This is a genomic window from Dyadobacter psychrophilus, from assembly GCF_900167945.1.
Classification (GTDB): Bacteria; Bacteroidota; Bacteroidia; order Cytophagales; family Spirosomataceae; genus Dyadobacter; species Dyadobacter psychrophilus.
This window is the reverse complement of the sequence record NZ_FUZA01000001.1, coordinates 173,015-634,387: the sequence shown is the minus strand read 5'-3', so window position 1 is coordinate 634,387 and position 461,373 is coordinate 173,015. Positions and strand designations below refer to the sequence as shown.

Sequence of the window (461,373 nt, the reverse complement as noted above, 5' to 3'; positions counted from 1 at the left end):
GATCCTCAGATTTATACAGACGTAGCCGAACGCTTGAAGGTCCAGCGCAGGGAGGCAATCTGGTGGCGGGATGCGTGGGTGTTGTATTTACAAACTTTTGCCAGGCAACCCATTCCCGCAGGTTTTGAACCGCCTAAGCGGACTCTGGAAGAGGTCAAGAAGTCTGTAAATGTATATCTGATCAGATAATCGCTGTTTTCCGGCCAATCCCCGCCCATTCCGAGCCGATCATGCCGGCAATGCGGATCGTATAAAGGTGCAGCATCATTTTAATTAGCTACCTTCTTTTCCATCCTTACTACCAGATTATCGATCGGTTTCACCGTGTTGAGATAAGCATAGATCGCATTGAGATCCCCTTCTTTCATGCCTGCGTACATAGTCCAGGGCATTGGCGTGTTAATAGCATCCGCCGCCATTTTAGGAGAAACGTAATTGCTGTCAACGAACGCCTTAAAGCGGGCTAAAAAAGCTTCTTTTGTCCAGTTACCTATTCCGGTTTGCTTATGCATGGTAATGTTTGGTGAGCGCATAATGCCGTTTGGGCCGGCAAATTCCATTCCTCCTCCAAATTCAGTTCCGGGAATTACACTTCCTTTCTCCGTTTTGCTATGACAATCCACGCAACCGGTCGCAGTGATCAGATACTTCCCGTAAGCCACCTGATCCGCTTCTGAGGGCCGCTTGGTTAAAGACGCCTGTTTGGGCATTGTGTTGATCAGGATGTTAACGGGAAAGTCCGGTTCCGACTCAGGAATGTCCTTTTTAACTGCCGGCAGCTGACGAATGTAGGCGATAACCGAGTAAATATCCTCCTGGTCAAGCTGGCCAAAACGGTGGTAGGCCATCACCGGAAATAATGCTTTTCCTTCTTTGTTAACACCGGTTGTGACGGCACGAAAAATTTCTCCGTCCGTCCATCCGGCTAGTGTATAGGGTGTGATGTTGGGCGCATAAAATTTACCTGGAAAACCCATGTCCTGTGTAAAGGCTTCACCGCCCGCTCCAAACCCCCCGGAAGGCGGTCCGGCATAACGTGACCAGTCGCGGGTGCTGTGGCAGTCCATACAAACCGTCACGTGATTAGCCAGATACTCTCCGCGCGCCACCCGGGCCGCAGTACGTTCTATTTTGATTTCCGGTGCAGCGCCGGTATCGGGAAGCGCTGTTTTTACATAAATAATGCCCGCGAGAACAATGACAACCAGGCCAGCAAGTATTTTACCAATGATTTTAATTGCTTTCACTTGAATGTTAAGTATGAAATAAGGGGAAACAATTTAATAAGTCAGCTTGCTGATTGTACCGTCCTGATAGCTCAGCAAATAGTAGATTGGGCCGCTTCCCCGGATAATGTCCGTAGGTCGTGAAAGGCTGTCGAGCAGTATCTTTCCGTCTTCATTGAGGACTTTACCAGACTTGGCAGCAAAGCCCATTGCTCCAAAAACACCATGCTGAATGACGATAGGCTTTTGGTTGCCTGAAAGTGTAATACCGGTCAGCGTCGTAAAATTAGACTTGTACACGGCTACTTCGCCTGAGGTTTTCACCTCAAAGATTTTAGCAGCACCTGGTGTAAACGGGAAGCCGGTTAATGTACTAATGAGGAATTTGCTTCCATCATACACGATGCCGGTTGGTACAGCCTCCACACCTATTGCAACATTTGGTAATTTAGCAAACAAGCTTAATGAGCCAGTTACCTTATCCCTTTTGATAACGGCATTGCTTCCGGCATCAATGATGTACATGTGATCGTCCGGACCAAATGTAAAATCGTAAGTGTTTGAATTAACGGGGTCAGTCAGGCCCAGACTTTCTACGTAGCTTCCAATATCTGCTGAATCGATATCAGCAAGCTCTACGGGGCTATCGCCGGATTTGAAAGACGAGACGTCCGCTGAGTAAAGTATTCCGTTGGAGCCGTGCAAAAAATACAATTTCCCTGCGCGATAACCCAAATGGGCTATTCCCTCAATGGAACCTTCCCGCATCAGGGACTGAAGACCGGTTACCAATGTTGTCTTTACGCCGGATGGTGTAATCATGGAGACACTGCCATCATTGCCCTTACCTGATCCTGCTTCGGTCACCCATAGGTTTCCCATGTCGTCTGCTGCCAGTCCGATCGGATATTTTAGTCCGCTTACAAATATTTCCGAAGACAACGTTTCCGGCTCAGGTTCGAAAATATCGTGATCTGTGCAAGCCAGGACGAAAAGGAAAATCAGTAATGTTGAAAGTGAGTAAATTGACTTGGAATTTGCCATGTTGATTTGGGAAAAAAAACGTTGAGTAAAATCTTACTGCAAAAGACGATAGGAGCGCACCATTGCGCAATAGCAAATTGTTGCTATATCGGGCGATTTAAACCTGTAAATCGCCATTTTGGCGGGTAATCAGAAAAAAATCTGTATTTCTCTTAATCCAAAGTCCTACTTTAAGAGTATACAGTTACATACGTCCCTAAACACTTCTTTCTCTTCATGCTGCGCAGGCTTTTACAGTTCCAGTTGAATTTGTCTTGTATGAAAATCCACTCGTACGGCCTGCTACCATTCATATTCCTGTTTTTCACAAACATCTGCCTTGGGCAGGCGCCGCAAACACGTGTAAATATTCAGTTGCTTGGTCCTGAGCAAGGTTTGCCCAGCCGGAATACACGTTCTTTGGCCCAGGATGGCCGCGGGTTCATGTGGGTGGCCACTGGTCAGGAGCTTTGGCGATATGATGGTTATAGTTTTCAAAATTTTACTGCCATGCTAACCCGTTCCATTGGCGGCGGAACCCTTATCAACCAAATCAAGACCGGGCCGAATGGCGATATCTGGGTAGCGCATAATATCGGCGTCAGCATCGTCAATCCCCTTGATCTGACCTGCAAGACCATTAATCCTTCCACTCCTTTCAAAAGTGTTGATTCGAAACAGCATCTGGATATTTTTTTTGACAGCGATCAAAATGGCTGGGTTTCGATACCCCGTGGTAAGCTTATTAAGATCAATCAGGCTTTTGCCCCTGTGGCACTGTATACGCCACCAACCAACGCAGGACAATCTGTTGCTATCGGGAGTCAGGTCACTAAATTATTCATAGACGGGAAAAACAGGCGGTATGCGTTTAGCGACAGTACTTTTTTGGACGAAGTTGATGAAAAAGGAAACCTGGTTATCCGGACTAAGCTTTTGCCAAAAGATATGGATTCCCGGCATTTCAGCGTCTTCAATGTTGTGCAGTCCGGTGCTGATACATTGCTGATCTATTACAATCAAAAAATAGGTAAGAAATTCCGGATGAGGCAATACGCTATCGGGACAGGACTTTTTGGCCCGCTTAGCGATATGGACACCCCGATAGCGCCCGATGTAATTTATGCACACAAGGAAAGTTACAAATGGTACAAATCTTCTAAGGGGATTGGTTTATTAAATCAAAAAACCGGTCAGTTTACCAATCTGACCACTCGTCTTTTGCAAAAATCGGGTGCCGATATTTTCTTCTTTGGCGCCTGTTTAAGCACAGACGGCAGTTTTTGGGTTGCAGGTGTCGACGGTCTTATTAAAGTTACGCTCACAGAAGAAATTTTCAGAAGATACATGAGCGTCCCATTGGAAAAAACGGGCGATATCGGCAGCAGCGTCAGAGGCATCACCGAGGATAATTCCGGAATGATTTGGGCATGTTCTTATGGGTATAACCGGGATGGTCTGCAATATCTTCTTCATCAGATTGATCCCGCGAGACATCTGAGCAGGCACATGCAGCTGCACAGCCAGACCAAAATTTCAGATGAAATGGTGATCCCGTATAAGGTTCTTTTTACCAAAGACGAGGTTTATGCGGTTACGGATGGCACACAGTTCCTGAAGATTGATCCGGAGTCCGAAGCTTATCAGGCGGTCGAGTTTCCGTTTGTAAGCGGGCGCGGATTTACTTCTTTCTACAAGCTCAATGACTCTACCTTCTGGACAGGAACGTGGGGTGGAATGGGCATAATCGGTACGCGGGACCTCAGGCCCGTTCTTTTAAATGATAAACCCGGCCGCTATATCAAGAATGAACGCGTCAACAACTTCATGCCGTGGAAGGAAAATCGTATTTTGGTCAGCACAACGAATGGCTTATATGTGCTGAACAAGGATGCCAGCATTCATGAACATTACGGCCAGTCCGCAGGAGACAAAATCAAACTTCCGGCTTTACAAATCTTCCACACAACATGGTATAAAAATGCATTATGGGCGGCAACCGGGCAAGGGTTGATCCGCATCGACGTGGATAACAAAAAAACGCAGCTGTTTACCGTACACGACGGCCTGCCCGACAACAACATATATGCCGCCCTGCCGGACGAACGGGGAAATCTTTGGCTGAGTACCAACAAGGGTTTATCGCGTTTTAATACACAGACCAGCAAATTCCATAACTACGGCATTTCAGACGGCTTACCTCACCTGGAATTTAATCACGGGTCTTATCTTAAGTCGAAGGATGGAACACTTTATTTCGGTGGGCTGAATGGCGTTGCAGCATTCAATCCGGAGCAGCTTGATTTAACTTCAAATAAGGAAAGCGCATTGCAGCTTATTTCCTATTCTAAATTTGACGCCAACCGAAACAAGGCCGACACCATCATTACCCATCAGCCGGGTCAGCAGATCACTTTCAGTCCTGGTGACCGTCTTTTTGCTTTTTCATTTATGAGTCCGGATTACCAAAACACCTTATTGAACCGGTTTCGTTATAAGCTGGAAGGATGGGGGGACGATCGCTGGCAAATGTTTGAAAACGGGAATAAACTACTCTTCAACAGCCTGCCACCCGGTAATTACATGCTTAAAGTGCAGGTTTCTGTGGGAGGTGCCGACTGGAGTAGCCAGGAATGGCGGTCTCCCATTCGAGTGCTTACGCCCTGGTATAGATCAGTTTGGTTTTACATAACCAGTTTGCTGGCCGTTGGCTTCTTTATTTATCTCTTTTATCAAAACCGGCTCCGGCAGCTTATGGATATTCAAAAAATCCGAAACGGGATCAGCGCAGATATGCACGATGAGATCGGGAGCACGCTGAGCAGCATTACTTTTTACAGCCAGGCATTGCTGATGCAGATGGAGAAAACCGAACATCAGCAGGTGGTTCGGAAAATAAAGGAAAACGCGCAACAGGTGCAGGAAGGGCTCAGTGATATCGTATGGAGCGTGAAAGCAGGCAGCGACCAGATCGAGGACGTGTTTGCACGAATGTTCCAGTTTGGCAGCACATTGGCAGATTCCAAAGGATTTGTTTTCCGTTTCGAAACGGATACCCAGATCCAAAACCTGAAACTGGATATGCAGACACGAAAGAACCTGTATTTAATTTTCAAAGAAGCAATGAACAATGCAGCCAAATATTCCAGTGCCGACGCTGTGGAAGTAAATACGACGCGGGAGGGAGGCCATACAAAGCTGAGTATCAAAGACAATGGCCGCGGTTTTGACCCCGATTTTATTCGAAAAGGCAATGGTTTAGTTAATATGTATCAGCGCGCATCACAGATGAACGGCAAGCTCACGATCCACTCTGCCCTTGATGAGGGGACTACTATTACATTGGTATTCTAGCCAAATAAAGATGACTAGTATTTGCTATATTGTTGAAGATATTCGGTTGTTAATTTTGCAGCAAATTATTTCAAGATCATATTAAATGCTGTTAAGGCACCTTATGGCATCAAGGATCATTATTTTCGACGATAATCAGGAAAGATTGAGCAGTGTGTCCATGCTGCTCAATCTCTCTGATGGCTTCGTGTGCTCGGGGACTTTTCCCAATGCTAATAACCTATTGGCCAACATTACCGAATCGAAGCCCGACCTTGTGCTCATGGATATCGACATGCCCGGAACAAACGGCATAGATGCAACTATCCTGATAAGAAGGCATTTTGGTGCATTACCTGTGCTGATCCAAACCAACTTCGAAGAAGACGAGCGGATTTTCGGTAGTCTCCAAGCTGGCGCCAACGGATATTTGTTAAAAAAAACGAGCCCTGAGAGATTTATTGAGAGTTTGAGAGAGGCACTTGAAGGGGGGGCGCCTATGACTGGCAGCATTGCTACCAAAGTCCTGCGTTACTTTTCTTCTGAGGCGACAACCAAAAAAGATTACCACCTGACCGAGCGCGAGAAACACATCTTAGGCTTTTTGGTCAAAGGTTACAGCTACAAATTAATCGCCGCAGAATGTGATATTGCTTATAATACGGTCAATAACCACATCCGCAATATTTATGACAAACTTTACGTAAACAGCGCCACCGAGGCGGTAAGTCTGGCGATCAGGGAAAGGCTGGTCTGACCTGTTAGGGTTTGTTGCTTAATGGAAAAACGCCCTTTAAAGCAATGCAAAAATCAGTCGATTCATAAGTTGGCGCTGCGGACTGCGGCTGAACCCTTCTTTCCAGACCCAGCGGACGCGATGACTGATTAGCAATTGAAAGCATTTCTGCATGCAATTCAATCTGCACGGGCCTGCGGCCCACAAGGTTAGGCAGCGCGAAAGTCGACCGCCCGTCGCCGCCGAAAGATGTGCCAAGCAGTTCAAATAAAGCCGGATGTTCCGCAATGCACATTTCCCGGCCGTCACACCTGGCCCAGCCTTCGGGTACGGCAGGGGCGGGAATAAATTTTATTTCTGCCAGAAAAGGTTCTCCCATGACTGTAAGTTTCGGGTAAGAAAGGGATGAATGTTAAGCTCAGTTTTTTGGAGCGTATATCCCATATAGTGAAATGATATAGTTGACATACAGATAGGGCTCGCCTTCCTGAAAAGGCCGGTCCCCGCCGCCGGGCCCCTCGTCCTGATGCACTGGCATCTCACCTCTGAGATCCGGAAGGCCAAATGTTACCCGTCCGTCGCCGCCGTAAGTGGTTCCCAGCACGTGAAAAAGGAAATGGTTTTCTGCGATAGGAAGCAGCGTCCCATCGCAGAAATGCCAGCCCTCAGGAGCGAATTTTCCGGCGAACATTTTGATTTCGCCGACATAAGGGTATTCCATGGCAACAAATCGTTATTCTTTCGCTAGTCTCTTACTACTTTCCTGGTTTCGGAAATACTTCCGTTGTCAAACTTCAAAATGTTTACACCAGTAGACAGCTTGTCTATCGCAATAATGTTCAACCCAGCTTGTAGAATCTTAACCTTATGCGATAACACTCTTCCTGCCACATTATAGTGGGTTATATGCCAGGTGCCTTTTTTTAGTGCATTAATTTCAATATAGACTTTACCATTACTTGGGTTAGGGTAAAAATTGCCGACTACGGATTTTTCTGAATCGCCTCCTATTGCAATCATTTTAGAATAGCTGTATTTCGTATCCAGATCGATCATTTTCAGCCGGTAATATGCTTTTCCACGAGGTGTATTGGGATCAAGGAAAGTGTAAATCCGCTGTTCATCAGATGCCAGTTCACCTATTTTCTCAAATGTTTTTGCATTCAAGCTTCTCTGGATCTCGAAATGACTGAAATTAACTTCAGAACTTGTTTTCCAGTTGAGCTCATTGCTTTTCTCTACGACTTTCCCTGTGAAAGAAATCAATGTAACCGGTAAAGGTTGTGCATTGGATTTGGCTATAAAGCCGCTGAATCCGGACACAGGGAATGTTACTTCCCAAATGGAATTGATTGAATTCCAGACAAAAGTATAATCTCCTGTATTCCAGGAATTCTCTTCGCTCGGGATAGATGCCGGCTGCCCGGGATAGTTAAGGCCTGTCGGGCTGGTTCCTGAAAATTTAATGATCTGGAAGTTGGGGATACCTGAGACATCATTCGGGCCGGTTGGCAAAAGACCACTACTGATCGTTGCATTATAAGCATTAAAATCAGCTTGTGAGAAGTACAATGTTACCGTGCCGGTTGCTGTGTTTGCGTTGGTGGCGGGTGTAATTTCATAATGCCTCGGCACATAATTAAATGGCGGGATTGTTTCAAGCCAGCTTTTGATCGTAGCATCCGTAAAGCCTTCTGTAGGCACTACTTTGGCTACATATTCACAACCATTGGATACCAGAGGCTTTGTGGCTACATTTTGTGTATTTGTTGTTGCCGAAGTAGGGAGAGAGACGTTACCATCACAAATTGGAACGACAATATTCACAAAGTAATCTTCCGTTTCACCACTGCTATAACCTCCGCAGGCAGATTCACCAACTCCTCCGTTACCGGATATGACTCTCATGCGCGTTAAACCTGGCAAAGCAGTTTCCGGAATTGAAATGGAACCCGTTAGCGTATAGTCCGGTGAAAAATTATTCGATGAGAAGAACACTCTTTCCCCAGGCGCATCAAAACTTCCATTATGGTTGTAATCGATCCAGACAGATGTTGAACTGAGACCAAAAGAATTACAAGCAGCCGTGCGAACAGAGATCGGAATAGCATTCGCAATTGTAAGGTTAGGCGCAGCTACCAGCCTCGTGTAATCTGAATATCTATTATGTATAGAGCCCGGACCTCCGGTTTGACCACAATCAGAAGAATTATTTATTTCAGCAATCGATACATTGAATATGTCAGAACCTGAATTATTATCTGATGCAGAAGTACAAGGGCAATAAAGAAATGTCCCATGGACAGCAACCGGTGTCGATATGGTTGTGTTTTGGCCGGTTGGACAGGTTACCTCGCAATAAAAATTGTCAGGACCTGTGATTGTCGCAGTATACGTTTCATTCGTAGCACCTGCAATCGGACCAGCATTATTATACCATTGATATGTGTTATTGGAGGTAAGTATAGTAGGACTGAGCGAAAAAGTAAAACTCACTTCCGGGCAAACCGGGTTTTGCGTAGCTATTGCATTGAGTTGTAACGGGCTGTCGCTGCAAGCAGGAGGGGGCGCAATGTTGATCAGATAATCTTCGGTTTCCCCCTGACCGTAATTTTCACAGGCGGAATTAAGCGGATTCAGGCCAATACTGGTAATGACCCGCATACGGGTGATTCCTGTTGATGCGGTTTTAGGAATGATAAATGAGCCGGTAGTGGTCAAATTCTGAAAACCTCTTACCTGATGTATAAATTCACCGGGACTTTCAAAGGTGCCATTGCGGTTATAGTCTATCCAGATAGCAATGTAGAAATAAGAGGCAGTCCCGCCTGCGGATACTGAAAACGGGATCGTTGCCAATTGATTAAATACGGGCGCGTCCACCACAGTAGTAAAGTCGGAATAAGCACCCAATGCTGATCCAGGTCCGCCTGTTTGAGAAAAGCTGGTTGAATGGTTTAATGTTCCAGCGGTTACATTGGTAACATCTAATGTTGGCCCGCTAAGAGCGGTAGAAGTGCAATAGCATGTCAGGACAGAAACGGGAATTGATCTTGTCGTCTTTGAGCCATTGGAACAGGTCACCTCGCAATAAAAATTGTCCGCGCTTGTAATGGTTGCCGTATATGTTTCCTCTGTTGCACCTGCAATCAATCCGCCGTCATTATACCATTGATACGTGTTGCCGACAGTAATAATCGCAGGAGTGAGAGAGAAGGTATACCTCGCCTCCGGGCAAACGGGAAGTTGTGTAGCGATTGTTTTGGTTTGGATCGGGTCACCGCTGCATGCCGGAACTTCGCCGATGTTGACTACATAATCTTCGGTTTCTCCCTCACCATAATTATCACAAGCAGAGCCTACCGGATTTTGACCGGCATTGGTAACGACTCTCATTCCTGTGACGCCCGTTGCAGCGCTTAAAGGAATTGTGAAAGAACCGCTAACTGTATGGTTACCAGAATTTGGCTGGGATGTTTGATATACTCTTTCAGCTGGATTTTCGAAAATGCCATTCTGATTGTAATCAATCCAGATGGAAGTTGAGGCATTTCCGCTGTTTCCCGAAACTTGTATTGAAAATGGTATCGTGGCCTGCTGATTAAAGACCGGAGCCGCCACCAGGGTTGTGTAATTGGAATATCTATTTAAAATGGACCCGGGCCCTCCGGTTTGAGAAAGGTCAGAAGTATTGTTTAGTGTCCCTGCTGTTACATTGAAAATGTCCGCACCTGTGGTATTTGTAGCAGCAGAAGCGCAATAGCATGCATAAAACGGTGTCAAACTAATCGCAATCGGAGCTGATTGCCCCGTTTGGCCACTTTGGCTGCATGTGACTTGACAATAAAAATTGTCTGCCGTTGTAATGGTTGCTGTGTAGGTAGGGTTGGTAGCGCCTGCAATGGGGCCGGCATTATTGAACCATTGGTAAGTAAACCCGACAGCATCACCACTGTTCAGTGCGGAAGATGAAGAGAACGAGAGATCAATGGTTCCATTGAGGCAAGTAGTTGTTTGACTCGCTAAGGTATTTCCCGGTGCAGGTGCACCATTACAAAAGGGTGGTGATACAATGGTCACCGTATAATCTTCTGTTTCACCACCATTGTAACTTCCGCAAGGATCTGCAAATCCAGTTGCTGCGGTGATAACCCGCATGCGTGTTGGGCCTAACAAGGCACCTCCCGGAATGGTGATTGTACCCGTTACAGTATGATTTGGTTCGAAGACTGACCCCGAGCGATACGCAAGTTCACCTTCACCGAAACTTCCGTCATGGTTGAAGTCGATCCAAATTGAAGTTGTTACGGATTGGAAACCAGTGCAATAGGCAACGCCGATCGAAAAAGGAACAGTTTTAAACTGCATAAGATCCGGGGCAGCAAGATCGACGTAATTCGAATAACTACCCGGCACAGATCCAGCGCCAGCTGTTTGATTACATGTTGAGGAATTGTTTATTGTGCCTATCTGCACGTTCACGATATCCTGGCCACCGCTCCCCCCGGAGGCGCAATAGGTTTGTGCATGAGCAAACCGACTGCCAGCAACGCACAAAAGGATTAAAAGGAATGTTGAGTAGAAGTTTATGATTTTCATCCGGACGTAGTTAAGGTCTTTTATACAAAAAACCGTAAACTACGCACACTGCACAATAGCAAATAATTGCTATCCTTGCGTCCCTAAGTTGCTATATGTAAGAGCCGTAGGGCATTTAGACTCGGGGACCTATCAATTTAAACTCCGGTATTCATTAGGAGTGACACCGGTCTTTTGTTTAAATAACCTTGTAAAATGCTGTTGATATTTAAAACCAAGCTGGTAAGCAATTTCTCCCAGCGATGTATTGGGATCAAAAATTTTAACCTTGGCCTCCTCGATCACTCTCGACTGAATAAAATCCAAAGCCGTGTTACCAGTCTCCTTTTTAATGAGGTCGCCAAAATAGTTTGGGGATAAATTTAGCCTTTCAGCGCAGTAAGCCACGTTGGGAAGGCCTAATGTTTGCGTTTTTCCTGACTTGAAATATTCATTCAGCATCTCCTCAAACCGTACCAAGATGTCCTTATTCGCATTAATGCGTGTGATGAACTGCCTGTCATAAAATCGCATGCAGTAATTGAGAAACAATTCGATATTGGAAACAATCAGTGTTTTGCTGTGTTTGTCAATGTTCTGGTCTATTTCAGTTTTTATTTTTTCAAAAGAATCTACAATTGTCTCCCTTTCCTTTTTGGATAAATGCAAGGCTTCACTGACCTCATAGGAAAAGAATGTATAATCTTTAATGATTTTTCCCAAATGCGTGCCTGCGATCAGATCGGGGTGGAAAATGAGTGCGTATCCTGATGGCTTGGTTGCAACTCCCTTGCTGTCAATGCCATATACTTGTCCTGGTGCCACGAAAACCAATGTGCCGTCCTCATAATCGTATGGCTGGCAACCATAGGTCATATCACCGCATTTGATATTTTTCAGGAAAACAGCATAAACGCCCATATAGCGTCTGAAATGCTGCACGGTTGGTATTTCATTGAAATTGATCACACTTACCAGCGGGTGCAGCGTGTCGGCACCGATCCAATTGTTGTACTGCTTTACCGTGTCTATCCTTTCGACTTTTTCCATATACCAGCGAATTAGGTTTCAAATATAGTAATGCTGCAATGGGTATATTCTTATGAATGGCCAAATCCGTAAAAGTGGTAAATAATACAGTAATCTATATAAAAACGGAAGCTGCTCTGAATCGACCTTTGCTTTTATTAAAATGTAAACATCGATATGACGGATATGAATGTGCTTAGCCAAAAAATGAAAAACGTTATGATAGTCCTTTTAGGATTCTTGTTTCTGACAGCAAATATGGCCTGTAAAACAGATGATCCGACAATCCCTGACACGAATATGGAGAACGACAATGAAATGATGAGTGACACAACCAGCAACCAGCTGAAAATCAACATTGGTTCTAAAACATTCATGGCTACGCTTGTTGATAATCCAACGGTGACTGCATTCAAGGCAAAGCTGCCGCTGACGGTTTCTATGAGCGAATTAAACGGAAATGAAAAGCTTTATAATTTTCCTTCAAACCTGCCAATAAATCCATCAAACCCAAGAACCATTAATACTGGGGATTTAATGATCTACAGTTCAAATGTGCTGGTATTGTTTTATAAAAGCTTTTCAACATCGTACTCGTACACCAGGCTGGGGCGAATTGCAAATCCTGCTGGACTTGAAGCGGCATTAGCAGCATCGGCTGCCGGTTCCGGTGATGTGACGGTAACGTTTGAACTGGAGTAAAAAAACAAACTATGAATGATCAATTGGCAGAAGCAGATATTTTTGATCGGATGAAGGCGGGTGGGCCGATCCGGAAAGATGATCCCGAATACGGAAAGTTTAGCGAAGTTGTTTCCCGGACGATTCGGCTTTGTGTTGAAATGAATGCCCAGGCAACTAATCTGGATGATGTGCGAAACAAGCTGGGGGAGATAATCGGGATTGAAATAGACGAAACCACAATCATATTTCCTCCATTTTATACCAATTTCGGCCGCTCAATATCTCTTGGTAAAAACGTATTTATCAATCATGCCTGCTCATTTCTGGACATTGGCGGGATTACCATTGAAGATGATGTACAAATTGGTCCGAGGGTCAACCTTACTTCTGAAAATCATCCGCTAGACCCCGAAGACAGGAAAACACTGCTGCTTGGCTCGATTCTTATCAAAAGAAATGTGTGGATCGGAGCAGGGGCGACGATATTCCCGGGTGTTACCATTGGAGAGAATGCGGTGGTTGCAGCGGGTGCCGTTGTGAACCGCGATGTGCCGCCCAATACTGTCGTTGCGGGCATTCCTGCAAAAGTTGTAAAGCGTTTTTAGATAACTAAGCACTATCACATTTCTTAAATAAGATCACCATGGACAAATATAAATCGGACATTAAACCTGAAAAGGAAGATCATCATGAGTCCCGGCGGGACTTTTTGAAAACGTCTTCAATCCTTACAGCCATCGCCGTTGCGCCCGCCACAGTCGCCAAAGCCGCAGAGTATAATTTGGGAGAAAAAATTAGCGCTGCATTTGAAACTACGCCTGTCAACCTGACTGTCAATGGAGTAAAAAAGCAATTGGCGGTCGAACCGCGTTCCACGCTTTTGGACGTGCTGCGTGAGCAGCTAGACTTGACGGGAACCAAAAAAGGTTGTGATTACGGGCAATGCGGAGCATGTACGGTGCATGTGAACGGCCAGCGCGTGTTATCCTGCCTGAGCTTGGCGGTAATGCAGGAAGGCAAACAGGTTACCACCATTGAAGGGCTCGCGAAAGGAGATGAGCTTCACCCGATGCAAAAGGCTTTCATCAAACATGACGGTTTCCAATGCGGTTACTGCACCCCCGGGCAAATCATGTCCGGGATTGCCTGCATTAATGAAGGACATGCGGATAGTAAAGAGGATATCAAAGAATTTATGAGTGGTAACATTTGCCGCTGCGGGGCATATCCCAACATTGTAAAAGCGATTCAGGAAGTTAAAAACGGGGGGCAAAGATCATGATACAATTTCAATATGAACGCGCATCAACAGCGAAAGCCGCGGTAAGTGCGCTGGCCAATAATGCCAAGATCATTGCCGGAGGCACGAACCTGGTCGACCTCATGAAACGGAATGTAATGGCTCCTGCAAAACTGATTGACATTAATTCCCTTCCGCTCCGAAGTATCGAGCAGCAAAACGGCAAGATGATCATCGGTGCACTCGCGCTCAACAGCCAGGTTGCCGATGACAAGCTGGTCCTGGAAAAACATCCGTTGCTTTCAAAGGCTTTGAATGCGGGCGCTTCTGCACAAATCAGGAATATGGCGACGGTCGGAGGCAATATGATGCAGCGCACCCGGTGCTCGTATTTTTATGACACTGCACTTCCCTGCAACAAACGGGAGCCAGGCAGCGGTTGCGGTGCTTTGGAGGGAGTCAACCGGATGCATGCGATTTTCGGCACAAGCGACAAATGCATTGCTGTGCACCCGAGCGACATGTGTGTGGCATTGGTTGCATTGGATGCCATTGTTGTGGTATCAGGGCCGAAAGGAGAAAGGCGCATCCCGTTTGATGATTTCCACCGCTTGCCGGGCAGCCAGCCCGAGAAGGATAATACTTTGCAAAAAGACGAGCTGATTATTTCAGTTGAAATTCCGGATAACACATTCAGCAAAAACTGCCACTATTTCAAGGTTCGAGACCGGACATCCTACGCTTTTGCGCTGGTTTCGGTGGCGGCGGCATTGGATTTGGATGGTAAAAACATCAAGGAAGCCAGGCTTGCCATGGGTGGGGTAGCGCACAAGCCCTGGCGATTGAAAGAGGCTGAAAAGGCATTGGCTGGAAAACCGGCCACGGAAGAAACTTTCAGACAGGCGGCTGAAATCGCCATGCAAGGTGCGAAGGCGTTCAAACACAATGCCTTTAAGTTAAAACTAGGTCCGAATGTGATTGTAGAAGCATTAAAAAATGCTGCGGGCCTTGTGTAGACAAATCATAAATCCTTGAAAGAGAAAGATCATGAATGAAGCATTTTTTGATAAAAAAGAATACAAGCCGCTTGATAGGGTCGATGGCCGCCTGAAAGTAACAGGCGCAGCCAAATACTCGGCAGAATACGCGCTTCCCAATATGGCCTATGGCGTGCTTGTCGGAAGCCGGATTGCGAAAGGGACGATTAAGAGTATTGATTCCAAAGCAGCAGAACGGGCGCCGGGTGTTCTGGCGGTTATTTCACATTTGAATGTGATCAAAATTCCGGGATATGCAGCCAGAGGCGTGCATCCTTCGGAGCCGCCAACCGGTGGGCAGCCATTACGTGTTTTTTACGACAATAAAGTCTATTCAAATGATCAGCCTATTGCTATTGTAGTCGCAACCAGTCTTGAAAAAGCGCAATACGGAGCATCGTTAGTAAAAGTCCAGTACGATCAGCAGGAACATCAAACAGATTTCGAAGCAAATGCAAAGAATGCTGTAATCGCCGCAGCAGCAAAAAAGAACCCCAAATCTCCCACAGCGGACTATGACCGGGGCCAGACTGACGCTTTTGAAACGGCTCCGTTTAGGATAGAAGCAGAATATGTACTGCCTACCGAAATGCATAATCCAATGGAATTGCAGGCCATAACCGCGCATTGGGAGGCGGATGACCGGCTGACAATCTACGACAAGGTGCAGGGGACAAAAACGACTCAGAAAACTTTTGCCAAAGAATGGGATGTTCCCGAGCAGAATGTGAAAGTGATCGCAACATTTGTAGGCGGTGCTTTTGGAAACGGGCTGCATAGTTGGCCGCATGAATCGGCTGCCATCATTGCAGCCAAACAGGTGAAAAGACCGGTGAAAGTGGTATTGACCCGCGAGCAGATGTTTACCATGGTGGGTTACCGCCCGCGAACCTGGCAAAAAATACAAATGGGAGCGGCCAAAGATGGAAAACTGGTTGCCATCAATCATCATTCTATTGGCCAGACTTCGACTTACGAAGAATTTACGGAAACAACTTTGATGCAAACGCGGATGATGTACGCTTCGCCTAATGTCAGCACGCGTTACCGGCTTCTGCCACTGAATGTAGCAACGCCGATCTGGATGCGCGGGCCGGGCGAAGCGACCGGGGCTTTTGCATTGGAATCGGCCATGGACGAAATGGCACACGCTATCGGAATGGATCCGATAGAATTCAGGCTTGCCAATTATACCGAAACCGATCCGGATAAAAACATGCCCTGGTCTACCAAATACATGCGGGAATGTTATGAGGAAGGCAAAAAAAGGATCGGGTGGGAGAACAGAAAACTGAAACCGGGTTCGGTAAGGGATGGAGAATGGCTTGTTGGCTATGGCATGGGAACCGGAACATTCGGAGCAAACCGCGGCCCGGCAACTGTGAAGGCAGAATTGGATCTGGAAGGAAATCTGGTGATGCATTGCGCCATTACGGATATCGGCCCTGGGACTGCGACTGCCATGGTACAGGTTGCGTCCAATACAACAGGGATTGCCCCGGAGAAAATAACTTTTCACCTCGGAAGTTCTGAGTTCCCGAACGCGGGATTGCAAGGCGGATCTTCAACGGTTAATAGCGTGGGCCCTGCCGTGCAGGCAGCCTGTAATGCATTAAAAGAACAATTGATTACGATGGCAGCTGCAAAAAGTGGCCCGGATTTCGGCGCTGCCAAACCGGACGACATCATGTTTGAGAAAGGGGAAATACAGCTTAGTGGAAAATCATCTGCGAAGTTGAAACTCAGTGATTTGTTTAAACAAAATAACATTCAAAAAATAGAGGCCACACAGGAATCAAAGCCCAGCGAAAATGGCAAGAAATATTCGATGAACGCCTTTTCCATGCATTTTGCGATGGTTCATGTGCATCCGTTTACCGGGCAAGTGCGGGTCAAAAAAATTGTTTGCTGTGCAGATGCAGGAACCATTGTCAGCCCTAAAACGGCTGAAAGCCAGATGATCGGCGGGGCGACGGGCGGCATCGGTATGGCATTGACCGAAGATGCGGTGATGGATCACCGCTTTGGTCGTTATGTGACCAAGGATTTTGGTGATTATCACGTGCCTGTACACGCGGACGTGCCCGATATCGATGTCTATTTTGTAAATAAACCGGATCTGCTGGCCGATCCGGTGGGGAGTAAAGGGCTTGGTGAAATCGCCATCATTGGTGTGGCTCCCGCGATTGCAAACGCAGTGTTTAATGCGACTGGCAAACGGGTGCGCCATTTGCCAATCACACCAGACAAGCTCCTCGGGTTATAGGATTATTCCATTGAAGGCTTCAAAACGGTATATTTCAAATCATCGACATTAATCCCTGAAACGGATTTGATAGAAAGCTTGGACATGGGGCTTTCCGGAAAGAAAATATCCGTCATCACCGTTAGCCCATTGTCAGCGAAGAGCTCGACGGAGGCAACATCTGCAATCAATGTCAGCGGAATGTTGCTTTCTGTTGCAAACCTGGGCGCAATGTGTTTTTCGCCAAAACCTTTTTCAAAATCGATTTTACCAGACTTCGAACGATCAATGTAATATTGATTTTTGGCCTTGTCATAACCAACTATGAGTTCGTTGCCTGCTTCATTGGCCAACACTATGGAAAAATCGGCTGTGTTTTTGGTGGTAAAATCCAGGCGGAAAAGTCCGGTTTTATTCTTTGCCTTATCCGTCAGATCCAGTTGAGCTTTCACCTTAACATTTTTGAGTGAAAAACCTGTGGTGTTCAACATATCCAGTTCTTTCACAGGAACCGACGTCAGGTAAGTTTCTTTTCCAACTGTTTTCAAAGCCAACTCGCGAGCGATTGTATTGGCACTTCTCCAAGGATCTGTCGGAACCTGATTGGCGTATTGCCAGTTGCTCATCCAGCCCATCAGAATGTTGCGGTCGCCCGTATTGGAGAATGTTACCGCTGCGTAATTATCTGTTCCAAAATCCAGCCATTTGGTTTCTTTGGAGTTGGAAGTGAATGTTTTTCCGTCAAAATCACCCAGAAAATACTGGCCTGCCGAGCCCTTGTTTGGACCACCTGGATTAATGTTCACGATCAGCACCCAAATGTCTTTTCCTTCATGTTTGATCGGGAAAAGATCAGGACATTCCCAAACGCCTCCGTGGCCGCCTTCATTCGCACCAAATTCACTTTCACGCGTCCAGGATTTCAGATCAGGAGAAGAATAAAAGGTAATGCGATCCTTGGTTGCCAAAGTCAGCACCCATTTTTTCTGAGGCTCAAACCATCTCACTTTCGGATCACGAAAATCGGTTATGCCCGGATTCTGGATCACCGGATTCTCTTTGTATTTCGTCCACGTTTTACCGTCATCCAGACTGTATGCGATGCTCTGCGTTTCATGTTTGCCGGTTTTCTGTTTTTCCTGAACCGGGTCATGATGTGTGAAAATGGCAACCAATGCGTCTTTGCCGAATCCAGCTGTATTGTTTTTGTCCACAACCGCGCTTCCCGAAAAGATATAACCCAAGCTATCCGGATACAATGCGATCGGCTGCTCTTTCCACGCGATCATATCCTTGCTGGTAGCATGTCCCCAGTGCATTGGCCCCCAGATCTTGTCGTCGGGATAGTATTGATAAAACAAATGATAAGTCCCATTGTGATACACCATGCCATTCGGATCATTCATCCAGTTGGCTTTGGGCGTAAAGTGAAATTGCGGACGGTATTTTTCCTTAAACGCCTGCGCAATCGCGGTTGAGCTGATCAAGGCGCAAATAAGGACGAATGCAATGCTGATTTTTTTCATAAATAAATAAGGTGGTTTTGTTAAGGCCTTCAGCAAGTAAACTCGCTAACGGCCAAAAGCTAATCGCTAACAGCTAAACTTAAAATCCCGGATTCTGCTTGTATAAGCCTTTTGTGAAACTAATCTCACGTTGTGGAATGGGAAGATACTCGTCCCGGCCTGCCGTGAATTTGGCGGTTGCCAGAAATGGTCTTCTCGTTTTTTCCTTTTCAATATACGCATTCAGCGTCTTTTCAGCGATTCCCCAGCGAACCAGGTCGAAAAAGCGCGGACTTTCTGTCGCGAATTCCAGGCGGCGTTCCCATTGCAATGCTTTGCGCGCATAATCCTGCGTCCAGCTTGTTGCCGAATATTCTTTGACATTGTATTTGGAAGCAAATGTTCCGTCTGTCTTTTTCAACCTGCCGGTGCTGTTTGCTGCGCGTTTCCGGATCTGATTGATCAGCGGAAGTGCCATTGCCTGCTGGCCCAGTTCAATGTAAGCTTCTGCCTGCATGAGTAAAACGTCGTCGTAACGCAGCACGTCAATGTTTTTGGACGAGCCTATAAACGGGCCTTCTTTGTGGTAGGAAGCGCTGGTGGCTAGTTGCTGTTCTTTCATGGTATGGAAAAAACCATAAACTCCCGGGTCACGTATCCAGCTGTTGCTGAATGGTTTGGTTGCATCGTATTTGTATGGATGCCCATCAATTCCGATGGTGTGATCTACGCGTGGATCGACGGTTTCGGTTTTGAAATCAACATTTTTATCATTGTAAGTATCAAAAAGCGGCAAGCCGTCGGCTCCTGTTTTGTATGCATTGGCAAGGCTCTGGCTCGGCTGGTGAAAACCACAGCAGCCGTATTGCGGCGCGCCGTGCGGATAATTCAAGCCGGTTACATAACTCAGTCGGCCAACCGCCGTTCCGTCATTGATCGAATATTGAATAGCAAAAATCGATTCCGGGCCGTTCTCGGTTTCGGCGATAAAATTCTCGGCAAAATCCGGCTGCAAACTATATTGTCCCGAAGCGATCACCTGTTGCGTAAGCGTCACCACCTGCTGCAACCGTGTTTTATTAATGCTCGTAACTTTATGCGTATCATCCTGTTCATAAGCCTGATACAAGCGTAATTTGGCAAGATAGGCAGCCGCCGCGATTTTGCTGGCCCTTCCGATCTGCGTTTGTTTGGCAGGCAAGTTGTCAACCGCGAACTGGAAATCTTCTCCTATTTTATCCCATAGCTGATCATTGGTAAATTCGACATTGGATGTTTTCAGGATTTCCTCGCTGGTCAGGTTTTCGGTGATGTAGGGAATGTTTTTGAAAAGCATTTTCAGCATAAAATGCGAATGCGCACGTAAAAAGCGCATTTCCGCGATCCGCGTTTGCTTCAAGGGAAACTCCGCATCGCTCAGCGCATTCATACTCGAAAGCGCGGCATTAGCGCGGCTGATTGCCTTGTAAAAATTCTCCCACGTAAATGGATGCATGGAACCCAGATCGGGGCGGGTCAGATTATAATGCTCGTAAAAATCGATTTCCGCAACATCGGAAACGCCACCACCGCCTTTATAGGCATCGTCGGAACGCACGCTGCCGTACACCCACATGCTCGTCATCGGCCCGATCATTTCATCATTTCCAATCGCTGCATAAGCCGCAGTGGCCAGCGCTTCTGCATTGGAAGCGGATTTTACAGCATCCGAAGACAAAAGGCCTTTCGGTTCGTAATCCAGGTAATCTTTGCAGGATGTGGCGGTAAGTAAGCCGCCTGCCAGTAAAAGGCTGTATATGATTTTGGTTCTCATTGGAGTTCTGTCAAAAAGTTAGAATGAAACATTTAAGCCAACTGTAATCGTCCTCGGAATCGGGATGGCGTTCACATCCACACGCTCGGGGTCAGGGCCGGCAAACTGCTTTGATTTGATCAGGAACAGGTTTTCAGCCATAACATACACACGCAGCCTTTGCAGTTTGATTTTTTCAATCGCTTTGGAATCAATCGCATAACCCAGCTGTACATTCCTCAATTTGAAATAAGAAGTATTCACATTGAAATAATCAGAAGCGCGGGTTTCATTGTTGGCGTCGGAAAGTGACAAGGCAGGAATTTTTGAGCCAGTATTTTGTGGTGTCCACGCATCGAATACGCCCGGGCCGGAGTTTTCACGACCTCTTATAAAGTTGTTATAGAATGTGTACGCATCAAAACCCGCGCGACCGGCAACGCCTGAGCCGAATATGGACAGGTCGAAGTTTTTATAAAATGCCTCCACTTTCAGGTTGTATTCGAATGCGGGCAAGGTCGTTCCAAAAAATACACGGTCCAGATCATCAATCCGGCCATCGCCGTTGGTGTCCACATACCGGATGCGGCCCGGACCGGCGCCAACCTGCGTCGGAGCAGCATCCACTTCCTGCTGACTTTGGAACAGTCCGTCTGTTTTGTAACCAAATAAATCAAACTGCGAATGTCCTAAAATCGTCTGCGTAACATTGCCCGGATAGGCCGCTCTAACTTCTTCCGGCAGCACGGTGATTTTATCCCGGAAACGGCTCACGCCTGCCATAATGTTGTAAGTGAAATCGCCTTTTGGTTTGGCATAATAGCCGACAGAAAACTCGAAACCGTTATTGGATTTCTGCGCACCGTTCACGACTTTCAGCTGGCCTTCACCCACGGCGGATGCAATTGGCGGAGTAATTAATATGTCGCTGGTTTTGCGGGTAAAATAATCCAGCGATCCCTGAATGCTTCCGTTGAAAAACCCGAAATCGACCCCGAAATTGGCCTCGTCCGTTGTTTCCCATTTCAGATTCGGGTTAGCGCCTTGTATCGAAACAATGCCGGAAGGAAGGTTGCCAGTATTGGCGCCATTCAAATCGTAAGCCGTTCCAATGTTATAAAACTGATCAAAGAAACTGTTATGCCCGTCGGGGAACTGAGAACGTCGGGAACCGTAACGCGTGTCGTACAGACCAAATCTTGCCAGATCACCAATTTCCTGATTTCCCACGCGGCCCACGCCGGCACGAAGTTTCAGGTTACTCACGGATTTCAGGTTTTGCATAAAGGCCTCGCGATCAATGCGCCAGCCTACGGACGCAGCCGGAAAAATTCCGTAAGCATTCTCTTTTCCAAACCGGGATGAACCGTCGCGGCGGATCGTTACAGCCGCCAGATAGCGGTCAGAAAACCCGTAATCAACTCTTGCAAACTGGGAAAGCAGTCTGCTTCCCGATCCTGTTCCGGTAATGTTGGCATTTCCGGTTCCTGCGTTCAGTACAAAATAATCCTCCGACTGCTGCGCAAATCCTTCTTTACGCGCCGTCTCAAAATCCAGGTCATTTTTGATGGCTTCAATTCCGCCAAGCAATTTGAAATGATGCTCACCCAGATCAAAATTATACCGGATCGTGTTCGACCAGGTTGCGCTCAGATAGCGGTTCTGATCAATGGTCAGACTGTTATTGGTCCGTCCGAATGAGCCTTCTTCAAATGATTGCTCGATGTTTTTGAAATAATACCGCGCATTATCCATGCCCAGACTTGTTCGCAGGAAAAGGTTCTTAACCGGCTCAATTTCAGCAAATACGTTTCCAAACAAGGTCACACGGTTTGTATTATCCCATTTATTGATCTCCTGCATGTGCAGCGGATTGTTCCGGTCCGAATACCCTGAGCCAATTGCACCACCCCAGGTGCCATCTTTGGCATAAACGGGTATCGTAGGCGCAAGCGTAACGGCAAGGCCCGTGGTTGCGGCACCGCCAATGTCCGTGGAAGCAAGGGTCTCGTTGGAAGAAGCGATTTGCACATTGGCCCCGATTTTGAGTTTGCCATTGAACGCGCTGGTCAGGGCATTGATGCGGCCGCTTAGTTTGTCATAATCGGTATATCTGAGCATTCCCGTGTTTTTGAAATAACCCAGGTTGATTTGCAGCGAAGAAGTTTTGTTTCCGCCCGAAATCGTCAGTTCATTGTTGGTTACAATTCCGGTTTTGTACAACTCTTTTTGCCAATCGGTGTTGCCTGCGGGCATATTCGCATTGCCACCAACCAGCGGCTGAACTGTTACGCCATTTAGTACCGGGTTTTTGAAGTCTTTGTTCCAATCAAACTGGTAAAGTGCGCCGTAACCATCTTCGGGATTTACGCCGTCATTCACCGATGCTTGCCAAAGTGCACGTCCGCGGTCCACGGAATTGAGCATTTTAAATCTTGCGTATTTTTCCGATTGCGCTGAAATGCTGGTGTTGAAATCAATGCTGATCTTTCCATCTGCATTCGCTCCGTTTTTGGTCGTGACAATAATCACCCCGTTTGAAGCCCTTGAACCGTAAATAGAAGAAGCAGAGGCATCTTTCAAGACCTGTACGGACTCAATGGAATTCGGGTTCAGGCCCTGAAAAACTTCCGGCCTTTTGGTAGGAACGCCGTCGATGATGTACAGCGGATCGGTGTTGCCGAGCGTGTTGGCTCCGCGTATCAGGATGCGTGAATTTGCTCCGTTGGGCGAACCTGTTTTTTCAATGTAAAGCCCCGGAACGCGCCCTTGCAGCGCCTGCATCGGGTTTCCTGAACTGATGTTTTTAAGCGGAGCCATGTCCACAATGGCAATTGCGCCGGTAAGATCTTCCTTTTTGGAACTCGTATAACCGACCACGACCACTTCGTCCAGACTTTTCTGATCATATTCCAACGTAGCATCCACAACGGATTGATTGCCCACCGGCAGTTCCTTTGCAACCATACCGACATAGGAAAAAACCAATGTCGCAGATGCGGTTACCGAAATTGTGTATTTTCCTGCTGCATCCGTAACGGCCCCGTTGGTGGTTCCTTTTTCCAGGATACTCACGCCCGGAAGGATTTCTCCGTCCGCTGCTTTCACGGTTCCGGAGATCGAAACCCTGTTTTGCGCCCATGCCAGCTGCATACTGCATAGGATGGCAAATGCCATCATTAGTAATCTTTTGTTCATGGAATTATTGGTTAACGGTAAGAAAATGATCAAGTTCTGATTCAGAAATCCGGGGTGTAGCGCCGGAATAGGAGGCAACCAATGCGCCAACGGCACAGGCTTTTTTGAGAGCTGGGGAAATGGACGAGCCGCAGACATATTCTTTTAGAAACATCGCCAGAAAGGAATCTCCGCTGCCAATGGTGTCCTGCACGTCCACTTCATATCCGCCCTGCGAATGAAATCCATCATCGGAAAGAACGATTGCGCCATCGGCACCGAGCGTTACACAAACCAGTTTCAGGTTGAAGCGTTCGTATAGGAACTTCATTTGCGTTTCCACTTCCGGCTGTATGCCAAACCACGTGCAAACGGTGTTCAGCTCGTGCTCATTAACTTTAACAATGTCGGCCTGTTGCAGCAGATATTCGGTGGTGGCTCGGTCCAGATGCGGAGGGCGAATGTTGACGTCGAACACTTTCAGTTTTGCATCTTTCAGCAATTCAAAGAGTGTGTCTCGTGATTGCTGGCTGCGAACGGAAAGTGTGCCGTAGATAAACACATCTGAGTCCTTTACCAGCTCTTTGTTTTCGGGTGTTGTCATGATGTAATCCCAGGCAACCGGCTGCACGATTTTGTAGGTTACTTCGGTTTTGTCCGTCAGGTTAACTTTTACAATGCCGGTAAGATGTGTTATGCCGGTTTGGATAAATTCTGTATTAAAATCCTGGTTGTCAAGGTAGTCCATGAGTTCAGCCCCCAGGTCGTCGTCGCCGACGCGGCTGATAAATGCCGGATTCATGCCGAAGTTTTTCAGGTGAATGGCCACATTCATAGGCGCTCCGCCGGGTTGCTTGCCAGAAGGCAGCATGTCCCAAAGCATTTCTCCGAAAACGGTTATTTTTGGTGTCATATAAGTGGAGATATTAATGTAGAATCATTGTTTTGTCAGTCCTTTCCAGCGAGGTTCCTTTGGTTTCCGGCATGATGCGCCACACGAAAATGAGTTGCAAAATCATCATGATCGCGAAGAAGGAAAATGTGATTCCGCCGCCCAGATATTCGGAAATGATCGGGAAAGAAAAGGCGATAACAGCCGCCATAAACCAGTGGGTAAAGCTTCCCAGCGCCTGACCGTTTGCCCGCACTTCGTTGGGAAAGATTTCAGAGATAAAAACCCAGATAACTGCACCTTGTGAGAATGCGAAAAAAGCAATGTAGACGAACAGGAAAACCGGAACGCCCGTAAAATCCTGAATAAAAAATGCCCTGGCAACCAATCCAAGCGTGATTATAACGCCCACGGAGCCAATCGCCATCAATGTGCGCCTGCCAAAACGATCGATAAAGTTGATGGCTAAAAGTGTAAAAGCAAAGTTGACAAAACCGATTCCCGCCGAAGAAAGAAACGCAGCTTTTGCTCCCAAACCCGTCATTTCGAAAATGCGCGGACTGTAATAAATGATGGCATTAATGCCTGACACCTGATTGAAAACCGCGAACAGAATGGCGAGCATGACGGGTGTTTTGTATTTGGCAGAAAACAGCCGGGCAGAAGGTTTGTCCTTCGTTTCTTCGCTCGCGTTCATGATCGCAAACAATGTTTCTTCGCTGGTTTGGGGATCGATAATATTCAGGATTTCTTTTGCCTGCTGCACGTCGCCTTTTTTCATGATCAGCCAGCGCGGACTTTCAGGAACGTAAAGGATTGCCAGTAAGAAAATCAACGAAGGCAAAGCCTGCACGCCAAGCATCCAGCGCCACGCATTGTCGCCCATATCCTGCATGAAGTAATTGGAGAAGTAGGCAATGAGAATTCCGAAAACGACATTGAACTGGAACAGCCCAACCATTTTCCCGCGCGACTTGGCAGGAGAGATTTCGGAAATGTACATGGGCGCAGCAACGGAAGAAGCGCCGACACCGAGTCCGCCAAGGAATCGGAAGAATATGAAAACATACCAATCTGTTGCGAGCGCCGAACCTAGCGAAGAAACCAGATATAAGATGGCGATCCAGAATAAGGTTGTTTTTCTTCCGAGTCTGTCCGCCGGAATGCCTCCTAACATAGCGCCGAGCACGGTTCCGATGAGTGCGATGGAAACGGTAAACCCGTGTTCGACGGCGGACAGATCCCATAAATGCTGAATGGCTTTTTCCGCCCCCGAGATTACGGCCGTATCAAATCCGAAAAGGAATCCGCCGAGCGCAACGACGATCGACCAAACTAATACCTTGCTGTTTTTCATTGGTAGTTCTGATTTTTTGTCAAAACTACCGCCACTTGCTACCCGGAATAACTAAATAATATCTCAATAAAGTTAAACTTTGATACAGTGGTATTTTAGAAGGTTATAATGATGATAATCAGTGAATTAACTTGCGATTTAAAATTTGATACATCCGTAACCTTTCAATTTTGATACACCTTGTTTCAAAATTGTATCATTTCTTATGAATTGATGGAAAGCAGAATTGGATGATTGGTTGAAAATCTAGAATAAAAATCCGGCTGCTTATGATTTCTTATATTCCATCGGCGTTTGGTTATATTTCCCCTTAAAGGCCGTGGAGAAGTAGGTAGGGGAGGAAAATCCGACCTTATAGGCAATGTCGGCAATGGTCAGATCGTCGCGGCGCAACAGGAATTTGGCTTTGTTGAGCCTTACCTGCTGAATGTACTCATTCACGCTCATGCCCAGCAACGCCTTCACTTTCCTGTAAAGTTGCACCCGCGACATGCCGAGGTCTCTGCCAATGTCTTCCACGCTGAGCTCGGAGTTATCGTAACGCTCCTCAATATATGCAGTGAACTGCGTGATAAATTTCTTATCCAGTTTGTTGGGATTCGTTCCCGACGAGGTTTCAATGGGCAGCTCACTCGTATAATGTTCGCGAAGCACCGACCGGTTTTTCAGCAAAGTTTTAATGCTTTCCTGCACATATTGCAGGTTAAATGGTTTGGTAATGTAAGCATCCACCCCCGTTTGAATGCCTTCGATCTGCTGTTCGATGGTAGTTCTGGCAGTAAGCAAAATCACTGGAATGTGCGAAGTCTTGAAATCTGATTTGAGTATCGAACTAACGCCTAATCCGTCCTTTTTGGGCAATGTCACGTCACACACGATCAGATCTGGAATGTGCTCGAATGCCAATCTCAAACCTTCTTCGCCGTCATTGGCCACCAATATTTGGTAATTGGCATTCAGTTTTTGTTCCAAAAGCCGCACGAGATCATTGTTGTCTTCAATGAGCAGCACGGATTGTTCGTGGATCGAAACTGCATTAGTAGGAACACTGCTTATAGCCGCGTCATCCTCCTGAGGTTCAAAGTTCCTGACCATAGAAAGGTCCTCAATCTGCTCAGCTTGCAGTTCTTCTGGCTGAAAATGCTTGTTGCCTAGCGGCAATTCAATGGTAAATGCTGTTTCCTTATTAGGCTGGCTACGGACAGAAATGGTTCCTTTGTGCAACGAGATCAGCTCCTTGGAAAGCGCCAATCCGAGTCCGGTTCCCAATGCTTTATAACCGCTTTCGGCTTGATAAAAAACCTCGAAAACGTGCGCAACTTCCGATTCCGTCATGCCTATTCCATTGTCTTCCACCGTAATCTGAGCTTGACTATTGGATATTGATTTGATATACAAATAAACCCTTCCTTTATCCGGCGTAAACTTAAATGCATTGGAAAGTAGATTAAAAATCACCTTATCGAGCATCGTGGCATCAAACCAGACCATCACTTCGGGATCGGAAGCGATCAGTTGAAAATCAATCTTCCGTTTGGAAGCAATGCGTTCAAACGCCACCATAATGTCTTTCACAAATGCTACAAGATTATGCTCGGCAGCGCGCACCTGCATGCGGTGACTCCCCAATTTGCGGAAATCCATTAGTTGGCTCACCAGCCGGAGCAACCTTAATGTGTTTTTCCGGATCAGTGAAAGTTCCTGTTTAATCAGTGGATCGCGAATTTTTTCACTGGCCAAAACATCCTCAATAGGTGCCAATATCAGCGTAAGCGGCGTACGGAATTCGTGTGAAATGTTGGTAAAGAATTTGAGTTTGGCCTCATTTTCAATTTCAGCGCTTTGGGCTAGCTGTTCGATCTGGTTTTTTTGATCTGATATTTCGTGATTCTGCACTTCCAGCCGCTTGTTGATTTTTCGGTTTTCGCGTAGAGAATAAAAGGAAATGGCTCCAAAAATGAGCGCCAGGGCAAGTGTGATGGAAACGGTGTAAATGACAATGCTCTGGTTTTCGGAGATCGCGCGCTGCTCCTCAATTTTTTCCTGACGACGCTCAATGTCCTGTTGCTGCGCCACCAATTTTTCGCTCTGCAATTTCATGATCCTGACGTTGGTAGAATCTATCATGGTGATTTGCAGCCGGTTTTCTCTTTTGAATGGTTGTTTTCGCAGGATTGAAATGGCGGTTCGAATAGCTTCTTCTCCTCCGGTAGGATATAAAATGGTAGCATTCAAAACGTCTTTGTCAACCAGGTCAATGCCGCCATTTGGCCCTGTAAGCCCATCTACACCAATTAAACGGATCTTTTTTTCAAGACCTAAATTTTTACAAACCTTGAAAGCGGTCAGCGCACGGCGATCATTCTGACAGAAAATAACATCAATGTCCGTATGCGCTTTCAGCAGTTTGGTGAGGGGAGCTTCAAAGGAATATTTGTCCCAATCACCATCCAGTTTGGCAACCAGTTCGATGCCGGGAAACCGATTAATGATCTCCATAAAACCCTTGTGGCGATCAATGTCCGCGGACGAGCCCGGTTTTTCACTGATCTCGATCACCTTTCCGGTTCCTTTCAAAAGCGTATTGGTATAGGCCCCGGCTATCTGCCCAACTTCCACATTATTTGCACCGACGTAGGCTGTATATTGATCAGAGTTGGTGCGGCGATCCAGAATAATAACAGGAATTCCATTCTGATATGCCTTCTCTACAACAGGTGTAATGGGCTCGGCCTCATTAGGAGATACAATCAGCAGATCAATTTTTTGTTGAAGCAGTTCTTCAATTTGCGTGATTTGTTTCTGACTTTGTCCGCCCGCATCTTTCATAACAAAGTTGATCTCCGGATTGAAAGACAGCTCGCGATACATACTCTCCTGCATGGTTCTTCGCCAGTTATCACTGCCCGTGCACTGTGAAAAGCCAATTGTATACTGCTTCGATTCTTTCCTGGAACACGCAGATGCAATAAAACAAACCAGAATAATGAGGTTAAAGTATTTCAATGTTTTCTTGTATTTAAATCAGCGTTTAGCTTATTATAAATGTATTACAAATATGGGTCTTCGTAACAGTTTAATCAAAACGGTGTCGCACCAGCAATGTTCTAAATACTTTGGAAAACGCTTTTTTAAAATCCTCTGAACGCAGAAAAGCCCCTCAGCTTTCGCTAAGGAGCTTTTGTTACCAGAGCCGTACAAATTTCGAATTAAATGCTGGCTGATTTACAGAAAACAGCTTCTTTAACTATGTCAAGATGAAATCAAGCCTACAACTAGTAAGAGATCTTGAAGCTCGCATTCAGCCTGACCGTTATTTCAATGCATAGGTGTGGTAGCCACCATCAGCGACAACCTCTGTTCCGGAGATATAGCTTGCGGCATCTGAGGCCAGGAACAATACTGTTTTTGCAATTTCCTCGGGATGGCCGAGCCTTTGCAATGCGGTGGTGGTAGCCAGGAAAGCTTGTGCTTCCGGAGGTAAGACGCTGTCCAAACCCGGTGTCGCAATTGGCCCCGGACTTATGAGGTTTACGCGGATTTTCCGGGCTGCCAGCTCATTAGCAGCGATTTGAGCAATTTTATTCAATGCTCCCTTGGTTGCAGAATATATGCTCGTTCCCAGGGTTGCAGCAGTCGCAGCCGATGAAGAAGTGAATATGACGGATGCTCCGTCTGCCAAATGCGGAAGTAATTTTTGAAGCGTAAAAAAATGCCCTTTTACATTGGTTGTAAACTGTGCGTCAAAATTTGCCTCTGTAACTTTTTCTATCGGCTCAAAAACTCCGATCGCTGCATTCAGGAAGAGCACATCCAATTTACTTCCGCTTTCCGCAAATGCTTGTTCCAGCACCGATATGTCTGTGAGTTTTGAGGTATCCGATATAACAGTAGTCAGTTTGGGGCTGTTTATGTCGGTGCTTGCCTTTTGTAGATTGTCCGCGCTTCTCCCTGTAATCCACACGTTTGCACCTGCGTTGATGAATGCTTTTGCTGTTGCCAGCCCTATTCCTGATGTTCCGCCTGTGATAATGACGTTTTTGCCTGTGAAGTCCATAATTAAATTTTGTCTATTTTTGCAGTCTGTTTTATAAACTGCAAATTTATTGAAAAGCAGTTTGAAAAACAAACTGCTTTTAACTGTAATATTATGAAAACAATGGAGAGAAGATCGACATGTCCCATTAATTTTTCGGTGGAAATTTTCGGGGATAAATGGATGCTGTTGATCTTACGGGACTTGATGTTTAATGGCAAAAATTCTTTTCTGGAGTTTCGGGCATCAGCCGAAAAAATATCTTCTGCTGTACTGACTGAGAAGTTGAACATGCTGGTGGACGAAGGAATTGTTTCGAAGGTGGTATCACCCAAAAACGCATCGAAATTCCTGTATCTGATCACAGACAAAGGCATCGAGCTGGTGCCGGTCATGGTAGAGGTTCTTGACTGGGGATCAAAGTACAACCCAAACGGCGGCCCCAAACCATTGCTTACCCAGGTCAGGCAGAATAAAAAGAAAGCGATTACGGAGTTACAGGAAAAATTAAGGAGCGAGCGGCAATCTTATGGGTTGGATTAAAAAGCGAGTAGCCAAGGGTCTATGATTACGGTCCACCAATTTTCCGGGTAAAAACCGATGATTTGGTCTTCGCCACTCTTATCGGTTTATGGCTACAAAATATCAAGATCGCGGGCCACATTGTAGGTTGGCACCAACGGCCGGAAGCCCGTTTTTTTGCGTAGTTTGGAAATATCCTGGATGCCTTGGAAAGGGTCGTTAAGGGGGCCTTCTATTCCATTAAAGGTATCGTCCGCTTTTCCGACAGAATCAGCCAGTTCATACAAAGTGATTGGTGCATCGTCAGCTACGTTAAAGATCTCTCCATCCAACCCTTCTATGGTGAGCAGCAGAATCAGCGCCTGCGCAACATCCAGGTGATGTACCATGTGCATCCGCGAACCTGAATGCATGTTCAGCTTTTTAATATATGGGATAATTTCGGCGATGTGCGGGTCCTTATCTCCGTAAACAAAGCCAAGCCGCAAGATACGGACATCAAATCTCTGGTTTTGCTGCATCTCGATTAGTTCTCTTTCTGCGGCGATCTTGCTGGACGAGTAGGCGCGGGGATCGTTGATATCGACCTGTTCGTCTTCTTTTGCCGGGCGGTGGTAGCCCGAACCGTAGACATTAGAGGTGCTGGTAAAAATAAATCGCTTGACTCCGGCTTCGTGTGCAGCCTGCGCTAATGCGATACTTCCCTCGCGGTTGGTTTTGATGATACCTTCGTTATCTGTAAAGGTGCGGAAGAGGGCGGCAAGGTGGATCACGGCATCCATGCCAGCTACCGCCGCTGGCAAGGTCGCTGGTTCAAATAGGTCACCGGTTATGGGTGTCGCGCCGAGTTCTATCAGACCGCCGGCCTTTGCCACGTCCCTGACCAATATCGATACGTTATAGCCTTTGGCTATTAGGCGTGGAACCAAACGGCTGCCTACTTTTCCTGTCGCTCCTGTTACTAAAATTTTCATTGTCGAATGATTTAATAATGATACGGCAAAATTAGGCCGCAGCTGTGCGGACAGCCAATCAATATCAAACCAATAATTATGATTTTCAAACCTTGCGGAAGGTGTTGGGTGTGCTGCCTGTCAAGCGTTTGAAATAGTTATTAAAATAGGCAGGATACTCAAACCCAAGCGCGTAAGCGATCTCGGCCACAGTCCAGTCACTATGTTGCAACAGTGCTTTTGCTTCGGCAATAATCCGTGCAGATACATGTGCCGATGTGGTTTTGCCCGTCGTTTCCCTGACCGAGCGGTTCAGGTAATTGACATGTACACTTAAATGTCTGGCATAATCTTGCGGGCTGCGTAAGCGGAGCGGTTCGTCGCTGCGTTCTATGGGGAACTGCTTTTCGAGCAGGTCAATGAAAAGCTGTGCAAGACGGCTTTCGCCATTTTTGAAGTTAGAAACATACTGCGCGGGTTGTATTCGAAGGGCCTCGTGGATGATCAGCGCGATGTAGTTTTTGACCAGATCGCCCTTGTAAAGATAGTCGCCGTCGTAAACCGCCAGCATTTTCTCAAAAAGGCCAGTCATAAATACGGCTTGTTCTGCATTAAGGGTTACAACTGGATTTTCGCCGACCCTGAAAAGCGGGGAGCCCTGTAAGTCCCGCCATTTGAGGAAGGTTTCGGTAAAGATACAGGCGTAACCACTGGTACGGTTGATGCGACGAACGAGCGCGTGCGGCACTTGCGGGTTGACGAAAAAGAGTGCGGTCCCTTTGATGTCCAATAGCTGGCCACCATAATTTATGGTCATGTCGCCGTTGACCAAACCCATTTTGTAAAAGTCGCGCCGCCCAGCTTTGACCGGGACTTCTGTTGATTCCGGAAGGGCGTGAACTTTAAAACCTTTGAGTCGAAGGTCCACTTCATTCAGTCCGGGGATTCCGGTCTTTTCTTCGTTTAGCATAGGGCAAAGTTAATAAAATCAATCCTTTGCTATTCTTAAATTGATTTGCCTTTGAGCGAATGTTTTCAGGTAAACGAAGCCCTAAACTCCATCGGAGATTGATTGGTTTTATTTTTAAATAGCTTGCTGAAACTTTGCGAATGTTCAAATCCGAGCTCATAGGCAATTTCGGACATGCTTAACTGCGTCGTGGTCAGCCGCTCTTTTGCTTTCTCGATTAATTTTTCATGAATATATTGCTGGGCATTCTGCCCGATCGACGAACGGAGCATGTCGCTTAGGTAACCGGGAGAAAGGTTCAGTTTTTCGGAAAGAAATTGAACGGTGTCGGATAAGTGAAGTGCTTCATTAGCTGAATATGCGAAATAGCCATATTGCCTGATCTTACTAATCCCTTCCATACTTTAGCCTCCCGTTGTTGTCGGTGATGAAGTTGATCTTATAAAAGCTAAGAACGTCGTAGATAGGCGCCATGCTTGTATTAAACGGGTTGCGCTCGTTGAAATGGGCAAGGCTGATCAACGGATGTTGGGGTTTGGTACGTCCAGGTTCTTGCGTGAGCTATATCTCTTTCCGGAAGAACTGGGCGCATAACTTTTGACCATTACTTATTCCGGCAAAATAACTGCCGACGTCGTTAAAAGTCATCTATTAAATTTATACAAAGCCTGCACCCGGGCACCCCACAAAAGACCTTTGTTGGAAAATTCTGTTTTACGTAATTGAGGACTAATGTAAGGACTTACCCTAAATAAGAACTTGTTCGAGCGACGCTCCAGACCCAGGTTTATTGTAATATCGTTAATAGGCTTTATTGACAATTTCGCATTATATTCTCCTTTATCAAAGGATTGGCTGTCTCTCTTATAATCGAAATGAATGTCTTTTTGGGCGTTAATGGAAAGATCGGTTCCTATTCCGAAACGCAGGGCCCAATTCGGACGTATTTCGTAATGATAGGCAATTGTTAAGGGAATTTGAACGAGCCGGTAATTTTGTTCAATATTTAACAGATCGACATTTTGAGTTACAAAAGGCGCATACAGAGCCCGGAAATCCTGGCCGGTTTTTTGACCAAATTGCTCGGCAGTGTCGTAACTGTCTCCGGTGATCTCTGTCCAGCCAACACCGGTTTGGAAACTCCATTTTGGAGTGATCCGCAGCTCCCCAAGGAGTGAGCCTGCCACCTGTCTGTTACCTGCGCCGAGGCTTCCACCCACATAATAATCCATCTTTTTAAGAACCGACTTTATTGATTCTGAGTAATATTTCGGTTTGTCTTTGCTAGCAGCAGATAACTTCTCCGGCGCCTTTAAGACCGGTAATTTTAAAGATGTAAATGAAAGATGAATATTGCCAATGCGGCTATTTATTATTGTCTTACCAGCTTTGGGGAAATCGTCTTTATTTGTATACGCTGCCTTGTTAGCCGGATTATTGTCGTTGCCCGTTATTTCGGAAGATCCTTTTTTACCCAGGGTATTATCTGCTCTGCTGGTATTCAATTCTGCGCCAGAAGCATTATTCTGAGCAATGGATCTCGCGACAGTACCAAGCGTTTCATTCGGTATTATGCCAGATGAATCTGCTGGACTGATATTCGGATTCTTTACTGATTCGTTCGTAAGAAGATTATTAATTGGCTGCTGACTTTCATTGTGGGGACTCTGCCTGGTATAAAGCGATTCCTGACTATTTTGAGCTGCAATGGTTTTTTCAATATATCGGTCAATGTATACCGTGTCAACACGTAGACTTGATTTTTGAGTAGAATTTAGTTCAATAAAAGTGATTCTGCTTTTTAGAGAATCCAGGGAGGATAAGAGTTTTTTATTGGTAATATTTTGAACGTAATTGAAGCGTAAAGAGCCGATCAATAACGAAGCGGCCAACCCATAAAACAGGATTTTGGTCCATGGAAAATGGGGCTTGGTATTGCCATTCGAAGAGACATAATTATATATCCGATCGACTTCTTCATCGCTTGGATCCAGGCTCAATAACTTTTTCCGGAATTCGTCGTCAAATTGCTCAGTTTTCATTAAATCCCTTATTAGGCCAGTTATAAAGTTGATACAAATGCGGAAAGTTTAGTTTTATCATGGTCTGCAGCTTTCGTCTGGCATCCCTCAGGTTGGATTTTGATGTTCCTTCCTGGATACCAAGCATGTTAGCTATTTCCTTATGTGAATATCCATCAATTACAAACAGTGTGAAAACCATTCTATAAGTCGGTGGGAGGCGTTGAACCATTATCAATATTTCTTTCGCAGATATTTCGCTTAAAATGTCGTCACTCCAGTCCGCAACTTCCAGATCATCCAGACTAAGCTGTCCCTGCCATTTAAGATTCTTCCGGTAATAGTCAATGGCCGTATTAATAGCAATTGTTCGAAACCAGGCTTTGAAAGGTTGAGCCTTGTCATAGCCATGTAAATTATTAAACACTTTTAAAAAGCAGTCATTGACAATCTCCTCCGCTTCCTCAAAGGTAGCGGCATATCGAAGTGAAATGCTTTTGGCATATCCTGCAAATTGCCGGATCAGACATCGTTGGGCCTGAGCATTACCATCCATACAAGCATCCAATATGCTTGACAGATCCTTTTCATCAAAGAGAGCTTTCCTTCTAAATAGCAATGGTAATCAGATTAGACATCATCTTCTCCTTACGGAAGGTAATATGAAAAGGTGGGGTGCGATTCTATATATTTTTTTAGGGAGGAAAGATTTTTTGCATTCACCCCACTATTCTTCCTGACAACTCGTAATGGCCTTTGAAAACAGTGTATTCCTGTTTAGTCTCTACGTTGCGTATAGTTAATTCCGTTGGTTACAGTGTGCCTACCTATTCGCATCATAAAGGTTCCGTCGCATAACCCTTCATGGAAGATTTTGAAGAACACATAAATAACTTTTTTAAAATATTATGAGAAAAACGAGTCAATTAAAACCCTTTGGGTCAAGGAAAAGGTACGCCTTATTCGTGCTAATAATGTTGTGTCCAATGTTCCTTTTTGCACAAACAAAATATACAATTAGTGGAGTAGTTAAGGATGTTGGTAACGGCGAAACGCTCTTGGGCGCAACTGTCCTTCTAAAAGGTACTTCCATTGGAAGCACGACCAATGAATATGGTTTTTATTCTATCACAGCACCTGAAGGTAATTATACCTTAAACATTTCCTATTTAGGATTTACAACTTTTGAAAGAGCAATAGACCTGCGTTCTAATCAAAAGTTCAACATTGAGCTCAAAGGCGATGACGCTCAATTAAATGAAGTAGTCATCACAGCAGAAGAAGCAAAGCAAGTAGACATTGGGACACCACAAATGAGTGTGGCAAGACTCTCAACTAAGGATATCAAACAGATACCTGTAGTTTTGGGCGAGGTAGATTTGATCAAATCCATTCAATTGCTGCCAGGTGTTACCAACGCCGGCGAAGGCGCATCGGGCTTCAATGTACGCGGTGGTGCGGAAGACCAAAACCTGATTCTTTTGGATGAAGCGATTATTTACAACGCCTCACATTTGTTTGGTTTCTTCTCAGTATTTAATGCTGACGCCATTAAGGACGTTAAACTTTATAAGGGGGGCATTCCTGCACGTTTTGGAGGGCGGGCTTCTTCGGTACTGGATATCCGTCAAAAAGACGGAAATAGTAAGAAGTTCGAACTCACTGGCGGTATCGGTGCTATTTCCAGTCGTTTGGCAGCGGAAGGGCCTATGTTTAAGGACAAAGGTTCGTTTTTGATAGCCGGTAGAGCCTCTTATGTAAATATATTTTTAGCCTTGGCCAACGAAAGTAGCAGAGCCGGATTTTACGATTTGAACCTGAAAACAAATTATGAAATTGATGAGAAGAATAAGCTATATCTATCTGGTTATCTAGGGAATGATAACTTTAACCTGGCAGGATTGTTCACTAATTCATACGGAAACCTCTCAGGAAACTTACGATGGAATCATATTTTTAGTAACAAGTTATTCTCCAATGTATCCTTAATATACAGTCGATATAATTATAATCTGGAAATTCCTATTGAAGGAATTGATTGGAAGTCGGATATAAGCAATTATAACATGCGCTATGACTTTGGATATTATGCAAGCGATAAATTGAAATTCGACTTTGGAGTAAATGGTATTTATTACAACTTTAATCCAGGAAAACTCAATCCATTAAATGCAGATTCAGGTGTTAATCCGGAGAAATTAGACGACAAGTTTGCTTTTGAAGCCGGCGTTTATGCAAGTTTAGAACATAAAATTTCTGGAAAACTCACCGCTGAATATGGCTTGCGTCTCAGTTACTTTAATCGACTTGGAAAGCAAACCTTAAACAATTACGCCAATAATTTACCAGTCATTTACAACGAAGAATTAGGCATTTATGAGCGTGCCGAACCCACTTCGACTACTAATTATGACAAGGGAAAAAGCATAGCTACATTCAATAATTTAGAACCTAGGTTTTCACTTTCATATCAGCTTAACGAGAACTCTTCTTTTAAAGCAAGTTACAACCGAATTGCTCAATACCTGCATTTAATTTCCAACACCACATCAGCCACGCCATTAGATGTTTGGGCACCTAGCGGAAAGTTCATTGAGCCACAGATTGCAGACCAATATGCTGTTGGCTATTTCAGAAATTTAAAGGAAAATATGTTTTCGATCGAGGCCGAAGCGTATTACAAAACGATCGACAACAGAATAGATTATATTAATGGCGCAGAGCTTATAGCACAAAACACCATTGAAACCGAAATTTTAACAGGTGAAGCCCGAGCTTATGGATTAGAGTTTCTATTGCGGAAAAACCATGGCGATTTTACAGGATGGGTCGCGTATACGATGTCAAAATCGCAGCAACGCACTCCCGGAGGAGCAGCTGGCGGAGCAGGTATTAACAATGGGAAATGGTATAACTCTAACTGGGACAGAACCCACGACTTTGAGCTTACCGGAAGTTACAAACTCAACGAAAAATGGCGATTTGGGGCTAATATGGTGTTCCAGACAGGACGACCTGTTACCTATCCTAACGGACAGTTTGTATACAATGGATTATCCGTGGCGACTTATTCCGAAAGGAATGCAGACCGATTGCCGGCCTATCACAGACTAGACCTTTCTGCAACCTTAACACCTCGAAAAAATAAAGATAGAAAATGGCAAGGCGAATGGGTATTTGGCATATACAACGCTTATAACCGAAGTAATGCAGCCTCTATTTCTTTTGGTCAAAATCACCAGACAGGTGTATCCGAAGCCACTCGCACTTCCATATTTGGTATTGTCCCATCAGTAACATACAATTTTAATTTCTAAAACAATGAAAAACATAAATATAAACGGCAAATTGGGGGCGCTCCTTCTATTAATAGGATTTTTAAATTCTTGTACTGATGTCATAGATGTTAAAGTCCCGAACGGCGGCGCACGATTGGTGGTTGATGCGTCTATTAAGTGGCAAAAAGGTACTACTGGAAAAACACAAACCATTAATCTAAGAAAATCAACTGCTTATTTTGATAAGAATCCGAATGTCCCTGTTACGGGTGCTTCGGTAACAGTAACCAAAGAGAACGACGGGTCTGTATTTGTGTTTGCCGACAAGAATGATGGTAGTTACACTGCAACCGATTTTGTTCCGGAGTTAAACGCATCATATACTTTAAAAATCCTTTACAACGGCAACTCGTACACAGCAACCGAAACCTTAATTGCAGCTCCTGTCGTTAATCGGGTTGAGCAGGCCATCGAAGGTTCTGATGGTGATATAGAAATTGTGCTTCAGGTATTTTTCGACGACCCGGGTGCTGTTAAAAATTATTATTTAGGCGAATTTACTCCGTCTAATTTACCACTGCCGTCTCTTGCAGTTATTAGCGATAAATTTTCAGATGGAAACGAAAATTATATTGAGAACGATAATGAAAACAATGTTGCTGGAGTAACTGTAGGAATTAATGTGTATGGTATTTCACAACGATATTATGACTATCTAAACATATTGATTCAACAATCTGGAAGTGATGAAGGCGGGCCTTTTCCAACTATTCCCGTTCCGTTAAAAGGAAACTGTACTAATGTCAATGATCCTAACGAAGAAGTATTGGGATATTTTAGGCTAGGTGAATTTGATACGACAACCCATACGATTGATTAGCAAGCACCGAACTGCATTTATTTTCTGGTCATTTTCCGCAGCGCAGCCATTTTGGCTACAACAATGTCCACATCCGCTACAAGCGCCAGCCACGCGACGCAGAAATTTGTCTCCGGAAAATAACAAATAAGACAAATGACAAATACGATTTTTATTACCGGTTCTTCAACGGGTATCGGAAGGGCTACGGCCAAATTGTTTGCTGCAAAAGGCTGGAAGGTGATCGCGACCATGCGGAAGCCTGAAAATGAAACGGAACTCCATGCGCTCGATAATGTAACCGTGCTGCCCCTCGATGTGACCAACCCGGCGCAAATCCGCGAAATCACACAGCAGGCTCTGGCTTTGGGTGATATTGATGTGGTATTTAACAATGCGGGTTATGGTTTGTTCGGAGCATTGGAAGCGATGACCGATGAGCAGCTGGTACAGCAAATGGAAACCAATTTTTTCGGTGTCGTGCGGGTGACGCAGGCTTTTATTTCCTATTTCCGTGAACGAAAAGCGGGACTCTTTATCACGACCGGCTCATCGGCAGGACTGATGGCTTTCCCGGTAAGCTCGATGTACGATGCCAGTAAATTTGCGCTGGAAGGATGGGCTGAAAGCTTGTCTTATGAGCTGAATGAGTTTGGGATCGGGATTAAAACCATTGAGCCCGGATTGGTGGCGACGGAAATTGGTGCGAAGTCGGTGTTTGCCTCGCACCCGGCTTATGAAGCATTGATAAACAAATTCATGGCGATGCTTGCACCTGACCAGGCCGCGACGACTTCCGAACAAATCGCGGAAGTGGTGTACGGCGCAGCTACCGATGGTACCAACACATTAAGATACGTCTGTGGCGACGATGCCAAAGAATGGTATGCTAAGCGCCTGGCTCAGGGCGACGAGGTTTTTCGGGAGGGGATCAAACAATTGTTAGCCGCTGTTTAAAATCAAACGGTCTGCCGGCGCGGCTGGAACGATTTGCGCCGGCAGCCCATTATGTGACTATGAAAAGGGAACATCTCAAACCGCGCGTGTACCACTCCATAGGAGAAATGCAGCGTGAATTCGGCCTGCCGCAACCTTTGCACCCGCTGATCAGTTTGCTCGACTTCAATAAGGTGCGGATCACGGCCGAAATGCTGGCAGAAACTTTTGCCATGGATTTTTATAACATCACTTACAACGAGTCGGCGGGCTGCCGGATGCGATATGGGCAAACAACCTACGACTTTCAGGAAGGCGGGATGTTTTTTACCTCGCCGGGCCAGCCCCTGACGGGCATTCAAGTGGCCGAAGAAACCCTGGGATTTACGTTGCTCGTCCACCCTGACTTTCTACGAAACTATCCACTGGACGCTAAAATCAAGCATTATGGCTTTTTCTCTTACTCGGTGACCGAGTCGCTGCATTTATCGGACAAAGAAAAGTTGATCATCGAGGGCATTGCCGGCAACATCGGCGACGAGCTCGAAACGGCGATCGACGACCTGAGCCAGGACGTGTTGATTTCGCAGTTGGAGTTGATGCTGAATTACAGTCAGCGGTTCTACAAACGCCAGTTTATTACCCGCAAACCGATCAACAATGCATTGCTGGAAAAGCTGGACCAATTGCTGAATAATTATTTCAACGACGAAACCGCCCTGCTGAAAGGGCTGCCGAGCGTTCAGTATCTTTCGGACGAACTACACGTTTCCCCCCGCTACCTGGGCGACATGCTCCGCGCACTGACCGGCCAGAATACGCAGCAGCACATTCACAATAAGCTCATCGAAAAAGCAAAGGAAGTGCTGACATTCAGTGATCTGACGGTAGGGGAAATCGCCTATCAGCTCGGTTTTGAGCATCCGCAGTCTTTTAGTAAGTTATTTAAATCAAAGACCAACTTTTCGCCCCTGGAATTCAGAGCGAGCTTTAACTAACCAAGGCGGCCCTTGACCTGAAAGTTTTCCCGCACTACCTGTCTAACTGATATCCAGATTTGTATGTCGTGTAGTCTTCGCCTTATTATTTAGCGCGATGTATAAAATCCGGTTCCCTTTCCATTACCAACGTCGAACGCGAATTTTCTGAAATGCGATGGAAATGGGGCTTGGTAAGCTCTAAAAGCAAAAAGCCCATCAACTTTCGTTGAAGGGCTTTCGTACCCAGAGCCGGAGTCGAACCGGCACGAGTGTAACCTCATTGGTGTTTGAGACCAACGCGTCTACCAATTCCGCCATCTGGGCATTGATCTCTCTTGTTGGGAGTGCAAAAGTATGTAGAAAAATATATTAAGCAAGCGTAATATTGAAAAAATCGCCGGAAAAAATTGCTGCCGCAGATTCCGCAATCGTAACTTCCTTATTCATAACGTAATGCTTCGATGGGGTCAAGGCGGGAGGCTTTGATGGCCGGATAAATTCCTGAAAGAACGCCTACGACCACACAAACCAGAATCCCCATCGCCATCCAAATCCAGGGAACGACAAACGAGCTGTCGGAACTGATAAGACCGGAAATGACATTGCCGATGATAATGCCCAAAATAAGACCGGCGATTCCTCCCAATATGCAAACCACGATGGCTTCGATCAGAAATTGGAAGCGGATCACACCTGGCGTCGCGCCCAGCGATTTGCGGATGCCGATCTCACGCGTCCGCTCGGTAACGGAAACGAGCATAATGTTCATCAGCGCGATGGAAGCGCCCAATAAGGTGATAATGCCAATGCCAAATCCACCGATGCGCAAATAACCCGTGACATTTTCGAAGTCTTTTGCAATGGCATCTGCACGGTCAATGGTGAAGGAATCTTCTTTGCCCAAAACGTCGTTCCGGATGCGGCGCATAATCCCGCGTGCTTCCTCGACAATGAAATCGCCGTCTGAAATGTTAGGGGCCGAGGCGGTAATGTTGTACGTCAATGCTCGGTTTGCGGCAAGTCCCCGGCCATTTTCAAGCGGAATGAGAATGATGCGGTCTGCGTCATTTTGCCCGCCAAGCGACCCTTTCTTTTGCAATACACCAACTACCTTATAACGGCTGCCCATGAAAGTAATGTCCTTATTCAGCGGGTCGACGCGTTCAAAGATCTTTTTAGCAATTTCCTGGCCTATCACTGCAACATTCAGCGCATTTTCCATATCATTCTTGTCGAGGTTACGACCCAGATCGATTTTGTAGCCGTTAATGCCTAAATATTGTTCGTCCGAACCGACGACGCTGCTGTTTGGATTGGTTTTTTTGGAAAGATAATTAACCTGAACCGCGCCTCCGATATCGGCTGAAAGTGAGGCGGTTGCAGTATATGATGTTTTGAATTTATCGGCAAAGGCGAGTGCCTGGCGATAAGTTACGGGCGGATATTGCTTGCTTCGGCGCCCTCCATTTCGGAATTCATCGTCTTCTTTGTTTTTGACCGTAAATGTGTTGGCGCCCAGATCTGCGAAACTGCTGTTTACAGAGTTTTGAATGCCCTCAATCGCGGTCAGGATGCCGACTAAGGAGGTAATTCCAATGGCAATGATGAGCGCAGTTAGCACAGTCCTGAGCAGATTACTTTGGATGGAGCGGAGACCTTCGTCAATATTTTCCCGGATGTTCATGGTTTTAGAGCTTGTGCACCATAATGTGGATTCTGTCGTTTTCTTTTTATATTTAAAAATCAATCCGATTGTAAAGCTGCGCATGAAACATGAAAGAATCAAACCAGTGATACGCTTGTTTATCCCGCTTATCACTTTTTTAACCTTATCATTTAACAGCATGTCCAACAGGCTGCTTATCCCGATGGATGAGGGGCAAAAGAACCATTTAAAGGCTTATGGAATATCCTACTGGATTCTGAAAAACTTTGAAATGGAGATGGACTGGCTGCTGAATTATCGCGGAGGCAGCTTCATGATCGCATATAATCAACAATTTGCCTCTGAAATGACCGTACGCGGCGTAAGTTTCGAAGTGATATCGGAAGGACAGGCCGGACAAATCCTGAGCCAGATTAGCGCGCCGGATGTTAATATGGACGCGGTGAAGTTACAAAAAGCGCCAAAAATAGCGGTTTACTCTCCAAAATCGAAGCTTCCCTGGGATGACGCCGTAACCCTCGTGCTTACTTATGCGGAGATTCCTTATGATGTGATTTATGATGATGAAGTGCTGAACAACAAGCTGCCGGAATATGACTGGCTGCATTTGCACCACGAAGATTTTACGGGCCAGTTTGGTAAATTTTATCAATACAAAGATTTTCCATGGTATCGCGAGCAAAAGCGTGAAGCCGAAGAAACAGCGAATAAATACCAGTTTGGCAATGTTCCGCAGATGAAACTGGCGGTTGCGAAGCGAATTGCAGAGTTTGTAACGGGCGGCGGTTATATGTTCGCTATGTGCAATGCAACAGATACATTCGACATTACGCTGGCGGCAGACGGACTGGACATCGTGGAGGCTATGTATGACGGCACGCCGGTGGACCCGACTGCGAATGGCAAGCTCAATTATGATAACACGTTTGCTTTCAAGGACTTCAAAACCATTTCTTATCCCTACGAAGTGGAATTTTCTGACATCGATAACCAGCCCGAAGAGCGCGGTCTGACGGAGCCTAATGACTTCTTTTCTCTATTTCAGTTTTCGGCCAAATGGGATCCTGTTCCCAGTATGCTTACACAGAACCATCAGACTATTATCAAAGGGTTTTTAGGTCAGACAACTGCTTTCAAAAACCGCCTTATCAAGCCTGAGGTAATCATATTAGCGGAAAACAAAACGGCAAAAGAGGCTCGTTACATTCATAGCACGCATGGGAAGGGCTTTTTTACCTTTTATGGCGGTCATGATCCGGAAGATTACCAGCATAGGGTAGGCGAAGAACCTACCGACCTGAACCTGCACCCAAATTCAGCGGGTTACAGGCTGATTCTTAACAATATTCTGTTTCCGGCAGCGAAAAAGAAGAAACTTAAAACCTAGGTTTCTAAAACTCTTTTTCCTGTTTCAAATCACACAAACCGTGCGCTATCGCACGGTTTTTTGTTTTTATATTTTTGGTAAGGTATTGATTTTAAGTAGGTTACTTATTGGCATAATAATGGATTATTATAAGCAGATTAGCCATGAAACCACATTCAACCTCCAAACAAAAAAACAATGGATCGGGAAGTTGCGCCGGACTACATTAGAACTACTAGGAACCGACGATGGCTGTTCATCGCGCTGGGGATTACCGTAACAGCAACATTGCTTTACTTTTTCCGTAAATCGCTTGGCAGCACATTGGAAAGCGCTCGTATCCGCACGGCGACGGTTGAAAACGGGAATGTTGAAAACACATTAACTGCGTCAGGAGAAGTGATCCCGGCTTACGAGCAGATTTTCACGAGCCCGATCCGTGCCAGCATCAAGCGTATTTTGCTCACGCCCGGAACGCAGGTGAAACCGGGACAAGCCATTGTTGAGCTAGACAAATCGCTTACCGAAATTGAATCAGAACGCTATGAAGATCAGCTGAAATTGAAGCAAAACAGCATTGAACAGCTGCGGATGAAATTGAACAAGGATCTCTACGATGCAGAGATCAACGACAGGATCAAATTGCTGAACATTAACAAGTTGCGGGCTGATTTTGAGGATGCCAAAAGACTTCAAAAAGTAGGAGGAGGCACCGCCGAAGACATTACCAGAGCAGAGAACGCTTTGAAAATCGCTGAACTGGAAAAACAGCAGCTGGAAAACGATTTAAAATACAATCGCGAATCTATGGGTGCAAGTCTGAAAGAGACTGAACTCGGTGCGCAGATAGAAAGCAAAAACTTGAAGGAATTGCAGCACAAGCTGAGAATGGCCGATATCGTTGCAGACCGGAAAGGAGTTTTGACGTGGGTCAACGAAAATATCGGCTCGTCCGTGAACGAAGGCGAGATGCTTGCAAAAGTGGCGGATCTGGGCAGTTTCCGGGTGGAAGGAAGTTGCTCGGACATTTATGCAGACCAGGTGAAAGCGGGGCTTAATGTGATTATCAAACTAAATGAGGTGACATTAAGGGGCGTGATTACGCAGGTGAAACCGGCGGTAAAAGATGGCGTGATCGGGTTTGTGATTCAGCTGGATAATGCTAAAAGTGAGTCGCTTAGGCCTAATATGAAGGTCGAAGTTTACGTGGTGACGAGCAGCAGTTCCAATACTTTGCGTGTAGCGAATGGCCCGGCATTTACGGGAAAGAAAAAGCAGTTTGTATATGTTTTAAAGGATAACAAAGCGCTGCGCCGCGAAGTGGAAACCGGTCTTTCCAATTTTGATTTTATTGAAATCAAGAGCGGTTTGGAAGTAGGAGAGAAGGTGATCCTGACGGACTTGAATGTTTATGAGCATTTAGAAGAAATTTCAATTCAATAAATGCTATGAAAAACTTCTTCTTTCTATTCCTTCTTGCGTTTTTTATCACTATTCCTGTCTTTGCCCAACTTCGGAGTTTGTCTTTGCAGGATGTGGTTTCAATGGCGAAGGATCAGTCGATAGCATCAAAACAGGCCGTCACGGCCCGGAAAACGAATTACTGGCAGTTCCGCTCATTTCAGGCGGATTATAAGCCACAACTTAGCTTAAAGGGAACAATTCCGGGTTTCACCAGATCTTACATTCAGGTTACGCAACCTGACGGAACGATCTCTTTTGAGCAAGTTTCAAATAACAACTCTTTATTGAATCTGTCTCTCAGTCAGAGTATTGCGCTTACCGGAGGCACTGTTTATGTGCAACAGCAGACGCAGCGATTTGATGATTTTGCCAGAAACAATACGCGCTATAATGGTATTCCTTTTGAAATCGGCATTAGCCAGCCGCTTTTCCGGTTGAACACATTGAAATGGGACCGGAAAATCCAGCCATTAAAATACCAGGAAGGAAATCAGCAGTTTATCCAGTCTTTGGAACAGGTTGCCCTGGACGCGACAGGTTATTATTTCGAACTGCTTGTAGCACAGGTTAATTTACAGATTGCGGAAAAAAACCGGAGTAATAATGATACACTTTACAAGATCGCGCAGCACAAATTGGAATTGGGTAAAATTTCTCAAAATGACCTGTTACAGCTTCAAATGGGACTTTTGACTGCTCAAAAAGACCTTGCATCTGCACAGCAAGCCGCTGCTGTTGCATCTCTGAAACTAAAAATGTACATGGGCTCGCGGGACGAAAGAGAGCTGGAACTTGAAATTCCATTGGAGGCTGCGGAATTTGCCATTAATACACAACTTGCATTGGATGAGGCTTTTGCAAATCGATCGGCGGCTGTTGGTTTCCGGCGAAAGCTACTCGAAGCTGAGCGTGAAGTGCAGTTTGCAAAGAAAGAAAATGGCCTTAACGCTTCGCTGAATGCAACATTTGGGTTATCCAACCAGGGCGCCCGGCCATCGGACGTGTATATGAACCCGCAGGATCGTGAATTTGTGGAGCTGCAATTTACCTTGCCGATCATGACTTGGGGACGTAACAAAGCACGGACAGAAGTGGCCAAGGCGAACCAGGAGTTTGCGCAACAGTCCGTAGAGCAGGACAAGCTGACATTTGAGCAGGAGATTTTTACGCAGGTCACCCTTTTGCAAATGTTACAAAAGCAGGTAAAACTCACCAAATTGGCCGATAATATCGCCGCAGACCGCTATCAGATCGCCAAAGAGAGATTTATCCTTAGTGACCTCAGCGTAACGGACCTGGGCATAGCGACCCAGGAAAAAGACATTGCCCGTCGCGACTATATTATAGCATTAAGGGATTACTGGCAATCCTATTATAGCCTGAGAATTTTGACATTATACGATTTTGAACAAAATAAAAAAATTACATACTAAGCCATGATTAAACTCGAAAACGTTGAAAAAGTCTACCGCACCAGCGCAATTGAAACATTAGCGCTCAACAACATTAATATTAATGTCAGAAAAGGTGAATTCGTCTCCATTATGGGACCTTCCGGATGCGGGAAAAGCACATTGCTTAACATTATGGGCCTGTTGGACACGCCCAGCAAAGGACACATTGAGATCGATGGAAGCAAAGTTGAAAAGTACACCGACAAATCGTTAGCACATTTGCGAAACCAAAAGCTGGGTTTCATTTTTCAAAGCTTTCACCTGATCAATGATCTTTCTGTGATAGACAATGTTGAAATTCCGCTGCTGTATCGCACGAGTTCCTCCAAAGACCGACGCGAACTGGCACAGGAAGCGTTGGAAAAAGTGGGATTGAGCAACCGGATGAAGCATTTTCCGAAACAGCTTTCGGGAGGACAAAAGCAGCGTGTAGCCATCGCACGGGCAATTGTAGGCAAACCGGAAATCATCCTCGCGGATGAGCCAACCGGAAATCTGGATAGTGCAATGGGCAACGAAATTCTGAGCATTCTGCAACAGCTGAACGAAGGAGGCGCCACCATCGTCATGGTAACCCACGACGACGCCATGGCCAAACGCACGCACAGGCTTATCAGGCTGTTTGACGGAACGCAGGTATTTTAATTTTGAATCACGCTCAGTATTATGCTTCTAAACTATATCAAAATCGCCTGGAAAGTTTTGCTGCGGCATCCTTTCTATACATTTATTACGCTCTTCGGCATTAGTCTCACGCTTACGGTGCTGATGGTGCTTACTTCGTTTCTGGACCATTTGTTTGGAACACATTACCCTGAGGTTAACCGCGATCGCTCGCTTTATGTAGCCACGGTTATCCAGACCGATTCTGCAAAGACTTCCATGTCGTCCGGGCCCGCGACTTTTGATTTTTTGACCAAACACGTCAAGTCACTCAAATCGGCGGATAAGGTGGCTATCATGTCAAATTTCAGTTTTTCCAACACTTATATTAATGGGAAGAGGATTAAGCTGAACACGAAATACACGGATTCTGAGTTTTGGGATGTAATGGGTTTTGAGTTTTTGGAGGGAAAACCTTACAATGACAATAATATTAAAAATTCCGATCATGTGGCCGTTATTACTGATGCGCTGCGTGACCAGTATTTTGAAACTGGCGGCAAATCTGTTTTAGGAAAAGACATTGAAATTGAAAATATACATTACCGGGTTATTGGTGTGGTAAAAGGAAGTCCTCCAACGCGTATTTACAGTTATTCTGACATTTATTTTCCCTATACCGCGCCTAAAAGCAATTATGAAAACAAAGGACTGAGAGGCCGCTACATTGCGATCGCCACCGCCAAAGAAACCGCTGATATGCCCGCTATACAATCAGAATTTGACAGCAATATTTCCAGGATACCTTATTCAGAAATACATACTGAAAAGAATCTGACTGTTTTAGAAGTTAAAGCGGATAAGTATTTTGATCACTTCGTCAATACTTTTGCCAGAAGCAGCACGCAACGATTTTTGTTTTACACGGTGGTTAGCTTTGTAATACTCATGTTTATGGGGTTGCCCGCCATTAATCTCGTGAATGTCAATGTCAGCCGGATCTTGGAACGCGCTTCTGAGATTGGCGTCAGAAAAGCATTTGGTGCGCCTTCGTCTGCGCTGCTTTGGCAATTCATCATTGAAAACATTTTCATCACCTTCATTGGAGGCGCATTTGCACTGGCACTGTCCAGCCTGATCATTTACCTGATCAATTCCAGCGGCTGGATCGCGTACGCAGACCTCACGATCAACATTCCCGTCTTTGTAATAAGCCTTTCAGTATGCCTGTTTTTCGGGCTCCTTTCCGGCGTCCTACCCGCTTTCCGAATGTCGAGGTTAAAGATCGTAGACGCTTTGAAGGTGTAATTCTCCATTCAGTCATATAGCGCTGCTGCGCCCGCTCATTCAAAATTAAACATCATGCTTCAACACCTTTTCAAACTCATCTGGAATAAAAAGGGGACGCATTCCCTGCTTATTATCGAAATTCTCGCGTCTTTTCTGGTGCTTTTCGGAGTGCTGTCATTAATTGTTTTCAATGTTAGGAATTTTCTGCAACCTATTGGTTTTGAATATGAACAGGTCTGGAACCTGGATCTGGCCAGCAACCAGGATACAGTGGATGTGTCCCGGAAATTAACGAATGTAATGCAGCGGATCAGGTCTTATAAAGAAGTCGAAACGGCCTCAAGAATGAGCAGCAACGCGCCATTTTCGGCAAACCAGGTGAGCAGCTCGATCACTTATAATAAAGTATCCGTCGGAGCAGATTTTTACGCAACAGATCAGGATTTTAACAAGGTGCTCGACCTGCCATTGTTGAAAGGGCGTTGGTATAGGGAGGGTGACAGGGTTGCAAAATTCATTCCCATCGTCATTAATAAAAAGACGGAAGAAAAGCTGTTTTTAAATGAGACCTCATTGAATAAGATCATTAAAGTTGACGATAAGCGCTCTTATAAGGTTGTGGGCGTTGTGGAGAGTTTTAAAGCCAAAGGAGAGTTCATGTCGGACAGTCCGGCGCTGTTTGAAATGATTGCCAAGGATGATAGCTGGAATTCCAATGTCCTCATTAAGACAAAACGTGGCACCGATGCGAATTTTGAGGCACAACTGGTTAAAGACATGGCAGTGATGCTTCCCGGTTGGGGAATTGAAGTTAGTTATTTGAAGGAATCACGTCACAACCGGCATAATCTGACACTTGTTCCGGTAATTATATTTCTCATTGTAAGCGCGTTTTTGCTAACCAATGTTGCGCTGGGCTTATTCGGAATCCTCAATCTCAATATTTCGCGCAGAAAAAATGAGATCGGACTTCGTCGGGCAATGGGGGCAACGGAGGGCAAGGTTATCATTCAGTTTCTAGGAGAAATATGGGTGATAGCGACCTTTAGTCTGATTATCGGGTTGCTTTTTGCCATTCAGTTTCCGCTGATGAATGTGTTTGATCTGGATAGTGAAATTTACATCACTTCAATTTTCGCATCCATTGCCGTAATTTACATGATCGTTACGCTCTGCGCGTGGCTCCCGAGCAAACAAGCGTCCAGGATTCATCCGGCGTTGGCGTTGCACGAGGAGTAGGTGAAACAAGTTTAGGTCGCCGATGCGATGAGCGGATGTTTGTGTAATGAATGATTGATTGAACGCCTCCTGAAATGCTACTGATAGTTGACGACGATTTAGCGATTCGTACTTCTTTGATCCTGCTGTTAAAAAAAGAGGGATTTGAGGTGAGAGGTGTGGGTTCGCCTGATGAAACTTTTGATATTTTAAAATCGGTAACGCCGGAGCTGATCCTGCTGGATCTGAATTTCTCTATCGAAACTTCGGGAAAGGAGGGAATGCAGCTTTTGCAGCAGATCAAGAAGCGTTATCCGGCCATTCCGGTGATCCTGATCACGGGCTGGGGGACTATCGACCTGGCAGTGAGGGGAATGAAAGAGGGTGCCATTGATTTTATTACGAAGCCCTGGCAAAACGATCATGTGCTGCAATCGGTCAGGACAATTCTAAATCTGTCACAGACATTGCCGCTTTCCGGCAGCAGGAAAAAGCTTGAACAGCAGTATCATTTCCAAAACATTGTAGGACAGGATCCTAAACTGCTGGAAATCCTGGAAACCGTCGGCAGGGTTGCTTCCACCGATGCGGCGGTGCTCATTACGGGTGAAAGCGGCACGGGGAAAGAGCTCATTGCTGAGGCGATTCATATGAATAGCAAAAGAAAATCCAGGCCGTTTGTAAAGGTAAATCTTGGTGGGATTTCTTCAACATTGTTTGAAAGCGAGCTCTTTGGGCACGTTCGCGGTGCTTTTACAGATGCCAAAACGGATAGGGTAGGCCGCTTCGAAATGGCGCATAAGGGTTCTATTTTTTTGGATGAAATAGGGGAGTTAGACTTATCGAGCCAGGTGAAATTGCTGCGTGTGCTGCAGGAGCGGACTTTTGAGCCATTAGGAAGTAGTAAGAGCCGTACGGTTGATGTGCGTGTGATTTGCGCCACAAACCGGAATTTGGAAGAAATGGTCGCCCAGGGAACATTCAGAGAAGATCTTTATTACCGTATCAACCTCATAACAGTTAAACTGCCGGCGCTTCGGGAACGGCCGGACGACATTCCATTGCTTTCCGAATTTTTTGTTAACAATCTAAAAATCATCTACCAACGCCCCAATTTACGGCTTAGCCCGGCCGCAATGAAATGGCTGAAAACATTGCAGTTGCAGGGAAATATCCGTCAGTTAAAAAACCTGGTCGAGCGCACGGTATTACTTTCCAGCTCGGAAACGCTTGATATTGCAGATCTGCAACGAAATCTGAGCGGAGGTGCGCAGCCATCTGCCCAAAAAAATCTTCCGGAAGTAGGCGCGATCACTTTGGAGGAAATGGAATACCAAATGATCGCAAAAGCCATGCAGTTTCATCAGAATAAGGTCAGTAAAGTGGCCCGATCGCTAGGGATTACCCGGTTTGCACTTTACCGCCGGCTTGAAAAATATGGTATTTCCTACGAATCGGAGGACGCATGAGATTATCAACAAAGGCCAAATACATCCTTTATATTTTGGCATTGCACATTGTTCTGGTCTTCTTGGTTTACAAAATTCTGTATCAGGATAAAGTGCTTTTCATTGGGTTCTGAGGTGTTTTTGCTGCTTTCTGCGATCGTTTCCATTCAGATTTACCGAAATTTTATGCAACCTATCCAATTTGTGAAATCCGGGATCGAGGCCATTAAGGACAAAGATTTTTCCATAAAATTCGTCCCGACCGGCAAGGGTGAGGTCGACACATTAATTGAAGTTTACAATCTAATGATAGACCAGCTTCGCGAGGAGCGCACACGCTTGCACGAGCAGCATTTTTTTCTTGAAAAACTCATTGCGGCGTCACCGATTTCCATTATTATCCTTGATTTTGATGAGAGAATCAGTTCCTTTAATGTGAAAGCAGAGGAATATTTCAAAGATGAAGCAGCGGGTTTAAAAGGGCTTTTGTTAGAGGAAACAAACAATGCATTGCTGATCGAACTCGCAGGTATTCAGGATGGTGAGTCGAAAATTGTGAAGACCAATGGCGTGGTTACTTTCAAAGTGCAGCGGTCGCATTTTATGGATCAGGGTTTTCGGCGTTCATTCCTGATGATCGAAGAGCTTACGAATGAACTGCTTGAATCAGAAAAAAATGCTTATGGAAAGGTGATCCGCATGATGGCGCACGAGGTCAACAATACATTAGGCGCCACGGACTCTATTTTGCAGACAACAACAACTATTCTTTCGGACGATTCCTATCAGGATCTCAGGGAAGCTCTGGTAATTGCCTCGGAACGCAATCAGCGGCTGACAAAATTCATGCGAAATTTTGCAGATGTGGTTCGGCTGCCAGCGCCGGTGCCCCTTCGCACGGATCTGAACAAATTTATAAGGGATATTGCCGTTTTCATGGAGCCAGCCGCCGCCAGCCATGGGGTTTCCATCCAGACATTCCTACCAGAGGAAGTGGTGTTCAAAAACCTGGATATCGGTCAAATGGAACATGTGCTTGTCAATGTTGTTAAAAATGCCATCGAAGCATGCAAACAGGGCAACGAGATCAGGATCGAAATTTCACAAAGCGATCTTACAATCAGGAATAACGGCAATCCCATCGAAGCCGAAGTTGGAGCCCAACTATTCAACCCATTTTTCAGTACCAAACACGACGGGCAAGGCATCGGCCTGACATTAACCCGCGAAATCCTGATCAACCACGGCTTCACATTTTCCTTGCAAACCAACGCAGACGGCTGGACAGTTTTTCGGATTGAAATGTAGGGGATTGGTAGGCTTTTTACCGAAGAATAATTGATATCTGACTTCTGATAAACGAAACTGAATTTGTAATTGCAAATGTGTTTCTTGATCACAAACAGCAAGCGCACGCGGATCATGAGAAGTAAGATAACAGGCGGAGAAACTGAATTTTTATTTGCAACTAAACTTCTCCAAAAGTATGATGTCAAATATTTTAAATGTAAGGAAACAGGTTTTATCCAAACTGAGAATCCCTTCTGGCTTTCGGAAGCTTACGAATCGGCTATAACAAAGCTTGACGTAGGCCTTGTGAATAGGAATGTTAACCTTGCAACTCAAACAGAGAAGATTCTTATCAAATTTTTCAATTACAAACAGAATTTCCTAGATTATGCTGGTGGATATGGGCTGTTCACGCGCATTATGCGAGACAAAGGCTTCAAGTTTTACAATACAGACAAGTTTTGCCAAAACCTGTTTGCGGAATATTTTGATTTGAAGCAGTTTTCCACGGGAACTTATTTCGAGCTGGTAACCGCATTTGAGGTGTTTGAGCACCTGGCCAATCCACTCGAAGAAATAGGTGAGATTCTTCAATTGTCCGATAACGTGCTCTTCACGACTGAGCTTCTTCCTGATGATCTGGAATCCTTCAAAAATTGGTACTATTTATCTGCTGAGACAGGGCAGCACATATCTTTTTACAGCCTGGAATCTTTAAAATATCTAGCCCTGTATTTCGGTAGAAATCTTTATACTAATAGGAGGACAACACATCTGTTAACTAAAAGAAAGCTGGATTCTGATCCATTCTATGTGCCGGTTGTAAGGGAGCCGTTTCTGCTTCGTAAAGCCAGAAAGTATGTGAGAAGAAATGATGAAAAAGGGCAAATTTACATGGAAAGCCTGATTGGCCACGATTGGAATTTAATAAAAGATAAGTTAAATAGCTAACACACAATCAAACCTTGCGAACCCGGATTGCGAACGCGTTTGCTGGATTGCCGACCATCATTTGCCGGATATCTGCGTCTGTGAAACCTTTCGTTTTCAGCAAGGGCAGCAGCTTGTCTGAGATTGTGGTGTAGCCTCGGAAATCGCCACCGTTTGGTTCGCCGGGGCGATACCAGCCTGCATCATGAGAAACGAGTATTTGTTTGATGAAACCTTGTTGTTTCAGAAATGAAATTAGTTCGGCGCTTTTTTCAACATTGTCTTCATTAACACCGTCCAGGCTGATCCAGCAACCACTTTTCCCGATACTTTGAAAATCATCATTGCTTCCGCTGGCATGTACCCAAACGAATGCAGTAGCACTAACGCCAGATTTTAGCAAAATGTCAAGTTCCTCTTGGGCCGGAGTTGCGGGTCCGGTGTGTGAACAAATTGTAAGGCCTGTTTTTAAATGGGTAAGTGCCGCTGCTTTAATGAGTTTTTGATGGATTTCAGAAAGTGGTCCGCTATTGACACCTGTTTTAATGAAGCCCGGCTTAATTCTTGTTCCCTCAATGCCATTTTCAAATTCAGCAATCCAGCGGTTGGCTAGCTGTTCTGCGGTTTCTTTGAATGCGAATGCAGGTAAATATTTGTTATCCGAGGCACCATAGTAGCCTGTATTCGTCAAGATATTTAACCCGGATTTTTCTGATAACTTTTGAAGCAACAAAACGTCCCTGCCAATGTACGCCGGTGTACATTCCACGAAACTCTGAATGCCACGCTTTTTGATCTCCGATAAATGGGGAAGCGCCTTTGCTATAACTTCATCATGTTTCCACCTATCCGCCGAAATCTTGTCCCCCCCGATAAAATCAACAAGAACATGCTCATGAATAAGCGTCACGCCCAGATTGGAGACATTAATTTTCCCATTAACACTATTGGTAAATGGCTCTTCAAAAGAAAACTCGGTCAAAAACGGCAGGCCAGCACAAGCAGTAATAAAATGCCTTCTTGATAAAGTTTGTTTTGATGGTTTATTGTTTGCTTCCATCACATTTTAAAATGATTATTGATTCACCTCACAAGAACCACAAACTTACTTCATCAGCAACGCAACTCTACTCAATCAGGATAAACGGTGTGGGGCTGAATGAAATGATAAAGATAATCAATGCGCAGATGCCGAGGATGATGCGGGGGGCGTCGAGTGGCTCGTTTTCATCTGTTTCAGGATGGCGGATGCCCAGGAAGCGTCCCAAAATAAATATAAATGGCAAAAATCCTGTGGAACCCTGCCAATCCGGGCGGATATAAGAAACGGCGAATTGGCCTACTACAACGATTAAACTTAACATTAAGCCCGTCATCGGACTGTCACTGGCCCTTTTGAAACAGATATAGAGGAAATAAATGTAGATCGCCAGATAGAAAAAGCGCTCGTAGAAAACAGCATTATTTCCTGTTGCAAACGACTCAGCGGTGAAAAGCCCTAAACCTGCATAAAACGCGAAAAATCCGAACAGGATTGGCGCTACAATATCAAACCTTTTCTTGCCTATTAAGCCATAAAGAATGTGTCCGCCATCCAGTTGGCCAATTGGAATAAGATTGAGCGATGTGAAGAAAAGCGCCAGATATCCTGCGAAAATGTATGGATAGTGGATCATTTCGTAAGCGTGCGGCAATCTGGCCGGATCTGCAATGTAAGTTTTGAATAACCAAAAAAGAATGTTGTCTCCCAAGGCGATGTTACCTGACGCATTTTCATACGCAAATTGCGGGTAACTCAAACCAAAACGAGCATATTCGGGATGTATGGAAAAGATATATTCGGGCGGAGGCAAATGGGTAAAGCCATACCAAAGCACAACCAAGGCAGCAATAAAGCCTGCCAGCGGGCCCGCAATGCCGATATCAAAGAATTTCAAACGCGAACGGACCACGGATTTAATGCGAATAAACGCGCCCATTGTGCCTATGCTGTTTGAAATACCAAACCAAAGAGGAATGTAGTAAGGAAGCGTGACCTTTACCTGATGCATCCTGGCGACAAAATAATGCCCGAATTCATGAATGGTCAAAATCGCCAGGAAAGGAATTGAGAATTGAAAACCGTGCTGAAACTCAGGCCATCCTAATAATTTGACTGTTTCATCGGTGACCGGTTTCTCGGCACCCTTGCCCATCAGCAGATAGGCGAAATCGTATACAAAAGAAAAAATGTTGCCATACATCCATTCCGCCCCAGCCATGGTGGTGGTAATGATCGTCAATACAAAAAGAACGGCCTGGATGATGTAGGTGCGTGTGCTAGACTGCATAGTCTTTGAGATATTCCAAAATGGTTACAGGTTTCTGGACGTGGATAGTGTCAATGCCCAATTTTGACGCAGCTTCAATGTTGGCCAGATTATCGTCCAGAAACAATGTTTCCTCTGCTTTGAGGCCTGCCTGCTCCAACACTTTTTGATAAATCCGTGGATCAGGCTTCATTAAGCCCATTTCATAAGAAAGGAAAACGGTTTCGAAAAGATCTTCCAGTTTTTCGATTCCCGTTGACGCTTCAAGGATTTTATTGACTTGCGTAATGTGGATCGAACTGGTGTTACTGAGGAGAAAAAGACGATAATTTTTGGCAAGATTTTGAAGCAGCTCCACGCGCTCGGGAGGAAGATCCAGCAGCAGGCTGTTCCAGGCTGTATCAATAGCTTCGTCGGAAAGGTCAGAGAAGTCGAGGATTTTTCTGACGTAATTGCGAAACCCGGCTTCATCCAGCTCACCGGTTTCAAATTGCCGGAAAAGCGCATTTTTACTAAATAGTTCAAGAATTTCTGCTTGTTCCCTGCCGCTTAATTCCGCAAATGACTTCGACGCAACTGGCACATCAATATTCAGAATTACGTCGCCAAGGTCAAAAATGATATTCTTTATTTTGCTATTCTTCATCGTTCCGGTTATTCAACAACTACACCCATTGCACAGAACTTCTCAATGCGCTGGTCAATCCTGTCCTGATGCTCGATCGCCGCCAGCTCATTGATGTTTTCCAGAATCACCCTTTTTAGCTCCTCAGCCATCCAGTTATGATCCAAATGAGCCCCGCCGAGCGGTTCCGAAATAATGCCGTCGATCAGGTTATTCTTTTTCATATCCTTAGCGGTAATTTTCATCGCTTCGGCTGCCTGCTCTTTGAAATCCCAGCTTCTCCAAAGGATCGCCGAACAGTTTTCAGGAGAAATCACAGAATACCAGGTGTTTTCCAGCATTAAAACGCGGTCGCCGATCGCAATTCCCAGCGCACCGCCCGAAGCTCCTTCGCCGATCACAATACATATTACCGGCACTTTCAACATGAACATTTCTTTCAGGTTGCGTGCAATAGCCTCACCCTGACCGCGTTCTTCTGCTTCCATTCCAGGAAATGCACCCGGCGTATCGATGAGGGTAACAATGGGTTTATTGAATTTTTCAGCCAGCTTCATCAGGCGCAATGCCTTGCGATAACCTTCCGGATTAGGCATACCAAAATTCCGGTGCTGCCTTTGCTTCGTGTTGCGGCCTTTTTGTTGTCCTATAAGCATGAAAGACTGTCCACCTACATTGGCAAGTCCGCCAATAATAGCCGGATCATCCCGAACCTGGCGGTCACCGTGCAATTCGATAAACTCATCGCAGATCAGCTCAATATAGTCAAGCGTATATGGACGGTCCGGATGGCGCGAGAGCTGCACACGCTGCCAGCGCGTAAGATTCTCAAATATTTCCTTTCGAAGATCTGTTATATTGTTTTCCAATAAGGAAATGGCGCCAGAAAAATCCACATTATTATTTTGCGCCAGTGTTTTCATTTCTTCGAGCTTGCGTTCGAGCTCGGCCATAGGTTTTTCGAAATCCAGGTATGTTCTCATATTCAGGTTCTTATTTGGTTGGCAATGGGGCAGCTTAAAGTTCGTAAGTGCGTCCCCTTAATGGTATTTCTACCGATTTATAGCCGTTTTCTTGAATTTTACTTTGAAAATCAGCCATGCTTTGCTGCTCTCCATGCACCAGAAAAATGCCTTTGAGCTTTTCCGGATCTTGTATTTTAATGAATTTCAAAAGATCGTTCTGATCTCCGTGGCCGCTAAATACGTCAATTTTTTCAATATTAGCCAAGACCGGCAACTGCTTTCCGCGAATTGAAATCGTGTCCTGCCCATTCAGAAGCCGCCATCCCAGCGTGCCCTCGGAAGCATAGCCAATCATCAGGATCGTAGCATAAGGATTACCAATGTTGGCCTCCACATGCTGTTCCACGCGGCCGCCCTGGACCATGCCTGACGATGAAATGATAATGCAGGGCTCGTTGTAATTGGAAACGGCCTTGCTGGCATCTGAACTTTCGAGATAAATAAGGTTGTCGAAATCAAAAAGCATATCATTGTCATCCTGAAAAGTCCGCGCTTCCTTGTTGAGCATTCTCACGTGACGCTGGTACACTTTCGTGCTGCTATGCGCCAGCGGACTGTCGGAAAAGACTTTTAAATATGGAAAAGAATGATCCATGTAGATCTTGTTCAATGTATAAAGGAGCGCCTGCGTGCGTCCCACACTGAATGAAGGGATTATTAATCTGCCCGGAATGTCAATGCAAGTTCTTTTGATGACGTCAGCCAACGCTTCCACTGGAGAGCCCTGGTCTTCATGCAGGCGGTTTCCGTAAGTTGATTCACAGATCAGATAGTCAACCTGAGGAATTTCCTGCGGATCAATCAGCAATGGATAGTTGCTCCGGCCAATGTCTCCCGAGAAGCAAATGCGCTTTTTCTGTCCGTCTTCATAAACTTCCAGGACAATATGAGCGGCTCCCAGCAAATGTCCGGCCGCGTAAAAAACAATCGTAACATTATCCGCTATGCGGTAGCGCTGGCCAAAAGCAACCGGCACAAAGTTGTCCAACGCCTCATTTACGTTCTTTTCAACGAAATAATCCATCGGAACTTCCCGCTTTTTCTTGCTTCTCTTCTTAGCAGAACCATTCATGCGCGCATTCAGGCGCTTCTGGTGCAAATTGGCAGCGTCTTTTAAAAGGAGTGAAGTGAGCGCTAATGTGGGTTCAGTACAAACAACCCTTCCCTCAAATCCATATTTATACAAATTTGGAATGTTGCCCGAGTGGTCAATGTGAGCGTGTGTTAAAAGGACTGTATTGATTAAACTCGCATCAAATGGGAATACACTTTTTTGCTCCTCATATCTGGTTTTTCTACCTATCTCGTCTAAGTCAAAGTCAGAGCCGCAGTCAATTAAAATTCGGTAATCATCTGTCTCTAAAAGAAACATGCTACCTGTCACCTGCTGCGCAGCTCCCCAAAATGTCAATTTCATACGTTGGAAATGGGGTGTATCTTACAAAAGTACCAAAAACCGGCTGAGATTTGGAGATTACTTACTAGTTTAGATTTGGTATCTTCTCTTTCTGTGTGAAAGTCACCCTGCTAAACTAATATGAAATCCGGCCTGTTTTTGTTTTTTCTTTTTTTCTGTTTTAATGTTAATGCCCAAAATATAGACAGTATCGCGCTCAATAACCTCCGCGATGCCGTGCTGGAACTCGAAAACAGCGAATTGATGCGAAGCGGTTCCCTGTCTGTCAGTGTAAAAAAAGTAAAAGAAGCTTCGAATGTCTTTGCATTGAACACAGAACGCTCCTTGCCATCTGCGTCCACATTGAAATTGGTCTCGACAGCAACCGCGTTGGCTGTGTTTGGTGGTGATTTCAAATTCCAAACATTCCTGGAACACGACGGCGTGATCAGAAACGATACATTAATCGGCAATTTGTACATTCACGGAACCGGCGATCCGTCCCTGGGAAGCGAGCGCTTCAAGGGTTATCCAACAGGAATTGAAATGCTTAGCCGATGGACTGCAGCCGTCAAAAAAACTGGAATCCGCTACATCAAAGGAAAGGTCATCGCCGACGCTTCTTTCTTTGATACCGAAACTATCGCCAGCACCTGGATTTGGGGTGATATAGGAAATTATTACGGCGCCGGTGTCTCAGGATTAAATTTCAATGAAAATCTATACAAAATAAAATTTAACCCAGGTGCCGACTTTGGTGATCCGACAACCTTTCTGGGCATCGAACCAGCGATTCCATATCTTACATTTGTAAACCAGGTTACTACGGGTGAAAGAGGCTCCGGCGACCAGACTATTGTTTATAGCAGCCCGTTGGGAAATGCAGTTGTGCTTACTGGCACCATTCCGACGGGTTCGCCCGTTTTTTCTGTCAAAGGTTCAATCCCAAATCCGGCAGAATATGCAGCTTATGCTTTGAAAACCAGTCTCATCAGTGCAGCAATAGGGGTGGGGGAAACCAGCATGCCACAACCCGGAATGCCTGTTGCGACAGCCAATCCGAAAACAATCCTGGACAAATACGATTCGCCGCCACTGCGCGATTTATGTCAGCAGACAAATTTCTGGAGCATCAACCTTTATGCAGATGCGTTTTTCAAACAAGCAGGAAAGCGACTTGCAGGTAAATCAGCATTTGACGACGCTTCCAAAGCGATAACTGCTTATTGGTCAGGCAAGAATGCAGATTTGAGGGGATTTTATATCAAAGATGGCAGTGGCCTTTCACCATCCGGCTCCATCACGACCAATAGCCTCACGGACATTTTGAATGTTGCGAATAAGGATGCCAGTTTCAATGATTTTTACAAAAGCATTGCCGTGCTCGGACTAAACGGCACGGTGCGAAACTTGGGAAAAGGCACCAAAGCAGCTGGTAATATGCATGTTAAGAGCGGGTCCATCGAAGGAACCCGCGCTTATGCAGGCTATGTTACGTCGAAATCGGGCTCGTTACTCAGCTTTTCAATCATTGCCCACAAATACATGCCGGGCAGCAACCGTGTCATCACCGATTCGCTCGTAAGGATCATGACACTTATGGCTGATTTATAATTCTTACTGGACTTTCTCGATCACCAGGTTATGGTTAGTATAAATGCAAAGATCAGCAGCAACAGTTAACCCCTCACGCACCATTTCTTCCGCAGTAAGGTGTCCTGCATGTTTTTTCAAAGCCTGCGCTGCTGACAGTGCATAATTTCCGCCCGATCCAATGGCCGCAATGCCGTTTTCAGGTTCAAGCACATCGCCCGTTCCTGAAATCACGAGGATTTCTTCCTTATTGGCGGTGATCATCATGGCCTCTAATTTTCGCAGGTAACGGTCTGTCCGCCAATCTTTTGCGAGTTCAATAGCAGCGCGCTTCATATTGCCGCCGTAAGCATTCAGTTTCTCTTCAAATTTTTCAAGAAGCGTAAAGGCATCTGCTGTTGATCCTGCAAACCCCACAAGGATTTTTCCGCCCATCAGCGTCCGGATCTTTTTCACATTGCTTTTTGCAACTGTATTACCCATTGTAGCCTGGCCATCTGCGCCCAGGGAAACCGTTCCGTTATGAAGCACCCCCAGGACGGTGGTCGAATGTATTTTTTCCATAAATTGATTTTATACTAATTCTTTTAAACCCTAACAAAACAAAAGTGCCAGGTCGAGAAACCTGACACTTTGTACATTTATTAAATCATTGCAATTGAAATCTACTACTTTTTGATAATGTCAAGGATCAAATCCTGCTTTGCAGACATTTTCTGTTGTTCAGTCAACATTGACTCTTGCATTCTAGACAAAAAATCCTGCTTGGCCGACATTGCTTCCTGCGTGACAAACATTGTTTCCTGTTTTTCGGAGAGTAAACTTTGAATCGCTTTTATAGAGTCCTGGTTTGCGAGCACGTCTTTAAATTGCGAGTCCATTCCATCTAGCTTGATTTCAATGTTATCAATCCTTCCAGACATTTTAAGCTGATTTTTAAGCAAAAATGTAACATTGTCATTTTGCTTATCAAGAACCCGACTAATTTTTAACGTCAATTCACTAAGCTTATCCTGTTTCACTAGCAATTCGGAAATCACAGGTTCTAATTGATCTAACCTTTTGTCTGCGTTCATAGTGTGTTTGTGTTTTGATATGATTAATTGTTTTCTGTTAAACCAACATGCTCATCGGCTCTTCAAGCAACTTCTTAACTGCTAGCAGGAATTGAGCGCCTAGTGCTCCGTCTACTACGCGGTGATCTGCGGAAAGCGTTACTTTCATGATGTTTTGCGGGTAAACCGTTCCATCTTCTTTGAAAGCTGCCACTTTCTTTATCGCACCGATGGCCAGAATACAGGAATCTGGCGGGTTAATGATCGCGGTGAATTCATCTACGCCAAACATGCCCAGGTTTGAGATCGAGAACGTGTTTCCTTCCCAGTCCTTTGGCTGCAATTTTTTGTCTTTCGCTTTTCCGGCAAGATCCTTCACTTCGCCTGAAATCGTAGACAATGTTTTCTTGTCAGCATCGCGGATTACCGGAACCAGCAAACCTTCGTCCACTGCCACGGCAACACCAATATTCACGTAATTATATCTTCTGATTTTGTCTCCTAACCAGGCAGAGTTAACCGCAGGATGTTGTTTCAAAGCAACTGCACAAGCCTTGATGACCATGTCGTTGAATGAAATCTTCGCTGGGCTCACCTCGTTAAGCTGCGGTCGCAATGCCATTGCCTTGTCCATGTTAATTTCCATGGTCACATAGAAGTGCGGCGCTGTAAATAAGCTGTCGCTCAACCTGCGCGCAATGGTTTTACGCATTTGTGAGATCGGCGAGTCTGTAAAGTCGCCAGTCGCAGGAGCGGCGGGCTGTTCGGCTTTCGCAGGAGCTGGCGCAGATGCCGCCTGAGCAGGCGCTTCTGTTTTTGCAGCAGCCGCTGCCGCAGCTGGCTTGAATTCATCCACATCACGTTTTACGATGCGGCCATTGTCGCCACTGCCGCCAACCTGGCTCAGATCAATTCCTTTTTCGTCTGCAAGACGTTTTGCCAATGGTGAAGCCTTGATCCTGTCACCCGAGTCGGCAACAGAAACCGTTTTGTCAGCCCCATTTGAGCTAGAATCAGCAGCAGGAGCCGCTTTTCCTTCGTCACTAGCTTCAATGTTCTCAACTTCCGCACCACCTTCGCCATTTTCACGGGCAAGCAATGCTTCCACATTCGCGCCCTCTTCACCGATCACAGCAATAATGCCGTCAACAGGAACAGATTCGCCATCTTTAATACCGATATATAGAAGCGTTCCGTCCTCGTATGCTTCCAGCTCCATGGTAGCCTTGTCAGTCTCAACTTCGGCCAGGATGTCACCTGATTTTACTTTGTCTCCAACTTTTTTCTGCCATCCTACCAATGTTCCTTCCTCCATCGTGTCGCTCATCTTCGGCATTCTGACAACGACTGCATTGATTTTTTCAGCCGAAGCAGCAGGAGCAGGTTTTTTTGCAGGTTCTGGTGTAGCTGTTTCAACAGCCGGAGCGGCTGCCGCAGGAGCAGATTTTGACTCTTCCTTAGCGGGTTCTTCAACGCTTGCTCCATTAGAAGCGCCATTAGCCGAACCACCTTCTAGCAATGATTTATAGTCTTCGCCTTCGGCACCAACAACAGCCATAATGCCGTCTATCGGAACCGCATCGCCCTTATTAACGCCAATGTAAAGAAGAGTGCCGTCATAATAGGATTCAAGATCCATCGTCGCTTTGTCGGTTTCAACCTCAGCAATGATCTCACCTGATTTTATTTTATCGCCAACTTTTTTGTGCCATTCTGCGATAACACCTTCTTCCATGGTGTCGCTCATCTTGGGCATACGAATTACTTCTGCCATATCGCTTGTTAAGGTATTTTAGTTTCTTGGTCAAAAAATTAGAATTCAGTCAAAATTACAATAAAACGCGAATAGGTGTGACCTTTCACTTCATAAAATTGACCAAAACAACGCTTGGCTGAACTTTTGTGATTTAATCAATTGATTTTCAACACGGCCATAAACGCCTCTTGCGGGATTTCCACATTACCAACCTGGCGCATGCGTTTTTTACCCTTTTTCTGCTTTTCAAGCAGCTTTCTTTTACGGGAAATATCACCGCCATAACACTTCGCCAAAACGTCTTTCCGCATCGCTTTCACGGTTTCACGAGCAATGATCTTCTGGCCAATAGCCGCCTGGATCGCAATTTCGAACATTTGACGAGGGATCAGTTCTCTTAACTTTTCGCAGAGTTTTTTACCCCATTCATAAGACTTCGTTCGGTGAACTATGGCTGAAAGCGCATCAACCGGCTCGCCATTCAACATGACGTCCAGTTTCACCATATCGGATTCCTGATAGCCGGATAGTTCGTAATCCAGCGATGCATAACCTCTTGAAATGGTCTTCAACTTATCAAAAAAGTCAAAAACAACCTCTGCAAGCGGAATCAAAAATTGTAGCTCAACGCGCTCGGAAGTAAGGTAAACCTGGTTTTTCAGAATTCCCCGCTTATCCATACAAAGGTTCAGGATAGGACCAATATAATCCGACTTCGTAATGATCTGTGCATTGATATATGGTTCCTCAATCGAATTAATGTGATTAGGATCAGGCATTTCCGATGGAGCGCTGATATTTAGTAACTGGTTCTTCGTATTCAAGACGCGGAACTGCACCGAAGGGACCGTAGTGATGACAGTCATATCAAATTCCCGTTCCAGACGTTCCTGAACGATTTCCATATGCAGCATCCCAAGGAAACCGCAACGGAACCCGAAGCCCAATGCCGCAGATGTTTCCGGTTCCCACACAAGCGCTGCATCATTCAGTTGGAGCTTTTCCATTGCCTCGCGGAGTTCTTCGAACTCGCTCGTGTCAACCGGATAAATACCAGCGAAAACCATTGGCTTAACTTCTGAAAAGCCCACAATTCCTTCACTTGCAGGCCTGTCAATGTGCGTAAATGTGTCGCCTACTTTAACTTCCTTAGCGACTTTAATCCCCGAGATCAAATAACCAACGTCGCCGCATTCCACCACTTGCTTTGGAATCTGTTGTAATCCAAGTGTCCCGATCTCATCGGCAATGTATTCCTTGCCCGTCGCCATAAATTTAACGCGGTCACCTTTTCTGATCGTCCCGTTTTTAACCCGGAAAATAACTTCGATTCCGCGATATGAATTGAAAACGGAGTCAAAAATAAGTGCTTGCAATGGTGCAGCCGGATCGCCAACCGGCGCTGGAATTCTTTCAACAATCGCATTCAGGATGGCCTCAATGCCGATTCCTTCTTTTCCGCTTGCCGGAATAATGTCCTCCCGCTCGCAGCCGAGCAGGTCCACCATTTCGTCTTTGATTTCCTCCGGCATTGCGCCTGGTAAATCTATTTTATTTAAAACAGGAATAATAACAAGGTCATGATTGATCGCCAGATACAGGTTGGAGATCGTTTGGGCTTCTGTTCCCTGAGAAGCGTCTACGAGCAGCAATGCACCTTCGCAAGCCGCAATAGAACGGGAAACTTCGTATGAAAAATCAACGTGGCCCGGGGTGTCAATCAGGTTAAAAGTATATTCTTCTCCTTTGTAGGGATAAGTCATTTGGATCGCATGGCTCTTGATCGTGATGCCTCGTTCACGTTCCAAATCCATGTTATCGAGTAACTGCGCCTGCATGTCGCGCTTGCTTACAGTATTTGTGAATTCCAGCAAACGATCTGCCAGTGTGCTTTTCCCGTGGTCAATATGGGCAATAATGCAAAAATTACGAATTTTCTTCATGAAAGTAGTTACTGTTCCAACGCCCTGCACGTAAAAGTCTGATGCAAAGCATCTGCAAAATTACGAGGGTAATTAATATTTCAACAGCTTTTCTCATTGAACTTCAAACTTAAAGCAAATACTTCCGCAGAAACCGTTGCAGGTTGTCTTTTCAATTGATGTAAATATCCAGGTCAGCTCGGCGCAATCACTTAAAGTAAATTATTTAATCATTTGATTAAATAATTTGTATAACTAAATTCTTTCTCCTAGTTTTGAGGCACTAATTCATTCAATTACAAATGGCGAAAGTTGTGAAGGCAGAAATTGACCTGTCGACGGAGGAGAAAATTAAGGAAGCTGCCAGCAAAGTTTTTACCAAAAAAGGATATGGTAACGCGCGGACAAGGGACATTGCGGAAGAAGCTGGGATCAATCTGGCGTTGCTGAATTACTATTTCAGGAGTAAGGAAAAGTTGTTTGACATTGTTATGGCGGAGCGGATCCAGAAGCTCTTTGGGATTTTAACCCCTATATTGAATGATACGGCAACAACATTGGAAGAGAAATTTGAAAAAATAACGGAAAACTATATCAACATGCTGATCGAACATCCGGACCTTCCGATCTTCGTTTTGAGCGAGTTAAGGAATGATCCCGAGCGTTTCGCAGATAGGTTGCAGGCGAAAACGCATTTGACGCAATCGGTTTTTGTGAAGCAGTTACAGGAAAAAGGGACCGAAATCCACCCGTTTCATTTCCTGATGAATTTGCTCGGAATGATCATCTTTCCTTTCGTGGGGAAACCCGTTCTGCAAACCGTTACCGGCGGAGAAGAAAATTACCTGGCGTTGATGGAACAGCGTAAAAAGCTGATCCCGGAGTGGCTCAAAATGATGCTGGCGAAAGCGTAAATTTTTTTGGTTTATAATTAATCAAATGATTAAATAAAACGAATAAATAAAATGATTAACCCATTTCGAATCTGTTTGTTTATACTGCTTAGTCGGCTAACCATTGTCGCTGCCTTTGCGCAAGATAAAGTCTTGACGATCAACGATTCCTACATGCTCGCACGGAAGAATTATCCGCTGATCAAGCAATATGAACTGATCCGCAAAACAGAAAATTTCTCGGTAGAAAATGCTGCGAAGGGTTATTTGCCGCAAATTTCTGTCTTGGGGCAGGCAACTTATCAATCCGCGGTAACGGAATTTAAGCTTCCCATCGCGATTCCGGGCGCAGAGTTTCCCAGCATCAGTAAGGATCAATATAAGGTTTACGCAGAGGTTAGTCAGACCATTTATGATGGGGGAGCGGTGCGCACGCAGATTGAGTCGCATAAGCAGAACGCGATCATGGAAACCCTAAAAGTGGAAGTGGAAATTTATAAGTTGAATGAGCGCGTAAACCAGATCTTTTTCGGAATACTAATGCTGGACGAACAATTGAAACAAAATGCGCTTTTAAAAAAGGACATTGAGCTGGGAGTTAAGAAGATACAAGCCTTCATTGACAACGGAACAGCATTCAAAAGCAATGGAAACACGCTCAAAGCCGAATTGCTGAAAACCGAACAGCGCGCCACGGAACTTGCGTCTAACCGCAAAGCGTATCTCGATATGCTGGGCTTGCTAATAGGCCAGGATTTAGCTGGATCGACAGTTTTAGCGAAGCCTGAAACGGTTTCACTGGAGGGTGATATGAGCCGACCCGAATTGCGACTTTTCGATTATCAGCGTCAAAATCTTGACATTCAAGACAAATTATTAAAAGTGAAAAATCGTCCCAAGCTGAATTTCTTTTTTCAGGGCGGTTATGGACGGCCTGCGCTCAACATTCTCAACAACGGATTCGACCCCTATTACATTACCGGGATCCGCCTGAATTGGTCGCTGTCAGGGTTATATACGGCAAAAAATGACCGTGCGCTCATCGCAAATAACCGGGAGTCCATTCAAGTGCAGCAGGCGGTCTTTGTATACAACACAAATCTGAGCCTGAAACAGCAAAATGCGGATTTGATCAAACTGGAAAAATTATTGGAATCTGATAATGAGATCATTGCATTGCGCGAAAGTGTGAAGACGACCGCGGCTGCGCAGTTGGAAAACGGCGTGATCAACACGAATGATTATTTGAGGGAGGTCAACGCGGAGGATCAGGCGAGGTTGAGCCGCATTTTGCATGAAATACAACTGTTGATGTCAACTTACAATGTGCGTACAACACTAGGACAAAATATTGATCAATAAACATTTACAAAAATTATTAGCAGTAAATATTCAGAAATAATGAAGACAACCGGATTTATTTTAATGATAGCCATGGCCGTTGTCGGCTGCAAGGGCAAAGAGAACGTATATGATGCTTCGGGCACGTTTGAAGCCATCGAAACAATTGTTTCGGCAGAAGCAACCGGCCGGATTATCGAATTCAAGCTGGAAGAAGGACAATTGCTGAAAGCGGGTGAAAAAGTGGGTTATATCGACAGTCTGCCCCTGTATTTGAAGAAGAAACAACTCGAAGCGCAGATAAAGGCAACAGGCAGTAAGTTACCCGACATTGTGGCGCAAACCAATGTGTACAAACAGCAACTGGCTGTTTCCCAGACGAGACTGGATAATTTGCTCCATGAACAAAAACGCATTCAGAACCTGCTCAAAGCCGATGCGGCCACGCCAAAACAATTGGATGACATTAACGCGCAGATCAGTGAGTTGCAAAAACAACTGGAAGTCATCAATCGCCAGGATGCTGCGCAAGCGTCTGTGCTGAGGACGCAAACTTCGGGGTTAAGGGCGGACGTGGTTCCGTTATATGTTCAGATTGAGCAGGTTAATGATCAGCTGGCAAAATCCAAAATCATGAATGAGGTTGGCGGCACCGTGCTTTCGAAATATGCGGAGGAAAATGAAATGGCCGTTGCAGGCAAGCCACTTTATAAAATTGCAGACCTGACTACGATCATTTTGCGTGCTTATGTGACTGGCGATCAGTTGACAAGCGTAAAGCTTAACCAAACGGTGAAAGTGCTGGTGGACGAGAAGGAAGGAAAATACAAAGAACTGCCCGGCACCATTGAGTGGATCAGTGACAAGGCGGAATTTACGCCCAAAACGATTCAGACGAAAGACGAGCGCGCCAATCTGGTTTATGCGGTTAAGATCAGGTTGAAGAATGACGGATTTTTGAAAATAGGCATGTATGGTGAAGTAATCCTTTGATATGGAAGCGGTTGTTGTCGAAAATATCACGAAGACTTATGGCAAGGGTAAAGTCCTGGCTGTGGATAATGTTTCCTTTTCCGTAAACAAAGGCGAGCTTTTCGGATTGATTGGCCCGGATGGAGCAGGTAAGACGAGTATTTTCAGAATGCTGACGACATTGTTACTGCCTGACGAAGGCTCCGCAACTGTGGACGGGTTCAATGTTGTCACGGATTTCAAACAGATCAGGAGTTCCGTGGGCTATATGCCAGGAAAATTTTCGCTTTACCAGGATCTTACCATCGAAGAAAACCTGAATTTTTTTGCAACGGTTTTTGGCACAACGGTGACTGAAAATTATCATTTGATCCAGGACATTTATGTTCAGATAGAGCCATTTAAAAAGCGTCGCGCGGGAAAACTCTCGGGAGGAATGAAGCAAAAACTCGCGCTATGCTGTGCATTGATCCATAAACCGACCACATTGTTTCTGGACGAGCCGACCACCGGTGTTGACCCTGTTTCGCGGAAAGAATTTTGGGAAATGCTGCGAAGATTGAAAAAACAAGGCATAACCATCATTGTGTCAACCCCTTACATGGACGAAGCCGCCCTTTGCGACCGGATCGCATTAATTCAAAACGGAAAGATTTTATCTATTGACACGCCCGATAATGTCACAAGATCCTATCCTGCAAATCTTTACGCCATTAAGGCGAATGAAATGTACCGCTTGCTGAAAAGTCTGGAAACTTTCCCGGACAGGCTAAACAGCTATGCTTTTGGAGAATATGCCCATGCGACTTTCAGGTCTGAGAAATTAGATACAGCGCATTTGGAGCATTTCCTGACGGATAAGGGGCTTTCGGGAATTGAGATCAAGCGCATTCCTGCAACCATTGAGGATTCATTTATTAAACTATTAAACTAAAATCCAGCGCTGCTGACGGTTATGGAGGAAAAAGTCATTGTATGTGACAAGCTGACGAAGCGTTTTGGCTATTTTATTGCTACGAATGAGATTTCTTTTGAAGTGAACAAAGGTGAAATTTTCGGCTTCCTGGGCGCAAACGGCGCGGGCAAAACCACTGCTATGCGCATGCTCTGCGGTTTATCAGCCCCGACATCCGGCTCAGCAACCATTGCAGGCTATGATGTTTATAGCGAAACCGAAAAGATCAAACGGAACATCGGCTATATGAGTCAGAAATTTTCACTTTACGAAAACCTGACAGTGCTGGAAAACGTCGAGTTTTTTGGTGGTATTTACGGGCTGACGGATCAGGAAATTAAAGAAAAGACAGAAGAGCTGGCCAGCAAGCTGGGGTTAAAAAGTGAGATGAAAAAACTCGTTGGTTCGCTTCCTTTGGGCTGGAAACAAAAATTATCATTTTCAGTTGCTGTACTGCACGAACCGAAAATCGTTTTCCTGGACGAGCCGACGGGAGGCGTTGATCCGGTAACGAGACGTCAGTTCTGGGATTTGATTTATGAGGCCGCGGATCGCAGAATTACGGTTTTCGTGACAACTCATTATATGGACGAAGCCGAATATTGCAATCGTATATCCATCATGGTGGACGGCAGAATAGAGGTTTTGGACACGCCGGCAAATCTGAAAAAGCAATTTCAAGCCAACTCGATGGACGAAGTGTTTTATCAATTAGCGAGAAGCGCAAAAAGAGCAGATTCATGAAACAATTTATCGCATTTGTCAGAAAAGAATTTTTCCACGTTTTGCGCGACAGGAGAACATTGCTTATCCTTTTCGGGATGCCAATCGCCCAGATCCTGATCTTTGGTTTTGCATTAACCAATGAGGTGAAGGACTCCGAAATCCTTGTTGTGGATTATGCAAAAGACGATGCTTCACAACAGATCATTACTGAGATTGCGGCGAGCCGTTATTTTAACATTCGAAATGCCGCTTTGACGCATAAGGAGATGTTATCAACTTTTCAAAAAGGCAAAATCAAAGCCGTTATTGTCTTTCCGGCGAGCTTTAATCGTTATCTTTTACATAATAATCAGGCTCAGATACAGGTCATTACGGATGCTACGGACATTAATACAGCCAATATGATCACCAATTATCTGACCGCGATCATTAAAGATTACCAGGCCAAAATCAATGAAAATCTTTTGGTTCCTTATCAGATTATTCCTGAAACACGCATGCTTTACAATCCGCAACTCAAAGGCGCGCATGGTTTTGTGCCCGGCGTAATGGCGCTTGTATTAATGCTGGTTTCGGTGATGATGACTGCTATCTCCATTGTCAGGGAAAAGGAGATGGGAACGATGGAAATCCTCCTTGTATCGCCATTTAAGCCGGTTTTAGTAATTTTTGCAAAAGCATTTCCCTATCTGATCCTTTCACTGATTAATGTTACTGCGATCCTTTTTCTGAGTGTTTTTGCGCTTGACCTTCCGGTGAAAGGAAGCTTACTTTTGCTGTTTTTAGAAAGCACTTTGTTCATTATCACCTGTTTAGCGCTGGGGATTTTTATATCCATCAAAACCGATTCGCAGCAAATCGCCATGTTGATTTCCCTGATGGGCATGCTACTGCCAACCATGATGTTCAGCGGTTTCCTATTTCCCATTGAAAACATGCCGGTGCCGTTGCAGGTCATTTCCAACATTATTCCTTCGAAATGGTTTTACATTATTGTCAAATCCATCATGATCAAGGGGTTGGGCATTGGTTCGCTTTGGAAAGAAACGTTAATCCTGGCTGGAATGACGTTGTTTTTACTCACAGTAAGTTTAAAAAGCTTTAAAATCCGCTTGCAATGAGGACACTTCGATTTTTATTACGCAAAGAGTTCCGGCAGATTTTTCGGGATAAGGCCATCCTCACGCTCATATTTGTAATGCCTGTTATTCAGTTCATTGTCATGCCGCTGGCAGCGGATTACGAAGTCCGGAATGTCAACTTGGCGGTGGTTGACAATGATAAATCCACTTATTCCCAAAAGCTGGTTTCAAAAGTGATTGCTTCGGGTTACTTCAAATTGCAAGGATACAACAGCTCATTTAAGGAGGCATTTCAGTTAATTGAGTCCGATAAGGCCGATTTGATCCTGGAAATCCCACAGGGCTTCGAGCGGAATCTGATCCGGGAGGATAAGCAAAAGCTGTTCGTGGCGGTGAATGCAATTAACGGTACAAAGGCCAATCTGGGCGGAGCCTATCTGAGCAGCATTATTGGCAATTTTAATGCAGACATTCGCATGCAACTGGTTCAGCAGCCCAGATTCAGCCAGTTTCCGGTGATTGATGTGGTCGCTTCCAATTGGTTTAACCCGGCGCTGAACTACAAAGTTTTCATCGTACCGGGTATTCTGGCCATCCTGGTGACCATGATCGGAGGATTTCTCACAGCCCTGAACATTGTCAAGGAAAAAGAGGTCGGCACGATTGAACAAATCAATGTTACACCCATTAAGAAGCACATTTTTATCCTTGGAAAACTAATTCCATTCTGGATTTTAGCGATGATCGTTTTTACAATCGGACTGATTTTAGCACGCGTGATTTATGGGATCATTCCCATCGGCAACCTGCTTGTACTGTACGTTTTTATTGCCATTTACCTGCTTACCGTGCTTGGTTTCGGGCTTTTGGTTTCTACTTTTTGTGACACACAACAGCAGGCGATGTTCATCATGTTCTTTTTTATGATGCTTTTTATCCTGCTGGGCGGCCTATTTACATCTATCGACAGCATGCCTTACTGGGCCAAACTGATCACCCGCATCAATCCGGTCCGGTATATGATCGAAGTGATGCGGATGGTGATCTTGAAAGGCAGTGGATTTCAGGATGTGTTGCCGCAAATGGGCGTAGTTTCGCTGATGGCCGTTATTTTAAATGGCTGGGCGATTTTGAATTATAAGAAAACAAACTGATCAATCCAACGAAACCATTGCTTTGATCACTCCGTTGGCCGGGTCCAGCCAGCCTTCAAATTCATCCTTTACCTTACCAAAAACCACGCGGTGGGTAATGTAAGTAGTAGGATCAATGTGCCCGTTTTTCATGCTGCTGATCACATGCTCAAAATCCGCGCGGGTTGCATTGCGGCTGCTCATTAATGTGGCTTCGCGCTTGTGAAATTCCGGGTGACTGAAACTGATTTCTCCTTTTTGCAGGCCCACGAGCACATATCTGCCGCCGTGCGCAAGGTAACCGAAAGCAGTGTTAATGGCTCTCAAATTACCGGTCGCATCTACAATTACGGTTGGCATATCACCGTTCGTAATTTCATTTAGTTTTTCCAAAACATTGTCGGTCAATGCGTTGACCGTGTGTGCGACGCCCAGCTTTTCGCGACAAAACGCCAATCGGCCATCATTAATGTCCAGCGCGATCACATTTGCTCCGGCAATGCGTGCAAATTCCATAGTTCCGAGTCCAATAGGCCCGGCACCAACGACTAAAACCGTTTCATTTTGTTCCACATTCGCCCGCCTGATGCCGTGTGCGCCAATCGAAAGCATTTCCACAAGTGCCAGTTCATCAAAACTCAAACCGTTTCCGTGCACAAGCGAGTAGGAGGGAACCGACAGATATTCAGACATTCCGCCATCAATATGCACGCCGGAAACGCGAATACTGGTGCAGCAATTGGGTTTATTGTTCCGGCAGGCAATGCATTTTCCGCAATTGAAATAAGGAATAAATGTTACTGCTTCACCAACGGAAAATCCCGGTGCGCCGTCGGTTTCCACAATTTCCCCTGCCAGTTCATGACCTAGAATGCGCGGATAATTAAAGAAAGGTTGCGTTCCCTCGAATGCATGCAGGTCCGTTCCGCAAATGCCGATCCGTTTGATTTTCAGAATGGTATTTCCCGGGGTTAATGCAGGTTTTTCGGCTTGCTGATAAGCAAATTCACCGGGTGTTGTACAAACCAAAACTTCCATAATTGAATGGAATTAACTTAGATTTTTTGTTGAAAATATTAAGAATTGGCTAGCGCACGATCCAGATGCACATATCCGCCGTCCACATAAATCAGCTGTCCCGTGGTGTGGCTCGAACGCTGAGATAACAGAAAAACGGTCATATTGGCAATTTCTTCGGCTGTTGTCATCCGGTTTTCCAATGGAATATGCGCGGTGATGGATGCCAGTTTTTCCTGTGGATTGGGCAATGTTTCAATCCATTTTTCATAAAGGGGCGTCCAGCATTCCGCCACGATCACCGAATTTACACGGATGCCATATTTCAAAAGCTCGACGGCCCATTCACGCGTCAGCGCATTGCGGCCGCCATTGGATGCGGCATAAGCAGATGTGCCACCCTGGCCCGTATCCGCCGTTTTTGAACTAATATTGACGATAGAACCTTTGGAAGCTTTGAGCGCAGGCAGTGCATAATGTGCCATCAGATAATAATGCACGACATTCTTATGCAATGAAGCCATAAAAGCCTCATAATTGCCATTTTCCAACCCAACGCCATCATTAACACCCGCATTGTTGACAAGCCCGTCAATGCGGCCGAACTTTTCTAAGACAGCCGCCACTGCCTGCTCGCAGGCTTCGGGCCCGGTAAGTTCTGCCACCACCTGGAAGGAGGAGATTCCTTTGGCTGAAAGCGCGTCAACCACTTTTTGGTTGTCTTCGGCATTGCGGCCTACGATCACGGGAATTGCCCCTTCATTCGCAAGCACATGCACAATGCCTTCACCAATTCCTTTTGCGCCACCGGTCACGATAACGACTTTATCTTTCAATTGTAAATCCATGATTGAATAATATTAGCTAAAAATGCGGACGACTTTTAATGCGAAGCACCCAGCGTCACATGCTTAATTGAATTGTTTTTGATTGCAAAATAAAGAACCACGAGAAAACAAACCGCCGGAACAATGTAAGCCGTTTGAATGGACGAAATATCTGAAACCTGACCCATAATAACCGGAAAAATTGCTCCACCGACGATAGACATAATAACTAGTGAAGAGCCGATTTTGGTTTTTTCACCCAAACCACGGATGCTGAGCGCAAAAATCGTGGGAAACATGATGGACATGAAAAACTGCACGCCTACCAATGCGTAAACTGCAATCATGCCTTCGGTAAGAACCGCGAGGATCAGTAATGCGACATTAATAATGCTGTAAAGTGCCAACAGACGCGGTGGAGCTACAAAACGCATGAGATAAGTGCCTATAAACCGGCCGATCATAAAGCTCAGAAAAGCGCCTGACAACACATATGCGGCTGTCTTTTCATCAATTCCAGCGACTTTATCGGAGAAACGAATGAAAAAGCTGCTGATGCAAACTTGCGCACCGACATAAAAAAACTGCGCTATAACACCCAAAATCAGGTTCTTTTCTGTCCAAATCGAGCCGCTAACTTTCCCTGTTGTGTCTTCTTCTTCCTTAATTTCAGGCAATGTAGTCCGCCAGATCATCACGGCGACAAACAAAACGACTATTCCGATAACCAAAAAAGGCATTTGCACGGACGACGCTTCGGCATTGAGATAGCTGTTAAGCTGTTCGGCGGACATTGATTGTTGCTCTTGTTCAGAAAGCGTTTTCCCCGAAAGAATAAATGTCCCGCCCATAAGCGGCGCTAAAAAAGCGGCGAGACCATTGAATGACTGGGCGAAATTCAACCGTTGCGTGGCTGAATCGCTGTCGCCCAAAACAGTAATGTAGGGATTTGCGGCTGTTTCTAGCAATGTTAAGCCGCTGGCAATGACGAATAATGCGAACAAGAAAAAGCCAAAATGCCTTAATTCAGCTGCCGGATAGAACAGGAACGTGCCAAACGCAAAAAGAAGCAAGCCTAATGTGATCCCGGCTTTATAACCGAACCTTTTCATGAATAGCCCGGCGGGCAATGCGATCAGAAAGTAAGCGATGTAAGATGCGGAGTCGATAAGGGCTGATTGAAAGTCACTTAGCTGACAGGCTTTCTTTAAATGCGGGATAAGGATTGGGTTTAGATTGAGGGCGAAACCCCAGAGAAAAAACAAAGAAGTGATCAGAATGATAGCCAGCCGCGTTTTACGATCGGTCATAGAGGTCCGTAGTTAAGAATTTGGTAACAAGATATAGTAACGCTGTTTTCCCGCGTATCTACTTTGTCATAACAGAATTTCTCTGCCAAGTTATAACCCTAAGGAACATTCAGCAAATTTAAAACGGCTTGTCTTTTTCTGCGCGAAATGGCGATTCTTGTTCCGTCGGAAAGCACCAGATAATCAAAGCTATTGGAAATGCGCATAACGTGTTCAGAGTTAACCAGGTGGGATTTGTGCACACGGATAAATTTTAAATGTGCCAGAACCTCTTCATAGTGTTTGAGCGTCTTGGTAGCCACAAAAGGTTTTTTCCGGTCGGTAAGGTGAATGACGGAATAATTCCGGTCGGATTCAATGCGAAGGACTTCACAAAGTGGAAAAAAGAAAGCGCCTTTTGAGGACGTTACCGCCAACCGGAATCCTTTTGGGTCTTTTGTTTCCGCATTTTGGATAAAATTTTCATAAACTTTTCGCTTCTTAGGTGAAGCGGAGCGCTTGATAAGATAGCGTTGCATAGCCCCGATAAGCTCTTTTGGGTCGATGGGTTTTAGCAAATAATCCAACGCGCTGAAACGAAGCGCCTGGATGGCGTACCGGTTGTGTGCGGTGGTAAATATGACGTCGAACTGCGGATTTTTCAGTTTAATCAGGAGTTCAAAACCATTTTGATAGGGCATTTCAATGTCCACAAATGCAATATCCGGCTCAAAGTCATGCAAAATATTGCGGGCGTCCGCGGCGGACCGTGCAATGCGGACCTCGGAAATTTCCGGGACAAAATCGATAATCAGGCGGTGCAGAAAATTCCGCGCGGTCATTTCGTCATCAACAATTAAAACTTTGATCATAACAGGGAGCGGGCACTTTTAATGCGAAGCCCTTTGCATTTCTCTCGCATTCCAAAATATTGGTATTTGAGAGATTTGCGCCTGTCGGATGTGCCACCGGCCGCTATGGATGATTCTGAGGCTAATGTTTAGCCGCGTGTTCCAAAGGTTTTTTCTGAAAACTATAAATTAAGTAGAAGAGAGCAGGCAGGATAAAGACGCTTCCGATCAGCAATGCGAGAGCGAGTGCTTCCATCGTTTTCTCCTGTCCGCTGTGTTCAAGCAGCGATAGGTAACCACCGCCTTTCAGAATCACAATGTTTGGAAAATGCTTGTAAGTTGTTGTGAGTAAGATCATTGTCACTTGAAAACCGGCAAGTGGCCGCAGTAACGCAAGCTTACCCTGGTAAAGCAGCGACCACATCCAGACGAGCGAAAGCGTCGCAGAAATAATCGCAATCCTTCCCACCCAGTTACCAAAAACCCAGTCGATCAATGGAATGTGTTCAATGTAAGCAGCAATAAATACGAGCGTGCCGCATATTACCGCCGCAATGTTGAAAAACTGCGCTTTATGCGCAAAACGGAGCCTGTCCTGGTCATTGTTCGTCTCACCGATCAGGTACACCGACGCCAGAAACCCGCAAATAGCCACCGTAAATAAACCGACCGAAACCGAAAACCAATGCAGCCAGCTGAAAATGTAAGCCGAAAGAAATGTGTCGGCCTGCGGATCAATGTGGCCGGAAACGGCGCTACCCGCAATGATGCCCAGAAACAATGGCGTTAGGAAGCTGGAAATGGCAAAAATGGTGTTGTACAAATGCTGCATATCATCCACCACAGCGTCGTAATGCCGGAAAGTAAAGGCTGTTCCGCGCGCAATAATACCCAAAAGCATGATCGTAAGCGGGATATGCAGGTGAATGGACATGGTTGAATAAATAACCGGAAATCCCACAAACAGGATCACGATGGCAATGATCAGCCACATGTGATTGGCTTCCCAAATGGGCCCGATCGCACCGTATAATGTTTTGCGCGTGACCGCTTTATTTTTGCGCGACGTGAAAAGTTCGATGATCCCCGCACCGAAATCAGCTCCTCCCAGCAGAAGATAGAGGAGGATGGACGCCCATAGGAAGGTTATGACTACGTATAACATATTATTCGGGTTTGTCGTACAGCGTTCCTACCATCTTGATCTGACGGTAGAGCATGAATATAACGATGATGGCGAGTGACACGTAAACGGCGCTGAAAAGATAAAATGAGTAAGCAATGCCTGGCATAGGCGTCACCGCGTCGGCGGTCCGCATTACATTATGAATGATCCAGGGTTGCCGGCCAACTTCTGTTACTGTCCACCCTGCTTCCACGGCAATGAAACCCAATGGCGTTGCTGCCACAAATAATTTCAAAAGCCAGGGACTTGTGAGCCAGTTTTTCTTCTTCCAAAGCGCCAGAAAATAAAGGATCGCCACCAGCATCATCGCCATGCCCATGCCAACCATAATTTGAAACGCATAATGTGTGATCGCCACGGGCGGTTGGTTTTCGTCCGGAATTTTGTCCAGACCGGTCACTTCCGATTCAAAATCGCCATGCGCCAGAAAGCTAAGGAAACCAGGCAGTTTTATCGCATAGTCAACCTTCTTGTTCTTTTCGTCGGGAATGCCGCCCACAATTAACGGCGCAGATTTTTCTGTGTGGAAATGCGCTTCCATTGCGGCAAGCTTGGCCGGCTGACGGAGGGCAACGTCTTTGGCTGAAATGTCGCCGCTTAATGGTTGCAAAATCGCCGCAACACATCCGAAAATCGCCGCTATGGTGAATGATTTGGTATGAAAAAGCACATTTTGGCCCCTCAGGATCATCAATGCATGAACACCCGCCACCGCAAAGCCGGTCGCTACAAAGGCGGCGATGGTCATATGGAGCGCTTGTGAAAACCACGCGTCGTTGAACATAGCCTCAATCGGATCAATATTGATATACTGGCCGTTCACAAAATCGAAACCGGCAGGGCTGTTCATCCAGGCGTTGGCGGCCACAACCAGGATCCCCGAAGCCAGCCCGCTCACGCCGACGATAACGCCCGTAAACCAGTGGAACCATTTGTTGAACCGGTCCCAGCCGTAAAGGAAGAATCCCAGCGCGATCGCTTCAATAAAAAATGCCGTTCCTTCCAGCGAGAACGGCATTCCAAAGATAGGCCCTGCATGTTTCATAAATTCCGGCCATAAGAGCCCGAGTTCAAAGGAAAGGACCGTTCCGGATACGGCACCCGTCGCAAAAAAGATAGCGACGCCTTTGCTCCATGCTTTCGTGACGTTTTTGTAAACAATGTTATCGGTCCTGAGCCAGTAATAATGTGCTACGGCCATAAAAAACGGCATAACCATGCCAATGCAGGAAAATATAATGTGAAAGCCCAGCGAAAGGGCCATCTGAGATCGGGCAGCTATAAAATCATCCATTGTGGAATTATTTTACTAAAAAATAGGAAGCATTCAAAGCCCCTGGCAGCCTGAAAGCCAGCCGTCCAAAGCTAACGAAGTCTTATATGAAGAACCAGTTTTTCAGTAAAAAGGATCGGGGGATGGAAAGGAAAGCTTAAAATCGTTTCCATCATTACCATCCAGTCAAGAGGTGATATCTACAAGAAATTCCCTGCCAAATAGAATACAAGGTTAACGCTTTTCCGCCAAACGCTTCTTCACCACATCCGCAGGATATTTTAGCGCAAGTTGCCTGATTTCGTAAGTGAATTCTTTAAATGTTTCTTCCCAGACTTCGGCTTCGCCGGGTTCGTAGTCGTAGAAACCGTGGGAGTTGGAAACGCCGCGGCCGCCTTCGCGGACCACTTTGTCGATGAGTTCAGGGACTTCGGTGCTGTTGTTCAATGTCGGAAGCAGGTTTTTCATAACCGTGTGGTAGGCAGGAACGCCCGTGAGGTCCATCCAGCGGAATACGCCCACGAGCGTCATAAAATAACCAGCATTGTTTCGACAGGAGCGGTCAACGTCCTCAATAGTTGCGTAACCGTTTTCAACCAGGCTGATGGCTTCGCGATACATGGCGTACATAAGCCGGTTGGTGATAAATCCAGCAATGTCTTTCCTTACAAGGATCGGTTCTTTTCCCCATTTGTGGGAAAGCTCATACAAATATTCGCCGTTCTTAATGTCCGTGTCGTCCCCACAGATTATCTCAAGAAACCGCGTGGTATGCGCAGGCTCTGTCCAATGTAACCCCAGAAATCGCTCAGGATGAAGCGTTAATTTTTGTAACTGACTTATCGGAATAGCGGAAGTGTTGCTGGACAGCAGTGCATCAGGCGCGATAACGGCCTCTACTTTTTTATAGACAGACTCTTTAATATCAATGTTCTCAATCGTGCATTCATTGACGATTTTGCAAGCTTTCAGCTCATTGTAATCCTCCGTAATCACCAGATTTTGGAAATAAAAATCCGGATCGTTGGTAATGAGCCCTTTTTCCCTTGCATTTTCGAGATGTTCGCGAATCCGTTTTTCCGCATGAAGCAAATCGGCACTGATAGGAGCGACCGCAACCACCGGATGTCCAGCAATCAGCAGGCAGGTAACAATGCTACAGCCCATTAATCCCAAACCAACTATGCCGACCGGTATTTCATTTGGATTCATGCGGAGAAGAAATTTTTATGTGAAAGATAAATTTAAAAGGGCGATGCGAGCGCTTCCTACTACAAAAAAGAGCCCCGGAACGTAATCCCGGGGCTCTCAACCTATTATTTACTCAATCTAAAAACTGGATCTATCTCGACCATCTATCTACTTCACTTTCCACTTCTTCGCGGGTCTTACCTAGTTTCTTTTGAAGTTTTCCAAGAAGCTCGTCTTCTTTTCCATCTTCATATAACAGGTCATCGTCAGTCAAATCCGCATATTGTTGCTTGAACTTGCCTTTCAGCTCATTCCAGTTTCCTTTTACTTGTTGTGTGAAAGCACTCATGATTTCGTCAATTTAAATTAAAAAATATGCTTGGTTAAAAGCATGCGACTGATGAAACATGGGCAACAATCATTCCAATGGCATTCCATTAGGTTCTGGACGGTTGTGAGTAAGAATTTTCCCGAAGGTGTCCAAATATTTACTTGCAAAACCTTAATTAGCCTGTGCAATGAGCTTATCCAACCGCACTATGCCCTGCACCATGGAACGTACAGAATGGTAATTTACCTTCCAGGAATGGCTCATATGCTTCCAGATCGGCTCGCCCTGGCGTGTGAGCAGAGGTAACCATTCGCCCACTTCATGATGGATCATGTGATCAAAGACAAAGCGGTGGGTTGCATTATAGGCTTTCAGATATTTTTCATCTCCATAAACGCGGTAAGCATCCAACATACCAATGATCACTTCCGCCTGCTGCCAGAATTCCTTTTCGCGGTCGTAAACTTCACCCGCATGCGAGCCTTCCACATACACGCCGCCAAATTCCCAGTCGATGCCGTGCTCCACTGCGTGATCATAGGAAGCCAAAAGTTGTTCCTGATATGCGTCATAGGGTACGCCTGCAATGTCAAGCGCGTGCATGAGAAGCCATGCAAATTCCACATTATGGCCGTAACTCGTGTTGTCTTCGGCAGAGCTTTTCATGCCGTCTTCCGAAAACCGGTCCCAGCCCCAGATAATGTCAAACTTGATCTGCGGCGCCACCGTCCAGTCTGCCCAGAATTGCGGAATGCCCGTTTTGTATTGGGGATGCATGATTTTATGCAAAAGCAGCTCAATAATTTCCATCAGCTTGCGCTTATGCACCTGCTTCTGGCTCGCTTCATATAATGTGGTGAATGCTTCCATCAAATGCATATGCGCATCCAAAGTTTTGCGGTCACCTCCCGCCGGGCCATTGCCTTTCAGCTCCCAGTTGCGGTGGAACATTTCAAAATAACCGCCATAATATGTGTCTGCGCCGTGTATTTGTAATAAATCAAAAACCTTTTCAGCATATTCCAAACCGCGTGGATCACCTGTTGCCAATGTGTATTCGGCCAGACTGTAAATCGCGAAACTGTGTCCGTAAACAATCTTTTCATCAATCTTAACATTGCCCTTGCGGTCCATTAACCAGTAAAAGCCGCCGTTTTCCTCATCCCACATTTTGTTTATGAGGAAATCGACACCATGGCTTGCAACTGCGGCATAACGGCCGTCGCCATAGCCCGCCCTGTGCGCGGAGGAGAATGTAAAAACGGTCCGTGTTTGCGCAATGAGTGATTTTTCATCTTCGCCGGAATCATTTCCTGCATTGTCGAAATGGGTGATGAAGCCGCCATTTTCTTTGTCTACACATCTGCTTTCCCAAAAAGGGAGCAGCTCGGTTGTTAAATGGTTATGGATCTCGCTGCGGTAATTTTTTAATTGGTCAATGCTCATTTGGTAATCCTATTTATGTCCCGGACAGGGCTGTTTTGTTTAAAGTTTTTTCTATTTAAGACAAGCTAATACTATAACTACTTAAAGGAAAAAATGGACTACTTACCCGATATTTGCAAATGCTGAGACATAAATCGTAATTCGCAAAGAATTCTTTAACCTGAAATAACATGAGCAATCCTGAAATTGTAGAGATCCTGGAATTAACCGCCAAATTGATGGAACTGCACGGCGCAGACCCTTTCAAGATCAAGGGATATTCTATTGCGGCTTTTTACCTGGATAAATATAAGGAAGGAGAGCTCCAACATATGACGGAGCAGGAGCTTACAAAATTGCAGGGAATCGGTAAAAGCACTGCGGGTAAGATCGTTCAGATTGCAAAAACGGGAACATTTCCAGAGCTCGAAGAACTGCTTCGTAACACGCCGTTGGGTGTGATGGAAATGTTCAATATCAAGGGTATAGGACCTAAAAAAATCGCGGTGCTGTGGCAGGAACTCGGCATTGATAACCTGCACGAACTCGAACTGGCTTGTCTGAATGGCACCGTTGCCAAACTTAAAGGTTTCGGCGGAAGCATTCAGCAAAAGATCATTGATTCGCTGGCATTTCTGAAAGATCAGGCTGGTAAACTGCGGATGGACAAGGCGGAAGTGATTGCTGAAATGATCATCAGAGAGCTGAAAAAAAGCTTTGAACAGGTTGAAGTCGCTGGCGATATCCGACGCAGGGCGGAGATTGTGGATACGATCAAAATCCTCGTCGGAACGGATTCCCCGGCTTTGCTGCAAACATTCATTGGTGACATTGAAATCCTTGTTCAGGATGAAAAACGGTCGTCGCCTTTTGTGTGGCGCGGTAATGTGCAGGATGTGGCGGTTGACATTGAAATAGTTGCTGCGAAACCTGAACGCGTTGTAAATGAATTGTTTATTGAGACTTCCGATGCTTTGCACCTGGGTTATCCCACACCATCAGGCAGCACGATCTGGCGCCAGGCTTATTATGAAGAGGCAGAGAATGAGGAAGTTATTTATCAAAAGGCAGGCTTGCCATACATTGTCCCGGAAATGCGGGAGGGAGCGAATGAATTCACCTGGGCCGAAACACATTCAACGGATCAGCTCATTACATGGGACGACCTGAAAGGGATTTTGCATAATCACAGTACATATTCGGACGGTCAGCACACATTGGAACAAATGGCGCTTTACTGCCGGGAACTGGGCTTTGAGTATCTCGGAATCGCCGATCACTCGCAGACTGCCACATATGCGCAAGGGTTAAAAATTGAAGACGTCATTCGTCAGCATGAGGAAATTGCAAAACTGAATGCACGGTTCGCGACGGAAAATCCCGAAAAGCCATTCAAGATTTTAAAAGGGATTGAATCCGACATTTTGGGAGACGGCTCACTGGATTACCCGACTGAAATTCTCGCTTCATTCGATTACATTGTTGCATCGGTGCATAGTAACCTTACAATGTCGCTAGAAAAAGCCACTACGCGCTTGCTTAGAGCCATTGAAAACCCGTATACAACGATTTTGGGCCACCCAACCGGCCGCTTACTGCTCTCCCGCGAAGGCTATCCGATAGATCACAAAGCCATTATCGATGCCTGTGCCGAACACCAGGTGGTCGTAGAAATCAACGCCTCACCCTGGCGCCTCGACCTCGACTGGCGCTGGATTTCCTACTGCATGGAAAAAGGCGTCCTACTCAGCATCAACCCCGACGCCCACTCCAAAGAAGGCTATTTTGACATGCATTACGGCGTTGCCGTTGCCAGGAAAGGCGGTCTGACGAAGGACATGACGTTTAATGCGTTTGATTTGAGCAGGATGGAGGCGTATTTACAGCATAAAATTAGCAAAGTATAATAAATCATTCGCATAATATTATTATTACCTATAAATAATACTTTTTTAGTTGTGAATGAGTAAAATAGTATTGCTATTTTTGTGTTTTAAACCTCTTATAGTAATACTATTTTAGCGCCGAATGTTTTTACCTCGAAAAATTTACCCAGAACTACTAGAACATTTATCCCGAAGACAGATAACTGTGTTGACGGGAATGCGAAGGACAGGAAAAACGTCGCTGCTAAAACAGCTTCTTGCCGAATCAGATATTTCTCAGAAGCTTTATTACGACCTCGAACGGATTGATAACAGAGCGTTTTTCGCTCAGCCTAATTATGAGGGAATCATCGCTGCTTTGAAATTGCAGGGAGTAGATTTTAGCAAAAAAGTTTTGATAGCGATTGATGAGATTCAGTTGCTGCGAAATTTGCCGAGCGTAATTAAATATCTTTATGACCATTATGATATAAAATTCATCGTAACAGGTTCCAGTGCCTATTACATGAAAAATCAGTTTTCGGAATCGCTGGCGGGTCGTAAGAAAATCTTTGAGCTTTTTCCGCTGGACTTTGGTGAGTTACTGGCATTCAAAGATGTGAATGCAATACCGTTAAATTTCGATCAAGCTGCTACATATGTACCCTCGGAATATGAGCGCCTCAGAGTTCTTTATGATGAATACATTAATTTTGGTGGCTTTCCGGAAGTCGTTCTTGCAAAATCTGAGGATGAAAAAAAGGATCTTGTAAAGGACATACTTAGCTCTTATATCAATTACGATTTGAGCGTTTTAGCAGACATTAGAAGTCCAATCGATATTTTTACCCTGATTAAATTACTGTCAATCCGGGTAGGGACGAAGCTCGATATTTCAAAGCTGGCCAGTATGACGAGCCTATCCCGCAATCTTGTCGAAAATTATTTAGATCTTCTTGAAAAGAGTTACCTCATCAGAACGATTCCGGTTCTCTCCAGAAGCCCCGATCGCGAGATTGTCAAAGCAAAGAAAGTTTATTTTCTGGATAACGGCATTGCGTCATTATCCGGCGAACTGGGAAGCGGGTCTAAATTCGAAAATGCGGTGTTTAATCAATTGCTTCATAAAGGTGAAGTGGCTTATTATCAGCTCAAAACGGGTCGGGAAATCGACTTTATAGTCGATAAAGAATATTCATTCGAAGTGAAAGAAACAGCAACAGAAGCTGATTTGAAAAATGTTCAATCCCTTGCCAAAAATCTGGAAATCACTAAATCATTTGTGATAGGAAGACATCCTGTTAAAAAATTCGAAGGGTTCATTTGGGGAGGTTTTATTCGCTAAAACCTCCCCAATTTATTGAGACGTAATCAACTCTTCCCAAACACCAAAGCCAGAATTCTGGGAATCCTTGTCCGATCGTCTTCATCGAAAAACTCATGGATTTCTACAATTTTAAGGCCGTGTTTTGATGCGGCTTCAGTGAAATCTGAGACATTGTGAATGTAGCAAGGCACTACGGTTTGACCTTCTTCGGTTTCGAAGCGGGCTTTGGAGCCGGAATATTGTTTGAATGGGTGAAGTTCGCCCAGATAGACTTTTCCATTGTCAGAGAGCTTTTGGCTCACTTCGCTGAAAACGAAGTCGAGATTTTCGATGTGTTCTAAGACGAGGCTGAATGTGATCAGGTCGAATTTGTCATTTGTGAAATTCCAGTCCTTCGTAATGTCGGCCTGGATGAATGTGGCATCGGAGCCGGACAATTTTTCCTTGGCTTTTGCGAGCATTTCCGCTGAAAGATCTGCACCGACGAGTTTTTTTGTTTTGGTGATCAGCCATTGCGAATTCTTTCCCGTGCCGCAGCCGATTTCCAGGATATTTTCAAAAGTCTGATCAACGAAGATCCGGCGAAGTGCGACCGCTTCCAGATCACGTGTTTTGTTCACATTTGTGTCATATTGCTCCGACCATTTGTCGTAAGCTTTTTGCGTATTATCAATGCTCATGGCTTTTTATAAAATCCTTAATTCGGTATTTGTTTCAAAAATTTCCTGTGGCAAATATGCAGTAATCCCTGTTTTCAACGCATCGATCAGTCTCGATTTCATTTGCTCGCGATTCACAAGCAGGCAAACTTCTCGCGCCGGTTCCGGGAACTGGAAGTTTCGAATGTGCTTTTTCCGCTCATCTGAAAGCTCCATAACGGCCATTTCAGGCAGTATCGTGATGCCGCCATTCTTCTCAACCATCCGGATCAATGTTTCAATGCTGCCCGACCGGTAACTGAAACTGCTGCCAAACTGACTGTTCCTGCTTAGTTCACACAAACGCTGGATCTGTGTGCGAAAGCAATGTCCTTCTTCCAAAAGCCACAGCTCATTAGGCTCAATATCCGCCGGTAAGATGTATTTTTTGGCATACAAATCGGTGTTTTCAGAAACATAGGCGTAAAAGCGCTCTCTATATAACGGAATTTCCTGCAAACTGCTTTCTTCGGACAGCGACGCAATGATCCCAACATCCAGATTGCCCTGTTTCAATTCGGTAATAATGCGCTCCGTAATCATCTCGGAAACATGAAGCTTGATATCCGGGTAATTAGTAATAAAGGGATTAACAAAATGTGGCAGCAAATACGGCGCAATGGTGGGGATTATCCCGATCCGCAATTCGCCCGACAAATCACCATTGAAATGCTTCGCGATCTCATTCATCCTGGATGCTTCGCGCAGAATTGTTTTGGCCTGATCGATAATTTCGCGGCCTATGCCGGTGGGGACAATGGGTTGCTTAGTCCTGTCGAAAATTTTGACTGACAATTCTTCTTCCAGCTTCCGGATCATCATGGAAAGGGTAGGCTGAGTCACGTTGCAATGTTCCGCTGCCTGCACAAAATGCCGGTAATTATCCACGGCTACAATGTATTCCAGCTGTTGGATATTCATAAGGTACGAGGAGTGTTGATAGATTGTATTGATGCAAAGATATAAATTATTAGTTTCGCTTATAATGCATAGTTGGTCGAAGCATGCAGAAGTGATTACTGCCGATTGTTTTTTTGTATTAAATTGTTATTAATTTTCCTTTTGCGATGAGAAGCGGCATGATATTTGGTTCTTAATTGTACATTAGATCATTACAAACAGCTATCGCTCACATTAATCCGAAAAAAATGAAAAATTTGAGAGCATTTATTTTGCTAGCCTTCATGGCCTTTGCGGCTCCCGCATTTGCACAAACTGCAACACCGGCTAAACCTGCTACAAACAAAACAACCGTAGCCACAAAGCAGACTGGAAAAGACAAAACAAGCATTAAAGTAAAAGCGGATGGAACGCCCGATAAGCGATATTCAGAGAACAAAAAACTCAAAGCCGACGGAACTCCGGATAAACGTTACAGTGAAAACAAGAACTTGAAAAAAGACGGCACGCCGGACAAACGTTTCAAAACAAGCAAAGCCGACTCGCTGAAAGCTGCTAAAAAGCAATAGATCAAAATAATACCGGAAATATTTCCCGGAAAAATTAGGGTAAGCGCCCGACTGGTTGTCATTCCAATGAACAGCCTGAGTCGGGCGCTTATTTTTTACCAGTAATCTACCATTGCAATGAACGTAGCCATCGCGGATCACGTGACATTTTTAAGCAGGGATCGGGAAGCGGAGTTTGAAAGGGTTTTTAAAGCGCATTTTAAAGGTCTCCATGCCTACGCCTGCACTATTTTGAGGGACGATATTATGGCCGAGGAAATGGTGCAGAATGTTTTTTGCCGACTGTGGGAAAAGACAGATCACATCGAGATAAAGGAATCCGTCAGCGGTTATCTGTACCGCTCGGTTTACCACGAGAGCCTTAATTATATCAAACATTTAAAAGTCAGGGACGCCTACCAAACGTACGCAATCAACCAAATGGAACACAGTAATAACACAGCTCATCACCTGGAACTTAAAGAGCTTGAACAGCGCCTGGATAAGGCCCTGAAAGAATTACCCGAAAAGTGCAGAACGATTTTCCAGATGAGCCGCTTTGAAGAATTGAAATACCAGGAAATCGCCGATCGCCTCCAATTGCCATTAAAAACAGTAGAAAATCAAATGGGCAAGGCGCTGCGTCTTTTGCGCCTGAAACTGGTTGATTTCCTGCCCGCATCTATCCTCCTATTTTTCCTCAGCTAATCCGTGTCAGTCATGCATAAAGAACTGAATTATAACATAGACGACCTGCTTGTCAAGGCTTTACTGGACGAGGCGAGTGTCGCAGAACAGATCGAGATCAACCAATGGTTGTCCGATAGTGATGATAACCAACGTTATTTCGAGCATTTCGAAATGATCTGGAACCAGAGCAAACAACTGGCAGCGCAAAATCTGGTTGATGAAGACGCAGCCTGGGAGCGATTCCGGAAGCGTACGCAGAAGGGCAGGGAAGAAACACCGGTAATCCCTCTTTATGAACCGAAAAGATCCTTTTCTTTCGTCAGAGTTGCCGCACTCATCGCTGCAACATTGTGCGCGGGCTGGCTTGCGTATATGTTTTTAGGTCAAAATGCAGAAAGCCAAATGCTGACCGTTCGCTCGGGAGCCCAAACGGTGGTTGATACATTACCAGATGGGTCAATTGTAACTTTGAATAAAAAATCGAGCATTTCCTATCCGGCCGAGTTCAGCGGAGGAAAAAGGGAAGTTGCATTGACCGGTGAAGCATTCTTTGAGGTTACCAAAGATAAAGCCAAACCCTTCATTATCTCAGTGAATGATATGACTGTGAAGGTTTTGGGGACGAGTTTCAATGTTAAGGACAATGCGAAGAAGACGGAAGTCATCGTCGAAACGGGTTTGGTGGAAGTGGCCAAAAACAATGAGTTTGTCCGCATTAGCCCAAAACAAAAAGCAACGGTCATCAAATCCAGTCCTGCGCTGGTAAAAGATGAAACGGCAGATGATTTTTACAAATATTACAGGACCAACAAGCTGGTCTGCAACGACACGCCTTTGTGGAGGCTGGTTGAAATCCTGAACGAAACGTACGACGCCAACATCATAATAGGAAACGAACGCCTGAACAATTTGCCTATCAATACAACATTTGATAAAAAATCGCTGGATAGTACATTAAGCCTCATCAGTGAAACATTAACAATAAAAGTTGAGCGCAGCGGAGAGCAGATCATTTTGAAATAGGACTTATCTTTCGGAATGAATCGGACTTTTACGCTACTCACCACGATCAAATTTGTTGTAGTAATGCTAATTATGCCCTGCGCAGCTTACGCGCAGGGCATTCTGAATAAGACAGTTACCGTTTCTGCACAGAAAGAACCGGTTTCAGCAGTTTTAAAATCAATCAGCGATCAGGGGAAATTCTATTTTTCCTATAATAGCAACATTATCTCCGGCGACAGTCTGGTCACTATCAATGTTGCGCAGCAATCGGTTAAGCAGGTTTTGGACCAGTTGTTCAGCAGCAAATATCAATACAGGGAAAAAGGCGATTACCTGATTATCCTTCCCGCTGCAAGAGAAAAAGTATTTTATATCAGCGGACACATTTTCGACCAGGAAGCCAATGTCCCCGTCGACTACGCCAGTATTTATTCCAGGCAATTACTGGTTTCCACACTGACCGACGATGCGGGACATTTCCGGCTTCGCATTAAGGATAGAAGTTTACCGTTAAGCCTCACAATCAGCAAGGTTGGATATGGAGACACGACAATTGTAATAAGTCAGGAAGACGCGGATATGCGCGTTAATATTTCGCAAAAAGCCGTTGACCTGGATCCGTTGATCGTTCGCTATTCGGAAGGTGAATCCACCTGGCTCGGGCGTTTTTTCCTTTCTGCAAAGTTGCGTGCGCAAAGCCGTAACATTGGCCGTTTTTTCGTGGCATTGCCCTATCAGGCATCTTTAACGCCAGGATTGGGAACGCACGGCAGGATGAGTTCACAGGTTGTCAATAAGTTTTCGCTCAATTTACTAGGCGGCTATACGGCAGGTGTTAATGGTGCCGAAATTGCGGGAGGCTTCAACATTTCAAAGCAGGACGTGCGTTATGCGCAGATTGCCGGGATGTTCAATGTGGTTTCGGGCGACGTGAAAGGTGTGCAAGTGGCGGGTTTCCTGAATCATATTCTCGACTCGCTCGGCGGCGTTCAGGTGTCAGGTTTTGGGGGGATTGTAAGGCAAAATATTCAGGGCGTGCAAGTCAGCGGTTTTGCGGGCAGGGCGGGGGCAGCGCTGCATGGAGTTCAGGTTTCCGGCGCATGGAGTTCTGTACGCGGAGATGTTGACGGCGTTCAGGTTTCGGGTGCCTATAATCATGCTTCCGGGGATTATAGCGGCGTGCAGATCGCGGGCGGGCTTAATATTGCCAAAAAAGACATTTCTGGCGGGCAGATTACCGGCGGCGTTAATATAGGTGGAGGCAAAGTCCGAGGTTTCCAGTTGGGTGTATTAAATGCTGCCCGAAAGCTGCAAGGAACCCAGCTTGGCATTATCAATTTTGCCGACAGTTCGTCCGGGCTAAGCCTGGGGCTGATCAATATCATCAGGAGAAGCACTTCCAATATTTCTGTATATGCCACGGAAATTGCACCCGTCAATGTTGCCTGGAAGATGGGGACACATAAATTTTACAGCATTCTTATGGCAGGAAGCACGACGGGCGGGCAAAATAAGGTCGTTACATTTGGTGCAGGCATAGGAAGGGAGTTTTTCCCCTTCAAAAAATTCGGCTTCTTTACAGAGATATTTAACCAGAACATTTTTTCCAAAAGCTGGGAAAATATACCATTCGTTTACCGATTTCAGGCGGCGGTTACCTACAAGCTGAACAAGCGCCTGATGCTATTTGCGGGTCCATCATTCTCCGTCTACGACAGCGATGGCGTCCAGACCGAGAAAGGCTACAAATCATTTCCCCCAAAAGGCTATCCCGACTTTCAAATGGGCAACAAAGACATGGCCTCATGGATCGGCTGGCAAGGCGGATTGAGCTGGCGCTATGGGAGAGGGCTTTAATGATTTCTACTTTTTTCTCCCAATTTTTTAGGGTAAAGCCAAATCACGTTGTCGGTACTTTGCACACAGCAATTGGACCGGATTGAAGGCCTGCAATTTCGAGCTCCTGCGGACTGTGTGTGTTTAAATGATTTCTTTTTAAATACATTCCCATGAAAAATTTGAGATTTTGCACAGCTAAGGCAGTTTTTGTTAGCATATTCCTATTCGGCCTGTCCCTTGTTTCTTTTGGTCAAAACGATAGCACATCGGCCGTGCACTTCGGATTCATTTATCCCCTCAGCACCAATGGTAAACAGGCGGCTTCCTATACAAACCGTTTTTCTCTGCACGCCATTGCAGGACTTTCCAAATCTGAAACCGGTGTCGCTATCGCCGGTGCAGCCAATATGATCAAACAAGACGCTTCTGGATTACAAATGGCTGGCGCGGTTAACCTTATTTCCCATGATGCAAAAGGAATTCAGCTTGCCGGAGCAGCCAATATTATTGGAAACAATGCCAATGGGATTCAGATGGCTGGTTTTTCAAACATTATAAAAAATGAAGCAAAGGGAGGACAGATCGCCGGATTCATGAACTTGGCTGGCAGTTCGCAATCGGTGCAGATGGCTGGTTTCGCCAACATTACACGCAATGATGCGAAAGGATTGCAGTTAAGCGGCTTTTTAAATAAAGGCAAAAATGTAAACGCTCAGGTTGCGGGTTTTGCCAACATTGCCGGAAACGTAAAAGGCATTCAACTTGCCGGCCTAATCAACATTGCCGACACCAGTGACTATCCCATCGCTATCTTTAATTTTATCAAAAGTGGTGAAAAGTCCATCGCAATTACCCTGGACGAAACCATGACAACCATTGCTTCATTTCGTTCGGGAGGCCGCGTTTTGTATGGAATTGCGGGTATAGGATACAATTTTAAAGGCGATAAGCGCGATTTGTACGCGATGGAAGGCGGGTTAGGCGCACATATCAAATTGGCAAATGATTTCAGGCTCAATCTGGAAGCTGTAAGTCAAACATTGTCTAATTTCAAAAAAGGCAATTATTCCAAAAGTTCACTTCGCATTATTCCCGCATACAAGATCGGAAACAAGCTCGAAATCTTCGCAGGCCCTACCGTCAACTACGTAAGCTACGATCGCGATAAGGACTACGATTTTGTTAAAAAATTCATTTGGAAAAATAATAGCTCCGAGAATTTCCAGGGTGTTCATTTCGGATTCAACACGGGAATCCAGCTCATATTGTGATGCGCGCTGCTCAATCTATGCCATGGAGGGAGAGGCGGTGGCTCACTGCTTCTCTCTCCCGGATTGGCACAACCAGCTTTTCTGTTATGATCTGGCGATTGGTTTCCCATTTCATTTATATGATTTTCGCCCATATATGGCCTTATCGTAAAAAGGTTATCCTGAAAAATCTGACGGTCTGCTTTCCAGCGCTTTCTGAAAACGAGAAAGCGGAATTGACGAATAAATATTACCGGCACCTCGCCAATTTGATCGTAGAGCCCTTTATGGTTCGTAACATTGCTGAAAAGGATCTTGCTAAATTTGTCAGCTACGGTAATCCATCCGTTATTCATCGGTTACTCTCGGAAAAGAAGGACATTGTGTTAATGGTGTCACATTATGGAAATTGGGAATATCTTTTTTCAATGCCCCTGCTAACCGATAGCAATGTTTTGGCAGCATACTCGCCGGTTTCGAACGCAATGTTGAACGAAAAGTTGAAGAAGCTGAGAAGTCGTTTCGGTATTAAACTAGTCCCAAAAGCAAACTGGTATCGATCTGCTGTAAACTGGCGGGATAAGAAGCCTGCGATTTTTGTCAGTATTGCCGATCAAAGGCCGCCCGCCGCCGGGAAAAACATTATCAAATTCTTCAACTGCGATACGTATATTCAGTCAGGTGCGGCGCGCATTGCGATCCGGAGAAACAGCGCCGTAGTGTATCTGGATGTACAAAAACGAGGTGCGAACAGATACAATTTCAGATTTACTTTACTGGCTGAGGAGGCGGAGAAACTGGGTGAAACGGAAATAATGAAATTGTATTATACAGAGTTGGAAAAGAATATTAAGCGCCAGCCGGAGTTGTGGCTCTGGTCTCATAACCGATGGAAATTTGGTTTTTCTCCAACTTAACCGCCTAAAACGGCTATAAATGTTGTATAATTCAGCAAATGGTGTGAGTTCGTCCCCAATTCCCGCTTTTTAAGATAAAATTGTAATCTTTTCATAGTCAGTTGTTTGAAGGCAAATGTTTTGGCAGGAGCAGGTTTTTTACTGTTAGCGGTCAAACCAATTATTTACTAAAACAAAGCATTATGAGAAAATTAGCATTTTTGGGTGTGTTTTTTATCGCCGCGATGGTAGGATGTAGTGATGACGATGAAACAACAGATCCGACTCCCGTATTGCCCGAACTGAAAGTTAGCACGACACTTTCCGGAGCAAACGAAGTCCCAGCTAATCCATCAACCGCGACCGGTTCAGTAGATGGTACGTTAGATCAGGAAAGCAGGGTTTTAAGCTTGAACATTATGTACAGCGACTCCGCTTCGTCAGACTCAACTTCGACAGACTCGACTTTTACACCAACAGCATGGCACATTCACAAGGCCCCGGCTGACTCGGCAGGAGCAGTGGTGATCGATTTGGGAACAACTTTTACCTCACCCTTTGCATTTAAAGACACATTAACCGAAGCACAGGTTGCAGACCTGAAAGCTGGGTTGTATTATGTAAACATTCATTCGGCGAAATATCCGCAGGGCGAGATCCGTGGCCAATTGAAAACCGAAGAGTAATCAAGATTCTAGTATAGTCCTTAAATCAAAACAGCGACGCCAATTTTGGCATCGCTGTTTTTGTGTTTAGATATTATTCAAAAGCTTTTCCTGACATTGAAAAACGCCCGGAGATTTTTGATCTCTTAAAAAAGCCCTTTTGCCTTATCTAATGCAGCCTCGAGTCCGCTCGCATCCGAACCGCCGGCCGTTGCAAAGAATGGCTGACCGCCGCCGCCGCCACGGATCTCCTTTGCAAGATCCTTTACAATTTTACCAGCATTCAAACCCGTTTCCTGAACAATGTTCTCCGCAATAAACACGGAAAGTTGCGGCTTACCACCAATTTCTGTCCCAAAAACAGCAATCAGGTTTTCTATCTGATCGCGCAGTTCGTAAGACAATTGTTTCAGCGAATCGGCATTTGGCACATCCACTTTTTCAACGATCAAATTAAAAGTGCTGTGCTTTTTCATGTTGTCGATCAATGTCGATTTCAACGTCTGGATCTTTTCGTTTTCCAGCGAAACAATTCTTTTCTGCAAGCCATTACGCTCGTCCAGCAAGCTTTCCACGGCCTTAACAAGATCCGTAGGGTTTTTCAGTAAGTCTTTTATTTTATTCAAAACTTCCTCCTGCTGGCGCATAATTTCAAGTGCTTTCGCACCCGTTACTGCTTCCACCCGACGCACACCTGCGGAAACAGATCCTTCGGAAATAAACTTGAAAACACCGATCTGGCCAGTGGACGGAATGTGCGTTCCTCCGCAAAGTTCGAAAGAGTAGGTTGGATCAAAAATGATCAGACGAACAAAATCACCGTATTTTTCACCGAATGTTGCCGTTGCACCCTGGTCTAACGCCTGCTTGATCGGCACGTTTCTTCTTTCGTCTAAAGCAATGTCTTCGCGAATTTTTTCATTAACCCGATCCTCAATTTTGCGCAGTTCCTCATCCGTGACTTTTGCAAAGTGAGAAAAGTCAAAACGAAGCACCTCATCATTCAGGAAAGAGCCTTTCTGACCAATATGCGTTCCCAACACTTCCCGCATGGCTGATAGCATTAAGTGCGTAGCCGAGTGATTGGCTTTGATCTTTTCACGGCGATCGCTATCGATTTTCGCTACAATGATTCTTGCATTTTGCAGTGCATCATCCAGATCTTTATCCTGGGAAATATGAACAAAAAGGTCGTTTTCCTTCTTGGTATCAACGATCCTGATCGTCTTTTTGCCATCTGCCAATCCGTTATCAAGGAGCAGGATGCCTGTGTCGCCAACCTGTCCACCCATTTCTGCGTAGAAAGGCGTGCGGTCCAGCACAATGTGATATTCTTCGCCCGTTTTGGTCTTAACCTTGCGGTATTTAACGATTTGGCTATGCGTTTCTTCAAAATCATAGCCCAGGAACTCAACGCCGTCCGCCTCACGCAGTTCAATCCAGTCCGTTGCCTCTTTTGCAGCGTCCTGGCGGGATCTGTTTTTCTGCTCCGTTAATGCATCCTGAAAACCAAGTTCGTCAATCTGAAAGCCCTTTTCGCGCGCGATCAGTGCAGTAAGGTCAACCGGAAAGCCAAATGTGTCGCTCAATTCAAAAACTTCATCTCCGGCAATAACGCTTATGCCTTTTTCTTTTAATGAATTGACAATGACGTCGAGCCGTTTCAACCCGGATTCCAGTGTTCTCAAAAAGCTCTTTTCCTCTTCCAGAATAACCCGCGTAACAAATTCTTCCTGCGATTTTAATTCATTGAAAACATCTTTGAACTGATCGGCCAGAACCGCGACCAGTTTATAGAAAAATGGTTCCTGGAAGCCTAAATAAGAATATCCATAACGAACCGCACGACGCAAAATCCGGCGAATTACGTAACCAGCCTTATTATTAGAAGGCAATTGACCATCCGTGATCGCAAATGCAACCGCCCGGATATGGTCCGCAATCACACGCATTGCAATGTCTGCAAATGACTCACTATTAGCACCGTATTTTTTGCCTGATAATGTTTCCAAAACCTGAATTGTGTTTTGGAAAACATCGGTATCATAATTAGAAGTTTTATTCTGAACAGCCATACACAACCGTTCGAAGCCCATTCCCGTATCCACATGCGTGGCTGGTAGCGGCACGAGCGAGCTATCAGCCTTGCGCTCAAACTGCATAAAAACCAGGTTCCATATTTCGACAACCTGCGGATGATCATTGTTAACCAGCGATTTTCCTGAGATTTCTGCCACTTCGGATGCAGGGCGCAGGTCGATATGGATCTCGGAGCAAGGGCCGCAAGGGCCTGTATCGCCCATTTCCCAGAAATTATCTTTTTTATTTCCTAAAATAATGCGGTCTTCACCAACGATCGGCTTCCAAAGGTCCCACGCCTCCTGATCAAAAGGAACGCCATCTTTGGAATCGCCTTCAAAAACTGACACATATAGCCGGTCTTTTGGAAGTTGGTAAACTTCCGTTAAAAGCTCCCAGGCCCAGGTGATCGCCTCTTTTTTGAAGTAATCGCCAAAAGACCAGTTTCCCAGCATTTCGAACATCGTATGATGGTAAGTATCAAAACCAACGTCCTCTAAATCATTGTGTTTTCCTGAAACCCGCAAACATTTCTGTGTATCCGCAATGCGACGGGAAGGAGGGGTGCCATTGCCCAGAAAGAAGTCTTTAAACTGCGCCATCCCCGAGTTGTTAAACATAAGGGTAGGGTCATTTTTGGCCACCAGGGGAGCCGAAGGCACAATTAAATGTTCTTTACTCCGAAAAAAATCAAGAAAAGCCTGACGTATTTGATGCGAGGTCATTGTATATATTTTGGTCCTTATATGCTACAAAACAAGGGGCAAATGTAAGGAAAAAAGATATAGGTTAAATAAGTGTAGCGCTGGATAGATCACTGTATTCTCATTGTATTATTTTCTATGGAACGTTCGTCCAAAGTATATATCCCCCTCATGGTGATAAAATAAGCACCAACTATGAGATTCGTCAAAAACAACCGAATCATCTGCCCAGAATATTGTATCTGAATGTTTGACGACGATCTTCCATGTAGTTACAATAGCGTTTCGGTCGCCGTCAGAAAGAAGAAAGACACTATTTTTAAAAGGAATTCCGCAGTTGAATAACCATTTTTTTAGCTGTGTTTTGCTGGAAAGTTTGTAATTCCGAAATTCACTAAAATGATCCTTCGGAAATGGTGACCAAGTAAGTCCGTCATAGCGAAAAGTATCACATCCTCGAATCATCTCAGATTTGTGAAAGTTGTCATAAAGAGTCTTAGAAGATTTAATGTCTAGCACGGAAATCTGCTCTTGATGAGTCTTGGGCAAAGATTTCAAAATGGATAGAAGTCCGAAAGACAGTATCTTTTCAATCTCGTTAATGGTCAATGTCGTTTTTTGCAGATTTATCATAAATTACCCCATTACTGGGCCTAATAGGGGATGTGTTCTAAGTTATATCCTGTGATTGCGGACAGATTAAAATCGTTTTCCGTGACGAATCTCACGCGAAGGTTTTTGGGCCTTCCGGTTGGATGTAAGTCCAACAAATCCTCGTCCGAGTTTATATCATTCAGAAATTGATCTTCCGAGGTAGCTTCACCAATAATAACCCAGGGATGCCCGAATTTTGTCTCGATGTACCAAATGTGCATTTGATCAATGCCATACTTACTGTAAAGCTTATCTCCGACGGGAAACTCCTGAAATTCACCTACAAACTGAAATTCCTGGCTCACTCCATTTTCATAGTTTCCGGCGACCAGCTGCAAAATCTTGTTTCGTTTTTTGGTTTCTATCGATTCGGTCATCTCTTGCTGGGTGTAAGAGCTATTTGAGTATCCAGGTTGCATCGTTCGTATTAAATAGAAATTCGTGTTAACACCCGAAGTCACGCTGTAAATGCTAAAAATCTGTATGTTCGTTGCCATTTTAATAGATTGATGATTGGAAACAAGATGCCTTTGTCTCATGAGCAATCAACTTCATGTTATGACTAGGCTACAACTTTTAAGTAACAATACTATATCCAAAGTAACTCTGATGTGAATCCGTTTACTGATCGGCCTTCATGCGATTTTTTAACGGTTGGACGATTCTAGTATGGTTGCGAAGGTGCGGTAGGCTTAGGTTCGGTTTACGCCAAGTGCATTACCTTTCATTCCAACTACAGCTCCGATTACTACACCCACTTTGAGTATAAACCCGCACGGATTTCCTTATTTGTAAAAATCACAGAATGGTGGGGCTTGCTGTGCGGTGGGGTTTTTAATAATGTGGTTTGTGGGATTTGCGGCAAAAGGAATGTGCCTTTTGTAAATTATTAAGTGCTTGAAATGAAACCGTTTTCGGAGTTATCGGCGGAAGAGTTAGCGATGGAAAACCTGTTCATTAGATGGGTCCGGTTTCCCGATGATCCTCCAATCCGCTCTTTTTGGGAAGGCTGGATCGTGAAATATCCTGCGATGAAAGATACAGTTGCCAGAGCCAGGGAACTCGTATTGCTTGCGTCCGACTGGAAGCCAGACTCCCTTTCAAATCAGGAGGTTAACTCCATATGGGGAAGAATCCGGAACTCATTGGAAATTATTACGGAGCGCGATCACGCCCAGCCCGGCATGACAGCATTTAAGAAAACAGTTACTTCCAACAGCATTGTACTGGGTGTGATATCCATGGCTGTTATCATCCTCCTCGCTTTCTTTTTCTTCTCCATCATCAACTGACCTGTTCTCAGGCGGGAAATATTATTTTAAAAAATATTGGTATAGTGCAATAACGACTAAGCATATTGCGGCGTTATTCGAAGCGTCAAAAGCTAATTTTGTTAATATCTTACAATAATTTATTTGATCAAGCCTATCCTGGCAACGTTCCCGATAACGTTTGCATAAATAAAATACCGCTTTCATTTCCAGATTAACGCACTTATATCTATTCTCAACCATTAATTCCAAATTGTACTATTTGTACAATTAATGTAGTTATTGGAATTATTCAAACTGAACCTCTTAAAACTTCTCGCTTCCCCCTTTTCTCAACAAGACACTTTTTTGGTGCGTTTTGTAACCATTGATGTGTAACCGGTAATTTACAGTTTAATTTTTTTTAGAATTAATATAATAATTTTTAAGGGTAGTCCAGAAAAATCTCGTCCAGCAGTAAGCAGTCAGAACTTTATCAATCACCAATCAATGCGTATGAAAAGAAAATTTACTAGTACTGGTCAAAGCGCTTTGCGTCTGACCATGGCAGCGATGATCGTGTCGGGCTTCACCGCCGAGGCATTTTCACTGAACCGGCCCAACGTAACCCATGTTTTTTCTATTGACAAAACCGTGTCTGGGAAAATCACCTCATCAGAAGATAACACACCTATTCCAGGGGTGTCGGTAGTGTTGAAAGGAAGCAGAAGCGGGACAAACACAGATGTCGAAGGACAGTTTAAAATCGAAGTGCCGGATAATGGCGCGGTGCTGGTGTTCTCATCAGTAGGATTTATAACCCAGGAAGTGCCGGTTGGCGCAAAAAGCATCATTGATATTAAAATGGATGCTGATATGAAAGCGCTCACAGAGGTCGTAGTCGTGGGTTATGGTAGTCAGAAAAAGAGCCAGACAACAGGTGCGATCTCATCCGTGTCTGCGAAGCAGATCAGCGAAATGCCGATTACGAACATAGGCCAGGCCATGCAGGGCCGTGTGGCGGGAGTCGACGTTTCCCAGTCGGGAAGTAAGCCGGGGTCTACACCGAAAATCCTTATTCGCGGCCGACGTTCATTCAATGCCGGTAACAATCCATTATATGTTGTGGATGGTATTCCGCTGGCGGGTGACCGTAATGAGCTCATGTCGTCGGCCACGCGCCCGTTTGACTTCGTTTCCGGAGGTTATGAAGACATGAACCCGAATGATGTGGCGTCCATGGAAATCCTGAAAGATGCAACAGCAACCGCTATTTATGGTGCAAGAGGTGCTAACGGTGTTGTCCTTATTACGACGAAAAGAGGAGAGTCTACCAAGGGTAAAACAACGATCAGTTATGACACATATGTGGGCGTGACGGATGCGCTGGACAAAATCCGCTTATTCTCAGGACCTGAATTTGCTGAATATTTACGCGAGTCGCGTCGAGGCATCGCTGCGGGAAGCCTTTATAAAGATGCAAACGGAAACCCGGTGCCAACCGGCCAGGTCGATGCATTTGCGGATTCAAAACTATTTGAAGCAGTAGAATTGGACGGGATTGCAAAGAACCGCACGACAGACTACCAGGATATGATCCTGCGTCAGGGTTTTCAGCAAAATCATTCCGTGGGTGTGCAGGGTGGCAATGAAAAAACGCAATTCTACATTTCCGGGGGCTTTTTCAGGGATAAAGGGATTTCGGAAGGATTGGATTACACAAGAACTTCCCTGCGTGCAAACATTGATCATAACATTAACAGTCGTGTGAAAGTAGGGATTTCTTCCTACCTCATGTACTCCGTGAGAAATGGCAAGGATTTGAACCCATACTCATTTACATTGAACCAAAACCCGCTTGGAAGAGCATTTGACGATGCCGGTAAACTTATTTTTGCTCCCACAAATGATGCACTTCTGACCAACCCGCTTGCTGAAATAGTTCCGGGCGCACAGGTTGACGAACGTAAAAAGTACCGCATTTTCAACAGCATTTACACCGAAGTTAAGATCATTGAAGGTTTGAAATACCGGATCAATTTCGGCCCAGACTTTGCAGTTGAACGCGGCGGACGTTTTATAGGGGCACAAACCAATGCCCGAAAAGGCGGTGATCCGCAAGCTGCGATTTACAACCAATACGGTTTCAACTGGACCTTGGAAAACATTGTTACGTACAACAAAACTTTTGCAGCGAAACACAACCTGGGCATTACTGCCCTTCACTCGGTGCAGCGCGAAAACTTTGAGGCAAACACAATTTCTGTTCAGGGTGTGCCGGCTGAAACGCAGCAATTTTACAATGTTGGTAATGCAAATGCAGTTCTTGGAGTTGGTAGCGTGTTGATTCCCTGGACTTTAAATTCCTATATGGCGCGTATTAACTATGATTATGCCGACAAATATCTTTTAACCGTAACAGCCCGCCGAGATGGATCGAGCCGTTTTGGGGAAAATACAAAGTACGGAACATTTCCAGGGGTAGCTTTGGGATGGAATATCTCCAATGAACCTTTCATGAAAGGTGTGTCATGGCTTGACCTTTTAAAGCTTCGGGTGAGCTACGGTTCTGTGGGTAACCAGGGTGTGGCACCTTACCAGACACAAGGTTTGCTGGGCAGGACAATTTATGCATGGGATAATACGCCGGCATACGGTTATCGCCCCAATACAATCGGTAACCCGGATCTGAGATGGGAATCTTCTGCTACCAAAAACGTGGGTATTGATTTTAGTTTTATCAAAGGCCGTGTGCAGGGTTCTCTTGAACTTTATGAAACAAATACAACGGACTTGCTGCTTTCTGATCAGCTGCCAGCTTCAATCGGTTTCAATGCAGTGACTCGTAATGTTGGTGAAACGCGTAACCGCGGAATTGAGCTGGGTGTTTCTACCATTAACGTGAACGCAAAGAACGGTTTCAAATGGACCACAGATTTCCAGTTTACCAAAAACACGGAAGCCATCATCTCCCTTTACAATGGTGCAGTGGATGATTTGGGTAACAAATGGTTTATCGGATATCCTTTGTCTGAATATTTTGATTACAAAAAAGCTGGGATCTGGCAGACCAACGAAGCAGATGCAGCTAAATCTTATGGAAGCCGGGTAGGCCAGATTAAAGTGGCTGACGTAAACGGACGCAGCGCGGATGGAAAACTGACAGGACAGCCTGATGGCAAAATCAATGCAGATGACCGTCAGAAACTGGGATCAGATGTGCCGGATTGGAGTGGTGGTATCACAAACCGTTTCAATTTCAAAGGATTTGACCTTTCTTTCTTTATTTATGCAAGACAAGGGCAAATGATCATCAGCGGTTTCCACAGGGATAACAATGCATTGGCTGGCCGTTATCAGCAAATGTATGTGGATTACTGGACGCCAAATAATCCTACCAATGAATTTCCGCAGCCTAACAAGGACCAAGAATTCCCTGTTAACAACTCTGCGATCATCTACTATGATGGCTCATTTGTGAAAATCCGTAACGTCAACTTCGGTTACACTTTCAGTAACAACCTTACCAAGAAGCTCGGCCTGGAATCGCTTCGCTTGTTTGCAAGTATCCAGCAGCCTAAAATCTGGTCGAAATACCGCTCAAAATACAATGGTGTGGATCCTGAAACTTCGGACACAACAATCGGATCCGGTGTAACGCCAGCAACACGTGTATCCACGATCGGACTTAATGTGAAGTTCTGAGCAATCTGAAAGGTTTGGTAACAACATTTAATATTGACAAAAATGAAATTTAAATACATCAAAAAATCATACAAATACATTGGCTTAATGGCATTCATGCTCATGGGCCAGTCGTGCAGCGACCTGCTGGATGAAAAAGTGATTTCCAGCATTGGTAACGACTATATGAATACGCCGAAAGGTTTTGAGGATGCAGCAAAGTCGGCCTATTCGTCCCTGCGTAACTATTACGGAACGCAGCAAGGCATTACCATGACTGAGTTTGGCACAGACCTTTATGCAACGGGTGCTGATGGCGGTTACAAAGGGTTCCACTTTTATGACGCACAATTGCAGCCAACCGTGGATTACCTGGCAACGATCTGGGATGAGACTTATCGTGGGATCAATGTCTGTAATGCGGTCATTGAACGTGCTCCCGCGGCCACGGTAAGCGATGCAATCAAAAAGTTGCGTGTCGCCGAAATGAAGTTTTTACGAGCGCATTATTATTTCCTTTTGATGCAGCAATATGGCGGGGTCGATCTGAGATTGACAGAAACCATTTTACCTACCAAAAAAACTTCCCGTGCGCCCGAATCGGAAATTTACAAACAGATTATTTCCGACCTGGAATCGGCTTTGCCCGACCTTGAAGCTAAATCAAAAGCAACGGATTACGGTCGTGCTACAAAGCCAGCGGCAGAGCATTTGCTGGCCATGGTTTATTTGGCAAAAGGCAATTCCACTTCCAAAGCTGCGGATGATTATTCCAAAGCTGCCACTTATGCTTCCAGTGTGATCAACAATTACACATTCAAGCTGTTACCTGATTTTGCGAGTGTTTTTGACCAGGCAAATCAGATGCACGATGAGGTTGTTTTCGCGGTTCAGTATACCATGGATCCATTGACAAACGGCACCGGAAACAGCTTGCACCTTTATTTCGGGATGCAATACGACGTGCAGGCCGGAATGGTCCGTGATATTTTGAATGGTCGTCCTTTCAAACGCATGCGTCCAACAAAATACTGTCTGGAAACCGTTTTTGCAGATCGTGTGAATGATTCACGTTATAAAAAGACGTTTAAAGACACATGGATATGCAACAACCCGGGCAAGTTTACCAACGTTTTTGATAACTCAAAATCAGAGGTTACATTCAAAGCAGGTGACACAACGATATTTATTCCAGGTTACGAAATGCCTTTGGCAGAGCGTGCTAAGAAGCCATATCAGGTGTTAGTACCAAGCCGTTACGACGAAGCTTTATTCCCGACAAACAGAAAATTCCTCGATCCGCTGCGCCCGGACCGCACTTACGAGCCGGGAAGCAGGGATTATATGTGTTTCAGATTGGCGGATACTTATTTATTGCTTGCCGAGGCGCAATTACTGACCGGCAAAGTGAAGGAAGCCACAGATGCGATCAATATGGTGCGTCGCCGTGCAGCTTTTCCTGGGAAAGCCGCTGCTATGGAGATCAAGCAAGCGAATATGAACATGGAAATGTTGATGGAAGAGCGCGGACGTGAGCTCCTGGGAGAGCAGATCCGCTGGATGGACCTGAAACGCTGGGGTAACCTGGTTGAAAGGGTTCAAAAATACAACCCGCAAGCAGCGCCTAATGTGAAACCTATTCACTTATTGCGCCCGATTCCGCAAACGCAGATCGACAGAACGGAGGGCGGTGCGGCCGCATTCCCGCAAAATCCGGGTTATTGATCATCTAATTAAGTAAACAGCATTCCCGTCATGACAGAAGATTTAAGTGTCTTTTGCGTGACGGGAATCTTCATTACGTAGGGGTAACGTATGCAAAATATCGTTATATCCATCATATACGGTAGTCCATTTAATCCGTTACATAGTCATTTATCAAACAGAGTTCCTATTAAAATGAAAAAACAAAGATTACCGCTGACCATTCTGCTGCTTTTGGTCACCCTAACATTGGCGAACGCGCAAAAATCGAAGGACGGATGGGAAAATCTTTTCAACGGGAAAGACCTTACCGGATGGAAACAATTGAATGGAAAGGCTAAATATGAAGTAAAAGACGGTGCCATTGTAGGAACTTCTGTCACCGACACGCCTAATTCCTTCCTGACTACTGAGAAAAATTACGGTGATTTTATTTTTGAATGTGATGTAAAAGTCGATAACAAGCTGAATTCAGGCATTCAGATCAGAAGCTTATCAACACCCGAGTATCAGAATGGCCGTGTACATGGTTACCAGGTTGAAATTGACCCCAGCGACCGCGCTTACTCTGCCGGACTTTACGACGAAGCACGCCGCGGCTGGCTTTATCCGCTGGACCTGAACCCTGAAGCGAAAAAAGCCTTCAAAAAAGACGCCTGGAATAAATACCGCATCGAGGCGATCGGCACCTCCATCCGCACATTCCTGAATGGTGTTCCGGTTGCGCACGTGATCGACGACATGACTCCAAGCGGATTTATATGTCTGCAAGTGCACGCCATTGGGAGCAAAGATCTGGAAGGAACACAGGTAAGCTGGAAAAATGTAAGGATCAAAACCACAGACCTTAAACCGAGTCCGGCAGCTAACATCCGCATTGTGAACCTGATCCCGAATTCTCTCAATGATGCAGAAAAAGCGCAGGGATACGCATTGCTATATGATGGTAAAACTGTTGATCAATGGCGCTCATACGGCGGAACAGAATTCCCTTCGAAACGCTGGAACTACGCCGACGGAACTATCACTATCTCAAAATCGGATGGATCTGAAACAGGAAATGACATTGTTACAAAGAAATTGTATGGCCCTGCTTTTGAATTCGAATTTGATTTTAAACTGACCGAAGGTGCTAATAGCGGTGTAAAATATTTTGTAGATCAAAAATTCAATTCGGGAGGAAAATCGGGCATTGGATGCGAGTATCAGGTGCTGGACGATGAAAAACATCCCGATGCAAAACTTGGTAAAAACGGAAACCGCACCATTGCTTCTTTTTATGACGTAATCCCTGCCGACAGGCCCAAAAACGCTGTAAAGAAGATTGGCGAGTGGAACCAGGGCCGCATTGTGGTCCAGAAAGATGGAACGGTTCAGCACTTCCTGAATGGTTACAAAGTGGTTGAATATGTGCGCGGTTCGCAGCAGTTTAAGGATTTTGTAGCAGAGTCGAAATTCAAAGGCTTTGAAGGTTTTGGACTATCACAACAAGGTAACCTGCTTTTGCAAGACCACGGCGACAATGTTTCATTCCGTAGTTTGAAAGTGAAGGAAATAAAATAACACGCTCGGTTTAAAAAAAATCTTTTTTTAGAGTAGATAAAAGCCCACTGGTTTTTTACAACTGATTGCCCGCCAGACTCGCGGCCCATTAACTGAAAATTAACTTTTTAAGATCAATATCATGACAAGCAGAAGGGATTTTATAAAAAATGCAGCGCTGGCCTCGGCGGGTGTTGCTGTTGGTTCAAATGCTTTTAGCGCAGCTAGTTACCGGAAAATTTTGGGTGCAAATGACCGCGTACGTGTGGGGATCATTGGTTTTTCCGATCGTTTCCGCAGCTCGCTGGCCCCAAGCTTTTCTGATCATGCGAAAGAACTGAACTTTGAGTTTATGGGCGTTTCCGATCTTTGGAACCGCCGCCGTGACGAGGCAGAGGCATTTATGAAAGGAAAACCTTATGCGTCCGCCGAATTCGCCAAAGCCAGAAACAACGAAGAGTTGCTGGGACGCAAAGATGTGGATGCAGTCATTATCAGCACGGCAGACTTCCAGCATGCATTGCATTGCGCGGAAGCTGTGAAATCCGGCCGTGATGTGTATGTTGAAAAGCCATTTGCCGAAACATTGGAAGATGCCAAAGTTGCCTTGAAAGCTGTTGAAGCATCAAAACAAATTGTACAGGTAGGCTCTCAGCGCCGCAGCGCACCGAATTACTGGGCAGCTTATGAATACATCAAATCAGGCAAATTCGGTGACATTACCACGGTAGAAATGACTTGGAATGTGAATCAGCCGGGTCGCTGGAGACGCAAAGAACTGGTTTCTCAGATTAGAAAAGAAGATACCGATTGGGACCGCTTCCTGATGAACCGCCCGAAAGTGGAATGGAACCCGCGTTACTATCTGGAATTCCGCTTGTTCTACCCGTATTCTTCCGGAATCCCGGGACAATGGATGGCACACCAGATCGATACAGTGCATTGGTTCTCAGGTCTTGACGCGCCAAGAAATGTTGTGGCTAATGGTGGAATCTATACCTGGAAAGATGGCCGGACAAATGTGGATACATTCAGTGCCGCTTTCGAATACGGGCCGTTTGACAACAAAGAAAAAGGCTTTCAGGTAATTTATTCGTCGCGTTTCAATAATGAGGCGGGCGGCGTGAAGGAATACTACTATTCAAATGGTGGAATGATCAACCTGGATACGAACAAAATTACTCCGGAGGGCGGATTAAAGGAAAAAGATGCCAAAGGAATGGGTCTTCAGGCAAATCTCCTTCCTGAAATGGCGCTTAAAACTGGTGATAAAATTGCGACTGACGCCAATACAGGAGCGGATCCAATGACTTCGCTGCACATGCGCAACTGGATGGAATGTATCCGCAGCCGCAAGGAAAGCAATGCGCCGGCGCGCGTTGGTTTCAACCACTCCGTAGCGAACATTATGGCTACGCAGGCGCTGCATACAGGCAAGCGCGTGAGCTGGGATCCGAAGAAAAAAGAAATTGTTTTAAGCTAACCGACAGGAACGTGAATGTTATAACAAAGGGCATAGCAGCAACGGCACTTTCTGTTTTCGCAGCAGGAGGAATGGTTCAAGCTCAAAAAGTGGATCTGGTTAACAACGAGAAGGAAAAAAAGGTTGAAGTTAAAATCGACGGCAAAGCTTTTACATCCTATTTCTATCCAGGTGAAGATAAATTGAAAAAGGCCGTGCTCTATCCGGTCCAAACGGCCAGAGGAACGCTCATAACCAGAGGATGGCCGCTTGATCCAAGGCCGGGCGAGCGCGTGGACCACCCGCACCACGTAGGGATTTGGCTCAATTATGAGGACGTTAACGGTAACGACTACTGGAATAATTCCGACGCCGTCGACCATGCCAAACGTGCTTACGGAACCATCATTCACACCGGCATCAAATCCATGAAAAGTGGAAAAGATAAAGGCGAGCTGACCGTAACGGCTGACTGGAAAGATAAAAACGGCGTTCTGACGTTGCAGGAAACCACCACATATCATTTCAGCGGAAAAGCGGATCAGCGCATAATTGACCGTTCTACAACCTTAACCGCCGTGCTGGACGAAGTGGCCATGCCCGACATTAAGGACGGAATGTTCGCGATTCGCGTAGCCCGCGAGCTGGAATTGCCTTCGAATAAGCCTGAAATTTTCACCGATGCAAGCGGCATAGCGACCAAAGTTCCGGTCATGAACAATGAAGGAATTACCGGCAATTACCGCAACAGCAATGGTGTAGAAGGGGAAGCTGTCTGGGGTAAGCGCGCAATCTGGTGTAATCTTACAGGAAAGATCAAAGACGAGAACATCAGCGTCGCCATGATCGATCACCCGAAAAACGTTGGTTACCCAGCATATTGGCACGCCCGCGGTTATGGTCTTTTTGCCGTAAATCCATTGGGAATGAAGGCGCTTAGCGATGGAAAGGAAACGCTCAACTTCAAACTGAAAAAAGGGGAATCCACCACATTCCGCTACCGGCTTGTAATCGCATCTGAACATTTGAAAGACGAAGCCATCAACGCCATGGCGGCTGAGTATGCGAAGACGAAATAGGGATAAAGTTTAAGAAAACATTGCCAAAAGAGCCGCAGGAGACTGTGGCTCTTTTTTGCTATAATTGCACATCATTACACACTATAATTTTATGAATGCCGAAAAATACACAGTCGAATATCTGAGTGCAAATATCTATCAATTTTATAGCAACGGAGTTCGTGGAAGTTTTGAAATGTTTATAATATATAGCCCTCATGGGAATAATACATATAATTTAGGTTTTGGTGTTTGGAATGAAATACTGGAAGAAGTCGATGATTCCGTTGAAATAAGGAATGGCGACACCGATAAAAATGATTTGTATGTTTACCTCAATCAAAAATATTACACTATGGACACTATAATAGAAAGTGATAAAAATAAGTCGGAGAAATTTTCAGCTCAGGATATCGAAAAGATAAGGGTCTATTTCGATAAAAAGTCGGACAAAATGAGGGCTCTTTTAAAAGCTTACCCTGTTCCAGAGGAATTTCGAAAAAAGCAAAATTAACCCCTCTACTTCTTCATCCCAGCCGAATGCCAGCTGAACACGTGATAAGTTGTTGGCGTCGTTCCTACGTTTTTGATTGAATGCATTTGGTTGGAAGCCTGGAAGATGACGGAGCCTGGGCCAACTTGCTTCATCTGTCCGTTTACCAGCGCTTCTACGGTTCCCTCTTTGATAATAATGATCTCTTCCTCAGGATGTTTGTGCGGTGGGTGCGAGCTGTCACCGGGGTTCAATGTGGTGATGTGACATTCTAACTCATCCAGCGTAGCAGTTTGCGACCTGAAAACAGTTCGTACCGCACCGGTTTTAGTTTCTTTCGCCTTCATGTCGTTCCAGTCGAAAATGGATGAGTCGAGGATTGCCTTGGGCGAGCCGGCGAAAATGCAGGTAAATGTCAGACATGCCGTAACCGTGGCGACGCCCAAATCTCTTTTTGTAATGTACATTGAATCAACAGGTTTAGTGGTATTTAACACAAAGACCTTATTTTTTGAGTCTTACCATTAGTGATCCGTTTGAAAAGATTGGAAAGAAGTCGTATTCTTGATGTTGATTGACATTGAGATCTGAAAATTCTTATAAATCCTTTTCTATCAGAACTGGGACATTCACTAACTCAAAACATGGAAGACAAATCAAGACGGAAGTTTTTACAAAATGCTGGACTGGCCACAATCGCTTCAATCTCTCCGCTGGCCGCCGAGCCGGAAAAAGTGAAGGAGCTGTTCATTCATCACGTTTATTTTTATTTGAAAGATCCTCATAATGCGCAGGATGAGGCCAAATTGCTGGAAGGCTTAAACAAGCTGGCAAAGGTTCCGACCATACAATATGTGCACATTGGTAAGCCTGCCGAAACAAACAGATCTGTGATCGTAAGGGATTACTCATATTCATGGATGTGCTTTTTCAAAAATATAATCGAAGAGGAGATCTATCAAACACACCCGATCCATCTCGAATTTATCAAGGAATATTCTCATTTGTGGGAGAAAGTGGTTGTGTATGATTCAGTAGGGCCGAAAAAAGTAGGATAGGATCATTAATGATTTAGCGGTAAAGCGCGTGCTATTTTGCTTTTACTATTAAACCTATTGATCCGAAATGCAGCTAATGCCCTTTTCCCTTTCCCGAAAGCAGATCACAATCGCTTTTATTGGTTCACTTTTCGTGGGCTTTTCACATTTGATTTCTGCGCAAAATGCCGCGGAGCCTATCCGGGTGAACCAGGTCGGGTTTTATCCCAATGGACAGAAAATAGCCATTGTCCTGGGAGAAAAGCAGACTGCATTTGAACTGAAAGATGCTTCATCAGGCAAAACGGTTCTTAAAGGAAAGCTCAGCGAGCCGCGGATTAATCAGCATTCCGGTAAAACAAGCCGCATTGCCGACTTTTCAAGCGTTCGTAAAGCCGGTAAGTATTTCGTTGAAGTTCCTGCTCTGGGGAAATCGGCGGCATTTGAAATAAAAGAAAAGGTTTTTAAAGATGTAGCTGCGGCCTCATTGAAAGGATTTTATTATCAAAGAGTGTCCATTGATCTGCCCGAAAAGTTTGCCGGAAAATGGGCGCGACCGGCTGGGCATCCGGATGATAAGGTTCTGATACACGCATCCGCTGCTTCGGAATCGCGGCCGGAAAATTCGGTAATTAGCTCACCAAGAGGCTGGTATGATGCCGGTGATTATAACAAATACATTGTCAACTCCGGCATAACAATGGGCACAATGCTGTCTTTGTATGAAGATTATCCATCCTTCTGCGAAAATTTCATCACCAATATTCCTGAAAGCAACAACGGCGTTCCTGATGTTCTGGACGAAGCGCTTTGGAATTTGCGCTGGATGCTAACCATGCAGGATCCTGCCGACGGCGGCGTTTATCACAAACTGACCAATCCAAGGTTTGATGGAATGATCATGCCCCATGCCGCTAAAAATCCGCGCTACGTTGTCCAGAAAGGCACCGCTGCAACATTAGACTTTGTCGCGGTTATGGCACAGTCCGCGCGTATTTTCAAAAATTTTGAGAATAAATTTCCCGGACTTGCCGATTCCTGCGTCACGGCGGCGGTGAAGGGTTGGGAATGGGCGAAAAAGAACCCTGTGGTGCTATATAGTCAGGATGAGATGAACAAAAAGTTTGATCCGGACGTCGTGACTGGCGCCTATGGCGACCGGGATGCGAAAGATGAATGGGTTTGGGCCGGCGCGGAAATGTATGCACTGACCAAAAAGGCGGATTATCTGAAAGACATTAACTTTAGTGCTGACCAGCCAATGCCTTTGCCAACTTGGAGCCAGGTAAAAACATTGGGCTACTACACCATGATCCGCTTTGCGGAAGAGCTGAAAACGGATCCATCGTTGACGAACAGCCTGAAAAAGAACATCATTTCCTTTGCCGATAACTTGCTGATTGACCTCGAAAAACAACCTTACCACACGGTTATGGGCAAAACTGCGAAGGATTATTCCTGGGGAAGCAGCTCCGTGGCCGCCAATCAGGGCATTGCATTGCTCTATGCTTTTAAACTGACAAAAAATCCGAAATATGCACAAGCGGCGCAAGGTAATCTGGATTATTTGCTGGGCAGAAATGCAACAGGTTACTGCTTTCTGACCGGATTTGGCTCAAAACGCGTCATGCATCCGCACCACCGGCCATCTGTCGCCGATGGGATTGTTGACCCGGTTCCCGGACTTTTATCCGGCGGCCCTAATCCGGCCCAGCAAGACAAATGCACGACTTACACCAGCAAATTTGCGGATGAATCCTTTACGGATGACGACTGTTCTTATGCTTCCAATGAGATCGCGATTAACTGGAACGCGCCCATGGTTTACCTTTCAGCAGCATTGGAAGCATTATCTGAAATGAAATAGCCGCTTACTGTTTTGTTGATTTGACCGGCACGGTCGGAGGCGTTTCATTATAGCCTTTCTTGCCTGTCATATTTTCTTGCTCAGACTCTTTCACTGCTTCTTTCGAAAGTGTTTTTGAAGGTTTTGCACTGTCATCTTTTTGCTTTTCTTTGCCTTTCGGGCCGCCATGCGTGGGTGAGCCGCCTTCTACATTTTCCTTATTTGATTGCGTTGCCATATTTGTATGATTTTCCAATCAATGCTCAATTTCCGTTCCCGGAGCGTATACGTTTTTGATGATTATTAAATTCTACACATTGGCTGTAAGAAAACGATTCCTTTCCAGCGGAATAGATTCGGAAGCAACGGGACTTTATTTAAAAAGCTAAATTGCAATCAACCAAAAATCAGCATTATGAGTTTTCTTGAATCGTTTTCTCAAATAAGAACATTGCTCAAAAACATTGATCTGGATGCCCTTGGCAAGCTTTCAAAAAAAGTGGATCTGAACAGGATGATGGGCGTGGTGTCTAAAATGAGTGAGGAGGATCTTGGGAAAATGCTGAAATTCATGGAAGCGGGATCGGGGAAAAAGAAGGCGCCACCGGTCGTAAATGGTGATTTCTACGAACTCAGCGCAACGCTAACCGGCGAGGACCGTGAGATTCAGCTGAAAGTCCGTGATTTTATGGAAACCGAAATCCGACCGATTGCCAATGAATATTGGAATAAGGCACATTTTCCGATGCATATCATTCCATTGATGGCTAAGCTGAACATCTGCGGACTTACTTACAAAGGTTACGGCTGTGCAGGAAAGTCTGCATTGCTGGAAGGCTTTGTAGCGATGGAAATGGCGCGGGTGGACTCTTCGATCTCCACGTTTTTCGGGGTGCACAGCGGACTTGCGATGGGATCGATTTACTTATGCGGCTCCGAGGAGCAAAAGCAATATTGGCTGCCCGTTATGCAGCGAATGGAGCTGATCGGTGCGTTTGGCTTAACGGAGCCGGAAGTGGGTTCCGGCGTGGCAGGAGGGCTTACCACAACTTGTGAACGTGTTGGCGATGAATGGGTTATTAATGGTCAAAAAAAGTGGATAGGCAATGCTACGTTTTCTGATATTACTATAATCTGGGCGAGAGACCTTGCCGATAATCAGGTCAAAGGTTTCATCGTACGAAAAGAAAATCCGGGTTTTGTAGCTGAAAAAATGCAGGACAAAATGGCGCTGCGAACTGTTCAGAATGCTTTGATTACATTAACAGATTGCCGCGTGCCGGAAACGGACCGCCTTCAAAATGCAAATTCCTTCAAAGACACAGCCAATGTGCTACGCATGACGCGCGCTGGCGTTGCCTGGCAGGCGGTGGGTTGCGGGCGAGGCGCTTATGAGCTCGCTTTGAAATACACTTTGGAAAGAAAACAATTCGGACGTCCGATCGCAGGGTTCCAGCTGGTTCAGGATCTGTTAGTTACAATGCTGGGCGACCTTACGGCCATGCAAACATTGGTTTACAGGCTTTCCCAATTGCAGGACGGCGGCGTGCTTACCGACGAACATGCATCGCTCGCAAAAGTTTTCAGCACCTTGCGTATGCGCTCAATTGTGGATCATGCACGTGAGCTTTTCGGTGGTAACGGAATTTTGCTTGAATACGACATTGCGCGTTTCGTGGCGGATGCAGAAGCGATTTATTCTTACGAAGGAACCAAAGAAATCAACTCACTGATCGTCGGACGCGCAATTACAGGTGAAAGCGCTTTTGTATAAAAATTGTATGGAAATAGAGAAATTGACGATCAGGCAAGCCGGAGAATCCGATAGAACGATCCTTTACGACATGATATGCCGCCTGGAAAACATGGTGATGGATGTCGCGGGCTTTGATTTTGCTTTTGATATAAACATAAAAAATCCCAACGTCAGCTATTTCATTGCAGAGCTGGGCACCAATCCCGTTGGAATGGTGAGCTGCCACATTCAGCCCTTGTTACATCACGCTGCGCTCGTTGCCGAAATTCAGGAAATGTATGTAGAGCCGGAATTTCGCTCTCAGCAGGTTGGAAAAGCATTAATGTTGCAGGTTACCAACTTTGCAAAATCAAAAGGAGCTATTCAGATCGAAGTGACTTCGCGCAATGTTCGCGAACAGGCGCACCGCTTTTACCAGCGCGAAGGATTCGAGAAATCACACGTTAAGCTGGTTCGCTATTTCAAAAATGACCTATAAAAAACGATCCGGTCAACCGACCGGATCGTTTCCAAATTACCCTAAACCTTCAACTGCCATTTAATACTTAATATCTGCCTCTGTTATCGCGGGCCCAGCCGTCGCCTCTGCGATCGCTCATTCTACGCGTGTCTGCCATTAATCTTTGCAGGTCTTCGCGAAGGATCCGGGTTTCGCGTGGCGACAACCTGCCGCGGTGGCTGTAATCCCTTTCGCGGGCTTCAATTCGTTCATAACGGTTCATCAGCGCATTGGCTTCACGGCGTGAAAGTGTTCCGCGGTTGATTCCGGCCGAAATCTGCTGGCGCGCTTCACGCTGTAAGTAATTGATCTCCGATCCGCCTCTCTGACGATATTCATTATGACGGCGGTCATCGTAACGGCGGTCACCGCGTTCTGAATGTGGTGTAGCACCATATTGGGCAAATGCGCTTGTGAATCCTAGTGCGAGCATTGCGGCAAAAAATATCTTTTTCATAACCAATAAATTTTAAAGTTCATGGGTTAGAGGGCCGCAAAAGACATAGGTTTAAAATGCCCTTGTTAATGATTGTTAAGGGAAAAACAGCTGTTTAAAAGCTGTGCAGGACGATTTGATTTTGAGGGATTTATCTTCCGGAAATGGAACTTTGGATGGCTTCCTGCGCTTCCGCAAGAATTTCTTCTGCCTTTCTTCCGGCCGGTTCAATGCCGGGAAGCACGGTCCAGGAAAGATGTGAAAACGACCTGAGCGGGAAAATTCCTTTTGGGTTAAATGTTCCTGTTCCGTTAATCGCAACGGGAACGATCAGCGCGTCCGGGGCACGTTTAAGCAATGTGGCCACGCCTCCCGGAACAAATGGTTTCATAATGCCGCTGGCCGTGCGCGTGCCTTCCGGAAAAATGATGGCGGACGTTTTTTCCTCATGAATTAACTTCCCGAGCCTCGCAATTTCAGTGACTGCTTGTTTGCCGTCCTTTCTGTTAATTAAGGCTGCGCCGCTTTTTCTCAAATTATAGGAAATGCTTGGAACGCCTTTTGAGAGTTCTATCTTGGAAACAAATCGCGGGTGATATTTTCTGAGAAACCAGATAACCGCCGGGATATCGAATGTGCTCTGGTGATTGGCGACAAAAATAATGGTGCGGTTCTCAGGCAACTGCGCGAGGTTTTTAAGCGTGATCCGGGCACCTGTGAGATATAATCCGTAGGTGAGAAAGAAGTTCAGATAGTCGACAACTACTTTGTGTACTTTTTTACCAAAAACATTAAATGCAATAACCTGGAAAACGTGAAAGAGAAGCAGGGTTAAGCCAAAATGAATCAGGTAAATAATACTTAATACGTAGTCAACGATTTTTTTCATTCGGATTTTTTCTGCAAAAATAGTTTAAAACTGCGTTGATTGTCATAATTTGTGAACCGTGAATTGATAAAAGTCATTCGATACTTACATTTAATTCACGTAATTTGTAAATTAACAAACAGAGCTTAAAAAAGAAATATAATGGATACCGCACTTTCAGCAGAAAGACTTGAAGTCATGCAACATGTAGGAAAGGACCTGAATGTGCTAATGGCCGAATATTTGAAGCCGATCGAAGAAAATTGGCAGCCCTCGGATTTCCTGCCAGATTCCAGTGATGAAAATTTTTTCAGCGAGGTGAAACTATTGCAGGAAAGCTGCCGCGAATTGCCTTACGATTACATAGCAGTGCTCATAGGCGACACCATTACTGAGGAAGCATTGCCTACTTATGAATCGTGGCTTATGGACGTTATTGGCGTTGATCAGGTGAATGAGCCTTCGGGCTGGGCCTCGTGGGTGCGTAGCTGGACGGCTGAGGAAAACCGTCACGGTGACCTTTTGAACAAGTATTTATATTTGTCGGGACGTGTGAATATGCGTGCTATGGAGGTTTCAACGCAGTTTCTGATCGCCGATGGCTTCGACATTGGGACAGATCGTGACCCTTACCGTAACTTTATTTACACATCCTTTCAGGAGTTGGCGACCAATGTTTCGCACAGAAGAACGGCGACATTGGCTAAGAAATTCGGGAACCCGCATTTATCCAAAATTTGCGGTGTGATCGCGTCAGACGAAATGCGCCATGCGAAGGCTTATAAAGATTTCGTAAGAAGAATTTTAGAAGTTGACCCTTCGGAACTGCTGCTGGCACTGGAAGATATGATGCGCAAAAAAATCGTAATGCCTGCGCATTTTCTGCGTGAATCGGGTGTGAAAATGGGTGATACTTTTTCCCATTTCTCCGACGCGGCACAGCGACTTGGCGTTTACACAACAAACGACTACATCGAAATTCTGGACAGCCTTCTGGTTGAATGGGAGATCGGGGCGGTTAGGAATATTAACGAAAAAGCAGAGAAAGCCAGAGATTATTTGATGGCGCTGCCGGACAGATTAAAAAGGATCGCAGACCGGACAAGAATTCCGGAATTGCAATATGAATTTAGTTGGATCAAATAACGAAATGTCAGCCACAGAGGCTGACATTTTTACTTTATCAGCATTACGGAACCATTCTTCCTCATCACTTTTCCTTCATTGGATATCCCTTCGATCATCCACACATAAGTGCCTGACAAAGCTTGCTTTCCATCAAAAGTGCCGTCCCAGCCTTTATCTAAGTCTTTGGTATAAAACATCAGTTCTCCCCAGCGGTTGTAAATTTTGAAAAAATTGAGGCTGGTAATATCATTAATAACGGGCATCAATATTTCATTTCTTCCATCACCATTGGGTGTGAATGCCGTTGGGACAGTCAGGTTTTCCCGTCGCCTGACCCGCAGATTTACTGTTGCCTTTCCTGTGCAACCCATTCCGGAAGTGATTTCAACGGTGTAACTCTGGTCGGCCTGCAAGGTTGCGATAGGGCTGGGGCTGGAAGGATTATTCAACCCGTTCGGAGGCGACCAGGTGAATATGGCGTCGTTCAGGTTCATTACTTGCGGAGACGAAGCCACAAGCTGATAGGGAACGTTGATATCGATCAGTGCGTCCTGTGTTGCCTTTACCTCAATGGCAGGCGCAACCTGGATTGTCACGGTGTCGCGCAAATTACAAACGCCCAGCGATGCATTGACCACATATTGCGTTGTTATTAAGGGACTTGCAATCGGATCTTTTGCATTTGGATTATCGAGGCTGGCTTGCGCTTCCCAGGCGAAATTCTGCGCGTTACTCATAGTCGTAAGCTGCACCGATCCGCCTGCGCAAATGACCGTGTCGGCAATGGTTTGAACATTAATGTTGCTCGAAAACTCAACTTTCACGGGTTCCTTTACCACACAACCATCGCTGTCTTTCATAAATACTTTGTAATCTGCGGGGAAGAGTTTGAAAGATGCATCTGCCTGGTAATTAACCGAATCGATTGAATATTGATATGGCATCATGCCACCTTTTCCGGTCACCGTAAGCGTTCCCTCGCTTGTTTTATCGCAGGTTCCGGGCTCTAATGTAGTGGTTAAGCTAAGGTCGCTGACGGTCGCCTGTTTAATATTGACGATCTTGTTTCCGCATTTAATGTTTGTGATGCTCAGTGCCACGTCTTTCTCCCCTGTGTCATTCCATTTTACAACAAAAGGACCCATTCCAGTGCCCGAAATGACCTGCGCCCCGTCAAAATCCCATTCGAAAGTATAATCTGAGCCGGGCACCTGGATCGTGCCGGTATATTTGATCTCAACGTTCTGATCTGCTTTACAAATTGCCTGCGGTGCAATGGAAAAATCTGCATTGGGGTTGATATTGGCCGTGAAGCAGATCTCATTGAATGTTCTGTCAACATCCGTTTTGGTATAATACTGATCCGTAAATGATAAATAACCAAAGTTGGCTTGCCCAGATTCGCAGGAGACAGACTGATCATCCCTGAAAATATAAATGGGCGTTCCGGCTTTGCCGACATATCTTTTTGGCTCCTGGGAATCGTCATAAGACGCAAACAACGTGTTATCTACATAAACATCCATAATGCCCGTTTGGCCATTCCGCGTGAATGTCATGAGATAATAAGTATTTGTATTAAAAAACGGACAAGCGCCTGCAATGCCATAAGGATAAAAATCAATGCACCGGTCAGCAGAGCCATTACGGTCTTTAAAGTAAATCCCCTGATCCGAGCCGCCATTTGAAAAATCGATGATCCGGGCCCAGGTTTTGCCCCAATTGGTGGGCTTAATGTACATTTGGATCGTATAATTATCCGTGATCGCGCCTTCTGTATTGGGATACATCAAGCCCCAGTTGAGGTTATTCTGATAAACGGTCCGCTGCACGCCGCAGGGTAACACATCATTGACAAAAGCGCCGTCTGTTGCGGGAGCAGGGCAATTGCCTAATGCTTTCACGGGTGTGAGCAAAGGCCCGCACTCAGGTGCTGCCACTTCGAATGTGTTGTAAAAACGATAAGTATGCTTGACAGTCTGCCCAAAAGAATCGGGGAGATAAAAGAATGCGCAAAGAAAAAGTAAGAGTAACCGTATTTTCATATTCAGCCGAGGCCGGAAGTAAAGGACGTGAGTTTGAAATAAAATTACGTCAAATCCGGCATAATAGATGTTCGATCGGGTTTATTTCGCATCAAGAAGTGTATAAAACAAGAGAGGCCCCGAACCGGAACCTCTCTGACTGCACTGTTTTCAGGCGGATTTACTGATTAAGGGCTTTGAGAATGCCGTCCTTAATCATCAGGTTTTTTCTTAGTTGAAGATCATCCCGAAGCAGTTTACGGAACGGTTCCACTGTTTTGACAGCAGCGGTTCTTCCCGTTGTAGCTGCTGGTATGCCCATCACTTCCAGCGCCTTACGCAACAGCGTCTCGTTTTCATCTCCAAAAGCGCTATATGGCACTTTTGAGTCCTCCACAATGTAGTTGGGAGTCATTCCGTCAACTGTCCCGTAATCGGATTCGCCATTCGCATTGGCAGTCTGCCCTAGCATTACATAAACGCCCCATTTCCAACGCTCCTGATCATCATCGATCAAAGAACCGAAAAGATTTTTACCAGCTGTATTCTCTCCAATCGTCACCACATTCATATACGGCTTCAAGCCATTGATTACCAACTCGCTGGCAGATGCGGTTCCATTTGAGGTAAGGACAAAAACCCGGTTGAGATTGCTGCCAATGTTGTTAGCCTCAGCCTGAAAATTATAGTTAAGCGCATTTGCACCGTTTTGTTTTTGCCAGTAAGCAATGTATTTATCATTCCACTGCTCTTTGTAAAAGGTCTTTGAAGCCGAAATGTTCTTTCCAATTAAAGAGGCCAATGTATTTGCAGAACTAATGTATCCGCCGGAATTCAGGCGAAGGTCGAGCACAAGTTCGTTCACGCCCTTTGCTTTAAAGTCTGCGAAAATCTGACGCAGCTCGTTGTCATATTTATCTTGATCGGCAGCATTACCAGGCACAAATTGTGTGTAAACAAGATAACCGATTGTTTTACCCAAAGCAGGTTTTGAAATGACGGTTGAAAATGCAACAGGGTCTTCGGTGACCTCGGCCTTAGTAATGGAATAGGTGGTGTTTGTCGCCACAATTTTGCTGTCCTGCAATGCGCCTAATGTAACAGCAACAGTCTCATTACTGCTCAGTAATGTTGCATAATTGCCTTGTGTAAGCTGTGTTCCATTCACTTTGAGGATTATATCGCCCCTTTTCAAACCGGCGACCGCCGCAGGACTGTCTTTCACAACATAGTTCAGGAAAGCAGCAATGTTGGATTTGCCGTCATCAATGTAAGAAAGCGAATAGCTGATCCCGAAAATCTTACTGATTCCGTTGAATTCGTTTTGCAACGCGTCAATATCATCGGTTACAGCCGAAAAACGGTCAACGGTTTCTCTTTGGTAAACAAGTTTTTCAAAATAATCCAACGGACTGATTGTAGCATCCAGACTGGATTCGGCGGGAAGCTCTTTGTACCAGAAGTAAGCATCGTCCATCACTTCATAGAGCCAGGCATTGATCGCCTGCCTGTCTGAAACAGAGGTTGAATCTGTGGCGGTTAAAATGTCAGGCTGAACATCTTTTTCCTTGCACCCCACCACCAACACCGCAAAAGCAAGCGCAAAAAGAAGGTTTAACTTTTTAAGATATAACATATTAGTAGGTTTGTTGAAATTAAGTTGTTTAACGAACTATACAGCTAATACGTATGTAGCACGCGGTCTGTGGCGTCGCGAAGCGTTTAAATGGAGGAAATTGGTGAAATTTAATTGAGATTTAATAAGTGTAAATTTTGTTTAAATTTACAGCAAGTGTTAATGCAGGAAACCTATGGACATCAAACAAATCGTGACAATCGATAATGAAATTCTGAACGGTCAGCCCGTTTTCAGTGGAACCCGCGTGCCGATCGAGTCATTGTTTGATCATTTGGAAGCAGGCGTTTCACTGGATGAATTTCTGGATGATTTTCCAACGGTTAGTAGGGAACAGGCGATCGGATTGTTTTGACGCAATGCTCACGTTTGACAAAAACATGCGTTACCAGCAAAACTTCAAGGCTTACCCAGTGACCGTTTTTGTTTTGACTACTAAATTCAATTCCTATACGGAGCTAACAAAACTATCGCCACTAGTTAAGAGTTATCTCAAAAAATCGAGACTTCCCCGAGGTCCAGTGGCGATAATGTAATGTTTGTTACTTAAATCCCAGTTAGTCCTTTGAAGAACTTGCGGGCGATGATAGCGTATTCCAATGGATTCGCTTTTGCCGGATCCTGTTCTGCTTCTAAAACGATCCAGCCGTTATAGTCACTTTCTTTGATGATGGCAAAAAGCGATGGGAAATCGATGCAGCCTTCGGAATCTCCCGGAACTGTGAAAACGCCGCTTTTTACAGCTGTTAAAAAGCTAAGCTTTTCGTCGTGAACGCGTTGAAGGACATTCTGGCGAACGTCTTTCAAATGGATATGCGCCGTACGGCCGATGTATTTTTGGAGCGCAACAGCCGGATCTTCGCCTGCAAAATGGAAATGTCCGCAGTCGTAATTCAGGAATACATTGTCGGGATCGGTTTCATTAAGTAAGCGATCTGTTTCTTCAATGGTTTGAATGCATGTTCCCATATGGTGGTGAAAAGCCAGTTTCATTCCCCGATCGCGTGCGATTTTACCGAGTTCATTCAGGCCAAAAGTGAAGCTATCCCATTCTTCCTTGGTCTTCAACATTCCTTTTCCCTCAAAAACAGGCACATTCATTTGTCCCTGGCAGCTGTTTCCAGTCTCACCGCCGCCGATCACTTTGGCGCCCATTGTGTCGAGGAAATCAAGCAATGCTGTGAAGTTTTCGCGGTTTTCTGCAAACGTTTTAGTCGTAAGCTCGTAACTGTTCCATTGATTGCAGATTTGCAACCCTCTCAATTCCAGCGCTTTTTTCAAAACATTGGTATCGCGTGGAAACTTGTTGCCGACCTCACAACCCGTGAATCCAGCCAACGCCATTTCGCTGATACATTGCTCAAAAGTATTTTCACCGCCCAGCTCGGGCATATCGTCATTGGTCCAGTTGATAGGCGCAACGCCCAGTTTAATGTTTTCGAAGTTCATGGCTTACAGGAAAATGCGCTGTTCTTTTTTGTTTGTTTTATAGTTTTCAAATGCTTTTTGCACGCTGGGAGAAGTGGAAACTTCCGCGATAGGGACTTCCCACCAGGCATTATAACCTTTCACGGTCCTGTAAAGACTTGTTTCAATGTAAATGACCGTGGTGCGTTCGCTGGTTTTGGATTGTGTTAATGCAGCTTCCAGAGAAGCTTTATCCGTCGCTTTGATCACAATGGCGCCCAAACTTTCCGCATTCTTCGCAAGATCAACCGGAAGAAATCCACCTGAAAGTTGGCCCGAATTTTCCTCCCGATATTTATACATCGTCCCAAAACGTTCACTGCCAATGCTTTCCGAAAGTCCGCCAATGCTGGCATATCCATTGTTATTCAACAGCAGAATGGTGAATTTCACACCTTCCTGGATCGACGTCACGATTTCGTGATTGTTCATCAGATAACCGCCATCTCCGCAGATTACATAGATTTCACGCGTCGGATCGGCCATTTTGGCTCCCAACCCCGCTGCTATCTCGTAACCCATGCAAGAGAAACCATATTCCAGATGGAAGTTTTTCGGATCGGTCGCACGCCATAATTTGTGCAAATCACCCGGCGCACTGCCCGATGCATTAATCATCACGTCGCGGTCGTCCATGAAGCTGTTCAATGTGCCGATCACAACTGCCTGATCAATAGGTGAAACAGTGCTGTTTCCCTCCGCATAGATTTGCGTCACTTCGTTATCCCATGCTTTATTCATGTCAGCGATCCGCTGGCGATAATTTTGATCCACTTCAAAATCACCTAAAAGAGCTGCTAGCTCTTCTAAAACCGCTTTCGCATCTCCGATCACGGGCAATGCGGCGTGCTTGAAAGCATCGAATTCGCTGATGTTAATGTTAATAAATTTGACGTCAGGATTCTTGAAAATCGATTTGGAAGCCGTCGTGAAATCACTGTAACGCGTTCCTATGCCGATCACAATGTCCGCTTCGTTGGCAATCTCAATGGCATATTTGGTTCCTGTTGCGCCAAGGCCGCCGATGCCGTAAGGCGCGTCGTAACGGACAGCCCCTTTTCCAGCAAATGTTTCACCGACAGGAATACCGGTTTTGCTTGCGAAATCTTCCAGAACCGGGCAAGCGTCGCTATAAATGGCTCCGCCGCCAGCCACAATGACTGGATTTTTTGCGCCTTTGATCCATTCCGCAGCTTTTTGTAATGTTGTCAAATCTGGCCTTGGCCGGCCAATATGCCAAACTTTTTTTTGAAAAAGCTCTTCTGGGAAATCGTAAGCATGCGTTTGCACATCCTGCGGCATAGATAATGTTACCGCGCCCATTTCCGCTTGCGAGGTCAGCACGCGCATTACTTCGGGGAGCGAATAGATGAGCTGTTCGGGACGGTTAATGCGGTCCCAATATTTGGAAACGGGTTTGAAACAATCATTCACAGAAATATCCTGCGTCGAGGCGCTTTCCAATTGCTGCAAAACCGGGTTAGGCTCCCGGGTTGAGAAAATATCGCCAGGCAAAAGCAAAACAGGCAACCGGTTTATGGTCGCCAATGCTGCGCCGGTAATCATATTGGTTGCCCCCGGACCGATGGAAGTGGTGCAAACGAACGCGCCGAGGCGGTTTTTGACTTTTGCATAAGCCACAGCCGTATGCACCATCGATTGCTCATTGCGACATTGGTAGTAACGAAAATCGGGGTTTTCCTGCAATGCCTGGCCTAATCCTGCCACATTACCATGCCCGAAAATCCCGAAACAGCCGCCAAAGTAAGGCTGCTCAATGCCGTCGCGCTCGATGAACTGGTTCTTTAAAAATGTGATCGTAGCCTGCGCTACTGTAAGTCTTCTGGTCATTTTGTGAATGATTTTGCCTGAATATCAGGCGTTAACCAAAGCGAAATCGCCCGCCTTGTCGGTGCAACCGAAGAGGTCAAACTTTTTCAGCATAAATTTCTTATATTCTTCCATAAAGATCTTCCCCGGTGTGGTAGGCGCAAATTCGTCGGGCCGGTCGCGGAAAAATTCGCGGTTGACCATTGTCCAGAGCAACCTTGTATCGGTCGCAATGTTGATCTTGCAAACACCCAGCGGAATGGCTTTCTTGATTTCGTCTTCCTGAACGCCCTTTGCATCTGTTTTCAGATTTCCGCCAGCCGCATTAATGCGTTCCACAACCTCCGGAATCACATTAGAGCCGCCGTGGAGCACCAATGGAAAGCCGGGAAGCCGTTCCTGGATTTCTTTCAAAATATGAAACTGCAAACCTTGTCCGCCCGAAAACTTGTATGCGCCGTGGCTCGTGCCGACCGCAATGGCCAGACTGTCGCAATCCGTGGCTTTTACAAAATCCTCAACCTGCTGCGGATTGGTATAAAATGAATGTGCGGCATCCACTGTAAGATCGTCTTCAACGCCAGCAAGAACGCCCAATTCCGCTTCCACACTAATGTTTTGCGCATGGGCCCGCGCCACGACTTCCTTGGTCCGCGCAACATTCTGATCGAAATCATCATGAGACGCATCGATCATCACCGACGTGTAACCGCCTCTTTCAATGGCCTCAAAAATATGTTCTTCAAAACCGTGATCCATGTGGATGGCGAAGGTTACATCGGGATAAATTCTTGACGCCGCGGAGATCATCGATAAAAGCATATCCGGATGTGCGTAATCCCTTGCAAAAGGCGTTGTCTGCACAATAAAGGGTGCATTTGCTTCCTGAGCGGCTGCAAATAGCCCATGAATTTCTTCCATAAAAAACACATTCACCGCAGGAATTGCGTAGCGGCCATAGCATTTCTGGAAAAGTTGTTTGGTTGTTAAAAGCATAATTTTTTTACCAGAACACGGTGTACAATGCCGCCAAAACCCCGCAGATCACGATGGAACCAACCACAAAACTTCTGCCCGGTTCGAACATCGTGCGGTCGATCTCCAGTCCTTTCGGATTATTCTTGCTTTTGGGATCAGCCAATGTCATTACCACGATTACTGCGCATAGGATCAGGAATATGATGCCCATACGATCCAGGAACGGGATTTCGGGGGCCATGAACTTGCCTGCTGTCGATAGCGGAATAGTTAGCAATGCAGCCGTAAGCGCCGCCGCGGAAGTGGTTCTTTTCCAGAACATTCCCAATATGAAAATTGCAAAAACACCTGGCGTAATAAAGCTGCTGTATTCCTGAATAAACTGATAAGCCTGATCCAGCACGCGAAGCTGCGGCGCGATGATGACGCCGATTGCCATCGCTACATAAATGGTGTAGCGACCGATTTTTACGAGTTGCTTTTCGCTTGCGCTGGGGTTGATGTATTGTTTGTAAATGTCCAGCGTAAAAATGGTTGAGATACTGTTTGCTTTTCCGGCAAGAGAAGCGACAATTGCCGCCGTTAAAGCTGCGAAAGCCATTCCTTTCAGTCCACCGGGAAGCAAATTGAGCAAAACTGGATAAGCATGATCCGGTTTTACAACACCAACGCCGTCCAGCATTTCCTTTTGAAACATGCCATTTTGGTACAAAACATAAGCCGCAATGCCCGGAATAACGACAATGATCGGAATGAGCAATTTCAGCACGGCTGCAAAGAGAATTCCTTTTCGAGCTGTTTTCAAATCGGCACCTAAGCTCCTTTGGATAATGTATTGGTTACAGCCAAAATAGGCCAGGTTATTGATCCACATCGCGCCAATGATCACAGATAATCCGGGAAGATCCTTGTAAAATGGATTTTCTTTGGGCAAAATCATGTGAAAATGCGAGTCGGCTTGTTCTTTGAGCAACCCCAGCGCATTAAAAATTCCGGGTCTGTTGAAATGCGTGGAAACCAGATCCAAAGCCAGATAAGTAGTCGCTAATCCGCCCAGGACCAGCACAATAACCTGGACAACATCCGTATAACCAATCACTTTCATCCCGCCTATTGTAATCACAACCGCAAAAATGCCAAGTCCGATGATTCCCCAAGTAAAGTCCAGACCAGCAGTCACTTCTAAGGCAAGCGCTCCTAAATAAAGGATGGAAGTCAGGTTCACAAAAACATAAAGCAGCAGCCAGAAAACAGCCATAATCGTCGCCACCGTAGGATTATACCGCTCGCGCAGAAATTGCGGCATGGTATAGATCTTGTTTTTGAGATAAACCGGCAGGATAAAAAGCGCAACCACAATCAGCGAAGCCGCCGCCATCCATTCATACGAAGAAATCGCCAAGCCGATCGCAAAACCCGAACCGGACATCCCAATAAAGTGCTCAGCCGAAATGTTGGAAGCGATAATAGACGCGCCAATGGCCCAGAATGTCAGTGATCCCTCTGCTAAAAAATAGTCAGTCGAGCTAACTTCCTTCGAACTTTTCTTTTTGTAAATCCAAAAACCATAAGCAGAAACGCCTATCAAATAAATAAAGAATACAACATAATCCAGCGATTGCAAACCGGTATTGGACATTCGGGTAAAGGGTTAGGTAAAAGTGCTTTTGAAATTTCTCTACGAAGTAACTTAAACCGCCGCATACTGCAAAACCTCATCCAATCTTACGCTCCGGCCTTCTGTCAAGGATTTCATTGCAGCGATTCCAATAGCTGTTGCCATTAATCCATCGTGTGCGTCTACGGGTGAAGGTTTATCCTGCAACACGCAGTCGATGAACGATTTAAGGCAAACACGATAGGCGGTTTCGTATCTTTCCAGGAAGAAATGCAGTGGTAATGAAATATGTCCGCCATTGCTATCGAAATGCACCAGCGTATCGGAAGTGTTGTTTTCAGCCTTAGCCATGCCTTTTGATCCGAAAATTTCAAGGCGCTGATCATAACCGTAAACGGCTTTTCTGCTGTTATCGATCACGCCGATTGCCCCATTTTCAAAGGTTAGCACGATAACGGCTGTGTCTATATCTCCAAAGTCTTTGATTTCCGGATGGATCAATGCATCGCCTTTTACAAATACCTCCTTCACCTCGCTGCCGACAATGTAACGCGCCATATCGAAGTCGTGAATTGACATATCGAGGAAAATGCCGCCTGAAATTTTCAGATATTCCACGGGCGGAGGCGCTGGATCGCGGCTGGTAATGCGCAGGATATGCGGATCGCCGATTTTGTTGGCTTCCACCAGGCTGCGGACATTGCTGAAATTGGCGTCGAAGCGCCGGTTAAAGCCGAGCATTAATTTGACATTGTTATCGCTAACCGCCTTCTCGGCAGCCTGAATCGCTTCCAATGTTACGTCTAATGGCTTTTCGCAAAATACATGCTTTCCTTTTTCGGCCGCAGCAACCGTGTACGGCACGTGGAATGGAGTAGGGGAGCAAATGATAACAGCTTCAACATCAGGATGGTTGATCACATCATAAGCGTCCGTTGTAATTTCGGCAACGCCCAGGTTACGCGCAAATTCATGCGAAGCCGGTGACAGGTCCGAGGCAATAATCACTTCCGCGTCCGGCATATGATGCACCAGGTTACTAAGGTGTATTTGCCCGATCCGACCTAAGCCAATTACGCCGGTCTTTAATTTTCTAGTCATTTTAAGTTTATGCTAAAAGGTTGATATCGTATGAATTGGCGATATGCCATTAAAATTTCCTATTCCATTCTTTCAGCCAGCGCTCAATCACGACTTTTGTTTGCGTGAAGAACTCCACCGCGTGTTTGCCTTGTCCGTGCAAGTCGCCGTAAAAGCTCTCTTTCCAGCCTGAGAAGGGGAATTGAGCAACAGGCGCGGCTACACCAATGTTGATCCCAATGTTTCCGGCCTCTGCTTCGTGACGGAATTTACGGGCATTCAAACCGCTGCTCGTGAATATACAAGCCATATTTCCGTATCTGCCCGCATTGATGAACCGGATGGCTTCGTCAATGGTGTTAATATGGACTAGGCTCAAAACCGGCCCAAAAATTTCGGTTGTGGCAAGCTCACCATCCAGCGGGATGTCTTCAATAATGGTAGGATTGATAAAGTTACCTTGCTCATATCCATCCACTTTGGCATTACGACCGTCCACTAGCAATCGTCCACCTTCGCTTAACCCTTTGTCGATCAATGTTTGCACTCTGGATTTGCTGTCAGCGGTGATTACAGGGCCCATTAATACGTCGCTATCCAGTCCGAAACCGGTTTTTCTGTTTTTGGCTGATTCAACGAGGCTTTCTGTAATGTCTTTATGCTCACCTACTGTAATAATGGTGGAAGCAGCCAGGCAACGCTGTCCTGCGCAACCGTAAACGCTGTCGATGACGATTTGAGAAGTCATATCAATGTCCGCATCCGGCAGTACGATCACCGGATTTTTAGCGCCACCCTGTGCCTGCACACGTTTTCCGTTCGCAGCGCCTTTTGCATACACATATTTAGCGACATTGGATGATCCCACGAAGCTAATGCCTTTAATGGCAGGGTGTTCAAGGATTCCATCCACGACTTCACGTGCGCCCTGCACAAGGTTAAGGACACCTTTCGGCAAGTCAAGTTTTTCCATCAATGCCACAATTTTGGTCATGGTCAACGGCACTTTTTCGGACGGTTTGATAATGTAGCTATTGCCGCAAGCCAGCGCGTAAGGGAGGAACCAGAATGTGATCATTCCGGGAAAATTGAATGGCGCAATACACGCGCAAACGCCCAGCGGCTGACGGATCATGTATTCGTCGATGCCTTTGGCAATGTCTTCTGAAAATTCACCTTGCATCATCGCAGGCATTCCGCAGGCATTTTCGACATTCTCGATAGCGCGCACCATCTCGGCTTTGGCTTCGATGAATGTTTTGCCTGATTCCAGCACGATCGTTTTTGCAATGTCGTCCAGGTTATCTTCCAGCAAGGTTTTTAATTTAAATAAATACTGAACGCGCTTTGAAACAGGCGTGCTTCTCCATTCCTGAAACCCTTTTACGGCTGCTTCCGCAGCATCTTCAACGTCCTTTGCATTGCCATAGGGCACCTGTGCAAGCACTTCCTGGTTAGCAGGGTTCAGTACATTCTCGAAATGATCGGAATGACTGTCCACCCACTGTCCATTGATGTAATTCTGTAATTTTTCCATTTTATATAAATAGTATTTATTCAATGTTTAAAGCAGGTGGTCACAGTCCGCCATAACCGGCAACAAATTCGTCAACCTCAGCTCTTGTAGGCATGAAATTGGCGCAACCTTCTCTTGTGACAATGATTGCCCCGCAAGCATTACCCATTCTCACACTTTGATAAAGGTCCCAGCCGCTAAGCAATCCGAAAGAAAATCCGGCACAAAATGCGTCGCCGGCTCCCAGCACATTCAGCACTTCAACAGGGAAGCCTGGCACCTTAACTTCCTCTTTTCCAGGCTGAAATATGGATGCGCCGTCTTTTCCCCGCTTTACGACCAGTGTTTCCACCCCTGAAAGCAGGATTTCCTGAATGGCATTGTCAATGTTGCCACGGATCTCAGGAGCTGAAATTTGCTGGTGTTTGATGAGTAATTGCTCCTTATCGGTCAGGAATGTTGCCAGGATTTCCTCCTCCGTTCCGACCACAATGTTGAAACTGCCTAATGCTGCACGGATTGTGACGCCAAATGCCCTTGGATCAAACCATTGATCTGCACGGAAATCAATGTCCAGCAAGCGGGTAACATTGTTTTTCTTAGCCATTTCCAAGGCGTAGAACATCGCAGTGCGGCTCGGATCTTTGCTGAATGCGGTTCCTGAAAAAGCAGCTGCTCTGAAATCTCCAAATGGAATGGCATCTACGTGATCCAGGTTCAGGTTGATATCGGCGCAGTTTTCGCGGTAATAAACGAGCGGGAAACGATCCGGCGGCTCAATACCCAGCACAACGGCTGAACTTCTGGTGCCTTCAATGGTCGGCACCCACTCGGTGATGATGCCTTCTTCATTGAGGAAGTGTTTGATAAAATTCCCAACCTGATCATTGCCGATTCCAGTCAGGATTGCGGTTTCCAGCCCGAGCCTGCGGGCTCCTGTGGCAATATTCAGCGGACAGCCGCCCACAAAAGCATTGAATGCTTCGATTTTTTCGAATGGGCTGCCCACATTCGCCGAATACAAGTCGATAGACGAGCGTCCGAGGGTCAGTAAGTCGTATTTTTTCATTGTGGAGATTTGTAATTTCTTCGGCAGTCGGCCGAAAGCCGATTATCCATTCATTTCTGCTGTAACAATGGGTAATCTGGGATCAGAGCCCTTCCAGGTTCCGTAAATCCAGTCGTGATCGGGGTCTGATGTGTTAGCCAGAGACTGGTCGCTTCCAGCCAGGAAATTGAGATAATAAACATTGTAGCCATGTCCGGCAACGACAGGGTGATAACCTTTTGGGACAAGCACAGCTTCATTATGATGCACTCGTATTATCTCGTCCAATGATCTGTCCTCGGTGTAAACCTGCTGAATGGCGTAACCCTGCGGTTTATCGATTTTGTAAAAATAAATTTCTTCTAAATTCGCTTCGATCAGCTTGCCGTTTTCGTCTTCCGTACGCACATCATGCTTGTGGGCGGGGAAGGAGCTCCAATTTCCGGAAGGCGTGTAAACTTCCACACAAACAATTTTATGGCAATCAAAACCTGGCTCTAACAGACTATTGATCTGGCGGTTAGCATTATCCCCGCCGCGATATTCAATCGCAGCTTCTTCCGGGCGCTTCATGCGCGGCGGATGATCTTCGTCGGAAGCAACCCGGCAAATCGCAATGTCTGTTTGGGGAGATTGTGCAGTTAAAGTATAGTCTGTATTTCTCGATAAGTACATCGCATGCCCTATTCCACTAAATACATCTTTGCGACCATTTCTTGTTTCCCAGGTCTGGCCGGCGGCTTCCACTTTAAAATTGCCGCCCAGCAAAACGAAGCAATACTCGTATTCACCCGTGTTTCCTGAAATTTGTTCATTAACATCCAGTATTTTAGCCTCGAAGTTCAGGTAGGTCCAACCGGCTTGATCGCTTGTGAGAGAATGATAGGTCTTTTGGTCAGGCGCAGGTTTGATAAGCAGGTCACTCATTGTGGTTATTCGTTACATTTGTACACAATGATAGCGTTGTATAAATTAAACACAAAATGTAAATATGTTTATATTGAATGCAAACGTTTGAAAAAATTTCTAAGTTTTAATTGCCATAATTATACAAATGAATTCCTCCCGACCCGTTACTATAAAAGACATTGCGCGCCGTTTCCGCTGCTCGCCATCCACCGTTTCCCGTGCGCTGAACGACCATCCGGCCATCAATGAAGACACACGCAAAAACATTCAGGAATATGCCCGGGAAGTGGGTTACCAGCGAAATGAGGTCTCGCTCAGCTTGTTGAATAAAAAGACCGCGTCGCTCGGAGTTGTCGTTCCAACCATTAGCAATTACTACGAAACAGCTGTTATTGAAGGGCTTCACACCGCATTGCAGCCGATTGGTTATACGCTCAACATTTGTGTTACCAACGAGAATTACGCGTTGGAGAAAGAGTATTTGGCCAAATTACTTTCTAACAGGACCGAAGGCATTTTCCTGTCCGTTTCTCACGAAACCTATAACTCAGGATATTATGAGCATTTGGAAAGCGTAATCCAGCGAAAAACGCCCCTTATCTTCATCGATCGCGAATACGAAGATTTCGAAACCAGTCGCGCTACGGTTGATGATTACCACGGAGCATTTGCAGCCGTTGAGCATTTGATCAACATCGGATACAGACACATTGCACATTTGAAAGGGCCTAATGGTCTGACTGTCAGTGAGCAGCGTTTTAAAGGTTATGCGGATTGCCTGAAAAAGTATGATATGGCCGTCCGCGAAGAGTTTATCATCAACACCAATTTCAATGTAGAAAGTGCTATTCTTCCTACCAAACGGCTTTTGGAGATGGCAACACCGCCAGACGCAATCTTCGGTGTGAATGATCAGGTTGCGATCGGAGCTATGCGGGTCGTGAAGGCGAAAGGCCTCCGCATTCCGCAAGATGTGGGCTTGATAGGATTTGACAATTCGCCCATTTCCGCTTACACGTTCCCCTCATTGACCACAGTAAACAGGCCGGGTCGCAAAATCGGAATGGAGGCTGCCCGGCTATTTTTGAACCAGGTAAATGGCGCAGAAGACTTCAAGCACGAAAGCACCGTGCTGCCCTCGGAGCTGATCATTCGGGAAAGTACGTTACGGATTTAATTTTATTCAAATTTTTTGTGACCGATAGAAAAGTCTTACGTCTAAAAAAGGGATGCGCTATTGCATCATCGTAACTTAAAAGTTACCTTTACAATGACGAAGATTAGGAAAGTTGTCGTTTATAAACACTATTTTGACCAGTTTGTTGCAGAGCAGTCACTAGCTGTTAGGCGGAAGATATTTAGAATAATTCAGGGAATAGAAACGTACCAGAGAATTCCATCTTCTTTTATCAAACATTTAAGTGGTACTAAGGGATTATATGAAGCGAGAATAATGCTGGGATCAAACATTTGGAGAGTTTTTTGCTTCTTTGACAGCGACAGCCTGGTTGTCCTGCTTAACGGATTCCAAAAGAAGACGGAAAAGACGCCTAAGAACGAAATTGAACGCGCATTGCGACTTATGAATGAATACTATGAAACTAAACGGAACAATCATGGACATTAGAACTTGGGATCAGGTAAAAGATGATGTTTACGGTGTAATTGGGACTGAGGAAAGGGATAGTTTAGAAAGAGAATTTGAAAGCTTCAAAATCGGATTGCTGCTTAGGAAAGCCCGTGAAGACAAAGCACTTACGCAGAAACAGCTTGGTGAAATCATTAATAAAAAAAGGGAGTACATTTCTAGAGTAGAAAATGATGGGAGCAATCTGACCCTTAAAACGCTTTACGATATCGTAGAAAAAGGATTGGGAGGGAAAGTTAAGATTGAACTTGAATTCTAGAAACCAAAACAACCCAGAGCCTAAACCCCGGGTTGTTCGATAAATAGTTATTATAGGCCCGATCAATACCCATCATTCTGCTTCAAATACCCTGGCACATTTGATGCACCATCAATAGCAGTCTGTGGAATAGGGAAGATTCGTTTTTTTACATCGGCGTTGGATTTTTCTGTCCATTTTCCTTCGTATTTGCCGAAACGGATCATGTCGCTGCGGCGAAGCATTTCCCAGTAGAATTCAAAACCTCTTTCACGGAAAAGTAAGTCGAGGTTCATGGCAGTTAATGCTGGGGGAGGCGTTGTGGCTGTTCTGGACGCCCTTACAAGATTTACGTCCGCTAATGCACCGGCCGCATCGTTACTTTTGCGCAACTTGGCTTCGGCACGCATCATGTAAATGTCTGCAAGGCGCAGGATCACAATGTCAGCGTCTCCTTTGTTCCGGCCGGTGTTTGATTCGCTGCCGAACTCGTATTTGGCAACCCGGTAACCTGTGTTGTAATTGCTTCCAGCAGTTGTGAAATCTACCAGTTCACCGAAACTGACAGGCAGATCGGCCCTGTTACGGGTTACGTAGCTCAACTTCCCAACTTTCAGTCTTCCATCAGGACATCTCAAAAATGCTCCGTTCACTCGCAATGCACCAAATTGCTGACCACGCAAGATCCCGCGGTTTATTTTATAATCTGAATCTTTCACGCAAGTATCGGCCGCATTGGAATAAACGGACATATTTTCCTGATAAAAGCGGGGATCACGCTTCGGGTCAACAGCGCCGTAAGCCTGCACCCATGACTGGTAAAAATCAGATGTAATGCCGGGGCCATCGGTTCCGTTTGCGGCCGGGAATGCAGCGAGCGGGAATTGATCGCCTGAGATCGAAAAGTAAGCCAGGCGGTTGTGTCCGTTCAGGTCGGCACGCTGGTCCACTGCGAAGATCAGCTCCTGATTCGAGTGGTTCTGGTTGCCGAAAATAGAAAAGTAGTCTGGTGACAATTTTGCCTGTCCGGATGCAATAATCTTATCCGTATACTGAATCACTTTATCCATATCCTCAGCGCGGAATTCGAATGTCGGTGCGTAAATGTTGCGGTAAACCGCTGCGTTCAAATTCAATCGCGCGAGCAATCCCCAAACTGCCACCTGGTTAAGTCTTCCCGGGCCGACAACGGATTTAGGCTGCACAACCGGCTCAATAGCAAGCAATTCGCTTTCAATGTATTTTAACGCTTCTTCGCCTCTGATGATCACAGACGCGGCATTCGGATCATCCTTAAGGAAAGCGACTCCGAACATATCGAGCATGATCATATTATAATAAGCTCTCATTCCACGCGCTTCCGCAGCATATAGAGCGGCGGTTGCGGACGTTGAGTTTTTTAAACCATTAATAGCCGTGATAGATCGCGAAATGGATTGGGATAATGTGCCCCAGGTGCTGTTCACATTCGGATCCGTTGCGGTGGTGTTGTGCTGGTGCAATGCAAGATAAATCCCGTTATCGCCCCAGTCTGTGCCACCCCGGTAAGGCAAAATGGCCTCGTCCGTAGTGATTTCATTCAGTGCAAAATAGGTTGTATGCTGAAATAAATTAGGAAGCAATGCATAAACTGGTGCCAAAAGGCCATTTGCGGCTTCGTCGGGGGACAGATTCGCTTTAAGCGTTTCGTCCAGCACTTGTTCTTCGAGATCGGTGCAGCCAGGCGCCATGAAGAGCAAGCCGGCCACTGCAAATATGAGTGAGAATTTCTTTTTCATCGTTTATTTTTTAAAAGCCAACATTAAGACCAAACAGAATCGTTTTGGCCTTTGGATAACTCAGATAGTCAACGCCGTAGGAAGTGATGCCATTGATCGACCGGTCGTTATTGACCTCAGGATCGTAACCGGTGTATTTGGTCCATAGCGCCAGGTTTTGGCCCGTTACCGAAACGCGTACTGTCTGCACCCATTTGTTAATGCCAAGTTTCGCCGTGTTCAGGTTGTATCCCAACACAAGATTGTTCAGTCTCAGATAAGCTCCGCTTTTGAGATATCGGGTAGAAACGGGCGCTGAATTGTTGATAGACTCTGCTTCTTCGGTGAAAGATTCGCGCGTTACATTCAGCCCTTTTTGCAACCTTAGCTTAAAGAAATTGGAGTTTGCCGTGTTGTCGTAAACCTTATTTCCTGCAACGCCGTTGAAGTTGGCCGTCAGATCAAAACCTTTGAAAGACACATTACCATTGAAATTATACATCCGGGTCGGCAATGCGGTTCCGGCAGCAACACGGTCCTTGTCCGTTACTATGCCGTCACCATCCACATCTCTGAATGTGCTGATGCCCTTATCGTCAAAGCCGGTGAATTCTTTCAGGAAAAATGTTCCGATCGGCTGATTGTTAATGTATCCGTTGATCGTTGCAGAAGTAAGGCCTGAGCCTTGCGCTGAACCCGATGGAATTACGGAGTAAGGAGAACCCGTAACATCGTTCTTAATAAAAGTAATGTTACCGCCAAATCCATACCGCAGTCCGTTGTCAAGTGTTTCGCGGTAATTCAGATCAATTTCAAGCCCCTGGTTTTTGATTTTCATATTGGGCACATTGGTCCAGAATGTTCCGGCAGGCTGAATTGGATCGGCAGGGATCACTTCAAGCAGGATTTTTTCAGAGGTTTTGGTAAAATAATCCACTTCACCGCTCAAAGCACCCTTGAACAAAGAGAAATCAAGACCAATGTCGGTTTGCTTGGAAACTTCCCATTGAATGTCGGGATTCGCCAGTCTTGTGTTGGTAGTTCCGGCAGGATAAGCGCCTGTTCCCAGCGGGTAACTTGCTGTTGGTGAGACAACTGAGGTAAAACGTGCCTGTGTAATTTTAGAAGGAATTTCCTGGTTGCCCGTTGATCCCCATCCAGCGCGGAGTTTCAGGTCCGAGAACGGTGACGACTTCATAAACGGCTCTTCCGAAATTCTCCATCCCAGGGAGAATGAAGGGAAATAACCATATTTGTTGTTCGCACCGAATTTCGAGGAACCATCCACACGCAGCGTTGCAGTGGCCAGGTATTTGTCTTTAAAGCCGTAATTTACTCTTCCAAAAAACGATTGTAATTCATTGATCGTCGCGTGACCATCCGGCGCATTCAGGATCAGTGACAAATCCTGTCCCAGACCCGGGTTATAAATCGGTTCAATGTCCGAGATAGGGAATTTGTTAATGCTAAACCTTTTGTCCTGTAAGAAAATATACTGGTAGGAATGACCCACAAGGGCACTGAAACTGTGCACCTTATTACCAGCCGTGTAAGTCAGATAGTTCTCGATCAGGCGGTTACTGTTTTTGAACTGAAAGTTTTCCAACCTGCCAATTTCAAACGGAATCGTGTTCGGCAATGTCTGCTTATCCTGTGTGGCGGTTGAATGATCGAGACCGAAGTTTAGTTTGTAAACCAAACCTTTAACGATCGTCACGGACGGCGAAATTGAAGCCAAAATCCGCGTTGTATTAAGTAGTTCTTTATATAACCTCAACGGGATCAATGGGTTGGTTCCATCCTGATATTGGAATGGGTTGCCGTCCGCATCGTAAGGCGCATAGGTCGGGTTGGCAGTAATGGCGCCACCGATCATGCCTTGTACATTCGGTTTTTTATTTTTCGTATTGGTTGCATTCAGGTTGATATCCAGTGTCACGCGGTCATTCAGCAGTTTTTGTGAAAGGTTAATGCGTCCGGTGTAGCGGTCCTGCTGACTTCCTTTCAGAATTCCCTGTTGCTTTTGCGCTCCAAATGAACCGTAGTAAGTCATTTTATCGGTTCCGCCACCCACAGAAATGTTGTGGTTATGCGTAGTTGCACTGCGGGAAATCTCTTTTTGCCAATCCGTGTCCGCTCCGCCATTAATCACCGTGCCGCCCAGTTTCGCAGCTTCCGTCAAAAATTCTGGACCTGATAGCACATCCAGCGGACGCGCCATCGTGGAAATGCCCAGTGATCCTGAATAAGTTACGCTCGCCTGCCCTGATTTACCTTTTTTAGTTGTGATCAAAATTACACCATTCGCGCCCCTTGCACCGTAGATAGCAGTCGCAGAAGCATCTTTCAGAACATCCATCGATTCAATGTCCTGGGGGTTAATGAAATTCAGCGGGTTGGTATCGCCGCCTGTTCCGCTGTTGTCGAGCGCCATTCCGTCTACCACAAAAAGCGGCGTACTTCCCGTGCGAACGCCACCCGGTCCACGAACGGTAATGCTGGTTTTTGCGCCAGGCTCACCTGTTGCGGAGGTTACATTCACACCGGACACCTTTCCTTGCAGCAGTTGTTCGGGTGAGTTAATGATGCCCGTATTGAAGTCGCTGCTTTTCAAAGACTTTACAGATCCGGTAATGTCCTTTTTTACAGTTGTTCCATAACCTACAACCACCACTTCACTCAGGTTGGATGCGGATTCTTTTAGTCTGATTTCAATAGAATTGACATTGGATTCAGTAAGCAGAAAATCATTTAAGGATTGTTTTTCAAAGCCGATATAGCTGAATTCCAGATCATAACGTGCTCCTGTTTGCAGGTTTGGAATGGTAAAAACGCCATTTTCGTCCGTTGTGGCGCCTTGCTTCGTTCCGCCGGACACAGGGGTAACTACCACCGTAACTCCGGGCAATCCTTCTGTTGTTCCTTCCGCGAGTACTTTTCCTGAGAGCGTAACTTCCTGTATTGTGCGCATATTTTTTCCGACATGCTCCGATAGGCTTTCCGAAACCGGCAATGTGGCTGCTGCCTTTGCATGCGGGCCGCATATGGCCGCAGCTTGCATGAGACAGACACCAAGTGTCCCGGTTTTGACTAATAGAGTCAAAGTTTTTTTCATAAGATCAAATTATTGGGTTGAATTGTTAATGAATGGTGGGATGAGGGTGTGAAGAGAGGCATATCGTGAAATTTAGGGTTCTTGTCACACAAGATTACAGATTGTATTTTTAATATATTTAATAGAAATTAGACAATAGCTAATGCAAACGTTTGAAATTTTATGCAAACGTTTGAAAAAATAAGAAGAATAAATAGGATGAATCCAAGCATTAACACCGACTTTTGCGCGCAAATGACGGTGTTAATGCTTCTAATGGAAACAAAAGGATTTTGACGAATTGTTAAGTCAGCGTGAAAGCGGCTAAACGTCCTGACGCAAGACTTCCAGCGGTGGGCGTGAAAGAATCCCGCGGCTGTTGACCAAGCCGATGAAAACGGTCATCAGAGAAACGAATAAAAATACAATGAGCACTGGCAGCAGCTCGGGTTTGAATTCAGCTTCGAAACTGAATTTCGCCAGCAACCAGCTGCCTGCCAGAGATAGCAGAATGCCTGTCAATGCAGCCAGGGAGCCCAGGAAAAAGTATTCCAATGCCGTGATCGCGAAAATCTGTTTGCGGCTTGCACCCAATGTTCTCAGCAGCACACTTTCCTGTAAGCGTTGATATTTACTGATCAACACAGAAGCGATAAGCACGATTAACCCGGTAAGGATGCTGAAACCAGCCATGAACCGGATCACAAAGCCGATTTTATTAAAAATGTCATCCAGAACCCGAAGTACCAGCGCGAGATCGATAATTGAAATGTTGGGGAATTGACGGACGATGGCTTGCTGAAAAACGGCCGACGCCTGCGGATTGGGCACATGCGTGAGCATTACATGGAATTGCGGCGCATCTTCCAATACGCCGGTTGGGAAAATAACAAGAAAGTTGGTCTGAACCTCACCCCAGTTTACTTCTCGGAAACTGGAAATCGTGGTAGACATCATCGTTCCCTGCACGTTAAAAATGAGCGTGTCGCCGAGTTTGAGCCTGCTTCGGTCCGCGAAGCCCTGCTCGATTGAAATGGGGATCAGGCCGTCGGTACTTTTGTAGGTTCCCTTCCAATTACCTTTGGTGAGTTTTTCGGTAGAACTCAATGAATCCCTGAATGTTACGCGGTATTCCCGCCCGAAAATCCGGCGTGATTGCTCCGCCGTGGTGTCACCTTCAAAGTCGGAAGCCGTTTTTCCATTCACCTCTTCCAGGCGCATATTAACGATTGCAACATTCTGGTTAACCGGTACATTCTGCGCTTTTGCAATAGCCAGCACAGCTTCTTTCTGGCTTCCCTGAATGTCGAAAAGGACAATGTTGGGCTGGTTTCCGCTGGACGACATTTTTACCCGATTGAGTAAAATCGTTTGAACAAAAAACAATGTGCAGACCAGGCACGTGCCAAGCCCGATGGAAACAACCAGGATGGAAGTTTGATTATTAGGACGGTATAAATTGGCTAATCCCTGCCGCCATAAGTAACTCCATGATGTTGGGAAAAACTTGCGGACAAGCCACATAAGCAGACTTGCTATGGCATAAAGAACTACAAATGAAGCCAAAATACTGGCCGTAAACACCAATGCTTCGATCCAGGTTTGCATTTGCAAAAACGCGAAACCGTAAATAAAGACAACGATCAACCCGTATAACAGCCATGCCCAGGGATCTCTTTCCATTTTCATAGCGTCCAGGGAAACACGCAACACATTCAACGGTGAAACTTTGCGGATTGAGACAAGCGGCGGCAAAGCAAAAAGAATGGAGATAAGCACGCCAATCGCTAGGCCTTGTCCGATAGCTAGCCAGGAAATGTCTGTGGTGAGTTCAAACGGTAGAAAATCCTTGATCACAACGGGTAAAAACTGCTGTATCGTAGTGCCCAGGAGGGCGCCTAATATGGATCCAATGATGCCGATTCCTGCAATTTGAATCAGGTAAATTAAGAAAGCCTGGGAACCTTTAACGCCCAGACAGCGCAGAATGGCAATTGAATTGAGCTTCTCGCGAATGTAAATGTGAATGGCGCTCGCCACACCAATGCAGCCTAAAAGCAACGCAACGAAACCTACCAATGCTAAAAAACGAGTCAGGTCTTTGAACGATCTGCCCGTATCTTCTTTCTGGGATTGAATGGTTTTGTAATCCAGATCGCCCGCTTCGAACCGTGGTTCGAGCTGTTTTGCAAGCTTTTCGACGTCTGTGTTGGGTGCAAATTTGTAGTAGTAACGATAAGCAACGCGGCTTCCTTTCTGCATTAAACCGGTTTGCTTCAAATAACGCATGGGAATGTAAACCGAGGGCGCAACGGTGCTGGTAAGTCCCGTGGAGCCGGGTGCTTTTTCCAAAATCCCTGCAATGGCAAAAGTAACATTGCCGATCTTGATAGAATCGCCGACTTTGGCCTGATATTGCAGCATAAGCGTTTGATCTACAAGTGCTTGCTGGCCATTTCTGAACGTTTCCTCAGCAGTCACGGGAACAGTTTCAAATTTCCCGTAGTAAGGAAAATCCCCTTCCAGCGCTTTCACCTGGGCCAGCCTGTTTCCTCCGTTTTTGGGAAAATAAATCATGGAAGCAAAACTGCGCTCTTCCGAACGGATTTTTCCCAACGAATCAACAAGCGCTTTGGCTTTTCCTTCAACCGACTTTCCTGTATTCAGCGCCAGATCGGCGCCAATTAATGTTGCGGCTTGATTATCAATATTTTGTCTTAGATTATCGCCCAGGGAATAAATCGCCACAAGTGCGGCAATCCCAAGTATGATCGAGGAAATAAATAGTAGCAATCGCGAGCGATTTTTCCGGCTGTCGCGCCATGCCATTTGCAGTAACCAGGGGAAATTAATTTTATCTTGATTCATGTTCATTCAACCAGTTTGCCGCCTTTAATGCGAATAATGCGTTGTGTTTTTGCTGCAAGTTCCAGGTCATGCGTCACCAGCACAAGCGTTGTTCCCGCTTCCCGGTTGAGATCAAAAAGCAGCTTCACTACTTTTTCGCTCGTTTCTGCATCCAGGTTTCCGGTCGGTTCGTCGGCAAAAAGGATTTGTGGTTTGTTGGAAAATGCCCTCGCCAGCGAGACGCGTTGCTGCTCTCCTCCAGACAGTTGGGTAGGGTAATGATGGCTTCTTTCTGCCAGACCAACCTTATCGAGCAGATCCAGGGCGCGCGGCTTAATGTTCTTTTCGCCCCGCAATTCCAGGGGCACCATTACATTTTCAAGCGCGGTAAGGGTGGGGAGTAACTGGAAGTTTTGAAAAATAAACCCTACATATAGGTTTCGCACTGCTGCCAGTTGATCTTCGTTCAGGCCATTCAACCTGGTTCCGTGAAGCTCGACCGTGCCGGAAGTGGACCGGTCTAAACCCGCGCACAGGCCCAAAAGCGTCGTTTTCCCGCTTCCGGAAGGTCCCACAATCGACATGGTGGAACCAGCTGTGATCGAAAAATTGATATTGTCTAAAACGGTCAAGGAACGGTCGCCATTTTTATATATTTTACTTACCTGTTGCAGATCGAGTATGGTATCCATCAATTGTTTTTAATTTTATGTTTTTCGTGGTGCTGAACCACGCAACTTGATTTACTCCAATTTGGTTATTTTGGATTTAGGTTGCATATAAATATAGTTTAAACGGCGTTTAAAACTAAATGAGTGGCTTTGTTGCAGCGTCCAGGCCAAAAATGGTTTTAAGATAATTGCCTAATAATACATTGTCCAGTAACGATTTATGATGAACCGCTTTGTTTTAATGGCCAAATTGCTGCTTTTCATGGCGGCTTTGACCTCGTGTAACAGTGAAAAAAAAGAAGCTGCCGGGCAAGCCGACTCGGTGACAACCGTTTCAAAAAGCCCGGCGAGCACCAGGAAAACGATCGTTTTTTTTGGAAACAGCCTTACTGCCGCTTACGGGCTGGATGATCCGTCGAAAGGTTTTGCAGGTTTAATCCAAAAGCGCATCGATTCTTTGGGTTTGAATTACAAAGTAATCAATGCAGGGGTGAGCGGGGAAACAACATCTGGCGGAAACAGCCGGATCGATTGGCTGTTGAAGCAACCTTTGGACGTTTTTGTGCTGGAATTGGGTGGTAATGATGGTTTGAGGGGCATTCCGGTTTCTGAAACAAAGAAAAATCTGCAAGCCATTCTGGACAAGGTTCATGCGAAGTATCCGGATGCTAAACTGGTGCTGGCCGGCATGCAGATTCCGCCCAATATGGGGCAAAAATATGCGTCGGAATTTAAAGCTGTTTATGCTGAAATAGCCAAAGCCAATAATCTCACACTCATTCCATTCTTGCTCGAAGGCGTCGGCGGTGAAAGCAAGCTGAACCTGCCCGACGGCATTCACCCGACGGAGGAAGGACACAAAATCCTGGCCGAGAATGTCTGGGTCCGCATTAAAGACCTGCTGTAAAGATTCGTGGTTTTTAGAAAAGGTGAAACAAATAAAAGCCCGGAATAATGTCAGAAACATCCATTCCGGGCCTTTTCATTTATTAGGTGTTTTCCTTACACAACCCTGTCGCCACGAATCAAACGGAGAATTATTGCAACAACTGCAATCACCAAAAGAATGTGAATGATGTTACCCATTCCAAAGCTGGCAAAGCCAAAATAGCCGATCAGCCAAATAATGACCAAAATCACAGCTATTGTATAAAGAAGATTTCCCATTGTCTTAATTTTTTGAGTTAGAGTTATTTGTGATATAGAAACTTGTATCAATTAGAGTGCCAAGACATCTTGACCCGAAATAAGGCGTTATTATTCCCCGAATTCTACAATATTTGAATATCAGACATTGGTTATAGCATGAAGTTGTAGAAAATTTTCTCAAAAGTTTATGAAAAGAAAGACCCTGCTTATTTTTTTGATTTGCGCTTTTATCTGCCGCTTTGTTTCGGCAGCCACTGTGGACACCATTCAAGTATACAGTGCCATAATGAAAAAAAATCTTAAAACGGTGGTGGTAACACCATCCCAGTACGATTCCGGAAAAACATTTCCCGTTGTTTATCTGCTGCACGGTTATAGCGGAAATTATGCAGACTGGGTCTCAAAGGCCAAAGGTTTTGAAAAGGCAGCGGATACTTATAATATGATCATTGTGTGCCCCGATGGCGGTTATGGAAGCTGGTATTGGGATAGTCCTGTGGATCCGCAATCGCAGTTTGAGACTTATGTTTCCAAAGAACTGGTTTTCTTTATTGATTCAAAATACAAAACCATTAGGGACCGCACGGGGCGGGCAATCACGGGTTTGAGCATGGGTGGACATGGTGCACTTTATCTTGCATTGAAACATCAGGATGTTTTTGGGGCCGCTGGAAGCATGAGCGGAGGCGTGGATATCCGTCCTTTTCCAAACAATTGGGACATGGCAAAAAAATTGGGAACATATGCCGAGCAGCCGGAAAGATGGGAGAAAAATACTGTAATCAATATGCTGCATTTACTTACGCCAAATTCGCTGTCAATCATGATCGATTGCGGGGTAGATGACTTCTTCTATGGGGTGAATCAAAAGTTGCATGAGCAGCTCATTTACAGGAATATTCCACACGACTATCTCGTGCGCCCGGGTGCCCATAACTGGCCTTACTGGACCAATGCGATACAATATCAGCTGCTTTTTATGAACAACTATTTCAGTAGAAAGCCAAATCCTTCCAATTAAATTTCTCTAATTTACATTTCGAAAAAATAGAATCTACCTAACATTAAATTTTACTATTCAGCTAGATGAGCAACTATTCCTCAACTGTGGAGCCCACAAAAGCCCGATTCACTGAAAACAGATATCTAATAACCCTCATTTTTGTTACGTCGCTCTTCATGTTCTGGGGTATTGCGATCACGATGGGAGACGTTCTGAACAAACATTTTCAACACGTTTTAAGTCTTACCAAAACACAATCAGCATTCGTACAATTTGCGATTTTCGGCGCTTATGGCGTGATGGGGATTCCTGCGGGGCTTTTTATGAAGCGCTTTGGATATAAAAACGGCGTACTTTTCGGATTGTCACTTTTTGCACTCGGCTCTTTCCTTTTTGTCCCAGCCGCAGCGGCAGCTTCCTTTCCTTACTTCGGTGGCGCATTGTTTATCCTCGGATGCGGGATTTCAACACTGGAAACCGTTGCGCACCCTTTCGTGGCGTCCCTCGGCGACCAGCGTACAAGCGATATGCGGATCAATTTTGCACAGGCATTCAACGCATTAGGCACGATCATCGGACCGGCTGTTGGTTCTTATTTTTTGTTGAGAAACAATGTTGAAGGAAGCACGGACCTTACTTCTGTAAAAACATTATATATCGTGATCGGAAGCGTCATTGCCACGATCGCCATTCTATTTTCTTTCGTAAAAGTGCCAGCGCTTACTGATCCGCACGTTGCTGCTGATCCGGCTGCGGCAAATGTAGATACACATCCGGAACGCGGACTTTTCCAGCACAGACATTTTAAATGGTCGGTTATTGCACAATTTTTCAATGTGGCAGCACAAGCAGGAACGTGGGCGTTTTTTATCAATTATGGCCACGAGAAAATGGGTTTCACGGATGCAGTCGCTGGTAATTATATGATCCTGTTCTTTGTGCTGATGCTTACGGGGCGATTTGTTGGGACCTTCTTGATGCGTTTCATCGCACCGCATTCCTTGCTGGCTATTTTCGCTGCATGCAACATTGTCATGTGTCTGATCATTGCGCAAAGCTGGGGCTGGCCCTCATTCATTGCATTGTTGATGCTCAACTTCTTTTTCAGCATTATGTTCCCGACAATTTTTAGTTTGGGACTTAAAAATCTGGGAAAACATACGCAGCAGGCTTCTTCCTTTATTTCAATGGGTGTCGTCGGCGGCGCATTTTTCCCGTTCGCAATGGGGGCCGTTGCAGAATCTGACGTGGCGCATGCTTACTATCTGCCGATCATTTGCTATTTAGTGATCTTCCTGTTCGGTTACAAATTTTATAAAGTGCTTTAATGCCCTTTGCGGGCTGACTGTTAATGTATTAAATCAATTATTAAATATAAATGACTGCTGGAAGCCGATGGCCGACAGCCTTACAATTATGAAACTCTGGGGAATAGACTTAGGAGGAACAAAGATAGAATGTGCCGTTCTGGATCCGGACCGGAACCTGGAAGTGGTTGTCCGCATGCGGCTTCCGACTGAATCGGCCAAAGGTTACGAACATATATTGTCGCAGATCAAAAGGCTGATCGATCAGGTGTCTGAGCAAGTAGGAGAGCAGCCAACTAAAATCGGATTTGCCACGCCAGGTGTTTTGGAGCCAGATTCTCAGTTGATGAAAAATTCCAACACGATCTGCCTGAACGGAATGCCATTGAAGGCAGATCTTGAAAAAATACTGGGAATTCCGGTTCAGCTTGCCAATGATGCCAATTGCTTTGCATTGGCGGAAGCATTGATCGGTGCCGGGAAAGATTACCCAAAAGCAGAGGTCGTTTTCGGTGTGATCATGGGCACGGGCGTAGGCGGTGGATTGGTGGTTAACAATAAAATTGTTGCCGGACATCATGGAATTGGCGGCGAATGGGGCCATAACATTCTGGAAGAGAATGGTGAACCTTGCTATTGCGGTAAAGCCGGCTGCGTGGAGCAGGTTATTTCCGGGCCTGCTCTGGAACGCTTTTACGAGCAGGTTAGCGGTGAAAAGCTGACGATGAAGGTGATTTTGGAAAGATATCACGAAGGGAAGGACGAATTTGCCAAAGCAACCATTGAACGTTTGCTTGAATTCTACGGCCGCGCCATTTCTACATTGATCAATGTGCTGGATCCGGGTCTGATCGTGATCGGCGGCGGCGTAGGCAACGTTGAGTTACTTTACACGGCAGGTTTTGAAAAGATAAAAAAATACATTTTCAACAAAGGCGTTGTGACAACTCCGATCCTCAAACCTAAGCTGGGCGACAGCGCAGGGGTTTTCGGGGCCGCTCTTTTGTAAAATGCGCTTAGCAAGGCGATTCCGAATGTTATAAAGCAGTAAACCAGCACTTTCCGGAACTTCTTAGTGAATTAATCACTCTTATCGGAAACATTGGTTGTATGTCAACGAACGGAATCTCCTTGCGTATAAAGTCCATTGATACGATCCGCGGGCTCATTATGGTCATTATGGCGTTGGACCATACCCGGGATTATTTTCACATCACCGCATTCTCCGCCGATCCGCTGGATCCCCGCACAACCACCGCAGCATTGTTTTTTACGAGATGGGTCACGCATTTTTGCGCGCCGTCTTTCATGCTCCTTTCCGGGATTTCTGCCTATTTATCCGGCCAAAATAAGACAACCGCCGAAACTTCCGCTTTCCTTTTAAAACGTGGCTTATGGCTTATTTGTGTGGAACTCACTTTCATGACATTTGCCTTTTCGTTTGATGTTACATTCAAGACCATTTTCCTTGCCGTGCTTTGGGCATTAGGAACCAGCATGCTCGTTCTAGGCTTGTTTGTACGTTTTTTCTCTCCCAAAGTGATTTTGATTTCCGGGTTGATACTAATTTTCGGTCATAATCTTTTCGATCTTTTAAAGCCTGCACCGGGTTCCGGGCTCGACATTTTCCTTGGCATTTTCCTGACAGGCGCAGGCCGTTTTGTGCCAAGAGGCGATGGTGGTAACATTGCATTTCTCTATGTTATATTGCCTTGGGCAGGCATTATGATGTCTGGATACGGGCTTGGGGTGATTTATAACCGGGCTTTTCCTGAACAGAAGCGCCGGAGGCTGCTTTTGCAATCGGGTGTTGCGGCCATTGTGCTGTTCCTGGTCCTGCGTTTTATTAATTATTACGGTGATCAGGCTCCCTGGACTGTGCAATCTGAAGGGTTAAGAACATTCTTTTCCTTCATGAATGCATCCAAATATCCGCCATCGCTGATTTTTACGCTGATGACCCTTGGACCCATTCTGATTTTACTTGCAGTAACCGAGCATCTCAATACAGGCCTGACGCGTTTTTTTACGGTCTATGGAAAAGTGCCGTTCTTCTACTTTATGCTGCATTTCTATCTTATTCACATTCTGACAATGATCGCTGTGCTGTCGTCGGGTTACACTTGGCAACAAGCCACAGCGCCCGAGCTCTTCTTTAAATTTCGCCCTACGGACTTCGGGTATAGCCTGGGCATGGTGTATGTGATCTGGATTACAATTGTCCTGGCGCTTTACTTTCCCTGCAAGTGGTTTGGTAATTACCGCGAGCGAAATAAAAAATGGTGGCTAAGCTATTTATAGGATTTGAAAGTTACAATTGACATTGATTTTTACCTTAACCTGAATCTAAAATGCACTTTTTACGCACGCTTATTTTTGTTTTTTGTATCTCAATTAAAACGCTTCACGCACAAGCGCCCACCGAAAACTATCCCGAAGATCCGGCCTCAGAGGAGCAGGCTGGCGTTCCAAAGGGTGAGGTTTTGAAATTCACTTTTGATCAGTCCAAGGTTTTTCCCGGAACCTGGCGGGAATACTGGGTTTATATTCCTGCCCAGTATAAAGCAGACAAACCGGCTTGTGTTTATATCAATCAGGACGGGGTGCAGTGGAAGGCGCCGGTTGTATTTGATAATCTCATTCATAAGGGTGAAATGCCTGTTACAATCGGTGTTTTTGTGATGCACGGGAAGGTGAAAGCGGCCAATGCCAGTGAGGCTAACGATCGGTTTAACAGAAGTTTCGAGTACGATGGTTTAGGTGACGCTTATGCCCGCTTTATCCTGGAAGAAATTTTACCAGAGGTTGAAAAGCAAAAGGCCAGCGACGGACGCCAGATCCGTTTGTCAAAAAACGGGAACGACAGGGCGATAGGCGGATCAAGCAGCGGAGCGGTTTGCGCATTCACGGCGGCTTGGGAGCGACCAGATGCGTTTACCAGGGTTTACAGCGCAATCGGAACGTATGTAGGGCTCCGTGGTGCCGACCGGTATCACACATTGGTCAGAAAATATGAACCGAAACCGATCCGGATCTTTTTGCAGGACGGGGCAAACGATCTGAACATTTACGCGGGTGACTGGTGGATGGCAAACCAAACCATGCTTCGCGCTTTAACGTTCGCAGGTTATGAGGTTAAACATCAATGGGGCGAAGGCGGCCACAATGGCAAACAAGGCACAGCATTATTCCCGGAGGCCATGCGTTATCTATGGAAAGACTGGCCTAAACCGGTTAAAGCAGGCACTTCCCAAAATCAAATGTTGGACGCTATACTGATTCCCGGCCAGGAATGGGAACTGGTTTCCGAAGGTTATAAGTTTACCGAAGGCATCGCCGCAAATCAGTCCGGTGAGATTTTCTTTCAGGATATTCCTAATTCCAAAACATACAAAATCGGGCTGGATGGAAAGGTTGTGACCATTAATGAAGACTCACAAAATGCCAGCGGCGCAGAGTTTGACAAAGAAGGAAATCGTTACGAGGTGGCGAAGAAAAGCTTGTCCATTGTTCGGTACGATGCTAAAAATACCAAGCAGGAGATTGCAAAAGACATTGCAGGAAATGACCTGACCGTTGCGCATAACGGCAATGTGTATGTTACCGCGCCGGATGGCCGGGAAAAGCCCAGCACAATTTATCTGATCAGGCCAAATGGTGAAAAAGTTGTCGCAGATAAGGGCTTGCTATTTGCAAATGGCGTTGCATTATCTGCCGACCAAACTTTATTATATGCAACCGAATCAGCTTCACATTGGATTTGGGCCTATCAGATTCAGCCGGACGGAACATTGAGCCACAAACAGAAATTCGGCTGGCTGCATGTCCGCGACAGTGAAGAAAACGCCTGGGCCGATGGCATCGCTTGTGACCGTGATGGTCGCATATATGTAGCAACACGTTCAGGAATCCAGGTTTTGGATCAAACCGGTCGTGTCAATGCCATCCTGCCAACCCCAAATGGCGCGGCGTCTAACATGGCATTCGGCGGCAAAGATCTCGATACAATGTACGTCACCGCCAATGAAAAGATTTACCGTCGGAAATTGAATGTGAAAGGAGCTAATGGCTGGGATATGCCCAACAAACCGGACGCACCTAAGTTATAAAAGGCCCTCCCGGAACTCCCCAGCCCCATTTGGGCATTGGTTCTTCGGGGTTCATAGTTAGGTCGTCGACATTGGAATTGAGCACTGCGATGCGCGTGCCCCATTCAATGTAAGCGACAAATGCAGAACGGAATTCGGGATCGTCGGGGAGATTCATTTCGTCGGAAGTTTCGAGGAGAAGTGAAACCCAGCGTTTTCTGTGTGCTTCGGTCAGGTGCTTGGATAGATGTTTTTGGATCATTTTGAAATGGCTTCCTTCCTGCTTGCTGTACATTTCAGGCCCGCCAAAAACCTCCGCGATAAAATGCGCAACATGCAGCTGGTGCTCGGTTGACATATGTTTGAAAACCGGCTCCAAAAGCGGATCTGTCAGGACTTTTCTATAAAAAAGCTCCGTCAATTTCTCAAAAACCGGCATTCCACCAGCCCATTCGTATAATGTAGGAATTGCTTTTTGTTCCATAGTGACTAATGTAATTTCTTCAATTTGATCCTTTTTCATTCATCGAATACAATTCTTTCCTCATCACAAAACTTGCATCTTTTACCCTTCGGGATATCTGCTGGGCTTGTATTCGGAATGATTTTGCTTCCCGAATACACATGGCGCTTGTCATAAGAGCAGCTCAATTCATCGCGAAAAATAGCAAACGTTTGCGGATCAGAACCCAAAATTGGTTTCTCTTTGTAATATGCTTGTTCGCTGTCTTTGGCATATAGGCTATTTAGTTTCCTAAAAGTATTAGGGTTAGAATCCGGGATTGCACTATAATGCCAATATGCTTGCTTTTTATCAATTGCATATTGGCCACTCAGCAATTTGAAAGTGGTAGGATCAGCGCCATCTACAATCTTAAGCTCATATACATCAAACACATATACATAATTTTTATCCGCAGAATATTGGCCGGGTAGGGGCTTGAATGTCGACGCGTCGACGCTGTCCATGCGCATGCCATTACTTGCAAAAACGCCCTTGCTATCCGCTAAATAGGTCATAGAGCTGGAATCAGCGGCAACCTTAAATTTAAGATTGTGAGGCTCATTGGAAATTATTTCTGTTTCCCAATAGATGTAATTTGTGTCAATATACAAATCGCCAATCAAATGCCTATAGTGTTCAGGGTCATCTGAAAACGCCCCTGTTTTGAAATACAAATGATGCTTATCCCTGCTTCTTTCCATGCCCAAAGCTTTGAAAGAAGCAGGGTCGGCACCTGTGATCATCAGACCTCTCCAATAGACGTGATGCTTATCCCTTGCATAGTCAGATTGGCTTATCTGATCCAAAATGTCTTTTTCCAGTGGCACGATTTCAAATGCCGAAGCGTCGACACCAGCTAGCTCGGTAATATAGGCGTTCATTAAGCCGCCATAATAATATACTCTGTGATCCCTGACATGATAGCCGCTTGGCGTAAGAAATCCTGGCTTGAAAACTCCCTTTTTAAACGAGCAACCGACAAACTTTGAACAAATCCAGACGATAATAATAAGAAACAGGATCCCAAAAATGTATTTCATTTTGAAGAAGTTTAATAGCGTTCCTACTAAGCTTCATAAACCAAATACAAAATCAATTTTAAATTATTCTCCGGTAACTATGTTTTAGCCAACGGAAATCGATGAGAAATACGCGTTCTTTAATATTCCATCACAATCCCGTCAAACCCTTCCAACTTGCTTATTTGTAAATTAATAAGTGTATTAGCGTATGAAAATTTGATTGGTTGTCCACTGCTTAATGAGAAGATCTTAGCTGGTTTTTTGGCTGATTTGATTTTAAAACTCAGATTATAAACCGGTAATGGCTCAAAATAGGAGTTGCCGCTAAACCCTGTTAAATTGACCAGATGCAGGATCAAACCGTCGGCCATCACCTTCTCTTTGTTACTGACGTTATTCTTCACAAATTCCTTTAAAATAACTTCAACTCTTTGAGGCGCATTGGTTTGAATGTCTTTACCGGCTTCCGGCAAAACGTAACGGATCGCATCCAAAAGCAGATTTTTATGCTCCTGATAACCGTGCATATAATAGATCCGACCAAGGCTAACCGGAAAAATGAGTGCTTTACTTTTCTCATGGTTTTTGATTCCCAATGCATGGTACCCGGTCGGCTCGTGGCCTCCGATAATTTCCGGCGGGCCGGGGCGGCCTTTGGACAAAACCGGAAGCAGTGTTTGATCAGCACCGGAAAGGTCATAAAGCCCAAGATTAAACTTCCAGAAAAGCATTTTTTGTCCAGGGAAGCTTTTGAAAATGTTTCGGTTGTCGGGAACAAGATAATTCCCAGCCCCATCATTGTCTTTTTTCTCCATTTTGGCACCAAATAATTGCTGCAAAGTCTCAGGACTATCAAACAATGTGCGGTTTGTGGCAATCAGGTTCGTGCCTACTTTACTCGCGTCTTTCAGGACTTGTATGGCTTCCGGTTTTAAATAAGTGATTTCCGGGAGGATAATGAGCTGGTAACTTTTTACTTTTTCCCTCAAATTTCCAATCTGGCCATCTTCAATAATATCAAAGGGAATGTGTGCCTCCCGGAGCATCAGCTGGATGCCGCGATATTCCTGCATTGGCTCGCCACTGGGCCATGCTCCCGGTGCTACGATCGCGATTTTGGCGAGCGATTTATATTTACCAAAATACGGCTCATGCTTTTTGTGGAAAGCGTAAACCTTCTTAATTACCCCGTAATTGCGTTCGTCTTCATATCCCCGCATGTCGCCCATCATGCTGAGGTCCAGCCCCGAACCATTTGCGATGTTCTCATAAAGCCGGATCTGAACTTCCTGGGGTTCAACCGCATTGTATCGCGACTGGAACGAAATCTGCTGAATGCTGGCGTTGCTGATAATGTGATCTGGGAAAGAATTTACTGCATTACCCACATTATCAGAAGCCGTATAAGGCCAGTAGGGCAGGGTGGTCATGCTCTGCGACTCATGCCGGATAATGTCCACGAATTTGTCTGAGTAAGTGCAAATGGCAATCTGCTCGTTTTTAGACTTAACCAACTTGTGCAGTCTTTCCGACCAGTCTTCAACCGTATGTTTTTTAAATTCCAGATATTTTTGATAAAGCGAGTCCGCTTTATTTTCCTCGGTAGGAAGCACTTTTCCATTTGAATACTTTGCAAAAGCTTTTTTATCAAAATCATTCTGATCAATGCCATGATACTTTGCTTCGTATGGATTATTAACCTGATAACCAGGCATATTCAGGAAAATCCCATCGATAGGAAACATATCGATCACTTCTTCAACAATCTTAAAGGCCTTTTCCTGCACGTAAGGGGCATTTATGGAGACAACATACATATCCGTGTTGATGATACGTTCGCCTTTGGGGGAAATGTAGCACCAGTCGGGATGCGCTTTGTAAATGCTTTCGTGGACGCGGCTGAAATCGAAGCGGACAATGACCTTAATGTTGTTTTGATGGCATTTCTTGATCACATCACCCAACACATTCTCCTTCATGAATGGATTAATGTAATGAAAATCGAGCTTGGTTGGATAGAAAGCCATGATACCGCCCGCATTGATCAACAGTGTGTTGGCCGAATAAGTGATCAAGTCAGCCACGATTGAATCCGCATTGATCGTCGCGGCTTCGTAAGATGGCAGGTTCATTTGTATGACCCGAAGATTATTTCTTTTCCACCAAAAGTCTTCAAACGTTGTGTTTTGGGCAAAAACGGAATTTGTAAAAAATACCAGAGAAAGAAGCGTGTACAATTTTTTCATTATGGAGATCAAGTCGTTTAACTGGGGAAAGCGGCCATTTATTTATGATCTACTAATACATTCACGCATTTTGGCTCAGTTTTTATAACTTCTGCTTTGTAAATGCTTTCTCATCAAAAGTTACATCAATTGAAGAAGATCAAAGCCTTGTTGCTTGTCTCTGCTATCATCATTGCGGCCAGTTGCCGCGTACACGCGCAGGAGGGCTGGTTTAAGAGATTTGTACAAAAAACTATTTCCGATACAACTGCCCCGGGCGAATCCAGTTTCAGGATTTATCCCACATTAGGCTATTCACCGGAAACGAGTTTTGAATTCGGGCTCTCTTCATTACTGATTTTTCAGGCTAATAAGGATACCCTGAACCGTTTGAGCGAAGTGCAGGCTTTTACGTTCGTCACCCTGGAAGCGCAGTATGGCATCTGGCTTGACAATGCTATTTATGGGGATAAGGACAAATGGTTTTTTCTCGGAAGGACACGTTTTCAGCGATTTCCGCTGCTTTATTATGGCATAGGCCCTGAAACTGTTGGAGAAGATCCTGCGTTGATCGATGCCAATTATATTCTTTTCAAACAACGCGTTTTAAGGAAAATCAAGCCCAATTTTTTCGCAGGACCGGAAGTGGATTATCAGCAATTATATAACACAAACTTTGAGCAGCCCGACAACCACACTTACGACAAGCCACTGGGAAGTGACGGTACGCGGAATATAGGGTTAGGCGCGGCATTGGTTTATGATAACCGGCACAATGTGCTGAATGTGAGGAAAGGGTTTTTTGGAGAAATTTCGTTTTTGAAATACAGCTCGGGTCTGGGAAGCGATTTTAATTTTCAGGGAGTCAACCTGGATGTGCGCTCATCGCACCCGGTAAGTGCCCGAAATGTGCTTGCGTGGCAGCTTTTAGGTAACTTTTATTCTGGTAATGTGCCTTTCAACCAGCTTGCATTAATGGGTGGGGAAATGATCATGCGGGGTTATTACTATGGCCGTTACCGCGACAAAAATATGATCGCGGGCCAGGTAGAGCATCGCTGGTTGCCGTTCGGGTTTAGTAAGCGGTTCGGGGCAGTGGCGTTTGCGGGAACGGCGGTTGTCGCTCCCAAGCTCAGTGCATTCACGTTTAAGCACATCCGTCCATCCGGAGGTGTAGGATTGCGTTATTTGCTATTTCCCAAAAAAGATATTTACCTGAGATTGGATGTAGGGTTTACCAAAGATGGCCCCGGGTTTTATTTGTTTACAGGAGAAGCTTTTTGATGTTTTTACCTGATCATTCCCTGTGCTTGTATGTGAAAGCCACGATAAATAGCAGCACCCCGACGAAGCCCAATGCGATAGACAGGGAAGTGAATTCTGCGATAAAACCAATGAGTGCCGGACCTGCCAATTGCCCCGCATAGCCTAATGTTGTCACGGCAGGAAGTGAGACGGATGGCGGGACATTGGGAAAGCGCCCGGCAGCTGTGAAAAAAATAGGAACTACGTTGGCAGCACCCAGTCCAACCAGCACAAATCCGACTAATGCAGCCGGAGGCCAGGGTAAAGCAACCGCGATTAAAAAGCCCGCTCCGGCCAAAAATGTTCCGTAAAACACGACTTTGGAAGGCCCAAGTTTATGAATAATGCCATCGCCGGTTAAGCGCATAATGGCCATCGCGACAGAAAATGCCGCATAACCAACGCCGGAAAGCGACGGGTCGAAGTTTCTTGAAAACTGCAAAAACACCGCACTCCAGTCGAGTAGCGAACCTTCCGCGAGGAAAAGGATAAAACACATGAGTCCCAGCACGAGCACCGGGCCTTTTGGAAGAATAAAACTTGCGCTGTCAATTTTCGCTTCTTCGGAACGCGGGAGAAGATATTTGAATTGCGTTGCAGTGATAATGATAAGCAATGCCGATATGCTTACCGCGGCAACTGTGGGCGATAATCCCGCTTTGATCAAAAAGCCAAGTCCAATGGAACCAAGCAAGCCGCCTACGCTGAACATGCCATGAAAAGACGACATAATGTGGCTTCCATGCTTTTCCTGAACCAAAACAGCCTGCGCATTCATGGCTACATCGACGGACCCTATGCCTGCGCCAAAGACGAATAATGCTGCTGCAAGCTCATAAGGCGTTCGGGCAAGCAGGAGTAAGGGGAGCATTGTGGCAATTATAATGGCGGAAAATAGCGAAATCCGCCGGCTGCCATATTTATTGATCAAAATCCCGGTTACCGGCATTGTCAAAATCGCTCCTGCTCCTAACGATAAGAGCACAACGCCCAAGTCAGCCTCGCTGAGCCTTAATGCAAGTTTTGCAAACGGAACCATAGGCGCCCAACTGGATAGTCCGATTCCACAGACCAGGAAAATAAGTAGAACGGCTCTTCGGGCAGCGCTGATTTTTGCTTTTTCTTGCATAAAAGGAGTATTAAAACGGAATGTTGTGCAATATTATGCAAGATTTATGAGATTACTAAATCTAATGTTGCAAAAAGCTGCAAAAAGTTCGTCGACCAACTTGCAGGTTAAAAAAAAACTATCCGGCGTTTGACAGCCCGGATAGTTTTTAAGCACGCTAATGTTTGTTGCTTGTTAAATATTCTTCTTCTTGGACTCTTTCACAGCAAAATCAACCGCGCGGGCGGTTAGTGCCATGTAGGTCAATGATGGGTTCACGCAGGAAGCCGAAGTCATTGCCGCACCATCCGTTACGAACACATTTTTAACAGAATGCAACTGGTTATTGCCGTTCAAAACCGAAGTTTTAGGGTCGCGGCCCATTCTGGCAGTGCCCATCTCGTGAATGGCCATACCGAGATAAGACCCGTTGTCATGCGTTTTGACGTTTTTGAGACCTGATTTTTCGAGCATTTCAGCCGCGTCGTTCATCATATCGACACGCATTTTCTTTTCGTTTTCACGAAGGTCTGCGTCGAAAACAACCGCTGGGATGCCAAATTTATCCTTCTTATCCTTATTGAGATACATGTAGTTTTCGTGGTAAGGCAATGTTTCGCCAAATCCACCAAAGCCCATCGTCCAGTTACCCGGAGTAGTCAGTTCTTCTTTGAAATCCGCACCAAATGAAAGTTCGGCAACATTGCGCTGCCACCCCTGGCGGCCTCCGCCACCCTGGTAACCAAATCCACGCAAATAATCACGTTTGTCAGAACCAATGTTGCGGTAACGCGGAATGTAAATGCCGTTTGCGCGGCGGCCAAAGTAATATTTGTCCAGATCACCTTCCCAAACACCGCTCGCGCCTGTTCTGAAATGGTGATCCATTAAATTATGGCCAAGTTCACCAGAATCATTGCCCATTCCATTCGGGAAACGGTCTGAGGTTGAATTGAGGAGCAAAGCAGTGGACGCAAGGGCACTGGCACAAACAAAGATCAGCCCTGCAAAATATTCCTTTTCCTGCAATGTTACCGAATCCACAACCCGCACACCAGTTGCCTTGCTTGATTTGGCATCATAAATGATCTCCCTCACCACCGTGTCAGGCCGCAATGTCAGCAACCCAGTCTTAACAGCAGGCGGAAGCGTGCTCGACTGCGTGCTGAAATAAGCGCCATAAGGACAACCTAATGAGCATTTATTACGATACTGACATGGAGAACGGCCGCCTTCGAGCTGGATTTTGGTTGGTTGCGAAAGGTTAGCCACGCGACCAATGGTCATGTTACGGCCTGGGAATTGCTTTTCGAGTCTTTTTCTAACCTCTTTTTCAACAAAATACATATCCATTGGTGGAATGAAATCGCTGTCGGGCAACTGAGGAAGGCCCAATTTCTCTCCGGAAATTCCCACGTGTTTTTCTACGTAAGAATACCAGGGCGCAATGTCTTTATAACGGATCGGCCAGTCAACTGCGACGCCGTCTTTCAAATTCGCCTCAAAATCAATGTCGCTTAACCTGTACGACTGCCTTCCCCACATGATCGATTTGCCGCCTACAATGTTCGGTCGGAACCAGTCGAATCGTTTTTTCTCTTCGTAAGGCTGGTCCATATCATTCATCCAGTATTTCTCCGTCAACTCGTTGTACGGATAATCTCGGGAGAGGAATGGGTGTGTTTCTTTTTGTTTTACCGTCAGACGGCCGTTGTATTGCGTTTCCCAGGGCGCTTTCAGGGCGTTTTCGTAGCCGGTAACGTGTTCCAGGTTTTTGCCTTTTTCAAGCATTAACACTTTCAGGCCTTTCTCCGTAAGCTCCTTTGCTGCCCAGCCGCCTGATACGCCGGAACCGATCACGATTGCGTCGTAGGTAACTTCTTTTACTGCATCAATATTTAAATTCGCCATTATGAGGATATTATTAATGATTGGTCAGGGAATAGTCGTGATCAGATCGCCCAGCTTTTCTGGCCTTTTGGCATCGGCCAGCTTCCGTCAAATCTTCCGGGGATAGGCAGGTAGTCAAGTGCCTGCGTAGCACCAATTTCAGACGTGAAGTATCCGGTCACCGTCAAACCTTTCATTTGCAGGAAAAATGGTTTGTCGGAAACCGTTGTGCGTTTGACAATGTCGTTCTTTTGTGTTGTATCCAGGGCTGAAAATCCCTTTCCGTACACTTCTTTGCTTTGCGCGTCTATTTTTTCCAGTCCGGAATAGAATTTCTTCTGATCCGCCATTTCGAAGCAGTCGCGCATAATCCGGGTGATGAACTTGTCTGCGCCCGCGGCTTTGGCACCAGGCGTTCCGGTTGTCGGGATGATCACGTCTGCCACGTCGGCCAAAAGGGCCTCCTGTTCGGCGGAAAGATCAAGGGAAGGGCCGAAGTTCAGTTTTTCTCCCATTATGCCAGCCATTAATGGGGCAGAAATGGTGCCTCCAAGCAGGAAGGTTATTTTTTGAACAGCTTCTCTACGGTTCATTAGTTAAGAATTTAAGTCGGAATGGAATTAGTTAAAATTAACCTTTAAATATAACAACCTGTCCAGAATTTTTGCCATTATGGGCTATAATTTTCCGTAAATTCATTGAAGTCTACCGGAGAATCATCGCATTTGGTTCCATCGGCCTGCCCGTGCCATATTTGTTTAATATTATGAACCAAAGGCTTAGGCAATCCGTCAGATCCCTTTGATCTGGCGGGCAAGGTTAAAGGTTAAGTAATAGAGGAACGTTGAGTAAATAATGCAGATATCTTCCCTGACTTTCAGGGAAGATATTTTTTTAAAGATGATGAGGAAATTAAGCGGCCGTAAATGGCATATTCAATGCTTTTGGAAAAGTTTTATCAAACCTAGCTAATAGATCGAGTGACCAGATGCATTAAACCGCGTCTAAAAGTAGTGACGTAAAGTCATAACAGTGTGTGTTAATTAAAATGGCCGGGAATTTCCCGGCCATTTTTTTGTCTCTTAAAAATTGCGATGCCCGATTTTCAGTTTATTTGGCAGGAGTGATCACAATGTTCCTGTATTCCACAGGACCGTGGTCACCCTGGATGTAAAGTGGGCCTGGTTCCCCTTCGTTGCTATCCAGCGCTCCGCCTGTAATTCCGGGGATTTCCTGGTTAGTGATAACCGTCTTTCCATTGGTTACCAGGGTCAGCATCCGGCCTACCAGTGTAATGTCAAACGATTGCCATTCTCCCGGATCTTTGGCCATCATTTCGCTTGGAACAAGGAATCCATAAATCGCACCAAGTTGGTCCAGAGATGGTTCCATTCCTTTGCTATCGGTAACCTGCACTTCATAACGACCTCTCAGGTACACGCCGCTATTGCTTCCTTTTGGAATGCGAAACTCCACATGCAGTTTGAAATCGTTGAATTTTTGGTCAGTAATGAGGTTAGCACCGGATTTTGGACTGCGCAGAATGCCGTTTTCCGCAATCCACTGATTTTCGCCCATTGCATGCCATCCTTTGATCACATTTCCGTCTGTCAATTTAATCGGCGCGCCCCATACTGGTGCTGCCGTCCTGCGCAATGATGGTGCGCGCACACCTGTGTAAGTGAAAGTTTTGCCTTCGGGCGTTGTGACAGATCCCGCGATTTTTTCGCCGGTAAGCGTTCCTTCCAGCTTGAATTTGCCGTCGCCCTTTTCCCATTGCGGCGGAATTTCAAAACTAAACTTGCCATCTTTTAAGATTACTTCTGAAATCGGCCGCGCGCTTCCCGAAACGCTTGTGAACTGTCCGATCAGGGTATGGTTCCCGGAATGGCGCACTTCCAGCCATGAAGGGGCCATTTTACCAGCCATATCCACAGTAATGTCCCAGCGGCCTTCGAGCGGAGACGGTGCTGGCTGGGTTGGGTTAGGTTTTGGATTGGTTGCAAAAGCAGTTGTCAGCAAAGCAAATGCAAAAAGGCAGGTTTGTACTAATTTTCTCATGATTTAAATAAAAGTTAAGGATCGCCAATTTAATTATAAAATTCGATAATCGGCTTAATACAGGCGTGGTTGAATGTTGTGGGAAGTGATGGGGATTTGATTAATATGCCTGACAAAAAAATCCCCAACCACAATAACACTGTCCTCATTGCAGACTGCTTATTATAGTTGGGGAAAGGTGGCCGGGCTAGCTTTACTTTAAGCCGCGACCTGTCTTATGTTGCAACTCGTCGATTCTTTTGGAAGCTTCGGCTTTGCTCAGCGTTTCGTCGAATTCTTCGCCCGCTTCGTCAGAAAGTGTTTTTAGATAGGATTGCTGGGCGCCGGTCATAGGCTCGTCGCCAGTGGTCCATTCGTCTGGATCTTTTACAGCATTTGATCCTTTTATTTGTTCGTTTTCGTCTGTCAAGTTCTTAGGCTCGTCCGACTCGTTATTTATATCAGCCATTTTTATGTCTTTTTTTTGGTAAGAATAAAAAAACTGAGCCAGCAAAACGGTGATCTGTTTATGGATGCTGTTTCAACCATTCATCGACGCCTGAAAAATCATCGGGCATAACGACATTTTCAGCCGCTGCTTTCTCTTTAATTGCAGCAATGTTTGAGGTAAAACTTGCTCCGTCGAAGCGTTTGTAATGATAATCTGCTTTTGCTTCTTTTAATAAATAAAGCACAAAGCGCCATGTTTCAACCCAGTTTTTGCTGGTTCCTGCGTTATTTGCAGCAGCCATGAGTGGCGTAATGTTCTCGCTGTTCTTTGCATTCACATTGGCTCCCCGTTTCGCCAATAAAATGGCAATGTCCGTTTCCCTTTTCGATGAGCGTATGGCCGCAAATAAAAGCGGGTCAGGACTTACAAAGCCATACGTGTTTGGATCCGCGCCTGCATTCAAAATGGCTTCAATGGTTTCAACAGGCAGATCCAGGATGCCCTCTGCAAGTGCTCTGGTGGTTGGGGAACCTGCGTCAATCAGCATTTTAATAATGGCCAAATTCGCACTTTCCGTGAAAACTGGATTCCGGTGACTGCGTAAGCGAATCGCAAATTGGAGATAATTGATCCCATCCGCATCCCAAACCCGGTTACCCTGAATATTCATATTTTGCCCCTTAATGTAAATGGGAAGCATGACCGTATCGCAAGTTTCGATAGCGCTCGCAATCCGGCGTTGTATTTTATCTTTATAATACACTTCTGCCAATGTCTCTTTTTTGCCAAACGACGGCATATGATTGGAAATCCAGAATGATAAGGCAAGCACCAAAGGAAGCGCCGCAAAAAATGCCGAGAAAATAATACTGAACTGGGACTGGCTCACACGTAAAGGGATGGCGGCCAACAGAATGATGACAATGCCAACGATAGCCAGAACTGCCATCCAGCCCTTTTCCATCGTGTCTACGTTCCTGCCATCCGTGCTGAGCAGAAAATAAATGAAAACGATGACAAAGGCGGTAACATTAAGACCAATTATGGTCCATAAAATCTTGATTATCATAGAGGAGGAGTATATTTTAAGTCGGTAAAAGTAGGTAATTAAACATGTGCAAAGTTCGGAAACGGTATAATCTGTGTTACCGGACGGACGTGTTCGTAAACGAACAATAAAATGAATAAAAATGGCTGTTTCTGAGTCGTTAAGGCCTGTTTTTGAAAATGGTATAATTGTTTTCAACTAGCTGACGACCGATAAATGTTCCTTCTATGTTTCAGAACTACTTCAAAATCGCCTGGCGTAACCTTGTCAGAAGTAAAACTTATAGCTTCCTGATCCTCTGCGGCTTGGCGACTGGCATGACCTGTGCGGTAATGCTTGGGCTTTATGTTCATGATGAACTCAGTTTTGACGGCTATCACGCGCAGGCAGATGATATTTACAGGCTTAATCTGAATGTAAAATGGGCTGATAATGAATATAATATGGGTCATTCGTCGGCACCGTTCGGCCCCACGATGAAGCAGGATTATGCCGAGGTGAAGGACATGCTCAGGGTAAAGCCGAGAGACTTGACTTTCAGGATGGGTGAAAAGGCTGCATATGTAAAGCAAATCGTGTTTTCCGATCCGTCGCTGTTTCGGTTTTTTGAATACACATTTATCGAGGGAAATGGTGAAAATGCTTTAAAAAGCCAGAATAGCGTGGTTCTGACCGAAAAACTGGCGCTCATCTTGTTTGGGAAAACGTCGGGCCTGATCGGGAAGGTGGTGATTGTGAAAGACAGTATTCCCATGACCATTTCCGCAGTCATGCAAAACGCGCCTGCTAATCATCATTTGAAGTTTGACGCGGTGTTACCGTATGAGAACAAGCAGGTCAATGATACGAACCAGCGCAAGTGGGATAATTTCAATTCCTGGACCTATCTGCTTTTAGACCATCAGGCCAATGTTTCGCATTTTGAAGCTAAAATGCCTGCCTTTTATAAGAAATACATTGCCAAAGTAATAGGCGACGAAACCGGCACAAAAGTGAGTTTCAAGATTGCCTTACAGCCTTTGAAGGACATTCATTTGAAGTCCTCACATCTCTTGGGAGAAGAGAATGGCAGCTCGATGGCTTACGTATACACCTTTGCGACCATTGCCATATTCATCCTGCTGATTGCGATCGTCAATTATGTAAATCTCGCCACAGCCAGGTCATTAAGCCGCGCCAAAGAGATTGGCGTTCGTAAAGCAGTCGGTTCCCAGAAGTCCCAGCTGGTTAAACAGTTCCTGACCGAATCCATGCTCATGTCATTCTTGGCGCTTATACTGAGCGTTGTGTTGATCATTTCACTGCTTCCCGTATTCAATACTGTTTCAGGCAAGTCATTGACTTTCAGTGTCTCTGATATAAAGATGATTGGCATTTTGGTTGGTTTTGCTGTCGCCACGGGCTTACTAAGCGGAATCTATCCGGCATTTGTTTTGTCAAAATTCAAACCCGCCCTGGTTTTGAAAGGCACATTATCGGGCGCTGGAAATGGTTATTTTTTACGAAAATCACTTGTCGTGCTGCAATTCTCTATTTCAATCGTAATGATTTTAGGGACGATTGTGGTTTACAGGCAATTGCAATACATGCGTAATGCTGAGCTGGGTTTTGACCAGCAACAGGTCATCACATTATCCTTAAAAGGCCCGGCAGCGCAAAAGTCGGCGGAAGTATTGAAAAACAGGTTGCTCGAAAATCCCCTGATCCAGAAAGTGAGCCGGGCGGATGGCAATGTGGGGGATGGTTTGAATAACAAAACAACTTTCAGCTTCTATGCGAAAGGGGCCGAAATACCCATTGGGACAGAATATTTTCATGTGGATGCCGATTTTCTGGATGTAATGAAGATTAAAATGAAGGACGGAACAGGCTTTTCCGGAGACATTGTGAGCGATTCTTCATTCTCGGTTGTTGTTAATCAGGCCATGATCAAGCGACTAGGATGGAAGGACAAGACAACCGGTCTGATTGAAGTGGACACAAAGCGCGTCCCGATCACGGGCGTAATCAGTGATTTTCACCTGCGCTCACTGCATAATCAGATCGAACCCTTGGTGCTGGTTTTGAAAAAGAACAATAGTGGTAATCTGTACATCCGCATATCGGGCCAGAATACACGGGCGGCTTTACAATATGTGCAAAATGTTTTTGAAAAGACAAACCCGGGACAACCGTTCGAATACGCGTTTCTGGATCAGACTTTTGCCAAACAATATCAATCCGATGAGCGCAAGGGCAGCATGTTTCTGTCTTTTTCCGGCATTGCGATTTTCGTTGCGTGCATGGGACTTTTTGGCCTGGCCACATTTACGGCTGAAAAACGCACAAAGGAAATAGGTGTGCGAAAAGTGCTTGGTGCTTCGGTTGCAAGTGTTATTTCACTGCTTTCCCTGGATTTCTTAAAATTAGTGTCTATTTCAATATTGATTGCTGCACCTGTGGGCGGATACATTATGAAGGTCTGGTTACGAAATTTTGCATATCAAACGAAACTTGAATGGTGGATGTTTTTATTTGCAGGTTCACTTTCTGTCATTGTCGCATTGCTTACAGTGAGTTTTCAAAGCATTAAAGCAGCATTGAGAAATCCGGTTCAGAGTTTAAGATCGGAATAGCTTTTGATGGTTGTGATCTGGATCGTAGATTTGTTTTATGGAAAATATACTGATCACAGGCGGCACGGGAAATTTAGGTCAAACCGTGGTAAAAACATTATCGGATCAAGGCTATCATTTGCATCTTGCGGTAAGAAAAGATGTCGGTGCGAATGCGGCAAATGTGTCTTACTATCAAACGAATATTTCCGATGACGGGCAGGCAGAGGCATTTGTACAGAAAATTCTTTCGGGGAATGTTGCGATCAATGCGGGCGTTTTCCTAGCCGGAGGATTTGAGCCCGGGAATCTGGCGAAGGCTTCCATGGATGACATTACCAGGATGATCAACATAAATTTCGCGACTGCATTCAATGTTGCGCAAAAACTGATTGCGCATTATAAAACCGTGGGCGGCGGAAAGCTTATTTTCATTGGTGCAAAAGCAGCCATGGACTTTAAGATTGCGGGTAATAGTCTCGCATATTCATTATCCAAGCAGCTGCTTTACAACTTCTCAGAGCTTATCAACGAAAGCGAAAAAAGCGCTGGGATCACTCCACATATTTTACTCCCGGGAATCATTGACACGGCAACAAACCGGGAAGTCATGCCAGATGCCGACTTCTCCAAATGGATCAGTCCGGATGTCATTGCGCAGACTATCGGGAACATCATTTCAGGAAAAGAAGCGCGGAATGTAATCGTGTTTTGAAATGCGAAGGTCCACTTTTTTTGCGTAAGTGGACCTTCGAACCTGAAATCAGTTATGTTGCTGTTGCGGATAATTGATCATCCAGCCGATGCCGAATTTGTCATGAAAACTGCCGTAGTAATCGCCCCAGAATGTGTCTTCCAAAGCCATTTCGATCTCACCACCCGCAGATAATCCCGCGAAAAGGCGGTCTGCTTCTTCTCGGCTGTCCGTGAAAACTGAAATATAAGCATGGTTACCAATATCCAGTTTGTGTCCCATTGAAGGCACTGTATCGGATGCCATCAGTACATCGTCTTTTCCGATTGGGAGTGAAATGTGCATAAGGCGGCCTTTCTCATTTTCTGCGAGCTGCTCTGCACCAGGCATATCGGACATGCGGTGTACGGATAAAAATTCTCCTCCGAAAACAGATTTATAAAAATTAAAAGCCTCTTCCGATTTCCCATCGAAGTTGAGGTAAGTGTTTAATTTGGGCATGACTAATTAATTATTGTTGAAAAGGTTAATTGACGATTGATCTGATAATTCAAAATTAGCATGTCTGGAATTACTTTAAAGTCCGCAATGAGGACAATCGAAGGGGGCGGTTGGGACAAATGTGCTGTATCAACAGCTGATGGCAGCTTCTTTGGTAAAAGGGGAATGACGTTCTAAATTATTGGACAAAATTCCCTATCTTAACATAAACAAACCCTTTATAAAATGACTTATAAAACTTCCTGGGACAACCTTACCAAGCTTGTGACGGCGGGTGTGACAGTCTTGTATATCGGGATTTTCATCCAAATTTTCATCCGGGAAAGTGAGCTTTCACAGGGTTCAACTTATGTGATCGCTGCCATTCTGGTTTTGAGTTATGGCATTACGTATGCGTTCAGGCCGGTGGATTATCAGGTTACTCGCGACAAATTGATCATTCGAAGGCCACTGAACGAGGTCGTAATTGAGCGCAGCAACATTGCGAAAGTAGAGGCACTCGAAACAGACCAGTTAAGGTGGAGTTTCCGCACATTCGGCGTGGGCGGGCTTTTTGGATACTTTGGCAAGTTTTATAATTTCAAAATAGGGAACATGACCTGGTATGCAACAAGGAGAAAGAATGCTGTTTTGATCAAAACAATAAAAGGTAAAAACATTATCATAACGCCGGATGAAGTAGGAGCATTTGTTGGTGAATTCGGGATTCTGGACAACGTATTGTCTTAGACGGTAATCATTAATATATTTGTTCTTCAAGCAGCAATAGCAAATGGAAGAAGGACAGACAGTACACCTCGCAGATGACGACGAGGACGATAGAATGCTTATAAAGGATGCTTTGGAGGAAGCCAACCCAAATTTGACGGTTATCGAAGCTGAAAACGGGAAGGAATTGCTCGAAAATGTTAAGGAGTCCGACGACCTCTCCCAGTCCGTCGTGCTGGTGGATATGAACATGCCTAAAATGAACGGGATCGAAGCGATCAAGGAGATCAGGTCGGAACCCGGGCTTGAAGATTTGCCAGCTGTAATGATGTCCACTTCCAGTAATCCTGAGCTAAAAAAGAAAGCCCTGGCGGCAGGTGCGAACGATTTCATCGTGAAGCCGAACACCTTTAAAGCATTGCTTGACATTGCAAGAAACATCCTGACAAAATTCCTGGGAATGCAAGGTTAAGGGGCAAAATTCATTCCAAACATCAGCTATATTATCCAAAAATAAGTTTGGATTTACGGCTCTCAACCACTTACTTTGCATTACAAAGTACTTTTATTATTTATATCCGGTGCCAGGAATATGAAATGGTTTGTAAAGGAAGGTTCTATTGTGCGCGAGATTTGGGGGAATGCCGATACAATCCTGTTTATTTTCGCGGGAGCCTCTGCCGAATTTGCTGTAAATAAATCGGTAGACTGGCTATATTTTACAGGAAAGCTCCCTGCTGATCCGCTGGGAAGGCTCTTTTCGACGGTTTCTTACGCACGCCGGATCGTATTTTCTGAATATGACGCCGCGCTGAAAGCGATTGACCAGATTACCGCAATCCATAAGGAAGTTGAAAGCAATCGCGGTGCAAAAATCCCTGACTGGGCATATCGCGACGTGTTGTTTATGTTGATTGACTATTCGATCCGTTCGTTCGAATTGCTGGAAAGGAGATTACTCGTGGAAGAAAAGGCAGAGATTTTTGAAGTTTTTTACCAGGTAGGAGCAAGAATGGGAATCCACGGCTTACCCGAAAACTATGACGGTTGGTTAAAGCTCAGAAACCAGCAGCTTGATGAAAATTTTATGAAAAGCGCTTTTTCAATTGATTTATACAAACAATACAGAAAGCATCTAGGCTTACCTCGTTATGTAATGCTCAAAGAAGTGCAGTTGCAGCTTGCGCCAACGCAGGTTAAGCAGCTCCTCGCATTAGGCCATTGGTCAGCGTTGAATGTTATTCTCCCTGCTTATAAACTTAGCCGGATCCTTCATGTACATAAGTTCGTTCGGGATTTGATTTTGCCTGAAAAATACAAGGCTCAAATTGCAGGTCTGGATGCGAAATAAGGCTAAGCCCGCATTATTCAACCGGATCAACGATCGCATTAAGTAGGTTCAGATTTTTGATCGCTTCACCCATTGTGTTGTTAAAATAGGCGTAAACCGTCTTTCCATCCGCGATCCAATCCTGAATTTGCTCTGCGGTTTCGTACAAAAAGTCGTCTTCATATGTGCCGCGATAATCGCCTTTGGGCCCATGAAAGCGCAGATATTTGAATTTTGTGTCGGAAACCGGCAACCCCGGGGCGGAACCTGGCTTATCATGTGACACAATTTCAAAACCAAAATGGTCGGTTAGCTCAAAAATATCCTCATTATACCACGAGCTGTGCCTGAATTCCAGGGCCACATTCCAATGTTTTTCCGGATCAGCTTCGGAGATCGCAACGAGCAGGTTTTCAAGTTGCGGTCGCATGATGACTTTCAGGCTGGGAGGGAACTGGACCAGCAGCGCGCCTTTTTTATCGCCTATGTGGCTGATGACCTGCAAAAACCGGTGCACATCATCCGGATTAAACACGAGGCCTTTATTATGTGAAATTTCCCGCCACAATTTGAATGTGAACTTGAAATCTTCCGGCACCTGCGCTGACCAGTTCCGGACAGTGGACGCAAGCGGAATTTTGTAAAACGAGCTGTTGATCTCAATGCTGTTGAATAACGACGCGTAATAAGTAAGCCTGCTTTTATCCTTAAATTCTTCGGGATAAAACTGCTTGTTGGGCACCGGCAGCATTAAGCCACTGCTGCCTGCAAAAAATAAAGGAATTTTACTATCTGTCATAGAAACCGGGATAAGATCTCAGTACACAGATAAAATCATTCCCAGATGGGCATATTATTTACTTTGCAGCTTACCCGAAAAGAATGGCAGCATTTTATGTTCAATCCGCTCAGCGATTTTGTTCAAATGGTCGCCTTCATATTCTTCATAAGTGTGCTCGATTTTATAATTATCAAGCAATTCATGCAAAAGCTTAATGTTGGCTGCAATCGGCTGATCCTTATTTCCCGCGTCAAATGCGATGCCTTTCAGCTGTTTCAGGTTTGTGACATACTGATCAATAGTCGCCAAACCGGAGTTGGCAGCCCATTTTAGTTCAGTCATTTTTTGCACTTGCCCATTTTCTACAATCTGGTCTGTGAAAAATGGAGGCTTGGTGGGGTTTGGGGACCACGCAGCCGCAGAAGCGATGGCGGCCTTTGTTCCAAAATCGGCTTTGTTGAAGTCAGCCGGATCTTTGATCGTCTCTATTTTGGCCAGCGATTCTGGTGACCGGTTTCCACCCGGTGCCATGCAACACGGGCTTAAAGCGTAAATGCTGGAAAAAACTTCGGGGTAACGTTCGCCTATGCGCATTGTTCCATAACCGCCCATGGAATGGCCTGCAAGCCCGCGGCTGGCAGCTTTCGCAATTGTCCGGTAATGCTGGTCAATGTAAGTCACCAGCTCTTTCGCAACATAATCCTCCCAGTTCCCGACAGTAATAGAGTTGGAATAAAAACTACCGCCGCTGCGCGTATAAGCATTAGGCGTAACAATTATCATTTCAGTCAGTTTGCCAGCAGCAAAAACTTTGTCCACAACAGAGGGCATATTGATCCAATGTTTCACCAATCCATACCATTGTGCGTCTGTATCCGTGAATCCGTGGAGCAAGTACACAACCGGATACCGTCTTTTCGCATCTTTTTTATAGCTAGGCGGCAAGTAGATTGAAACGTCGGGGTCAGCAGAATTGCCCTCTAAATTTCCTTCAAGCCCTTTTCCATGGACTTTTATGCGTTCGACAGAGCCCAAAAGCGTTTCCTGTCCGAATGTGGCCATGGAAATGAAACACGCGAAAACGAGCGCGATAATTGAACTGCTTTTCTTCATTTTAGTCAGGTTAAAAAGTTAACTCGACTTTAAAAGCAAATGTCGCCCCGGACATACCGCGACGACATTGAAATCATTTTGTTCTGTTGATGCTGGTTGTTATTTACAAAATACTTAAACCTTCGCCTTGACAAGCCCCGCGACATACGCGCGTAAACTCACGTCCCCGCGGAAAGGAGAATCACTTACTTCGAATTTTTTCTCCAACGTCACATCCGTCATCGCTGCCATGGATTCTGCTGCTTCTTGTGAAAAGCCCGACTTTTTGAGATAGGGGATCCATTCGGTTCTTGGAATTACCACTGTTCCCACCGGTTTTCCCAGCGCTTCGGCAAAGGCATCTGCGACATCGGCAGGGCCATATATTTCAGGACCTTCTACATAGTACAGCCCCGTTCTGTCAATTGGCTCGGTGAGTAATTGCGCTGCGAATTGCCCCAAATCCTCTGGCGCGACCATTGGGATTTTGAAATCAGCAGGATATAATGAATAAATTTTGCCTTCTTGCTCAGCCGTTTCCAGAAACCAGTCCCAGTTGCTCATGTAATACGCACCCCTGATGACGCTGAACGGAATCCGCGTTTCTGCGAGTTTTTGTTCCATTTCATACAGCACGCCCAAGTCGCCGACGCCTTCTCCGTCATGTGCCCCATATGTGGATTCTGCAACAATTTTTTCAAGGTCAGAACCTTCCACTGCTGCTATAATGCAAGCCAGACTCTTCTTCTCTTCGGCGACGGTGTCTGTATCTGGTGAAGCGGGCGGATTTAGCAAGAACAAACGCTTACCCCTGCGGAAAACGCGTCGCAATGTTTCCACATCATGGACATCGGCAATTGCGACTTCTGCGCCTTTCTGTTTCCATTTTTCTGACTTACCGGCGTCTCTTGTAACGATTGTAACGGGCTCTCCCTGGTTTAATAATGTCTCGGCAACGGCGGAACCAACGTGTCCTGTTGCTCCTAATATAATATGCATGGCTAATGAATTTGATTAAGCTCAAATTTTACCAATTCTATACCAAAGCAGAGCTCACAGCAATTTATCAGGCAGGATCGGCAACTCTCTGATCCGTTTTCCTGTCGCGTTAAAAACAGCATTTGCAACTGCGGCTGAGACGCCTACAATCCCTACTTCTCCCAATCCTTTCACGCCGAGTTTGTTTGCGAGCTTATCGTCTTCCTTAATAAAAATGGCCTCCATTTCGCCTATATCCAGATTTGAAGGAACATGATAGTCGGCAAGCGAGCGGGTAACGAAGTTTCCAAAGCGCGGATCGACTACTGACTCCTCCGTGAGCGCCATACCAATTCCCCAAACATTACCGCCAATAATTTGCGACCGCGCCGTTTTTGGATTAAGTATTTTTCCGGCTCCGGTCACAGCCAGGAAACGCTTAACGCGCACCATTCCTGTGGACTGATTCACCCAAACTTCGGCGAAATTGGCATTGAAACTATGTGAAGAATACTGCTCCGCACTTTCCAATGGCTTGGAATCGGCACGCGTCTGAATGTCAGCCACTTTTTCGGAAATCATCAACTGCAGTGCGGTAGGGCGGACGAAAAACTGTTTGCCCGATCTGGCAATAAGCTCGTCGGTGACCTTCATACACACATCATTAACCACATTGGCATAGCTCGTTGCCCCCACGGAACCAACTGAGCCGGCAGCAGGCGGGAGGTCAGAATCACCGATTTTAACTGTAATATTATTCATTGACAAACCAAGGGCATCGGCGGCAGTCTGCGCAAGAATGGTGTAAGTCCCCGTCCCGAGATCGGCAGCGGCGAGTTCAATAATTGCCGTTACATTGCTTCCTTCCCGTTTCAGTTTCACTATGGCCGAACTGTCGCGCTGATGCGCGGGATAAGTGCCGCAGGCGACGCCATAGCCCACCCAATAATTTCCCTGAATGTTCTGCATTGGCTCCATTTTACGATTATCCCACCCAAATGCCTTTGCACCTTCTTTCAAACATTCCACGACTTTCCGGGAAGACCAGGGCTTGCCGTTTGAAGGATCTTTTTCGGGTTCGTTTTTGAGACGAAATTCAACGGGATCCATTTTTAGCTTGTATGCCAATTCATCCATTGCCGATTCCAATGCAAAGCTTCCGGTCGATTTTCCTGGCCCGCGCGTGTAAGTAGGCAGGATCAGGTTCATCGGCGTAACCCTATACGTAATGAGCGAGTTAGGCGTGTCGTACATGATTTTCGAGCAGTCGCCGCATGGCTCTACAAATTCGTCCTCTATTGCCGCGTGCGTGGCCGTTTCATGTGCCAGTGCCGTCAGTTTTCCGTCCTTCGTTGCAGCCAGGCTTACTTTCTGATAATTCCGTTGCCGCAGCCCCACCGAATTGAACATTTGCTGACGGGTCAAAGCCAGCTTTACAGGGCGATTCACCATTTTTGCCGCCACTGCTGCCAAAACCAGATTTCCCCACTGCCCACCTTTTGAGCCAAACCCACCGCCAATGTAGGGCGACACAATGCGCACGTTTTCGGGTTTGAGATTAAAGGTTGAAGCTGCCGCGTTTTGCGCACCATTTACAATCTGCGCGCTGTTATAAAGGATCAAATTTTCCCCCTGCCATTCTGCAATCGTCGCGTGGGGTTCCAGTGGGTGATGGTGATAAATCGGCGTTGCGTATGTTTCTTCTACTTTAAATTCAGCATTTTCCAGCGCAGCTTTTACATCCCCGCGCTTTTCGTCTTCCTTATCCTTTGGTTTTACGCCATTTTGATGCAGCTTTTCGAAATCGGTTTTTGCTTCTTTTTTGTCATAATCCACTTTTACCAAATCTGCTGCATGTCGGGCTTGCTCGAAAGTCTCCGCCACAACAACGCCGATGTGCTGCCCAAAAAAGAGCACTTCCGGACTTTGCAGCATGGCTCCACCGCGAATCCCGCCTTTTGCATTCAACTTTGGCGCATTTTTATGCGTGATCACGGCCAGCACGCCCGGGGATTTCTCAGCCGTCACACTATCAATGTTCGTAATCGTCCCCGCCGCGATTGTGCTTTTAAAGATCACTGCATATGCTGCATTCTTAACCGGATGATCGGTGGAATAATCGGCTTTCCCGGTCACTTTCAGGATTCCGTCGATGCGGCTGACGGGTGAGCCAATATTGATTTCTTTGTCTTTCATGAAGTTGATGATTTGATCAGGATTTGCCGCCATCCAGTGCCATCTGCAATGCCCGCACAATGCTGCGGTTGCCAAGTTCGACCTTGAATTTATTATGTTCCAATGGTTTGGCATCCGCCATTTCCGCATCCGCTGCCAGCTTGAAATTGGCTTCCGTAGCCTCTTTCCCAACGAGCATTTGCTCCGCTTTCGTCGCCCGCCAGGGCTTATGCGCTACGCCACCAATCGCTATACGGGCCTGCAAAATCACATTTCCCGTCAATTCCAAAGCCGCCGCTACAGATACCAATGCAAAAGCATAGGAAGCCCTATCGCGCACTTTCAGATAATAGGAATGATCGGCGAAATTGCTTTTTGGTATTTCAATGGCAGTAATCAATTCTCCGTGGCTAAGGTTTGTATCTTTTTCAGGCATATCGCCCGGCAAACGGTGAAAATCAGTAATTGCAACAGACCGCTCCTCTCCATTCGGACCTTTTATCTTCACAACGGCGTCGAGCGCAGCCAGTGCAACCGCCATATCGGAAGGATAAACGGCAATGCATTTTTCAGACCAGCCAAAAATGGCATGCATCCGGTTGATGCCCTCCAGTGCCCCGCAGCCAGAACCCGGTTCACGTTTGTTACAAGGCATTGCTATGTCATAAAAATAGGGGCAGCGTGTCCTTTGCAGCAAGTTTCCGCCATTGGTCGCCATATTCCGGATCTGTCCCGAGGCACCAGCCAATATCGCCTGTGTCAGCACAGGATGATGTTGCCGGATAAGCGGATGGTTTGCCGCATCCGTATTACGGCCCAGTCCTCCAATAGAAATCCCGCCTGCATCCGTTGTTTTGATCTGAGCAAGTCCCAGCCTCGTAATATCGATCACTTCGTCCGGTCGCTCCACATCCTCCTTCATCAAATCCAGCAAATTGGTCCCTCCGGCCAGAAACTTCGCATTTGGATTGCCGGTTGCCAGCTTGATCGCCGAGGAGACGTCTTTGGCATTCGTATATTTAAATGGTCTCATATAAGTAGCCAGTTTTGTTCAATAGCCTTACCACCATGTACTTCCTGAATTGCCGCGACAATATTCGGATATGCGCCACACCGGCAAATATTGCCCGACATTCGTTCCTGAATCTCTTCGTTAGATAGCTTAACTGGCACCGGCTTTTTACGCAAATTCTCTGTCACATAACTTGCGTCACCATTTTTCGCTTCGTCCAGCAATGCCACTGCCGAGCAGATTTGTCCTGGTGTGCAGAAGCCGCATTGGAACCCGTCATGCTTAATGAATGCTTTTTGTATCGGATGCAATTCACCGCCCTGCGCAATGCCTTCGATCGTCTTTACTGATTTTCCTTCACAACTTGCAGCCAGCGTAAGACAACTTAATACCCGCCTTCCATCCACGATTACCGTGCAGGCACCGCACTGGCCATGGTCACATCCTTTTTTCGAACCTGTCAGGTCCAGTTTTTCGCGTAGTGTGTCTAATAATGTCATTCGTGAATCAACCGTCACTTTTTGAGCGGCACCATTAACCTTCAAAGCAACATTAACCCCATTTTCTATCGTTTCGGGATTGAAGGCAGCCGGTTGTACGGTCGTCAGCGGACGGGTAAGCACCTGCTCGGCAACGGCAGATTGCCAGGCGAGCATTCCGCCACCGGCCAATGTCATTAACTTCAAAAAATGCCTCCTGTTAACACCAGCATCCATAATTTCGGCCAGATCCTCAGGCATAAGGTCTTCAAACAGCTTCCGTTCATCTTCCGTAAGCTGCGGTGATTGGTCATCTTCGTTCATGGTGGTTTCGGAAAGAAATTATTGTATTAAGTTCTAGACTCAGATGGGATGGATGCCGGCACGCCAAAAACTAAGTGTCTTCACCAATTAGCATAGGTTACGACACTTCAATAATTATACCAAGAGAATGAATGGGTCGTCTCCCGGTTACCAGCTTTGCAATAATGCGTTTTCCAGCTAATGAAGTGCCGGATCCTGAAAGCTGATGAATGATTTTGACAACTCTTACTTGTCCCAATCTCCCCCTTACTTTGTCGTGTTTTCACATCTCGTGTGCGGTCTGAGTGATATACTTTTGTTAGGTAAAACACTTTAACCGGCTTACGGCCACAAACTTGACAACCATGGCAACCATTGATTTGCATCCTTATTTAATGTTCGACGGCAACTGCCGTGAGGCATTTGAGTTTTATCAAGGCATTTTCGGCGGAGAGCTGAATTTTATGACATATGGAGATATGGACGGAAGCTGCCCTGCGGGCATCCGCGACCAGATTATGCACGGCACTTTAATGGGCGGCTCAGTGGAATTTATGGGCGGAGACGCGCCGGAAGGAATGCCGTTAGGCGCAGGGAAAATCAATTTGTCGCTCAGTGGTTTCGATGAAGCTGCATTGCGTCAGCAATACGACGGACTTAGTGAAGGCGGCACCATAGTGGTTCCTATCGACAGGCAGATGTGGGGCGATATTTTCGGCTCATTTCAGGATAGGTTCGGGATTGACTGGATGGTGAATATCCGGACGGCTTAATCTGAAAGATCTCTGTCATTTATTGTACAAATTGTCGATATTTAGTGAAATTTTTAATGATATTAAAAACTAAAAAAGCATCGACATGAAAAAGAAAATGATCTTGAAAGGTTTTGTCATGATGTTTGCGTGTATGCTGACGGCTGTTGTAAGCCAGGCGCAGGACAAACCCAAACCAAGTCCGGCTAAGACAGCGACCGGAAAGGCGGGTGCCGCAAACATTACGATCAATTATTCGGCGCCTTCGGCCAAGGGACGGAAGGTTTTTGGTGAACTGGTTCCTTTTGACAAAGTTTGGCGTGCAGGCGCCAACGAAGCGACGATTTTTGAAACAGATAAAGACATTATGGTAGAAGGACAAAAACTGCCAGCCGGGAAATACAGCCTTTACGCGCTTCCGGGTGCGAGCGAATGGTCGTTCATTTTTAACTCTGAAACTGGTCAATGGGGCATTAAAAGAGGCGGAGAAACCTCTAAGGATGCTTCCAAAGACGTGTTAACAGTGAAAGCGAAGCCTGCTAAAAGCGCTTCCATGACCGAAACAATGGCCTACGAGGTAACGCCGGCAGGATTTGTTCTGCGCTGGGAAAACACCGAAGTGCCTGTTGCTATCAAATAATCTTTTAGGAAATGATAAAGCCCTGCAAATCCGGTTTGCAGGGCTTTTTTGTATGCTCAATTTCCATTTTTTGCTTTTGCAAAAGGGCAATCACTCGCTCCTCAAACTCTTCATCGGGTCAAGCAGCGCGGCCTTGATGGCCTGGTAACTTACGGTCAGCAGTGAAACTACAATGGCCAGAACGCCTGCCAATGCGAAAACCCACCATTGAATTCCAATGCGGTAGGAGAAGTCGCTCAACCACAGATTCATAACGTACCAGGCGGTGGGGATAGCGATGAAAATGGATATGCCAACCAGAATCATAAACTCTCCTGAAAGCAATGTAGCAATGCTCATGACAGATGCGCCCAGTACTTTTCTCACGCCGATCTCTTTCACCCGGTTCTCGGCCATATAGGCGGCTAATCCAAACAATCCAAGACAGGAAATGAAGATAGTGAGGCCGGCGAAAAGGCCGGTTAATGTTGCAATGCGTTGTGTATCTTCAAATTTTCTGGCAAAATCCTCGTCCACGAAGTGATATTCAAACGGATACTCGGGGTTATAGCGGCGGAATATGGATTCAATAGCTTTCATCTGTTCCGTCGTGGATTTGCCCGTGCTCAACTTCATGTTGATCACATTGAAATAACTCTGCGCGCCTTCGATAATCATTGGTTTGAAATGGTCATAAGGTGAGCCGATTACGAAATCTTTGACCACTCCAATGACATGATATTCGGTATCACCGTCTTTGACGAGCTGACCGATTGGCTCTTTGAAACCCATAGCCTTCACAGCAGTTTCATTAAGGAGCATTGCTGCCGAGTCGGAGGGGAATTTGGTAAGATCCATATCTCTGCCTTGCAAGAGGCGAAGACCAGCGGTTTTTACCAAATCTTCATCTTCGGTAAAGCGCTCAAAATCAATTTTGTCCTTTGGGTTTTTACCTTTCCATTCCACGCCCCAGGTGTCGCTGGATACATAACTCAACGGCGAGGCGGTTTTAGTAACGGAAGTGGCAATGCCGGAATTGATCAGTTCGCTTTTGATTTGCCTGTAATTTTTTTCGAGATTCCCTGTAATCCAGTGATATGCAATTTGCCCGCGCTCATAACCTGCATCCCGGTTCTGCGCAAACCGGATCTGTTGCACAACAATAAGTGTTGAAATAATGAGGATTATAGCAAAACTAAACTGAATCACCACGAGCACTTTTCTAGGGCTAACCGCCGAATTGGTCCTCTTGAATGTGCCTTTCAGAATGGCTATCGGTTTGAATGATGACAGGAAAAATGCAGGATAACTGCCTGCAATTATTCCTGTAAAAACAATGAATAGGAGAATGCTTAGCCAGAAATAACCGTTGGAATAGGGCATTTGCAGGGACTTGCCTATCAGTGTATTAAATGCGGGCAAAACGCCGAGAACTGTCACCAAAGCAAGGATCCCGGCAATGAAGGCGATCAAAATGGATTCACCCAGAAACTGACCGACCAGTAAGCCTTTGTTTGCGCCAGCCGTTTTTCTAATTCCCACTTCCTTCGCACGCTTTTCACTTCGTGCTGTACTAAGATTCATGAAATTAATGCAGGCAATAAGCAGAATTATTGCCGCTATAATGCCAAAAAGCCTGACGATGGCAATGCGCCCGCCGGAAACTTTCCCATTTTCAAAATTGGAATATAAATGCCATTTGCTGATCGGATGGAGGAAAACTTCATGCTCCTCCGTCTTATTCGAATGCCTGATCGTAATTCCTTTCATCTTTTCAGCAAACTGATCCAGCTTCGTTTCCGGTTTCAGCTGCACGTAGGTCCTTACAGAATTATTGCCCCAGGAATCGTCGTCCTGGCCGGTTTTCTTCATGTATTGCCAGTTGAGCAGAAACTCAAATGTAAATGAGGTGTTGGTGGGAAGATCCTTTAATATGCCGCTAACCGTAAAATTATCCTGGTCAATGATGATGGTCTTACCCATAGCGTCCTCCGTTCCGAACATCTTCTTTGCCATTTTTTGGGTTACGACAATGGAGCCGATGTTGCTGAGCGCCGTTTTGACATTACCCTGTAACAATGGGAAATCAAACATCTCCAGGAACGCGGGGTCTGTAGTCATTGACTCGCAGGAGATCTTTTTTTCACCCACCCGCGTCACATACCAGCGCGAATAATTGCGGGACACGTTTTCGATTTCGGGAAATTCTTCCTTCAATGTGGGTCCCAGTATTTTCGGGGTGCTGTTCCAGCATTGCAGTTTGCCATCAAATACGCCGCGGTTCCAGGCGCTGTATAGATTTTGGCCATTTTTATGAAACCGGTCAAAACTGATTTCATTGTACATCCAAAGCAGAATGAGCAGTGCGCTGGCCATTCCTACGGAAAGCCCTAATATGTTAATCGCTGAAAACCCTTTATTCCGCAGCAAATTCCGGAAAGCGATTTTGAGATAATTCTTAAGCATCTTCTGAGTGGCTAAGTTTGAATATTGACAAGGGAGTAACCCGCGTATTTCAAAAAACCTGCCAAGTATTTAATGTGCTGATATTCAATTATATATATTTAATTTCCGCGTTTTTAATGTTCATTACCGAACAGGGTTCGTTCGGTTTGGAACGCACGTTTTACAACCTTGTCAGGGATTCGGCACTATCATCCAGGGAAGTGGGGAAATTCGGGGGCAGATAAAACGCCTATATACTAATGATTGTCATGGCACAAGATTTGAACTGGTGAATGTTGAGGCCCGGTTGGTGCCGGGACTGCAAAGGCAAATCAAAAACGGATTTGTAAAACATTAAACATTTATCTCAACTATGAAAAAATTATTATTGGCTGCCGCCCTGCTCATCTCAGTGCAGTCAGCATTTGCACAAAAGTTTAGCATTGGACCGAAAGCAGGTCTGAACATCAGTAACTATACTGGCGGCGACATTGAATCGGATGCATTGGTCGGCTATCATTTGGGTGGGATCATTAACTACGGATTTGGAAAAGTGTTTTCATTGCAGCCGGAGGTTTTATTCTCAACACAGGGAGCGAAAGTGAACAATGCAGGAAACAAATCTGATTTCAAAATCAGTTACGTTACAGTGCCTGTGATGTTTAAATTTAAAACCAATGGCGGATTTTATGTTGAGTTTGGCCCCCAGGCGGGATTCAGGACGTCAACGGACATTCCTGACCAAACGATAAACAACTTTGCGAAGAACCTGGATCTGGCAGCAGCTGCGGGGATTGGTTATCATTCCCCGATCGGATTAGGCGTAGGCGTTCGCTATGTTGCGGGCCTTTCCAAAGTGGGTGATTTTACGGGACAGGACATTGATCCCGATTTTAAGAACAGTGTTATTCAGGCCAGCATTTTCTGGGCCATTCCGTTGGTTAAGTAACGGTCTTACCTTCTGTAAAGGTTTTAATGAGAGGATGGGTTTTTAACTCATCCTCTTTTTTTATGCGGTGTTTTTAACCGCTCTAAATTAGCTTTGACACTGGTTGAAATGGATTCCTTCTGATATTTTTGGTTTCTGAACAATCCCAATCCACCCTTACGCTCACTATGACACTGATCCGTTACATCGTTCAAAATGAAACAGTTCTGTATAATTTGAATGATTATATCAATTTGCTCCTCGAGGCAAAAGTTTTACACCCGGTTATGCCGCAGCTCAGGAAGAGCCCGAAGTCGGGAAAAACGCCGATGCAGATCGTTTTGGAAAAGCTGGAAAAGTTTGAGCCGGTCTATTACGTGAGGTATAACCATGATCTGTATGTCAACTGGGTGTTGTTTGAATATTTTTTCAGGCCCTTAAAACCGTTGCTGGTCAATGCGTCGGACTGGCGGGATGAATCGGGCATTTTCAAGCAAACACAACTTTTCATCAACGAATCTACAATCAAGTCAAATAAAAAAAGCGGCACCGAGGCCGCTTCCTATTTTCAGAAAATTACTATGAAACTCGCTCCCAGCGATTAATATCCGAATTCAATGTTATAGGTGTAGGGTGGGAAATTCACGCTTTCTACCCGTACGGTGACTTTGGATGGATAGCCGTTTGGCAAATACTCGTATGTGTAATAGGTATTTGAAATGATTTTGGAACCTGCGTAGTAAATTTCCCGCACGGGGTTATTGGGGCTGAGCGACCGGATCGAAATCTCGCCATAACTGTCCAGGCCCATTTTGAAAAACGGGTTCGGGTGGTTGTCATACATATATTCAACATCATTGCCCTTTGCTTCCGATGGTTTTTTCATCCAGCTTTTGGCAACATTACTCTGTTCATTGCGAACGTAATACACATTTGTGCTTTCATTTGCTTTAACGTCAGCCCAAATTTCTTGGCGCGTTATAAAACCTTTATTATCAAAAGCGTAAATTCTTGTGGACACGTCCGTATTTCGAAGATCTTTTCGCGTTACATATCGTAAAGAGTCGTTGATCGGGTTCTCATAAGTGACCAGAAATGACGGTTCCAGCGAATCGCCCTGGGATTTGGTCATGATCTCGACCGTCTGTATCTTGCCCTCAGCCCTTTTGAAAAGGACGCGCTGCGAAAGGTCGGCCCCGGAAGATGATCCGAAACGGCGTTCTTCCGTCAGGAACTTTCCCTCGTAATGATATTCGGCTTCCAGAATCCCATTGAACAGCACTTTTTTGAGCTCAACCGCCACTTCACTATTTCCAAAAGGTGCCTGCTGCTTATCTAGGACATTTTCCCCTGCCGGATCCGGGTCCTTATCCTTGTCACAGGAAATGAAAACGAGAATCAAAAAAATGTAAAGTAATTTCTTCATAGCTACAAAAGATAAAACTAATTCTAGGCAAGTTATTAATATAAAATTAATGCACAATGAGTTACAAGAACCGATTTTTCTACCGGTCGCATTACCGTACAAATCCTGTTCAATATCGGACAACGTATGTGATGTTTGTATTTGGTAGAATACTCATTTACAAGCATTTGAAAGCTGATCCGTTGACTGGCAAGATATTTTTTCAATCTATCTAAGAGCGTTCTGCACCATTCCAAACTACAATATGATCGCAAATTATTTCAAGATCGCCTGGCGTAACCTGCTGAATAACAGTTTCTACTCACTGATCAATTGCTTAGGATTATCCATCGGTCTGGCTGTGGGCATTCTCATTTTACTCTGGGTCCGGGATGAACTGAGTTTTGACAGGTTTAATACGCAATCCAACAGCATTTATAAGCTCGAAAACCGCGTGGGTACGGGCGCCAGCCAGCAAATATGGACCGGCACTGTGGCTCCGATCGCCGGGTTTGCAAAAAGGGAAGTGCCCGAGGTGAAAGATGCTGTCCGGATGACCTATAATGGTGCTTACACATTGTTCAGATATAAGGATAAGGTTTTCAATGAAGAAAACACTTTTTTCGCTGATCCGACTCTGTTTACGATGTTTGATTACAAGCTCATTCAAGGTGACAAAAGGAAGCCGTTTCTTGATAATCATTCAGTTATACTCACGGAAACAACTGCGAAGCGCTATTTTGGTACCACCGGCGCCATAGGGAAGGCCATTACTTCCGATAAAGCGACTTTCACAGTAAGTGGCGTGGTTGAAGATTTTCCTGAAAATTCGAGTATTAAATGTGACATGGTTTTCCCCATTTCCCTCCGTTTCAGAGATGTGTATACTGGACGTGCGGACGGGAAAACGATGGACAGCGATTTTACTGAATTCGATTACACCACTTATTTACTTTTGCAGCCAGGCCGGCCAATACAGGATATCGCGACAGCACTCCGTAACATTCATTTGCGCAACAAGCCCGACGATACGGATCTTACCTACCTCTTACAAGCTTTGCCGAATGTGCATTTATATAAATCAGACGGCAAGGAGCAAGGCATTGAAACGGTCAGGATGTTCTCGATAATAGCTTTGCTGATCCTGATCATCGCCTGCATTAATTACGTTAACCTTTCCACTGCCCGCTCTTTGCTGCGATCCAAAGAAGTAAGCATGCGTAAAATCGTCGGTGCTGCGCGCATTCAGCTTTTTATTCAATTTTTAGTCGAAACTGTTTTGCTGTTTTCGATTGCAACATCGCTGGCGGTTTTGTTTATGTATGTGCTGATGCCGTTCTTTAATCAGATCTCCGGTAAAAAGTTGGTACTGGATTTCACACAACCTCATATCTGGCAGGTTTTGGGGGCAACAATCATGGGAACATTGGTTGCTTCGAGCATTTACCCTGCAATGCTGTTATCCTCTTTTGAACCGCTCAAATCGCTCAAAGGAAAGGTTTCGGCTGGATTGAATGAGGCAATGTTCCGGAAAACGCTCGTTGTGATCCAGTTTACAGTTTCGGTAATTCTGATCGCAGGCACGTTGATCATCAGTAATCAGCTTAAATATATCCGGTCAAAAAGTCTTGGTTATGACAAAGCACACGTTTTGTCATTCTATATGCGCGATTTGACAAAGCATTATGATGTGATTAAATCCGAATTAATGAACCAGCCAGGCGTCACGGATGTCAGCAGGTCCAATTTCAATGTAGTCCTGATCGGCGGCCAGACAGGCAGCAGCAACTGGGACGGAAAAGAGCCGGGCGAAACAATGATGATCCGTTTCATGAGTGCGGACAAATCCTTTATTCCATTTTTCAAAATGCAGCTGAAAGAGGGCGCAAATTTTACAGACGCACCGGCGGATTCCAAACATTTCATATTAAACGAAACCGCTGTCAAAACCGCCCGGATAAAAGATCCAATTGGCAAGCGTTTCAAGTTGTGGGACACAGAAGGGACGATCATCGGGGTGGTGAAGGACTTTCATTTTGCATCCATGAAGCAGAAGATCGAGCCGGCGGTTTTTCTTTATGATCCCGGCAACATGAGCCGCATTTACATTAAAACTACGGGTAATGATGCTAAAAAGGCGATTGCGGCGGCAGAGAGTGTATGGAAAAAATTCAATGCAGACTCTCCGTTTCAATATGCGTTTCTGGACGAGGCGTTCAACAGCTTGTACAAGTCGGAAGAGCAGACTGGCCTGTTGTTTAATATTTTTGCTTCCATAGCCATTCTTATTTCCTGCCTGGGTTTGTTTGGGCTGGCTACTTATACGGCACAAATCAGGACCAAGGAAATCGGCGTTCGCAAAGTTCTTGGATCAAGCCTGGCCGGGATTGTCCAACTCCTGGCGAAGGACTTTGTCAAGCTGGTCTTTGTCGGGATCATTATCGCCGTTCCGATTGCCTGGTATGTGATGAATAAGTGGTTGCAGGGCTTTGCTTACCGGATGGACATGCCGTGGTGGGTTTTCGGTTTTGCGGGGCTGCTTGCTTTGGCGATTGCCTTGCTGACGATCTCTTTCCAAAGCGTTAAGGCCGCATTAATGGACCCCGTAAAAAGCTTGCGCAGCGAGTAAAAGTCCGGTCAAGGCTTTTTCATCTTAGCCTCCGTCAGTTCGCTGTTCAGGTCATCGTGCTGCTGCATCAGGACAAGGTTTTCTTTTTGAAGCGAGGTCATCTTTGTTTTCATGGCAGATAATGTTGTGTCACCGGCTTTGCTTTTCACGATTTCATTGAACAGATCCACGTAACTGGTGATAATGCTCGTGTAAAATGGCTGTTGATACGCATTTTGAAGATCACCTGTCCATTTAAAAAGCGGCGCCAGCGCCTCTGCCTTTACATCCGCTGCCCTTTGGATTTGAATAACCAATGTGTCCGCGTCATTGGTGTGACGTATCAGTTTTTCGACCTGCTCATTCGTGATCGCAGTCAGCTCGCTTTGTTTTTTTGGTATTTCAATCAGGGAAAAATAGAGCAAAAAAACAACCAGCAAAATCATCAGAAAATAGCATAGCGAGAATTGAAGAATGGTTGTATTGCGCTGTGCGGCATTTATTGGCTTCATGGAGAGTCGGTTAAGGCAGGCCCAAAAGAACCTGCTTGATCATTTGATTTTGAGATTTCAACTCCGCATTCTGTTCTTCCAGTTTGGAAACCAGCGTACTAACCCGTTTCATTTCACCTGCCTGCTCGCTTCGTTTGCTTAATAAATGCTTATTCAGCAAAACTCTCACCTGGTAATTACGTATGAGCTTAGACGCCAGCAGGGCAGGGGAGGTTTGCCCTGCATATTCTTTTTTCATTAATGCAAATTGTCTCTCTAAAACGGCGTCAGTACTTGCAATCGCGATCTGATCATTGGTAGCCAGTGCTTCAACATGTTGTTTGTATAAACTATCGAGAATGATCACTTCCTTTCTGAACTCACTTTCCTTTTCCTGGCTGATAAGCTTTGTTTGATTGCTCTTCCGAAATTTGGGCGTAGCATAATAAAAAGCGATGCTCCCGAAAAGCAGTAGCGCCACATTGATCAGTATATACCATTGAGATCGGCTCATATTTCGTGCATGTTAAGCAATGTCCCACTTCCCGGCATCCACATATGGAAGTGCCAGCAGGTTTTGGAGGACGAAATCGATAAAGTCCAGATAGCCCTTCACATTGTCGAGCAGAAGGCTGCAATCGTTGTGATTATAAGGGCTGGTCAGTACGGAGTCGATCATTGAGTCCATTACCGACTTTGTAACTTCTCCGTAATGCGTGTTGAATTTGGTTGTCCCGGCCACATTATTCCGCAAATACTGATAAAAACGACTGGCACTGCTTTCCGACAGACAATCAATGGCGGTGCGCATCGTGCGGGCATACCGGACCAGCTCCTGAATGAAATGGACAGGGGGAAGATCTTTGGAAATAAGCCGGTAATGATCTATAATTTCGAGGCCGGCGAAAACCAGTTTTTCCGAGATCTGGTAAATGTCCCTGGCAACAGGGGACTGGTTTTGCATGCCGTTTATCTTTTTCAGGATCAGTATTGCGGTCTGGTGAATGCTGTTGATCTGTTTTCCGCAGGTTTCGTAATACCAGAGCAAGTTCTCACCGTAAACACCAGCCGAGGGAGGAATGTAATCGTAATCGGGAGAAAACATTTGCCCTTCAAACCGTATCCTGAAAATAGGCATACTATGGGCGTCCGAAAGCTTTTCATGCACGGAAAGCAGTTCCAGCATGGGTTTTAATGTCACAAAAGGCTTACGGAGCGGTTGCTCTTCCATATCATACTCACCCGTTTCGGTTAAGTTGGAAAGAGCAATGCGCAGGACAACGTAAAAAATGCCCGCATTGCCAAGCCTGTTTTTGTAATCCATCAATGACAGGCTTACGCTGTCGGGATCCGTTCCTGCATCCCATTCGACGCGTATGCCGCCGGGTGTAACGGCGCGGCAGGACAACATCTGGATGGTGTCGCCCAGGACCCGAAGCTGAATTCCCGCACCTGAATTATCGGAGGCCGGCAGCAGGCCATAGTTATGCGCATTTAAAAAAATGGCGGTGGCATCGCGCACCGCGTCGCGGATCGCGTGGTCGTGTGCGACGAGATGTCGCTGGGTGATTTTCATACCATCCCGCCAGTTCAGAAAAGGGTAAGTAATTTCTGGAAGTGTCATGACCGGACTGGATTAGTGCTGATTGCGTAAATAATGTCATTTCCCTTTACATCATTCTCAAAAAGGGTTTTCTCGGTGTCCAAAATGATCTTTTTCCTTTGGGGCGAATATTTGAACAGCATCCATTCCAGCGGAAGTTGGTTATCGGACAGGAACTGGATGGGTTTCTTTCGGTATTCCCTGTGCTTATTATGGAAAGAAATGAAATAATGGAAAAGCTGCCCCAAAGTTGTATTTCCCGGGTATTCCACTTCATAACCCTCGAATGGCTCGTTCTTGCCCGGCACAGGTGTGAAATTCATCATTACCCTGACAGTTTCAACGGGTACCAGCCTTGGCACCGGCTCATTCACCGGATAAGACCAGGTCTTGTATTGCAATGCAGGGATCTTCATCCAAAGTGCGTAGGAAACATAAATCAGTGCCGGGAGGAGGAAAGCAGGAGACCCGGAGAGTAATAAATACTGAAAAGGGTTTTCGTGTTCCAACAGGTTGTATGTGAGGATATATCCTGCAATTCCAACAAAATAAAGTGAAAGGCCGGCAATGAAAATATCCAGTAACGAATCGTCGCTCCACCAAGGCAAGGTCATCGGCGCCAGTATGAGATATAGAATTCCCATTAAAAATGACATAGCGAGCAATACGATAAAACCGGTTGTGATCGAATCTGTTTTTGAATTGATAAATCCTAAAATAGCAAACAAAAGGCACACCCAGATCAACCAGATGGCCCACCTCAAAATCGAAATCGCACTTCCTTTTTCATATATTAAAATACCGGTAAAGGCCAGCCCGGATAACAGTGCTAGCAATGCTGGTAATATCTTATAAAACAATTCCATACGTGCGAAAATCACAAAATTGTCGAATAGCCAAGGATACCCGTTTCCCTGGTTTTGTTAATGGTAAAAAAGCCTTTTTCAGCGATCAGCAACATGTCCCAGGATATTTCAGCTGGCAACAGTAAGCCGCACAGAAAATCCAGCGTGCGGTAATGTTTCCCTTGTGGCTCATGACTTCTGAAATGATAAAGCTCGTTGTCTGAAACAGGGCCGATACGGATGTTGATGTGATTTTGATCCTGATATTTTCCATGCAGGATCCAGTCAACGCCTACCTTAGCTTTGCCCAGCGGTTGCAGAAAATCAATTCCAATGCTATCGTCCGATTTCAATTCATTGGTTTCAAAAGCCACATTTTGTTCCAGCACTTTTTCAAAATAAACCTGGCAGGCCTGCATGTTGCCCACGATCAGATGTGCGTGAATGGTCAGCTCCAAAATTGCTTCTTTTTGCGTCGGCGAGAGTTCCAGGTCGAGATCAGGCCATAAGTAATTGAAAAGCGTATCATGATAGTAGGCGAATGGATTCACTACGGAATGATGCTCATGCATTTCCAAGGCAATCCGCTGCCTTCCAAATTCTATATCAAAAGGTGAAAAGAATGTCCGTGCCTGATTAATTCCGGTTTCATAATAATCGATGTCTTCCAGCACAATTTCCGTAGAACGTTCGCTCCGGCTGATCGTCGGCTGGAATATGATCCCCGGAGGCAGCATATCCGAAATCCCCTCCCTCGCCATGCGGACTTTGGCATACGGCGTTTGCAATTCAGAATCCCGGTTCTCGTTCGTTATGGCCGTAACATCCCTCGATCCGGACCGGTTGAAGGCCCCGCCAGGCGTTAGTAAAATGTTTTCAGGAGCGTGAATCGACGCTTCTGCTATCTCGCGCGCTACGGTCTCTGCCCGCAGGTCGGTCTTTAATTCGAGCAGTTTTTCCGCAACTTCGTATATCTCCATCAAATTTTCCAGTTAAATCCATGGACAGAAACATATAAGGGCATCATCCCGACGGATTTTTGTGACAAGCTGTTTTTTATCAGTCTGGCCTGCCGCATCCAGTATTCATCATTCTCATCTTCCGTATTGGGAAATATCAGGACGTCCAATGCAAACCGCAGCCCTTCTTTTTGACCTTCTCCAATACCCAACCCCTTTTTTACTTCAACTTTTGATGCTGTATCACCCAGATAATTCTGTGCAATTGTGCGGTAATCTTCGAGCGTAACGGCCCGTCCGCGGGTAAGCAATGTTTCTTTAAGTGCTTGCTGCATTTGACCATCGTCCATGGGAGCCCTGCCTCCATTGGTTGGAAGCATCAAAAAGGATGCTTCGGCCTTAAACTGGTTGGTTGGAGCGGCGGTTAGTTTGGTTAATGCGCGGAGGTCATTTGCTTTTTCACCTTCGGAGGTCCAGAAATACACGTCGAGAATGGTTCCTGCGGACCGGGTTTTCACCATAATGTAAACCTGCGGCAAAGCAAAATCGAATGTATCAAGGTGTTCCTTTAATTTACTTACACTCTGATTAATCTTATCCAGATGATTGGAGACAATGGAAATGTCGAGGGCATTAAACGCAGCGAGGTCGTCGCGCATTTTGGCCGTAACATCATTCAGGCTTTGAAATGCATCTCGCTTGTCAAAGCGGGCTACGCCGCGGTTGCGAAGCGCATATACATTCTGGCCGCTGGCAAACTTATTTTTTTCGGTTGATAAAAGTGTTTCCCCATCTCCGTTGACGACTTTTTCAATGGCCATAAAACCATCATCGTCTTTCAGGCCATATACATTGAAAAGCGGCTGCAATCTGCCTCTTTGATGGACCAACTTGCGGTTCAGTACGGGAACACAGTTTGTGAAAACCTCCATTTTGTCCAGCGCGTCGTGCGTGATCGATGCCGGGCACTGCATTTTTATCCAGACTAATTTGTCGGAGAAAAGCGTTTTGGCAGTTGCTTCCGGCATTATTCCTGCCCATTCTTTGGGATAGTTTTCAAGCTCTGACCCTGCTTTAAGTCCCGTAACGGTCATAAAGTGCCCATTATAGAATTCCCTTACACGCTCTTCGATGGGTTTAAAAAAAACTCCGTTCTTTTCAGTGTTCTCAATAGGGATTATGCCATCCAGCGAACCGTAATGCTGGGAAGGATCGGTAAATGTGCCCGGTGCGCTGTTGGAAAATTTGATTAAGGGGATATAGGCCAGATTTTTTGACTGATCGGCGATCGCGCTCCAATTGAAGAACAGTGTTATCTGGTCGGGCACATCTTTTTCCGGAATTTCGATGGCCACCCAGCAGATTTGCTGATCGATAGGTCTGCCGGGAATCCGGAATGCAGTTTCCCTTTGAAAAGTGGCGCTGACCTTATCAATCCGTGAGCCTGTTGCTATAAAGCGTACAGTGGCGCCGGAAAGCCGGAAGGACCCGGCGGGACTCATCGTGATCTGGTTGTTTCCCTGGGTCGTAAACTGATCCGAAGGAATAATGTCAGTCGGTCCCGAGTTGGTTTTAACTAATAATACAGAGTGTGCGGGAATAATGCCGGTTATCGTTTCGGGTAGCACCGCCTCAGCCATGCGCTTCACGGTATGCGATTGGGAAGACTCGATCTCTTGCCAGATTTTCTCGGTTTCAGTTGCAAACGCACCAAATAGCAGGTCAACGAGCGGGTCGAATGAACCATTTTTCAGGTCAATTTCATCCACGCCCCATTGCCGGGCAGCTTCCTTATGCAAGCGGCTTTTTATCGACTCTTTGGTTTCTAAAATCGGCATAATGTTGATTTTCGACATTTGTAATTCAGACCACCGTTATTGGCCCGAAGAACATTAAGAATGTTTCGTCAAAGTTTTCACCGGACTGGATCACAGTGCCTTTGACCCGTATATTGAGACGATTTCTGATTCGGGTAACTTTATTTTCTCTGCTCAATTCTTGCAGTTCGTCTCTTTGTACGTCCACATCCTGGATTTTAAGACGCGTCTCATATTTATGGACAGAAAACCTGATGTCGTCCCTGACCTGGTCCAACCAGATATTCAGATTGTCTGTTTGTTCAAAATCTTTTTCCCACAACAAGCATTGAAAACCATTGTCATAGCGCCACTCCCCGTGCTGGGTAAGCAGCAGCAGGTAAATGTATTCCCGCACCGATGCTTTTATCGTTACCTGTGGCAAAGGCTTTTTTTTGAGAAGCGCACCAAAATCAACCGGAATGTGATGATGCTTTGCCATTGTTTTAGTTTATCATCACCATAGCTGCTTTCAGGCTTGCCTGAGCGCCGCCTTCAAGGGCGAGTTGCGCGTTGCCTTTAATGCTGGTCTGAGACTTGCCCTCGATATTCACAGTTGCGCCTCCTATCTGCATTTTTGCCTTGGCTTCAATGCTGCCTTTATTTGTTTCAACGGTCCAGTCTTGTTTGGCATTCATACTGATCTTGTCCGCTTTCAATTCAATTTCTTTGGCTTCCAGCTTAATCTTCCCCTCACTTTTTACGCTGATCACCGGCTCGCCGTCCAGGGTCAGGATTACTTCATTTTGGTTTTCCTTGTTGTAAATCCTGATCGCCTCTTTTCCATTAGAATCGTCAATAATGATATGATTACCGCCTTTGGTAATGATCCCTTTGATCATATTATCCTTTTCAAAAAGGTTACCTCCGGGCATGGCCGAGCCTGTAAACATCGAACCACGCACAAACGGCAGATCGGGGTTACCTAACTCAAAATCGACAAAAACCACCTCGTCAATTTCAGGCACAAAATAAACGCCGCGCTCATCGCCGCTCATCAGGTTCGCAACTCTCGCCCACGGCGTCGAGTCACCATCTTTTTGCCAGTAAAACTGCACTTTCACCCTACCCATTTGCTCGGGATCATTTGTATCAATCACTTTGGCTGGCTGGGATTCTGCTTTGGGCTGAAAAATCGGGTAGGAGATAGGCGGATAATCCGTGTCTTGCGGGATCGCCTCAAAGCTGTTTTGATAGAAACCCCGGGAATCTACATAATGTCTGATGTTTGTGATGATGAATGAGCCATAATCATCGGTGCGGATGACTTTGCCATTTTCCTTAACGTCATCTTTAACCTTAATCGGCCCTCCAATGCTGATTTCCAGGCTGGTCGACGAGCCTTTGAGGATTGCCAGGCTGTTAGACGATTTGCTTTTATTGTTTTTGACAGATTTCCGGATCGTTGATTCTTCATCGTGACCCGAAAGTTCAATATTAATAACCTCTTCACTGAACATGCTCTCAGACTTGGATAATGCGAGCTGCGCAAAATCCTGCAAGTCTATATTCTCATTTTTTGACGAAACCTCGAACTTTTCGTCCTTTAAATAACTGTAATACTGGCCTTTGAAGGTCAGCGGAGTCAGTTTCAATTCATACTCCATTTGCGAAAGGTTCACCCGGTATTCCAGGCTTGCGGTTTTGGTTTTTGTACGTGCCGATTTCCCGAACAGCAGTTCTTCTCCGTCATAGTAAAACCACTCTCCATATGTTTCGGCGAGGCGCTGCAGGAACTGATAATTGTCTTCCTGATATTGCGTGATATAGGGAATCTGTTCGCGATATTCGGGTGAGATTTTGGCTTTCAGCAAACCCTTGAATGGATTTACAACCTCCTCCACAATGTCTGCCAGCGTTTTTTCGGAGAATGCCCGGGTATTGCTTCCTGTTTTAAACAAAACAGTCGGACAAACACCGTAAATGACCAATGTATTGTCAACGGCATCATTCATTTGAATTTGCACACCTTTGACGATCCCAATGAATGTGTGTTTGGTTTTTTCCTTCAAATTATTGGAAGTGTCGGCCTCGCCCTGCATGATCGTCGCTGTCACTTTTTCACCGGCCCATTTCTGGGTTAGCTCTTTCAGGCTTACCTGGCTGTCAAGGCTTTTGCCCAGTAAGTCGTTGATATCCTCGAAAGTAACGTGGATCTCCAAGCTGTGCTGAGAATCAAAAGGTTGTGACAGGCTTAAAAAGCTAAACTTTTTAAGTGTCAGCCCGCCAAGGTTTACATCTATCCGGTTTATCATTGACATATCGTTTTCTGGAATAGATTTATTTTACCAATTTCAATGAAGGGCCAGCCGGGTCAACGGGTGGCGGTTTCACCAATGGTTCTTGTCCAAAGGTGTCTATAAGCCTTCGCTTCCATATGCGATATTGCTCCCTTAGCTTGAATGCCGACCATTCCTCAAATCCGCCGGACGGTGAGAAAACATATACATTTTCAAATTTTCTCTCAAACAGAGCAGCATTAGAATGTTGAATCATGTCAACTCCCATTGCCGTATTTACGTACTCCATAACCTTGTAGTGATGAATCCCGTTTACGGATAGTCCACCATCTGTTTCAATTACTACACCCATATTGCGACGCTCATCTCCACGGCGGATTACATCATAAAGATCATAATCACCAAACAAGTATTTTCCGTCCAAAGTGATACAGCCATATCGGTCCGATGCCTTATCAAGGTCAAGCCCAAAGCCATAGCTAGGTTTGTGAAGGGGCATCTGTCTGAGAGTCAGAAAATACTTTGAAGCATATTTGATCCATTGCTTTTCTGCACTTTCGGGTTTTTCAAAAGCATTTGGATGCATCTCGTAACTGACTACCAGCCCTGCTATCTGCCTGTTATTGCTATTACGGTTTGCCGTTTTGAACTTGCAAATCATAGGTTTTGGCGTGCAATCGTTTCGGCCTATAAATTGCAGCGAATGAACATTCGTCTGTCGCAACAAAACCCAAGATTTTGTATGCACGGCAGCCTGTTGAAATAGATGAATGTCCTCTTCGCGCATTGAATTGAAAATACCGTGTTCTCTTTTTTACAATTTTCGAAATGCCTTAAAAACATTATGAATATCAGGCAATGCTTCTTACTTCGAAAGGCTTTCTTATGAGATTGCTTCCGGTAGTCATAAAAAACTTTTGATTGATTTCCTGCAAACCTTGGTTAAATGCCAGCTCCTTATCTTGGTATTTCTTAGACTGATCAGCACATTCTTGCAGCATATCTCGAAACTGCTGTTTTCTTTGATCAGACAAATAGCGGTTGTTGTCTATTTCATTCTGAAGATAAGTGCAAAACTCAGCGCTCTTCTTCTCGAAGATTTCCATTACGTCAGCCATAGTAACTTTAAATTGTAGCCTTGAATTTCAAAATAAGCATTTTTATCACCACTTCTTCTCAAAAGCAACCCCGTCAACAGTCAGCTTTTTGCAGGAAATTGTGATATTTTCGGTCATGGTTCCGGTTGTTCCCGCGTCCATGGATTCGCTGTAACCTACGACTGCGCCGTCTTCGAATTCTACGGTTTTGAAATCTTTATCGATATCGGAAGGATCTTTGAATACCACTTTTCCTTTGCTGCGCTTGGTCGGGTGGATGGCCAGTTTCCAGAATTCAGATTCTTTTATACCTTCTACAACCAGGGAAACATTTCCTGCGAAAACCTCAGAAGTAGTTTTTCCGGTAACATAATCAGCACTTTGCGATACTGAATAAGAGCAATGGTGAAGTTTGCGAGCAGCGCCGCCGTCAATGGATACTGTTGCTTCGAAAGCCATGGTTGAAAAGAATTTTAAGGTAGAAAATAGTTACAAAATGAATATTTACTTGATCTCAGTGTTCCACTCGTCGCCGCCGTCCATGCCGGAAAGGCTTACGAGGAAGCTCCGGGCAGAGAAATGCGGGGTAATGGAAATGTCGAGGATAATGTTTTTGATATCATTCGGGTCGCGGCGTATATCCTTTACAGTATAGTCTTTAATCAGTTTTTTCGATCCGGTAATGCTGTTTAAAAATTTGGAGATCTGTTTCCGTAGATTGTCGTCCGTATCGTAGGTCCAGTTTTGAAATGCGTAACGGTCCAGGAAGTCGACCAGCACTTTGTTGATCCAGTCAAAAACGCGTACAACGGAATAGGTTTGCAGGCCCACATTATCGCCATTGAACATCGTCCGGTCCGAGAATGCCTGCACTTTTCCGTATGCCGACAACATCGGGATCAGGCCCATCCGGTTCATATCTCCAGCCTGGTTTCTATCAATGTTAAATCTCGTTCCTTCCGCGCCCATCAGCATTCCGTATGTAGCGCCAGCCACCGGTTGGGACATCAGTACGGAGTGCATTCGGCCAGCCAGTGCAGTTGAAGGCGGAATGTGCAATGCTTCCTCTTCTCCCAAATCGTTATAGGCTTTTCTACCCACAAGCCAGTTGCAGGCCATCAGCAAGTTAGCCTTGTGATTACTTGCGTCTGAAAGTTTGTTTTTTTCAAACGATGAAATGGCCTCTTTTACATCTACAAAATCTTCATAATCGGTTATCATCATTACTTTATGCTTGCTCGCCACCCTCGCAAATGAATCGATTACCGTGTTTTTACCCATATAACCGGGAATCACCATCAGCGAATAGTTGTCGCTCAAATCATAGACCTGATAGTTGTTATGTAGCTCCTCGTCAATGGTTTGCAGCACTTCGCCATCTTTTATGTCCGCCACCTGATCCATGGAAGCATTCACCAGTGTGAGCTTCGGAATAGAACGTTGTTCCGTGTTAAGCATGAATGTTGAAAGTCCCTGATAAGCAACTTCCAGGTCGCGGGAAGCTTCGAGAATGGATGACTGGTTCTTCTTCAGTAAGGTCTCATTCAGTTCTTGTCCCGCTCTGGCTTTGGACTGCATTTCATCCACGGAAGCGCTCTCGCTGATGAGCTCGGCCCAAAGTTCCAGGCGTTGCAGCAGATCTTTGCGCTCCTGCTCAGTGTCTTCATCCGAAAGGTAGTTGGCTTTTGCACCAGCTTTCTGGGGGTTAAGATCGCGCACTCCCTCCACGGTTGTTTCGATGAATTTGAATCCGCCCAATGATTTCAGCAGTTCCAGGCTATCATTCAGTGAAAGCTGCTGCCCTGCGGTTTGCGCTGCTAACGGCTCTTTAAACGCAGCTTCTGATCCTAATGGTTGGGTTTCTTCCTGTTGTTTTGCCATGTCTGTATGACTGGTTAAGAAATGTTTTTGAATAGATAACAGGGACTACAAGCTTTCTTTCAGCTCGCCGATCAGGGTTTGCAAGGCGCTCAGATACGTGGCACGCGTAGCAGGGTCGCTTAATGCTTTCTGCAATTGGCGGTTGTTTTTCAGGTTTTTGTAAAACCGGTCGTAGTTATATTCCTTTCCCGAAAGTTCTTTCAGAAACGGGCTTTGTTCCAACATTCCCTCCGGAGAGAAATCTTTCATTTTCGTAAAAGACATCGTTTCAAAAACCGGCGCACCATTCTCGTCCTCGAATTCTGCTTCCACTTCGGGCTTGAAATGTTCGAAAACAGCTTCCATCGTTTCCAGTCCGGTTACTTTTTCTTTTTCAGGGTTACTGTTAAATGCCGAGACATACAATGTCCTTGATGGAGGCAAGGCCTCTATTTTCTCATAACCTTTGTTAGCGTCGGGGTCCACATTTCCGCCCGGGCGAATGAAGTCAAATTGGCCAGCCATAAGCTTATATTTTAAATTTTATTGGTAAAATTTTATATATCAGATCAAATAACGTCTATATGTATACGTAGAGTGAATTAGTGCTGCCAGACATAAGCATCGTCATCCCCAAGGCTAAGCTTCACGTCGCTTCCTTTTCCTATTTCCCCCGAGATTATCATTTGAGAAAGCGGCTGTCGCAGGCGGTTGCTGATCACTGCCCGCACCGGCCGCGCTCCGAACTGCGGATTGTAGCCTTCCAGTGCTAATGCCTTTTCTGCTTCTTCGGTGATGCTCAATGTAATGCCCAGCTTGTCCAGACTCTTTCGCAAAGGCCGCAGTTGAAAATTGAAAATCTTGCGGATGGTATCTTCCGTGATCGGCCGGAAAGGAGTCAGGCCCGTAAGTCGTCCCAGAAATTCCGGACGGAAATAGCCCTCCATATTCTGGATAAGATCTGTCTGTGAAGGCACGCGTCCTTCGTTGAATTCTTTTACAATAAACTGGGAACCAATGTTGGACGTGAACAGCAGAATTGCATTTGTGAAATCGCCTTCGCGGTCCAGTGTATCATGTAACCGTCCTTCGTCCAGGATTTGAAGAAAAATATCATAAACTTTGGGGTGCGCTTTTTCAACTTCGTCAAAAAGCAGCACGGCAAAAGGTTGCTGCCGGATCCGGGTCACAAGCAAACCACCTTCTTCATAACCTACGTATCCGGGAGGCGAACCTTTCAAAAGGGAGACCGTATGTTCCTCCGCATACTCCGACATGTCGAAGCGGATCAATGCTTTTTCATCATTAAACAACAATTCAGAAACCGCTTTTGCCAGTTCTGTCTTTCCCGTTCCCGTCGGTCCCAGCAAAAAGAATGAGGCAGGTTTTCCTGTTTCTCCAACACCTGAACGGCTTTGTCTGATTGCATTGGAAATGATCTTTATAGCAGTATCCTGCCCCACAACCCGCTTTCTTAAATGGTCTTCCAGCTGCATAAGCTTCTCCTGCTCGTTCACCTGGATTTTGCCCAGCGGAATTCCCGTTTTGTAAGCCACTACGGCCGCGATATCCGTTTTATCAACCAATTCTTTATGTTGCTGTCCCTGGAATGCGACTTTTTCGAGCAGTAATGTGAGCAATTCAATGGCTGTTTCCGGGTCTTCAATGTTCTTGATGTCATTAAGCTCCTCAATTTGTCCCAACAAAACCGGACTTAACCGATCATGCAATTGTTGTTCAAACCACCGCAGTTCTTCCAGAAATAATGCAGGTTCAGCTTCTGTGTATTCTTCTTTCAGCCTGGCAAATTCCAGGTTCAGATATTCAATCTCTCCCGGAGTTGTTTCGGTCATCAGCTTGCGCGCGGCCATGGTGCGGTCGATCAAATCCAATGCTGCATCGGGCAGGCGTCGGTCTTTAATATATCGCCTGGACAATGTAACAGCTTCTTTTACAGCATCAGTATCCAGATTTAAACCATGGTGTTTTTCAAATTGCGGCACAACTTTTTCAATCATTCTGCGTGCACGCACATCATCGGGCTCATCAACTTTTACAATTTCGAAACGTCTGCTGAAAGCCTCGTCCCGTTCCATGTATTTTCGGTATTCGTCGAGCGTTGTGGCACCGATCACCGTCAACTCGCCTCTGGCCAGTTCTGGTTTTAGGAGGTTAGCAAGCCCCGGCACACCACCCTGCGGATCCATCAAAACATGTATCTCATCGATAAAGAGCAGTGCTCTTTCGTATTGTTTTATTTCTGCAATGATATTTTTCAAACGGTCTTCAACCTCGCCTTTGTAGGAAGCACCAGCTATTAATGATCCCATATCCAGCTGAAAAAGCTGCGAATTCAGCAAATGTGCAGGGACATTACCATTGATAATTAAATGGGTTAAACCTTCAACAAGCGCCGTTTTTCCAACGCCCGGCTCACCAACAATGATCACATTTGGTTTTGTTCTTCTTCCCAATGTCTCCACCATCATGCGGGTTTCCTTCTCCCGGCCTACGATCGGGTCCAGCTTGCCGGCTTTGGCCATAGCGATCTTGTCTATGCAAAATTTCGCTATTGCCTTGGCTTGCGGATTTGTTGGCGGCGCAATGGTGGCCGCCTGCGCAGATCCGTGTGGGGAAGTGGTCCCGTTGTTGCCGGAATCCATGGACTGGACTTCTTCCAGCGTTTTGGTCAGGAGGAAGGATTCAGTCAGCGGAAAAGCTTTTAATTCGTTTTTGGTAAAAGCAACTTCGGGACGCGTTAGGGCAATGAGGACGGCAAACGGCGAAACTTCCTGTTCTCCCAGTTTGAGCCGGATCACATCCGCGACTTCCATGGTTTTCATTACCTTTTCGTCGCCAGCCGGTTCTTCAATCGCCCGCGCCGATTTCGGGTATTTTTCAATCTTGTAATCGGCCCAGTCGCGGATAAACTGAATATCTGTTCCCCACGCCACCAGTGTGCTTCCTATGCCCACATCATTGTGCAAAAGGCCGGTCAGTAAATGCGACGGTGAGAATGTTGCATGGCGATATTCCCTGGCCGTTGCCTGGGCAACCTGCAATGCACGTATCAATTCGTCGGTGAGATTTGAAGTCAGCATGAAGACCCGCTTAAAGGTGTAATAAATTACCGATGCAATGTTATTAAAGATAAAGGGCGGGCGAAATACGTCATTTGACGTATTTTTTAGCATTACCACTTTTTGCTACTTGCATTGGTCTTGAAACCGGCTTTTGAACTTCATGAATCCATCTGCAAAGCGTATTACCATTGGCCGTAAACCAGGTAACACCATTGTCCTGAATACGCACGATGTAAGCGGCACGCACGCTTCGCTCACACTCGTGACGCCCGTGACGAACACCTGGGAAATTCAGGATCTGGGATCAGCAAATGGCACTTTTGTGGATGGTATGCGCGTGTACAGGAAGGAAATTACCCCTGCAAATCAGATTAAGCTGGGGCAAACATTGCTGTCGTGGGAGCTTATACTCGATCCGCGACCATTGCCGCCGGTGGTCCCGGTTATGCAAACAGCCAAAGTCCCTGAACCGGAAGAACCTTCTGCCGAACAGGAAGAGATACGCGAGATTGCCTGGAACCTCAAAAAAGTAAGTGACGACTTCCGGGAAAAACGGAACAGGATTGCAGAAATACAAGCGCAGGAATCCATCAACTCCCGGATTCAGGGTTTGGGTTTTCCAATGGGCGCGGTGATCGGTTCATTAGCGCAGGCGCTGCCGCCGGACTACAAGATTTTCGGATATGCGGGTGGTGTTATCTCGCTCGGATTCGCGGTGAGCGCCTTGATTAGTTCGAAGAAACTGAGCAAGGAAAAGAAGAAATATACGGGACTGGACGATTGGTATAAGATCAACTATGTGTGCCCGCATTGTCACACTTTCATCCAGCAACCTTTTGAGCTGCTTGAAAAAACAAAGAATTGCAGGGCATGCAAAAAGCCCCTGATTCCTTAATTTCATATTGATATATTATGAACAATCTAGATTTTGAAAAAACCCAGATCTGGGCAAAAAACCTGGCTGCTAACCCGGTCCCACCTGCGGCCTCCATCCCGAAACCATCCTTGAATTTTCAAAAGCCAGCTTTCAATATCAAGAAACCGGTGCTCAGGCCTTTAACAAAAGAGGAGAAAATTACCCTGGCAGCAGGTGGCGCATTGGCAATCGGCCTGGGAGCTATTGTTATTACAAGTTTGTCTGATGAAGAAAAAGTAGATGCTGCGCCCATCGCGCCGTCCATCGCAAACCTGAATGCACCAAAGCTGGATCTTGACTCACCGGAGCCGGTTGTAAAACCCGATGCTCCTGAACCGGCGCACCACACGACGCCACCTCCAAGGCCGCCTTCAAGGCCTCATGAGCCAGCGCGTGAACATTCCAAACCCGATGGCTTGCACGCACTGATCGACATTCCGGAGACGCCGGAAGTTGCGACGACGCCCAAGGATGAGCAGACTTTTATTGATGCGTTCAACGCAGCCAGAAAGGAAGTTGGCCCTGCGGGACTTTTCGCCTGGCGGGACACCTATTACAGCACATTTACCGATAAAGAGTGGGAATCCGTAGCGGAGGACAAGAAAGCATTGTGGCTTGACGGTGCCCAGCCGATCATTGATCCTCATGTGGAAAATGTTGTGCAAGTAGCCGAGCCGATTGCTGAACAGCAGAATGTGATCGTAGCCGAAAGAGGCGCGGTCACCTGGACAGGGATTGACAAGGATGAAGACGGGCAGGCAGAAATTCTGATGGCACGCATCAACGGGCAATCTCCAATGGTGCTGATGGACACGGACGGCGACGGGCTGCTGGATACACGATATGATTACGAAGCATCCAGCGGCAGGACGTATGCGTCGGTGATTGATCCGATCTCTATGAGTGCGGCAGAGATAGCCCAGCTTGAAATTGTGCCGGTAGGGCCTGATATGGGCTTTTTCAATCAGTCAACGGCAGGGCATTCCTCCGAATCGCTGCCGGTTTCGATCGTGGAATATGGAGACAGCTATGTAGTAAGCCTGGACAGTAATAATGACAATACAGTTGATGCAATAACTTATTTAACGGATGATAGGGGACCAATTGTTGGTATCGATCACGATAATGACGGGCAGATCGAGACCGGTTATGTATATGATTCGGAGAGCGGAACGATCAACTTCCAGGAAACCGCGCCAATGGAGGAGATGACCGTAGGTCCACCGGAATACCAATTATTTTCGGAAGCAGAACACCAGGAAGCGCAGGATACACCGGACCTTTCCGGTAACGAGGAACTTTCGATGAATGAAGACGAAGACGTTAACGACGATTTTGATTCCTATTATAAAAATGACCAGGATCAGTCGGATGATTATCAAAATGCCTGAGTGAAATGTCTAACATGGCCATAAAATGGAAATAGCATGCAGAAAGTGCGGCGCCGTGCTATCCGTAGCCAGCACCGCCATACCAATCGTGAAATGCACCAATTGCGGGTATCCTAATCCCGTGATCGCAGGCGCACAACCAGCCCCCGCAAGACCGCAAATGCCCGCCCCGGCTGCACCAGCGCAACAAATGGCCGCGCCACCGCCACCCTCTATGTCTCAGCCGCCGAGGCCCGTGGTAGGCAGGCCGCAAGCCAGCGCATCTGAACTAGGCTGGCTGGTTGTACATGATGAGAATGCTGACCAGCAGACACACCCTTTACGAATTGGAAAACAGGTTATCGGCAGGAAAAGCGTTAGCCGCCCCTGCGACATTATGATAGAGACGGACGATCCTTACATGGGCCGTAATCATTGCATTCTGGAAGTAAAGCCAAGCAGGACCGGTAGTTATGAGTTTTTTCTGTCGGATGTTAAAATGACCAATGGTATTCCCGAGCAAATGAGCACGAACGGAACATTCGTTAATTCACAGCCCGCTCCGTTGAGGCCGAAGGACATGGTTTATCTCAAAGACGGGGACACTATTCAAATGGGTAAAACCAAAGTGGTAATTAAAACACTGATCACCGTTGCCAGCGCCCAGGATGCATCCAGAATTGTGCAAGATATGGACTATGCGCCGACCGTGATCATTAAATAGCAACACCAGATATTTCAGGATTTTAAAGCCTTTTTCCGGAATGAAAATATCGATTCATCAGCCAGCCGGTTTTAACGAGACGGGTGGACGCTCCAACAATGAGGATAGCATTTATCCCATTCCCGGAACCGCCACAGTTTCGGACCGGCTTTTCATGGTTTGTGATGGCGTTGGCGGTGAACATAAGGGAGAGGTGGCGAGTTTTCTGGCATGTAAGCATATCAGCGAATGTTTTTCCAGGATAGGCGAAGCGGAGGCTTCCAAATCATTTGTTCAAGAAGCCGTTGATGCAGCGAGGGCAGCATTTATTGAAACGGAAAAGAATGATCCCGATACAGCGGGGATGGCCACAACTCTGACATTACTTTACTTTGATAATGCAGGCGCAGTGCTGGCGCATCTGGGTGACAGCAGAATTTACCATATCCGAAATGGGAAGGTCACTTTCCAAACAAGAGATCATAAATGGGTGAATGAGCTGGTAGAAAGCGGGGTGATCACGGAAGAGCAGGCCACGCAGCATCCGCAGCGAAATGTGATTACAAAAGTAATTACCGCTTCGCGTTCAGATGAAGCAGAGTATACGCAGATAGTCGACATTCAGGCAGGCGACTTTTTTTTCTTGTGTTCCGACGGCGTGCTCGAACAGCTTTACGATGATCTTTTGGAATATCACTTACGGGACAATCCGGATAACCATCCCGAACCCATTGAAATACTGGAAGCAATAAAAAATGAATGTGCGCATAAAACAAATGATAATTTTTCTGCTTATCTCATTAAAATAGAGTCAGTTGAGCAGAATACGGCAGAGGGGAAGGTGAATGAAAAGGTGGTGGAGGCAGTCACCCCGGAGCCCGTGGTTACGCAGCAAAGGGTGAAAAAGCCCAGGGGAGTTTTGTTTGGCCTGATCACATTTGCCGTTATTTTTTGCAGCGGATTAATATTTCATTTTGTCAAATCAGAGAAACAAGCTGAGAAAGCGCTCTTTGAGTCAAAAGCAGATGCTAATGAGCGTGATACTTTGCAGGTTGAGATTCCGGTAAGGGCGATTGACGAGCCGGAAACCGAAAATTAAGTTTGAATGTGAAGTGAATTAAGTATCGATCAATATGGATGCTACCGATTTCAATGACCGCTTCGACTATGATGCCGACAACGACTTGCTCGGCGAGGGTGGTTTTGGGAAAATATTTAAAGCCTGGGACAATGTGCGTAACGAGTTCATTGCCCTCAAAATGTCCAAGGTTGTGCCGGGTATGGAGGAATTTAGCCTTTTGAGTGAGTATGAAAGGGTTAAGCAATTGGAACATCCGAATATTGCCCGATATATGGATTGTCGCCGGATCAAATTGCCCGGCATAGGGACACACGACATTGCATTGATGAAATATTACGAGCATGGAAATCTTGCACAATTACTAAAAAACCACACCCTGACCACCGGGCAAAAAAACAAGCTTATTGAAGGGCTTCTGGATGGTATTTCCTATTTGCACAAACTGAAACCGCTGATCATTCACAGCGACCTGAAACCGTCGAACATCCTGGTTGTGGAAAGACGGGGTTTTTTTATTCCGTTAATCACCGATTTTGGCATAAGCCGCAGGGCAACAGTTGATGATAAATCCTATGTTACCAATGTCACCGGCGCAGGCACGTATGCATACGCGGCGCCCGAACAATGGGAAGCAAAAGAACTGCGACCCAATGCAGACTTGTGGAGCTTCGGTATCCTTGCCATTTATGTTTGGTTTAATGGTAAAAAACTCCCATTCCGCTCGGACGACATCAGCATTGCCACGGAATCGGGAAGGATTGAATATATGAAAAGAGTAATGGCGCTCGATTTTATCCCTGATCTGAAAGGGCTGCCGGAAATGTATCAGAAGATGATTGATGCGTGCCTGGTTATAAGTCCACAAAACAGGGTGAAAACCGTAGATCAGCTTTACACGATCCTGCGGGGCGGCGAGCCTGCTGTAATGGACGAGCAAACGAAGGTTATGCCGAAGCCAGAAGCACCGAAACCAAAGCCTGTGGCACTGGATGAAAAGACCAAGATCCTGCCACAAATACCAGAGCCTGTGAAGGAAGTCATCAAAGAGGAGCCAAAGCCACAGCCTGAACCCGTTCCGCAAAAAAAGAAGAGCTATGCTATACCGATTGCACTCGCATCTGCCGCAGTCATTGGCGGACTTTCATGGGTTTTGATAACCAGAGATCCCAAGCCAGCGATAGTGAAAGCGCCGCCATCGATACCGGTTGTTGCGGCTAAGCCTGTTGTAAAAGAAGATCCTGCCCCAACTGTTGTTAAACCTGTTGAAAAACCCAGGAAAAAACTTCCGGTTAAGAATGCTGCAGTCACGGTAAAGAAGCCTAAAACCGATAGCAGAGCGGTATACCACGTAGTAGAAGAAAGTCCGAGATTCCCGGGAGGATCATTGGCAATGGAAAGCTGGGTTTCCAATAATATGCAGATGCCGGAAGCCGCATCGCGCTCATTTATTTCCGGTGCCGTGCGCGTTTCATTTGTGGTAAATGCCGACGGGACCAGAGAAGATGTACAGGTGGTGAGAGGCCTGGGCTATGGCTGCGACGAAGAAGCAGTCCGGCTTATAAAAGCAATGCCCCGCTGGATCCCGGGCAGAACAGCCGGAAGCAGCGTACGGGTGAGAACGATCGCTGCGATAACATTTGACTAATAAGTTCTTCCGATCACCTTCGCGACCGCCTCGCGGCTTCCCCTTACTTGAAGCTTCTGATAAATGTGTTCGAGGTGTTTGCGGATGGTCTTGTCGGAAACAAAAAGTTTTTCGCTGATCTGCCGCACATTAAGCCCGCGCACCAGCCATTCAAGTATTTCGTTTTCACGCAAAGTAAGTTCCGCCGATTTTGAAACTGACTGGATCTGAATGTCATTGGATCCCTGGCGAAGCAGATCCAACGTTTTGGCGGCCATTAAAGGCGACATCGGTGCACCACCTTCCAGCACTTCTGATATGGCATTGATGATCTTATGGGGCTTTTCGTCTTTCAGGAGATAGCCCGATGCACCCGCTTTGATTGCTTCGAAAAGTTTGGCATCATCATCAAACATTGTCAGGATGAGGATTTTTACGGACGGATATTTTTCTTTCAGCAAACGCGTGGTGGTGATCCCGTCCATTTCAGCCATTTCAATGTCCATCAGGAAAACTTCGGGCAGTGCAGTATGGGCCAATTTCTTAAAAAGGTCTTTCCCGTTAATTGCCTTCAGCGTAAGTTCAATGTCTTCGCTCAGAGACAATTTTTCCCATAAATCCGAGGCAATTGTGGGATTGTCTTCTACTAGTCCGATACTGATTTTAGGCATAGAATGGAGGGTTAACTTTGTAGAGAAAGAGAAAAACGCCGCAAGATGGCAATAGCCCTTTCACAAAGTAACGAATCAGAAATCGTGCAAAAAATACGTCGTTTGACGTATTTTGTATATCAAAGCGGGAATTCTACCAGCACTTTTGTGCCTTCGTTAGAAGAATCCAGGTCCAGCTTTCCGCTCAGTTCCTCAGCCCTTTTTTTGATATTTTCCAAACCATACCCGGGACAGATTTCTTGTTGGCAAAAGCCCTTGCCATTGTCATTGATAAGCACAGTAAAGCTGGTTTCGTCAATGGCCAGACAAACCGAAATCAGGGTTGCTTCGGCATATTTCATCGCATTGTTCACAGATTCCTGGACGATCCTGAAAATAGAAGAGGCAACGTGCGGTGAAAGCAAGACTTCGCTATCTCCATAAGCGACAATGTTTATTTTCGGATATTCCGATTCGCATGAAATTCGGGTAAGCAGCCCGCGCACGCGTTCCGTCAATTGACCATACGGAATCTCAGGCTGATTGAGAACCCAGATCGTCTCCCGCAGTTGCTGAAAAGTTTCACTGGTAAAATCGCGCAGGTCTGCCAGTTGCGTTGGGTTCGCCTGGTTATTGAAAGCCATGATGTCGAGTCGCGAGATAATGTGTGTTAGCTGCGATCCGATCCCATCATGCAGGTCCCGGGCAATGCGTTCGCGTTGATTTTTTAGTTGAGAATGCAGCAACGCGCTTTCCTGCGAGAGGAATTTGACGGCTCTTTTCTTTGTGTCTTTACCATGGTCACCATGCTTCTCGTTACTCGAAGCGCTGGTTTTTGTGACGGTAAGGACTGGGTAATCATTAAATGAGGAAACGTTAGTCATGAGGTCGGGGGTGCAAAAATTACATATATCAAATTTCTTTTAACTATTTAATAGCTACAATACTGATCATTCAGTAATTTGGGATAAACCCTCACTAAATGCGATGAACTCTGCTCAACCGATTGCTTTTGATTTGACTACCATCCGGAAAATATGGAGGTCAGACTTGCTCAAATCAGAAGTTAAAGAAATAGAAGGATATTTACGGGAGACTCCACTCCTCATTGATACCCTGAATCTTCAAAACACATCCGTAGCCATCATTGATATTCAGGAGATGCGCTATCTGTGCTGCCTGGGCGATGTTGAACAAGTCATCGGATGGAGCAGCGACATTCTGATGCGGGAAGGCGTCAGGTTTTTTCTTTCCCAGATATTGCCCACTGATTATGTCGGATTTGAAATCCTGTCGGCCATTATGACCGATTATGTGTGTAAGCTGGATGATCATCAGATCGCTTCGTTTAGATCGTTTTTTGATTTCAGAATGGTCCGGCCGGACGGAAGTCTTACCAGGATAATGCACCAGGGAGTTGCTTTAAAGCGTGACCCTGAGGGCAATATATCGTTCATGCTGGCATCCATCTCTGATATTACTCACGTCAAACGCGAAGGTTGGCAACATTTGCGCCTTACCAACGGCTCGGAAAATCTCATCTATGAGGTAAATAACGAAACAGGTTTTTGCAGGAAACTGGAAAGCCTCAGTGATCGTGAGCTGGAAATCGCCCGGTTAACAGGTAAAAAGCTCACAAGCGAAGAGATTGCAAAAAAACTGTTCATCAGTACACACACCGTAAATACGCACAGGCAAAACATGCTCAAAAAGTTAGACATGGCTGATACAATGGAACTGATTAATTTTTTGACCGTGTATCGCCTCATCTAACGCCGGATTTGCACGTTTTAAATGTGCTCATACCATTCGTCGGAATCCTTCGCTTGCACATCGTCCGTATTCTCTGCAAGTTCGTCTTCCGAATACAATTCATCTATCTGCTGGTCGAGGAGCTGATCTTCTGCAACCGGCTGGTTATTAGCATTCCCAATTTCAGCTTCTTCTTCTTTTTTATGAACATACTCGGGATCAAGAAATTCGCGGTAGAACATTTCATTTCGGTAAACCAGTGGCTGGTCATCAGAAAAGCGCTCATAATGAATTGAAACTGTGTCCCAATCCTCATTTAACACAGCCGTGGTCAGCTCAGGAAATCTGGCTAAGGAACCCGTATTATAAACATAGTCGAACAAGATTTGCTTTTGCCTGCCAGAAAGGCTGTCCCAATCCACGTTTTCCGGAACGGAATCAGCATGCGAACTCACGAAACTTGCGATCTGGTCAATTGTGCGCTGTTCATATTCGGGCACAAGGACATTCTCGAAAAGACTCCGTTGCTGTTGTTCTGTAATAAAGATCCCGCCTCGCTCCGCCACCCAGCTCGCAGCTTCCGGGCCCGTCTTGTCAGCTGCATCAATGAGTGCATATGCAGTCTCAGGATCGATACCCGCATTAGTAAGGTCTGTATAAATTTCCTGAGGAGTGCGGTGCCCCATGTCGTAACCTGGTCCAATGGTAACACCCGATCTGCCTCCTGGAAAATGGGGCACTAAACTCTGTCCCTGGTGACCAATTTCCTGATGATAAGTAAAGGTATATTTTGCCATATGAAATAGTATTTTGTACTGCTGCGATACGACTTAAGCACCTGATTATTGTTTAAAAATACGATTTTGTTTTCTATTATCCACCCAGAAATTTTAAAGTTATTTTACGGTTAGCGCTGCTAAAATATACGTCAATTGACGTATTGATTGCCAGTTTTGACCAAACTATTTTTGGCTTATCAAAAGTGCAAAGTTCCCTTCTACCTAAACTTTACGCAGCCATGCACAATCGCTTACCACGGCATATTATCCTGTTGTTGTTAATACTAATCTGTGGTAATTCAATTGCGCAAACACCGGTACGCAAGCCCGACAAGATTTTTAAAATCGACCAAACCACTATAGAAGTGCTGATCGAAGAGGTGAATAAAACAGACATTGCCTACAAAAAACTAAGCGACCCGAAGGGACCATTGTATGCCATTCCAAAAAAGGATGTGTGGAAAATCGTTTGGAATAATGGCGATATAGAAGAAATAACCCCGCCTGTTACCGCAACTGCGAAGGCAAGGAAACCAACCGATCTGATCGTCAGCAAAAAGAAGGAGGAGGAGAAGTTCTGGGAAAAAAGCGGCTTGTATGCCGGTGCCAGAATAGGTGCAGGTTTATCCTTTATGCCCAAGTCAAATGGATTGATTGAAGGAACTGAACTGGCTTACAGTGGCGGCATTGCTGTTGGTTTACATAAGAAAGCATTGGGAATTCAAGTTCAGGCACTATACACACAAGTAGGATTTGGCGTGTCGGTGCCGGTTGGTTCAACGGATGAGGTAACCAGTATAAAGGGCATGCAATCGCAGCTCCTTGTACCATTGACTGTTATAACCTCCCAAAAAGCAGGCCCGATCCGAATTGGTGTTTCGGTGGGCGCATTCGGAGTTATGCAGGCGGGCGCCGGCGGCTTAAAAATCAGCGATGCAAGTGGCAGTTCAACAATGAAGAATTGCGATACTTGCTCGGATAAGGGACTTGGGTTCGGCGTGACTGGCGGAATAGGTCTAACGATACTGGAAGGCCCGCGCCACGCTGTTTTTATCAACGCAGACTGGTATTACAACCTCGGAGAAAATAAGGATTACAGGCCTGGGGAAACCAGTGTCAATACGCATTTGGGTTTGTTAAGTGCAGGAGTGCTGCTCCATTTTCCGGGCAAGCACTGATCAAAGATCTGATATGAAAATTAATTCTGGAACGATCATTCTATTTCTGGCCCTGCTTGTTGGTTCCGGCGCATTGTATGCTCAGGAGCGCTTCTACTTCCGGAACGGAAATACTTTTCCGCATCGAATTGTGGAAGCGAATGATAAGGAGATCAAATTTTTGGAGCCAAAAGGTGACGCAACCATCAGGCGCGGCATTGACCGGGAGAATGTGGTTGTCGCTTTTAATGCGCATGGCTTGTTTATTGTGATAAAAGATCTCAGTGCCGATCCGGAAACTTCCAGAAAGTCTCTTGAAAAGTTCTATAATGCTACTGGCCCATCCACTGATTTGCTGATCAAGTCGACGCCTATTGAGGTTATTCCGGCAACGATCAGGATGGAGAATGATGCGATCAATTATCTCACGGAAGATAACAAACCTGCGTCCATTAATAAAAATGACCTGGTGGCCATTATTTATCAGGACGGCAGGCATCTTTTATTAAAAGATCCCGAAGAAGCCGAGAATTTACTGACGGCCGCTGCTGATAAGGTGCTGAAATACAGCAAACCCGCATCTAAAAGGAACAATGCACCGCCAACGAAGGTGGTCACCGCACCTCAGCCGGTTCCTGAAAAAACGAAGCAGCCCGTGTTGTCAGAACAGGAATATAAGGAGTACAGACAAAAATCAATCACCAAGGTGGAGCAATTCAGTGACTACCTGCAAGTGATCGTCGACAGGAGTTTTTCTATGAATGAAAGGGATCTGGCGATTAAAAATGCATTACAGCTTTTTCTGCCTGAAACACAAATCGAGGTTTCTTCTAAAAACAGAAAAGGGGTAACAAAGCTGCCGTTGGAAATGTATCTCAAACGCCTGAAAATGCTGCCATACGGAAATGTTCAGATCAAGTGGAGCCAGATTGAATATGTGAGCGAGCTGAAACAGGAGCAGGATGGCAACTACTACGGGACCATCGTCGGTAACCAGACATTCACCGGTTATGGCGAAAAAAACCAGAACATTCTTTACAGCGACATCACGAAAAAGAGCGTTCGGGTAAAACTTGAAGCATATCAAAAGGAAATTGACGGGCAGAGCAAAACCAATTGGACGGTGCTGCTCGGAAATATTGGCGTGGTGGCTGACGAATAGTTATTCTATTATTTAATGAAAAAGGTTTTGCTGCTTTTGTTGCTAAGTATGGTGGTGTGGGACATGAATGCGTCACCTCAGGCACTGCGTATTATTGGACAGGCCAATGACGTACGCTCCGGAGCAAGCGTGTCGGGTGTGTCATTTTACATTGAAAAGGAAAACCGGCGCACTTTACTTTCATCCACAGACAACCAGGGACGATTTAGTCTCGACCTGCTTTCGGATGCGACAAAGATCATTGTTGAAAAAAAAGGTTACCGCCTGATCAGCACGGGTATTTCAGCATATAAAAACGCGGGAAAGAGAGTTGATTTTTTTGTCAGAATACCACTTATACCACTCGATGAACAAGCGAATGATACACCTTATATGCAGAGCCAGCAAACGCAGTATACGGTTGAAAATGAGCAAAAGAAGAAGACTTCCATCGTGCGGAAATTTTTTGTGTCCGATGCCATAAACGGATCTCCCGTGAAAAACGGAACATTGTGTTTTGAGTTCACAAGGAATGCCAAGAAAGAATGTAAGGCGCTTAATGAAGAACCGGTTATGTCATTTGGCGAATCAGACATAGTGGGTTTTACCGTTTCCGCCGAAGGATATCAGGAATATACCGGCAACCTTATTCTTGAAAAAATGGATGAAAAACCTGGCAAATATGACATTAAACTTACGCCGGAAATTACCATGCTTTCATTGAATGTAAGCGGAAATCCAATGGTTGCTTCGTGTAAACTCACTGCGGATGCGGGAGGTGAGATCGTGTTGCCTGCTTTGGATAAAATGGCCTATTCTGGCTTGGTACGCGCGGGAAACTATCGCCTCAATGTATTTGACAGGAAAATGGCATTGATACATTCTGAAAAGGTTTCGGTGACAAAAGGATTGAATTTTATAGGCCTGGTCGTAGGGAATAAGCCCATTCGGGTTCAGGAAACGCCGGCTGCAAAAGTGGAAATAGAACCTGTAAAGGCGGAGGGGCTGGATTCTTTGGAAACGCTCACTATTTATTTCAATCAAAGCGACTACACATTCAAACCGGACGAAAAGGCAAAGCTCGATGCGCTCGCAGAATGGCTGAAAGTAAATAACAATAAGAAAGTGCGTGTAGTAGGGCATACGGATAACGTGGGCAGTACAAAGCTGAACATTACGCTTTCCGAATTCCGGGCCAAGGTCATTCGTCATTATCTGTTGTCCAGAAAGGTGAGCGAGAAGCAAGTTTTGTGGGCGGGGGTGGGAGGAAAGTATCCGGCCCAAAAAAACGATACCGAAGAAAACAAACGATTGAACAGGAGAGTCGAAATTTCCATGCTCCCTTAAAAAACAAGACCAAAATCATTAACCGATATAGCTTATGCGATTGATTTTTACCACCTGCTTTTGTTTACTTGTCCAGGCTTTGGCATTCGCGCAAACCCAGGAACTTTCACCTGCCGACATTAAAGAGATAAGGGCAGAGGCCAGGAAGGTCGTAGAAGTGCAGCTCAATGATCTGCTGAACACCGTTGCCCTGGACAACATTACCGAAAGCAATAAACAGCTTCTGATTTACGACAGTTATCTGCCAAGCCAGAATCAGGTTTTTTATGGAGATAAGGCAATGGTCGAAGATGATGTCAATCCGGATAATACTGTAAAAAAGTCGGGGCCGGACCTGCCGATCCGCAAGTATCTGGACGATCTTAAATTGTACTACAATAAAAGCCCCAAATACAGTATCAAAATTTCGGAGGTTGCGGTGGGGCAGGTGCAACAAAAGGAGTATCCCTATGTGCAGGTAACATTCAAAACACATTTTACCAACACGCACCGGCAAAAAGCAACCAAATACGAAAACGTATATAGGGTAGCGGAATTACGTGCGGACAAGCCCGACAAGCAGTGGATCGTGCTCATAACCAGGATCGGCTACTATAAGCCATCAGCAAGCACAGTTGCGGCCGCACCCGTAGCAACAGCACCGGTCGTTGCATCAGCGCCTGTTGTGGTCAAAAAACCGGAGGAAACCAAAAAGATGGAGGATGCAAAGAAGCCCGAAGAACCTAAAAAGCAGGCATCTGCGGTGCCGGAAAAGACGCCGGTAACGACAGTTGCAAACAAAGAACCGGACAATGCGACGAAAAAAGAAGTTCCTGCAAAAAGCACAATCAAGGAAGAGGTCCCGGTGGCCGAGCTGCAAAAGCCAGATGTTTCGGAAAAGAAAGAAGTGCCTAATACAGAGCCCAAAAAGGAAGCACCCGCCACGATAAAGCCTGCCGAAAAATCGCCAGAAATGGTTCCAACGGCTCCCAAAGACAGGCGAACAGCAACATTGAACGCCGAACTGGCTTCTCTTGAAAAAAAAGCAGCAAAATATAAGCGGGAAAGCACGCTCATCAGGGCAGGTGCAGGCATTGCGGTGGTGGCTTCAATAGCCACCGGGGTGATCCTGTACGGCGCTTACAACGATTACAAATCCGAGATTGATAAAAATAACGCCGCTTTCGACAGGTGGTATGATACGGAAGTCGGAGGAGTGAGAAACGGTGAGCGATTCAATTCCCGGGCGAGCTATCACGCCAAACCCAGCAGTCTTATCTCTTTTGCAAGTCCGGGGATATTCGTGGCAGGCGCTGGCATTATTGCAGGGGGCGTGCTTTGGTTTGTTGGCAGTAAAAGTGCCAAGGAAGCCAAGCGCTACAATAAATTGCTCGAACAAAAAAGAAAGCAGATTGTAGTTTCCCCCCAGTGGAATGGCACACAACGATATGCAGGGTTTCATTTGACGTACCAGTTTTAACTGATTTTCTAAATCCGACGGAAATGATTTCCAAAATACCCTTCATACTTATTGCATTGGTAACCGCGGCCTGCTCAATGCAGGAGCCAGGTGCTCCAAAGGCCGATTTCGAAACGTCCGGCGGCGACTGCCAGGCACCTTGTCAGATCAAATTCAAGGATTTATCAATCAATAAAGGTGTCTACAACTGGAAATACGACTGGGCTTTTAAGGACAGCACGAGCTTCTCATCAGAACAGGATCCCGTATTCACCTTTGTTAAAGCAGGTAAATACCAGGTTGTTCTGACCATTAGTAATGCAAAGTATGGCAGCGACAGCGCCGAAAAAACGATTACTATTACAGCACCCATCGCTCCGGTAGCAGAATTTAATGTCACCGGCAACAATTGTCAGGCACCTTGCGAGATAAGCTTTACAAACCTTTCTACAAATGCAAAAACCTTCAAGTGGGAGTTTGGGGACAGCAGCGCAGTGAATACAGAACAATCTCCCAAGCACACATTCAATAAAGCCGGGGCATATAAAGTCATATTAACCGCATTAAACGAAACAGTAAGCGACACCGCTGTGAAAATTGTGACCATTCTGGCAGTTTCCAAAGCGCTTGAAGCCGATTTTGACATTGTTCCGAAGGACACAACCCGCGCCGACTCAACCATTTATTCGTTCATCAATAAATCAAAGAATGCGACCAGTTATTTATGGGACTTCGGTGATAAAACCCAAATAGCGACCGCTTCACCAACACACGCATTTCCACGCACCGCCAAAGACGTTACCTACACCATCTCACTTTCCGCCATATCGGGTAGTCAGGTGAATAAAAAAACGAAAACCCTTACTGTCAAAAAGAAATAGCAAGCCGAACTTATGAGAAGAATTTTAATTCAGTTGTTGTTATTAGCAATCGTTTTCGGCTGTCATAAAGAGCTGCCCCCGCAGCCGGTAGCCATATTTTCTTTCGTGCCAGAAACCTGCATTGCACCTTGTAAGGTAACATTTACCAGCAGATCTGAAAATGCGAATAGCCTCGAATGGGATTTTGATGATGGAAAAGGCATCAAAACAGGCAGCGGGCCAATTGAATATAATTTCGAGGATGGAAAAGATTACTACGTTAAGCTGATTGCTAAAAGTGCGGACGGAGGCAGTCATGGAATCACACAGAAAGTTGTGGTGGATGCGAAACCGGCCTCAAAACCAGAAGCTATTTTTTCAGTTGTGCTCGACCATGATAGCATTGCCCCAGCTACGGCGACATTCAGCAATCTATCTAAAAATGCTAAAACCTATCTATGGAATTTCGACGATGAAGAAAATAGCACCCCGTCTAATCCAGATACCAGTAAAGAACAGAATCCGAAACACCGATATGAAAAGCCGGGAAAATATAGCGTATCGTTGACATCTTATAATGAAGAAAATGTTGCTTCCGAACCAAAGGTTATCGTGGTTGAGGTCAAGTCAGTGAAACCTATCGCCAACTTTACTTTTCCTGAGAGTGAATGCTTTGCGCCCTGTGAAATTGCTTTTACGAATAAATCAACCGGTGCGAAAACGTATAGTTGGGATTTTGGCGATGAGGGTGCGAAGAGCGCAGAGATTTCACCCAAACATATATTTAAAGAAGCCAAATCCTATATAGTAACCCTTACTGCTTTTGGCGATGGAGGCCAAAGCAATGTTAAGACGGATACGGTTATTGTAAAGAAAAGCGAATCTAATGCGGTTAGTATTTCAAGTGAATGGAATGAGCCTCGTGACATCATTGCTGATGCGGTTGGAAATATATACGTGTGTGGTATTACAAGAGGAGACACTAGATTTGGGGATGGAAGAGTATTTTCATCCAGCTCAAAAGGGAAAAACGATTTTTACATCGCAAAATATAACATCTCCGGAGAGATGATTTGGGCATACGTGGATGGAAGTGTCGAAGATGACGCTGCGAATGGCATGGCCCTGGATGACCAAGGGAATGTATATCTTACTGGTTTCGTTGGTGGTGCAGTACAAATTAACAATGTAAAACCTCAGGGGAACTCTGATGGCTTCGTCGCCAAGTTCAATTCCGCAGGTATGCGGCAATGGTTCACACTTTATGGAGGCCCAGACAAGGATGATGGTGCAGCATTGGCATTTTACAATACACCAGAAGGACCACGAGTTTATTTAGCCGGGAACATCACCGGGGATCCCAGAAGAAACAACATTAACTTTTTCAATGGAGAGCCGGCGGCCTCTGCTTTCAATGAGGATATCGTTTTTGTTTTCTTAGACGCAAATAGTGGAATGATCAGGCAGCCTACTATTTTGACACATGTCGGTAACCAGCGAGTAAATGCCTTGAAAGTGGATGGCGATGGAAATGCTTACTTAGCAGGAACATTTGAAGATGTGATTATCTTTCCCGGGTCCGACCCACCACTCGAGTCGCTCGGTCAGACTGATGCTTTTGTAGCGAAATGGATATTACACCCAGGCCGCTTCGATTGGTCCAGACGAGCAGGATCTCCAAATGAAGACTCCGGATACGATGTTGTAATTGATAACGGGAGAAATGTATATGTAACAGGCAAATATATTGGGCCCCTAACTCCGCTGGGTGTAGGCAGTAGAGGAGATGTTAATGTTTTCTTGGGCAGATGGAATGCCGACGGAAGTACAAATGACAAAATTCCCTGGGGCCGAAGTGGTTTCAATAATGGTAACAATGATCATCCTGGTGGCATTGCCATTAGTCCAGGCGGAAATATCTTAATATCCGGATCCTATCCCGGCACAGGCAGTTTTCCCTTTGATACCCGCGTTTCTTACGAGTCGCAAGGGAGCACCGACATGATCATCGCAGAGGTTGGCTTGGGCGACGGCCTGGCAACAAACAAATTCCAGATCACAGGTGGAGGGCGAGGCGAAGACCAGGGAATTAAAATTTGCGTGTCGCCCGACGGTCATGTGTACAGTACAGGATTTTTTTCTGGAACGGCAACATTCAACGGTAAGGAGCTTTCTACGACCGGATCGCGAAATACATACATTGTGAAATACAAATACTAACAAAACATGGGAAAACCAGCTGCAAGAATAGGTGATATGCACGTCTGCCCGATGGTAACTGGCCTCGTACCCCACGTAGGTGGCCCGGTCGTAGGCCCAGGCGTCCCAACCGTCCTCATAGGCGGAATGCCCGCTGCAGTATCAGGTGACATGTGCGTATGCACCGGCCCGCCGGACACCATTATCCTTGGATCAACCGGCGTTTTCATCGGCGGGAAACCGGCGGCAAGGATGGGCGATATGTGCGCGCATGGCGGGACTATTGTGGTAGGGTTGCCTACGGTTTTGATTGGAGAGACGGCCGGGGGCGGAGGACAGGCCGGCGCGGCTGCCAAGGCAGGAGCCCCAGCCATGAAGATCTGTAATTCATGACGTCGTGTTTACAATAAAGTCTTCTCAATTAGATGCTTTTAGAATTCCCTTTCGTAAAAAAAAGAGGGAAGAAATCCTGAATGCATTGGCCGCCAGGAACACGGAAAAGATCTCCGAGGAAGGGCGGAACATTATCATTGAAAATAAAAGAGGAGCACTATTCAAGTTAAACTTTTCAGAGAATTTTCAGTTAGCAAGCGCCGAGAGATCATCAGGGGCCAAATGTCATTTTCGTTTTGACGATGATGATAGACCTATTGGATTTGAGCTGGCTAACCAAGAATCGGTCACACTTGGTTACAAAGATGACTTACCGACAATAGTAGGCGTTAATGGACAAAATCTAGAAATATTCTATAATAAGGATCAACAGATCTCCCGCGTCATATTTCCCGATCAGCGGGGTTTCAAATTTGAATATGACGATAATCAGAAGCTCATAGCACTAACAAATCGTGCTGGTGAAGTACGAAGATATTCGACCAGCATTGAAGATGGAAAATTGGTTCACGAACTCGTAGATCCTTTGGGGCGGGTTACTCAGCTGAAAATGGACACTTATGGAGGTATCGAAAACCTTATTTTTCCAGACGGTAGTACCATAGATTCCAGATACGATGACGAATTCGATGTCGAGATAATTAAGTTAAGAAATGGTAAGGAAAAACGCGTTTATAGTGATGGCATTCACATTGAAAGGATTGAGTGGCAAGACGGAAATTATAGAAGTGTTGATGTAAATGATTCAAACCAAATTGAAGGTATAGGCAACCCTTCCGGTGAAATAGCTTACAAGTATTCAAATGACAAATTGTCGTCTGAGTCCTTCAATGATTCTGAGATCACATATACTTATGATGATGATTTACTTCAAGTTGTAAAATATCCATCTGAGCTAGCGGTTACATATGAATATTCTGAAAATGAGGAGTTAAGCCTCGTTAAAGTCAATAGTGATACATTAAGATATGACTATGATTCTTTGGGAAATCTGGATAAGATAATTTATCCCAATGGATTGGTTGAATATCAAAAGAACCTTTCTTTTTCTGGAATTCAAGAATCGAGAATAACGAACGCAAATGGTGATCATATAACTTCTCAAATCTATTCGTATGACTTTCTTGGCCGACTAATTAGATACAATAATTATGCAGAGGGAGTCAATCAGGATTTACGCCTCAACTACGATCATGCGGATAGGCTGACCCATGCAGATGATGTAAATTCCAGTTATTCTGAGAATTTCAGCTATGACAAAAAAGGCAATATCGTCCGTTCTATTTCAGACGAGATTGCTTACGGTGATACGGACGAGATCAGATCTTTCAACGGTATTTCACTTCCTTATGATCTTGCAGGTAATTTATTAGGCTATTTCGATAAAAGCAGGGGTGAACTAAATTTCACTTATGGCGATGATGGCACATTAGCCACCGCTCAGGTTGGTAATGAAGTTTGGGAATACTTCTATGATGGCCTTGGTAGAAGAGTGGGGAAATCTAACAGACGAGAACAATTCCGATATTCCTGGTCTGGCGAAAAGCTGCTGAGTGAAGAGTACAAAAACCATAACGAAACAATAATTCGCGATTATGTTTATGCAGAGAGTAACATCCCCGTTGCTTTTGTAGAGAATGGGAAAACTTATTGGATGCATAGGGATATTCGCGGGGCAATTACAAATGTTTCCGATTCGAATGGTCATTTAGTCTGGACTGCTTCTTACACCGCTTTTGGCGAGGCAGTTATCATAAAATCGCAAATCAGACAGCCATGGCGACTGAACGGACACTATTTTGATGATGAAACCGGTCTTCATTATAACGTCGCCAGATATTATTCAGTGACTCTGCGTTCATATTTATCTCTTGATCCAAAATGGTTGCTTTTTGGAGCCACCAATTACAGTTACGCAGCTAACGACCCTTATAATAAAATAGATACGGACGGAAATTTGCCTGAATGGGTGAACACGGCAAATATAGCGTCTATCGGAGCAGGGATTATTGCAGGAGCTATTGCTGGCGGGTCTGCTGTGGCTGCGGGAGCTGCAATCGCCTCAGCAATTGGCATTTCCGCTCCGGCAATTGCGATTGCGGCAGGGTCACTCGCAGCTCTGGCTGTTGTTGGCGCACTGTCTGGTGCAGTTGCGGGGCTAGTTGAATCAATTGTAAAGGATAAATTAGAAGGCAAAGAGGTTTGTTGGGAATGTGCAGCAAATGCTGCTAAGACAGGCGCTGCTCTTGGGTTAGTTTTAGGTCCAGTAGGAAAGGTATTTGTAAAAGCTACTCGCATCTTGCCGAATAAATGGAAATTGCCGATAGCCTCCTTGGCGAAGCATTCAAAATATCAATTTGAGTCTTTAACTAGTAAAGCTGGACTGTTTTTGAGCAAAGTTCAAAGAATTCGTCGTATTAATGCGATTCGTTACTATTTTAAGGCAGCTGAATCGAGCAGGAAGTGGGGTAAGAATCGAATCAAGAATCATGTTGCTGGCATTGACTTTTCCCAAAAAGTAGAAGTTGTAATTATTCCAAAGGGAACTACATTAATTCAGTACCAGAAGCTCGGGGATCCCATAGGAAACTACTTTGCAATTCCTGGAACGCCAGCAAATAAATTAGGTATTGATCCCACTAATAAGGTAATAAAAGTGTTTGTCACAACAAAAGATGTTGAAGTATTAAAGTCATCAACAAGTTCGATAAAGGATGTGTGGTCATCTCCTGGAAAAGTGGTCATAACTGAAGGAGGTGGGACACAATTTTTTATTATTGATCCTATAAATATCTAAAAATGGACATCAAATCTGCTAATGAAATTATTCAACATGCAATTAACCTATGTATTTCTAGAAGGTTAGTTGAGCCGGAATCCACAATCTTGATTTCGATTGAAGCACAACTTGATTTTTTAAAAGCTATAATTTCGGGTAAGCTTTCGGATAATGGAGGTCTAAATAACATTATTGTCGGCCAATATGCTTTGAGAGAATTTGAGCCTGGGGATATGGAGTTTGCGAATGTTCTATATGAAGTTGAAGAGATTGTTGATCTAGTAAAACGTCGAAGGCTAATTTTGTAACCGTGATGGACGCAATCTAAAAGTATAAGACGACCAGGGCATATCATTTATGTAAAACGAGCTGTATGTACAGCTTGAATGATTGGCTACTCAAACAATTAAAACCCATGCAACCCATCACCCCCCTCAACATCGGCGATAAAATCAAAGTCCTCGACGAAAAATTGAACCGCGAATGTGGCCTCGATCCGGATATTTCGTCAGGGTATATTACTTATGTTTATGGCGATGAAGTTTCGCTCTTTATTTATGCGAGAGTTAACAATGCTGGTGAAATGAAATTCAGGTGTAAGCTGTCTCTCTTTGGACAATATTTCAAATTGCACCCTTCCCAGGATAACAGTAAGGCGCACCGCACCACCAAGCATTACCAACTTCAATATCCAAACGACTTCCGGGAAAAACCGAAGAGCTACTAACATATGCCAACCCACCTCCTCCTAGACGCTGCTCGCATGGAAGATGCCATGGATCGGGCACGGGAACTTAATCCGTTGCACTCGTCGCTTTACCGTAACAGGGAAGGGCAGGATGAAATTCTTCCTGCTGTGGCGCCTTTCTTGTTTACATATCCGTATGCGGCCGATTTTGAGGAGTTTGTGATGGGCGAAGGATGGGGTAATTCCTGGGGCCTTTGGGTCGAGAGCAATGCCGAGTTTGAAGAGCTTTACAAGCATTTTCGCCGTTTCCTGATGGTGCAGACGGAAGATGGACAGGAGCTGTACTTCCGGTTTTACGACCCGCGGGTTCTGCGGATTTTCCTTCCTACTTGCGATCATGAGCAACTGATGGAGTTCTTTGGGCCTGTCAACCAGTTCATTATGGAAGACGAGGATCCGGCTTTTTGCATTCTTTTTTCACTTTGGCAAGGGCAATTGTTTGTGGACCGCCAGGATGCTGCACTGTTGAAATATATTCTGGATGATGCGGTAAGCGGCTGAAATCGGCTCGCTCGTTTAACGATTACATTCGTAAACGTAGGTGTTGTCCCCGCCGAAGCGGTTCGATTTCAACGGCAGACCTTCGCTGTTATACTGCGTGAAAGCGGTTACTTCGTTTGCCTGTGTTTCGTCCACCGATCCGGCCCGGACAATCGTCTTGGTATAACTGGTTACATTATGAACTGTAACCCCTTCCGGTGCCAGATAAGACGGATGACCCAGATATACACGCGTGAGCAGATCAATATTTTTTTGATTGTCGTATTTCCATTCCTCTACACAACTCGTTTCGAAAGGCAAAGCCGGATCTCTGAAAGTTTTCCTGATCAGTTGACCCTCGTTGTCATATTCCAATTTTTGCTTTGCATTGTCTGTAAACTCGATCTCGGAAATTCTGTTATTGGCAATAATATATTTGGTGACCCTGTATGTTTTGGTAAAGTTCTGGTGTTTGAATGTATAAACCTCCCCTGTATTTTCACTGCTCGGGTTAACAGAGGTGAGCAGGCCGGTTTCAGAATAGCTGTAAACAGTGCCGTCAACAGTGACTTTTGAGACATTATAATTTGCATGATATTCGTACTGAAAGGCAGATTTGCTAATCGTACTTCCCCCGGCAGGATTGTTCCGGTCCTTGACGGTTGTTCTCAAAATTTCGGTGGAAGACAGTAATCCGTCAGCATTATATTTATGAGTAAACCTTCCCGAGCTGACCTCCACCACAACCTGGCTATTATTTCTTACTGACAAGGAATATTGTCGACCGTTCAGAAAGCCGTCGGCGTAAGTATAATCGTTGATGATGCGGGAGACCGGCGCACCCGAAACTTCGTTTTCTATTTCCGTACTTCGGAGTGGGAAATCATTTGTGTCGTAGCTGAAAAGAGCTTCGTAATTTCCGCTGATCGGATGCTGTCTTGTCTGTTTGGTAAACTTACACTTGGCGTAGATCTGAACGACCTTCTTTTTCATGCTGGTCAAGCTTCCATTCCTGGTAACAAGTATGACATTATATGCTCCTGCCCGCTTGTAATTGTGTTTTGGTGAAAGATCTGTTGATAAACTTCCATCTCCGAAGTTCCATAGATACGTGATTCCTTTGACGGACCGGTTCGTAAATGTGACGTCGCAATTGTACGTGCAGTTTTCTCCTGAGATATCAAATTCCGCGGTCGGTTGTTCAGCCTGCGGCGCGGTTACGCGTAAGGTTTTGGTCAGCGTGTCATTGGGAAGGCCGTTTGCCTTTGCAATTAATGTGATAGCATAACTGCGAACGTCATTGAATGTGCGGCTAAGTTTAAGTTCACGCGTGTCAACAGGCGTATTGTCGCCAAAAAACCAGGTATAAGAAGTGGAATTAATAGAAGAGTTAGTGATGGCTACTGTGCACGGAGCAGGGCATTCAGCGGCCGGATTAAGTTCGAAAATTGCCTTAGGCAGCGGCTGGTCGGGATCGTCAACTTTAACACTTTTGGAAATACCATTTGATCCGCCGCCACTTTTAGCGATAAGTCTCACAGTGAAGTCGCCGCCGATCTTGAAATTATGTGAAATCTCAACCTCACTGCTCGTTACAATGGTGGAGCTATCTCCAAAGTCCCATTCGTAGGCGCTTGCATTGCGGGAAGTGTTTCTGAATGTCGCGGGAACGCCAGCCTTGATCGTTCCCGTCGGCACTTCGAAACCTGCTTCTGGAAACTCAACTTCTTTGTGACAAGAAAGTAAAAACGTCAGGAAAATCAATAAGGTAAATGCCTTTATCATCGGAATATCATTTTACCCTCACACACAAACCAGCAGTAAGGTCCCAGGTTCTGTTAATAAAGGTAAAATCGTAGCCAGGCAGTCGCAATACGTCATTTGACGTATTTTGGAAAATGCGCTTTCCCAAAGTTCCGTTCGTTCGTCCCGTAAGAGACACGTTCATCCCTTTTTTTTGACCATATGATCAACCAAAGCCACCTTTGGTAATGCTATGGCGCTGATCGATCTGGACAAAATCATTATTAAACGGACTATCCTGGGAATTCGCTGCACGGTGTGCGGAGGAAACCTGGTTGTTTCTCCAAAAAGGTCTTTCGCCAACAAGCTGGCCAGAATCATTTTTCTGGGCACGATCAGACCTGAAAACTACCAATGTGAGACTTGCAAAAAGTGGTATATGCTTTTGTAAGCGACTCATTTGAATTTCTTTATCCATAAACCATTAATCCCTAATCATTATGAGCCTCCGATTAAATGACATTGCTCCTGATTTTCATGCTGACACGACACAAGGCCCAATCCAGTTTCACGAATGGATAGGGGACAGTTGGGCGATTCTTTTTTCTCATCCCAAAGACTTCACACCTGTTTGCACGACCGAGCTTGGTTATATGGCGAAGCTTGCGCCCGAGTTTCAGAAAAGAAATTGCAAGGTGATCGGGCTCAGCATTGATCCTGTTGAGAGCCACCTGAAATGGGAAAAGGACATTGAAGAAACGCAGGGATATGCGGTGAATTATCCTATGATCGGAGACCCGGATCTGGCTGTTGCCAAGCTTTATGATATGCTTCCGGCAGAGGAGCCGGGGACTTCCGAGGGCAGAACGGCAATGACCAACCAGGCTGTGCGCTCAGTGTTTATCGTGGGGCCCGACAAAAAAATCAAGCTTAACCTGACCTATCCGATGACAACAGGACGCAATTTTTACGAAATATTGCGCGTGTTGGATTCCATGCAACTTACTGCCCGTCACAGGGTTGCCACGCCGGTAAATTGGAATAATGGCGACGAGGTGATTATCGTTCCGGCCGTTTCGGATGCAGAAGCGAAGGAGAAATATCCGGAAGGCTGGAAAACGATCAAACCGTACCTGCGTATCATTCCACAACCCGCTAGCATTTAAGCACCATGGCTGCAAAATTACGTGTAGTTGTGCTCGGCGCAGGTTTTGGCGGATTAGAACTGACAACCATCCTTTCGGAGAAGATCGGCACCCAGCTTGATTTGACATTGATTGACAAAAGCGATTCGTTTTTTTTCGGATTTTCAAAGTTCGATGTCATGTTCGGACGTAAGACAGCCGGGCAGGTGCGCGTTTATTACAAGCACATTGTGAAATCGGGGGTCAGATTCATTCAGGATACGGTAACCACTATTGATCCGGTATCAAAAAAGGTTGAAACACAGAGCGGCGCCACTTACGAAGCAGACATTCTGGTGATCGCGCTTGGCGCGGACTACGACGTGGCGGCAACACCCGGCCTGGCGGAAGGTGGAAACGAATTCTATTCCTTTGCCGGTGCCGAAAAGCTGCGTGAAGTCCTTCCATCTTTTTCAAAAGGCAACGTGATTGTCGGCGTATGCGCTGCTCCGTTCAAATGTCCGCCCGCACCCAGCGAAGCAGCACTGCTGATGCACGATTATCTGGAAAAACGTGGCATCCGGAAAAACTGCACGATCAGCATTGTCATGCCATTTGGGCTTCCTATCCCGCCGTCACCGGACACTTCCCTCGCTTTGATGGACGCTTTTGCAGAGCGCGAAATTCGTTTTATTCCAAAACATGTGGTAAAAGCAATTGACCCCTCAAGGAAAGTTGCAATGCTTGAAGACGGGGAAGAAATGCCTTTCGACCTGTTCCTGGGCATTCCCAAACACCGTGTTCCAAAAGTGGTGGAAGATAGCGGTATGACCGAGAAAGGTTGGATCCCTGTTTCCAAAGATAATTTGAAAACAAAATATCCGGGCGTTTATGCAATCGGTGATGTCAACAGCGTAGGCACACCCAAAGCTGGCGTGTTTGCAGAAGGCGCTGCCAAAGTTGCGGCAGCGTCGATCATCGCGGATTACGAGCGTGGTGAAGAACCGGAAGCCTATAAAGGCAACGGGATCTGCTATATTGAATTCGGTGATGGCCGGGTAGGGCAGGTAAACGTGGATTTTTTCTCAGGGCCATCACCATTTGGAACATATACCAAGGCCTCGGACGAGCTTGTGGCTGATAAGGAACATTTTGGTTCAAGCAGGGTGAGCCGCTGGTTCGGTATATAAGATTTTTGTAAGAAAACAGATTTTGACACAACTTTCAAACCTCAAAAATATGCCTAAGTATCTGGTTGAAATCCCTCATTCCGAAAAAGTGTCGGATTGCATGCACGTGATTAACGTATTTCTCAGCTCCGGGTCACATATCATTTCCCAGGCACACTGGGGCTGTAAAGACGGCGTGCATAAGATGTGGTTTATCTACGATTTTGATAATAAAGAACAGGTAATGCAGTCCATTCCCCCGCTGATGCGTCCCAGCGCGCAGATTGTCGAGCTAAACAAATTCCGTGTGGAAGATGTGGCGCAGTATGCAACGGAATGACAAAATCAGAACTAATGAAACAAAATTTACTTACTACCGACAGCAGTGACATCCGGAAGTTGCGGATTTCACTGCTGATATTAACGTTATTGCTTCTTACAATAACCCGGGTATGGGCCCAGACAACCTGGAATGGAAGCGTGAGCTCGGATTGGGACAATGCAGAAAACTGGTCGGGCGGCGTGCCGGACACAAATTCCGATGTGGTGATCGCTGCATCCGCAACGGCGCCCGTGATGGGAGGCAACGCGGTGCGGCGTGCAAAATCTGTGCTGATAAAGCCTGACGCGAAGCTTACAATCGGAGCAGGGGCCATACTGATCGTCAGTGGTTCCTACGAATACACTACAACGTTCACATTCAGGGCTGCGCTGAACAATCTGGGTAATGTTGTCAATGAAGGAGGCCTTCAGTTAGGCACCGTACTCTTCCCGATTCCTGAGTATGCCGTAGTCAATCAGGGCACATTTGATAATAAATCCGGTGCAAGAATTCACATTGACGCACTGAAGGATACCGGGATTTACAATACTGCAACCGGCACATTCAACAACGAAGCGGGTATTTTCATCGGTGCAGAAATAGCGGTAGGTGTTCACGGGATTTGGAATGAACACATATTTAACAATAAGCAAAGCGGAAACATTGAGATCAACCGCAGCCGTCTGAGGGGAATTGTAAACTATGAAAATACGGAAACAGGTTTACGGGGAACATTTACCAATGAGGGAATGATCCGAATTGGCGCACTGGAAAACGTAGGCGACGCAGGGATCGAAAATATGGGGGATTTTACAAATGAAGTTGGAGGTAACATTGCAATTGACCGCGCTATCAGCGGAATATATCAAACAGCCTCCGGCGACTTTTATAATAAGGGTAAGATGGTAGTGGGGACGAGCGACCCGGGGCGTTCCCTTGAAAAAGCAATCAAGAATCAGGGCGACTTCTTTAATGTTTCCTGTGCAGAACTTTCTATCTTTTCGGCGTTGGACAACAACCGGACTTTCAGCAATTCCGGGCTGCTCTATATACAATCGCAAAGGGCTCATCCATTTACAACAAGCATGCAAAACAGTGGTATCCTCGCATATTCAGCCAGCAGCCAAACAATCAGGGCTATTTTGAATAGCGGAATAATAGTGTCAAGCAACACGATTCCGGCTTGCGGAGGTGCCGTCAACCTGTTGACGTTGGGAAGCACCGAAGGCTTTTTTACAGAAGGGGTTTACACAGACGCAGAGGCAACCATTTCGGCCGGGACATATCACGCAGGATCAAATTCCTTCGAACCAAGTGAATCAATCGGTGCAGGTGTGCACACATTATATGTCAAAATCAGATCAGCACTTGGATGTACGGTTGTTGTCCCGTGGCAACTGACCGTACCCGATGGCATTATACGAGTCATTATCAGTGAACCAACGGTTGTTCAACCAAGCCAAGTATTGCCTACAGGAACCATTACCATTAATACCGAGGGCAGCGGCGAGCTGGAATATAGTGTAAATGACGGAAGTTCCTGGTCTGATGGTCCCACCTTTACCGGTCTTCCGGACGGGGATTATCAAATTAAAATTCGTTCCAAAACCACCACCACATGTGAAGTTGTTTATGCAAATAACCCGGTTAAATTAAGACTGGAAGTTGTTGTGGATGAAACAGATATCTGGACCGGAGCCGTTTCATCTGATTGGGCAAATGGTGAGAACTGGCGGGACAAAAGTGTGCCGGCTGCTTCCAATGCTGTAATAATCCCGCTTGTGGCAAACTTGCCGGTTATCAGCGGAAGCACAACAGCTGTTGCGCTGGCTGTAAAAGTGGATGCCAGTGCAATATTAACCATTGAAAATGAGGCAAGCCTTACACTTTATGGCAGTTTACCCTATCAATCGCTTGCTTCCGGTGCCGAAACATTCAGCTTCACAGCGGCGCTAAACAATCTGGGCACTGTAACGAACAACGGAATACTTAGTATAGGTTCACAAAGCGGTGCGGGCATTTTTGGCATCGTTAATCAGGGAAGCCTCACTAATAATGCGGGCGGGAATATCCATGTGGACCGCTCCGAAGACACAGGAATCTTCAATGCAAACGGGACTTTCAGGAACGAGGCCAGCATTACAATTGGCAGTCTGGGTAATGTGGGCAACCACGGAATCTGGAACGACGCGACATTTATTAACCAGGGCGCCGGACACATAAAAATAGACCGTTCAGTGCTCAGGGCGCTGATGAACAATGCTGATCCGCTAAAATCCATCAGTGCGACATTCAACAACGCAGCGGCAATCACGATTGGCGATAATTTCAGCGTCGGTGCAACGGGCATAGAGAATCTTGCGAATTTTCATAATTCGGGCAGTGCGGAAATTAAGATCCAGCGATCAACCGGAAGCGGCCTTTATAATGCATCAGGAGATTTTATCAATGACGCAAAAATTTTCATCGGCGTCACGCCAGGAGCCGGTAGCAACGGACTTGCGAACTGGGCCAATTTCACCAATAATGCCACCGGAAGCATTCATATTGACCAGGTTGGCAAATTTGGATTATACAATGCCGCGGGTACACTCAACAACGAGGGGGATATAATCATTGGCGAAGCAACTTCCGGCGGTGATACAGGCATAGAAAATCATGCTGTCTTAAACAATTCAAGTAACGGCGAGATCCATATTAATCATACGCTTAGCGCGGCGATTCACCACCTCTCCGGAAGCTTCACGAACGAGGGAGCGATTTACATGGGCGGCATAGGAACTATCGGCACGCATGGCTTATGGACAGAAACTAATTTTAACAATTCGGCAACGGGGAAAATCCATATTGACAAGACGAAGGCATATGGTGGATTAAGTCTGAACCACATTGATGGTCTTTTCACTAATTCGGGAGAAATCCGTTTGGGTGCGAATGGGACGAGTGGCTCGACGACCATTTTTATCAGTGGAAATGCAACCTTTAATAACAACACCGGCGCCCTGCTCACAGCCGACCGCAGTAGTGCTGTTTCAGTTGAGGTTAAAGGATTTTTCAACAATGCTGGTCGTTTGCAGATCGGGTCTTTGGCAAATGTTGGAAATTATGGACTCTATATCACCGGAACATTTACCAACAATACGGGTACTGACGGGTCTAGGGGCGAAGTCGAGATTTCTAATTCGGAAGTTTGCGCGCTTTATCTTACAAATACGCTGGTGAATAACGCCGATATCCACATCGGGGTTGCGGCAACCGTGGGCACATCCGGCATGGAAAGCCGGGGGGTCGTCCGAAACAATGCCGGCGGCAACATTCAGATAGATCGGTCAACCGTTGTAGGGCTCACACACGCAACCGGAACCTTTGAAAATGCAGGCACTTTGTCTATCGGTGGCAACGAGGCCGTTGGTCCTTCGGGCTTTATCAATAAGGCAACCTTCCGGAATCTGTCAGGTGGAACGGTTTCCGTTGATCGTACATTCCGCATGGCATTGCGAAACGATGCAGACTTTTCCAATGCGGGCAATGTCTCAATTGGGGCAATATCCACCGTAGGGCAAGTGGGTTTGGAAACCAATTCCACTTTTGATAACCTTACTGGCGGCCACGTCCGCATTGATAACGCTGCTGATATTGCTTTGTCCAATGCATTGGGCACATTCACCAATGAAGGAAATATCACCATCGGCGCGGCAACTGCGGTAGGACGCTACGGACTGGTAAATCGCGCAGCATTTAACAACAACGCAGGCCATATTCGCATCGATCGCAGTACGGATACAGGTTTGTATGCATCCGGCGGCACTTTCACGAACAAAGCGAAAATCACAATCGGTGGTTCTGAGGATGTTGGCGTTCACGGAATTTTTAATGAAGCTGCATTCATCAATAGCGAGGAAGCCAGCATTCACATTGATCGCACCACAGCGGCAGGCCTTCGTAATTTTGCGGGTACTTTTGCCAACACCGCAGTGATTGCCATTGGTGCAAATGCCAGCGTCGGAACTTACGGAATCCGCAATCAGTCAGCTTTTGAAAACGGTGCAGGAGGAAACATTGCCGTTGACAATGCTGATGAAGGCATTTTGGTTGAGAATAATACATTTACCAATGCAGGCAATGTTACTATTGGAGGCATAACCGCTGTCCCAACCTTGATCTCGAAGCAAGCGACAGGCAATTTCAGCAACGATAATGACGGCGTCTTGAAAGGGACCGGCCAAATTGCGGCATCGTCCTTTACGCACGCAGGGGGCACATTGTCGCCAGGTTATTCTCCGGGCAAAATCACTTTCCTGGGCAATCAGGATTTCAGTAACAGCACTATGCTGATTGAGATCAACGGTCGTGGCGCTGCTGGTGTGGATTACGATCAGATAGCCGTTCTAGGCAACGCCAGGCTAGGCGGCACACTGAAAGTGATCGTCAATTACACGCCAATGGACGGCGATGAAATTGTAATCCTGAATGCGACTTCCATTTCGGGTGAATTCAGTGTCGTAACGGGCATCAGTCGCTGGCGAATAGACAATTCGTCCGGTAACATGCTGAAATTGATTTACGACTCAACCCTGCCCGTCAATCTCGCTGAATTTAATGCAAAGGCTGCTGGCAATGGTGTACGGCTAAGCTGGCGCACTGCTACCGAAACCGACAACGCTGGCTTTTACATCGAGCGGAGTGTGAATGGTTTCAGCTGGCAGGACATTGGTTTTGTGGCTGGGAACGGAACCACGAAGAAAACGAACGACTATCTGTTCGGGGATGAAAATCCGTTCCCGGGCACCAATTATTATCGCCTTAGGCAAACGGATTTTGATGGCAGCATAGCGCACTCGCGGGTTAAAGCAGTTACCATTAATCTTGCGGACACCGACTTATACGTTTGGGCAGATACTGGGCGCACGGCATATGTGGTCAGTAAAGATGCGATTGAGCAGGTCACGGTGATCAATCTTTCAGGCAGGTTAGTGGCCAGTTCAGCTTCTTCGAGTGTGGATCTTGCACATGTTCCGCCGGGGATTTTGGTGATAAACGTAAAGACGAAAAATGGTCTCGTAACGAGGAAATTATTGTTGCCTTAACTTGTAAGAAGCTGTTTTGCAAGCAATTTTCGACAAAACGACACTTTCTTGATGACCCCATCAAAAGTTTGTGCGATGTAATAAGCCATCATTCAATTTAACCCAAATCCCGAAGCGCCATCACTGCGATGTGATCGGTCAGCAGGCTACATAGCCAAAAAATAGCCGCAAACTAATGTTGGATCAAAACTTGGGATCAACACGTCCTAATAGGGATGATCGTCATGAACTTTTAGACACTTGTAGCTTTAATCCCCTCCATAACGTTATATTTAACGCTTTAAAGGGTTTTGATTGCTATGGATATTTACAAGCGCAATAATGTTACGATTTTAGGCCAGGGTGTACAGCCAATGATCTTTGCCCATGGCTTTGGATGCGGGCAACAGATGTGGCGATATATTTGGCCGGCTTTTGAAAAAACGCATAAAATTGTGCTTTTTGACTATGTAGGAAGTGGGGGATCGGACAATACTGCATATAATCCGGAGCGTTACGGAAACCTGAATGGCTATGCACAGGACGTGCTGGACATTTGCAATGCGCTCGATTTGAGAGATTGTGTTTTTGTCGGACATTCGGTCAGTAGCGTCATTGGGTTGCTTGCATCTGTCAAGGAGCCCGAGCGGTTCGACAGCCTGGTTATGGTAGGGCCTTCCGCAAGATATATTGATGAAGCAGGTTATTTCGGGGGATTCTCACAGGCAGACATCGAGGAGCTTCTGGATACGATGGATAAAAACTATATCGGTTGGGCCAATTTTCTTGGACCCGCAATCATGAAAAACGATGAACGGCCCGAGTTGGCCGGGGAGCTTACGGATAGTTTCTGTTCCACCGATCCCATCATCGCCCGTCAGTTTGCACAAGCTACTTTTTTGTCAGATAACAGGACGGACCTGGCGAATGTGAAGCACCGTGCGCTCATTTTACAATGCTCCAACGACCTTATCGCACCGGTTGAGGTTGGGGAATATATCCATAAACAAATGCCGGAAAGTGTTTACCGTCTAATGCAGGCAACAGGACATTGTCCTCACCTGAGCGCACCCGACGAAACGGTTAGATTAATACGCGAGTTTCTGTCTTGAAAAACAATCCTTTGGAGCAGGCTAAACATATTTTACAAGAATTGCCTTGTGGCTGCGCAGTCCTTGACATTTCGGGCTCTCTTGCGTACACAAACCCAACATTATGCCAGCTTCTTGGCTCATCGGAGGATGCAGTCCGGGGAACAAGTATTGAAAGCATTCTGACAGTCGCCAGCCGCATTTTTTATCAGACACATTTCTTTCCCTTATTGAATTTAAAAGGAGAGGTCAGTGAAATTTTTATGACGCTCAAAACCGCAAACGGCACACATGTTCCTGTGATGGTGAATGCAAAAGTGAGTACTGAAAATGGAGAAACTGTTTATATATGTGTTTTTGCGCCAGTTTGGGAAAGACAGAAATATGAAGAGCAGCTCTTATCCGCCAAAAAAGCGCAGCAAAAGGCAATCGAAGAAAACACGATATTGAACGGGCTCAAAGCACAGCTCGAAATGAACCAGTACCAGCTCGACAGGAAGATATCCATTCTGCGGGAACGCAACAATGCGTATTTGCAGATGAGCAAAGTCTTCATGCACGATATGCAGGAGCCGTTGCGCAAGATCAGTCTTTTCCTTGATGCATTGTTTGGTAAGGACAGGGGCGAAGTTGCTTACGATGACCAGCGAAAGATTTCGATTATCCGCAAATCAATTCTGCGTTTGCGGCACATGACCAGGTCATTACTCGATTTTGTGCAGATCAGTGCCCCCGAAGAAAGCGTAACATTTCTGGATCCCAAACGGCTTATTATTGAAGCAAAGGAGGAACTAGAGAAAGAAGCCTCAGCATCAAATTTCAGCATCGATATTGGTGATTTGCCCCACTTTGAAGGCAGGGAATCGCAGATTAAAAGAGTTTTTATTGAATTAATAAAAAATGCGTTGCAAAACACGCTTGCCGATAGGCCATTGAATATTCAGGTTACCGCGGTTATGGTTCAGGAAAACGTTTACCAGCACCAAACGGATAAATACAGATATACCGACCATATACAAATGGAAATTAAGGACAATGGTTCCGGTTTCGAGGGGCAGTACGATTCGTATGTTTTTGGGCTCTTTAATAAGATCGATGCGCGATCGGGCGGAGCTGGCCTTGGATTGGCTTTATGCAAACAGGTGATATCAAATCATTACGGCACCATTAAGGCGCAGGCTGAACCAGGGAAAGGGGCCTGCATAACTATTGTTTTGCCAATCAGGCAATCGGCAGGGTAAGTAAAACAGTCGTTAGGCTGCCAGGAAGTTTACGAGACAATCAATAATATAATGTCTTTGATAAACTTCCTGGCAGTTGTTGATCGGTCATAGATCAGCTATATCCCGGATTTTGTAATAATTTTTACATAAGCTTCTGCAACATTGCCAATAGCGCTGGGATGTCCGTCAAGTTCCTCCGCAGTCGCATCATTATAGATCAAAAAGGCAGTTAAGCCACGAAAAGCAGCAGGTTTTAATCCAGACCCGGTATCAACGATCTGGTACAGGTAAGATAGCTCGAAAGTATGTTCCGCAGTTCCGCCAACCGGGATAGCAAGGGGAACAGAGCTGCCAACCTGAAAGCTTTCACCAGGTGTGGTCAGCGCGAGAACGCCTGAGACGTGTTGCGTATAACGCAACTGGTAACCCGCAACAACCGGAAATGAAGGTGTCGCAATCCGCTTGATCGTAGCTTTCACATCATATTTCAATAAACCGATCTGGTCTACTGCCACAGCCGTTGGATTGGTGTCCTCCTTCGCAGCTGATCTTGTTAAGGTAATCTCGCTGGAAGTAGGGGTAACGTCGCCGATGACGGCACCATTCTTGTCGTAAAAGGTCAGCTTTTCAATCTTAAACTCGCAGGGATAAGCGCGTGGTATTGCAGCATTGGTTGCCAGCATACATTCAGATTCGGGGAAATTTGGAACTTCCGGTATTTCATGGTCTGTACAGGCGAGCGCAATGCCTAAAAGGCAAATGCTACTTAAAGAAAATGCTTTGCTGATGGTCGGGAATGCTTTCATAACTGCTCTGTTTTGTTTTTAGTTAAGAAACGTTATGATAATGATAGTCAACTCTTTATAGTGAAACAAAGATCCTCGTGGCTAATGATTGACATTCTTATTTTACGGTCTTCCAAAAACAGGTTGTATCATTTTAGTTTTTATAGGGCAAGAAATTGCAATTAGACTTTTACAGCATTATCTTGTATTCCTGCTATTCCTTATCGGCCCATTCACATGACTTTTACTAACAGAAGGCACTTTTTGTCACAGGTTTCGTTCGCTGCTGCTGCTCTTGCCACAAGCGGATTTGGATTTACATCGCATGTCAAGCGGGACGGATTTGTTGAAGTCGAAATCGCGCCGGGGAAATTGCGGGGCGTGCGCTACGAGGGGGTGAACATATTCAGGGGCATCCCCTACGGTGGCAAAGTTTCAGGCGACAGGAGATTTCGCAGGCCCGCTCCCGTAGAGCCCTGGACGGGTGTTCGCAGCTCCGTTTTCGGTGCGCCGGCAATGCAGCCTCCAAGGCATAATGAGCCTGCCCCGGCAGAGGATTGTTTGTTTTTAAATGTCTGGACACCGGGAAATGATGATAAAAAGCGTCCGGTCATGTTTTACAGCCACGGCGGCGGGTTTGTGATCGGTTCCGGCGCGTCGCAGAGCCAGGACGGATCCAATCTTGCGCGGAATTTTGATGTAGTCGTAGTCCAAACCAATCACAGGCTAGGCCTGCTCGGATTTCTCTATCTGGACGAAATCGCAGGCGCAGACTATGCAGGTTCGGGTAATATGGGGATGCTGGACATCGTCGACGGTTTGAAATGGGTGCACGAAAACATTGCCCGGTTTGGCGGAGATCCTGATAACGTGATGATTTTTGGAGAGTCCGGTGGGGGAGCGAAAACGTCCTGCCTGTACGCAATGCCAACGGCAGCGCCCTACTTTAACAAAGCTTCCATTGAAAGCGGCCCGGGCGTGCGGATGACCACCAAGGAAGCGGCGGCCCAAACAACGGCAATGCTTTTACGGGAGCTGAACATACCATCTAAGGATTGGAGAAAGTTGCTGGATGTGCCCGCAACCGATTTGCTGGCCATACAAGCCAAGCTGCCATTTGTCCCCCCATTTATAGATAAAGAAACGAATAAAACCGCGCAGCCAGGTGCAGGCGGCTTTGGTCCGGTTGTTGACGGAAATGTTCTGCCTCATCATCCATTTGATCCTGCGGCACCGGAAATATCAAAGGACAAACCGCTGCTTGTGGGGTGGAATGAAGATGAGTATAATTTCTTCATATGGCAACGAAAAGAAACCGATCTGGTAAAAATGGACTTTGATGGTTTGCATAAAAAACTTGAACCCTTCCATGGTGCGGACACAGGGAAAATGATCGAAACATATCGGAAAACCCGCCCGGATGCCTCAGCAATTGACATTTTCGTAGCTATTTCATCCATTGCAATGATGGGACTGGGTTCAATAGATATTGCTGAGAAAAAAGTTAAACAGAACGGAGCACCGGTTTATCTATACAATTTCGGGTACAAGTCAGAAAAAAAGATCCTGAATACAGACTATCCCATGGGCACGCCACATGCCATGGACATTAGTTTCAAATTCAACAATGAAGTTCCACCGAAAAACCCGTCACAACCAAGCGAAAGCTTTTTCGGAGGGAAAAAGCCTGAAAGGTTTGTGGCTTCTCACCATTTTGCAGAATTATGGACAACCTTTGCGCGAACAGGAAAACCGGCCGCCAAAGATGTGCCGACATGGCCTGCCTACAACTTGAAAGATCGCCCGACCATGCGCATTGATACGAACTGTGAAGTCATTAATAACCGTTTCGGAGAAGAGCTTGCGATGTGGAGATCGATTAAGAAGGCATAGCAGCTTAATTTTCCATTTCCACTTACTTTTTCAAATCAATTCAAATCTTTTAGCATCCGGTATTCGTTCGGAGATTGACCGACGCGCTGCTTAAACAACCGGCTGAAATGCTGGGGATATTTAAAACCTAGTTCAAATGCTATCTCATTCACCGATTTACTGCCATCGAAAATTTTCTCTTTCGCAGCCTCAATCACTTTGGCCTGAATGTATTCCTGCGCAGTCTGACCGGTTTCTTTTTTAATCAAATCACCAAAATATTTTGGTGACAGGTTTAGCTCACTGGCACAATATGCGACGGACGGCAGTCCAATGGTGTGAGGTTTGTCCGATGTGAAATAACTGTTCAGGACGCTTTCGAATTTTGCCAGCACACCCCTGTGAACTGTGTCGCGGGTAAGGAATTGGCGGTCGTAGAAGCGTATGCAGTAGTCCAGGAATAATTCAATATTAGCCACAATAAGCTTTCTGCTGTGCTTGTCAATAGCGTGTTCCAGTTCATATTTTATTTTACCAAAACAATCCATTACAATCTGTCGCTCACGTTGCGACAAATGAAGTGCTTCATTGACTTGATAGCCAAAGAATGAAAATTCGTTCATTTTAGTATTGAGCGAAGTTCCGTGCAGCAAATCAGGGTGAAAAACCAGCGCATGTCCTTTCGGCTGATAAAGTTCGCCGTCATTTTCAACAGTGAACACCTGGCCAGGGGACATGAAAACGAGCGTTCCTTCCTGGTAATCGTAATATTCCTTCCCATATCGCAAGTCGCCGCATACAACATCTTTCAAAAAGACACCGTAGCATCCCATGTATTGGCTTGACTTCCGTCTGGGATTTGCTGTTGACAGATCGATCACAGTGACCAGCGGGTGCAACGTTTCCTGCTGATTGTATGCATTGTATTGAGTGACAGAATCAAACCGAATTAAGTCTTCCATGGGCAGGTAAATTTGAGTGATGCTAAATTACGGATTTCGGAACGGCGTCGATCAAAGGGCCGGGCAAAACAGGAATATTGGTAGATATTTCGGTAATCTGTATAACAGGGATGCAGGGCTGAGGCCGGAACTTTGTATAACCACGGTTATGCTGCAATCGCTGCTGGCGTTTATCTGCCTGCCGCCGCCGTCCATGAAGCGCTTTTTTAATTAAACCAAATGCGGGAGGCTATGTAAGATCCTAACTATTGTTTTATTAGTTATATTTAATAAAGCATTGGCTGATAGTAAAACCTTGAAAGTGATAGTCTGGATATAAAGCAGATTCTAGAGAAAGCATCCGGAGCAAAAAAAACAAAAACTAACTCACCATGGCGAAGGTCACATTAAACATCAACAACAAGGATTATCCAATGGAGGCTGATCCGCAAATGCCACTTCTCTGGGCGATCCGGGATCTGGCCGGTTTGAAAGGCACCAAGTATGGATGCGGCGTTGCCCAGTGCGGCGCCTGTGTGGTGCACTTAGATGGAGAAGCAGTCCGGTCATGTGTGACTAAGGTAAGCCGCGCAGCAGGCAAAAAAGTCGTGACGATTGAAGGGTTGTCGGAAACCAATTCGCATCCGGTGCAAAAAGCCTGGCAGGAAATTGATGTGCCGCAATGTGGCTACTGCCACTCAGGCCAGATCATGTCAGCCGCCGTGTTGCTGCGCGAAAAGCCTAATCCAACCGACCAGGATATCGACGATGCCATGGCAGGTAACATTTGCCGTTGCGGCACGTATCTGCGCATTCGCAAAGCCATTCATACAGCTGCTGAAATGCAGAAGAAGACTGCTGCGAAAAGCTAATTCCATCCACCTCAATTTTACGTCATGAAGCAAGATCCGGAAACCCGAAGGGGCTCTTTCCTATCCATAAAGACGGCCGTGGTGTTGTCCATATTCCTTATCGCCGCGGGAGCATCCGCGTTCAGGAATGACAATGTGCCGCCAGAAGAAGTCAAGATTAGCATGATAGACCGGGATAGTATCGAATCTGTCAAGGCTTTTGAAACGGTTTATAAAACACTCATGAGCCCGCGTTGCATGAACTGCCACCCGGCTGGAGATGTACCGCTGCTAGGTGACGACAGTCATCTGCATACCATGGGACCCAAACGAGGGGTTGACGGCAAAGGCGTCTACGCAATGAAATGTTCCAACTGTCACCAGGAAACCAATACACCTGGGCTCCATACGCCTCCCGGAAACCCGGATTGGCATTTGCCGCCAGCCGCCATGAAAATGGTTTTCGAGGGCAAAAGCGCTCACGAGCTAGCCGAACAATTGGTTGATAAAAAGAAAAACGGTAACAAGGATATTAAAAAGCTGATCGAGCACGCCGATGACGGACTTGTCCTTGCCGGGTGGAATCCAGGAGAAGGCAGGACTTTGCCGCCAGTTACCCACGCCGAATTTAAAAAAGCCTGGATAACCTGGCTTAAAACGGGCGCATATGCACCTAAAAAGTAACGTCCATACACTAGAAAACATCATCAACATGGAAAACCAGACCGTATCCCGAAGAAATTTCTTAAAACGACCGGCATGACTAAGGGCCGTAATTCCTCATGCGTTGCAGAAGAAAGTTGGAAACTGACCTTTAAAACAAATTGTCATCATGAACAAAGATAATACTGCCTTAAATAGGCGCTCGTTTCTGAAAGCTTCCATCTTGTCTGGTGGAGGGATGCTGCTGACTGTTAGTTGGTTATCCGGTTTTAAATCCGCTGATGAAGCGGAGGCGCTAAACGTTCCGGAGCAGTGGGCGCGATTGAATGGATATATCCACATTATGCCGGATAATAAGGTAAAACTCATTTGTCCCAATCCCGAATTTGGGCAAAATGTGATGACATCTTTGCCAATGATGCTGGCGGAAGAACTGGATGCGGACTGGAAAAATGTGACGGTGGAAATGGGGCCGCATGATCCCGCAAAACTGGGTGCGCAATTTACCGGTGGAAGCAATTCCGTGAGAATGTATTGGAAACCGCTTCGGGAAGCCGGTGCAGCTGCAAGACAAATGTTGCGGGAAGCGGCTGCCCAGACCTGGAATGTCCCGGTCGGAGAGGTAACTACCAAAGCTGGTGTGTTGTCACATCCGAGTGGAAAATCTGCAAAATATGGAGAGATGGCCAGCAAAGCAGCCAAAGTTTCTGTGCCTAAAGAGTTGCAACTGAAAGCGCCAAAGGATTTTACAATTGTCAGAAAGTCCAAAAAGAATGTAGAAATACAGAAGATCACATCTGGCAAGCCGCTCTTTGGATTGGATTACAGCGTTGACGGTATGCTGATCGCGATGATCCAGCATCCACCTGCTTTTGGTATGAAACTGAAATCTTTTGATGCCGCAGAAACGATGAAAATGCCGGGCATAAAAGATGTTTTTAGCGTGAAATTGTATGAAGACGGCTTCGAGCAAGGAGGTTTTGATACCCGTACATTCAATGAGTTACTGGTAGTAGTGGGCGAAAATACCTGGGCGGTAATGAATGGCCGTAAAAAACTGGTCGTCGACTGGGAGGCTGCTGGTGATATCAAAGATACGATAGGAGGCAGGGGTGGAAAAAGGGAGGTTATCGTGCCGGGTGCCTTGGAAAGTACAACCTCGCAAATGCAGCAGATGCAGGAATATGCAGCAAAACCAGCCCAGCAATTAAGAAAAGACGGCGACCCGGAATCGGCATTCAATAATGCAGCCCAGGTGATCGAAAGGACTTATAATGGGCCGTTTCTGGCGCATAACTGCATGGAGCCTATGAATTTCTTTGCCCATGTGACCGATGAAAAAGCGCTGCTGGCAGGTCCTCTGCAAGCCCCTGGCTGGACAGAGCCTACACTTTCTAAACTGCTGAACTTGCCTGCTGATAAAATAGAAATACAGATGACCCGCATGGGCGGCGGATTTGGACGCAGGGCTTATGGACATTATCTCTATGAAGCTGCCCTGATTTCGAGGAAAGTTAAAGCACCAGTCAAATTGATGTACACCCGCGAGGATGATATGACCTACGGGATTTACCGTCCCATGTACACAGCGACTTACCGTGCAGCTTTGGATACCAATAAAAATCTGATCGCATTCCATGTAAGAGGTGGCGGGATCCCTGAACATGCGATACATGCCAACCGTTTTCCAGCGGGAGCTGTGGATCATTATCTGGCTGAGGGTTGGCAGATCCCATCCAACATTACGATCGGAGCATTCCGGGCGCCACGCTCCAATTTCAATGCGGCTGCCGAGCAGTCTTTCCTGGATGAGGTGGCCGAGGCCGCCGGCAAAGATCCGATCGAATTCAGGTTGGAGCTTTTGAAAAGGGCGAAAGAAAATCCGGTGGGAAAAAACAATGAATATGACGCTGACCGGTATGCAGGGGTTTTGAAACTGGTGCGTGATAAATCGAACTGGAATAAGCCTGGTAATGAGAAATATAACCGCGGTGTGGCCGCCTATTTTTGTCACAATTCCTATGCGGCCCACGTTGTGGATATGGTAACCCGGGATGGCCAGCCTTATGTGGAACGGGTGTACAGTGCAATGGATTGCGGGATTGTTATCAACCCCGATGCCGCAACTAATATGGTGCAGGGAGCAGTTGTGGATGGCATAGGAAATGCTTTTTACGGAGCATTAACCCACAAAGACGGAGCTGCCCAACAGACGAATTTCAGCAACTACCGAATGATCCGCATCAACGAAGCGCCCAAAAGCATCGAAGTGCATTTTGTGCAAAACGATTTGGATCCGACGGGTTTAGGAGAGCCTCCATTCCCACCGGTATTTGGCGCTGTGGCGAATGCGTTGTACAAGAACAAGGGCAAACGTTTCTACAACCAGCCCTTCATGGGCGAAATGGACAAGGCAATATGAATATATGGTATGTAACCAAAAAAACCGGGAATTATAAATCCAATGGGCTTGCTGGCACGGTATTCGTAATTGCTTAGGTTTTTCAACAAATAAAAAACTATCATGGCAACTACAACAAGTGGAACAAGCGTAATAAATGATCTGATTGAAATTAATAATGACCGAGTAGCAGGATTTGAGAAAGTGATTGCGGATATTAATGATGAAAATATTGACCTGAAAGCACTTTTTCAAGAATACGCGGAACAAAGCCGGAAATACGGACAGGAGCTGGCTGCAATCGTTGGTTCAGTTGGAACAGTTGATGAAGTAGAAACTGGCAACAGCGTGAGCGGGACATTGCACCGCGTATGGATCGACGTGAAATCGTTATTTGGTGGAAGCGATCGCGCAAGCATCCTTTCGGAAGCGGAACGTGGCGAAGATGCAATCAAGAAGGCTTACCAGGATGCATTGAGTTCCAGCGACCTGCCTTATAACGCAGTAGACACGATCAGGACTCAGGCGCAAGGAATTAACTCTGCACATGACAAGATTAAAATGCTTCGTGATGCTGCAAAAGCATAAGTAATGAAAAAATTTTCGAAACCGTCCTTTTTTAAGGGCGGTTTTTTTTTGTTTAATTTTCAATCTTCTGATCTATTTTTGAAACAAAAAACGGGTAAGATGGTCTTTGAAAATTCGAATGAAATCCTGAGTCTTTACGAGCTTGATCCGGTCAATAGTCATATTATTAAAGATGTGCGTGAAACGGATATGACATTCATCTGGAATGTGGCCGAACGCATGGACATCACCATTGATAAAGTCCCCTTTCACCTCAGCAAAAACCAGATCATCTTTCTGACAGAATTTCACAGGATAGACAGCATAGCAATCGAATCTGCCAGGATGGTCAGGTTCAACCAGCCTTTCTATTGTGTTGTAAATCATGACAACGAAGTAGGCAGTAAAGGACTGCTGTTTTTTGGCGCAACAGGCGTTCCCATTATCACTATAGACGATGCCAGGGTGCGGGACTTTGAGTTGTCGTGGGAAATATTCTGGTCTGAAATGCGTAAAACCGATATTTTGCAACAAGACATGCTGCAAGCGCTGTTGAAAAGGATGCTCATTCTGTCCGTACGGATATTACGGCAGTCTAATAATCTCAGTAAGCTCGACAAAACCCAGGGTGAGATTGTGAGGGAATTCAACTATCTGGTAGACAAACATTTCGCTGTGCATCACGATGTGGCTTTTTACGCTGCTCAGCTTAACAAATCCCCTAAAACACTTTCGAACCTGTTTTCTCTGGTCTCCACACGAACCCCATTGAACATTATCCACGACCGCATTATGATCCACGCCAGACGGCAGATTAATTACAGCAATCTGTCGATCAAGGAGATTGCTTACGAGCTTGGCTACGATAATATTCAAACTTTCAGTAGGTTCTTTAAAAGCAAGGAAGGCGTATCGCCGGGCCATTATCGGGAGAAATTGGAGCAGCCCATGCTGCAATAGGGAAAAATTGCCAACTGAACGGGAATTTTTACCTAACAAAACCATTTTTAAATGATGCATCTTTAAGCCATGAAATCAATGCGATTTCTTCACTCAAAAACAGCATCATGAAAAAAATAGCAATTAATGGTTTTGGCCGCATCGGACGTGCCGCATTGAAGATAATCTTTGAAAATAATGACCTGGAACTGGTAGGTGTCAATGACCTTATGAGCATTGAAAACGCAGCCTATCTCCTCAAATATGATAGTAACTACGGTAAATACGAAAAAGAGGTTAAGGTCGAGGGCGATTCCCTGATAATTGGTGGAAAACCTGTCAAATATCACAGCATACGGGAAATTGAGAACCTCCCTTGGAAATCGCTTGGGGTAGATGTGGTAATAGAAAGTACAGGCTTTTTTACCAATAATGCAGATGCCGAAAAGCACATTCACTCCGGCGCCAAATTTGTGGTTATTTCGGGACCGACCAAAGATACGCCCACAGTCGTACACGGCGTAAATACAGAAGAAGGCAAAGTGTCCATTTTCTCCTGCGCAAGTTGTACAACCAATAGTATCAGCCCGGTAATTGAAATACTTGGCCGCAGGCTCGGTATTAAAAAAGCCATTCTGAACACAACCCATGCATATACCGCTTCGCAAACGCTGGTGGATGCGCCTTCCAAAAGAGAGCCGCGTATGGGACGTGCCGCTGGCATTAACCTGGCTCCGGCTGCCACTGGTGCGGCCATCGCAACCACCAAGGCCCTCCCTCAGTATGCAGGCAAGTTCGACGGTATCGCAGTGCGTGTGCCAGTGCCGGTAGGCTCGATTTCCGACATTACATTCATAGCGGAGCGTCCGACGACGGTTGAAGAGATCAACCAGATCCTTACAGAAGAAGCTGCAACTGAGCGGTATGAAAAAGTCGTTGCGGTAACCGATGAGCCACTTGTTTCAAGCGACATTGCCAAAAGCCCTTTTGCGGCCATCGTCGACCTGGAAATGACACGGGTTGTTGATGGAGATCTGGTGAAAGTGATGGCCTGGTACGACAACGAATGGGGATTTACAAATCAAATGATCAGACAAATTCAGTCACTATAAAGTGGCCGGGTTAAAGCTGATTCGAACAGGACTGCCATGAACTACTCCAAGCTTGCATTTACCGACGGGATTAAAGCCATCCAACAAAGAATGGGTAGCCGCAATACTTATGAGCGCGTAGAAAAAATGAGTTTCAAAGAAGGTCTTACAGCCGTAGAAGCCAATTTTATCGCTCAGATGGACAGCTTTTACATGGCAACTTATGGAGAGAACGACTTCCCGTATATCCAGCATCGCGGCGGGCCGCAGGGGTTTATCAAAATTATTGATAGCAACACCATTGGAATCGTTGATTTCAGCGGGAACCGGCAATACATTTCGGTTGGAAATATAGGGAAAAATCCAAAGGTTTCGCTGATCCTGGTCTCATACCCGATGCAGGCGCGACTGAAAATTTATGCGGAAGCAGAAATCATAGAGATCGGGGATAATCCTGATCTCTATGATCTGCTCAAACCGGAAGATTACAAATTCCGGCCCGAAAGAATGATGGTTTTTCATATCAAAGCCTACGACTGGAACTGTCCGCAGCACATTACCCCAAGGTATACGGAGCAGGAAATGCAACCTATGTTGAAAGCACAAAATGAATATATCCAACAGCTTGAGGATGAAATAAAGGCGCTCAAAAATTAGTCTTCAAGGACCATACCGAGGTTGCGCCGATGGTAGGCGGCGGCCTGCAACTTTCACATGCATCGTGTTCACGATTTCGGGAACAGCTTCCCCAGCATACAGGCCCGCGAAATCATTGGATATATCAATAAAAGGAAAATTAGGTGCAGATATGGTGATGCCGACCTTGGAATAGTTCTTGGAAAGCATAGGAACCTTATGTAATATAATTTAAAGCATGCGAAATCATACTAATTACGGATCCTCCAAAAGCCGGGAAGCGCCTTTGCCTTTGGAAATTTTCCAGGACGATCTGCCAAGGGCCGTTATCAGACCGAACGAGTATTTGCTGCTCGATGGAGAGTGGAAATTTGCCGTAGATCCGAACGACAGGGGAGTTGCCGAAAACTGGTTTGTTCAGCACACTTTTACGCAAACCGCGCACTGGCCCGGCAGTGTAGAACAGCATCTGGCAGCGTCGCAGCATGAAGGTTCTCCCTGGAAGGACAAGATCGTAGTTTGGTACGAAAGAGATTTTCAAAGGCCTGAATATGCATCTTCGGGTGAGGAAGACGACACCATTCCGCAGCTCACTTTTGGGGCTTGCGGATATGAAACGCAGGTTTGGCTGAATGGTAACCCATTATTAACCATTGAAGGTGAGCAGATCCATGTTGGCGAATACACTTCTTTTTCTTACGAACTGGAAACGCTGCGACCGGTTAACCGGCTTACAGTGCGGGTTGCGAGCAGTATGGACGCTGATATTCCACGAGGAAAGCAGGAATCGCATGTTTACAAACGTGGCGGCATCTGGTACCAGACCTTTACAGGCGCAGTAAGAAGCATTTGGCTGGAAAATGTAGAGAGAAACCGGCTGCGTTCCAGAGTAGGCGTTGTGAGTATCATTGAAGATAACCTGGTAAGGTTTACACTCACTACCCGTATTCATGACCCTGGTTTGTATAAAATAAAATTGTCTGTTTTCCTGCCGGACACAGGGGGAGAGGAGGGTCTGGTGGCTGAGGATGAATTTCCGCTCATGCTGGAAGCCGGGCAAAAATCGCAGCGGCTCGTACTGGATGTTCCAGGCGCACTGCTATGGTCACCGAATGAACCGCATCAATACCGGTTGGTGGCACAGCTCGTGAATGAACAGGGCGCTATCTCCGAAATTGAGACAAAGTTCGGTCTCAGGAAGTTTGAGGCAAGAGGCAGTCATCTCTATCTGAACAATCAGCCGATTTATCTGGATGGCATTCTATACCAACCTGGTAACGCCAGTTATGACCAGATCAAAAGGCATTTGCTGGCGATGAAGGAGCTGGGTTGCAACCTGGTCAGGATACACATTGCCGGGGTCGATCCGCGTATTTATAAGCTTGCCGATAAAATTGGGATGCTCCTATGGGTTGAAGTGCCCAGCCCGCATCAGTCTACATTAAAAAGCCGGGAAAACCATCAAGCCGAACTTATGCGGATGCTGGCTTTGATCGGCACGCATCCGTCTGTTGTTATCTGGAGCTTGTACAATGAAGACTGGGGCGCACAGGACATTGCCTACAACCAGGACACGCGCAAGTACATTGTCAATATGTACCATTATATGCAACTCGCTTTTCCCCAGTTTTTGGTTGTCGATAATGATGGTTGGCAGCATATTTCGTTTGAAGGAAGGCTTAAATCTGACCTCCTTACCGCACATTTATACACCCCGGACCTGGCACACTGGCAATGGATGCTCGATGAGCTGACCAAGGGAAACCTGGACACCGTTGCGGCTTTTCCGCTTGTTGTAGGTGATCCGTTTTTTTACCGGAAGCAGGTGCCGCTGATCGTAAGTGAATGGGGAGGCTTTGGCTTCGAAAACTACGGCGGGCCGGTAGACGACACAGATCGCGCTAACCAGATCACCCTTTTCAAGAAAGAACTGGGGAAAAGGTCTGTTGCCGGAGATGTGTATACCCAGGCAACAAACATCGAGAATGAACGTAACGGATTGATTGATTTCGAAACCGGCGCGCTGAAAGTGCCGGCAGGACTCCTTGCCTCAAAGCCACACACCTAGTTTTTAGCCCGAATTGCGCCGATTTCTCTGGCTGAAACAACATTTGTATTGCTGGAAAATTTTGATCTCGCGTAAAAAACGATGTCAGAAAGTTGCTCATCCGTTAAAAAGCCAAATCCAGGCATTCCTTCGCCAGATGCAGACTGCGAACCTTTGAGCAGGAACGGGATGAGTACAGTGTTCTCGCCTGACAATCTGGATGAGGTTACCAGTGAAGGAAAAGAGCCCGGAACACCCCGCCCATCCGCTTTGTGGCAGGATTCACAGAAGTTGGCAAATAAGGAAGCCGTAGATTGTTTGTCGGCTTGCTTCGCTGTCTTCACCATGCGTCTGTTTTTTGGAATTACACCGCTTTTGCTGATTCGAATGATCCGGTCATCGGTTGTGACCGGAAAGTTGGCGGGCGGGTTCCAGTCCCGGTTGCTGGTGGAAATGTAAATATCACCTGCGGGAGAACCACAAACATCGCGCAACCTGCCAAACTTTTGACTGAATATAATGTCCTCGCTTAATATCTTTTCCTGTTTTGCATCCAGCTTGAGCACACGCAAACTTTGGCCTTTCAAAGTGCTTAACAGTAAAGCATTTTTCCATTCTGGAATGTTGCCGTCATAAAAGTCCATTCCGGCGGGAGCAATGGTGGGAGTCCAGGCTTTCACGGGGAATATCGTTTCACGGGTTTCGGAATGTTTCTTTTCTTCCGGCATATCACTGAATCCGGCCAGGTTAGGCCAGCCATAGTCTCCACCTTTTGCAACTAAGTTCACTTCATCATCCGTTGCGTCACCATGCTCAGCGATGAACAGGTTGCCGTTTTTTGTGTAGGTCAGTCCTTGCGGAACACGAAAACCCATGGCCCAGGCCGGGCTTCCGGGATGCGGATTATCAGCGGGAATAGTGCCGTCCAGGTTCAACCGAAGCACTTTTCCATTGGTAAATGCTGGATTATGAATAGTTTCCTTTTGTTTCAAATCGCCAGTCGCCCAAAGTAATTTACGGTCTTTTGAGATCACCAATCTGGAACCGTTATGGCCGAGATAGCCCGGAATTTGCTTTAATAAAACAGGTTCAATCAGCGCCTTGCCATTATAAGTGTACCGAACAAGTTTCGAAACGATAACAGAATCGGGCTGAATATGGGTGTAGTTGATAAAAACATGCGGGTTCGTTTTCCAATCCGGATGCAGGACCATGCTCATCAGTCCGAGCCGTTTTCTGTAATAATCCTTGATCTGCAATAGTTCCGTAGTCTGGCCGGTCTTGGGATTGAGCCTGCTGACCTTGCCGTCGTGGTCGGTAAACCATATCATATTATCAGGCCCCCAGACCATTTCCCAAGGCACATTCAAGTTTTTAGCAATGGTTGTAATGTCCAGAATCGTGGAATCCAGCTCTAACTTTTCTGTTTTGAAACCAGGAAACTGCTGCGGCCGGTAGGCAAACGAAGCGATCAACAAGGCAGCCACGCCCGAAAGCGTGGCCATCATATATAACGTTTTTCTCATCCGGCTACTCTTCAAAATAATGGTAAAAAACTTCCGGCAGTTTGCTGCCCAGCGAAAGCCAGTCTGCGGCGAGCGGTGCCTTTTTTAGCCCCTCCACCCACTCATAATTGAGCTCGTAAACCAACGCCTCTATGCCGAATCTTTCCATAAATCCCTCTCCTAATGTGCCCGGATTACGAAATCCTGGCTTGGTGGAGCCTTCGGTATACCAGGTGTATTTCCTCAAAAGACTATCCAGTTTTGCCATATTGGCGCGGTAAGCCGTAATGTCGCCGTCGGGCCGGCTAATGTGCAGGTTTCCGCCCGCATCATTATGAACGTCAATACCGAGATCAGGCTTTTTACCCGAGGCGCCCATTTTAGTCAACCATTTTTCCAGGTAATAATTTTCAGGCGCAATGAGCGAATCCGCCGCCTTGTCCCATTTCCTGTTCAGGTCATAACCATTAGCATTGAACCGCGTTTTCCCACGTGCAACGCCATCCTTATTGGTCATCGGCAGAATGTAAACGCAATATCGTTTGAGATACAGCTTCATTTCTGCATCGTCTTTCAGCAAACGGTCTATCAATCCTTCCAGCGTCCAGTTACCACCGGCTTCGAATGCATGCGCACGGCCTCGCAGGAAAATCCGCTTCGGTGCTTTTTCATTCCCTATCTTGATGATTTCTAATGACCGGCCCTCTGCTGTTTTGCCAATAGGCGTGATGGTCACCAGTTTATGGTTTTTGATTCTTGCCAAAAGCTTGTCCAGGTCGCTGATCCGGTAAGGTTCAATGCTCGCGATAAACACGCTCGCCGCAGGCATTTTAAGCTTAATCTGCATACGGTTTCCCTCAATATACTCAGTAGGGCGGCTTTCCCAGGTTTTGCCATCGGTGGAAAGCACAATGGGCGATTGTTTGGAGATCGGGCTGGCGTGGATGTTGTTCCAGATATTATCAAAATTTTGCAGGATCAATGTCACCTCTTTTCCCACCGGAGCCTCCACTTTGAAGTGCCAGTGGTTATTAGCCCGGTTCTGGGAAAACCGCTCGTGATCGTAAACCAGGCTAATGATAATTCTGCCGGCAGAATCGGCTTCCCAGTTGAGCGGAGAGGCATTTTCGAAACCGGTATGGATGAAAACGTCGGGTGCCGGAGTGGCATCCTTCGGCGTTTGCGCGCTGGCAGAGCTCATTATTTTGAAAAAACAAAAAATGAAAACCGCCAGCGACTTGAAAGCATTTTTACCAAACATATAGAAACTGTTTTAAAAAGTATAACCAGGATTTTGCTTGATCCCCTGAGGGTTCACATCGATCTGTGTCTGCGGGATCGGGAAAACGGCATTGAATTCGGCCACAGCAGGGGCTTTGAAATGCTGGTTCATAACCGTGACTTCTCTGCCTGTGCGCACGAGATCAAACCACCGGTGGCCTTCAAAAGCGAGCTCGACCTGCCGCTCATGCTCGATCGCCAGCGCAAATGCGGCTTTCGACATGTTAGCGGGAAGCGACGCCAGTTTCGCCCGCTTTCTCACTGCATTGATCGCGCCATATGCTTCGGCGGTCGGGCCGTTTCCTGCCTCGTTGATGGCTTCCGCGTACATCAGCAACACGTCTGCGTAGCGCAGCACCGTCCAGTTGTTATCCGCGTCGCCTTCTGAAAATGGCGTATCCTGGTATTTTAATGTGTAGGGATCGGCTACAAATTTGCCCGTCGCCGCATCGGTATAGCCGGTCGCCAGTGATGCGGCTTTCCGCGCGTCCCCCGGTTCGTAGGCAGCCACCATATCAGCCGTAGGGTTATTTCTGCCTCCCGCAAAACCGACCTTAATGACATTTGTTCCTGAATTCCGGGGCGCGAAATTGTTGTAAAAACTGCTCCCCGTGCCCGTTCCTCCTTTTTTAAACTGCACTTCAAAAATCGATTCCTGGTGATTGGCATTCGCAACAGGCCAAAGGGTTGCATAGTCGTCCAGCAATTTGTAATTTCCCTGGTCGATCACCTCCTTCAGCTTGTCCTTCGCTTTTGTAAAATCTCCAATTGTCAGATAAACTTTACCCAAAAGTGCCTTTGCCGCACCTTTTGTCGCTTTGCCAATTTCAGCTCCGGTGTAAGCGAGCGGAAGCTTTTGCTCAGCTTCGGCAAGGTCGGCGATGATCTGGTTGTAAACTTCTGCCTTCGCAACCCTCGACTGATTATAACCCTCTGAAACGGACCTGGTTTCGGACAAAACCAACGGCACGTCACCGAATGTGCGCACGAGATTGAAATATTTCAGAGCCCTCAGAAACTTCACTTCAGCTACGAAGCGCTCGCGGAGTGCCTGGTCCATGGAGGCGCCATTAATGTGATCCAGAACTGTGTTGCAAGCCAGGATTCCGCGGTAAGTGTCGATCCACATGAGCCGGATAATCTCGTTCGTCGAAGCCATTTTAAATTGGTCCAGCTCAGCGTCGGGCAGGTTTCCGCCGACTTCGAAGTTCATCGTGTTGTCGGAGCGGACCTCGGAAACATTGTAATAAGCATAACCATATTCGCCGGGCGAAGCCAGCATTCCATAAGCCGCATTTACCGCAGCCTGCATATCGGCTGCATTTCTGTAAAAATTACTCACATTGGTCGCATCCCTGGGCGCCAGTTCCAGAAAGTCCGAACAGCCGGCGGCGAGCATGCTTAAAGCACTCAGGATATATGTATTAAATTTCATATTCATATCAATTTTAAGGGCTGCTAATTAAAATGTCAGGTTCAATCCAAGCGTGAATGTCCGCGCGAGCGGATAGCCATTGAAGTCCACACCAGGTGTGAGCGAGCTGCTGCCGTTCAGGCTTTGTTCTGGATTGTAACCCAGGTATTTGGTGAATGTGAATGCATTCTGAACAGACAGATTAATGCTCGCAGCGCGCACATAAGCCACTTTACCGATCTTTTCGGGCAGCGCATAACGCAGGTTGATGTTCCGTATCCTGAAAAACGACGCGTCCTCCACCAGCAGACTCGATACGTAACTCACATTGCCGCCGGTAGCGACCGTGTTGGCGCGGGGTGTGCGTCCGTCGCCTGGCTTCTCGGCCGATTGCCATCTGCCCAAAACATCCCGTCGGCTGTAACTGCCATTCACCAGCCCCAGGTTTCTCCGCGAACCATTCAAAAGTTCAAGCCCCTGCACACCGTCTGCGAGAATGCTCAGGTTGAACCTGCCAAGACTGAAATTGTTGGTAATGCCGTAAAAGAAGTCGGGATGGTTGTTTCCGATAATGGTCACATCATTGGGGGTAATGGTGCCATCGCCGTCCACGTCTTTGTATTTCAAATCGCCCGGACGAGAGCTGCCTTTTACGGAAGGCGTATTATCAACTTCTTCCTGCGACTGGTAAATGCCAATCGTCTCATATCCCCAGTAACTTCCGATTGGCTCGCCGATTTTAGTAATGTGGGTATTTGGACTAAATGAGGGGCTTTTTGAAATGATCGGGTTGCCTTCGGGTCCTAATGCAACGACTTTATTCCTGTTAAATGAAATGTTGAAATTGGTCGACCATTTGAATGCTTTTACAAAATTTTTGGTGCTCACACTGAATTCCCAGCCTTTGTTATTGAGCTTGCCAATGTTCTGTAAAGCGGTTTCATAACCCGTTGAGGCAGGCACAGGCACATTGAGCAGCAGGTCGGTCGTGTTTTTGGTGTAATAGTCGACCGTAAACATGATCCTGTTTTTTAGTATACCAAAATCAAGTCCAATGTCCATCTGATGCATTACTTCCCAGCCAAGCTGCTCGTTCGTGATCGAAGAAGGGTAGAGGCCGTAAACGACATTGCCGGTGCCTGCCCCGAAACTATACCGGCGGTTCGACAAAAGGCCGATCTGGCTGTAATTTCCGATGGTGTTATTCCCTGCAAGTCCGTAACTGGCGCGCAGTTTCAGGTCGGTAACCAGGTGCTGCGTTTTCAAAAACGGCTCTTCCGATAGATACCAGCCTACCGAAGCAGACGGAAATGTTCCCCATTTATTCTTTGCGCCAAACCGTGACGATCCATCCCGGCGAACTGTGGCCGACAGCAGGTATTTACTCGCAAATGTGTAGTTGACCCGGCCGAGATAGGAAAGCAGCGACCATTCCGATATACCCGTTCCGCCGCTGGTAACCTGTCCCGCATTCAATGTAGGCACCAGATCTGTCGGGAAATTGGTGGCTGCCAGCGATGTGGATTCGTATTTCGCCTTTTGGGAAGTGAAGCCAGCAAGCACGTCCAGCTCGTGTTTACCATTGAATGTTTTCTTATAACTCAGCACGTTTTCGTTCAGCCAATTTATTTCCCTCCCGTTGCTCGCGGTTGCTCTTGCTTGTACGGGAGCGGGGACGCCGTTACTCCCGAGATCCGAAGGGTAAAAAGCGTTCTGGCGGGCATCCGAATAATCGATCCCGAATGAAGTCCTGAATTTCAGGCTTTCAAGAATATTGATTTCTGCATAAATGTTCCCTAATGTCCTGAAAACCGTTTTTTTGTCCTTAATCTTACTCGCAATCGCCACCGGATTGTCAATTATGCCCAGGTTGTAAGGCGATGTGCCCAGTAAGGTGGTAAATGATCCGTCGGGATTGTAAACCGGCACAGTGGGAGGCATGGACAGTGCTGATGCCAGAATTCCGCTTGTAAAAACTTGGTCTTCAACCGGTAGTAACCTGTTTGAAGAAAATGAGGGAGCTAAGTTAACGCCCACTTTTATTGCCTTTGAAACTGAATGATCCAGGTTAATGCGCGCTGAATATCTGTCGAACCCGGTGTTCATCACCACGCCGTCTTGTTTAAAATAAGCACCTGACAGAAACAGCTGCGTTTTCTCGCTTCCCGCAGAAACTGAAAGCTGGTGGTTTTGAATGGGTGCAGTCCTGAAAATCTCGTCCTGCCAGTCGGTTCCTTTTCCGAGCAATTCGGGGTTCATGAACATTTCGGGGATTTGCAGCGTCGCCGGCCGTAAATCGTTCGGGTCGGAGGCTTTGCCGCCGCGGTCCACCCATGCATTATTCCTTGCCTCGGTGTTGAATTCGGCATATTCCCTGGCATTTAGCATGTCAATTTTATTGGCCACCTGCTGCACGCCAAAATAAGTGTCGAGCTGGATCGTCGACTTGCCCATTTTGCCATGTTTGGTTGTTACCAGCACAACGCCATTGCTTCCGCGTGATCCGTAAATAGCTGCTGATGAGGCATCTTTTAGTATTTCAATGGATTCAATGTCATTCGGGTTAATGGTCGAAAGCGGGTTGAAACTGCTATTAAAGTCCCCGGAAACCGGAAAGCCGTCGATCACATACAATGGCTCGTTACCAGCGCCGATAGAACCTGTTCCGCGCACGCGCACCGAAACCCCGCCGCCAGGCGCACCTTTGGATTGAGACACGCTCACCCCCGCGATTTGTCCGGCCATAGCCTGATCCAGGCTCGTTAGCGGCTGATTAGCAATGCTTTTCATCGGAACCGAGGCCACGGAACCTGTAATGCTGCTCTTGTTTTGCGTGCCATATCCTACCACCACCACATCATTCAATGATTTGGTATCGACAGACATGCCGAAATTGATTTCTGTCCGGCTGCCCGCATTGATCTCCTGACTTTTATAGCCCACAAAACTGACGATCAATGTCAACTCTCCGGCTTGCGTCACGCCGTCGGGAATGATCAGCTGATACTCGCCGTTGCCGTCAGACGTGGTGCCCATTTGTGAATTTTTTACCAAAACACTCACACCTGGAAATGCATTGCCGTTTTCATCGGTGACTTTTCCTTTGATCCGCCGGTCAATGGGCTGGGGCGTGGGTTCGATGCTTTTGAAGTTGAGATTGATATCCTGCCGGATGCCAGGAATTTTCAATGGCTGCACATTTTCTTTCGGCCCAGTTTTTACCACTTTTTTGACCACAATGTTCTGATTGAAAATTTTGTAAGTCAGCGGCAGGTCCTGAAAAAGGGTTGTAAGTGCCTGATCAATGTTCACATTTTTTACGCGCACCGACACTTTCTGTGTTTCGGGCAGGTCGAGTTTGTCGTATAAAAAGAGGTAACCGCTCTGTTTTTCAATGGTTTTTAAAACATTTTCGACGGGCAGGTTATTGGCATGAAACGATATTTTCTGACTGTATCCGTCCGCAGTTACCTGCGTGAGCGTGACGACAAGCAAAAAGAGAATTCGAGTCATAATGGTTACTATTTTAGCAGGAAGGCTTGCCTGCTGGTACCCGCATAGGTCGGACAACAAGTTTATTTTCATAAATTTGTAAAAGTTTAGGAATAGCAAATTGACTTTTGAAGAGAAGCTCGGTGATGCGCCTGGACATACGGGGAAAATGTTAGCGCATTTTCCCTTTTTGTTTAAATGGCACAACGCTCACGGAGAAAAATTTCGGATCGGTGTCATCATGGTGAAAGGTTTGGATTTATATAAACTTAAACGTTACGCTATATACGCCTTATGGGTCAATGATCATTTTGGAACCTTCGATGCGGCAGTTTACACCTGCATAGCGAAGCATTCCGGAAACTTCGGACAGGTTCACATTCCGGGAAACGCGCCCGGTAAACTGCCGGACCGGAATTTTACCAGAGTAGGAAACTTCCACGTCATACCACCGCGAAAGCTGCCGCATTACTTCTTCTATGCCCGCATCTTTGAAATAAAACATGCCGTTTTTCCACGCAATTGCTTCATCAAGAGCAATATACTGCGTCTTGATCTTCCCGGTCGGGAGCACAGCCGCCTGTTGCCCCGGTTTTAGTTTGGTGTTTTGATTCACATTTTTGATAAATACTGAACCTTCCACCAAAGTGGTTTTCGACGGCCCTTCTTCAGGGTAAGCCATGATATTGAAACTTGTACCCAAAACCTGCACTTCGGACTTGTTGAATTTCACACTGAATGGCCTGCTTTTATCCCTGGCAACCTCGAAATAGGCCTCGCCCGTGATCTCCACCTTCCGTTCCGATGCAGGAAAAACAGAAGGAAAGCGAATGGATGACGAAGCATTGAGCCACACTTTACTTCCGTCGGGCAGGAGCATTTCATACTGGCCGCCCTTCGGTGTGGTAAGGGTGTTCATGCTGACTTTTGCGTTTGCATTTCCGGGTGTTGCATTGTAAACCAGTACGCCATCCTGTGACTTGCTGACCTCCGCAGCGCCCTGACGGGTTAAAAAGCCGCTTTTTGCCGTGGCAAGTTCAATGGCCGAACCGTCTGACAGTGTCAGCAGCGCCTTGGCGCCGCCGGGCCTCACATCTTCGGTTTTGGGCTGTGTGTTATGTGCAATCCCGGTTGCAGGATCGGAGGTAAGTTTCCACCAGATTCCCAAACCGACCAGGATAAAAATGGCAGCAGCGGACGCGTACCGAAGCCAGCCTATATGTAAAACCTTTGTTGTTGTTTGTTCTTTCGGTGCTGAATCGAAAATGGAGCTCAGCATTGCATTGCTTTTTTCCGCAGTGAATATATTCTCATCCGCATCCAGATTTACCCAGCTGTTTTTGAGGAGTTTTTCCAAATGTGCATCATGTTTGGCTGACCGGATAAACGCCATCAATTCCTCTTTTTCCGAAGCGGTCGCCAGCCCCTGGTAATAGCGGTTAAACAACTCCTCCAATCGGTGTTCCGAATTATCCATAAATACGCAGCATTGCTTTTCGATCTCTGCTTAAAGGACAACTGGCGTTAACAAAAAGGGGCTATCGCTTTTGTAAAAATTTAAAAAGAATATTGAAGCACAATTAAAGTGCTGATTATAAGTCTTTTAATAATGTATTCTGATATAAATCCGGTCGCGATTTGCAGGTACTTTTTAACTGTTTCTTTGGATAAATTCATCCTTTGCGCAACTTCCATATAAGAGAGCCGCTCGTGCCGTGCAAGGAGATAAGCCTGCCGCTGCTGAGGAGGCAACCGGTCAATGGCTTCGTCTATTAAAATGTACCGGTAATCATCTTCCGGTGTTCCAGGCAGGGAAATTTGATCAAAGTCCGCATCCAGCTCCGTCGTGAGCGCTTTTTCACGCGCCGCTCTTTTGAGGCAGTTCAATGCAGCGTTTTTTGAAATCACGTAGAGGTAAACCGGGAAATTTTCAACATTCACGAGTGTCTCCCGGTTGAGCCAGATCTTTAAAAACACATCATGCACAACTTCCTCGGCCAGTTCGGTTGATTTCGTGATCCTGTAAATGTGGGTGCCCAGTCTTTGATGATAATGGTTGTAAATTGCTGTAAATGCCCTTTCGTCCCCCTGCGAAACTGAGAGCAATAGCTCGGTCTCCTGATGCAAGGCAGATGGGTGCGGCATTTTGAATGATTGATTGGTGTCTTTCTTTGCTTAAAAAAACTGCTATCGGTAAAAATAGTAAAACTGTATCTGCTATCGTAATTTCCTTTTATTCAAATTTGCCCTGATCAGTTTGAAAATATCATGGAGCTAAATTCAGGACATATCTACATCATCGGGAGCGGCGCGATCGGAAAGGCGCTGGCGGTCTTTCTGAGGCTTTCGGGAAGAAAAGTTACGCTCATCAGGGGGAGTGTGAACGACGGCAGCCGGAAAACCGAGCATATCAGGGTGCAAATGCCCGACGGAACTTTGCATGAGGCTGAGATCGAGATTTCAACCTTAAATGCATTTCCCACGCTCAACGGAATCATTGTTCTTGCTAACAAATCATTTGGAAATGAGCAGCTGGCGGTTGTATTGAAGGACAAAACCGGCAGCTCACCTCTTGTTTTACTGCAAAATGGGCTGGGCATTGAGCGGCCATTCTTTGCACACGGATTTTCGGAAATATACCGCTGCGTATTGTTTGTGACAAGCCAGATCATCGACGAAACCACGGTCCGTTTCAAACCGGTGGCGCCTTGTCCGATTGGTGTTGAGCGAGGAAATAGCGATAACTTGCAGCATATAGTCAGGCAGCTGACCACACCACAATTGGGATTTAAGAACGAGGAACACATCCAGCATACGATCTGGAAAAAGGCGATCATCAATTGCGTTTTTAATTCGGTATGTCCGCTGCTGGAAACGGACAACGGCATATTTTACAGAAGCGAAACGGCAATGCAAATTGCGCGTCGCGTGATTGCGGAATGCATTGGTATCGCACATGCAAAAGGGATAATGCTCATTTCAAATGACCTGGAAGAAAGTCTTTTACAAATCAGTCGCGCGTCAGACGGCCAGCTTATTTCTACCTTGCAGGATATCCGCGCAGGCAGGAGAACGGAAATTGATACATTAAATTTTGAGATCGCAAGCATGGCAGGGGAGCTGGGGTTAATTCAGTCGGTGCAGGAAACAAAGCTGCTGGGCGAGTTGGTAAGACTTAAAGCGGAGATCAATCTGGATACCAATCTTTAAATATTTTGCAAAACAGAACATTGAAATGATGGATACAAGTTATTTAGCCAGCGCGATCAAACAGTTTGAGTATTATAAAATGCTCGGTGAAAAGGCGATCGCGCAATTGCCCGATGAGGCGCTTTTCTGGCAATACAATGCGGAGAGTAACAGTATAGCGGTGATAGTCAATCACATGGCTGGAAATATGCTTTCACGTTTTACTGATTTTTTAACAACCGATGGTGAAAAACCGTGGCGAAACCGTGATGCGGAATTTGAAGACCGTTTTAAAAGCCGCGAAGAAATCATTGCGCATTGGGACAAAGGCTGGGAATGTTTGCTAACCACATTGCGCGACCTTCATACTGAGCAACTGGAAACTGTGGTCTACATTCGAAATGACGGACACACGGTAACAGAGGCGATCAACCGGCAGCTTGCACATTATCCTTACCATATCGGTCAAATCGTTTACATCGCGAAAATGGCTGCCAATGAAAATTGGGAAAGCCTTTCAATTTCCAGGAATAAATCTGGTGATTACAATACACGGAAATTCGACCAGGAAAAATCAAGACGGCATTTTACAGATGACCTTTGATGAATGATTGGTTTTGTCAGTCCCGGCGCAAACAGCATTACCTGAATATTGTATGGTTTACATTCCTCGGTTATCGCCTCGGTAAAGGAGCTTTCTGACAACGTCCATGATCTTTTGTTCAAGCCTGCTTTCATTCGGTTGCGACAGAATCGTAGTAATTATCTCTTCGCGCTCATCATTTGGAAGCGCTTTGAATTCTTTCAAAATTCCAGCATCATTAAAACAATCAAGCAGCTGATCTTTTGAGCTGAGCTTATTGTCAGAGGTCATGTACATCGTTACAATCACTTCATCTCCGCCACCTTTGTTAATGGCTTTTCTGATGGCGCTATTAACAGAAATCATTTTATCAGCATTGGTAACAGGTGCCAGGTTGATATCTTTGAATTCGTAGCCGTCGATTGTACCCGATACTTTCATTTCGCCCCAGCTTCCCTGAATGTCTTTCGTTCCAGGTATTACCAGATGATACGTCCAGGCACCCTTTCCGGGCTGATGCCTGAGAATCAACTTTACACTTTTTAGTAATGTTTTCATCTTTCAAAACTTACCCTTAGTCGGCTTTTACCTCTTTTATAGTATACATGGCATTGGCGGCGCGTGGAAAGCCGACATAAGGATACAGCTGCACCATAGCAGAGATAAGGGTCTCTTTATCATTTCCCACTTTCATATTGCCAGACACATGGGAGGACATCTGCCTTTCTGTGCCGCCTAATGTGGCCAGCGCACAGAATATCATCAGTTCCCGGGTTTTAATGTCAAGACCTTTTCTGGTGTAAAAATCACCGAAGCACGACTCGGTCAAAAGCGTTGGAATGGCAGTTCCCAGATTGCCGGGTAAGTCCTGCATGCTGCGTTTGATACCATCCCCATAAAGCGGGCCCTGTTTTTCCAAACCCTTTTCGAGCCGGTCTGCTTCTGTGATTGTACGCTGGGTTTCCAATGGAACTTTTATTCCTCTTTGTTCAAAAACTTTGTTTATCACTTCCAATGCATTTAGCACCTTGGGAAAACCAATGAATGGTGCACATTGATAAATTACCTCCCGGATTTCAATCGGTTTCACGCCGACGTTGAGTGCGGCATTGGTGTGCGGTGTCAGTTGGGGCAAAGTTTGATTGGTTGCAAGGGCGGTAATGGTGATCAGCTCACGCGTTTTGTCATCCAGGTTGCCAATGTAAAATACTTCGCCAAAAATAACACTTTGTAGAATAGTCAATAGCTCTGGGTCGGTTTTGCTGGCGGTGATATCCTGTGCGAAAAGTTCTTTGTATTTTTTAGCTGCTCTCTGGGTTCTGCTGTTTTCCATCGTCTTTTTATTTTGAGTTGATGCCGGGGTTTGTGCAACTACCGGTGATAAGGAGAGTGCAAGAAATGTGCACATGAAAATGATGTGTTTCATAGTGGCCTTGGTTTGTGATCAATTATCAGATAGCCTGAAATCCACAGGCGATTTTCCTACCTGTGCTTTGAAGAGCCGGGTGAAATGGGAAGGGTATTTGAAGCCGATTTCATAAGCAATTTCACTAATGGTTCTGTTGCTACTTAGGACGCGCTCTTTGGCTACTGTAATAAGTTTTTCCTGGATGTGTTCGTGCGCGGATTTTCCAGTTTCCTTTTTGACCAGATCCCCAAAATAATTAGCTGACAAGCTGAATTTTTCTGCAAAAAAACGCACGGACGGCAGCCCTACAATTTGCGGTGCATCCGAAGTGAAAAACTCATCCAGCGCGCTTTCAAACCTGGCCAGGATATCTTTATGGATATTGTCACGTGTAATAAACTGGCGGTCGTAAAACCGGACACAGTAATTTAAAAACAGCTCAATGTTGCTGATCAACAGTGTTTTGCTGTGTTTATCAATGGCATGCTCTAATTCATAGCGGATCTTTGAAAAGCTTTCCAAAATAATGGCCCGTTCGCTGTCTGAGAGGTGAAGGGCTTCATTGACATCGTAGGAGAAAAACCCGTAATCTTTAATCGATCGACCCAGCGAAGTGCCGCGTATCAGGTCGGGATGAAACAGCAAAACCCACCCGGTTGGCTGGAACATTTTTTCATCATCATCAAAACCAAATACTTGCCCCGGCGCTATAAACAGCAATGTCCCATCATAATAGTCGTAATGGCTGCGGCCGTATTTAAGCTCCTCACATTTCACTTCCTTAAGAAAGATAATGTAAAGCTCCGAGACAAAACGGGCCCCTTTTATAGGGCTTGATTTGGATTGGTCCAGTACGCTTACCAGTGGATGCAGGGTCCGCTGGCCTCTCTGGGTGTTGAACTGGGAAACGCTTTCCAGCTTGAAGATTTCGTTCATTGCTTTTTTGTTTAGCTATCCCAAAAGTACCTGATGGTTTTTATACCAATCGCATACCAAGCTGGCGATCAGTAAAAATGGTAAACAATGCAGTGATTCATATAAGCTTGCATCCGGCAAATGGGCGGAAATTTGCCTTATACTATTTAACCAGCAAACATGAAAGCAAAACAGCTTGCCATTGCATTGATCCTCACGTTGCTGACATGCGACATCCAGGCGCAGCAAAAAACGGATAGTTTGTCAAAAAAGACAGAAAAGAAGTACCAGGCCACGCCTCCTAAAACGCAGCCTTTTGGTAAAGAAGCATTCGGGGCGTCTAAATCCACGACACTCCGCTGGCTGGGAATGGCAGGGTTTCTAATCAATAGCCGGGGCACTACTTTAATGGTTGACCCGCTGCTGCAAGGTTTTGATATGCCGATTTTGATTGAATTTCCTATCAAACCCAAAGATGTACCAAGTTTGGATGCAGTCCTGGTAACCCATGCAGATAATGATCATTTCAGTGTGCCTACCAATAAAGACCTGGTGGGAGTAACCAAAGCCTTTCATTCCACAATCTATGTGGATTCGCTGATGAAAAATATGTCATGGCCATCTTTTGGGCATGACATCGGGGCTGTTTTCAAGGTAAACGACATAAGCGTGAAGCTTACACCAGCCGATCATGCTTACCAAAATGCCTACCCAAGGCCAGGCCAGCGTCATTTTAAAAATGAGGATGCGTGCGGCTTTATGATCCAGACGCCAGATGGCACAATCTGGGCCCCGGGCGATTCCCGTTTATTGGATGAGCACCTGCATCTTCCTACGCCCGATGCCATCCTGTTTGATTTTTCTGACAGCGAGTGGCACTTTACACTTGCCGGCGCAATTAAACTGGCAAATGCCTATCCTGATACTCCGCTGCTGCTTTCTCACTGGGGCTCGGTGGACGCTCCCGACTTCTCACCATTTAACGGCGACCCCAAAAGCCTTTATGATAAAGTTGTAAACCCGAAACGGATCATTGTTTTGGCTCCTGGTCAGCCCTATTCACTCCGCAAACTCAGGAAATAATAGCGGGATTAGTATATACAGAGTTACTATTTAATTTCAGATAACTAAATACTGCACATGAACAAGCTTTTGTGGATTTCCGCTGCACTACTTGTGTTTTCAGCGGTCGCCTCGTGTGTTTCTGAATATAAGGGCAGCAGCGCCGTCAGGCTTAGCAGTGCGACAGCAGAAAGAAATAAAAGTGCTAATGAGACTTTGCTGAAAGCATTTCAGACAGGGGACGTCAGTGCACTGGACGGTATTATTGCACCTGACTTTGTGAACCATGCAGGAGAAAGAGTAGGCGTTGATAGTTTAAAGGTGGGCATTGTCAGGTTTCATGCCCGTTTCAAGCCAGATAGAATGGAAATAAAAAGGCAGTTAATGGATGGGGAGTATTTCAGTGATTGGATCAGATATGTTGGAAGTGATTCATCCATGGTCATTGAGGGTATCGAGATGACCAGGTATACTAACGGGAAGGCAATGGAGCATTGGTTTTTTCCTGGGGGCACGCCTAGAAGAAGGTAAACATTATCTATTCACAATGATTATGAAAAAGCATATTTTGACACTGGTATTGTCCAGTTTTTTCTATCTCAATAGTGCTGCGCAGAGTGACATTTTTCCCAAAGGCGACCCAGCACCAGCAGAGAATTTTACCGGGAGGGTTTGGCTTAAAGTATTGGTAGCCAATGACAGCATTTTTACCAGCATGATGGGCAATGTAACCTTTGAGGCGGGGGCAAGGTCTAATTGGCACGCGCACCCGGCCGGCCAAGTATTGCTTGTAACGGATGGAGTCGGATACTACCAGGAAAAAGGAAAGCAATTGCAAGTAATAAGTAAGGGTGATGTGGTCAAATGCCTTCCTAACATCGACCATTGGCATGGGGCATCGGCAGATAAACCAATGTCCCACATCTCTTTAAATACAAATACAGAGAAAGGGATAGTCATTTGGAAAGAAGCAGTAACAGATCAGGAGTACCAAAGCCTGAGAAAGTGATGCTGAATTATTAGGCCACATAGACGCAGGCAGAGCATGATCGGTAAGTTTTTTATTAAATGAGCCAGTAACATATCTGTTGAACGCGAAATAAAAAATAAGCATATGGAAAATGAAAATGGATCCGGCAGCATCACCCGGCGCGAAATGCTTGCGGGCACCGCAGTAGCCGTTACCGCACTGGCCATTACCAGTGTAACAGGCTTAGAAGCGGCCCCGGCTTCCCCGATTGTTACCCCTGTTGAATCGGCAGGCGTGTCTTTCAATGTCAACGGCAAAGCGGTTAATTTGGAAATGGACACTCGCACCACATTGCTGGACGTGCTCCGCGAACACCTGCATTTAACGGGCACAAAAAAGGGCTGTGACCATGGTCAGTGCGGGGCGTGCACCGTACTTGTAAACGGAAGGCGCATTAATTCCTGTTTGTCACTTGCACTGCAACACCAGGACGATTCCATCACCACAATCGAAGGGATCGGCACACCAGAAAACCTTCATCCGATGCAGTCGGCATTCATCAAACACGATGGATTCCAGTGCGGGTATTGTACGCCCGGCCAGATCTGCTCAGCGGTAGCCGTACTGGAAGAAATAAAAGCAGGGGTGCCCAGCCATGTGAGCACCGAGCTAATGGGGCCAATGGCTTTTAGTAATGCTGAGTTCCGTGAAAGGATGAGCGGGAACCTTTGCCGCTGCGGGGCCTATTCTAACATTGCCCAGGCTGCCGCAGAAGTCGCTGGGGTAACGGGCTAAAAGGCTCCCCAGCCAATTCATTTCACACCTGAACTGTAATAAGATGAAACCATTCACATACGAACGCGCTGAAACACTAGCCCAGGCAGCTGCTGCGGCGAGCAAACCAGGCGCTAAATTCCTGGCCGGTGGTACCAACCTGCTTGACCTGATGAAATTGCAGATCGAGACGCCCACCCACCTGATCGATATCGGCAGGATCGGGCTTGATAAAATTGAACCTACGCCAGATGGTGGCCTTCGGATCGGTGCGCTGGTGCGTAATACTGACCTGGCAGCTGATGCGCGGGTGAGAACAGACTACGCTATTTTATCCAGAGCGCTGCTTGCTGGTGCGTCCGGGCAGCTTCGCAATAAAGCCACTACATCTGGTAACCTTTTACAGCGCACACGCTGCCCATACTTTTACGATACCAACCAGCCTTGTAACAAGCGTTCGCCTGGCAGTGGATGCTCGGCGATTGCCGGGTTTAGCCGCCAGCTTGCTGTTATCGGAAGCAGTGATGCCTGCATTGCCACGCACCCCAGTGATATGGCTGTTGCCATGATGGCCCTTGATGCGGTGATCGAAACCGTTAAGCCAGACGGCAAGACCAGGCAAATCCCAATCTCGCAGTTCTACCGGCTTCCCGGTAAGACCCCGCATTTGGAAACTACCCTGGAAAAAAATGAGCTGATCACTTCGGTCATACTGCCAGCACCGGTGGGTGGAATCCATGTCTATCATAAAGTGCGCGACAGAGCTTCGTATGCCTTTGCACTTGTTTCGGTAGGTGCAATCCTCTTTAAGGACGGCAGTGGAAGGATCGCCGTGGGCGGAGTTGCCCCAAGGCCCTGGCGCAATGCTTCTGCTGAAAAATTGATCCCGATCGGTGCAAAGGAATTTGCCTCCAGGTTATTGGAAGGTGCCAGACCAACCCAGGAAAATGCATTCAAGCTGGCACTTGTGGAGCGTACCATTGAAGGGATCTTAACAGAAAACAGGAGCTGATATGAAATTTGACAAACCTGCGGGCATTAACCCGATTGACCAGCTTAAAGTTATTGGTAAACCCACAGATCGTATTGAAGGTCCCTTGAAAACAACAGGCACGGCAAAATATGCTTACGAACATAACCAGGAAGTGACTAATCCAGCCTACGGATATATTGTAGGTTCCGCCATTGCCAAAGGAATGATTACCCGGATTGACCAGTCGGCAGCGAAGGCAGCACCTGGTGTACTGGCTATCGTCACTGCCGCTAACGCAGGGCCGCTGCAAGCAGGCAAATTCTATGTAAGCCGTTTTTTGGCCGGGCCACAGATCGATCATTACCATCAGGCGGTTGCTGTTGTGGTCGCAGAAACCTTTGAACAGGCGCGCTATGCAGGTTCCCTTTTGAAAATTGATTACAAAAAGTCAAAAGGCTCTTTTGACCTTGACGCCCTCAAAGATTCTGCTCAAACTCCGCCGCCGGCTCAGTTTGGCCCGCCAGCACAAACCATGATTGGTGATTTTGAAGGTGCTTTCAAAACAGCACAGGTTAAAATGGATGAAACTTACTCTACACCAGATCAGGCGCATGCGATGATGGAGCCGCATGCGACCATTGCCAAGTGGGAAGGGGATAAACTGACCTGCTGGTGCTCGATCCAGCAGATGAACTGGGGGGTGCGGGATCTGGCCATTATCCTTGGGATACCCAAAGAAAATATCCGGCTGATCGCTTCTTATATAGGTGGTGGTTTCGGCGGAAAGGGAACCGTGCTGGCAGATCTGGTTGCAGCCAGCCTGGCGGCGCGGGTAGCAGGGCGGCCTGTGAAGCTCGCGCTGCAACGGCCTTTGATGTTCAATAACACCATTCACCGTCCCAAAACCATTCAGCGTATCCGGATTGGTGCTGACCCGGATGGCAAGATCACAGCTATTGGTCATGAAAGCTGGTCGGGCAACCTGCAAGGAGGCAGGACCGAACCAGCTACGGCATCAACCAGGATATTATATGCAGGTGCAAACCGTTTGACCCGGTTGAAACTGGCCGTTTTGGATTTGGCAGAAGGGAACGCCATGCGGGCCCCGGGCGAAGCGCCTGGGATGATGGCCCTGGAAATTGCTATGGACGAAATGGCTGAGAAGCTCAGTATGGACCCGGTTGCATTCCGGATCAAGAACGATAGCCAGGAAGATCCCGAAAAGCCAGGGCGAAAATTCTCGACCCGTAAGCTTGTCGAATGTTTGCAGACAGGCGCTGAAAAGTTTGGCTGGAACAGCAGGAATGCAAAGCCCGGAAGTATAAAAGAAGGCCAATGGCTCATTGGAATGGGGGTTGCTTCGGCAGTCCGGGGCGCGCCGGTGACTAAATCGGCTGCTCGGGTACGGCTTAACAGCAGTGGCATCATTACCGTGGAAACCGATATGACGGATTTGGGAACAGGCACATACACCATTATCGCCCAGACAGCGGCCGAGATGATGGGCGTCGGGCTGGATAAAGTTGTGGTAAAACTCGGCGATTCCTCCTTTCCGGAATCCGCAGGTTCGGGTGGTCAGTGGGGCGCAGCTTCATCCACGTCGGGTGTTTATGCAGCCTGCGTTAAACTCAGGGAAGCAGTAGCAAACCGGCTTGGATTGGACGCGGATAAAGCGCAGTTTGCTGACGGTAGGGTAAGAGCGGGTGATCGCAGTTTTGCATTGGGCGATGCAGCAAAAAACGCAGAATTAGTCGCCCAGGATGAGATGACTTATGGTGAGCTTTCAAAAGAGTACGCCCAGACCACATTTGGAGCCCATTTTGTTGAAGTGGCAGTGCATGCATATACCTTCGAAATCCGCGTAAGACGCATGCTGGCTGTTTGTCATGCCGGAAGGATTTTGAACCCAAAAGCAGCACGCAGCCAGGTGATCGGCGCGATGACCATGGGCGTTGGCGCGGCGCTAATGGAAGAAATGGTGGTTGACAAAAACATAGGCTTCTTTGTAAATCATGACCTGGCAGGCTACGAGGTTCCAGTCCATGCTGATATTCCTTACCAGGAAGTCATTCTGTTGGAAGATATCGACCCCACTATGTCACCCATGAAAGCCAAAGGCATTGGCGAGTTGGGTTTATGTGGCGTGGCATCTGCGGTTGCCAACGCTGTCTACAATGCGACTGGGATAAGGGTGCGTGACTATCCGATTACACTGGATAAGTTATTGAAAAACAATGTTTAAGGTTAAACAGAAATTGCCAATCTATCTTAAAATGAATTTATTACAAATCAATGAAATGAAATCGAGCAGGTGGACTTTTCAGGTCCTGCTGGTAGTAACGTCTGTTTTTTTATCAGAAACCACCTTTGGCCAACAACAGAAAGACAGGAGCTGGTCAGTGTACAAAGCAGATGCAGGCAGCTCCAACTACTCACCTTTGGATCAGATCAATGTTTCAAATGTGGGCCAGTTAAAACCCGCCTGGACATTGGCCATTAAAGACAATGCAGAAGGGACCCGGCCCAGTCAATGTAACCCCATTATTGTTGACGGTATTATGTATGCAACTTCTGCCAGCCAGCGCGCTTACGCTGTTGATGCTGCAACGGGAAAGCAATTGTGGTCTTTTGATCCTTTCAATGGCAAAGAGAGTGGCGGTGAAGTAAACCGTGGGCTAACTTACTGGGAAAAGGACGCGGATAGGCGTATCCTGTTTACAGCTAACAACCAGCTTTTTGCATTGGATGCTGCTACCGGCAAACCAGTCACCTCATTTGGCAAAGCGGGCAAAGTTGATATGAGGATCGGATTGAGGGATAATAGCAAAGACATCTATGTTTCGTCAACATCCCCTGGGATTATTTATAAGGATCTGATCATCATGGGCTGCCGCGTGCCAGATGTGTATGGCGCACAACCCGGTTATATAAGAGCATACAGCTGCCTGACAGGAAAGCTTGTGTGGACGTTTCATACCGTTCCACTGCCTGGCGAACCCGGCTATGAAACCTGGTCGAAAGATGCGTATAAAGTAGTGGGTGGAGTCAATAACTGGGCAGGCATGAGCCTGGATCAAAATAGAGGGATGGTTTTTCTTGCGCTGGGTTCGCCTTCCTATGATTTTTATGGAACCGACCGGAAAGGGGAAAACCTGTATGGCAATTGCGTGCTTGCGCTGGACGCGGCAAGTGGAAAACATGTATGGCATTTTCAGACTGTGCATCACGACCTTTGGGACTATGATCTTCCCGCGCCACCAAACCTTGTTACCATTAAACGTGACGGACCCGACGGTCGGCCCCGAAACATAGATGCGGTCGCACAGATTACCAAACAGGGATTTGTATTCGTGTTTGACAGAGAAACCGGGAAGCCTTTATTTGAAATTGAAGAAAGAAAAGTTCCTGCCTCCAATCTTCCCGGGGAAAGTGCATCACCCACACAGCCCTTCCCGGTTAAGCCAAAACCGTTTGCGCGCCAGTCGGTCACCGAGGCAGACCTGACAAGTTATTCACCTGCCGATCATGATTCGCTCGTAGCTAAATTCAGGTCTATGCGATACGAAGGGCTCTATACCCCGCCTGATCTGAAAGGAACCCTGCAATTGCCAGGGACACGCGGTGGGAGAATGGGGCGGTGCGGCGTTTGATCCGGCAACGAATTTTTTATACATAAAATCAAACGATGCCCCCGATATCATAACGATCATTAAAGGAGATCAAACGAAAGCAAGCAGCGAGTCACCGGCCAGATCCAGCGTGTCAAGTCAACTGGGGACAACAGAGCGAAATGCACATGCTGACCAGTATCTGAATTCAACAGGTTATAAAACCTGGAAAGATCCAAGCGGAAATCCCGCAATCATCCCGCCATGGGGAACACTGCATGCGCTGAACCTATCCACAGGTGAATATGAGTGGCAAATCCCATTGGGTAACGACGAAGCACGTCAGGCAAAAGGAGCCCCCGAAACCGGTCAGGAAGGTAAAGCCGGCCCCATTGTAACAGCTGGTGGTTTGGTATTCATTAGTGGGACGGACGATAAAAGGCTGCGTGCTTTTGACAAATCAACCGGTAAACTACTTTGGCAGACGACATTGCCTGCCCTGGCTAACGCTACCGCATGCAGCTACCAGGTCAACGGGAAACAATTTCTTGCACTTTCCGTTGGAGGGACTACTGAAAATCCTTCTGGATATCTGATGGCATTTGCATTGCCTTGATGTATTGTGGAATAAAATGATTCAGAGTCCTGACGTTTACATAGGAGATTTGATTCAGGCCCATCAGGTTTGTAATCCTACTTAACCACTACCCGCACACGATCTAGATTTTGAATTCGGGTAAACGGGGTCTTGGCGTTTCCATGACGCTGAGAGGCAACCCTGAGTGTAGGGAAATAGGTGCCGGGTTTTGAAAATTGATGGGTTGTCCTGATAGTGACCTTCGAACCGGACTTATTTGTTGGGGAGACCTTGGCCGCAACCGGGAATTCATCAGAATTTTCAAAGCTCCATCCAGATCGTTTTTCGACTTCTTTTGACAAGCCTTCGAAATTCCAGGCCGCGGCAACGATCTTACCCATCTTTTCAGGGACTTCAACTTCCGCTGTAAAGGTGACGGACTGACCCGCATTGATTTCCGCCCGCTTGCCTCCGTTGGCCATTAAAGTAACCACGGGTTGAATGCCTTTACGTTCGTTTGCCATCTGCGGTACAATTACCTGGCCTTCTTGAATTTTATAGTTTGTGGTCGTAGCAGGAGCAATGTCCTTTTCTACCCAGGTACTCAGATCAAGCAGGGCCTGCTGCAATACACCCAGGTAACCGACCGTCCGGGTCGGGTCATCTTCAACTGCGATATCTCCGTGAAGCGCGTGGTCGGTGTACCAAAGCCTAAAATGATCATCCAACTTGTCACCGAGATTGGATTTTACTTTCGAGCGGTACCAGTCCGCCTGCCATGGGAAAGCTTCCCTGTCCCAAAGTGACTCTAACAATATCATTTTACCTGTAAACTTACCTGTTGGCAGCACGCCGGCAGCTCCACGCGTAAACAGGGGCCCGAGAAGCATTGGGCGCTGTGGATAAAGCGGTTTGCCCTCTTTGTCACGGAATTGGTCATAGACATAATATTCCTTATCAGGTATCTGATGACGATGGAATGTTTGGACAGCCAGAAAATTGGAATTGTCAACCTGAACCCTATCACCTGGCTTTAACAGAGCAAGCACGGCCGCATCGGCAGGACCCAGCACTACTTTGTCTCCCGCGATCTTGGTTAGCTGCAAAGTTTTGCCAGCACCTGCACCGCTTAATATTAGCAAATCACCTCCCAAAAAATCAATGTCAGGTAGCACATCTGTCAACTGAAAAGCGACAGGCATTGCTTTCTCCACACCACCAATGGCTTTCCAGGCTGCATCTGCTGTTCCGCGCTCGCTGGGCGACATAGCTTGTGTTAATCCCAGGCTTACCGCTTCATCAATCGTAATCCCTGCTTTTATAAGGCTAGGTTGCTGGATACGGGCTTTGGTTAAGGAGGCTGTTGGGTTAGCCCCTAAATAGCCAGGCGTATTCCAGAAGTCTTTTTCAAAATAGCTTTTATCTGCCCGGACAACACCTTGGTACAACACTAAAAACCCATGAATACCCATTTTTTGATAACCAAACCACGATTGTGGGGGGAATCCCATTTTGGTTACTTCCAGAAGCGCATCTTTTTCTTCTGAATTTAAGCCTGCATACATATCACCGCTTCCACCGGGTTCCAATGCATCAATGATTGCAGGAAATTTATCTTTCAAAATTCGCATGGCGTGCATGCGGACAGTGAAAACGTTGGGGATAGCCATAGGCGAGCCCAGCACGTACGGGACCACGCCATCCCAAACGCCATTCGTATTTTCAATGCTGCCCACCGTGCGGTATGCGCCACCACTTCCTCCAAATGCATAGCCATACGGACGTTTGCCGCCATATATTTGGGTGGCTACTACCCTGGAAAATTGCGCAGTAGCGGCGTTAACGCGAAAAGCACCCAAGGTTGGGTCATTCGACTCTGGCTTAGCGAAATCGACGCGCCCGCCGCCATTTGTTTCAATGAAATAAGAGCCGTGTGTGATAGCAAAACCTATTTTATCTTCTTCACCGGAAGCTCCCTGTGAAAGGTTTTCACTATCGGGGAAAGGCGTAATGTACTGGAAAAAGCGCCCCTGATAATTGTCCTTCGGCGGGAAATACAAGGAGAAACGTGCGCCGGTGCCTTTAAAACCACCATGCACATATCGGTGGCGGACAGGTTTGTCCCGCCACTCATCGACATCTACATACGGGTTTTCAAACAAAGTGTCTTGGGTTGTGAATTTATGGGCAAGTTCGCTGCTCATTGGCAGTAAACTGGTTTGCGCATGAGTCATCACGGCATGGGTAAGCAGGAGACAAACCCACAGGTTGCGAAAAGTATTGGCAGGCATCTTTGTATGTTTAGTGGTTCATCGTAACGATCCGGTTTTCTCTCGATTCGGATAATGTTAGGGTTTGAATGTGCTTTTCCAGCGCTTTCAGGCCTTCGGTCGTACATAGTCCGCGGATATAATTTGCGGTTGTTTGCAGAAGCAGGTCCATGGCGGATAAGCCGAACTTTGTAAAACTTTCGCTTGCCACGGAAGCACGGTGCAGCGCCAAGACACTTCGTAAGGCAACGTCGGGCAGGATGTCGCTACGAAAACTACCTTGGGCAACTCCCCGGTTTATGACGGACAGAAAATGCTGTTCGAACTTTGGGGCAATCACTTTTTCAACTTTCCTTGCCAGGTCAGGATAATAATATTCAAGTTCTTTGTAAAAAGATTGGTTGATCTGATACTCCATTTCAACGGCGATCTGCCAGATCTCTAAAAAATGACAAGCTGCATTTTGGCCATTTGAAAGATTTAAGAGCTTTTCGTATTGTGTATTGTGATACAAATACAAGGCTTCTTCCAGCAGCCCTTCTTTGTTTTGGAAGTATTTATAAATGGTTTTCGTAGAGATGCCCAGCCAGTCAACTAGCTTCTGATTGGACATTTCTTTAATGCCATGTTTTAAAAACAGTGTCAGCGATTTTTGTAATATATCTTCCTTCATGGTTGCTATTGTATGCTAACTCCTTTTGACGGGCAGCATGTCACGTTGCTGATAATCTTATTATTTCAGTCTTTTCGCCGTCGCTTCAAAGTCGTGCATAGTGCCCTTCAAATTATCCTGATCAACTTTTTTTAGATCCAGAATAGATTCACCACCTTGTGAGGATTCGAAGTAGACCACCAGCTTTTCCGGACTTTCTTCAACCTTTATAATCTTGCGAATGCTCGCAGCGTCCGCCTTTTCAACGAGCTCTCCCGTCAGTTTTCCATCTTTTCGGATCAGGTCGGTCAAAAATGATACGTCGCCTTTTGGAGAATTTAACACAGTAACTTCCCATTTTCCAGCAAAAAAATCAGTAGTCTGAGAAAAGCATGTTATACAGGATGTTAGTAATAAGACAAAAATGACAGATGTAATTTTCATAGTACATTGTGTTTAAAGTAAAGATTATTGGAGCTTGGTAGACATGCTATAAAAGAAGTTTACTGGAAACTATTAATGAATTAATAATTTCCAGTAAAGGTGCAGGAAATTATTATAATAAAAAAAGTTTCCACGAAATTGGTTGTCGGCATTGAACCAGATATTAGGGATTTTCTTTACGGTAAAGTATTGAATGCTGTGCCTAACCAGTAATGTTGTTGCTGCGTTTTTTTTTAATAAAAAAACATAGTCAGATTTCGTGATAACATAACATTTGATATTTAGGGAAACAAAACTACCATCGATGCTTCCAAAAAATCAAGATGTTTATCTGATGAACAGGTTGTTATTCAGATTGTTAGAGCGGTTCAGGTGAGCACCTTTTTAATTATTTCAAACTGCTCATCCGATGCTCACCTAGATATTACGAATATTTGCAAATTATGACTAAATCTGAAAAACAAAAAAGCCTGTAAATGTATGATTTACAGGCTTTCGATGCTTTTTGGTATTCTTACTTGCAGAGAGGAAGAGATTCGAACTCTCGATACAGTTACCCATATACTACCTTTCCAGGGTAGCTCCTTCAACCACTCGGACACCTCTCTGTTTGTGGTTATGGGGTGCAAAGATAGCTTTTATCGCTTTACTTGCAAATCAAAAAAAGGGCTTTGACCAAATTTGTGTCGATAACCGCTTATTTATTAAACACTCATTTCGCCGCGCAGCGGCTGGGATAGCATTTCTGCGCATTTATGCGGATCTGTTTCTTTGCCGAAAACATACATCATTTTGGTAATTGCCGCTTCGGCTGTAATATCAGAGCCGCTTACTACGCCGGCTTGTTTGAGAAAACGGCTGGTTTCGTAATGGCCTTGTGCCACACGGCCGCCGTCGCATTGGGATACGTTGAAAATGATGATGTTTTTTTCGATTGCATTGCTGATCGCGTCGAGGAACCATTGGGCTGTGGTGGCGTTGCCTGCTCCGTAAGTTTCAAGAACAATGCCTCTTAATCCACTGATATTCAGTATCGAATCGACGACGAGTTGACTTATGCCGGGAAACATTTTCAGGAATGCTACGCGGTTATCCATGTTTTTATGGATGGTCAAACGTTGATCTGAGTCATGAGGTTTAATGTAAGGCAAGTTATACTCTATGCGCACGCCTGCGTTCGCCAGGGCCGGATAATTCTCGGAATGAAATGCATTGAAATCCGAACTTTCTCGCTTTTTACTGCGGTTGCCACGTAACAATAAGGAATTGAAGTAGATACAGACCTCTGAAATGATGGGCTGGCCTTCCTCGTTCTTGGCGGCCGCCAGTTCCAATGCGGTAATCACATTCTCACGTGCATCTGAACGCGCGACGCCGATGGGCAATTGGGCGCCCGTAAGAATGACGGGCTTGTTCAGGTTTTCGAGCAAAAAGCTAAGCGCAGACGCTGTATAGGCCATAGTGTCGGTGCCGTGGAGGATCACAAAACTATCATAACCCGCATATTCCTGCTCAATAATCGTTGCCAGCTCAATCCATATGTCGGGGTTTACGTTTGAGGAATCTATCGGTTCCGAGAGGGAAAGGAATGTGATGTCGAAGTTAAGCCTGCTGATTTCCGGAACGCGGTCAATGATCTGGTTAAAATTAAAAGGGACAAGCTGTTTTCCTTTCGCTTCGTAAACCATTCCCAATGTTCCGCCGGTGTAAATGACGAGGACAGAACCAACGGTGGGTTCGGGAGAAATGGGGTTGATATGAATTTTGCTGTAAGACATTCAAATTGCTTTTTAAGGATACTAGGACGCTTTTTGAAGCATTTTTTTAGCATTATCGCTCGTTGCGTTGATAACTTCCTGCTTTGGAAGGTGTTTCAAATCAGCCACACGCTGCGCCACGAGATCAATGTAAGCAACCTCATTTCTTTTGCCACGATAGGGGACAGGTGCCAGATAAGGGGCGTCGGTTTCAAGGACCAGATGTTCGATGTCTACAAAAGGAATGACTTGGTCCAAACCTCCGTTTTTGAATGTAGCTACACCGCCTATGCCGAGCTTAAACCCAAGTTCAATTGCTTTGTTTGCTTCTTCCAACGTTCCTGTGAAGCAGTGAAAGATGCCTTTCAAAGCAGGGTCACCAAATTCTTCAATCAGTTTTACTGTTTCCCAAAATGCATTTCTGCTGTGAATGTCAATCCAAAGGTTATGCTTGCGGGCAAGCTTACATTGGTATAGAAAGGCCTTTTCTTGTTGTTCCTTGAAAGTTTTGTCCCAAAAAAGGTCCATTCCGATTTCTCCGACCGCTATGAAAGGATATTTTTCCAGCCAATCTTCCATAATGACCAGTTCTTGCTCAAAATCTTCCTTCACATAAGTCGGATGCAGGCCGATCATGGGCAAACATTTGCCTGGAAATTGCGCCGCGAGTTTCATCATACCGGGAATGGTCGTATGGTCACAATTGGGCATCCATATCTGTTCTATGCCCGCATTCCAGGCGCGTTCGAGCATGGCAGCGCGGTCTTCCGCGTAATCGTCACTATATATATGGGCGTGCGTCTCAATCATTTATTTAACTTTTTAATATTCTCTTCCTTTCCAGATCGTTTTGCTTGGCAGATAATAGTTGACCAGCATGATTAATCCAATGCTGACCATATAAAACCAGAAAAGCAATGCGGCTTTCCAGAGGTCGTATTGTTTGAGCATAAAAACAGCTGTTAAAGAAATTCCCGTTACCAGCACATAATACTGAATAATGCTCGAAAGCACATTAATTGGGAACCAGATAGAAATAACGAGCAAAATGGGCACAATAAGCGAGGAGACAAACAGGCTTAACCGAGTGAGCCAGTAAGATTGCATAACGCCATGCATCCATCGTTTTCGCTGTCTTAACAACTCGGGAAATGTGTTCATCGGTTCCGAAATGCTGATTACTTCGGGTTTATAAGCCATTGTAAAGCCGTAACCTTCCTTTACAATGCTCATGAAAAGCGTGTAATCTTCGACAATGGAAAAGCCGATTTTTTCGTAACCACCAATGGCAAAATACGCTTCCCTCGTCACCGCCATGTTGTTGCCCATGCCCGTAATCGGGATTTTTAGCAAAGAAAAAAAGCGGGTTGCCGTTAAGGCGAAAAGCCATTCCATTGAAAGCAGATCGGCTAACATGTGAATGTGCTTCATCCGCGTTATCCCGATCACCACGCCAGTTTCCGGCTTGAAATGACCGAGCATTTGGGAGATCCAAATGGGCTGAACGACAATGTCGGCATCACAATAGAAAAAATATTCTCCTTTCGCCTCATGAGCAAGTTGCGCCAATACGTTCGCTTTCCCCTTCAAACCGGCAACCTGCGAGGTGATTTTAATAAGCTTAAATGCTGGTTTATCAATGATAAATTGAGAAACCAGCTCGTAAGTCCGGTCATCTGAATCGTCGTCGCCGATGATTATTTCGATATTTTCTTTCGGAAAATTTAGCTCGTGAAGTGATTGTAAACACCTTTCAATATTTTCTTCTTCGTTCCGTGCGGCGACGAGTATGCTTACTTGGATGCGGTTGCCTGTTGGAAGCATGTACTAATGCAAATGTTTGTTTGTAAAGTGTTTATCATAATTGCCGAGCTCTATTGCATAGCCATTGCTTCGAACGAAAAACCCAGGTTACTGAAATGTTCCAGGAACCTCGGAAGCGCATATTGCATGTTGGTTGCGGCTTTGATGCTGTCGTGGAACAAAACAATTGAGCCAGGCCGTGCATGCTGAATTGACTTCCGCAAACAAATTTCCTGCGTGATCTCTTTGGAAAAATCGCCACTCAAAACATCCCACATAATGATCTGGCGCTCTTTTTTTACAACGCGCGCCTGGCTTTTTTTGATCCGTCCGTAAGGCGGTCTGAAAAGTTTTGTCGGTAGGTTTAATTCGGCATCACATTGTTTAATGTTTTCCAAATATAAACCGTCATCTGTTTTCCAGCCATTCATGTGATTAAATGTGTGGTTTCCAATCGCGTGGTTATTGTCCAGCAATTTTTGATAAATTTCCGGGTGTTTCTGCACATTATTTCCGATGCAAAAAAATGTCGCTTTCGCACCATATAGATTCAATGTTTCCAAAACCGACTCTGTAATGTCTGGGATCGGGCCGTCGTCAAATGTCAGGAAAATTTTCTTTTCCCGCGTCGGAATATGCCATATGAAGCCCGGAAAGAATGCTTTCAGCCAGAAAGGCGAATTATGTAAAAACATTATTAAGATGATGTCAGGCGCAAATAATGTTCAAATATAAAGGGATATAAAATAAGAAGCTGCCCGTTTAGAGCAGCTTCTTGTCAGGAATATGAAGTGGTTTTTATCAAACCATTACTTTTTATCATGCATGCGCAAATGCTGGATTGAACATGGAAACCGCTTTTGCTTCCAAAAACGACTGCCCCATCAAATATTCATCCACTGCTCTCGCGGCTTCACGACCTTCGCTTATCGCCCACACAACCAATGATTGCCCGCGGCGGCAGTCACCTGCTGCAAAGATTTTTTCGTTGGAAGTTGATTGATAACCGTTTGTTTTAATGTTGCCGCGCTCGTCAAATTCCACTTCCAGGTCGTTCAGAAGGCCTTCTTGTTGTGGATGCAAAAATCCGGCTGCCAAAAATGCAAGGTCGCAAGGAATGTTTCTTTCGCTTCCTGCCACTTCTTTCATTTGCATACGGCCCGTTTCAGGATCTTTTTGCCAGTCGAGGTCAACGATTTTCAACTCTTTCAAATTGCCGTTTTCGTCGCCAACAAATTCTTTTGTATTGATAGACCAATGTCTGTCGCAGCCTTCCTCGTGCGAAGTTGAAGTCCGCAACATCATCGGCCAGTTTGGCCAAGGCGTGCTCGCATCGCGTTCTTTCGGTGGAATCGGCATTAATTCAATTTGTGTAACGGAAGCTGCACCATGACGGCCGGATGTTCCCACACAGTCAGAACCCGTGTCACCGCCACCAATTACCACCACGTGCTTGTCTTTCGCAATGATCTGTCCGTTTGTATAAGGCGCTCCGCGGTGATCCACTTCCGGGTTAATACCCGCCACGCGTTTGTTTTGCTGGCTTAGGAATTCCATCGCAAAGTGAACGCCTTTCAAATGACGTCCTTCGATTTTTACATCTCTTGGAACGGTTGATCCCATTGTCAATAAAACTGCATCGAACTCATCCAGCAATTCGTTTGCTTTCACAGTCACACCCACATTCACATTCGTGCGGAATTCAACGCCTTCGGCTTCCATAACCGCCAAACGACGGTCAATAACGCCTTTATCCAGCTTGAAATCAGGAATTCCGTAACGAACAAGTCCACCGATTTTATCAGCACGTTCCATCAAAACCACCGAATGTCCGGCCTGGTTAAGCTGGTAAGCAGCGGCCATTCCCGCAGGTCCTGAACCAATAACAGCGACTTTTCTGCCGGTGCGGAATTTTGGGATTCTTGGTTTTACAAGACCTAGTTCAAAAGCTTTCTCAATGATCGCTTTTTCAATGTATTCAATAGCCACGGGTGGCTTGTTAATGCCCAGCACGCAAGATGACTCGCACGGCGCAGGGCAAATCCTTCCCGTAAATTCAGGGAAATTATTGGTCGAAGATAAAATTTCGTAAGCCAGCGCCCAGTTTTCATCATACACCGCATCGTTGAACTCGGGGATAATGTTGCCTAGCGGGCAGCCATTGTGGCAAAAAGGGATTCCGCAGTCCATGCAACGGGCTGCCTGCTGTTTGGAATGAGAGTCAGTTGGGGCAGTTTCAATCTCGCGGTAATCCGAAAGACGTTCGTCAACACTTCTTTTCTTTGGCAACTCCCTTTCAAACTCTAAAAATCCGGTTGGTTTTCCCATTCTTATATTTCTTATTAAATCGTTATTCTAATTAAAACAACTCCTGAAAACGTGGTAACCGCTTATTGATGAACTACATCCACAACGATGTCTTTGTAAACCACATTCTTATCGGCAATCTGCTGCGCCAATGTAATGTTGCGTCCTTCCAGCGCTTTCTTGAAATCCGCAGGCAACACTTTCACGAATTGCTTCACAGATTGTTCCCAGTTCTGGATCAGTTGGAAGGCAATGTTGCTGGTTGTATACTGGAAATGTTTATCCAGATATTCACGCAAAATGCCTTGATCTTCTTCGTTAAGCGGATCCAGTGAAACCATTTCCATGTTCACTTTCTCTTTGAATGTGCCGTTCTTATCCAAAACATAAGCCACACCGCCCGACATCCCGGCAGCGAAGTTTCTTCCTGTTTCACCAAGAATCACAGCCAAACCGCCCGTCATGTATTCCAAACCGTGGTCACCCACGCCTTCCACAACCACTTTCGCACCTGAGTTACGCACGCAGAAACGCTCTCCGGATGTTCCTCTGATATAAGCGTCGCCTGAGGTTGCGCCGTAGAAAGCAACGTTACCAATGATAATGTTCTCTTCCGGCTTGAATTTCGAGTCGCGGTCTGGATAAACGATCAGTTCAGCGCCACAGAGTCCTTTTCCGAAATAGTCATTGGCGTCACCTTCCAGTTCCAGACGAAGTCCGGCTGTGTTGAATGCACCAAAGCTTTGTCCGGCAGTTCCGCGGAATTTGAAATGAATGTTGCCTTTTGCAAGACCAGCACCGCCGTATTTTTTAGAAATCTCATTTGAAAGCATTGTTCCCACCGAACGGTTCAGGTTGTTCAATGCAAACTCTGCATAAATTTCTTCCTGGCTATCCAGCGCAGGCTGTGCCGCTTTGATCAGATCCCAGTCGATAATGCTGTCGATGCCGTGATCCTGCTCTTCCTGTTTGAATTGCGCCACTGAAAGATCGCCTTCTTTATAAAGGATGGCATCGAAATTCAGGTTTTTGTATTTCCAATGTTTGATATCGTTACGCAGTTCAAGATATTGAGCCTGCCCAACCATTTCATTTACAGTCCGGAAACCAAGTTGTGCCATAATTTCGCGCAACTCTTCGGCCATAAAATGGAACATGTTCACCACGTGCTCAGGCTTACCCGAGAACAATGCGCGCAATTCTTTATTTTGGGTTGCTACGCCGACTGGGCAAGTGTTCAAATGGCATTTGCGCATCATAATGCAACCTGCCGCAACCAATGCAGCCGTCGCCACGCCCCATTCTTCTGCTCCCAGCATCGCCGCAATCGCAAGGTCGCGACCCGTACGAAGCTGACCGTCAGCCTGAACGGTAACACGTCCGCGCAATTTATTTTTAACCAAAGTCTGGTGCGTTTCCGCAAGACCAAGCTCCCAGGGCAAACCTGCGTGACGAATCGAGCTCAATGGGGAAGCACCCGTTCCGCCATCATAACCCGAGATCAGAATGTGGTCCGCATGCGCTTTCGCAACACCCGAAGCAACCGTTCCAACACCAGCCTCCGAAACCAGTTTCACACTGATCCGTGCCTGACGGTTTGCATTTTTAAGGTCAAAAATCAACTGAGCCAAATCCTCAATCGAGTAAATATCATGGTGGGGCGGGGGAGAGATCAAGCCTACGCCCGGCGTCGAGTGACGCGTGCGGCCGATCCAGTCATCCACTTTGAAACCTGGAAGCTGTCCGCCTTCACCTGGTTTTGCACCTTGTGCTGTTTTAATCTGTAATTCGCCAGCATTGCTCAGATAATGGCTGGTAACCCCGAAACGTCCGGAAGCAACCTGCTTAATCTGCGAATTCATGCTGTCGCCATTCGCCAGAGGCGTGTAACGCAATTCGTCCTCGCCGCCTTCACCGGAGTTGGATTTTCCGCCTATCCGGTTCATGGCAATGGCCAATGTAGTATGCGCTTCCCACGAAATAGAACCAAATGACATGGCTCCCGTAGCAAAGCGTTTGAAAATACTTTCCACCGGCTCCACTTCTTCAATTGGAATGCTCGTTCCTTTCTTGAAACGAAGTAAACCGCGAAGTGTTAACGCCTTATGGCTCTGATCATCAATCAGTTTAGAGTATTTCTTAAATGTTTCGTAACTGTTTGTTTTCGTAGATTGCTGCAACAAATGCACAGAAGCAGGATTGAAAATGTGCGCTTCGCCGCGTTGTTTCCATTGGTAAAATCCACCCACTTCCAGCTTGGGTTTCGAATCCGGCGTTTCGTGGTAAGCCACTTTGTGACGCACCAGGATTTCACGCGCAATCTCAGAAATGCCCATTCCACTGATGCGGGAAATGGTTCCTGTGAAATATTTGTCAACCACATCTTTGTTCAAACCAACGCATTCGAAGATCTGAGCGCCTTGATAAGACTGCAATGTGGAAATTCCCATTTTGGAGAAAATCTTCAAAAGCTCCTTATTAACAGCCTTAATGTAGTTGTAATGCAGTTTTTCGTCTGTAAACTCACCTTCGATCATCTTCTTGCGATTCATGAAAGAAAGTGTTTCAAATGCCATGTAAGGGCAAATTCCCGCAGCACCATAACCGATCAATGCGGCAACATGGTGTGTTTCCCAAACGTCTCCCGCTTCAACCAATAACCCCACTTTTCCTCTCAATCCTTCACGGATCAAATGGTGGTGAATGGTTGCAGTGGCTAATAGGGAAGGAATTGGCGCGTGATCCGAGTCAATCGCACGGTCGGAAAGGATCAGGATCTCGAATCCGTCATCAATCGCGTCCGTTGCGTAGCGGCAAATGCGCTCTAATGCTCTTTCCAACGCTTTTCCTCCTTCGTCAGCGCGGAAATAGGTGTTGATTGTTTTCGCCTGGAAACCATCTTTATCTACAAAACGCAGTTTATCAAACTCCTGCACCGATAAAATCGGATGCGGCAGCGCGATCTGGCGACAATGTTTCGGCGTCTCGGTTAATATATTTTCTGTTCCGCCCACAAAAGAAATCAGCGACATGATCGAACGTTCGCGGATCGAGTCAATCGGTGGGTTGGTAACCTGTGCAAAAAGCTGTTTGAAATAATTAGACAAATGCTGGCTTTGCTCAGAAAGCACCGCCAAAGGCACGTCCGTTCCCATCGAACCGATTGCTTCCTGACCTGTCTGCCCCATAGGAGCCAGGATCATGCGCAAATCTTCCGAAGTATAACCAAATGCAACCTGACGTTTCAGCAATGCATTGTCGTCGTAAGCGCGGTAAGTCCGGATTGGGTGATCTAGCTGATCAACGTGCAACTTATTGTCATCCAGCCATTTCTGATAAGGCTGACCAGAGCAAACTGCTGCTTTAATTTCTTCATCCGGGATAATGCGGCCTTGCTCCATATCCACGACGAACATGCGTCCCGGCTGCAAACGGCCTTTTGTAACAACTCTTGACTGATCCACATCCAAAACCCCAGCCTCAGAAGCCATAATGATCGTATCGTCGTCCAAAACCCAGTAACGAGAAGGACGTAATCCATTACGGTCAAGCGTTGCGCCCACCATTTTACCGTCCGTGAACGAGATAGAAGCCGGACCATCCCAGGGCTCCATCATCGCAGCATTGTATTCGTAAAAAGCTTTGCGTTCCGGGTCCATTTGCTCATTTCCATCCCAGGCCTCAGGAATCAGCATCATCATTACGTGCGGCAACGAGCGGCCCGAAAGGTGCAGCAATTCAATGGCATTGTCCAGGTTTGCGGAGTCAGATTGGTTTCTGTCGCAGATCGGGACGATCATGTCCATTTCCTCTTTTGTGAAAAACTCAGAAGCAAATGATTTTTCCCCGGCGCGGATCCAGTTTACATTTCCTTTTACGGTATTGATCTCACCATTGTGCGCAATGTAGCGGAACGGCTGAGCAAGCTCCCACGACGGGAATGTGTTGGTAGAAAAACGCGAGTGAACAACCGCAAGGGCCGAAACCACCGATTCGTTTTCCAGATCCGGGAAGTAATATTTTAGCTGGGCAGTTGTAAGCTGGCCTTTGTATGAGATCGTGCGGCAGGATAGGGAAGAATAGTAAAAGCTTCTTTCAACGCCCTTAACCGTGTCTCTGATAATCCGCGCAGAAACCTGGCGCAGGATGTAGAGTTTTCTTTCAAAACCAAGATCGTCCGTTACTTCGTCCGGACGTTTGATAAACAATTGCTCAACATGCGGTTCAACAGACAATGAACCTTCGCCCAATGTGTTGTTCAATGTTGGCACTTTTCTGTAACCTAATATATGCAATCCAAGCTTTTTGGCTTTACGGCTCAGAATGTCGCGGCACTCTTCACGCATGATTTCGTTGCCAGGGAAAAAGATCATCCCCACGCCATACTCACCCGCCGGCGGCAATTGGAAACCAAGCTTTGAACATTCTTCAACAAAGAACTCGTGTGGAATCTGAATCAAAATGCCTGCGCCATCACCCGTGTTCGGATCGAAACCGGTAGCACCCCTATGCTCCATGCGTTCGAGCATGTGAATGGCGTCAGCCACGATCTGGTGTGACTTGCGGCCCTTAATGTTAGCCCGGAAACCTATACCACATGCATCATGCTCAAATTCCGGACGGTACAGTCCCTGATTTTCTACCATTGGTTCAGACATTTGCGACATTAATCGAAGATTCTAGAGTTGACAAATTCGTAAATAGAATTTGTTTAAATAAGCAATTAAAAATTTTTAAGAAACCGCCATCCCGTTATGAATTGGGTAAAGCCACGCAAGATAACCATAAAAGATATTTGGCCGAATACCGAAATGGCAAAATTTTCTATCTCCATAGATTTTTGATTTTTTCGTCACAAATAATATAGAAATATTGATAAAATGATCAGCGCTTTCTGCTATTAGTTGTAAAAATCGTAATCAAAATGATGTGTTTAGCCATCTTACCGGAATACAAATACCGTCTTGTTAAATTAATAAAAGTTACTTAAACGCCCAAAAAAAACGTCCGGCTTGTGAAAGCCGGACGTTTGATATTCGCAAATTTCTAAGTCAAAAACAGATCTTTACGGTTCCTTGGACTCGCTTACATTGTCGTAGTCCTCGTCGTCATAACCATCGTCACCAGCGCCGAATTCATTTTCAAGACTATGCATAAAAACGGCGTCAATGGCTTCTTCTTTTGACGGCAAGACTTCCATGCCCGGGATTTTGAGATCTTCCAGCAAGTCCATAAAATCATCATCACGCGTCACGATTACCAGCAGGCCAAGGTCATTGGCACAAAGCCAGTTGATTTTTTTCAGGATCGCTATCCCAGCTGTATCCACCGATTTCACGGGCTGCATATTTACAATAAGGTTGTGATATCCTTCGCGGAATATTTCACGTGCAGTTTCCTCAAATGCTACCGGGACTTCACCTGCAAATGCTGGCTCTTCCAGCTCGATATATACAAATTGCTCCTTCTTTTCCAGTTTATAGTTCATTGCAATTTTTGTTTTGTCAAAACAATATTTTTAATAAAATATCACAGACCGGTTTTGTTACAGGGTCCTTAAAATGGCGTTTTCTATTCTTTTCAAAGGATCGTCCAGATTGTTCTTTTGGAATTTATTGCCGGTTACTTTTTCAAATAACTCAATGTAACGGTCGGAGATTAGCTGAATGCGCTCATCGTCCATCATCGGAACAGTCTGGCCTTCTTTTCCCTGGAAACCATTCTGAATGAGCCATTCTCTTACAAATTCCTTGCTAAGCTGTTTTTGGGGAAGTCCGGCCCGCTGATTTTCCGCATATACGTCGGCGTAAAAATAGCGTGACGAGTCCGGCGTGTGAATTTCATCGATTAGATAAATGACACCATCCAATTGGCCGAATTCATATTTTGTATCCACCAAAATCAGGCCCTGATCAGCGGCCATTTCTGTTCCTTTGGCAAATAAAGCGAGCGTGTATTTTTCCAAATGCTCGTAGTCATCTTCGCTCACAAGCCCTTGCGCAAGGATTTCTTCACGCGAGATGTCCTCGTCGTGTCCCTCATGCGCTTTCGTCGTTGGCGTAATGATCGGCTCGGGAAGTTTGTCATTTTCCTTTAATCCATCAGGCAGAGAAACGCCACATACTGAGCGCTTTCCAAGCGAATATTCACGCCAGGCGTGCCCCGCCAGATATCCCCTCACAACCATTTCAACCGGGTAAGCCTGGCATTTCAGACCAATGCTGACGTTCGGATCCGGCACTTCTTCGAGCCAGTTAGGGACAATGCCAGATGTTGCATTCAGGAAATGTGCCGCAATCTGATTCAAAACCTGTCCTTTATAGGGAATTGCCCGAGGCAAAATGACGTCGAAAGCAGAGATGCGATCGCTGGCAACCATCACAAGCTTTTTTTCAAAGGAGTAAACGTCGCGTACTTTGCCTTTGTAAAACCCTGTCTGGCCGGGAAATTGAAAATTGGTTTCTGGGATGCTATTCATCTTTTTATAGTAAAAATTACCACTCTATTTCGTTTTGTTTTGCTGTTTTTTGCTTGTATTGCTTCTTTCTGAGCTGGTAAATATATTGCGATTCGTTTGATTTCATGGCATCCAATATCGCACGTGCCTGTTCCTCAGACATATTCATTTCTCTCAAACTTTTAAGCAATTCCTCTTTTTGAATGTCTTCGGCCACTTCTCTCGTTTCTGGTTTGGGCTCCGGCGGAGTTTGCTGGCTCGTCTCGGCAATAGCGTCCCGTTCTGATTTTTTCTTTTTGTTATTCAGGTTGGAAGGCTGTTCATTTCCGGAAAATGCTTTTTTCAAAACAATGTAGTTGCTTCTTGCCAAACCATTGCCAGGTTCGAGACGAAGCGCAGTTTTTAAATGGTCAAGTGCATTCACCGTGTCTTTCTGGCTAACCCTGATCAATGCGATCTGGCTGTTTGCAATAGACGCAATGGTGTTATTATCAATGTGGTCCAGCAACTCGTAATGTTTCAGTGCAAGCTTATATTCGCCCATCTGGTAATAGGAGTGCGCCAGATTTAGCCTTGCAGCCGGGTCCGAAAATATAGATCCGTACGTTATCTGGTAATACAGATCGGCTGATTGTTTAAACTGTTTATTGTTATAAGCCTGCTCAGCCCCCAGTTTCCGCTCGTTTGCCTTGGTAATGGAATCGAAAGTCCGATTATCCCAGAGCCAAAGCAGAATATAAAGAATAATGGCGGTCATATGCAGTCACATTGAGACGCAAAAATAAGCATTGATCCTTATAGTCGGAACGTTCCGATGGTAATTAAAACGTCCAGCAGGATGAGTACGAGGGCGGCGCCCAGGAAATAGTAGTATTTGTTACTTACCACCGTGATGGTCCGCGAATCCACCAATGTGCCCTCTGCCTGGTTGACGTCATTGGTAAGTTTTGGCATCTCATTTTTGGCGTTATTCAGTTCGTAATAGGTGCCTCTCGCAGCAGTGGCCATTGTTCTGAGGAAGTTTTCGTCCAGTTTGCTGATCACCAGTTTGTCATTTTTATCCATCAAAGGCTTGCCGTTTTGCTGAATGCTGATACCTACTTTCGTTCCCACCGCAACCGTGTAAACGCCTATTCCAAACCGACGCAGATTATTATAAAGTGCGCCGCTGCAAGATGCATTATTCTCGCCGTCTGTGAACAAGATCATCATTTTAGAACGTCCGTCGGGATCCGCGGCATTCATTAATTTGCTATAAGCGAGCTCTGTTGCATCGCAAATATTAGTCCCGCCAGTTGCCAGCAGGTCCGTTTGCAGTGATTGGATAAATAATTCCAAAGCTGCGCCGTCATAAGTCAGCGGGACGTGGATAAATGCTTCATTGGAAAAAATAATGATCCCAATCCGGTTTGCACGTTCATTTTGAACAAACCTGTTCATTTCAAATTTAACTTTTTCAAGTCGGGAAGGCGTCACATCCGCCGCGTCCATCGATTTTGAGAGATCGACAATCATAAAAATATCCTTTCCTTTCGACTGCACCTGCCGATCGGTCTCGCCGAATGAAGGTCCGAGCAAGCTGATGATCAATAGCGAAAAAGAAATGGTGCGTAAAAAGAGTTTTAGGATGAGTGTTCTCGCGGTGGTTTGCAGCTGCCGGGCAATGCGGACTGTGCGGATTATGTAGGCTGTGTAGATTAAAATGAAAAAAAATATAAAAAAATATTCAGTGGTCTCAAAGGGGTAATTCCAGTTCATAATGAACGCTTTGGGTAATTTAAAATTTTTCAAAAATAGGCAATTGTGGCTTCTGATAAAGTTTTTTTAGGGAAATGTTTGTTTTTCTGAGAGGCAACCTTCTATATTTGCAACCCAGAACGGAAAGAAGGAGGGATGGGTGAGTGGCTGAAACCAGTAGTTTGCTAAACTGCCGTACTCGCAAGGGTACCGCGGGTTCGAATCCCGCTTCCTCTACACCGATCTAAAAAGAGTAAAAAGAGGAGCTGACAATTAACGAAATCGAGACTCAGCTTAGCAAGTAAAATAACTCGGGGAGTGGCGCAGCCCGGTAGCGCATCTGGTTTGGGACCAGAGGGTCGCAGGTTCGAATCCTGTCTCCCCGACACAAGGTTTAGGCAGTTAGGCCGTAGCAGATTAAACTGCGAATCGCTGACTGCCTATTTTTTTGATTACGGTCCGGTAGCTCAGCTGGATAGAGCAGCTGCCTTCTAAGCAGCAGGTCATGTGTTCGAATCACATCCGGATCACAATAAGCACTTAGCATTTATTTGTTAGGTGCTTTTTTTGTGCAACGACAAATAATTCATGTCTACAATCATTTGTACAAGCAGACTGCCTGGGCGTTGTATTTTCAGAGATCAGGGAAACTGGAAGCGCCGCATGCGGAAAGCTGCCAACGGGGCGGTTTGCTGGCGACGACTGCGGAAATTCACGCCTCCCATGCTCCGTCGTCGCTAAAAGATGCTTCTAATTTCCCGGTTGGGACTAATATTCCGAGGACAAAAGGCTGGCTGGATGCGGGCGATTATGGTCGTTATGTTTATAAGGCGGCGAGCGCGTTGTTTATTTTGTTTACGGCTTTGGAATTATATTCTCAAAAATTCCCTGACAATTATTATAACATTTCCGAAGGCGGTAACAACATTCCGGATAGCCTGCATTCACGTGCCAGATCCTTGTAAGGGAATAGAAATACATGTTTTGCAAAAGCAGCAAAACATGTATGAAATACACACCAAGAGTCTGAGAAAGGAAAGTCCGTTGACGGGTGAGCTTATCGACAGGCGCGGAATAATCCTCCGAAACTTCGACATCAAACCACATGAAATCACCCGTCTTGAAACTTTTGGCTTACCAGAAGATCTTTACATTTTTACAGATAGAGACCAGTCAGGCTATCGTCTGTTTTCGCAAAAGCTGATCGTTCAAAAGCAATCGATTTATAGCCAAACGCTGGTCCAGTTGTAAGGATCAGGGCCAGAAACCGTTCCGCTTGAAGGATAGCCGGAGCCGTTTAATATGTATGTGTAATGTGTGGAAACAGGGTTTTTGCCGGGCTTTTTCAAATATCTGGTTTCTATAAGATTAAGCGACTTTTGAGGGAATAACTTCGCGTCCATTTTGAAATTGAACTGGCTGAAATAGACGGACTTATCCGTGTGTTTCAAATAATACTCGTAGCTGGTTTTGTTCACTATTACTCCGTCCGCATCGTAACGCTCCTGGAACGTAACATTGTGATCGTCATAATGATATACCAAATGACCATCGGGAAGGTTATTTTCGCGATAATATTCCTTGATAACTTTGCCGGACTGATATATGTACTCCGTCTGGATCATGTCAGAAACATTGCCACTGCTGGTATAAAATGTTTCAAGCTTCTTGACAGCATATTGATTTACAAGATCATAAACTATATCAGAACTTTTTTTGCCCCCAAAAATGGTAGTGTAAATTACTTTGTTCGGCGCATATGCGACATGGGTCGTGTAGGCGCCACTTTCTGTCCGATAACTCTTAAGTGAATGATCCGCGTTGTACTGTATGTCCGTAATTTCATAGCCGGGCATGTTCGTTTGTGAGAGAAGTTGCGTCACGACGAAAGCATTCGAATGGGCCTCAGCAATTACAGGAGCATCCTGATTGGGCGGTAAGTCGTCTTTTCCGCAGGACAAAAAGGTGGCTGACAACAGCAGGAACATCTGCGCGGGCAAACTAAATGGGGACCGTTTTCTAGTCATAAGGATATTACTGTTTTCGTAAATAGATGGCGCAATAAGGCGAAAGCAGGTTTGGGATTTTTCGTATTAAGGACGAACAGCTGCTGTCGTTTACCCAGCGGCCTGTGATCATTTATTCTGCGGTTAATGAGGACTTTAAGAACAATTGTCCCGTTTGCCCCGCTTGTTTAGCTTTTCAGTATTAATTAGCGTATCTTACAAGATGGGCAACCGAATGTCCGGCGCATGCTTTACGACAATTAGCAATGAAACCAACTCCAGAGCAGTTAAGGGACTTTTTTAAGTCGAATTTTTTTCAGGTTGACCAGCCTTTTGAATATAATTACGATGCGGCCATAGCCGATTTTTATCGTCGTTTTCATGATGAAACGCCAGTGGCCGAGCCTATGCCTAATCCGCGTAAGTGGCAAACCACCTATGTCAGAAAGTATGCAGTGAAGGCATTCATGCGAACCAAGGATGGAAACATTCACCATGTGATATTCAGGCAGGATTTGGACAATAATCAGATCACCAATTTTGATGGTTCGGCATGGCAGGGTGACCCCAATTTGCTGGATGTGTGGCAGGAGTATTATGAGTCTGATAATAACCTCGTTGTAAGTGGCTGGTAACGAATAATAGAAGGTTTTTGAGGCCTCTTAAAGCAGGAGAGTAAAGTATTGTTTGGAAAACTATTTGAGAAAAGTAAAAAGTTGTATTTTAGCAGCAACCGTAACCCACTATCAGAATTTTATGAGCATACTCTACATTGATCACGAGGTCAATAATCTCAACTCCTTTAAAGCTTCATTCAGAAGAGACGCGACTATTTATCTCGCGGAATCGACAGACAAAGGCCTCAAAGTTTTAGAAGAAAAACAGATCGACGTCATTTTCGTCGACCAGCAAATGCCCGATATGACGGGCCTGGAGTTTCTAAAAATCGCATCCAAACAATATCCGGAAAGTATCCGGGTCCTACTTACCGGGCAGGCTTACAGCGCCGAATTCAAACAGGCGGAAGTCAAGGGATATCTCCATAATTTTGTCACCAAGCCCTGGGATGAACAGGATTTGAGGCGGTTAATCATCACCAACCTGATGTGAAATTATTTAAACTATAATGTTGAGCGTGTTCTGGCAAAGGGCACGCTCATTTTTGTTCAGGGCGGCGGCATTGATCTCTAAAAATATTGCCACAGCAATATTTGTTGGAAATATTTTTTACATTGTGTTTTCAATTTTACTTCCTGAACATTCGATGAAAAGAAGAGATTTTATGCAAATGACGGGGATGGGCGCGGGAGCCATGCTGCTTTCCGCCGTGCCTGTCATAGGAAATCCTGTGAGCGCTGCACATCTGCTCGAACCGTGGATAGACGTCGCTGCCAAGAAAAAATTCGCAGAAATCGCCCTGAATGCTGCCAAAAGCAAAGGCGCAACTTACACGGATGTCAGGATCGGGCGCTATTTGCAGCAATATCTTTTTACACGCGAAAAACAGGTCCAGAATATTGTCAATGCGGAATCCTATGGCGTAGGAATACGGGTTATAGCCAATGGGACATGGGGCTTTTCGGCGACGAGCGATGTAACTGCGGAAGGCATTGCGAAATGCGCAGCTACGGCCGTTGAGATTGCCAAAGCTAACTCCAAATTTCAAACCGAGCCGGTTGTTTTGGCTGAGCAGAAGGGAGTTGGCGATAAAACCTGGAAAACGCCCATTAAGAAAAATGCATTTGAAATACCCATCCAGGAAAAAATAGATCTTTTAATGAATGTCAACGGCGAGGCCATGAAAAATGGAGCTGGCTTCGTGACTTCCAATTTGTTTTTTGTAAACGAACAAAAATATTTCGCTTCGTCCGACGGATCGTTTATTGACCAGGACGTGCACCGGATCTGGCCCACATTCACCGTAACTGTCACCGATAAAGCAGCAGGGAAATTCAAAACGCGCGACGCCATCAGCTCACCTATGGGCATGGGTTATGAGTATCTGGACGGTCTGACTTCGGAGAAAATCGCTGGCCCGAATGGCCTGGTCGGTTACCGGAATTCTTACGATATGGTGGAAGACGCGATCACCGCGGCCAAGCAAGCAAAGGAGAAAATGAGTGCGAAATCAGTGCTTCCGGGTAAATATGACCTTGTTTTGGATCCTAATCACCTGGGACTTACGATCCATGAATCTGTTGGACACCCCACTGAGCTCGATCGCGTGCTGGGTTATGAGGCCAATTATGCGGGGACAAGCTTTGCGACATTGGATAAATGGGAATCCAAAAACTTTGCATATGGCAGCAAACTCGTGAACATTGTTGCGGACAAAACGCAGCTGAATACGCTGGGAGCCGTGGGTTATGACGACGAGGGTGTTCCATGCAAGGAATGGGACATTATTAAAGACGGAGTTTTGGTCAATTACCAGGCGATCCGCGATCAGGTCAAGATCATTGGCGAAAAAGAGTCGCACGGTTGCTGCTATGCGGATAACTGGAATTCGGTTCAATTTCAGCGGATGCCGAACATTTCACTGAAACCGGGCACAGAGAAGCGCAGCGTGATGGACATGATCAAAGGGGTGGAAAAGGGCATTTATATCATTGGAAGAGGTTCGTATTCTATTGATCAGCAGCGTTATAACTTCCAGTTTGGCGGTCAGGTCTTTTATGAGATAAAAAACGGGCAGATCACAGGCATGTTAGACGACGTCGCTTACCAATCCAACACACAGGAATTCTGGAATTCCTGTTCGCAGCTTTGTGACAAAGACGATTACCGCACATTCGGCTCGTTTTTCGATGGAAAAGGCCAGCCTGCGCAAGTAAGCGCCGTTTCTCACGGCAGCGCAACTTCCCGTTTCGATGGTGTTAATGTTATCAATACAGGACGGAAAATCTGATTCCAAAATCGATCTAAATTTCCATCCCCAGTCGCAATTTAGCTTAGTAGCCACATTTTTAAAGCATATTATTTTCTAGAAATGGCCATTTTATCCAAAGAAGAAGCGAAGAAAATCATTGACAAAGTTCTTGCATTTTCCAAAGCCGATGAAATTAGCGTCGGACTTTCGGGCGACCGGACAGGCAATATTCGCTATGCAAGAAACTCGGTTTCCACGAGTGGGGAAACGTCGGATCTTTCATTATCTGTTACATCTGTTTTTGGGAAAAAATCAGGGACATCCACGATCAACGAGTTTGATGATGCCTCTTTGGAAAAAACGGTGAGAAGGGCAGAAGAAATCGCAAAACTGGCACCCGATAATCCGGAATATGTTCCTATGCTCGGCGCACAGCAATATGCGGAAACAAATTCTTTTTCCGAGAGCACGGCAGCCATCAACCCTGATTATCGTGCAAAAGCCGCATTCGATAGCATTGATCCTTGCATTAAAAAGAACCTGACAGCAGCGGGTTATCTCGAAGATTCCGCTGGGTTTTCGGCAATGGGGAACAGTAAGGGACTTTTTGGATATAATAAGGCAACGTCTATTGATTTTTCTATCACTGTCCGCACAGCCGATGGCAAAGGTTCCGGTTATGCGGCACGCGATTATAACGACGCTTCCAAACTGAGCACCGCTTCGGCCACGGAAGTTGCGATGCAAAAAGCGTTGGCCTCTTCAACTGCGAAGGCATTAGAACCTGGAAAATATACAGTGATTCTCGAACCCACAGCCGGTGTGGATCTTTTGCAAAATATGATGCGCAGCATGGACGCGCGGAATGCGGACGAAGGCAGGAGTTTTTTAGGTAAAAAAGGAGGTGGGACACGGTTAGGCGAAAAGCTTTTCGACGAGCGTGTGAACATTTATTCGGATCCTCAAAACCTTGAAATTCCCGGATCGCCATTCAGCGGTGACGGAAGGCCGCAGGAAAAAGTAATGTGGGTGGAAAGCGGAGTTGTGAAAAATATGACTTACTCGCGCTTTTGGGCTGAAAAGCAGGGTGTTAAGGCCGTTCCACCGCCGTCTGGCTTCATTTTTCAAGGCGGCAACGAATCGCTTGCCGATTTAATCAAAGGGACAGAAAAGGGAATTTTGGTTACAAGGCTTTGGTATATCCGTGCTGTGGACCCGCAGACCCTGCTCTACACAGGTCTTACAAGGGACGGAACATTCTACATTGAAAATGGGCAGATCAAATATCCGGTCAAGAATTTCCGCTTTAACGAGAGTCCGGTTATCATGCTGAATAATGTAGAGGCAATAGGCAAGCCGGTGCGCGCAAGCGGCAATCTGGTGCCGCCGCTTAAAATCCGCGATTTCACATTTACTAGTCTTTCGGACGCTGTTTGAGAGGTCATTACCGCTCAAATAGCTTAATTTCCTTACGTAAAAAGTGCATTGATTCTATCGGCTCTTTTCGCTAGCTTATGCTTTGCACTTTCTATTTTCTGAAGCCAAAATTCGTCACTATTAGCAAACATATATACTTTGAAACGCAGAGACTTTATACAACTGGCTGGACTCGGAACCGGAGCGTTCATGATGCCCGCTTTTGCCATGGGCAGGAATGTTTCCCCCGAAGCATTTCTTGAAAAAAGCGTAGATGCTGCCGTCAACAAGAGACTGGCAGACGCCGCACTGAACGCCGCGAAATCCAAAGGAGCTTCCTATGCGGATGTGCGGATTGGCCGCTATTTGAATCAATTCGTGGTTACCCGGGAAGACAAAGTCCAGAACATTGTTAACACCGAGTCTTACGGCGTAGGCGTGCGTGTGATCGCAAACGGATGCTGGGGATTTGCCGCAGTGGTGGACGTAAATAATGAAGCCCAAATGGCAAAAGCCGCAGAAGATGCCGTTGCGATTGCGAAAGCGAATGCAAAGCTGATGAAAGAGCCGGTGCAGTTGGCTCCGCAAAAAGGTTTTGGCGAAGTAAGCTGGAAAGCGCCGATCAAGAAAAATGCATTCGAAGTGCCTATTAAGGAGAAAGTTGACTTGCTGCTTTCTGTCAATGACGCAGCGATGAAAAACGGCGCTAATTATGTCAATTCAGTGCTTTTTTTGGTTAATGAACAAAAATATTTTGCTTCCACAGACGGCTCCTACATTGACCAGGACGTTCACCGTATCTGGCCAATATTCAATGTGACGGCCATTGATCCAAAAAGTGGAAAATTTGAAACGAGGAATGCATTAAGCGCACCAATGGGCATGGGCTACGACTATCTGCAGGCCAATCCATCGGACAAAATCACCGGCGTAACCACGCGTTATAATAAAGGTTATGATATGCTGGAAGATGCCACTGCCGCAGCCAAACAAGCCAAGGAAAAACTAACGGCGAAATCGGTCGAGGCGGGAAAATATGATCTTATTCTGGACCCATCGCACCTTTGGCTGACCATTCACGAATCTGTGGGCCATCCGCTTGAATTGGATCGTGTGCTGGGTTATGAGGCCAATTTTGCGGGGACTTCCTTTGCAACATTGGATAAATGGCAATCCAAAAACTTCCAGTATGGCAGCAAGCAAGTAAACCTGATCGCCGATAAATTACAGGAAGGATCGCTGGGCGCCGTTGGTTGGGACGATGAAGGCGTGAATACAAAGAAGTGGGACCTTGTGAAGGAGGGTGTTTTGGTTAATTACCAGGCCATTCGCGATCAGGCACATATTATCGGCGAAAAAGAATCGCACGGCTGCTGCTATGCGGATAGCTGGTCGTCTGTCCAGTTCCAAAGAATGCCGAATGTTTCCCTGGCAGCCGGCAAGACGCCATTGTCCGTGGACGACATGATTAAGGATGTGAAAAAAGGCATTTACATAATCGGTGACGGTTCATTCTCGATTGACCAGCAGCGTTACAATTTCCAGTTTGGCGGTCAGTTATTTTATGAGATTAAAGACGGGAAAATTGCGGGAATGTTGAAAGATGTGGCTTATCAATCCAATACACAGGAATTTTGGAATTCGTGTGTGCAGGTTTGCGATGAAAAGGATTATCGTCTTGGTGGTTCGTTTTTCGACGGGAAAGGCCAGCCTTCTCAATCCAGCGCGGTTTCGCACGGAAGTTCAACCGCCCGGTTTAATGGAGTAAATGTTATCAACACAGCCAGGAAGATTTAATGTTGAATGACTGAATGAGTGAATGAGTGAATAGCTTTCTCACATCCAGTCATTCAGTCATTCGCTCATTCACTCATTCAAAATTGTAAACCATGTCAATCATATTAACTGAATCAGAAGCGAAAGCATTGTTGCAAAAAGTGCTGGCTTACTCCAAAGCGGATGAATGCGAAATAAACCTGCTGGGCGAGGAGCGCGGCAACCTGCGTTACGCAAGAAACGAAGTGTCCACAAGCGGATCGCTGATTAATCAGAATTTGTCGGTTCAATCGTCTTTTGGTAAAAAGGTAGGCGTTGCAACTATTGATGAATTCAGCGAGGAATCGTTGGAGAAGGTGGTGAGAAGGTCCGAAGAACTTGCACAGCTGGCGCCGGAAAACCCCGAATATGTGAGTATTCTGGAACCGCAGACTTATCTGAAATCGTCCGGATTCTTTGAATCGACAGCAGGTATTAATGCAGATAAACGCGCGGATGCGGTTGCAAAAAGCCTTGAATTATCGAGAGCAAAAAATTTAACAGCGGCAGGTTTCCTGGACAATCAGAAAGGTTATTCTGCCATGATGAACTCGAAAGGATTATTCGCGTATTACCCTAGCACGAGCGTCAACTTTTCGCTCACTGTCCGCACGCCGGACGGGACCGGTTCGGGTTACATTGCAAGGGGTTATAGTGATGTAAATAAACTGGATACGGCTGCTGCAACAACCATTGCCATCCAAAAAGCGATGGGTTCCATGAATGCAAAAGCATTGGAGCCCGGAAAATATACCGTCATCCTGGAACCAACGGCAGCAGCGGTTTTATTAGAAAATATCTATTTCAACTTTGATGCAAGAAGCGCAGACGAAGGCCGTTCATTCCTGAGCAAGCCGGGCGGAAAGACGAAGTTGGGAGAAAAAATCGTGGACGAGCGCGTTAACATTTACTCTGATCCAACGCACCCGGATTTGCCCGCATCGCCGTGGGCAGGGGATGGTCAGCCTTTGGATAAAATAACCTGGATAGAGAAAGGTGTTGTTAAAAACATGATCTATTCGCGCTATTGGGCACAAAAGAATAATGTGAAGGCCGTTCCTTCTCCCAGCAATGTGATTATGGACGGCGGAACTGCTACGATGGAAGAGTTGATCAAATCCACGAAACAAGGGATTTTAGTAACCAAACTTTGGTATATCCGAGAAGTGGATCCGCAAACGTTGCTGCTTACAGGACTTACCCGTGACGGGACTTTTTACATTGAAAACGGTGTCATTAAGCATCCGGTCAAGAATTTCCGTTTCAACGAAAGTCCGGTTATCATGCTGAACAATCTGGAAACATTGGGTAAATCAGAAAGGGTTGTGAGCACGGAGTCGGACAGAAATTATATGGTTCCACCCATGAAAATCAGGGAGTTTACATTTTCTTCACTTTCCGACGCAGTTTGAAGCCTTTTTTCTTTACACGAATTCAATACACGTCCGGAAACTGGGACACCGACCAGCGAATGCCTTCCAATTTGCTGCATTCGCTGGTTGAATACACCACAATTCCCATTGATGAGAAGGAAAAAGTGGTGCAACTCAATAGCAATGAAATTTTCAAAAGTCCCTTTTGCTATCTGAGCGGGCACAAGCTCGTTGAATTTTCGACGCAGGAACGGGATCATTTCCGGCGATATGTGCAAAATGGCGGCTTCGTTTTTGTGGACGATTGCAACCACGATATCGACGGACTTTTTGCCAAATCTTTCGAACAGGAAATGGAACGGACATTTGGTCCCAAAGCCTTGCAGAAAATCCCCAATAACCATCCGCTATACCACAGTTTTTTCAAATTTGAAGAAGGCCCACCGACAACTTCATTCGAGTTGAATGGCTGGGGCGATGATCTTGTGCACGATTATCTCAAAGCGATAACAGTCAACGGACGGATCGGCGTGTTATACAGCAATAAAGATTACGGCTGCGAATGGGATTATGATTTTAGGAACAAACGCTTTTTGGCCGTCGATAATACGCGTTTCGGTGTGAATATCGTGGTTTATGCATTGAATGCCAGCTAACTCAATTTTCTATTGGAAACAAACAACCTAACCCATTATAAAACGCTTGTAGCCAAGCTGCCACTGCTGAAAAAGGAAATTGCAAAAGTGATTGTCGGGCAGCAGGAAGCCATTGATGAAATACTGATTTCCCTGCTTGCTTCGGGACATTGTTTGCTGGAAGGCGTGCCTGGCCTTGCGAAAACATTAATGGTGAAAACCATGTCAGAAGCGCTGCATATGAGCTTCAAACGGATCCAGTTCACGCCGGACCTGATGCCGGGCGATATAGTGGGAACGGAGATTTTGGAAGAAGACCACGAAACCGGCAAGAAGTTTTTCAAATTCAACCGCGGGCCGGTTTTCGCCAATGTTGTTCTGGCTGACGAAATTAACCGGACGCCTCCTAAAACGCAGGCCGCTCTACTGGAAGCCATGCAGGAGAAATCGGTCACTTATGGCGGGACAAATTACGAGCTGCCCAATCCATTCCTGATCATTGCCACGCAAAATCCAATAGAACAAGCCGGGACATATCCGTTGCCAGAAGCTCAGCTCGACCGTTTTTTGCTTTATATCAAATTGAATTATCCCAATGAGCAAGAGGAACTGGACGTTCTTAAAGGCACAACAGGATCGTTCAAAGCCAACATTGAGCGCGTTTTGGCGGATTCCGAAATCGTCGATTTGCAAAAATTGACACGCCAAGTGCACATCAGCGATGACCTTATCCAATGGATCAATCGCCTCGTTCGGGCGACCAGACCGGAGGGCAGCCCATCCGAATTTGTCAAAGAATGGTGCGATTGGGGGGCCGGGCCTCGCGCCGGGCAAGCGCTCGTATTATGTGCCAAAGCCCGTGCAGTCCTGAATGAGCGCTTTTCTGTAATTCCGGAAGACATTCAAACATTGGCTTATCCCGTGCTTCGCCACAGAATCGCTATGAATTTCCGCGCCGAAGCCGAAAACATTAACACGGATCAGGTGATTGAGCAATTGCTGCAAACGGTGAAGGTTTAGGAGCGTTGAACGCGGAGGCATGAAACATCAAATTCACATATAATTTTATGAAAGGTAGCACCGGCCTGCTAGCCTCCCAGCTGATCAAGCTAAAAAATTTGCAACTGACCGGGAAGCTGGTGAGTGAGGAACTGATGCTGGGCATCCATGTGAGTAAGCGGTCAGGGATAGGCGTAGAATTTGAGCAGTATCGACATTATGAGCCGGGCGATGATCCGAAACGCATTGATTGGAAGCTTTTTGCAAGGACAGACAAACATTTGATCCGGGAATCATCAACAGAAAGCGATAAGCAAGTCCGCTTTCTCCTTGACCTTTCCGGTTCCATGAATTACACTGAAAATGGTGTCAGCAGGCTTCAATATGCCCAAATACTGCTCGCCTCCCTGAGTTATCTTTGCTATATTCAGAATGATCAGATGAGTTTGTATACATTGAGGGACAGCGCTATACAAACCGTTTCCGCAACTGGCGCGGCGTCTTCCGGCAAGCAGGCATTTCAGAAAATCCTGGTGGGTTTGGAGAAAACGGTTGCAGACGGACCCTGGCTACGGAATGCTGAAAGTGATGGGAAAATAAAATTTCCTGAGCTGCAATCTAAGAAAAAAGAGCAGCTGATCTTTGTCAGTGACTTTTTGCAGGCGCAGGACGAATGGCTGAACCTGATCAGGTCGCTGGCGAGTCCTTACCGTGAAATCGTTGTCTTCCAGATCCTGGGGGATCAGGAAGTGGATTTTAATCTCGAAGGTTTTTACCGGTTTAAGGACCTCGAAACGGGCAGAGAAGTGGAATTGGATGCCGGATCGGTGCGGGAAAGGTTTCGGGAATCGGCAGATTTGTATTTGCAGCAATTGAAAGAGGCGTTGCAAATTCCGCATGTGAGCCTTGTCCGTGCACGCATGAGCGATCCGATCGGAATGGTTTTGAAGGCTTTTTTAACAAAACGGAAAGGGTAAATGGAGTTTTTGAATCCATATATGCTGTGGGGAATATTGGCGGTGGCCTTGCCGGTGATCATTCATTTTTGGTATCAAAAAAAGGGCAAACAAATTGCCTGGGCGGCTTCACAATGGCTTATTGATAAAACTTCGCTGCAGCACCGGGGCATAAGGCTGGACGAAATTCCTCTGCTTTTGATCCGCTGCTTGCTCGTTATACTGCTTACTATGTTACTGAGCCAGCCGATTTTAAGCTGGTTTGGCAAAGACAATAAAAAAGAGGAAGTTCATTTGGTGCAGGCTGATTCAAAAGTTGTCAGCAACTTCCGGTTTGAGCTTGAAACTGCGCTGAAAAAGAAAGAAAAACTGGTCTGGCTTGGTGCTGATTTAAAGCTTGTGACAGACACTGGATTGATCCCGGAAGAAAAAAGCGGTTTGGCTTTGTTACAGCAGAGCATTAATCACATTGCAAATGACGAAACGCATTTGAATTTATACCTTAATAACAATCAGATAGTAAGCTATTTACCCAAAATTTTCATTCCCGGAACCTACAAATTGCATGCTATTAAAGATTCAGCGCGGAAATCGGAGAATCCGTTGATTGGATTGGCTGCGAAACTTGGTAAAGACAACATAAGCGTCCTGATCGATTATCGCAATCCGGATGAAGCGGAAACTGTGCAGGCTGGTGTGGAGGCATTGGCGGAGGTTTTTGAAATACCGTTTGATATTGATTTGAAAACCGCCTCACAAACTCAATATGACTGGATCTTCACAGACAAGCCCATAATGAACCGAAATGCGCAAACATTATATGTTGTGCCCGTGGGAAATAATGCTGACAATGTATCTGCAAATGTCGTCCAGATTGACGATTCGTTGCGGTTGGCAACTTCTCCTATTGTGCAGAACGGTCAATTGCCTGAGTGGCTGGGAGAATTGTTGATAAAACATTATGATCTGGATAAAAATAGAAATGCGTTAAGCCAGAAGCAGTTATATGCAGGATTTGAGCGTGTTAAGCCGGAAAAAGGACAGTCGGCAAATAGTTTGCAAAAATGGTTACTGCTGCTTTTTGTATTAACATTAATGCTGGAACGTTGGATTTCACTCAATCAAAAGACGGTGCGAATTCATGCATGAATTAAGAAAAATGATCGGTTCGGTAACCAGCCAGCTTTACGCGAGCGCTTTATTGCGTTGCTTGCTGCTTGCCAGTGCGGCCTATCTTTTCACTTCGACATTTGCCGGGCCTTATCACGTTGCCAGCATTTTTGCAGCATTTGCGGGGTTATGCACGGGCATTTTGCTTACCGAAATTTACAAGAACAGGAGAGAAAAGGCGATTTCGCTGATTCATAATCACGTGGGCGAAACGGAATACAGTTTGCACCTTTTGGAAAAGCCTGACTTGAACATTGCAGAACAATTGCAATTGGAGCGCATTACAAGTCGTGATTACAATTTTCCTTTTGCCAAACTTTATAGTGGCCTGACAGCTTACCTGGGCATATTTTTGGTGGCGCTGACATTCCATTTCATTTATCCAGCAATTTCTTTTGATAAAAAATCGCCGGATAGCGTTCGAACAGAGGAGGCAAGATCTCAGAAAGCAAATATGTTGCTCGCTCCTGAATTTGAGTCTGCACGCATCCACATCACCCCGCCAGCTTATACCAAGTTGCCAATGCGGGAATCCAAGGATTTGAATGTTAGCACAATAGCAGGTTCTGCATTAACCTGGAAGGTTAAGTTTAATCACTCAGAAAATCTGGTGCTTCGGCTTACCAATAACCGTGGCGAGGAAATTCCATTTCGAAAACAGAACGGGTTATTTATTCATTCGGACAGGATTACGGGATCGGGGTTGTATGCGATGAAGGGTTATTGGAAGGATTCACTGGTTTACCAATCCGATTTTTACAGGTTGGAAGCATTACCCGATCTGGCGCCGAAAATTCAACCAGCGTCAAAGGATTTGTATAAATATCACTTCTTAAAAGATGCTAAAACGATTAAGATCTCTGCCAAAATCGCGGATGACTTTCTTGTCAGGCAGGCATTTATCGTAGCAACACTGGCAAGAGGATCCGGGGAGAATGTCAAGTTTCGGGAAGTGAAATTTCCACTAGCGCCAACAGATTTCAAAGAAGCCAACTTACAAAAAGAGATCAATCTTAACGATCTGAATTTTACGCCCGGCGACGAATTATATTATTACTGGGCAGCAGTCGACAACAAATCACCGCAAGCAAATTTCAGTAAATCAGACACTTACTTTCTTGTATATAAGGACACCTCGAATGTTGAGGAGGCGGAGTTGGCGACGATGGCGGTGAACATTATGCCGGAATATTTCAGAAGTCAGCGGCAGATTATCATTGACACGGAGAAGCTCATTGCAAGGCGTAAAAAGTTGCCGCAAAAGGAATTTGCTTCGGTCTCAAACGAGATTGGTTTTGACCAAAAGGTGCTGAGGCTGCGTTACGGGCAATATTTGGGAGAGGAATTTGAAACAAGCATTGGGGGCGGCGGGGCACCGGAAGCGGCGATTCCATCCGGTGAAAATATGCTGGACGCTTTCACGCACAAGTCCGATGGTGAAGGCGAAGCTTCCGAACGTGGCGTGGCCGAACGTGGCGCGGCCGCGCCGCGCTCGGCCGAAGGGCCTGCACATAAGGATGATCATGACGGGCACGACCACGGAAAAGGGCAGGGGGAAGCGGGCGAAAAAGATCAGTTGGCGGCATTAATGGAGCAATATGTACATGCGCACGATGATGCGGAAACGAACACCTTTTATGAGCAATCGACACGAAGTTTGCTGAAAATGGCATTGGAGCAAATGTGGCAGTCAGAGTTGCATTTGCGCTTATATGAGCCGGAAAAGGCACTTCCTTTTGAGCATAAGGCGTTAGAATTCCTTAAATCTGCCCAGCATAAGGCGCGGACTTATGTGAAGAAAAGCGGTTACGATCCGCCACCGATCAAGGAACAGGAGAAGCGGTTATCTGGTGAATTTAAGGACATTAGCAATGACCTCAATGCTGAAAAGTTTTACAGGGAGAAGACAATTGCTCAGCTTGCCGCCGAAGTTTCAGGCTTTTTGGGCTACCAAAAACTTGATAATGAACAACAATCCAGATTGCGCCTGGCCGGTGGAACATTATCCGACCGGCTCATTAACAGCGGACCATTCAATGGCGGATTGCAAAACTGGGAAATGATAGGGTCGTTGCAGAAACTGGTTAGTGGAAAAGCATTGTCATTGAAAGAAAGACAGCATTTGAAAAAGGATTTATTCCAATATGCGAATCGTTCGGAACAAAGCAGGCGCGGTTATTCCAGCGACAAAAAGCTGGAAGCGGCATTTTGGAAAAAGTTACAATAACCATAAAAACGGCCTGCCCGTTTAAAAATACGCAAGATGCAATTCGACTTTAACTGGTCAGAGCCCATAAACCTCCTCATTTTGACTCTTGCCATTGCGTTGCTTCCATTGCAGCTGTGGCTGGTCTTGTTTAGAAATAATGATAATGTTTTTTCGTCGAGACATTGGATCAGGCTTTGCTTAAATGTGCTGCTATGGCTGGCAGTAATCGCATTTATCATTCAGCCGTATTTGCTCCGGGATGCCGATTCTGTTACTGGTCTTTTTGTTGGAAAAGATGTCCCTGCTGCGAGGGCTAATGCATTGAGAGATAGCATTACCGGTTCGAAAAATGCGGTTGTCGGTGATTTCAAAAATGCAGGCTTCGACACATTGATTCTGGTAGGGCAGGATTTTCAGCCGGAAATGTTCCAGGCTATCATGCGCGCGAAAACATTGCCCAACCAGCTTCAATGGATTCCATACTTCGCGGAAGATCAGTTGCAAAGTTTGCATTGGAGAGGGGTTTTGCGAAAGGGCGAATTGCAAGTTGTGCGAGGCAGTGTGAATTCTTCCAGAAGGCAGGTTTTGAGAATCCGCTACGGAAATGAAACTCTTGATAGCACTGTTCTAGAAACGGGCTTTAATCAATTCAAAGTTCAATTTCCCGTTTTTGCACAGGGTAGGATGGCGGTGGAACTTGCTATGGGCGAAAATGTGAAGGACACTCTTCGTTTTTTTGCAAGACCATCGGAGAAGCTGACTTTCCAATTTATTCTTGACAGTCCGGACTTTGAAAGCCGTGCGCTGGCAAATTGGCTGGGAAAATCCGGGCACTCTGTGATTTATGCAACCACATTATCGAAAGACATCAGGAGCCAGCAAACGATCAACAAGGCGAAAGAACCGGATGTAATCATAACGGACGCCGGCAGTGCTGGCAACAGTCTGGTTAGGAAGGGATTAGCAAATGGGAAAAGTATTCTTTTTGTCAATCTTACGGATCCTGTCGCGGAGATAAAGGCAATTAATGTCGCTTTGGGGACCCGGTTGCATGTAAGCAGGATCACAGCGAAGGAAACGGTTTCTATAAAGCCCGGACTCACCGCATTGCCTTTCCGATTTGTACAAAGCAATCGATATCTTATTTCCCACGCATTGCCCGTCGCGGTTGAAAAAACTCGGGGGAAGGTTGGTGTGAGTTTGCTCAACGAAACGTTTCCACTTCAATTATCAGGGGATAGCGTAAGTTATCAAAAAGTATGGGACGAGGTTTTTTCGCCTGTTCTGCCAGCGGTTGGAAATAATGTCGAAGTCAAAGCGCCACTTTTTACGGGCGTTAATGCAGAAATTGCTTTGAATGGTTTTTCAACCACACCTAAGTTCGTCAAAATCGGTTCAGATACACTTTTTACAAATGTTTCATCATTAAATACGAAGTCGGCAAAAGCCCGTTTCAAACCCACGGAATCTGGCTGGGTCCGCTCCAATGACTCGCTGAAAATTGAAATGTACGTGGAAAACGAGGCGGTTGCGAGCGATCTCCACAATACGGCTGGGCTAACGGATTTTGTGAAATCTTATCATACTCTTCAACAACAATCGGAAAGCGGACCGATAGTTTCATATCAGAACGGAAAAGGAACTAGAAGGGAACTTTCAGATTGGATGTGGTTCGCGCTGTTAATGGGCTGTTTTCTCGCTGTTTGGATTGAGCGAAAATTATAGCTGCTTACGGTAAATCCTAACCGCGCTGCGTAACGGGCAAGGTTAGCTCAAAAACGGCGCCTTCGCCTTCTTTGCTTGTGACGGAAATGCTGCCATTGTGCTTATCGATGATTTTTTTGGTAATGGCCAGTCCTATGCCTGATCCCTCATATTTGTCTTTTGTGTTCAGTCTTTCGAACAGCGAGAAAATCTTTTCATAGTATAATTCATCAAAACCGATTCCGTTGTCAGAAACCGTGATAAAACAGTTTGTTGCTTCGGTAGAATCTTTGAGAGATGCTTCTGAATCTTCATGTAAGCCTCCGGAAATGCGGATAACAGGGGCTAGTCCCGGTTTTGAGAATTTGATGGAATTGCTGATCAGATTTTGGAAAACCTGTTTTATTTGTCCCCGGTTGACTTCAACATCAGGTAATTTATCCACAATAATCTCGGCCTTTTTTTCTAAGATCAAGATCTCGTAATCTTCAAGCACTTCGTCAATAACATCGTTTAGGCTGGTGACAGCGAAATTGTTGAGATTGGTCGAAAGCCTTGAATAGCTCAGGATATCCATGATCATGTTTCGCATTCTTTGCGAAGACCCGATAATTTTATCCAGGTACATGACATTCTCATCCGAAAGCTCATGGATCAGTTTGTTCCTGAGCATGGTAGAGAAAATCAATATTTTACGCAAAGGCTCCTGAAGGTCGTGCGAGGCGATGGATGCGAACTGCTGCAAATCGTGATTACTCATTTCCAGCTCTGTATTAATCTCAGCGAGGCGTAAATTGTTGAGTTTGAGCAGTTGTTGAATTTCTTTTTGGAATGAAAGATCTGTGAGAATAATACTTAGCGCAGGGCCTTCGTCCAATTGAAGCATGGTTACCGAAAGCTGGCAGGGAACCAGTTCTCCGCCTCTGGCAATGCAAAGTTCTGTTTTACTATCTTCTTTCCAGCCGTTATCGAACAGATCCCGATATATGGCGTGAAAACCCTCGGCAATAAAATCACTGAAATGTAAGCCCAGGACCCTTGACAATGGCATATTGATCATGGAGGCGAACATCGAATTGCAATAAAGTATCAGGCCCTCATGATTGAGCGTTACAGCTCCTTCATTCATTTTTTCGATGAACACACGATAAGTCTGGTCAGCCGTTTTGAGTGTAAACAACTGGTGCCCGCCATCCGGATTTTTCACAACGAGCGCATCCACCTGACCCGACCGGATTGCATGGATCGTATCCGTCGCTTCTTCCAGTTGTTGGTGCAACTCGTCGTTTTCCTGTAATAGCTCCTCGTATGTCTTCTGCTTATTCATGTTCCAATCGAAATTCCCAGACCTTTTAGTACTTTTTTTGTGTCGGACATATCGCCGATTAATCTTCTGGCCGGAAGCGGTGCACTTTTGATTAGTAGGGGTAAAGCAATGATCTGTTCTTTTTCAGCAATAGTTTTTTGTTGGTAAACGTCAATGATCTCCAATGAATATTTATCCTTCATATAGGTTTCACAGATTTCTTTTATGTTGACAACCGCTCGTCTTGAATTAAGGGATGCGCCTGTTACAAACAGCCGAAGCACGTAGTGATCGTTATCGTCAGTTAGGTCAATCGGCTCAGTATCTGTGTTTCCGTTCATTCTGTTCTTTTTGCAGGGCGTATGTTTAATCCAACCAATACTTTTTCTTCGTTGGAAAGGTCACCAATAATCTTACGGATTGGTTCCGGCACTTTCTTTACAAGTGTGGGGATCGCAAGAATCTGATCGCCCTCTGCCAACTGGGGCTGTAAAAGGAGATCAATTACTTCGATGACGTATTTGTCTTTTAAATGTTCTTCACAATATCTTTTAAGATTTGTGAGCGCTGTAACCGACTTCGCGGTTTTGCCGGCCACATACAATCTTAACTCCCATATTTCTTCTTTATCTTCCATTTATATTGGTTTGGTGCACTTTATTACTCCGTTGTTTTGCCATTGTCCCGGATTCGGGAAATTTCCTGCCGGTTCTTTTCATATACTTCTTTTTTGAGATCCTCTTCAATGAAGGTTTTATTTAGTTCTTCCTGCAAGGATTCGAATTCTTCTTTCAGGCCGCTGATTTTGGATTCCAGCACCATTCTTTTACGCTCAATTTCCCTGTCCTTCCGGGAAACTGCGTGATCTCTCAGCGCCACGCCCGTTTGTTCAAGCAACTGCTGCGCTTCTCTCGCCGAACCTGTGAGCACGCCATCCGGTCCCAGGAACACATCCACAAGGTCCAGGCCGTTATCACTGATCACAAATTCTCTCACTTGGTTGGAATGCTTCATACCCCGTGATTTCATCACGTAAAGTCCTCTGTTGCGTTCACCATTAAATTCAATATCGCGTACGAGCAGCCAGGCATCCACGAGCGAAGAAACGCTTTCATCTGTTTGTTCTGAAATGTTGTCGTTCAGAGAAAGAGCGGTAAATAACACTGTAATGCCCTGAGATTGAAGAAAATCGATGAGTCGGATCAACACGCTCTTCACTTCACTGACCGAGCCAACGGTGATCAGGTTAGTGATCGGGTCAACCACAACGGTGGTGGGTTTGAATTGCCCGATCAGCTTGTTTATAGCAAGCAAATGCATTTCCAGTCCGTTTAATGTGGGCCTGGAAGCGTGAAACATTAGCAGTTCATTATCTATATGTGTTTGTAAATCAATGCCTATGGAGCGCATGTTGCGCACGATCTGCCTGGGGGATTCTTCAAAAGCAAAGTATATGCACCGTTCGCCGTTGACGCATGTTTCATTAGCAAATGAACCTGCAATGCTGGTTTTACCTGTCCCTGCGGTCCCGGATACAAGAATGCTGCTGCCCCTGAAAAATCCTTCGCCGCCCAGCATTTTATTCAATGCAGGTATACCAGAAGAAATTCGGTCGGAGGAGGCGTCATGCGATAGTGTGAGGGATGTCACTGGCAATACAGAAATGCCGTCTTCATCGATCAGGAAGGGATATTCGTTGGTTCCATGCACGGAGCCCCGGTATTTAACAATTCTTAAAAGTCGCGTCGAAATCTTGTTTTCAACGCGGTGATCAAGCAAAATCACGCAATCTGAAACGTATTCTTCAAGTCCCTGGCGCGTAAGCGTTCCTTCTCCTTTTTCACCGGTGATGATTGTCGTAACATTTCTGTCTTTGAGCCATTCAAACAGTCTTCTCAGTTCCGCACGTATGATTGCTTCATTATTAAGCCCTGAAAAAAGACTTTCTATGGTGTCCAGTACAACCCGTTTCGCACCAATGCTATCAATCGCATGGCCAAGCCTAATAAACAGACCATTCAAATCGTATTCGCCTGTTTCTTCTATTTCACTTCTTTCGATATGAATATGATCAAGCTTGATCAGCTTGTCTTTTTGCATTTGGGCAAGGTCAAACCCAAGCGAGGCGACATTAACAGTCAACTCTTCGGTCTTTTCTTCGAAAGCAACGAAGACGCCCGGTTCGCCATATTCCAGCGCACCATGTACTAAAAATTCAATGGAGAAAAGTGTCTTGCCGCATCCCGCAGAGCCGCAAATTAAGGTCGGTCTTCCCTGCGGAAAGCCTCCAATAGTGATTTCATCTAAACCTTTGATGCCGGTGCGAGACTTCCGCAGGTACGGCAGGCTGGTCTGTGAGTCAGAGGATTTGGTGTTCATTGAAATTATGCTGTTCTGATTCGCCTTGAGTTAACGTGTTGCTGTCTGGTTTACAAATACCGTACCAATTCACTTGAAACCACGTTAAAGCAGAAAATTGAAGTTTTTAAGATGGTAATCCACACCCAAAGTGAGTAAATTAGGAAAGGAATCTTTCGGTTAATTGAATTCCAAGCTGATTGAATTCCTCAAATGTGCTTGGTTTTGTAATGAAACTATCCGCACCCGCTTCATAAGCCATTTCAATAAGTGAAGAATTGGACGACGTAGAGATCATTACAACAGGGACCGCCGAAAGCTCGGCATCTGCGCGGATCGCCGCAATGGTTTCAAGACCGTTCATTTTAGGCATATTCATGTCCATCAGGATCAGGGATGCCTGAAGCCCGGGTTGTTTTTTCATCACGGAAATCAGTTCGAGACCGTTTTCCACTTCAATAATTTCGGTGGAAGAATCGGCAGCTTCAATAGCCTGTCGCAGGAAGAAGCGGTCGTCCTGGTCATCATCCGCCAGATAGATGGTTTTGGGTTCCTTCATTTAAAGATTGTGAATCGCAAATATAATTTGAAATTGCACATTGCACATTTTTTGAACCGCTATTTCGATAAATCAAATGAAATTACAGGCAATTTCATTTGCCAGGCCTGCGATTTTTGTAAAGCTCGACTTTTACAAACATTTCAATAATGGTGGAAACTCCGAGTTTTTCGAAGATCCTGGATTTGTACGTGCTCACCGAGCTCCCTGTGATATTAAGCCGCGTTGCTATTTCCTTGGTCCATTTACCTTCCAGCAGCAAGTCCATGACCTCGAGCTCTCTTTGGGATAGATTTTCCAAGGGGTTTTCACTGATGGCATTGGCTTCAAAAGTGTGCCGCATGAGCTGCTGTTGCACAATGTCGCTTACGAATCGGCCGTTTTCCAGAACAGCCAGGATAGCTGTTTTCACCATTTGCTGTGGGGCATTTTTGGCAAGAAACCCGTTCGCTCCAGCTTTGAGGTAATGCATCGCATAAAGTGCCTCATCCATTCCTGAGAAGATCAGAATACACACTTTGGGCTGCAATTTTCTGATTTTTGGGATCATATTGAAACCTTCGCCGCCCGGAATGTCAATGTCCAGAATGATCAGGTCAAAGTGCGATGATGCTACGTGTGTGAGCGTCTCGTGAAAATTTGATGCCTCCAAAACGCTAGCCGAATCGATCAGGTCATTGATTAGAAAACGGGTCGCCAGTCTGACAATGGAGTGGTCTTCGACAAGTAATATTTGTTTCATTCTTGGCGTCAGGTCTTTTTCGAGGCATGAGTTTGCATCCCTTATCAATAGCAAATTTAATAAGATAGGACATCAATGTCGTTATTATTATAGAATATTTGTAGAATTTATTCTTAATTTTTAAACCTCATTTTTTGTATTTGCCTGATAATGAGCATAACGGTGTGCTTGATACGTATTTGAAAATTAAGCAGTAGATTTGGACATTAATTAACGTTGAGTAACACAAATATCCTTCCGACTTTGTCGGTGGGATATTTTTTTAGGAAAATGCGAGTCACTTGGCGATAACAACATCCAATCCTTTTTCGACAAGCTGCTTTTTTCTGGACGAATCCAGGTCCTGATCCGTAAAGAGGCTGTTAACCTGTGACAAGCTGCCAAATTTGATGTGGCTGTCCTTGCCAATCTTGGACGAGTCGCACAGTACAAAAACCTGTGAAGCGTTCTTAATAAAAGCAGACGTGATCGAAGATTCGTGCTCGCTGTGCGCGGTGAGGCCATTTTGTGCTGAAATTCCATCTATTCCAATAAATGCCTTATGCGCGTGATAACCACCTATGTGCTCGATGGCCTTGTGGCCGTGGACTGCTTTGCGCTGCTTGTCAATTTCGCCTCCGATCAGGTTCAGGCTTATTGAAGGGACATCGATCAACTCGGCCATAATGGGCAGGGAATTGGTAATAACCTTAATGCCATTCCGTTTTTTCAAATGCCTGCACATTTTGAAAACCGTACTGCCGCAGTCAAGAAAGATGATGTCGCCATCTGCCACATATTCGGCGGCGAGTTGCGCAATTTTTTCTTTGTTCTCTTCATTTGAGCCTGCTTTTGCCACGAAACTGGTCAAAACCGGATTCTCAATCTTCATCGCACCTCCGTGCGTTCGGAGGAGCAATCCTTCCTCGGCAATGTCGTGCAGGTCACGACGGATGGTAGCAGGCGACATTCCCAGTTTGTCCGACAATTCAAACACGGACAGGCTGCCGGATTCTTCAACCGCTGTCAGGATTTTTTTCTTTCGCTCTTGGAAATTCATTGTAAAGATTTACTTTTGATCAAAAATAATCAATTTTAATCAAAAATGATTGATCGCGTATGCGTTTTCATTCTTAAAGATCCAATATTAATCAAATGAAACGCAATTGTGCTTAATCAATTTCAATTCAATCAAATATTATCATGAAAGGTTTAATGATCCTTGTGGCCGGCCCATATCGTTCCGGAACGAATGATGATCCTGCGCTCATGCAGCAGAATTTATCCAAATTAGAATCAGTGACGCTCGATTTGTTTCGGGCTGGTCATTTGCCGGTTATTGGAGAATGGGTGGCGTTGCCCCTGCTGCATTTGGCTGGTTCAAAAGCGCCCGGCGACGCTCCTTATGAAGAGATCCTCTATCCGGTTGCTGAGCGTTTGCTGCACAAATGCGATGCGATCCTGCGTCTGGAAGGCGCTTCCAAGGGCGCAGATGAAGATGTGCGTATTGGCCGTGAACGTGGGCTGCGGATTTTTTACAACTTGTCGGAAGTTCCCAACTGCAATTGATCGGACTCTGTAACCTGGGAAGATTTGGGCGGCCTCGGTATAGCAATAAAAAACGTCGTTCCATCCGAAGGGACTGATTCAAACCAGATCTTCCCATCTTGCGCTGCCACAAATTCCTGGGTTAACAGCAAGCCCAGACCTACGCCTTTCTCATTTTTGGTGCCGTAGGTGGACTCAACATTCAGAGAAAAAATGACGGCCTGCCGTTCTGCCGAGATCCCGATTCCGTTGTCGCTAACCGTAATAATGCATTCACTACCCGACAGTTGAGATCCGATCCGCACCCTGCCGCCTTCAGGAGTGAATTTTATCGCATTACCAATGAGGTTTCGAAACACAACCTGCATCATTTCCCGGTCTGCAAAAATCTCGATCGTCGGGTCTGTGTCGTAAATGAGTTTAATGTTTTTCCGCACGGCGCTGCTTTTTTCGAGCGCGAGTGTGGTGTTCAGCAGCTCATCCAGGTTGAGCCGTTCCTTGTGCGCCGAAACACCATTAAGCTGGGATTTTGACCAGTTCAATAACTTCGACAGCAAAGCCATTGTATCGTTTGTGGCATTTAGCAGCTCCCTCTTGATATCCTGTCTTTCGGCTTCGTCCAGGTCGTACTCGGTCAGTAGTTCGAGGAAGTTCTGGATGCTGGCCAATGGCGCCCGCACGTCATGCGCGACGATGGACATTAGCTTGTTCTTTTCAGCATTAATCCTTTCCAACTCAACATTTTGTTTCAGGATCTGTTGATTTTTCTCGACTATAAACTGTGATTTTTCTAACGCAGACCTCTTTTCACTTTCATAGCTCCGCCGGATGTAATCGGTGCAAATGTAGGCCAGGATAGACACGACAACGTATGCGGACATGTGGTCAATGAATGCGCTATACCTGTCTATATATGTGTAAGGAACAGTTTCAGGACAGAAATACTCAACTGCATTCAATGTCACAACCACCAGGATATTGACCGGGATCCAGATTTTGTATTGGTTTGCCGGACTTATTCCAATGCTTAACAATAAAAATAGCAGGAAAAAGAGGTCCGTAGGGCCGCGCAGCCCGGAATTCAGGAAATAATTGAATATGAACAATATAAGTCCCACAATATTGGCAATCAGAATCGAGGTGCCAAACTGGTTGCGGAAGCGGGAAGTGTAATATAAGGATGCAGTTACCAGCAGCACGATCAGGCTGATCAAAGCTATTTTAGGTAACCCTATAAAGTAGTTAAATGGCACATTGTAACTCAGGGCAGCGAATGAGATTAGGCATACCGAATGAAATATCCGGGCATTCAGAGGGAATTCGGTAGGCGGCCCAGATAATTTAATCCAAAAATTGTAAAGCGTGGTTTTGAAACGCAAAACAGTCTCTATGTTTTAGGTCTAATGGAAGGTTAGGAACTCATTGTAAAGATCGCGAAATAATGGAACGTTCGATTAAATCAGTTAAGAAAAATCATATGTTTATCGAAATTCCAAATAAGGCCAGGCCATTTGATTAGATTTTATCTACGGTAACCTACCCGTTTGAGAAGGTTTAATATTTGGTTAAGATTCGTTTTAGTATTAAACTCGTCCCGTTATTCAGGCTTAATGCCATATAATGACTCGCCACACTTCATTTATGCGAAATCTTATACTTTACCGTGTTTTTGTCCGCTAAAACCTTTTAATATTCCTTAACCTCTTGTAAGAAAAAGTAATGAAACGTAGAGATGCAATCAAAGATTTATCTATGCTCCCGCTCGCTGGAAGTATCATGCTTCCTCAAAGGAAAGCAGCCGAAACTGTCTCAAGAAGCGCTGAGATAGCCGCCAGCAAGGAGATTTACCAGGCCATTGGGGTAGAGCCGATCATCAACTGCCGGGGAACATTTACCATTATTGGCGGTTCCATTGAGCGGCCGGAAGTGCGTGCTGCTATGGATGCTGCAGCACAGGTTTTTGTGCAATATGATGAGCTTGCCTTCGGCGCCGGAAAACGACTGGCTGAGCTCACCGGGGCGGAGTGGGGGCTGGTTTCTGCCGGTTGTGCAGCTGGTATGAAACACGTGACAGTTGCGTGTGTAACGGGCGGAAATCCGGAGAAGCTGATCCGAGTTCCGAATTTGGCCGGTTTTGATAAAACAGAAGTTATCATTCCAAGATATTCGCGTAACGTTTACGACCACGCGCTACGTAATGTCGGCGTAACATTGATCACGGTCGATTCCATTGAAGAGCTTTCCAATGCGATCAGCTCGCGCACGGCGATGATCTATCTCATGGCCGGGGACGAATCCATGAGCGGACCTATGTCCCTCGAAGCGATATCTAAATTAGCGAAGCCGAAAAATATTCCGGTCATGGTGGATGCGGCGGCAGAAGATCTTACTATTCCCAATGTCCATTTGAAAATGGGCGCGGATGTTGTGATTTACAGCGGTGGAAAAGCGTTGTGCGGACCACAATGTGCCGGATTGGTCTTAGGCAGAAAAGACCTTCTTATGTCGGCCTGGCAGGCAAGCGCCCCGCATCATGGCCCTGGACGTGATAATAAAGTGGGTAGGGAAGAAACCATGGGAATGGTCGCAGCGGTAGAAGCCTGGACTAAAAGGGACCATGCCGGCGAATGGAAAAGATGGCTTTCATGGCTGGATAATATTTCCAAAAAAGTGTCCACAATTGAATCCGTTAAGACAACGGTGGTTGAACCCAAGCAACTTTCAAACCGGACGCCGCAGTTACGGGTTTCCTGGGATCCTGCTAAACTGAACATTACAGGAGAGGAAATCGCGGAACTGTTTGGACGTACTAAACCCCGGATTGCTTTGGGTGGAGGAAGCCGGGATGGGGCCACATTTATATCCATCACAACAGGACAAATGCAGCCGGGTGACGATAAGGTCGTTTCGGATCGTTTATTTGAAGTTTTATCTCAAAAAAGAGCTCCGCAAAAAACCGATATGGCTGCCGCATCAGTTTCCCTCAAAGGTCATTGGGAGGCTAATGTTGAATTTTTCTCTTCAACCAGCAAACAAACGCTCATCATTGAGCAGGACGGCAACTGGCTGGAAGGTTCTCACAAAGGCGAGTTCAGTGTACGTGAATTGCAGGGAACCGTTGAAGGAAATGAGTTCAAAATGCGCAGCACCGACCGCCAGCCGGGTGACGCAATCACATTCATGTTCTCCGGGACTGTGAAAGATGATGTGATGACAGGCTCCATTTACATGGGCGAGTACATGACAGCAAAATTCACTGCCAAAAAGCTCAAATTCAAAATGAAGCGCGAAAAGATCATGATCCCGTCGGGTCCGCCGCTGGCAACATAGGAAAGCATTTTTAGCACAAAAGAGACCGTTCAGTTAAGGTAATCCTTCTGAACGGTCTCTTTTTATATTTGGAACAATGCTTTACTGAAAATAGGAAAGCGTATCATGCAATGAAATGTCTTCATGTGAAGCATCAAACACACATTCTCCATTTTTCACTACCAGTAATTGTGGCGACTCGTGCTGCACATTAAAGCTGTTCGCAATCGACATCGATTCGCTGCGGTTATTCACGACGTCCACAATATAAAGCGGTACATCTACATGGGGAACCGTATTGACATCCGATTTTAACTGACGATAGGCCATCAGGCTGGTCATACAGCGCGGGCTGTGTTTGTATATAATGGCGTACTCAGATGATTTGTAAATCTGCTCGACCTCTTCCGTGCTATTGATTGTAATCCAATTCATAAAGCTGCAATGAAATTTTAACTTTTATTCCGGCAATGTATTAACAACAACATTCACACCAATTTTCATTCCCGAACTTCAAAAAAAGCAGCCTAACTCGCTGGGGTTGTTGTATTTATTTTATAATAATATTTATTTAAACATTAATCTGCCCCTGTAAAGACATTAGTTCTGTCTATTGCTTTTCTTCAATACGGCAATTGATTATATTTAAATGTTGCATAAGAACAAAAGATTCTTTGTATTCCTCGCCGCAAGCAAAATTTCCCGGTAGCCGCACTGCCTTCAAGCAATCGCTATGATTTTCTGTCATAGTTGCATTAAATCCTGTAACCGAATGTCTCATTTCAACCACTAACACATTTTTCTATGGTACAGAAAATCAACCGCCGCAGTTTGCTGAAATCCGGTTTTGCGTCAATGGGTGCATTGGCAGTTGCGCCATTTTTAGCTGAGGGCGCCTTTGCCAGCACACCTATGCGGCTCGACAAGTCGAACCGTATCTTTTACAGTCCAATGGTAAGGGGACATTTTTTGGACAAAGAGCCTGACCTTGCGAAGATGGTTGCCAGGATCGGCTCCAATGAAAACCCTTATGGCCCGCCTCCAATGGCCAGGAAAGCAATTGCGGAATCCATTGAAAAAGGAAACCGTTATGCCCGCACCGAATTGAAAGCGCTTACGGATAAAATTGCTGCCAAGGAAGGCGTTGGTGGCGATTACATCATGTTGGGAAACGGATCAGGCGACCTGCTGGAAAAGACAGCGCTCGCCGTTTTCAAAGATGGCGGTAACCTGGTGTCGGCCGACCCGACTTATATGTCGCTGATCCGCGTGGCCGAATCCATTGGCGCAACCTGGAAACCTATTCCTTGCAAAGCGGATTGGTCGCACGACCTGGACGCGATGGAAAAGGCCATTGATAAAGATACGAAGCTGGTTTATATCTGTAATCCAAACAACCCGGTCGGTGCAGTAACTTCCACGAAAGCCCTGACTGATTTTTGTAGCCGCGTTTCAGAGAAAGTGCCCATTTTTATTGATGAGGCTTACATTGAACTTGTGGAGGGGGCGGATAACAAAAGCATGGTTTCGCTTTTAAAGGAAAATAGAAACGTCATTATCGCCAGGACTTTTTCAAAGATCATGGGAATGGCAGGACTGCGTGTAGGTTACATTACGGCGATGCCGGCTACATTGGATATGATTAAAAAGACGGCAAAAGGAGGTGGTTCAGGCATTGCGTGTACATCCGTTTACGCCGCTTCTGCGGCTATGGACGATGTGGAGTTTCAAAACAGCACCAGAAAGCTGAACACAGAAGCGAAAACGTATTTATACGAAAACCTGACAACGATGGGCTACAAATATGTGCCGTCTTATACCAATTTCGTCATCTTCCCCATCAATATGCCCGGAAAGGAATTTCTTAAAAAGATGGTTGACAAAGGCATTGTGGTGAAAGCCATGGACATCCAGGAGAAACCCTGGTGCCGTGTCAGCATAGGAACAAAGGATGAAATGAAGCTATTTGTCAGCGCATTGCAGGAAATGAGTTAGCATTTAGCACTTCAATATATTAGTAAAACGGACAGCCACCCAGCTGTCCGTTTTTTGTTTTGAAACATTGTGACTAATTGAAAAAATCGACGTCTAAATAGTAAGTGAAAAGAAGAATATAAACTTCAACTACTTTTTAACCACTTTGTAACTTTTCCCGTTGGCGGTAATCGTGTACAGGCCAGTTGGGAATTTGGTCATATCAAGCGTCATAGCATTCGAGTTTTGTCTGGAAATATGCAACCTTACTCCTGCAACACTAGTCACTTCGACCAGCCCCAGCACTTTTTCCGATTCAATACTTAGGACATCGGTTACCGGATTAGGGTAGGCCTTGATCGATTCATTTTCAGCAATTTTTGTGCTTACTGAGCGACTGTAAGTGAACTTGCCATCCAGATCCACCTGCCTGATGCGGTAGTAGTACGTGCCGGAGGGCAAAAATTCTTCCTGATATTCGTATGCGTTCGTATTTTTCGAATTGCCTGCCGCTTCAATCGTTTTAATGTTGGTAAAATAAACAGCATTGTTGCTGCGCTCCAACTCGAAATGCGACGCGTTCATTTCCTCCGAAGTTGCCCATTGGATCAAAGGACGACTGTTTCCAGTGTTGCGGACATTGAAATACTTCCATATAACCGGAAGCGATGAACCGGATACGTAAAGTCGAGGCGAGAAAATGGTGTTCTTGTTGGAATCTACGATTTTCAATTTGTAAAAACCTGTGCCCACTGTCCACTGCTGCGACGTGTTTTGCACCTGACTGCAATTGTCTGCATTCAGCCAGTTGTAAACAGATCCGCCCGGAATGCTTGGCCCAGTAAATGTAAGGTCTGTGCTTCCTGGTGCCTGTGTCGCGGTTACTTCTGCTGGCGGCAAGGCGGGGTAAGGTGTGGATTGACTCATGAAGTCGCTGGTAATCCTGTCATTCCAGAAGCCAGCCAGGGAAATGAGGCCGGAATAAACATTGCCATCAGGCGACGGCGTTACGCCGTCGCCGCGGAAATGGACCTCGTCGCTGCGATACTGAATGCTGTAATAAGGATCAGTTTCAGGACCCTGATAAACATGGGCATAGGTTCCGTCGTTGTTAATTAACTCATTCTGAGCTGCTATGACATTGGCCGAAGTTCTGGTTGCACCATCAAAAGTGAACCGCGATGCCCTGGCCACAACCCACGCCAAATTGCTTTTGCCCGAAAGGTTACGGCTCGCATTGATCACTTCCCAAAGCTTATCCCGATAGCGGTCTTTGGGGTTGACTGTCAGTGAGCTTTCAATGAAATTATCGGTTTCGCCCTGATGCCAGAGCACGGCGCGAATGCCAAGCTGGGCTATGTAATTATTTAACGCAAGTCTGAGATGCCCGAAGGGTAGGCCTCTCGGAAAGGTGTAGCCGAAAGGCCCTGTTGTCACAGCGTTCGGATCAATGGTTTGCCGCCATTCTTCAATGCCCGTGCTCGACCATCCTGCGTTGAAAATCATCACCGGTACACGGTATTTTTCATAGATTTTGTCCCCAAATGAGCCCCAGCACCAGGCGTAGTTTCCGAATGGAGCTGTTTTGGTGCCCGCATCGAGATGTACAAATTCAGGGCACGGCAGCTGCACATTGTTGTATTCCGCGATCAATCCGCCACTGACATTTTGAAAATTTACGCTATTGATCTGATCATTCGCAGCACCGGGACCGTTGGGATTTGCATCGCCACCCGTCGCATTGGACTGGCCGGCAACAACGAAGATTTCGCCGACGCCCACACGTTCCACGCTGGCAAGTTTGGGTTCGCTTCCATTTTTGATCCCGCGCACTTCCAGTTTGTACCAGCCGCCTTTGATTGTCATCATGCCATAGAAGTGCCCTCCGTTTGGAGTTGCGTCAATAATTGTCCAGCCACCACCGATAGGTGCAGCTTCTCCTTCACCTGAAACACGCGGAATAAAGCGAGCCTCAATCTGCTGAAAAGGTTCTGTGATAAACCCTCCTATATATACGTTGGCCTGGTTAGCATTGTTTCGCTGAAAAACAGCCCTTTCGGTAGGAAAAGTTACGGTAACCTGTGCGAAGCATAATTTGGAAATAAATAGAAGAAGGAGGAAAAAAACTTGAAGTAGATTTTTATTCATAGAGTAATTGTTGTTTGGGGTTTACTGTTAATAATCACAAAATTTTATAATCGACTGGGCTAATGTGAATTAACTCGCCGGGATGATTTTTGCCAGTCTATAAGGGTTATAACCTATTTGGAATGAAAAAATATCTGGACGGAAATTACTGAATGATCATGTAATTCTGCGCGATCTGTAATATTATTTATTTATCGGGTTGTAGTTTACGAGGCTTTTTTCTGGTTGCCGAATTAAATCATAATCCGCTACTTTTGTTGAATGGCAAACATGATCCCGCAGAATTTGAGAGAAATTATGGTCCATAACTTCCAGGAAGTGCAAAACGACCTGGCGAAGGACCATGCACCCGTTGTTAAATTACATTCGAAGTATGGCAGGGCGATCTGGCTGCTTTCGGAACTGGACGCGACCAACAATATTGCGTTCGGGCTATGTGATCTGGGTCAGGAGAAGCCCGAACTAAGTTACGTTTCCATCACCGATCTCGAAAGCATCAGGCATGCACGGCTGAAAGTCCCCATGGTAGAAATCGATCCCGCCTTCGACGGCAAATATCCAATGAGTGTATATCTGGAAGCCGCCAAATTGAATAAGCGGGTGACCGAGGATGAAGCGTTGCTAAAAGCGGCTACTCGCAAACTTTCATTGTAAGATCTCCCTCCACTCCAGTTTTTCTTGTCCTAGTTCAATGTTTTGGCCTTTGAGGTGGTGGTATCTTTGTATCAACAAAAAACAAAGACAACTAAACTTTTGGAAAACATGGAAAATAAAATCAACGGGATACACCACATAACTGCCATTGCTAGCGACCCTAAAAAAAATTACGACTTCTATACAAGGGTTCTCGGTTTGAGGATGGTGAAAAAAACCGTCAATTTTGACGACCCGAATACATATCACTTTTATTACGGCGACAGAGAGGGAACGCCTGGTACAATCCTGACATTCTTTCCATGGGGCAGCCAAATTCCTGCCGGACGCAGGGGAACCCGCCAGGTTACTGAGATAGGCTATTCTGTTCCCGAAGGCAGTCTTGATTTTTGGTTAAAAAGATTGGATGCCAATCACGTAACTTATAACAAGGTGGCTGAAAAATTCGGTGAGCAATATCTGACATTCCTGGATCCTGATGGTCTGAAATTCGAGCTTACTGTTCCCAAAACAGTTGATAACAGAACGCCTTATGAAACTTCGGAAGTGACTGCCGAAAACGCCACACGCGGGTTTCACAGCATTACGATTACCAGCAATAAAATTGAAGAAACTGCCAAAATCCTGACGGACATTTTCGGATACAAATTACTGGAACAACACGTGAACCGCTTCCGCTTTGTGACCGATGCGGTTGAAAATGCAGCGATCGTTGACCTGGTTGAAGTGCCTGGCGAAAGAGCCGGTCATGTAGCGGGCGGATCTGTTCACCACGTTGCTTTCCGGGTTGCTAATGATGACATTTTGATGGAATTCCGCAAAAAAGTCATTGAAGCCGGACATCAGATCACGGATAAAATTGACAGAAATTATTTCTATTCACTCTATTTCCGTGAACCGGGCGGCGTATTGTTTGAAATTGCGAGCGATAATCCTGGATTTGCGACAGATGAAACGGTTGAGGAGCTGGGAACAGGCCTGCAACTTCCACCTCAATATGAACCCCGCAGGGCTCAAATCGAAAGTGTGCTCCCTAAATTGGTTTAAGGGAAACCATGCTCATTAGCCGGTTTGTGGCAGCTTGTTCACAGCCGGCTAATTTTCAAACTTTCTAATTCAAATATTATGTATACGCATAGCAAACAAATTGTAAAAGACGGAGCGGCGATTGGAGAAGCCAAAAAAGCCATTGTCATGTTGCATGGCCGGGGCGGGTCAGCGGAAGATATTATTTCGTTGAAACGTGTCCTTAATATCAATGATATGGCCATTTATGCACCGAAAGCAAGCAATAACAGTTGGTATCCTTACAGCTTTATGGCCCCTGCAAATCAAAACCAGCCTGCACTGAATTCTGCATTGGACATTGTTGGTCAGGTGGTTAAGGATATTGAAGCAGCGGGCATACTAGCCGAAAACATATATTTTGCAGGGTTTTCGCAGGGTGCATGTCTTACATTGGAATACACTGCCAGAAATGCGAAGCGCTATGGCGGGATCATTGCATTTACAGGTGGACTAATCGGAGAGGAGATTGCGGAGGAAAATTATGGCGGCGATTTTGACGAGACCCCTATATTTATTGCCACGGGTGATCCGGATCCGCATGTTCCGGTTTCGAGGGTGAAGGAAAGCATTGCAATTCTGGAACGGATGAATGCTTTTGTAACATTCGCGGTTTATCCCGGACGTCAGCATACAATTTCATCGCCGGAAATTCAGTTGGCCAACAAGAATATTTTAAGCGCATAAGTTTCAGCAGAAACTAAATAAGGAAGTCATGAAAAACAATATTTTGCATACAGCCGACTCCCGTTTCGTGGCGGATCATGGCTGGCTGAAAAGCGCCCAGACATTCAGCTTTCATGATCATTACGACCCGCAAAGAATTCAGTTTGGGGCTTTGCGCGTTTTGAATGATGATATCGTGCATGGTGGAAAAGGTTTCGGCCGACATCCTCACGACAATATGGAAATTATTTCAATTCCGTTGGAAGGCACACTGGAACATCAGGATAGCATGGGCAATGTTGCGGTTATTGAGCCGGGCGAAATACAGGCTATGAGTGCCGGGACAGGCATTTACCATACGGAATTTAACAAAGATCCTGATCAGCCTGTAACTTTTCTGCAGATCTGGCTTTATCCGGATAAATTGAATGTTACACCCCGCTACGACCAGCTCGACTATAGTAAAGGCGACATGCACAACAAATTCCTGCAAATCCTTTCACCGGACCCGAAAGATGAAGGCGTATGGATTCAGCAACAGGCGTGGTTTCATATTGGGAAATTGGACAAGGATTTTGACACCAATCATTCCCTGAAACGGGCAGGTAACGGACTTTATGTGTTTGTAGTAAAAGGGAATATCATTGTCAATGATCAGGCATTGGGGCAGAGAGATGGCTATGGTTTTTGGCCCGATTCAGATGTGAAATTTGCAGCCACCAGTGATGCAGAAGTGCTTTTGATGGAAGTTCCTGAAAAGTGGTAAAGTATATGAAGCCAATCGGCGGATGATAGAAGCTAAACCCCAGTAATATGGCAAATGTAAATATTCTCGTTCTGGCCGATCATGCGGAAATCCTGGAAACCATCATTCGGCTGATCAATAAAAACGAGGGATGGAACGGCACGGGAGCGGCCAGTTATGACGAAGCGCGGGAAGCTTTGAAGATAAATAAATTTGATTTAGTACTTTTAGGCGTTGGCGTCGATGATGAAGCAGAGTCGCAGATTTTGCGCTTGTGCGAGTCAATTGCACCTAAAACGGTCTGCATGCGACATTATGGAGGAGGAAGTGGTCTGCTTTCCTCGGAAATCCAGCATGCGCTCGCGCAACGGTAACCTGAACATATTGAAGCATGTTTGAAAAAATTAATAATTATGCATTACGGTGCATGATGTTCGCTCCTGAGGATCTGGAATATTTTGATTCACTGCTTCAATTTAAAAAATACCCTAAAAAGAGCTTCTTGTTGCAGGAAGGCGAGATTTGTCAGTTTGAAGCTTACATCCTGAAAGGCTGTATCAGAACATATCACATCGACCATTCGGGAGCGGAAGTTACATTGCAGTTTGCAGTGGAAGACTGGTGGGTCAGCGACATTACCAGCTTTCAGAACCAAACCCCGGGACTGGTTTACATCGAAACACTGGAAGATTGTGAGCTCCTTATTCTTACACCGGAAACCAAAGAAAAACTATTGGTAAAAGTACCGGGCTTCGAACGAATGTTCCGGTTAATGGTGCAGCGAAACCTTGCCCAATTGCAGGAAAGGCTTTTTCGCACCATTTCCACAACGGCCGTAGAAAAATATCTGGATTTTCTTAACCGTTACCCCGCCATTCCACAACGTGTTGCTCAGCATTACATCGCCTCATATCTGGGTTTCTCGCCCGAATTTCTTAGTAAAGTGCGCAAAAAGCTGAGTGAAAAATAACCTGCTGTTGCACCTGTACACGGGTGCTGGCGCCTATACGGCGTAAAAACATCCACAAATTTTATATAAATTCTTGTTTTAGGCATACGTGGCACGTTGGAACAATAATTTTTGTAACACTTTCATAACCAAATAAATAAGAATCATGGCAAGTAATTCAGAAGTAGTAGACATACTTAATGATTTGATCCTTATTAATAACGACCGTATTGAAGGATATAAAAAGGCAAGTGACGAAACGGATGGTTCAGATACAGATCTGAGATCGCTATACTCAAATCTGGCAGACCACAGCCGAAGCATCGTTTCAGAACTGAGCAGTGAAGTATCAGCGCTAGGCGGAGAGCCGGCAACTGGCACAATGGTGTCAGGAAAATTATATAGAACCTGGATGGACGTGAAGTCAGCATTCAGCAGTGATGGCAGAAAAACATCGCTTGAAAATTCCGAGTTTGGTGAAGACGCTGCGCAAAAAGCATATGAGACAGCTTTGCAGTCGGATGAGCTGACCGCGGATTTGAGATCATTAATTACAAAACAAAAAGCTACATTAAGGGAAGGCCACGATACGATCAAACGTTTACGTGACTCTGCAAGAGTAGCACATTAAGTTATTCATCATCAATGAACTAAGGTAAAGGGCTGGCATTCGTCGGCCCTTTATTTTTGTTTCGGCATAAAATCGGCCATGAAGCGCATTCATGGCCGATTTTATGTTACTGCCTGTCTACAAACGCACTTTGTCGATCATTGCGGTTATTGATCTGTATCCGCCCTGGTCATCTTTTTCCAGCCTTTCAGATGCTTTAATATTGTTGAAAGACACTTTCAATCCTATTAGCATGAAAAACATCTACGCATTATTGTGCATGCTACTGCTGCCGGTCTCTCTCGTATTTTCACAGCGGACTGTAACCGGCACAGTCACAGCTTCCGAGGACGGAACAACACTGGCAGGTGTGAACATTAAAATCCGCGGCGCAAACACCGGAACGCAAACCGATGTGAACGGCTCTTTCGCCATTCCAGTACAAGCCGACTCTACCGTGCTTGTGCTCAGTTACATTGGTTTTGAAACGCAGGAGGTTGTGATCGGCAGGCGGTCTCAGGTTAACATTGCACTGGTTCAAGACACGAGGCAACTGGGTGAAGTGGTGGTTACCGCGCTCGGGATCAAGCGCGAGGAACGTTCTATTGGATTTGCCTCCCAAAAAATCGATGGCTCGGAGTTGAGCAGCGTTCGGGAGACAAACCTAGTCAATTCGCTTTCGGGGAAGCTCGCGGGTGTCCAGGTTTCGGGCAGTTCGGGCGCTATGGGTGGTTCTGCGAAAATTAATATTCGCGGTGCAACCTCGCTTTTTGGAAACAATAATCCCTTATTTATTGTAGACGGGATGCCCATGGAAAACCGGAACACCAATTCGCTGGAGCAGCAGCGGGGAGCGGGCGGCTATGACTATGGAAATTCAATACAAGATCTTAATCCGTCGGATATTGAGAATGTTACTGTGCTGAAAGGCGCTGCCGCCACTGCGCTTTATGGAAGTAGGGGCTCAAATGGTGTCATTGTGATCACAACAAAAAAAGGAGGCAAGACCAAAAAGCCGACCCTTACTTACGCATTTGGTTACAATGTTGATAAAGTGTACATCCTTCCAAAATATCAGAATAAATACGGGGGCGGTTACAAATTTGAAAAGCTCTATTATGCCGAACATCCCGAGGCTTTCCCTGACGATCGGAAGGGAAGTTATGACGACGGGGACGGAAAAGGAAGGTATGACCTCTTGCCTGAGTATGCAACAGATGAGTCATGGGGGCCAAAGTTTGAAGGGCAGCTTTACCGGCCCTATTGGAGCTGGGATAAGGATAAAGAAAATCCTGATTTCGGAAAAGTTGTGCCCTGGACGGCAAAGCCCGACAACATCAGAAATTTCTTCGAGACCGGAGCAACATTCAATCATAATGTTTCGCTCGACGGCGCTTATGAAAAAGGCTCTTACCGGATCTCGTATTCCAATCTGGATCAAAAATATATCCTGCCTAACGCCAGGCTTAACAGGCATAATGCAAGCATTAACGGGTCGTTCGAAGCCATTAAAAACCTGACCATTTCAGGCTCTGCCAATTTTGTAACACATAGTGCCAAAGGCAGGCCCGGCACTGGTTATACCGACGACGGTTCCAATGTAATGATGCAGTTTACACAATGGGGGCAGCGACAAGTGGATTTTGAAAAGGCAAAACAGTATGCTTTATCAGACGGCACACAGCTCACCTGGAACCGCACTTCGTGGTCGGACCCGACACCAAAATATTCAAACAATCCATATTGGGTGAGACACAAAAACTATCAGAATGATGGACGTACGCGCTTTTTTGGAAATATGACCGCGTCGTACAAATTTTCCGATGCGTTGAGTGCGGAGGTAAAATATATGACCGATACCTATTTTGAAAGCCAGGAAGAGCGTATTGCCATCGGCTCTCAAATCATTCCTTTGTATTGGCTGAGCAAATACAGCCACCTCGAAAACAACATTCAGGGATTGATTTCTTACAACAAAACGCTGGGCAAACAGTTTTCGCTGACAGCCAATTTGGGTGTAAATCAAATGACCAGGAACGGAACGACGCTTATTTCCAAAACCATTGACGGGCTGAGTTCAGATGTTTTCAATCTCCAGGCTTCCGTAGGGCGTCCGGATATTTTGGACAGGAAGACTAAAAAACGAATTAACTCTATTTTTGCCAGTTCGTCATTAGGTTATAAAGATCAACTCTATCTGGATCTTGGCGCGAGAAATGACTGGTCTTCCACATTGCCGATCAACAATAATTCCTATTTCTATCCGTCTGGCTCGTTATCCTGGGTTGCCTCGCAACTGGTTGATGCCAGCTGGCTCAATTTCCTGAAATTCCGTGCTGCGCTTGCCCAGGTGGGTAACGATACGGACCCGTATAACACCATGCTCGCGTACGAGCTGAGCCAGCCTTTTGGTTCAGATTCGAAAGTTTCTTACCCCAACACATTGCCGAATCCCGACTTGAAGCCGGAAATTACGTCTGAGTATGAGTTTGGTGCAGAATTTAAAGTTTTCAACAACCGTCTCGGTCTGAATGCTTCCTACTACAACAGAAGAACAAAGAACCAAATCATTCCATTAAGCCAATCCGCAGCGACCGGTGCCACATTTAAATACATCAATGCCGGACTTGTGGCTAACAAGGGCGTGGAACTGAGCCTTAATGCAACGCCTGTAACCTCGGAAAACTTCAATTGGGACATTACATTAAACTGGGCCAAAAACAACAACAAAATTGTAAAACTGATGCCCGATCAGAAAATTATGCTTTTGACCAGCGCTTCCTTCGCGGTGCAGTTGCAGGCGAGGGAAGGAGAATCATTCGGTTCCATTGTGGGATATGATTTTGTGTATGACGACAAAGGCAGGAAGGTGGTGGATGAAAAGGGAATTTATCTGCGCTCACAAGATCAGGAAGTTCTGGGATCTGTATTGCCCTCCTTTACGGGCGGTGTGATCAATGCATTTCGTTACAAAGCATTCAGCTTGTCTGCGCTGGTTGATTTCCAAAAAGGAGGGAGCTTCTTCTCAACAACGCAGATGTTTGGACGGGAAACGGGCATTCTGGAAGAAACCGCGGCTGGCAACATTCGGGAAGAGGGCATCGTGGCAGAGGGAGTCCGAGCGGATGGAACGCCCAATACGATGGCGATCCCGGCGCGTGACCATTTCAGCAGCAATGGCAACGGGGGCTATAATATCAATGCGATCGACGTCATCGACGCCAGTTTCGTTTATCTGCGCGAAGTTAATTTCGGTTACAATCTGCCTGCTGGCCTTATTTCAAAAACACCGTTCAGCAGGGTCAGGCTTGCTTTGGTTGGACGAAATCTCTGGCTGATGAAATCAAATTCCAAGCATGTCGATCCCAGTAACATTACCAATTCCGTGAGCAACTGGCAGGGGCTTGAAGGCGGAGCGCTTCCCTCGATACGATCAATGGGTGTTAATGTAACCTTCGGATTTTAAACTGATTAGAGACCATGAAAATATTTAAAAATATAATCTTGACCTGTATTATATCTGCTGCTTTTTCCTGCACAGATGGATTTGAAGAAATGAATAAGGACCCTAACGGCGCAGAAGTCGCAACACCTTCGCAGCTGTTGACCAATGCACAATATAATATGGCCACCAACATTGCCGATGAGTGGAATGGAGCAAGGTTCGGTATGTATTACGCGCAGTATTGGTCGGCGACTTACTACGCAGAGGAGAGTCGTTACCAAATCCGTGAATCGAGTAACCAGAATATGTGGGACGGTTTCTATGCGGATGTTTTAAGCCAGTTAAAGCAAGCGCAAAGACTGGAGCAGGAAGCCAAAAAGCCCGGTTTTGAAAACCGTATCGCGATCTCGGAGATTATTAAGGCTTATGCTTATCATTTTCTGTCCGACATTTATGGAGGCCCGATCCCTTATAAAGAAGCGCTTGATCCTGGGGACGTAACGCCGCAGTATGACACGGGTGAAGCGGTTTACGCCGGGTTACTCAACACTTTGGAAGCACAGGTCAAAGTTTTGGACGTGTCAAAACCGGGATATGCTTCGGGGGAAATCATTTATCATGGGGATGTCGCTTTATGGAAGAAATTTGCTAATTCGCTGCGGTTACGCATCGCCTTAAGAATGGCCGATGTGAAAACCGCAGAGGCAACGACAGCCATTAAAAGTGCATTGGATCCTGCAAATGGCGGCATCATCGCAACACAGGAAGAAAGCGCGCTTTTTAACTGGCTGCCTGCTACACCAAATAACAACCCTATCAACGAGAGTTTCAAGAACCGTGTTGATTTTTCAATGTCAAAAACTTTCATTGATTATTTGAAATTATACAGCGATCCGCGGCTCCCCGTATTCGCATTGCCGTTAATAAATTCCAACAACTTTGTCGGTGAAGTATACGGGCTCGAAAACGGCAATGGAAGTTCCAATGGCAACCGTACATTGGTAAGCCTGCCTTCCACTTATGCCACTGGCGCCCAGGCTCCGACTGTGTGGATGGATTTGGCAGAAGTCAAATTTATTCAGGCGGAAATCCTCGCGAGAGGGTTGAATGTTGGCCTAAAAGGGACAGCCGAGCAATATTATAAGGAAGGGATCACTGCATCAATGCGTTTTGCGGGCGTCATGGACGGGCCCATTAATGATTACCTCAAGAAAGTGCCTTACCAGCCTGCTAAATGGAAGGATTGCATTGGATCACAAAAATGGATCGCCATGTATACGCAGGGAATGCAGGCCTGGCTCGAACGCTTGCGCCTTGATTTTAAGGACCCTTACACCGGCAAAGCCATCTTTACTGCGCCCGCAGACGGCTCGTTGGACGATGATGTTACGGAAGTTCCCACGCGGATGAGCTACCCGCTTACCGAAGCGTCACTGAATGGCGCGCATTATCGTACAGCGCTTGACAAGATTGGCGGCACGAATACTAAGTCGGCTAAGAATTGGTGGGATAAATATTAGTTATCCAGCTTCCGATTCTTTTGATTTGGAAGCTGGATAATTTTTTGGAACATAATTCAATGTTCAATATGAAAACCCTCATCTACGCCTGTATGGCGATCAATGTCGGCGCTGCCGTATTTTTGCTGTTTTCAATTTTCAGCAGCGGCCAGGACTCTGCCGGGAAAGCGATGGTGTTCCTGCCCATTCTATTGCTATTAGGCTGTGCTGTCGCTTCCTATTTTCTGATGAACAACGGGCACGAGACCTGGGCATTGGTAACCAGTGGATTTCCGGTGATTATCATCGGGTATCTGGCATTTATATCATTTACCTGATTAATCCTTTCGCTGGGGTTTTTTTGTCAAACTGTCGTCGTGCTTGCGACTGGTCGAGTCTGCATTCAGGTTAGATTGATTGGTTGGATAACCCAGGCTGTCGTCCTGGTTGTCCTCTCCAACACCCGTAGCAGCCCTGCTTTCTGCGCCACTGCTGTCGTTCGGTGTTGTTTCTGACTTGCTGCCCGAACCTTCGCTTCCTTTTTCCGAATCATTTACTGTTCCGCAAGAGAATAGCGTGACACATAAGGCCAGCGCAAACATCGCGCATATTGATTTCAATGGTTTCATAACGATTATTTGGTTTGTTAATGTAGTTAATTGGGAATCTCGTCCAGGATCAGCTTTGCAACCCGATCAATGGACTTTAATACAATTTCTTCCTGGCTGCCTGAGAAAATATCCCGGGCTGCCACAGATTTTCCTTTTAAAAATGCGTGGACAAATATTGTTCCCACAGGCTTTTCGGCCGTTTCGCTTCCACCCGGTGTTGTCAGGCCTGTTATTGCAATGTGGATATCGGCGGGAATAAACCTTTGCAAACGCTCGGCCATCTCCCTGGTAACCTCCGCACTTTCAGGCGTAAAACGCTCGATCATCTTTTTGGGGACACGCAAAATGCCGATTTTTAATGATGCGTCATAGCAGACCAACCCACCTTTCAAAACGCTTCCGGATTCCGAGCATAGGGAAAACTCCGCCGAAAGCCGGCCCGCGGTGGCACTCTCCGCAAAAGCTACTGTAAGTCCTTTTGCTGCAAGGGCGCTGCTGCAATCCATTATAATTTGTGAAGGCATAAGCGTGTTATTTTGAATTGGAAAGCTGTACGAGTAACCCTTCATCACCACCCAAAGTAATGATGTCCTCCACCACCATACCGATTCTCTCCACTTCTGTTCCCAGTAAAATGGTTCCGGTAAAGGATTCTTGTCTAGGCTTGAAGTAGGCAGGCCTGTGGCTGAGATTCAGGATTATAAGGAATTTTTCGTCTCCGCGCTCGCGGATGTAGGAAATCAATTGCGGATCGGCGTATACAGGCCGGTAAGTGCCAATATTCAGCGCGGCATGTTTCTTCCGCAACTGGATAAGCTTGCGATAAAACGAAAGTTTGGAATATTCATCCTCTTTCTGCTTGTCCACATTCACACGCCCCGAATTGAATGGCAACCTCAGCCAGGGTTTATGGTTGGAAAAACCTGCGTTGATATCACTGCTCCATTGCATAGGTGTACGCGCTGGATCGCGGCTAACGTTCAGATCGGGCATGTTTAGACCCTGTGGATCTACAATTTCGTTCATCGGAATCGGCACATCGCGCATCCCGATCTCGTCTCCATAGTAAATGGTGGGCGTCCCACGTAGCGTAAGCAACATTAATGCAGCCACTTTCGCCTGCGCGCGACCAACACGGCTCGATATCCTTGGCTTATCATGATTTCCCAAAACCCAGTTCGGCCAGCCATCCGCTGGCAGTGCTCCCTCGTATTCGTCTATGGCCATTGCAATTTGTGGCGCATCCCAGGGCAATGTTAATAGCTGGAAATTAAAAGGCAAATGCGCGCCTTTATTGTCCTGTCCATAATATGTAACGAGTTTATGGATAGGAAGATAAATCTCCCCAATGAGTACACGCTCGTCATACTCGTCAGTTACCGCACGCATCATGCGAACAATGTCATGAACCTCAGGTTGGTCCGTTGAGTAAACCGGCGTGTAATGGTCGTATATAAGATCGTTTGCATCGTAAGTTGAGCCCGGGAACGGCGGGTTATCACGCAATTGAGCGTCCTTCACCATGTGCCACATTACGTCAACACGGAAACCGTCGATCCCTTTATCCAGCCAGAAACGCATTACATCCATCATGGCAGCCTGCACTTCCGGATTGCGCCAGTTGAGGTCGGGCTGCTCTTTCAGGAAAGCGTGGTAATAATATTGTTGTGTGGTATCGTCCCATTCCCAGGCATGGCCGCCGAATACGCTAAGCCAGTTGTTGGGAAGACCGCCATCCTTTTTTCCATCATGCCATATGTACCAGTCACGTTTGGGATTGTCGCGTGAAGATTTGCTTTCGAGGAACCAGGGATGCTGGTCGGAAGTGTGGTTGGGAACGAGGTCAAGCAACAGTTTCATGCCCCGGTTATGCACTTCGTCGAGCAGTTGATCGAAGTCATCCATTGTTCCGAAAAGTGGGTGAATGCCTTGATAGTCAGAAATATCGTAACCGAAATCCGCCATCGGAGAAGAAAAGATCGGGGAAAGCCAAACGCAATCTACTCCCAGCCATTGCAGGTAGTCGAGCCTTTTTATTATCCCCTGCAGATCCCCGACACCATCGCCATTGGAATCCTGAAAAGATCTTGGATAAATCTGATATATCACGCCATGCTGCCACCAAAGATGCTGTGACAGCACCGACGGTTGTGCCATTACTTGCTCCATAATTGTAGTGTTTTTTGATCCAAAACCTTTCATCGTAAAAAATCGAGCCTGAAAGAATGTTCAAACCCGGTCTTTCTCATTCGTTAGGCAAGTAACAGATACTGCCAAATGGCATAATTTTTAGGAATAAGAGCAATAGTTTTTTGATTTTACTTTATCCGATTCACGAACCTTTACCTTCATGATAATGCAAAAAATAGGTGTGCAATGTTTGGGAAACCGAGTAAAGTTTACCGTTTGGGCACCAGAAAAAGAGCGCATGCAACTCCAACTTACCTCACCCCGAAAGCAGGCTTTTGAGATGATAAAACAGGAAGATGGTTATTTCGAATTCGTTCTAGACGAAGCAGGAGCCGGTTTTCAGTATTTTTTTTCACCTAATGGCAACAATCGCTTTCCTGACCCGGCTTCCCAGTATCAGCCGGAAGGCGTGCATGGCGCATCGGAAGTGGTGGATCACAGTGCATTCCGCTGGGAAGATCAGGACTGGAAAGGTTTACCATTCGAGGACCTGATAATTTACGAGCTGCACGTTGGGACATTTACGCCCGAAGGAACATTCGAAGCCATTATTCCAAGATTGGAAAAACTCGCAGCCACCGGGATTAATGCGATTGAACTAATGCCTGTCAATGAGTTTCCCGGAAACCGGAACTGGGGTTACGACGGCGTTTATCCGTATGCCGTACACAGTGCTTATGGCGGTCCGGATAAGCTGAAATCCCTGGTCAATGCCGCGCATAAGGCGGGCATAGCAGTTATTTTAGATATGGTTTACAATCATTTGGGGCCGGAAGGCAATTATTTCGGTGAGTTCGGGCCATATTTTACGGATAGTTATAAAACGCCGTGGGGCCGGGCCATCAATTTGGATGGAGAATATTCGGACGGTGTCCGGGAATATTTTTCGGAGAATCCTGTGTTTTGGTATGAAAAATATCACTTGGATGGATTAAGGCTGGACGCAATCCACACGATTTACGACAATAGCGCGAAGCATTTCTGGGAAGTTGTTTACCAGAAGCTCAACCGGGCCAGGCAGCAAAATGGTCGCTCGTTTCACATGATTGCGGAAAGTGACCTCAACAGCCCACACGTTGTAAAATCGCCGGAAGTGGGAGGGCTGGGGTTCACGGCACAATGGCTGGATGACTTTCACCATGCTTCTTACGTGCTTCTCGATAATCAGGGTCGGAAGAGATATGAAGATTTTGGGCAGACATCACAGCTGTTGAAAGCCTATACGGATGGTTTTGTACATAGCGGAGAATATGTGAAGTTTCGGAAAAGACGACACGGAGCATCTTCGGTGGGAATATCGGGAACTAAGTTTGTGGTTTTTAATCAAAACCATGACCAGATCGGCAACAGGGTAGGCGGGGAGCGGCTAAGCATGCTGGTGGATTTTGAAAGGCAAAAATTAGCTGCTGCGGTCATCATGCTTTCCCCTTACGTTCCTATGCTGTTTATGGGCGAAGAATATGGCGAGGATGCACCATTTTTCTATTTCGTGAGTCATTCGGATGAAGAGCTCATTCAGTTGGTTGTTGAAGGCAGGAAAAAAGAGTTTGAAAGTTTCGATTGGGACTCGGAGCCGCTTAATCCACAACAAGAAGATACATTCAACAGATCAAAAATTGTTTGGGAAAAACAAGCTGGCGGCAAGTATAAGATCATGCATGATTGGCATAAAGCGCTGATCACGTTGCGCAAGACAAATCCCGCTTTACGCAATTTTGATAAAAACGACATCAGGGCCACTCTCGTCAACGAAGGCGCCTTTACACTGCACCGCCGCAGCGCAGATCAAAAAGAGGAGTTGCTATGCCTTTTCAGCCTGACCGAACAGCCGACCACATTTGAACTGCCAGCCCACCAGCGGGCGTGGACATGCATCCTCAATTCCAGAGACGAGCGATGGGATGAACATTCGCAATCCGTTGAACAGCACCAGAAAACTCTGGAAAGGCACAATAACATTACTTGTCATGGCCCTGGCGTGTATATATTATACGCTGGAAGACAGTCAGCCGATTAGCGTGAAAGCCTTCATATAGCTGACATTAAAAATTGCATTATAACCATAATATTCTGCATCGGTTATATGTGGATGGCATAGTTTTTAAACAGCCAGTTTTTTGACAAATTCTGTTAACCAAAAGTTAAACTTAAAATGGAGCAAATAACGAAACAGAAAAATAATGCTTTCTTCAAGGTTGCGGAGGGCGTTTGGGGGTTGACGGACATATTTGTAAATGTGTACATTGTTAAGAATAAGGAAGACGGTTCCTGGGTGCTGATCGACGCTGGTCTGAAAACGGCTTATCCGAAGATCAAAAAAATGGTAACTGAACTCTTTGGCGAAGGCGCACGGCCCAAAGCCATTGTTCTTACACATGGACATTTTGATCACGTTGGATCGTTGAAAAAATTGGCCGAGGAGTGGGACGTTCCCATTTATGCGCACCACTTGGAAATGGCCTACCTGACAGGGAAATCCAGCTACCCGCCACCTGATTCAAGCGTAGGTGGAGGAATGATGTCCTATATGGCAGATCTTTATAAAACGACGCCAATCGACTTGCAGGATCGGGTAAACGAATTCCCTGGAATCACGCCAGATATTCCTTTTATGCCAGAGTGGAAATACATCCATACGCCGGGGCATTCACCTGGCCATGTCAGTTTTTGGCGGGAAAGCGACAAGGTGCTGATAGCGGGCGATGCCGTTGTAACAACAAAAGCAGAGTCTGCAATCTCCGTGTTTCTACACAAAAAAATGATTAGTGGGCCTCCGAAGTATTTCACCTGCAATTGGTTAAAAGCCGAAGATTCCGTCGATCAGCTAACTTCGCTGATGCCATCTGTATTGGCTGCTGGTCATGGATTACCGATGTACGGAACCGAAATGCAGCAGCAATTGCTGGAATTGGCTTATTATTTCGAGGAAAAGGCGGTCCCCAAAACGGGACGTTACGTAATGAGTCCTGCTATTACAGATAGTGAAGGGATTGTGTCCGTTCCAAAGGAAACGGCTGAGCCTTATCAAATGCTTTTGACCGTTGGCGCAGTAGCTGCATTGACTGCGCTGGGCTGGGCGCTGTTTGCCAAATACAAGATGCGTAAAAGTTACTAGGCGAAATCTGATCCTTAGATTTTAGCCCTTATAAGTTGTAATCAGAATGTCAGCGTCAGAAATGGCTTGAATGCTGTGCGCTATGCCAGCATGAAAAGTCATCATCTGACCTGGCGTTGTGTAGAAAACCCTGCCCTGCGTTTCTACTTTTAATTCTCCCGACAACACCTGGAAGCTGAGACATTCATCAATGGAGTGGTCGCTCACAACCGCTCCGGTTTTCAGGATAGACAATACGATGGTAATCTTCTCGGATTTATACACCGTAATCGCATTGCGGTCATTTTTTACCCACGAATGCTCGGTTTTGAGCTGTTCCAGGTACATTGGAATGTCCGTGAACACATATGGCGCGTCCAGGATGCGATCTCCTTCCGGACGATTTTCGGTTGATTGATTTGATTTGATATCCATGAATGACGGAATTTATATGTGTTATCCTAGATATTAAGCGTCAGAAAAACCATGCCAAATGCATTTTTAGTAGCCAGAAGCCATTTTTGGAATGGTTTTTGAATATGAGAGTTGTCTTCTAGAAATTTTTATAAAACAAAAGGCAACCTAAAAATTAAAGTAAGATGGACAAAAAGGAGATTTACCTGGTAGATGATTCTGCTGACCACAGATATCTGGTTAGAACAATTTTCAAAAAATTCTTGCCCAATTATCATGTACGTTTTTTTCAGGGAGGAAATGAATTGTACCAATTTCTTATCCTGCAATCCTCCCCCGAATACACCGGCAGACGTCCGGGTTTAATTATTCTTGATCTTAAAATGCCCGCTATCAACGGTTTAGAACTTTTGAAATTACTTCGCCGGACACCCGATAACACAGAAACGCAGTGGAAAACGATTCCGATAGTCATTTTAAGCAACAACAACTCAAATGAAATAATCAACAGGTGTTACCTCTCCGGCGCAAATTCCTTTTTCATAAAACCGGTTGAATTTGAGGAGCTTAGATTTATGCTTGAGACTATTTGCCATTATTGGTTAGACTATAATAAACTGCCCGCCTTGACCCAGTCACAGCCGGAACAAAAGCCAGCCGAACTAGATCTGGAAGAATAAGATGTCAGCCGCTAAGAGTCTTAAAGAACATATAGATCCGTTTCAGAAAATGTCATTTTTCGGGGGCGGATTGTGCTTTGTAATTTCTACAAGTAAATGTTCCCGGAATGACTGCGTATATTTACGTAATAGCCTGCCACTTAATAATTTAAACGACCGTTCAATAACAGCAATACTTCATTTGTGGCTCAATTTGGCTTATTTTGAACGTCACTCATAACTAGCAAACACCGTGGAAAGCAATAGGGAAATCGGCGCAACGATTATATTATTTGGAATGATATTCTTTTGGGTTTTTTCAACAATCAGGAAAAACCATAAGGCAAAACAGAAGCTAAAAATAATGCGTGAAGGGATTGAGGCAAATGCAACCGTCCTGAACATTAAACCAACAGGAGAGTATTTAAATAATCTTCCGGAATATCAGATGAAAGTCAAAATCCAACACCCGAAAGGCACGGATTTTGTAGCAGAAGTAACCGAGACACTGTCTTACTCAAAATATGATTCAATGAAGCAAGGCAGTCAGGTGCTTGTGAAGTACGACCCGGAATATTACAAAAGGGTTATCTTTTTGCAAACTGCCTGATATCAAATTACTACACACCTATCAATTCACACACCTATTCGCAATTTATTGCGGTCATTTCAAGGCAATTGCTGCTCACGCGGCGATTGCCTTATTTTTTTCTGTAAGCCGCAATTTTTGTATATAACTCGTTGGGTGTAAATGGTTTGCTGACATAATCGTTCATCCCGACCTGAAATGCAATGTCCTTAATATCAAGCATTGCAGAGGCAGTGAGCGCAATGATGGGCAGGGAAGTATATTTGGGATCAGGGAGATAACGGATTTTTGCAGTGGCTTCATAGCCATCCATTTCCGGCATCTGCAAATCCATCAAAACAAGGTCATAATCGTTTTGCTGCACGATTTCGTAAGCAATAAGCCCGTTTTCAGCAACATCATATTCGATTTCCCATTGTTTCATGAAGTTTTTCATCAGGAAAATATTCACCGCGTTATCCTCAACAATCAGCACTTTCATGCCTTTCAAGCTTTGGTTACTAGGGATCAAACCGTTTTCCTTACTTGCAATCTGGGTCTTGCTGAGTTTGAATGTAAGGCTGAAATGAAAAACAGAGCCTTCTCCCTGTCTGCTGCGCACATTAATCGTGCTGTTCTGCAATTCCAGTAATCGCTTGGTAATGGTAAGCCCAAGGCCGGAGCCGCCATATTTTCTGGTTGTATCCGATGTGGCCTGCGTGAAGCTCTCGAAAATGTTGCCGATTTTTTCAGCGGGAATACCAATGCCAGTATCCGCAATTTCAAAATCAACGGTCACAAACTCTTTATCGCGGTTGGCCACGGAGGCTGAGACTGTTACTTCACCCACTTCCGTAAATTTGACTGCGTTGCTGACAAGGTTTGTCAGGATTTGGCCGAGTCTTACGGGATCGCCTACAACCGTCAGGTCAAGTGCTTTACCGATATTGAGTTTTAATGAAATTCCTTTTTCGTTCGCTTTTTGAATATTGCCGGAGCGGATGTTTTCAAGCAAGGAAAAGATATTGAAATCTACTTCCTCGAATTCTATTTTTCCCGCTTCGATTTTGCTGAAATCCAGAATATCATTAATAAGCACCAGAAGATTTTCAGCTGAAAATTTCAGAATATTGAGATATTCCATTTGTTCCGGCCTCGGGTCCTGTTGCAGGAGCAAGTGCGTAAACCCGATCACCGCATTCATGGGCGTACGTATCTCATGGCTCATCGTGGAAAGGAATTGCGACTTCGCTACGCCTGCCATTTCTGCTTCCTCTTTCGCTTTGATCAACTCCTGTTCATTCTTTTTCTGGGCATCAATGTCCATAATAGCGCCGTAAAGCTTTACCACGCGTCCGGTTTGATCTACAAAAGGCTTCCCGATGGCATGAATGAATTTGATCTTCCCGTCCGGAAGCACGATCCTGAGGTCAAAACTGGCTGGATTCAGGTTATTGACCGCATCCTTAATATGTGAGATATACAAATGCATATCATCTGGGTGGATCATTTTGGAAAACAGCTCGGTATTAGGGCCGGTGCTGTCGGGTTCGAGCCCGAAAATCCGGAACGCCTCATCGGACCAATAATTCTGCCCGGTTCTCAGGTCTGCTTCCCAGCTTCCGCTATGCGTAAGTTGCTGTGATTCAGCAAGCATTGCTTCATTCCTGCGGATCACTTCCTCTGCATTTTTTCTGTGGCTGATGTCATGCCAAACCACCAGCAATACTTTTTTATTCTCAATATGCACCGGGTTCAAGGTCACTTCAACAGGGAATTCTTCCCCGTCCAGGCGCTTGTGAGTCCATTCGAAGCGGTTATAACCGGTTTCGTATGCATTCCGGTCCATTTCAAGTGATTTTTCATCTGAGCGTCGTCCGTCAGGCTGAAATTCGGGTGAAAACTTGGCGGGATGGATAAGGAGCAGTTCGCTTTTATCCTTGCAGCGCAGCATTTTAACGGCAGCTTCATTGCAATCCAGAATGCCGCTTTCATCGATAAGCAAATGCGCGTCGGTTGAATGCTCGAATACAACGCTCAGCTTTTCACGCAATGAATAACGCTCGTGAATGTCGGTGATGGAACCCACCATTCTTGCCGGCTTTCCGTCAATGAACTTGGCATTTCCCCGGCATTCAAAGTACCGGTAGCCGCTGTGTTTGGTGCGCAGCCTGACCTGAACATTATAAGGGATATTTTGTTCGAGCTGCGCTTTTACTGCAAGGGCAACAATTTCCTTATCGTCCGGGTGAACGAGGAGTTCTGTGAAGTTTTCGTATCCCGGTGTAAATTCATTTGGTTGATATTCAAGTAGTTCAAAAAAACGGTCCGACCAGATTTGCTCATCTGTATCAAAATCCCAATCCCATATTCCGGCGTTTATACCGGAAATCACCATTTCCAACGACTCGATTGTAAACTCTGAACTCATTAGCTATCCCTTTCCATTTTTCATTTAAAATTAAGCTAATTTATAATGTTTAATACTGTTCCTAAATTGATTTTGTAAAACTAGTTTGGTAAATATCCAGTGAATGGTTGATCGTCATGTCCATAAAAAACCGATAACCCCAGTTAACGTCAGAATAGTTTGTGTTGACATTATCTGTGGTTACCGGCCTGAAAAATAGCACTGTGGGTTGGTTAAAAAATAAATTTCGTGCTGAGGAAATTAGAAGTGTCCTCGTGCACAATTTCGTTGATCAGTTGCTTGTTTGCTTCGTTCATTTTGAATGCTACGAGTGAACGGATCGAGAACGCGCGGATGGCATCTGCAACAGATAATGTGCCTTCTGCGCTATCCTTGCGGCCTGTGAAAGGGAAAACATCCGGCCCGCGCTGGCATTGGCTGTTCACATTTACGCGGCTCACCTGGTTTACCAATGGATCGATCAGCGCAGCCACTTCGTCCGCATTGTTGCTAAAAATACTAACCTGCTGACCGTGTGTTGATTCGATCAGATATTCAATGGTTTCTTCCAGGTCGTCGAACGGCACAACCGGCACGATCGGGCCAAATTGTTCGTCATAGTAAAGCTTCATTTTATTGTTTACCGGATAAACCACCGCAGGATAGAAGAACGACCCTTCCGAAGTTCCACCATTTTCATTGATGATCTGCGCGCCATGTTCTAGGGCATCGGTAATGCAGCCATTGAGATACTCGATCTTATTGGTTTCGGGAAGGGGAGTAAGCGCCACGCCCTTTTCCCAGGGCATTCCAAATTTGAGTTCACCTACCGCAGCGCTCAACTCTTTGAGGAACTGATCCGCAATGCTCCTGTGCACCCAGATGATCTTCAAAGCCGTGCATCGCTGACCATTGAAAGAAAGCGAGCCCGTAATAATCTCTTTTACAGCAAGATTAATATCTGCATGGGGTGTAACAATTGCAGCATTCTTTGCATCCAAACCCAAAACTGCGCGTAACCGGTTTACTTTGGGGTGGGATTTTTTAAGCTCGTTCGCTACTTTACTTGAACCGATCAGCGTCAGCACATTGATCTTTCCGGATTGCATGAGGCCTGGTACGATGGCATTACCACGTCCGTAAATTACATTCACCACGCCTTTTGGAAAACTATTCATAAATGCTTCCTGCAAAGGATAATGCAGCAGCGTCCCAAATTTCGGAGGTTTGAAAAGTATGGTGTTGCCCATGATCAGAGCGGGGATCAGGGTCGTGAAGGTTTCGTTTAAAGGATAATTGAATGGGCCCATACAAAGCACAACGCCCAGCGGAGAGCGCCTCACTTGCGCCGCAATGCCGTCTACAATGTCAAATCCGGACGAATCGCGGTCCAGGTTTTTGAGGGAATCAATGGTTGCATAAATGTATTCGATGGTGCGGTCAAATTCCTTGGCTGAATCCGCAAATGACTTTCCGATCTCCCACATGATGAGTTTCACGATAATGTCTTTTTGCTCGATCATTTTGCCCGTAAACTGCTCAACGCAGTGAATCCTTTCTGCCACGCTCATCGTAGGCCATTCGCCGCGGCCATTGTTGTAGGCAGCAACAGCGGCATCCAGCGAAGCAGCGGCTTCTTCGGCGGTACAGATCGGGTAACTGCCGATCAGTTTTCGTTCAAGACCATTTTCAGTTTTAATGCATACGGGTGAAAAAACCTCGTGTACAGGGCCATCCCAGGTCTTCATTTCTCCATCGCTCAGATATTCGCGCTGGTGAATCAATGAGGGCAGCAAAAACTCCGCAGGAATGTCTTTTTCTTCAACAAAGATGTTTTTTAACGTGGAATTGAAATCCATTGAATCATTTTTTATTGTGGAACCGGAACATTTTTAAACACACTGGGATGATGACGAGATTTAGCCATTTGATCCCTAATACGAAAACAAACTTAGCGGACTTTAATATTCTTTAATGGATTGATATCGACCTAAAATGACTTAAAATTATCAAATATTGCTATGCCTGGTCATTTTGAAGAACCGGGTGATTAAAAAGATCGAGGCCATGGTCAGCCCGAGAATCAAACCCAGCCACATGCCTACGGCACCCATTTTAAAGTGAAAGGCGAACAAATAGCCAACCGGAATGCCGATCACCCAATAGGCGATGCCAATGAGGATCGTTGGCGTTTTTACATCCTTAATCCCGCGCAGCAGTCCCGCGCCGATGGCCTGGGTGCTGTCGGAAATCTGGAATACGGCTGCAAAGAGCAACAGGAGGGCGGATAGTGCTAAAACTTCTGTGTTTTTATTAAATAATGTTGGGATCTGGTGCCTGAAAGCAGCAAACAGGATCGCGCAGATTGTTCCGTAGATTAATGCTGTCAGAATGGTGCTTTTTCCAATGACAAAAATCTTGAACCAATCCTTCCTGCCCAGTGCGTTGCTCACCCGTATAGAACCCGCCTGAGCAAGGCCCATCGACACCATAAATGTGAGTGAGGCGCTGCTCAGCGCAATCTGGTGTGCTGCCTGCGCCACAGCTCCCAATGTTCCAATTATGATTCCCGAAACTGCAAAAGCACCTGCTTCCATACCGATTTGTAAGCTGCTGGGAATGCCAATATGCAGCAGTTCGCGCCAGGTTTGCGCTTTGAGCTTCCATTGGCTGCTGCTCACGGCAATGTACCGGGAGAATGTTTTGTGTTTCAGAACGACGGCTGCCAATGCCAGAAACATACAAGAACGGGTGATCAAGGTTGCCCAGCCCGCCCCTTCCAGTTCCAGGCGCGGAAAACCCCAGTTTCCGTAAATGAGCAGCCAGTTGAGCAGGATATTCAGCGGCATTCCCGCCAGCGACAGGATCATGGCCGTTCTGGTATATTCCAAACCGTCGGCGAATTGTTTCAACGTCATGAAAAGCAGCATGGGAATGATCGACAGGCCCATTAACTTCATAAACGGGATCGCCAGCGTTACCACTTCGGGATCCTGACCAAGATTATGCAGCAGGTCCTTTCCAAAAACCAGTGTGAGTGAAATGGCCAAGGCGGTTAATGCACAAAGGCAAAATCCGTTGAACAAATAATGGGAGACCAGTTGCGAATCGCGGCGGCCGTTGGCCAGGGAAACCATTTGAGAAACTGAAATCGTCATTCCTATGCCGATCACAAAAGGAATGTTCATGGCATTAATGACCAACGCTGCCGCAGCAAGTTGTTTATAGCTAATCGCGCCAACCATAGCGCTGTCGATAAGGTGGAGCGCCATTTGGGCGAGTTCTCCGATAATGATGGGTAAAGCTAGTTTTAATGTTTGTGATGCCTCGTTTTTCATGGACTTGCTAACAGATGCTAAAAAAGACTGCAAAGTTAGATAACCCATCCGGAATAACTTTGATTCGCTTTAAACTCAACTCCTTTTGATATGCTTCCGCCCGTCCTGGTGAGTGCCGCAATTATTCGTCTGTCCAGTAACTTAGTAGAGTAAAACAATGAGAAAATAGGTTTCTATATTTGTACAAAAAAAGGAATATCGACAAAACGCTTACAAAAATTTATAATGGCTATTAAAAGCAGCATTGCAGCAAGAGGGCTCGGTAGGGCAGCGGTAACGTATACATTTGCCGGATTGGGTTTGTTATTCATGACTATTTGCGGCTGTCAGCCATTGCTTGCGCAAACTGCGAATAAATTGTCGGTTGTTGGTAAAATCGTTGACAGTCAGAACGATAGCCCGCTTGGTTATGCGAGTATAAGGCTTTTCAGGACTGCTGACAGCACGTTCACAGCGGGTGCGATCACGGACGAAACCGGCGGATTTGTGGTTGATATTGTGGCAGGCTCCTATTATGCTTTGTCTGAATTTATCGGCTATAAACCGCAGATCACACAAAATATCAAAGTCACCTCAGGCACTTCGCCATTGAACATTGGCACGATCAAAGTTTCGGGTTCGGCAAAAACACTGGATGAGGTTACTGTCCAGGCGGAAAAAAGCTCGATGGAATTATCACTTGACAAAAAGATTTTTAATGTCGGAAAAGATCTTGCTAATGCGGGTGGGACCGGGGTGGATATCCTCACCAACATTCCGTCAGTTGCTGTGGACGTGGAAGGCAATGTCAGCCTCCGGGGAAGTGGAAATGTACGTATATTAATAGACGGTAAACCCTCAGGTTTGGTTAGTATCAAGGGCGCAAGCGGATTGCAGCAATTGCAGGGAAGCATGATCGAACGCGTGGAGATCATTACCAATCCTTCGGCCCGCTACGAAGCTGAGGGAATGGGCGGGGTTATTAATATTGTTTTGAAAAAAGAAAGAAAAGAGGGCATTAACGGCTCATTTGACATTATCACAGGTTATCCCACGAACTACGGAGCGGCTGCAAATGTAAACTACCGCCGGAAAAACCTGAATTTCTTTATCAATTACACATTGTCTTACCGGAATACACCAGGCAAAAATTATCTCTATCAGGAGCTCTACCGCAACGATTCAACCTTTATTATGGAGCGGGATATGACTTCTAATCTGAAAGGGATGAACAACAGCGCCCGCGGCGGAATTGATTATTATTTTAATCCAAAAAATATTCTGACTGGCTCGTATACATGGCGTACAAGCAAGGGAAAGCGGTTTTCAACATTAAAATACAGGGATTATCTGACAAGTGTCAACAACCTGACGAGCTATACAAACCGGACGCAGGATGAGACGGAAACGGAACCAAATTCCGAATATTCGATCACATATAAAAAGACATTCAACAAAAAAGGGCAGGAGTTTACAGCGGACGTTCGCTATCTCGACAATTGGGAAAACTCGGACCAGTATTATCGCGAGAATGTTTTCAGGCCTGACGGAAGCCCTTCGGATATTCCGCCATTGCTGCAGCGTGCTGTAAATTACGAAACCGAGAAACAGTTGCTTTTTCAGGTGGATTATGTGCATCCGTTTGGCAAGGATGGCAAATTTGAAGCAGGAGCAAGAAGCAGTTCGCGTGATATGACCAATGACTACACCGTAACGCAGGAAACAAGCGAAGGATGGGTCACTTTGCCAAACCTTACCAATGACTTTTTGTACGAAGAAAACATCAACGCAGCTTATGGGATTGTCGGAAATAAGACCGGTAAATTTTCTTATCAGGCAGGTTTGCGCGCAGAATGGACGGGTGTTACCACGGAGTTGAAACAAACGAAAGAGGTGAATGAACGCAATTATGCCAACCTTTTCCCCAGCGTCCATGTCACTTATGATTTTGCCAAACAGAATGCATTCCAGCTGAGTTTCAGCCGCCGCGTTCGCCGGCCGCAATATAATGATCTGAGCCCGTTCGCAACTTATAGTGATAACCGTAACTATTGGAGCGGAAATCCGGACCTCAATCCTGAATTCACAAATGCATTTGAACTCGGACACATTAAATACATGGCCAAAGGTTCGCTGACCTCCTCGCTTTATTACCGCCACACAAATGGGAAGATCACAAGCATCAGGAGGGTTCAGGAGGACGGAAGTTCTTACACGCGTCCCGAAAACCTGGGAACAGAAGATGCTTACGGAGCGGAATTCACAAGCTCTTTTACGCCGTATCAGTGGTGGAAACTGGATGGCAGCGTCAATTTTTTCCGGGCTATCACGGATGGAACTGGTTTGGATGAGGATTTCCAGAGCGATACTTACAGCTGGTTTGTCCGGATGATGTCGCGCTTTACATTATGGAAGAACACAGATGTTCAGTTGAGGGGCAATTATGAAGCACCGCAGCAAACGCCACAGGGTAAGCGGAAAGCCATGGCAACACTGGATCTGGCGGCTAGTCGTGACATCCTCAAAAACAATGGTACGCTAACATTAAGCGTGATTGACGTTTTCAATTCGCGCAAATTCAGGTCCGTGATCGAGGGAGCCAATTTTTACACAGTGAACAATTCTCAAGGCCGCAGAAGGCAGATTAACCTGACTTTGAATTACAGGTTGCACCAGGCTAAAAAGAAACCAAAAGAGGGTGTCGAGGGCGAATTTTAATTTTGGAAATTTTATTAAACGGTAATTTTTCTATAACTTGTCTTACTATTCGGCTAGCAATAAACGAAAAAAATCCTCTAAGTCTGTCGTAAGCCAGTAAATAATGTTAATCAGAGAATTTAAAACCGGATTATGAGCGCAAAACCAAATAAAACGATTTTCCTTGCTGACGACGATGCGGATGACTGCATGCTGTTCGAAGATGCATTGAGAGAGGTGAGCACATCAACGGAACTTACTACGGCGAATGATGGGGTCGAACTGATCAATTTGATGGAAACGACCGTTCCCCCTCCGCCCGACGTTATTTTTCTCGATCTTAACATGCCAAGAAAGAACGGATTTGAATGTCTTGAACTGATCAGGAGCACAAAAGCGTGGGAACGCATTCCTGTGGTAATATTCTCGACAACAGGCCAGGAAGAAATGGTGAGGAAAGTGCATGAGCAAGGTGCCAACTATTTTATCAGAAAACCGGGTTCTTTTCCGAAATTGAAGCAGGCGATCAAGCAAATTCTCGATATAGACTGGACAAAGCACAGCTGGAAGCCGGTTGCCGAAAATTTTTATTACCAATATTAATCCTGAATGTTCACCTCCTAAATTTGCAAAGATCTTCCATAAGAAAGCTAGTGGACAATTTACAGCAGGAAACGGGTTCAGGTAAAAGTGTTATCAACACAAATTCTCAAAATACGCAAACCAGCGTAAACGATAGCGAAAGCAAGTTCAGAAACACAATGAGGCAGGCGCCGGTAGGGATCACAATCCTGCGCGGACCTGATTTTTTTGTTGAAATGGCCAACGATACGTATCTCAGTATCGTGGACAAACGAGAGGATGAATTTGTCAACAAGCCGCTGTTTGAGTCTCTTCCCGAAGTCCGGAATTCCATTGAGGACATCCTTAACAGGGTGCTTACAACGGCGATCCCCTATAATGGCAATGAGTTTGAAGTAACCATTAAGCGCTTCGGCAAGCGTGAGCAGTGTTACTTTAACTTTGTATATCAGCCCCTTATAGAAGATTCCGGAGAAATTTCCGGGATTTTTGTGGTTGCTACTGAAGTAACCCAGCAGGTTCTGGCCAAGCATCGCCTCGAACGCAGCGAAAACCAGTTCCGGACATTGGTTACGCAGTCGCAATTTGCAAAAGCCATATTAAAAGGCCCCGACTTTGTGATCAGCATTGCAAATGAAAGTATGCTGAAAAATTTATGGGGAAGGGAATTATATGAAGTGGTGGGGCAACGGTTGTTTGATGTTTTTCCCGAGCTTGAAAGTCAGAATTTAGGAAAAATCCTTCACGATGCTTACCAAAGCGGTAAGTTGTATCGTGATAACGAGGCCTCTATCCTCATCAATGGAAACGATGGGCTGAAAGAGCATTATGTAGATTTCCAATATGCGCCCATATTCGAAACAGAGGACGAAGTTTCGGGCATTATGGTGTCCCTGAATGATGTTACGGACAAAGTGACATTCCGTAAGCAGATTTCGGAGGCTGCGGAAAGATTATCCCTTGCAACAGATGGAACGCAGCTGGCAACCTGGGACCTGGATCTGAACACGAAGCATATTATTTACTCAGGTCGCCTGGCCGCCATTTTTGGTTTTGAAGAAACGAAGCTTCTCACTCACCAGCAAATGCGCGATCTGGTCCATCCTGAGGATAGAAAAACTGTGGTGGAAAAAGCTTTCGAAATGGCGCTTCAAACAGGCACATACTACTACGAAGCGCGCATTATTCATCCGGATAATACTATCCATTGGATCAGGACGCAGGGAAAGATCTTGTATGACGAGAACCATCGCCCACACAGGATGCTGGGGACAATGATGGACATTACGGACCGGAAAGAAGATGAGCTTGCATTAAAAATCAGTGAGGATAAATACAGGACATTAGCTGATGAACTCGAATCTCAGGTTCAGCTTCGCACCAAGGAACTGACCATTGCCAATAGCGAACTTGTCAAAACGAATATGGAGCTTGCGCAATTTGCCTATGTGGCCAGTCATGATCTGCAAGAGCCATTGCGCAAGATCCAGACTTTTGCGACGAGGATCCTGGAAACTGAAAACGAAAATCTCTCCGATCGCGGTAAAGATTATTTCAGGCGTATGCAGGCTTCGTCTACGCGTATGCAACAGCTAATTGTGGATTTGCTGGCATTTTCCCGTGCCAATGCAGTTGAAAAGCATTTTGAAAAAGTTGATTTAAATGTTGTTCTGCAAAATGTGAAAGAACAGCTGGGTGATACGATCCAGCAAACTAATGCCCGGATCATTAGAGACGATCTTCCGGTCTGGAATGTTATTGAGTATCAGTTTGAACAGCTTTTCACAAATCTGATCGCTAATGCGGTTAAATTTACCAAACAGGAAACGGACCCTGTTATCACCATCCGCTCAGGACTGATATCGGGAGAACTGATTCCTCTGAATGGTGCCGAAGCACATTTGACTTATCAGTATCTTTCTTTTTCGGATAACGGGATTGGCTTCGATCCACAGTTCAAGGACCGGATTTTCCAGGTTTTTCAGCGGCTGCACAATCGAAGTACGTATGAGGGCACCGGTATTGGTCTGGCGATTTGCAAAAAAATTGTTGAAAACCACAAAGGGCTTATTGATGCAATAGGCAAACCGGGAATTGGCTCAACCTTCATCATTTACCTGCCAGTCTGATTGAGTTGGTATAATTCTTATAGCGGAAAATTGTAAGACGAAATTATATCCTCCATGAACGATCAGATATTACCCAAGGCTGAATGGCTTGCTGTCATTGCTGCGTCCGGAATTATCGGCACAGCCGTGATGACGCTCGTTATGTATGGAATGACTTTCATTACAGATAAAGTAATGAAAGTGACCAAAATATTAGGCACAATGATCACTTGCCAAACCACGGACGACCGGGGCTTGTCGGAAAGCAAAACGGCTATTTTTACAGGCATTGTGGCACATTATATCATTGGGATCGGATTTGTGTTGTGCTACCATATCCTGTGGTTTCTCGGAGTAGGCCATCCCGATTTTCTCAACGGCCTGATTCTGGGTTTTGCGAGCGGAATTTTAGCTGTCATATTCTGGTCAACTTTTTTCGCGGTGCATCCATTCCCACCCGATGTCGACCTTAAATCGTATCTTCTGACATTATTCCTGGCCCATTTCGTGTTTGCGCTTACGGCAGTTTGGGCCTATGTTTTCTTTGCGGAGCGATTGTGAGATTTCTGGAAAGTAATGGCAATGCCTGTAAGGATAATGATCCCGCCAATGATCATTTGCCAGGTAATGTGTTCATCAATAAAAACCAAGGCTAACAGCCCTGTTACAACAGCCTGACTTAACAGGCTGAGCGATACACGCATCGCGTCCATTTTCTTGACTGCATAATTAATGGCCAGCCAGCCGACTAACTGGCAAATTAATCCTTGAATGATAAATACGCTCCATACCACAGGAGTGAAATGCCATAAAGGTTCACCCAACACGACACATATTACAAGCAGGTAAATACTGGAAACGGCCATGTTGATCGTCATAAAACTCATGATGTTCACGCGGTTCAAAATGGATTTGCTAACCAGCATATAGGAGGCATACAACATTCCGGACAGGACAGCCAATGCGAAGCCTTTGTCCAGTTTCATCTCCAAAAAAGCCTCAGGCCCTATTAAAACCACCATTCCTGCCACAGCAACAAAGGTCCCGATCCAGAAGCTGGCTTTTGGTTTATCATTCAAAAAAAGAAAGGACCCAATCCCCACCCATGCGGGCGCGAGATTGGTCAAAAGCGTGGCTTGCGTTGCATTCGAATAATGAATGGATAAATTCCAAACGGCAATATCCGTTGCAAAAATAATCCCGCATATGGTAATAGGGACCCAAAGATCCTTTTCTGGCCATATAAATTTGCGTTTCAAGATGACGACAGGCAGCAAAAACAGGAAGCCAAAGAACATCCTGTAAAATGCGGACGATATCCCCGAAACCGGTGCCCATTTCACCAAAACAGGAAAAATACTGATGCTAAGAAGCCCAATCAGCAGAGCGACGCGGGGATTCACCATAATTCACATAAATTCAGGCAAAGACTTAGTTAGTTGGCTTTGCGCGGTCGTACTGGATGGGCCAGGAGATGTCTTCGCCCAACTCATGCGCTGCATGCAGCGGGAAATAAGGGTCACGCAGCATTTCTCTCGCCATAATGATCAGATCGGCGTCTTCATTTTGCAAAATTTCCTCTGATTGTCTGGCCTCGGTGATCAAGCCCACGGTCCCAGTCAATGCGCCTGTTTCCTTTTTGATTTTTGCGGAAAAAGGAACTTGATAGGAAGGTCCGATCGTGATTTTTTGGTGAGCAACCAGTCCGCCGCTTGACACGTCGATCAGATCTACACCCTTGTTTTTAAGTAGCTTAACCAACGCGACTGACTGCTCTTCATCCCATCCATTTTCAGCCCAATCCGTTGCGGACAGGCGCACAAACAATGGTAAGTCGGCAGGCCAAACTTTTTGAACAGCATCAATAATTTCGATTAAGAAACGGGCGCGGTTTTCCAGGTTGCCGCCATATTCGTCCGTGCGTACATTGCTAAGCGGTGAAAGGAACTGATGGATCAGGTAACCGTGCGCGGCGTGAAGTTCAATGACTTTGAAACCGGCTTTAAGTGCCCGCTCTGCTGCTTTTGCAAAGTCGGAAACCACTTTCTGAATGCCTGCTGTGTCCAATGACAGGGGAGCGTCCTCTCTTTCATGAAACGGAATTGCCGAAGCGCTCAGCGTTTGCCAGCCACCCTGGTACAGAGGCACTTGTCCGCGCCCCTTCCAGGCAGGAAATGTGCTTGCTTTCCTGCCTGCGTGCGCTAGTTGAATGCCTGGAATCGCGCCCTGGGTCTCTATGAAAGTAGTGATCTGTTTTAATTTATCGATATGCTCATCTTTCCAAATGCCGAGATCCTCTGGCGAAATCCTGCCCTCTGGGGAAACCGCAGTGGCTTCGGCAATGAGCAAGGCCGCGCCGCCTACTGCCCGGCTTCCGAGGTGAACAAGATGCCAGTCATTGGCAAAACCGTCCACAGAGGAATACTGGCACATGGGAGAAACGACGATCCTGTTTTTGAACGTGATGCTTTTAATTGTAAGCGGAGTGAATAATCGGGATGACATTGTGTTGAATGTTAGGTTTTTGCCGGTTTAATTTTTTGCAGAATTTTGATTTCATCAATGGTTATCGTGCTGATCAGCTCAAACAATCCGTTGATCGTTTTCAAATCGGACAACATTTTTCGTGCTGGTGACTGATCTGCCTTTTCAATGCCCATTTCTTTAATTTCCTTTTTTCGCTTTGCCAGCAATTCCACCAGTTTCATATTCTGAGGCAGAGATTCGCGCGCAATTTCGAAGCTGTTTTCTGACTTTCCTTCTATAATGTCTGTTGCGGCTTTTATCTGCCGGTCGATCTGTCGGATCATTACTTCAAATTCCACCGAAAACTCTGAATATTCCAATGTTTGCGCGTATGTGGAAAGCGAGGCAATGTAGGATGTAAGCATATGGCTCGTTGCTACGAACTGATGATATTCTTCCATGTTGAGCTGCTGCCGTTTTGGCTCGGAAAGCATCTTCTGAAAATTGTCGGAGAGGTTGGCCATCGCAATGATCGCATCTTTGCGAAGCATTTTTAACTCGTTGATATCCAATTGTTTTCCTGTAAACTTGGCTGCTACGACATCAAAATATTTACGGTTGGCATTCAGCGCGTCCCGGATATACTGATTAATCTGGGTATGCTCCCAAACCGGCAGGACGTAGGAAGAAATCACATATGCGATCATGGAGCCAACAACGGTATCCACCACGCGATCCTGCAAAACCGCCGTAATTTGCTGTGGGTTCAGGAAATTGAAGGAAAGGATCACATATAGTGTAATGGTCGTTGAAGCGACGAAATAATTGATCTTTAAAAAACTGTAAGCCAGGATCATAGCAAGCATCATAATGATAAAGAGGGCGGTGCCGTCATTAATCAGATACAGCAACAAAAATCCCGAAAAGACCCCGACTAGCGTCCCGCCGATCCGCTGAACATTTCGCTGTTTGGTGATGCTGAAAGCTGGTTTCAGGATCACAACAATGGTGAGGAGTATCCAGTAACCGTGGCCTACTTCCAGGAAAAGTGAAATAATGTATCCGATCAAAAGCCCGATCGTTACCCGCACGGCATGTCTGAAATGACTTGATTTCAGTGAAAGGTTATCCAGGAGAATGCGCGGGTGATATTCCTGTTTTGGTATAAAGCTTTCGGCCTCAACATTCAATTTATATCCCTTACTAACATCTGCGTCATACGTGGTTGCGCGATGCAATTTTTTAATGCGTTCGGTAACATCCTGCAGGCTGTTAAGAATTTGGCGCAGCATGATAAAATCTTCCATGTTATCGTGCGTCATTTTGTGCTCGCGCATTGTCTCAAATGCCCGCTGGCACTTGTTGAACGCCTCGTCCAGGTCGTGTCTGGAGTGGGAGGGAAAGCCGCTTTGAATGGCTAATCCAATTTGCTTGATTTCATCCGATAGCCAGGTAATGTAGGTGCCAAAAAGCCTCAACACTTTGGTGTGGTCAAAAGCCCGGTGCAGGTTGGTGTAATTTTGCTGTGAGTTGAGTATCCGCTCAAAAAGGTCTATGCTATCCAGGAACATTAGCATCAATACCCGGCTTTTATTGGTGGACTCAGTAACAATCTCGCGGGTTTTGAACAGGATTTCCCGAAGGTTTTCGTGATTTTCGCGGAGGATAACCTGTTGGTGGATCATCTTATTAAACAGTTCATCATAATCCGGATTTGCAAAATAGTATCCAGCCTTTATCGAAAGAAGCTTTCCCAATTCGGCAAAGTTCTCGCCCAGAAGCTGTTGGATAAGTTTATAGGGCAATAGTTTTTGCAAAATCATGAACAGGACAAAATACCAGATCCCGCCGGCCGCAAAGATTGCAGCTGTCCTGAACACCAGATCACCGCTTAAATGATCATCGATATTAAATACAAAAACAAGCAGCGAAATAAGACCGATGCTATTAACCCTATTGCCGTACACGCCGACCAGTGAAAAAAACATCCCGAAAACGATGATTTCGAGGAAGATAACAAAGTGAATGTGCCGGAGATAGCCGGTTATACAAGCGACTGCGAAACAAGTGAAGATGGCGATAATCAGCGAGTTACGCCTTCTGTGATAAGGTCCTGGATTGTCCGTTCCGCCGATCAGCAATGTGCCAAGCGGAAACGCAATCATATCGCCAAGTATTCCGTAATGCTGAAATATAAGGCTCGGAATAACCGCGCCAAGGGTTAAACGTACGCCTGTCGAAAGGTAATGACTGGAAATAAACTTTTTGAATTCGTCGAGGTAATTCATGAAACGGGCAATCGGTAGCTAACGCAATACTACTATTTATAATCCACAAGCAACAAAACGCGTTCCAAAATTCCGGATTATTTGCAGCGTCCTGTTCATGGCTGATAATTGTGTTGTTTTTGTATTTTTGAGAAATTCCAGATCAGGTTCGCATTTTGGCAACCATTTAAATTGAGTTAGCAAGACAATGCTGTTCGTAAACTTTGACCCATTTCCGATACTAGAAACCGAGCGGCTGCTGTTGCATGCCATGTCGGAAAGCCACGTGGAGGATATGTTCAAACTGCGGAGTAATCCGCAAGCTATGCAATATATTGGGAAGCCGTTGCTGGCTTCCAGGAATGAGGCCAGGGATCTGATAGACGCTTATAGCAGAAATCTTAGGGATAAAATCGGGATCACCTGGGGCATTGCATTGAAGGATATCCGGGTTAATGAGAGCGAAGGCGCTTTAATCGGTACAATTGGATTCCATAAAATGGATCTTTATAACTATCGCGCTGAAATCGGTTATATGATCCATCCGGATCATTGGTTTAAGGGAATCATGAGTGAGGCTTTGAAACGGATTGTCGATTATGGCTTTAAAGAAATGTACTTTCACAGCATTGAGGCGAAGATCAGTCCTGAGAATGACGCTTCAAGAAAGATTCTGCTGAAACATGGGTTTGAGAAGGAAGCATATTTTAAGGAAAGTTTCCATGAAAACGGCCGTTTTCTGGATACGGAAATTTATTCTTTGCTAAACAAGCCGGGGGAGCGTCACAAAACTGCATAAAAAAAGCTGCACCGAACGGCGCAGCTTTTTTCCTAATATCTTATTGATCAGTGCTCAGAGCCAATTTTAACAATTGCTTTGTCTATAAAATACTGACCTGTTCCTTCTTCGCCGATCACATCGAACAATTCAATCGCACGGCGAGCATTATCTTCTTCTTCAATCTGCTCATTCACAAACCATTGCAGGAAGTTTTCAGTGCCATAATCTTCTTCTCTGCGGCTCTGTGTAACAATGCGGTTAATGGATTGCGTAACAGCAATTTCACTTTGGAGCGCTGCTTCGAAAACGCTTCTGAATGTTGCAAACTCTTGTTTTACAGCAGCCACTTCAGGAGAAACGGCCGTTCCGCCTACTGTCATAATGTAGTTGAATATTTTAAGCATATGTCCGCGCTCTTCGTCAGACTGCTTAAGGAAATATTTTGCACTGTTTTTGAATCCGTTACGGTCACACCATGAAGCCATGGCCAGATATTTGGCAGAAGCTTCCGCTTCCATTTTCACCTGATTGTTCAAAAGTATTTCTATTTCCTCTTTCAGGGAAGTCCGTTGTCTTAATAGATCTCTCATGGTTTACTTTCTTTTTATTTGTACTAACAAGTACAAATATCATGCGAAAGTTCAGCATTACAAACGAACCCCGAAATTTGGAATTGGTCTAATATGATCGGAATGAGCTATTTAGACTAATTCTGCTTCATTAAATAGTAGTTGATGTAAAAGTGAGTTGAGCTCGATAGCGAAGTGCGTGCCGTTCACGAGTTCTCTTAGCTGGATCAGCTCGCAGAGGGTAAGTTTGTGATTAATGTTGAGCTGAGGTGCTTCAACAAACTCATAGTCAGAGTCATCGGAGAGGTCAAAAATCTTGCTATGGATGTCAATGTTGTTAATGAAGCGGCGGAAATTCAGGAAATCCTGAATTCTGAACGAAGCCTGCATTTCACCAAAATGAAGAATGATCTTAGATGTTAAATCGCACTGAAGACTGAATCCTTTTGCAGTACTAAACAATTCATTTGGGGTATTCACTGACAGCAATCTATTTGAATCGTGGAAATTGTTGCACAAATATAACCGCAAAGTAATTGTCAAGCAAGTTTATTTGTAAGCAATCTAATTACAGGGAAGAGAATTCTTTTTATCTGCCGTAATTAGATTGCATTGAATTGCTGCTATCAGTTCCCAGCCCTGGCCCAGTTATCCCTTAATGTGACTGTTCTATTGAAAACGAGCTTTTCCGTGCTGCTGTCAGGGTCTTTGGCGAAATAGCCTTTTCTTAAAAATTGGAATGATTCTCCTTCTTTGGCTTCACTGAGCGCTGGCTCGGCGTAGCCGGTTATAACTTCCAGTGAGTTGGGATTGATATAGTCTTTGAAGTCGCCTTCTTCAGATGAAGGGTCCTCCACCGAGAAAAGCCGGTCATAAAGCCGCACTTCAATTTCGTGTGCATGCGGAACTGAAACCCAGTGTAATGTTCCTTTCACATTAATGCCGGTTGTGTCCTGCCCGCTTTTACTGTTTTCAATGTAAGAGCAACGGACCTCTGTTATTTCGCCATTCTCGTCTTTTACAAAATCATCGCACTGGATAATGTACGCGCTTTTCAAACGGACCATTTTCCCTGGTGCCAGGCGGAAGTATTTTTTGGACGGCGTTTCCATAAAGTCCTCTTTTTCAATGTATATTTCTCTTGAAAAAGGAATTTCACGGTTCCCCGTCGCAATGTCCTCCGGATTATTTTCGCTGTGGCACATTTCGGTAACGCCCTCCGGGAAGTTTGTAATGACCACTTTCAATGGATCCAGAACAACCATTCTGCGCAGCGCCTTTTTATTCAAATCTTCGCGAACGCAAAATTCCAGTAAACCTACATCGATCATATTTTCACGACGCGCCACACCGATCCGCTCGCAAAAGTCGCGGATGCTTTCTGGTGTATAACCTCTTCGGCGTAAGCCGCTGATCGTGGGCATTCTTGGATCGTCCCAGCCATTCACATGCTTTTCCTGAACAAGTTGCAGCAATTTTCGTTTGCTCGTAACCGTATAGTTCAGGTTACGGCGTGCGAATTCATATTGATGCGAAGGATAGATCCCCAGCTTTTCGATGATCCAGTCGTACAACTCGCGGTGGGGCACAAATTCCAATGTGCAAATGGAATGTGTAACCGTTTCAATGGAATCGCTTTGTCCGTGTGCAAAGTCGTACATCGGATAAATACACCATTTGTTGCCGGTGCGATGGTGATGGGCGTGTTTTATCCTGTAAAGAATCGGGTCACGCATCAGCATATTGATATGCCCCATATCAATTTTGGCGCGAAGCGTGCGACTTCCATCAGGAAATTCGCCATTTCTCATTTTTTCAAAAAGCGTCAGGTTTTCTTCAACCGAGCGGCTTCTGTAAATGTTGTCTTTGCCAGGTTCCGTAGGCGTGCCTTTGAGCAACGCAATTTCCTCGGAGGTTGAATCATCCACGTAAGCCAATCCTTTGTTGATCAGCTCTATTGCATATTGATATAATGTATCGAAATAATCGGAAGCGTACAGCTCGTGCTCCCATTCAAAACCCATCCAGCGGATGTCGTTCTTTATGCTTTCCACGTATTCAGTATCTTCGGTAACCGGGTTGGTGTCGTCGAAGCGAAGGTTTGTGTAGCCGGGGAATTTTTTAGTCAATCCAAAGTTGAGGCAAATGCTGGATGCATGGCCGATATGTAAATACCCGTTTGGTTCGGGTGGAAATCTTGTTATGATCTGGGTGTATTTTCCTGCCTGCAAATCCGCCTCCACAATTTCCTCTATAAAATTCAGGCTTTTTTCTTCTTTTTTCTCTTCCGTAATCATACTAAACTGGAAATATTTTTCGATTTTCAAAGTTAACCTTCTTCCCAACAAAACCAGCAATGAACAGTTGCAAATCGCAAATACGGGCCGTTTCCTTTACTTTTGCAAAATGCGCTATTTTCTCGAATTCAGCTATAAAGGAACTGCCTACAACGGCTGGCAAAAACAAAACAATGCATTGGGCGTCCAACAGGTCCTGGAAGAAGCGCTCGCAAAAGTCCTTCGTTTACCCATTGAAATCACAGGCAGTAGCAGGACTGACACCGGCGTACATGCAGAACAACAATTTGCGCATTTTGATTTAGAAAATCGAATAGAAGATGCGGAGTTGTTGATCTACAAGCTCAACGGGCTCATTCCCAGGGATATTGCGGTGAGGCGGATCATTGAAGTGCCTGTCGATATCAACTCTCGTTTCGCAGCAACACACAGGAAGTACGAATACCGAATAACAAAGCGCAAAAACCCTTTTTTGACCGATTTGAGCTATATGCTAAGAGCTGAGCTAAATGTTGATCTCATGAATGAGGCCGCTGCATTACTTTTGAAACACAATGATTTCGAGAGCTTTAGCAAGATTCACACCCAGGTCAACAATTTCAGGTGCACCATTACTGAAGCGATCTGGATTGATTCCGAGGACATGCTGATCTTTCACATTCGTGCCAATCGTTTCCTGCGCGGGATGGTCCGCGCATTGGTAGGGACGTTGCTGGACGTAGGGAAAGGCAAGCGAACTGTGGCGGAATTTGAAGAAATTATTCTGGCAAAAAACAGAAAAGTAGCTGGTGCTCAGGCTCCTGCGGACGGTCTTTTCCTGGTTGAAGTGGGCTATGATTTTATCTAAATCGCATCATTACTAAATTGATTATTAACCAAACGGAAAATACCAAGCGGATTACCATTTTTCAATTCATCAGGTAAAAGCGCATCCGGCCATCCCTGGAAGGATTGCGGGCGGACAAAACGCAGAATGGAATCCCGGCCAACCGAAGTGAACCTTGCATCCGCTGTCGCTGGAAAAGGGCCACCGTGATGCATGGAAGGACAAACCTCAACACCCGTTGGAACACCATTGAGGATGAAGCGACCTGAGATTTTAGCAAGTTTATTAACGATCCCGGCATATGCCTCCACTTCACTTTCTTCTGCCATTAGCGAGCAGGTAAGTTGCCCTTTCAGGCTGGAGATCGCTTCCAGCATCTCCTGTGTATTCTCACAAATGACAAGCAGTGAAAACGGCCCGAAAATTTCTTCGTGTAATTTTGGATTGGCAATGAAACTTTCACCCGAAACCGTTGCTATGGATGCCTGAGCCTGATTTTCTCCGTCAGACATCTGCTCGGAAACGGCTAGTACATTGACGTCTTGCTGTTCGAATGCATGATCGCGAAGCTTGTAGTAATTTTTACAAATGCCCGCTGTTAACATTGTAGCAGAGGTGGTTTTCAAGATCTCAGTTTTATAAGAATCGATAAATGCGATCAAACCCTGCGTTTTGGTTACAAAAACAAGTCCGGGATTGGTGCAGAACTGACCTGCGCCAAGGCTTACCGAACCGGCGAGGGTTTTTCCTAGCTCCAATGCATTGTGTTCCAGATATTTTGGCAGCACAACAATTGGGTTAACGCTGCCCATTTCGGCAAAAACGGCAATGGGTTCTTCGCGTTCCTGCGCCATTTTGAACAACGCCATTCCACCTTTCATCGAGCCTGTGAAACCAACGGCCTTGCTCGCAGGATGTTTCACCAATGCACTTCCGACTTCAAAACCATCATCATATAGCATGGAAAAAACACCATCAGGCATACCCGTCCTCTGCGCGGCTTTCACAATTGCCTGCGCCGTGAGATCGCTTACGCCCGGATGTGCGGCGTGGGCCTTCACAATAACCGGATTTCCAGCTGCCAAAGCCGGGCCTGTATCCACACCAGCCACAGAATAGGCAAAAGGAAAATTGCTGGAACCGAAAACGATGACCGGCCCGATGGGAACGAGCATTTTGCGAATGTCGGGTTTTGGAACCGGGGAGCGATCGGGTAGGGCGGTGTCGATGGATGCATCCACCCACGAACCTTCACGAAGCAGTTCAGCAAATTGTGTAAGCTGGTTGATCGTGCGGGCGCGTTCACCCTGGAGGCGCGCGACGGGCAGGCCGGTTTCCAGATTGGCCCTTTCCAGCAAAATATCGCCGACTGCCATGATTTCTTCGGTTATAGCAATCAGGAAATCTGCTCTTTTTGCAGCAGGAGTTTTTGCGTATTCACCAAATGCCTTGTTAGCAAGCAACATTGTCTGCTCTACTTCCTCGGCCGTAGCTTTATGAAAATTTTCAGGGAGAAATGTGTCTTTGGCGGGCACATAGGATTGAAATGTACGTTCGCCCTGGCTAGAAAGTGAATAGCCAATGTAGTTTTTACCTTTGATTTCCATAAGTTAAGATTGTGTCAGACGAGACGTGCAATGAGGTCATCCACAGAAATTCCTTCGGCCTCGGCCTTGAAATTCCGGATAATTCTGTGACGTAAAACGGGCAATGCAACTGCCTTTACATCTTCAATATCTGGCGAATATTTTCCGGAAAGCAATGCATTACATTTTGCAGCCAGGATAAGCGCCTGAGAAGCGCGCGGGCCCGCGCCCCAGTCGAGATAGTCGTTTGTATCTTTTACCGCAAGTCCGGCAGCTGGTCTGGTTTTGTGAACCAGTTTTACTGCGTATTCAATAACATGATCGGTTACCGGCACGCGTCTTACCAAATGTTGGAAATCCATGATCTCCTCGGCAGAAACCACCTTCTGAACCTGGTAGCGAACGTCGTTCGTAGTATTTTTAACGATATTCACCTCCTCAGCATAAGACGGATAATCCAGCTGGATCATGAACATAAAGCGGTCAAGCTGGGCTTCCGGCAACGGATAAGTTCCTTCCTGTTCAATCGGGTTTTGGGTGGCCAAAACAAAGAATGGACGCTCTAATGCATGTTTTGCACCGGCAATGGTCACCGAATATTCCTGCATTGCTTCCAAAAGTGCGGATTGCGTTTTGGGCGGCGTCCGGTTGATCTCATCGGCCAGGATAATGTTGGCAAAAACAGGCCCTTTAATGAACTTGAAATTGCGGTTCTGGTCCAATGTCTCCGAACCCAGAATGTCGGAAGGCATTAAATCAGGCGTGAACTGGATCCGGTTGAAATTGAGATCGAGTGAAGATGCAATCGTCTGGATAAGAAGTGTCTTCGCTAAGCCGGGAACGCCTACCAGGAGGCAATGGCCCTGACAGAAAATGGCGGTAAGCAATCCTTTAACAACCTCATCCTGTCCGATTATTACGTTTCCAATTTCACTCCGGATTTTATCATAAGCTATTTTCATAGCTTCGGCAGCTTCAACGTCCGATGAATACTTCACAATTTGTCAGATTAGATTTTCAAGTCCTTTAACCGCAATGCTTACTTAAAAAAGCTAAATATCATTTGCCAGAGCTTCTAAACCGAGCACCTTGCAATCTTTATATTCGGGTTCGATGCTGATGAAAACATCACCCTGTGCTTTTTTAAACCATTCTTCCAATGCATTATTCCGTTTGTTACTCAGCACGATCTGGGCGAGTTTTTCGTAATCGTCACGCAGGTTGGCCGTATGCGGTTCAGATTTGCTTTTGTACCAAAGGATACGCATTGCGCTTCTTCCGTCTTCTGTACGATAAGCAACCGGCTTGCTCAGGTCGCCAACTTTCATAGTATCAATAGCAAAATACAGTGCCGGGTCCATGGAAGCATCCAGTGTAAGGCGTGCAAGGCCGGTGTTCCTATCCATGATCAAACCGCCCGATTCGGCCGTTTCTTTGTCTTCTGAGTTATCCAAAGCGGCTTTCGCGAATTTCAATGTGTCAATTTCGATCAGGTTCCTCAGGCTGTCCAGTGACCGGATTGCAGAGGTCATGTCCGTTCCCTTGTTGTAATCCGGGCGAAGCAGGATGTGTCTTGCGTGATATTCCGCACCGCGTGTTTCGATGAGCTTGATCAAGTGAAAACCAAATTGCGATTCAACAATGTCCGACATTTCACCTGGTTTCAGCGATAACGCTGCTCCTTCAAACTCCGGGACCATTGCACCGCGTTTCGCGAAGTTCAAATCACCGCCGTTTTTCGCCGATCCAAGGTCTTCTGAATAGATCTGTGCCAATGTCGCAAAGTCTTCTCCTTTTTCTGCGCGTTGCTTCAGTTCGAGCAATTGCTGTCTTAATTTATCCTTTTGCTCACGCGTAACCGTTCCCAATTTCACAATGTGGCCAATTTCCACCTCGGAGGGAATGTACGGAAGACTGTCTTTTGGAATGGAATTAAAAAACTTGCGCACTTCGCTCGGCGTTATTTTAACATTACCGGAAATGGTCCGCTGCATTTTTTCAACGATCTTTTGCTCCTTAACCTGCGTGCGCAATTCGCTTTTCAGGTTTTCAATGCTCTTGCCGTAGGCTTCCACAATGTTCTTTTCGGAACCGAAACGCTGCACCATGTAGCCCATTTTGGCATCCAGCTCGCCGTCTACTTCTTTGTCTTCCACAACAACCGAGTCGATCTCAGCTTTGGCAAGAAGCATTTTATTGATGATAAGGGATTCCAGAAGCTGGCATTTTTCAGGAGCTGCGCGTCCTTCGGCTTTGTATTGCGTGTACATTTCCTCCAATTCGGAGTTCAAAATGTAGTGATTGTCAACCCTTGCAATGATCTTATCAATGCTCACACCCTGCTGGCCCTGTCCGAAACTGATGAGACTGAAAAACAGCGAGAATACTGCTATCAGACCGGGCGCCATTACTTTATTTATTTTCATACGTTTATTTGATTCTCCTTGATCTGTTCGGGTTAATGTGGTTTTGGTAACAAAACGGCTTACGAAATGCTAAAATACGGTTAACGCTTAATTTTTTCTAATTCTTGTGCATTCACTTTCACAGGGAATTTTTCCTGCAACCGGTTTACCAATTGCTTTTCCAGTTCTTTCTGGTAATCGTTGATCACGCTGCCCCGCGCTTCAGCAAATGTCTTGCCCCGTGAAGGCTCTATTTTTTGTACGGAAGTCCAGATAACCATGTTGTTATCCGTGACAGTCTGCTCACCTGTCTGCCATTTAAATTTTGTAAATAATGGATTTTCCTTTGTGAAATAACCATCCCTGATCATAACGGCCTCGGGCTTACCGGCATTGTACAGTTTTTCAACGTCGCTTTTCGACTGGCTGTAAAACTGGAAGCTGACGCGCCGGTTGCGATCCGCCTCGGCAGCCTGCCTGAACGACCCATAGTCTTTTTCAATGATCCTTAAAATCGGAATGTTCCTTCCATTTAAATATTTCACAACATTCCTGATCCGGTTCGCAGAAGTCATCTCATTTTCATCCGCTGATCTGTAACCGGCAATTTCTACAATGTAATCAGGATTCTTTTCCATTACAATATAAACGTCCGTTAGCGCATCAAGTTGCTCATTTTCAACTTCTGTTGCATTGGCTCCAAATAGAATCTCCTTCGACCTTCTTTCCAGCTTGTAAGGGCTTTGTGTCAGTGTCCTTTTTATTGCATTAACGGTTTGCGTGTCTTTTGCGGAAACGATCGTGGCCAAAGCGCGCTCGGGGAACTGGTAACGATCTTTATTCCGGTCGTAAAACGCTTTCTGGCCTGTTGAATCGGTTAACGAGCGACCCCACACATTCTCTTCCATAACCTGTGAAAGTAACACGCCTTCCTTGATCTCATTCATTAAACTGCGAAATTCAGCGTTGGTTTCTTCCAAATGCTGTTTCTCGTACTCTGCAAGGCTTTCTGTCAGATAATCGTTGTAATATTTGCGGAAAACAACAGCTGGCGAGGCATCTTTTGCTTTCACCTGCTGCTTTCTTTTTACATAATTCAAAAAACCCAGTGCGTCATACGACTGATCCTCAATTTTAAATAACGCAACGGAAGCCCAATCTGTTGAGACGGCTCTCAGATAATCCCAGTTTCCTGTCTTAATAGTACTGTCACCCAGTGTTGCAACCGCATTCCATTGATCTGCAAATTCCTGGACCTTATATTTTTCTCTCAACCTTTTTGCATTGGCCTGTTCCAGGATTTTTCCTCTGGAATCCGTTACCACTTTCTTTCTCAGCGATGGCGCCATGACGTTGTAAGGTTCCAGCGAGCGTTTTTCAACGAGTCTTACAATGTGCCAGCCGTACATTGTGAGTACGGGCTTGGAATATCCGTTCACTTTTGTCAAAGCGAAAGCAGCGTCTTCTATTTCCGGCACCATCTGGCCTATACCGAACATCGGCAGCAGTCCTCTGTTCTTTCTGGATTGTTTGTCATCCGAAAAACTTTCTACCACGGCTTCCCAGTCCTCGCCACTTTCCAGTAAACCATATGCTTCATCAATCCGCGCTTTTGCCGATTCTTTTTGAGCAGCAGTTCCGGCAGTGTCCTGCTGAACCATAATGTGCGCGATCCGCACCATTCCGCGGTTTGATCGGCGATCCATTACTTTTACCAAATGATAACCCGCTTTCGTGCGCACGGGCTGGGAAACCCTGCCGACCGGCAATGTATATGCAGCTGTTTCAATCGGATAAAGGGTTTGAAAAGCGGTGAAATAGCCAAGATCGCCTTTGGTTTTCGAAGCAACCGGGTCCTTCGAAAACTTGGCGGCCAGGTCTCCGAAATCGTTGCCTTCCTCCAATCTTCCGCGTAAAGCAATGGCTGCACGGTAAGCTTCCAATGTGTCGGCCGGTGAAGCGTCTTCGGAAACGCCTATCAAAATATGCGAGGCCCTAACTTCCTGTTTTAGTCTGTTATAAGCCTCATTGGATAGTTTTTCGACCAGCGACTTATCAACCAGATGATTTTTTGCGAGTTGCTCGCGATAAGATGTGATTTCTTCCTTGTAATCCTGAGTTGTATCCTTTCCTTCGTTTTTGGCGTGCAGGACCTTTATTTTTAAGTCTTTATATAAGTTAAAATATTCTTCCGGGGTTAATTCACGCGTCGAATCAGAAGCATTTTTGTTTTTGTTATACGAATCCTGGTAATCCTCTATTGAAAATTTCTCATTGCCTATTTCCAGTAATGCAGGCGTTTCAGTTACTACTATTTGTTGAGGAGGTGCGGTTGTTTTACAGGAGCTTACAGCCAGAAGTGCAAGCAGGGCAATGTTGTATTTTATCTTAAGCATGTTTATGAATCGAATTTTTTAAGGAGCTTTCGGCACCAAATAGCTGCCGGATGGACGCTGGTAAAGCCGGCAAAGTTAGACGCTTTCCCAACAGATCAAAAATATAACGTTCCGGCACGCGATTTGTTCTGCTACATTCCACAGCGTATGGGAACCGGGTATGGTGTGATCGCCACACTGAGGAATTTCAAAATGTATCCGCAAATGCGAATTCGGTTGCGATACATCTTTTTTTGTACTCCTTGGTGAATATTTGTTTCAATAACGATAAACGTCGTTTTTCTACATTACAGGCACAATTTTTTTGTCAAAAGGGGGCAAAAGTAGTTCTTAAAATATTGGTTATGGAAGATAGTAGAAAACGCGACTTCGTTCAGGCAATCAGAGCATTGTGGATCGAACAGAAAACCAGGGAACTTCTTTATTTGGAGGCATTGAAAAAAGATAGCATGGGCCCTTGCCGGCGCATCCTCAGTCAGGGCCATGTAAGTGCCTTATTGTTCCAGAAAGAGATCAGGTGGATCTACGATTATTTTAAATGTTTCCTTACCGACAAAGAGTTAGGTGATACCAATCACATAGCTGCCAGGACAGCATTAAAAATGCTGGAAGATGTTGAGGAGAAAGAACAAATTGCAACATGCCTCAAAAAGATTGAAGCAGCAACCTTGCAGCTTTATAAAATGCTCCGCACTTACGTTGACAAAGATTCTGAGGCGAGGATAATGCTAGACGAACATCTGGTAAGAATTTCTGAGTTTTATGAGGCTTTAAGCAAGCTCGAATTAGGAACCAGAAGCCGGATTGGCTACATCGCGGCAGCGTAACCTTCAATTTCAGATTTCATATAACTCAATCGGAAGATCGTCCGGATCGGAGAAAAACGTAAATTTCTTACCGGTAAACTCATCAATCCTTATTGCTTCCGTTTCAATATGCTTTCGTCGTAACTGCGCAATCGCCAGTTCAATGTCATCCACCTGAAAAGCAATATGCCTTAACCCGGTCGACTCCGGCCTTGACGGTCGTTTAGGTGGATCGGGAAAAGAAAACAGCTCAATAATATACTGGCCGTTCAGTGACAGGTCCAGCTTGTACGAGCTTCTTTCTTCCCGAAAAACTTCCCTTTCAATCTCAAACCCTAAAATTTCGGTATAAAAGCGCTTCGATTTGTCGTAATCCGAACAAATGATGGCAATGTGGTGAACGGCTTTCAGTAATTGCATAATGCTTGACTGTGAAGTCCAAATATAGGCCGTAAATTCTAAATCCTGATAAATATCTTTCTTACATAAAGCCAGTAAAGGATCGCCCATTCTACAAGCAAAATTATAGCGCCGCGAACAAGAGGCTGATAATTCTGGCCAAAAACCAGGTCGTAATGCTGGCTTACATTGATACGGAATGAGCTGTCTATGAAACTGACGATAGTTTCCGCCATCACGTATGCCACAATGGAGTTCGTGCCAATGACAATGAGCGGGAAAAAGAACTTTTGTCTTTGGTTAACATCCACAAGAAAATAGAACCCAGCTAGAAAAAGCATACATATTCCGCCGCTAAACAATGTCCATGCAGGCGTCCAGATCCTTTTTACGATTGGATTCAGGCCAGTGAAATTCAGGATCAGGGCAAGTGCGAGAAGGATTGCTGCTGATATGGCGAGGCGTTTGAGCAGCCACGTAGAGGAGGAAGTTGCAGATTTCAGCCATTTGCCGGCGATGAGGCCCAGGATCATTGTTCCCAATGTCGGGATAAAACTCAATGTACTATATCCACCTCCGTTAAATCTGAATGGCTCAGGGCGTGGGAATAAATTGAGAAACCAGCGGTCAAAAGCCCATGCGATGTTTGTATTCTTATTCCAATGCGCAGCGAAACCCTTCAAATTATGCTCCCAGTTAGCCACATTGCCCGTTTCAGACCAGTCGAAGTAGGGGCCCGGCAGGCTGTATAAGGCAAATGCTAACCCGTAAGCGAACAATATTCCCGCCAATGCGCCCCACTGCGTGCGTTCGCCCGTGAAGCCGAGCGCGAAGAGGATGGGATAACCCAAACCGATCTGTGTCAATGTATCTTCAAAGGTGAAATTGGTCTGTTCGCTGTGCATGGACCGCAGAAAAATACCTAGCAAAATCAATGTCAGCGATCTTCTGAATGTGTGCAGCCACATCACCGTTGTGCTTTGCTCTTTGCTGGCGCGGCTGGCAATGGAGTAGGGAAGGGCCACGCCAACCAAGAATGAAAAAGATGGTTGTATCATGTCGTGCAGCGAACAGCCTACCCATTCTACGTGGCTTTGGTGAAAATCCAGGAATGCCCAGAAAGCACTGCCGGGAAAGGCTTCCGCAACTTTGCCCAATCGCAGCACTTCGGCCATCATCAGGAACATTACAAATCCGCGGTAAGCGTCAATGGATGAAACACGTTTCGGAGCGGGTATATACTCTTTCAAATTTCGAAGGGTTTAGTCAGAGCATAAAAGAAAAAACCTCGCCGGATTTACCCAGCGAGGTTTTTGATTCCAAAATATCGTTTAACTAAACATTCATCTTTTTAAGCTCCTTTACTGCGTGGTCGGCTGCACGGGCTGTCATTGCCATATAAGTAAGCGATGGATTTACGCAAGATGCAGAAGTCATGAATGCGCCGTCAGTTACATATACATTCTCCGCGCCCCAAACCTGATTGTTTTTGTTCAAAACAGATGTTTTTGGATCATTACCCATTCTGGCTGTTCCCATTTCGTGGATACCAATGCCTGGGTGCTTCGAATCGTCAATGTATGGTGTTACGTTTTTCAAGCCTGCTGCTTCCAGCATTTCCGCTGCGTCATTCATCATGTCTACACGCATTTTTCTTTCGTTTTCACCATAGGCCGCATCGAAAACGACAAGAGGAAGTCCCCATTTGTCTTTTTTAGTCGGGTGCAACGTGAACCGGTTCTTTTCATCAGCGATCATTTCACCAAAGCCCTGGATGTTCATATTCCATCCGCCCGGCTCAGAAAGTGATTTTTTGAAATCGGCACCAAAACCATCCGTTCCTACGCCGCGTCCCCAGCTTTCGCGGCTTGCGCCTCCCTGGTAACCAAATCCACGGATGTAATCACGTTTGTCGTCGCCCCAGTTGCGGTAACGTGGAATGTAGATCCCGTTTGCGCGTCTTCCAAAATAATATTTGTCTTCAAAACCATCCACATCACCTCTCGCGCCAACTGCCAAATGGTGGTCCATAATGTTACGTCCCAGCTGATCGCTGTCATTACCCAAACCATTCGGAAAGCGTTTCGACTTGGAGTTCATTAATATAGAAGCAGAAGCGATTGCAGAAGCATTCATGAAAATGATCTTCGCATAATATTCTTTGGTTTCCAGCGTGTTCTGGTTGATCACGCGTACACCGGTTACTTTGCCCAATTTATCGTCGTAAATCACCTCTGAAACGATAGAATCAGGCACCAATGTAAGGTTACCCGTTTTTTGCGCAGCAGGAAGCGTGGCGGATTGCGTGCTGAAATATGCTCCATAAGGGCATCCGCGCATACACATGTTACGGAACTGACAAGCAGCGCGTCCCAGCTCTGTATGGAAAGCTTGTGGTTGCGTAAGGTGCGCAGCACGTCCCATAATGATATGACGGCCTGCGAATTTCTTCTCCACTTCGCCTTTTACGTGCTTTTCCACGCAGTTCATCTGCATAGGAGGCAGGTAATTTCCATCTGGTAATACATCCAGACCGTCTTTTGCACCGCTGATCCCTGCAAATTTTTCCACGTAATCATACCACGGCGCGATGTCTTTATAACGGATCGGCCAGTCGACCGCGATGCCATCTTTTGCATTCGCTTCGAAATCCATCGGGTTCAAGCGATAGCTTTGGCGTCCCCACAGCAGCGAACGTCCGCCTACGTGATAGGCACGGATCCAGTCAAACTTGCGGGTTTCTTCGTATTGGTTTTCTTTGTCGTTCTCAAATAGATACGCCCATTCTTCATTGGCCGTATAACCTGTCCTCATCCCTGCCCAGTATTGCTCTTTCGCAATCGTGGTAACGCGGCCCCTGTGCTCAAATTCCCAGGGGGCCAGGGTTGCCGTTTTGTAATCGGTAATGTGCTTAATGTCGCGACCTCTTTCCAGCATCACCACTTTTAAGCCTTTTTCAGTTAATTCTTTTGCTGCCCAGCCGCCGCTGATTCCCGATCCAACCACGATTGCGTCGTATGTGGTTTGTTTCGCTGCTTTTATGTTCAAATTCATGATGAATATTTTTCGATTTTAATGACTTGGCCAGTTAGCGGCCTTATGAAAAGAAATTTCAGCGGGCGCCGCTTACAACGCCCAGGCTTTTTGTCCCGGCTTATAGTCAATGCAACCATCATAACGGCCTGGAACTGCCACGTATTCAAGTGCTTGCGTAGCTCCTTGCTCCGATGTGAAATAGCCTAACAAGGTTAGTTCTTTCAAAAGACGGAAAAACGGCACAGGTGCGTCTGTATATTCTTTTCCGGCTTCGGTGTATTTTTTCTTTTCGGTGTCCGCTTTGGCAAGATCCGTTTTCGACGCTTTTTCCATCTCTGTCAGGATAGCTGTTTGTTCCTGCGGCGTTGCTTTCATAAAATCCTTCTTTTCCAACTCTTCCAATCCACTATTGAAACTTTTCTGCTCGGGTTCGGAATAGCAATCCTTCATCATTTTTTCAATAAACTCACCGACCTTCGCTTCTTTTGCTCCCGGCGTATCTGTCTTTGGAATAATAATTTCGGTAACCTCTGCAATCAGCGCCTGCCTTTCCGGGGTAAACGGAAATGTAATTCCGGTGGCAGTATCCGAAGCTTTCTTGCAGCTTTCCAGAAAAGCCAGCATGGTGGGGGCAGAAAGTGCACCGCCCATTAAAAGTGCCACACGACCAAGGGCATCACGTCTTTTCATTTGATATACTTTATATGATAGGTTAACAATCCAAAGTGTAATAATACATTTGATTAATGCAATTTTTAAAAGCCTGCTAATTTATGAAATATTCTCTATTCACGGGCTCTTAGAACAATTCTATATAATGTTTAAATCTGCTATGTAATTCACAATCAATATGCTGTGAATTATTAAAAAAGCATTAATGTGTACTTTTTTAGCATGATCCTCAACTCCATGCCGCAAGAGTGAACGACTTAGATTACCATTAAATTGCAACCGCGGATGTCAGAATTATCAAAGCGCCCCATGACGTAAAATGAGCCCTCGTTTTCGCCGAATCTTCCAAGGTCCTGTGTTTCTATAAATGAGCAGCTGTCGAGATTAGCGAGGTCGATCACATTGATGCCGCCTGTTTTGGAACTCGTGATATTATGATCGTAAATAGCGAACGGATCATTGATATCCCGCAACAAAATCCGCATGGAAAAACCCGGAACGAGCAATCCGGAACCGTGTGAATAGCCCTGAGAAAGCATTTCTGTCATGCCGTATTCCGAGTGGATCTTGTCGACATAAAGCCGGCTGGTAAGAATGTCATGCACTTCCTCTCGCAAAAGCTCCTGCCGCCGGCCTTTCATGCCGCCAGTATCCATGACCGTAAGGTTTTTTATTTTTCTCAAAAAGGACAGATCATGGTCGCTTTCGGCAAGGTCAAGCAGCGCAAATGTTACCCCCAGCAAAAGCACCTTCCGGCCATCCGGATTGCCAGCCAGAAAAGTGAGCGTTTGGAGCAGTTCTTCCACATTTTTAAGATAAAAACCTGACAATTCTGACTGGCTTTCATCAATAAAATGTTGCATCATATACACGAGCGAAGAGTTGTTTCGTTCAAGATATGACGGAAGCAGTGCCAGAATATGGAACTGATTGAGATCACCAAAATTTTGCTGAAAAATGCGCGCTGAGACAGTTTTATATAATGTCTCATCGAACAAATGGTGCTGACTTGTTTGTTGTCCTGTTGTGCCGCTGCTTTGAAAAATAGCAGAGGCTGCGGGCGGCTCGCCGCCCGGCGGTCCGACACTCTTAATAATGTGGTTCTTGAAAAACTGAACGGGCAGAAAGGGAATGTCGGTCAGGCGGGTTACTTGATCCGGATTAATGTTCAGGTTGTTGATATAATGGTGATAAACCGGATTATTAAGCGCTTGATAACGGAAAATGTCCAATGCAAGGTGCTCAAAATCAGACGGTTTCAAACTCAGGATACGCTTGCGTAGAGCCTGCCGTTTTTCGGTTTGTAATTTGTTGTTTTGAAGTTCCAATACAGTTACTTTCGTAGAAATATAAATACAAAGTTAATATGCAATTGAAAGTTTCCCTATTCATCATTTTAGCAGCAGGAGCATTTAGCTGTGTGGATATCCCAGACTTCAGCGATACACCTAAAATATACTACAACGGCATTGACCAAGAGCCCGAGTTCGATTCCGACGGAAAAAAGGTCCGTGAAAATGTGATCATCACCATCGATTTCGAGGACGGTGACGGGGACCTCGGCGTTTCTGCCGATGAGCGTTCAGATTCTTCATTTGTAAGGCCATATGGAAATTGGGGCAATTATGAGCTGGTTACTGCCAGGAAAGGAGCTGACGGCAAATGGACGGAGTCGATTCTGGCAGAAGACCAGTATAAATGGATGCCCATTTTGAAGCCAGATGGCAAGCCAGGTCCGATCAGGGGTAAGATAGACCTCAATACCAGCTTTTTGTATGGTAACAGCACAGTTCCGGTTTACGTGAGGTTTAAAGTGCGTATCCGTGACAGGGCTTTGCATGTGAGCGATCAGATCCAGACGGACAGCATTCAGGTGCCAGGTTACCGTTAACATTTCGGACATTCAATCGATTGACTATGAAAGGTGGCAGTGCTTTACTAATCGCATTTTGTGCTTCTTTATCGGGTTGTCTTCCAACGCCTGATTTTGATTCTGTTCCCAGGATTGAGTATGCGTCCATTGACCAATTGACTGAAACAGATCTGGCAACTAATAAGAAACTGCGGGAGACTGTGACCATTACCGTGACATTTGAGGATAAGGAAGGCGATCTTGGTGCAACGGCTGATGAGCGTTCCAATGATGATTTTAAAGCACCTTACGGAAAAACAGGCAATTATGAACTCGTTACGCTGACGAAACAGCCGAATGGATCCTGGGATGAGCGAATTTTATCTATTGATTCCGTAATGTGGATGCCGATCTTGAAACCGGATGGCAAGCCCGGAGCAATAAAAGGGAAGCTTGATTTAAAGGTTTACCGGCCTTATGGAAATACTTCCGTGGACGTTGAACAGAAATTCAAGGTCAGGATTCGGGACAGGGCATTGCATTACAGCAACCAGGTTGAAACAGATATTATTACAGTTCCCGGTTACAGATAGCAAACTCCCTATTCAATGATATTCGCATTCAGCGAAATCCTGAAAGTTGTTCCCTTGCCAATTTCGGAGCTTTTAACAAAAAGTTTTCCTGAGTGGTAGTTTTCAATAATCCTTTTGGCCAATGTTAAGCCCAATCCCCAGCCGCGTTTTTTGGTGCTGAATCCCGGATTGAATATTTTGTTCATGTTGGCCTTACTCATTCCTTTTCCTGTATCGGCAATGTCAATCCAGATTTCCTTCGTGTTGGGCGGCGCTTGAAGCGTTACGTTAATTTCACCTATCCCACCCATCGCATCGACAGCGTTCTTACAAACGTTTTCAATTACCCATTCAAACAGGTTTTTATTGATCAGTGCCGTCTGTTCGTCTGCAAGCTCATTGAAGACAGAAAACTTAACCTTGGACGAAACACGTTTTTCAAGGTAACTGATAAAGTTCGTTACAATTTCGGTGACAGGTTCTTCCTTTAATGTCGGAACAGAACCAATGTTTGAAAACCGCGTGGTGATCATTTCAAGCCGTATCACATCCTTTTCAATTTCTTCCGCAATGGATGGGTCAATGGTCGGGTCGCTCCTGAAATACTCCACCCAGGCCATTAATGAGGAAAGCGGTGTCCCAAGCTGGTGCGCAGTTTCTTTGGCGAGACCAACCCATACGCGGTTTTGCTCCGCTTTACGTGCCGAACTGAATGCCAGATAAGCCAGATAACCGATCAGAAGCATCACCGAAAGCTGCAAAAATGGATAATATCGTAATTGGGTGAGTAAGAATGAGTTGCTGTAATAAATATTGCCGGTGCGCCCTCTTCCCAGATCAACCGGAATCGGCGGATGTTCAAGCTTCATGTCGGCCAGTTTGTCCTGAATGATCCTTTCTTTCTCGGCAGGACCGGCGTTGGCAGGAAATTCAATGTTCTTGTTTGGATTTGGGATATTATTTTCATTTACGTAAATCACAGGGATCTGATAAAAATTGACCGCATCCTGTATTACCTGAAAAACCACATTAAAATTCTCGTCGAACGGACTGTTAAAGACATATCGCATTCCCTCCGCATACAGCTGCACTTCCCGCTCTTCGCGTTGTTCCAGCTCCTCAACCAGCTTATCGGTATAAAACAGCGAACCGATGCTTAATAGAAGCAGGATAATGCCAATAATGTATTTGTAAAAGCTCTTCTGATCATACGTGTCCATCAGCGAACGGCGCAGGCGCTGACTGTTCAAAATGGCTACGGGATGCAGACGGAAACGAGGCTTTTGCTTTTGAGTTTCGCTAATCATTCAATGGCCGGGCACGCATTTCCCGGTGTTAATGTTATATCCTGTAAATAACGTAAAATATTCGTGCTTAGTAGGCTACAATGAAAGAATTCGAGTCTGTTTGAAGAATATTATTTATAAAATTTCTAAATAAACTTCCGGTGCTTTCTACACTTTTCTATTGTAAGTTTTGTGCCGTACTTTTGTGAACCGAATAAGAACCAGTGATGTATAATCAGTTCAAATCAATAAGTTTATCACATCGGAATGCTACTCTGGCGATCAGGGAACAGCTTGCATTGAATGAGGCGGAGGCGAAAGGCATGATGCTCAGGCTGAAAGATTTCTTTGATGTTTCTGATGTCCTTGTTGTTTCCACCTGCAACCGTACCGAAATATATTATTCTGCCACAACAGATCTGAATGAGGAGATTATCAAAATGCTCTTAATTCAGAAAGGCGTGTCTGATCTGGAATCTTTTAAAGCATATTTTGAGCGTTTTTCAGAGGGAGAAAGTGCCGTTCAGCATTTATTTCAGGTTGCTACCGGCTTGCAATCACAGGTTGTAGGAGATATGCAGATTCCCAACCAAATCAAGCATGCATATCAATGGTCAGCCGATCTTAATATGGCCGGGCCTTTCTTACACAGACTTTTACATACAATTTTCTTTGCCAATAAGCGCGTAGCGCAGGAAACATTTTTCCGGGATGGAGCGGCTTCTATTTCTTACGCAGCCGTAGAATTGCTGGAAGGCCTAATGCCAAATCCAAAAGTATTGATCGTAGGATTAGGAGAAATTGGTGCAGATGTGTGCCGGAACCTGGCTCAAAAAGCAACGGCTGAGGTTACGATCGTTAACCGTTCAAGAGATAAATCGGATAAGCTGGCAGAGGAACTTGGTTTCCGCGTTGCTGATTTTTCTGATATTGAATCGGAAATTTCCAGAGCTGACATTATCGTTTCCTCCATTGTGCGTGACGAGCCTTTCTTTACCAAAGAAATGATGGTTCGCTTGCGTGGAATGTCATTCAAATATTTTATTGACCTTTCTGTTCCCCGGAGCGTTTCACCGGAAGTTGAAGAAATCCCGGGCGTAATGCTTTATACCATTGATTCTATCCGTTCCAAAGCGGATGAGGCATTGCACCGCCGTCTTGATGCCGTGCCGCATGTGCGCGAGATCATCGACGAAGCAGTCCTTGAATTCAATGACTGGTCAAAAGAAATGATCGTTTCACCGACCATCCAGAAATTGAAAGGTGCGTTGGAACAGATCAGAAAAGAAGAGCTGACACGTTTTACCAAAAACCTTTCCGATTCAGAGCTTGAAAAAGTAGAGCGCATTACCACAAGCATGATGCAAAAGATCCTCAAGCTTCCGGTGCTGCAATTGAAAGCGGCTTGTAAAAGGGGTGAGGCAGAAACTCTAATCGACGTGTTGAATGATCTATTTAATTTAGAAAAACAACCAGAGAAACATTAATTTAGAATTTATATCAAGCAAAAAGAAAGGATGGCAATCGCCATCCTTTCTTTTGTATTACCTTACCCTCCACAATAATTAATTGTTTCTTTTACATTCCCATTTTCTTAATAAATGGTCCTGCTATTGCCAAAACCTCTTCCATTGTCAAAGGTTCGTCAAATGCTTCTGTAACGTTGTCTCTTGTGATCGATCCGATTCCGGAAAGTGTTGCGGCGTCCAATCCAGCGTGAACCGTGTTAGACTCAGGAGTAGCTCCTTTGTAAACTGCTGGTGGGAAACCCTGATCCTGCGTGATCCATCCTTTCATCATCGGATCCTTTTTCAAGTGACCGATAATTCTTCTAACCAATGAAGCGTGACGCGCTTCCACTGAATGCACTTGCAATGCGTATTCCAGAATTGCAGGAGCAGTGATAAGGTTACCAGCTTGTCCTTTGTAAGCGCGAACGCCAGTGTCTTCCAAAGCTGCTGAGATGGTGATGAATGTCATGAAATTAGTCCATGCATCCGGGAAAGCCCCACCATAAGTGAAGTCAAACTGCGGGCGATCAACGGCTGCGCTGCCCAAAGCGCCTTTCAGAAAGTCAACGTGTTGCGTTTCGTGTCTTTCAATTTGTGAGAACACCAAAGTATATTCCGCAGGAATAAAGTTGGTCATTCTGTTTGCCTGAAAGTAAAATGTTTCTTCTAGGTATTCTAATGTTAGTGCGAAATTAAGGACCTCTGTAACAGAAGGAGTTGCGCCGTAGGCTTTGTTAACAACCGCAGCAAATGCAGTAGGGACAGCAACTGTTGCCAGGGAGCTTCCGATGCGGTTCATAAACATGCGACGGGTTGTGTGCGCAAGGCGGCCCGCAGCGTCACCGTCAACTTGTTGAATGCTATCTAATATTCTAAAAATATTCATGTCAGTAGTTTTTTAAGAGTTAGCGTGGCAGGTTTTTTCCACTAATTTTATCCATTACAAATGGCTGTACGCCGCTCAATATTACGGAAGGAGAAAATGCATTTTCCAATCCCATATTGTTAATCTGGCCACCAGCAAACTCTAATGCGTTCGGGTTGATCAAATCAGCGATCGCAGAAGCGTGTCTTGCTTCTACCGAAACGATTTTTCCTGCAACTAACAAATAGTTAACATCCTTGATCAGTTTACCTGCACCATTGTAAGCGGCAACGCCTGTGTCTTCAAACAATTTTGCAGCACCAAGAACGCTCTTGCGATCAGCGAAGTCGATAGCCGAAAAATTTGGAGTAAGTCCTTTGATTGCTTTGCTGCCAAGTGCAGTTTTGAAAAATTCTCTGTGGACGATTTCGTGATCACGAATATCGGTAAGGATCCATTTTTCCATATCTGTCATGTTCAGATACGGAGTCATCATTACTTGTGTGTAAAATGCAGCTTCAAGTTGTTCCAGTGCGTAAGCGTAGTTCAAAATACCGAAATCGCCTTCTCCAAGATCCACTGTGTCATCTGACATCAGATCTTGCTCTGTGCAGGCACCAAGAATGAAAGCTCCCGTCGCAGCAGCAACACCTGCGGATCTTAGGAAATAACGTCTGTCCACTCTGGCAAGCATTGCGCTGTCCGAAGGTTCAGAAGGTTGAGTTAATGTTTTTTTCATATCAAGAAAATGTTTGAAGTTTATTGTGAACCATTGTTAATTTCCCACCTGGTCCTGGCAGACTTACGGTGGATTATTCTCTCTGGATTAATCCTTTAAAAAATATCTTGCAACTTTTAGGAATACTATTTTTTAATTTTGTATTTATCCAATCCAGAAGAAGGATATTTGGCAAAATCGTTGCACTATTCAGTTGAAAGTATTTTTATAGTAATGAGAAATAATAAAAAAAGTGGCGCTATAATTAAATAGCGCCACTTTTTTCTTGGCTAATTATAGACCAAATCCTAATGCAAATCCTTTCACAGATCCGGCAAAATCAGAAACTTTGGTTGCGCTTCCGTTCGTCAGATTGATTGAATATAGGCCCGTGTTTCCACCTACGGTAAGCAAAGCATAAGCCATGCCGGTGGTTCCGCCGATATCAAAGCCATTGGCCGCATCAACGTCCACGCCTAATGCACCAATTTTTTCAAGTCCTCCGTCATTAGGCGGATTCTGCTTGAATAGCGAGTTGGATTCGCTGTCAATGTCATACAATACTGTGCTGGTTGTGCCTGCAAAGCTGTTTGTATATGCGGCTGCATTCACAAACGGGGTTCCAGGGCCCGCTACTAGTTTCAAAGCACCATCTACAAGCGTAATGCCGCTGGATACATTAATTCTCAGGTTTTGGCCCATATTGCTAACAATGCGCAGCCTGTCAGCCACCGGATTAAAATCGAATCCGAAACTGGTGCCCATCACCTTGAAGTTGGGGTCATCCAGATAATGTAATGGTGCAAGTGCTCTTGCTGCAGCGCTGGCAAGGTCAAGGCCGTAAAGTTTTCCGTCAGATCCTAACGCATGTAATTTGCCGTCGGTCGGGCGGAAGTCAATTCCTTCGATATTAACGCCCATTGGCAAGCCCGTAATTTGCTTTTCAATGCGTGTTCCTGCGCTCATTGGGTTGAAAATTAACAGCTTGTTCGAAGCGTCAACGGCGTAGGCAACGGGAGTTGTAGGCATTGCAATACCAATTATTTTTCCAGCCGGAAGATTACCGATTTTTAACAATGAGCCGGTCGTCAGGTTAACTTCTGCAAGCTCCCAGATGTTGTTAACTTTTACCGATGCAATCGCAAAGTTGGTCCCTGAGGCAATGTCAAATCCGCCAATGTCCTGAATGTCCATTCCTAGCGGCCCTACCTCTTTCAAAACACCATCATTAGGAGGCATTTGCAGGAAAAGCTTGTCAACGTCCGGATCAATGTCATAAAGTTGTGTTGTCGTAGCGCCGGCAACATTGTTTGTGTAGGCAGCAGCGGCAACTTTTACATCATTATAGCCTTTTAAATAGCCATCGAGCGCAACCAATGCATTGGTTTCAGGATGGAGGCGTAGGTTCTGGGCAGTGTTGGTAACAAGTCGGATGCGGTCAACAGTAGGATTAAAATCGAATCCAACGACCTCGGGTCCGGAGATGCCTGGATTAAATGGAACGGGACTTACCACCGTAACTTTTCCGGGATTAATGTCCGCACGAAGATTGACCGTGTAAATATGGTTTTTGTTTCCAACTGCATAAAGCTGGCCTGTTGCTGGGCGAAAATCGATCCCTAGTAATTTTTCATCTGGCTCTAATCCTGCGGAGATCGTGAGCGTGCGGATAGGTGTGCCTGGGTTTTGTACATTTAATTCATAAATCTTGTTGTCGCTTGTTAATGCGTAAAAAATTTGGTTGGGCTGGCTTACTAACGGCACTGGTTGGTTATCCACCTGTGTTTGTTCCGTACATGCCTGATTCACAAAGACCAGACCTGCAAGAAGCAGCGAACTCCCGGAGACCGATCGCAAAATTTTAGAGATTTTCATAACATTTGAGTTGAGTGTGACAAGTAATTTGACACACCACATACGCTGAATCCCTGCTTTTAGATCAATCCCGTTTAATTATATTTTAATCTGTAAATGCCGGTTTTTAATGCATTTTTAATCTCGTTATTAATTGATGATCAGTCTTTTGTGATCATCTCAATCATCTTATCGAGATTAAGGCTCCTGGCGGAGGCATCGAAAATTTCACGATATACACCTTCTTTTTCGTAAAGTTCTGCATGCGTGCCGAACTCGGCAATTCGTCCTTTTTTCATCACATAGATCTGGTCTGAGTCGAGGATCTGGGAAAGGCTGTGAGAAATAATGACAACCGTTCTGCCTTTTTTGATCGCGTCCAGACTGTTCTTAATTTGCTCGGTTGCAATCGCGTCGAGACTGGCGGTAGGCTCGTCGAGGAAGATCACTGGCGGATTTTTGAGGAAAAGTCTTGCGATGGCAATGCGCTGCTGCTGCCCGCCGGATAACATTTGCGCATCAGTTTCATATTGCGCTGGCAGCTCCATGATCTGATCATGTAGATAAGCTTTTCTGGCGGCTTCAATCAGCTCATCCTGAGAAGCGTTCATTTGTCCGTAACGGATGTTTTCGGCGATAGAGCCTTTGAAAATATGATTTTTCTGCAAAACCATTCCGATCGAATTGCGGAGTGCCGGCAGGTCAAAGTCTTTCAGCGGAAGGCCGTCCAGTGTTAGTGTTCCGGAATCAGGGGCGTAAAATCCGATCAGAAGGTTGATTAATGTGCTTTTTCCGGCACCCGACAGGCCCACAAGAGCTGTGGTTTGCCCGGCTTTAATGTTGACGTCAATGTTAAACAATGCTTTTGTGCCGTTGGGATACATGAACGACACATCTTTGAGCACGTAATCACCTTTGATCGTGTCGGGAACAACTTTTCCGCTTTGTTCAACGGCATTGTCCGCATCCAGAATGTCGAAAAATCCTTCCGAATAGGTCAATGCGTCGTTCATCTCATCGTAAATTCTGTGCAGCTGGCGGATAGGGGCGGAGACATTGTTAAAAAGCAGGATATGGAACATAATGGCGCCGATCGACATTTGCTGATCCAGAACCAGATACGCGGTAAGAATGATTATCAGTACGACGCCAATTTGTTCTATAAAACTCTTGATCCCGTCATAAGCGAAGTTGGTGCGCCGGGTTTTTAATTGCGTTTCCATCAGCTCCATTTGGGTCTGATATTGCTTTTCGCCTTCAAATAGCTCCCTTACGAATGATTTGATGACGATGATAGACTCGATCAGGTTGATCAGCCCGCTGCTTTTATTTTCCCGTTGTCTTTTCAGTTTGCGCCGGACTCCCTGCAATTCCCCGGCTTGCTTGTAACTGATCCAGAAGTAGATCGGTAGAATCGCGAGGGCAATGCTACCTACATAAAAGTTGGCCGAAAACATGATCGCGAGCGCGACAATGGAGTTCGCAAAAAGCGGCAGAATGTCAATGAAGAAATTTTGTATCAGCTTGGTAAGACTTTCCACGCCGCGATCAATGCGGGTCTGCAGCTTGCCTTTTTGATTTTCATTATCGCTGTAAAATGCGAGATTGTAAGTTAAAATGCGGCTCACTGCCTCCTGGGCAAGATCGCTCGAAACCTTTATCCTGATCTTTTCACCAAAATAGCGCTGTCCGAATACAATGAGCGAGTTGACGATCTCCTTCACAAAAAGGATCAGGGAAATCTGGATCAGCAGTTCTTTGCCTTGAATGATCCCCCATTTTTTATCCAGCATCGCCTGTACCGAATCCACGGTGTAACGCAATACCCACGGGTTCACCTGGGCTGTAACGGCGCCAAGTAAGGTTAGAAAAAGCGCAAAAATGATTTGCTTGTAATAGGGCTTGACGTAGGGTTGCAGACGCTGGAATATTTGCCAGATACTCATATATAATATAATGTGTTGAGAAAATCTTAGAAATGCGTTTCAGTATCTGCCCCAATAACTGTGCCCTATTTTTTGCCTGACCGTTTGATAGGCCGGCCATATTTCTGCATTTTTTCCTGCGCGTGGTTTCTTCTTACATTTACTTTTTTGTTCTTGTCGATCTTCTCGTGAAATGCGCCGCCGCCTGCTTCCCTTTTGGGCAGTTTTACATCAATGCTTTTCATGTAGATCTGAGGTTCTTCATCGGGCGTGAGGATCTCGGAAATTTTAAGATTCTCCGGAAGCTGCTCGATGGGAATCTGGTAATTCATCAGATCTTCGATCTGTTCCTGGCGCTCTTTTTCACTTTCTGTAATGAATGAAATCGCCACGCCTTTTTTATCCGCGCGACCAGTTCGCCCTATGCGGTGAATGTAATTTTCAGGAACTTCCGGGATGTCAAAATTGAAAACGTGAGAAACCTCTGCAACATCCAATCCACGCGCAATGATGTCTGTGGCGATCAGGACGCGGTAATTTCCTTCGTGAAATTGCTTAACGGTGTTAAACCTGTGATTTTGCTCTTTGTTGGAATGTATGACACCAATCTTATTCAGGTAACCCAATTCCAGCTGTCCAAAGAGTTGATCCGCCAGTTTTTTTGTTGCAACAAAGACCAGCACTTTGGTCATATCCTCGTTCTCTTCTAATAGCAAGTCCAGCAGATTGACTTTGGTATAAAAATTAGGAACATAGTAGGCCTTCTGCTCAATGTTCTCCAACGGAGTGCCCACCGGCGCCGCTTCTATCCTTACAGGGTTGTTAAAGTAAGTCTGCATCAATGCTTCCACTTCCGGCGTTAATGTGGCGGAAAACAGCAGATTCTGACGCTTCTGCGGAAGGAGGTCTAATATATTTTTCAATTGCGTGCGAAAGCCAAGGTTCAGCATTTCGTCCACTTCGTCGATAACCAGCTTTTTGATCCCTTTCGTTTTTAGCGAACCGTTCAATGCCAGATCGAATAGCCTCCCAGGCGTTGCCACAACCACATCCGCGCCGTTTTTCAGTTCGGCCATCTGCACTTTGATGTTGCCACCACCATATGCGCCTACCACCTGCAATGTGAGGTAAGCGCTCAGTTTCCGCACTTCTTCCACAACCTGCACCACCAACTCGCGCGTAGGGACCAGGATCAGCAATTGCGGCAGCCGGTCTTTCGAAAATTCAAGCTGACGAAGTGTTGGAAGTAGGTATGCAAATGTTTTTCCCGTTCCGGTTTGCGCAATGCCGCAAACATCTTTCCCAGACATCATTACTGAAAACACCTTATGCTGAATCGTCGTAGGCGTTTCGTAGTTCAGATCAGCTAAGGCCTGCAGGAGAGGTTTGGTAAGATTTAATTCTTCAAAAGTCATAACAATGATTAATAAAGCGCAAAGTTACGCCTAATCTGCCCGTGTTACAATTTAATGAGGATTTTGGAGGAAGTCATCTTTGGCCGTGAAGCGGGATCAAGAAAATGTAAGTTGAGTTTTTCAAACTGAAAATTGGGGTTGCTGGCAATTACTTGCAGATCCGGCCGGGCGGCTTTAAACTCATCCAGCATTTCGTGGGACGTGTATATCCAGCAGTTCTTCTGGGAAACCAGTTGTTTAAAGGACATGTCATAAATTACTGGAACGCCCGCGTAGAAGGCAAGGCTCGACGAAGGTTCTGCTTTGAAACTATGCAATTTGTAATCTATGCCGCCATTGTCAGCAGCGATTCTGCCAAGTTTAGATCCCGCCTGATAATTTAAGAGATTTGGAAAAAAATAGGTGTTCAAAACCAGATTCGTTCCAACGGACAGAACAGTGCCTGCAATGATCAGCTTATTGCCAATTGAGGAAAAGAAAATGAGCCAGGTAAATGCGCTTAGTAATGCCATAAAGTGGATCATTCCGTAATAATTGGCCTCAGGAAAAGGAAACCATACTATGGCGAAAAGTAAACCTATAAGGATAAACCAAAGGGCGATCGATACCTTATACAACCATTCCGGTTTAGCATCTTTAACGCTGTAAAATTTCTTATAGATGTATTCGCCAGCAACAAGTGCACCCATGGGGCATAGGATAACTACATCAAAATGAGAATAGTATGGATTGAGAGAAAGCAGAAGCAACGTGAACAGGAATGCATAGAAACTTATCTGCGCAATGAATGGAACAGTTCCTGATCGCGGGTCTCTCACCTTATCAATCACCCCCAGCAATAAAAATAAGCCCCATGGAAAAAAGCCCCAGCCCAAATCTGTGATCATGTGAAACGGATTGTAATCCGCTGCCATTTCGGGTAGGGTATTCCTGGAAACTGCTGCCAGGAGCGCGGCCGCAATTCCCTCTGTAAGATTTACAACCCGACGTTCCTTGTAATATTTAGTAAGCTGCCAGATTGCGGCCGAGTAAAATGCCATCAAGCTGGTTTCCGGCAATGCAGTCAGATTAATCAGAAACGTGGCTTGCAGTGTCGCAAATATCAAGATCGTAAGCAATGCTACGTCGCGGTTGAAGCTGAGCAGCGCAAAGCGGTAAAGTGTGTGAAGCGTGACCAGGGTAAAGAAGAAAGAGGGAAGCCGGTAACCAAAATTGTTCTTCCCAAATAGCAGCGTACTGAAATCCACAAGGCGATAAATGATGGGAACCGAAGGTTTAAACAGCCCTTTGGATTGCATGTATTCCGCTATGTCGTGCTCGGGAATGTCGATGGACCACCCTAAAAAAATAACAACCAGGGATGCTACTAAGCCCCAGGTTGTTATTTTTTTCAAATGTGCCTGTAACACCATAATGGTTGTTTACCGAGTTCTGAGCCTTCCGGTATTTCGGTTGTAGGTGCCTAACGGGAAGCTGAGACCTGCATTGATTCCGAAATTATTGTTCTTCACATTGCTGTTGCCAGCCTTCGTTACATCAATGAGGCCAAGGCCGTAACGTGCGTCCAGATTCAGCCAGATTTTTTCCTGCAGACGAATGTTAATACCCGCACCAAAGGTCAGACCAAGGTCGAATGGCGTGTAAACGCGGTTGTTAGAATCGCCGTTCAGATTGTTGCCATCCTTATCCCGTGCGCCTACAAGAAAATTGAGGCTCGGTCCAAGGAAGATTTTTGGACGGATTTTGTCGCCATACTGTCCAAAAAAGAACGTTGCCAGCAATGGAGCCTGGATGTAATTTAGGTTAATTTCCCCGGTCTTGTTGTTGGTCTGCGCGCCCATTTGCGTAAACAACAACTGCCCGCTGAACCCGAATCCGCTTTCCGAGCTGTAATTATAGAATCCACCGATGGTCAATCCCGGTTTCCAGTCGTTATTGGCGACGTCTCCCCTGAAATTGGCGATGGAAACTCCGACGATCGGCCCAATGGAAACATTTTCCTGAGCTTTTGCCTGCGTTACAAACAATGTAACCGCAAGTAATAGAATAATGCAATTTTTCATCTTAGTAGGTTAAATATAGATTTGCCGGAAATGAACAAATCATGTACCACGTCAGAAGGAAAATTGCTGGAAAGCCAAAGGCCTCACAGCAAGCCGAATATTTATATATTTATATTTAGTCTAAACCTGTCAGCGGGGAATTAACTCTACAACTGTATACGTAAACCTCAAAAATCGGCTAAATGCAATTTAGTCCTCGTCTTCGTCGAGGAACGATTGACCCGGGATTTGGTAGGTTTTCAGATATGCTTTCAGTTGAGATGGCACCTTCCAGCTTTTAATCACGTTGCGGATATTTTTTATTTCCGCTTTCATTTCATTCACATTGGTATTGAATTTCACTATTACCGTCGTAAGTGAATTCGCATGCTGGAACGGCAACCCGCAGACGGCCGAAATCTTCTTCTGAATGTTTTCTTTTACAATTTCAAGCTCTTCGACCTGCTGCTTTAAAACCTTATTATAATAATTCAGCTGATTCTTGCTCAAATTTTCGAGCTGGTCCTGATCGATCCGGTCCAGCTCAATCTGTAATTTCAACAGTTTAAGGAGGTTATTTTCCTGATAGGCCTGTGTTACCTGCTGCATAATGTCTGTCCTGCGCAGTTTCTCCGCTTCGTCCTTTTCCAGATCGGGGTGAAAAGCCTTCACCAGATCCATATAAACCGTCCTGACAGACTTCGTGGTTTTCTGCTGCTCGGCAAGTTCTTTTGCTTCCTGAATGCGTTTATTAAGCCTCTCCTCACGCTGCTCCGCTTTAATGCGTTGCTGTTCTTCTTCCGGCAGATCGTGGAAATTTTCATATTGAACTGGCTCCTTTACGCTTTCGCTTTCCAACAAAAATGCGGGGTCTGTGATCTTTTCGGCTTTCGCTCTTTCCTCTGCAAGTAAGGTTTCAATGTCAACCTGGCTGTATTTATTAAAAACAGGTTTCAAATCATCAAATCCATAATGCGAGATAAGGTCGTAGGCACTTTCGGTGATGAGGTAAGCCAGTTTGTCCTGGTAAATTTTCCGGAAAAGGTCCGCAGAATAAGTTCTGTCCATAATATGGACGATTTCCGCGCGGAATTCCTGATACTCTTTTACCAGCGGATCGAGGTCGGTCGGGATGCGCTGGATCATTTGATCATAGGCGCTTTCGAGCTCGGGGATCAGGCGATCCAGTTCCTCAATCTTTTCGGATAGTTGGTTAAATTCCTTTTGCCTTTTATTTAAGACATTTTTCCGCTCATTAATATGTAAAATAGCAGTTTCGGGCATGTTATGGTTTTAAGTGAAAGCCTCGCAATCATAAACTCAATTCCTGATAAGATATCATGATAATCGCAATGACTGCCAATAGAAGTCCAAATTTGTTAAGATGGTTCAGCCGTTCGCGGTAAATGAGCCAGGCGGCGCACGCGGAGACCAACATCGTAAGAATGTTGTAGATCGGGAAAACGAAAGCAGCGCTGTTACCGAAGGAGGCAAGGGCAAGGAGTAAAAAGTACAGGGAAAGGAAGTTTGGAACACCCAGAATAAGTCCGCCGACAATGCTGCGCCAGTATAATTTTTCTCCCTTTATCAAGACCCGGAACAACAAAATAGCTGAACCGATCAAAATAGCACCGGAACAGGCAATGATCATAAACAGTGTCGTTTCGCCGGGTGCATAATATTTAACCGACAAATAATTGATCAGCGTGTTGTTGGTCCCGGCTGCCAGAAACGTGAGTAGGGGAAGAGTTAACAGCAAATTTCCGCGCGCAGGAGCATTGGCCACTGAACCGGCTGTTGTCTCTTTTTTGGTGTTTTGGATAGCACCGAGTGCCAAAGCCACAAGTGCGGTCACCAGACCGGCATAGTTAATGGCCGTAAATTCCTTGTTATTGTTTTTGAAAACAAATAACCCAAAAAGTACAGGGATTACCAGCGACATATTCCCTGCCAGCGACGTAGCCGTGACGCTCACTTTCTGTGCCGTAAGGCCAATCAGCATGAATGTCACAACAAACATTCCCCCCAGCGCCAGTGTGATCAATGTTCCTTCCGAATGCCAGCTGACCTTTTCGAACAAATGCAGATCCGGCGTAAGCAACAGTCCGGTGAGCACGCACGCATAATAGTTAAAAACGACTGCATGAAAAGAATCCACTTTATAGCGTGGAAACGCCCGCATGATCAGGTAAAGGGCGACCGTGAAGAGGACCGACAATGAGAAGTAAAGCATAGGCGTTTTCTAGCGCTTTTGATAGAGGATCTCGTCAATCACCCGCGGATAGTTTTCGTGTTCCAATGCATGGATTTTCGTGGCCACGTCGTCGGATGTATCAGTAGGGACCACTTCGCAGGTTGCCTGAAAAATCACGTCGCCTTCATCATAATGTTCGTTTACATAATGTATAGTAATACCCGACTCTTTTTCCTTTGCATTTACAACCGCTTCATGCACAAACTGTCCATACATGCCTTTTCCACCGTATTTCGGAAGCAGGGCAGGATGGATGTTTATGATCCTGTTTGGAAATGCTTCAACCAGAAATGGCGGCACTAACAACATGAAGCCCGCGAGTACAACCAGGTCAATGCCCTCATTTTGCAGGATTTGAAGCACTTTGCGTGTTTGGTACAAAGTCTTTTTATCAAAAAACACAACCGGGATCTGCATTTTGCAAGCCCGCTTTATGACGCCTGCCTGTGGATTGTTGGTAAAAATAAGTGACACTTCCACATCTTCCCGGGCGGCAAAATATTCACAGATTTTTTCAGCATTTGATCCTGAGCCGGAAGCGAAGATGGCCAATCGTTTCATAAGTTATCGTTAAGAGTTTCAATTTGTTCTAATGGTGTTTGTCAAATTTGTTTGACAAATCTAATAAAAAGAACGGCTTACGGTAAACGCCGAAAGCCGTTTTAAGCGAAACTTAATCTGGTTAACTGAAAATCAGTAGATTTTTGTGAGTTCGCTGTAACCTATCAGCTTTCCTTTTCGGTAGGTTTCAGTTTTGAGGTCCCATAAAACGCCGGGTGCACGGTATGAGATGCTTTCCATTTCCATTCTTACGGGAAAGCCCATTTTCATTTCAAAAGCCATTTCAGATTTGATCTTATAAGCATCATATGTTCCACTGGGGACCGTAATTTTTTCCTGTCCTTCCACGCTCCTGTTTCTGATAAGCATATCAAAAGTGATAGCCATCGGCCCAGATTGCCCGGTCCCTTTGACAGAAGCATCCTTTAATTTATCACCAACGACATATTTAGTCGGATATTCAATGTTATCATAAGTAAATTTCATTTCCATATCCTTGAACGATTTAAGCTGTTCCTGGCTGATCAGCGATTTGGCATCGACGGTGGTCACATTGCCGTCGCACTTCATTTGATATGTGTTTTTTAGTTCAGACTTTCCCTTAGCATTCAGCGCTTCCATATCCACACTGAAAACTGTTGCGGAGCCTTCCGTCGAGACATTCACAATTTTGTAGATGATTTTTCCGGTTTCCTTTCCCTTTGCGTCAAAATTGGTCATCTCAAAACCGCTGTCCTGCTTGATTGTAATGCCACCGCATTCCTGTGCAAAAGATTCTATATGAATGAAAAAGAGCATCAGAATGCTCCAAAGCAGTGTTTTTTTCATGATAAATAATGTGAAAACATCGGTTAGTTTGGTAAAAGCAAAGATACCTTCCCTGACCAGAATAACTTCTGTTGTCTAAAATATTGATTTTACGGTAGAAATTTTATGCCCAGATCATCGTAACCAGGCCGAGGAGCATAATGATCTTGCAGAGGCTGCTGATCTGTTTAAAGTCACGCCGTGTATCAGCCCGTGCCAGGCTCGCAGATAGCCAGGCAATGGGTATAAGGAGGAGGAAGAACAAGATAATCAGGATGTTATTATCAAGCGCGCGTGCCATTACAAATAAGGTGGCCACGAACATGAGAAGAATCAGGTATAAGAAATTTTTAGTCCTCCGGATGCCCCAAATGATCGGCAGGGTCCGGCAGCCATGAGCCTCGTCGCCCTTAATGTCCTCCATATCCTTCACGATTTCCCGGACAAGCGAAATGAAAAAGGAAAAAACCGCGTAAATGAACACCAGATGCCTGTTAACGGGGAAATGTACGGTGAGGATGAGCAGGGAAAAACCGGTGAGCAGCGAGACGATAAAGTTGCCAATAAAAGGCAGCCTTTTGTACCGCTCAGAATAGAACCACAACAGAGTGATTGAAAAAACATTGATCACAAATATATATGGACTCACCACCAACCCGAAAACCGCCCCCATCACATTCAGCACCTGGTGCGCGCCCATTGCCCAGCGGCGTTTCAGATAGCGCCCGACAACCACGCGTTCCGGCTTGTTTACAATGTCAATTTTTATATCAAAATAATCGTTGATAATATAACCTGCCGCCGCGATGCAAACCGTTGAAAGCGTTAAAAAGAACATATCCGGGTTCGCGATAATGCTGCGCCATTCGTGCCGGGGACCAATTAGTAAAATACGCGTCAAATACTGGGTTAAAACCACAATAACCAGGTTGGTCATACGGACCAGTCGGGCGCTTCCGGTAATGTAATCCCATAAAGTAATTTTTGGTCTTGCAGACACATTCATGAAGGCTAACTCTGGAAACAGAAGGTTTAGACAATAAAATTATTCATTTTATCCCATTAACGACAAATCTCAACATCTTTATCCATTTTGGGGATAAAAAATGGAGCATTTGTTGTTAGCCTAAAAGATCTGTTGTCATAACAGCTCGCCAAAATGCGACTTTCAACTTTTTAAATAGAATTATGAAAATTGGTATTGTATGCTATCCTACCTTCGGAGGAAGCGGTGTGGTAGCTACCGAACTTGGAAAAGCACTCGCGAAAGTAGGTCATCAGGTTCATTTCATTACATATTCACAGCCCCAGAGACTCGACTTCTTCAATGAAAATCTTTACTATCACGAAGTAAATATCCCGGCTTACCCGCTGTTTCAATATCCGCCTTACGAATCCGCATTGTCCAGTGAAATGGTTCATGTGGCTGCCAGCGCCAATCTGGATCTGCTGCACGTGCATTATGCTATTCCGCACGCATCGTCCGCATATCTTGCAAAACAGATTCTGGCACAGCAAGGCATCCACATTCCCGTGATCACAACATTGCACGGAACGGATATCACGCTGGTTGGGAAAGATGAATCCTATGAGCCGGTGGTAACATTCAGCATTAACCAGTCCGATGGCATAACAGCGGTTTCGGAGTCGTTGAAAAAAGATACTTACGCCCACTTTGCGATTACAAAGGACATTGAAGTAATTCCGAATTTTATTGATCTGGACCGCTTTAACCGTCAGAAAAAGGAACATTTCAAATTGGCCATTTGCCCTAATAATGAGAAACTGATTGTTCATACATCCAATTTCAGAAAAGTGAAACGGATCGATGATGTGATCATGATTTTTGAAAAATTGCGCAAGTTGCTGCCCAGTAAGTTGTTATTGGTAGGTGACGGCCCCGACAGACAGCGTATCGAACGGATGTGCAAAGATCTGGATATGCTTTCTGATGTAAGGTTTTTGGGTAAACTGGATGCGATTGAAGAAGTGCTTTCTGTTGCTGATCTGTTCTTAATGCCTTCTGAATCAGAAAGTTTTGGACTTGCGGCATTGGAGGCCCTCGCTTGCGAAGTTCCGCTGATCACTTCAAATGCTGGCGGTCTTCCTGAACTGAACCTACACGGTGTTACCGGATTTTTGAGTGACGTAGGTGATGTGGATGATATGGTGAGGCACGCTGCTTACATCCTGGATGACGCCAATCTGCCGACGTTCAAGGCCAATGCGCTGGCACGCGCAAAAGAATTTGACATTGCCAAGATCCTTCCTCATTATGAGTCTTATTATGAGAAGGTTGTCGAAAATAGTAAAGCAGTAGCGATATAGGTATGGTATTTTTAGGTCTGGTCCTTTATTTAAAAAAGACCAGACCATGTTACCAAACATTCCATATACACAATATAAGCGGGTCGTAATTGTAGGCGCCGGTTTTGGCGGACTTGCTTTGGCGAGGGAGATTGCCAAGCGCGAGGATCTCCAAGTTGTGCTGATTGACCGCAATAATTATCATCAGTTTCAGCCGCTGTTCTATCAGGTGGCTATGGCCGGGCTCGAACCCAGCTCCATTTCTTTTCCGCTACGGAAAATCTTTCAATCCAAGAAAAACGTACATATACGCATTACCGAAGTGCAAAGCGTAAATACCGACCGCAAGTCTATCAGTACAGACCTGGGCGAGATTACCTACGATTATCTGGTGATCGCGACGGGGGCAGTTACCAATTATTTTGGTATGAAAGAGATTGAGGAACGTGCGATCCCCATGAAGACGGTTTCCGAGGCATTGGCTTTACGTAACCGGATTTTACAGAACTTTGAGGATGCACTTTCTGTCGATTCCGAAGAAGAACGTGCCGCGTTAATGAGCGTCGTGGTTGTTGGCGGCGGACCGACAGGAGTAGAATTGTCGGGCACTCTGGCAGAAATGAAACATTTTATTTTGCCAAAAGATTATCCTGAAATGGATTTCAAAGCAATGGAAATTCATTTGCTGGAAGGTTCAAAGGAACTACTGGGCGCAATGTCGGATGAATCCTCTCAAAGATCGAGGGAATATCTTGAAAAAATGGGCGTCCACATTCATACCGAGCAAGTTGTGACCGGTTTCGATGGAAAATTTGTCACTACCAAGCAAGGAATGCGCATCAGGGCCGATAACCTGGTTTGGGCGGCAGGAATTAAAGCAAATCCTTTGAATGGTTTGAGTCCGGATGTAATTGTACGAGGCGGACGCATCAAAGTAGATCAGTATAACCGCGTGCAGGGATACGACAACATTTTCGCGTTGGGAGATGTGGCAGCCATGCAGGAAGGCGAGTGGGAAAATGGCCATCCACAATTGGCACAGCCGGCTATCCAGCAGGGTAAGGCGCTCGCCAAGAATGTCTGGCGCGTGATGGACGGGAAAAAAGCAGTGCCTTTTAAATATAAGGATTTAGGTTCGATGGCGACGGTAGGACGGAATAGGGCGGTTGTGGATTTGCCTTTTATCAAATTTCAGGGTTTTCTGGCTTGGCTAACCTGGATGTTTGTCCATTTAATTTCAATAGTAGGCGTGAAAAACAGGGTGCTGATATTGATTAACTGGGTCTGGAACTACGCAACATACGATCAGTCGCTGCGCTTGATATTAAGACCAAAGACGATTGAACAGATAGCCAACAAGAATGAGAAGAACGAAGAAGCGGTAAAGCAGGAAGCTTAGCATCCAACAGAATGCCTACCGACTATAAATTCATAGTGCCATTCCCAAGCCGGATTGGATCATTCATTAGGTTTTCGTTATATTCGTGTGCTATTTAAGCCAGCTTTACGTTATTAATTAATGTAATAAACATTTGACAAATGAAACTGTTATTTAATATAATCCTCATATTCTTGCTTCTGATTGCGTTTGTGCCGTTTTTCAGGAGGTTTGTTTTCCACTTGCTTGTAGGCCGCCAGCTTATTAAGGAGCAGGAAAGGCAGTATAAGGCGCAGCAACAGCGCCAGCGTGCGAATGCAGGAGTTAAGGTGGATAATGTGCCGCCAGACCCAAACCAATCTTCCCGTTTCAGAGGCGGTGAGTATGTAGACTATGAAGAAGTAAAATAATTTTTGTTCAGATATAAAAGTAAAAGCCGGCACGTTTGTGTCGGCTTTTACTTTTATATGGAGATCAAACTAGCGGCTCAGGTAAAGATTGCGCTCGCTGTAAATCTTTTGGAAGAAATCATCCTGCAAGTCATCAATGAAATAAATCGCTTCGCCGGTTGATTTCATTTCCGGCCCAAGTTCCTTATTTACATTCGGGAATTTGTTGAAAGAGAAAACCGGAATTTTGATCGCCCAGCCTTTTTTCACAGGATTAAATGTGAAGTCCTTCAATTTCTTGGTGCCCAACATCAGCTTTGTAGCGTAATTGACATAAGGCTCTTTGTAAGCTTTGCAAATAAACGGAACAGTCCGAGAAGCTCTTGGATTTGCCTCGATCACGTAAACAATGCCGTCTTTCACTGCAAACTGCACATTAATCAATCCAATCACATTCATTGCCAACGCAATTTTCCGCGTGTGCTCTTCAATCTGGCGAATTTCGTCAGCGGTAAGGTCGAATGGCGGAAGTGCAGCGTGTGAGTCACCGGAGTGGATCCCTGCTGGTTCAATGTGCTCCATAACCCCGATAATGTAAGCGTCTTCACCGTCACAGATTGCATCCGCTTCTGCTTCCAAAGCGCCTTCCAGAAAATGGTCAAGCAAAATGTTGTTATCCGGAATGTCATGCAGGATCTTCACCACATGCTGTTCCATTTCCTTTTCGTTGATCACAATTTTCATGCTCTGCCCACCCAAAACATAGCTTGGACGAACCAGCAGCGGGAAACCCAGCGTCCTGGACAATTCTACCGCAGCATCCGAAGTCCTTACTGTTCCGAATTTTGGGAACGGAATTTCGAGGTCTTCCAAAAGCGAAGAGAAGCGTCCGCGGTCCTCAGCCCAGTCGAGTGACTGATAACTGGTTCCAATGATCTTGATACCATATTTTTCAAGCTTTTCTGCCATTTTGAGGGCGGTTTGGCCACCAAGCTGCACAATTACACCTTCCGGTTTTTCATGCTCGATGATGTCGAAAACGTGCTCCCAGAAAACAGGCTCGAAGTAGAGCTTATCAGCAATATCCGGATCGGTTGACACCGTTTCAGGGTTACAGTTGATCATAATCGTTTCGTAACCTTCTTCTTTGGCAGCCAAAACGCCATGAACACAAGAGTAATCAAACTCAATCCCCTGTCCGATGCGGTTTGGACCAGAACCCAGTACAACTACTTTTTTACGGTCGCTCACGATGGATTCGTTGTCCGGATATTCCTGGGAAGTGTTAAAAGTAGAGTAGTAGTAAGGCGTTTTTGCCTCAAATTCGGCTGCGCAAGTGTCAACGCATTTGTATACACGCTTGATTCCCATTTCCTTACGCTTGTCGTAGACCTTGCTCTCTTTCGTGCCGATCAAATGAGCTATCTGCCTGTCTGCGTAACCTTTCTGCTTCGCATTAAGGAGTAATTCTTTTGGAATATCGTTCAGATCAAACTTCTCAATTTCATGTTCAAGCTCGATCAATTCCTCAATCTGGCGCAGGAACCACGAATCAATCTGGGTAAGGCTTTGAATGGTTTTGAATGATAAACCGATTTTGAATGCATCATATATATGGAACAGACGATCCCAGCTCGGATGTTTCAGGCTATGTTTGATCGCTTCCTGATCGCGCAATTCGCGACCATCCGCTCCCAAACCGTTTCTTCTGATTTCCAGGGACTGACATGCTTTTTGCAATGCTTCCTGGAAATTCCGGCCGATGCCCATGGCTTCTCCAACCGATTTCATTTGAAGTCCCAGTGAGCGGTCAGCACCTTTAAATTTATCAAAATTCCAGCGTGGAACTTTTACGATCACATAGTCGATCGAAGGCTCGAAGAACGCAGATGTGCTTCCCGTGATCGGGTTGATCAGCTCGTCAAGATTATAACCGATCGCCATTTTCGCAGCGATTTTCGCGATAGGATAACCGGTTGCTTTGGAGGCAAGGGCAGAAGATCTAGAAACGCGGGGATTGATTTCAATCGCAATGATTTGATCATCAGCAGGATTTACCGAAAACTGAACATTACAGCCTCCCGCAAATTTACCAATCCCATCCATCATCTTGATTGCCAGATCCCGCATTTGCTGGTAAAGCGTATCCGGAAGCGTCATTGCAGGCGCGACGGTAATGCTGTCGCCAGTATGCACGCCCATGGGATCAAAGTTCTCGATAGAACAAATGATGATGAAATTGCCTTTATTATCACGCAGAAGCTCCAATTCGTATTCTTTCCAGCCCATTGCGCTTTGTTCAACCAAAACTTCATGAACTGGCGAAGCATGCAATCCATTATTCAAAGCTTTGTCGAAATCCTCTTCTCTTTCAACAAAACCTCCTCCTGTTCCTCCAAGCGTGTAGGAAGGGCGGATTACAAGCGGGAAGCCAATTTCCTGTGCAATTTCTTTTCCTTCCAAAAACGATCTCGCCGTGCGTCCTTTGCAAACATTCACATTGAGTTCAAGCATTTTTAACCTGAATTTCTCACGGTCCTCCGTGGTTTCAATGGCTTTAATGTCGACACCGATAATATCCACATTATACTTTTTCCAAATCCCGGCTTTATCACAATCGATAGCGAGGTTCAGCGCCGTTTGTCCGCCCATGGTAGGAAGCACGGCGTCGATAGGCTTGCCCATCGCTTTGTGTTTTTCCAGGATTTCAACGATATATTTCTTTTCCAACGGAAGCAGATAAACATGATCTGCACTGATCGGGTCAGTCATGATCGTGGCGGGATTAGAGTTGATCAACACAACTTCTATTCCTTCCTCACGCAACGAACGTGCAGCCTGAGTGCCGGCATAGTCAAACTCGCATGCCTGACCGATGATAATTGGACCTGAACCGATAATTAGAACGGAATTGATATTCGTATTTTTGGGCACAGTAATTGGTAATTTGTAGAAATGAGGAAAACTTTTTTAACAACTTTTGTCAGAATTGCCTGTTAATCTCAGCAGGGGTACGTCCAAAAATTCCACAAAGTTAATTCACATATCCGAAAAAGAGCGGAAGGATAGCGGAAATTACTGTTATTTTTTGACGGGTGTATTTTAACGGACTTATTATCAGTTAAATGCAATTATTGAAGTGGCGCTATGGAGGGAGCAGAAATGTCAAAATCCCTCAATCTCAGCGGAACATTGCCGTCGGCACCAAACCTGAACACCGAAGAATTTCCCGGAATATTCGGATAATAGCCGATCCGGAGTTGTAATGTATTAAATGTCAGGTTTTCATTCCTTAACCGCAAACCCAGTCCGTAGCCCTGGTACAATGGACTTTTCCAGATAGATTCGGCCCCATTTACCAGGCCGATGTCTGCAAAAACAAAATAAGCGATACGAAATCCTAATAAACTCTTATCTGAAAAGAAAACCGTTTCAGTGCCCAGCGTAAGCCTCGTTGTGCCGATAAGTTGTTCGCTATTAATGCCCCGTATACCCTCATTGCCGCTAATGTTCAGATAATCCAGCGGGTCCCGGTTAACACCGCGTGTGTAACGTCCCGTAAAAAACTGGCGGAAAAAACTGTATCTGAATGGGATCAGGTTGCTGATGTAATTCAGTTGTGCGCTGATCACGCCCTGCTGCGCTTTGGCTTCTTTAATGTATGAACCAATGTTGATCAAACCATACATATAGCCGAGGTTATGCGGCAGGTATTTTCCCCGCGCATATTGCAAGCCTGCATAACCTCTCGCGCCAAACTCGGTATCTTCCCGGCCAGCTGTCAGTGCAAATAGGTTACCGACGGGAACGTCCTCAGTCCGTCCGAAACCGTAGATCAAAACGTCCCGCTTATAATTACGGTTGGAATAACCCAGGCTGAGTAACGTCGCGCTTTTGTTCCAATACACTTTATTAATGTAGGGTGAAACCTCCGGACGTTCCGTATAATGATATTTGTTATGCCGGGCCGCGATTACGATCCTTGAATTCTCAGCCAGGCGGCTCGCAGGAAAGGGGAATTTGAATGAACGGCCCAGCCAGACATCGTAATAATTGAATTTTGTGGGAAATATGATTGGTTCCTCTGTGTCGCTGGGGTTTCTCTTAATTTGCCGGATCATCGTCTGACCAGTTTCAACAGCTCCCGCATATTTTGTTTCATTGGTCAAAAATCGCCTGTAAAAGCGGATTGACCTTTCTTCAAGATCTCGTTCATATATGAAGCTTGCTTGTCCGGTAATGAAGGTTTTGCCAATATATGGAACCGTATAAATCGTCCGAAACTGGAATTTTTTGCGAAGGCTGTCATTTCCGTCCCATCGTATCCGGGTGAGTTGGGAATGTGTTGTTCCTCTTACATTGATATCTTCAACGCCAATATTGAATTTATTAAATGAGTTAAATCCGCCCCTGAAATTGAGCGACCAGGAGTCCTGAATAAGCACCACTACGTCTGCCATCCACGTCACATCTTTTCGGGGAACGACGATAATACGTGCATCGGTGATTGTCCTGTTGGTCCTCAGCAGACGCTCATTATCCTTTAACATTTGAGCCTGAATGTCATCCCCTTCGGAGAATAATAAAAATGAACGCCGTATAATGCCCTCGCGCGTGTTGGTGTGCAGATTTTTACTAAGGAATTTTTCGAGTCGCTTCCCTTCGCGTGTCGTGTCGTAAACCGACTCTCCCAGGATATCGAGCTGCCGGATGTAGATTTTCCGGATCACCATTCCTTCATAGGGCGTGAACGGGTTGGTTTCAATCTCTTTCACCTCCGTCACTTTTCCCTGGTTATAAACATCTCTGAACAGCAGCCTGTATACCGCGCGCGAAAACTTGGTCTTCGACATCCGTGCTTTCAGGTTTGTGTATCGAAGGCTGTCTCTGCTGTATACTTCCAGGCTATCGGGATTTTTCTGGGCCGATGCATAGGTGGATAGCAGCAAAAACAGCAGGACATATCTAAACATGTGCACTTTTAATTCCAAACCAACAGACTTAACGATAACGTACGGATGATAGATATAATAAGATGCTGTAAACGATTTTTTAAATTTAAATGAAGGGGAAAATGTTAATTGCCGGCATCCAGAATGGCCTTGGCCGTCTTTTCTGTCGCGCTCGGAGCAGATGCATTTTTAGCAGCAAACTTACCATTGGGCCTGATCACCGAAAAAGTGGCCGTGTCCAAAGGATTCAGGCGAAAGAGCAAGTCCATCATCTGGTCGCCATTCATAAACAAATGTGTTCCTTTAAGCCGGTGACGGACAATGTATTGTCTCAAAAGCGCTTCCGAAGCGGAGTAATCGTCGCCGGGAAGATGCACAAAAAGAAACACAACATCCTCAGGAACACTTGCCTGCAACGTCGGAATGTAGTCTAATTCCTCCCGGCTTTTCGGATCGTCCAGATTCCATTTCGTTAAATAGACCGTCTTGCCTTTGTATTGATCCAAAACCCGATTAAACCAGCTCGTTCCGCGATCATTCGAAGCGGCCAGAAAATAGCCGGGTAGCGCCTCCGTTGGATCCGTTTTTACGCTTTTATATTCAACTATTTTGCGGATGTCGCTGCTGTCTTTCACTTCAAGGCGCACAATTTCGTCCAGCGATTCACGGAAAACCGGCAATCCGCTTCTTGATTGAATGTGTTGATTCAGAAGCAGTTGTTGTGTGTAGGTAAATCTGAAAAGATTTTTTGCGAGATAGCGGATTTTAAGGAATTCAGTTGCAGTGCTATCAAAAAGATCTGAATAAATCCTGCTTTCCCGCTCATAATTAAATAGCAGATTGAGCACCATTTCGTTTTTTGCAAAAAGCTTATTCAGGAAATCCAGCTCCGTTTTTTCGGCCAAACCATTGGCGGTGATGTTATCCAAATGCTGCTTTTCTTCGGACGTCAGACTAGCAGCGTTGTTGCGGATCAATGTTGCCATAAGCCTAACAGGCAAGGAGTTAGTTTTGCTTGGGCTTGTATATTTGCGTTCCTCCACTTTCAGGTCGGCGTAGTTCCCGAAGCGGTTGGCCCAAATGACACGTTGTGCGGTTAATGGGGGCTGTGAAAGTCGTTTGAGGCTGTCCAGCAACACTTTACTGACGTCTGTTTGATTGCTTAATGCATGTTCATACAGAATCTGCATTTGTTCGTCGTCCGCAATTGATTTTACCCATTGCAATAAAGCAGGGGAGGGGACCGTATTTTTTGCTGCCTGCTTCGCAGCCGAAAGTCTTAGTAACGCACGTTGCTGGGCCATTTCACGTGCTCCGGAAGCACTGTTTGTCCAAAAGTTTTTGAAAAAATCAGCGCCCAATGTCCTGTTCAAGCTCAGCGCCTTATTTTCTTCGGCCAGATATTGCGCATATTGATTGTTAGCATCCGCATTCACACCCGAGAAATAAAAAAGCTTGGAAGCCTTTGCTAGGGAGTCTCCATCAAATGTAATTTCAACAGTTCCCGGTGAACCCAGGAAAGTTGTAAATGCTTTTCCACCATAATCGAGATAAAATTCTTCCTGTGGAAACAAGATAGGAAGCGAGACCCTGAAACTTCCGTCAGCCTCCAGAGGCGTTTGTTTGCTAAGCTCGGATTGGGGTTGTAAAATATTGTTTCTTGAAAATGTAATGGAGGGAGCCTGCCTGTAAAGCCTGCCGTTGAGATTTAATATGCGCCCTTTAACGATCAGGGAATCAGTGGAAGCAAAAGAAAAAGTAAAGAAGCCTGAAAAAACGATTGCCAGACAGAGGAAGCGCGTGACCATACATTAATAAATTTATTATAACTAAAACATTAAGCCCTGTCTTCATTAGCAGGCAGTTGCTCGGAAACGCCATCCTCGTAACGTACATAAATGCCATGATAACGATCCTGGACACTATAATCTTTTCTCAACGGATGACCTTCCCAATCTTCGGGCAACAAAATCCGACGCAAATCCGGATGGCCCTCAAAATGGATACCCGCCAGATCGTAAGCTTCTCTTTCATGCCAATCGGCTGTTCGCCAGATGCTTGCAACAGAAGGGACAGTCGGCAATGCAGCACCTTCCGTGTTTCTGGCGAAAACTGTTTTAATCATTAGATCGTGACCATAGGGAATGGAGGTAAGATTATAAATTACTTCCATTGTTCCCACTGCCGCACCGTTATCAATTGCAGTCAGACAACCCAGATAGTCGAAATACAAACGGCTGTCCCGATATAAAAAACCACAGATTTCAGCAATGTCGTTAACGGGAACGATTAAAATTGGCTGCGGCCCTTTAAGATCCGTCTCGATTATTTTGTCTGAAAAGTTAGTGCTAACCAGCTCCGAAATTTCCTGGAAGGTCATTGTTTTTGAAAATTTAAGATTAAGCACTGACGGTTTCCTTGGCTTCCATTTCCAGAAAAAGTGCCGGAGCCAGCGGATGTTCGCCTTTGATCTTTTCCTGCAATTTCATAAAACCGCCGATTAACGCCTCCGGTCTCGGTGGACAGCCGGGAACGTATACATCTACCGGTATGATCCGGTCCACACCTTTAACCACATGATAGCCATGTTCCCAATACGGTCCGCCACAGTTTGAGCAGCTGCCCATTGAGATCACATAGCGCGGCTCTGGCATTTGTTCATACAATCTCCTGATCCTGTCCGCCATTTTGAATGTCACAGTCCCTGCCACGATCATCACATCCGACTGGCGCGGAGAGGGCCTGGGAAGTATGCCGAAACGCTCCAAATCATAATTAGAAGCATATGCGGCCATCATTTCAATTGCACAGCAAGCCAGCCCAAAGCCCATTGGCCACAGGGAAGACAATCTTGCCCAATTCATCAGATCCTCTGCATTTGTAAGTATAATGCCTCCGTCTCCCGTTTTTATTTTATCACTCATTCTGTTATTTTCCTTCCAAAAATCCAGTGGTACAGATATTGCTTGCTAAGCCATATCAATGTATACAAAAGTAACCATATTTAGTAAAAAACTGTTTCCTGCTTTGATCAGGGAGCAATTCAACAACACAACTGTATGATCAACAAATTACTTTTCAGCACCATTTTAGCCATGTCGATTTTCAGTTTTGCAAGTGCGCAAACTGACAGCACCGTGCGTATGTTCAAGAGCGGTATGGCCATTTACGCCGAGTTCGGACTGCTTCCCAACAATAAAACAATGAGGCAGCAGCTTGACAGACTGCAAATTAAGCCATTCACATCTTTCATGGGTTCCATCGTCCTCGCAAAAAGGACGGAGTCTGAACGCTGGTTTTCCGAGGGAAGGATCATTATTATGAACAGCACCAATTATACAACGGATAAGGATTCAAGAAAGGCTTATCTCAACGGCATCGGCATAGGAACGGACGGCGGGCCGAAAATTGTTAATAACCGTCGCTGGAACGTACTGATTCCCATTGGTTTCGACCTGATGCTGTATCAGCTCAAAATCAAAAGCAACCAAACCGCAACCATTGGCCAGGTCACCCAAAATCCGCAATCCTACCAACCTGTAAGACTACGCACCGGCAACATTAACTTTCACGCCGGCATCGGGGCGGATTATAAAATGAATTTGTTACCAAAATGGCATGATCAGGTGTATCTGAGCGGAAAAGCATCCTATCATTTGCCCGTTCTTGGCCGACGGAAGTGGAAAGGAGAGGATGTTACAGTAAGCGATCTTTCTTCCCTCAAACTGAACCAGATCTATGTCCAGCTGGGCCTCGTGTTCTTTCCGAAAAAAGATGCTAAAATGTGGAAAGGAATGGGAATGCACAGATAATTCTGGTTCTACTTTTTCTTCAAATCCGCCAGCTGTCCTTCAAGCAGTTTAATGTACTTATCTCTTTCTTCAATCGCTTTAAGCAGAGCAGATTGTCTTCCCTTAGGAACGTTGAACGACTCGCGGCCCTGGGGGATTTTTTGTTTTTTAACTTCCGAAATCAGCTCGTCCACAGAGACGTCCAGGATTTCCGAAAACCTTTTGAGCTGATCAATGGACGGCCGGGTCTTGCCCCTTTCAATATCGGAGTAATTAGGTTGTGACATTCCGCTCAAAAATGCCATATAAGCTTGGGTAAGTCGTTTTTCTTCACGTTTCGTGAGGAGGTTACTGGCAATGATATTCATGATAGTGTGTTGAAAGTATATGTAAGCCGGAAGGTATTTGAGGCGCAAAATCAAGAATTTTTCTATTTCAACCAAGCCGAGAAATTTAATTATAAGCACTGGTTATAAACTTATAAGCGCTGGTTATTAGGTTATAAGCACAGCCTGTTGGATTGAAGTATCGTTACAAAGCATCTTTGCATTACCTCTCAGAGCCGTTCAAATTAGTGCGGCAGGCGGGAGAGGGATAAACACATGCTAATGCTATGAAAAACGTTTTGTTATTAGTTAGGCTGCTCTTCTTTTGTTGTATGGCCGTGTTGATTTTCGTTCAATGCAAAAGGGATGAACCGGTAAAAAATTCTGATCCCGAACCTGAAACCATCCATGATCCGCTCACAATCTCACTTAATGAAGCCAGGGAAGTGGCGTCCTTCCCTGCGAAAGCCTCATCCCGCATTAACGCAGACTCTTCTGCCGCAACGCTTAGCCGTGTGGATGAAATCACCGATCAGCTTGCAATAACGGACTCTGCGGATGGTTCGCCATTACTTTACATTTTCAAGAAGGAGAAGGGCTTCGCAATCATATCGGCAGATCTTCGTGTAATGCCGATCCTGGCCTTTTCGGAATCATCCGACATTGACGTCAATAATATCCCTAATGGCGTGTCACTTTGGCTGGACATGGCCAAAACAAAGGTGCGCGAAGCCAGAAACAAAGGAGGCGAACCACATCCGATCGTCAGGAAAGAAGGGCAGAAATACCTTTCTCGAAAACTTAGGATCGAAGATTCGAATTGCATTGAATGGTATCAATACGGGCAGTTTCAATGTAAGAATAAAATGACCATTAAGGGGCCGTTGATATCGACTATTTGGGGGCAGACGCAGCTATCCACGACCAAGCTTAGCACAGCCGGAGATTGTGATGGTTGCGGGAGACGTGTGGCAGGTTGCGGCCCTGTTGCTATGGCACAGTTAGAAGAATATTACCACCCTAACCTTTCCCGTCCACGTGTTTCAGAAGGCAAGTGTGCTGCCAGTAATGCGGGAGAACATAGCTTAGGTACCCTCATGAAAACCATGGGCGATAAGGCAAAAGCCAGTTATAATTATATGGGTTCATGCAATACATTCACTTGGCCGGCTGATGTAAAAAGCGGATTAAAAAGCTTCGGATTTTCGAGTGGTGGGTCTGCGAATGAAGCTTATAACCTCGCATTAATTGAGAGCGAGCTAAATACGAACCATCCTTTGCTCTTTTGGGGATCCACCTGTTTAAGCTGCTTCAATGATTATCATATTTGGGCGTGCGAAGGTTATCAACTTAGTGAATACAGCGAATTTGATTGTGCAACAAAGACATGCAAAGAATGGTCATACACTTATTTAAGGATGAACTGGGGATGGGGTGGAAAGGCGAATGGCGACTATGCTTTCGGTCAGTACAATCCTAAGGGGGAAGATTATAATGGGAATTTGCATGTGATAACTGGTATCAGGCCTTAATATCCGTGGTTTAAAATATTAATCTAAACCGGATTTGCGATATGAAATATTTGGAGAAATTCGTAGTTATCGTTTTTGTTGTTGCGTTTACTGGAAGCTGTGACCGTAAGGATGATCTCTTTGCAGTAGGACCGCTCGCTATCCACCTTGGAGGAACCTGGATTTTAGAGAAAATTGTAACGCCAACACGAACTCTAACAGGGGCTCAGATTGGATATAGGGAAAAAAGAGTGGATCAGCATGAAGGTGATGATGATGTAGAACGTATCTACCGAAATGATACTTTGTTTGCTAAATATATTTGGGCAAGAAATCCAGCTCCAATATCCAACAAAAAAAATAAAACAGTTTTAATGTCTTACAGAGGCGGATTAAAACGATTCTTCAAGATCACAAAGCAGAGTGGGAAACCTTCAATTTTGGAAGCGTCCGACTATCTGCCGGAAATAGGAACAGCCCGCGATTCTGTAAAGTTTTTCTATACACAGGTCATGCCGCTTTAAATGATATCTGGAAAAGCGGTCAAAAAAGTACAAGGGTTCCAAACACATGCTTATGCTTTTAAAAATTGCAATGTCGATCGTCACATTTCTAGGATTAATGACTCTGGCGTTTCTGAATGGCTGCTTGAACCATGAAGTTGCAGACCCCCGATTTAAAAAATCACAAGTCACCAAAAATCAATTTTTCCTAACACAGCGGGAGGCCGTTAGCCTTATTACCAGCGATGCGCTCACATTGCTCAACAAAAATGCCAGAACATCAGAGGGTGATGAGAAAATCATCAAAGATGTCAGGAGCTTTTATAACGAAGATGGAGCAATTGTCTTTTACATTTTAGACTATGAGGATGACAAGGGATTTACATTGCTGTCTGCCGACAGAAGGATGAAGCCAATATTGGCATTTTCCGATAAAGGTGCGTTCGATGAGAAAACGGACAATCCCGGCATTCAACTGTGGTTTGATATCGTAAAGGAGACTTACAAAGGAGCTCAGCGGCAATCAGAAGCGCATATTGATATCGTCAACTATTGGAAACAACTCGAACAAATGCCAGACGGCGGAAGAACAACCGACGAGCCAATTTACACTGCGGAAGAAAGCTGCGAGTGGTTCGTAACGCACCCGATACCAGCCAATCTGACGATCCAGCATTTGACGCACAACATATCCAGATGGCGACAAGGCACCGGGTATAATGCATTTTGTCCAGCAGGTTTGTCAGTAATAAATTGTAAAGGAGATTATTCATGCAGTAAGGCGCCAACTGGTTGTGGCCCAGTTGCTGTTAGCCAGGTTTTACGATATCATCACAAACCCGTGACTGCAAACGGGCATGCATACTCATCAAATATGTTTACTGCTATGCCAATGGCCGCACCTGAACTATGTGTACCTGTTAACGCAAATCACATAAATTTAGCACAACTCTTACGTGATGTTGGGAAGGATTTGGACGCTGTTTATAACACGATTGTCCCAGCGTTAGGAATTCCTTTGTCAGGAGCTGGCTGTCAAACTTGGAATATTCCCGGCCACATTGATAATTTTTTTTCAAATCGTGGATATACCTCGTTCGATAAAGAGTTTTTTACAAATTCCGGCATCATAAATTCAGAATTGCGAGCCAGCAGACCGGTCATAGTCTTCGGTTCGAATTGCACTGCTTGTGCACCAAATCAGCATATTTGGGTTATGGATGGCATCAAGGATCTGTACGCAATTTTCAACGATCAAAACGGTTTTTGTTACGAAAATCATGCGATTTACTATCAAATGAACTGGGGTTGGGGAAACACTGCGGAGAACAACACCTGGTTTGCCTACACAGGCATTGCAGGTGGAGGAATTTTATACAATAGTTCTAATATGAGAGCATATGTCGTTCAACCTTAGCAATTAAAAGATGAGAACTTTCATACTAATGTTTTATATCAACCTGATGATCGGTTGCTATTCAAAAAATCTTGGTCCACGGGGGGATGTTATTGGAAATGGTGGTGATGGAATAACTGGCTATTGGAAGCTGTCGAAATATGAGGTCAGGGGAAAGTCGGCTAGCGTATCTGACGCTTCTGGGAAGCAGTTTTTGGTCACGGAAAGGGGATACATGGATCATGATAGTGCAAGAGTTTACTTCTATCGGAAGGGAATCGATTATCGGGTGTTTTCATTTTATAATGCTGCAATTGATAGCACAGACAGGTTTCTTGGTGTGCTATACAATTACGATTTCAACAAAAAGACCAAGCAGAGTGCTTTCTATTACCGAATGAACGAATCGGTCGGCTTTTTGGCGGTCCTAGACCAAGATATCACCGCAGGCATTACAACCAAATTGAGATTAAGCAACATCATGAAAAGTGAAACCTATAAACCGGAACTTGACACGCTTCGTTACATATACGAACCGACAAAAAAATTCAGATGAGTCAATTATGGTGTCAGGAGATCTGATCTACAAAATTTGACGAGTCTACTTCTTCCCATACTTTTCATTCACCTGACTGTAAAGATCTGCGGGAACCGGTGAGTTAATTGCGGGGACTTGGGGCTTTGGCCTTACCCAGTCGAGGTAACCTTTACCCCAGGCGTAGGCCAGGCCGAGAATGAGAATTCCGATGAAAACGGTCATTTCCGCAAGGGCGAACCAACCCCATTGGCCGTTTGTCTGCGCAATGAGATCTTCGTTTCCAAAAACGACGGCCCAGGGAAACAGGAATAAAAGCTCGACTTCAAATAACACAAAGATCAGAGCGATCACGTAGAAGCGAACATTGAATTGAATGTTTGCATTGCCGAGCGGGTCTTCGCCGGATTCATATGTTGTTAGTTTTTCTTCGTTTGGCTGGTGGGGGCGCAGGAATTTTGCAATGGTCAGCATCAGGCCTAACAGGGCAATTGCTGCAAGTATAAAGAGTAATATGTAGCCAAAATCAGAGATCATAATTCGGGACTCGTTTGCACAAAGCTACTGATTTTAGCGTCTTGACGGCGTTTTTGAAATGAAAACCTTGGAGATAAAACAAAAATATTGAGGCTGACCATTAAGAAATGAAACAAGATTTGTTTGAAGACGAACCGGTTGTTTCTTAGAAACTGAGCCAAATGGTCCTAACGCTTAGCCCGATTACCAATACACCAATGATGAGCATTAAAGGCTTGCGTTTGATCTTTCCAACAAGCATCGCACCGAAGGGAGCAGCAATAACACCTCCGATAATCAGCCCTGAAACAACCTGCCAGCTGCTTACACCCGTGAAGATGAGGAAGGTAACACCGCTTGCAAACGCAATAACGAATTCAGCAGCATTTACAGAACCAATCGTGTAACGGGGATCACGACCCTGACCGAGCAAAGTGGAAGTAACAATCGGACCCCAGCCACCGCCACCTATGGAATCCAGAAAACCTCCCGCAGCCGCGAGGATGCCAATTTTCTTGGTTTTATTTTTAACCAGGTTTTTTTGCAGCGCTTTTCTGATGATAATCAGACCGAGAATGAGCATATATGCTGCAATGTACGGTTTCACAATGTCGCCATCAATAACATCGGAAAGGAGATACGCACCTACAATTGCCCCGATTACACCCGGAATTAAAAGGCTTTTGAAGAGCTTTTTGTTGATATTTTTATAGCGAAAGTGGGAAATAGCAGAAGCACCGGTCGTGAACATTTCAGCTACGTGCACGCTTGTGCTGCTGATCGCGGGTGGGACGCCCAAACTGAGCAGAAAAGAAGTGGAAGTTACTCCGTAGGCCATGCCCAATGCGCCATCTACAAGCTGTGCAGCCAATCCAACCAAAAGATACAACGCAAAGTCGCTCCCGATAAAAGTATTTACATCTTCCTGACTAACTGATAATGAGCCATGTACGAAAAATAGTGTGGATAGTAGAATCACAATAATAGCGGGAACAAAATACCAGCCTGATATTGTGGGGAGTTTAAGCGAGAGCACTTTTGTAAGCATTACTGTTGGGTTATTTAGTATCGCCGTTGAACAGGAAGTTACAAAAGTAGTAAAACTATTTAATCTACGTAATTAATAGATTATTAAAATTTTAGCAAAGGTTTGTTTTACCAAATGATTTTTAAAAGAGAAACGCCCTGTGCAGGCAATGCGAAATTCAGCTGGATTTGACCATTCTCAACGTTCATCCATCGCGGAGAAGTCAATGTTTGTAATTGCCCTGCGCTTTCCAGAACCGCTATTTGCTCTTCGGTCGGCTTCTGCGGAGAACCCATTTTTTTCCAGACTTCATATGCGTTGCTATGTTCCTGATCGATCCGGTAATGGTGCACCTGGACGCGTTTTGCACTCAGTCCGTTGAGTTGAAGATTGACTGGAGATGGCGCAACAATTTTATTGTCATCGTGATAATTCCAAACCATAATAGCCGCCTCCTCCACATTTTTTGTGGCAAATGCGTTAATGTCCCGTTCTCCCCGCACACTTTCCTTTTTCAGTTTTTCAAAGTTATAGGCAAGATCTTGTTTTACCTCGACGCGATTTCCATCCATCATTCCAAACATTCTGAATACATTTAAAACGGGCTTGTCAACACCATTAGTCGTCAAATCCCGGAACCCCCTGAACCAGGGCTGATCCTCAAACTCAAATGCCCAGGTCACTGCACCGAGTAAGTTGACGCCCCGCGCGTCGGCCAGCTCATGCTTCCGGGCAAATGATGCTGCCGTGTAGGCGGAATACATGGTCCCGTTGCGGTAAGCGTTTTGCGGATGAAGGTCTTCTGAGCAGGCGGCGCAACCCTCTGGATCCGATTCGCCGATGATAATGGGCAGGTTTTTGAGGGCAGGATAGGAAGCGACGATTTCGAAGCCTTTGTCAATGTCTCTCAATTGTGTCCCCATGTCCATTCTTACAATGCCGTCTACAACTTTGGGATTGCCTTTTGCGTGAAAGGTTATAAAGTCAAGTGGTGAACCTGTTTTGCCAGTCACGTAATTTTTCCCGCCAACGACGTGATCCAGGAAAGTCTTGAAAAATTTGGCCGAAACATCCCAATTGGGTCCGGTAACTTCCGGTCCACCTATTTTTGCGGTAGGCAATGCACGTTTTACAGCGTCGGCGGAATAATCGTATAATTTAATGTATTCCTCAGTTGTGCCTTTCCAGTAGCCGATATTGGGTTCGTTCCAGAGCTCCCAATACCAGGTTTCGACCTCCTCTTTTCCATACCGCTCGATTGAATGTTTCACCCATTGGAACACAAGCTCGGCGAATTTTTTGTAATCATTAGGGGGATAAGCCCAGCCCGTATAAATGTCATTATAATTATCGCCTGGCTTCCAAAAATGCCTGTAAGGCTGCGGTTTACATGATAACGCTTCCGGCATAAAGCCAATCTGCGCGATTGGCCGCATGCCCCTTTCAATATAAGTGTCAAAGATTTTGTCAACTACCGTCCAGTCATACACCGGATTTCCTTTTTTGTCTTCAGTATAAACATTGGTCGAACCCCATTTCAATGCCGCTACGCCATCACCTGTCACGAGCATGCTGTGTGCGCGTACATAAACCGGGATTTTACTGAGCTGCGAGATTTCTGTTAGCAATTTCTTGCCATCTTTCATATATGTATAATTCGGCTCATCATAACCAAACCACGCCCAAATCGGCTTCGCCGAACCCTTTTCGACATTTAGGTTGACTTCAATCGTGACTGGTTTTTGCTTTGTTTCCTGCGCATTGATAAGATGAGAGCCGAGTAGTAAAAGAAATGAAACAAGTAATTTTTTAAATGACATAGAGCTGCGCGTTATAGCTAATACCCAGAAGTGGTGATTCGCATTGGTAAGGATATCCACTTAAAAAACTACTAGCGCTGACATAGAATTCACCAATTTCCAGCCCAGAAACTTGCTCCGTTAAATCCGCTTTGCATGAGGAGTTTTGCTGCCAGGGTGCTTCTTTTTCCTGTTTGGCAGTAAAACACGATCGTTTTGTTGGGCGGCAATGTTGAAATAATGTCGGGGATTTCGGATAGGGGAATGTTCACTCCGCCGAAATTGTCTGCCTCAAATTCATTGTACTCGCGTACATCTACCAAATGAATTTGACCGGGATAGGAAGTTTCTATACGCTCAAATTCTTCATAAGTCATTTCGCTGGGTTCTGCTAGCGGATCGTTTTTTAAATTGGCAGATTCCTTAGTCCTGGGGGTTGGAGGACTGGTTTGTTCAGATCGCGAAAATTCGAAAATATTTGTAGTATTGGTCAAAGCATTCATGACGAGCAGCCTGCCGGATAATGCGTTGCCGATTTCACAAATGATCTTGATCGCTTCATTTGCCATGTAAGTGCCGATTATGCCAGGCAAAATGCCGATCACGCCAGCTTCCGCACAGTTATCTCCTTCTTCTGCATCGGGGAAAAGACAACGGTAAGTAGGGCCGCCCTTATAATTAAAAACGGAAACCTGCCCTTCAAAACGAAGTATGGAGCCGAAAATCAATGGTTTGTCAAGTTCTACGCAAGCGTCATTGACCAGATAGCGGGTAGGGAAATTGTCCGAGCCATCGATAACGAGGTCATAGTTTGCAATGATTTGGTTCACATTATCCTCCTGCAGGCGGACTTGGTGGGGAATGAGTGTTACGAAAGGATTTTGAGCTTCTAATTTTTCGACGGCAGCAAGGACTTTACTCTTTCCAACGTCGGCTGCGGAATAAAGAATTTGCCGGTGCAGGTTCGTCATATCCACAACGTCATCGTCCACAATTCCAATGTTCCCGACACCCGCAGCAACCAGATATTGCAGCACCGGACAACCCAGACCACCTGCTCCAACGACCAGCACCTTGGCGGCTTTCAGCCTTTCCTGGCCAATAAGCCCCATTTCGGGCAGCAATATCTGTCTGCTATAACGCTTGCGTTCCTGTTGCTCAAACATATTAATTGAAATTTATTGAACAAAAATCTGGTCCCAATCCTTCCAAACCGGTTCATAACCACTTGCCCGGATCATCTCGGCAATTTGGGCCGGAGTGCGTTCGTCTGAAATCTCAAACTGTTCCAGCGACCCTGGTTCAACTGCGTAGCCGCCCGGATTTGTTTTGGAACCCGCACTGATAGACGTAACGCCAAGTCGAATGCAATGATCCCGAAATTGCTCAGATTCACGTGTCGAAAGAGAGATTTCCACTTCCTCGTTCATAATCCGGTACGCACAAATCAGCTGTACAAGCTCCCGATCGGTCATTTCTACCTTCGGTTCAAGCCCGCCGGAGAATGGCCGCAAACGGGGAAACGATAAACTATAACGCGTTTGCCAATAGGTTCGTTCGAGATATTGCAGATGTGCGGCGGTAAAAAAACTGTCTGTCCGCCAATCTTCCAGCCCGATCAGTACACCAAGTCCCATTTTATGTATTCCTGCTTGTCCAAGTCTGTCCGGCGTTTCCAGGCGATAATTGAAGTTGGATTTTTTGCCCTTTGGATGGTGCTTTTTGTAATCTTCCTTGTGATAGGTTTCCTGATAAATCAAAACCGAATATAGCCCCAGCGCTATCAATTCCTCGTATTCAGCTGTTTCCAATGGTTGTACTTCCATCGAAATCTGTGAAAAATAAGGCCGGATCAATTGGATCACTTCTTTGAAATAAGCCGTATGGACTGTCTGATTTGCCTCACCGGTCACAAGCAAGACGTGGTCATAGCCCAGCGATTTGATCACATTTACCTCACGCAGAATTTCATCCTGCGAAAGGGTTTTTCGCCGCACTTTGTTATCCAGGCTAAATCCGCAGTAAGTGCAAATGTTCGTGCATTCATTTGACAAATAAAGCGGAATGTACATTTGCATGGTTTTGCCAAAACGCTTTTGGGTCAGTTTGTGGCTGAGTTGAGCCATTGGTTCCAGGAAATTAGCTGCCGCAGGAGAAATGAGCGCTTTGAAGTCTTCTAATGTTCTCTTTGAAGCCAAAAGCGCTTTTCGAACATCATCATCCGTTTTGGAATAAATGCTGGCCTTAACCTCCTCCCAATCGTACGCCTCAAATTTGTTTTTAAAGCTCATAATCCAAAAACGCGGTTAAGGGACTGCTGGCCACAGCATAATGTTCCTGATTTCCCAAACGTGCTTCAAAAGCCATGCGCCCAGCTTTCACAGCCAATTTGAAAGCATCGGCCATCGCCACCGGATCACCTGCGACCGCAATGGCCGTATTGACCAAAACGGCATCAGCACCTATTTCCATCGCTTTTGCAGCGTCCGACGGGGAGCCAATTCCAGCATCTATAATGACAGGAACATTGCTTTGCTCAATGATAATTTCCAGAAAATCGATTGTTTTCAAACCCTTATTACTGCCAATGGGGGAGCCGAGGGGCATTACTGCTGCTACGCCCACTTCTTCAAGTCTTTTGCACAAAACCGGGTCGGCATGAATGTAGGGCAGGATTACAAAACCTAATTTTACCAATTCTTCCGCAGCTTTGAGCGTTTCGATAGGATCGGGCAGGAGATATTTTGGGTCCGGATGGATTTCGAGTTTGAGCCAGTTGGTTTCCAATGCTTCCCTGGCCAGTTGCGCTGCAAAAATTGCTTCTTTCGCAGTTCTTACACCGGATGTGTTGGGTAAAAGATTGATATGCGGGTGTTTCAAATGCAGCAGCATGTCGTCCCCGGCATCATTCACATCCACGCGGCGCAGTGCGACGGTAACCAGTTCAGAACCCGAAGCCAGCAGCGATTTTTCCATTAACGCAGCGGAACTGAACTTTCCAGTCCCTGTAAAAAGCCGCGATTCAAATGATTTATCTGCGATTTTCAACATAATATTTCGTCAAGTTTTTGGACTGTTTCCTTTGGTTCTTTTGATTGAATCAATGCAGAGGACATGGCAACGCCGTGTAAACCTGTTGCCAATAATCCGGGAATGTCATCAGGCAAGATGCCGCCAATAGCAATGATCGGGATCTCAATGTTCGTTTTGACCAGCCTTTGCATCAACTCGTCATAACCTCCCAATCCCAGGATCGGACTGAGATTCTGTTTCGTTCCGGTAAAGCGAAATGGCCCTAATCCAATGTAATCCGCACCTTCATTTACCCGCAAAAGAATGTCTTCAAATGTGTTGGCCGTGCCGCCAATAATCATATTGTGACCAACAATTTTCCGGGCTTCGGAAATGGGCATATCGTTCAAGCCCAGATGTAATCCATGCGCATTCACCGATCTTGCAATGTTCGGGAAGTCGTTGATGATCAGCTTCGCAGTGTAACTGTCACACAGTGATTTAGCTGCTGTCGCTATCTCCAAAATCTGCGCTTCCTCCTGATTTTTGACCCGTAACTGAATCCATCGGCAACCTGCTTCCAATGCAAGCCTTATACTTTCCAGATGGCTCATTTCAGCTGATTGACTTGAAATGAATTGCAGCTTTTCAATTTTCTTGAGATCTGATTTCAATTGCCGGGGGCCTAGGCCCCCGGCAATGTTTAAAAATTGAAAATTGGAAGAATGCCAGATCGCCCCTAGCATGGCGGCGCCGTCGAAATTCATTTCTTTGATTTTTTCAATATTCGAATGAGCAATTCCTCCGATAGCGATCACTTTGACGTTTTTTTGCTCATTTTTCAAATAAAAATCATCGTGGATAACGCGCTGATAGCCTTTTTTGGAAATACTATTGAAAACCGGCCCGAAAAATGTATACTCAAACGCGGTAGAAAGCGCATTGAGCTCGCTAATGTCATGAACGGATGTGCTAAGCTTAAAACCGGCATTTTTCAATTTTTCCAACATAAATTCAGGCGTGCCTTTTCTCAGGTTTTCTGGGAAATGCAGTCTGTTGATCCCGAATTGCGCTGCGAGTTCATGATGCGTATGCAGTGCAATTTTGGGATAAAATTCAGGGTCGATTTCTCCTAATAACCGATTCAAATCTGCAACATTGCCGTCGGGTTTCCGGAGGTGCAGGCGCAGCATTCCTTCCCTGAAAAGCGCGTTAATCCGGTGCGCTTCATGGGGGATAAATTCGGGATGCGAAATGGCGATTATTTCCATTTATAAGTAAATCTGACTGCCCAGACTGGCAAATTCGCGTGATTTTTCTTCCATACCCTCTGCAATTGCTTCTGCATTGAGATCATGCTCTTCCGCATAATCGCGCACATCCTGAGTGATCTTCATCGAGCAGAAATTGGGGCCGCACATTGAACAGAAATGCGCAATTTTGGCGCCTTCTGCAGGAAGCGTTTCGTCATGGAATGATTTGGCTGTTTCGGGATCGAGCGAAAGATTAAACTGGTCTTCCCAGCGGAATTCGAAGCGGGCTTTGCTCAATGCATTGTCGCGATATTGTGCCCCGGGATGCCCTTTGGCCAAATCCGCTGCGTGAGCTGCGATTTTGTAAGTGATCACGCCGTCTTTTACATCCTTTTTATTGGGTAATCCCAAATGTTCCTTTGGTGTAACGTAACAAAGCATCGCCGTCCCGAACCAACCGATCATGGCCGCGCCGATCGCTGATGTAATGTGGTCATAGCCAGGTGCAATGTCGGTTGTTAAGGGTCCCAATGTATAAAATGGAGCTTCCTGGCAATGTTCCAATTGCTTCTCCATATTCTCTTTGATCAAGTGCATAGGGACGTGGCCAGGACCCTCAATAATGGTCTGCACATCGTGTTTCCAGGCAATTTTGGTCAGCTCGCCCAATGTTTCCAGTTCGGAAAATTGTGCGGCATCGTTTGCATCTGCAATGCAGCCGGGGCGTAAGCCATCGCCGAGTGAAAATGCGACATCATAGGCTTTCATAATCTCGCAAATTTCCTCAAAATGCGTGTATAGGAAATTTTCCTTGTGATGCGCCAAACACCATTTAGCCATGATAGAACCACCCCGGGAGACAATTCCGGTCAGCCTTTTGGCCGTAAGCGGAATATAACGAAGCAAAACCCCGGCGTGTATGGTAAAATAATCGACGCCTTGCTCAGCTTGCTCTATCAGTGTATCGCGGAACAGCTCCCACGTCAGATCTTCCGCTTTTCCATTTACTTTTTCCAAAGCCTGATAGATCGGAACTGTTCCGATGGGAACGGGTGAATTGCGGATAATCCATTCGCGGGTTTCGTGAATGTTTTTTCCCGTTGAAAGGTCCATAATTGTGTCAGCGCCCCATCGACAAGCCCAAACGGCCTTTTCAACTTCTTCTTCAATCGTGGATGACACGGCCGAGTTTCCGATGTTTGCATTGATTTTAACCAAAAAGTTACGTCCAATGATCATCGGCTCACTTTCAGGGTGATTAATGTTTACCGGAATTACCGCGCGGCCTGCGGCAACTTCCGACCGCACAAACTCGGGCGTGATAAAATTAACCGGCGTATTTGCGCCAAAACTATGGCCGCGGTGCTGATGCGAAAGCGAGCCAGCCTTACCATTTAATTCCAACAAATTTTCCTGGATCCGCTGATTTTCACGGATCGCAATGTATTCCATTTCGGCAGTAATAATGCCTTTTTTTGCATAATGGAGCTGGGATACATTAGCACCCGCCTTCGCCCTGAACGGCTTGGTAATGTGTGCAAAACGCAATGTGTCCAGTGACGGATCCGAAAGCCGCTGTTGTCCGTAATTGGAACTGATGCCTTCCAGTTGCTCCACATCCTGCCGTGCTTTAATCCATTCCGACCGCAATACCGGCAAACCTTTTTTGACATCAATTTCCACATTGGGATCAGTAAACGGGCCGCTCGTATCGTAGACGGTCACAGGCGCGTTTTTTTCAACCTGACCAGCTCTTCCATGCAAACGCGTATCTGTCAATGCAATTTCCCGCATCGCAACGGACACATTATGCAGGTTGCCTTTTACGTAAATCTTCCGCGAATTGGGAAACGGGTCTGTGGTCACACTGCCGCTTTGTGGCGTTTTCTCAGTTTTCATAAAATGTTGGATTAAGGATAAACAAATGGGGAGAATGGAGCCTAGCCGCCTTGCGTGGCGGTGATTAGCATCACACGGTCATGCTGTTGCAATGCATGAAAAGCCCAGGACGATTTGGGGACAACAGACTGATTGACAGCGACTGCTATCCCTTTCGCCTGTTCAGGAAAAAGAGCAGATAATAATTGCTGGACCGAGAGAGGCTCAGGGAATTCGCGCAGTTGACCGTTGATGATAATTTCCATTCTGAATCATGTTTTCGAGAAAAACTTCAGGAATGGACCTTTTGGGGAAAGATACATTGAGATACAATAGCAGTATCTCTTACTTTTCCCTTCGGCAGTACTAACTGCATCAGGTTCAAAGGGTATTATCTCAGTCCGCATATCGGGACACCCCTAAAGTTTAAGCAAAGCTATTCTAAAAAATGTATTTTCAAAAATCAACCATACAAAAGAGCTGCAACTGACGGATTGGGAACTATTTTATTTTAAGAATTATCGGGTAACTTTAAGGTTGTATTTACCAATTATATCGAACTACGTTACTTGATGGATCTTATTATCAGAAGCGCTGCTCCAAAGGATTTGCCATCCCTTTTAGAAATTATTAATCACGCCATTCTTAACACCACTGCCATTTACGATTATGAGCCGCGTACGATGGATCAGCAAAAAGCCTGGTTTGAGCAGATGTTCAATGATGGGATGCCTGTGATAGTGGCAGAAAGACAGGGCGAGGTAATTGGTTATGGCTCTTATAATATCTTCCGCCCTAAAATCGGCTATAAATTCAGCGTCGAGCATTCCATTTACCTTGATGAAAAATCGCGGGGAATTGGCGTGGGGGGCAAGCTTTTAGGAAGCTTGATCCAGCGGGCAAGGGAATCAGGCCTGCACAGCATGATCGCCGGCATCGACGCCGCCAACCGGGGCAGCATCGAATTCCACAAGCGATATGGTTTCGTGGAAAAAGGTTATTTAAAGGAAGTAGGGTATAAGTTTGACCAGTGGCTTGATCTGGTTTTTATGCAGTTGTTGTTGGAAGAGGATTGAAGGTTGTCAGCCTGAGCGGAATCGAAGGCGCGTTACCAAGCCAGTAACGCGCCTTCGATTCCGCTCAGGCTGACAAAGAAATGTTCAACTCAGCAACATTTTTCAATGTGCCCTTCCCGTTTCGACGTACGTCTCTTCATCTCCCGTTGGTTTGCCTTGCCACCAGGACGCCAAAATAGAGCCGGTAATGTTCATTAGTGGCCCGAATATGGCTGGTGCAAGCCCGACGGTTGCCATTTTCCCCATTTCTTTTGCTATGCCTGATGCGAGACCGCCGTTTTGCATGCCTACTTCTATGGCGATAGTGCGGCAATCCCTTTCGCTCATTTTGAATAAGCGGCCCGACCAGTAGCCTAATGTGTAACCCGATAAATTATGGATCAGCACAAGCAGGAGCAATGTTGGCCCGATTGTGAGTAGGCTGTCGCGGCCGGCAGCGGTAATGATGACGATGATAAATGCGATTCCGGCCATGGACACGATCGGCATGGCGTCGTCCAGCCACTTCGCTTTGCCGCTAAAAAATTTGTTAAACAGCAGACCCGCGCCGATTGGAATAATGACCATTTTGATAATGTCCCACATCATGTGCAATGTGTCAATCTGAACAAAAGCTCCTGCTAATGCGCTCATGAGCAGAGGTGTAACAATCGGAGCAAGCATTGTGGAGATTGCTGTGATGGTGATGGACAATGCAAGATTTGCCTTCGCCAGATACGAAATTACATTTGATGCCATTCCATTTGGTGAACAGCCAATGAGGATAATCCCTGCCGCTATCTCTGGTGGGAAGCCGCTCAGGTTTGCCAATGTAAAACCAATGGTTGGCATAATAATAAAATGGCTTACGACGCCGATTAACACTCCTTTTGGCATTTTTACGACGCCCACAAAATCGCCGAAGCTCATGGATGTGCCCATTCCAAACATAATGATCTGGATAAGCGGGGTAATCAATGCGGCCAGTTTGAAACCATTAACAGTTTGGAAATGCTGCGGATAGTAAAGGGCTGTGGTGACGGCAGCAAAAATTACTGTTGTATAAGTGAAACCTTTGAGTTTCTCGAAACCCCTGAAACTAACGGCCAGTGCCAGAAAAAATGCGATAAAGAAGGGACCGGCTTGCGGCAGGTTTCCAGACAACGCCAGAAACAGCGCTACAAGAAGGCATAGCCCGGCGATACCGGCAAGTAGCTTGTAAACATTCATATAATTATGGTTATAATGCTATTTAAAAAAGAACGCAAAAGTGCCCTGGCACTTCAAAAGATGAGGTTACCAGGTTCTTTTCTTCATGTATTCGTCTAATTCGGCGCGCTTCATCGGGATTTCTTTCGGATTACCGTCAAGCCATTTCAGGAACGCTTCTTTGAGCTGGTCCGTCCATTGATTGTCGATCTGACCCGGCGTGAATTTGCCTTCACGGAGCATTTGAAGTGCAAATTTGTCCCTTAATGTGAGGAACTCGGCGGTGAGGATCACTTTTTCGGCCATATGCGCAGGAATGAAAATTACGCCTTCCTTTTTGGCCAAAACCACATCACCAGGAAGCACAATAGCGCGGCCGATGCGGATGGGTGTGTTGATGCCGGTCAGGAAAACATCTTTCAGGAAAGAGGGGTCAAAATCTCTCACAAAAGCATTGAAACCCTCAATTTTAGAAAGTCCTTCCAAATCACGTACAGAAGCGTCAAAAACAACGCCGTTGCCTGATTTTGCAAAAATAGAAGTCCCTAAATTGTCGCCGATCAGTGTCCCGCTCGCGATTTTTCCAAAACCGTCGGCAACGTAAACATCTCCCTTCGAAAGCTTGTCGATGGGCCATGAATTGGTGTTTCCCAACACTCCATTCTTGTTACCACGGTCTTTTACCAATTTCTCAACATCCGGGCGCGAAGGCATGAACTGGGCTGTCAAAGCTCGGCCAGTGATGACTATATCGTCTTTTAAAATCTTCCAATTTCCATCGAACTGACAGTTATAGCCTTCATTCTGCAGCACCACCCAGGCCTCTTCAATCGAGATATTTTTTGCACGGTTGATGAGCTCGTCCGGGACCTTCGGGCGACCGTCCGGGAAGCGTTCGCCTTTCCATTCGGAGGTTAGGAAGATCAATTCTTCTTTGGGCATCGTTTGCGCCTGAGCGGATTGCAGGCTGCCAAAATTGAGGGCTAAAAGGGCTGTTAAACCAAAAAATTGTACTCTCATAATTCAATATAAAATTTGCGGCAAGGATTTATAAGCCAAAGATGCATCGAATGGCTTAATCATTCAAACTATCTTTTGGTAAGCACAAGTGGCTGCGTTAGTCCGTTTAAATCGTAAACCACTTTCCCGGCACGGATAGTAACCTCAGCTTCAAGCTTTTGCTTGCCCTGGATTTTTGTCCCTGTATAATCCCAGAAACCGAATGTCCCTGTGTCGTTCAATTGAAATTTGCCGTCCAGCACCCTTAACACGGTCACGTCTGCACGCGAACCGACTGAAAGGTTACCAAGCTCCTCCCTGTGTATCGCCTGTGCAGGCGCCCAGGTGCTGGCTTTGATTACCGCCGGTAAATCCATGCCCATTGCAAGGAATTTCGACATAACATTCAGCATATCTTTCATAGCATTGTTCATACTGCCGGTGTGAATGTCGGTGCTGATAGTATTTGGATAAAAACCACTTTTAACCGCTGGAATGGCCTGTGAAAATGCAAAGCTGATCCCGCCATAACCCACGTCAAAAAGAATTCCTTTTTTTCGGGCTTCCATAACGAAAGGCTTGATCTTGCCCGTTTCCACATCTAAAATTGGTTCCCTGCTGCTCAGCTGCCCGAAGCAATGTGTGAAAATATCACCGGGACGCAAATGCTTCATGAACAATTCTTCAATGGGCAAAACAGGCTTGCTTCCGCCGAAATCGACCATTACCGGCACGTTCGCCAGCTTGCCGGCCTCAACAGCGCGGTCTGTTGGTGTCCAGTTGTAACCGTTATAATGCGCCAGTTTTATGCCGACAATGTAATCAGGATTTTCCTTTACCACTTTCGCAGTCGCAGCGGCGTCCATATCCTCTACATTCTGCTCGTAAGTGCCGCCTCTCATGCCTTCTCCTACAATGTTCAGGAATGCAAGCACGCGTGTTTTGGATATATCAATGGTTTGTTTTTTGAAATCCGGAAACGATTTCCATCCTGCGCAGCCAGCGTCCACAACCGTGGTAACGCCTGTGCGGAACGTAAAACCATCCGGTGGCAATGCATTGGGACCATTGCTGTAAGTCTGGTCCATTCTGGTGCCGTAGAAATTATGGGAATGGATGTCGATCAGCCCGGGCGTTACGAACAGGCCCTTGGCATTAACAACTTGCTTTCCTTCTTTGGCATCAATGTTTTTGGCAACGAGCATAACGGTGTCGCCTTTCAAGGCAACGTCCATGATCGCGTTCACATTATTTTTTGGGTCAATGACGTGTCCTCCTTTTATTACCACAGAATATTGCTGAGCTTTTACGGAGGTGAATGCGAAGAGAAGCGCAAAACAGGTTAAGCGTAATTTTTTGGTCATGATTTTAGGTTTTAGGAATATGGCACTCGATAATCAAAAGGAATTGAAGGGTTGTTTTTAATGCTGTTTGTGTGTTTAATGTTGAGGGTTTGGTATGAATAAATCAGACTCCCCGGTTTATGGCCGTGAAGTCTGATTGTGTTTGTTTTACATCACTTTATTTATCCCACCAAACCAGGCTCGAAAGTGTATTTACGCCGCCTTGTCTGTCTCTTGCTTCGTAAAAATTCACTTTGTTATACTGTTCTTCCGAATCCGGGATCACGAAGCGTGTTGGAATTTTTCCGCCGGTAAGGTTTCCGGGATAGTTGGTAGGGGTCAGCTTTGGATATCCGGTGCGTCTCCAGTTAGACCAGATTTCGTATTCATCTTCCAAAAATAGCGTTACCCACTTCTGCGTGCCGATCTGCTCCATTTTGTCAGCCAGCGTTCCGGCAGCTTTGAACGGATTTGCTTTCAGGTAAGCCGCAATTTTAGCATCGGAAATGACACCGCCTGCTCCGAACGCCGCCCATTGCTTCATGCCTGATATCACTGCACTTTCATATTCGGCAGCCGGTGTTGTAGCTGTATACCAGCCTCTTAGCCCAGCCTCAGCCAGAAGCAAGTGAACTTCTGCCGGCGTGAAGACCAATAATGGCGCATTGTATTTCAGGATCGTGTTTGGATTTGGTTCTGAATAAGAATCAAAGTCGGCAGGCAAGGAGTTGAATGCGGCGTTGGGCATTCCTTTTTGCAAAGCAGTGGCTGTGTCAGCGACGTAAGGTGCAGTTGCGGAAGCTTTTGTCCAAACAACGGAAATCACATTCAAACGTGGATCTTTTGTTGTTTTCAGATGGTCAACCAATGTTTTGGCCAGTTTTCCACCTTCCACATTATCGCCACCAGGAGAAACGTAATCTGTGGACATTAAGCCAGCGGCAATAAAGTTTCTGCTCGCCGTGATGGAACCGTCCACGTATGCGATTGTTGCAATGTCCGAATCGGAGGTGATGACACCGCCGGCGATGGCTTTCTTCACCCAGGTTTGTGCCGAAGCGGCGTCCACTTCGGTAAGGCGCATTCCCAGGCGCAACATTAATGAATAAGCAAACTTTTTCCACTTGGCAATGTCACCACCATAAATAAGGTCGGAAGTGCCAAATGTAGGCTGAGCTGCATCAAATGCATTGATTGACTCTTCCAGCTCTTTCAGCAGATCTGCGTAGATAGCCTGTTGCGTATCGTATTTGGGCGTGAAGTTTTGGCTCGAAAGCGCTTTTCCAGCGTCAAAATAGGGGATATCACCATACAAATCAGTCAGTCTGTGAAACAGATAGGCTTTCCAGATGCGGGATGCCGACAGCTTGTTAACGTCCGCCGGATTTTCCGAAACCGCTTCAATCACCTGTGTAATGTCAATCACAGCGCCCTGGCTCACCGGATCGCCTCCGTAAAGTTGCCAGCTTCCCTGGCTGTAACCGAAATTGAAATACTTATCACCTGCACCAGGTACTTCTTTGTAAGTGGCGAAATGCTGCATGGAACCACCGATTGTGAGATAGGCAGCACCTGTGAAATTGTTGCTAACCGTCACCAGCTGCGCACGCGTGAAGAGAAAACCCGGCACCACCTCGGTTGAGGCATTGGGATTTACATTCATTTCTTCAAAACCATTGTCGCAGGAGGCAATAAACAGGGCCGGAGCCAGATATAGGACTTTAAATAACTTTTTCATATTCACTAAAATCTTTTTTTAATGATTAAAACTTCACTGTGAGGTTCACACCCAAACTTCTCGTTCTTGGAACCCCGAAAGCTTCCAGACCCTGCGCATTGCCATTGGTGTAGCTCGATTCGGGATCGAAATAATTGTTGCGCTTGTCTTTGTAAAGCAGCAGCAGGTTACGGCCCACAAGTGACACGGATGCAGCCTGCAGTTTCAGGAATGAAAGCTTGCTAACATTCAAATTGTAGCTCAGGATCACCTGGCGCAACTTGATGAAGTCATTGTTGAAAGTGAAAATGCCCGTGTAGTTTTTGTCATTGTCGTAGTAAGTATCCACATCCTTTTTCTCCCATAATTTCGTAAAAGGAGCTCCCTCAGGCGTTACACCCGTTACAGTCACGCCTGTTTCGCGTCCCGGAAGTGTTTCTTTCGGCAAACCAAAACGATAGGCATACTGATACATGTTGGAGTAAACCACGCTACCGAATTTCCCATCGACGAGTATATTCAGCGAGAAGTTTTTGTATTTGAAATTATTGGTGATACCCATCGTCAACGGAGGGATACCATTTCCCAGTTTTTCAAGATTGCCTCTTACCGCGTAACCGCTGGCTGTGTTGTAAACGATGTTTCCGTTGTCATCAGTCTTTTTGTTATAACCCCAAACTTCACCGTAGGTGCCACCCACCACGTTGTTGATCAAACCACCGCCAACGCCGGTTCCGATGCTGAGACTGGGCAGGTTATCCGCCAGTTTCACAATCTTGCTTTGGTTGTATGCCATGTTGTAGCTGATATCCCAGGCAAAATCATTCTTACGAAACGGTGTTGCTGTAAGCAAAAGCTCTACGCCTTTGTTACTCAATTCCCCTACATTCAAAAGTGCCTGGGTGTATCCCGACGACGCGGCAATGTTGCTCTGTACAATGTCGTTGGTCGTCTTACGGTTGTAAAAAGTAAGGTCAAGACCAAAACGGTTGTTCAAAAACCGCGCCTCTAAACCCGCTTCATAAGTGGTTGAAGTAAGGGGACGCAGATCCGGGTTAGGAACGAGCGCAGAAGCAAGCTGCTGCACGGGACGACCATTGTGGCCGCCTTGCGCCATTTGGTAACTCTGGTAAATTCTGTAAGGATCAACATTCACAGCACCCACCTGAGCCCACGAAGCGCGCAGTTTTGCAAAGCTGATTGCAGATGGCATGTCAATGGCCTCAGAAAGGATCACTGTTCCACCGATTGCAGGATAAAAGATGCTGTTCTTGGATTTGTTCAAAACAGAAAACCAATCCTGTCTGCCGGACATCGTCAGGTAAGCCAATCCTTTGTAACCCAAATCCACAGATCCAAACACCGAATTGATACCGCTTTTGCGATAATTTGGTGTGGTAGTAGTAGTAGCGAGATTGGTAAAGCTGTAAAATCCCGGGATCGTGAATTCTGCGCCTCTGTAAGCCATTTCGTCGTAAATGCTGCGCTGCGTGTTACCGCCCAGCAATGCCGAAAAACTGAAATTTTCGAACTCCTTATTGTAGTTTAATGTCAACATTCCGTTCGTCTCAGACGAAGTCGTGCGGTTTGACTCGTACTTTCCAAGCGGTTCGTATGCATTGGCCGTTGGTACTACGAATTCGTATTTGAAATTGTAGTAATCCTGGCTCACGCTTCCTTTGATAAACAGGTTATCCAGAATGTCGTAGCGAATGTTGGCCTGGCCCAGGAAACGGTTTTTGCGGTCGTCGTTTTTGAATTTATTGATAACAAAATAAGGGTTTGGTGCGGCTGGAACCGGGTTCCATTCCACTTCCTTGCCTGTTGTCGGATCGAAGCCGGGAGAAAGGCTTCTGATATCTACTGTATTGGCAACCAAATGCGTTGCCCAGTGCAGGTTGTAATCCGCATAACCCACTTTCGGACGGTTATGGCCGTCTTCAATGTTGTATTGCACAACCGTTTCGATGCTCAGTTTTTTACCCAAAAAAGCATTCACGTTCAAGTTAGCAATCCTTCTGGTGAAGTCGGAATTAGGGACGATGCTGTTTGATTTTGTATTATTTAAGCCAAAACGAAAATTGATCTTATCATTACCGCCCGTGAAAGCGATGGAGTTGATATAGTTTGTTCCGGTTCTGTAAAAGTTTTTAAGATTATCTTTCTGAGGCGAATAGGGACGCATCTGGCCGTCAAACTGGATCACGTCCGTGCCGTCCATTCTTGCGCCATAAGACAAGCGGCCTGAGCTTTTTGCCTGCGTTTGGGTCATAGGTTTTACACCATCCACACCCTGTCCGTATTCATATTGCCAGTCGGGAATGATAGAAAGGTTTTCCGTCGTAAAGTTGCTGTTGAACTCCACACCAATGCCTTTTTGCGCACGGCCTTTTTTAGTGGTGATCAAAATAACACCATTACCCGCACGTGCACCGTATAACGCCGCAGCCGGGCCGCCTTTCAAAACGCTGATGGACTCAATGTCGTCCGGGTTGATACCACCGATCCCGTCACCGCGGTCAGTGTTGTTACCATTTCCGTCAGAAGCATTGCCACCGCCCGGAACGCTGTTGTCCATTGGCATACCATTGATCACATACAATGGCTGATTATTGCCGCTCAAAGATCCGTTACCGCGGATAATAATGCGGCTCGATCCGCCGGGACCTGTGGACATACCGGTTGCATTCACACCGGCAATTTTACCTGTCAGCGCATTGGCAACATTATTTTCACGGGCTTGTGTAAATTCAGAACCTTTCACTTCCGTCACCGCATAAGCAAGCGCTTTTTTCTCTTTTGAAATACCAAGGGCTGTTACAACGACTTCATTCAATGCTTTGGCTTCCGGTTCCAGTTTCACGGAAATCGTCGTCTGCGTTCCTACCGGCACCTCCTGGGAAGTGTAACCTACAAAACTGAAAATCAGGACGGCCGAGGCTACTTCTGCATCCGGAATTTCCATTGTATAATTTCCGCTTGCATCCGAAGAGGTTCCGCGTTGTGTGCCTTTTACCAAAACGCTCACTCCGGGAAGTCCTGCACCGGTTTCATCCGTTACGACGCCTGTAACATTGCGTTTAGGCGCGTCTTTTGATGAAGAGCCGGTTTCAGGTGCTCCTGTTTCGCGTTTTAAAATGATGCGGTCCTGCACCACTTCATAGGTTACTTTGTGCGGCGCGAGGATTTTTCCTAACACTTCCGATAACGCTTCCTCCTGAAATTTGAATGTATATTTTTGGCTATTGAAAATCTGCGGGTTATACATAAACTTAACCTTGGTCACACTCTCAATTCTTTCCAGTGCCTTATCGATTTCGGCATTGGCTAAACGCAACGTCACTTTTTGTTCTAAAACCCGCTGACCGCGTACGTCATTGGCGTGCACAAACGTGCTGACGGCGATAGAGAGTATGGCTTGATACAGCGTAATGCGCATGATTTTCTGTAAAGCATGGTGAAATTGTACTGTTTTTGACATAATTTTGATTTTTGTCGGGTTAAAATTCGGCATAAATGATTCCCACGGCCGCTGCGAGGCGAAGACCGTAAGAAGAAGCAAAAAGGGGATTAGCGGAGCCGGTGGTGTTGCAGCATCATCGGCTCAATTTTTAGGCAATGGATAATAGATTCTAGTCATAGGCATTCGGTGAATTTTACAGGGTTAATGAGGATCGTTAGTAGCAGCCGGTGCTGGTAATGATAATGCTGGCATCCAACTGCTCGTATTGTGCACCAATCGTTTTGCAGATCAGGTTTATTTTCTCAAACAGCGGCTCGTCCGATAAGGAGGCGGTCAGAAAACAATTTTTCATCACATCGGCATCGTGGATGATCTTGACACCGTAAGATTTCTCCAGCGTGGCAAAAACTTCGGTAATGGGCGTGCCTTTAAACTCAAATGACTGACTTTGTATCGGTAATTCCAGCAACTTCGGGTCCGGAACGAGGCTGCGTGTGAGACGTAACTCCTTGGGGGCGAAAACGATCTGCTGGTTTGGGGTTAGCACCATTCCTCCGAGCTTATCATCAGCCTGTTGCGTCGCAATCGCTTCTTTTGTCATTGGAAAAACAGAAACTCGTCCTGTTTTAACGACCACTTTCACTTCTTTATCACCTTCAAATGCGCTCACTTTGAAACTGGTTCCCAGCACTTTGGTTGCCAGCGTGTGTGCGTATACATAGAAGGGTTTGTCCGGGTTTTTGGCGACTTCAAAAAATGCTTCACCACTCAGGAACACTTCTCTTTTATTCCCTTCAAAATTCGTAGGGTAAGTAATGCGGCTTTTCGGCTGCAAGAGCACTGTACTTCCATCGGCCAGAACAATCAGACGCGCTTTATCGGTTACATTTTCTTCTTTTACCAACGGCTCCGTGATCTGGCTTAAAATCACCTTGTACTGATCCTGTTGCTGTTGAGATGGCGTTTGTTTGTTAAACCACCAGCCCGCAAACATAAGCAGCAAAATAGAAGCCGCCATATTGTACCAGTTTGGCCGGAAACGCCTCCAGATGCCTGATTTCTTCGCTTTATTTTCACCAATCGAATGAGATAGCCGGTAGATTTCATTGGCAATTTCATCCTCCGTAATTTGATCAAAAGCAGCTTCTGTATTAATGAGAAAATATCTTGCTTTTTCGACCAATTCGCGCTTGTCAGGATTAAGTTCCAGCCATTCAGCCCAGATAGTACCCTCCTCAGGATCATTATACAACGTCCAGCGTCGGAATGATGGATCAGCTGCGAGTTCCTCCGGAAGAAAATTGCGGTAATTGTGCATATCAGGCAAATAATAGTATGGCTAATTTATCTAAGGATGCACATTCATGCGGCCAATACTCTTTTTATAGAAATTATTTTTTGGAAGAAATCGCAGCGCCGGTTAACGAATGAGAGTGTGATTGTTAGCGCCGCCAAAATTCAAGCATTATGCCAGTCCCGGAGTGATATATTTAAGTAGCAAATGGAGTGAATTCCTGATCGGTCACATTGAAGAAATTCCACCGGTCATGACGCAAGGTGTTACCATTAACGAGGTCATAGAAACATCAATGATGCTCTAAATCTTTACACGGAATATTCCTTCGAAATAACAGTTAGCAATTAAACGTGCAGATCAACGCCAGCATGTGACTGAGAACCTGAATGTGGGATTTTAGGAACGAAATTGCTTTAAAGAGCAGATTAGCAACGGATTGGCGGTTGACTTGCATGAGGTCGGCAATCTGTTCGTTATCCATTCCTTCGAAATATTTGAGGAAAACGGCTTCTTTTTGGCGGCGTGGAAGTTCATTGATAGCAGACCGCACCTTAATCTGATTTTCAGAATAAATCTCACTTTGTTCAATCTCCGTTTCCACAGTTTGATAATCCGAGATCTGACCGATTTCGTCAATATCCAGCAGCGAATTGGCCGGATTGTTTCTGCGAAACTCCTGAAGCAGCTGATTGCGAAGCGCTTTCAGAAAATAAATGGAAACGTATTGAATGTTAATGGTCTGACGCTTTTCCCAGATATGGATCAGCAACTCCTGAATAGAGTCTTTGATAAACTCCCTGTCCGACGTGAAATTAGTAGCGTAATTGAAGAGTGTCCGATACTGCTTGTCTGCGAGTTGACAAAATGCAAGACTGTCCCCGGCCTGGGATTGTTGCCAGAGATTCAGAAGATAGACGTTCTCCTCAGCGATGCGTTCTCGTTTGTTCAAATCTTATTGGGGTCAGATAACAAAGTAACTGTTAAATCAGTAAAATTTAAAATATAAGAACGACTTTATTTTTTATTTTAAAATTAGATTCGGCTTAATTGCATTATATCAAAATATAAGTTTGCTTTTTGGTTGTTTGTTTGCTGTACGGCTGCTGGCAACCGTACAGCAAACAAACAACCAAAACCGCTATATATAAGCAATACAATCGATTTCAACCAACGAATCGCCCGGAACGCCGCCGTACACGGCAACTGTTGTCCGGCATGGGGGTTTTGAGCCGAAACGGCCTTTGTAGGCTTCGTTCATGGCTTTGTAGTCGTTCAGGTCGTGAAGGAAAACGCTGCATTTCAACACTTTTTCCATTGAAGAACCGGCTTTGATAAGCTCTTTTTCCAGCTCGTCCAGCACGTGCTTGGTGTGGGCTGTGATGTCACCTTCAAAGTGCGCGCCTTTTCCGGCGATGAACACCATATTATTGAACTTGGTATGACCTGAAAACAAGGGTACATCCTGATACATAACGACATCACCGACTTCCTTTTCGGGCGCCGCCGCGGGCGTTTCTGCGATTGCTTTGGAAGCGACTCCAATTCCAGCTACTCCGGCAACAGAAGCGAATAATTTTTTAAGAATGGATCTTCTTTCGGACATGATTGTATAATTAAGGTTATTAAACGGATATAATTACGATCTTTTTTTCTTGTTTCTCTTCGCCATTTTCTCGTTGGCAGGTAATGTCACTTTCCAAATGCTTCCTCCGGATTTGTTACCTCCCTGCTTGCCACCATACTCAATGATGTACAAATTGTTTCCAACCAGCAACGCGTCCGTAGGCGACGTGAAGCCATCGATAATGCGCGTTGTTTTTACTTTATAATTGTCAGTCGCTTTGTCATAGGCCATTTCCAGGTGCAGCAGGTCTCTTCCCTGCTTTCTTAGCGGACTCGGATTGGCGACGCCATTTCTTGGTCCGCCGGTGTAACGGATTACGAAACCATCCCCGGTAAGGTCTTTGCCCAGCTCATTTTTATTATCGAAAAACAAACCCAGTGGGGAAGAATGCGCATTGAATGTGCTTACCCCAACGCCGGTAGAATCTCCGTCAACAATCAAGCCCGTTTTCCGGTCGCGGTATTCGTTGGCGTCTGGTCCCATATTTTGTACGCCCGGACTGAATTTGACTCCCGCCGGCCTTTTCGGGAAATCGGGATCATGGTGAAAATACTTCATGAGCCATGCAAAAGCAAATTTGCTGAGGAATGGGTCCGTATCAGGATTGGGTTGGTAATCCGGGAATTGTTGCGGGTTATCAATGCCGCCCATTACCCATGGAAAACCGTAATGATGGCCTTGTCTTACCCAAAACATATCCTCAGAATGGTCGTAATCGCCTGAATTGGAGACTGCGAACAGATTTCCTTTCGGGTCGAATGCCATGTCATATGCGTTTCGAATGCCTTCGGCATAGAGATAACCATCTGCTTTCAATTTCTGTGTGTCAGTAGAAAGCAGGAGCTCTTTGGCGTCAATCGGAAAGCGGAAAATATTGGCGGTCAATGCATTATCGCGGGCATTTGGATATTCGCCACCATTGTCCTGCACCTCGCCGTGATCCGTTCTGGCGCCGGTGTTCACGAAAATATATTTTCCATCCGGACTGATCTCCAGTGCATTCCAGCCGTGGTCGAATGTTGTTTTGTTCGCGCCATATTCCACCGTATTGAAAACGACCGTCATTTCCGGCTTGGCATCGCTATTTTTCAGCTCATAGCGCACCATTCGGCCTTTATTTCCTTTGTTGTTATTGACATTAATGTTCCCGGCAAGGAATAATGTGTTTCCTTTGAATGCAGCGCCTTGCAAACGCGTAATGCCGTGATCCTCAGCGCTGAGAATTTTCTTGCTTTCAGGCTGATTATTTGTGGTTACTATCTTAAAAACATCCCCAAAAAAGGTTGTGTAATAGATGTCACCCGTCACAGGATTCTGAATAATACGGACCGCTTCCGGCTCGATCTTCATGTAATGCTCAATGGTAATGTCTTCCCGGAGCGATTTGGGGGTGTTCGTCACCGTTTCTTTGGGTTGCGCCCAGGCATTGAAGGCAACCGCTGCAACAAGCAGGGCGGTGAATTTTGGTTTGATAAAGCGGCTAATAGTCAACATGTTATAGTTAAAGTTCAGGATTTATTCAGTTTTGCCTAAATGCCGGATGTATGCCACGAGCTGCCATCTTTGTTCGTCGGTAAACACATCTTTAAAAGGGGGCATATTACCACGGCCTGTTGCGATTTTCCAGAAAATGGAGCCGTCGCTCTGGGCTTTAACCAATGTGTCGTGAAAGTTGGCCGGTTTTTGTCCCAGAGCACCACCGGCTGCACCGTCACCATAACCTGCGTCACCGTGGCAGGTTGCGCAGTAAAGCGTGAAAAGTTCTTCACCCTGTGCCAGTGTAAGCGGTTCTTCGTGATAAGGACTTTTGAGTGTGTCGGCCCATGCGGGTGCTTTCCAGGGATCCTGGGCAACGTGCGGATTAGAGTTTGTGGAGGAAAATCCTGCCAATATAATTCCAGTAAAAAGTATAAAACTTGCGGCTAAAATCTTATTTTTGAACATTAAATTATCAGAGAAACGTGGTTTATATTTTTTGCCTTTCTCCCTCCAACCCCTTAAAGGAACACTCAATTGCCGGAGAGTAATATCCGCTTAAACGAGGTTGGAAGGAGAAAAACGTTATTTCAAGCTATCCAGGGAAGATCTTGTTTTAGTCACTTCATCGACTGTAACCGCACTGGCACTGTTTCCGAAATTGCTCCTGATATGCGTCAGAACTTCTGCAATCTCATCATCCTTTAAAAAGCTGTGCTGCGGCATGACATTGTTGTAAGACTGCCCTTTTACTTCCAGCGGCCCTTCCAGCCCTTTCAGCAATACTTTTATAAGGCGTTCTTTATCGCCTGTTACCCATTCGGCGCCTCCAAGCGGTGGAAATCGCTGCGAATCGCCCATTCCGTTTCGCTGGTGACAAGCCGAGCAATACACGCTGTACACCTTTCCACCGGCAACAGGCTTATCTTTATCGAGATTATCGTTAATAATATCGGGCGTACGGATGTTTGACATGGATTTTCTCTTTTCCATTTTTACCAAAGCGGTTTTAGCAAATTTCTGCTTATTGCCTTTGTAAACGACTTTCCAGATTTTCCCTTTCTCCGTTTCGGCAATGTAAAGTGCGCCGTCCGGCCCCATAGCAAGTCCCATCGGACGATAAACGGCGTCGCTGACGTTTACAATCGGATCCACGCCCGCAAAACCGTCGGCAAAAACTTCATAATCGCCGGAAGGCTGGCCTGCCTTAAAAGGAACAAAGCCAATAAAATAACTCGATTGCGGATAAGGCGCGCGGTTTGTGGAACCGTGAAATGCTATGAATGATCCGTTTTTGTAACGCTCAGGAAAATGGTTTCCCTGATAAAAAAGAATGTCATTAGGCGCCCAATGGCCCGGAAATCCAATCAACGGTTTTTCATATTCACCGCAGCGCCCAACCTCATTTCCATCGCCGCCGTATTCGGGGTTGAGGACTTTTTTGCCTTGCATTTGGTCCCAATAGCAATATGGCCAGCCTGCGTGCGTGCCTTCTTTTATCCGCAAAAATTCCTCGGAAGGAAGCATTGCGCTTTGCCAGGGAGAAAAAAGCTGTGGGAACAAGCGCAGCAGATCGTCGCGGCCGTGTTGCAATGCATACAAGTTGTTATCCGCAAAGTTCCAGTCCAACGCCACTACGCTGCGCAATCCGGTTGCAAATTTTACGCCGTCTTTTTGTAGCTGGCCTTTTTTATTGGCATCAAAACGCCATATGCCGCCATGATCTTCGAGAATAGGGCAGGGGTCCATTCCACTGGATGACGGGATGCGGTTATCACCCTGGCAAGCATTGGAATTGGCACCAAAAGGCACATACATGAATCCTTTATCGTCAAAAGTCACGGGTTTCGCAATGTGCTCGTGCATGCCGTGCGCATGGTCGTCGGTCAGGATCACTTCTTCCTCACTCGTCGGAACGAGTTCGCCCGGATTTAATTTGTAACGATAAACAATCAGTTCAGAACTGAAATAAAGATATCCTTTGTAAATCCGCATGGCGGTTCCGTATGCTCTTTCCTTCGCCTGTCCGCCAAAACGCTTGATAATGTCCGCACGTCCATCGCCATTTGTATCACGCAATGCAATTACCGACTCACCTTTGTCCGCAAACCGGGCTTTTACATATATATCACCATTATCATTGACCGCAATGTGGCGCGCCCTGCCGGGCAGGCTGTCCACTACAACGGTCGCTTCAAAGCCGTCGGGCAAGAATAATCCCCCGTTTTTCGTATTAACAGGCACGTCCTGCTCATCGCCGCGCTGGGTAAAGCCCAATGCGAAGAGCAGCAGAAAGGAAGCTGAAAGTTTGAAAGAATGATAGCGCATTGTTTATGTAAAGAGGAGTTTAGGATTGCGGTCTGTTATTTCAAATAAATGGGTTTGGCAATGCCGTTAAGGTCATAGACGATTTTACCGCCCATGATCGTCATTTCACATTCCAGCTTTTCCTTGCCCTCCATTTTAAAACCGGTTTTGTCATAAAAGCCAAAATTGCCTTTGCGCATGGAAAAAACCGCAACATCGGCTATGGCGTTTTCAGAAATGTGTCCCAGGTTTTCTCTATGAATAACTTGTGCCGGAGCCCAGGTGCTGGTTTTGATGATCGTTGGGAGATCCATCCCCATTACATAAAACTTGGACATAATGCTCAGCATGTCCTTCATGGAGCCGTTCATGCTGCCTGTGTGTAAGTCGGTGCTGATTGTATTGGGATAAAAACCCTGCTTAATGGCTGGAATAGCCTGCGAGTAGTTGAAGCTTGCGCCGCCGTAGCCCACGTCGAAAATAATGCCGCGCTTACGGGCTTCAAGTACAAATGGACGCACCTTCTGTGCTTTTTCATCTACGATTGTCTCTCTTACATTGCCTTCCAGCAAGGTGTATGCGTGTGTAAAAATGTCTCCCGGACGAAGGTGTTTCAGAAACAGGTCTTCCAATGGCAACGGCGGTGTGCTTCCGCCAAAATCCACCATGACCGGCATATTAGCCAGCTTCCCGGCTTTAACAGCATTATCAACAGGTTTCCAGTCTTTGCCCATAAAATGCGCCACCTTGAAGCCGACCACATCATTCTTATTTTTAAGTGCGACTCCCGCAGCAAGTTCCGGGTTCATGTCACTCGTGTCCTGTTCCCAATTTCCGCCGCGCATGCCTTCACCCACAATGTTCAAAAAGGAAAGCACCCGCGTTCTGGAATTGAAAATCACATTCTTTTTGAATTCGGAGAAAGAATCCCAGCCCGCGCCGCCAGCATCCACGATCGTGGTCACGCCTACGCGGAAAGTGAAACCATCGGGTGGTAACGCAACCAAACCATTACTTAAATAATGGTTTGGTTCGGTTCCAAAAAACACATGTCCGTGAATATCAATGAGTCCGGGCGTGACATACATGCCTGTGGCATCAACGACCTGTCTGGCTTCCTTCGGATCGATATCCTTGGCAACCTTCCTGATCTTTCCTTCAAATATCCCCACGTCCATGATCTGGTTGAGGCTATTTTTTGGGTCAATGACCGTTCCGCCTTTGATCAATATGCTGTAAGTCTGCGCGTTAACGGCGAAGCTTACACTGCATATCAGCATAAGGATAAGCAGGGAGCTGTGTTTCATTTTTTATAGGGCTTAGGAATAGGTATTCTGGTAATGCAAAATCTTAAACAACCGCTTTCGACAATTCTTCTTTGAGGCGGGTTGCTACTATTTTCTCTTCACCGGGTTTCAGGCACCAGGTTGTGATGGTCAATGTATTGTTTTCGCCAGGCATGATCTCGATGGACGGATCGCCTTTGCGAAGGTTTTCCTGCAACAGTTTTACCGGCAGACTTACTTTTGCAGCATCCCAGGAGATTCTGAGGGTGGGCGTGTGGTTACCGAGTTCAGGTGCAAATGTTTCCACATTCACTCCGGCAACACTTTTTGCAGCATTACCAATGGTCGCAGCGCGGTCTTCCCACATTTTCCACTCTTTCTTGTGGTCCATTTTGACAAATTTTTCCAGCGCCACATACATGCCCAGGATCTCTTCCTTGTTCACTTTCATGCCGCGTCCTATTGTCGATCCGCGTGGAGGCATGCTTAGTCTGGCAGCATCTATCAGGTGTTTTTTACCCATCAGGATCCCTGCACTTTGGGGGCCGCGCATTGCTTTTCCGCCCGAAACGCATACCAGGTCAAAGCCCATATCATTGAATCGCCAGAGATTTTCAACCGGCGGAACGTCCGCAGCCATGTCTATCATGGTTGCGATGCCGTGTTTCTTGGCAATCTCCACCCATTGTTCGTGCTTGATCTGGCCTTTGTCGGATTGGATATGCAGGAACCAAAGCAATGCTGTTTTCTCATTAATGGCCTTTTCCAGTTCCTCAACTGTCTCCACCTGAATGATTGTGCAACCTGTGTTGGTCAATGCATGAGAATAGCCAATGTTATGGCCTTTCTGGATGATCACTTCGGATTTCATGCCGGTTCCTTCCAGGTGCGGCAATGCTTCTACTTTTTTGGGATCCATTCCGGTTAATACACCGGCCAGTCCTAATGTTAATGCGGAGAAACAGCCAGCAGTCACCACTGCGGATTCGGCGTGTGTTAATGCGGCTATCTTTTCCCCAACCTTGGTCTGAACCTCGTCCAGCATCATGAAATTTTGGGCTGCACCCTGGATTGTTTCAACAACTTCATCCTGCATCAGCGATCCAGTCATAGCCGTGTAGGTACCCGCGGCATTAATGAATGTTCTTATGCCCAGCTCCTTAGCCAGATTTCTTGCAGGGAGCTTGGCGGCGAAAGTTGCAGCTTCTGCACTGCCTTGTCCCAAAAATCCGCCTAACAACGGCACAGCGGACAGGTGCTTGATTAAATCTCTACGGTTTATCATGATATTGGAAAGGACTTGAAAAAGGTGATAAGGGCGTTAAAATCTATATTGACAGGATCAACATTTTAATGATGCAGGAAATGCATGCTGATACTCTTTTTTGTAAGATTATTTTTTTTGATAAATCAAATCCAGAAAATAAACTTTGGTGATTATGAATTTTAACGCCTTATTATTCTGATCAAATGTCTAGTCAATAAAAAATTGCTTCACACACACAGGCGTAGGCACGCTGATTTCCTTGCTGGTGTAAGTGAGCTGCCCGTTCTGCGGATTTCTTTTGAAAAACACAACATTGTCATTGTCACGGTTGGTCACGATGGCGAAATCTCCTTTCTGGTCTATCAGAAAATTGCGGGGATGTTTTCCGTGGGTCTCTGCGTGTCCGGCAACCGTCAACTTGCCTGTCTGCGCGTCGACAGCATAAATGGCCAGACTTTCGTGGCCGCGGTTGGAAGCGTATAGAAATTTGCCGTCGGGCGAGAAGTGAATATCTGCCGCGGAATTTTTACCTGTAAAATCAGCCGGCAGCATGGTAACACGCTCCATTGGAACCAGCGCGCCGGAATTTTTAACGATTTTGAAAGAATTAACAACAGAACCCAGCTCACCGGCGGAATAAGCAAAATTTCCGTTAGGGTGAATAGCGAAGTGGCGGGGGCCGTCACCTGCTTTTACTTCAACGTATGGCACAGCGCCCGGCGTAAGCTTTCCGGTTTTGGGGTCAACTAAGTAAATCATTATTTTATCAATTCCCAGGTCGGAAGCATAAATGTATTTGCCGTCTGCTGAGGGGATTACCGAATGCATATGCGGTTTTTGCGACGCTGCGCCTTTATCCTGAATGCTATCTGCCGCCGCGCCGATGGTCCCGTCTCCATTGAGCAGATAAACGCCCAACTGTCCGCTTCCATAATTGGATACATACAGAAACCGGCCTTTTGGATCCACGCTTACATGGCAAGGGCCTTTTCCGAGCGATGATTTCGAATTCAATGTCGTTAGTTTCCCGGTGGCGTCGATGGCATAGGAAGACACGGTGCTGTTGCCTTCGTTGGCGGAATACATGAATTTTTTGTTGGGGTGGAATTCCAGAAAGGAAGGGCTGTTTTTATTTACCAAAACCTGTAATTCTTTGTAGGAGAGGTTACTCCTGTCAAACTCGTATACATAAATGCCTTCGCCCTTCTGGGTGTAAGTGCCTACGTAAAGGATCTCTTTTCCGGATTTTTGTGCAAATGTCATGATCGCGGAGATTAAGCAAATGAATGTTAAAAAGGTATTGCGCATGGGTTAGGAAATTTGTGGTTCTATTCAAAAATCAATGTGCCGAATTTATTGAATTCGTGGAAGCTTCCGCCTGTTTTTTGCCAGGAGTAGTAAGCTGTATCTGCGTCGTAATCAATGCGGTAGAAATTGCCCCGCCATTTGGTTCCGGACTTTGGTGCGCCCGTGACCATGGGGCTCATTAATGTGTAGGGAATAAAAAATTCTGCTTTCCAGCCCTCCACCGACGCCATGCTTTTCTTTTGCCCGCCTTGCGCGCTCGTAGCGTGGTGCACGCGGTTTCGATCGTTGTAATGCCAGGCCTTCCAACCCTCGGTTTTTCCTTTGATGTTTGGAATTATGATCGGCAGCTCGTAATCCAGTGGCGAGAGTTCGTATTCCAGATAGATAGGCACCGAAGTGTCGGGCCAGAGAAAAACTTCAACCACGTCTTCTTTGAACAGCAAGCCAAAATCCTCCATAATGGTTGCTGTCAGTTTTGTATCTGTGCAATCAAAAAGGAAATATAAACCCTTGTCAGAGTAGAGAATTTTCACTTTCGTGGGAAATTGTTTTCCAGGCGCAGGCTGGTTGGGGCCTTTTTGAACGGTAATGTCAAATGCTTTGGCGGTGGCCCAGTTAGCGGCACTTCCTTCTCCGTCTATCTTGAAATCAGTGGTTTTCCTGATGACCATGGATGAGTCCGGGACTGCGGCGCGGGTAACACCGCCTGATGCAGCGAGGCTCGACGCTACGGCGCCCGTCAAAATTCCCGCCCATAGTGAAAGGAGGACGAATTTTTTCAACATTATTTTAAGGTTTAGGATGGGAACAGTTCCGGCCGGGAGGCTGGCTTCGGCAATTTCATTAGGTTTTTAGATATTACCAAATGATTATTTCTTCCCAAGGCTCCAAGCGCGCCAGCTTTTCCCTTTCCTGACTTCCTTTGGAATGATTATTTAAAGAGAAGCTCTTAACAAATCAACTGGAAACCATTTAACTTTTAAAATTATGATACGCGAACGAGGAGAACCCGCAATAGCTGATACAAGCAAACCAATTCTGGAAGCACCCGTGGTTCCGGATTTCCCGACGAACACGCAAAAAACACGCTCAGTAGCCGATGATCCGGACCTGGTTGGCGGTGACGATGACGATCTGGACGGAGATGACGATGCAGATGATGTGCTGCCTCAGGACGTCCTGGATGACGATGACGACAGCCTGCTAGACGATGAAGAGCCTGTTATCATTGACGGCGACGAGATTATCGACCGTGAAGATGACGATGAGGACGACGATATTTTGTAATATCAGTCCAGCAAATTGGAAATATATTAGCTAGCTCCTGGATTCGTCCAGGGGCTTTTTTATTGATATAATGAGTAATGATATCCCTATTGCCGCTTTTCCAGCTTAATAAGGAAGATTATTCTTATCCACACCTTTACCTAACCCATGCAGTCCACAGACAAAAATGTTTCCCAAAGCATTACCCAGGTAATCGCTGCTTCTTCTCTTGGTACTTTAATCGAATGGTATGATTTCTACATTTTTGGCAGTCTGGCCGTTATCATCGGGCAACAACTTTTCCCCAGCGACGCGGGAGCGTCAGCATTAATCAACACCCTCGCCATTTTCGCTGCCGGCTTCATCGTGCGACCATTCGGCGCATTGGTTTTTGGCCGGTTAGGAGATTTGATTGGCAGAAAATATACATTTCTGCTAACCCTCGTTTTGATGGGCGGCTCGACTTTCCTTATTGGATTAATTCCTTCTTATTCGAGCATTGGTTATGCGGCGCCGATTTTGGTTTTGATACTGAGATTGGTTCAGGGGCTCGCATTAGGGGGCGAATATGGTGGTGCGGCCACTTATGTAGCGGAGCACGCGCCGGTCGGGAAAAGAGGCTTTTTTACAAGCTGGATCCAAACCACGGCGACATTGGGGTTGTTCCTTTCCCTGGGTGTTATTGTGCTTACCAAGAACATGTTAGGCGCGGAAGCGTTTGCCGACTGGGGCTGGCGGATTCCATTCCTGGTTTCGATATTGCTGGTGGGCGTTTCCATTTATATCCGGATGAAAATGCACGAATCGCCGGTTTTTACGAAGCTGAAAGCCGAAGGCAAAGTTTCCACAAATCCATTGAAAGAAAGCTTTCAAAAGAAGGCCAATTTTAAAATGGTGCTGCTGGCGTTGTTCGGGGCCACTATGGGGCAAGGCGTGATCTGGTATACCGGGCAGTTTTATGCGCAATCATTTTTGGAAAATACCTGTAAGCTCGACTTTAACGAATCGCGATATATACTGCTTTGGGCGATCTTATTCGCGACGCCATTTTTTGTTGTGTTTGGTTCATGGAGTGATAAGGTGGGAAGGAAATGGATCATGCTCATGGGTATGTTGCTCGGCGTAATTTGTTATCGCCCTATTTATCAATATTTTATTGATGCAACCAATGTGAAAGAGTTTCAGAAAACGGAGCTCAAAAGTGCTTCGGCTCCGGTTGTAGAAAGGACTCTGGTGAAGGATACAAAGGATTCGCTGGTCACGACCACAACATTAAAAACGCTGAATAACGGAATGACATTTAAGGAAGCGAAGATTGTGACCATTCCCGATGCGCCGGCTACATTCCCTGAGGAGCAAACGGTGATTAAGGATGTTACACTTTCTGGCCCGACCTATATCATCATTATTGCTCTGGTTTTCTTTCAGGTTTTGCTGGTAACCATGGTTTATGGCCCTATTGCTGCATTTTTGGTTGAATTATTTCCTACCAAGATCCGCTACACATCCATGTCGCTTCCATATCACATCGGAAATGGCGTTTTTGGAGGCTTAGTGCCATTTATCGCAACATTAGTCGCTTCTTTCAGCGGTTCAACACCATTATCAGGCCTATGGTATCCGATCGGGATCGCGGCGCTTTCGTTTGTGATCGGTGCGGTTTACATTGATAATAAAGGGGATGAAAATGTGGCGGACTAACGCTTATTATTGTTAAAAAATATTTCAAAACAGATCATTATGAATGCTTTAAAGAAATTTCTTGGAATTCTTTGGATGTTGCTGGGGCCAGTTATCATTATATTTTTGTTCATGCAAGCCAGTGAGAAAATCGGGCTGGCCGCGGAAGGAATTGCCAGGACTAATACAACTTTACAATGGTCGATCATTATTCTGATTTTCATTCCGATCTGCGCCGGACTGGTGATTTTTGGCTATTATGGCTGGAAAGGCGAGTACGATAAATTGCCGCGAACTTCCGCTGATTTGTAGGCCGAACAATCAGACAAACTTCTTCTTTTGTGGATTTGGCGCTTGTTAACATAGATTTGTCAGGATAGTTTCTATTTTTGACGATCTCATCAGACGAGCCGGTAACCATGAAAGAAGAAGTTTTTATTTTGTCCGCAGCAAGGACGCCCATAGGAAGTTTTGGCGGAAGTTTGTCATCAGTTCATGCCGCAAAACTGGGTGCAACGGCCATTCAGGGTGCAATTGAAAAGGCGGGCGTTGCTTCCGAGCAGGTCCAGGAAGTGATTATGGGGAATGTTATTTCCGCGAATCTCGGACAAGCTCCTGCGCGTCAGGCAGCGCTTTACGCAGGTCTGCCTTCCGGCGTAATTTGTACAACCATCAACAAAGTATGCGCTTCGGGGATGAAGGCTGTGGTTTTTGGAGCGCAATCTATTCAGCTCGGAGATGCAGACCTGATTGTGGCAGGCGGGATGGAAAGCATGTCACAAGTGCCTTATTATTTACCAAAAGCAAGAAACGGATATGGTTATGGCAACGGCGAGATTATCGACGGTTTGCTGAAAGACGGTTTGGTGGACGTTTATGACCAGATCGGAATGGGCTTATGCGGCGACAGGACGGCTGAAAAATATGATATTTCGAGAGAAGAGCAGGACGCATTCGCCATCCGATCTTATACAAAAAGCGCGGAATCAACCGCAAATGGATTTTTTCAAAGGGAAATCAAGGCTGTGGAAGTGCCTTCGCCAAAAGGGGGCGAGTCGACGATTGTATCAGAGGATGAGGAGTTTAAAAAAGTAAAATTTGAGAAAATTCCTTTCTTAAAGCCAGCTTTTTCCAAAGACGGAACGGTCACTGCGGCTAATGCTTCCACCATTAATGACGGTGCCTCGGCGCTGGTTATCGCCGGACGTGATTTTGTAAAAAACAATGGTATTAAACCCATCGCCAGAATAGTGGCTTATGCAGATGCGGAACAGGAACCGGCATGGTTTACGACAACGCCAGTTTTAGCGACGCAAAAAGTTTTGACAAAGGCCGGCATGTCACTTTCTCAGATAGACTATTTTGAAGTGAATGAGGCATTTGCCGTCGTGGCGCTGGCTTACATAAAGATGCTGGACCTCGACATAGATAAGGTGAATGTCTTTGGAGGAGCTGTTTCCTTGGGCCATCCGCTGGGATCTTCGGGCTCACGTATTATCACCACGTTGATATCCGTTTTGGAACAAAATAACGGGCGTTACGGTCTGGCTTCCATATGTAACGGAGGCGGCGGCGCTTCTGCGGTAATTATTGAAAGATTGTAAGGAATTTAGCGGATCAGAACTTTGAGGCGATTGTAAAATCCGGTGCTTTTGAATGTGAATGTTTTGTGCAAAATATAATTACTTACAAAACTAAAACCCATTCCTGTTACGTAGGAACCCATTTCGGTGAGATTAACCTGTTTTTTTCCGAATGGAAGCTTCACAATGTAAATGTCCATGCCCAAAACTTCGGTTGCCAGCTTGAATGACCCTAATGTGAATATTTTGGTAACACCCAGGGAAATCAGCGCAACGATCAAGAACTTCACCATCTCCCGGCGCGTCTGATTGCTGCGGCGGGCGTCGAATGCGAACAATTTGGTAAGGATAAAACCTACAACAAATCCAACTAAATAAGAGAGGGTAATTGATTCACTCCAGGTGACATCAAACCAATCCTGGATTAAACTGCTTGATACAAGTTGTATTACTGCCCCGGTGCCCGCAACAAGAAAATACGCTATTAAATCTTTGGCATTGAGAATTTTATCCTGCTTTACTTGGGCCACTTGAGAGTTGGTTAATGGACTGCCGGGAACAACTAGGACCCAATATTAGAAATAAATTGATCCTGAAACAAAACGGGATTCGGAATTTGAGCAAGTGGAATTGGAGGTTAAGGTCACGGGTATGGCATTATTTTTGCCCTCTTTACAATTTTGATTAGTGATTATGAAAAAGTTTATTCTTCTGATTTCTCTTTTATTTGGCATTATTCCTGCCTTTGCACAAACTCAAAAATGGGCCGTTGGATTTGAAGTTGGAGAGCCCATTGCAGTCAGTATCAGGAAATACGGTGAGCGCAATGCGCTGGACATCAGCATTGGAACATACATCGGCTTATTTAAAAGCAAGGATAATTACAAAGTCAGTAACGACGACCTGGGTGGTGTAGGAGTTATGTTCAATGGGACTTATCTTTGGTATGCGCCTTTGTTCAATGAGCGGATGATTGCGTATGCGGGTCCCGGTGTGCAGGTAAATTCGAGACGATATTACCCAGACCGTAATGTAAAATCTGTTTACACAACCAACATTTCAACGGGACCGTCGGCAACAGCAGGGCTTGAATTCTTTTTCTCGCAGAAACCCGCGTCATTCTTCATCGAAGGCGGAGGCTATCTGGAATTGATACCAAAATTCTTTTACTTCAATCCCAATCTGAGCATTGGGCTAAGACACAACTTTTAACAACTAAAACCGTGAAAAAGATTTATCTGATCTGTTGTATGTCCGCTTTGGCGGTGATCGGCTCGTCGTGTTCGCAGCAATTACAAAGGCGTTATGATCAGCGTCACGGCACATCTTCAAGCAGCCGAGACGATTCCGAAAGGACTTATGACAGCGATTACCGCTCAAATAGTGGCACGTACAAACGGGATTACGACCGTGTGTTGAATGATTCCCAACGTAATGATGCCCAGAATGCCGGTTCGCCCGGAAGCGCGGATTACAATCAGCAGCTCATTTCTCAATATCAGGAAATGGATAAGCTTGGCGAGGTGGTTTTATATGAACTGGACAACCTGGAAAGCCGCTATAATGTGCTCATCAACGAATACAGAACGGCCAAGTCTTCACAAAAAGGCGTCTTGGCAGATCAGCTGGACAAGGTGAGCGCAGATCAACTGGTTCTTTATCGGGCATATACGAACATTTATCGCAACGGCAAAACCAATTGGGCGTCTGTAAAAAGGGATGTCGAAAATGATTTGAGATCGGTTAGGAGGGTTGCGGATCGCTAAGTTACCATCCTGCGCCTTTCGTGTTGGTTCTGACCCTGCACACATAACCGTCCACGGTCATATATAATGTAGAGCCATCATTTCCCCAGGCGCAATTTGACGTTAGTTCGCCCATTTCGATTCTGCCTAATAACTTTCCGGCCGGAGTGAGAATAAGCATTCCGCCGGGGCCGGATGACCATAAATTTCCGTCCTTATCGATCTTTAAGCCGTCGGGTAAGCCTTGTTTTCCAGCTTTTAACATCGCTGTTGCATCGTGGATGAGTTTTCCCTTCCCAACAATATTTCCGCTTTCATCTACATTATAGGCCATGATTATAGCTTTTTCAGGATCGGATTGGGCTACATAAAGGACCTTTCCGTCCGGTGAAAATGCCAGTCCGTTAGGCCGGGTGAGATCCGGAATCTGCAAGGTGATTTTTCCGTCTTTTGCAATGCGGTAAACACCGAATTGCTTTGTTTCCCGGCTAGGATCCTCGTGCTTTTTAGCCATTCCATAAGGCGGATCGGTGAAATAATAGCTGCCGTTGGCATGCTCGGTAACGTCATTCGGACTGTTGAACCTTTTGCCTTCAAAATTATCCGCAAGCGTTACTTTTCCACCTACTTTTAAGGGTACAGCCGAAATACGCCGGTCGCCGTGTTCGCAAGAGACGAGCCTGCCTTTGCTGTCAATGATCAGGCCATTGCTGCCCGGCTCATCGCTGTAAAGGCCGCGGCCCGTATAACCGGACGGTTCCAGAAAAACGGACAGTCCGCTTTTTTCATCCCATCGGTAAATTCTGTTTTTTGGAACATCAGAAAATAGAAGAAAACTGCTGTCTTTCACCCAAACCGGCCCCTCTGACCATTCAAAACCCGACGCTAAAACCTCAATTTTAGCGTCCTTGGCGAGCAATTTTTCAAATGCGGGATCCTCATATATAATCTTTCCCATGGTGGGATAAGATTTTTGGGCAAAACCGATTGACGATATGGTCAGGAAAAAACACAGAAATGACCTGCAACGCTTCATGATTCCGAAGTTTATTTGGATTTAAAACATGATTATGGAATAAAGAAGCGGATGCACTCCAACCTACTGTCTAAGTCTCAGGAATGAGAAGCGAGGATCAGACTTGAATGTGGCGCGAGCTGCATGGTTTGTAACGTGCCTGAATGCTGCGGGTCGGTAGAAAAAAGAATGTGAGTGAAATCTGATTTGTCTTCGGGCATCAGAATGGGCTTGTGATAACTGCTCAAATTGTGAATGATAACCAGCGACTTATCCACATGTGGCCGGAAATACGCGAGCATCTGATCGTCTTGCAGGCACACCCGATGCAAATTTGGCGCGAAAATCTGGCTCAGCGCGGGTTCGGATTTTCGAAGGTTTATTAATGTTTTATAATGATGAAAAACCGAATCGGGATCTCCGGTTTGCGAAGACAATGGCGCTACTGTTCCTATTTGCGAAAATTGGGCGTCAATCCAGCTGGGTGTTCCGCTGTTTTCTGAATCTTCTGACCAGATAAACGGCTCCCTGATGTAAGGATCGGGTTTTGTACCGAGCATGCCAATTTCTTCACCATAATAAATGTAAGGCTGCCCGGGCAATGTCAGCAGAATGCTTGCCGCCATTTTAATTTTCGCTTTGTGATTGCCCGTGACGCTCGCAATGCGGTCCTGGTCATGGTTTGTGAGCATGATCGCGTCAACAAACAGCGGGTTATATTTTTCAAAAACCGCATAACTGGCCTGTAACTTTTCAACAATGTCTTCATCTTTTTCACCGATCAGCATGCGTTGCAGCGCGAAGCTGAGGTCGAAATGAAATGTGGCGTCCAGATACCGGAAATAGGGCGCAACTTCCTCTGTTTCTGCCCAGACCTCGCCAACTGTGAATGCGTCAGGCTTGATGTCCTGCACCACTTTTGAAAAATACTGCCAGAATTCTACGCTTAAATGTTTCTCCCATTCCGGATAAACGTGCCTGGCCGCATCCAGCCGAAAGCCGTCCACGCCAATTTCAACAAGCCAAAACCGGACTATTTTCTCCAACTCTGCACGGAGCGCCTCGGAGTGATAATTGAGGTCGGGCATGCCTTTGAAAAACAGGCCATAATATTTTTCCGGATCTTCCGGGTTTTCGTGCCAGGGATAAACGACCTGCGAATCGTCCGAAGTTTCGCGTTTTGAAATCCCTAATGCTTCAATTTGCGGCGGCGTCATCCACCAGTAAAATTCACGATATGCATTCGCATTGCTCTTTCGCGCTTCCGAAAACCACGGATGAAGCGTGCTGGTGTGGTTGATGATCAGGTCCAGGTAAATTTCAATGCCTCGCTGGCGGGCACTTTCGAGCAGCTTTTTAAAGTCGTCCATTGTTCCATATTCCGGTTCAATGGCGTAATAATCCGTTACATCATATTTGTGATAGCTTGGCGACGGGTGGATCGGCGTAAGCCAGATCGCCTCAATGCCCAGGTCGGCGAGATAATCGAGTTTTGAAATAATGCCATTTAAGTCACCAATCCCATCGCCATTTGAATCACAAAACGAACGGACAAAAATCTCGTAACAAACCCTTGGAATAAATCTTGACTTATCTGCAATCATATTAATGTCGCCTGAATCTGGCGGGCTTAGCTGATGAAATAAGGTTTCAGCAATTTATAAACAATATGCACCGGTAAGCCCATAATCGTGTAAAATGATCCCTCAATTTTTTCAACGCCAATCATTCCGATCCATTCCTGTATGCCGTAGGAACCTGCTTTGTCGAAAGGTTGGTAACGCTCAATGTAATGTGTTATTTCCCACTCTTCCAGCGCACTAAGCGTCACTTTCGCAACATCAGAGACCGTTTGAATTTTATCCCCGGACAGTAAACTTACCGAAGTTATCACTGTATGCATTTGGCCTGACAACATTTTCAGCATAGTAAATGCTTCCTTAAAGTCTTTTGGTTTTCCCAGGATTTCATGGTTTGCAACTACGATTGTGTCTGCGGTGAGGACAATGGCTTCCGGTCTGATGCCTCGAAACTGCTCGGCTTTTTCTTTTGAGATATAATCTGCGACCTGTTCAGCGGGCAATGTTGCCGGAAAAGTCTCGTCGGTAGGCAACACTTCAACGGTAAAATCGAACCCTGCGTCTGCGAGCAATTGTTTTCGGCGTGGAGAATTGGATGCGAGGATGAGCGGTTTTTGTAAAGAAATCATGTAGAACAAAAATATTTTTCCCTAGGATGAACCATTCGTTTATGAATAGATGTTATAACATTAAATGTATATACATCATAAATACATTTACCGTCAGCTATGTCTATTGAAACTGATATAAAACAAAAAAAATTTCGAAGCGCTTATCAGCGGCTCGCATTGAACCTGATTTATACGAGCAATTGGCTGGAATACAAGCAGCTTGAATTTTTCAAAGAATATGATATCACAAGTCAGCAATATAATGTGTTGCGGATCCTGCGCGGGCAACAGCTTAACCCGATCAAGGTAAGTGATATTACCGAAAGAATGTTGGATAAGAATTCTAACACTTCGCGGCTTGTCGACAAATTGTTGGCCAAGAATCTGGCAAAACGGTCGTCTTGCCCTAATGACAGGAGGGCAGTGGACGTCTTGATAACGGAAGAGGGGCTGAAATTACTTGAAGAGCTTGATCCGCATGTGGACGAGTGGGAAAACCGCTTCAATGTGATTTCGATCGAAGAAGCGGATCAGATCAATGCAATGCTGGATAAGCTTCGTGAAGCCGACCATTAGTATTTAAAATGAATTACCAAAAAAGTGAATAACCCAATAATTTTAAAACAATCAATTAATTCAAAAAATGAAAACTACAATGAAATCCGTTAAATTTTTCCTTGCTTCTGTTGCAGTGGCTCTTTTCGTTTCAGGTGCTGCATCAGCAGATGACAAAGTAAAAAAGGCGACAAATTTGAAAGTAAACACCTCTAAAAGTGAGCTGACATGGGTTGGCAAAAAAGTAACCGGCGAACATACTGGCAAAATCGCCTTGAAAGAAGGAACGATCACCATGGACGGTGCTAAATTGACCGGTGGTAAGTTTGTTGCTGACTTGACAACTATCACAAACACAGACCTTACGGACAAAGAATACAATGGTAAACTGATAGGTCACTTGAAGTCAGATGATTTCTTTGCTGTTGAAAAACACCCTACTGCAACATTTGTAGTGACAAAAGCAACACCGAAGTCAACCGGGGTTTACGAAGTTACCGGCGACCTTACTATTAAAGGCATCACAAAACCTGTGACTTTCCCTGTAACTGTGAAAACAACCGCAACTGGCGCAGAGGCGACTGGTAAGATCGTGGTTGACCGTTCGAAATACGACATTAAATACAACTCCAAGTCTTTCTTCGAAAACCTTGGTGACAAAATGATCAACGACGATTTCAGCATTGATGTGAAATTGGTTGCTTCAAAATAATCGACTGACATTTAGAATTTTCATGGCTAAGATTGTTAACCTGTCCGACCTTTTGGTTGGGCAGGTTTTTGTCTTTTTTATGCCAAAAAAATCAATTGTTAAACTCCCTGTATTTTGGGAAATCATCCATAAAGTGGATCTGTCCATTCACCGCTTTGAAACAATAATGGCTCATGCCGTTGGTAACAGCCAGATATTGAGGTTGTAATGTAAAATTATAGCGGCTGATCTGCGCAAAGGTGGCGTCGGTGACAGCAATAAAAGGAGCTTTGCATTCCACCAGGAGAAACGGAAGTGACTCGCCGGACAGGATCATAATGTCGGTCCTCTTGGCTAACGTGTTGTATTGCAAGCCGGTTTCTACGGCAAAAAGCGATTTGGGATAACCATATTCTTTGATCAGCAAATGAATAAAATGCTGCCTTACCCACTCCTCCGGCGTAAGTGAAACGAATTTCCTGCGTATAATGTCGAAGATATGCGGTTTCCCGTTAACGTGCTTAACTTTGTAAGCAAACGCAGGGAGGTTCAAAGATTCCATGAGCGAAGATACACATCACAACAAAATGCTGGCAATAAACTGAATGAATTCATGACTACAAAGGAACAAATCGTCGAAAACTGGTTGCCGCGCTATACAGGCACGGCCGTTGAAGATTTCGGCAATTATATTTTGCTAACCAACTTCGGAAACTATGTGACCATGTTTGCGGAGAAGTTCAATGTGGAGGTAAAAGGGCAGGGCAGGGCCATGCAAACGGCTACTGCTAAGGACATTACTATTATTAATTTTGGGATGGGCAGCCCAATGGCGGCCACAGTTATGGATCTTTTGTCGGCCATTAATCCGAAGGCCGTTTTGTTTTTGGGTAAATGTGGCGGCTTGAAGAAAACGCAGGTAGGCGACCTTATTTTACCTATCGCAGCCATTCGCGGTGAGGGAACGAGTGACGACTATATGCCTTCCGAAATCCCTGCGTTGCCTTCATTCCGCTTGCAAAGCACGGTTTCCGCCAGCATTGCCAAACATAAAATGGATTACTGGACCGGAACAGTTTACACTACGAACCGGAGGATCTGGGAGCACGACGACAGTTTCAAGGAATATCTCCGGGATATCCGCGCGATGGCCATTGACATGGAAACGGCCACGATTTTTATTGTCGGGTTTGCCAATTCCATTCCGCACGGCGCATTGCTTTTGGTATCTGACAATCCACTGGTGCCGGAAGGTGTTAAAACTGAAGAAAGTGATAAAAAAGTGACCACAAATTACGTCAAAATGCACCTTGAGATTGGGATTGAATCCTTAACGGAACTGGCCAGGTCGGGTGCGTCGGTGAAACATTTGCGGTTTGAAAATTAATTGAAAAATGAGTGAAGCTTCCCTATACGAGCGCATCGGCGGTGACGCGGCGCTAAGACAACTGACCGATAGATTTTACGACCTGGTCTTCGCACACGAGCTGATTTCCAGGCTTTTCAAAAGTGATAAAGACGAAATCAAAGAAAAGCAACGACTTTTCCTGACCCAATTTCTCGGCGGCCCGCAACTCTACTCCGACATTCATGGCCACCCCATGATGCGCGCCCGCCACATGCCCCACGTTATCACGGAGGACGACGCCGTAGCGTGGCTGCAATGCATGTCGCAAGCCGTTGGAGAACTTCCGATCAGCAAGGAGTTGAAGGATGAACTGTTCGATCGGTTTCCCAGGACGGCGTTTTTTATGGTGAACCGGTGAGTTGTGAGCGGTTAATTAATTGTCCAGCTCCTTTTTGATATATTCAAAAACGTCGTCCAATGAAATATCAGTGCTTTCCTGAACAGTGCCGTCGGCTCTATGTTTGTGATGGGGGAAAGTCGGGAGATTTGGAAAGTGCGGTGCGTTATCCCAGCGGACGAGCAATTCTCCATTCTCTTGTTGCCAATGAAACGCATATTTCCTTCGGCTTGCCTCTACATATTCTCTTACGTAGAGCACTGTGTTTTTATTAAATCTGATTTCCAGATTTAAATAATAGCTTTCAGGAAACTCACGGAAGTCATTGATAGTATAGGAGAAGACAAATTTTTCGTCATCCAGCCATTTGAAAATCTCCATTCCTGATATCAGCTATTTTTGAATCTATTTCTGACAGGAACTGAGTATAGGCTTTCCATTCGATAAGATCGTCCCAGGCTTGGAAATCCTCAGACGTTGCAGTTTCAAGCTTGGTTTCGAAAGCTTGAAGATCAGCATTATATTTCTTTTCAAGAAAATTAATTTTATCCTGAAATTGTTGCCTTTGAGCCAGATAATCCAACAAAACCCAATTGCCGATTTGTTTTTTCGTCAGCGTAAGCATAATATTTTTGTTGCCGGTTTCTAACAAATTTAAATATTCCGAAAGGTTAAACAAGTTTTATCAGACATTAGTTAAGTTCTTTACCTTTGCCGCATGAATTTTAAAGAGCAGTTAATCCAGTATCCGATTCTTGAAATTGTAGCGAAGGCTGCGGCGGAGCTGGGTGTGGAGGCATATGTCATTGGTGGATTTGTAAGAGACCTGATACTCAAACGGAATAGTAAGGACATTGATATTGTTTCGATCGGAAGTGGTATCGAACTAGCGGAAATGGTCGCCAGCCAGCTTGGACCTGATGTTTTTGTAAGCATTTACAAAACTTTCGGGACAGCCCAAATCAGACAAGGCGATCTGGAAATAGAATTTGTGGGCGCTCGCAAGGAATCGTACCGCTCTGATTCCAGGAAACCCGCAGTCGAAGACGGAACGCTCAGTGACGACCAGAACCGGCGTGATTTTACGATCAATGCGATGGGGATAAGTCTGAATAAAGGAACACTAGGCGAGCTTGTGGATCCATTTGACGGGTTGCGGGATCTTAAAAGAAAAATCATCCGCACGCCGCTCGAACCAGAAATTACATTCTCCGATGATCCGTTGCGCATGATGCGGGCGATCCGTTTTGCAAGCCAGCTCAACTTCGACATTGAACCCAATACATTTGACGCGATCATTAAAATGAAAGATCGCATCGAAATCGTTTCGATGGAGCGTATTTCGGATGAACTGAACAAAATAATCCTTTCACCGACGCCCTCTTACGGTTTTAAATTGCTTTACCACGCGGGCATTTTGCAGATTATTTTTCCGGAAATGATCGAGTTGCTGGGCGTGCAAACGATTGATGGTAAGGGACATAAGGATAATTTTTACCATACATTGCAAGTGCTGGACAATGTGTCCCAAAACACCGATGACCTTTGGCTCCGCTGGGCAGCTATCCTACATGACATTGCGAAACCTGCCACCAAGAAATTTGATAAACGCATTGGCTGGTCATTCCATAACCATGAGGAAGTTGGAGCGAGAATGGTTCCCGTCATTTTTCGTCGGATGAAATTGCCTTTGAATGAGAAAATGCGGTTTGTGAAAAAGCTTGTGCGACTGCATTTAAGACCCATTGTCCTGTCAAAAGAAGAAATTACCGACTCGGCCATGCGGCGTTTGCTGGTGGAAGCAGGAGAGGACATTGAAGCATTGATGAAACTTTGCAGGGCTGACATTACTTCCAAAAATCCGGACAAAGTAAAGCGTTTCCTGCACAACTTCGACCTGGTGGAACAGAAGTTGAAAGACCTCGAAGAACGCGACAAACTGCGCAACTTCCAACCCGTCATCACTGGTGAAATGATCATGCAGGCTTTTGGTTTAAAACCGGCAAAGGAAGTGGGCATCATTAAAGAAATAATACGGGAAGCTATCCTGGAAGGCATTATACCGAACGAATTTGATCCCGCATACGCATATATGGTGCAAGAGGGCGAGAAAATGGGCTTAACTTTACAATCATAAATCTGACTCCTCATTACATTTTAGATGGAAAACAATACGCAGTTTAAACGCTTCTTTGGCGCACTTCTCACGATTTTAGGCATTTCAGTCCTGCTGTTTGCCTGCATTGCATTTTTGTCTGACAAACCCGTTCTGGGGCTTACTGTTTCCAAATGGGAATCTGTTGTTCCATTTTTAGTAGGGACGGTTTTCCTCCTCACAGGCGTAAATCTGGTCAAGGGTTGACAGGGCGTATAAGCGCGGCGCCAACTGTGCATTCCAGACATTTCCGGAATGTACAGTAATTGTTATACCATTCTATAAGCGCCTGTGAATCAGCGGCAGTGTTAACCTTCATTCCAAGCGTTTCCCATTCTCTTGTAATGCGATTTTTCTCTGCTCCGATTTCTGACAGCCAGTAAATCGCTTTTTCCAACAATTCCGGTTGCTGCCGGTGCTTGGCATATGCAACTAAAAGTGTCACAGCACCGTTGACAATGAGCAAATTAGCAGAGTCCTTGCCCAGAACCGGGACCTTTGCTTTCGATTTTTTCTCAAAAAGATAATGGTCCTTCCAATATTCCGACTGCTCAATGTGAAACATGGTTTGTAAAGCAGAAAACGTTGGGGCCAATATAATTTCAGGAAAAAGGCTGCCATTCTTGTTCAAAAGTTGCGCAAACTGAGCAAGCCGCACCGTAGGAAATCCGGCGGGTCTCATGCGCAGGTTTTTCCATTCATGCCCATTCATTTGCTGACTTTTCAGTCCGTATTTTGCACTTAAAAACTGATGTTCCGTTCGCAGTTGGCGGATGTAAAAATCATTGGATTCCGTGGGGATAAGTCCTGCACTGCCAAAAAGCAGTGCTTCAATCTGGATCAGTTTGTCGCGGTGTTTTCGAATGATCTTCCAGGACACAATTTCAGTCAGACGAGTGAACGGTGCATCATTTAGTTTAAATCCAAAATGCCTTCCCAGCCATTGATAGGCCGTTTCTTCCCAATCGTTGTTGTTCTTTGTTAATAAATCCATTACCACGCTTGCTTTCCTATCCAGCCTTTCCAGCAGGACCCGGTCTAGCATTGCGTACTTTTGAATGTTTTCAACCTGTGTAAACATCCCGGCGCAAGGGATGGCCTCCGTTTCGTCCTGTAACTGCGCATATCGTTCCAAAACGGACTTTGTTACAATGTCTTTCAATGTTAAGGTTGGCAATAATGTGCCGTCCCGCCGTATGACCGGCCGATCGTTTTCCCAAACCACGTGCAGGATCACCGTTTCATAAGCCGAATCCGTCTCATGATTGTGCACATACCAATCCGACGATCTTACATGGATTTCAATGCTTCCTATCCATTGAAAATCCTCAATAATGACCCGTGCTTCTGAAAAGTCAGGGCCGGCATCACCGTTTCTATGGCCAGTTCTGAGAACGGAAAGGTTGCAGCCTTCGTCGGTGCGTAATGCTTCCGAAGCGAAATATTGGAATCGCCATATAAAACTCAGGATATCTTCATTCATAGCATTTGGAAATAGTGCGTGTAGAAATATTTAAATGAATGGTCTTTATTTTCTTTGTCTAAACCTGATTAGTTTCTGTTCTTTGTACGCTGATATTTTGGTTTGGTCACAGGTTTTTGAAGTAAAAAAGTTTTATGCTCCGCCGTTTGCAATTTATTGCGCTTAGAATTCTCATTCTTTTTTTCGTTGTTTCAATCGTTTGGGTGCTGGTTTTGAAGTTCTTACCCGTTTGGGTTACACCATTTATGTTATCGAGGAAAATCGAAGCTTTCAGGGCGGATGAGGATACGGAAATTCACCACGATTGGGAACCTTACGAAAATATTTCAAAGGAAGTCGCGCTGGCAGTCGTGGCATCCGAGGACCAGAATTTTCCTAATCACTGGGGATTCGACTTTGATCAGATCTATAATGCGGTAACTGAGAAGCGGAAACGCGCCCGCGGGGCTAGTACAATTTCGCAGCAAGTCGCCAAAAACGTGTTCCTATGGCATGGAAGGAGCTTTATCAGAAAAGGTTTAGAAGCTTATTTCACTGTTTTAATTGAGGTGATCTGGGATAAGGAGCGCATTCTCGAAGTGTATTTGAATGTAGCGGAAATGGGGAAAATGACATTTGGCGTGGAAGCCGCATCATTGAGATACTATAACAAATCTGCCAAAAAACTCTCGCGATACGAAGCCGCACGCATTGCAGCAGTGTTACCGAATCCCGTACGATTCTCTATTAAAAATCCATCAGGATATGTCCAAAAACGCACCGGACAAATTGTAAGACAAATGCGTTATCTGGGCGGTCAGAAGTACATTGCGGATTTGTAAAAAGAACTATATTTGACAAAATTTGTTGAACCAGACTCCGAAAACGACACACCTATGCAGACTACCTATCATATAAAAGCTGGCGAGATCAACCTAAGTCTTCTCGAATCTATCAAGAAAATGTTTCGGGAGAATGATCCGGTTACATTAACAGTTCAGTTGGAAAAGCTCAAAGAACAAGATCAATACGAGTTATTTTTAAAATCTGAGGCACTGCAAAAGAAGTTTCCTCCAATTCATATCAGTAGTGATATTGATCTTTCAGGCTTGGCAAATGAAGTCAACCTATGATTTATTTCGATTCCGATGTTCTAATCAATTATCTGATAGTTCAGAATGAAGAAAAACATAAGCTTGCTACTAATCTTTATCAGGAAGCTGCTAGAATCAAGTGTTTTTCATATCCTTGTTGTCTTTACAGGAAGTTTCCTTTGTCCTTTCCAAGCTAAAATTAAGTAGCGAAATTATCACAGAGAAACTTGGCGTTTTTCTTCAAACAAGTCCTGTTGGTTATGACTTAACTGCCTTTAAAAGAGCCTGCGATTTAGCTGAGATAATCGGATATCAAAATATTAATGATTGTATTCATACAGCGATTGCGGAAGTTCACTGCGATGAGCTGTATACTTTCAATCAAGACGATTTTAAGTCAATTCAGGAAGCAACAAATTTGAAGATCACGCTTCTGAAATAACTATTCGCATGGTCGTTGTGCTATTTCAGCTATTCCCCCGGCTTTTCTCTTTCAAAAACTTATAAGTCCGGTGACGTGCCAGTGATGGGTCGAGCTTTTCGAAGATGCCCAGGCTTTTGAAGGCGTACCAATTGATTTTGAGGAGGTAAAGACTTACAAATGAGCCTAGATGTTCGAGAATGAATGTGCTGGTTTTCGTTTGGAGATCCAGGCGTTCCACGGCTTGCAGGCCCCGCCAGTAGTCAATACTATCGGCCTGAACTTTCTTTCTGGCCCGGGCTTCTCCTGCTGAATAAACCTGTAACCGGTCGTCCGAAGGCTTTTGAATGTTATTCCAAAACAGCCGCCACTCTTCATTGCTTTTCGAATTGCTGACTATGGATTTTGACAAATCCGTGGTGTCGAGCTGGATTCTGATGCCGTTTTCCAGGAAAAAGAAGAGTGAGCCTTTTAATTGAGAAACTTGCATTTGATACAAATTAGGCACCAAATCATTCTCCATGAGTAAATTAATGCTGTCAGAGCCGAGTTTAAGCGAATGGACAGTTGCAGCGAAACCTTTTTCCCGGGTCAATAAAATGGCCTTACGACCTTTGAGTCCGTCGGGGTTAACAATTTTTATCTTGATGAGCTGACCAGAGGCGGGGGTGAAAAGGAAGAAAAGAGCAAAAACCCTGGGCAGCAATTTGATCATTTTTAGAAGGATATTGATGCAGCCTGCTATCAACAGCCGGCTTTTGACAAGTAAATTAGGAAAAAAATTTCAAAACCAATTGCCAAAGGCCGACCGTCACAAAGCCGCTTTTATTTTATCTCAATCTTGATCAAAACAGGCTGGTGATCAGATGGATAACGTTGTTCTCTGGCATCCGTTAAAACGCCGTATTTCAGGACATCGATATTCTTGCTGACAAAAATATAATCGATTCGTTTGTCCATCGGCGCGTCGAACTTAAAACTGTTGAATGTTCCCTCTGGGCCGTATGCGGGCTGCTTTGTTACGTTATGCGAATCGTTCAATAGTCCCTGAATGGTTTTGATCTGCTCTGTTTCGGGCGTTGAATTGAAATCCCCGGTAAGGATGACGGTCGATTTACCAGCGATCTCGCTGATCTTTTTTACCATCAAATGTCCCGATTGCCTGCGCGCTTCAACGCCCTGGTGATCAAAGTGTACATTGAAGAAATAAAATTCTTTCTTGCTAAGTAAATCCTGGAATTTTACCCACGAAGCAATTCTGTTACAGCAAGTTGCGTCCCAGCCTTTGCCAGGTTTATCAGGTGTTTCGCTCAGCCAAAAGTCGCCCGATTGCAACGCTTTGAACCTGTCCTTTTTGTAAAAGATGGCAGAATGTTCCCCGCCTTCCTTACCGTCGTCGCGCCCTTTTCCGTAAAAAGTAAATTCGGTAAGTTCAGCCACATCTTTCAGTTGGCCTATCAATGCTTCCTGCACGCCGAAAATGTCGAACTCATGGAACCGGATAAGGCCTTTTACATTCTCTTTGCGGTTGGGCCACGCATTCACGCCGTCATTCGGCGTGTTGTACCGAAGATTGTAGGAAGCAACATTGATTGTGTTTTTCTGCGCAAATGTGCTTTGCGACAATGCTAAGAAGAGGGAAAGGGCTAAGGCAATTTTTTTCATTTAATGCAATTTATTTGTGAATATGAGGCAAAGTTAACAAGCGGGTTGGTTACTAATATTGTGTCAGTATGATCATTTGCCCTTTTTTGCGAGCAGGAATTTGCCAACGACTTCGCCATCGTCCCGGATCATTTTCAGATCGAGTTGCTTTTTGGTCGCATGCAGTTTGATCAATGTCCGGTTGCCTTCCAAAGGACCGCCGCCGATAACGATCGGATAGTTATGCATTGTATCGGGCTCGTGCGTGGCGTAGCGGTGGGTGTGACCGGAGATTTGTAGATCAATTTTAGCCTTGTTCAGGATCGGGCCAAATTGCTCCCGGCAATGCAATGTTCCGTGCCAGTCTCCTGAATGATAGGGAGATATGTGGATAAGAACGATCCGGAAATCCGCTTTTTTAAATTCGGCAGACTCCACCTCTTTTTCCAGCCACTTTTTCTGAACCTCCCGATATCGGTCGAAAGCGGAAAGACCGCCATACTCCACGCTGTCGTCGGTTTTATCTTCGCCGGAATCCAGGATGACGAACCGAACGGGCCCGCGCGTGAAAGCATAATAATATTTGTTTTCGGGATAGGCATAGTAGGCAGGGATTTGTCTGGAAAAACTCCCCCGGCACTCATGATTTCCCTGCGTCAGAATGAACGGGATTTCGGATGCAAAAATGTCCGTTGCAGGTTTGATCAAATTATCCACCATTTGAATCTCCTCGGTTACCCAATCAAAACAATCGCCGTTGAAAACTACAAAGTCGTAATCGCGGGTGTTGCCTGTGTAGCCGTGGCGATAAAGCAATTGCGGGATGATTTGAGGCCGGTCGTGAATGTCGTTGAAGATCACCATTTTAAATTCTTCTTCGTTTTCGGCAGGTGTTTTGAAGCCGAACATGGCGCTTGCAATCGTCTCTCCAAACTCTACTTTCGATCCTTTGTAACCGGTGATTTCTGTGGATACGATTTTGTATTTGTGCGCTGTTCCCGCAGTTAACCCGGTCAATGTGATCTTGTTAATGCGGTTATTGGCTTCAATAAGGCCATTATGATAGCCAAATTCACGCTTGCTGGTGTAAGTTCCGGCGCCGTACTCAACCCAACTGAAACAATTTTTATGGGTGATCCACATGATTGTCACCTCATTGGTGCCCATATTTTGTAAATACGGACCGGCAACAAAGTGGTTTTTTTCTTCAACGGAATCGCTGGCTTGCGCAACAGAAAAAGGCAACAGGCTCAGCGCCCCGATCTGCGACATTTTTTCAAGGAACGATCGTCTGTCTGAAAGCATAACTTTGAATCTTTTAACAGATTAAGTAACCACGCTCTTTTTTTTACTTTCTTAGCATTATATAAAAAGTCGGATCGGGAATGTTCTTTGTAACCGGCGGTTCTTTAAATTGCTTACTATTAGATACCTCTACAATATTGACCAAATGAATAATTATCCGCAGGCTTCGCGCATTCTGCTGGCAATAGACTGTATTATTTTCGGGTTTGACGGGAGGGATATCAAGCTTTTGCTGATTAAGCGGAATTTTGAGCCTGAAAAGGGGAAATGGTCATTAATGGGCGGGTTCCTCAATGCGGACGAAGACCTTGCCGACGGCGCAGCGCGGATTTTATATAACCTTACGGGATTGAAAAATATCTACGTAGAGCAGCTTGAAACCTACGGAAAGATAAACCGCGACCCGGCTGAAAGAACCGTTTCGGTCGTGTTTTTTGCACTTATCCAAATTGATGACCATGATTCAGAAGCCGTAAGAAGCCATAATGCTTTCTGGATCACACTGGAAAATCGGCCTGCGCTCATATTTGACCATGAACATATGGTTTGTAAAGCGATTGAACATTTAAAATATAAGGCAGCCTTGCACCCCATTGGTTTCGAGCTCTTGCCCGAGCTTTTTACCATTCCGCAATTACAGAAGCTCTACGAAGCGATTTATAACATTCCACTCGACAGGCGCAATTTCAGCAGGAAGCTTTTGTCAACCGGCCTGCTCATCGATACAGGCAGCAAAAACAGCAACAGCACAACTAAAAAGGCAACATTGTATAAACTGGACGAAGTGAGATACAAAGAGAAATTCCACTCTTTCTGGAATTTTATGCCGGATAGCATGAAGCAGTCATAGGGCCCAAGCATAGGGTGTTGGGATAATATTAATTGTGTCAAAATAACACCATAAACAAATTTATTTATATTTGTTACGTGATAAGTGAAATAAAAAGGACCATGAAAGAAAGCTACGTTATAGGAATTGATTTTGGCACCGACTCTGTCAGGGCGCTGGTAGTGAATGCGCAGACGGGCGAGCAGGCAGGAACCGCTGTTCGGGAATATAGCCGTTGGAAGCAGGGAAGATATTGTGATGCTGCTTCGTCGCAATTCAGACAACACCCGTCGGATTACCTGGAAGCATTGGAAGGCGCGGTGCTGGAAGCACTGGAAAAATCGCCGGGAAGTGCGCGTCAGAATGTCCGGGGAATTTCGGTTGATACAACCGGTTCTACGCCCGTGGCTGTGGACCGGAACGGGACACCTTTATCACTTTTGCCAGAATTCGCTGAAAATCCAAATGGAATGTTTATCCTTTGGAAAGATCACACGGCCAATGCAGAAGCAGAAGAAATTAATACACTAGCACACAGTTTAGAAACAGATTATACCAAATATGTAGGCGGGATCTATTCATCAGAATGGTTTTGGGCTAAAATCCTGAGGACGCTGAGAGTGGACGAAAAGGTCAGGGAAAGCGCATTTTCCTGGGTAGAACATTGCGACTGGATTTCCGCCGAGCTAACCGGCAACACGGATCCGCTGACATTAAAAAGGTCGAGATGCGCAGCGGGGCATAAGGCCTTGTGGCACAGTGATTTCGACGGGTTGCCACCGAATGATTTTTTAATAAAGCTGGATCCGCTCCTGGACGGGATCAGGGACAGGCTTTTCGTGAACACGGAAACATCGGATGAAGCGATGGGGACCATATCTCCGAAATGGGCTGAAAAACTGGGCATTCCAACCGATACGATCATTGGTGTCGGCGCTTTTGACGCGCATATGGGCGCGGTAGGAGCATTAATTGAGCCTTATTCGCTATGCAAAGTGATTGGGACTTCAACTTGTGATATGCTTATTGCTCCGAATGAGGAGGCAGGACATTTGCTGATTAAGGGTATTTGCGGGCAGGTTGACGGCTCCATTATCCCCGGAATGCTGGGCATGGAAGCGGGGCAATCTGCATTTGGTGATATTTACGCATGGTTTGCGAAGCTCGTTGTCGAGCCTGTACGTGCATTATTGGGCGAGGCCGCTGCGCAGGAACTATCTAAAAACCTCATTCCCCACCTGGCCGAACAAGCCGCCAAACTCGCTGTTACTGAAAACGACATCATCGCCATCGACTGGCTGAACGGCCGGAGAACGCCTGATGCAAAACATACATTAAAAGGGGCGATACTCGGCTTGAATCTGGCGAGCGATCACGTCCGGATTTTCAAAGCTTTGGTAGAAGCGACGGCTTACGGTTCGAAGAGCATTGTGGAGCGGTTCCGGAAGGAAGGCGTTCCTATTCATGAAGTGATTGCGATCGGTGGAGTTGCAAAAAAATCGGCATTTGTGATGCAGACATTGGCGGATGTCCTTAATATGCCCATAAAAGTTGCTGCTTCCGAGCAGGCATGCGCACTAGGGGCAGCCATGTTCGCTGCGGTTGCCTCAGGGATTTATGAAACCTTACCAGAAGCGCAGGAAGCCATGAGTTCGGGTTTTGATGCTGTTTACACACCCAGACCTGCGCAAGTGGCTGTTTACCAATCATTATATCAAAAATATACACAGTCCGGAGCATTTTTGGAAAACGACTTTTTACAAAAAGTACAGGTTGCCCCGGAAAGTGCATTGTCAACTTCTTTATCCTAATCTCGCCTTCACAATCCCAATGGTTGATTTAAAACAATTTGAAATTTGGTTCATTACGGGCAGTCAGGATTTGTACGGAGAGGATACGCTTCGACAGGTTGCAGAACATGCCAAGATTATCAGCAAGCATTTTGACGATTCTACCGAAATTCCGGTCAGGACGGTTTTTAAGCCTGTGGTAAAGTCTTCGGAAGAGATTTTCAATATCATGCAGGACGCGAATGTTGCCAAAAATTGCATTGGCATTGTGGCATGGATGCATACATTTTCGCCTGCTAAAATGTGGATCCGTGGTTTGCAGATCATGCAAAAGCCGCTGCTGCATTTGCATACGCAATTCAACCGTGACATTCCCTGGGCTAACATTGATATGGACTTCATGAACCTCAACCAGTCCGCACATGGCGACAGGGAGTTTGGTTTTATGATGACCCGGATGCGCCTGAACCGGAAAGTGATCGTGGGACATTGGCAACAGGCTCATGTTATTGCAGATCTTGCTCAATGGACACGCGTAGCGGCTGCCCGTCACGACATGAAAGGTGCCAAATTTGTCCGTTTCGGGGATAATATGCGGCAAGTTGCTGTCACAGATGGTGATAAGGTTGCAGCAGAAATGGCTTTCGGCTTTTCGGTAAATACTTATGCGGTTGGTGATCTGGTTACTGTGATCAATCAGGTTTCCGAGCAAGAAGTGGGGCTTTTGATCGATGAATACGAGTCGCTGTATGACCTGGCAAGTGGGATCAGAAAAGGAGAGGGGAGGCATAGTGCGCTTTGGGATGCAGCGAGAATTGAACTGGGGCTGAAATATTTCCTGGAAGACGGGAATTTCAAGGGTTATACCAACACATTTGAGGACCTGCATGGAATGAAACAACTTCCGGGCATCGGATCGCAGCGCATGATGGCAGCCGGATACGGTTACGCGGGTGAGGGAGACTGGAAGACCTCAGCGATGGTGCGGGCGCTCAAAGTAATGGGAAGTGGTTTGCCTGGCGGAAATTCGTTCATGGAAGATTACACTTACCATTTCGATCCGAACAATAACCTGGTTTTGGGTTCGCATATGCTCGAAATTTGCCCTAGCATTGCTGAGGGAAGGCCTTCCTGTGAGATCCATCCATTGGGTATTGGTGGCAAAGAAGATCCCGTCCGGCTGGTCTTTAACGCAGAAGCTGGTCCTGCGATCAACGTTTCGTTGGTTGATATGGGAAACCGCTTCCGGATTTTGGTGAACGAGGTTGAGGCCGTAGAAGTAACCGAATCACTTCCAAAACTTCCCGTTGCCAGGGTATTATGGAAACCAGCGCCTGATATGGCTACTGGCTGTGCAGCCTGGATCTATGCCGGCGGCGCGCACCATACGGTTTACAGTCAGAATCTGACTACCGATCATATTGAAATGTTTGCCGAGATGACTGGTGTTGAGTTGGTTGTGATCGATAAGAACACTTCATTAAGGCAATTAAAAAATGAATTGAGATGGAGCGACGCTTCGTACAAATGATATTTCAGAAAAAAACATGTCCAAATACACCTATTTAAAAGAGCAGGTTTACGAAGCCAATATGGAGATTCCCAGGGAAAACCTGGCGATCGTAACTTTTGGTAATGTAAGCGGAATTGACCGTGAGGCTGGCGTAATTGCTATCAAACCCAGCGGCGTGCCTTATCATAAGCTCCGTGTGGAGGACATTGTTTTACTTGATCTTGAAAATCAGGTTGTAGAGGGCAATATGCGGCCTTCTTCGGACACAAAAACCCATACATTGCTTTACAAGCATTTTCCTTCGATCGGTGGCGTTTGTCATACTCACTCCACATACGCAGTGGCCTGGGCGCAGGCAATCCGCGCGATCCCGAACCTGGGCACCACCCATGCGGATCATTTAACCTCCGCAGTGCCCGTTACAGAAGTAATGTCCGATGAGATGATCCAGCGCGATTATGAGCTCGAAACGGGCAATCAGATCCTGGATTTATTTGCAGGAGGAAAGCTGAATTATGAAGAAACAGAAATGGTGCTGGTTGCCTGCCATGGGCCATTTACCTGGGGAAAAGATCCGGCTAAGGCGGTTTATAATTCGGTTGTGCTGGAAGAAATTGCCAAGATGGCCTATCTCACACTCCATATCAATCCTTCCGCCCAGACCATTAAGCAGGGTCTTATCGACAAACATTACTTCCGCAAACACGGCAAAGATGCTTACTATGGGCAAGGATGCTGATTAACCTTTTTTCTCAACACGTTTGCTGGCAATGCTGCGCATTTGTTGAAGCGCTTCCTGGCGGGTCATGCGTTTTTCGCTCGCTTTCGCTTCGTTAATAGATTCTTTGGAGAAGCGACCTTTGAAAAGGTTAAAAAGGGCAAATAACATAAGGAGCTATTTTAAAATTTAATTATCATACTAAACGTACATCAAACATAGAAAAGTTTGGTATAAAAAAAAACTACCGGAGAACGAGTCTTCCGGTAGTGGTTAGCTTGGCTAAACGTTGAGTATGAATGTCTTTTTTCTTTGGCTAAATGATTTACGCGCCTCTGCGTAATTTACTTCCAGGGTTAAAATCGTCCTGGATCCAGCGAACGAAATTGTTTGAATTGGTTTTGTAAATTTCTATTGAAAGCGGCTTGATACCACTGTACTCTACCTCCTTAACATATTCCGCATGCAATTTTAAGATCTCAGACAGGGTTTTGCTATCAGTTTTCATTTATTAAGGGATGTTAAAGGTTACGATACGTTTGGATTTGAGCGTACCAAAGCTGTTCCTGAACATGCCCAGTTCTTGAAATTATTTAAAAATTTATATTAATAATCTGAAATGTCATACCATGGGGCATAATTTTCCCATGAATTCCAAAACTGGGGACTCCTTCGTACAATTTCTGTAACATTTTTGGACAAACTGGGTATCGCTATTGCGATATACCCGCCAGCATCTCTTTATTCGTCTGTTTGACCCTCAATAAGTTTAAATGCTAAAAAGCTGTGCCAGAGAGAATTAATTCGATACGGCATAGAATTAAATTGAAATCTGAAATTTGCGGTTAACGGGAAGAGTAAGGAAGCAGAATAAAGAACCAGAAACTCAAATTCCCAGCTTTTTCTTTAATGTTGAAATTTCCAAAGGTTTGGGAAGAAGGTCGATGATATGCTGGCTTGCTTTTGCCTTGTCAATATCTCGGGTGTCTATTGTTGAAGATAGCATGAAGATGCGGATCTTTTCCTGCAACATCACAGGAAGATGATCGAACTCATCGATGAATTCAAAGCCGTTCATGTCTGGCATTTGCAGATCCAGGAGGATAATGCTTTCGGGCAGGATATCAGCTTGCGTTATAAGGTGTTTCAATGCGTCGCGCGCGGAATTGAAGGTCTTTACCGAGTTTGTTATGCCGCTTTTAATCAGCAATTTCTCATATATGAACAGATCAAAAGCACTATCATCTATAAGAAAAAAGTGTAAAAGTGGCTTCATGTCTGGTTATTTATGAATAGAAGGGATGTTGACCTCGAAAATACTTCCTTCGCCTACTTTCGAGGAAACGCTGATTTCGCCTCCAAGTTTGGCTATCGCCTCATGAACAATATATAATCCTATGCCGGAACCGCTGTTTGTTGCCCCGGCCCGGTAAAACATCTTGAATATTTTATCCTGATCCGACTCTTTAATGCCATAACCATTGTCTTCAACGATAATTTTGGCCGCCTTAGGCGTAGATTTGATCTTTAAATGTACGAATTGATTTGGCTTTGTTTTGTCCTGGAATTTTATCGCATTATTGATCAGGTTATTGAAAATGATCCTGAGTTTCATCACGTCCGACTGGAATACGCCGTCCTGGTCAATGTCCGTTGTCATTTTGAGATTGCCATATTCGGGCAGATACTGAATCGTTGCCTGCACTTCCGTAACGAGCTCTTCGAAGCTGATATCGGTCACCACCGGAACGCCGCGCGCATTCTTATAATAATCGATGATATTGATAATGAATGTATCCAGCTTTTTTACCGATTGCCGGATCAGTTCGAGATATTCGTTTTGCGATTTGATATCGTCTTCAAGCAAAGCCAGGTTCACGATGCCAAGCACGGACATTAATGGTGCCCGCAAATCGTGGGAAGCGCTGTAAACGAATTTGTCAAGTTCTTCATTTGCCTTCTGTAATTCCACATTACGCTGTTTCAGGTCCTCACGGGTTTTGTAAATATCGTAAGCATGTGAAATCGCGTTTTCGACGTAATTGTAGTCCCAGGGTTTGTCGATAAACCTGAAAACCTCGCCCTTGTTAATAGCGTCGATCGCTGCACCGATGTCCGTGTGACCGGTAATGAGAATGCGTATGGGTTTGGGATATTTAGTCCTGATTTTTTCAAAAAATTGCACACCTGTCATGATCGGCATGCGCTGATCGGCGAGAATGATGCAGAAGTCATTATTTTCAAGTATTTCCTCCGCTTCTACAACTGACGAGGCGACTGTAATGTCGTACTGCTTCCGGAAAGAAGCCTTGAACGAGTGAAGGTTATGTTCCTCATCGTCAATGTACAAGATGGTTATCGGTTTTTCACTCATTGAATTCCTGGATAGGGCGTGCTTTTTGTTTTACTGGCAGGGTGATTAAAAATTCTGTTCCCTGACCGACCTCCGTATTGACCTGAATATTTCCGCTATGCACTTCGATAATTTTGAATACAATCGACAAGCCAAGGCCCGTTCCGTCACCGACCTGCTTGGTAGTGAAGAATGGCTCAAAGATCTTGGCCCGAACCTCCGGCGGCATTCCCGGTCCGTTGTCCCGAATGGAAATGGCAATATTTTCAGGGTCTTTAAGCCAGGACCTGACCCAGATCGTCGGCGTCTTATTTTCGCTCTTTTGTTTTAACAGGGCGTAAATAGAATTGTTTAGAATGTTCATAAACACCTGGTTAAGCTTACCGGCGAAACATTCAATACTAGGGATATTTCCTAATTCCTTCACCAAATTTATCGAATTACCCATTTGATAATTCAAAATAATCAACGTTGACTCAATGCCATCATTAATGTTGACAACATTAAGGTCAGACTCGTCCACACGGGAAAATATTTTTAAGCCTTTTACAATCTCGACCGTCCTGCTGGCGCCATCTTCCATGCCTTTTAACAGCGTTCCCAGCTCGGTTTTAATATAATCAAGGTCCAGTTCTTCTTTCAGTTTTTCAATTTCCCTGATCTTCGTCTGTAATCCGTCAAGGGAATCTACATCCTGAATGCTGTCGTAAGAGTCAAGTATTTCCAGCACGTCGTCAATATCACGGCGAAGCGGCCTGATGTTGGAGCTTACAAAGTTGATCGGGTTATTGATCTCATGGGCTATACCGGCGGTAAGCTGACCAAGAGATGCCATTTTTTCGGAATCCAGGAGCTGTGTTTGTGTATCTTTTAGCTTGGTGAGCGTAACATTGAGTTCGGTATTAGCGTATTGCAACTCAGCGGTTCGCTCGTTGACGCTTTTTTCCAGAAATGTGTTTTGCTCCATAATGATTTTTTCATTTTCCAACGACACTTTCAGCGCCTCGGCCTGCGATTCCTCTCTTTCCTTTTTAAATATATTAATCTTATCGGCTAGTGCAATAGAAAGTAATACTACTTCTGCAATTGAGCCAAACTGCATGGTATAAGTTGTAAGGAAATTATACGGCAGAATGTTGATATTACGAAGAACCAAGAGAAAAAGACCAAAAAGGAAAATGGTCCAGGCCGTTAAAAACAACTTGGCGGGCCGGTAATTCTCTTTGGAAAGCTTGAAACCTATTATGAAAAGACCGATAGCCCCGATTCCTCCTGAAACATCCACTGCCCGGAAGCTCAAAAGTTCAAAACCGAGGAGATTCAGCAGCCCGGTGGATGAATAAAGTGCGATAATAACATTAAGAATAATGATGCCAGGTGGCCATTTTTCTTTTAACTGGAGAAAGTTTTTGACAAAGAGCATTGCGAAAATGCCTGCGAAACCTGAGAAGTAGATCGTTGCAATAGAATTAAACTTTGGCGCATAAGGCCATATGTATTTAAATCCATAACCGGTCAATGCGGTCTGTGCCAGTCCCACGGAAAGGACGTAAAGTACATAAAAAAGGTAACTTTTATCGCGGGTAGAAAAGTAGATAAATATATTATAAAGCACCATCACGATAATGATCCCTGAAAAGATCCCGTTGATGGTTTCGCCGATTTGCGCAGCTTCGAAGAAGTTTTCCTGGTCGCGGATAATGAGCGGAAGAATTACCTGATTGAAACCCTTAACCTTCAGATAATAGTTTTTCTGCTGTCCGGGCCTGATATCCAGGTCAAAAATAAGGTTTTGATGCTTGATATTCCGATCGCCAAAATCGGCGTTTTCAAGATATTTTTCAGTGTTGATCTTTCCGTCGCTAATTTCAAAAAGTTCACACGTATGAATCAGCGGATGAGCCAGTTCGAGGTAAAGTAATGAGCTGGCCGACTTATTTGCAATTGAAAACCGGATCCAGAATGTAGACTGGCTGAGGCCCATATTAGGGGTATCGTCCGTGCTTTGGACGAAGTTCTTCTCTTTTAGCACTTGTTCAAAACTACGCGTATTGGTAGCATCTTCAAATATTTCAACGTGCCGGCCAATGATTTGTGAACCCTGGTAAAAGTTCACAGGAATAGCGTAAACAAGCTGCGCAGAGAATAGAAATAGAATTGCAAATATGTGCTTCAACAGATTCATAAACTTAAATCTTCATATCCAGATTGTAATGTAAAGCAATTTCTCCCTTTGGTCCTTTTTCCACGGCATATTGAACGGGGTGTTCCCTCAAATTCATGATCCGTTCTCTTTCCTCCTCATGCGCATGCGGCAAATCATGCAGGTCATTGACGATGATGGCGGTTGCGATAAGGCCCTCTTTGGGATAGTAGAATGTTCCGTTGTTTCCCAGGTCGCGAATGATCTCAAAACCGATCCTAAGGCACTGCCGCAAGGTAGGAGGGGAGCACAATGCCAGCAAATGATCGACACCGATCTGCGAAGTAATCGCGACGCCAATCCTGCCTAGAAAGATGCTTCCAATGCCAAAACCGGCAACTTCTTTGGAGTTGAACAACCCGCAGAATTCCGCCAGTTTTTTTCCCTTCATATTATCAACATATCCGTAAATACGCTCATCTTTCTTTGCAATAGCGCCTTCCATCGGCATTTTCATTTTTTCATTACGAACCTGGATTCTACCTCCGCCATATATCTTTTCACCGTCCTCCGATTCTACAATGATAACGTAGGTGTTTTCGTCGTTAAGCCAGTCGTGGCTTGCGGAAGTTACCTGTTTTACGCCATAAGCCTCCAATACTTTTCGGTGTTCGTCAATATACCTGTAGGAGGTTTCGATATCCTCCGTTGCCTTGTATGCTTTAATTTTTGCTACCATCAAATTGCGTCGTTTACAATAAACAAGGTTTCATTCAATGGAAGGCGTTGTGATTGAATGGCGGACATTTCGGGTTTGATGATTTTTAAGAGGAAAACCGCTCTTGTGTTATTTTTTGAATATATGATATTTTGAAAGTCATATCGTAAACCTTGCAATTTGTCTCTTTCGCCTTCACTTAGTCCCGTCGCGGAACCAAGCCTTTCAAAAAGAAAAAGCGGCGATAATAATGGTTGGGCGGCCAGGCCTAGTTTTTCGGCAGTTAGCCAAAGCTTTTGTGCAGCCATTCCAGCCAGGAAATGTTGATCCGGTGACTCGGGCAATGTGATAACGGCAACACAGGAAGCGCTGGCGACACCGGCCCGGGTGCCTTCTGTCAAGGCATTACCGCCTCCGATTGCTCTCAACGTTCCGGCAATTTTTTTGTTCCTGACGATGGACAATGCAGCCATTTGCGCTGGTGCCGACACCAGTGTCTGGATCGGGATTCCGTCGCCTGTTCCGGCATTTTCTTCTCCGGGCCATCTTATATCACGATCAAAAAAGTCGCGGTGCGCTTCTTCATTCAGCATGATCACCAGATCGCAGGCTGCAACAATTTTACCCAGATCGGCAAGATGGCTTTTTTCTGTGATAAATTGAACATTCGCCCCGGATATGCTTTCTGCGGCGCTCCGCAATGCATTTACCTCCGGTTCTGTGAGGTTATATGGCACACCTGAACCGCGATTTGTAGACCTGGAAGCTATGAACTCTGCCAGTCCGGTAAACTCATTCTCCGTCTGGCCTTCTTTTGTGAATTGTATGCTTGCAACTAAATAAGGAAGAGATTGTGCAGGAAATAATTTTGCATCAGTCTGGTAACCAAGCTGATTGGCTTTTAGTACTGCGTTTTCATATGCTGCGCCCAGCGCCAGATGCGCAGCCATATTATTGACATTGGCGAAGGAATGTGAACGAAATGCATCATGAAACAAATGCAGATTTCCATTTCGATAGACCCATTTCCAGGGCTGATCATTCCCAGCCGAGTGCGCACGCGTTCCCGCAGTGACGATCTGTCTGATCTCATCGTCCCCGGGAATGACATTCGTATGGATTTTTGGTAAGGTATCAATGATCTTTGTGGATTCACCAAGATCAAATGGAGCGTTCGGATTACTATAAACGGTTTCAGGAATTCCGTCCGGTTTATTACCAATAATGGTTTCCAGGTCCACATAATATCTACCTGAATCTGTAAACTGATCGAGCAAAATGCGCCTGCAAACGTCGGTTACAACGCCTCCTCCTAATGTCACCGCACTCGCCAGCTGAGGCCACGTGCTGATCGTCTGCCCGATCTCAAGCAGAGAGGCACGGCCACGCATAGATGTGTTCATAGCGTCTATAATGCGCATTACCAGTGGAAACCGATCGGCGGGGGCAATGTTTTTCAATTTTTCAGGAGGGATACCGGCCAGCATACCGTGCAAAATCGGTCTGTCTGCTTCCCGGTCAAATCTTTCAACATCCAACATTCCGCGGTCGCTCGTTTCCATAACAACGGGAATTTGAAGTTTTTGGGCCATCTGGCGAGCACTGATTTTTACTTCCAGATCGTCACATTCGTCAACCAGAATGTCGAGCTTTCCGTGCTCTGTCAGAAATGCTGCAATGTTGCCATCAGTAATCCCTTCCGGATAACATTGAATGTCCAGATAAGGGTCGATCTCAGCGATTTCCCGGGCGGTGACAATGCATTTGTTGATCCCCAGATTGTGCAGGCCTGTCTTTATCCTGTTCAGGTTACTGAGTTCGATAGTATCAAAATCAGCAAGTTTCAATGTTCCGCAAATGCGCTCAGTGGCAACGCTGACAGCAACTGCATGTCCTACCGATAGCCCGATTATGCCAATCTTGCGTTTAGACAATGCCGCTTGTTCCTGTGGAGTAATTTTGTAGTGGTTTCTGCTCGTTCTCAACGTAACGAAGTCCGACTCGTTCAGAATGTGAAGTAACCGGTTGGACCATGGGTAATAGATCCAGGAACCCAGCAAGTCAGGATCTTTGTCAGCGACCCACTCGTTGTATTTTTCGTCAATCTCAGCATTCGTCAAACGTATCGCAGGACTCTTAATCTTAATCAGTTCCTTCATTTGAGAAGGAAACAGGTCCAATACGATTTTGTTTTGATAGTCGGAGATAACTGAGTTAAACTTTTGCTTGTCAGCACTTTGCTCTTTAAAGATAAAAACCGGCTTATATATCGTATTGTTTGTTGAATCTGGATACATTTTTTAACTATTAGGAGGACGGTTCCCAGAAGAACTCACTTTAAATTTAATATTTGATAAAATGTATTGATCTTCGTATAAATTCCCTGGTGAATGAATAGGTTTATGAAATACCAGGTAGTCTTATGTCGATCAATAGTTACACAAATTGCTTAATTTATTTTTGTAAAACTACCACTGCTTCACTCGCGTACAAAATATTTGGTTGAAATGGCCCAAAATTCATTGACACGGAGTCATTTAACCGAAACACAAAAACTTAAATTGTAAAAAGCGCTTGCCGAATTTATGTTAATATAGAATTAATATTATAATATTATCAATTAGTTTAGAATAATTGATCAAACTAAACAGTCAAAACCTCCGAGAGAAAGATTTTTGCAATAATGGAAACCAAAGAAAAGATAAGTGTCCTTTATGTGGATGATGAAATAAACAATCTCAATTCGTTTAAGGCAGCGTTTAGAAGAGATTTTAATATATTAATCGCGACTTCCGGCCGTGAGGGCCTCGAATTGCTGAAACACAATGTCGTGCATGTGATCATTACCGATCAGCGCATGCCTGAAATGACGGGAGTTGACTTTTTGATTGAGGTTTTGAAGGACTATGCCGAACCCGTGCGAATCTTGTTAACGGGTTATACAGACGTCTCGGCGGTGATCGATGCCGTGAATAAGGGGCACATTTATTACTATCTCAATAAGCCCTGGGACGAAGCTCAGTTGCGGATCATCATTAAAAATGCCCACGAGATCTTCTACTTACGTGAAAAAAATAAGGAGCTTATTGAAAAGCTGATCGAAGTTAACGGTCAACTCGAATTCCTGCTCAGGCAAAATCTGCTTTCCTAGAAAACCCCGGATACATTCATTTTCTTTTGAAACTGAACGTCCTTTTGTTCAATTGTGCTAAGCTAAACTCTTTCAATAAGTTGAGCACAATGGAGAAGCCCGCCGTTATGAAGATTGCAAGGAAAAGTATTGCAGCAAAAAGTAAGTTGCCGATTGCCTTTAAAAAAATGATTGCGTCCATGTCCTTATGTGTTTAGTGAGTGTTTACAGACTGATATGTTAAAATCATACCAGCCGTAAAACTGTGCTACATTTGCTACTTGACACTGCATTGGTATCCTTTTTGCCTGTGTAATGAATCATAAGTGACCAAAAATTCATCAAACCGATTCAATCATGAAAAAGATATTGGCAGTAGGAGCAGTTTCAGGCGTTGTGTTGTACGTTTTCTTCAACAAATTTTTCAGACAAATGGAAAGAAACTTCGGTCTGGAAAAAAAACAGGATGAAATTGCCGGGAATAACAAAACAGAAGGGTATTTTTACCATCAGAGCGAGCTGGCGACAGATAATACTGCCGGCGAACTGGTAAAGAACATTAACAACTAACGATCCGGCCGGAGCAACCCCTTCTAGGCGATCTGTCTAGGCGACCCCGACCGGGTAAATCAAGTTTAATATTTGTTGAGATAATGTGGCGAGCAGTCTGTTTACAAGTTGTTTTTTTTATTCTGGCAGGACTGTTCACATCGTGCGGGGAGGGCACAATCCCTCCTCCACCTCCAAAAAAGCCTATTGAGGAACCGGGTAACGGAGAGGAACCCATTGATTCCACTGGGAATGACACAACGGGACATTCGGATCCCGACACCATTATCATTGATACATTAAGGCCCAGGAACAGCAACCAGTTCCTTGCGTTGTCCAAAGGTTTTGGCACCGCCAACATTTACAGTGAAGCACAGCTCGGCATCCGGACTGGCACATATAAGCAAGCCCGGGACTACATTGGCCGTACGGTCAACCTCAATTATTCATTTCTTGCGAAACAAAATGATACGCTGGAATTTCGGCCTTTCATTCTGATGGTGCACGAAGGCGCATTCATTTTTGGCGACCTGGCCAATGAAATGGGTAAAGCGAAATGGATGGCGAGAAAAGGTTACGCCACTGCGGCTATCAATTACAGGCTTGGTTTCAACGGCGGCACGGAAGCTAACACTTGCGGCGGGAACAACGCGGAGGTCATCATGGCTATTTATCGAGGCGTTCAGGACACATATACGGCATTACATTATTTTGCCGATAAGTCTAATGAATTTGGTATTGATCCGGGTCAAATGATGCTTGCGGGAAGCAGTGCCGGCGCGATCATTATTTCAGCGCTTGTTTACATGGATGAAGCTGATTTTGAAGCATTACAGCCAGGAATTGTGAAAACACTCGGGCCTTTGGATCCTGTTAAGACAGGAACCGAATTCCGCGTCCGGGCTTTACTATCGTACTTAGGCTACTCCATTTTCAGAACGGGCTATGTGAAAAAGTCCAATGCAAAGCCAACGGTATTTTTTCAAAGAACAGGCGATACGGTGCTGCCTTACACCCAGGGAAATTTGTTTTCGTGCGGAAATTATTTCTGGATGCAGGGCGCCAAACCGGCATCTGACAGGCTGAAAACATTAAAAATGCCATACGAGCTCAATTATCAGCCTGAAAAAGGACACATTCTTTCCTACACGGAAGAGCATGTTGCAAACCGATACGCACAGTTTATGAAACGTTTCTGGTCAGGCGACTTTCGGCAAACAACTATTGAAAATTTCAAAACGCTGGAAGATCTCAAACTTCCATAGCGCCTTAGCGCTTTTTCATAAAAGGCAGCAATTGTTTCAGATAACTCGATAATTTTAGTTCGAGAAATTGGTAGGAAAGATAAGAAACGACCATTGTCATGAACAGCGATAAGAAGAACATCGACGTCCCCGTGCTATAAACCGGGTAACCCAGCCTTTTGAAAAAATGCCCTAAAATTACCACAATCGGCAAGTGGGCGAGGTAAACCGAAAATGACATATCGCCGATTTTCACAAGCCAGTCCGGGAAATTAATCGGACGTCGTGCATTGTAAAAAATAAATGCGGTGAACAACAAGCTAGAACCCAAGCCCCACTGCGAGGGCCCTAATCCACCAAAAAATCCCGACCAATATTGCCATAGCGCTAGCGTGACAAACATGAATACGAGCCAGACTTTTGCAAAAACAGATGCGAAAATAGGGAAGAGTTTCTCGTTGGTATAAATCAACCCGATGATGACGCCGTATACGAAGTTCCAGATGATTGGGTTCGTGATCATGTTGAGATAACCATTGCCATAATCGGCGGTGCGCTGCGTTTCCAGGGTAAAGTAGCCCAGCGTGAGAGGAAGGATTATCAGGGTAATGATAATGATCACGAAGAACGCGTACCACCGGAACCTGGAAAAAAACATGGAGATCGCAACCAGCCCATAGAAGTATATCTCATAATTAAGCGTCCAGCCAACAGGCAGGAAGGCATACCCGTAAAAAGGAGGATCGGTGTGGGTTACTGGGATGAATAGCAGGCTCAGAATCACACTTTTAACTGCACCTGGTTGCAGGCCGATCCTGCTTTGAAACAGGAAATAAATCAGCGTAATGATTGCATATGTAGGCCAGATCCTGATAAACCTGCGTGCCATAAACTTGTAAACCGATAGCAGCGAGAATGTGGAATGTTTGGTAATGTACACCATAATAAACCCGCTGATCACAAAAAACAAGGCCACCCCCGATGGGCCTGAATTGAAAAAATAATCGAGTTCCTGCTTGAAAGGCTCGTTCTTTCCGATAACGTCTTTGAGGTGATAAATTGTGACAGTAAGTGCCGCAGCAGCTCTAAGAACCTGTATACTGTTTATCTTGGACTCAAAAGGATTGCTTACCGGCTTTGTCTCCTGATTCATTCTGTTAAATAAAATTTGCGGTTTGGGATCCGGGCGTAAAGTAAGTTAAAGTTTGCTTCATGTTGTAATTTGTCGTGAGCTGCATGTGATTTTCGGTTTACTGCCGGTTACAGGGCAATGCGGCACAGTTTTAGTTACCGAAGGTAAACGTATATTGCAAAAAGTAAAATTCGTAACAATGGATCAGACGTTGATAGTAAAAGATCAGATACATATAGAAGCCCCGTTAAGTAAAGTCTGGGAAGTGTTGGTGGCCCCGAAATACATCCGGCAATGGGATGACCTGCCGTCGGGATTTGACGATTACTATCTGGAACCCGGCAGGGTTATTGAATGGACGGGCATAACCAAGCTGACCGTTACAGAAAGCGAACCGAATGCGCTTCTGCGGCTTTCGTTATATGTGGACAAATGGGAGCAGCCACCCGCTGCATATGACATTGCATACACTTACAGGCTTTCGGAAGAAGCAGAAGGCGTTTTGCTGCAACTGGAAATAGGTGATTTTGGCGTTTTGGAGGATGGACAGGCTTATTTTGATTCCTCCATCGAGTTTGCAAAAACTGCTTTGGAAAAAATCAAAAATCTGGCGGAAAACAGACTTTAATTGTGGCCGTGAGTATATTTGTATTGATCACCGCCGAAAGTTATGCCAGCGAACACCAAACTATATTACGACACCAACGAAGTAGCCGAAATAGTTGGCTGCGAACCATCTGCCCTGCGTTTTTGGGAGAAAAAATTTCCGCAGTTGAATCCCAAACGGGATGCGCGTAACAGGCGGAGATATACAGAACGGGATATCGAGATCATTCGAAAAATCATGCACCAGCGTGACAAGCAGGGGCGTACAATCAAGGGAGCGCGCGAGCAAATGCGTAGAAAAGAAGAATCGCAGCTGCTGATCCAGCGCCTGATGCGCGTCCGTAAATTCCTGGTCGAATTGCAGGAGACATTATAAATTATTACTT

Annotated in this window: 401 protein-coding genes, 5 tRNA genes, 2 pseudogenes and 1 riboswitch (1 of these 409 running past the window's edge); of the genes and pseudogenes, 190 read left to right on the top strand and 218 right to left on the bottom strand. The window is 45.6% G+C overall.

The window, feature by feature from the left end:
- On the top strand, positions 1 to 189 hold the end of the coding sequence (locus tag B5X68_RS02855; protein ID WP_082213148.1) for an alpha-glucuronidase family glycosyl hydrolase. 1,944 nt of this gene lie to the left of the window's left edge; the window shows 189 of its 2,133 coding nt (coding positions 1,945-2,133); its start codon lies off the left edge, out of view; its stop codon occupies positions 187 to 189.
- An 80-nt stretch (positions 190 to 269) separates the two neighbouring features.
- Here the strand turns inward: B5X68_RS02855 and B5X68_RS02850 are convergent, their stop codons facing one another.
- The gene (locus B5X68_RS02850; RefSeq protein WP_082213147.1) at positions 270 to 1,247 is read right to left on the bottom strand and encodes a c-type cytochrome; all 978 of its coding nucleotides are present in this window, start codon (positions 1,245 to 1,247) and stop codon (positions 270 to 272) included.
- Positions 1,248 to 1,280: 33 nt separating this feature from the next.
- Positions 1,281 to 2,270 (bottom strand): ScyD/ScyE family protein, encoded by a 990-nt coding sequence (locus B5X68_RS02845; protein WP_082213146.1) that lies wholly within the window; start codon positions 2,268 to 2,270, stop codon positions 1,281 to 1,283.
- Positions 2,271 to 2,528: 258 nt separating this feature from the next.
- On the opposite strand from B5X68_RS02845, the gene B5X68_RS02840 reads away from it, so the two are divergent.
- Together B5X68_RS02840 and B5X68_RS02835 are read left to right on the top strand one after the other, a co-directional pair.
- Positions 2,529 to 5,603 (top strand): ligand-binding sensor domain-containing protein, encoded by a 3,075-nt coding sequence (locus tag B5X68_RS02840; protein ID WP_170916559.1) that lies wholly within the window; start codon positions 2,529 to 2,531, stop codon positions 5,601 to 5,603.
- A gap of 103 nt (positions 5,604 to 5,706) precedes the next feature.
- Positions 5,707 to 6,339 carry a response regulator transcription factor gene (locus B5X68_RS02835; protein ID WP_082213144.1) on the top strand — a complete coding sequence of 211 codons (633 nt, stop codon included), beginning with the start codon at positions 5,707 to 5,709 and terminating at the stop codon, positions 6,337 to 6,339.
- Between the two features lie 4 nt (positions 6,340 to 6,343).
- On the opposite strand, the gene B5X68_RS02830 is transcribed toward B5X68_RS02835, so the two are convergent.
- From B5X68_RS02830 to B5X68_RS02815, 4 genes are all read right to left on the bottom strand, one after another.
- Positions 6,344 to 6,697, bottom strand: coding sequence for a phage tail protein (locus B5X68_RS02830; protein WP_082213143.1), 354 nt, complete (start codon positions 6,695 to 6,697; stop codon positions 6,344 to 6,346).
- Between the two features lie 39 nt (positions 6,698 to 6,736).
- The gene (locus tag B5X68_RS02825; protein ID WP_082213142.1) at positions 6,737 to 7,039 is read right to left on the bottom strand and encodes a phage tail protein; all 303 of its coding nucleotides are present in this window, start codon (positions 7,037 to 7,039) and stop codon (positions 6,737 to 6,739) included.
- A 23-nt stretch (positions 7,040 to 7,062) separates the two neighbouring features.
- A complete protein-coding gene (locus B5X68_RS02820; protein ID WP_082213141.1) occupies positions 7,063 to 10,917 on the bottom strand; it encodes a T9SS type A sorting domain-containing protein in 3,855 nt (1,284 codons plus the stop codon).
- A 132-nt stretch (positions 10,918 to 11,049) separates the two neighbouring features.
- A complete protein-coding gene (locus B5X68_RS02815) occupies positions 11,050 to 11,946 on the bottom strand; it encodes a helix-turn-helix domain-containing protein (protein ID WP_082213140.1) in 897 nt (298 codons plus the stop codon).
- A 198-nt stretch (positions 11,947 to 12,144) separates the two neighbouring features.
- Here B5X68_RS02815 and B5X68_RS02810 point away from each other — a divergent pair, with 198 nt between their 5' ends.
- The 5 genes from B5X68_RS02810 to B5X68_RS02790 are packed head-to-tail and all read left to right on the top strand — an operon-like array spanning position 12,145 to position 17,152.
- The gene (locus B5X68_RS02810) at positions 12,145 to 12,627 is read left to right on the top strand and encodes a cyclophilin-like fold protein (protein WP_229208261.1); all 483 of its coding nucleotides are present in this window, start codon (positions 12,145 to 12,147) and stop codon (positions 12,625 to 12,627) included.
- Positions 12,628 to 12,638: 11 nt separating this feature from the next.
- Positions 12,639 to 13,214, top strand: coding sequence for a DapH/DapD/GlmU-related protein (locus B5X68_RS02805; RefSeq protein WP_082213139.1), 576 nt, complete (start codon positions 12,639 to 12,641; stop codon positions 13,212 to 13,214).
- Positions 13,215 to 13,252: 38 nt separating this feature from the next.
- Positions 13,253 to 13,891 (top strand): (2Fe-2S)-binding protein, encoded by a 639-nt coding sequence (locus B5X68_RS02800; RefSeq protein WP_082213138.1) that lies wholly within the window; start codon positions 13,253 to 13,255, stop codon positions 13,889 to 13,891.
- Positions 13,888 to 14,865 carry an FAD binding domain-containing protein gene (locus B5X68_RS02795; protein ID WP_082213137.1) on the top strand — a complete coding sequence of 326 codons (978 nt, stop codon included), beginning with the start codon at positions 13,888 to 13,890 and terminating at the stop codon, positions 14,863 to 14,865. Before B5X68_RS02800 ends, B5X68_RS02795 begins: the two co-directional genes overlap by 4 nt.
- A gap of 31 nt (positions 14,866 to 14,896) precedes the next feature.
- A complete protein-coding gene (locus B5X68_RS02790; protein WP_082213136.1) occupies positions 14,897 to 17,152 on the top strand; it encodes a xanthine dehydrogenase family protein molybdopterin-binding subunit in 2,256 nt (751 codons plus the stop codon).
- 2 nt (positions 17,153 to 17,154) lie between these two features.
- Here B5X68_RS02790 and B5X68_RS02785 read toward each other — a convergent pair whose 3' ends face one another.
- The 7 genes from B5X68_RS02785 to B5X68_RS02755 form a co-directional block, all read right to left on the bottom strand.
- Entirely contained in the window at positions 17,155 to 18,657 is a 1,503-nt protein-coding gene (locus B5X68_RS02785; RefSeq protein ID WP_082213135.1) for a glycoside hydrolase family 32 protein, read from the bottom strand.
- Positions 18,658 to 18,736: 79 nt separating this feature from the next.
- On the bottom strand, positions 18,737 to 20,449 hold the full coding sequence (locus tag B5X68_RS02780; RefSeq protein ID WP_082213134.1) for a RagB/SusD family nutrient uptake outer membrane protein: 1,713 nt from the start codon (positions 20,447 to 20,449) through the stop codon (positions 18,737 to 18,739).
- An 18-nt stretch (positions 20,450 to 20,467) separates the two neighbouring features.
- Positions 20,468 to 23,626: a SusC/RagA family TonB-linked outer membrane protein gene (locus tag B5X68_RS02775; RefSeq protein ID WP_082213133.1), complete on the bottom strand. Its 3,159-nt coding sequence runs from the start codon at positions 23,624 to 23,626 to the stop codon at positions 20,468 to 20,470.
- Positions 23,627 to 23,630: 4 nt separating this feature from the next.
- Positions 23,631 to 24,518, bottom strand: coding sequence for a carbohydrate kinase family protein (locus B5X68_RS02770; protein ID WP_082213132.1), 888 nt, complete (start codon positions 24,516 to 24,518; stop codon positions 23,631 to 23,633).
- A gap of 13 nt (positions 24,519 to 24,531) precedes the next feature.
- A complete protein-coding gene (locus B5X68_RS02765) occupies positions 24,532 to 25,854 on the bottom strand; it encodes a sugar porter family MFS transporter (protein ID WP_082213131.1) in 1,323 nt (440 codons plus the stop codon).
- A gap of 267 nt (positions 25,855 to 26,121) precedes the next feature.
- Positions 26,122 to 28,860 (bottom strand): hybrid sensor histidine kinase/response regulator transcription factor, encoded by a 2,739-nt coding sequence (locus B5X68_RS02760; RefSeq protein WP_082213130.1) that lies wholly within the window; start codon positions 28,858 to 28,860, stop codon positions 26,122 to 26,124.
- 307 nt (positions 28,861 to 29,167) lie between these two features.
- A complete protein-coding gene (locus tag B5X68_RS02755) occupies positions 29,168 to 29,911 on the bottom strand; it encodes an SDR family oxidoreductase (RefSeq protein ID WP_082213955.1) in 744 nt (247 codons plus the stop codon).
- A 93-nt stretch (positions 29,912 to 30,004) separates the two neighbouring features.
- Between B5X68_RS02755 and B5X68_RS02750 the strand changes: the two genes are divergently transcribed.
- Positions 30,005 to 30,433 (top strand): winged helix-turn-helix transcriptional regulator, encoded by a 429-nt coding sequence (locus B5X68_RS02750; RefSeq protein WP_082213129.1) that lies wholly within the window; start codon positions 30,005 to 30,007, stop codon positions 30,431 to 30,433.
- Positions 30,434 to 30,525: 92 nt separating this feature from the next.
- Here B5X68_RS02750 and B5X68_RS02745 read toward each other — a convergent pair whose 3' ends face one another.
- The 5 genes and pseudogenes from B5X68_RS02745 to B5X68_RS02725 all read right to left on the bottom strand — a co-directional run bounded on the left by B5X68_RS02745 (position 30,526) and on the right by B5X68_RS02725 (position 34,912).
- Positions 30,526 to 31,386, bottom strand: coding sequence for an NAD-dependent epimerase/dehydratase family protein (locus B5X68_RS02745; protein WP_082213128.1), 861 nt, complete (start codon positions 31,384 to 31,386; stop codon positions 30,526 to 30,528).
- An 85-nt stretch (positions 31,387 to 31,471) separates the two neighbouring features.
- Complete coding sequence (locus B5X68_RS02740) at positions 31,472 to 32,335, bottom strand: helix-turn-helix domain-containing protein (protein ID WP_229208260.1); 864 nt, start codon at positions 32,333 to 32,335, stop codon at positions 31,472 to 31,474.
- 65 nt (positions 32,336 to 32,400) lie between these two features.
- Positions 32,401 to 32,643, bottom strand: a pseudogene (locus tag B5X68_RS02735) (helix-turn-helix domain-containing protein); the annotation flags it as partial.
- A gap of 336 nt (positions 32,644 to 32,979) precedes the next feature.
- Positions 32,980 to 34,212, bottom strand: a complete 1,233-nt coding sequence (locus tag B5X68_RS02730; protein WP_141110167.1) for a hypothetical protein — start codon at positions 34,210 to 34,212, stop codon at positions 32,980 to 32,982.
- A gap of 154 nt (positions 34,213 to 34,366) precedes the next feature.
- Positions 34,367 to 34,912, bottom strand: coding sequence for an RNA polymerase sigma factor (locus tag B5X68_RS02725; RefSeq protein ID WP_310588585.1), 546 nt, complete (start codon positions 34,910 to 34,912; stop codon positions 34,367 to 34,369).
- A gap of 430 nt (positions 34,913 to 35,342) precedes the next feature.
- Between B5X68_RS02725 and B5X68_RS02720 the strand changes: the two genes are divergently transcribed.
- From B5X68_RS02720 to B5X68_RS02705, 4 genes are all read left to right on the top strand, one after another.
- Entirely contained in the window at positions 35,343 to 37,673 is a 2,331-nt protein-coding gene (locus tag B5X68_RS02720) for a TonB-dependent receptor (protein ID WP_212567972.1), read from the top strand.
- A gap of 4 nt (positions 37,674 to 37,677) precedes the next feature.
- Positions 37,678 to 38,514 carry a DUF4249 family protein gene (locus tag B5X68_RS02715; RefSeq protein ID WP_082213123.1) on the top strand — a complete coding sequence of 279 codons (837 nt, stop codon included), beginning with the start codon at positions 37,678 to 37,680 and terminating at the stop codon, positions 38,512 to 38,514.
- Positions 38,515 to 38,649: 135 nt separating this feature from the next.
- Entirely contained in the window at positions 38,650 to 39,450 is an 801-nt protein-coding gene (locus tag B5X68_RS02710; RefSeq protein ID WP_082213122.1) for an SDR family oxidoreductase, read from the top strand.
- 59 nt (positions 39,451 to 39,509) lie between these two features.
- Positions 39,510 to 40,427 carry a helix-turn-helix domain-containing protein gene (locus tag B5X68_RS02705; protein WP_082213121.1) on the top strand — a complete coding sequence of 306 codons (918 nt, stop codon included), beginning with the start codon at positions 39,510 to 39,512 and terminating at the stop codon, positions 40,425 to 40,427.
- Between the two features lie 222 nt (positions 40,428 to 40,649).
- Here B5X68_RS02705 and B5X68_RS02700 read toward each other — a convergent pair.
- Both B5X68_RS02700 and B5X68_RS02695 read right to left on the bottom strand, forming a co-directional pair.
- A tRNA-Leu gene (locus B5X68_RS02700) sits at positions 40,650 to 40,733 on the bottom strand.
- Positions 40,734 to 40,848: 115 nt separating this feature from the next.
- Positions 40,849 to 42,093 (bottom strand): ABC transporter permease, encoded by a 1,245-nt coding sequence (locus tag B5X68_RS02695; protein WP_082213120.1) that lies wholly within the window; start codon positions 42,091 to 42,093, stop codon positions 40,849 to 40,851.
- A gap of 106 nt (positions 42,094 to 42,199) precedes the next feature.
- Here B5X68_RS02695 and B5X68_RS02690 point away from each other — a divergent pair, with 106 nt between their 5' ends.
- The 9 genes from B5X68_RS02690 to B5X68_RS02650 all read left to right on the top strand — a co-directional run bounded on the left by B5X68_RS02690 (position 42,200) and on the right by B5X68_RS02650 (position 53,159).
- Complete coding sequence (locus B5X68_RS02690; RefSeq protein ID WP_082213953.1) at positions 42,200 to 43,462, top strand: asparagine synthetase B; 1,263 nt, start codon at positions 42,200 to 42,202, stop codon at positions 43,460 to 43,462.
- Positions 43,463 to 43,639: 177 nt separating this feature from the next.
- Complete coding sequence (locus tag B5X68_RS02685) at positions 43,640 to 44,884, top strand: efflux RND transporter periplasmic adaptor subunit (protein WP_082213119.1); 1,245 nt, start codon at positions 43,640 to 43,642, stop codon at positions 44,882 to 44,884.
- A gap of 5 nt (positions 44,885 to 44,889) precedes the next feature.
- Positions 44,890 to 46,338 carry a TolC family protein gene (locus B5X68_RS02680; protein WP_082213118.1) on the top strand — a complete coding sequence of 483 codons (1,449 nt, stop codon included), beginning with the start codon at positions 44,890 to 44,892 and terminating at the stop codon, positions 46,336 to 46,338.
- A 3-nt stretch (positions 46,339 to 46,341) separates the two neighbouring features.
- Positions 46,342 to 47,004: an ABC transporter ATP-binding protein gene (locus B5X68_RS02675; RefSeq protein ID WP_082213117.1), complete on the top strand. Its 663-nt coding sequence runs from the start codon at positions 46,342 to 46,344 to the stop codon at positions 47,002 to 47,004.
- A 21-nt stretch (positions 47,005 to 47,025) separates the two neighbouring features.
- Positions 47,026 to 48,270, top strand: coding sequence for an ABC transporter permease (locus B5X68_RS02670; protein WP_082213116.1), 1,245 nt, complete (start codon positions 47,026 to 47,028; stop codon positions 48,268 to 48,270).
- Positions 48,271 to 48,324: 54 nt separating this feature from the next.
- The gene (locus B5X68_RS02665; RefSeq protein WP_082213115.1) at positions 48,325 to 49,491 is read left to right on the top strand and encodes an ABC transporter permease; all 1,167 of its coding nucleotides are present in this window, start codon (positions 48,325 to 48,327) and stop codon (positions 49,489 to 49,491) included.
- Positions 49,492 to 49,565: 74 nt separating this feature from the next.
- Positions 49,566 to 50,939: a sigma-54-dependent transcriptional regulator gene (locus B5X68_RS02660; RefSeq protein ID WP_082213114.1), complete on the top strand. Its 1,374-nt coding sequence runs from the start codon at positions 49,566 to 49,568 to the stop codon at positions 50,937 to 50,939.
- A 165-nt stretch (positions 50,940 to 51,104) separates the two neighbouring features.
- Positions 51,105 to 52,226 (top strand): sensor histidine kinase, encoded by a 1,122-nt coding sequence (locus tag B5X68_RS02655; protein WP_310588584.1) that lies wholly within the window; start codon positions 51,105 to 51,107, stop codon positions 52,224 to 52,226.
- A gap of 114 nt (positions 52,227 to 52,340) precedes the next feature.
- On the top strand, positions 52,341 to 53,159 hold the full coding sequence (locus B5X68_RS02650; RefSeq protein ID WP_170916558.1) for a class I SAM-dependent methyltransferase: 819 nt from the start codon (positions 52,341 to 52,343) through the stop codon (positions 53,157 to 53,159).
- A gap of 7 nt (positions 53,160 to 53,166) precedes the next feature.
- On the opposite strand, the gene B5X68_RS02645 is transcribed toward B5X68_RS02650, so the two are convergent.
- The 5 genes from B5X68_RS02645 to B5X68_RS02625 form a co-directional block, all read right to left on the bottom strand.
- Entirely contained in the window at positions 53,167 to 54,198 is a 1,032-nt protein-coding gene (locus tag B5X68_RS02645; RefSeq protein ID WP_082213112.1) for a phosphotriesterase family protein, read from the bottom strand.
- 67 nt (positions 54,199 to 54,265) lie between these two features.
- Positions 54,266 to 55,468: a site-2 protease family protein gene (locus B5X68_RS02640; RefSeq protein ID WP_082213111.1), complete on the bottom strand. Its 1,203-nt coding sequence runs from the start codon at positions 55,466 to 55,468 to the stop codon at positions 54,266 to 54,268.
- A complete protein-coding gene (locus tag B5X68_RS02635; RefSeq protein WP_082213110.1) occupies positions 55,458 to 56,093 on the bottom strand; it encodes an HAD family hydrolase in 636 nt (211 codons plus the stop codon). Before B5X68_RS02635 ends, B5X68_RS02640 begins: the two co-directional genes overlap by 11 nt.
- 8 nt (positions 56,094 to 56,101) lie before the next feature.
- Positions 56,102 to 57,055, bottom strand: coding sequence for an acetyl-CoA carboxylase carboxyltransferase subunit alpha (locus B5X68_RS02630; RefSeq protein WP_082213109.1), 954 nt, complete (start codon positions 57,053 to 57,055; stop codon positions 56,102 to 56,104).
- Between the two features lie 34 nt (positions 57,056 to 57,089).
- Entirely contained in the window at positions 57,090 to 58,514 is a 1,425-nt protein-coding gene (locus tag B5X68_RS02625; RefSeq protein WP_082213108.1) for an MBL fold metallo-hydrolase RNA specificity domain-containing protein, read from the bottom strand.
- Positions 58,515 to 58,634: 120 nt separating this feature from the next.
- Here B5X68_RS02625 and dacB point away from each other — a divergent pair, with 120 nt between their 5' ends.
- A complete protein-coding gene (dacB, locus tag B5X68_RS02620; protein ID WP_082213107.1) occupies positions 58,635 to 60,107 on the top strand; it encodes a D-alanyl-D-alanine carboxypeptidase/D-alanyl-D-alanine endopeptidase in 1,473 nt (490 codons plus the stop codon).
- Positions 60,108 to 60,110: 3 nt separating this feature from the next.
- Here dacB and hslV read toward each other — a convergent pair whose 3' ends face one another.
- The 4 genes from hslV to lepA all read right to left on the bottom strand — a co-directional run bounded on the left by hslV (position 60,111) and on the right by lepA (position 64,840).
- Positions 60,111 to 60,650 carry an ATP-dependent protease subunit HslV gene (gene hslV, locus B5X68_RS02615; protein WP_082213106.1) on the bottom strand — a complete coding sequence of 180 codons (540 nt, stop codon included), beginning with the start codon at positions 60,648 to 60,650 and terminating at the stop codon, positions 60,111 to 60,113.
- Positions 60,651 to 60,754: 104 nt separating this feature from the next.
- Entirely contained in the window at positions 60,755 to 61,162 is a 408-nt protein-coding gene (locus tag B5X68_RS02610; protein WP_082213105.1) for a hypothetical protein, read from the bottom strand.
- A 37-nt stretch (positions 61,163 to 61,199) separates the two neighbouring features.
- Positions 61,200 to 62,915 (bottom strand): pyruvate dehydrogenase complex dihydrolipoamide acetyltransferase, encoded by a 1,716-nt coding sequence (locus B5X68_RS02605; protein WP_082213104.1) that lies wholly within the window; start codon positions 62,913 to 62,915, stop codon positions 61,200 to 61,202.
- Between the two features lie 137 nt (positions 62,916 to 63,052).
- Positions 63,053 to 64,840, bottom strand: coding sequence for a translation elongation factor 4 (lepA, locus tag B5X68_RS02600; protein ID WP_082213103.1), 1,788 nt, complete (start codon positions 64,838 to 64,840; stop codon positions 63,053 to 63,055).
- Positions 64,841 to 65,121: 281 nt separating this feature from the next.
- Between lepA and B5X68_RS02595 the strand changes: the two genes are divergently transcribed.
- The 7 genes from B5X68_RS02595 to B5X68_RS02565 all read left to right on the top strand — a co-directional run bounded on the left by B5X68_RS02595 (position 65,122) and on the right by B5X68_RS02565 (position 71,942).
- Positions 65,122 to 65,733, top strand: coding sequence for a TetR/AcrR family transcriptional regulator (locus tag B5X68_RS02595; RefSeq protein ID WP_082213102.1), 612 nt, complete (start codon positions 65,122 to 65,124; stop codon positions 65,731 to 65,733).
- Between the two features lie 75 nt (positions 65,734 to 65,808).
- Entirely contained in the window at positions 65,809 to 67,074 is a 1,266-nt protein-coding gene (locus B5X68_RS02590; protein WP_229208259.1) for a TolC family protein, read from the top strand.
- 39 nt (positions 67,075 to 67,113) lie between these two features.
- Positions 67,114 to 68,046: an HlyD family secretion protein gene (locus B5X68_RS02585; protein ID WP_082213100.1), complete on the top strand. Its 933-nt coding sequence runs from the start codon at positions 67,114 to 67,116 to the stop codon at positions 68,044 to 68,046.
- A 1-nt stretch (position 68,047) separates the two neighbouring features.
- Positions 68,048 to 68,959: an ABC transporter ATP-binding protein gene (locus B5X68_RS02580; RefSeq protein ID WP_082213099.1), complete on the top strand. Its 912-nt coding sequence runs from the start codon at positions 68,048 to 68,050 to the stop codon at positions 68,957 to 68,959.
- Positions 68,960 to 68,980: 21 nt separating this feature from the next.
- The gene (locus B5X68_RS02575; RefSeq protein ID WP_082213098.1) at positions 68,981 to 69,724 is read left to right on the top strand and encodes an ABC transporter ATP-binding protein; all 744 of its coding nucleotides are present in this window, start codon (positions 68,981 to 68,983) and stop codon (positions 69,722 to 69,724) included.
- The gene (locus B5X68_RS02570; RefSeq protein WP_082213097.1) at positions 69,721 to 70,827 is read left to right on the top strand and encodes an ABC transporter permease; all 1,107 of its coding nucleotides are present in this window, start codon (positions 69,721 to 69,723) and stop codon (positions 70,825 to 70,827) included. The genes B5X68_RS02575 and B5X68_RS02570 overlap by 4 nt, the downstream gene beginning before the upstream one ends.
- Positions 70,824 to 71,942: an ABC transporter permease gene (locus B5X68_RS02565; RefSeq protein WP_082213096.1), complete on the top strand. Its 1,119-nt coding sequence runs from the start codon at positions 70,824 to 70,826 to the stop codon at positions 71,940 to 71,942. Before B5X68_RS02570 ends, B5X68_RS02565 begins: the two co-directional genes overlap by 4 nt.
- Here the strand turns inward: B5X68_RS02565 and B5X68_RS02560 are convergent, their stop codons facing one another.
- The 9 genes from B5X68_RS02560 to B5X68_RS02520 all read right to left on the bottom strand — a co-directional run bounded on the left by B5X68_RS02560 (position 71,943) and on the right by B5X68_RS02520 (position 81,332).
- Positions 71,943 to 72,959, bottom strand: coding sequence for a zinc-binding alcohol dehydrogenase family protein (locus B5X68_RS02560; RefSeq protein ID WP_082213095.1), 1,017 nt, complete (start codon positions 72,957 to 72,959; stop codon positions 71,943 to 71,945).
- A 38-nt stretch (positions 72,960 to 72,997) separates the two neighbouring features.
- Positions 72,998 to 73,786 (bottom strand): SDR family oxidoreductase, encoded by a 789-nt coding sequence (locus B5X68_RS02555; protein WP_082213094.1) that lies wholly within the window; start codon positions 73,784 to 73,786, stop codon positions 72,998 to 73,000.
- 35 nt (positions 73,787 to 73,821) lie between these two features.
- Positions 73,822 to 75,075: an L-fucose:H+ symporter permease gene (gene fucP / locus B5X68_RS02550; RefSeq protein ID WP_082213093.1), complete on the bottom strand. Its 1,254-nt coding sequence runs from the start codon at positions 75,073 to 75,075 to the stop codon at positions 73,822 to 73,824.
- Positions 75,076 to 75,173: 98 nt separating this feature from the next.
- Positions 75,174 to 75,926, bottom strand: coding sequence for a LytR/AlgR family response regulator transcription factor (locus B5X68_RS02545; RefSeq protein ID WP_082213092.1), 753 nt, complete (start codon positions 75,924 to 75,926; stop codon positions 75,174 to 75,176).
- A gap of 121 nt (positions 75,927 to 76,047) precedes the next feature.
- The gene (locus tag B5X68_RS02540) at positions 76,048 to 77,070 is read right to left on the bottom strand and encodes a cytochrome d ubiquinol oxidase subunit II (protein WP_082213091.1); all 1,023 of its coding nucleotides are present in this window, start codon (positions 77,068 to 77,070) and stop codon (positions 76,048 to 76,050) included.
- Between the two features lies 1 nt (position 77,071).
- Positions 77,072 to 78,385, bottom strand: coding sequence for a cytochrome ubiquinol oxidase subunit I (locus B5X68_RS02535; RefSeq protein WP_082213090.1), 1,314 nt, complete (start codon positions 78,383 to 78,385; stop codon positions 77,072 to 77,074).
- 213 nt (positions 78,386 to 78,598) lie between these two features.
- The gene (locus B5X68_RS02530; protein WP_082213089.1) at positions 78,599 to 79,576 is read right to left on the bottom strand and encodes a 3-hydroxyacyl-CoA dehydrogenase family protein; all 978 of its coding nucleotides are present in this window, start codon (positions 79,574 to 79,576) and stop codon (positions 78,599 to 78,601) included.
- Between the two features lie 130 nt (positions 79,577 to 79,706).
- A complete protein-coding gene (locus B5X68_RS02525; protein WP_026630426.1) occupies positions 79,707 to 79,904 on the bottom strand; it encodes a CsbD family protein in 198 nt (65 codons plus the stop codon).
- Positions 79,905 to 80,057: 153 nt separating this feature from the next.
- Positions 80,058 to 81,332: a beta-1,2-mannosidase gene (locus tag B5X68_RS02520; RefSeq protein WP_082213088.1), complete on the bottom strand. Its 1,275-nt coding sequence runs from the start codon at positions 81,330 to 81,332 to the stop codon at positions 80,058 to 80,060.
- Between the two features lie 170 nt (positions 81,333 to 81,502).
- Here B5X68_RS02520 and B5X68_RS02515 point away from each other — a divergent pair, with 170 nt between their 5' ends.
- Positions 81,503 to 83,218 carry a DNA polymerase/3'-5' exonuclease PolX gene (locus B5X68_RS02515; RefSeq protein ID WP_082213087.1) on the top strand — a complete coding sequence of 572 codons (1,716 nt, stop codon included), beginning with the start codon at positions 81,503 to 81,505 and terminating at the stop codon, positions 83,216 to 83,218.
- 121 nt (positions 83,219 to 83,339) lie between these two features.
- Positions 83,340 to 84,521, top strand: coding sequence for an ATP-binding protein (locus tag B5X68_RS02510; protein ID WP_082213086.1), 1,182 nt, complete (start codon positions 83,340 to 83,342; stop codon positions 84,519 to 84,521).
- A 26-nt stretch (positions 84,522 to 84,547) separates the two neighbouring features.
- Here the strand turns inward: B5X68_RS02510 and B5X68_RS02505 are convergent, their stop codons facing one another.
- Positions 84,548 to 85,183 carry a class I SAM-dependent DNA methyltransferase gene (locus B5X68_RS02505; RefSeq protein WP_082213085.1) on the bottom strand — a complete coding sequence of 212 codons (636 nt, stop codon included), beginning with the start codon at positions 85,181 to 85,183 and terminating at the stop codon, positions 84,548 to 84,550.
- Positions 85,184 to 85,189: 6 nt separating this feature from the next.
- Entirely contained in the window at positions 85,190 to 86,122 is a 933-nt protein-coding gene (locus tag B5X68_RS02500; RefSeq protein ID WP_082213084.1) for a hydrogen peroxide-inducible genes activator, read from the bottom strand.
- A gap of 227 nt (positions 86,123 to 86,349) precedes the next feature.
- Between B5X68_RS02500 and B5X68_RS02495 the strand changes: the two genes are divergently transcribed.
- The 7 genes from B5X68_RS02495 (at position 86,350) to B5X68_RS02465 (ending at position 93,015) form a co-directional block, all read left to right on the top strand.
- Entirely contained in the window at positions 86,350 to 86,670 is a 321-nt protein-coding gene (locus tag B5X68_RS02495; RefSeq protein ID WP_082213083.1) for a hypothetical protein, read from the top strand.
- Between the two features lie 117 nt (positions 86,671 to 86,787).
- Positions 86,788 to 87,357, top strand: a complete 570-nt coding sequence (locus B5X68_RS02490; protein ID WP_082213082.1) for an RNA polymerase sigma-70 factor — start codon at positions 86,788 to 86,790, stop codon at positions 87,355 to 87,357.
- A gap of 12 nt (positions 87,358 to 87,369) precedes the next feature.
- Positions 87,370 to 88,362 carry a FecR family protein gene (locus B5X68_RS02485; RefSeq protein ID WP_082213081.1) on the top strand — a complete coding sequence of 331 codons (993 nt, stop codon included), beginning with the start codon at positions 87,370 to 87,372 and terminating at the stop codon, positions 88,360 to 88,362.
- A 15-nt stretch (positions 88,363 to 88,377) separates the two neighbouring features.
- Positions 88,378 to 90,201 carry an STN and carboxypeptidase regulatory-like domain-containing protein gene (locus B5X68_RS02480; protein ID WP_229208257.1) on the top strand — a complete coding sequence of 608 codons (1,824 nt, stop codon included), beginning with the start codon at positions 88,378 to 88,380 and terminating at the stop codon, positions 90,199 to 90,201.
- 152 nt (positions 90,202 to 90,353) lie between these two features.
- Entirely contained in the window at positions 90,354 to 91,454 is a 1,101-nt protein-coding gene (locus B5X68_RS02475; RefSeq protein ID WP_082213080.1) for a hypothetical protein, read from the top strand.
- Positions 91,454 to 92,350: a lysophospholipid acyltransferase family protein gene (locus tag B5X68_RS02470; protein WP_229208256.1), complete on the top strand. Its 897-nt coding sequence runs from the start codon at positions 91,454 to 91,456 to the stop codon at positions 92,348 to 92,350. Before B5X68_RS02475 ends, B5X68_RS02470 begins: the two co-directional genes overlap by 1 nt.
- Before the next feature lie 182 nt (positions 92,351 to 92,532).
- Positions 92,533 to 93,015: a CHRD domain-containing protein gene (locus B5X68_RS02465; protein WP_082213079.1), complete on the top strand. Its 483-nt coding sequence runs from the start codon at positions 92,533 to 92,535 to the stop codon at positions 93,013 to 93,015.
- Positions 93,016 to 93,140: 125 nt separating this feature from the next.
- On the opposite strand, the gene alaS is transcribed toward B5X68_RS02465, so the two are convergent.
- A complete protein-coding gene (gene alaS, locus B5X68_RS02460) occupies positions 93,141 to 95,798 on the bottom strand; it encodes an alanine--tRNA ligase (RefSeq protein ID WP_082213078.1) in 2,658 nt (885 codons plus the stop codon).
- A gap of 632 nt (positions 95,799 to 96,430) precedes the next feature.
- The gene (locus B5X68_RS02450; protein ID WP_082213076.1) at positions 96,431 to 96,928 is read right to left on the bottom strand and encodes a hypothetical protein; all 498 of its coding nucleotides are present in this window, start codon (positions 96,926 to 96,928) and stop codon (positions 96,431 to 96,433) included.
- 405 nt (positions 96,929 to 97,333) lie between these two features.
- On the opposite strand from B5X68_RS02450, the gene B5X68_RS02445 reads away from it, so the two are divergent.
- The 7 genes from B5X68_RS02445 to B5X68_RS02415 all read left to right on the top strand — a co-directional run bounded on the left by B5X68_RS02445 (position 97,334) and on the right by B5X68_RS02415 (position 107,645).
- Entirely contained in the window at positions 97,334 to 97,723 is a 390-nt protein-coding gene (locus B5X68_RS02445; RefSeq protein ID WP_082213075.1) for a hypothetical protein, read from the top strand.
- Positions 97,724 to 98,197: 474 nt separating this feature from the next.
- Entirely contained in the window at positions 98,198 to 101,386 is a 3,189-nt protein-coding gene (locus tag B5X68_RS02440; RefSeq protein ID WP_374754807.1) for a SusC/RagA family TonB-linked outer membrane protein, read from the top strand.
- Positions 101,387 to 101,428: 42 nt separating this feature from the next.
- The gene (locus tag B5X68_RS02435; RefSeq protein WP_082213073.1) at positions 101,429 to 103,090 is read left to right on the top strand and encodes a RagB/SusD family nutrient uptake outer membrane protein; all 1,662 of its coding nucleotides are present in this window, start codon (positions 101,429 to 101,431) and stop codon (positions 103,088 to 103,090) included.
- A gap of 174 nt (positions 103,091 to 103,264) precedes the next feature.
- A complete protein-coding gene (locus B5X68_RS02430) occupies positions 103,265 to 104,632 on the top strand; it encodes a 3-keto-disaccharide hydrolase (protein WP_082213072.1) in 1,368 nt (455 codons plus the stop codon).
- Positions 104,633 to 104,753: 121 nt separating this feature from the next.
- Positions 104,754 to 106,094, top strand: a complete 1,341-nt coding sequence (locus B5X68_RS02425) for a Gfo/Idh/MocA family protein (protein WP_082213071.1) — start codon at positions 104,754 to 104,756, stop codon at positions 106,092 to 106,094.
- 71 nt (positions 106,095 to 106,165) lie between these two features.
- Positions 106,166 to 107,152 (top strand): DUF6807 domain-containing protein, encoded by a 987-nt coding sequence (locus tag B5X68_RS02420; RefSeq protein WP_082213950.1) that lies wholly within the window; start codon positions 106,166 to 106,168, stop codon positions 107,150 to 107,152.
- Between the two features lie 91 nt (positions 107,153 to 107,243).
- Entirely contained in the window at positions 107,244 to 107,645 is a 402-nt protein-coding gene (locus B5X68_RS02415) for a DUF6934 family protein (protein WP_082213070.1), read from the top strand.
- A 5-nt stretch (positions 107,646 to 107,650) separates the two neighbouring features.
- On the opposite strand, the gene B5X68_RS02410 is transcribed toward B5X68_RS02415, so the two are convergent.
- Positions 107,651 to 108,091, bottom strand: coding sequence for a cupin domain-containing protein (locus B5X68_RS02410; protein ID WP_082213069.1), 441 nt, complete (start codon positions 108,089 to 108,091; stop codon positions 107,651 to 107,653).
- 177 nt (positions 108,092 to 108,268) lie between these two features.
- On the opposite strand from B5X68_RS02410, the gene B5X68_RS02405 reads away from it, so the two are divergent.
- Positions 108,269 to 108,682 (top strand): Dabb family protein, encoded by a 414-nt coding sequence (locus tag B5X68_RS02405; protein WP_082213068.1) that lies wholly within the window; start codon positions 108,269 to 108,271, stop codon positions 108,680 to 108,682.
- A 76-nt stretch (positions 108,683 to 108,758) separates the two neighbouring features.
- Positions 108,759 to 110,528, top strand: coding sequence for a glycoside hydrolase family 9 protein (locus B5X68_RS02400; protein ID WP_141110166.1), 1,770 nt, complete (start codon positions 108,759 to 108,761; stop codon positions 110,526 to 110,528).
- A gap of 4 nt (positions 110,529 to 110,532) precedes the next feature.
- On the opposite strand, the gene B5X68_RS02395 is transcribed toward B5X68_RS02400, so the two are convergent.
- Positions 110,533 to 110,745 carry a hypothetical protein gene (locus tag B5X68_RS02395; RefSeq protein WP_082213066.1) on the bottom strand — a complete coding sequence of 71 codons (213 nt, stop codon included), beginning with the start codon at positions 110,743 to 110,745 and terminating at the stop codon, positions 110,533 to 110,535.
- A gap of 177 nt (positions 110,746 to 110,922) precedes the next feature.
- Here B5X68_RS02395 and B5X68_RS02390 point away from each other — a divergent pair, with 177 nt between their 5' ends.
- Complete coding sequence (locus B5X68_RS02390; RefSeq protein WP_082213065.1) at positions 110,923 to 112,281, top strand: acyl-CoA dehydrogenase family protein; 1,359 nt, start codon at positions 110,923 to 110,925, stop codon at positions 112,279 to 112,281.
- A 7-nt stretch (positions 112,282 to 112,288) separates the two neighbouring features.
- Positions 112,289 to 112,741: a GNAT family N-acetyltransferase gene (locus tag B5X68_RS02385; RefSeq protein ID WP_082213064.1), complete on the top strand. Its 453-nt coding sequence runs from the start codon at positions 112,289 to 112,291 to the stop codon at positions 112,739 to 112,741.
- 67 nt (positions 112,742 to 112,808) lie between these two features.
- Here the strand turns inward: B5X68_RS02385 and B5X68_RS02380 are convergent, their stop codons facing one another.
- A complete protein-coding gene (locus B5X68_RS02380; protein WP_082213063.1) occupies positions 112,809 to 113,219 on the bottom strand; it encodes a hypothetical protein in 411 nt (136 codons plus the stop codon).
- A gap of 130 nt (positions 113,220 to 113,349) precedes the next feature.
- The gene (locus B5X68_RS02375; protein ID WP_082213062.1) at positions 113,350 to 114,087 is read right to left on the bottom strand and encodes a lysophospholipid acyltransferase family protein; all 738 of its coding nucleotides are present in this window, start codon (positions 114,085 to 114,087) and stop codon (positions 113,350 to 113,352) included.
- Between the two features lie 141 nt (positions 114,088 to 114,228).
- Between B5X68_RS02375 and B5X68_RS02370 the strand changes: the two genes are divergently transcribed.
- Positions 114,229 to 115,212: an acyl-ACP desaturase gene (locus B5X68_RS02370; protein ID WP_082213061.1), complete on the top strand. Its 984-nt coding sequence runs from the start codon at positions 114,229 to 114,231 to the stop codon at positions 115,210 to 115,212.
- A 29-nt stretch (positions 115,213 to 115,241) separates the two neighbouring features.
- Here the strand turns inward: B5X68_RS02370 and B5X68_RS02365 are convergent, their stop codons facing one another.
- Positions 115,242 to 117,239 carry a T9SS type B sorting domain-containing protein gene (locus B5X68_RS02365; protein WP_082213060.1) on the bottom strand — a complete coding sequence of 666 codons (1,998 nt, stop codon included), beginning with the start codon at positions 117,237 to 117,239 and terminating at the stop codon, positions 115,242 to 115,244.
- Positions 117,240 to 117,399: 160 nt separating this feature from the next.
- Positions 117,400 to 118,854: a S41 family peptidase gene (locus B5X68_RS02360; protein ID WP_229208255.1), complete on the bottom strand. Its 1,455-nt coding sequence runs from the start codon at positions 118,852 to 118,854 to the stop codon at positions 117,400 to 117,402.
- Between the two features lie 175 nt (positions 118,855 to 119,029).
- Between B5X68_RS02360 and B5X68_RS02355 the strand changes: the two genes are divergently transcribed.
- Positions 119,030 to 119,209, top strand: a complete 180-nt coding sequence (locus tag B5X68_RS02355) for a DUF433 domain-containing protein (protein WP_082213059.1) — start codon at positions 119,030 to 119,032, stop codon at positions 119,207 to 119,209.
- A gap of 191 nt (positions 119,210 to 119,400) precedes the next feature.
- On the opposite strand, the gene iolE is transcribed toward B5X68_RS02355, so the two are convergent.
- The 8 genes from iolE to iolB are packed head-to-tail and all read right to left on the bottom strand — an operon-like array spanning position 119,401 to position 129,318.
- On the bottom strand, positions 119,401 to 120,303 hold the full coding sequence (gene iolE, locus B5X68_RS02350) for a myo-inosose-2 dehydratase (RefSeq protein WP_082213058.1): 903 nt from the start codon (positions 120,301 to 120,303) through the stop codon (positions 119,401 to 119,403).
- 3 nt (positions 120,304 to 120,306) lie between these two features.
- Complete coding sequence (gene iolD / locus B5X68_RS02345) at positions 120,307 to 122,172, bottom strand: 3D-(3,5/4)-trihydroxycyclohexane-1,2-dione acylhydrolase (decyclizing) (RefSeq protein WP_082213057.1); 1,866 nt, start codon at positions 122,170 to 122,172, stop codon at positions 120,307 to 120,309.
- A gap of 24 nt (positions 122,173 to 122,196) precedes the next feature.
- Positions 122,197 to 123,147, bottom strand: a complete 951-nt coding sequence (locus B5X68_RS02340) for a class II fructose-bisphosphate aldolase (protein ID WP_082213056.1) — start codon at positions 123,145 to 123,147, stop codon at positions 122,197 to 122,199.
- Positions 123,148 to 123,154: 7 nt separating this feature from the next.
- Positions 123,155 to 124,768: a sodium/sugar symporter gene (locus B5X68_RS02335; protein ID WP_082213055.1), complete on the bottom strand. Its 1,614-nt coding sequence runs from the start codon at positions 124,766 to 124,768 to the stop codon at positions 123,155 to 123,157.
- Between the two features lie 51 nt (positions 124,769 to 124,819).
- Complete coding sequence (gene iolG, locus B5X68_RS02330; protein ID WP_082213054.1) at positions 124,820 to 125,848, bottom strand: inositol 2-dehydrogenase; 1,029 nt, start codon at positions 125,846 to 125,848, stop codon at positions 124,820 to 124,822.
- A gap of 49 nt (positions 125,849 to 125,897) precedes the next feature.
- Positions 125,898 to 127,364: a CoA-acylating methylmalonate-semialdehyde dehydrogenase gene (locus tag B5X68_RS02325; protein WP_082213053.1), complete on the bottom strand. Its 1,467-nt coding sequence runs from the start codon at positions 127,362 to 127,364 to the stop codon at positions 125,898 to 125,900.
- Between the two features lie 40 nt (positions 127,365 to 127,404).
- Positions 127,405 to 128,412 (bottom strand): 5-dehydro-2-deoxygluconokinase, encoded by a 1,008-nt coding sequence (iolC, locus tag B5X68_RS02320; protein WP_082213052.1) that lies wholly within the window; start codon positions 128,410 to 128,412, stop codon positions 127,405 to 127,407.
- A 42-nt stretch (positions 128,413 to 128,454) separates the two neighbouring features.
- Positions 128,455 to 129,318, bottom strand: a complete 864-nt coding sequence (gene iolB / locus B5X68_RS02315; RefSeq protein WP_082213051.1) for a 5-deoxy-glucuronate isomerase — start codon at positions 129,316 to 129,318, stop codon at positions 128,455 to 128,457.
- Positions 129,319 to 129,445: 127 nt separating this feature from the next.
- Here iolB and B5X68_RS02310 point away from each other — a divergent pair, with 127 nt between their 5' ends.
- The 3 genes from B5X68_RS02310 to B5X68_RS02300 all read left to right on the top strand — a co-directional run bounded on the left by B5X68_RS02310 (position 129,446) and on the right by B5X68_RS02300 (position 131,207).
- Positions 129,446 to 130,477: a LacI family DNA-binding transcriptional regulator gene (locus B5X68_RS02310; RefSeq protein ID WP_082213050.1), complete on the top strand. Its 1,032-nt coding sequence runs from the start codon at positions 129,446 to 129,448 to the stop codon at positions 130,475 to 130,477.
- Positions 130,478 to 130,570: 93 nt separating this feature from the next.
- Positions 130,571 to 130,927, top strand: coding sequence for a type II toxin-antitoxin system RelE/ParE family toxin (locus B5X68_RS02305; protein WP_082213049.1), 357 nt, complete (start codon positions 130,571 to 130,573; stop codon positions 130,925 to 130,927).
- Positions 130,917 to 131,207: a helix-turn-helix domain-containing protein gene (locus B5X68_RS02300; RefSeq protein WP_082213948.1), complete on the top strand. Its 291-nt coding sequence runs from the start codon at positions 130,917 to 130,919 to the stop codon at positions 131,205 to 131,207. Before B5X68_RS02305 ends, B5X68_RS02300 begins: the two co-directional genes overlap by 11 nt.
- A gap of 62 nt (positions 131,208 to 131,269) precedes the next feature.
- Here the strand turns inward: B5X68_RS02300 and B5X68_RS02295 are convergent, their stop codons facing one another.
- The 4 genes from B5X68_RS02295 to B5X68_RS02280 all read right to left on the bottom strand — a co-directional run bounded on the left by B5X68_RS02295 (position 131,270) and on the right by B5X68_RS02280 (position 139,576).
- A complete protein-coding gene (locus tag B5X68_RS02295; RefSeq protein ID WP_082213048.1) occupies positions 131,270 to 132,964 on the bottom strand; it encodes a RagB/SusD family nutrient uptake outer membrane protein in 1,695 nt (564 codons plus the stop codon).
- Positions 132,965 to 132,974: 10 nt separating this feature from the next.
- Complete coding sequence (locus B5X68_RS02290; protein ID WP_082213947.1) at positions 132,975 to 136,004, bottom strand: SusC/RagA family TonB-linked outer membrane protein; 3,030 nt, start codon at positions 136,002 to 136,004, stop codon at positions 132,975 to 132,977.
- 357 nt (positions 136,005 to 136,361) lie between these two features.
- On the bottom strand, positions 136,362 to 138,905 hold the full coding sequence (locus B5X68_RS02285) for an ABC transporter permease (protein ID WP_082213946.1): 2,544 nt from the start codon (positions 138,903 to 138,905) through the stop codon (positions 136,362 to 136,364).
- Positions 138,906 to 138,907: 2 nt separating this feature from the next.
- Positions 138,908 to 139,576, bottom strand: coding sequence for an ABC transporter ATP-binding protein (locus tag B5X68_RS02280; RefSeq protein WP_082213047.1), 669 nt, complete (start codon positions 139,574 to 139,576; stop codon positions 138,908 to 138,910).
- A gap of 199 nt (positions 139,577 to 139,775) precedes the next feature.
- On the opposite strand from B5X68_RS02280, the gene B5X68_RS02275 reads away from it, so the two are divergent.
- Positions 139,776 to 140,462 (top strand): arylesterase, encoded by a 687-nt coding sequence (locus B5X68_RS02275; protein WP_374754806.1) that lies wholly within the window; start codon positions 139,776 to 139,778, stop codon positions 140,460 to 140,462.
- 95 nt (positions 140,463 to 140,557) lie between these two features.
- Here the strand turns inward: B5X68_RS02275 and B5X68_RS28560 are convergent, their stop codons facing one another.
- Complete coding sequence (locus tag B5X68_RS28560; protein ID WP_138364862.1) at positions 140,558 to 140,722, bottom strand: lmo0937 family membrane protein; 165 nt, start codon at positions 140,720 to 140,722, stop codon at positions 140,558 to 140,560.
- A gap of 169 nt (positions 140,723 to 140,891) precedes the next feature.
- On the opposite strand from B5X68_RS28560, the gene B5X68_RS02270 reads away from it, so the two are divergent.
- From B5X68_RS02270 to B5X68_RS02250, 5 genes are all read left to right on the top strand, one after another.
- Complete coding sequence (locus B5X68_RS02270) at positions 140,892 to 141,725, top strand: alpha/beta hydrolase (RefSeq protein WP_082213046.1); 834 nt, start codon at positions 140,892 to 140,894, stop codon at positions 141,723 to 141,725.
- A gap of 65 nt (positions 141,726 to 141,790) precedes the next feature.
- Positions 141,791 to 143,035 carry an L-fucose:H+ symporter permease gene (gene fucP, locus B5X68_RS02265; protein WP_082213045.1) on the top strand — a complete coding sequence of 415 codons (1,245 nt, stop codon included), beginning with the start codon at positions 141,791 to 141,793 and terminating at the stop codon, positions 143,033 to 143,035.
- An 88-nt stretch (positions 143,036 to 143,123) separates the two neighbouring features.
- On the top strand, positions 143,124 to 144,023 hold the full coding sequence (locus B5X68_RS02260; RefSeq protein WP_082213944.1) for an ROK family protein: 900 nt from the start codon (positions 143,124 to 143,126) through the stop codon (positions 144,021 to 144,023).
- A 101-nt stretch (positions 144,024 to 144,124) separates the two neighbouring features.
- Positions 144,125 to 145,315 carry an acetyltransferase domain-containing protein gene (locus tag B5X68_RS02255; protein ID WP_082213044.1) on the top strand — a complete coding sequence of 397 codons (1,191 nt, stop codon included), beginning with the start codon at positions 144,125 to 144,127 and terminating at the stop codon, positions 145,313 to 145,315.
- Between the two features lie 50 nt (positions 145,316 to 145,365).
- On the top strand, positions 145,366 to 147,123 hold the full coding sequence (locus B5X68_RS02250) for an SMP-30/gluconolactonase/LRE family protein (RefSeq protein WP_082213043.1): 1,758 nt from the start codon (positions 145,366 to 145,368) through the stop codon (positions 147,121 to 147,123).
- Here B5X68_RS02250 and B5X68_RS02245 read toward each other — a convergent pair.
- The 3 genes from B5X68_RS02245 to B5X68_RS02235 form a co-directional block, all read right to left on the bottom strand.
- Entirely contained in the window at positions 147,113 to 147,625 is a 513-nt protein-coding gene (locus B5X68_RS02245) for a group II truncated hemoglobin (RefSeq protein WP_229208254.1), read from the bottom strand. The two genes, B5X68_RS02250 and B5X68_RS02245, sit on opposite strands and share 11 nt — an antisense overlap.
- Positions 147,622 to 148,647, bottom strand: a complete 1,026-nt coding sequence (locus tag B5X68_RS02240) for a DKNYY domain-containing protein (protein ID WP_082213042.1) — start codon at positions 148,645 to 148,647, stop codon at positions 147,622 to 147,624. Before B5X68_RS02240 ends, B5X68_RS02245 begins: the two co-directional genes overlap by 4 nt.
- A gap of 119 nt (positions 148,648 to 148,766) precedes the next feature.
- Positions 148,767 to 150,875 (bottom strand): alpha-amylase family protein, encoded by a 2,109-nt coding sequence (locus B5X68_RS02235; RefSeq protein ID WP_082213041.1) that lies wholly within the window; start codon positions 150,873 to 150,875, stop codon positions 148,767 to 148,769.
- A 129-nt stretch (positions 150,876 to 151,004) separates the two neighbouring features.
- Here B5X68_RS02235 and B5X68_RS02230 point away from each other — a divergent pair, with 129 nt between their 5' ends.
- The gene (locus B5X68_RS02230; protein ID WP_229208253.1) at positions 151,005 to 152,138 is read left to right on the top strand and encodes a BamA/TamA family outer membrane protein; all 1,134 of its coding nucleotides are present in this window, start codon (positions 151,005 to 151,007) and stop codon (positions 152,136 to 152,138) included.
- Between the two features lie 13 nt (positions 152,139 to 152,151).
- On the opposite strand, the gene B5X68_RS02225 is transcribed toward B5X68_RS02230, so the two are convergent.
- The 6 genes from B5X68_RS02225 to B5X68_RS02200 all read right to left on the bottom strand — a co-directional run bounded on the left by B5X68_RS02225 (position 152,152) and on the right by B5X68_RS02200 (position 158,717).
- Entirely contained in the window at positions 152,152 to 153,288 is a 1,137-nt protein-coding gene (locus tag B5X68_RS02225) for an MFS transporter (protein WP_082213039.1), read from the bottom strand.
- Between the two features lie 174 nt (positions 153,289 to 153,462).
- Positions 153,463 to 155,178, bottom strand: coding sequence for a GMC oxidoreductase (locus B5X68_RS02220; RefSeq protein WP_082213038.1), 1,716 nt, complete (start codon positions 155,176 to 155,178; stop codon positions 153,463 to 153,465).
- Between the two features lie 41 nt (positions 155,179 to 155,219).
- Positions 155,220 to 155,750: a gluconate 2-dehydrogenase subunit 3 family protein gene (locus tag B5X68_RS02215; RefSeq protein WP_082213037.1), complete on the bottom strand. Its 531-nt coding sequence runs from the start codon at positions 155,748 to 155,750 to the stop codon at positions 155,220 to 155,222.
- Between the two features lie 517 nt (positions 155,751 to 156,267).
- Entirely contained in the window at positions 156,268 to 157,218 is a 951-nt protein-coding gene (locus B5X68_RS02210) for a 3-keto-disaccharide hydrolase (RefSeq protein WP_082213036.1), read from the bottom strand.
- A 193-nt stretch (positions 157,219 to 157,411) separates the two neighbouring features.
- The gene (locus B5X68_RS02205; protein ID WP_082213035.1) at positions 157,412 to 157,666 is read right to left on the bottom strand and encodes a DUF3072 domain-containing protein; all 255 of its coding nucleotides are present in this window, start codon (positions 157,664 to 157,666) and stop codon (positions 157,412 to 157,414) included.
- Between the two features lie 58 nt (positions 157,667 to 157,724).
- Positions 157,725 to 158,717 carry an ankyrin repeat domain-containing protein gene (locus B5X68_RS02200; protein ID WP_082213034.1) on the bottom strand — a complete coding sequence of 331 codons (993 nt, stop codon included), beginning with the start codon at positions 158,715 to 158,717 and terminating at the stop codon, positions 157,725 to 157,727.
- Positions 158,718 to 158,923: 206 nt separating this feature from the next.
- Between B5X68_RS02200 and B5X68_RS02195 the strand changes: the two genes are divergently transcribed.
- Complete coding sequence (locus tag B5X68_RS02195) at positions 158,924 to 161,311, top strand: ABC transporter permease (RefSeq protein ID WP_082213033.1); 2,388 nt, start codon at positions 158,924 to 158,926, stop codon at positions 161,309 to 161,311.
- Positions 161,312 to 161,348: 37 nt separating this feature from the next.
- Entirely contained in the window at positions 161,349 to 162,005 is a 657-nt protein-coding gene (locus B5X68_RS02190; protein WP_082213032.1) for an SDR family NAD(P)-dependent oxidoreductase, read from the top strand.
- A gap of 48 nt (positions 162,006 to 162,053) precedes the next feature.
- Here B5X68_RS02190 and B5X68_RS02185 read toward each other — a convergent pair whose 3' ends face one another.
- The gene (locus tag B5X68_RS02185) at positions 162,054 to 162,485 is read right to left on the bottom strand and encodes a VOC family protein (protein ID WP_082213031.1); all 432 of its coding nucleotides are present in this window, start codon (positions 162,483 to 162,485) and stop codon (positions 162,054 to 162,056) included.
- Between the two features lie 225 nt (positions 162,486 to 162,710).
- On the opposite strand from B5X68_RS02185, the gene B5X68_RS02180 reads away from it, so the two are divergent.
- The 3 genes from B5X68_RS02180 (at position 162,711) to B5X68_RS02170 (ending at position 164,544) form a co-directional block, all read left to right on the top strand.
- On the top strand, positions 162,711 to 163,214 hold the full coding sequence (locus tag B5X68_RS02180; protein ID WP_082213030.1) for a PH domain-containing protein: 504 nt from the start codon (positions 162,711 to 162,713) through the stop codon (positions 163,212 to 163,214).
- Between the two features lie 43 nt (positions 163,215 to 163,257).
- Entirely contained in the window at positions 163,258 to 163,665 is a 408-nt protein-coding gene (locus B5X68_RS02175) for a response regulator (protein ID WP_082213029.1), read from the top strand.
- 120 nt (positions 163,666 to 163,785) lie between these two features.
- A complete protein-coding gene (locus B5X68_RS02170) occupies positions 163,786 to 164,544 on the top strand; it encodes an oxygenase MpaB family protein (protein ID WP_082213028.1) in 759 nt (252 codons plus the stop codon).
- Between the two features lie 13 nt (positions 164,545 to 164,557).
- Here the strand turns inward: B5X68_RS02170 and B5X68_RS02165 are convergent, their stop codons facing one another.
- From B5X68_RS02165 to B5X68_RS02140, 6 genes are all read right to left on the bottom strand, one after another.
- Positions 164,558 to 165,322: a DUF72 domain-containing protein gene (locus B5X68_RS02165; RefSeq protein ID WP_082213027.1), complete on the bottom strand. Its 765-nt coding sequence runs from the start codon at positions 165,320 to 165,322 to the stop codon at positions 164,558 to 164,560.
- A 54-nt stretch (positions 165,323 to 165,376) separates the two neighbouring features.
- The gene (locus B5X68_RS02160) at positions 165,377 to 166,417 is read right to left on the bottom strand and encodes an alpha/beta hydrolase (protein ID WP_082213026.1); all 1,041 of its coding nucleotides are present in this window, start codon (positions 166,415 to 166,417) and stop codon (positions 165,377 to 165,379) included.
- 114 nt (positions 166,418 to 166,531) lie between these two features.
- The gene (locus B5X68_RS02155) at positions 166,532 to 167,395 is read right to left on the bottom strand and encodes an NmrA family NAD(P)-binding protein (protein WP_082213025.1); all 864 of its coding nucleotides are present in this window, start codon (positions 167,393 to 167,395) and stop codon (positions 166,532 to 166,534) included.
- A gap of 54 nt (positions 167,396 to 167,449) precedes the next feature.
- Positions 167,450 to 169,570, bottom strand: a complete 2,121-nt coding sequence (locus tag B5X68_RS02150) for a xanthine dehydrogenase family protein molybdopterin-binding subunit (protein WP_082213942.1) — start codon at positions 169,568 to 169,570, stop codon at positions 167,450 to 167,452.
- Positions 169,571 to 169,586: 16 nt separating this feature from the next.
- Positions 169,587 to 170,582: an FAD binding domain-containing protein gene (locus tag B5X68_RS02145; protein ID WP_082213024.1), complete on the bottom strand. Its 996-nt coding sequence runs from the start codon at positions 170,580 to 170,582 to the stop codon at positions 169,587 to 169,589.
- On the bottom strand, positions 170,579 to 171,364 hold the full coding sequence (locus B5X68_RS02140) for a 2Fe-2S iron-sulfur cluster-binding protein (protein WP_082213023.1): 786 nt from the start codon (positions 171,362 to 171,364) through the stop codon (positions 170,579 to 170,581). The genes B5X68_RS02145 and B5X68_RS02140 overlap by 4 nt, the downstream gene beginning before the upstream one ends.
- A gap of 344 nt (positions 171,365 to 171,708) precedes the next feature.
- Between B5X68_RS02140 and B5X68_RS02135 the strand changes: the two genes are divergently transcribed.
- Positions 171,709 to 172,116, top strand: coding sequence for a VOC family protein (locus B5X68_RS02135; RefSeq protein ID WP_082213022.1), 408 nt, complete (start codon positions 171,709 to 171,711; stop codon positions 172,114 to 172,116).
- An 85-nt stretch (positions 172,117 to 172,201) separates the two neighbouring features.
- Positions 172,202 to 172,735 (top strand): DUF2911 domain-containing protein, encoded by a 534-nt coding sequence (locus B5X68_RS02130; protein ID WP_082213021.1) that lies wholly within the window; start codon positions 172,202 to 172,204, stop codon positions 172,733 to 172,735.
- Positions 172,736 to 172,825: 90 nt separating this feature from the next.
- Here the strand turns inward: B5X68_RS02130 and B5X68_RS02125 are convergent, their stop codons facing one another.
- Positions 172,826 to 175,180 (bottom strand): ABC transporter permease, encoded by a 2,355-nt coding sequence (locus tag B5X68_RS02125; protein WP_082213020.1) that lies wholly within the window; start codon positions 175,178 to 175,180, stop codon positions 172,826 to 172,828.
- Positions 175,181 to 175,532: 352 nt separating this feature from the next.
- On the opposite strand from B5X68_RS02125, the gene B5X68_RS02115 reads away from it, so the two are divergent.
- Together B5X68_RS02115 and B5X68_RS02110 are read left to right on the top strand one after the other, a co-directional pair.
- Positions 175,533 to 176,108 carry a porin family protein gene (locus tag B5X68_RS02115; RefSeq protein ID WP_082213018.1) on the top strand — a complete coding sequence of 192 codons (576 nt, stop codon included), beginning with the start codon at positions 175,533 to 175,535 and terminating at the stop codon, positions 176,106 to 176,108.
- A gap of 167 nt (positions 176,109 to 176,275) precedes the next feature.
- Entirely contained in the window at positions 176,276 to 176,692 is a 417-nt protein-coding gene (locus B5X68_RS02110; protein ID WP_082213017.1) for a hypothetical protein, read from the top strand.
- Here B5X68_RS02110 and B5X68_RS02105 read toward each other — a convergent pair.
- Positions 176,689 to 177,513 carry a hypothetical protein gene (locus tag B5X68_RS02105; RefSeq protein ID WP_082213016.1) on the bottom strand — a complete coding sequence of 275 codons (825 nt, stop codon included), beginning with the start codon at positions 177,511 to 177,513 and terminating at the stop codon, positions 176,689 to 176,691. The two genes, B5X68_RS02110 and B5X68_RS02105, sit on opposite strands and share 4 nt — an antisense overlap.
- Positions 177,514 to 177,757: 244 nt before the next feature.
- Between B5X68_RS02105 and B5X68_RS02100 the strand changes: the two genes are divergently transcribed.
- On the top strand, positions 177,758 to 180,121 hold the full coding sequence (locus B5X68_RS02100) for an ABC transporter permease (RefSeq protein ID WP_082213015.1): 2,364 nt from the start codon (positions 177,758 to 177,760) through the stop codon (positions 180,119 to 180,121).
- An 8-nt stretch (positions 180,122 to 180,129) separates the two neighbouring features.
- On the opposite strand, the gene B5X68_RS02095 is transcribed toward B5X68_RS02100, so the two are convergent.
- The 14 genes from B5X68_RS02095 to B5X68_RS02030 form a co-directional block, all read right to left on the bottom strand.
- Positions 180,130 to 180,612, bottom strand: coding sequence for a hypothetical protein (locus B5X68_RS02095; protein WP_082213014.1), 483 nt, complete (start codon positions 180,610 to 180,612; stop codon positions 180,130 to 180,132).
- A 10-nt stretch (positions 180,613 to 180,622) separates the two neighbouring features.
- Positions 180,623 to 181,105, bottom strand: a complete 483-nt coding sequence (locus B5X68_RS02090) for a hypothetical protein (protein ID WP_082213013.1) — start codon at positions 181,103 to 181,105, stop codon at positions 180,623 to 180,625.
- A gap of 12 nt (positions 181,106 to 181,117) precedes the next feature.
- Positions 181,118 to 182,215 carry a FliH/SctL family protein gene (locus tag B5X68_RS02085; protein ID WP_082213012.1) on the bottom strand — a complete coding sequence of 366 codons (1,098 nt, stop codon included), beginning with the start codon at positions 182,213 to 182,215 and terminating at the stop codon, positions 181,118 to 181,120.
- On the bottom strand, positions 182,212 to 183,060 hold the full coding sequence (locus tag B5X68_RS02080; protein ID WP_082213011.1) for a TssN family type VI secretion system protein: 849 nt from the start codon (positions 183,058 to 183,060) through the stop codon (positions 182,212 to 182,214). Before B5X68_RS02080 ends, B5X68_RS02085 begins: the two co-directional genes overlap by 4 nt.
- Before the next feature lie 11 nt (positions 183,061 to 183,071).
- Positions 183,072 to 184,019, bottom strand: coding sequence for a hypothetical protein (locus tag B5X68_RS02075; RefSeq protein ID WP_082213010.1), 948 nt, complete (start codon positions 184,017 to 184,019; stop codon positions 183,072 to 183,074).
- Positions 184,019 to 185,854 (bottom strand): type VI secretion system baseplate subunit TssF, encoded by a 1,836-nt coding sequence (locus B5X68_RS02070; RefSeq protein WP_082213009.1) that lies wholly within the window; start codon positions 185,852 to 185,854, stop codon positions 184,019 to 184,021. The genes B5X68_RS02075 and B5X68_RS02070 overlap by 1 nt, the downstream gene beginning before the upstream one ends.
- Positions 185,855 to 185,861: 7 nt before the next feature.
- Positions 185,862 to 186,296: a GPW/gp25 family protein gene (locus B5X68_RS02065; protein ID WP_082213008.1), complete on the bottom strand. Its 435-nt coding sequence runs from the start codon at positions 186,294 to 186,296 to the stop codon at positions 185,862 to 185,864.
- 4 nt (positions 186,297 to 186,300) lie between these two features.
- On the bottom strand, positions 186,301 to 188,109 hold the full coding sequence (locus tag B5X68_RS02060; protein ID WP_170916557.1) for a type VI secretion system Vgr family protein: 1,809 nt from the start codon (positions 188,107 to 188,109) through the stop codon (positions 186,301 to 186,303).
- Positions 188,110 to 188,134: 25 nt separating this feature from the next.
- Positions 188,135 to 188,842 (bottom strand): hypothetical protein, encoded by a 708-nt coding sequence (locus B5X68_RS02055; protein ID WP_141110165.1) that lies wholly within the window; start codon positions 188,840 to 188,842, stop codon positions 188,135 to 188,137.
- Between the two features lie 103 nt (positions 188,843 to 188,945).
- Positions 188,946 to 189,212, bottom strand: coding sequence for a hypothetical protein (locus B5X68_RS02050; protein ID WP_082213005.1), 267 nt, complete (start codon positions 189,210 to 189,212; stop codon positions 188,946 to 188,948).
- A 45-nt stretch (positions 189,213 to 189,257) separates the two neighbouring features.
- Positions 189,258 to 189,650, bottom strand: a complete 393-nt coding sequence (tssD, locus tag B5X68_RS02045) for a type VI secretion system tube protein TssD (protein ID WP_082213004.1) — start codon at positions 189,648 to 189,650, stop codon at positions 189,258 to 189,260.
- Between the two features lie 45 nt (positions 189,651 to 189,695).
- Entirely contained in the window at positions 189,696 to 191,072 is a 1,377-nt protein-coding gene (locus B5X68_RS02040) for a hypothetical protein (RefSeq protein WP_082213003.1), read from the bottom strand.
- 45 nt (positions 191,073 to 191,117) lie between these two features.
- Positions 191,118 to 191,576, bottom strand: a complete 459-nt coding sequence (locus B5X68_RS02035; protein WP_082213002.1) for a type VI secretion system contractile sheath small subunit — start codon at positions 191,574 to 191,576, stop codon at positions 191,118 to 191,120.
- Positions 191,577 to 191,653: 77 nt separating this feature from the next.
- Positions 191,654 to 194,152, bottom strand: coding sequence for an ATP-dependent Clp protease ATP-binding subunit (locus tag B5X68_RS02030; RefSeq protein WP_082213001.1), 2,499 nt, complete (start codon positions 194,150 to 194,152; stop codon positions 191,654 to 191,656).
- A gap of 142 nt (positions 194,153 to 194,294) precedes the next feature.
- Between B5X68_RS02030 and B5X68_RS02025 the strand changes: the two genes are divergently transcribed.
- The 5 genes from B5X68_RS02025 to B5X68_RS02005 are packed head-to-tail and all read left to right on the top strand — an operon-like array spanning position 194,295 to position 199,849.
- Entirely contained in the window at positions 194,295 to 195,029 is a 735-nt protein-coding gene (locus B5X68_RS02025) for an FHA domain-containing protein (RefSeq protein WP_082213000.1), read from the top strand.
- 17 nt (positions 195,030 to 195,046) lie between these two features.
- The gene (locus B5X68_RS02020; protein ID WP_082212999.1) at positions 195,047 to 196,441 is read left to right on the top strand and encodes a hypothetical protein; all 1,395 of its coding nucleotides are present in this window, start codon (positions 195,047 to 195,049) and stop codon (positions 196,439 to 196,441) included.
- A gap of 25 nt (positions 196,442 to 196,466) precedes the next feature.
- On the top strand, positions 196,467 to 197,144 hold the full coding sequence (locus B5X68_RS02015; RefSeq protein WP_082212998.1) for an FHA domain-containing protein: 678 nt from the start codon (positions 196,467 to 196,469) through the stop codon (positions 197,142 to 197,144).
- A 40-nt stretch (positions 197,145 to 197,184) separates the two neighbouring features.
- A complete protein-coding gene (locus B5X68_RS02010) occupies positions 197,185 to 198,222 on the top strand; it encodes a PP2C family protein-serine/threonine phosphatase (RefSeq protein WP_082212997.1) in 1,038 nt (345 codons plus the stop codon).
- Between the two features lie 34 nt (positions 198,223 to 198,256).
- Positions 198,257 to 199,849: a TonB family protein gene (locus tag B5X68_RS02005; RefSeq protein ID WP_082212996.1), complete on the top strand. Its 1,593-nt coding sequence runs from the start codon at positions 198,257 to 198,259 to the stop codon at positions 199,847 to 199,849.
- On the opposite strand, the gene B5X68_RS02000 is transcribed toward B5X68_RS02005, so the two are convergent.
- Both B5X68_RS02000 and B5X68_RS01995 read right to left on the bottom strand, forming a co-directional pair.
- On the bottom strand, positions 199,846 to 200,499 hold the full coding sequence (locus tag B5X68_RS02000; RefSeq protein ID WP_212567971.1) for a response regulator transcription factor: 654 nt from the start codon (positions 200,497 to 200,499) through the stop codon (positions 199,846 to 199,848). The genes B5X68_RS02005 and B5X68_RS02000 overlap by 4 nt on opposite strands.
- A 119-nt stretch (positions 200,500 to 200,618) precedes the next feature.
- Positions 200,619 to 201,362 (bottom strand): sensor histidine kinase, encoded by a 744-nt coding sequence (locus B5X68_RS01995; RefSeq protein WP_082212995.1) that lies wholly within the window; start codon positions 201,360 to 201,362, stop codon positions 200,619 to 200,621.
- A gap of 103 nt (positions 201,363 to 201,465) precedes the next feature.
- On the opposite strand from B5X68_RS01995, the gene B5X68_RS01990 reads away from it, so the two are divergent.
- Entirely contained in the window at positions 201,466 to 202,251 is a 786-nt protein-coding gene (locus tag B5X68_RS01990; RefSeq protein WP_082212994.1) for a helix-turn-helix domain-containing protein, read from the top strand.
- Positions 202,252 to 202,268: 17 nt separating this feature from the next.
- On the opposite strand, the gene B5X68_RS01985 is transcribed toward B5X68_RS01990, so the two are convergent.
- Positions 202,269 to 203,027 carry a pesticin C-terminus-like muramidase gene (locus tag B5X68_RS01985; protein ID WP_082212993.1) on the bottom strand — a complete coding sequence of 253 codons (759 nt, stop codon included), beginning with the start codon at positions 203,025 to 203,027 and terminating at the stop codon, positions 202,269 to 202,271.
- 221 nt (positions 203,028 to 203,248) lie between these two features.
- On the opposite strand from B5X68_RS01985, the gene B5X68_RS01980 reads away from it, so the two are divergent.
- From B5X68_RS01980 to B5X68_RS01930, 11 genes are all read left to right on the top strand, one after another.
- Complete coding sequence (locus tag B5X68_RS01980; RefSeq protein ID WP_141110164.1) at positions 203,249 to 204,187, top strand: hypothetical protein; 939 nt, start codon at positions 203,249 to 203,251, stop codon at positions 204,185 to 204,187.
- A 13-nt stretch (positions 204,188 to 204,200) separates the two neighbouring features.
- Positions 204,201 to 205,328, top strand: a complete 1,128-nt coding sequence (locus tag B5X68_RS01975; protein WP_082212991.1) for a hypothetical protein — start codon at positions 204,201 to 204,203, stop codon at positions 205,326 to 205,328.
- A 15-nt stretch (positions 205,329 to 205,343) separates the two neighbouring features.
- The gene (locus B5X68_RS01970) at positions 205,344 to 206,654 is read left to right on the top strand and encodes an OmpA family protein (protein ID WP_082212990.1); all 1,311 of its coding nucleotides are present in this window, start codon (positions 205,344 to 205,346) and stop codon (positions 206,652 to 206,654) included.
- A 34-nt stretch (positions 206,655 to 206,688) separates the two neighbouring features.
- Positions 206,689 to 208,113: a hypothetical protein gene (locus B5X68_RS01965; RefSeq protein ID WP_082212989.1), complete on the top strand. Its 1,425-nt coding sequence runs from the start codon at positions 206,689 to 206,691 to the stop codon at positions 208,111 to 208,113.
- 23 nt (positions 208,114 to 208,136) lie between these two features.
- Entirely contained in the window at positions 208,137 to 208,973 is an 837-nt protein-coding gene (locus B5X68_RS01960) for a PKD domain-containing protein (protein ID WP_082212988.1), read from the top strand.
- A 12-nt stretch (positions 208,974 to 208,985) separates the two neighbouring features.
- Complete coding sequence (locus B5X68_RS01955) at positions 208,986 to 211,172, top strand: PKD domain-containing protein (RefSeq protein ID WP_082212987.1); 2,187 nt, start codon at positions 208,986 to 208,988, stop codon at positions 211,170 to 211,172.
- 6 nt (positions 211,173 to 211,178) lie between these two features.
- Entirely contained in the window at positions 211,179 to 211,544 is a 366-nt protein-coding gene (locus tag B5X68_RS01950) for a PAAR domain-containing contractile injection system baseplate protein (protein ID WP_082212986.1), read from the top strand.
- A 4-nt stretch (positions 211,545 to 211,548) separates the two neighbouring features.
- Positions 211,549 to 214,341 carry an RHS repeat-associated core domain-containing protein gene (locus tag B5X68_RS01945; protein WP_082212985.1) on the top strand — a complete coding sequence of 931 codons (2,793 nt, stop codon included), beginning with the start codon at positions 211,549 to 211,551 and terminating at the stop codon, positions 214,339 to 214,341.
- Positions 214,342 to 214,343: 2 nt separating this feature from the next.
- Positions 214,344 to 214,631 (top strand): immunity protein Tsi6 family protein, encoded by a 288-nt coding sequence (locus B5X68_RS01940; RefSeq protein WP_082212984.1) that lies wholly within the window; start codon positions 214,344 to 214,346, stop codon positions 214,629 to 214,631.
- A gap of 107 nt (positions 214,632 to 214,738) precedes the next feature.
- Positions 214,739 to 215,050 carry a hypothetical protein gene (locus tag B5X68_RS01935; protein WP_141110163.1) on the top strand — a complete coding sequence of 104 codons (312 nt, stop codon included), beginning with the start codon at positions 214,739 to 214,741 and terminating at the stop codon, positions 215,048 to 215,050.
- Between the two features lie 3 nt (positions 215,051 to 215,053).
- Positions 215,054 to 215,572 (top strand): DUF4123 domain-containing protein, encoded by a 519-nt coding sequence (locus tag B5X68_RS01930; protein ID WP_082212982.1) that lies wholly within the window; start codon positions 215,054 to 215,056, stop codon positions 215,570 to 215,572.
- A gap of 15 nt (positions 215,573 to 215,587) precedes the next feature.
- Here the strand turns inward: B5X68_RS01930 and B5X68_RS01925 are convergent, their stop codons facing one another.
- Positions 215,588 to 217,336, bottom strand: a complete 1,749-nt coding sequence (locus tag B5X68_RS01925; RefSeq protein WP_082212981.1) for a PKD domain-containing protein — start codon at positions 217,334 to 217,336, stop codon at positions 215,588 to 215,590.
- 184 nt (positions 217,337 to 217,520) lie between these two features.
- Positions 217,521 to 217,754 (bottom strand): hypothetical protein, encoded by a 234-nt coding sequence (locus B5X68_RS28555; RefSeq protein WP_141110162.1) that lies wholly within the window; start codon positions 217,752 to 217,754, stop codon positions 217,521 to 217,523.
- 40 nt (positions 217,755 to 217,794) lie between these two features.
- On the opposite strand from B5X68_RS28555, the gene B5X68_RS01915 reads away from it, so the two are divergent.
- The 6 genes from B5X68_RS01915 to B5X68_RS01890 all read left to right on the top strand — a co-directional run bounded on the left by B5X68_RS01915 (position 217,795) and on the right by B5X68_RS01890 (position 227,307).
- Positions 217,795 to 218,460 carry a peroxiredoxin gene (locus tag B5X68_RS01915; protein ID WP_082212979.1) on the top strand — a complete coding sequence of 222 codons (666 nt, stop codon included), beginning with the start codon at positions 217,795 to 217,797 and terminating at the stop codon, positions 218,458 to 218,460.
- 5 nt (positions 218,461 to 218,465) lie between these two features.
- Complete coding sequence (locus B5X68_RS01910; protein ID WP_082212978.1) at positions 218,466 to 219,608, top strand: NAD(P)/FAD-dependent oxidoreductase; 1,143 nt, start codon at positions 218,466 to 218,468, stop codon at positions 219,606 to 219,608.
- A gap of 49 nt (positions 219,609 to 219,657) precedes the next feature.
- The gene (locus tag B5X68_RS01905) at positions 219,658 to 219,927 is read left to right on the top strand and encodes a hypothetical protein (protein ID WP_082212977.1); all 270 of its coding nucleotides are present in this window, start codon (positions 219,658 to 219,660) and stop codon (positions 219,925 to 219,927) included.
- Positions 219,928 to 219,941: 14 nt separating this feature from the next.
- On the top strand, positions 219,942 to 224,996 hold the full coding sequence (locus B5X68_RS01900; protein WP_170916556.1) for a T9SS type A sorting domain-containing protein: 5,055 nt from the start codon (positions 219,942 to 219,944) through the stop codon (positions 224,994 to 224,996).
- A 299-nt stretch (positions 224,997 to 225,295) separates the two neighbouring features.
- Positions 225,296 to 226,087: an alpha/beta fold hydrolase gene (locus B5X68_RS01895; protein ID WP_082212975.1), complete on the top strand. Its 792-nt coding sequence runs from the start codon at positions 225,296 to 225,298 to the stop codon at positions 226,085 to 226,087.
- Positions 226,084 to 227,307 (top strand): PAS domain-containing sensor histidine kinase, encoded by a 1,224-nt coding sequence (locus B5X68_RS01890; RefSeq protein ID WP_082212974.1) that lies wholly within the window; start codon positions 226,084 to 226,086, stop codon positions 227,305 to 227,307. Before B5X68_RS01895 ends, B5X68_RS01890 begins: the two co-directional genes overlap by 4 nt.
- Positions 227,308 to 227,405: 98 nt before the next feature.
- Here the strand turns inward: B5X68_RS01890 and B5X68_RS01885 are convergent, their stop codons facing one another.
- On the bottom strand, positions 227,406 to 228,095 hold the full coding sequence (locus B5X68_RS01885) for a hypothetical protein (protein WP_082212973.1): 690 nt from the start codon (positions 228,093 to 228,095) through the stop codon (positions 227,406 to 227,408).
- A gap of 216 nt (positions 228,096 to 228,311) precedes the next feature.
- Here B5X68_RS01885 and B5X68_RS01880 point away from each other — a divergent pair, with 216 nt between their 5' ends.
- Positions 228,312 to 229,967 (top strand): carboxylesterase/lipase family protein, encoded by a 1,656-nt coding sequence (locus tag B5X68_RS01880; RefSeq protein ID WP_082212972.1) that lies wholly within the window; start codon positions 228,312 to 228,314, stop codon positions 229,965 to 229,967.
- A 35-nt stretch (positions 229,968 to 230,002) separates the two neighbouring features.
- Here B5X68_RS01880 and B5X68_RS01875 read toward each other — a convergent pair whose 3' ends face one another.
- Entirely contained in the window at positions 230,003 to 230,908 is a 906-nt protein-coding gene (locus B5X68_RS01875; RefSeq protein ID WP_082212971.1) for a helix-turn-helix domain-containing protein, read from the bottom strand.
- A gap of 371 nt (positions 230,909 to 231,279) precedes the next feature.
- Between B5X68_RS01875 and B5X68_RS01865 the strand changes: the two genes are divergently transcribed.
- From B5X68_RS01865 to B5X68_RS01825, 8 genes are all read left to right on the top strand, one after another.
- Positions 231,280 to 231,759, top strand: a complete 480-nt coding sequence (locus tag B5X68_RS01865; protein WP_082212969.1) for a (2Fe-2S)-binding protein — start codon at positions 231,280 to 231,282, stop codon at positions 231,757 to 231,759.
- A gap of 24 nt (positions 231,760 to 231,783) precedes the next feature.
- Entirely contained in the window at positions 231,784 to 232,422 is a 639-nt protein-coding gene (locus tag B5X68_RS01860; protein WP_082212968.1) for a hypothetical protein, read from the top strand.
- A 148-nt stretch (positions 232,423 to 232,570) separates the two neighbouring features.
- On the top strand, positions 232,571 to 234,823 hold the full coding sequence (locus tag B5X68_RS01855; RefSeq protein WP_082212967.1) for a xanthine dehydrogenase family protein molybdopterin-binding subunit: 2,253 nt from the start codon (positions 232,571 to 232,573) through the stop codon (positions 234,821 to 234,823).
- Positions 234,824 to 234,925: 102 nt separating this feature from the next.
- Positions 234,926 to 235,390, top strand: coding sequence for a ferritin-like domain-containing protein (locus B5X68_RS01850; protein WP_082212966.1), 465 nt, complete (start codon positions 234,926 to 234,928; stop codon positions 235,388 to 235,390).
- 99 nt (positions 235,391 to 235,489) lie between these two features.
- Positions 235,490 to 236,329: a helix-turn-helix domain-containing protein gene (locus tag B5X68_RS01845; protein WP_170916555.1), complete on the top strand. Its 840-nt coding sequence runs from the start codon at positions 235,490 to 235,492 to the stop codon at positions 236,327 to 236,329.
- A 107-nt stretch (positions 236,330 to 236,436) separates the two neighbouring features.
- On the top strand, positions 236,437 to 237,420 hold the full coding sequence (locus B5X68_RS01840) for a type I glyceraldehyde-3-phosphate dehydrogenase (RefSeq protein WP_082212964.1): 984 nt from the start codon (positions 236,437 to 236,439) through the stop codon (positions 237,418 to 237,420).
- A 36-nt stretch (positions 237,421 to 237,456) separates the two neighbouring features.
- Complete coding sequence (locus B5X68_RS01835; protein WP_082212963.1) at positions 237,457 to 238,056, top strand: pyridoxamine 5'-phosphate oxidase family protein; 600 nt, start codon at positions 237,457 to 237,459, stop codon at positions 238,054 to 238,056.
- A gap of 217 nt (positions 238,057 to 238,273) precedes the next feature.
- On the top strand, positions 238,274 to 240,103 hold the full coding sequence (locus B5X68_RS01825; protein ID WP_082212961.1) for a glycoside hydrolase family 2 protein: 1,830 nt from the start codon (positions 238,274 to 238,276) through the stop codon (positions 240,101 to 240,103).
- Here B5X68_RS01825 and B5X68_RS01820 read toward each other — a convergent pair.
- The 6 genes from B5X68_RS01820 to B5X68_RS01795 all read right to left on the bottom strand — a co-directional run bounded on the left by B5X68_RS01820 (position 240,100) and on the right by B5X68_RS01795 (position 249,919).
- Positions 240,100 to 241,608, bottom strand: a complete 1,509-nt coding sequence (locus B5X68_RS01820) for a PQQ-dependent sugar dehydrogenase (RefSeq protein ID WP_082212960.1) — start codon at positions 241,606 to 241,608, stop codon at positions 240,100 to 240,102. The two genes, B5X68_RS01825 and B5X68_RS01820, sit on opposite strands and share 4 nt — an antisense overlap.
- A 4-nt stretch (positions 241,609 to 241,612) precedes the next feature.
- Entirely contained in the window at positions 241,613 to 242,788 is a 1,176-nt protein-coding gene (locus tag B5X68_RS01815) for a M14-type cytosolic carboxypeptidase (protein WP_082213940.1), read from the bottom strand.
- A gap of 72 nt (positions 242,789 to 242,860) precedes the next feature.
- Entirely contained in the window at positions 242,861 to 244,303 is a 1,443-nt protein-coding gene (locus B5X68_RS01810) for a RagB/SusD family nutrient uptake outer membrane protein (protein ID WP_082213939.1), read from the bottom strand.
- A 27-nt stretch (positions 244,304 to 244,330) separates the two neighbouring features.
- Positions 244,331 to 247,867: a TonB-dependent receptor gene (locus tag B5X68_RS01805; RefSeq protein WP_082212959.1), complete on the bottom strand. Its 3,537-nt coding sequence runs from the start codon at positions 247,865 to 247,867 to the stop codon at positions 244,331 to 244,333.
- A gap of 199 nt (positions 247,868 to 248,066) precedes the next feature.
- On the bottom strand, positions 248,067 to 249,251 hold the full coding sequence (locus tag B5X68_RS01800; protein ID WP_082212958.1) for a FecR family protein: 1,185 nt from the start codon (positions 249,249 to 249,251) through the stop codon (positions 248,067 to 248,069).
- Between the two features lie 80 nt (positions 249,252 to 249,331).
- A complete protein-coding gene (locus B5X68_RS01795; protein WP_082212957.1) occupies positions 249,332 to 249,919 on the bottom strand; it encodes an RNA polymerase sigma factor in 588 nt (195 codons plus the stop codon).
- Between the two features lie 123 nt (positions 249,920 to 250,042).
- On the opposite strand from B5X68_RS01795, the gene B5X68_RS01790 reads away from it, so the two are divergent.
- Together B5X68_RS01790 and B5X68_RS01785 are read left to right on the top strand one after the other, a co-directional pair.
- On the top strand, positions 250,043 to 250,984 hold the full coding sequence (locus B5X68_RS01790) for a ketopantoate reductase family protein (RefSeq protein WP_082212956.1): 942 nt from the start codon (positions 250,043 to 250,045) through the stop codon (positions 250,982 to 250,984).
- A 28-nt stretch (positions 250,985 to 251,012) separates the two neighbouring features.
- Positions 251,013 to 251,567, top strand: coding sequence for a DUF1572 family protein (locus B5X68_RS01785; protein WP_141110210.1), 555 nt, complete (start codon positions 251,013 to 251,015; stop codon positions 251,565 to 251,567).
- A 57-nt stretch (positions 251,568 to 251,624) separates the two neighbouring features.
- Here B5X68_RS01785 and B5X68_RS01780 read toward each other — a convergent pair whose 3' ends face one another.
- Genes B5X68_RS01780 through B5X68_RS01770 form a run of 3 tightly spaced genes read right to left on the bottom strand, consistent with a single transcriptional unit; the run spans position 251,625 to position 253,890 of the window.
- Positions 251,625 to 252,104, bottom strand: coding sequence for a DUF1905 domain-containing protein (locus tag B5X68_RS01780; protein ID WP_082212954.1), 480 nt, complete (start codon positions 252,102 to 252,104; stop codon positions 251,625 to 251,627).
- A gap of 16 nt (positions 252,105 to 252,120) precedes the next feature.
- A complete protein-coding gene (locus B5X68_RS01775) occupies positions 252,121 to 252,972 on the bottom strand; it encodes a carboxymuconolactone decarboxylase family protein (RefSeq protein ID WP_082212953.1) in 852 nt (283 codons plus the stop codon).
- 18 nt (positions 252,973 to 252,990) lie between these two features.
- A complete protein-coding gene (locus tag B5X68_RS01770; protein WP_082212952.1) occupies positions 252,991 to 253,890 on the bottom strand; it encodes a helix-turn-helix domain-containing protein in 900 nt (299 codons plus the stop codon).
- 159 nt (positions 253,891 to 254,049) lie between these two features.
- Between B5X68_RS01770 and B5X68_RS01765 the strand changes: the two genes are divergently transcribed.
- From B5X68_RS01765 to B5X68_RS01735, 7 genes and pseudogenes are all read left to right on the top strand, one after another.
- Positions 254,050 to 254,952, top strand: a complete 903-nt coding sequence (locus tag B5X68_RS01765) for an MBL fold metallo-hydrolase (protein WP_082212951.1) — start codon at positions 254,050 to 254,052, stop codon at positions 254,950 to 254,952.
- 57 nt (positions 254,953 to 255,009) lie between these two features.
- Entirely contained in the window at positions 255,010 to 255,462 is a 453-nt protein-coding gene (locus tag B5X68_RS01760; protein ID WP_082212950.1) for a nuclear transport factor 2 family protein, read from the top strand.
- A 22-nt stretch (positions 255,463 to 255,484) separates the two neighbouring features.
- Positions 255,485 to 255,940, top strand: a complete 456-nt coding sequence (locus B5X68_RS01755) for a (R)-mandelonitrile lyase (protein ID WP_082213938.1) — start codon at positions 255,485 to 255,487, stop codon at positions 255,938 to 255,940.
- Between the two features lie 105 nt (positions 255,941 to 256,045).
- Positions 256,046 to 256,696, top strand: coding sequence for an aldehyde dehydrogenase iron-sulfur subunit PaoA (gene paoA, locus B5X68_RS01750; RefSeq protein ID WP_082212949.1), 651 nt, complete (start codon positions 256,046 to 256,048; stop codon positions 256,694 to 256,696).
- A gap of 43 nt (positions 256,697 to 256,739) precedes the next feature.
- Complete coding sequence (locus tag B5X68_RS01745) at positions 256,740 to 257,687, top strand: FAD binding domain-containing protein (RefSeq protein WP_082212948.1); 948 nt, start codon at positions 256,740 to 256,742, stop codon at positions 257,685 to 257,687.
- Between the two features lies 1 nt (position 257,688).
- Complete coding sequence (gene paoC / locus B5X68_RS01740) at positions 257,689 to 259,890, top strand: aldehyde oxidoreductase molybdenum-binding subunit PaoC (RefSeq protein ID WP_082212947.1); 2,202 nt, start codon at positions 257,689 to 257,691, stop codon at positions 259,888 to 259,890.
- Positions 259,883 to 261,872, top strand: a pseudogene (locus tag B5X68_RS01735) (pyrroloquinoline quinone-dependent dehydrogenase). Before paoC ends, B5X68_RS01735 begins: the two are co-directional and overlap by 8 nt.
- A 77-nt stretch (positions 261,873 to 261,949) precedes the next feature.
- On the opposite strand, the gene B5X68_RS01730 reads toward B5X68_RS01735, so the two are convergent.
- The 14 genes from B5X68_RS01730 to B5X68_RS01665 form a co-directional block, all read right to left on the bottom strand.
- Positions 261,950 to 264,037, bottom strand: a complete 2,088-nt coding sequence (locus B5X68_RS01730; protein WP_229208250.1) for a hypothetical protein — start codon at positions 264,035 to 264,037, stop codon at positions 261,950 to 261,952.
- A 97-nt stretch (positions 264,038 to 264,134) separates the two neighbouring features.
- Positions 264,135 to 264,776 (bottom strand): TetR/AcrR family transcriptional regulator, encoded by a 642-nt coding sequence (locus tag B5X68_RS01725; protein WP_082212945.1) that lies wholly within the window; start codon positions 264,774 to 264,776, stop codon positions 264,135 to 264,137.
- A 60-nt stretch (positions 264,777 to 264,836) separates the two neighbouring features.
- Positions 264,837 to 265,199, bottom strand: coding sequence for a hypothetical protein (locus B5X68_RS01720; protein WP_082212944.1), 363 nt, complete (start codon positions 265,197 to 265,199; stop codon positions 264,837 to 264,839).
- Positions 265,200 to 265,720: 521 nt separating this feature from the next.
- Positions 265,721 to 265,807 (bottom strand) — tRNA-Ser (locus tag B5X68_RS01715).
- 96 nt (positions 265,808 to 265,903) lie between these two features.
- Complete coding sequence (locus tag B5X68_RS01710; RefSeq protein WP_082212943.1) at positions 265,904 to 266,977, bottom strand: asparaginase; 1,074 nt, start codon at positions 266,975 to 266,977, stop codon at positions 265,904 to 265,906.
- A 21-nt stretch (positions 266,978 to 266,998) separates the two neighbouring features.
- On the bottom strand, positions 266,999 to 267,766 hold the full coding sequence (locus tag B5X68_RS01705) for a TatD family hydrolase (protein WP_082212942.1): 768 nt from the start codon (positions 267,764 to 267,766) through the stop codon (positions 266,999 to 267,001).
- Between the two features lie 12 nt (positions 267,767 to 267,778).
- On the bottom strand, positions 267,779 to 268,780 hold the full coding sequence (locus B5X68_RS01700) for a glycosyltransferase (RefSeq protein ID WP_082212941.1): 1,002 nt from the start codon (positions 268,778 to 268,780) through the stop codon (positions 267,779 to 267,781).
- Positions 268,781 to 268,830: 50 nt separating this feature from the next.
- Positions 268,831 to 269,454, bottom strand: coding sequence for a polysaccharide deacetylase family protein (locus B5X68_RS01695; protein WP_082212940.1), 624 nt, complete (start codon positions 269,452 to 269,454; stop codon positions 268,831 to 268,833).
- Positions 269,455 to 269,578: 124 nt separating this feature from the next.
- Entirely contained in the window at positions 269,579 to 271,087 is a 1,509-nt protein-coding gene (locus B5X68_RS01690; protein ID WP_082212939.1) for a glutamate synthase subunit beta, read from the bottom strand.
- A 62-nt stretch (positions 271,088 to 271,149) separates the two neighbouring features.
- Positions 271,150 to 275,733, bottom strand: coding sequence for a glutamate synthase large subunit (gene gltB / locus B5X68_RS01685; RefSeq protein ID WP_082212938.1), 4,584 nt, complete (start codon positions 275,731 to 275,733; stop codon positions 271,150 to 271,152).
- Between the two features lie 398 nt (positions 275,734 to 276,131).
- Entirely contained in the window at positions 276,132 to 276,554 is a 423-nt protein-coding gene (locus B5X68_RS01680) for an STAS domain-containing protein (protein ID WP_082212937.1), read from the bottom strand.
- Between the two features lie 57 nt (positions 276,555 to 276,611).
- Positions 276,612 to 277,544: a phosphoribosylaminoimidazolesuccinocarboxamide synthase gene (locus B5X68_RS01675; RefSeq protein WP_082212936.1), complete on the bottom strand. Its 933-nt coding sequence runs from the start codon at positions 277,542 to 277,544 to the stop codon at positions 276,612 to 276,614.
- 16 nt (positions 277,545 to 277,560) lie between these two features.
- Entirely contained in the window at positions 277,561 to 278,280 is a 720-nt protein-coding gene (locus B5X68_RS01670; protein ID WP_082212935.1) for a hypothetical protein, read from the bottom strand.
- Positions 278,281 to 278,318: 38 nt separating this feature from the next.
- On the bottom strand, positions 278,319 to 279,281 hold the full coding sequence (locus tag B5X68_RS01665; protein WP_082212934.1) for a vWA domain-containing protein: 963 nt from the start codon (positions 279,279 to 279,281) through the stop codon (positions 278,319 to 278,321).
- Between the two features lie 129 nt (positions 279,282 to 279,410).
- On the opposite strand from B5X68_RS01665, the gene B5X68_RS01660 reads away from it, so the two are divergent.
- The 5 genes from B5X68_RS01660 to B5X68_RS01640 all read left to right on the top strand — a co-directional run bounded on the left by B5X68_RS01660 (position 279,411) and on the right by B5X68_RS01640 (position 280,511).
- Positions 279,411 to 279,497 (top strand) — tRNA-Ser (locus B5X68_RS01660).
- 75 nt (positions 279,498 to 279,572) lie between these two features.
- Positions 279,573 to 279,646, top strand: a tRNA-Pro gene (locus B5X68_RS01655).
- A 70-nt stretch (positions 279,647 to 279,716) separates the two neighbouring features.
- Positions 279,717 to 279,790: transfer RNA gene (locus tag B5X68_RS01650), tRNA-Arg, on the top strand.
- A 39-nt stretch (positions 279,791 to 279,829) separates the two neighbouring features.
- The gene (locus B5X68_RS01645) at positions 279,830 to 280,225 is read left to right on the top strand and encodes a glycoside hydrolase family 9 protein (RefSeq protein ID WP_229208249.1); all 396 of its coding nucleotides are present in this window, start codon (positions 279,830 to 279,832) and stop codon (positions 280,223 to 280,225) included.
- Between the two features lie 37 nt (positions 280,226 to 280,262).
- Positions 280,263 to 280,511 (top strand): hypothetical protein, encoded by a 249-nt coding sequence (locus tag B5X68_RS01640; RefSeq protein WP_082212932.1) that lies wholly within the window; start codon positions 280,263 to 280,265, stop codon positions 280,509 to 280,511.
- Here the strand turns inward: B5X68_RS01640 and B5X68_RS01635 are convergent.
- Positions 280,484 to 281,287, bottom strand: coding sequence for a hypothetical protein (locus B5X68_RS01635; RefSeq protein ID WP_141110161.1), 804 nt, complete (start codon positions 281,285 to 281,287; stop codon positions 280,484 to 280,486). The genes B5X68_RS01640 and B5X68_RS01635 overlap by 28 nt on opposite strands.
- A gap of 245 nt (positions 281,288 to 281,532) precedes the next feature.
- Here B5X68_RS01635 and B5X68_RS01630 point away from each other — a divergent pair, with 245 nt between their 5' ends.
- From B5X68_RS01630 to B5X68_RS01575, 12 genes are all read left to right on the top strand, one after another.
- Complete coding sequence (locus B5X68_RS01630; RefSeq protein WP_082212930.1) at positions 281,533 to 281,901, top strand: hypothetical protein; 369 nt, start codon at positions 281,533 to 281,535, stop codon at positions 281,899 to 281,901.
- Positions 281,902 to 282,022: 121 nt separating this feature from the next.
- Positions 282,023 to 282,376, top strand: a complete 354-nt coding sequence (locus B5X68_RS01625) for a response regulator (RefSeq protein ID WP_082212929.1) — start codon at positions 282,023 to 282,025, stop codon at positions 282,374 to 282,376.
- A gap of 154 nt (positions 282,377 to 282,530) precedes the next feature.
- Complete coding sequence (locus tag B5X68_RS01620) at positions 282,531 to 284,174, top strand: TldD/PmbA family protein (RefSeq protein WP_082213937.1); 1,644 nt, start codon at positions 282,531 to 282,533, stop codon at positions 284,172 to 284,174.
- A gap of 81 nt (positions 284,175 to 284,255) precedes the next feature.
- Positions 284,256 to 285,572, top strand: coding sequence for a TldD/PmbA family protein (locus B5X68_RS01615; RefSeq protein WP_082212928.1), 1,317 nt, complete (start codon positions 284,256 to 284,258; stop codon positions 285,570 to 285,572).
- Between the two features lie 138 nt (positions 285,573 to 285,710).
- On the top strand, positions 285,711 to 287,348 hold the full coding sequence (locus B5X68_RS01610; RefSeq protein ID WP_082212927.1) for a TldD/PmbA family protein: 1,638 nt from the start codon (positions 285,711 to 285,713) through the stop codon (positions 287,346 to 287,348).
- 92 nt (positions 287,349 to 287,440) lie between these two features.
- Positions 287,441 to 288,778 (top strand): TldD/PmbA family protein, encoded by a 1,338-nt coding sequence (locus B5X68_RS01605; protein ID WP_082212926.1) that lies wholly within the window; start codon positions 287,441 to 287,443, stop codon positions 288,776 to 288,778.
- Positions 288,775 to 289,395, top strand: coding sequence for a DUF4159 domain-containing protein (locus tag B5X68_RS01600; protein WP_082212925.1), 621 nt, complete (start codon positions 288,775 to 288,777; stop codon positions 289,393 to 289,395). Before B5X68_RS01605 ends, B5X68_RS01600 begins: the two co-directional genes overlap by 4 nt.
- A gap of 12 nt (positions 289,396 to 289,407) precedes the next feature.
- Positions 289,408 to 290,394, top strand: coding sequence for an AAA family ATPase (locus B5X68_RS01595; RefSeq protein WP_082212924.1), 987 nt, complete (start codon positions 289,408 to 289,410; stop codon positions 290,392 to 290,394).
- Between the two features lie 47 nt (positions 290,395 to 290,441).
- A complete protein-coding gene (locus B5X68_RS01590) occupies positions 290,442 to 291,350 on the top strand; it encodes a DUF58 domain-containing protein (RefSeq protein ID WP_082212923.1) in 909 nt (302 codons plus the stop codon).
- Positions 291,351 to 292,478, top strand: a complete 1,128-nt coding sequence (locus tag B5X68_RS01585; protein ID WP_082212922.1) for a BatA domain-containing protein — start codon at positions 291,351 to 291,353, stop codon at positions 292,476 to 292,478.
- Entirely contained in the window at positions 292,471 to 294,726 is a 2,256-nt protein-coding gene (locus tag B5X68_RS01580; protein WP_082212921.1) for a hypothetical protein, read from the top strand. The genes B5X68_RS01585 and B5X68_RS01580 overlap by 8 nt, the downstream gene beginning before the upstream one ends.
- 36 nt (positions 294,727 to 294,762) lie before the next feature.
- The gene (locus B5X68_RS01575; protein ID WP_082212920.1) at positions 294,763 to 296,433 is read left to right on the top strand and encodes a hypothetical protein; all 1,671 of its coding nucleotides are present in this window, start codon (positions 294,763 to 294,765) and stop codon (positions 296,431 to 296,433) included.
- Positions 296,434 to 296,449: 16 nt separating this feature from the next.
- Here B5X68_RS01575 and B5X68_RS01570 read toward each other — a convergent pair whose 3' ends face one another.
- The 7 genes from B5X68_RS01570 to B5X68_RS01540 form a co-directional block, all read right to left on the bottom strand.
- On the bottom strand, positions 296,450 to 297,739 hold the full coding sequence (locus tag B5X68_RS01570) for a PAS domain-containing sensor histidine kinase (RefSeq protein ID WP_082212919.1): 1,290 nt from the start codon (positions 297,737 to 297,739) through the stop codon (positions 296,450 to 296,452).
- Positions 297,736 to 298,059 carry a circadian clock KaiB family protein gene (locus tag B5X68_RS01565; RefSeq protein ID WP_082212918.1) on the bottom strand — a complete coding sequence of 108 codons (324 nt, stop codon included), beginning with the start codon at positions 298,057 to 298,059 and terminating at the stop codon, positions 297,736 to 297,738. The genes B5X68_RS01570 and B5X68_RS01565 overlap by 4 nt, the downstream gene beginning before the upstream one ends.
- Positions 298,056 to 298,355: a circadian clock KaiB family protein gene (locus B5X68_RS01560; RefSeq protein WP_082212917.1), complete on the bottom strand. Its 300-nt coding sequence runs from the start codon at positions 298,353 to 298,355 to the stop codon at positions 298,056 to 298,058. The genes B5X68_RS01565 and B5X68_RS01560 overlap by 4 nt, the downstream gene beginning before the upstream one ends.
- 23 nt (positions 298,356 to 298,378) lie before the next feature.
- Positions 298,379 to 300,097: a circadian clock protein KaiC gene (gene kaiC, locus B5X68_RS01555; protein ID WP_082212916.1), complete on the bottom strand. Its 1,719-nt coding sequence runs from the start codon at positions 300,095 to 300,097 to the stop codon at positions 298,379 to 298,381.
- Positions 300,098 to 300,236: 139 nt separating this feature from the next.
- Complete coding sequence (locus B5X68_RS01550) at positions 300,237 to 300,635, bottom strand: response regulator (protein ID WP_082212915.1); 399 nt, start codon at positions 300,633 to 300,635, stop codon at positions 300,237 to 300,239.
- A gap of 94 nt (positions 300,636 to 300,729) precedes the next feature.
- Positions 300,730 to 301,377, bottom strand: a complete 648-nt coding sequence (locus B5X68_RS01545) for a response regulator (RefSeq protein ID WP_082213936.1) — start codon at positions 301,375 to 301,377, stop codon at positions 300,730 to 300,732.
- 277 nt (positions 301,378 to 301,654) lie between these two features.
- The gene (locus B5X68_RS01540) at positions 301,655 to 302,416 is read right to left on the bottom strand and encodes a DeoR/GlpR family DNA-binding transcription regulator (protein WP_082212914.1); all 762 of its coding nucleotides are present in this window, start codon (positions 302,414 to 302,416) and stop codon (positions 301,655 to 301,657) included.
- A 143-nt stretch (positions 302,417 to 302,559) separates the two neighbouring features.
- On the opposite strand from B5X68_RS01540, the gene B5X68_RS01535 reads away from it, so the two are divergent.
- Positions 302,560 to 302,925: a DUF4406 domain-containing protein gene (locus tag B5X68_RS01535; RefSeq protein WP_082212913.1), complete on the top strand. Its 366-nt coding sequence runs from the start codon at positions 302,560 to 302,562 to the stop codon at positions 302,923 to 302,925.
- Here the strand turns inward: B5X68_RS01535 and B5X68_RS01530 are convergent.
- On the bottom strand, positions 302,892 to 304,118 hold the full coding sequence (locus B5X68_RS01530; RefSeq protein WP_229208248.1) for a sensor histidine kinase: 1,227 nt from the start codon (positions 304,116 to 304,118) through the stop codon (positions 302,892 to 302,894). The two genes, B5X68_RS01535 and B5X68_RS01530, sit on opposite strands and share 34 nt — an antisense overlap.
- A gap of 505 nt (positions 304,119 to 304,623) precedes the next feature.
- Between B5X68_RS01530 and B5X68_RS01525 the strand changes: the two genes are divergently transcribed.
- On the top strand, positions 304,624 to 306,234 hold the full coding sequence (locus B5X68_RS01525) for an aminotransferase class V-fold PLP-dependent enzyme (protein ID WP_082212911.1): 1,611 nt from the start codon (positions 304,624 to 304,626) through the stop codon (positions 306,232 to 306,234).
- Between the two features lie 81 nt (positions 306,235 to 306,315).
- Here the strand turns inward: B5X68_RS01525 and ytxJ are convergent, their stop codons facing one another.
- Positions 306,316 to 306,648, bottom strand: a complete 333-nt coding sequence (gene ytxJ / locus B5X68_RS01520) for a bacillithiol system redox-active protein YtxJ (protein WP_082212910.1) — start codon at positions 306,646 to 306,648, stop codon at positions 306,316 to 306,318.
- Positions 306,649 to 307,017: 369 nt separating this feature from the next.
- Between ytxJ and B5X68_RS01515 the strand changes: the two genes are divergently transcribed.
- A complete protein-coding gene (locus tag B5X68_RS01515) occupies positions 307,018 to 308,208 on the top strand; it encodes a pyridoxal phosphate-dependent aminotransferase (protein WP_082212909.1) in 1,191 nt (396 codons plus the stop codon).
- Positions 308,209 to 308,337: 129 nt separating this feature from the next.
- Here B5X68_RS01515 and B5X68_RS01510 read toward each other — a convergent pair whose 3' ends face one another.
- A complete protein-coding gene (locus B5X68_RS01510) occupies positions 308,338 to 310,335 on the bottom strand; it encodes a T9SS type A sorting domain-containing protein (RefSeq protein WP_082212908.1) in 1,998 nt (665 codons plus the stop codon).
- 261 nt (positions 310,336 to 310,596) lie between these two features.
- Here B5X68_RS01510 and B5X68_RS01505 point away from each other — a divergent pair, with 261 nt between their 5' ends.
- From B5X68_RS01505 to B5X68_RS01460, 10 genes are all read left to right on the top strand, one after another.
- A complete protein-coding gene (locus B5X68_RS01505; RefSeq protein ID WP_082212907.1) occupies positions 310,597 to 310,989 on the top strand; it encodes a DUF2958 domain-containing protein in 393 nt (130 codons plus the stop codon).
- A gap of 108 nt (positions 310,990 to 311,097) precedes the next feature.
- The gene (locus B5X68_RS01500) at positions 311,098 to 312,036 is read left to right on the top strand and encodes a ring-cleaving dioxygenase (protein ID WP_082213935.1); all 939 of its coding nucleotides are present in this window, start codon (positions 311,098 to 311,100) and stop codon (positions 312,034 to 312,036) included.
- Between the two features lie 78 nt (positions 312,037 to 312,114).
- Positions 312,115 to 312,741: an alpha/beta hydrolase gene (locus tag B5X68_RS01495; RefSeq protein ID WP_082212906.1), complete on the top strand. Its 627-nt coding sequence runs from the start codon at positions 312,115 to 312,117 to the stop codon at positions 312,739 to 312,741.
- A gap of 28 nt (positions 312,742 to 312,769) precedes the next feature.
- Complete coding sequence (locus B5X68_RS01490) at positions 312,770 to 313,486, top strand: pirin family protein (protein WP_082212905.1); 717 nt, start codon at positions 312,770 to 312,772, stop codon at positions 313,484 to 313,486.
- Between the two features lie 47 nt (positions 313,487 to 313,533).
- Positions 313,534 to 313,839 (top strand): response regulator, encoded by a 306-nt coding sequence (locus B5X68_RS01485; protein ID WP_082212904.1) that lies wholly within the window; start codon positions 313,534 to 313,536, stop codon positions 313,837 to 313,839.
- Between the two features lie 17 nt (positions 313,840 to 313,856).
- On the top strand, positions 313,857 to 314,435 hold the full coding sequence (locus tag B5X68_RS01480) for a Crp/Fnr family transcriptional regulator (protein ID WP_082212903.1): 579 nt from the start codon (positions 313,857 to 313,859) through the stop codon (positions 314,433 to 314,435).
- Between the two features lie 145 nt (positions 314,436 to 314,580).
- Positions 314,581 to 315,045 (top strand): PA2169 family four-helix-bundle protein, encoded by a 465-nt coding sequence (locus tag B5X68_RS01475; protein ID WP_082212902.1) that lies wholly within the window; start codon positions 314,581 to 314,583, stop codon positions 315,043 to 315,045.
- A gap of 232 nt (positions 315,046 to 315,277) precedes the next feature.
- The gene (locus B5X68_RS01470; protein WP_170916554.1) at positions 315,278 to 318,490 is read left to right on the top strand and encodes a SusC/RagA family TonB-linked outer membrane protein; all 3,213 of its coding nucleotides are present in this window, start codon (positions 315,278 to 315,280) and stop codon (positions 318,488 to 318,490) included.
- A 38-nt stretch (positions 318,491 to 318,528) separates the two neighbouring features.
- Complete coding sequence (locus B5X68_RS01465; protein ID WP_170916553.1) at positions 318,529 to 319,989, top strand: SusD/RagB family nutrient-binding outer membrane lipoprotein; 1,461 nt, start codon at positions 318,529 to 318,531, stop codon at positions 319,987 to 319,989.
- Positions 319,990 to 320,057: 68 nt separating this feature from the next.
- Positions 320,058 to 320,306, top strand: a complete 249-nt coding sequence (locus B5X68_RS01460; RefSeq protein ID WP_141110160.1) for a hypothetical protein — start codon at positions 320,058 to 320,060, stop codon at positions 320,304 to 320,306.
- Here the strand turns inward: B5X68_RS01460 and B5X68_RS01455 are convergent, their stop codons facing one another.
- Genes B5X68_RS01455 through B5X68_RS01445 form a run of 3 tightly spaced genes read right to left on the bottom strand, consistent with a single transcriptional unit; the run spans position 320,307 to position 322,748 of the window.
- Entirely contained in the window at positions 320,307 to 320,597 is a 291-nt protein-coding gene (locus B5X68_RS01455) for a hypothetical protein (RefSeq protein ID WP_141110159.1), read from the bottom strand.
- 26 nt (positions 320,598 to 320,623) lie between these two features.
- Entirely contained in the window at positions 320,624 to 321,103 is a 480-nt protein-coding gene (locus B5X68_RS01450; protein ID WP_082213934.1) for a CinA family protein, read from the bottom strand.
- A 7-nt stretch (positions 321,104 to 321,110) separates the two neighbouring features.
- Positions 321,111 to 322,748, bottom strand: coding sequence for an alpha-amylase family glycosyl hydrolase (locus B5X68_RS01445; RefSeq protein WP_229208247.1), 1,638 nt, complete (start codon positions 322,746 to 322,748; stop codon positions 321,111 to 321,113).
- A 187-nt stretch (positions 322,749 to 322,935) separates the two neighbouring features.
- Here B5X68_RS01445 and treZ point away from each other — a divergent pair, with 187 nt between their 5' ends.
- Complete coding sequence (gene treZ / locus B5X68_RS01440; RefSeq protein WP_082213932.1) at positions 322,936 to 324,786, top strand: malto-oligosyltrehalose trehalohydrolase; 1,851 nt, start codon at positions 322,936 to 322,938, stop codon at positions 324,784 to 324,786.
- 135 nt (positions 324,787 to 324,921) lie between these two features.
- Complete coding sequence (locus B5X68_RS01435; RefSeq protein WP_082212897.1) at positions 324,922 to 325,884, top strand: MBL fold metallo-hydrolase; 963 nt, start codon at positions 324,922 to 324,924, stop codon at positions 325,882 to 325,884.
- 21 nt (positions 325,885 to 325,905) lie between these two features.
- Here B5X68_RS01435 and B5X68_RS01430 read toward each other — a convergent pair whose 3' ends face one another.
- Positions 325,906 to 326,298, bottom strand: a complete 393-nt coding sequence (locus B5X68_RS01430) for an AraC family ligand binding domain-containing protein (RefSeq protein WP_082212896.1) — start codon at positions 326,296 to 326,298, stop codon at positions 325,906 to 325,908.
- Positions 326,299 to 326,462: 164 nt separating this feature from the next.
- On the opposite strand from B5X68_RS01430, the gene B5X68_RS01425 reads away from it, so the two are divergent.
- Positions 326,463 to 326,957 (top strand): response regulator, encoded by a 495-nt coding sequence (locus tag B5X68_RS01425; protein ID WP_082212895.1) that lies wholly within the window; start codon positions 326,463 to 326,465, stop codon positions 326,955 to 326,957.
- 343 nt (positions 326,958 to 327,300) lie between these two features.
- The gene (locus B5X68_RS01420) at positions 327,301 to 327,546 is read left to right on the top strand and encodes a hypothetical protein (protein WP_229208246.1); all 246 of its coding nucleotides are present in this window, start codon (positions 327,301 to 327,303) and stop codon (positions 327,544 to 327,546) included.
- A 91-nt stretch (positions 327,547 to 327,637) separates the two neighbouring features.
- Here B5X68_RS01420 and B5X68_RS01415 read toward each other — a convergent pair whose 3' ends face one another.
- The 3 genes from B5X68_RS01415 to B5X68_RS01405 all read right to left on the bottom strand — a co-directional run bounded on the left by B5X68_RS01415 (position 327,638) and on the right by B5X68_RS01405 (position 333,252).
- A complete protein-coding gene (locus B5X68_RS01415) occupies positions 327,638 to 329,935 on the bottom strand; it encodes a PAS domain-containing protein (RefSeq protein WP_082212893.1) in 2,298 nt (765 codons plus the stop codon).
- Positions 329,936 to 330,147: 212 nt separating this feature from the next.
- Positions 330,148 to 331,773, bottom strand: a complete 1,626-nt coding sequence (locus B5X68_RS01410; RefSeq protein WP_082212892.1) for an NADP-dependent glyceraldehyde-3-phosphate dehydrogenase — start codon at positions 331,771 to 331,773, stop codon at positions 330,148 to 330,150.
- 150 nt (positions 331,774 to 331,923) lie between these two features.
- Positions 331,924 to 333,252, bottom strand: a complete 1,329-nt coding sequence (locus B5X68_RS01405; protein WP_082212891.1) for an MATE family efflux transporter — start codon at positions 333,250 to 333,252, stop codon at positions 331,924 to 331,926.
- A 225-nt stretch (positions 333,253 to 333,477) separates the two neighbouring features.
- On the opposite strand from B5X68_RS01405, the gene B5X68_RS01400 reads away from it, so the two are divergent.
- The 4 genes from B5X68_RS01400 (at position 333,478) to B5X68_RS01385 (ending at position 339,179) form a co-directional block, all read left to right on the top strand.
- Positions 333,478 to 335,949, top strand: coding sequence for a TonB-dependent receptor (locus B5X68_RS01400; protein ID WP_082212890.1), 2,472 nt, complete (start codon positions 333,478 to 333,480; stop codon positions 335,947 to 335,949).
- A gap of 132 nt (positions 335,950 to 336,081) precedes the next feature.
- Complete coding sequence (locus tag B5X68_RS01395) at positions 336,082 to 336,531, top strand: response regulator (RefSeq protein WP_082212889.1); 450 nt, start codon at positions 336,082 to 336,084, stop codon at positions 336,529 to 336,531.
- Positions 336,532 to 336,554: 23 nt separating this feature from the next.
- Positions 336,555 to 338,639, top strand: coding sequence for a PAS domain-containing sensor histidine kinase (locus B5X68_RS01390; RefSeq protein ID WP_229208245.1), 2,085 nt, complete (start codon positions 336,555 to 336,557; stop codon positions 338,637 to 338,639).
- 54 nt (positions 338,640 to 338,693) lie between these two features.
- On the top strand, positions 338,694 to 339,179 hold the full coding sequence (locus B5X68_RS01385; RefSeq protein WP_082212888.1) for a hypothetical protein: 486 nt from the start codon (positions 338,694 to 338,696) through the stop codon (positions 339,177 to 339,179).
- On the opposite strand, the gene B5X68_RS01380 is transcribed toward B5X68_RS01385, so the two are convergent.
- From B5X68_RS01380 to B5X68_RS01370, 3 genes are read right to left on the bottom strand one after another with little or no spacing between them, the layout of a single operon-like run.
- Entirely contained in the window at positions 339,152 to 340,024 is an 873-nt protein-coding gene (locus B5X68_RS01380) for a DMT family transporter (RefSeq protein ID WP_082212887.1), read from the bottom strand. The genes B5X68_RS01385 and B5X68_RS01380 overlap by 28 nt on opposite strands.
- A gap of 25 nt (positions 340,025 to 340,049) precedes the next feature.
- Positions 340,050 to 341,123: an NADPH dehydrogenase NamA gene (gene namA / locus B5X68_RS01375; RefSeq protein ID WP_082212886.1), complete on the bottom strand. Its 1,074-nt coding sequence runs from the start codon at positions 341,121 to 341,123 to the stop codon at positions 340,050 to 340,052.
- Positions 341,124 to 341,134: 11 nt separating this feature from the next.
- A complete protein-coding gene (locus B5X68_RS01370) occupies positions 341,135 to 343,372 on the bottom strand; it encodes an FUSC family protein (RefSeq protein ID WP_082212885.1) in 2,238 nt (745 codons plus the stop codon).
- Positions 343,373 to 343,559: 187 nt separating this feature from the next.
- Here B5X68_RS01370 and B5X68_RS01365 point away from each other — a divergent pair, with 187 nt between their 5' ends.
- A complete protein-coding gene (locus tag B5X68_RS01365; protein WP_082212884.1) occupies positions 343,560 to 344,150 on the top strand; it encodes a GNAT family N-acetyltransferase in 591 nt (196 codons plus the stop codon).
- Between the two features lie 47 nt (positions 344,151 to 344,197).
- On the opposite strand, the gene B5X68_RS01360 is transcribed toward B5X68_RS01365, so the two are convergent.
- The 3 genes from B5X68_RS01360 to B5X68_RS01350 all read right to left on the bottom strand — a co-directional run bounded on the left by B5X68_RS01360 (position 344,198) and on the right by B5X68_RS01350 (position 346,998).
- Positions 344,198 to 344,722, bottom strand: coding sequence for a ferritin (locus B5X68_RS01360; protein ID WP_082212883.1), 525 nt, complete (start codon positions 344,720 to 344,722; stop codon positions 344,198 to 344,200).
- Positions 344,723 to 344,833: 111 nt separating this feature from the next.
- On the bottom strand, positions 344,834 to 345,181 hold the full coding sequence (locus tag B5X68_RS01355; protein WP_229208244.1) for a hypothetical protein: 348 nt from the start codon (positions 345,179 to 345,181) through the stop codon (positions 344,834 to 344,836).
- A 146-nt stretch (positions 345,182 to 345,327) separates the two neighbouring features.
- On the bottom strand, positions 345,328 to 346,998 hold the full coding sequence (locus tag B5X68_RS01350) for a glutamine--tRNA ligase/YqeY domain fusion protein (protein ID WP_082212881.1): 1,671 nt from the start codon (positions 346,996 to 346,998) through the stop codon (positions 345,328 to 345,330).
- 109 nt (positions 346,999 to 347,107) lie between these two features.
- Here B5X68_RS01350 and truA point away from each other — a divergent pair, with 109 nt between their 5' ends.
- A complete protein-coding gene (truA, locus tag B5X68_RS01345; protein WP_082213930.1) occupies positions 347,108 to 347,845 on the top strand; it encodes a tRNA pseudouridine(38-40) synthase TruA in 738 nt (245 codons plus the stop codon).
- On the opposite strand, the gene B5X68_RS01340 is transcribed toward truA, so the two are convergent.
- From B5X68_RS01340 to B5X68_RS01325, 4 genes are all read right to left on the bottom strand, one after another.
- On the bottom strand, positions 347,842 to 349,431 hold the full coding sequence (locus B5X68_RS01340; protein WP_082212880.1) for an aldehyde dehydrogenase (NADP(+)): 1,590 nt from the start codon (positions 349,429 to 349,431) through the stop codon (positions 347,842 to 347,844). The two genes, truA and B5X68_RS01340, sit on opposite strands and share 4 nt — an antisense overlap.
- Positions 349,432 to 349,445: 14 nt before the next feature.
- Positions 349,446 to 350,408: an AAA family ATPase gene (locus tag B5X68_RS01335; protein WP_082212879.1), complete on the bottom strand. Its 963-nt coding sequence runs from the start codon at positions 350,406 to 350,408 to the stop codon at positions 349,446 to 349,448.
- Between the two features lie 54 nt (positions 350,409 to 350,462).
- Positions 350,463 to 351,836 (bottom strand): peptidylprolyl isomerase, encoded by a 1,374-nt coding sequence (locus B5X68_RS01330; protein WP_170916551.1) that lies wholly within the window; start codon positions 351,834 to 351,836, stop codon positions 350,463 to 350,465.
- Positions 351,837 to 351,916: 80 nt separating this feature from the next.
- Positions 351,917 to 354,211: a peptidylprolyl isomerase gene (locus tag B5X68_RS01325; RefSeq protein ID WP_082212878.1), complete on the bottom strand. Its 2,295-nt coding sequence runs from the start codon at positions 354,209 to 354,211 to the stop codon at positions 351,917 to 351,919.
- A 344-nt stretch (positions 354,212 to 354,555) separates the two neighbouring features.
- Here B5X68_RS01325 and B5X68_RS01320 point away from each other — a divergent pair, with 344 nt between their 5' ends.
- A complete protein-coding gene (locus B5X68_RS01320) occupies positions 354,556 to 355,038 on the top strand; it encodes a hypothetical protein (protein ID WP_082212877.1) in 483 nt (160 codons plus the stop codon).
- Between the two features lie 9 nt (positions 355,039 to 355,047).
- On the opposite strand, the gene gloA2 is transcribed toward B5X68_RS01320, so the two are convergent.
- The 5 genes from gloA2 to B5X68_RS01295 form a co-directional block, all read right to left on the bottom strand.
- Positions 355,048 to 355,437 (bottom strand): SMU1112c/YaeR family gloxylase I-like metalloprotein, encoded by a 390-nt coding sequence (gene gloA2, locus B5X68_RS01315; RefSeq protein WP_082213928.1) that lies wholly within the window; start codon positions 355,435 to 355,437, stop codon positions 355,048 to 355,050.
- Positions 355,438 to 355,475: 38 nt separating this feature from the next.
- Complete coding sequence (locus B5X68_RS01310) at positions 355,476 to 356,666, bottom strand: acyltransferase family protein (protein ID WP_374754804.1); 1,191 nt, start codon at positions 356,664 to 356,666, stop codon at positions 355,476 to 355,478.
- 85 nt (positions 356,667 to 356,751) lie between these two features.
- Positions 356,752 to 358,470: a GMC family oxidoreductase gene (locus B5X68_RS01305; RefSeq protein ID WP_082212875.1), complete on the bottom strand. Its 1,719-nt coding sequence runs from the start codon at positions 358,468 to 358,470 to the stop codon at positions 356,752 to 356,754.
- A 72-nt stretch (positions 358,471 to 358,542) separates the two neighbouring features.
- Positions 358,543 to 359,142: a gluconate 2-dehydrogenase subunit 3 family protein gene (locus B5X68_RS01300; protein ID WP_082212874.1), complete on the bottom strand. Its 600-nt coding sequence runs from the start codon at positions 359,140 to 359,142 to the stop codon at positions 358,543 to 358,545.
- A 239-nt stretch (positions 359,143 to 359,381) separates the two neighbouring features.
- Positions 359,382 to 360,452, bottom strand: coding sequence for a LuxE/PaaK family acyltransferase (locus B5X68_RS01295; protein WP_082212873.1), 1,071 nt, complete (start codon positions 360,450 to 360,452; stop codon positions 359,382 to 359,384).
- A gap of 38 nt (positions 360,453 to 360,490) precedes the next feature.
- Between B5X68_RS01295 and B5X68_RS01290 the strand changes: the two genes are divergently transcribed.
- Positions 360,491 to 361,015: a hypothetical protein gene (locus B5X68_RS01290; RefSeq protein WP_082212872.1), complete on the top strand. Its 525-nt coding sequence runs from the start codon at positions 360,491 to 360,493 to the stop codon at positions 361,013 to 361,015.
- 26 nt (positions 361,016 to 361,041) lie between these two features.
- The gene (locus B5X68_RS01285; protein ID WP_082212871.1) at positions 361,042 to 361,569 is read left to right on the top strand and encodes a hypothetical protein; all 528 of its coding nucleotides are present in this window, start codon (positions 361,042 to 361,044) and stop codon (positions 361,567 to 361,569) included.
- A gap of 8 nt (positions 361,570 to 361,577) precedes the next feature.
- Here B5X68_RS01285 and B5X68_RS01280 read toward each other — a convergent pair whose 3' ends face one another.
- Positions 361,578 to 362,855 carry a sensor histidine kinase gene (locus B5X68_RS01280; RefSeq protein ID WP_082212870.1) on the bottom strand — a complete coding sequence of 426 codons (1,278 nt, stop codon included), beginning with the start codon at positions 362,853 to 362,855 and terminating at the stop codon, positions 361,578 to 361,580.
- A 206-nt stretch (positions 362,856 to 363,061) separates the two neighbouring features.
- Between B5X68_RS01280 and hemA the strand changes: the two genes are divergently transcribed.
- Positions 363,062 to 364,321, top strand: a complete 1,260-nt coding sequence (gene hemA, locus B5X68_RS01275) for a glutamyl-tRNA reductase (protein WP_082212869.1) — start codon at positions 363,062 to 363,064, stop codon at positions 364,319 to 364,321.
- Between the two features lie 91 nt (positions 364,322 to 364,412).
- Here hemA and B5X68_RS01270 read toward each other — a convergent pair whose 3' ends face one another.
- From B5X68_RS01270 to B5X68_RS01215, 12 genes are all read right to left on the bottom strand, one after another.
- A complete protein-coding gene (locus tag B5X68_RS01270) occupies positions 364,413 to 365,231 on the bottom strand; it encodes a ferritin-like domain-containing protein (RefSeq protein ID WP_082212868.1) in 819 nt (272 codons plus the stop codon).
- A gap of 19 nt (positions 365,232 to 365,250) precedes the next feature.
- Complete coding sequence (locus tag B5X68_RS01265; protein WP_082212867.1) at positions 365,251 to 365,949, bottom strand: ferritin-like domain-containing protein; 699 nt, start codon at positions 365,947 to 365,949, stop codon at positions 365,251 to 365,253.
- 273 nt (positions 365,950 to 366,222) lie between these two features.
- Positions 366,223 to 367,803, bottom strand: a complete 1,581-nt coding sequence (locus B5X68_RS01260) for a DUF4394 domain-containing protein (RefSeq protein ID WP_082212866.1) — start codon at positions 367,801 to 367,803, stop codon at positions 366,223 to 366,225.
- Positions 367,804 to 367,943: 140 nt separating this feature from the next.
- Complete coding sequence (locus B5X68_RS01255) at positions 367,944 to 369,728, bottom strand: ABC transporter ATP-binding protein (protein ID WP_082212865.1); 1,785 nt, start codon at positions 369,726 to 369,728, stop codon at positions 367,944 to 367,946.
- Positions 369,729 to 369,793: 65 nt separating this feature from the next.
- Positions 369,794 to 371,122: a DEAD/DEAH box helicase gene (locus B5X68_RS01250; protein WP_082212864.1), complete on the bottom strand. Its 1,329-nt coding sequence runs from the start codon at positions 371,120 to 371,122 to the stop codon at positions 369,794 to 369,796.
- Positions 371,123 to 371,166: 44 nt separating this feature from the next.
- On the bottom strand, positions 371,167 to 372,516 hold the full coding sequence (locus B5X68_RS01245) for an ArnT family glycosyltransferase (RefSeq protein ID WP_170916550.1): 1,350 nt from the start codon (positions 372,514 to 372,516) through the stop codon (positions 371,167 to 371,169).
- A 27-nt stretch (positions 372,517 to 372,543) separates the two neighbouring features.
- Positions 372,544 to 373,185: a porin family protein gene (locus B5X68_RS01240; RefSeq protein WP_082212862.1), complete on the bottom strand. Its 642-nt coding sequence runs from the start codon at positions 373,183 to 373,185 to the stop codon at positions 372,544 to 372,546.
- Positions 373,186 to 373,374: 189 nt separating this feature from the next.
- The gene (locus B5X68_RS01235; protein WP_082212861.1) at positions 373,375 to 374,448 is read right to left on the bottom strand and encodes a hypothetical protein; all 1,074 of its coding nucleotides are present in this window, start codon (positions 374,446 to 374,448) and stop codon (positions 373,375 to 373,377) included.
- A gap of 28 nt (positions 374,449 to 374,476) precedes the next feature.
- The gene (locus B5X68_RS01230) at positions 374,477 to 375,397 is read right to left on the bottom strand and encodes a hypothetical protein (protein WP_082212860.1); all 921 of its coding nucleotides are present in this window, start codon (positions 375,395 to 375,397) and stop codon (positions 374,477 to 374,479) included.
- Between the two features lie 9 nt (positions 375,398 to 375,406).
- Positions 375,407 to 375,979 carry a phosphoribosylglycinamide formyltransferase gene (gene purN, locus B5X68_RS01225; protein WP_082212859.1) on the bottom strand — a complete coding sequence of 191 codons (573 nt, stop codon included), beginning with the start codon at positions 375,977 to 375,979 and terminating at the stop codon, positions 375,407 to 375,409.
- 132 nt (positions 375,980 to 376,111) lie between these two features.
- Positions 376,112 to 376,807 carry a TapB family protein gene (locus B5X68_RS01220; protein WP_082212858.1) on the bottom strand — a complete coding sequence of 232 codons (696 nt, stop codon included), beginning with the start codon at positions 376,805 to 376,807 and terminating at the stop codon, positions 376,112 to 376,114.
- 103 nt (positions 376,808 to 376,910) lie between these two features.
- Complete coding sequence (locus B5X68_RS01215) at positions 376,911 to 377,792, bottom strand: geranylgeranylglycerol-phosphate geranylgeranyltransferase (protein ID WP_082212857.1); 882 nt, start codon at positions 377,790 to 377,792, stop codon at positions 376,911 to 376,913.
- A 182-nt stretch (positions 377,793 to 377,974) separates the two neighbouring features.
- Here B5X68_RS01215 and bshA point away from each other — a divergent pair, with 182 nt between their 5' ends.
- The 3 genes from bshA to B5X68_RS01200 all read left to right on the top strand — a co-directional run bounded on the left by bshA (position 377,975) and on the right by B5X68_RS01200 (position 380,881).
- Positions 377,975 to 379,114 (top strand): N-acetyl-alpha-D-glucosaminyl L-malate synthase BshA, encoded by a 1,140-nt coding sequence (bshA, locus tag B5X68_RS01210; protein WP_082212856.1) that lies wholly within the window; start codon positions 377,975 to 377,977, stop codon positions 379,112 to 379,114.
- A gap of 46 nt (positions 379,115 to 379,160) precedes the next feature.
- On the top strand, positions 379,161 to 380,492 hold the full coding sequence (locus B5X68_RS01205) for an NAD(P)/FAD-dependent oxidoreductase (protein ID WP_082212855.1): 1,332 nt from the start codon (positions 379,161 to 379,163) through the stop codon (positions 380,490 to 380,492).
- Between the two features lie 140 nt (positions 380,493 to 380,632).
- On the top strand, positions 380,633 to 380,881 hold the full coding sequence (locus B5X68_RS01200; RefSeq protein WP_082212854.1) for a DUF4834 domain-containing protein: 249 nt from the start codon (positions 380,633 to 380,635) through the stop codon (positions 380,879 to 380,881).
- Positions 380,882 to 380,950: 69 nt separating this feature from the next.
- Here B5X68_RS01200 and carB read toward each other — a convergent pair whose 3' ends face one another.
- The 5 genes from carB to nuoB all read right to left on the bottom strand — a co-directional run bounded on the left by carB (position 380,951) and on the right by nuoB (position 388,736).
- On the bottom strand, positions 380,951 to 383,794 hold the full coding sequence (gene carB, locus B5X68_RS01195; RefSeq protein ID WP_082212853.1) for a carbamoyl-phosphate synthase large subunit: 2,844 nt from the start codon (positions 383,792 to 383,794) through the stop codon (positions 380,951 to 380,953).
- Positions 383,795 to 383,991: 197 nt separating this feature from the next.
- Positions 383,992 to 385,833 (bottom strand): BamA/TamA family outer membrane protein, encoded by a 1,842-nt coding sequence (locus B5X68_RS01190; RefSeq protein WP_082212852.1) that lies wholly within the window; start codon positions 385,831 to 385,833, stop codon positions 383,992 to 383,994.
- 104 nt (positions 385,834 to 385,937) lie between these two features.
- A complete protein-coding gene (locus B5X68_RS01185; RefSeq protein WP_082212851.1) occupies positions 385,938 to 387,620 on the bottom strand; it encodes a hypothetical protein in 1,683 nt (560 codons plus the stop codon).
- A 29-nt stretch (positions 387,621 to 387,649) separates the two neighbouring features.
- Complete coding sequence (locus B5X68_RS01180; RefSeq protein ID WP_082213927.1) at positions 387,650 to 388,192, bottom strand: NADH-quinone oxidoreductase subunit C; 543 nt, start codon at positions 388,190 to 388,192, stop codon at positions 387,650 to 387,652.
- 19 nt (positions 388,193 to 388,211) lie between these two features.
- The gene (gene nuoB / locus B5X68_RS01175) at positions 388,212 to 388,736 is read right to left on the bottom strand and encodes an NADH-quinone oxidoreductase subunit NuoB (protein ID WP_082212850.1); all 525 of its coding nucleotides are present in this window, start codon (positions 388,734 to 388,736) and stop codon (positions 388,212 to 388,214) included.
- Between the two features lie 135 nt (positions 388,737 to 388,871).
- On the opposite strand from nuoB, the gene B5X68_RS01170 reads away from it, so the two are divergent.
- Positions 388,872 to 389,624, top strand: coding sequence for a hypothetical protein (locus B5X68_RS01170; RefSeq protein ID WP_082212849.1), 753 nt, complete (start codon positions 388,872 to 388,874; stop codon positions 389,622 to 389,624).
- An 8-nt stretch (positions 389,625 to 389,632) separates the two neighbouring features.
- On the opposite strand, the gene B5X68_RS01165 is transcribed toward B5X68_RS01170, so the two are convergent.
- A complete protein-coding gene (locus B5X68_RS01165) occupies positions 389,633 to 389,971 on the bottom strand; it encodes a helix-turn-helix domain-containing protein (RefSeq protein WP_141110157.1) in 339 nt (112 codons plus the stop codon).
- A gap of 245 nt (positions 389,972 to 390,216) precedes the next feature.
- Here B5X68_RS01165 and B5X68_RS01160 point away from each other — a divergent pair, with 245 nt between their 5' ends.
- From B5X68_RS01160 to B5X68_RS01145, 4 genes are read left to right on the top strand one after another with little or no spacing between them, the layout of a single operon-like run.
- Positions 390,217 to 391,461, top strand: coding sequence for a Spi family protease inhibitor (locus B5X68_RS01160; protein ID WP_082212847.1), 1,245 nt, complete (start codon positions 390,217 to 390,219; stop codon positions 391,459 to 391,461).
- 41 nt (positions 391,462 to 391,502) lie between these two features.
- Entirely contained in the window at positions 391,503 to 391,964 is a 462-nt protein-coding gene (locus B5X68_RS01155; protein ID WP_082212846.1) for a hypothetical protein, read from the top strand.
- 52 nt (positions 391,965 to 392,016) lie between these two features.
- The gene (locus tag B5X68_RS01150) at positions 392,017 to 393,360 is read left to right on the top strand and encodes a C10 family peptidase (protein ID WP_170916549.1); all 1,344 of its coding nucleotides are present in this window, start codon (positions 392,017 to 392,019) and stop codon (positions 393,358 to 393,360) included.
- A gap of 10 nt (positions 393,361 to 393,370) precedes the next feature.
- Positions 393,371 to 393,895 carry a hypothetical protein gene (locus B5X68_RS01145; protein ID WP_141110156.1) on the top strand — a complete coding sequence of 175 codons (525 nt, stop codon included), beginning with the start codon at positions 393,371 to 393,373 and terminating at the stop codon, positions 393,893 to 393,895.
- 45 nt (positions 393,896 to 393,940) lie between these two features.
- On the opposite strand, the gene B5X68_RS01140 is transcribed toward B5X68_RS01145, so the two are convergent.
- The 9 genes from B5X68_RS01140 to thiS form a co-directional block, all read right to left on the bottom strand.
- Entirely contained in the window at positions 393,941 to 394,411 is a 471-nt protein-coding gene (locus B5X68_RS01140; protein ID WP_082212843.1) for an NADH-quinone oxidoreductase subunit A, read from the bottom strand.
- Between the two features lie 145 nt (positions 394,412 to 394,556).
- Positions 394,557 to 395,438, bottom strand: coding sequence for a sulfite exporter TauE/SafE family protein (locus tag B5X68_RS01135; RefSeq protein ID WP_082212842.1), 882 nt, complete (start codon positions 395,436 to 395,438; stop codon positions 394,557 to 394,559).
- Between the two features lie 107 nt (positions 395,439 to 395,545).
- Entirely contained in the window at positions 395,546 to 397,237 is a 1,692-nt protein-coding gene (locus B5X68_RS01130) for a GH39 family glycosyl hydrolase (protein WP_082212841.1), read from the bottom strand.
- An 89-nt stretch (positions 397,238 to 397,326) separates the two neighbouring features.
- Positions 397,327 to 398,382 carry a HesA/MoeB/ThiF family protein gene (gene moeB, locus B5X68_RS01125; protein ID WP_082212840.1) on the bottom strand — a complete coding sequence of 352 codons (1,056 nt, stop codon included), beginning with the start codon at positions 398,380 to 398,382 and terminating at the stop codon, positions 397,327 to 397,329.
- A gap of 12 nt (positions 398,383 to 398,394) precedes the next feature.
- The gene (gene thiH, locus B5X68_RS01120) at positions 398,395 to 399,507 is read right to left on the bottom strand and encodes a 2-iminoacetate synthase ThiH (RefSeq protein WP_082212839.1); all 1,113 of its coding nucleotides are present in this window, start codon (positions 399,505 to 399,507) and stop codon (positions 398,395 to 398,397) included.
- Positions 399,497 to 400,267: a thiazole synthase gene (locus B5X68_RS01115; protein ID WP_082212838.1), complete on the bottom strand. Its 771-nt coding sequence runs from the start codon at positions 400,265 to 400,267 to the stop codon at positions 399,497 to 399,499. Before B5X68_RS01115 ends, thiH begins: the two co-directional genes overlap by 11 nt.
- Positions 400,261 to 401,499: a thiamine phosphate synthase gene (locus tag B5X68_RS01110; RefSeq protein ID WP_082212837.1), complete on the bottom strand. Its 1,239-nt coding sequence runs from the start codon at positions 401,497 to 401,499 to the stop codon at positions 400,261 to 400,263. Before B5X68_RS01110 ends, B5X68_RS01115 begins: the two co-directional genes overlap by 7 nt.
- Positions 401,500 to 403,380, bottom strand: a complete 1,881-nt coding sequence (gene thiC / locus B5X68_RS01105; protein ID WP_082212836.1) for a phosphomethylpyrimidine synthase ThiC — start codon at positions 403,378 to 403,380, stop codon at positions 401,500 to 401,502.
- Positions 403,381 to 403,421: 41 nt separating this feature from the next.
- Complete coding sequence (gene thiS, locus B5X68_RS01100; RefSeq protein ID WP_082212835.1) at positions 403,422 to 403,625, bottom strand: sulfur carrier protein ThiS; 204 nt, start codon at positions 403,623 to 403,625, stop codon at positions 403,422 to 403,424.
- A gap of 69 nt (positions 403,626 to 403,694) precedes the next feature.
- A riboswitch (TPP riboswitch) is annotated at positions 403,695 to 403,790 on the bottom strand.
- Positions 403,791 to 403,931: 141 nt separating this feature from the next.
- Here thiS and B5X68_RS01095 point away from each other — a divergent pair.
- Complete coding sequence (locus tag B5X68_RS01095; protein ID WP_082212834.1) at positions 403,932 to 404,435, top strand: GNAT family N-acetyltransferase; 504 nt, start codon at positions 403,932 to 403,934, stop codon at positions 404,433 to 404,435.
- A gap of 102 nt (positions 404,436 to 404,537) precedes the next feature.
- Here B5X68_RS01095 and B5X68_RS01090 read toward each other — a convergent pair whose 3' ends face one another.
- The 15 genes from B5X68_RS01090 to B5X68_RS01020 form a co-directional block, all read right to left on the bottom strand.
- Entirely contained in the window at positions 404,538 to 405,644 is a 1,107-nt protein-coding gene (locus tag B5X68_RS01090) for a bile acid:sodium symporter family protein (protein WP_082212833.1), read from the bottom strand.
- 66 nt (positions 405,645 to 405,710) lie between these two features.
- Positions 405,711 to 406,643 (bottom strand): RraA family protein, encoded by a 933-nt coding sequence (locus tag B5X68_RS01085; protein WP_082212832.1) that lies wholly within the window; start codon positions 406,641 to 406,643, stop codon positions 405,711 to 405,713.
- A gap of 68 nt (positions 406,644 to 406,711) precedes the next feature.
- The gene (locus B5X68_RS01080; RefSeq protein ID WP_082212831.1) at positions 406,712 to 407,986 is read right to left on the bottom strand and encodes an amidohydrolase/deacetylase family metallohydrolase; all 1,275 of its coding nucleotides are present in this window, start codon (positions 407,984 to 407,986) and stop codon (positions 406,712 to 406,714) included.
- A 157-nt stretch (positions 407,987 to 408,143) separates the two neighbouring features.
- A complete protein-coding gene (locus B5X68_RS01075) occupies positions 408,144 to 409,703 on the bottom strand; it encodes a SusD/RagB family nutrient-binding outer membrane lipoprotein (RefSeq protein WP_082212830.1) in 1,560 nt (519 codons plus the stop codon).
- 25 nt (positions 409,704 to 409,728) lie between these two features.
- Positions 409,729 to 413,163, bottom strand: coding sequence for a SusC/RagA family TonB-linked outer membrane protein (locus B5X68_RS01070; RefSeq protein WP_229208243.1), 3,435 nt, complete (start codon positions 413,161 to 413,163; stop codon positions 409,729 to 409,731).
- 196 nt (positions 413,164 to 413,359) lie between these two features.
- A complete protein-coding gene (locus B5X68_RS01065; protein ID WP_082212828.1) occupies positions 413,360 to 414,463 on the bottom strand; it encodes a FecR family protein in 1,104 nt (367 codons plus the stop codon).
- Between the two features lie 316 nt (positions 414,464 to 414,779).
- The gene (locus B5X68_RS01060; RefSeq protein ID WP_082212827.1) at positions 414,780 to 415,391 is read right to left on the bottom strand and encodes an RNA polymerase sigma factor; all 612 of its coding nucleotides are present in this window, start codon (positions 415,389 to 415,391) and stop codon (positions 414,780 to 414,782) included.
- A 189-nt stretch (positions 415,392 to 415,580) separates the two neighbouring features.
- A complete protein-coding gene (locus tag B5X68_RS01055) occupies positions 415,581 to 416,048 on the bottom strand; it encodes a RidA family protein (protein ID WP_082212826.1) in 468 nt (155 codons plus the stop codon).
- 30 nt (positions 416,049 to 416,078) lie between these two features.
- Positions 416,079 to 417,560, bottom strand: a complete 1,482-nt coding sequence (locus B5X68_RS01050) for a PQQ-dependent sugar dehydrogenase (RefSeq protein ID WP_082212825.1) — start codon at positions 417,558 to 417,560, stop codon at positions 416,079 to 416,081.
- 21 nt (positions 417,561 to 417,581) lie between these two features.
- Complete coding sequence (locus tag B5X68_RS01045; RefSeq protein WP_229208242.1) at positions 417,582 to 417,956, bottom strand: c-type cytochrome; 375 nt, start codon at positions 417,954 to 417,956, stop codon at positions 417,582 to 417,584.
- 171 nt (positions 417,957 to 418,127) lie between these two features.
- On the bottom strand, positions 418,128 to 419,870 hold the full coding sequence (locus tag B5X68_RS01040; RefSeq protein ID WP_082212823.1) for a PQQ-dependent sugar dehydrogenase: 1,743 nt from the start codon (positions 419,868 to 419,870) through the stop codon (positions 418,128 to 418,130).
- A gap of 35 nt (positions 419,871 to 419,905) precedes the next feature.
- Positions 419,906 to 421,156: an amidohydrolase/deacetylase family metallohydrolase gene (locus tag B5X68_RS01035; RefSeq protein WP_082212822.1), complete on the bottom strand. Its 1,251-nt coding sequence runs from the start codon at positions 421,154 to 421,156 to the stop codon at positions 419,906 to 419,908.
- 43 nt (positions 421,157 to 421,199) lie between these two features.
- Complete coding sequence (locus B5X68_RS01030) at positions 421,200 to 422,420, bottom strand: aminotransferase class V-fold PLP-dependent enzyme (protein ID WP_082212821.1); 1,221 nt, start codon at positions 422,418 to 422,420, stop codon at positions 421,200 to 421,202.
- Positions 422,421 to 422,609: 189 nt separating this feature from the next.
- On the bottom strand, positions 422,610 to 423,665 hold the full coding sequence (locus tag B5X68_RS01025; protein WP_082213926.1) for a lactonase family protein: 1,056 nt from the start codon (positions 423,663 to 423,665) through the stop codon (positions 422,610 to 422,612).
- A 65-nt stretch (positions 423,666 to 423,730) separates the two neighbouring features.
- Entirely contained in the window at positions 423,731 to 424,495 is a 765-nt protein-coding gene (locus B5X68_RS01020) for a carbohydrate-binding family 9-like protein (protein ID WP_082212820.1), read from the bottom strand.
- Between the two features lie 202 nt (positions 424,496 to 424,697).
- Here B5X68_RS01020 and B5X68_RS01015 point away from each other — a divergent pair, with 202 nt between their 5' ends.
- The 4 genes from B5X68_RS01015 to B5X68_RS01000 all read left to right on the top strand — a co-directional run bounded on the left by B5X68_RS01015 (position 424,698) and on the right by B5X68_RS01000 (position 428,260).
- A complete protein-coding gene (locus B5X68_RS01015) occupies positions 424,698 to 424,997 on the top strand; it encodes a hypothetical protein (RefSeq protein ID WP_082212819.1) in 300 nt (99 codons plus the stop codon).
- A gap of 147 nt (positions 424,998 to 425,144) precedes the next feature.
- Positions 425,145 to 426,677, top strand: a complete 1,533-nt coding sequence (locus B5X68_RS01010; RefSeq protein ID WP_082212818.1) for an MFS transporter — start codon at positions 425,145 to 425,147, stop codon at positions 426,675 to 426,677.
- Between the two features lie 39 nt (positions 426,678 to 426,716).
- Positions 426,717 to 426,968 (top strand): DUF6814 family protein, encoded by a 252-nt coding sequence (locus tag B5X68_RS01005; protein WP_082212817.1) that lies wholly within the window; start codon positions 426,717 to 426,719, stop codon positions 426,966 to 426,968.
- A gap of 107 nt (positions 426,969 to 427,075) precedes the next feature.
- Positions 427,076 to 428,260 (top strand): acetyl-CoA C-acyltransferase, encoded by a 1,185-nt coding sequence (locus tag B5X68_RS01000; protein WP_082212816.1) that lies wholly within the window; start codon positions 427,076 to 427,078, stop codon positions 428,258 to 428,260.
- Between the two features lie 5 nt (positions 428,261 to 428,265).
- Here the strand turns inward: B5X68_RS01000 and B5X68_RS00995 are convergent, their stop codons facing one another.
- Positions 428,266 to 428,769, bottom strand: coding sequence for a GtrA family protein (locus B5X68_RS00995; protein ID WP_082212815.1), 504 nt, complete (start codon positions 428,767 to 428,769; stop codon positions 428,266 to 428,268).
- Positions 428,770 to 428,932: 163 nt separating this feature from the next.
- Between B5X68_RS00995 and B5X68_RS00990 the strand changes: the two genes are divergently transcribed.
- Both B5X68_RS00990 and B5X68_RS00985 read left to right on the top strand, forming a co-directional pair.
- Positions 428,933 to 429,451, top strand: a complete 519-nt coding sequence (locus B5X68_RS00990) for a hypothetical protein (protein ID WP_082212814.1) — start codon at positions 428,933 to 428,935, stop codon at positions 429,449 to 429,451.
- An 11-nt stretch (positions 429,452 to 429,462) separates the two neighbouring features.
- Positions 429,463 to 430,005 carry a hypothetical protein gene (locus tag B5X68_RS00985; RefSeq protein WP_229208241.1) on the top strand — a complete coding sequence of 181 codons (543 nt, stop codon included), beginning with the start codon at positions 429,463 to 429,465 and terminating at the stop codon, positions 430,003 to 430,005.
- A 1-nt stretch (position 430,006) separates the two neighbouring features.
- On the opposite strand, the gene B5X68_RS00980 is transcribed toward B5X68_RS00985, so the two are convergent.
- From B5X68_RS00980 to B5X68_RS00970, 3 genes are all read right to left on the bottom strand, one after another.
- Entirely contained in the window at positions 430,007 to 430,942 is a 936-nt protein-coding gene (locus B5X68_RS00980; RefSeq protein WP_229208240.1) for an SMP-30/gluconolactonase/LRE family protein, read from the bottom strand.
- A 155-nt stretch (positions 430,943 to 431,097) separates the two neighbouring features.
- Positions 431,098 to 432,603, bottom strand: coding sequence for an alpha-amylase family glycosyl hydrolase (locus tag B5X68_RS00975; protein WP_082212811.1), 1,506 nt, complete (start codon positions 432,601 to 432,603; stop codon positions 431,098 to 431,100).
- 26 nt (positions 432,604 to 432,629) lie between these two features.
- Entirely contained in the window at positions 432,630 to 433,208 is a 579-nt protein-coding gene (locus B5X68_RS00970) for a Maf family nucleotide pyrophosphatase (RefSeq protein ID WP_082212810.1), read from the bottom strand.
- Between the two features lie 99 nt (positions 433,209 to 433,307).
- Here B5X68_RS00970 and B5X68_RS00965 point away from each other — a divergent pair, with 99 nt between their 5' ends.
- Both B5X68_RS00965 and B5X68_RS00960 read left to right on the top strand, forming a co-directional pair.
- The gene (locus B5X68_RS00965) at positions 433,308 to 433,766 is read left to right on the top strand and encodes a MarR family winged helix-turn-helix transcriptional regulator (protein WP_082212809.1); all 459 of its coding nucleotides are present in this window, start codon (positions 433,308 to 433,310) and stop codon (positions 433,764 to 433,766) included.
- Between the two features lie 79 nt (positions 433,767 to 433,845).
- On the top strand, positions 433,846 to 434,457 hold the full coding sequence (locus tag B5X68_RS00960) for a YceI family protein (protein WP_082213925.1): 612 nt from the start codon (positions 433,846 to 433,848) through the stop codon (positions 434,455 to 434,457).
- A 91-nt stretch (positions 434,458 to 434,548) separates the two neighbouring features.
- Here B5X68_RS00960 and B5X68_RS00955 read toward each other — a convergent pair whose 3' ends face one another.
- Entirely contained in the window at positions 434,549 to 434,998 is a 450-nt protein-coding gene (locus tag B5X68_RS00955; protein WP_082212808.1) for a type I restriction enzyme HsdR N-terminal domain-containing protein, read from the bottom strand.
- Positions 434,999 to 435,049: 51 nt separating this feature from the next.
- Here B5X68_RS00955 and B5X68_RS00950 point away from each other — a divergent pair, with 51 nt between their 5' ends.
- Together B5X68_RS00950 and B5X68_RS00945 are read left to right on the top strand one after the other, a co-directional pair.
- The gene (locus tag B5X68_RS00950; protein ID WP_082212807.1) at positions 435,050 to 435,823 is read left to right on the top strand and encodes an AMP nucleosidase; all 774 of its coding nucleotides are present in this window, start codon (positions 435,050 to 435,052) and stop codon (positions 435,821 to 435,823) included.
- A gap of 7 nt (positions 435,824 to 435,830) precedes the next feature.
- Positions 435,831 to 436,202 (top strand): globin domain-containing protein, encoded by a 372-nt coding sequence (locus tag B5X68_RS00945; protein ID WP_082212806.1) that lies wholly within the window; start codon positions 435,831 to 435,833, stop codon positions 436,200 to 436,202.
- A gap of 15 nt (positions 436,203 to 436,217) precedes the next feature.
- On the opposite strand, the gene B5X68_RS00940 is transcribed toward B5X68_RS00945, so the two are convergent.
- Positions 436,218 to 436,562, bottom strand: a complete 345-nt coding sequence (locus B5X68_RS00940; RefSeq protein ID WP_082212805.1) for a toxin-antitoxin system TumE family protein — start codon at positions 436,560 to 436,562, stop codon at positions 436,218 to 436,220.
- Positions 436,537 to 436,806 carry a hypothetical protein gene (locus tag B5X68_RS00935; protein WP_141110155.1) on the bottom strand — a complete coding sequence of 90 codons (270 nt, stop codon included), beginning with the start codon at positions 436,804 to 436,806 and terminating at the stop codon, positions 436,537 to 436,539. The genes B5X68_RS00940 and B5X68_RS00935 overlap by 26 nt, the downstream gene beginning before the upstream one ends.
- 93 nt (positions 436,807 to 436,899) lie before the next feature.
- Here B5X68_RS00935 and B5X68_RS00930 point away from each other — a divergent pair, with 93 nt between their 5' ends.
- The gene (locus B5X68_RS00930) at positions 436,900 to 438,318 is read left to right on the top strand and encodes a CCA tRNA nucleotidyltransferase (RefSeq protein WP_082212803.1); all 1,419 of its coding nucleotides are present in this window, start codon (positions 436,900 to 436,902) and stop codon (positions 438,316 to 438,318) included.
- Between the two features lie 24 nt (positions 438,319 to 438,342).
- Positions 438,343 to 438,543 carry a hypothetical protein gene (locus B5X68_RS00925; protein ID WP_026630003.1) on the top strand — a complete coding sequence of 67 codons (201 nt, stop codon included), beginning with the start codon at positions 438,343 to 438,345 and terminating at the stop codon, positions 438,541 to 438,543.
- Here B5X68_RS00925 and B5X68_RS00920 read toward each other — a convergent pair.
- On the bottom strand, positions 438,533 to 439,819 hold the full coding sequence (locus tag B5X68_RS00920; protein WP_082212802.1) for a DUF2851 family protein: 1,287 nt from the start codon (positions 439,817 to 439,819) through the stop codon (positions 438,533 to 438,535). The genes B5X68_RS00925 and B5X68_RS00920 overlap by 11 nt on opposite strands.
- Positions 439,820 to 439,953: 134 nt before the next feature.
- Between B5X68_RS00920 and mtgA the strand changes: the two genes are divergently transcribed.
- The 3 genes from mtgA (at position 439,954) to B5X68_RS00905 (ending at position 441,334) form a co-directional block, all read left to right on the top strand.
- The gene (gene mtgA, locus B5X68_RS00915; protein WP_082212801.1) at positions 439,954 to 440,640 is read left to right on the top strand and encodes a monofunctional biosynthetic peptidoglycan transglycosylase; all 687 of its coding nucleotides are present in this window, start codon (positions 439,954 to 439,956) and stop codon (positions 440,638 to 440,640) included.
- A 54-nt stretch (positions 440,641 to 440,694) separates the two neighbouring features.
- On the top strand, positions 440,695 to 440,931 hold the full coding sequence (locus B5X68_RS00910) for a hypothetical protein (RefSeq protein ID WP_082212800.1): 237 nt from the start codon (positions 440,695 to 440,697) through the stop codon (positions 440,929 to 440,931).
- Positions 440,932 to 441,031: 100 nt separating this feature from the next.
- Positions 441,032 to 441,334 carry a PIN domain-containing protein gene (locus tag B5X68_RS00905; protein WP_141110154.1) on the top strand — a complete coding sequence of 101 codons (303 nt, stop codon included), beginning with the start codon at positions 441,032 to 441,034 and terminating at the stop codon, positions 441,332 to 441,334.
- 25 nt (positions 441,335 to 441,359) lie between these two features.
- Here the strand turns inward: B5X68_RS00905 and B5X68_RS00900 are convergent, their stop codons facing one another.
- From B5X68_RS00900 to B5X68_RS00890, 3 genes are all read right to left on the bottom strand, one after another.
- The gene (locus B5X68_RS00900; RefSeq protein WP_082212798.1) at positions 441,360 to 442,028 is read right to left on the bottom strand and encodes a DUF4369 domain-containing protein; all 669 of its coding nucleotides are present in this window, start codon (positions 442,026 to 442,028) and stop codon (positions 441,360 to 441,362) included.
- A gap of 110 nt (positions 442,029 to 442,138) precedes the next feature.
- Positions 442,139 to 442,978, bottom strand: a complete 840-nt coding sequence (locus B5X68_RS00895) for an endonuclease/exonuclease/phosphatase family protein (protein ID WP_082212797.1) — start codon at positions 442,976 to 442,978, stop codon at positions 442,139 to 442,141.
- A gap of 72 nt (positions 442,979 to 443,050) precedes the next feature.
- Positions 443,051 to 444,262 (bottom strand): metallophosphoesterase family protein, encoded by a 1,212-nt coding sequence (locus B5X68_RS00890; protein WP_082212796.1) that lies wholly within the window; start codon positions 444,260 to 444,262, stop codon positions 443,051 to 443,053.
- Between the two features lie 145 nt (positions 444,263 to 444,407).
- On the opposite strand from B5X68_RS00890, the gene B5X68_RS00885 reads away from it, so the two are divergent.
- The 4 genes from B5X68_RS00885 to B5X68_RS00870 all read left to right on the top strand — a co-directional run bounded on the left by B5X68_RS00885 (position 444,408) and on the right by B5X68_RS00870 (position 449,133).
- On the top strand, positions 444,408 to 445,112 hold the full coding sequence (locus B5X68_RS00885; protein WP_082212795.1) for an NUDIX hydrolase: 705 nt from the start codon (positions 444,408 to 444,410) through the stop codon (positions 445,110 to 445,112).
- 101 nt (positions 445,113 to 445,213) lie between these two features.
- Complete coding sequence (locus B5X68_RS00880) at positions 445,214 to 446,902, top strand: ribulokinase (protein ID WP_082212794.1); 1,689 nt, start codon at positions 445,214 to 445,216, stop codon at positions 446,900 to 446,902.
- A gap of 19 nt (positions 446,903 to 446,921) precedes the next feature.
- Positions 446,922 to 448,412, top strand: a complete 1,491-nt coding sequence (araA, locus tag B5X68_RS00875; protein ID WP_082212793.1) for an L-arabinose isomerase — start codon at positions 446,922 to 446,924, stop codon at positions 448,410 to 448,412.
- A gap of 16 nt (positions 448,413 to 448,428) precedes the next feature.
- Positions 448,429 to 449,133 (top strand): L-ribulose-5-phosphate 4-epimerase, encoded by a 705-nt coding sequence (locus tag B5X68_RS00870; protein WP_082212792.1) that lies wholly within the window; start codon positions 448,429 to 448,431, stop codon positions 449,131 to 449,133.
- On the opposite strand, the gene B5X68_RS28780 is transcribed toward B5X68_RS00870, so the two are convergent.
- The 7 genes from B5X68_RS28780 to B5X68_RS00840 all read right to left on the bottom strand — a co-directional run bounded on the left by B5X68_RS28780 (position 449,134) and on the right by B5X68_RS00840 (position 456,623).
- The gene (locus tag B5X68_RS28780; RefSeq protein ID WP_170916548.1) at positions 449,134 to 449,283 is read right to left on the bottom strand and encodes a hypothetical protein; all 150 of its coding nucleotides are present in this window, start codon (positions 449,281 to 449,283) and stop codon (positions 449,134 to 449,136) included.
- Positions 449,284 to 449,437: 154 nt separating this feature from the next.
- Positions 449,438 to 449,620 carry a hypothetical protein gene (locus B5X68_RS00865; protein WP_082212791.1) on the bottom strand — a complete coding sequence of 61 codons (183 nt, stop codon included), beginning with the start codon at positions 449,618 to 449,620 and terminating at the stop codon, positions 449,438 to 449,440.
- A 378-nt stretch (positions 449,621 to 449,998) separates the two neighbouring features.
- Entirely contained in the window at positions 449,999 to 450,388 is a 390-nt protein-coding gene (locus tag B5X68_RS00860; RefSeq protein ID WP_082212790.1) for a response regulator, read from the bottom strand.
- Positions 450,389 to 450,394: 6 nt separating this feature from the next.
- Positions 450,395 to 451,486, bottom strand: coding sequence for a hybrid sensor histidine kinase/response regulator (locus B5X68_RS00855; protein WP_082212789.1), 1,092 nt, complete (start codon positions 451,484 to 451,486; stop codon positions 450,395 to 450,397).
- Positions 451,479 to 453,650: a sensor histidine kinase gene (locus B5X68_RS00850; protein ID WP_082212788.1), complete on the bottom strand. Its 2,172-nt coding sequence runs from the start codon at positions 453,648 to 453,650 to the stop codon at positions 451,479 to 451,481. The genes B5X68_RS00855 and B5X68_RS00850 overlap by 8 nt, the downstream gene beginning before the upstream one ends.
- Before the next feature lie 4 nt (positions 453,651 to 453,654).
- On the bottom strand, positions 453,655 to 454,347 hold the full coding sequence (locus B5X68_RS00845; protein ID WP_082212787.1) for a hypothetical protein: 693 nt from the start codon (positions 454,345 to 454,347) through the stop codon (positions 453,655 to 453,657).
- Complete coding sequence (locus B5X68_RS00840; protein WP_082212786.1) at positions 454,347 to 456,623, bottom strand: Rv1355c family protein; 2,277 nt, start codon at positions 456,621 to 456,623, stop codon at positions 454,347 to 454,349. The genes B5X68_RS00845 and B5X68_RS00840 overlap by 1 nt, the downstream gene beginning before the upstream one ends.
- A 386-nt stretch (positions 456,624 to 457,009) precedes the next feature.
- Between B5X68_RS00840 and B5X68_RS00835 the strand changes: the two genes are divergently transcribed.
- The 3 genes from B5X68_RS00835 to B5X68_RS00825 all read left to right on the top strand — a co-directional run bounded on the left by B5X68_RS00835 (position 457,010) and on the right by B5X68_RS00825 (position 459,270).
- On the top strand, positions 457,010 to 457,477 hold the full coding sequence (locus tag B5X68_RS00835) for a response regulator (RefSeq protein WP_026630021.1): 468 nt from the start codon (positions 457,010 to 457,012) through the stop codon (positions 457,475 to 457,477).
- A gap of 336 nt (positions 457,478 to 457,813) precedes the next feature.
- The gene (locus B5X68_RS00830; protein ID WP_082212785.1) at positions 457,814 to 458,026 is read left to right on the top strand and encodes a hypothetical protein; all 213 of its coding nucleotides are present in this window, start codon (positions 457,814 to 457,816) and stop codon (positions 458,024 to 458,026) included.
- Between the two features lie 83 nt (positions 458,027 to 458,109).
- Positions 458,110 to 459,270 carry a carboxylesterase family protein gene (locus tag B5X68_RS00825; protein ID WP_082212784.1) on the top strand — a complete coding sequence of 387 codons (1,161 nt, stop codon included), beginning with the start codon at positions 458,110 to 458,112 and terminating at the stop codon, positions 459,268 to 459,270.
- Positions 459,271 to 459,274: 4 nt separating this feature from the next.
- Here the strand turns inward: B5X68_RS00825 and B5X68_RS00820 are convergent, their stop codons facing one another.
- Positions 459,275 to 460,402 carry an acyltransferase family protein gene (locus B5X68_RS00820; RefSeq protein WP_082212783.1) on the bottom strand — a complete coding sequence of 376 codons (1,128 nt, stop codon included), beginning with the start codon at positions 460,400 to 460,402 and terminating at the stop codon, positions 459,275 to 459,277.
- Positions 460,403 to 460,580: 178 nt separating this feature from the next.
- Between B5X68_RS00820 and B5X68_RS00815 the strand changes: the two genes are divergently transcribed.
- Entirely contained in the window at positions 460,581 to 461,009 is a 429-nt protein-coding gene (locus B5X68_RS00815; protein WP_082213924.1) for an SRPBCC family protein, read from the top strand.
- A 42-nt stretch (positions 461,010 to 461,051) separates the two neighbouring features.
- Positions 461,052 to 461,363 carry a MerR family transcriptional regulator gene (locus B5X68_RS00810; RefSeq protein ID WP_082212782.1) on the top strand — a complete coding sequence of 104 codons (312 nt, stop codon included), beginning with the start codon at positions 461,052 to 461,054 and terminating at the stop codon, positions 461,361 to 461,363.
- The last annotated feature ends 10 nt before the right edge of the window (positions 461,364 to 461,373 follow it).

Bases quoted from the DNA above. Each gene is read 5' to 3' on its own strand.
- B5X68_RS02845 (WP_082213146.1), bottom strand. From the start codon at position 2,270: ATGGCAAATTCCAAGTCAATTTACTCACTTTCAACATTACTGATTTTC.
- B5X68_RS02840 (WP_170916559.1), top strand. From the start codon at position 2,529: ATGAAAATCCACTCGTACGGCCTGCTACCATTCATATTCCTGTTTTTC.
- B5X68_RS02835 (WP_082213144.1), top strand. From the start codon at position 5,707: ATGGCATCAAGGATCATTATTTTCGACGATAATCAGGAAAGATTGAGC.
- B5X68_RS02830 (WP_082213143.1), bottom strand. From the start codon at position 6,697: ATGGGAGAACCTTTTCTGGCAGAAATAAAATTTATTCCCGCCCCTGCC.
- B5X68_RS02825 (WP_082213142.1), bottom strand. From the start codon at position 7,039: ATGGAATACCCTTATGTCGGCGAAATCAAAATGTTCGCCGGAAAATTC.
- B5X68_RS02820 (WP_082213141.1), bottom strand. From the start codon at position 10,917: ATGAAAATCATAAACTTCTACTCAACATTCCTTTTAATCCTTTTGTGC.
- B5X68_RS02815 (WP_082213140.1), bottom strand. From the start codon at position 11,946: ATGGAAAAAGTCGAAAGGATAGACACGGTAAAGCAGTACAACAATTGG.
- B5X68_RS02810 (WP_229208261.1), top strand. From the start codon at position 12,145: ATGATAGTCCTTTTAGGATTCTTGTTTCTGACAGCAAATATGGCCTGT.
- B5X68_RS02805 (WP_082213139.1), top strand. From the start codon at position 12,639: ATGAATGATCAATTGGCAGAAGCAGATATTTTTGATCGGATGAAGGCG.
- B5X68_RS02800 (WP_082213138.1), top strand. From the start codon at position 13,253: ATGGACAAATATAAATCGGACATTAAACCTGAAAAGGAAGATCATCAT.
- B5X68_RS02795 (WP_082213137.1), top strand. From the start codon at position 13,888: ATGATACAATTTCAATATGAACGCGCATCAACAGCGAAAGCCGCGGTA.
- B5X68_RS02790 (WP_082213136.1), top strand. From the start codon at position 14,897: ATGAATGAAGCATTTTTTGATAAAAAAGAATACAAGCCGCTTGATAGG.
- B5X68_RS02785 (WP_082213135.1), bottom strand. From the start codon at position 18,657: ATGAAAAAAATCAGCATTGCATTCGTCCTTATTTGCGCCTTGATCAGC.
- B5X68_RS02780 (WP_082213134.1), bottom strand. From the start codon at position 20,449: ATGAGAACCAAAATCATATACAGCCTTTTACTGGCAGGCGGCTTACTT.
- B5X68_RS02775 (WP_082213133.1), bottom strand. From the start codon at position 23,626: ATGAACAAAAGATTACTAATGATGGCATTTGCCATCCTATGCAGTATG.
- B5X68_RS02770 (WP_082213132.1), bottom strand. From the start codon at position 24,518: ATGACACCAAAAATAACCGTTTTCGGAGAAATGCTTTGGGACATGCTG.
- B5X68_RS02765 (WP_082213131.1), bottom strand. From the start codon at position 25,854: ATGAAAAACAGCAAGGTATTAGTTTGGTCGATCGTCGTTGCGCTCGGC.
- B5X68_RS02755 (WP_082213955.1), bottom strand. From the start codon at position 29,911: ATGGACTTCACAGGCAAAAACGTCATTATCACAGGCGGAACATCAGGA.
- B5X68_RS02750 (WP_082213129.1), top strand. From the start codon at position 30,005: ATGAAAACAATGGAGAGAAGATCGACATGTCCCATTAATTTTTCGGTG.
- B5X68_RS02745 (WP_082213128.1), bottom strand. From the start codon at position 31,386: ATGAAAATTTTAGTAACAGGAGCGACAGGAAAAGTAGGCAGCCGTTTG.
- B5X68_RS02740 (WP_229208260.1), bottom strand. From the start codon at position 32,335: ATGCTAAACGAAGAAAAGACCGGAATCCCCGGACTGAATGAAGTGGAC.
- B5X68_RS02725 (WP_310588585.1), bottom strand. From the start codon at position 34,912: ATGGATGGTAATGCTCAGGCCCAACGATGTCTGATCCGGCAATTTGCA.
- B5X68_RS02720 (WP_212567972.1), top strand. From the start codon at position 35,343: ATGTTCCTTTTTGCACAAACAAAATATACAATTAGTGGAGTAGTTAAG.
- B5X68_RS02715 (WP_082213123.1), top strand. From the start codon at position 37,678: ATGAAAAACATAAATATAAACGGCAAATTGGGGGCGCTCCTTCTATTA.
- B5X68_RS02710 (WP_082213122.1), top strand. From the start codon at position 38,650: ATGACAAATACGATTTTTATTACCGGTTCTTCAACGGGTATCGGAAGG.
- B5X68_RS02705 (WP_082213121.1), top strand. From the start codon at position 39,510: ATGAAAAGGGAACATCTCAAACCGCGCGTGTACCACTCCATAGGAGAA.
- B5X68_RS02695 (WP_082213120.1), bottom strand. From the start codon at position 42,093: ATGAACATCCGGGAAAATATTGACGAAGGTCTCCGCTCCATCCAAAGT.
- B5X68_RS02685 (WP_082213119.1), top strand. From the start codon at position 43,640: ATGGATCGGGAAGTTGCGCCGGACTACATTAGAACTACTAGGAACCGA.
- B5X68_RS02680 (WP_082213118.1), top strand. From the start codon at position 44,890: ATGAAAAACTTCTTCTTTCTATTCCTTCTTGCGTTTTTTATCACTATT.
- B5X68_RS02675 (WP_082213117.1), top strand. From the start codon at position 46,342: ATGATTAAACTCGAAAACGTTGAAAAAGTCTACCGCACCAGCGCAATT.
- B5X68_RS02670 (WP_082213116.1), top strand. From the start codon at position 47,026: ATGCTTCTAAACTATATCAAAATCGCCTGGAAAGTTTTGCTGCGGCAT.
- B5X68_RS02665 (WP_082213115.1), top strand. From the start codon at position 48,325: ATGCTTCAACACCTTTTCAAACTCATCTGGAATAAAAAGGGGACGCAT.
- B5X68_RS02660 (WP_082213114.1), top strand. From the start codon at position 49,566: ATGCTACTGATAGTTGACGACGATTTAGCGATTCGTACTTCTTTGATC.
- B5X68_RS02655 (WP_310588584.1), top strand. From the start codon at position 51,105: ATGCAACCTATCCAATTTGTGAAATCCGGGATCGAGGCCATTAAGGAC.
- B5X68_RS02650 (WP_170916558.1), top strand. From the start codon at position 52,341: ATGAGAAGTAAGATAACAGGCGGAGAAACTGAATTTTTATTTGCAACT.
- B5X68_RS02645 (WP_082213112.1), bottom strand. From the start codon at position 54,198: ATGGAAGCAAACAATAAACCATCAAAACAAACTTTATCAAGAAGGCAT.
- B5X68_RS02640 (WP_082213111.1), bottom strand. From the start codon at position 55,468: ATGCAGTCTAGCACACGCACCTACATCATCCAGGCCGTTCTTTTTGTA.
- B5X68_RS02635 (WP_082213110.1), bottom strand. From the start codon at position 56,093: ATGAAGAATAGCAAAATAAAGAATATCATTTTTGACCTTGGCGACGTA.
- B5X68_RS02630 (WP_082213109.1), bottom strand. From the start codon at position 57,055: ATGAGAACATACCTGGATTTCGAAAAACCTATGGCCGAGCTCGAACGC.
- B5X68_RS02625 (WP_082213108.1), bottom strand. From the start codon at position 58,514: ATGAAATTGACATTTTGGGGAGCTGCGCAGCAGGTGACAGGTAGCATG.
- dacB (WP_082213107.1), top strand. From the start codon at position 58,635: ATGAAATCCGGCCTGTTTTTGTTTTTTCTTTTTTTCTGTTTTAATGTT.
- hslV (WP_082213106.1), bottom strand. From the start codon at position 60,650: ATGGAAAAAATACATTCGACCACCGTCCTGGGGGTGCTTCATAACGGA.
- B5X68_RS02610 (WP_082213105.1), bottom strand. From the start codon at position 61,162: ATGAACGCAGACAAAAGGTTAGATCAATTAGAACCTGTGATTTCCGAA.
- B5X68_RS02605 (WP_082213104.1), bottom strand. From the start codon at position 62,915: ATGGCAGAAGTAATTCGTATGCCCAAGATGAGCGACACCATGGAAGAA.
- lepA (WP_082213103.1), bottom strand. From the start codon at position 64,840: ATGAAGAAAATTCGTAATTTTTGCATTATTGCCCATATTGACCACGGG.
- B5X68_RS02595 (WP_082213102.1), top strand. From the start codon at position 65,122: ATGGCGAAAGTTGTGAAGGCAGAAATTGACCTGTCGACGGAGGAGAAA.
- B5X68_RS02585 (WP_082213100.1), top strand. From the start codon at position 67,114: ATGAAGACAACCGGATTTATTTTAATGATAGCCATGGCCGTTGTCGGC.
- B5X68_RS02580 (WP_082213099.1), top strand. From the start codon at position 68,048: ATGGAAGCGGTTGTTGTCGAAAATATCACGAAGACTTATGGCAAGGGT.
- B5X68_RS02575 (WP_082213098.1), top strand. From the start codon at position 68,981: ATGGAGGAAAAAGTCATTGTATGTGACAAGCTGACGAAGCGTTTTGGC.
- B5X68_RS02570 (WP_082213097.1), top strand. From the start codon at position 69,721: ATGAAACAATTTATCGCATTTGTCAGAAAAGAATTTTTCCACGTTTTG.
- B5X68_RS02565 (WP_082213096.1), top strand. From the start codon at position 70,824: ATGAGGACACTTCGATTTTTATTACGCAAAGAGTTCCGGCAGATTTTT.
- B5X68_RS02560 (WP_082213095.1), bottom strand. From the start codon at position 72,959: ATGGAAGTTTTGGTTTGTACAACACCCGGTGAATTTGCTTATCAGCAA.
- B5X68_RS02555 (WP_082213094.1), bottom strand. From the start codon at position 73,786: ATGGATTTACAATTGAAAGATAAAGTCGTTATCGTGACCGGTGGCGCA.
- fucP (WP_082213093.1), bottom strand. From the start codon at position 75,075: ATGACCGATCGTAAAACGCGGCTGGCTATCATTCTGATCACTTCTTTG.
- B5X68_RS02545 (WP_082213092.1), bottom strand. From the start codon at position 75,926: ATGATCAAAGTTTTAATTGTTGATGACGAAATGACCGCGCGGAATTTT.
- B5X68_RS02540 (WP_082213091.1), bottom strand. From the start codon at position 77,070: ATGTTATACGTAGTCATAACCTTCCTATGGGCGTCCATCCTCCTCTAT.
- B5X68_RS02535 (WP_082213090.1), bottom strand. From the start codon at position 78,385: ATGGATGATTTTATAGCTGCCCGATCTCAGATGGCCCTTTCGCTGGGC.
- B5X68_RS02530 (WP_082213089.1), bottom strand. From the start codon at position 79,576: ATGAATCCAAATGAAATACCGGTCGGCATAGTTGGTTTGGGATTAATG.
- B5X68_RS02525 (WP_026630426.1), bottom strand. From the start codon at position 79,904: ATGAGTGCTTTCACACAACAAGTAAAAGGAAACTGGAATGAGCTGAAA.
- B5X68_RS02520 (WP_082213088.1), bottom strand. From the start codon at position 81,332: ATGAGCATTGACCAATTAAAAAATTACCGCAGCGAGATCCATAACCAT.
- B5X68_RS02515 (WP_082213087.1), top strand. From the start codon at position 81,503: ATGAGCAATCCTGAAATTGTAGAGATCCTGGAATTAACCGCCAAATTG.
- B5X68_RS02510 (WP_082213086.1), top strand. From the start codon at position 83,340: ATGTTTTTACCTCGAAAAATTTACCCAGAACTACTAGAACATTTATCC.
- B5X68_RS02505 (WP_082213085.1), bottom strand. From the start codon at position 85,183: ATGAGCATTGATAATACGCAAAAAGCTTACGACAAATGGTCGGAGCAA.
- B5X68_RS02500 (WP_082213084.1), bottom strand. From the start codon at position 86,122: ATGAATATCCAACAGCTGGAATACATTGTAGCCGTGGATAATTACCGG.
- B5X68_RS02495 (WP_082213083.1), top strand. From the start codon at position 86,350: ATGAAAAATTTGAGAGCATTTATTTTGCTAGCCTTCATGGCCTTTGCG.
- B5X68_RS02490 (WP_082213082.1), top strand. From the start codon at position 86,788: ATGAACGTAGCCATCGCGGATCACGTGACATTTTTAAGCAGGGATCGG.
- B5X68_RS02485 (WP_082213081.1), top strand. From the start codon at position 87,370: ATGCATAAAGAACTGAATTATAACATAGACGACCTGCTTGTCAAGGCT.
- B5X68_RS02480 (WP_229208257.1), top strand. From the start codon at position 88,378: ATGAATCGGACTTTTACGCTACTCACCACGATCAAATTTGTTGTAGTA.
- B5X68_RS02475 (WP_082213080.1), top strand. From the start codon at position 90,354: ATGAAAAATTTGAGATTTTGCACAGCTAAGGCAGTTTTTGTTAGCATA.
- B5X68_RS02470 (WP_229208256.1), top strand. From the start codon at position 91,454: ATGCGCGCTGCTCAATCTATGCCATGGAGGGAGAGGCGGTGGCTCACT.
- B5X68_RS02465 (WP_082213079.1), top strand. From the start codon at position 92,533: ATGAGAAAATTAGCATTTTTGGGTGTGTTTTTTATCGCCGCGATGGTA.
- alaS (WP_082213078.1), bottom strand. From the start codon at position 95,798: ATGACCTCGCATCAAATACGTCAGGCTTTTCTTGATTTTTTTCGGAGT.
- B5X68_RS02450 (WP_082213076.1), bottom strand. From the start codon at position 96,928: ATGGCAACGAACATACAGATTTTTAGCATTTACAGCGTGACTTCGGGT.
- B5X68_RS02445 (WP_082213075.1), top strand. From the start codon at position 97,334: ATGAAACCGTTTTCGGAGTTATCGGCGGAAGAGTTAGCGATGGAAAAC.
- B5X68_RS02440 (WP_374754807.1), top strand. From the start codon at position 98,198: ATGAAAAGAAAATTTACTAGTACTGGTCAAAGCGCTTTGCGTCTGACC.
- B5X68_RS02435 (WP_082213073.1), top strand. From the start codon at position 101,429: ATGAAATTTAAATACATCAAAAAATCATACAAATACATTGGCTTAATG.
- B5X68_RS02430 (WP_082213072.1), top strand. From the start codon at position 103,265: ATGAAAAAACAAAGATTACCGCTGACCATTCTGCTGCTTTTGGTCACC.
- B5X68_RS02425 (WP_082213071.1), top strand. From the start codon at position 104,754: ATGACAAGCAGAAGGGATTTTATAAAAAATGCAGCGCTGGCCTCGGCG.
- B5X68_RS02420 (WP_082213950.1), top strand. From the start codon at position 106,166: ATGGTTCAAGCTCAAAAAGTGGATCTGGTTAACAACGAGAAGGAAAAA.
- B5X68_RS02415 (WP_082213070.1), top strand. From the start codon at position 107,244: ATGAATGCCGAAAAATACACAGTCGAATATCTGAGTGCAAATATCTAT.
- B5X68_RS02410 (WP_082213069.1), bottom strand. From the start codon at position 108,091: ATGTACATTACAAAAAGAGATTTGGGCGTCGCCACGGTTACGGCATGT.
- B5X68_RS02405 (WP_082213068.1), top strand. From the start codon at position 108,269: ATGGAAGACAAATCAAGACGGAAGTTTTTACAAAATGCTGGACTGGCC.
- B5X68_RS02400 (WP_141110166.1), top strand. From the start codon at position 108,759: ATGCCCTTTTCCCTTTCCCGAAAGCAGATCACAATCGCTTTTATTGGT.
- B5X68_RS02395 (WP_082213066.1), bottom strand. From the start codon at position 110,745: ATGGCAACGCAATCAAATAAGGAAAATGTAGAAGGCGGCTCACCCACG.
- B5X68_RS02390 (WP_082213065.1), top strand. From the start codon at position 110,923: ATGAGTTTTCTTGAATCGTTTTCTCAAATAAGAACATTGCTCAAAAAC.
- B5X68_RS02385 (WP_082213064.1), top strand. From the start codon at position 112,289: ATGGAAATAGAGAAATTGACGATCAGGCAAGCCGGAGAATCCGATAGA.
- B5X68_RS02380 (WP_082213063.1), bottom strand. From the start codon at position 113,219: ATGAAAAAGATATTTTTTGCCGCAATGCTCGCACTAGGATTCACAAGC.
- B5X68_RS02375 (WP_082213062.1), bottom strand. From the start codon at position 114,087: ATGAAAAAAATCGTTGACTACGTATTAAGTATTATTTACCTGATTCAT.
- B5X68_RS02370 (WP_082213061.1), top strand. From the start codon at position 114,229: ATGGATACCGCACTTTCAGCAGAAAGACTTGAAGTCATGCAACATGTA.
- B5X68_RS02365 (WP_082213060.1), bottom strand. From the start codon at position 117,239: ATGAAAATACGGTTACTCTTACTTTTTCTTTGCGCATTCTTTTATCTC.
- B5X68_RS02360 (WP_229208255.1), bottom strand. From the start codon at position 118,854: ATGTTATATCTTAAAAAGTTAAACCTTCTTTTTGCGCTTGCTTTTGCG.
- B5X68_RS02355 (WP_082213059.1), top strand. From the start codon at position 119,030: ATGGACATCAAACAAATCGTGACAATCGATAATGAAATTCTGAACGGT.
- iolE (WP_082213058.1), bottom strand. From the start codon at position 120,303: ATGAACTTCGAAAACATTAAACTGGGCGTTGCGCCTATCAACTGGACC.
- iolD (WP_082213057.1), bottom strand. From the start codon at position 122,172: ATGACCAGAAGACTTACAGTAGCGCAGGCTACGATCACATTTTTAAAG.
- B5X68_RS02340 (WP_082213056.1), bottom strand. From the start codon at position 123,147: ATGCTTTTAACAACCAAACAACTTTTCCAGAAATGCTATGGCCGCTAC.
- B5X68_RS02335 (WP_082213055.1), bottom strand. From the start codon at position 124,768: ATGTCCAATACCGGTTTGCAATCGCTGGATTATGTTGTATTCTTTATT.
- iolG (WP_082213054.1), bottom strand. From the start codon at position 125,848: ATGACTAGAAAATTAAAGACCGGCGTAATTGGCTTAGGTCGGATCGGG.
- B5X68_RS02325 (WP_082213053.1), bottom strand. From the start codon at position 127,364: ATGGAAAAATTACAGAATTACATCAATGGACAGTGGGTGGACAGTCAT.
- iolC (WP_082213052.1), bottom strand. From the start codon at position 128,412: ATGAAAAAATACGACTTACTGACCCTCGGACGCTCGTCTATCGACTTG.
- iolB (WP_082213051.1), bottom strand. From the start codon at position 129,318: ATGAGTGACCTGCTTATCAAACCTGCGCCTGACCAAAAGACCTATCAT.
- B5X68_RS02310 (WP_082213050.1), top strand. From the start codon at position 129,446: ATGAATTCCTCCCGACCCGTTACTATAAAAGACATTGCGCGCCGTTTC.
- B5X68_RS02305 (WP_082213049.1), top strand. From the start codon at position 130,571: ATGACGAAGATTAGGAAAGTTGTCGTTTATAAACACTATTTTGACCAG.
- B5X68_RS02300 (WP_082213948.1), top strand. From the start codon at position 130,917: ATGGACATTAGAACTTGGGATCAGGTAAAAGATGATGTTTACGGTGTA.
- B5X68_RS02295 (WP_082213048.1), bottom strand. From the start codon at position 132,964: ATGAAAAAGAAATTCTCACTCATATTTGCAGTGGCCGGCTTGCTCTTC.
- B5X68_RS02290 (WP_082213947.1), bottom strand. From the start codon at position 136,004: ATGCAAGCTGCGGCCATATGCGGCCCGCATGCAAAGGCAGCAGCCACA.
- B5X68_RS02285 (WP_082213946.1), bottom strand. From the start codon at position 138,905: ATGAATCAAGATAAAATTAATTTCCCCTGGTTACTGCAAATGGCATGG.
- B5X68_RS02280 (WP_082213047.1), bottom strand. From the start codon at position 139,576: ATGGATACCATACTCGATCTGCAACAGGTAAGTAAAATATATAAAAAT.
- B5X68_RS02275 (WP_374754806.1), top strand. From the start codon at position 139,776: ATGATGAACCGCTTTGTTTTAATGGCCAAATTGCTGCTTTTCATGGCG.
- B5X68_RS28560 (WP_138364862.1), bottom strand. From the start codon at position 140,722: ATGGGAAATCTTCTTTATACAATAGCTGTGATTTTGGTCATTATTTGG.
- B5X68_RS02270 (WP_082213046.1), top strand. From the start codon at position 140,892: ATGAAAAGAAAGACCCTGCTTATTTTTTTGATTTGCGCTTTTATCTGC.
- fucP (WP_082213045.1), top strand. From the start codon at position 141,791: ATGAGCAACTATTCCTCAACTGTGGAGCCCACAAAAGCCCGATTCACT.
- B5X68_RS02260 (WP_082213944.1), top strand. From the start codon at position 143,124: ATGAAACTCTGGGGAATAGACTTAGGAGGAACAAAGATAGAATGTGCC.
- B5X68_RS02255 (WP_082213044.1), top strand. From the start codon at position 144,125: ATGTCAACGAACGGAATCTCCTTGCGTATAAAGTCCATTGATACGATC.
- B5X68_RS02250 (WP_082213043.1), top strand. From the start codon at position 145,366: ATGCACTTTTTACGCACGCTTATTTTTGTTTTTTGTATCTCAATTAAA.
- B5X68_RS02245 (WP_229208254.1), bottom strand. From the start codon at position 147,625: ATGAAAAAGGATCAAATTGAAGAAATTACATTAGTCACTATGGAACAA.
- B5X68_RS02240 (WP_082213042.1), bottom strand. From the start codon at position 148,647: ATGAAATACATTTTTGGGATCCTGTTTCTTATTATTATCGTCTGGATT.
- B5X68_RS02235 (WP_082213041.1), bottom strand. From the start codon at position 150,875: ATGAAAAAATTGTACACGCTTCTTTCTCTGGTATTTTTTACAAATTCC.
- B5X68_RS02225 (WP_082213039.1), bottom strand. From the start codon at position 153,288: ATGCAAGAAAAAGCAAAAATCAGCGCTGCCCGAAGAGCCGTTCTACTT.
- B5X68_RS02220 (WP_082213038.1), bottom strand. From the start codon at position 155,178: ATGGCGAATTTAAATATTGATGCAGTAAAAGAAGTTACCTACGACGCA.
- B5X68_RS02215 (WP_082213037.1), bottom strand. From the start codon at position 155,750: ATGAACCGTAGAGAAGCTGTTCAAAAAATAACCTTCCTGCTTGGAGGC.
- B5X68_RS02210 (WP_082213036.1), bottom strand. From the start codon at position 157,218: ATGAGAAAATTAGTACAAACCTGCCTTTTTGCATTTGCTTTGCTGACA.
- B5X68_RS02205 (WP_082213035.1), bottom strand. From the start codon at position 157,666: ATGGCTGATATAAATAACGAGTCGGACGAGCCTAAGAACTTGACAGAC.
- B5X68_RS02200 (WP_082213034.1), bottom strand. From the start codon at position 158,717: ATGATAATCAAGATTTTATGGACCATAATTGGTCTTAATGTTACCGCC.
- B5X68_RS02195 (WP_082213033.1), top strand. From the start codon at position 158,924: ATGTTTCAGAACTACTTCAAAATCGCCTGGCGTAACCTTGTCAGAAGT.
- B5X68_RS02190 (WP_082213032.1), top strand. From the start codon at position 161,349: ATGGAAAATATACTGATCACAGGCGGCACGGGAAATTTAGGTCAAACC.
- B5X68_RS02185 (WP_082213031.1), bottom strand. From the start codon at position 162,485: ATGCCCAAATTAAACACTTACCTCAACTTCGATGGGAAATCGGAAGAG.
- B5X68_RS02180 (WP_082213030.1), top strand. From the start codon at position 162,711: ATGACTTATAAAACTTCCTGGGACAACCTTACCAAGCTTGTGACGGCG.
- B5X68_RS02175 (WP_082213029.1), top strand. From the start codon at position 163,258: ATGGAAGAAGGACAGACAGTACACCTCGCAGATGACGACGAGGACGAT.
- B5X68_RS02170 (WP_082213028.1), top strand. From the start codon at position 163,786: ATGAAATGGTTTGTAAAGGAAGGTTCTATTGTGCGCGAGATTTGGGGG.
- B5X68_RS02165 (WP_082213027.1), bottom strand. From the start codon at position 165,322: ATGACAGATAGTAAAATTCCTTTATTTTTTGCAGGCAGCAGTGGCTTA.
- B5X68_RS02160 (WP_082213026.1), bottom strand. From the start codon at position 166,417: ATGAAGAAAAGCAGTTCAATTATCGCGCTCGTTTTCGCGTGTTTCATT.
- B5X68_RS02155 (WP_082213025.1), bottom strand. From the start codon at position 167,395: ATGCATATTATATTAGGAGCAACAGGACACGTTGGTTCCGCCGTTGCC.
- B5X68_RS02150 (WP_082213942.1), bottom strand. From the start codon at position 169,570: ATGAAAGACAAAGAAATCAATATTGGCTCACCCGTCAGCCGCATCGAC.
- B5X68_RS02145 (WP_082213024.1), bottom strand. From the start codon at position 170,582: ATGAGACCATTTAAATATACGAATGCCAAAGACGTCTCCTCGGCGATC.
- B5X68_RS02140 (WP_082213023.1), bottom strand. From the start codon at position 171,364: ATGAACGAAGATGACCAATCACCGCAGCTTACGGAAGATGAACGGAAG.
- B5X68_RS02135 (WP_082213022.1), top strand. From the start codon at position 171,709: ATGGCAACCATTGATTTGCATCCTTATTTAATGTTCGACGGCAACTGC.
- B5X68_RS02130 (WP_082213021.1), top strand. From the start codon at position 172,202: ATGAAAAAGAAAATGATCTTGAAAGGTTTTGTCATGATGTTTGCGTGT.
- B5X68_RS02125 (WP_082213020.1), bottom strand. From the start codon at position 175,180: ATGCTTAAGAATTATCTCAAAATCGCTTTCCGGAATTTGCTGCGGAAT.
- B5X68_RS02115 (WP_082213018.1), top strand. From the start codon at position 175,533: ATGAAAAAATTATTATTGGCTGCCGCCCTGCTCATCTCAGTGCAGTCA.
- B5X68_RS02110 (WP_082213017.1), top strand. From the start codon at position 176,276: ATGACACTGATCCGTTACATCGTTCAAAATGAAACAGTTCTGTATAAT.
- B5X68_RS02105 (WP_082213016.1), bottom strand. From the start codon at position 177,513: ATGAAGAAATTACTTTACATTTTTTTGATTCTCGTTTTCATTTCCTGT.
- B5X68_RS02100 (WP_082213015.1), top strand. From the start codon at position 177,758: ATGATCGCAAATTATTTCAAGATCGCCTGGCGTAACCTGCTGAATAAC.
- B5X68_RS02095 (WP_082213014.1), bottom strand. From the start codon at position 180,612: ATGAAGCCAATAAATGCCGCACAGCGCAATACAACCATTCTTCAATTC.
- B5X68_RS02090 (WP_082213013.1), bottom strand. From the start codon at position 181,105: ATGAGCCGATCTCAATGGTATATACTGATCAATGTGGCGCTACTGCTT.
- B5X68_RS02085 (WP_082213012.1), bottom strand. From the start codon at position 182,215: ATGACACTTCCAGAAATTACTTACCCTTTTCTGAACTGGCGGGATGGT.
- B5X68_RS02080 (WP_082213011.1), bottom strand. From the start codon at position 183,060: ATGGAATTGTTTTATAAGATATTACCAGCATTGCTAGCACTGTTATCC.
- B5X68_RS02075 (WP_082213010.1), bottom strand. From the start codon at position 184,019: ATGGAGATATACGAAGTTGCGGAAAAACTGCTCGAATTAAAGACCGAC.
- B5X68_RS02070 (WP_082213009.1), bottom strand. From the start codon at position 185,854: ATGTCGAAAATCAACATTATGCCGATTTTAGAAACCAAAGAGTCGATA.
- B5X68_RS02065 (WP_082213008.1), bottom strand. From the start codon at position 186,296: ATGGCAAAGCATCATCACATTCCGGTTGATTTTGGTGCGCTTCTCAAA.
- B5X68_RS02060 (WP_170916557.1), bottom strand. From the start codon at position 188,109: ATGATAAACCGGATAGATGTAAACCTTGGCGGGCTGACACTTAAAAAG.
- B5X68_RS02050 (WP_082213005.1), bottom strand. From the start codon at position 189,212: ATGGCTGACGTAATGGAAATCTTCGAGAAGAAGAGCGCTGAGTTTTGC.
- tssD (WP_082213004.1), bottom strand. From the start codon at position 189,650: ATGGCTTTCGAAGCAACAGTATCCATTGACGGCGGCGCTGCTCGCAAA.
- B5X68_RS02040 (WP_082213003.1), bottom strand. From the start codon at position 191,072: ATGGCAAAACAACAGGAAGAAACCCAACCATTAGGATCAGAAGCTGCG.
- B5X68_RS02035 (WP_082213002.1), bottom strand. From the start codon at position 191,576: ATGGCTGGCCAATTTGACTTCATTCGCCCGGGCGGAAATGTGGACCCC.
- B5X68_RS02030 (WP_082213001.1), bottom strand. From the start codon at position 194,152: ATGCTGACTTCAAATCTCACCGACGAATTGATACGTGCATTGCAGGTT.
- B5X68_RS02025 (WP_082213000.1), top strand. From the start codon at position 194,295: ATGAATCCATCTGCAAAGCGTATTACCATTGGCCGTAAACCAGGTAAC.
- B5X68_RS02020 (WP_082212999.1), top strand. From the start codon at position 195,047: ATGAACAATCTAGATTTTGAAAAAACCCAGATCTGGGCAAAAAACCTG.
- B5X68_RS02015 (WP_082212998.1), top strand. From the start codon at position 196,467: ATGGAAATAGCATGCAGAAAGTGCGGCGCCGTGCTATCCGTAGCCAGC.
- B5X68_RS02010 (WP_082212997.1), top strand. From the start codon at position 197,185: ATGAAAATATCGATTCATCAGCCAGCCGGTTTTAACGAGACGGGTGGA.
- B5X68_RS02005 (WP_082212996.1), top strand. From the start codon at position 198,257: ATGGATGCTACCGATTTCAATGACCGCTTCGACTATGATGCCGACAAC.
- B5X68_RS02000 (WP_212567971.1), bottom strand. From the start codon at position 200,499: ATGCCTAAAATCAGTATCGGACTAGTAGAAGACAATCCCACAATTGCC.
- B5X68_RS01995 (WP_082212995.1), bottom strand. From the start codon at position 201,362: ATGACTAACGTTTCCTCATTTAATGATTACCCAGTCCTTACCGTCACA.
- B5X68_RS01990 (WP_082212994.1), top strand. From the start codon at position 201,466: ATGAACTCTGCTCAACCGATTGCTTTTGATTTGACTACCATCCGGAAA.
- B5X68_RS01985 (WP_082212993.1), bottom strand. From the start codon at position 203,027: ATGGCAAAATATACCTTTACTTATCATCAGGAAATTGGTCACCAGGGA.
- B5X68_RS01980 (WP_141110164.1), top strand. From the start codon at position 203,249: ATGCACAATCGCTTACCACGGCATATTATCCTGTTGTTGTTAATACTA.
- B5X68_RS01975 (WP_082212991.1), top strand. From the start codon at position 204,201: ATGAAAATTAATTCTGGAACGATCATTCTATTTCTGGCCCTGCTTGTT.
- B5X68_RS01970 (WP_082212990.1), top strand. From the start codon at position 205,344: ATGAAAAAGGTTTTGCTGCTTTTGTTGCTAAGTATGGTGGTGTGGGAC.
- B5X68_RS01965 (WP_082212989.1), top strand. From the start codon at position 206,689: ATGCGATTGATTTTTACCACCTGCTTTTGTTTACTTGTCCAGGCTTTG.
- B5X68_RS01960 (WP_082212988.1), top strand. From the start codon at position 208,137: ATGATTTCCAAAATACCCTTCATACTTATTGCATTGGTAACCGCGGCC.
- B5X68_RS01955 (WP_082212987.1), top strand. From the start codon at position 208,986: ATGAGAAGAATTTTAATTCAGTTGTTGTTATTAGCAATCGTTTTCGGC.
- B5X68_RS01950 (WP_082212986.1), top strand. From the start codon at position 211,179: ATGGGAAAACCAGCTGCAAGAATAGGTGATATGCACGTCTGCCCGATG.
- B5X68_RS01940 (WP_082212984.1), top strand. From the start codon at position 214,344: ATGGACATCAAATCTGCTAATGAAATTATTCAACATGCAATTAACCTA.
- B5X68_RS01935 (WP_141110163.1), top strand. From the start codon at position 214,739: ATGCAACCCATCACCCCCCTCAACATCGGCGATAAAATCAAAGTCCTC.
- B5X68_RS01930 (WP_082212982.1), top strand. From the start codon at position 215,054: ATGCCAACCCACCTCCTCCTAGACGCTGCTCGCATGGAAGATGCCATG.
- B5X68_RS01925 (WP_082212981.1), bottom strand. From the start codon at position 217,336: ATGATAAAGGCATTTACCTTATTGATTTTCCTGACGTTTTTACTTTCT.
- B5X68_RS28555 (WP_141110162.1), bottom strand. From the start codon at position 217,754: ATGAGTCGCTTACAAAAGCATATACCACTTTTTGCAAGTCTCACATTG.
- B5X68_RS01915 (WP_082212979.1), top strand. From the start codon at position 217,795: ATGAGCCTCCGATTAAATGACATTGCTCCTGATTTTCATGCTGACACG.
- B5X68_RS01910 (WP_082212978.1), top strand. From the start codon at position 218,466: ATGGCTGCAAAATTACGTGTAGTTGTGCTCGGCGCAGGTTTTGGCGGA.
- B5X68_RS01905 (WP_082212977.1), top strand. From the start codon at position 219,658: ATGCCTAAGTATCTGGTTGAAATCCCTCATTCCGAAAAAGTGTCGGAT.
- B5X68_RS01900 (WP_170916556.1), top strand. From the start codon at position 219,942: ATGAAACAAAATTTACTTACTACCGACAGCAGTGACATCCGGAAGTTG.
- B5X68_RS01895 (WP_082212975.1), top strand. From the start codon at position 225,296: ATGGATATTTACAAGCGCAATAATGTTACGATTTTAGGCCAGGGTGTA.
- B5X68_RS01885 (WP_082212973.1), bottom strand. From the start codon at position 228,095: ATGAAAGCATTCCCGACCATCAGCAAAGCATTTTCTTTAAGTAGCATT.
- B5X68_RS01880 (WP_082212972.1), top strand. From the start codon at position 228,312: ATGACTTTTACTAACAGAAGGCACTTTTTGTCACAGGTTTCGTTCGCT.
- B5X68_RS01875 (WP_082212971.1), bottom strand. From the start codon at position 230,908: ATGGAAGACTTAATTCGGTTTGATTCTGTCACTCAATACAATGCATAC.
- B5X68_RS01865 (WP_082212969.1), top strand. From the start codon at position 231,280: ATGGCGAAGGTCACATTAAACATCAACAACAAGGATTATCCAATGGAG.
- B5X68_RS01860 (WP_082212968.1), top strand. From the start codon at position 231,784: ATGAAGCAAGATCCGGAAACCCGAAGGGGCTCTTTCCTATCCATAAAG.
- B5X68_RS01855 (WP_082212967.1), top strand. From the start codon at position 232,571: ATGAACAAAGATAATACTGCCTTAAATAGGCGCTCGTTTCTGAAAGCT.
- B5X68_RS01850 (WP_082212966.1), top strand. From the start codon at position 234,926: ATGGCAACTACAACAAGTGGAACAAGCGTAATAAATGATCTGATTGAA.
- B5X68_RS01845 (WP_170916555.1), top strand. From the start codon at position 235,490: ATGGTCTTTGAAAATTCGAATGAAATCCTGAGTCTTTACGAGCTTGAT.
- B5X68_RS01840 (WP_082212964.1), top strand. From the start codon at position 236,437: ATGAAAAAAATAGCAATTAATGGTTTTGGCCGCATCGGACGTGCCGCA.
- B5X68_RS01835 (WP_082212963.1), top strand. From the start codon at position 237,457: ATGAACTACTCCAAGCTTGCATTTACCGACGGGATTAAAGCCATCCAA.
- B5X68_RS01825 (WP_082212961.1), top strand. From the start codon at position 238,274: ATGCGAAATCATACTAATTACGGATCCTCCAAAAGCCGGGAAGCGCCT.
- B5X68_RS01820 (WP_082212960.1), bottom strand. From the start codon at position 241,608: ATGAGAAAAACGTTATATATGATGGCCACGCTTTCGGGCGTGGCTGCC.
- B5X68_RS01815 (WP_082213940.1), bottom strand. From the start codon at position 242,788: ATGAGCTCTGCCAGCGCGCAAACGCCGAAGGATGCCACTCCGGCACCC.
- B5X68_RS01810 (WP_082213939.1), bottom strand. From the start codon at position 244,303: ATGAAATTTAATACATATATCCTGAGTGCTTTAAGCATGCTCGCCGCC.
- B5X68_RS01805 (WP_082212959.1), bottom strand. From the start codon at position 247,867: ATGAAAATAAACTTGTTGTCCGACCTATGCGGGTACCAGCAGGCAAGC.
- B5X68_RS01800 (WP_082212958.1), bottom strand. From the start codon at position 249,251: ATGGATAATTCGGAACACCGATTGGAGGAGTTGTTTAACCGCTATTAC.
- B5X68_RS01795 (WP_082212957.1), bottom strand. From the start codon at position 249,919: ATGCCGCACCCATCTGCCTTGCATCAGGAGACCGAGCTATTGCTCTCA.
- B5X68_RS01790 (WP_082212956.1), top strand. From the start codon at position 250,043: ATGGAGCTAAATTCAGGACATATCTACATCATCGGGAGCGGCGCGATC.
- B5X68_RS01785 (WP_141110210.1), top strand. From the start codon at position 251,013: ATGGATACAAGTTATTTAGCCAGCGCGATCAAACAGTTTGAGTATTAT.
- B5X68_RS01780 (WP_082212954.1), bottom strand. From the start codon at position 252,104: ATGAAAACATTACTAAAAAGTGTAAAGTTGATTCTCAGGCATCAGCCC.
- B5X68_RS01775 (WP_082212953.1), bottom strand. From the start codon at position 252,972: ATGAAACACATCATTTTCATGTGCACATTTCTTGCACTCTCCTTATCA.
- B5X68_RS01770 (WP_082212952.1), bottom strand. From the start codon at position 253,890: ATGAACGAAATCTTCAAGCTGGAAAGCGTTTCCCAGTTCAACACCCAG.
- B5X68_RS01765 (WP_082212951.1), top strand. From the start codon at position 254,050: ATGAAAGCAAAACAGCTTGCCATTGCATTGATCCTCACGTTGCTGACA.
- B5X68_RS01760 (WP_082212950.1), top strand. From the start codon at position 255,010: ATGAACAAGCTTTTGTGGATTTCCGCTGCACTACTTGTGTTTTCAGCG.
- B5X68_RS01755 (WP_082213938.1), top strand. From the start codon at position 255,485: ATGAAAAAGCATATTTTGACACTGGTATTGTCCAGTTTTTTCTATCTC.
- paoA (WP_082212949.1), top strand. From the start codon at position 256,046: ATGGAAAATGAAAATGGATCCGGCAGCATCACCCGGCGCGAAATGCTT.
- B5X68_RS01745 (WP_082212948.1), top strand. From the start codon at position 256,740: ATGAAACCATTCACATACGAACGCGCTGAAACACTAGCCCAGGCAGCT.
- paoC (WP_082212947.1), top strand. From the start codon at position 257,689: ATGAAATTTGACAAACCTGCGGGCATTAACCCGATTGACCAGCTTAAA.
- B5X68_RS01730 (WP_229208250.1), bottom strand. From the start codon at position 264,037: ATGAGCAGCGAACTTGCCCATAAATTCACAACCCAAGACACTTTGTTT.
- B5X68_RS01725 (WP_082212945.1), bottom strand. From the start codon at position 264,776: ATGAAGGAAGATATATTACAAAAATCGCTGACACTGTTTTTAAAACAT.
- B5X68_RS01720 (WP_082212944.1), bottom strand. From the start codon at position 265,199: ATGAAAATTACATCTGTCATTTTTGTCTTATTACTAACATCCTGTATA.
- B5X68_RS01710 (WP_082212943.1), bottom strand. From the start codon at position 266,977: ATGTCTTACAGCAAAATTCATATCAACCCCATTTCTCCCGAACCCACC.
- B5X68_RS01705 (WP_082212942.1), bottom strand. From the start codon at position 267,766: ATGATTGAGACGCACGCCCATATATATAGTGACGATTACGCGGAAGAC.
- B5X68_RS01700 (WP_082212941.1), bottom strand. From the start codon at position 268,780: ATGCTTCCAACAGGCAACCGCATCCAAGTAAGCATACTCGTCGCCGCA.
- B5X68_RS01695 (WP_082212940.1), bottom strand. From the start codon at position 269,454: ATGTTTTTACATAATTCGCCTTTCTGGCTGAAAGCATTCTTTCCGGGC.
- B5X68_RS01690 (WP_082212939.1), bottom strand. From the start codon at position 271,087: ATGGGAAAACCAACCGGATTTTTAGAGTTTGAAAGGGAGTTGCCAAAG.
- gltB (WP_082212938.1), bottom strand. From the start codon at position 275,733: ATGTCGCAAATGTCTGAACCAATGGTAGAAAATCAGGGACTGTACCGT.
- B5X68_RS01680 (WP_082212937.1), bottom strand. From the start codon at position 276,554: ATGAACTATAAACTGGAAAAGAAGGAGCAATTTGTATATATCGAGCTG.
- B5X68_RS01675 (WP_082212936.1), bottom strand. From the start codon at position 277,544: ATGAATAGCATCCCAGAAACCAATTTTCAATTTCCCGGCCAGACAGGG.
- B5X68_RS01670 (WP_082212935.1), bottom strand. From the start codon at position 278,280: ATGACCGCCATTATTCTTTATATTCTGCTTTGGCTCTGGGATAATCGG.
- B5X68_RS01665 (WP_082212934.1), bottom strand. From the start codon at position 279,281: ATGAACTGGAATTACCCCTTTGAGACCACTGAATATTTTTTTATATTT.
- B5X68_RS01640 (WP_082212932.1), top strand. From the start codon at position 280,263: ATGTATGAAATACACACCAAGAGTCTGAGAAAGGAAAGTCCGTTGACG.
- B5X68_RS01635 (WP_141110161.1), bottom strand. From the start codon at position 281,287: ATGACTAGAAAACGGTCCCCATTTAGTTTGCCCGCGCAGATGTTCCTG.
- B5X68_RS01630 (WP_082212930.1), top strand. From the start codon at position 281,533: ATGAAACCAACTCCAGAGCAGTTAAGGGACTTTTTTAAGTCGAATTTT.
- B5X68_RS01625 (WP_082212929.1), top strand. From the start codon at position 282,023: ATGAGCATACTCTACATTGATCACGAGGTCAATAATCTCAACTCCTTT.
- B5X68_RS01620 (WP_082213937.1), top strand. From the start codon at position 282,531: ATGAAAAGAAGAGATTTTATGCAAATGACGGGGATGGGCGCGGGAGCC.
- B5X68_RS01615 (WP_082212928.1), top strand. From the start codon at position 284,256: ATGGCCATTTTATCCAAAGAAGAAGCGAAGAAAATCATTGACAAAGTT.
- B5X68_RS01605 (WP_082212926.1), top strand. From the start codon at position 287,441: ATGTCAATCATATTAACTGAATCAGAAGCGAAAGCATTGTTGCAAAAA.
- B5X68_RS01590 (WP_082212923.1), top strand. From the start codon at position 290,442: ATGAAAGGTAGCACCGGCCTGCTAGCCTCCCAGCTGATCAAGCTAAAA.
- B5X68_RS01585 (WP_082212922.1), top strand. From the start codon at position 291,351: ATGGAGTTTTTGAATCCATATATGCTGTGGGGAATATTGGCGGTGGCC.
- B5X68_RS01580 (WP_082212921.1), top strand. From the start codon at position 292,471: ATGCATGAATTAAGAAAAATGATCGGTTCGGTAACCAGCCAGCTTTAC.
- B5X68_RS01575 (WP_082212920.1), top strand. From the start codon at position 294,763: ATGCAATTCGACTTTAACTGGTCAGAGCCCATAAACCTCCTCATTTTG.
- B5X68_RS01570 (WP_082212919.1), bottom strand. From the start codon at position 297,739: ATGAATAAGCAGAAGACATACGAGGAGCTATTACAGGAAAACGACGAG.
- B5X68_RS01565 (WP_082212918.1), bottom strand. From the start codon at position 298,059: ATGAACGGAAACACAGATACTGAGCCGATTGACCTAACTGACGATAAC.
- B5X68_RS01560 (WP_082212917.1), bottom strand. From the start codon at position 298,355: ATGGAAGATAAAGAAGAAATATGGGAGTTAAGATTGTATGTGGCCGGC.
- kaiC (WP_082212916.1), bottom strand. From the start codon at position 300,097: ATGAACACCAAATCCTCTGACTCACAGACCAGCCTGCCGTACCTGCGG.
- B5X68_RS01550 (WP_082212915.1), bottom strand. From the start codon at position 300,635: ATGAAGGAACCCAAAACCATCTATCTGGCGGATGATGACCAGGACGAC.
- B5X68_RS01545 (WP_082213936.1), bottom strand. From the start codon at position 301,377: ATGAAACAAATATTACTTGTCGAAGACCACTCCATTGTCAGACTGGCG.
- B5X68_RS01540 (WP_082212914.1), bottom strand. From the start codon at position 302,416: ATGAATTTCCAAGAGCGAAAGAAAAAAATCCTGACAGCGGTTGAAGAA.
- B5X68_RS01535 (WP_082212913.1), top strand. From the start codon at position 302,560: ATGAAAGGTTTAATGATCCTTGTGGCCGGCCCATATCGTTCCGGAACG.
- B5X68_RS01525 (WP_082212911.1), top strand. From the start codon at position 304,624: ATGAAACGTAGAGATGCAATCAAAGATTTATCTATGCTCCCGCTCGCT.
- ytxJ (WP_082212910.1), bottom strand. From the start codon at position 306,648: ATGAATTGGATTACAATCAATAGCACGGAAGAGGTCGAGCAGATTTAC.
- B5X68_RS01515 (WP_082212909.1), top strand. From the start codon at position 307,018: ATGGTACAGAAAATCAACCGCCGCAGTTTGCTGAAATCCGGTTTTGCG.
- B5X68_RS01510 (WP_082212908.1), bottom strand. From the start codon at position 310,335: ATGAATAAAAATCTACTTCAAGTTTTTTTCCTCCTTCTTCTATTTATT.
- B5X68_RS01505 (WP_082212907.1), top strand. From the start codon at position 310,597: ATGGCAAACATGATCCCGCAGAATTTGAGAGAAATTATGGTCCATAAC.
- B5X68_RS01500 (WP_082213935.1), top strand. From the start codon at position 311,098: ATGGAAAATAAAATCAACGGGATACACCACATAACTGCCATTGCTAGC.
- B5X68_RS01495 (WP_082212906.1), top strand. From the start codon at position 312,115: ATGTATACGCATAGCAAACAAATTGTAAAAGACGGAGCGGCGATTGGA.
- B5X68_RS01490 (WP_082212905.1), top strand. From the start codon at position 312,770: ATGAAAAACAATATTTTGCATACAGCCGACTCCCGTTTCGTGGCGGAT.
- B5X68_RS01485 (WP_082212904.1), top strand. From the start codon at position 313,534: ATGGCAAATGTAAATATTCTCGTTCTGGCCGATCATGCGGAAATCCTG.
- B5X68_RS01480 (WP_082212903.1), top strand. From the start codon at position 313,857: ATGTTTGAAAAAATTAATAATTATGCATTACGGTGCATGATGTTCGCT.
- B5X68_RS01475 (WP_082212902.1), top strand. From the start codon at position 314,581: ATGGCAAGTAATTCAGAAGTAGTAGACATACTTAATGATTTGATCCTT.
- B5X68_RS01470 (WP_170916554.1), top strand. From the start codon at position 315,278: ATGAAAAACATCTACGCATTATTGTGCATGCTACTGCTGCCGGTCTCT.
- B5X68_RS01460 (WP_141110160.1), top strand. From the start codon at position 320,058: ATGAAAACCCTCATCTACGCCTGTATGGCGATCAATGTCGGCGCTGCC.
- B5X68_RS01455 (WP_141110159.1), bottom strand. From the start codon at position 320,597: ATGAAACCATTGAAATCAATATGCGCGATGTTTGCGCTGGCCTTATGT.
- B5X68_RS01450 (WP_082213934.1), bottom strand. From the start codon at position 321,103: ATGCCTTCACAAATTATAATGGATTGCAGCAGCGCCCTTGCAGCAAAA.
- B5X68_RS01445 (WP_229208247.1), bottom strand. From the start codon at position 322,748: ATGGAGCAAGTAATGGCACAACCGTCGGTGCTGTCACAGCATCTTTGG.
- treZ (WP_082213932.1), top strand. From the start codon at position 322,936: ATGCAAAAAATAGGTGTGCAATGTTTGGGAAACCGAGTAAAGTTTACC.
- B5X68_RS01435 (WP_082212897.1), top strand. From the start codon at position 324,922: ATGGAGCAAATAACGAAACAGAAAAATAATGCTTTCTTCAAGGTTGCG.
- B5X68_RS01430 (WP_082212896.1), bottom strand. From the start codon at position 326,298: ATGGATATCAAATCAAATCAATCAACCGAAAATCGTCCGGAAGGAGAT.
- B5X68_RS01425 (WP_082212895.1), top strand. From the start codon at position 326,463: ATGGACAAAAAGGAGATTTACCTGGTAGATGATTCTGCTGACCACAGA.
- B5X68_RS01420 (WP_229208246.1), top strand. From the start codon at position 327,301: ATGCGTGAAGGGATTGAGGCAAATGCAACCGTCCTGAACATTAAACCA.
- B5X68_RS01415 (WP_082212893.1), bottom strand. From the start codon at position 329,935: ATGAGTTCAGAGTTTACAATCGAGTCGTTGGAAATGGTGATTTCCGGT.
- B5X68_RS01410 (WP_082212892.1), bottom strand. From the start codon at position 331,773: ATGGATTTCAATTCCACGTTAAAAAACATCTTTGTTGAAGAAAAAGAC.
- B5X68_RS01405 (WP_082212891.1), bottom strand. From the start codon at position 333,252: ATGAAAAACGAGGCATCACAAACATTAAAACTAGCTTTACCCATCATT.
- B5X68_RS01400 (WP_082212890.1), top strand. From the start codon at position 333,478: ATGGCTATTAAAAGCAGCATTGCAGCAAGAGGGCTCGGTAGGGCAGCG.
- B5X68_RS01395 (WP_082212889.1), top strand. From the start codon at position 336,082: ATGAGCGCAAAACCAAATAAAACGATTTTCCTTGCTGACGACGATGCG.
- B5X68_RS01385 (WP_082212888.1), top strand. From the start codon at position 338,694: ATGAACGATCAGATATTACCCAAGGCTGAATGGCTTGCTGTCATTGCT.
- B5X68_RS01380 (WP_082212887.1), bottom strand. From the start codon at position 340,024: ATGGTGAATCCCCGCGTCGCTCTGCTGATTGGGCTTCTTAGCATCAGT.
- namA (WP_082212886.1), bottom strand. From the start codon at position 341,123: ATGTCATCCCGATTATTCACTCCGCTTACAATTAAAAGCATCACGTTC.
- B5X68_RS01370 (WP_082212885.1), bottom strand. From the start codon at position 343,372: ATGAATTACCTCGACGAATTCAAAAAGTTTATTTCCAGTCATTACCTT.
- B5X68_RS01365 (WP_082212884.1), top strand. From the start codon at position 343,560: ATGCTGTTCGTAAACTTTGACCCATTTCCGATACTAGAAACCGAGCGG.
- B5X68_RS01360 (WP_082212883.1), bottom strand. From the start codon at position 344,722: ATGAGAGATCTATTAAGACAACGGACTTCCCTGAAAGAGGAAATAGAA.
- B5X68_RS01350 (WP_082212881.1), bottom strand. From the start codon at position 346,998: ATGATTACGGAAGAGAAAAAAGAAGAAAAAAGCCTGAATTTTATAGAG.
- truA (WP_082213930.1), top strand. From the start codon at position 347,108: ATGCGCTATTTTCTCGAATTCAGCTATAAAGGAACTGCCTACAACGGC.
- B5X68_RS01340 (WP_082212880.1), bottom strand. From the start codon at position 349,431: ATGGAAATCAAAGGTAAAAACTACATTGGCTATTCACTTTCTAGCCAG.
- B5X68_RS01330 (WP_170916551.1), bottom strand. From the start codon at position 351,836: ATGAAAATAAATAAAGTAATGGCGCCCGGTCTGATAGCAGTATTCTCG.
- B5X68_RS01325 (WP_082212878.1), bottom strand. From the start codon at position 354,211: ATGCTTAAGATAAAATACAACATTGCCCTGCTTGCACTTCTGGCTGTA.
- B5X68_RS01320 (WP_082212877.1), top strand. From the start codon at position 354,556: ATGGAAGATAGTAGAAAACGCGACTTCGTTCAGGCAATCAGAGCATTG.
- gloA2 (WP_082213928.1), bottom strand. From the start codon at position 355,437: ATGCAATTACTGAAAGCCGTTCACCACATTGCCATCATTTGTTCGGAT.
- B5X68_RS01305 (WP_082212875.1), bottom strand. From the start codon at position 358,470: ATGAATTTGAACATAAAAGCAGCGAAACAAACCACATACGACGCAATC.
- B5X68_RS01300 (WP_082212874.1), bottom strand. From the start codon at position 359,142: ATGAAAAGACGTGATGCCCTTGGTCGTGTGGCACTTTTAATGGGCGGT.
- B5X68_RS01290 (WP_082212872.1), top strand. From the start codon at position 360,491: ATGCAATTGAAAGTTTCCCTATTCATCATTTTAGCAGCAGGAGCATTT.
- B5X68_RS01285 (WP_082212871.1), top strand. From the start codon at position 361,042: ATGAAAGGTGGCAGTGCTTTACTAATCGCATTTTGTGCTTCTTTATCG.
- B5X68_RS01280 (WP_082212870.1), bottom strand. From the start codon at position 362,855: ATGATTAGCGAAACTCAAAAGCAAAAGCCTCGTTTCCGTCTGCATCCC.
- hemA (WP_082212869.1), top strand. From the start codon at position 363,062: ATGTATAATCAGTTCAAATCAATAAGTTTATCACATCGGAATGCTACT.
- B5X68_RS01270 (WP_082212868.1), bottom strand. From the start codon at position 365,231: ATGAATATTTTTAGAATATTAGATAGCATTCAACAAGTTGACGGTGAC.
- B5X68_RS01265 (WP_082212867.1), bottom strand. From the start codon at position 365,949: ATGAAAAAAACATTAACTCAACCTTCTGAACCTTCGGACAGCGCAATG.
- B5X68_RS01260 (WP_082212866.1), bottom strand. From the start codon at position 367,803: ATGAAAATCTCTAAAATTTTGCGATCGGTCTCCGGGAGTTCGCTGCTT.
- B5X68_RS01255 (WP_082212865.1), bottom strand. From the start codon at position 369,728: ATGAGTATCTGGCAAATATTCCAGCGTCTGCAACCCTACGTCAAGCCC.
- B5X68_RS01250 (WP_082212864.1), bottom strand. From the start codon at position 371,122: ATGACTTTTGAAGAATTAAATCTTACCAAACCTCTCCTGCAGGCCTTA.
- B5X68_RS01240 (WP_082212862.1), bottom strand. From the start codon at position 373,185: ATGAAAAATTGCATTATTCTATTACTTGCGGTTACATTGTTTGTAACG.
- B5X68_RS01235 (WP_082212861.1), bottom strand. From the start codon at position 374,448: ATGCCCGAAACTGCTATTTTACATATTAATGAGCGGAAAAATGTCTTA.
- B5X68_RS01230 (WP_082212860.1), bottom strand. From the start codon at position 375,397: ATGCTTTACTTCTCATTGTCGGTCCTCTTCACGGTCGCCCTTTACCTG.
- purN (WP_082212859.1), bottom strand. From the start codon at position 375,979: ATGAAACGATTGGCCATCTTCGCTTCCGGCTCAGGATCAAATGCTGAA.
- B5X68_RS01220 (WP_082212858.1), bottom strand. From the start codon at position 376,807: ATGAAAAAAACACTGCTTTGGAGCATTCTGATGCTCTTTTTCATTCAT.
- B5X68_RS01215 (WP_082212857.1), bottom strand. From the start codon at position 377,792: ATGAATGTGTCTGCAAGACCAAAAATTACTTTATGGGATTACATTACC.
- bshA (WP_082212856.1), top strand. From the start codon at position 377,975: ATGAAAATTGGTATTGTATGCTATCCTACCTTCGGAGGAAGCGGTGTG.
- B5X68_RS01205 (WP_082212855.1), top strand. From the start codon at position 379,161: ATGTTACCAAACATTCCATATACACAATATAAGCGGGTCGTAATTGTA.
- B5X68_RS01200 (WP_082212854.1), top strand. From the start codon at position 380,633: ATGAAACTGTTATTTAATATAATCCTCATATTCTTGCTTCTGATTGCG.
- B5X68_RS01190 (WP_082212852.1), bottom strand. From the start codon at position 385,833: ATGTTTAGATATGTCCTGCTGTTTTTGCTGCTATCCACCTATGCATCG.
- B5X68_RS01185 (WP_082212851.1), bottom strand. From the start codon at position 387,620: ATGGTCACGCGCTTCCTCTGTCTGGCAATCGTTTTTTCAGGCTTCTTT.
- B5X68_RS01180 (WP_082213927.1), bottom strand. From the start codon at position 388,192: ATGACCTTCCAGGAAATTTCGGAGCTGGTTAGCACTAACTTTTCAGAC.
- nuoB (WP_082212850.1), bottom strand. From the start codon at position 388,736: ATGAGTGATAAAATAAAAACGGGAGACGGAGGCATTATACTTACAAAT.
- B5X68_RS01170 (WP_082212849.1), top strand. From the start codon at position 388,872: ATGATCAACAAATTACTTTTCAGCACCATTTTAGCCATGTCGATTTTC.
- B5X68_RS01165 (WP_141110157.1), bottom strand. From the start codon at position 389,971: ATGAATATCATTGCCAGTAACCTCCTCACGAAACGTGAAGAAAAACGA.
- B5X68_RS01160 (WP_082212847.1), top strand. From the start codon at position 390,217: ATGAAAAACGTTTTGTTATTAGTTAGGCTGCTCTTCTTTTGTTGTATG.
- B5X68_RS01155 (WP_082212846.1), top strand. From the start codon at position 391,503: ATGAAATATTTGGAGAAATTCGTAGTTATCGTTTTTGTTGTTGCGTTT.
- B5X68_RS01150 (WP_170916549.1), top strand. From the start codon at position 392,017: ATGCTTTTAAAAATTGCAATGTCGATCGTCACATTTCTAGGATTAATG.
- B5X68_RS01145 (WP_141110156.1), top strand. From the start codon at position 393,371: ATGAGAACTTTCATACTAATGTTTTATATCAACCTGATGATCGGTTGC.
- B5X68_RS01140 (WP_082212843.1), bottom strand. From the start codon at position 394,411: ATGATCTCTGATTTTGGCTACATATTACTCTTTATACTTGCAGCAATT.
- B5X68_RS01135 (WP_082212842.1), bottom strand. From the start codon at position 395,438: ATGCTTACAAAAGTGCTCTCGCTTAAACTCCCCACAATATCAGGCTGG.
- B5X68_RS01130 (WP_082212841.1), bottom strand. From the start codon at position 397,237: ATGTCATTTAAAAAATTACTTGTTTCATTTCTTTTACTACTCGGCTCT.
- moeB (WP_082212840.1), bottom strand. From the start codon at position 398,382: ATGTTTGAGCAACAGGAACGCAAGCGTTATAGCAGACAGATATTGCTG.
- thiH (WP_082212839.1), bottom strand. From the start codon at position 399,507: ATGAGCTTTAAAAACAAATTTGAGGCGTACGATTGGGAGGAGGTTAAG.
- B5X68_RS01115 (WP_082212838.1), bottom strand. From the start codon at position 400,267: ATGTTGAAAATCGCAGATAAATCATTTGAATCGCGGCTTTTTACAGGG.
- B5X68_RS01110 (WP_082212837.1), bottom strand. From the start codon at position 401,499: ATGGAAATAATCGCCATTTCGCATCCCGAATTTATCCCCCATGAAGCG.
- thiC (WP_082212836.1), bottom strand. From the start codon at position 403,380: ATGAAAACTGAGAAAACGCCACAAAGCGGCAGTGTGACCACAGACCCG.
- thiS (WP_082212835.1), bottom strand. From the start codon at position 403,625: ATGGAAATTATCATCAACGGTCAACTGCGCGAATTCCCTGAGCCTCTC.
- B5X68_RS01095 (WP_082212834.1), top strand. From the start codon at position 403,932: ATGGATCTTATTATCAGAAGCGCTGCTCCAAAGGATTTGCCATCCCTT.
- B5X68_RS01090 (WP_082212833.1), bottom strand. From the start codon at position 405,644: ATGAATGTTTACAAGCTACTTGCCGGTATCGCCGGGCTATGCCTTCTT.
- B5X68_RS01085 (WP_082212832.1), bottom strand. From the start codon at position 406,643: ATGAGAGTACAATTTTTTGGTTTAACAGCCCTTTTAGCCCTCAATTTT.
- B5X68_RS01080 (WP_082212831.1), bottom strand. From the start codon at position 407,986: ATGACCAAAAAATTACGCTTAACCTGTTTTGCGCTTCTCTTCGCATTC.
- B5X68_RS01075 (WP_082212830.1), bottom strand. From the start codon at position 409,703: ATGAAAAAGTTATTTAAAGTCCTATATCTGGCTCCGGCCCTGTTTATT.
- B5X68_RS01070 (WP_229208243.1), bottom strand. From the start codon at position 413,163: ATGTCAAAAACAGTACAATTTCACCATGCTTTACAGAAAATCATGCGC.
- B5X68_RS01065 (WP_082212828.1), bottom strand. From the start codon at position 414,463: ATGCACAATTACCGCAATTTTCTTCCGGAGGAACTCGCAGCTGATCCA.
- B5X68_RS01050 (WP_082212825.1), bottom strand. From the start codon at position 417,560: ATGTTGACTATTAGCCGCTTTATCAAACCAAAATTCACCGCCCTGCTT.
- B5X68_RS01040 (WP_082212823.1), bottom strand. From the start codon at position 419,870: ATGCGCTATCATTCTTTCAAACTTTCAGCTTCCTTTCTGCTGCTCTTC.
- B5X68_RS01035 (WP_082212822.1), bottom strand. From the start codon at position 421,156: ATGAAACACAGCTCCCTGCTTATCCTTATGCTGATATGCAGTGTAAGC.
- B5X68_RS01030 (WP_082212821.1), bottom strand. From the start codon at position 422,420: ATGATAAACCGTAGAGATTTAATCAAGCACCTGTCCGCTGTGCCGTTG.
- B5X68_RS01025 (WP_082213926.1), bottom strand. From the start codon at position 423,665: ATGACATTTGCACAAAAATCCGGAAAAGAGATCCTTTACGTAGGCACT.
- B5X68_RS01020 (WP_082212820.1), bottom strand. From the start codon at position 424,495: ATGTTGAAAAAATTCGTCCTCCTTTCACTATGGGCGGGAATTTTGACG.
- B5X68_RS01015 (WP_082212819.1), top strand. From the start codon at position 424,698: ATGATACGCGAACGAGGAGAACCCGCAATAGCTGATACAAGCAAACCA.
- B5X68_RS01010 (WP_082212818.1), top strand. From the start codon at position 425,145: ATGCAGTCCACAGACAAAAATGTTTCCCAAAGCATTACCCAGGTAATC.
- B5X68_RS01005 (WP_082212817.1), top strand. From the start codon at position 426,717: ATGAATGCTTTAAAGAAATTTCTTGGAATTCTTTGGATGTTGCTGGGG.
- B5X68_RS01000 (WP_082212816.1), top strand. From the start codon at position 427,076: ATGAAAGAAGAAGTTTTTATTTTGTCCGCAGCAAGGACGCCCATAGGA.
- B5X68_RS00990 (WP_082212814.1), top strand. From the start codon at position 428,933: ATGAAAAAGTTTATTCTTCTGATTTCTCTTTTATTTGGCATTATTCCT.
- B5X68_RS00980 (WP_229208240.1), bottom strand. From the start codon at position 430,942: ATGGGAAAGATTATATATGAGGATCCCGCATTTGAAAAATTGCTCGCC.
- B5X68_RS00975 (WP_082212811.1), bottom strand. From the start codon at position 432,603: ATGATTGCAGATAAGTCAAGATTTATTCCAAGGGTTTGTTACGAGATT.
- B5X68_RS00970 (WP_082212810.1), bottom strand. From the start codon at position 433,208: ATGATTTCTTTACAAAAACCGCTCATCCTCGCATCCAATTCTCCACGC.
- B5X68_RS00965 (WP_082212809.1), top strand. From the start codon at position 433,308: ATGTCTATTGAAACTGATATAAAACAAAAAAAATTTCGAAGCGCTTAT.
- B5X68_RS00960 (WP_082213925.1), top strand. From the start codon at position 433,846: ATGAAATCCGTTAAATTTTTCCTTGCTTCTGTTGCAGTGGCTCTTTTC.
- B5X68_RS00955 (WP_082212808.1), bottom strand. From the start codon at position 434,998: ATGGAATCTTTGAACCTCCCTGCGTTTGCTTACAAAGTTAAGCACGTT.
- B5X68_RS00950 (WP_082212807.1), top strand. From the start codon at position 435,050: ATGACTACAAAGGAACAAATCGTCGAAAACTGGTTGCCGCGCTATACA.
- B5X68_RS00945 (WP_082212806.1), top strand. From the start codon at position 435,831: ATGAGTGAAGCTTCCCTATACGAGCGCATCGGCGGTGACGCGGCGCTA.
- B5X68_RS00940 (WP_082212805.1), bottom strand. From the start codon at position 436,562: ATGGAGATTTTCAAATGGCTGGATGACGAAAAATTTGTCTTCTCCTAT.
- B5X68_RS00935 (WP_141110155.1), bottom strand. From the start codon at position 436,806: ATGCTTACGCTGACGAAAAAACAAATCGGCAATTGGGTTTTGTTGGAT.
- B5X68_RS00930 (WP_082212803.1), top strand. From the start codon at position 436,900: ATGAATTTTAAAGAGCAGTTAATCCAGTATCCGATTCTTGAAATTGTA.
- B5X68_RS00925 (WP_026630003.1), top strand. From the start codon at position 438,343: ATGGAAAACAATACGCAGTTTAAACGCTTCTTTGGCGCACTTCTCACG.
- B5X68_RS00920 (WP_082212802.1), bottom strand. From the start codon at position 439,819: ATGAATGAAGATATCCTGAGTTTTATATGGCGATTCCAATATTTCGCT.
- mtgA (WP_082212801.1), top strand. From the start codon at position 439,954: ATGCTCCGCCGTTTGCAATTTATTGCGCTTAGAATTCTCATTCTTTTT.
- B5X68_RS00910 (WP_082212800.1), top strand. From the start codon at position 440,695: ATGCAGACTACCTATCATATAAAAGCTGGCGAGATCAACCTAAGTCTT.
- B5X68_RS00900 (WP_082212798.1), bottom strand. From the start codon at position 442,028: ATGATCAAATTGCTGCCCAGGGTTTTTGCTCTTTTCTTCCTTTTCACC.
- B5X68_RS00895 (WP_082212797.1), bottom strand. From the start codon at position 442,978: ATGAAAAAAATTGCCTTAGCCCTTTCCCTCTTCTTAGCATTGTCGCAA.
- B5X68_RS00890 (WP_082212796.1), bottom strand. From the start codon at position 444,262: ATGCTTTCAGACAGACGATCGTTCCTTGAAAAAATGTCGCAGATCGGG.
- B5X68_RS00885 (WP_082212795.1), top strand. From the start codon at position 444,408: ATGAATAATTATCCGCAGGCTTCGCGCATTCTGCTGGCAATAGACTGT.
- B5X68_RS00880 (WP_082212794.1), top strand. From the start codon at position 445,214: ATGAAAGAAAGCTACGTTATAGGAATTGATTTTGGCACCGACTCTGTC.
- araA (WP_082212793.1), top strand. From the start codon at position 446,922: ATGGTTGATTTAAAACAATTTGAAATTTGGTTCATTACGGGCAGTCAG.
- B5X68_RS00870 (WP_082212792.1), top strand. From the start codon at position 448,429: ATGTCCAAATACACCTATTTAAAAGAGCAGGTTTACGAAGCCAATATG.
- B5X68_RS28780 (WP_170916548.1), bottom strand. From the start codon at position 449,283: ATGTTATTTGCCCTTTTTAACCTTTTCAAAGGTCGCTTCTCCAAAGAA.
- B5X68_RS00865 (WP_082212791.1), bottom strand. From the start codon at position 449,620: ATGAAAACTGATAGCAAAACCCTGTCTGAGATCTTAAAATTGCATGCG.
- B5X68_RS00860 (WP_082212790.1), bottom strand. From the start codon at position 450,388: ATGAAGCCACTTTTACACTTTTTTCTTATAGATGATAGTGCTTTTGAT.
- B5X68_RS00855 (WP_082212789.1), bottom strand. From the start codon at position 451,486: ATGAGTGAAAAACCGATAACCATCTTGTACATTGACGATGAGGAACAT.
- B5X68_RS00850 (WP_082212788.1), bottom strand. From the start codon at position 453,650: ATGAATCTGTTGAAGCACATATTTGCAATTCTATTTCTATTCTCTGCG.
- B5X68_RS00845 (WP_082212787.1), bottom strand. From the start codon at position 454,347: ATGGTAGCAAAAATTAAAGCATACAAGGCAACGGAGGATATCGAAACC.
- B5X68_RS00840 (WP_082212786.1), bottom strand. From the start codon at position 456,623: ATGTATCCAGATTCAACAAACAATACGATATATAAGCCGGTTTTTATC.
- B5X68_RS00835 (WP_026630021.1), top strand. From the start codon at position 457,010: ATGGAAACCAAAGAAAAGATAAGTGTCCTTTATGTGGATGATGAAATA.
- B5X68_RS00830 (WP_082212785.1), top strand. From the start codon at position 457,814: ATGAAAAAGATATTGGCAGTAGGAGCAGTTTCAGGCGTTGTGTTGTAC.
- B5X68_RS00825 (WP_082212784.1), top strand. From the start codon at position 458,110: ATGTGGCGAGCAGTCTGTTTACAAGTTGTTTTTTTTATTCTGGCAGGA.
- B5X68_RS00820 (WP_082212783.1), bottom strand. From the start codon at position 460,402: ATGAATCAGGAGACAAAGCCGGTAAGCAATCCTTTTGAGTCCAAGATA.
- B5X68_RS00815 (WP_082213924.1), top strand. From the start codon at position 460,581: ATGGATCAGACGTTGATAGTAAAAGATCAGATACATATAGAAGCCCCG.
- B5X68_RS00810 (WP_082212782.1), top strand. From the start codon at position 461,052: ATGCCAGCGAACACCAAACTATATTACGACACCAACGAAGTAGCCGAA.